Source organism: Pseudomonas sp. AK-TSAG1-1 (assembly GCF_056821665.1).
Genome location: NZ_CM165965.1, coordinates 2,617,391 through 3,078,763 on the forward strand (window position 1 = coordinate 2,617,391; position 461,373 = coordinate 3,078,763).

At 61.0% G+C, this 461,373-nt stretch carries 379 protein-coding genes, 2 tRNA genes and 5 pseudogenes (2 of these 386 only partly in view); 179 read left to right on the forward strand and 207 right to left on the reverse strand.

The features are described 5' to 3' along the window. The 4 genes from AC1UK9_RS11765 to AC1UK9_RS11780 all read left to right on the forward strand — a co-directional run. On the forward strand, window positions 1–258 hold the final stretch of the coding sequence (locus AC1UK9_RS11765) for an amino acid adenylation domain-containing protein (protein ID WP_482580142.1). Its footprint begins 12,801 nt before the window's first position; only the last 258 of its 13,059 coding nucleotides appear in the window; its start codon lies beyond the left edge, outside the window; the stop codon is at window positions 256–258. Further along, window positions 255–18,092, forward strand: a complete 17,838-nt coding sequence (locus tag AC1UK9_RS11770) for a non-ribosomal peptide synthase/polyketide synthase (protein WP_482580143.1) — start codon at window positions 255–257, stop codon at window positions 18,090–18,092. The genes AC1UK9_RS11765 and AC1UK9_RS11770 overlap by 4 nt, the downstream gene beginning before the upstream one ends. Window positions 18,093–18,158: 66 nt before the next feature. Beyond that, window positions 18,159–19,307, forward strand: a complete 1,149-nt coding sequence (macA, locus tag AC1UK9_RS11775) for a macrolide transporter subunit MacA (protein WP_482580144.1) — start codon at window positions 18,159–18,161, stop codon at window positions 19,305–19,307. A gap of 2 nt (window positions 19,308–19,309) precedes the next feature. Continuing rightward, on the forward strand, window positions 19,310–21,268 hold the full coding sequence (locus AC1UK9_RS11780) for a MacB family efflux pump subunit (RefSeq protein WP_025109118.1): 1,959 nt from the start codon (window positions 19,310–19,312) through the stop codon (window positions 21,266–21,268). Window positions 21,269–21,328: 60 nt separating this feature from the next. On the opposite strand, the gene AC1UK9_RS11785 is transcribed toward AC1UK9_RS11780, so the two are convergent. Further along, window positions 21,329–22,087: a helix-turn-helix transcriptional regulator gene (locus tag AC1UK9_RS11785; protein WP_482580145.1), complete on the reverse strand. Its 759-nt coding sequence runs from the start codon at window positions 22,085–22,087 to the stop codon at window positions 21,329–21,331. Between the two features lie 317 nt (window positions 22,088–22,404). Between AC1UK9_RS11785 and ycaC the strand changes: the two genes are divergently transcribed. From ycaC to AC1UK9_RS11835, 10 genes are all read left to right on the forward strand, one after another. Next, entirely contained in the window at window positions 22,405–23,037 is a 633-nt protein-coding gene (gene ycaC / locus AC1UK9_RS11790) for an isochorismate family cysteine hydrolase YcaC (protein WP_102359026.1), read from the forward strand. A gap of 244 nt (window positions 23,038–23,281) precedes the next feature. Continuing rightward, on the forward strand, window positions 23,282–24,334 hold the full coding sequence (locus AC1UK9_RS11795; RefSeq protein WP_482580147.1) for an isopenicillin N synthase family dioxygenase: 1,053 nt from the start codon (window positions 23,282–23,284) through the stop codon (window positions 24,332–24,334). A gap of 27 nt (window positions 24,335–24,361) precedes the next feature. After that, window positions 24,362–25,171, forward strand: coding sequence for a MetQ/NlpA family ABC transporter substrate-binding protein (locus tag AC1UK9_RS11800; RefSeq protein WP_025109122.1), 810 nt, complete (start codon window positions 24,362–24,364; stop codon window positions 25,169–25,171). Beyond that, window positions 25,168–25,968, forward strand: a complete 801-nt coding sequence (locus tag AC1UK9_RS11805) for a methionine ABC transporter ATP-binding protein (protein ID WP_473015323.1) — start codon at window positions 25,168–25,170, stop codon at window positions 25,966–25,968. The genes AC1UK9_RS11800 and AC1UK9_RS11805 overlap by 4 nt, the downstream gene beginning before the upstream one ends. After that, complete coding sequence (locus tag AC1UK9_RS11810; protein ID WP_025109129.1) at window positions 25,965–26,636, forward strand: methionine ABC transporter permease; 672 nt, start codon at window positions 25,965–25,967, stop codon at window positions 26,634–26,636. Before AC1UK9_RS11805 ends, AC1UK9_RS11810 begins: the two co-directional genes overlap by 4 nt. An 8-nt stretch (window positions 26,637–26,644) precedes the next feature. Then, window positions 26,645–28,195: a sugar ABC transporter ATP-binding protein gene (locus AC1UK9_RS11815; RefSeq protein WP_482580149.1), complete on the forward strand. Its 1,551-nt coding sequence runs from the start codon at window positions 26,645–26,647 to the stop codon at window positions 28,193–28,195. Beyond that, window positions 28,188–29,213 (forward strand): ABC transporter permease, encoded by a 1,026-nt coding sequence (locus tag AC1UK9_RS11820; RefSeq protein WP_025109124.1) that lies wholly within the window; start codon window positions 28,188–28,190, stop codon window positions 29,211–29,213. Before AC1UK9_RS11815 ends, AC1UK9_RS11820 begins: the two co-directional genes overlap by 8 nt. Window positions 29,214–29,238: 25 nt before the next feature. Then, window positions 29,239–30,294, forward strand: coding sequence for a substrate-binding domain-containing protein (locus AC1UK9_RS11825; RefSeq protein WP_025109125.1), 1,056 nt, complete (start codon window positions 29,239–29,241; stop codon window positions 30,292–30,294). A 986-nt stretch (window positions 30,295–31,280) separates the two neighbouring features. Beyond that, complete coding sequence (locus AC1UK9_RS11830) at window positions 31,281–33,668, forward strand: TonB-dependent receptor plug domain-containing protein (protein ID WP_482580150.1); 2,388 nt, start codon at window positions 31,281–31,283, stop codon at window positions 33,666–33,668. 41 nt (window positions 33,669–33,709) lie between these two features. Further along, window positions 33,710–35,074 carry an APC family permease gene (locus tag AC1UK9_RS11835; protein WP_482580151.1) on the forward strand — a complete coding sequence of 455 codons (1,365 nt, stop codon included), beginning with the start codon at window positions 33,710–33,712 and terminating at the stop codon, window positions 35,072–35,074. Here the strand turns inward: AC1UK9_RS11835 and AC1UK9_RS11840 are convergent. The 3 genes from AC1UK9_RS11840 to AC1UK9_RS11850 all read right to left on the reverse strand — a co-directional run bounded on the left by AC1UK9_RS11840 (window position 35,071) and on the right by AC1UK9_RS11850 (window position 39,078). After that, complete coding sequence (locus AC1UK9_RS11840) at window positions 35,071–35,532, reverse strand: DUF3574 domain-containing protein (protein WP_473015327.1); 462 nt, start codon at window positions 35,530–35,532, stop codon at window positions 35,071–35,073. The two genes, AC1UK9_RS11835 and AC1UK9_RS11840, sit on opposite strands and share 4 nt — an antisense overlap. A 1,111-nt stretch (window positions 35,533–36,643) precedes the next feature. Further along, window positions 36,644–38,119, reverse strand: coding sequence for a hypothetical protein (locus AC1UK9_RS11845; protein ID WP_482580152.1), 1,476 nt, complete (start codon window positions 38,117–38,119; stop codon window positions 36,644–36,646). Window positions 38,120–38,166: 47 nt separating this feature from the next. Next, window positions 38,167–39,078, reverse strand: coding sequence for a cupin domain-containing protein (locus AC1UK9_RS11850; protein WP_482580153.1), 912 nt, complete (start codon window positions 39,076–39,078; stop codon window positions 38,167–38,169). Between the two features lie 103 nt (window positions 39,079–39,181). Here AC1UK9_RS11850 and AC1UK9_RS11855 point away from each other — a divergent pair, with 103 nt between their 5' ends. The 5 genes and pseudogenes from AC1UK9_RS11855 to AC1UK9_RS11875 all read left to right on the forward strand — a co-directional run bounded on the left by AC1UK9_RS11855 (window position 39,182) and on the right by AC1UK9_RS11875 (window position 43,629). Then, window positions 39,182–39,727: a carboxymuconolactone decarboxylase family protein gene (locus AC1UK9_RS11855; RefSeq protein ID WP_482580154.1), complete on the forward strand. Its 546-nt coding sequence runs from the start codon at window positions 39,182–39,184 to the stop codon at window positions 39,725–39,727. A gap of 64 nt (window positions 39,728–39,791) precedes the next feature. Further along, complete coding sequence (locus AC1UK9_RS11860) at window positions 39,792–40,862, forward strand: acyl-CoA dehydrogenase family protein (RefSeq protein ID WP_482580155.1); 1,071 nt, start codon at window positions 39,792–39,794, stop codon at window positions 40,860–40,862. Next, window positions 40,859–41,701 carry an ABC transporter ATP-binding protein gene (locus AC1UK9_RS11865; RefSeq protein ID WP_025112363.1) on the forward strand — a complete coding sequence of 281 codons (843 nt, stop codon included), beginning with the start codon at window positions 40,859–40,861 and terminating at the stop codon, window positions 41,699–41,701. The genes AC1UK9_RS11860 and AC1UK9_RS11865 overlap by 4 nt, the downstream gene beginning before the upstream one ends. Continuing rightward, window positions 41,667–42,865, forward strand: a pseudogene (locus AC1UK9_RS11870) (ABC transporter substrate-binding protein). Before AC1UK9_RS11865 ends, AC1UK9_RS11870 begins: the two are co-directional and overlap by 35 nt. Continuing rightward, on the forward strand, window positions 42,865–43,629 hold the full coding sequence (locus AC1UK9_RS11875; RefSeq protein WP_473015334.1) for an ABC transporter permease: 765 nt from the start codon (window positions 42,865–42,867) through the stop codon (window positions 43,627–43,629). Before AC1UK9_RS11870 ends, AC1UK9_RS11875 begins: the two are co-directional and overlap by 1 nt. 275 nt (window positions 43,630–43,904) lie before the next feature. Here AC1UK9_RS11875 and AC1UK9_RS11880 read toward each other — a convergent pair whose 3' ends face one another. After that, window positions 43,905–44,735, reverse strand: coding sequence for an alpha/beta fold hydrolase (locus AC1UK9_RS11880; RefSeq protein WP_482580157.1), 831 nt, complete (start codon window positions 44,733–44,735; stop codon window positions 43,905–43,907). A 252-nt stretch (window positions 44,736–44,987) separates the two neighbouring features. Between AC1UK9_RS11880 and AC1UK9_RS11885 the strand changes: the two genes are divergently transcribed. The 4 genes from AC1UK9_RS11885 to AC1UK9_RS11900 all read left to right on the forward strand — a co-directional run bounded on the left by AC1UK9_RS11885 (window position 44,988) and on the right by AC1UK9_RS11900 (window position 49,242). Continuing rightward, complete coding sequence (locus AC1UK9_RS11885) at window positions 44,988–45,443, forward strand: (2Fe-2S)-binding protein (RefSeq protein WP_025111491.1); 456 nt, start codon at window positions 44,988–44,990, stop codon at window positions 45,441–45,443. A 14-nt stretch (window positions 45,444–45,457) separates the two neighbouring features. Further along, on the forward strand, window positions 45,458–47,620 hold the full coding sequence (locus AC1UK9_RS11890) for a xanthine dehydrogenase family protein molybdopterin-binding subunit (RefSeq protein ID WP_482580158.1): 2,163 nt from the start codon (window positions 45,458–45,460) through the stop codon (window positions 47,618–47,620). Between the two features lies 1 nt (window position 47,621). Beyond that, window positions 47,622–48,200 (forward strand): hypothetical protein, encoded by a 579-nt coding sequence (locus tag AC1UK9_RS11895; protein ID WP_473015336.1) that lies wholly within the window; start codon window positions 47,622–47,624, stop codon window positions 48,198–48,200. Window positions 48,201–48,276: 76 nt separating this feature from the next. Beyond that, a complete protein-coding gene (locus AC1UK9_RS11900) occupies window positions 48,277–49,242 on the forward strand; it encodes a GGDEF domain-containing protein (protein WP_025111494.1) in 966 nt (321 codons plus the stop codon). A gap of 426 nt (window positions 49,243–49,668) precedes the next feature. On the opposite strand, the gene AC1UK9_RS11905 is transcribed toward AC1UK9_RS11900, so the two are convergent. Then, window positions 49,669–51,477: a monovalent cation:proton antiporter-2 (CPA2) family protein gene (locus tag AC1UK9_RS11905; RefSeq protein ID WP_482580159.1), complete on the reverse strand. Its 1,809-nt coding sequence runs from the start codon at window positions 51,475–51,477 to the stop codon at window positions 49,669–49,671. A gap of 1,204 nt (window positions 51,478–52,681) precedes the next feature. Between AC1UK9_RS11905 and AC1UK9_RS11910 the strand changes: the two genes are divergently transcribed. The 11 genes from AC1UK9_RS11910 to AC1UK9_RS11960 all read left to right on the forward strand — a co-directional run bounded on the left by AC1UK9_RS11910 (window position 52,682) and on the right by AC1UK9_RS11960 (window position 65,021). Continuing rightward, a complete protein-coding gene (locus tag AC1UK9_RS11910) occupies window positions 52,682–56,329 on the forward strand; it encodes an indolepyruvate ferredoxin oxidoreductase family protein (protein WP_482580160.1) in 3,648 nt (1,215 codons plus the stop codon). Window positions 56,330–56,390: 61 nt separating this feature from the next. After that, window positions 56,391–57,467 (forward strand): AfsA-related hotdog domain-containing protein, encoded by a 1,077-nt coding sequence (locus AC1UK9_RS11915; RefSeq protein WP_482580161.1) that lies wholly within the window; start codon window positions 56,391–56,393, stop codon window positions 57,465–57,467. Beyond that, window positions 57,464–58,645: an oxidoreductase gene (locus tag AC1UK9_RS11920; RefSeq protein WP_473015341.1), complete on the forward strand. Its 1,182-nt coding sequence runs from the start codon at window positions 57,464–57,466 to the stop codon at window positions 58,643–58,645. The genes AC1UK9_RS11915 and AC1UK9_RS11920 overlap by 4 nt, the downstream gene beginning before the upstream one ends. Further along, on the forward strand, window positions 58,642–59,415 hold the full coding sequence (locus tag AC1UK9_RS11925) for an SDR family NAD(P)-dependent oxidoreductase (RefSeq protein ID WP_025111499.1): 774 nt from the start codon (window positions 58,642–58,644) through the stop codon (window positions 59,413–59,415). The genes AC1UK9_RS11920 and AC1UK9_RS11925 overlap by 4 nt, the downstream gene beginning before the upstream one ends. Then, the gene (locus AC1UK9_RS11930; protein WP_025111500.1) at window positions 59,415–60,233 is read left to right on the forward strand and encodes an SDR family oxidoreductase; all 819 of its coding nucleotides are present in this window, start codon (window positions 59,415–59,417) and stop codon (window positions 60,231–60,233) included. The genes AC1UK9_RS11925 and AC1UK9_RS11930 overlap by 1 nt, the downstream gene beginning before the upstream one ends. A gap of 41 nt (window positions 60,234–60,274) precedes the next feature. Then, window positions 60,275–60,589 (forward strand): hypothetical protein, encoded by a 315-nt coding sequence (locus AC1UK9_RS11935; RefSeq protein WP_482580163.1) that lies wholly within the window; start codon window positions 60,275–60,277, stop codon window positions 60,587–60,589. Between the two features lie 19 nt (window positions 60,590–60,608). Continuing rightward, entirely contained in the window at window positions 60,609–61,964 is a 1,356-nt protein-coding gene (locus AC1UK9_RS11940) for an ANL family adenylate-forming protein (RefSeq protein WP_482580164.1), read from the forward strand. A gap of 36 nt (window positions 61,965–62,000) precedes the next feature. Continuing rightward, window positions 62,001–62,243 (forward strand): acyl carrier protein, encoded by a 243-nt coding sequence (locus AC1UK9_RS11945; protein ID WP_025111503.1) that lies wholly within the window; start codon window positions 62,001–62,003, stop codon window positions 62,241–62,243. Continuing rightward, complete coding sequence (locus tag AC1UK9_RS11950; protein WP_482580165.1) at window positions 62,240–63,313, forward strand: 3-oxoacyl-ACP synthase III family protein; 1,074 nt, start codon at window positions 62,240–62,242, stop codon at window positions 63,311–63,313. The genes AC1UK9_RS11945 and AC1UK9_RS11950 overlap by 4 nt, the downstream gene beginning before the upstream one ends. A gap of 108 nt (window positions 63,314–63,421) precedes the next feature. Next, window positions 63,422–64,045, forward strand: coding sequence for a hypothetical protein (locus AC1UK9_RS11955; protein WP_482580167.1), 624 nt, complete (start codon window positions 63,422–63,424; stop codon window positions 64,043–64,045). 61 nt (window positions 64,046–64,106) lie between these two features. Further along, window positions 64,107–65,021, forward strand: coding sequence for a LysR family transcriptional regulator (locus AC1UK9_RS11960; protein ID WP_025111506.1), 915 nt, complete (start codon window positions 64,107–64,109; stop codon window positions 65,019–65,021). Here the strand turns inward: AC1UK9_RS11960 and AC1UK9_RS11965 are convergent. From AC1UK9_RS11965 to AC1UK9_RS11985, 5 genes are all read right to left on the reverse strand, one after another. Further along, window positions 65,011–65,778: a substrate-binding domain-containing protein gene (locus AC1UK9_RS11965; protein ID WP_482580168.1), complete on the reverse strand. Its 768-nt coding sequence runs from the start codon at window positions 65,776–65,778 to the stop codon at window positions 65,011–65,013. The two genes, AC1UK9_RS11960 and AC1UK9_RS11965, sit on opposite strands and share 11 nt — an antisense overlap. Window positions 65,779–65,790: 12 nt before the next feature. Then, window positions 65,791–67,083 (reverse strand): MFS transporter, encoded by a 1,293-nt coding sequence (tcuC, locus tag AC1UK9_RS11970; protein ID WP_025111508.1) that lies wholly within the window; start codon window positions 67,081–67,083, stop codon window positions 65,791–65,793. A gap of 991 nt (window positions 67,084–68,074) precedes the next feature. Further along, entirely contained in the window at window positions 68,075–70,045 is a 1,971-nt protein-coding gene (locus AC1UK9_RS11975; RefSeq protein ID WP_482580170.1) for a M48 family metallopeptidase, read from the reverse strand. Window positions 70,046–70,103: 58 nt separating this feature from the next. Then, a complete protein-coding gene (locus AC1UK9_RS11980) occupies window positions 70,104–71,114 on the reverse strand; it encodes a M48 family metallopeptidase (RefSeq protein ID WP_482580171.1) in 1,011 nt (336 codons plus the stop codon). Between the two features lie 25 nt (window positions 71,115–71,139). Next, entirely contained in the window at window positions 71,140–71,736 is a 597-nt protein-coding gene (locus tag AC1UK9_RS11985; protein ID WP_049828019.1) for a LemA family protein, read from the reverse strand. 212 nt (window positions 71,737–71,948) lie between these two features. Here AC1UK9_RS11985 and AC1UK9_RS11990 point away from each other — a divergent pair, with 212 nt between their 5' ends. Then, entirely contained in the window at window positions 71,949–72,257 is a 309-nt protein-coding gene (locus tag AC1UK9_RS11990) for an RcnB family protein (RefSeq protein ID WP_025111512.1), read from the forward strand. Between the two features lie 9 nt (window positions 72,258–72,266). On the opposite strand, the gene AC1UK9_RS11995 is transcribed toward AC1UK9_RS11990, so the two are convergent. Continuing rightward, window positions 72,267–73,346, reverse strand: a complete 1,080-nt coding sequence (locus tag AC1UK9_RS11995; protein ID WP_025111513.1) for a sensor domain-containing diguanylate cyclase — start codon at window positions 73,344–73,346, stop codon at window positions 72,267–72,269. A gap of 163 nt (window positions 73,347–73,509) precedes the next feature. Between AC1UK9_RS11995 and AC1UK9_RS12000 the strand changes: the two genes are divergently transcribed. Continuing rightward, window positions 73,510–73,848 (forward strand): FKBP-type peptidyl-prolyl cis-trans isomerase, encoded by a 339-nt coding sequence (locus AC1UK9_RS12000; RefSeq protein WP_025111514.1) that lies wholly within the window; start codon window positions 73,510–73,512, stop codon window positions 73,846–73,848. A gap of 3 nt (window positions 73,849–73,851) precedes the next feature. On the opposite strand, the gene AC1UK9_RS12005 is transcribed toward AC1UK9_RS12000, so the two are convergent. Together AC1UK9_RS12005 and AC1UK9_RS12010 are read right to left on the reverse strand one after the other, a co-directional pair. Next, window positions 73,852–74,694: an ABC transporter permease gene (locus AC1UK9_RS12005; RefSeq protein ID WP_482580172.1), complete on the reverse strand. Its 843-nt coding sequence runs from the start codon at window positions 74,692–74,694 to the stop codon at window positions 73,852–73,854. Between the two features lie 60 nt (window positions 74,695–74,754). Further along, window positions 74,755–75,741, reverse strand: a complete 987-nt coding sequence (locus AC1UK9_RS12010) for an aliphatic sulfonate ABC transporter substrate-binding protein (protein WP_482580173.1) — start codon at window positions 75,739–75,741, stop codon at window positions 74,755–74,757. Between the two features lie 292 nt (window positions 75,742–76,033). Here AC1UK9_RS12010 and AC1UK9_RS12015 point away from each other — a divergent pair, with 292 nt between their 5' ends. From AC1UK9_RS12015 to AC1UK9_RS12025, 3 genes are all read left to right on the forward strand, one after another. Next, on the forward strand, window positions 76,034–76,981 hold the full coding sequence (locus tag AC1UK9_RS12015) for an ABC transporter substrate-binding protein (protein ID WP_473015355.1): 948 nt from the start codon (window positions 76,034–76,036) through the stop codon (window positions 76,979–76,981). A 131-nt stretch (window positions 76,982–77,112) separates the two neighbouring features. Then, window positions 77,113–78,012, forward strand: coding sequence for a polysaccharide deacetylase family protein (locus AC1UK9_RS12020; protein WP_482580174.1), 900 nt, complete (start codon window positions 77,113–77,115; stop codon window positions 78,010–78,012). Window positions 78,013–78,121: 109 nt separating this feature from the next. Further along, window positions 78,122–78,364, forward strand: coding sequence for a DUF1652 domain-containing protein (locus AC1UK9_RS12025; RefSeq protein WP_003225919.1), 243 nt, complete (start codon window positions 78,122–78,124; stop codon window positions 78,362–78,364). 4 nt (window positions 78,365–78,368) lie between these two features. Here the strand turns inward: AC1UK9_RS12025 and AC1UK9_RS12030 are convergent, their stop codons facing one another. Further along, on the reverse strand, window positions 78,369–78,731 hold the full coding sequence (locus AC1UK9_RS12030) for an NUDIX hydrolase (protein WP_482580176.1): 363 nt from the start codon (window positions 78,729–78,731) through the stop codon (window positions 78,369–78,371). 212 nt (window positions 78,732–78,943) lie between these two features. Here AC1UK9_RS12030 and AC1UK9_RS12035 point away from each other — a divergent pair, with 212 nt between their 5' ends. Then, entirely contained in the window at window positions 78,944–79,141 is a 198-nt protein-coding gene (locus AC1UK9_RS12035) for a hypothetical protein (protein ID WP_025111520.1), read from the forward strand. 60 nt (window positions 79,142–79,201) lie between these two features. Here the strand turns inward: AC1UK9_RS12035 and AC1UK9_RS12040 are convergent, their stop codons facing one another. Next, complete coding sequence (locus AC1UK9_RS12040) at window positions 79,202–79,441, reverse strand: hypothetical protein (RefSeq protein ID WP_025111521.1); 240 nt, start codon at window positions 79,439–79,441, stop codon at window positions 79,202–79,204. A 187-nt stretch (window positions 79,442–79,628) separates the two neighbouring features. On the opposite strand from AC1UK9_RS12040, the gene AC1UK9_RS12045 reads away from it, so the two are divergent. From AC1UK9_RS12045 to AC1UK9_RS12065, 5 genes are all read left to right on the forward strand, one after another. After that, entirely contained in the window at window positions 79,629–79,964 is a 336-nt protein-coding gene (locus AC1UK9_RS12045; protein WP_473015357.1) for a hypothetical protein, read from the forward strand. A gap of 332 nt (window positions 79,965–80,296) precedes the next feature. Next, window positions 80,297–80,809, forward strand: a complete 513-nt coding sequence (gene fae / locus AC1UK9_RS12050; RefSeq protein ID WP_025111525.1) for a formaldehyde-activating enzyme — start codon at window positions 80,297–80,299, stop codon at window positions 80,807–80,809. A 10-nt stretch (window positions 80,810–80,819) separates the two neighbouring features. Beyond that, on the forward strand, window positions 80,820–81,854 hold the full coding sequence (locus tag AC1UK9_RS12055) for an aldo/keto reductase (protein WP_482580177.1): 1,035 nt from the start codon (window positions 80,820–80,822) through the stop codon (window positions 81,852–81,854). After that, the gene (locus AC1UK9_RS12060) at window positions 81,851–83,284 is read left to right on the forward strand and encodes an NAD-dependent succinate-semialdehyde dehydrogenase (protein ID WP_482580179.1); all 1,434 of its coding nucleotides are present in this window, start codon (window positions 81,851–81,853) and stop codon (window positions 83,282–83,284) included. The genes AC1UK9_RS12055 and AC1UK9_RS12060 overlap by 4 nt, the downstream gene beginning before the upstream one ends. Before the next feature lie 159 nt (window positions 83,285–83,443). Next, the gene (locus AC1UK9_RS12065) at window positions 83,444–84,808 is read left to right on the forward strand and encodes an MFS transporter (protein WP_473015362.1); all 1,365 of its coding nucleotides are present in this window, start codon (window positions 83,444–83,446) and stop codon (window positions 84,806–84,808) included. A 123-nt stretch (window positions 84,809–84,931) separates the two neighbouring features. On the opposite strand, the gene AC1UK9_RS12070 is transcribed toward AC1UK9_RS12065, so the two are convergent. Then, window positions 84,932–85,807 (reverse strand): LysR substrate-binding domain-containing protein, encoded by an 876-nt coding sequence (locus tag AC1UK9_RS12070; protein WP_473015363.1) that lies wholly within the window; start codon window positions 85,805–85,807, stop codon window positions 84,932–84,934. A 219-nt stretch (window positions 85,808–86,026) separates the two neighbouring features. Next, the gene (locus AC1UK9_RS12075) at window positions 86,027–87,205 is read right to left on the reverse strand and encodes a hypothetical protein (RefSeq protein WP_482580180.1); all 1,179 of its coding nucleotides are present in this window, start codon (window positions 87,203–87,205) and stop codon (window positions 86,027–86,029) included. A 186-nt stretch (window positions 87,206–87,391) separates the two neighbouring features. Between AC1UK9_RS12075 and AC1UK9_RS12080 the strand changes: the two genes are divergently transcribed. The 6 genes from AC1UK9_RS12080 to AC1UK9_RS12105 all read left to right on the forward strand — a co-directional run bounded on the left by AC1UK9_RS12080 (window position 87,392) and on the right by AC1UK9_RS12105 (window position 95,097). Continuing rightward, the gene (locus tag AC1UK9_RS12080; RefSeq protein WP_482580181.1) at window positions 87,392–88,324 is read left to right on the forward strand and encodes a LysR substrate-binding domain-containing protein; all 933 of its coding nucleotides are present in this window, start codon (window positions 87,392–87,394) and stop codon (window positions 88,322–88,324) included. Window positions 88,325–88,559: 235 nt separating this feature from the next. After that, entirely contained in the window at window positions 88,560–89,984 is a 1,425-nt protein-coding gene (gene aldA / locus AC1UK9_RS12085; protein ID WP_482580465.1) for an aldehyde dehydrogenase, read from the forward strand. An 82-nt stretch (window positions 89,985–90,066) separates the two neighbouring features. Continuing rightward, window positions 90,067–91,386 (forward strand): MFS transporter, encoded by a 1,320-nt coding sequence (locus AC1UK9_RS12090; protein WP_482580182.1) that lies wholly within the window; start codon window positions 90,067–90,069, stop codon window positions 91,384–91,386. A 1-nt stretch (window position 91,387) separates the two neighbouring features. Further along, window positions 91,388–92,605, forward strand: a complete 1,218-nt coding sequence (locus AC1UK9_RS12095) for a mandelate racemase/muconate lactonizing enzyme family protein (protein WP_473015368.1) — start codon at window positions 91,388–91,390, stop codon at window positions 92,603–92,605. A 154-nt stretch (window positions 92,606–92,759) separates the two neighbouring features. Then, complete coding sequence (locus tag AC1UK9_RS12100; protein WP_473015369.1) at window positions 92,760–94,379, forward strand: GMC family oxidoreductase; 1,620 nt, start codon at window positions 92,760–92,762, stop codon at window positions 94,377–94,379. 112 nt (window positions 94,380–94,491) lie between these two features. Then, on the forward strand, window positions 94,492–95,097 hold the full coding sequence (locus AC1UK9_RS12105; RefSeq protein ID WP_473015370.1) for a DUF6338 family protein: 606 nt from the start codon (window positions 94,492–94,494) through the stop codon (window positions 95,095–95,097). Between the two features lie 191 nt (window positions 95,098–95,288). Here the strand turns inward: AC1UK9_RS12105 and AC1UK9_RS12110 are convergent, their stop codons facing one another. Next, the gene (locus AC1UK9_RS12110; protein ID WP_473015372.1) at window positions 95,289–96,173 is read right to left on the reverse strand and encodes a LysR substrate-binding domain-containing protein; all 885 of its coding nucleotides are present in this window, start codon (window positions 96,171–96,173) and stop codon (window positions 95,289–95,291) included. A gap of 159 nt (window positions 96,174–96,332) precedes the next feature. Here AC1UK9_RS12110 and ydiJ point away from each other — a divergent pair, with 159 nt between their 5' ends. Then, entirely contained in the window at window positions 96,333–99,359 is a 3,027-nt protein-coding gene (ydiJ, locus tag AC1UK9_RS12115) for a D-2-hydroxyglutarate dehydrogenase YdiJ (protein WP_482580184.1), read from the forward strand. Here ydiJ and AC1UK9_RS12120 read toward each other — a convergent pair. After that, window positions 99,292–99,981 (reverse strand): paraquat-inducible protein A, encoded by a 690-nt coding sequence (locus AC1UK9_RS12120; protein ID WP_025111538.1) that lies wholly within the window; start codon window positions 99,979–99,981, stop codon window positions 99,292–99,294. The two genes, ydiJ and AC1UK9_RS12120, sit on opposite strands and share 68 nt — an antisense overlap. Further along, the gene (locus tag AC1UK9_RS12125; RefSeq protein WP_473015375.1) at window positions 99,978–100,574 is read right to left on the reverse strand and encodes a paraquat-inducible protein A; all 597 of its coding nucleotides are present in this window, start codon (window positions 100,572–100,574) and stop codon (window positions 99,978–99,980) included. The genes AC1UK9_RS12120 and AC1UK9_RS12125 overlap by 4 nt, the downstream gene beginning before the upstream one ends. A 219-nt stretch (window positions 100,575–100,793) precedes the next feature. Between AC1UK9_RS12125 and AC1UK9_RS12130 the strand changes: the two genes are divergently transcribed. Next, window positions 100,794–101,963: an acetyltransferase domain-containing protein gene (locus AC1UK9_RS12130; protein WP_482580186.1), complete on the forward strand. Its 1,170-nt coding sequence runs from the start codon at window positions 100,794–100,796 to the stop codon at window positions 101,961–101,963. Between the two features lie 4 nt (window positions 101,964–101,967). On the opposite strand, the gene AC1UK9_RS12135 is transcribed toward AC1UK9_RS12130, so the two are convergent. Beyond that, on the reverse strand, window positions 101,968–102,864 hold the full coding sequence (locus tag AC1UK9_RS12135; RefSeq protein ID WP_482580188.1) for a LysR family transcriptional regulator: 897 nt from the start codon (window positions 102,862–102,864) through the stop codon (window positions 101,968–101,970). A gap of 102 nt (window positions 102,865–102,966) precedes the next feature. On the opposite strand from AC1UK9_RS12135, the gene AC1UK9_RS12140 reads away from it, so the two are divergent. Further along, the gene (locus AC1UK9_RS12140; RefSeq protein ID WP_482580190.1) at window positions 102,967–104,502 is read left to right on the forward strand and encodes an MFS transporter; all 1,536 of its coding nucleotides are present in this window, start codon (window positions 102,967–102,969) and stop codon (window positions 104,500–104,502) included. A gap of 171 nt (window positions 104,503–104,673) precedes the next feature. Here AC1UK9_RS12140 and AC1UK9_RS12145 read toward each other — a convergent pair whose 3' ends face one another. After that, entirely contained in the window at window positions 104,674–106,065 is a 1,392-nt protein-coding gene (locus tag AC1UK9_RS12145) for an aldehyde dehydrogenase family protein (protein WP_482580192.1), read from the reverse strand. A 103-nt stretch (window positions 106,066–106,168) separates the two neighbouring features. On the opposite strand from AC1UK9_RS12145, the gene ptrR reads away from it, so the two are divergent. From ptrR to AC1UK9_RS12160, 3 genes are all read left to right on the forward strand, one after another. Beyond that, window positions 106,169–107,047, forward strand: coding sequence for a putrescine utilization regulator PtrR (ptrR, locus tag AC1UK9_RS12150; protein WP_482580467.1), 879 nt, complete (start codon window positions 106,169–106,171; stop codon window positions 107,045–107,047). An 83-nt stretch (window positions 107,048–107,130) separates the two neighbouring features. Next, the gene (locus AC1UK9_RS12155) at window positions 107,131–107,793 is read left to right on the forward strand and encodes a M24 family metallopeptidase (protein ID WP_473015380.1); all 663 of its coding nucleotides are present in this window, start codon (window positions 107,131–107,133) and stop codon (window positions 107,791–107,793) included. A 127-nt stretch (window positions 107,794–107,920) separates the two neighbouring features. After that, complete coding sequence (locus AC1UK9_RS12160) at window positions 107,921–108,349, forward strand: TOBE domain-containing protein (RefSeq protein WP_482580194.1); 429 nt, start codon at window positions 107,921–107,923, stop codon at window positions 108,347–108,349. Window positions 108,350–108,412: 63 nt separating this feature from the next. Here the strand turns inward: AC1UK9_RS12160 and AC1UK9_RS12165 are convergent, their stop codons facing one another. Then, a complete protein-coding gene (locus tag AC1UK9_RS12165) occupies window positions 108,413–109,036 on the reverse strand; it encodes a glutathione S-transferase family protein (protein WP_482580195.1) in 624 nt (207 codons plus the stop codon). Window positions 109,037–109,138: 102 nt separating this feature from the next. Beyond that, window positions 109,139–110,557, reverse strand: a complete 1,419-nt coding sequence (locus AC1UK9_RS12170) for a purine-cytosine permease family protein (RefSeq protein WP_482580196.1) — start codon at window positions 110,555–110,557, stop codon at window positions 109,139–109,141. A gap of 268 nt (window positions 110,558–110,825) precedes the next feature. Here AC1UK9_RS12170 and AC1UK9_RS12175 point away from each other — a divergent pair, with 268 nt between their 5' ends. Continuing rightward, window positions 110,826–111,737: a LysR family transcriptional regulator gene (locus tag AC1UK9_RS12175; RefSeq protein WP_025111549.1), complete on the forward strand. Its 912-nt coding sequence runs from the start codon at window positions 110,826–110,828 to the stop codon at window positions 111,735–111,737. Window positions 111,738–111,761: 24 nt separating this feature from the next. On the opposite strand, the gene argE is transcribed toward AC1UK9_RS12175, so the two are convergent. The 9 genes from argE to AC1UK9_RS12220 all read right to left on the reverse strand — a co-directional run bounded on the left by argE (window position 111,762) and on the right by AC1UK9_RS12220 (window position 119,691). Beyond that, entirely contained in the window at window positions 111,762–112,910 is a 1,149-nt protein-coding gene (gene argE / locus AC1UK9_RS12180; protein ID WP_482580197.1) for an acetylornithine deacetylase, read from the reverse strand. Continuing rightward, on the reverse strand, window positions 112,907–113,584 hold the full coding sequence (locus AC1UK9_RS12185; protein ID WP_482580198.1) for a DUF1028 domain-containing protein: 678 nt from the start codon (window positions 113,582–113,584) through the stop codon (window positions 112,907–112,909). Before AC1UK9_RS12185 ends, argE begins: the two co-directional genes overlap by 4 nt. Before the next feature lie 129 nt (window positions 113,585–113,713). Further along, window positions 113,714–114,130, reverse strand: a complete 417-nt coding sequence (locus tag AC1UK9_RS12190) for a RidA family protein (RefSeq protein WP_003225869.1) — start codon at window positions 114,128–114,130, stop codon at window positions 113,714–113,716. A gap of 58 nt (window positions 114,131–114,188) precedes the next feature. Further along, entirely contained in the window at window positions 114,189–115,508 is a 1,320-nt protein-coding gene (locus AC1UK9_RS12195; protein ID WP_473015385.1) for a flavin-containing monooxygenase, read from the reverse strand. Between the two features lie 247 nt (window positions 115,509–115,755). Next, complete coding sequence (locus tag AC1UK9_RS12200) at window positions 115,756–117,219, reverse strand: GDL motif peptide-associated radical SAM/SPASM maturase (protein ID WP_482580200.1); 1,464 nt, start codon at window positions 117,217–117,219, stop codon at window positions 115,756–115,758. A gap of 102 nt (window positions 117,220–117,321) precedes the next feature. Continuing rightward, on the reverse strand, window positions 117,322–117,900 hold the full coding sequence (locus AC1UK9_RS12205) for a DUF1842 domain-containing protein (RefSeq protein ID WP_473015386.1): 579 nt from the start codon (window positions 117,898–117,900) through the stop codon (window positions 117,322–117,324). Window positions 117,901–117,942: 42 nt separating this feature from the next. Further along, the gene (locus AC1UK9_RS12210; protein WP_482580201.1) at window positions 117,943–118,560 is read right to left on the reverse strand and encodes a DUF1842 domain-containing protein; all 618 of its coding nucleotides are present in this window, start codon (window positions 118,558–118,560) and stop codon (window positions 117,943–117,945) included. Between the two features lie 34 nt (window positions 118,561–118,594). Beyond that, window positions 118,595–118,780, reverse strand: coding sequence for a DUF1843 domain-containing protein (locus AC1UK9_RS12215; RefSeq protein ID WP_025111556.1), 186 nt, complete (start codon window positions 118,778–118,780; stop codon window positions 118,595–118,597). Between the two features lie 680 nt (window positions 118,781–119,460). Continuing rightward, complete coding sequence (locus tag AC1UK9_RS12220) at window positions 119,461–119,691, reverse strand: hypothetical protein (protein ID WP_482580202.1); 231 nt, start codon at window positions 119,689–119,691, stop codon at window positions 119,461–119,463. A 41-nt stretch (window positions 119,692–119,732) separates the two neighbouring features. Here AC1UK9_RS12220 and AC1UK9_RS12225 point away from each other — a divergent pair, with 41 nt between their 5' ends. Beyond that, complete coding sequence (locus AC1UK9_RS12225) at window positions 119,733–120,101, forward strand: lysozyme inhibitor LprI family protein (RefSeq protein ID WP_482580203.1); 369 nt, start codon at window positions 119,733–119,735, stop codon at window positions 120,099–120,101. Between the two features lie 37 nt (window positions 120,102–120,138). Here the strand turns inward: AC1UK9_RS12225 and AC1UK9_RS12230 are convergent, their stop codons facing one another. From AC1UK9_RS12230 to AC1UK9_RS12260, 7 genes are all read right to left on the reverse strand, one after another. Beyond that, on the reverse strand, window positions 120,139–122,268 hold the full coding sequence (locus AC1UK9_RS12230; protein WP_482580204.1) for a TonB-dependent receptor family protein: 2,130 nt from the start codon (window positions 122,266–122,268) through the stop codon (window positions 120,139–120,141). A gap of 218 nt (window positions 122,269–122,486) precedes the next feature. Continuing rightward, window positions 122,487–124,031, reverse strand: a complete 1,545-nt coding sequence (locus AC1UK9_RS12235; protein WP_482580205.1) for a methyltransferase regulatory domain-containing protein — start codon at window positions 124,029–124,031, stop codon at window positions 122,487–122,489. Window positions 124,032–124,118: 87 nt separating this feature from the next. Continuing rightward, the gene (locus AC1UK9_RS12240; protein ID WP_482580468.1) at window positions 124,119–124,982 is read right to left on the reverse strand and encodes an AraC family transcriptional regulator; all 864 of its coding nucleotides are present in this window, start codon (window positions 124,980–124,982) and stop codon (window positions 124,119–124,121) included. Between the two features lie 86 nt (window positions 124,983–125,068). Next, window positions 125,069–125,569: a PaaI family thioesterase gene (locus AC1UK9_RS12245; protein ID WP_482580206.1), complete on the reverse strand. Its 501-nt coding sequence runs from the start codon at window positions 125,567–125,569 to the stop codon at window positions 125,069–125,071. Between the two features lie 8 nt (window positions 125,570–125,577). Next, entirely contained in the window at window positions 125,578–126,735 is a 1,158-nt protein-coding gene (locus tag AC1UK9_RS12250) for a GGDEF domain-containing protein (protein WP_025111563.1), read from the reverse strand. 107 nt (window positions 126,736–126,842) lie between these two features. Then, a complete protein-coding gene (ahr, locus tag AC1UK9_RS12255; RefSeq protein ID WP_482580208.1) occupies window positions 126,843–127,871 on the reverse strand; it encodes an NADPH-dependent aldehyde reductase Ahr in 1,029 nt (342 codons plus the stop codon). 55 nt (window positions 127,872–127,926) lie between these two features. After that, a complete protein-coding gene (locus AC1UK9_RS12260) occupies window positions 127,927–128,175 on the reverse strand; it encodes a hypothetical protein (RefSeq protein ID WP_482580209.1) in 249 nt (82 codons plus the stop codon). A gap of 170 nt (window positions 128,176–128,345) precedes the next feature. Between AC1UK9_RS12260 and AC1UK9_RS12265 the strand changes: the two genes are divergently transcribed. Next, window positions 128,346–128,990: an ATPase gene (locus tag AC1UK9_RS12265; protein ID WP_482580210.1), complete on the forward strand. Its 645-nt coding sequence runs from the start codon at window positions 128,346–128,348 to the stop codon at window positions 128,988–128,990. Window positions 128,991–129,077: 87 nt separating this feature from the next. Beyond that, complete coding sequence (locus tag AC1UK9_RS12270; RefSeq protein WP_025111567.1) at window positions 129,078–129,419, forward strand: hypothetical protein; 342 nt, start codon at window positions 129,078–129,080, stop codon at window positions 129,417–129,419. A 113-nt stretch (window positions 129,420–129,532) separates the two neighbouring features. Here AC1UK9_RS12270 and AC1UK9_RS12275 read toward each other — a convergent pair whose 3' ends face one another. Continuing rightward, on the reverse strand, window positions 129,533–130,531 hold the full coding sequence (locus tag AC1UK9_RS12275) for a zinc-dependent alcohol dehydrogenase family protein (protein ID WP_482580212.1): 999 nt from the start codon (window positions 130,529–130,531) through the stop codon (window positions 129,533–129,535). 161 nt (window positions 130,532–130,692) lie between these two features. On the opposite strand from AC1UK9_RS12275, the gene AC1UK9_RS12280 reads away from it, so the two are divergent. Then, complete coding sequence (locus tag AC1UK9_RS12280) at window positions 130,693–131,658, forward strand: bifunctional helix-turn-helix transcriptional regulator/GNAT family N-acetyltransferase (RefSeq protein WP_482580213.1); 966 nt, start codon at window positions 130,693–130,695, stop codon at window positions 131,656–131,658. On the opposite strand, the gene AC1UK9_RS12285 is transcribed toward AC1UK9_RS12280, so the two are convergent. After that, on the reverse strand, window positions 131,650–132,288 hold the full coding sequence (locus tag AC1UK9_RS12285; protein ID WP_482580214.1) for a TetR/AcrR family transcriptional regulator: 639 nt from the start codon (window positions 132,286–132,288) through the stop codon (window positions 131,650–131,652). The genes AC1UK9_RS12280 and AC1UK9_RS12285 overlap by 9 nt on opposite strands. 111 nt (window positions 132,289–132,399) lie before the next feature. Here AC1UK9_RS12285 and AC1UK9_RS12290 point away from each other — a divergent pair, with 111 nt between their 5' ends. Beyond that, window positions 132,400–133,056, forward strand: coding sequence for an O-methyltransferase (locus tag AC1UK9_RS12290; protein ID WP_482580216.1), 657 nt, complete (start codon window positions 132,400–132,402; stop codon window positions 133,054–133,056). Between the two features lie 27 nt (window positions 133,057–133,083). Here AC1UK9_RS12290 and AC1UK9_RS12295 read toward each other — a convergent pair whose 3' ends face one another. Next, complete coding sequence (locus tag AC1UK9_RS12295) at window positions 133,084–133,566, reverse strand: GNAT family N-acetyltransferase (protein ID WP_473015405.1); 483 nt, start codon at window positions 133,564–133,566, stop codon at window positions 133,084–133,086. A gap of 156 nt (window positions 133,567–133,722) precedes the next feature. Here AC1UK9_RS12295 and AC1UK9_RS12300 point away from each other — a divergent pair. Then, window positions 133,723–133,827 (forward strand): annotated as a pseudogene (locus tag AC1UK9_RS12300) (VOC family protein); the annotation flags it as partial. Between the two features lie 79 nt (window positions 133,828–133,906). Here AC1UK9_RS12300 and AC1UK9_RS12305 read toward each other — a convergent pair. Both AC1UK9_RS12305 and AC1UK9_RS12310 read right to left on the reverse strand, forming a co-directional pair. Continuing rightward, complete coding sequence (locus tag AC1UK9_RS12305) at window positions 133,907–134,692, reverse strand: 5'-nucleotidase, lipoprotein e(P4) family (RefSeq protein ID WP_482580469.1); 786 nt, start codon at window positions 134,690–134,692, stop codon at window positions 133,907–133,909. A gap of 376 nt (window positions 134,693–135,068) precedes the next feature. Further along, a complete protein-coding gene (locus AC1UK9_RS12310) occupies window positions 135,069–135,845 on the reverse strand; it encodes an AraC family ligand binding domain-containing protein (RefSeq protein ID WP_473015406.1) in 777 nt (258 codons plus the stop codon). A gap of 107 nt (window positions 135,846–135,952) precedes the next feature. Here AC1UK9_RS12310 and AC1UK9_RS12315 point away from each other — a divergent pair, with 107 nt between their 5' ends. Next, on the forward strand, window positions 135,953–136,837 hold the full coding sequence (locus AC1UK9_RS12315) for an EamA family transporter (protein ID WP_482580217.1): 885 nt from the start codon (window positions 135,953–135,955) through the stop codon (window positions 136,835–136,837). 110 nt (window positions 136,838–136,947) lie between these two features. Here the strand turns inward: AC1UK9_RS12315 and AC1UK9_RS12320 are convergent, their stop codons facing one another. Together AC1UK9_RS12320 and AC1UK9_RS12325 are read right to left on the reverse strand one after the other, a co-directional pair. Then, entirely contained in the window at window positions 136,948–138,093 is a 1,146-nt protein-coding gene (locus AC1UK9_RS12320; RefSeq protein ID WP_482580219.1) for a serine hydrolase domain-containing protein, read from the reverse strand. Between the two features lie 55 nt (window positions 138,094–138,148). Continuing rightward, on the reverse strand, window positions 138,149–139,216 hold the full coding sequence (locus tag AC1UK9_RS12325; protein ID WP_482580220.1) for a fatty acid desaturase: 1,068 nt from the start codon (window positions 139,214–139,216) through the stop codon (window positions 138,149–138,151). Window positions 139,217–139,536: 320 nt separating this feature from the next. Here AC1UK9_RS12325 and AC1UK9_RS12330 point away from each other — a divergent pair, with 320 nt between their 5' ends. From AC1UK9_RS12330 to AC1UK9_RS12345, 4 genes are all read left to right on the forward strand, one after another. After that, entirely contained in the window at window positions 139,537–140,100 is a 564-nt protein-coding gene (locus AC1UK9_RS12330; protein WP_025111578.1) for a recombinase family protein, read from the forward strand. Window positions 140,101–140,224: 124 nt separating this feature from the next. Next, window positions 140,225–140,737 (forward strand): MarR family winged helix-turn-helix transcriptional regulator, encoded by a 513-nt coding sequence (locus tag AC1UK9_RS12335; protein WP_025111579.1) that lies wholly within the window; start codon window positions 140,225–140,227, stop codon window positions 140,735–140,737. Next, window positions 140,734–141,936 (forward strand): FAD-dependent monooxygenase, encoded by a 1,203-nt coding sequence (locus AC1UK9_RS12340; protein ID WP_482580222.1) that lies wholly within the window; start codon window positions 140,734–140,736, stop codon window positions 141,934–141,936. Before AC1UK9_RS12335 ends, AC1UK9_RS12340 begins: the two co-directional genes overlap by 4 nt. 100 nt (window positions 141,937–142,036) lie before the next feature. Continuing rightward, window positions 142,037–142,759 carry a glutamine amidotransferase-related protein gene (locus AC1UK9_RS12345; protein ID WP_482580224.1) on the forward strand — a complete coding sequence of 241 codons (723 nt, stop codon included), beginning with the start codon at window positions 142,037–142,039 and terminating at the stop codon, window positions 142,757–142,759. 55 nt (window positions 142,760–142,814) lie between these two features. Here AC1UK9_RS12345 and AC1UK9_RS12350 read toward each other — a convergent pair whose 3' ends face one another. The 3 genes from AC1UK9_RS12350 to AC1UK9_RS12360 all read right to left on the reverse strand — a co-directional run bounded on the left by AC1UK9_RS12350 (window position 142,815) and on the right by AC1UK9_RS12360 (window position 144,547). After that, window positions 142,815–143,201, reverse strand: coding sequence for a cupin domain-containing protein (locus AC1UK9_RS12350; RefSeq protein WP_482580226.1), 387 nt, complete (start codon window positions 143,199–143,201; stop codon window positions 142,815–142,817). 32 nt (window positions 143,202–143,233) lie between these two features. Then, window positions 143,234–144,097, reverse strand: coding sequence for an AraC family transcriptional regulator (locus AC1UK9_RS12355; protein ID WP_482580228.1), 864 nt, complete (start codon window positions 144,095–144,097; stop codon window positions 143,234–143,236). Window positions 144,098–144,178: 81 nt separating this feature from the next. Beyond that, window positions 144,179–144,547, reverse strand: coding sequence for a hypothetical protein (locus tag AC1UK9_RS12360; RefSeq protein ID WP_482580229.1), 369 nt, complete (start codon window positions 144,545–144,547; stop codon window positions 144,179–144,181). Window positions 144,548–144,798: 251 nt separating this feature from the next. Here AC1UK9_RS12360 and AC1UK9_RS12365 point away from each other — a divergent pair, with 251 nt between their 5' ends. Then, a complete protein-coding gene (locus AC1UK9_RS12365) occupies window positions 144,799–145,440 on the forward strand; it encodes a LysE family translocator (protein WP_473015417.1) in 642 nt (213 codons plus the stop codon). Between the two features lie 9 nt (window positions 145,441–145,449). Here the strand turns inward: AC1UK9_RS12365 and yghU are convergent, their stop codons facing one another. Then, on the reverse strand, window positions 145,450–146,289 hold the full coding sequence (gene yghU / locus AC1UK9_RS12370) for a glutathione-dependent disulfide-bond oxidoreductase (RefSeq protein WP_025111586.1): 840 nt from the start codon (window positions 146,287–146,289) through the stop codon (window positions 145,450–145,452). 184 nt (window positions 146,290–146,473) lie between these two features. Between yghU and AC1UK9_RS12375 the strand changes: the two genes are divergently transcribed. Beyond that, a complete protein-coding gene (locus tag AC1UK9_RS12375) occupies window positions 146,474–146,917 on the forward strand; it encodes a LysR substrate-binding domain-containing protein (RefSeq protein ID WP_482580230.1) in 444 nt (147 codons plus the stop codon). A gap of 68 nt (window positions 146,918–146,985) precedes the next feature. Here the strand turns inward: AC1UK9_RS12375 and AC1UK9_RS12380 are convergent, their stop codons facing one another. Genes AC1UK9_RS12380 through AC1UK9_RS12390 form a run of 3 tightly spaced genes read right to left on the reverse strand, consistent with a single transcriptional unit; the run spans window position 146,986 to window position 148,754 of the window. Next, window positions 146,986–147,423: a GFA family protein gene (locus AC1UK9_RS12380; RefSeq protein ID WP_482580470.1), complete on the reverse strand. Its 438-nt coding sequence runs from the start codon at window positions 147,421–147,423 to the stop codon at window positions 146,986–146,988. A 60-nt stretch (window positions 147,424–147,483) separates the two neighbouring features. Continuing rightward, complete coding sequence (locus AC1UK9_RS12385; protein ID WP_482580231.1) at window positions 147,484–147,786, reverse strand: hypothetical protein; 303 nt, start codon at window positions 147,784–147,786, stop codon at window positions 147,484–147,486. After that, window positions 147,783–148,754 carry a LysR family transcriptional regulator gene (locus AC1UK9_RS12390; protein ID WP_482580233.1) on the reverse strand — a complete coding sequence of 324 codons (972 nt, stop codon included), beginning with the start codon at window positions 148,752–148,754 and terminating at the stop codon, window positions 147,783–147,785. Before AC1UK9_RS12390 ends, AC1UK9_RS12385 begins: the two co-directional genes overlap by 4 nt. 126 nt (window positions 148,755–148,880) lie before the next feature. Between AC1UK9_RS12390 and AC1UK9_RS12395 the strand changes: the two genes are divergently transcribed. Then, on the forward strand, window positions 148,881–149,156 hold the full coding sequence (locus AC1UK9_RS12395) for a DUF2798 domain-containing protein (RefSeq protein ID WP_482580236.1): 276 nt from the start codon (window positions 148,881–148,883) through the stop codon (window positions 149,154–149,156). 9 nt (window positions 149,157–149,165) lie between these two features. Here the strand turns inward: AC1UK9_RS12395 and AC1UK9_RS12400 are convergent, their stop codons facing one another. After that, window positions 149,166–149,942, reverse strand: a complete 777-nt coding sequence (locus AC1UK9_RS12400) for an APH(3')-II family aminoglycoside O-phosphotransferase (protein ID WP_473015422.1) — start codon at window positions 149,940–149,942, stop codon at window positions 149,166–149,168. After that, window positions 149,899–150,858, reverse strand: a complete 960-nt coding sequence (locus tag AC1UK9_RS12405) for a LysR family transcriptional regulator (protein WP_482580237.1) — start codon at window positions 150,856–150,858, stop codon at window positions 149,899–149,901. The genes AC1UK9_RS12400 and AC1UK9_RS12405 overlap by 44 nt, the downstream gene beginning before the upstream one ends. A gap of 106 nt (window positions 150,859–150,964) precedes the next feature. Between AC1UK9_RS12405 and AC1UK9_RS12410 the strand changes: the two genes are divergently transcribed. The 5 genes from AC1UK9_RS12410 (at window position 150,965) to AC1UK9_RS12430 (ending at window position 157,816) form a co-directional block, all read left to right on the forward strand. Then, on the forward strand, window positions 150,965–152,692 hold the full coding sequence (locus tag AC1UK9_RS12410) for an amidohydrolase (protein WP_482580238.1): 1,728 nt from the start codon (window positions 150,965–150,967) through the stop codon (window positions 152,690–152,692). 37 nt (window positions 152,693–152,729) lie between these two features. After that, entirely contained in the window at window positions 152,730–153,806 is a 1,077-nt protein-coding gene (locus AC1UK9_RS12415) for a C45 family autoproteolytic acyltransferase/hydrolase (RefSeq protein ID WP_482580239.1), read from the forward strand. Window positions 153,807–153,843: 37 nt separating this feature from the next. After that, window positions 153,844–155,172 carry an MFS transporter gene (locus AC1UK9_RS12420; protein ID WP_482580240.1) on the forward strand — a complete coding sequence of 443 codons (1,329 nt, stop codon included), beginning with the start codon at window positions 153,844–153,846 and terminating at the stop codon, window positions 155,170–155,172. A gap of 111 nt (window positions 155,173–155,283) precedes the next feature. Beyond that, entirely contained in the window at window positions 155,284–157,071 is a 1,788-nt protein-coding gene (locus AC1UK9_RS12425) for a thiamine pyrophosphate-requiring protein (RefSeq protein WP_482580241.1), read from the forward strand. A gap of 16 nt (window positions 157,072–157,087) precedes the next feature. Continuing rightward, window positions 157,088–157,816: a DUF72 domain-containing protein gene (locus AC1UK9_RS12430; RefSeq protein ID WP_482580242.1), complete on the forward strand. Its 729-nt coding sequence runs from the start codon at window positions 157,088–157,090 to the stop codon at window positions 157,814–157,816. Window position 157,817: 1 nt separating this feature from the next. Here AC1UK9_RS12430 and mntP read toward each other — a convergent pair whose 3' ends face one another. The 3 genes from mntP to AC1UK9_RS12445 all read right to left on the reverse strand — a co-directional run bounded on the left by mntP (window position 157,818) and on the right by AC1UK9_RS12445 (window position 160,719). Beyond that, entirely contained in the window at window positions 157,818–158,381 is a 564-nt protein-coding gene (mntP, locus tag AC1UK9_RS12435; RefSeq protein WP_025111596.1) for a manganese efflux pump MntP, read from the reverse strand. Window positions 158,382–158,668: 287 nt separating this feature from the next. Then, entirely contained in the window at window positions 158,669–160,060 is a 1,392-nt protein-coding gene (locus tag AC1UK9_RS12440; RefSeq protein ID WP_473015429.1) for an ATP-binding protein, read from the reverse strand. Next, entirely contained in the window at window positions 160,057–160,719 is a 663-nt protein-coding gene (locus AC1UK9_RS12445; RefSeq protein ID WP_025111598.1) for a response regulator, read from the reverse strand. Before AC1UK9_RS12445 ends, AC1UK9_RS12440 begins: the two co-directional genes overlap by 4 nt. 170 nt (window positions 160,720–160,889) lie before the next feature. On the opposite strand from AC1UK9_RS12445, the gene AC1UK9_RS12450 reads away from it, so the two are divergent. Genes AC1UK9_RS12450 through AC1UK9_RS12470 form a run of 5 tightly spaced genes read left to right on the forward strand, consistent with a single transcriptional unit; the run spans window position 160,890 to window position 165,709 of the window. Next, complete coding sequence (locus AC1UK9_RS12450) at window positions 160,890–161,156, forward strand: PepSY domain-containing protein (RefSeq protein ID WP_007960465.1); 267 nt, start codon at window positions 160,890–160,892, stop codon at window positions 161,154–161,156. Beyond that, the gene (locus AC1UK9_RS12455) at window positions 161,156–161,701 is read left to right on the forward strand and encodes a cytochrome b/b6 domain-containing protein (RefSeq protein WP_025111600.1); all 546 of its coding nucleotides are present in this window, start codon (window positions 161,156–161,158) and stop codon (window positions 161,699–161,701) included. The genes AC1UK9_RS12450 and AC1UK9_RS12455 overlap by 1 nt, the downstream gene beginning before the upstream one ends. A gap of 51 nt (window positions 161,702–161,752) precedes the next feature. Continuing rightward, window positions 161,753–163,048 (forward strand): sialidase family protein, encoded by a 1,296-nt coding sequence (locus AC1UK9_RS12460; RefSeq protein ID WP_482580243.1) that lies wholly within the window; start codon window positions 161,753–161,755, stop codon window positions 163,046–163,048. After that, window positions 163,048–163,659, forward strand: coding sequence for a hypothetical protein (locus AC1UK9_RS12465; protein WP_482580471.1), 612 nt, complete (start codon window positions 163,048–163,050; stop codon window positions 163,657–163,659). The genes AC1UK9_RS12460 and AC1UK9_RS12465 overlap by 1 nt, the downstream gene beginning before the upstream one ends. A 22-nt stretch (window positions 163,660–163,681) precedes the next feature. Then, window positions 163,682–165,709 (forward strand): LTA synthase family protein, encoded by a 2,028-nt coding sequence (locus AC1UK9_RS12470; protein ID WP_482580244.1) that lies wholly within the window; start codon window positions 163,682–163,684, stop codon window positions 165,707–165,709. Window positions 165,710–165,738: 29 nt separating this feature from the next. Here AC1UK9_RS12470 and AC1UK9_RS12475 read toward each other — a convergent pair whose 3' ends face one another. After that, entirely contained in the window at window positions 165,739–166,557 is an 819-nt protein-coding gene (locus tag AC1UK9_RS12475; protein WP_482580246.1) for an alpha/beta fold hydrolase, read from the reverse strand. Between the two features lie 174 nt (window positions 166,558–166,731). Between AC1UK9_RS12475 and AC1UK9_RS12480 the strand changes: the two genes are divergently transcribed. Beyond that, window positions 166,732–167,181 (forward strand): winged helix-turn-helix transcriptional regulator, encoded by a 450-nt coding sequence (locus AC1UK9_RS12480; RefSeq protein ID WP_473015436.1) that lies wholly within the window; start codon window positions 166,732–166,734, stop codon window positions 167,179–167,181. 73 nt (window positions 167,182–167,254) lie between these two features. Here AC1UK9_RS12480 and AC1UK9_RS12485 read toward each other — a convergent pair whose 3' ends face one another. Both AC1UK9_RS12485 and AC1UK9_RS12490 read right to left on the reverse strand, forming a co-directional pair. Next, window positions 167,255–168,298 carry an LLM class flavin-dependent oxidoreductase gene (locus AC1UK9_RS12485; protein ID WP_482580247.1) on the reverse strand — a complete coding sequence of 348 codons (1,044 nt, stop codon included), beginning with the start codon at window positions 168,296–168,298 and terminating at the stop codon, window positions 167,255–167,257. Between the two features lie 159 nt (window positions 168,299–168,457). After that, the gene (locus AC1UK9_RS12490) at window positions 168,458–168,943 is read right to left on the reverse strand and encodes a flavin reductase family protein (RefSeq protein ID WP_482580248.1); all 486 of its coding nucleotides are present in this window, start codon (window positions 168,941–168,943) and stop codon (window positions 168,458–168,460) included. 324 nt (window positions 168,944–169,267) lie between these two features. Between AC1UK9_RS12490 and AC1UK9_RS12495 the strand changes: the two genes are divergently transcribed. Both AC1UK9_RS12495 and AC1UK9_RS12500 read left to right on the forward strand, forming a co-directional pair. Further along, complete coding sequence (locus AC1UK9_RS12495; RefSeq protein WP_473015439.1) at window positions 169,268–170,674, forward strand: purine-cytosine permease family protein; 1,407 nt, start codon at window positions 169,268–169,270, stop codon at window positions 170,672–170,674. Window positions 170,675–170,923: 249 nt separating this feature from the next. Continuing rightward, window positions 170,924–172,024: a polyamine ABC transporter substrate-binding protein gene (locus AC1UK9_RS12500; RefSeq protein WP_025111609.1), complete on the forward strand. Its 1,101-nt coding sequence runs from the start codon at window positions 170,924–170,926 to the stop codon at window positions 172,022–172,024. A gap of 365 nt (window positions 172,025–172,389) precedes the next feature. On the opposite strand, the gene AC1UK9_RS12505 is transcribed toward AC1UK9_RS12500, so the two are convergent. From AC1UK9_RS12505 to AC1UK9_RS12515, 3 genes are all read right to left on the reverse strand, one after another. Continuing rightward, a complete protein-coding gene (locus AC1UK9_RS12505) occupies window positions 172,390–173,355 on the reverse strand; it encodes a TerC family protein (protein WP_482580250.1) in 966 nt (321 codons plus the stop codon). Between the two features lie 193 nt (window positions 173,356–173,548). Continuing rightward, on the reverse strand, window positions 173,549–175,261 hold the full coding sequence (locus AC1UK9_RS12510) for an amidase (protein WP_482580472.1): 1,713 nt from the start codon (window positions 175,259–175,261) through the stop codon (window positions 173,549–173,551). 139 nt (window positions 175,262–175,400) lie between these two features. Next, the gene (locus AC1UK9_RS12515; RefSeq protein ID WP_482580251.1) at window positions 175,401–176,189 is read right to left on the reverse strand and encodes an AraC family transcriptional regulator; all 789 of its coding nucleotides are present in this window, start codon (window positions 176,187–176,189) and stop codon (window positions 175,401–175,403) included. Window positions 176,190–176,274: 85 nt separating this feature from the next. Between AC1UK9_RS12515 and AC1UK9_RS12520 the strand changes: the two genes are divergently transcribed. Beyond that, window positions 176,275–177,273 (forward strand): bile acid:sodium symporter family protein, encoded by a 999-nt coding sequence (locus AC1UK9_RS12520; RefSeq protein ID WP_025111613.1) that lies wholly within the window; start codon window positions 176,275–176,277, stop codon window positions 177,271–177,273. Window positions 177,274–177,356: 83 nt separating this feature from the next. Here the strand turns inward: AC1UK9_RS12520 and AC1UK9_RS12525 are convergent, their stop codons facing one another. Next, complete coding sequence (locus AC1UK9_RS12525; protein WP_025111614.1) at window positions 177,357–177,551, reverse strand: PLDc N-terminal domain-containing protein; 195 nt, start codon at window positions 177,549–177,551, stop codon at window positions 177,357–177,359. Window positions 177,552–177,605: 54 nt separating this feature from the next. Beyond that, complete coding sequence (locus AC1UK9_RS12530; protein WP_482580252.1) at window positions 177,606–178,220, reverse strand: LuxR C-terminal-related transcriptional regulator; 615 nt, start codon at window positions 178,218–178,220, stop codon at window positions 177,606–177,608. A 114-nt stretch (window positions 178,221–178,334) separates the two neighbouring features. On the opposite strand from AC1UK9_RS12530, the gene AC1UK9_RS12535 reads away from it, so the two are divergent. After that, complete coding sequence (locus AC1UK9_RS12535; RefSeq protein WP_482580253.1) at window positions 178,335–179,957, forward strand: ATP-binding response regulator; 1,623 nt, start codon at window positions 178,335–178,337, stop codon at window positions 179,955–179,957. A gap of 1 nt (window position 179,958) precedes the next feature. Here the strand turns inward: AC1UK9_RS12535 and yecR are convergent, their stop codons facing one another. From yecR to AC1UK9_RS12560, 5 genes are all read right to left on the reverse strand, one after another. Beyond that, window positions 179,959–180,267 (reverse strand): YecR family lipoprotein, encoded by a 309-nt coding sequence (gene yecR, locus AC1UK9_RS12540; protein WP_025111617.1) that lies wholly within the window; start codon window positions 180,265–180,267, stop codon window positions 179,959–179,961. Between the two features lie 32 nt (window positions 180,268–180,299). Beyond that, on the reverse strand, window positions 180,300–180,614 hold the full coding sequence (locus AC1UK9_RS12545) for a hypothetical protein (protein ID WP_473015446.1): 315 nt from the start codon (window positions 180,612–180,614) through the stop codon (window positions 180,300–180,302). A gap of 185 nt (window positions 180,615–180,799) precedes the next feature. After that, on the reverse strand, window positions 180,800–181,291 hold the full coding sequence (locus tag AC1UK9_RS12550) for a phage infection protein (RefSeq protein ID WP_482580255.1): 492 nt from the start codon (window positions 181,289–181,291) through the stop codon (window positions 180,800–180,802). A gap of 530 nt (window positions 181,292–181,821) precedes the next feature. After that, a complete protein-coding gene (locus tag AC1UK9_RS12555) occupies window positions 181,822–182,994 on the reverse strand; it encodes a cystathionine gamma-synthase (RefSeq protein WP_473015448.1) in 1,173 nt (390 codons plus the stop codon). Beyond that, a complete protein-coding gene (locus tag AC1UK9_RS12560) occupies window positions 182,991–184,367 on the reverse strand; it encodes a pyridoxal-phosphate dependent enzyme (protein ID WP_025111621.1) in 1,377 nt (458 codons plus the stop codon). Before AC1UK9_RS12560 ends, AC1UK9_RS12555 begins: the two co-directional genes overlap by 4 nt. 412 nt (window positions 184,368–184,779) lie before the next feature. On the opposite strand from AC1UK9_RS12560, the gene metE reads away from it, so the two are divergent. Continuing rightward, the gene (gene metE / locus AC1UK9_RS12565; RefSeq protein ID WP_482580257.1) at window positions 184,780–187,068 is read left to right on the forward strand and encodes a 5-methyltetrahydropteroyltriglutamate--homocysteine S-methyltransferase; all 2,289 of its coding nucleotides are present in this window, start codon (window positions 184,780–184,782) and stop codon (window positions 187,066–187,068) included. A 965-nt stretch (window positions 187,069–188,033) separates the two neighbouring features. Here metE and AC1UK9_RS12570 read toward each other — a convergent pair. Continuing rightward, entirely contained in the window at window positions 188,034–188,969 is a 936-nt protein-coding gene (locus AC1UK9_RS12570; protein WP_473015452.1) for a Ppx/GppA phosphatase family protein, read from the reverse strand. A gap of 296 nt (window positions 188,970–189,265) precedes the next feature. Between AC1UK9_RS12570 and AC1UK9_RS12575 the strand changes: the two genes are divergently transcribed. Both AC1UK9_RS12575 and map read left to right on the forward strand, forming a co-directional pair. Next, a complete protein-coding gene (locus AC1UK9_RS12575) occupies window positions 189,266–189,493 on the forward strand; it encodes a ParD-like family protein (RefSeq protein WP_025111624.1) in 228 nt (75 codons plus the stop codon). Beyond that, the gene (gene map / locus AC1UK9_RS12580) at window positions 189,490–190,281 is read left to right on the forward strand and encodes a type I methionyl aminopeptidase (protein ID WP_482580259.1); all 792 of its coding nucleotides are present in this window, start codon (window positions 189,490–189,492) and stop codon (window positions 190,279–190,281) included. Before AC1UK9_RS12575 ends, map begins: the two co-directional genes overlap by 4 nt. Window positions 190,282–190,412: 131 nt before the next feature. Here the strand turns inward: map and AC1UK9_RS12585 are convergent, their stop codons facing one another. The 5 genes from AC1UK9_RS12585 to ribBA all read right to left on the reverse strand — a co-directional run bounded on the left by AC1UK9_RS12585 (window position 190,413) and on the right by ribBA (window position 195,801). Next, entirely contained in the window at window positions 190,413–191,567 is a 1,155-nt protein-coding gene (locus tag AC1UK9_RS12585; RefSeq protein WP_473015453.1) for an ABC transporter ATP-binding protein, read from the reverse strand. Window positions 191,568–191,583: 16 nt separating this feature from the next. Continuing rightward, window positions 191,584–192,393, reverse strand: a complete 810-nt coding sequence (locus tag AC1UK9_RS12590; RefSeq protein ID WP_025111627.1) for an ABC transporter permease — start codon at window positions 192,391–192,393, stop codon at window positions 191,584–191,586. Window positions 192,394–192,399: 6 nt separating this feature from the next. Next, window positions 192,400–193,347: an ABC transporter permease gene (locus tag AC1UK9_RS12595; protein ID WP_473015985.1), complete on the reverse strand. Its 948-nt coding sequence runs from the start codon at window positions 193,345–193,347 to the stop codon at window positions 192,400–192,402. Continuing rightward, window positions 193,344–194,369 carry an ABC transporter substrate-binding protein gene (locus tag AC1UK9_RS12600; protein ID WP_003225720.1) on the reverse strand — a complete coding sequence of 342 codons (1,026 nt, stop codon included), beginning with the start codon at window positions 194,367–194,369 and terminating at the stop codon, window positions 193,344–193,346. Before AC1UK9_RS12600 ends, AC1UK9_RS12595 begins: the two co-directional genes overlap by 4 nt. A gap of 322 nt (window positions 194,370–194,691) precedes the next feature. Then, window positions 194,692–195,801 carry a bifunctional 3,4-dihydroxy-2-butanone-4-phosphate synthase/GTP cyclohydrolase II gene (gene ribBA, locus AC1UK9_RS12605; RefSeq protein WP_482580263.1) on the reverse strand — a complete coding sequence of 370 codons (1,110 nt, stop codon included), beginning with the start codon at window positions 195,799–195,801 and terminating at the stop codon, window positions 194,692–194,694. 65 nt (window positions 195,802–195,866) lie between these two features. Here ribBA and AC1UK9_RS12610 point away from each other — a divergent pair, with 65 nt between their 5' ends. Then, on the forward strand, window positions 195,867–196,160 hold the full coding sequence (locus tag AC1UK9_RS12610; RefSeq protein ID WP_482580264.1) for a DUF1330 domain-containing protein: 294 nt from the start codon (window positions 195,867–195,869) through the stop codon (window positions 196,158–196,160). 138 nt (window positions 196,161–196,298) lie between these two features. Further along, window positions 196,299–196,781, forward strand: coding sequence for a hypothetical protein (locus tag AC1UK9_RS12615; protein WP_482580265.1), 483 nt, complete (start codon window positions 196,299–196,301; stop codon window positions 196,779–196,781). Window positions 196,782–196,838: 57 nt separating this feature from the next. On the opposite strand, the gene AC1UK9_RS12620 is transcribed toward AC1UK9_RS12615, so the two are convergent. The 7 genes from AC1UK9_RS12620 to AC1UK9_RS12650 all read right to left on the reverse strand — a co-directional run bounded on the left by AC1UK9_RS12620 (window position 196,839) and on the right by AC1UK9_RS12650 (window position 202,172). Continuing rightward, the gene (locus AC1UK9_RS12620) at window positions 196,839–197,402 is read right to left on the reverse strand and encodes an NUDIX hydrolase (RefSeq protein WP_025111636.1); all 564 of its coding nucleotides are present in this window, start codon (window positions 197,400–197,402) and stop codon (window positions 196,839–196,841) included. Between the two features lies 1 nt (window position 197,403). Next, window positions 197,404–198,156: a GntR family transcriptional regulator gene (locus AC1UK9_RS12625; protein WP_011334614.1), complete on the reverse strand. Its 753-nt coding sequence runs from the start codon at window positions 198,154–198,156 to the stop codon at window positions 197,404–197,406. Window positions 198,157–198,214: 58 nt separating this feature from the next. Next, on the reverse strand, window positions 198,215–198,604 hold the full coding sequence (locus AC1UK9_RS12630; RefSeq protein ID WP_102356542.1) for a carboxymuconolactone decarboxylase family protein: 390 nt from the start codon (window positions 198,602–198,604) through the stop codon (window positions 198,215–198,217). A 136-nt stretch (window positions 198,605–198,740) separates the two neighbouring features. Then, on the reverse strand, window positions 198,741–199,226 hold the full coding sequence (locus tag AC1UK9_RS12635; protein WP_025111637.1) for a flavin reductase family protein: 486 nt from the start codon (window positions 199,224–199,226) through the stop codon (window positions 198,741–198,743). A 12-nt stretch (window positions 199,227–199,238) separates the two neighbouring features. Next, the gene (locus AC1UK9_RS12640) at window positions 199,239–200,720 is read right to left on the reverse strand and encodes an aldehyde dehydrogenase (RefSeq protein WP_482580266.1); all 1,482 of its coding nucleotides are present in this window, start codon (window positions 200,718–200,720) and stop codon (window positions 199,239–199,241) included. Then, a complete protein-coding gene (locus AC1UK9_RS12645) occupies window positions 200,717–201,550 on the reverse strand; it encodes an alpha/beta fold hydrolase (RefSeq protein WP_025111639.1) in 834 nt (277 codons plus the stop codon). The genes AC1UK9_RS12640 and AC1UK9_RS12645 overlap by 4 nt, the downstream gene beginning before the upstream one ends. Window positions 201,551–201,581: 31 nt before the next feature. Further along, the gene (locus tag AC1UK9_RS12650; protein ID WP_025111640.1) at window positions 201,582–202,172 is read right to left on the reverse strand and encodes an amino acid synthesis family protein; all 591 of its coding nucleotides are present in this window, start codon (window positions 202,170–202,172) and stop codon (window positions 201,582–201,584) included. A gap of 591 nt (window positions 202,173–202,763) precedes the next feature. Here AC1UK9_RS12650 and AC1UK9_RS12655 point away from each other — a divergent pair. Then, on the forward strand, window positions 202,764–203,807 hold the full coding sequence (locus tag AC1UK9_RS12655; protein ID WP_025111641.1) for a WD40/YVTN/BNR-like repeat-containing protein: 1,044 nt from the start codon (window positions 202,764–202,766) through the stop codon (window positions 203,805–203,807). After that, window positions 203,804–206,188, forward strand: a complete 2,385-nt coding sequence (locus AC1UK9_RS12660) for an efflux RND transporter permease subunit (protein ID WP_029977709.1) — start codon at window positions 203,804–203,806, stop codon at window positions 206,186–206,188. The genes AC1UK9_RS12655 and AC1UK9_RS12660 overlap by 4 nt, the downstream gene beginning before the upstream one ends. Before the next feature lie 182 nt (window positions 206,189–206,370). Here the strand turns inward: AC1UK9_RS12660 and AC1UK9_RS12665 are convergent, their stop codons facing one another. Then, entirely contained in the window at window positions 206,371–207,090 is a 720-nt protein-coding gene (locus tag AC1UK9_RS12665; RefSeq protein ID WP_473015462.1) for a FadR/GntR family transcriptional regulator, read from the reverse strand. A 187-nt stretch (window positions 207,091–207,277) separates the two neighbouring features. Next, on the reverse strand, window positions 207,278–209,014 hold the full coding sequence (locus AC1UK9_RS12670) for an IlvD/Edd family dehydratase (RefSeq protein ID WP_482580267.1): 1,737 nt from the start codon (window positions 209,012–209,014) through the stop codon (window positions 207,278–207,280). 193 nt (window positions 209,015–209,207) lie between these two features. Here AC1UK9_RS12670 and AC1UK9_RS12675 point away from each other — a divergent pair, with 193 nt between their 5' ends. The 8 genes from AC1UK9_RS12675 to AC1UK9_RS12710 all read left to right on the forward strand — a co-directional run bounded on the left by AC1UK9_RS12675 (window position 209,208) and on the right by AC1UK9_RS12710 (window position 215,915). Continuing rightward, window positions 209,208–210,515 (forward strand): MFS transporter, encoded by a 1,308-nt coding sequence (locus AC1UK9_RS12675; protein WP_025111645.1) that lies wholly within the window; start codon window positions 209,208–209,210, stop codon window positions 210,513–210,515. A 132-nt stretch (window positions 210,516–210,647) separates the two neighbouring features. After that, complete coding sequence (gene araD1 / locus AC1UK9_RS12680; RefSeq protein WP_482580268.1) at window positions 210,648–211,640, forward strand: AraD1 family protein; 993 nt, start codon at window positions 210,648–210,650, stop codon at window positions 211,638–211,640. A 9-nt stretch (window positions 211,641–211,649) separates the two neighbouring features. Continuing rightward, the gene (locus AC1UK9_RS12685) at window positions 211,650–213,230 is read left to right on the forward strand and encodes an aldehyde dehydrogenase (NADP(+)) (protein ID WP_482580269.1); all 1,581 of its coding nucleotides are present in this window, start codon (window positions 211,650–211,652) and stop codon (window positions 213,228–213,230) included. 179 nt (window positions 213,231–213,409) lie between these two features. Then, window positions 213,410–213,700, forward strand: coding sequence for a DUF5629 family protein (locus AC1UK9_RS12690; RefSeq protein WP_482580270.1), 291 nt, complete (start codon window positions 213,410–213,412; stop codon window positions 213,698–213,700). Further along, a complete protein-coding gene (locus AC1UK9_RS12695; RefSeq protein WP_482580271.1) occupies window positions 213,687–214,862 on the forward strand; it encodes a lactonase family protein in 1,176 nt (391 codons plus the stop codon). Before AC1UK9_RS12690 ends, AC1UK9_RS12695 begins: the two co-directional genes overlap by 14 nt. A gap of 156 nt (window positions 214,863–215,018) precedes the next feature. After that, on the forward strand, window positions 215,019–215,198 hold the full coding sequence (locus AC1UK9_RS12700) for a hypothetical protein (RefSeq protein ID WP_025111650.1): 180 nt from the start codon (window positions 215,019–215,021) through the stop codon (window positions 215,196–215,198). A 250-nt stretch (window positions 215,199–215,448) separates the two neighbouring features. Continuing rightward, window positions 215,449–215,661, forward strand: coding sequence for a hypothetical protein (locus tag AC1UK9_RS12705; protein WP_482580272.1), 213 nt, complete (start codon window positions 215,449–215,451; stop codon window positions 215,659–215,661). Then, the gene (locus tag AC1UK9_RS12710) at window positions 215,658–215,915 is read left to right on the forward strand and encodes a hypothetical protein (RefSeq protein WP_482580273.1); all 258 of its coding nucleotides are present in this window, start codon (window positions 215,658–215,660) and stop codon (window positions 215,913–215,915) included. Before AC1UK9_RS12705 ends, AC1UK9_RS12710 begins: the two co-directional genes overlap by 4 nt. A gap of 71 nt (window positions 215,916–215,986) precedes the next feature. On the opposite strand, the gene AC1UK9_RS12715 is transcribed toward AC1UK9_RS12710, so the two are convergent. The 15 genes from AC1UK9_RS12715 to AC1UK9_RS12785 form a co-directional block, all read right to left on the reverse strand. Beyond that, window positions 215,987–216,571, reverse strand: coding sequence for a glutathione S-transferase (locus tag AC1UK9_RS12715; RefSeq protein WP_482580274.1), 585 nt, complete (start codon window positions 216,569–216,571; stop codon window positions 215,987–215,989). Beyond that, window positions 216,568–220,209 carry an SbcC/MukB-like Walker B domain-containing protein gene (locus tag AC1UK9_RS12720; RefSeq protein ID WP_482580275.1) on the reverse strand — a complete coding sequence of 1,214 codons (3,642 nt, stop codon included), beginning with the start codon at window positions 220,207–220,209 and terminating at the stop codon, window positions 216,568–216,570. Before AC1UK9_RS12720 ends, AC1UK9_RS12715 begins: the two co-directional genes overlap by 4 nt. Then, window positions 220,206–221,450: an exonuclease SbcCD subunit D C-terminal domain-containing protein gene (locus AC1UK9_RS12725; RefSeq protein WP_025111655.1), complete on the reverse strand. Its 1,245-nt coding sequence runs from the start codon at window positions 221,448–221,450 to the stop codon at window positions 220,206–220,208. Before AC1UK9_RS12725 ends, AC1UK9_RS12720 begins: the two co-directional genes overlap by 4 nt. A 121-nt stretch (window positions 221,451–221,571) precedes the next feature. Continuing rightward, window positions 221,572–222,699, reverse strand: coding sequence for a hypothetical protein (locus AC1UK9_RS12730; RefSeq protein WP_482580276.1), 1,128 nt, complete (start codon window positions 222,697–222,699; stop codon window positions 221,572–221,574). A gap of 65 nt (window positions 222,700–222,764) precedes the next feature. Beyond that, a complete protein-coding gene (locus tag AC1UK9_RS12735) occupies window positions 222,765–223,892 on the reverse strand; it encodes a hypothetical protein (protein ID WP_482580277.1) in 1,128 nt (375 codons plus the stop codon). Further along, window positions 223,876–227,502 (reverse strand): toxin VasX, encoded by a 3,627-nt coding sequence (locus tag AC1UK9_RS12740; RefSeq protein ID WP_482580278.1) that lies wholly within the window; start codon window positions 227,500–227,502, stop codon window positions 223,876–223,878. Before AC1UK9_RS12740 ends, AC1UK9_RS12735 begins: the two co-directional genes overlap by 17 nt. Continuing rightward, window positions 227,499–228,365 (reverse strand): DUF4123 domain-containing protein, encoded by an 867-nt coding sequence (locus AC1UK9_RS12745; RefSeq protein WP_482580279.1) that lies wholly within the window; start codon window positions 228,363–228,365, stop codon window positions 227,499–227,501. The genes AC1UK9_RS12740 and AC1UK9_RS12745 overlap by 4 nt, the downstream gene beginning before the upstream one ends. Beyond that, window positions 228,362–230,365 (reverse strand): type VI secretion system Vgr family protein, encoded by a 2,004-nt coding sequence (locus AC1UK9_RS12750; protein ID WP_482580280.1) that lies wholly within the window; start codon window positions 230,363–230,365, stop codon window positions 228,362–228,364. Before AC1UK9_RS12750 ends, AC1UK9_RS12745 begins: the two co-directional genes overlap by 4 nt. 142 nt (window positions 230,366–230,507) lie before the next feature. After that, window positions 230,508–232,145: a BatD family protein gene (locus AC1UK9_RS12755; RefSeq protein WP_025113323.1), complete on the reverse strand. Its 1,638-nt coding sequence runs from the start codon at window positions 232,143–232,145 to the stop codon at window positions 230,508–230,510. Then, window positions 232,142–233,878 (reverse strand): tetratricopeptide repeat protein, encoded by a 1,737-nt coding sequence (locus AC1UK9_RS12760; RefSeq protein ID WP_482580281.1) that lies wholly within the window; start codon window positions 233,876–233,878, stop codon window positions 232,142–232,144. Before AC1UK9_RS12760 ends, AC1UK9_RS12755 begins: the two co-directional genes overlap by 4 nt. Continuing rightward, window positions 233,875–234,954 (reverse strand): vWA domain-containing protein, encoded by a 1,080-nt coding sequence (locus tag AC1UK9_RS12765; RefSeq protein WP_482580282.1) that lies wholly within the window; start codon window positions 234,952–234,954, stop codon window positions 233,875–233,877. The genes AC1UK9_RS12760 and AC1UK9_RS12765 overlap by 4 nt, the downstream gene beginning before the upstream one ends. Next, window positions 234,947–235,444, reverse strand: a complete 498-nt coding sequence (locus AC1UK9_RS12770) for a DUF4381 domain-containing protein (protein WP_473015482.1) — start codon at window positions 235,442–235,444, stop codon at window positions 234,947–234,949. Before AC1UK9_RS12770 ends, AC1UK9_RS12765 begins: the two co-directional genes overlap by 8 nt. Beyond that, a complete protein-coding gene (locus tag AC1UK9_RS12775) occupies window positions 235,441–236,385 on the reverse strand; it encodes a DUF58 domain-containing protein (protein ID WP_482580283.1) in 945 nt (314 codons plus the stop codon). The genes AC1UK9_RS12770 and AC1UK9_RS12775 overlap by 4 nt, the downstream gene beginning before the upstream one ends. 5 nt (window positions 236,386–236,390) lie before the next feature. Beyond that, window positions 236,391–237,350 carry an AAA family ATPase gene (locus AC1UK9_RS12780; RefSeq protein WP_003218556.1) on the reverse strand — a complete coding sequence of 320 codons (960 nt, stop codon included), beginning with the start codon at window positions 237,348–237,350 and terminating at the stop codon, window positions 236,391–236,393. 270 nt (window positions 237,351–237,620) lie between these two features. After that, entirely contained in the window at window positions 237,621–237,974 is a 354-nt protein-coding gene (locus tag AC1UK9_RS12785; RefSeq protein ID WP_007968580.1) for a hypothetical protein, read from the reverse strand. A gap of 504 nt (window positions 237,975–238,478) precedes the next feature. Here AC1UK9_RS12785 and AC1UK9_RS12790 point away from each other — a divergent pair. After that, window positions 238,479–243,374 carry an NAD-glutamate dehydrogenase gene (locus tag AC1UK9_RS12790; protein ID WP_482580284.1) on the forward strand — a complete coding sequence of 1,632 codons (4,896 nt, stop codon included), beginning with the start codon at window positions 238,479–238,481 and terminating at the stop codon, window positions 243,372–243,374. A 144-nt stretch (window positions 243,375–243,518) separates the two neighbouring features. Here AC1UK9_RS12790 and AC1UK9_RS12795 read toward each other — a convergent pair whose 3' ends face one another. The 4 genes from AC1UK9_RS12795 to pdxR form a co-directional block, all read right to left on the reverse strand. Beyond that, complete coding sequence (locus AC1UK9_RS12795; RefSeq protein ID WP_025113317.1) at window positions 243,519–244,232, reverse strand: hypothetical protein; 714 nt, start codon at window positions 244,230–244,232, stop codon at window positions 243,519–243,521. Between the two features lie 241 nt (window positions 244,233–244,473). Continuing rightward, window positions 244,474–244,875 (reverse strand): cupin domain-containing protein, encoded by a 402-nt coding sequence (locus tag AC1UK9_RS12800; RefSeq protein ID WP_025113316.1) that lies wholly within the window; start codon window positions 244,873–244,875, stop codon window positions 244,474–244,476. Window positions 244,876–245,088: 213 nt separating this feature from the next. Continuing rightward, window positions 245,089–245,382, reverse strand: coding sequence for a putative quinol monooxygenase (locus AC1UK9_RS12805; protein WP_025113315.1), 294 nt, complete (start codon window positions 245,380–245,382; stop codon window positions 245,089–245,091). 123 nt (window positions 245,383–245,505) lie between these two features. After that, window positions 245,506–246,939, reverse strand: coding sequence for a MocR-like pyridoxine biosynthesis transcription factor PdxR (pdxR, locus tag AC1UK9_RS12810; RefSeq protein WP_473015489.1), 1,434 nt, complete (start codon window positions 246,937–246,939; stop codon window positions 245,506–245,508). A gap of 292 nt (window positions 246,940–247,231) precedes the next feature. On the opposite strand from pdxR, the gene AC1UK9_RS12815 reads away from it, so the two are divergent. Together AC1UK9_RS12815 and AC1UK9_RS12820 are read left to right on the forward strand one after the other, a co-directional pair. After that, entirely contained in the window at window positions 247,232–247,675 is a 444-nt protein-coding gene (locus AC1UK9_RS12815; RefSeq protein ID WP_482580285.1) for a carboxymuconolactone decarboxylase family protein, read from the forward strand. Between the two features lie 377 nt (window positions 247,676–248,052). After that, window positions 248,053–249,972 (forward strand): tyrosine-protein phosphatase, encoded by a 1,920-nt coding sequence (locus AC1UK9_RS12820; protein WP_482580286.1) that lies wholly within the window; start codon window positions 248,053–248,055, stop codon window positions 249,970–249,972. Between the two features lie 272 nt (window positions 249,973–250,244). On the opposite strand, the gene AC1UK9_RS12825 is transcribed toward AC1UK9_RS12820, so the two are convergent. Together AC1UK9_RS12825 and AC1UK9_RS12830 are read right to left on the reverse strand one after the other, a co-directional pair. After that, window positions 250,245–251,216, reverse strand: a complete 972-nt coding sequence (locus AC1UK9_RS12825) for an AraC family transcriptional regulator (protein ID WP_482580287.1) — start codon at window positions 251,214–251,216, stop codon at window positions 250,245–250,247. A 373-nt stretch (window positions 251,217–251,589) separates the two neighbouring features. Then, window positions 251,590–252,207: a LysE family translocator gene (locus tag AC1UK9_RS12830; protein WP_473015493.1), complete on the reverse strand. Its 618-nt coding sequence runs from the start codon at window positions 252,205–252,207 to the stop codon at window positions 251,590–251,592. A 180-nt stretch (window positions 252,208–252,387) separates the two neighbouring features. On the opposite strand from AC1UK9_RS12830, the gene AC1UK9_RS12835 reads away from it, so the two are divergent. After that, the gene (locus AC1UK9_RS12835) at window positions 252,388–252,840 is read left to right on the forward strand and encodes an Lrp/AsnC family transcriptional regulator (RefSeq protein ID WP_025113309.1); all 453 of its coding nucleotides are present in this window, start codon (window positions 252,388–252,390) and stop codon (window positions 252,838–252,840) included. 329 nt (window positions 252,841–253,169) lie between these two features. Then, window positions 253,170–253,421 carry a DUF2790 domain-containing protein gene (locus AC1UK9_RS12840; protein WP_482580288.1) on the forward strand — a complete coding sequence of 84 codons (252 nt, stop codon included), beginning with the start codon at window positions 253,170–253,172 and terminating at the stop codon, window positions 253,419–253,421. 44 nt (window positions 253,422–253,465) lie between these two features. Here the strand turns inward: AC1UK9_RS12840 and AC1UK9_RS12845 are convergent, their stop codons facing one another. Continuing rightward, window positions 253,466–254,410, reverse strand: a complete 945-nt coding sequence (locus AC1UK9_RS12845; protein WP_025113307.1) for a LysR family transcriptional regulator — start codon at window positions 254,408–254,410, stop codon at window positions 253,466–253,468. Between the two features lie 86 nt (window positions 254,411–254,496). Here AC1UK9_RS12845 and mug point away from each other — a divergent pair, with 86 nt between their 5' ends. The 11 genes from mug to AC1UK9_RS12900 all read left to right on the forward strand — a co-directional run bounded on the left by mug (window position 254,497) and on the right by AC1UK9_RS12900 (window position 268,504). Then, window positions 254,497–255,018 (forward strand): G/U mismatch-specific DNA glycosylase, encoded by a 522-nt coding sequence (gene mug, locus AC1UK9_RS12850; protein WP_473015494.1) that lies wholly within the window; start codon window positions 254,497–254,499, stop codon window positions 255,016–255,018. Between the two features lie 303 nt (window positions 255,019–255,321). After that, entirely contained in the window at window positions 255,322–255,837 is a 516-nt protein-coding gene (locus tag AC1UK9_RS12855) for an Hcp family type VI secretion system effector (RefSeq protein ID WP_008084998.1), read from the forward strand. 127 nt (window positions 255,838–255,964) lie between these two features. After that, window positions 255,965–258,889, forward strand: a complete 2,925-nt coding sequence (locus AC1UK9_RS12860; protein ID WP_482580289.1) for a type VI secretion system Vgr family protein — start codon at window positions 255,965–255,967, stop codon at window positions 258,887–258,889. Beyond that, a complete protein-coding gene (locus tag AC1UK9_RS12865; RefSeq protein ID WP_482580290.1) occupies window positions 258,886–263,577 on the forward strand; it encodes an RHS repeat-associated core domain-containing protein in 4,692 nt (1,563 codons plus the stop codon). The genes AC1UK9_RS12860 and AC1UK9_RS12865 overlap by 4 nt, the downstream gene beginning before the upstream one ends. A gap of 10 nt (window positions 263,578–263,587) precedes the next feature. After that, entirely contained in the window at window positions 263,588–264,016 is a 429-nt protein-coding gene (locus tag AC1UK9_RS12870; RefSeq protein WP_482580291.1) for an SMI1/KNR4 family protein, read from the forward strand. Window positions 264,017–264,152: 136 nt separating this feature from the next. After that, window positions 264,153–264,416, forward strand: a complete 264-nt coding sequence (locus AC1UK9_RS12875; protein WP_025113301.1) for a PAAR domain-containing protein — start codon at window positions 264,153–264,155, stop codon at window positions 264,414–264,416. 227 nt (window positions 264,417–264,643) lie between these two features. Then, on the forward strand, window positions 264,644–265,039 hold the full coding sequence (locus AC1UK9_RS12880) for a hypothetical protein (protein ID WP_482580292.1): 396 nt from the start codon (window positions 264,644–264,646) through the stop codon (window positions 265,037–265,039). 37 nt (window positions 265,040–265,076) lie between these two features. Continuing rightward, window positions 265,077–265,460: a DUF1801 domain-containing protein gene (locus AC1UK9_RS12885; protein ID WP_473015499.1), complete on the forward strand. Its 384-nt coding sequence runs from the start codon at window positions 265,077–265,079 to the stop codon at window positions 265,458–265,460. Window positions 265,461–265,597: 137 nt separating this feature from the next. Beyond that, window positions 265,598–265,672 (forward strand) — tRNA-Gln (locus AC1UK9_RS12890). A 171-nt stretch (window positions 265,673–265,843) separates the two neighbouring features. Next, window positions 265,844–266,224, forward strand: a complete 381-nt coding sequence (locus tag AC1UK9_RS12895) for a RidA family protein (protein WP_025113298.1) — start codon at window positions 265,844–265,846, stop codon at window positions 266,222–266,224. A gap of 291 nt (window positions 266,225–266,515) precedes the next feature. Next, window positions 266,516–268,504: a peptidase U32 family protein gene (locus AC1UK9_RS12900; RefSeq protein ID WP_025113297.1), complete on the forward strand. Its 1,989-nt coding sequence runs from the start codon at window positions 266,516–266,518 to the stop codon at window positions 268,502–268,504. A 27-nt stretch (window positions 268,505–268,531) separates the two neighbouring features. Here AC1UK9_RS12900 and AC1UK9_RS12905 read toward each other — a convergent pair whose 3' ends face one another. The 6 genes from AC1UK9_RS12905 to AC1UK9_RS12930 form a co-directional block, all read right to left on the reverse strand. After that, window positions 268,532–269,500, reverse strand: a complete 969-nt coding sequence (locus AC1UK9_RS12905; protein WP_482580293.1) for a Dyp-type peroxidase — start codon at window positions 269,498–269,500, stop codon at window positions 268,532–268,534. A 68-nt stretch (window positions 269,501–269,568) separates the two neighbouring features. Continuing rightward, on the reverse strand, window positions 269,569–270,834 hold the full coding sequence (locus AC1UK9_RS12910) for an NAD(P)/FAD-dependent oxidoreductase (protein WP_482580294.1): 1,266 nt from the start codon (window positions 270,832–270,834) through the stop codon (window positions 269,569–269,571). Window positions 270,835–270,837: 3 nt separating this feature from the next. Next, window positions 270,838–272,415, reverse strand: a complete 1,578-nt coding sequence (locus AC1UK9_RS12915) for an aldehyde dehydrogenase (NADP(+)) (protein WP_482580295.1) — start codon at window positions 272,413–272,415, stop codon at window positions 270,838–270,840. Window positions 272,416–272,473: 58 nt separating this feature from the next. Further along, complete coding sequence (locus AC1UK9_RS12920) at window positions 272,474–273,421, reverse strand: dihydrodipicolinate synthase family protein (protein WP_482580296.1); 948 nt, start codon at window positions 273,419–273,421, stop codon at window positions 272,474–272,476. A gap of 52 nt (window positions 273,422–273,473) precedes the next feature. Then, complete coding sequence (locus tag AC1UK9_RS12925) at window positions 273,474–274,400, reverse strand: 4-hydroxyproline epimerase (protein WP_482580297.1); 927 nt, start codon at window positions 274,398–274,400, stop codon at window positions 273,474–273,476. Between the two features lie 22 nt (window positions 274,401–274,422). After that, on the reverse strand, window positions 274,423–276,051 hold the full coding sequence (locus AC1UK9_RS12930) for an APC family permease (RefSeq protein WP_482580298.1): 1,629 nt from the start codon (window positions 276,049–276,051) through the stop codon (window positions 274,423–274,425). 200 nt (window positions 276,052–276,251) lie between these two features. On the opposite strand from AC1UK9_RS12930, the gene AC1UK9_RS12935 reads away from it, so the two are divergent. After that, window positions 276,252–277,025 carry a PAS domain-containing protein gene (locus AC1UK9_RS12935; RefSeq protein WP_473015505.1) on the forward strand — a complete coding sequence of 258 codons (774 nt, stop codon included), beginning with the start codon at window positions 276,252–276,254 and terminating at the stop codon, window positions 277,023–277,025. Window positions 277,026–277,049: 24 nt separating this feature from the next. Here the strand turns inward: AC1UK9_RS12935 and AC1UK9_RS12940 are convergent, their stop codons facing one another. The 8 genes from AC1UK9_RS12940 to AC1UK9_RS12975 form a co-directional block, all read right to left on the reverse strand. Then, window positions 277,050–277,769, reverse strand: a complete 720-nt coding sequence (locus tag AC1UK9_RS12940) for a retron system putative HNH endonuclease (RefSeq protein ID WP_424800214.1) — start codon at window positions 277,767–277,769, stop codon at window positions 277,050–277,052. After that, the gene (locus AC1UK9_RS12945; RefSeq protein ID WP_473015506.1) at window positions 277,766–279,145 is read right to left on the reverse strand and encodes an AAA family ATPase; all 1,380 of its coding nucleotides are present in this window, start codon (window positions 279,143–279,145) and stop codon (window positions 277,766–277,768) included. Before AC1UK9_RS12945 ends, AC1UK9_RS12940 begins: the two co-directional genes overlap by 4 nt. A 192-nt stretch (window positions 279,146–279,337) precedes the next feature. Beyond that, window positions 279,338–280,105: a phosphonate ABC transporter, permease protein PhnE gene (phnE, locus tag AC1UK9_RS12950; protein ID WP_482580300.1), complete on the reverse strand. Its 768-nt coding sequence runs from the start codon at window positions 280,103–280,105 to the stop codon at window positions 279,338–279,340. Beyond that, window positions 280,102–280,929: a PhnE/PtxC family ABC transporter permease gene (locus AC1UK9_RS12955; protein WP_482580301.1), complete on the reverse strand. Its 828-nt coding sequence runs from the start codon at window positions 280,927–280,929 to the stop codon at window positions 280,102–280,104. The genes phnE and AC1UK9_RS12955 overlap by 4 nt, the downstream gene beginning before the upstream one ends. Then, window positions 280,923–281,720, reverse strand: coding sequence for a phosphonate ABC transporter ATP-binding protein (locus AC1UK9_RS12960; protein ID WP_482580302.1), 798 nt, complete (start codon window positions 281,718–281,720; stop codon window positions 280,923–280,925). Before AC1UK9_RS12960 ends, AC1UK9_RS12955 begins: the two co-directional genes overlap by 7 nt. Next, a complete protein-coding gene (locus AC1UK9_RS12965; protein ID WP_482580303.1) occupies window positions 281,717–282,580 on the reverse strand; it encodes a putative selenate ABC transporter substrate-binding protein in 864 nt (287 codons plus the stop codon). The genes AC1UK9_RS12960 and AC1UK9_RS12965 overlap by 4 nt, the downstream gene beginning before the upstream one ends. A 233-nt stretch (window positions 282,581–282,813) precedes the next feature. Further along, a complete protein-coding gene (locus AC1UK9_RS12970; RefSeq protein WP_482580304.1) occupies window positions 282,814–283,992 on the reverse strand; it encodes a hypothetical protein in 1,179 nt (392 codons plus the stop codon). A gap of 104 nt (window positions 283,993–284,096) precedes the next feature. Beyond that, window positions 284,097–284,963, reverse strand: a complete 867-nt coding sequence (locus tag AC1UK9_RS12975; RefSeq protein WP_482580305.1) for a LysR substrate-binding domain-containing protein — start codon at window positions 284,961–284,963, stop codon at window positions 284,097–284,099. 111 nt (window positions 284,964–285,074) lie between these two features. On the opposite strand from AC1UK9_RS12975, the gene AC1UK9_RS12980 reads away from it, so the two are divergent. The 6 genes from AC1UK9_RS12980 (at window position 285,075) to AC1UK9_RS13005 (ending at window position 291,797) form a co-directional block, all read left to right on the forward strand. After that, window positions 285,075–286,127 carry an agmatine deiminase family protein gene (locus AC1UK9_RS12980; RefSeq protein ID WP_482580306.1) on the forward strand — a complete coding sequence of 351 codons (1,053 nt, stop codon included), beginning with the start codon at window positions 285,075–285,077 and terminating at the stop codon, window positions 286,125–286,127. 3 nt (window positions 286,128–286,130) lie between these two features. After that, complete coding sequence (gene aguB / locus AC1UK9_RS12985) at window positions 286,131–287,039, forward strand: N-carbamoylputrescine amidase (RefSeq protein ID WP_482580307.1); 909 nt, start codon at window positions 286,131–286,133, stop codon at window positions 287,037–287,039. A gap of 2 nt (window positions 287,040–287,041) precedes the next feature. Next, window positions 287,042–288,142: an extracellular solute-binding protein gene (locus tag AC1UK9_RS12990; RefSeq protein ID WP_482580308.1), complete on the forward strand. Its 1,101-nt coding sequence runs from the start codon at window positions 287,042–287,044 to the stop codon at window positions 288,140–288,142. Window positions 288,143–288,188: 46 nt separating this feature from the next. Continuing rightward, the gene (locus AC1UK9_RS12995; RefSeq protein WP_482580309.1) at window positions 288,189–289,310 is read left to right on the forward strand and encodes an agmatine deiminase family protein; all 1,122 of its coding nucleotides are present in this window, start codon (window positions 288,189–288,191) and stop codon (window positions 289,308–289,310) included. A gap of 50 nt (window positions 289,311–289,360) precedes the next feature. Further along, window positions 289,361–290,383: a GlxA family transcriptional regulator gene (locus AC1UK9_RS13000; protein ID WP_482580310.1), complete on the forward strand. Its 1,023-nt coding sequence runs from the start codon at window positions 289,361–289,363 to the stop codon at window positions 290,381–290,383. 715 nt (window positions 290,384–291,098) lie between these two features. Beyond that, on the forward strand, window positions 291,099–291,797 hold the full coding sequence (locus AC1UK9_RS13005; protein ID WP_482580311.1) for an alpha/beta hydrolase: 699 nt from the start codon (window positions 291,099–291,101) through the stop codon (window positions 291,795–291,797). 22 nt (window positions 291,798–291,819) lie between these two features. Here the strand turns inward: AC1UK9_RS13005 and AC1UK9_RS13010 are convergent, their stop codons facing one another. Then, window positions 291,820–292,839 (reverse strand): AraC family transcriptional regulator, encoded by a 1,020-nt coding sequence (locus tag AC1UK9_RS13010; protein WP_025112096.1) that lies wholly within the window; start codon window positions 292,837–292,839, stop codon window positions 291,820–291,822. A gap of 90 nt (window positions 292,840–292,929) precedes the next feature. Beyond that, window positions 292,930–293,625 (reverse strand): SDR family NAD(P)-dependent oxidoreductase, encoded by a 696-nt coding sequence (locus tag AC1UK9_RS13015; RefSeq protein ID WP_025112097.1) that lies wholly within the window; start codon window positions 293,623–293,625, stop codon window positions 292,930–292,932. Between the two features lie 477 nt (window positions 293,626–294,102). Here AC1UK9_RS13015 and AC1UK9_RS13020 point away from each other — a divergent pair, with 477 nt between their 5' ends. Next, the gene (locus AC1UK9_RS13020) at window positions 294,103–295,608 is read left to right on the forward strand and encodes a GGDEF domain-containing protein (RefSeq protein WP_025112098.1); all 1,506 of its coding nucleotides are present in this window, start codon (window positions 294,103–294,105) and stop codon (window positions 295,606–295,608) included. A 205-nt stretch (window positions 295,609–295,813) separates the two neighbouring features. After that, window positions 295,814–297,220 (forward strand): GABA permease, encoded by a 1,407-nt coding sequence (gene gabP, locus AC1UK9_RS13025; protein ID WP_482580312.1) that lies wholly within the window; start codon window positions 295,814–295,816, stop codon window positions 297,218–297,220. Window positions 297,221–297,232: 12 nt separating this feature from the next. Here the strand turns inward: gabP and AC1UK9_RS13030 are convergent, their stop codons facing one another. Next, window positions 297,233–298,165, reverse strand: a complete 933-nt coding sequence (locus tag AC1UK9_RS13030) for an AraC family transcriptional regulator (protein WP_482580314.1) — start codon at window positions 298,163–298,165, stop codon at window positions 297,233–297,235. 174 nt (window positions 298,166–298,339) lie between these two features. Here AC1UK9_RS13030 and AC1UK9_RS13035 point away from each other — a divergent pair, with 174 nt between their 5' ends. Then, window positions 298,340–299,389 (forward strand): NAD(P)-dependent alcohol dehydrogenase, encoded by a 1,050-nt coding sequence (locus tag AC1UK9_RS13035; RefSeq protein WP_482580315.1) that lies wholly within the window; start codon window positions 298,340–298,342, stop codon window positions 299,387–299,389. A 55-nt stretch (window positions 299,390–299,444) separates the two neighbouring features. Continuing rightward, complete coding sequence (locus AC1UK9_RS13040; protein ID WP_482580316.1) at window positions 299,445–300,686, forward strand: MFS transporter; 1,242 nt, start codon at window positions 299,445–299,447, stop codon at window positions 300,684–300,686. Here AC1UK9_RS13040 and AC1UK9_RS13045 read toward each other — a convergent pair. Beyond that, a complete protein-coding gene (locus tag AC1UK9_RS13045) occupies window positions 300,663–301,241 on the reverse strand; it encodes a DUF4337 domain-containing protein (protein ID WP_473015526.1) in 579 nt (192 codons plus the stop codon). The two genes, AC1UK9_RS13040 and AC1UK9_RS13045, sit on opposite strands and share 24 nt — an antisense overlap. A gap of 129 nt (window positions 301,242–301,370) precedes the next feature. On the opposite strand from AC1UK9_RS13045, the gene AC1UK9_RS13050 reads away from it, so the two are divergent. Next, window positions 301,371–301,592, forward strand: coding sequence for a hypothetical protein (locus AC1UK9_RS13050; protein ID WP_025112104.1), 222 nt, complete (start codon window positions 301,371–301,373; stop codon window positions 301,590–301,592). Between the two features lie 669 nt (window positions 301,593–302,261). Here the strand turns inward: AC1UK9_RS13050 and AC1UK9_RS13055 are convergent. After that, on the reverse strand, window positions 302,262–302,663 hold the full coding sequence (locus tag AC1UK9_RS13055; protein WP_025112105.1) for a hypothetical protein: 402 nt from the start codon (window positions 302,661–302,663) through the stop codon (window positions 302,262–302,264). Between the two features lie 255 nt (window positions 302,664–302,918). After that, window positions 302,919–303,458 carry a GAF domain-containing protein gene (locus AC1UK9_RS13060; protein WP_025112106.1) on the reverse strand — a complete coding sequence of 180 codons (540 nt, stop codon included), beginning with the start codon at window positions 303,456–303,458 and terminating at the stop codon, window positions 302,919–302,921. Window positions 303,459–303,824: 366 nt separating this feature from the next. Here AC1UK9_RS13060 and AC1UK9_RS13065 point away from each other — a divergent pair, with 366 nt between their 5' ends. After that, window positions 303,825–304,055 (forward strand): hypothetical protein, encoded by a 231-nt coding sequence (locus AC1UK9_RS13065; protein ID WP_025112107.1) that lies wholly within the window; start codon window positions 303,825–303,827, stop codon window positions 304,053–304,055. Here AC1UK9_RS13065 and AC1UK9_RS13070 read toward each other — a convergent pair whose 3' ends face one another. Both AC1UK9_RS13070 and AC1UK9_RS13075 read right to left on the reverse strand, forming a co-directional pair. Beyond that, a complete protein-coding gene (locus AC1UK9_RS13070) occupies window positions 304,056–304,736 on the reverse strand; it encodes an SOS response-associated peptidase family protein (RefSeq protein ID WP_473015528.1) in 681 nt (226 codons plus the stop codon). A gap of 135 nt (window positions 304,737–304,871) precedes the next feature. Continuing rightward, window positions 304,872–305,114, reverse strand: coding sequence for a hypothetical protein (locus AC1UK9_RS13075; RefSeq protein ID WP_482580317.1), 243 nt, complete (start codon window positions 305,112–305,114; stop codon window positions 304,872–304,874). Between the two features lie 1,425 nt (window positions 305,115–306,539). On the opposite strand from AC1UK9_RS13075, the gene AC1UK9_RS13080 reads away from it, so the two are divergent. Further along, entirely contained in the window at window positions 306,540–307,424 is an 885-nt protein-coding gene (locus AC1UK9_RS13080; protein WP_025112111.1) for a serine hydrolase domain-containing protein, read from the forward strand. A gap of 19 nt (window positions 307,425–307,443) precedes the next feature. Here the strand turns inward: AC1UK9_RS13080 and AC1UK9_RS13085 are convergent. The 8 genes and pseudogenes from AC1UK9_RS13085 to AC1UK9_RS13120 form a co-directional block, all read right to left on the reverse strand. Further along, window positions 307,444–308,606 (reverse strand): IS3 family transposase gene (locus AC1UK9_RS13085; protein WP_482580318.1). Its coding sequence is split into 2 segments (ribosomal slippage): window positions 307,444–308,351 and window positions 308,351–308,606, totalling 1,164 coding nucleotides; the frame shifts between segments, so codons are not numbered across the junction. A 110-nt stretch (window positions 308,607–308,716) separates the two neighbouring features. Continuing rightward, on the reverse strand, window positions 308,717–308,938 hold the full coding sequence (locus AC1UK9_RS13090; RefSeq protein ID WP_025112114.1) for a hypothetical protein: 222 nt from the start codon (window positions 308,936–308,938) through the stop codon (window positions 308,717–308,719). 644 nt (window positions 308,939–309,582) lie between these two features. Continuing rightward, window positions 309,583–313,815: pseudogene (locus AC1UK9_RS13095) on the reverse strand (RHS repeat-associated core domain-containing protein); the annotation flags it as partial. Beyond that, on the reverse strand, window positions 313,815–314,552 hold the full coding sequence (locus tag AC1UK9_RS13100) for a DUF4123 domain-containing protein (protein WP_482580319.1): 738 nt from the start codon (window positions 314,550–314,552) through the stop codon (window positions 313,815–313,817). The gene AC1UK9_RS13100 and the pseudogene AC1UK9_RS13095, both read right to left, overlap by 1 nt. Beyond that, window positions 314,542–316,584 (reverse strand): type VI secretion system Vgr family protein, encoded by a 2,043-nt coding sequence (locus tag AC1UK9_RS13105; RefSeq protein WP_482580320.1) that lies wholly within the window; start codon window positions 316,582–316,584, stop codon window positions 314,542–314,544. Before AC1UK9_RS13105 ends, AC1UK9_RS13100 begins: the two co-directional genes overlap by 11 nt. A gap of 131 nt (window positions 316,585–316,715) precedes the next feature. After that, window positions 316,716–317,231: an Hcp family type VI secretion system effector gene (locus AC1UK9_RS13110; protein WP_047601845.1), complete on the reverse strand. Its 516-nt coding sequence runs from the start codon at window positions 317,229–317,231 to the stop codon at window positions 316,716–316,718. Window positions 317,232–318,205: 974 nt separating this feature from the next. After that, complete coding sequence (locus AC1UK9_RS13115) at window positions 318,206–319,906, reverse strand: peptidoglycan D,D-transpeptidase FtsI family protein (RefSeq protein WP_482580321.1); 1,701 nt, start codon at window positions 319,904–319,906, stop codon at window positions 318,206–318,208. 20 nt (window positions 319,907–319,926) lie between these two features. Continuing rightward, the gene (locus AC1UK9_RS13120) at window positions 319,927–320,244 is read right to left on the reverse strand and encodes a peptidoglycan-binding domain-containing protein (protein ID WP_025110144.1); all 318 of its coding nucleotides are present in this window, start codon (window positions 320,242–320,244) and stop codon (window positions 319,927–319,929) included. A gap of 112 nt (window positions 320,245–320,356) precedes the next feature. Here AC1UK9_RS13120 and AC1UK9_RS13125 point away from each other — a divergent pair, with 112 nt between their 5' ends. The 3 genes from AC1UK9_RS13125 to AC1UK9_RS13135 all read left to right on the forward strand — a co-directional run bounded on the left by AC1UK9_RS13125 (window position 320,357) and on the right by AC1UK9_RS13135 (window position 325,749). Then, window positions 320,357–321,268: a LysR family transcriptional regulator gene (locus tag AC1UK9_RS13125; protein WP_482580322.1), complete on the forward strand. Its 912-nt coding sequence runs from the start codon at window positions 320,357–320,359 to the stop codon at window positions 321,266–321,268. A 163-nt stretch (window positions 321,269–321,431) separates the two neighbouring features. Further along, window positions 321,432–323,393: a penicillin-binding protein 2 gene (mrdA, locus tag AC1UK9_RS13130; protein ID WP_482580323.1), complete on the forward strand. Its 1,962-nt coding sequence runs from the start codon at window positions 321,432–321,434 to the stop codon at window positions 323,391–323,393. 10 nt (window positions 323,394–323,403) lie between these two features. Beyond that, a complete protein-coding gene (locus tag AC1UK9_RS13135; RefSeq protein ID WP_482580324.1) occupies window positions 323,404–325,749 on the forward strand; it encodes a penicillin-binding protein 1A in 2,346 nt (781 codons plus the stop codon). Between the two features lie 492 nt (window positions 325,750–326,241). On the opposite strand, the gene AC1UK9_RS13140 is transcribed toward AC1UK9_RS13135, so the two are convergent. The 3 genes from AC1UK9_RS13140 to AC1UK9_RS13150 form a co-directional block, all read right to left on the reverse strand. Next, window positions 326,242–327,411, reverse strand: a complete 1,170-nt coding sequence (locus AC1UK9_RS13140; RefSeq protein ID WP_482580325.1) for a PAS domain-containing sensor histidine kinase — start codon at window positions 327,409–327,411, stop codon at window positions 326,242–326,244. After that, window positions 327,401–328,216 (reverse strand): alpha/beta fold hydrolase, encoded by an 816-nt coding sequence (locus tag AC1UK9_RS13145; RefSeq protein ID WP_482580326.1) that lies wholly within the window; start codon window positions 328,214–328,216, stop codon window positions 327,401–327,403. The genes AC1UK9_RS13140 and AC1UK9_RS13145 overlap by 11 nt, the downstream gene beginning before the upstream one ends. A gap of 440 nt (window positions 328,217–328,656) precedes the next feature. Continuing rightward, a tRNA-Ser gene (locus AC1UK9_RS13150) sits at window positions 328,657–328,744 on the reverse strand. 122 nt (window positions 328,745–328,866) lie between these two features. On the opposite strand from AC1UK9_RS13150, the gene AC1UK9_RS13155 reads away from it, so the two are divergent. Next, on the forward strand, window positions 328,867–329,538 hold the full coding sequence (locus AC1UK9_RS13155) for a Bax inhibitor-1/YccA family protein (RefSeq protein WP_025110060.1): 672 nt from the start codon (window positions 328,867–328,869) through the stop codon (window positions 329,536–329,538). 72 nt (window positions 329,539–329,610) lie between these two features. On the opposite strand, the gene AC1UK9_RS13160 is transcribed toward AC1UK9_RS13155, so the two are convergent. After that, window positions 329,611–329,937, reverse strand: a complete 327-nt coding sequence (locus AC1UK9_RS13160) for a YceK/YidQ family lipoprotein (RefSeq protein WP_025110059.1) — start codon at window positions 329,935–329,937, stop codon at window positions 329,611–329,613. 58 nt (window positions 329,938–329,995) lie between these two features. Then, window positions 329,996–330,433: an Lrp/AsnC family transcriptional regulator gene (locus tag AC1UK9_RS13165; RefSeq protein ID WP_007915449.1), complete on the reverse strand. Its 438-nt coding sequence runs from the start codon at window positions 330,431–330,433 to the stop codon at window positions 329,996–329,998. A gap of 150 nt (window positions 330,434–330,583) precedes the next feature. Between AC1UK9_RS13165 and AC1UK9_RS13170 the strand changes: the two genes are divergently transcribed. After that, complete coding sequence (locus tag AC1UK9_RS13170) at window positions 330,584–331,477, forward strand: DMT family transporter (RefSeq protein ID WP_482580328.1); 894 nt, start codon at window positions 330,584–330,586, stop codon at window positions 331,475–331,477. Window positions 331,478–331,480: 3 nt separating this feature from the next. Here the strand turns inward: AC1UK9_RS13170 and AC1UK9_RS13175 are convergent, their stop codons facing one another. Together AC1UK9_RS13175 and AC1UK9_RS13180 are read right to left on the reverse strand one after the other, a co-directional pair. Next, the gene (locus AC1UK9_RS13175) at window positions 331,481–332,521 is read right to left on the reverse strand and encodes an FUSC family protein (protein WP_482580473.1); all 1,041 of its coding nucleotides are present in this window, start codon (window positions 332,519–332,521) and stop codon (window positions 331,481–331,483) included. A gap of 46 nt (window positions 332,522–332,567) precedes the next feature. Beyond that, window positions 332,568–334,193, reverse strand: a complete 1,626-nt coding sequence (locus tag AC1UK9_RS13180) for an NADP-dependent glyceraldehyde-3-phosphate dehydrogenase (RefSeq protein ID WP_025110056.1) — start codon at window positions 334,191–334,193, stop codon at window positions 332,568–332,570. 399 nt (window positions 334,194–334,592) lie between these two features. Here AC1UK9_RS13180 and AC1UK9_RS13185 point away from each other — a divergent pair, with 399 nt between their 5' ends. From AC1UK9_RS13185 to AC1UK9_RS13255, 15 genes are all read left to right on the forward strand, one after another. Then, window positions 334,593–334,946: a c-type cytochrome gene (locus AC1UK9_RS13185; RefSeq protein ID WP_482580330.1), complete on the forward strand. Its 354-nt coding sequence runs from the start codon at window positions 334,593–334,595 to the stop codon at window positions 334,944–334,946. Window positions 334,947–335,022: 76 nt separating this feature from the next. Further along, window positions 335,023–336,351 carry a D-arabinono-1,4-lactone oxidase gene (locus AC1UK9_RS13190; protein WP_482580474.1) on the forward strand — a complete coding sequence of 443 codons (1,329 nt, stop codon included), beginning with the start codon at window positions 335,023–335,025 and terminating at the stop codon, window positions 336,349–336,351. Between the two features lie 74 nt (window positions 336,352–336,425). Continuing rightward, window positions 336,426–337,634, forward strand: a complete 1,209-nt coding sequence (locus AC1UK9_RS13195) for a DSD1 family PLP-dependent enzyme (RefSeq protein ID WP_482580476.1) — start codon at window positions 336,426–336,428, stop codon at window positions 337,632–337,634. A gap of 177 nt (window positions 337,635–337,811) precedes the next feature. Next, window positions 337,812–338,210 carry a hypothetical protein gene (locus AC1UK9_RS13200; RefSeq protein ID WP_473015598.1) on the forward strand — a complete coding sequence of 133 codons (399 nt, stop codon included), beginning with the start codon at window positions 337,812–337,814 and terminating at the stop codon, window positions 338,208–338,210. 290 nt (window positions 338,211–338,500) lie between these two features. Continuing rightward, window positions 338,501–339,112, forward strand: a complete 612-nt coding sequence (locus AC1UK9_RS13205; protein ID WP_025110051.1) for a transposase — start codon at window positions 338,501–338,503, stop codon at window positions 339,110–339,112. A 73-nt stretch (window positions 339,113–339,185) separates the two neighbouring features. Next, entirely contained in the window at window positions 339,186–340,781 is a 1,596-nt protein-coding gene (locus tag AC1UK9_RS13210) for a ShlB/FhaC/HecB family hemolysin secretion/activation protein (protein WP_482580332.1), read from the forward strand. Window positions 340,782–340,793: 12 nt separating this feature from the next. Further along, window positions 340,794–342,593: a DUF2341 domain-containing protein gene (locus AC1UK9_RS13215; protein ID WP_482580334.1), complete on the forward strand. Its 1,800-nt coding sequence runs from the start codon at window positions 340,794–340,796 to the stop codon at window positions 342,591–342,593. A gap of 11 nt (window positions 342,594–342,604) precedes the next feature. Further along, on the forward strand, window positions 342,605–343,030 hold the full coding sequence (locus tag AC1UK9_RS13220) for an ExbD/TolR family protein (RefSeq protein WP_025110048.1): 426 nt from the start codon (window positions 342,605–342,607) through the stop codon (window positions 343,028–343,030). A gap of 3 nt (window positions 343,031–343,033) precedes the next feature. Further along, window positions 343,034–343,738 (forward strand): energy transducer TonB family protein, encoded by a 705-nt coding sequence (locus AC1UK9_RS13225; protein WP_473015603.1) that lies wholly within the window; start codon window positions 343,034–343,036, stop codon window positions 343,736–343,738. Between the two features lie 54 nt (window positions 343,739–343,792). Beyond that, window positions 343,793–345,490 carry a putative porin gene (locus tag AC1UK9_RS13230; RefSeq protein WP_482580337.1) on the forward strand — a complete coding sequence of 566 codons (1,698 nt, stop codon included), beginning with the start codon at window positions 343,793–343,795 and terminating at the stop codon, window positions 345,488–345,490. Between the two features lie 18 nt (window positions 345,491–345,508). Beyond that, window positions 345,509–346,138 carry a DNA repair protein gene (locus AC1UK9_RS13235; RefSeq protein ID WP_473015605.1) on the forward strand — a complete coding sequence of 210 codons (630 nt, stop codon included), beginning with the start codon at window positions 345,509–345,511 and terminating at the stop codon, window positions 346,136–346,138. Between the two features lie 30 nt (window positions 346,139–346,168). Beyond that, entirely contained in the window at window positions 346,169–346,639 is a 471-nt protein-coding gene (locus AC1UK9_RS13240) for a YbjN domain-containing protein (protein ID WP_482580338.1), read from the forward strand. Next, complete coding sequence (locus AC1UK9_RS13245) at window positions 346,636–347,583, forward strand: peptidylprolyl isomerase (protein WP_473015607.1); 948 nt, start codon at window positions 346,636–346,638, stop codon at window positions 347,581–347,583. Before AC1UK9_RS13240 ends, AC1UK9_RS13245 begins: the two co-directional genes overlap by 4 nt. A gap of 161 nt (window positions 347,584–347,744) precedes the next feature. After that, window positions 347,745–348,725: a LysR family transcriptional regulator gene (locus AC1UK9_RS13250; protein ID WP_473015608.1), complete on the forward strand. Its 981-nt coding sequence runs from the start codon at window positions 347,745–347,747 to the stop codon at window positions 348,723–348,725. 175 nt (window positions 348,726–348,900) lie between these two features. After that, window positions 348,901–349,419 carry a GNAT family N-acetyltransferase gene (locus AC1UK9_RS13255; RefSeq protein ID WP_473015609.1) on the forward strand — a complete coding sequence of 173 codons (519 nt, stop codon included), beginning with the start codon at window positions 348,901–348,903 and terminating at the stop codon, window positions 349,417–349,419. Between the two features lies 1 nt (window position 349,420). On the opposite strand, the gene AC1UK9_RS13260 is transcribed toward AC1UK9_RS13255, so the two are convergent. The 4 genes from AC1UK9_RS13260 to AC1UK9_RS13275 form a co-directional block, all read right to left on the reverse strand. Beyond that, window positions 349,421–350,113, reverse strand: coding sequence for an aspartate/glutamate racemase family protein (locus AC1UK9_RS13260; protein WP_482580340.1), 693 nt, complete (start codon window positions 350,111–350,113; stop codon window positions 349,421–349,423). Between the two features lie 147 nt (window positions 350,114–350,260). Further along, a complete protein-coding gene (locus AC1UK9_RS13265) occupies window positions 350,261–351,229 on the reverse strand; it encodes a halovibrin HvnC (RefSeq protein ID WP_473015611.1) in 969 nt (322 codons plus the stop codon). Between the two features lie 178 nt (window positions 351,230–351,407). Further along, entirely contained in the window at window positions 351,408–352,337 is a 930-nt protein-coding gene (locus AC1UK9_RS13270) for a halovibrin HvnC (RefSeq protein WP_473015612.1), read from the reverse strand. Window positions 352,338–352,403: 66 nt separating this feature from the next. Continuing rightward, a complete protein-coding gene (locus AC1UK9_RS13275; RefSeq protein WP_482580342.1) occupies window positions 352,404–353,792 on the reverse strand; it encodes a hypothetical protein in 1,389 nt (462 codons plus the stop codon). Between the two features lie 212 nt (window positions 353,793–354,004). On the opposite strand from AC1UK9_RS13275, the gene AC1UK9_RS13280 reads away from it, so the two are divergent. Further along, a complete protein-coding gene (locus AC1UK9_RS13280; RefSeq protein WP_473015614.1) occupies window positions 354,005–354,496 on the forward strand; it encodes a hypothetical protein in 492 nt (163 codons plus the stop codon). 130 nt (window positions 354,497–354,626) lie between these two features. Here AC1UK9_RS13280 and AC1UK9_RS13285 read toward each other — a convergent pair whose 3' ends face one another. Further along, the gene (locus AC1UK9_RS13285; RefSeq protein ID WP_025110035.1) at window positions 354,627–354,848 is read right to left on the reverse strand and encodes a hypothetical protein; all 222 of its coding nucleotides are present in this window, start codon (window positions 354,846–354,848) and stop codon (window positions 354,627–354,629) included. 15 nt (window positions 354,849–354,863) lie between these two features. Beyond that, the gene (ccoN, locus tag AC1UK9_RS13290) at window positions 354,864–356,291 is read right to left on the reverse strand and encodes a cytochrome-c oxidase, cbb3-type subunit I (protein WP_482580344.1); all 1,428 of its coding nucleotides are present in this window, start codon (window positions 356,289–356,291) and stop codon (window positions 354,864–354,866) included. A gap of 353 nt (window positions 356,292–356,644) precedes the next feature. Here ccoN and AC1UK9_RS13295 point away from each other — a divergent pair, with 353 nt between their 5' ends. The 3 genes from AC1UK9_RS13295 (at window position 356,645) to AC1UK9_RS13305 (ending at window position 359,952) form a co-directional block, all read left to right on the forward strand. After that, the gene (locus AC1UK9_RS13295) at window positions 356,645–358,318 is read left to right on the forward strand and encodes a nitrite/sulfite reductase (RefSeq protein ID WP_482580346.1); all 1,674 of its coding nucleotides are present in this window, start codon (window positions 356,645–356,647) and stop codon (window positions 358,316–358,318) included. Next, window positions 358,315–358,794, forward strand: coding sequence for a DUF934 domain-containing protein (locus AC1UK9_RS13300; protein ID WP_025110032.1), 480 nt, complete (start codon window positions 358,315–358,317; stop codon window positions 358,792–358,794). Before AC1UK9_RS13295 ends, AC1UK9_RS13300 begins: the two co-directional genes overlap by 4 nt. A 183-nt stretch (window positions 358,795–358,977) precedes the next feature. Beyond that, on the forward strand, window positions 358,978–359,952 hold the full coding sequence (locus AC1UK9_RS13305) for a hypothetical protein (RefSeq protein WP_482580348.1): 975 nt from the start codon (window positions 358,978–358,980) through the stop codon (window positions 359,950–359,952). 144 nt (window positions 359,953–360,096) lie between these two features. Here the strand turns inward: AC1UK9_RS13305 and AC1UK9_RS13310 are convergent, their stop codons facing one another. Further along, window positions 360,097–362,454, reverse strand: a complete 2,358-nt coding sequence (locus AC1UK9_RS13310) for a tetratricopeptide repeat protein (RefSeq protein WP_482580350.1) — start codon at window positions 362,452–362,454, stop codon at window positions 360,097–360,099. A 216-nt stretch (window positions 362,455–362,670) separates the two neighbouring features. Between AC1UK9_RS13310 and AC1UK9_RS13315 the strand changes: the two genes are divergently transcribed. Next, window positions 362,671–363,348, forward strand: a complete 678-nt coding sequence (locus tag AC1UK9_RS13315) for a DUF3313 domain-containing protein (protein WP_025110029.1) — start codon at window positions 362,671–362,673, stop codon at window positions 363,346–363,348. A gap of 106 nt (window positions 363,349–363,454) precedes the next feature. On the opposite strand, the gene AC1UK9_RS13320 is transcribed toward AC1UK9_RS13315, so the two are convergent. The 15 genes from AC1UK9_RS13320 to AC1UK9_RS13390 form a co-directional block, all read right to left on the reverse strand. Continuing rightward, window positions 363,455–365,959 (reverse strand): spermidine synthase, encoded by a 2,505-nt coding sequence (locus AC1UK9_RS13320; protein WP_482580352.1) that lies wholly within the window; start codon window positions 365,957–365,959, stop codon window positions 363,455–363,457. 192 nt (window positions 365,960–366,151) lie between these two features. Then, on the reverse strand, window positions 366,152–367,741 hold the full coding sequence (locus AC1UK9_RS13325; protein WP_025110027.1) for an arylsulfatase: 1,590 nt from the start codon (window positions 367,739–367,741) through the stop codon (window positions 366,152–366,154). 72 nt (window positions 367,742–367,813) lie between these two features. Then, window positions 367,814–368,836 (reverse strand): HAD family hydrolase, encoded by a 1,023-nt coding sequence (locus tag AC1UK9_RS13330; protein WP_482580353.1) that lies wholly within the window; start codon window positions 368,834–368,836, stop codon window positions 367,814–367,816. After that, a complete protein-coding gene (locus tag AC1UK9_RS13335; protein ID WP_482580355.1) occupies window positions 368,833–370,194 on the reverse strand; it encodes a BatD family protein in 1,362 nt (453 codons plus the stop codon). The genes AC1UK9_RS13330 and AC1UK9_RS13335 overlap by 4 nt, the downstream gene beginning before the upstream one ends. After that, a complete protein-coding gene (locus AC1UK9_RS13340) occupies window positions 370,191–371,771 on the reverse strand; it encodes a VWA domain-containing protein (RefSeq protein WP_482580356.1) in 1,581 nt (526 codons plus the stop codon). Before AC1UK9_RS13340 ends, AC1UK9_RS13335 begins: the two co-directional genes overlap by 4 nt. Window position 371,772: 1 nt before the next feature. Further along, the gene (locus tag AC1UK9_RS13345; RefSeq protein WP_482580358.1) at window positions 371,773–372,765 is read right to left on the reverse strand and encodes a vWA domain-containing protein; all 993 of its coding nucleotides are present in this window, start codon (window positions 372,763–372,765) and stop codon (window positions 371,773–371,775) included. After that, window positions 372,752–373,351: a DUF4381 domain-containing protein gene (locus AC1UK9_RS13350; RefSeq protein ID WP_482580360.1), complete on the reverse strand. Its 600-nt coding sequence runs from the start codon at window positions 373,349–373,351 to the stop codon at window positions 372,752–372,754. The genes AC1UK9_RS13345 and AC1UK9_RS13350 overlap by 14 nt, the downstream gene beginning before the upstream one ends. Further along, entirely contained in the window at window positions 373,348–374,286 is a 939-nt protein-coding gene (locus AC1UK9_RS13355; RefSeq protein ID WP_473015624.1) for a DUF58 domain-containing protein, read from the reverse strand. The genes AC1UK9_RS13350 and AC1UK9_RS13355 overlap by 4 nt, the downstream gene beginning before the upstream one ends. A gap of 8 nt (window positions 374,287–374,294) precedes the next feature. Further along, window positions 374,295–375,275 carry an AAA family ATPase gene (locus AC1UK9_RS13360; RefSeq protein ID WP_482580362.1) on the reverse strand — a complete coding sequence of 327 codons (981 nt, stop codon included), beginning with the start codon at window positions 375,273–375,275 and terminating at the stop codon, window positions 374,295–374,297. Between the two features lie 19 nt (window positions 375,276–375,294). Continuing rightward, a complete protein-coding gene (locus AC1UK9_RS13365; protein WP_482580364.1) occupies window positions 375,295–376,245 on the reverse strand; it encodes a SphA family protein in 951 nt (316 codons plus the stop codon). A 12-nt stretch (window positions 376,246–376,257) separates the two neighbouring features. After that, window positions 376,258–377,661 carry a DUF1254 domain-containing protein gene (locus AC1UK9_RS13370; protein ID WP_482580366.1) on the reverse strand — a complete coding sequence of 468 codons (1,404 nt, stop codon included), beginning with the start codon at window positions 377,659–377,661 and terminating at the stop codon, window positions 376,258–376,260. Window positions 377,662–377,674: 13 nt separating this feature from the next. Further along, window positions 377,675–379,126 carry a DUF1254 domain-containing protein gene (locus AC1UK9_RS13375; RefSeq protein ID WP_482580368.1) on the reverse strand — a complete coding sequence of 484 codons (1,452 nt, stop codon included), beginning with the start codon at window positions 379,124–379,126 and terminating at the stop codon, window positions 377,675–377,677. Window positions 379,127–379,136: 10 nt separating this feature from the next. Then, a complete protein-coding gene (locus tag AC1UK9_RS13380; RefSeq protein WP_482580370.1) occupies window positions 379,137–379,925 on the reverse strand; it encodes a hypothetical protein in 789 nt (262 codons plus the stop codon). A gap of 115 nt (window positions 379,926–380,040) precedes the next feature. Further along, complete coding sequence (locus tag AC1UK9_RS13385) at window positions 380,041–380,448, reverse strand: hypothetical protein (protein WP_482580372.1); 408 nt, start codon at window positions 380,446–380,448, stop codon at window positions 380,041–380,043. A 419-nt stretch (window positions 380,449–380,867) separates the two neighbouring features. Continuing rightward, window positions 380,868–381,293, reverse strand: coding sequence for a YciI family protein (locus tag AC1UK9_RS13390; protein ID WP_482580374.1), 426 nt, complete (start codon window positions 381,291–381,293; stop codon window positions 380,868–380,870). 133 nt (window positions 381,294–381,426) lie between these two features. On the opposite strand from AC1UK9_RS13390, the gene AC1UK9_RS13395 reads away from it, so the two are divergent. The 8 genes from AC1UK9_RS13395 (at window position 381,427) to AC1UK9_RS13430 (ending at window position 395,135) form a co-directional block, all read left to right on the forward strand. Continuing rightward, window positions 381,427–381,870 carry an SRPBCC family protein gene (locus tag AC1UK9_RS13395; protein WP_482580376.1) on the forward strand — a complete coding sequence of 148 codons (444 nt, stop codon included), beginning with the start codon at window positions 381,427–381,429 and terminating at the stop codon, window positions 381,868–381,870. A gap of 240 nt (window positions 381,871–382,110) precedes the next feature. Beyond that, window positions 382,111–382,611, forward strand: a complete 501-nt coding sequence (tpx, locus tag AC1UK9_RS13400; protein WP_025110012.1) for a thiol peroxidase — start codon at window positions 382,111–382,113, stop codon at window positions 382,609–382,611. Window positions 382,612–382,786: 175 nt separating this feature from the next. Then, window positions 382,787–384,094, forward strand: coding sequence for an MdtA/MuxA family multidrug efflux RND transporter periplasmic adaptor subunit (locus AC1UK9_RS13405; protein ID WP_025110011.1), 1,308 nt, complete (start codon window positions 382,787–382,789; stop codon window positions 384,092–384,094). Continuing rightward, a complete protein-coding gene (locus AC1UK9_RS13410) occupies window positions 384,091–387,192 on the forward strand; it encodes an MdtB/MuxB family multidrug efflux RND transporter permease subunit (protein ID WP_482580379.1) in 3,102 nt (1,033 codons plus the stop codon). Before AC1UK9_RS13405 ends, AC1UK9_RS13410 begins: the two co-directional genes overlap by 4 nt. A 142-nt stretch (window positions 387,193–387,334) precedes the next feature. Further along, window positions 387,335–390,442: an efflux RND transporter permease subunit gene (locus tag AC1UK9_RS13415; protein ID WP_025110009.1), complete on the forward strand. Its 3,108-nt coding sequence runs from the start codon at window positions 387,335–387,337 to the stop codon at window positions 390,440–390,442. Beyond that, window positions 390,439–391,908, forward strand: coding sequence for an efflux transporter outer membrane subunit (locus tag AC1UK9_RS13420; protein ID WP_025110008.1), 1,470 nt, complete (start codon window positions 390,439–390,441; stop codon window positions 391,906–391,908). Before AC1UK9_RS13415 ends, AC1UK9_RS13420 begins: the two co-directional genes overlap by 4 nt. Window positions 391,909–392,213: 305 nt before the next feature. Then, window positions 392,214–394,292, forward strand: coding sequence for a putative bifunctional diguanylate cyclase/phosphodiesterase (locus AC1UK9_RS13425; RefSeq protein ID WP_482580382.1), 2,079 nt, complete (start codon window positions 392,214–392,216; stop codon window positions 394,290–394,292). A gap of 96 nt (window positions 394,293–394,388) precedes the next feature. Further along, window positions 394,389–395,135 carry an SDR family oxidoreductase gene (locus tag AC1UK9_RS13430; RefSeq protein ID WP_025110006.1) on the forward strand — a complete coding sequence of 249 codons (747 nt, stop codon included), beginning with the start codon at window positions 394,389–394,391 and terminating at the stop codon, window positions 395,133–395,135. Window positions 395,136–395,277: 142 nt separating this feature from the next. Here the strand turns inward: AC1UK9_RS13430 and mapR are convergent, their stop codons facing one another. From mapR to AC1UK9_RS13445, 3 genes are all read right to left on the reverse strand, one after another. After that, a complete protein-coding gene (mapR, locus tag AC1UK9_RS13435; RefSeq protein WP_008087199.1) occupies window positions 395,278–396,687 on the reverse strand; it encodes a GntR family transcriptional regulator MpaR in 1,410 nt (469 codons plus the stop codon). A gap of 132 nt (window positions 396,688–396,819) precedes the next feature. Continuing rightward, window positions 396,820–398,250 carry a cytochrome c oxidase accessory protein CcoG gene (gene ccoG, locus AC1UK9_RS13440; protein WP_482580385.1) on the reverse strand — a complete coding sequence of 477 codons (1,431 nt, stop codon included), beginning with the start codon at window positions 398,248–398,250 and terminating at the stop codon, window positions 396,820–396,822. Window positions 398,251–398,445: 195 nt separating this feature from the next. After that, the gene (locus tag AC1UK9_RS13445) at window positions 398,446–398,694 is read right to left on the reverse strand and encodes a DUF3203 family protein (RefSeq protein WP_482580387.1); all 249 of its coding nucleotides are present in this window, start codon (window positions 398,692–398,694) and stop codon (window positions 398,446–398,448) included. Window positions 398,695–398,817: 123 nt separating this feature from the next. Here AC1UK9_RS13445 and AC1UK9_RS13450 point away from each other — a divergent pair, with 123 nt between their 5' ends. Next, on the forward strand, window positions 398,818–399,330 hold the full coding sequence (locus tag AC1UK9_RS13450) for an MgtC/SapB family protein (protein WP_025110003.1): 513 nt from the start codon (window positions 398,818–398,820) through the stop codon (window positions 399,328–399,330). 43 nt (window positions 399,331–399,373) lie between these two features. Here the strand turns inward: AC1UK9_RS13450 and AC1UK9_RS13455 are convergent, their stop codons facing one another. Continuing rightward, window positions 399,374–399,532 carry a hypothetical protein gene (locus tag AC1UK9_RS13455; protein ID WP_177327322.1) on the reverse strand — a complete coding sequence of 53 codons (159 nt, stop codon included), beginning with the start codon at window positions 399,530–399,532 and terminating at the stop codon, window positions 399,374–399,376. A gap of 217 nt (window positions 399,533–399,749) precedes the next feature. Here AC1UK9_RS13455 and AC1UK9_RS13460 point away from each other — a divergent pair, with 217 nt between their 5' ends. From AC1UK9_RS13460 to glgB, 3 genes are all read left to right on the forward strand, one after another. Next, entirely contained in the window at window positions 399,750–401,744 is a 1,995-nt protein-coding gene (locus AC1UK9_RS13460) for an alpha-1,4-glucan--maltose-1-phosphate maltosyltransferase (protein ID WP_482580390.1), read from the forward strand. Between the two features lie 169 nt (window positions 401,745–401,913). After that, entirely contained in the window at window positions 401,914–405,255 is a 3,342-nt protein-coding gene (treS, locus tag AC1UK9_RS13465) for a maltose alpha-D-glucosyltransferase (protein WP_482580392.1), read from the forward strand. A gap of 2 nt (window positions 405,256–405,257) precedes the next feature. Then, the gene (gene glgB / locus AC1UK9_RS13470; RefSeq protein WP_473015642.1) at window positions 405,258–407,489 is read left to right on the forward strand and encodes a 1,4-alpha-glucan branching protein GlgB; all 2,232 of its coding nucleotides are present in this window, start codon (window positions 405,258–405,260) and stop codon (window positions 407,487–407,489) included. A gap of 159 nt (window positions 407,490–407,648) precedes the next feature. Here glgB and AC1UK9_RS13475 read toward each other — a convergent pair whose 3' ends face one another. The 19 genes and pseudogenes from AC1UK9_RS13475 to AC1UK9_RS13565 form a co-directional block, all read right to left on the reverse strand. Continuing rightward, window positions 407,649–410,237: an autotransporter family protein gene (locus tag AC1UK9_RS13475; protein ID WP_482580394.1), complete on the reverse strand. Its 2,589-nt coding sequence runs from the start codon at window positions 410,235–410,237 to the stop codon at window positions 407,649–407,651. Window positions 410,238–410,431: 194 nt separating this feature from the next. Continuing rightward, entirely contained in the window at window positions 410,432–411,214 is a 783-nt protein-coding gene (locus AC1UK9_RS13480) for an endonuclease/exonuclease/phosphatase family protein (protein WP_025109998.1), read from the reverse strand. A 194-nt stretch (window positions 411,215–411,408) separates the two neighbouring features. Beyond that, window positions 411,409–412,167 carry a PIG-L deacetylase family protein gene (locus tag AC1UK9_RS13485; RefSeq protein ID WP_025109997.1) on the reverse strand — a complete coding sequence of 253 codons (759 nt, stop codon included), beginning with the start codon at window positions 412,165–412,167 and terminating at the stop codon, window positions 411,409–411,411. A 157-nt stretch (window positions 412,168–412,324) separates the two neighbouring features. Continuing rightward, on the reverse strand, window positions 412,325–413,011 hold the full coding sequence (locus AC1UK9_RS13490; protein ID WP_025109996.1) for a glycosyltransferase family 2 protein: 687 nt from the start codon (window positions 413,009–413,011) through the stop codon (window positions 412,325–412,327). Continuing rightward, window positions 413,008–413,607 carry an SAM-dependent methyltransferase gene (locus AC1UK9_RS13495; RefSeq protein ID WP_025109995.1) on the reverse strand — a complete coding sequence of 200 codons (600 nt, stop codon included), beginning with the start codon at window positions 413,605–413,607 and terminating at the stop codon, window positions 413,008–413,010. The genes AC1UK9_RS13490 and AC1UK9_RS13495 overlap by 4 nt, the downstream gene beginning before the upstream one ends. After that, window positions 413,604–414,374 (reverse strand): PIG-L deacetylase family protein, encoded by a 771-nt coding sequence (locus AC1UK9_RS13500; RefSeq protein WP_025109994.1) that lies wholly within the window; start codon window positions 414,372–414,374, stop codon window positions 413,604–413,606. The genes AC1UK9_RS13495 and AC1UK9_RS13500 overlap by 4 nt, the downstream gene beginning before the upstream one ends. Beyond that, entirely contained in the window at window positions 414,371–415,369 is a 999-nt protein-coding gene (locus tag AC1UK9_RS13505; RefSeq protein ID WP_482580396.1) for an acyl-CoA dehydrogenase, read from the reverse strand. The genes AC1UK9_RS13500 and AC1UK9_RS13505 overlap by 4 nt, the downstream gene beginning before the upstream one ends. A gap of 1 nt (window position 415,370) precedes the next feature. After that, on the reverse strand, window positions 415,371–417,530 hold the full coding sequence (gene glgX, locus AC1UK9_RS13510) for a glycogen debranching protein GlgX (protein WP_482580397.1): 2,160 nt from the start codon (window positions 417,528–417,530) through the stop codon (window positions 415,371–415,373). A 224-nt stretch (window positions 417,531–417,754) separates the two neighbouring features. Next, complete coding sequence (locus AC1UK9_RS13515) at window positions 417,755–418,075, reverse strand: DUF2934 domain-containing protein (protein WP_482580398.1); 321 nt, start codon at window positions 418,073–418,075, stop codon at window positions 417,755–417,757. Between the two features lie 27 nt (window positions 418,076–418,102). Next, complete coding sequence (locus tag AC1UK9_RS13520) at window positions 418,103–420,871, reverse strand: malto-oligosyltrehalose synthase (RefSeq protein ID WP_482580399.1); 2,769 nt, start codon at window positions 420,869–420,871, stop codon at window positions 418,103–418,105. After that, window positions 420,868–422,946: a 4-alpha-glucanotransferase gene (gene malQ / locus AC1UK9_RS13525; protein WP_473015648.1), complete on the reverse strand. Its 2,079-nt coding sequence runs from the start codon at window positions 422,944–422,946 to the stop codon at window positions 420,868–420,870. Before malQ ends, AC1UK9_RS13520 begins: the two co-directional genes overlap by 4 nt. Continuing rightward, window positions 422,943–424,745 carry a malto-oligosyltrehalose trehalohydrolase gene (treZ, locus tag AC1UK9_RS13530; protein WP_482580400.1) on the reverse strand — a complete coding sequence of 601 codons (1,803 nt, stop codon included), beginning with the start codon at window positions 424,743–424,745 and terminating at the stop codon, window positions 422,943–422,945. The genes malQ and treZ overlap by 4 nt, the downstream gene beginning before the upstream one ends. Window positions 424,746–424,763: 18 nt before the next feature. Continuing rightward, window positions 424,764–426,350 (reverse strand): glycogen synthase GlgA, encoded by a 1,587-nt coding sequence (gene glgA, locus AC1UK9_RS13535; protein ID WP_025109987.1) that lies wholly within the window; start codon window positions 426,348–426,350, stop codon window positions 424,764–424,766. A 675-nt stretch (window positions 426,351–427,025) separates the two neighbouring features. Further along, window positions 427,026–427,979, reverse strand: coding sequence for a D-2-hydroxyacid dehydrogenase family protein (locus tag AC1UK9_RS13540; protein WP_482580401.1), 954 nt, complete (start codon window positions 427,977–427,979; stop codon window positions 427,026–427,028). Window positions 427,980–427,992: 13 nt separating this feature from the next. Then, window positions 427,993–429,057, reverse strand: a complete 1,065-nt coding sequence (locus tag AC1UK9_RS13545; protein WP_482580402.1) for an alpha/beta fold hydrolase — start codon at window positions 429,055–429,057, stop codon at window positions 427,993–427,995. Window positions 429,058–429,143: 86 nt separating this feature from the next. Next, entirely contained in the window at window positions 429,144–429,578 is a 435-nt protein-coding gene (locus tag AC1UK9_RS13550; RefSeq protein ID WP_025109984.1) for a YqaA family protein, read from the reverse strand. Further along, window positions 429,578–430,024, reverse strand: a complete 447-nt coding sequence (locus tag AC1UK9_RS13555) for a DUF411 domain-containing protein (protein ID WP_025109983.1) — start codon at window positions 430,022–430,024, stop codon at window positions 429,578–429,580. Before AC1UK9_RS13555 ends, AC1UK9_RS13550 begins: the two co-directional genes overlap by 1 nt. A gap of 234 nt (window positions 430,025–430,258) precedes the next feature. Continuing rightward, window positions 430,259–430,786 (reverse strand): annotated as a pseudogene (locus AC1UK9_RS13560) (methyl-accepting chemotaxis protein); the annotation flags it as partial. 381 nt (window positions 430,787–431,167) lie between these two features. Next, a pseudogene (locus AC1UK9_RS13565) lies at window positions 431,168–432,250 on the reverse strand (cache domain-containing protein); the annotation flags it as partial. A 381-nt stretch (window positions 432,251–432,631) separates the two neighbouring features. On the opposite strand from AC1UK9_RS13565, the gene AC1UK9_RS13570 reads away from it, so the two are divergent. Then, window positions 432,632–433,159, forward strand: coding sequence for a hypothetical protein (locus AC1UK9_RS13570; protein ID WP_025109981.1), 528 nt, complete (start codon window positions 432,632–432,634; stop codon window positions 433,157–433,159). Between the two features lie 48 nt (window positions 433,160–433,207). On the opposite strand, the gene AC1UK9_RS13575 is transcribed toward AC1UK9_RS13570, so the two are convergent. From AC1UK9_RS13575 to AC1UK9_RS13600, 6 genes are all read right to left on the reverse strand, one after another. Further along, window positions 433,208–434,134, reverse strand: coding sequence for a GNAT family N-acetyltransferase (locus AC1UK9_RS13575; protein ID WP_482580477.1), 927 nt, complete (start codon window positions 434,132–434,134; stop codon window positions 433,208–433,210). Beyond that, entirely contained in the window at window positions 434,134–435,423 is a 1,290-nt protein-coding gene (locus tag AC1UK9_RS13580) for a phenylacetate--CoA ligase family protein (RefSeq protein WP_482580403.1), read from the reverse strand. Before AC1UK9_RS13580 ends, AC1UK9_RS13575 begins: the two co-directional genes overlap by 1 nt. A gap of 47 nt (window positions 435,424–435,470) precedes the next feature. Then, window positions 435,471–437,873, reverse strand: a complete 2,403-nt coding sequence (locus tag AC1UK9_RS13585) for an aldehyde dehydrogenase family protein (RefSeq protein WP_482580404.1) — start codon at window positions 437,871–437,873, stop codon at window positions 435,471–435,473. A gap of 1 nt (window position 437,874) precedes the next feature. Next, on the reverse strand, window positions 437,875–439,005 hold the full coding sequence (locus tag AC1UK9_RS13590) for a LuxE/PaaK family acyltransferase (RefSeq protein ID WP_482580406.1): 1,131 nt from the start codon (window positions 439,003–439,005) through the stop codon (window positions 437,875–437,877). Window positions 439,006–439,014: 9 nt separating this feature from the next. Beyond that, a complete protein-coding gene (locus AC1UK9_RS13595) occupies window positions 439,015–440,271 on the reverse strand; it encodes an MFS transporter (RefSeq protein ID WP_482580407.1) in 1,257 nt (418 codons plus the stop codon). A gap of 262 nt (window positions 440,272–440,533) precedes the next feature. Further along, complete coding sequence (locus tag AC1UK9_RS13600) at window positions 440,534–440,668, reverse strand: hypothetical protein (RefSeq protein WP_007961861.1); 135 nt, start codon at window positions 440,666–440,668, stop codon at window positions 440,534–440,536. Window positions 440,669–440,825: 157 nt separating this feature from the next. Between AC1UK9_RS13600 and AC1UK9_RS13605 the strand changes: the two genes are divergently transcribed. Beyond that, window positions 440,826–441,014 (forward strand): hypothetical protein, encoded by a 189-nt coding sequence (locus AC1UK9_RS13605; protein ID WP_025109975.1) that lies wholly within the window; start codon window positions 440,826–440,828, stop codon window positions 441,012–441,014. Window positions 441,015–441,032: 18 nt separating this feature from the next. Here the strand turns inward: AC1UK9_RS13605 and AC1UK9_RS13610 are convergent, their stop codons facing one another. Continuing rightward, window positions 441,033–441,410 carry a fe2+ zn2+ uptake regulation protein gene (locus tag AC1UK9_RS13610; protein WP_025109974.1) on the reverse strand — a complete coding sequence of 126 codons (378 nt, stop codon included), beginning with the start codon at window positions 441,408–441,410 and terminating at the stop codon, window positions 441,033–441,035. A 277-nt stretch (window positions 441,411–441,687) separates the two neighbouring features. Between AC1UK9_RS13610 and pvdQ the strand changes: the two genes are divergently transcribed. Next, window positions 441,688–444,048, forward strand: a complete 2,361-nt coding sequence (pvdQ, locus tag AC1UK9_RS13615) for a bifunctional acylase PvdQ (protein ID WP_482580409.1) — start codon at window positions 441,688–441,690, stop codon at window positions 444,046–444,048. 73 nt (window positions 444,049–444,121) lie between these two features. Here the strand turns inward: pvdQ and AC1UK9_RS13620 are convergent, their stop codons facing one another. Next, window positions 444,122–445,129: a FecR family protein gene (locus AC1UK9_RS13620; RefSeq protein WP_473015662.1), complete on the reverse strand. Its 1,008-nt coding sequence runs from the start codon at window positions 445,127–445,129 to the stop codon at window positions 444,122–444,124. Between the two features lie 152 nt (window positions 445,130–445,281). Here AC1UK9_RS13620 and AC1UK9_RS13625 point away from each other — a divergent pair, with 152 nt between their 5' ends. Next, a complete protein-coding gene (locus tag AC1UK9_RS13625) occupies window positions 445,282–445,551 on the forward strand; it encodes a PepSY domain-containing protein (protein WP_025109971.1) in 270 nt (89 codons plus the stop codon). Window positions 445,552–445,604: 53 nt separating this feature from the next. Here AC1UK9_RS13625 and AC1UK9_RS13630 read toward each other — a convergent pair whose 3' ends face one another. Together AC1UK9_RS13630 and AC1UK9_RS13635 are read right to left on the reverse strand one after the other, a co-directional pair. Continuing rightward, window positions 445,605–449,567, reverse strand: coding sequence for a dermonecrotic toxin domain-containing protein (locus tag AC1UK9_RS13630; protein ID WP_482580410.1), 3,963 nt, complete (start codon window positions 449,565–449,567; stop codon window positions 445,605–445,607). A gap of 63 nt (window positions 449,568–449,630) precedes the next feature. Beyond that, window positions 449,631–450,428 carry a hypothetical protein gene (locus tag AC1UK9_RS13635; RefSeq protein ID WP_482580411.1) on the reverse strand — a complete coding sequence of 266 codons (798 nt, stop codon included), beginning with the start codon at window positions 450,426–450,428 and terminating at the stop codon, window positions 449,631–449,633. Window positions 450,429–450,663: 235 nt separating this feature from the next. Between AC1UK9_RS13635 and AC1UK9_RS13640 the strand changes: the two genes are divergently transcribed. Further along, complete coding sequence (locus AC1UK9_RS13640; RefSeq protein WP_473015664.1) at window positions 450,664–451,704, forward strand: Ldh family oxidoreductase; 1,041 nt, start codon at window positions 450,664–450,666, stop codon at window positions 451,702–451,704. A 60-nt stretch (window positions 451,705–451,764) separates the two neighbouring features. Here the strand turns inward: AC1UK9_RS13640 and AC1UK9_RS13645 are convergent, their stop codons facing one another. Next, on the reverse strand, window positions 451,765–452,082 hold the full coding sequence (locus AC1UK9_RS13645) for an ElaB/YgaM/YqjD family protein (protein WP_025109969.1): 318 nt from the start codon (window positions 452,080–452,082) through the stop codon (window positions 451,765–451,767). Between the two features lie 153 nt (window positions 452,083–452,235). Between AC1UK9_RS13645 and AC1UK9_RS13650 the strand changes: the two genes are divergently transcribed. Then, the gene (locus AC1UK9_RS13650) at window positions 452,236–452,490 is read left to right on the forward strand and encodes a hypothetical protein (protein ID WP_008088647.1); all 255 of its coding nucleotides are present in this window, start codon (window positions 452,236–452,238) and stop codon (window positions 452,488–452,490) included. Window positions 452,491–452,496: 6 nt separating this feature from the next. Here AC1UK9_RS13650 and AC1UK9_RS13655 read toward each other — a convergent pair whose 3' ends face one another. Then, window positions 452,497–453,411, reverse strand: coding sequence for a LysR family transcriptional regulator (locus AC1UK9_RS13655; protein ID WP_482580412.1), 915 nt, complete (start codon window positions 453,409–453,411; stop codon window positions 452,497–452,499). Window positions 453,412–453,495: 84 nt separating this feature from the next. Here AC1UK9_RS13655 and AC1UK9_RS13660 point away from each other — a divergent pair, with 84 nt between their 5' ends. Beyond that, window positions 453,496–454,419 (forward strand): carbon-nitrogen hydrolase family protein, encoded by a 924-nt coding sequence (locus AC1UK9_RS13660; RefSeq protein ID WP_482580413.1) that lies wholly within the window; start codon window positions 453,496–453,498, stop codon window positions 454,417–454,419. 33 nt (window positions 454,420–454,452) lie between these two features. Here the strand turns inward: AC1UK9_RS13660 and AC1UK9_RS13665 are convergent, their stop codons facing one another. The 3 genes from AC1UK9_RS13665 to AC1UK9_RS13675 all read right to left on the reverse strand — a co-directional run bounded on the left by AC1UK9_RS13665 (window position 454,453) and on the right by AC1UK9_RS13675 (window position 457,554). Further along, the gene (locus AC1UK9_RS13665) at window positions 454,453–454,926 is read right to left on the reverse strand and encodes an LEA/WHy family protein (RefSeq protein ID WP_482580414.1); all 474 of its coding nucleotides are present in this window, start codon (window positions 454,924–454,926) and stop codon (window positions 454,453–454,455) included. A 64-nt stretch (window positions 454,927–454,990) separates the two neighbouring features. Then, entirely contained in the window at window positions 454,991–456,457 is a 1,467-nt protein-coding gene (locus AC1UK9_RS13670) for a nucleobase:cation symporter-2 family protein (RefSeq protein WP_482580415.1), read from the reverse strand. A gap of 200 nt (window positions 456,458–456,657) precedes the next feature. Further along, complete coding sequence (locus AC1UK9_RS13675; protein ID WP_473015669.1) at window positions 456,658–457,554, reverse strand: LysR family transcriptional regulator; 897 nt, start codon at window positions 457,552–457,554, stop codon at window positions 456,658–456,660. Between the two features lie 99 nt (window positions 457,555–457,653). Here AC1UK9_RS13675 and AC1UK9_RS13680 point away from each other — a divergent pair, with 99 nt between their 5' ends. From AC1UK9_RS13680 to zapE, 3 genes are all read left to right on the forward strand, one after another. Then, window positions 457,654–458,745 carry a polyamine ABC transporter substrate-binding protein gene (locus AC1UK9_RS13680; RefSeq protein WP_482580416.1) on the forward strand — a complete coding sequence of 364 codons (1,092 nt, stop codon included), beginning with the start codon at window positions 457,654–457,656 and terminating at the stop codon, window positions 458,743–458,745. Window positions 458,746–458,761: 16 nt separating this feature from the next. Next, window positions 458,762–459,721: an agmatinase gene (gene speB / locus AC1UK9_RS13685; protein ID WP_482580418.1), complete on the forward strand. Its 960-nt coding sequence runs from the start codon at window positions 458,762–458,764 to the stop codon at window positions 459,719–459,721. An 866-nt stretch (window positions 459,722–460,587) separates the two neighbouring features. Further along, window positions 460,588–461,373 carry the 5' portion of a cell division protein ZapE gene (zapE, locus tag AC1UK9_RS13690; RefSeq protein WP_025109961.1) on the forward strand. Its footprint extends 330 nt past the window's final position, so the window shows 786 of its 1,116 coding nt (coding positions 1–786); the start codon lies at window positions 460,588–460,590; its stop codon lies off the right edge, out of view.

Genomic DNA, 461,373 nt, shown 5'->3' on the forward strand with positions numbered 1-461,373 from the left:
GCCCTCAGCCGTGAATACGAAGCACCGGTCGGTGAAGTGGAAATCCTCCTCGCACGGCTGTGGGCCGAGTTGCTCAACGTGGAGCGGGTAGGGCGTAACGATCATTTCTTTGAACTGGGTGGTCACTCATTGCTCGCGGTCAGCCTGATCGGCCGCTTGCGTCAGGAAGGCATGGAAGCTGATGTCAGGGCGTTGTTCGAACAACCGACACTGGCCGGCTACGCCGCAATTACAGAAAGAATGGAGATCGTCCTGTGAATGTGCTCGAACTGTTGGCGACACTGAAGGCAAAAGACATCCAGTTGACGGTCACGGACGACCAGTTGCGGGTGAACGGCAACAAGCAGGCCTTGAGCGATCCGGCACTGCTGGCGGCGTTGCGTGAGCACAAACCGGCGCTGATCGGGCTGATCTCGGCCGGTGAATATTCGGCGGCGCGCATCGGTCAGGTCGAGGTGCCGGCCAATGGCATCGTGCCCGGCAGCACACACATCACCCCGGCGATGGTGACGCTGGCCGAAGTCGATCAGCCGACCCTGTCGCGTATCGTCGACGGGGTGCCGGGCGGTGCCGCCAATGTGCAGGATATTTATCCGTTGGCACCGTTGCAGGAAGGCATGCTCTATCACCACATCAGTGCCACCCAGGGCGACCCCTACGTGATGCAGGCGCAGTTCGAGTTCGCCGGGCGCGAACGCTTGCAGGCGTTCATCGGTGCGTTGCAGGCCGTCATCGACCGGCATGACATCCTGCGCACCGCGATGGTCTGGGATGGCCTGGATACGCCGCTGCAAGTGGTGGTGCGCCAGGCGCAATTGCCGGTCGAGGAGGTGCTGCTCGACAGCGCCGATGGCGACGTGCTCACGCAGTTGCAGCAACGCTTCGATGCGCGGCGGTTTCGCCTCGACGTGACCCGGGCGCCGCTGCTGCGCCTGGTGCATGCCTGGGACGATATCGGTCAGCGAGTGGTCGGCATTCTGCTGTTTCACCACATGGCCATGGACCACTCGGCACTGGCGGTGCTCAGCCAGGAAATGCAGGCTTGCCTGTCCGGGCGGCTCGCACAGTTGGGCCAACCGGTGCCGTTTCGCAATTATGTGGCGCAGGCGCGGCTGGGGATCAGTGAAGCGCAGCATGAGGCGTTCTTTCGCGAGATGCTGGGTGACATCGACGAGCCGACGCTGCCGTTCGGTCTGCACGACGTGCAGGGTGAAGGACATGACATTGCCGAGCTGTGCCTGCCGCTGACGGCAGCGCTGGGCGAGGGACTGCGGGAGCAGGCGCGGCAGCTCGGCGTGAGTGCCGCGAGCCTGTTTCACCTGGCCTGGGCGCAAGTGCTGGCGGTGGTCGCCGGCAAGCCGCAAGTGGTGTTCGGCACGGTGCTGATGGGCCGTCTGCAGGGCGCCGAGGCCACCGAGCGGGCGCTGGGCATTTTCATCAACACCTTGCCGCTGCGGGTGGATGTGAACGGACAAGACGTGCGCGCCGCGGTGAAGGCCACGCATGCACGCCTGACGACCCTGATGCGCCACGAACATGCACCGCTGGCACTGGCCCAGCGATGCAGCGGGGTCAGCGCGCCGACGCCACTGTTCAGTACCTTGCTCAATTACCGTCACAACGCCCACGCAACCGACGCCGAGGCGCACGCCGCCTGGGAAGGCATCGGCATGCTGCATTCGGAGGAACGCACCAACTATCCGTTGGCGCTGAGTATCGATGACTATGGCGACAGCTTCAGCCTGAACCTGTTGGCGAGTCGCCAGATCGATCCGCAGCGGGTTTGCGCCTACATGATGTGCGCGCTGGAAAACCTCACGCTGGCGCTGCAGCAGGCGCCGCAGACACCGCTCGATCAATTGTCGATCCTGCCCGAAGCGGAGCGCGAGCGAGTGCTCGTCGCGTTCAATGCCACCCGGGCCGACTATCCGCAACCACTGACCATCGCACAGCGGATCGAGGCTCAGGTGGCCGAGCGCCCGCAAGCCATCGCGGCAGAGTTTCAGGGGCAGACGCTGACCTACGCCGAGTTGAATCAGCACGCCAATGCCCTGGCCCTGCACCTGATCGATCTGGGCGTACGCCCGGACGCCCGCGTGGCGATCGTCGCGCGTCGGGGCCTGGACACTTTGATCGGCCTGGTGGCGATTCTCAAGGCTGGCGCCGGTTATGTGCCGATTGACCCGGCACACCCGGCCGAGCGCCTGAACTATCTGCTGGGCGACAGCGCGCCAGTGGTGGTCCTGACCCAAAGCAATCTGCGCGAGCGCTTGCCGGCGCTGGCCGTGCCGGTGATTGAACTCGACCGCTGCACCTGGCCGTCGAGTGCGGCGCCTGACCCACAAGTGCCGGGCCTGACGCCTCGGCACCTGGCCTACGTGATCTACACCTCCGGCTCCACCGGCCTGCCCAAGGGCGTGATGGTCGAGCATCACACCTTGAGCAATCTGGTCGATTGGCACTGCACAGCGTTCGATCTGTGTGCCGGGCGCCACACCTCGAGCCTGGCCGGTTTCGGTTTCGACGCCATGGCCTGGGAAGTCTGGCCGGCGCTGTGCGCGGGCGCGACCCTGCATCTGGCGCCGACCCACGAGGGCGTTGAAGACATCGACGCGCTGCTGGCCTGGTGGTGCGCGCAGCCGCTGGACGTGAGCTTCCTGCCAACGCCGGTGGCCGAATACGCCTTCAGCCAGCACCTCGATCACCCGACCTTGCGCACGCTGCTGATCGGCGGCGATCGCTTGCGGCAGTTCAACCGCCACCAGCATTTCGACGTGATCAACAATTACGGCCCGACCGAGGCCACGGTGGTCGCGACCTCGGGCCTGGTGGAAAGCGGCGATGCGCTGCACATCGGCAAACCGGTGAGCAACGCCACGGTGTACCTGCTCGACGAGCAGCAACGCCCGGTGCCGATCGGCGTTGCCGGTGAGTTGTACGTCGGCGGTGCCGGTGTCGCCCGTGGCTACCTGAATCGCCCGGAAATGACCGCCGAGCGCTTCCTGCACGACCCGTTCAGTACGGCTGCCAACGCGCGGATGTACCGCACGGGTGACCTCGCGCGCTGGCGCGAAGACGGCACGATCGAGTACCTGGGGCGCAACGACGATCAGGTGAAAATCCGTGGCGTGCGCATCGAACTGGGGGAAATCGAAACCTGCCTCAACCAGTTGCCGGGGATTCAGGAAGCGGTGCTGCTGGCCCGCGAAGACCAGCCCGGGCAGCCGCGACTGGTGGCGTATTTCACCGAACAGGCGCAGGTCGAGGCGCTGCCGGTGGGCGAGTTGCGTGCGCAATTGCTCAGCCGGTTGCCGGAATACATGGTGCCGGCAGCGTTCGTCAAACTTGCCGCGCTGCCGCTGACCGCCAATGGCAAGGTTGATCGCCGGGCCTTGCCGGCGCCCGATCTGGCAGCGTTGTTCACCCGCGAGTACGTGGCGCCCGAAGGCGAGGTGGAAACCGCGCTGGCGCAGATCTGGGCTGATGTGCTGCAGGTCGAGCGGGTGGGGCGTCAGGATCACTTTTTCGAACTGGGCGGCCACTCGCTGCTGGCGATGCGCATGGTCTCGCAGGTGCGGCAACGGCTGGGTGTCGAGTTGGCACTGAGTGATCTGTTTGCCAACGCCGAACTGGCGGCGGTCGCTTCTGTGCTGAGCGAGGCCGGACGCTGTGCGCAACCGCAGATCCTGCCGGTACCGCGTGACGGCGCCTTGCCGTTGTCGTTCGCCCAGCAGCGCTTGTGGTTCCTCGCACAAATGGAAGGCGCCAACACCGCCTACAACATTCCCGTGGCCCTGCGCCTGCGTGGCCGTCTCGACGACGCGGCGCTGCAACGCGCACTGGCGCGCATCGTCGCCCGCCACGAAACCCTGCGCAGCCGCTTCGCCCAATTCAACGACGAAGCCCAGGTGCTGATCGCCCCGGTGGATACCGGCCTGCTGCTGCGGGTCGAAGACCTGCGCCAGCACCCGCAGCCCGACGAAACCCTGCAAGCGCTGATTCAGGGCGAAGCCTCGGGGCCGTTCGACTTGCAGGACGATCCGCTGATTCGCGGACGGCTGGTGCGGTTGGCCGACGATCACCATGTGCTGTTGCTGACCCTGCACCACATCATCTCCGATGGCTGGTCGATGGGTGTACTGACCCGCGAACTGATGGCGCTGTATCAGGCGTTCAGTCACGGTCAGCCGGACCCGTTGCCGCCACTGGCGCTGCAATACACCGACTACGCGGTGTGGCAGCGGCGCTGGCTCAGCGGCGAAGTGCTGCAACGTCAGAGCGAGTACTGGCAACAGACGCTCGCCGGCGCTCCGGCGCTGCTGATGCTGCCGACCGACCGTGCGCGTCCGGCGCAGCAGGACTATGCCGGCAGCAGCGTCGAAGTGCTGCTCGATGAGCGTTTGAGCGCCGCGCTCAAGGCCTTGGGCCAGCGCCATGGCGTGACCTTGTACATGACGCTGATGAGTGCCTGGGCGATGTTGCTCAGCCGCTTGTCCGGGCAGTCGGACGTGGTCATCGGCTCGCCAGTGGCCAACCGCACCCGCGCCGAGATCGAAGGCCTGATCGGCATGTTCGTCAACACCCTGGCCCTGCGCATCGATACATCGGGCGACCTCAGCGTCGAAGCGCTGCTGGCGCGGGTCAAGGCGCAAACCCTGCAAGCGCAGGCGCATCAGGACCTGCCGTTCGAGCAGGTGGTGGAAATCACCCGGCCGGTACGCAGCCTGGCGCACAGCCCGGTGTTTCAGACGTTGCTGAGCTGGGACGGCCTCGAAAGCCCGGCGCTGGCCCTTGGCGAACTGACACTGGAAGGCGTGGCCGAACCGAGCCACTTTGCCAAGTTCGACCTGTCGCTGAGTCTGGGCGAATCCAGCGGGGCGATTCGTGGCTCGCTGGAATACGCCACGGCGCTGTTTGACGAGGCAACCGTGCAGCGTTTTGTCGGTTACTTCCAGCGCCTGTTGCAGGCAATGGTCGCCAACGATCAGGCCGTGCTGGAACATGCGCCGCTGCTGGCGCAGGAAGAGCAGCAGCGTTTGCTGGAGGGGTTCAATGCCACGGCGGTGGATTACAACCTCGAACAGACCATTCATGGTCTGTTCGAGGCGCAAGTGGCACGCACGCCGCAGGCCATCGCGTTGCAAAGTGATCAGCTGCGCCTGAGTTTTGCCGAGCTCAATGCCCGGGCCAATCAACTGGCGCGGCACCTGCGTGGATTGGGTGTGCAGCCGGATTCGCGGGTCGGAATCTGCGTCGAGCGTGGTCTGGACATGGTGGTCGGGCTGTTGGCGATCCTCAAGGCCGGCGGCGGTTACGTACCGCTGGATCCGGCGTACCCGCTGGAGCGCCTGGCCTACATGCTGGAGGACAGCGCGCCATTGGCGGTGCTGGTGCAGGGTTCGACCCGCGCATTGCTGGGCGAGGGCGCGGTGCCGCTGATCGATCTGGATCAGCCGCACTGGCAGTTGCTGCCGACGGATAATCTCGCGGTCGCTGGACTGACCCCGCAGCACACCGCCTACGTCATCTACACCTCCGGCTCCACCGGTCAGCCGAAAGGCGTGATCAACGAGCATAGCGGGGTGGTCAACCGCCTGCTGTGGATGCAGGACGCCTATCAACTGACGGCGGCCGATACCGTTCTGCAGAAAACCCCGTTCAGCTTTGACGTGTCGGTGTGGGAATTCTTCTGGCCGTTGATGACCGGTGCGCGATTGGTCATGGCGCAGCCGGGCGGGCACAAGGACCCGCTGTATCTGAGCGAAATCATCGAGCGTGAACACATCACCACGCTGCACTTTGTACCGTCGATGCTCGACGTGTTCCTCGCCCACGCCGACACCGCACGCTGCGGTGGCTTGCGTCAGGTGATGTGCAGCGGCGAAGCGTTGCCGGGCAGTGTAGTGCGGCGTTTCAAACGGCAATTGCCGGGCAGCGAATTGCATAACCTCTACGGCCCGACCGAAGCCGCCGTAGACGTGACCGCGTGGAACTGCGCCGGGCCGCTGGAGCAGACCCCGGACAACACACCGATCGGCAAACCGATTGCCAACACCCGTCTGTACATCCTCGACGCACAGCAGCAACCGGTGCCGCACGGCGTGGTCGGCGAGCTGTACATCGGTGGTGTGCAGGTGGCCCGCGGATATCTGAACCGCCCGGAACTGAACGTCGAACGCTTCCTCGACGATCCTTTCCAGGCCCATGGGCGCCTGTACCGCACCGGCGACGTCGCGCGCTATCTGGCCGACGGCAATATCGAGTACCTGGGGCGCAACGACGATCAGGTGAAGATCCGTGGCCTGCGCATCGAACTGGGTGAAATCCAGGCACGCCTGACCCAGCTCGACGGCGTGCAGGAAACCGCTGTGCTGGCCCGCGAAGACGTGCCCGGTGACAAGCGTCTGGTGGCGTACTACACCGGTGAGCCGTTGGACATCGACGCGTTGCGCAGCCATCTGTTGGAGCAGTTGCCGGATTACATGGTGCCTGCCGTGTTCGTGCACCTCGACACATTGCCACTGAGCCCCAACGGCAAACTCGACCGCAAGGCACTGCCTGTGCCGGATCTGGCGTCGCTACCGGGTCGCGCATACGAAGCACCGGTCGGTGAAGTGGAAACCGTGCTCGCCGCGCTTTGGGCCGAGCTGCTCAACGTCGAGCGCGTAGGGCGCCACGATCATTTCTTTGAACTGGGCGGGCATTCGCTGCTGGCGGTCAACCTGGTGGCGAAAATGCGTCGTGCCGGGCTGACGGCAGACGTTCGCGTGTTGTTCAACCAGCCGACCCTGTCTGCACTGGCCGCGGCTGTCGGTGGCGAGCCGCAGGCTGACGTGCCGGCCAACCGCATTGCGGCGGATTGCCCGCGCATCACCCCCGAGCTGCTGCCGCTGGTGGCACTCGACCAGGCCGCCATTGACCGCATCGTCGCCAGCATCCCGGGCGGCGTCACCAACGTGCAGGACATTTATCCGCTGGCGCCGCTGCAGGCGGGGATCTTTTTCCATCACCTGTCGGCGCCTCAGGGCGACCCTTATGTGCTGCAAGCGCAGTTTGCCTTCGCCGACGAGCAACGTTTTGAAGCTTTCACCCAGGCTTTGCAACAGGTGATCGAGCGTCACGACATTCTGCGTACTTCGCTGTTCTGGGACGGGCTGGAGGAGCCGGTGCAGGTGGTCTGGCGCCACGCGCCGCTGGCTTGTGAGGGCGTGCTGCTGGACGCGGCGAATGCTGATGCGCTGGAGCAACTGCGCAGCCGCTTTGACGCCGGTCACTATCGGATGCCGATCGATCAGGCACCGCTGTTGCGTGTGGTCCACGCGCCGGACACGGTCAATCAGCGCGTGGTGGCGATCCTGCTGTTCCATCACCTGGTGATGGACCACGTGGCACTGGAAGTGCTGCAACACGAAATGCAGGCGTTCCTGCTCGGTCAGGCGCAGCGTCTGGCCGAACCGGTGGCGTACCGCAATTATGTGGCGCACACCCGTGCCGGGTTGAGCGCTCAGGCGCACGAAAGCTTCTTCCGCGAAATGCTTGGAGACGTCAGCGAACCGAGCGTGCCGTATGGCCAAAGCAGTGTTGCGCAAGGTCTCGGTGAAGAAGCCCGGCGCTCGCTCGACCTGGACCTGAGTCAGCGCGTCAGGGCCAAGGCGCGGCGTCTGGGCATCAGCGCGGCGAGCCTGATGCATTTGGCCTGGGCGCAGGTGCTGGGACAACTGTCCGGGGGGGAAACGGTGGTGTTCGGCACCGTGCTGCTGGGCCGCTTGCAAGCGGGCGAGGGCGCCGAGCGGGCGCTGGGGGTGTTCATCAACACCTTGCCATTGCGCATTGATCTGGGCCAGCGCTCGGTCAAGGACGCCGCGCTCGCCACCCACCAACGATTGAACGCGCTGCTGCAACACGAGCATGCGCAATTGGCTCTGGCCCAACATTGCAGCGCCATGCCTGCCGGCACGCCGTTGTTCAGCACCTTGTTCAACTATCGCCACAGCGCGACTGCCGGCGCGTCTTCCCGGGCTGCAGCAAGCGCGTGGCAAGGCATGCAGTTGCTCAATGCCGAGGAACGCACCAACTACCGGCTGAGCCTGAGTGTCGATGACCTGGGCGAAGGCTTCAGTTTCACCGCAATGGCCGGCGACGGCATCGACGCCGGGCGCATCTGCGAGTACATGCAACTGGCCGTGGGCAATCTGTTGCACGCGCTGGAACAGGCGCCGCAGTCGAGCGTTGATCAGTTGTCGATTCTGTCGCAGGACGAGCGCCGGCAACTGCTGGTCGAGTTCAACGCCAGCACGCGTGAATACCCGCAGACGCTGACCATGCATGCCCTGTTCGAAAGGCAAGTGCTGGCCGACCCACAAGCCCTCGCCGCCGTGCATGGCGGACAAACCTTGAGTTATGGCGAACTGAACGCCCAGGCCAATCGCCTGGCGCACCATTTGATCGGCCAAGGCGTGCAGCCGGGCGACCACGTGGCGATCCTGTTGCCGCGCTCGCTGGAGCTGCTGGTGGCGCAACTGGCGATTGCCAAGTGCGCGGCGGCCTATGTGCCGCTGGACATCAATGCGCCGAGCGAGCGTCAGGCGTTCATGGTCGAGGACTGCCGCGCAGTGGCGTTGTTGACCCTCAGCAGTGAAACCATCGATTACGCCGCGCCGCGCATCGACCTTGACCGGCTCAAGCTCAGCGGCCAGCCGACGCACAACCCGAACCTGGCGCAAAGCTCGGAGGCGCTGGCGTACATCATGTACACCTCCGGCTCCACCGGCACCCCAAAAGGCGTGATGGTTCCGCACCGTGGCATCGGGCGTCTGGTGCTGAACAACGGTTATGCCGATTTCAACGCGCAGGACCGTGTGGTGTTCGCTTCCAACCCGGCGTTCGACGCCAGCACCATGGATATCTGGGGCCCGTTGCTCAACGGCGGGCGCGTGGTGGTGATCGATCACCAGACCTTGCTCGATCCGAACGCTTTTGGCCGCGAACTGAGCAACTCCGGGGCGACGATCCTGTTCGTCACCACCGCGCTGTTCAACCAGTACGTGCAACTGATTCCGCAGGCGCTCAAAGGCTTGCGCATCCTGTTGTGCGGTGGTGAGCGCGGTGATCCGGCGGCGTTCCGCACGCTGCGGGCTGCTGCGCCGCTACTACGTATCGTGCATTGCTACGGCCCAACCGAAACCACCACCTACGCCACCACCTTCGAGGTGCTTGAGGTGGCTGAAAACGCCGAGAGCGTGCCGATTGGCGGGCCGATTTCCAACACCCAGGTGTATGTGCTCGACGCGCACCAGCAACCGGTGCCGATGGGCGTGACCGGCGAGTTGTACATTGGCGGACAGGGCGTGGCGCTGGGTTACCTGAACCGCCCGGACCTGACCGCCGAGAAGTTCCTGCGCGATCCGTTCAGCGACCGGCCTGGCGCGTTGCTCTATCGCACCGGCGACCTCGCACGCTGGCTGGCACCGGGGCAACTCGATTGCATCGGGCGCAATGACGATCAGGTGAAGATCCGGGGTTTCCGCATCGAGCTGGGGGAAATCGAGAGCCGCCTGCTGGGCTGTCCGGGCATCAAGGAAGCCGTGGTGCTGGCGCGCCGTGATGCTCAGGAGCCGCTGCGGCTGGTGGCTTACTACACCGCCCACGATGGCGCTGTGGACATTGCCACTCTGCGCGAGCATTTGCAGGCGCGGCTGCCGGAATACATGGTGCCGAGTGCGTGGGTGGCCCTCGACAACCTGCCGTTGAACAACAACGGCAAGGTCGATCGCAAAGCCTTGCCCAAGCCGGATGAGGCGGCGCTGTTCACCCGCGAATATGCTGCGCCGCAGGGCGAGCTGGAAATTGCATTGGCGCAGATCTGGGCCGAGGTCCTGCAAACCGGGCAGGTCGGGCGGCATGACAACTTCTTCGAACTCGGCGGGCATTCGTTGCTGGCGATGCGCATGCTGTCGCAGGTGCGCCAGCGTCTGGGCGTCGAGCTGCCCTTGAGTGAATTGTTTGCCGATCCGCACCTGAGCGCGGTGGCCGAAGTGCTGAACCGCGCCGGGCGCAGCACGCTGCCGGAGATTGTGCCGGCACCGCGTGATCAGGCGCTGCCGCTGTCGTTCGCCCAGCAGCGCCTGTGGTTCCTGGCGCAAATGGCTGGCGGCAACTCGGCGTACAACATTCCGATTGGCCTGCGCCTGCGCGGGCGGCTCAATGGCGAAGCGCTGCAACACTCGCTGGGGCAGATCGTGGCGCGACACGAAACCTTGCGCAGCCGTTTCATCAGCCTTGAAGATCAGGCGCAGGTGACGATTGCGCCGGTTGATAGCGGCCTGCTGTTGCAGGTGGAAGACCTGCGCCAAGACCCTCAGGCCGAAGCGACGTTGCAGGCGCTGCTTGCGCAAGAAGCCGCGACGGCGTTCGACCTGCAGCACGACCCGCTGATCCGCGGGCGGCTGGTAAAACTGGCCGACGAACACCATGTGCTGTTGCTGACGGTGCATCACATCGTCGCCGACGGCTGGTCGATGGGCGTTCTGACCCGCGAACTGATGGCGTTGTACCAGGCCTTCAGTCAGGGCCAGCCCGATCCGTTGCCACCGCTGGCGCTGCAATACGGCGACTACGCCGTGTGGCAACGGCGCTGGCTCAGCGGTGAAGTGCTGCAGCGCCAAAGCCAATACTGGCAACAGACCCTCGACGGTGCGCCGGCCTTGCTGACCCTGCCCACCGACCGTCCGCGTCCGGCGCAACAGGATTACGCCGGCAGCACGGTCGAGGTGCTGCTGGACGAACGTCTGAGCGCCGGGCTCAAAGCCTTGAGTCAGCGTCACGGCGTGACCCTGTTCATGACCGTGATGAGTGCCTGGTCGCTGCTGCTGAGTCGCCTGTCCGGGCAGTCCGATGTGGTGATCGGCTCGCCGGTGGCCAACCGTACCCGGGCCGAGATCGAAGGTCTGATCGGCATGTTCGTCAACACCCTGGCCTTGCGCATCGACACCTCGGGTGAGCCGAGCGTGGCCACGCTGCTGGCGCGGGTCAAGGCGCAAACCCTGCAAGCCCAGGCGCATCAGGACTTGCCGTTCGAACAGGTGGTGGAAATCGCACGACCGGTACGTAGCCTGGCGCATAGCCCGCTGTTCCAGACCACACTGAGCTGGGACAGCAGCGTCGGACCGCACCTCGCACTGGGCGACCTGAGCCTCGAAGGTGTGGCCGCCCCGGGGCAGGTCGCCAAGTTTGATTTGACCCTGACCCTGGGCGAAGCCAACGGGGTGATTCGCGGTTCGCTGGAATACGCCACGGCGTTGTTCGATCAGTCGACCATCCAGCGTTATGTCGGCTACTTGCAGTGCTTGCTGGCGGCGATGGTCAGTGATGACCAGGCGGTGCTGGAGCGGGTGCAGTTACTCGCCGAGGATGAGCGTCAGCGCTTGCTGTGTGGGTTCAACGCCACCGCGCGCGAGTACCCGCAGACGCTGACCGTGCACGGGGTATTCCAGCAGCAGGCCGCAGCGCATCCAAAGGCTGTGGCGGCGGTGCATGGCGAGCATTCGCTGAGCTACTTTGAACTGAACGCCCAGGCCAACCGCCTGGCGCACCACTTGATCGGCCAAGGCGTGCAGCCGGGCGACCACGTGGCGATCCTGTTGCCGCGCTCGCTGGAGCTGCTGGTGGCGCAACTGGCGATTGCCAAGTGCGCGGCGGCCTATGTGCCGCTGGACATCAATGCGCCGAGCGAGCGTCAGGCGTTCATGGTCGAGGACTGCCGCGCAGTGGCGTTGCTGACCCTCAGCAGTGAAACCATCGATTACGCCGCGCCGCGCATCGACCTTGACCGGCTCAAGCTCAGCGGCCAGCCGACGCACAACCCGAACCTGGCGCAAAGCTCGGAGGCGCTGGCGTACATCATGTACACCTCCGGCTCCACCGGCACCCCAAAAGGCGTGATGGTCCCGCACCGTGGCATCGGGCGTCTGGTGCTGAACAACGGTTACGCCGATTTCAACGCGCAGGACCGTGTGGTGTTCGCTTCCAACCCGGCGTTCGACGCCAGCACCATGGACATCTGGGGCCCGTTGCTCAACGGCGGGCGCGTGGTGGTGATCGATCACCAGACCTTGCTCGATCCGAACGCTTTTGGCCGCGAACTGAGCAACTCCGGGGCGACGATCCTGTTCGTCACCACCGCGCTGTTCAACCAGTACGTGCAACTGATTCCGCAGGCGCTCAAAGGCTTGCGCATCCTGCTGTGCGGTGGTGAGCGCGGTGATCCGGCGGCGTTCCGCACGCTGCGGGCTGCTGCGCCGCAACTACGCATCGTGCATTGCTACGGCCCGACCGAAACCACCACCTACGCCACCACCTTCGAGGTGCTTGAGGTGGCTGAAAACGCCGAGAGCGTGCCGATTGGCGGGCCGATTTCCAACACCCAGGTGTATGTGCTCGACGCGCACCAGCAACCGGTGCCGATGGGCGTGACCGGCGAGTTGTACATTGGCGGGCAGGGCGTGGCGCTGGGTTACCTGAACCGCCCGGACCTGACCGCCGAGAAGTTCCTGCGTGATCCGTTCAGCGACCGGCCTGGCGCGTTGCTCTATCGCACCGGCGACCTCGCACGCTGGCTGGCATCGGGGCAACTCGATTGCATCGGGCGCAATGACGATCAGGTGAAGATCCGGGGTTTCCGCATCGAGCTGGGAGAAATCGAGAGCCGCTTGCTCAGTTGCGCCGGGGTCAAGGAAGCGGTGGTGCTGGCGCGTCGCGACGGCCAGGCAACCCCGCGTCTGGTGGCCTATTACACCGTGCACGATCAGCCGCTGGACAGCGCCGACCTGCACGCGCAATTGCAGGCGCGGTTGCCGGAATACATGGTGCCGAGTGCCTGGGTGCAACTTGCGACGTTGCCGCTGAACAACAACGGCAAGATCGACCGCAAGGCGTTGCCCGCGCCGACCCAAGAGGCGCTGCTCAGTCGCGCTTACGAGGCCCCGGTCACGGCGCTGGAAGCCAGTCTGGCGCGGGTCTGGGCCGAGGTGTTGCAGGTTGCGCAGGTCGGTCGTCACGACAACTTCTTTGAACTGGGTGGGCATTCGCTGCTGGCGATGCGCATGTTGTCGCAGGTGCGCCAACAACTGGGGATCGAGCTGGCGCTGGGTGAGTTGTTCGCCAACCCGGAACTGGCCGCCGTGGCGGACGTGCTCAGCCGTGCCGGACGCAGCACGCTGCCGGATATCCTGCCGGCCCCGCGTGATCAAGTGCTGCCGCTGTCGTTCGCTCAGCAACGGCTGTGGTTCCTGGCGCAGATGGGTGGCGGTAATAGCGCCTACAACATCCCGGTCGGCTTGCGCCTGAGCGGCCGGCTGGACGAAGACGCGCTGCAACGGGCGCTGGCGCGGATCGTTGCGCGCCACGAAACCCTGCGCAGCCGTTTCCATCAGCTTGACGATGAGGCCCAGGTGCAGATCCTGCCGGTGGACACCGGTGTGGTCCTGCGTGTCGAAGACTTGCGTGGCTATCCGCAGGCCGACGAGGCCCTGCACAGACTGGCCGAGGCCGAGGCCTGCGCGCCGTTCAATTTGCAGGACGATCCGTTGATGCGCGGTCGTCTGGTGCGGCTGGCGGACGATCACCACGTGCTGTTGCTGACCCTGCACCACATCGTCTCCGACGGCTGGTCGATGGGCGTGCTGACCCGTGAACTGGCGGCGTTGTATCAGGCGTTCAGTCACGGCCAACCCGATCCGTTGCCGCCACTGGCGCTGCAATACACCGACTACGCGGTGTGGCAACGCCGCTGGCTCAGCGGTGAGGTGCTGCAACGCCAGAGCGATTACTGGCAACAGGCCCTGGCCGGCGCACCGGCGTTGCTGACCCTGCCCACCGACCGACCGCGTCCGGCGCAGCAGGACCACAGTGGTGGCAGTGTCGAAATACAGCTGGGCGAACAGCTGAGTGCCGGGCTCAAGACCCTGTGTCAGCGCCGCGCAGTCACGCCGTACATGGTGATCATGAGCGCGTGGGCGATGACCCTCAGTCGCCTGTCCGGCCAGACCGAGGTGGTGATCGGCTCGCCGGTGGCCAACCGCACTCGCGCCGAGATCGAAGGCTTGATCGGCATGTTCGTCAACACCCTGGCCTTGCGCATCGACACCTCGGACGAGCCGAGCGGCGAGGCGTTGCTGGCGCGGGTCAAGGCGCAAACCCTGCAAGCGCAGGCGCATCAGGACTTGCCGTTCGAACAGGTGGTGGAAATCTGTAAGCCGCTGCGCAGCCTGTCCCACAGCGCGTTGTTCCAGACGCTGCTCAGTTGGGACAACAACGACGGGCCGGCCCTGACCCTGGGTGAACTGAGCCTTGAAGGCGTGGCCGGGCCGAGCCGATTCGTCAAATTCGACCTGTCGTTGACCCTCGGTGAGCACCCGAGCGGGATTCGCGGGGCGCTGAACTACGCCACGGCGCTGTTCGACGAAGCGACCATTCGCCGCTTTGTCGGCTACTTCCAGCAACTGCTGGCGACGCTGGTCAACGATGATCAGGTGGTGCTGGCGCAAGTACCGTTGCTGGCGGCGGACGAGCGTCAGCGCTTGTTGGTGGACTTCAATGCGACGCAAGTCGAGTGCCCGCTGGAGCAACCGCTGCATGTGATGTTCGAAGCACAAGTGCGGCGCCGACCTGACGCGGTCGCCGTGCAGACGGCGGAACAGCGCCTGAGCTATCGCGAACTCAACGAACGCGCCAACCGCCTGGCCCATCACCTGCGCGAACTCGGTGTGCAGCCGGATGCTCGGGTGGCGATCTGCGTCGAGCGCGGGCTGGATCTGGTGGTCGGTCTGCTCGGCATCCTCAAGGCGGGCGGCGCCTATGTGCCGTTGGACCCGAGCTACCCGACGGAGCGTCTGGCCTACATGCTCAAGGACAGCGCGCCGACGGCGGTGCTGGTGCAGACGGCGACTCGCGGGTTGTTCGATAACGCGGCAGCGACGCTGATCGACCTTGACCACAGCACCTGGCAGACCCTGCCGGAGCATGACTCGCAGGTGCCGGGCCTGAGCGCTTCGAACCTCGCTTACATGATCTACACCTCGGGTTCTACGGGCCTGCCGAAGGGCGTGATGATCGAGCACCGCAGCGCCTGCAACATGGTGCACTGGGGTTCGCAGCTCAGTCCGCCAACCGAACACGGCGCACTGCTGCAAAAGGCGCCGTTCAGCTTCGACAGTTCGGTGTGGGAGATCTTCTGGCCGCTGTGCTCCGGCATGCGTCTGGTGCTGGCGCGGCCCGACGGCAACCGCGATTCGGCGTACGTGGTGCAGACCATCCGCCAGCAACAGGTGACGGTGGTCAAGTTCGTCCCGGCGTTGCTGCAGCAGTTCATCGAGCAGGAGGGTGTCGAGCAATGCACCAGCCTCACCGACGTGCTTAATGGTGGCGGCGAACTCAGTGCTGCGCTGGCGCGGCAGGTGCGCGCGCGGCTGCCGTGGGTGCGTTTGCACAACGTTTACGGCCCGACTGAAACCACGGTCGACAGCACCGGCTGGACGCTGGAACCGGCAATGCCGGTGCCGGACAGCGCGGTGCCGATTGGTAAAGCGTTGAGCAACACGCGTTTGTATGTGCTTGACGCTTACGACCAACCGGTGCCGCAAGGCGTCAGCGGTCAGTTGCACATTGGCGGTGTCGGCGTGGCGCGGGGTTATCACGGCTTGCCCGAGATGCAGGCCGAGCGTTTCATCGACAGCCCGTTTGTAGCGGGTGATCGGCTGTACCGCACCGGCGATCTGGTGCGTTACAACAACGACGGTGAACTGGAATTCCTTGGTCGCAACGACTTCCAGATCAAGCTGCGTGGCTTGCGTCTGGAGCCAGGAGAAATCGAGGCGCGGCTGATCGAGCATCCGGCAATTCGCGAAGCGGTGGTGATGGTGCGCGACGAACGTCTGGTGGCCTGGTACACCGTGCGCTCTGGCGTGGATGAACCCAGCCTGGAGACCTTGCGCGCCCATGTGCTGGAGCGTTTGCCGGAGTACATGGTGCCCGGTGCGTTCGTGCGGCTCGACGCCTTGCCGCTGACACCAAACGACAAGATCGACCGCAAAGCCCTGCCGGAACCGGGTGCGGATGCGGTGATCAACCGGCCTTACGTGGCGCCGCAGGGGGACGTCGAAACCACACTGGCGCAGATCTGGGGCGAGGTGCTCGGCGTCGAACAGGTCGGGCGGCACGACAACTTCTTCGAGCTGGGCGGGCATTCGTTGCTGGCGGTGCGGCTGGTCAATCTGATGCAAAGGGCCGGGCTGAAACTGTCGTTGGCCGAGCTGTTCCAGCATCCGAGCGTCGAATCTGCCGCCGCGCTGCTGAGTCAGGACGAGGCGGGCGGGCAGCCGGACGGGCTGGTCGTGGTACGCGCCGGGGAGCACGGTACGCCGTTGTTCCTGATGCATGAGTTCAGCGGCCGCGACGTGTATTTCCCGACGCTGGCCCAGCACATTGGCGGCGAGTTCCCGATCTACGGCTTGCCCGGCGTTCCCCTTGGGCAAGCGCAATTGCGCACCCTCGAGTGCATGGCGCAGCGCATGGTCGGGATCATCCGCGCGGTGCAGCCGCACGGGCCGTATCGTCTGGCCGGCTGGTCGTTTGGCGGTGTGCTGGCGCATGAGGTCGCGCAGCAATTGCTTGGCCTCGATGAACCGGTGGCGTTCATCGGCATGCTCGACAGCTATGCACCCAATCCGCTGGCCCAGGACAAGGCGATGTGGAGCGGTGAAGGGCTGGACAAACGTCAGTTGCTCGGCCATTGCCGTGGGCGTTCGATGATGCTCGGTGCTGAAGGCGAGGCGGCACTGGCGGCAGTGCAAGCGCTGGAAGCGCAGGTCGAACAGCTGGATTTCATTGAGCTGTTCCAGCGTTGCCAGGCGCAACAACTGACCGACCCGGAACTGGCGACGGTCAGCGCGGCGGATGCCTGGCACTACTTTGAGCGCGAAGCGGCGCATCGCCTGGCGCTGGCGCATTACCGGGTCAGCCCGGCGAGCCAGACGATCCACCTGTTCCGCGCCCAGGCGTTGATGGACGGGCAGTCCTTGCCGAGCCCGACCCGTGGCTGGGAAGAGCGTTTCGACCCGACATTGCTGCGTTGCATCGACATCCCCGGCGATCACCGCACGATGATGAAACAGCCGCATATCCAGGCCCTCGGTCAGGCGATTACCCAGGCGCTGGAAACTCTGGTGGCGCCGGAACCGACGTCGTATCAACCGCTGCTGACGATCCAGACCGGACACGTGGGGCATGCGCCGATTTTCTGTGTGCCGGGGGCGGGTGACAGTGTCACCGGGTTCATTCACCTGACCGAAGCCATCGGCCCGGAATGGCCGATCATCGGCCTGCAACCCCGGGGGCTGGACGGCGTCAGTGTGCCGCACAGCGAAGTGGAGGCGGCCGCGGCGTTCTACCTGCAGGCGATCGCGCAGATCTACCCGCAAGGGCCGGTGCATCTGATCGGCCATTCCTTCGGTGGCTGGGTGGCGCATGCAATGGCCGCGCAGTTGCAGGCGGCAGGACGTGAGGTGGCTTCGCTGACGTTGATCGACAGTGAGGCGCCGGGCGGCGACGGCACGGCCGGCAAACCGTACACGGCCACTGCCGCGCTGCAACGGCTGATCGACACCCTGCAGTTGTCCTGCGGCAAATCGCTGGGCATCGATCCTGCGCTGTTCGCCAACGCCGATGACACCACGCAATTGCGCTTGCTGCACGAAGGCATGGTGCGCACCGGGGTGTTGTCGGAGCGGGCGGCGCCCGACGCGATGCACGGCCCGGTACGCACCTTCTCCAGCGCCTTGCGCACGGTTTATCAACCGCGTCTGGCCTATACCGGGCCGGTGCGGCTGGTACTGGTCGATGACCCGACGCTGGACGAATGGGGCAATCAGCGCGAACAGGCGGCGGTGCTCGAGGGCTGGCAGCGTCAGGTCGACGATCTGGCGGTGTGGTACGGGCCGGGCAACCACTTCACGATTCTCAAGGCGCCCAACGTCTTCAGTTTCGCGGCGTGGTGGCACGACGGCCTGTCGGTCGCGGTCGGCCAAGTGCTGTCCTGAATGGTGTTTTTCTATCAAGACCCGGCCGCTGGCCGGGTTCATCCCTGAACGGACTTGTGGTTATTTATGGAAAAGTCGAAGTTGCGCAAAGTCGGTATGGGGTTGGCGTTGGCGGCGGTGGCCGGGTTGGTGCTGTACACGGTGCAGGCCCCCGCCGAGGCACCGAAATACCAGACGGCGCCGGTCGAGCGTACGGACATCGAAAACACCGTACTCGCCACCGGCTTGCTGGAGGGCATCAAGCAGGTGGACGTCGGCGCTCAGGTGTCGGGGCAGTTGAAGTCGCTCAAGGTCAAGGTCGGTGACAAGGTGAAGAAGGGCCAGTGGCTGGCGGAAATCGATCCGCTGGTACTGCAGAACACCCTGCGACAAGCGCAGGTCGATGAGGAAAACCTGCAGGCGCAAAGGCGCGCGACACAGGCTCAGCTCAGGCAGACCAAGGCGATCTACGAGCGCTATCAGAACCTGCAGGAAGACGCGTCGATCTCGCGTCAGGATTTCGAAACCGCGCAATCGAACTACGAAGTGCAGCAGGCCAACCTGTTGTCGCTGGACGCGCAGATCAAGAGCGCACACATCCAGATCGACACCGCCAAGGTCAACCTTGCGTATACGCGGATTGTCGCGCCGATCGATGGCGACGTGGTCGGGATCGTCACTCAGGAAGGCCAGACGGTGATCGCGAACCAGTTGGCGCCGATCCTGCTGAAACTGGCGGACCTGGACACCATGACCATCAAGGCTCAGGTGTCGGAGGCCGACGTGATCCACATCGCACCGGGGCAGGCGGTGTATTTCACCATTCTGGGGGAGGACAAACGCTATTACGGCAAATTGCGCGGCACGGAACCGGCGCCGCAGAATTTCCTCGAAACACCGCCGGCCGGTACGCCGAAACAAAACAGCGCAGTGTTCTACAACGCGTTGTTTGAGGTGCCCAACCCCGACCACCGCTTGCGCATTTCGATGACCGCGCAGGTGCGCATCGTCCTCGACACCGCGCAATCGGTGCTGACGGTGCCGGTGGCGGCGCTCGGGCCGCGCAATGCCGATGGCAGCTTTACGGTGCGGGTTCTGGATGCCAAGGGCCAGGCGCAGTCGCGCAACGTGCAGACCGGGATCAACAACAACGTCAAAGTGCAGATCAATCAGGGCCTGAGTGAAGGCGACCGGGTCGTGATCGGTGATCCGTTACCTGCCGTGGCGGGGGCTTGAGCATGACGCAACCGCTGCTGCAACTGACCGGCATCACCCGCAGTTTCACCGCTGGCGATCGCGAGTTCCTGGCGCTGAAAAACATCAATCTGACGATCGAAGCCGGAGAAATGGTGGCGATTATCGGTGCTTCCGGTTCCGGCAAATCGACCTTGATGAACATCCTTGGTTGCCTCGATTACGCCACCGCCGGCAGCTACAAGATCAACGGTCAGGAGACCCGCGACCTCGACGATCAGGCGCTGGCCGAACTGCGCCGCGATTACTTCGGCTTCATCTTCCAGCGTTATCACTTGCTGCCGCACCTGAGCGCGATGCACAACGTCGAGATGCCGGCAATCTACGCCGGCACGCCTGCACCGCAGCGCCACGCCCGCGCTCGCGAATTGCTGGCGCGGCTGGGGCTGGAGGGGCACCTGACGCACCGTCCGAGCCAGCTCTCCGGGGGCCAACAGCAACGGGTGAGTATCGCCCGGGCCTTGATGAACGGCGGTGAAGTGATCCTCGCCGACGAACCCACCGGCGCCCTCGACACGGCCAGCGGCAAGGAAGTGATGCGCATCCTGCTGGAGCTGCACGCGGCGGGGCACACGGTAATTCTGGTGACCCACGACCCGAAAGTCGCGGCCAACGCCGAACGCATCATCGAGGTCAGCGACGGCGAAATCCTCAGTGACCGCCTCAACGTGCGCGACAGCGGGCAGCTGCCGAGCGAAGAGGACGTCGCGCCGAAACCACCGGCGACCCGCCGGCTGGTGGCCAGCCTGGGTCTGTTCAAGGAGGCGTTCAACATGGCTTGGGTGGCGCTGGTGTCGCACCGCATGCGCACCTTGCTGACCATGCTCGGGATTGTCATCGGCATCACTTCGGTGGTGTCGATTTCGGCCATCGGCGAGGGCGCCAAACGCTACGTGCTCAAGGATATTTCGGCGATCGGCAGCAATACCATCGATATCTATTCCGGCACCAGTTTCGGCGACAAGCGCGCGGCCTCGATCGAGACGCTGGTGCCGGCCGACGTTACCGCGCTGAATCAGCTGTATTACGTCGACAGCGCCACCCCGGTGGTCGGCCGCAGCATGCTCCTGCGTTATCGCAACATCGACCTCGACGCACAGATCAACGGTGTCAGCGACCAGTATTTCCAGGTACGCGGGATCAAGCTGGAGGCGGGCATCACCTTCAGTGAAAACGATGCCCGACGTCAGGCGCAGGTGGTGGTGATCGATTACAACACCCGGCATCGGTTGTTTGCCGAGGGCGTCGATCCGCTGGGCCAGGTGATCCTGATAGGCAACCTGCCGTGCACGGTGATCGGGGTCGCGGCGGAGAATAAAAACCTGTTTGCCTCGGGCAAGACCCTGAACGTCTGGGTGCCTTACGAAACCGCCGCCGGCCGCCTGTTGGGCCAGCGGTTTCTCGACAGCATCAGCGTGCGGATGAAGGACGGTCAGTCGAGCAAAGTGGTGGAAGAGCACGTCAACCGACTCATGCTGCAACGCCACGGTATCAAGGACTTCTACACCAACAACCTCGACAGCGTGATGCAGACCGTGCAGAAAACCAGCCGCTCGCTGGCGTTGCTGCTGTCGCTGATCGCGGTGATTTCGCTGGTGGTCGGTGGCATCGGGGTGATGAACATCATGCTGGTGTCGGTCACCGAGCGCACGCGGGAGATCGGCATTCGCATGGCGGTCGGTGCGCGTCAGTCGGATATTCGCCAGCAGTTTCTGGTGGAGGCGGTGATGGTCTGCCTGTTGGGCGGGGCGATCGGCATTTCCCTGTCGTACGCCATCGGGCACCTGTTTTCGGTGTTCATCAAGGAATGGGAAATGGTCTTCTCGCTGGCCTCGGTGATCACCGCGGTGATCTGCTCGACCTTGATCGGCATCGTTTTCGGCTTCGTGCCGGCGCGCAACGCCTCACGTCTTGATCCGATCGAGGCGCTGGCCCGGGACTGAACGACGCCAAAAAAAACCGCTGCCCGGGGAGGGCGGCGGTTTTTGCGTTCGGTCGCGGGCTCAGGCCGCCGTGGTGGCGTGGCTGGTGTCCTCGGGTGAATACATCCAGCGCATCAACGAATGCCGGCCGCTGATGCCCAATTTGATCGCGGCGCGCTTGAGATAGCTTTCCACCGTATTGACCTTCAACTGCAACTGCCCGGCCAGCTCCGGTGCGGTGCGCCCGGCAAGTAGACCGATGCACACCTCGGTTTCGCGATTGGACAGGCTCAGACCCAGTTGCTCGAGGCGCTCGGCAAAGCGTTGGCGCAGGTTTTCCAGACCCGGTTGCGTGCCGTCGGCGTGGATCAATTGATCGTCTGCGCCGGGCCGTACCGGTTGCAGCGCATGGATGTGTTTTTCCACCATCGGTAACAGCACTGGGGAAATATCCTGCAACAAACTTCGCTCCTGGGCGGAGAAGCGCTGCGACTGATCGTTGCGATACACCGAGATCACATAGCGGTAGCCGTCCTTGCGCCGGGTGAGGTGCAGTTGCGAGGCGTCGGTACTGGCCGCCGGTAATGCGGCGGCCGGCTCAGCGGAGCGTGCGGCACTGTGTTCGGAGAACACTGTCTCGGCCAGCAGGGCCGGGTCTTTGCCGATGTCCGGCTGACTGTGACTGGCGGTGCGGCCCACCGGCTCAACGCGCACCTGGCGAATATGCGTGGCGTCCACCGCCAGTTGGGTCTGGATCAGGTCATGCAGCATCCGCGGAAAGTGCCGGCTGCCGGTGCTGGCGATGACTTTACCGATGTGGGGGAACAGGTGTGAGTTCATAAGCGTCATCCATGATTACAGGTGAAACAATCCATTCCTGGCCTGCGTCGACCGTATTCCTTGGCCGAGGCAAACTTCAGGAATTGGATCCTATCCTAGTACAACGTTTGGAAGACGGTTTAATGAAGGTGTTATTAGCTCATAACTGCCGACCCTCGGGATTTCTGTAGGCAGCGCCTGCAGCTATTGCTCGATTGTCCCTTTTGAGTTGACAGTAAAACGCGTTTCAACGGATTTATCCGATCAGGTCGTGTCCGTAATCTGTGCCCATGTTCAACGCAACCCCAACCATCACAACCAAGAAAAGGGATTCAACCATGAGCACTGCAACCTACAACCGCCTGAACAAAGACGACGCCGTAGTCCTGTTGGTCGACCACCAGACTGGCCTGATTTCTCTGGTTCAGGACTTCTCGCCGAACGAGTTCAAGAACAACGTCCTGGCCTTGGCCGACCTGGCAAAATTCTTCAACCTGCCGACCATCCTCACCACCAGTTTCGAACAAGGCCCCAACGGCCCGCTGGTTCCGGAACTCAAGGAAATGTTCCCCGACGCACCGTACATCGCCCGCCCAGGCCAGATCAACGCCTGGGACAACGAAGACTTCGTCAAGGCGATCAAGGCCACCGGCCGCAAACAGATCATCATCGCCGGCGTCGTGACCGACGTCTGCGTAGCGTTCCCGACCCTGTCGGCACTGGCGGAAGGTTTCGACGTATTCGTTGTCACCGACGCCTCCGGCACCTTCAACACCACCGTCCAGCAAGCCGCCTGGAGCCGCATGACCCAGGCCGGCGCACAAATGATGAACTGGTTCTCGGTAGCCTGCGAACTGCACCGCGACTGGCGCAACGACATCGAAGGGCTGGGCAATCTGCTGTCGCAGCGGATCCCGAACTATCGCAACCTGATGAACAGTTACTCGGCGATTACCGCAGCGCAGAAGTAAGCGTTGGTGTCAGACTGAAAGCCTGCTTTGGAGAGCAGGCTTTTGTTTTTTCGACACCCGCAGCGCTGATCATCCCCAGCGCTAAGCTAATGCAAAAAAGATATTTGTTCGGTGTTTTTAATATCGTTTAGTTTTGGCTCACAGACGAACCAAAGCATCAAACCGATAGACCTCCCGATTGCCATGACGGCACACGCTGAATCGATCACAGGCTCTTCAGGTTTGATTCACACGGGAGTGAATCATGCCGCACGCATCAGTCATCAACACGCTGCCTATTCTTGATCTTTCGCTGCTCGACGGCTCGGCGCAGCAGCGCCGGCAATTTCTCGAAGACCTGCGCCATGCCGCCCGTGACGTCGGGTTCTTTTACCTGGCCGGGCATGGCATCGACGGTTCCCTGCTCAGACAGGTCCAGGATCAGGCACGGCAGTTCTTTGCCTTGCCGCAAAGCGATAAAGCCGCTGTCGGCATGATCAATTCGCCGCACTTTCGTGGTTACAACCGTGCCGCTTCCGAAATCACTCGCGGGCAACCTGACCTGCGCGAGCAGTTCGATCTTGGTGCCGAGCGCGAAGCGTTGCCGTGGTCGCCGGACAGCCCTTTCTGGACGCGGTTGCAGGGGCCCAACCAATGGCCGCAGGCCCTGCCGCAACTCAAGCCGTTGCTGCTCGACTGGCAGCAGGCGATGACGCGTATGTCGCTGCGTCTGTTGCGGGCGTTTGCCGAGGCGCTGTCGCTGCCGGCCGATGCCTTCGACCGCTTGTACGGCGACAAGCCCAACGAACACATCAAGCTGATGCGCTATCCGGGGCAGGCACGTGGGGCCAGTCATCAGGGGGTTGGCGCGCATAAGGATTCGGGGTTCCTGAGCTTTTTGCTGCAAGACCAGCAGGCGGGGCTGCAAGTGGAAGTCGAGGAGGGGCGCTGGATCGATGCGCTGCCCCGCGACAACACGCTGGTGGTGAACATCGGCGAACTGCTGGAGCTGGCCACCAACGGTTATCTGCGCGCCACCGTGCATCGGGTGGTGTCGCCACCTGAAGGCAGCGAACGTCTGTCCATCGCGTTTTTCCTCGGCGCGCAACTCGACGCCGTGGTGCCGCTGTATCCCTTGCCCACCGTGCTGCTGCGTGAAGCACGCGGCCCGGCGAGTGATCCGCTCAATCCGTTGTTTCGCGATGTCGGCTGGAACTACCTCAAGGGCCGGTTGCGCTCGCACCCCGACGTCGCCCGACGCTTTTATGCCGACGCACTGATGCCCGCTGCACCGGTTCGCAAGACCGCCAACGCCTGATTCATCACTCGCTCAAGGATTACGCCCATGTTGAAACAAGCAGGTTTGACCCTGGCCGTGCTCGGCGCGCTGGTGACTTCGTTTGGCGCTCAGGCGCTGGAGCCATTGCGGGTGGCGGCGGACCCGGTGCCGCACGCGCAGATCCTCGCCTACATCCAGAAGATCGATCCGCAACTCAACCTCAAGGTCATCGAGATCCCCAACGGTGTGAACTCCAACGAGCTGCTGGTGCACGGCGATGTCGATGCCAATTACTTCCAGCATCTGCCGTACCTCAAATCCCAGGAGCAGGCGCTGGGGCAGCAACTGGCGGTGGCGGCCACGGTGCATATCGAGCCGTTGGGGATTTATTCACGCCGGCACAAAAACTTCGCCCAAGTGCCGGAAAAAGGCACCGTGGCCGTCCCCAACAACGTCACCAACCTGAGCCGTGCGCTGTACCTTTTGCAGGACAACGGCCTGATCAAACTCAAGCCCGGTTTCAAGGACCCGGCGGCCGATCAGGCGACGCCCAAGGACATCGCCGAGAACCCCAAACAGCTGAAGATCCTAGAAATCGAATCGCCGCAGATTCCCCGGGCGCTGGACGATGTCGACCTCGCCGTGATCAACGGCAACTACGCGCTGGAAGCCGGGCTGGTGCCGGCCAGGGATGCGCTGGGGCTGGAGAAGGCTGAGCACAATCCGTACGCCAACATTCTGGTGACCACGCCGAAATTGCAGAACGATCCACGGATCGCGCAACTGGCCAGGGACCTGACTTCGCCGCAAGTGGCGAAATACATCACCGACACCTTCAATGGCTCGGTGATCCCAGTGGTGGATGCCACGCCATGATCGTCGTCGAGCAGGTCAGCAAAACGTATCCGGCATCCACCGCGCCGGCACTCGATCAGGTGTCGCTGAGCATTCCCGACGGCGCGATCTACGGCATTCTCGGGCGTAGCGGTGCGGGCAAATCGACCCTGCTGCGTTGCCTTAATCTGCTCGAACGCCCGGACAGCGGACGCATCCTGATCGACGGCGTGGACTTGCTGACGCTGTCCGCCAGCGACCTGCGCCGCCAGCGTCAGCGCATCGGGATGATATTCCAGGGCTTCAACCTGCTGCACTCGCGCACCGTGTTCGACAACATTGCGGTGCCGCTGGAGATCGCCAACGTCGGCAAACCGTGGCGCCATGTACGGGTGCGCGAACTGCTGGAACTGGTCGGCTTGAGTGACAAGGCGCAAGCCTTTCCCTCGCAGTTGTCCGGTGGCCAGAAGCAACGCGTGGGGATTGCCCGCGCGCTGGCAGCAGAGCCGGCGTATCTGCTGTCGGACGAAGCCACCAGCGCGCTGGACCCGGACACCACCGCATCGATTCTCGACCTGTTGCGCGACATCAATCGGCAACTGGGCTTGACCATCGTGCTGATCACCCATGAGCTGGACGTGGTCAAATCGATCTGTGATCACGCCGCCTCCATGGCTGGCGGGCGACTGGTCGAGGCCGGGCCGGTGCCGCGACTGCTGGCGGATCCGCAGTCGCTGCTGGGCGCCTCGCTGCGTCCGACCTGTGGTCTGCCGTTGGGGCATGCCGCGCCGGGGCTGAGCTTCCTCAAGCAATACGGCGTACGGGCGGCCCAGTCATGAACCGCACAATCAATTGGGATGAAATCCTGCAACTGGTGTTCAACGCCACCGGCGAAACCCTGTACATGGTGCTGCTCGCCGGGCTGTTCACGCTGCTGATCGGTCTGCCGCTGGGTGTGTTGCTGTTTGTCAGCCGGCGCGACGGACTGTGGCCGCTGCCACGGCTGAATGCGGCACTGGGTTCGCTGGTCAACCTGGGGCGCTCGCTGCCGTTCGTGGTGATGCTGATCGCGCTGATTCCGCTGACCCGGCTGGTGGTCGGTACGACACTGGGCAGCACGGCGGCGGTGGTGCCGATCACCATTGGCGCGTTTCCGTTTTTTGCGCGGATCGTCGAGAACGCGCTGGATGAAGTCGACAAGGGCCGGATCGAAGCGATCCTCGCCATGGGCGGCGACATCCGCCACGTGATTTGCAAAGTGTTGCTGCCCGAAGCGCTGCCGGCGTTGCTGGCGGGGATCACCCTGACGCTGGTGATGCTGATCGGTTTTTCTTCCATGGCCGGGGTGATTGGCGGTGGTGGTCTGGGCGATCTGGCGATCCGTTATGGCTACCAGCGTTTCAACAATGAAGTGATGGTCGCCACCGTGGTGGTGCTGGTCATTCTGGTTCAGGGCGTGCAAAGCCTCGGAGACCGGCTGGTGCGGTCGCTGGCCCATCGACGTTAAGGAATTGTATGAGTGTCGTCGTGGCTCAAAAGCCGCTGATTCAAGTGCGCGAACTGAGCAAGACCTTCGGTTCGAACCGCGCGCTGGATAGCGTCAGCCTGCAGATTCATCCTGCCGAAGTGGTGGCGTTGCTTGGTGCCAACGGTGCGGGCAAATCGACGCTGGTGAAGATTCTGGCCGGCAGCCAACGTGCCGATGCTGGCGCGATTCATGTTGATGGGCAGCTCCGGCAGTTCAGCTCGCCGCTGTCGGCGCGGCGGGTGGGAATTGTCGCGGTGCATCAGCAGATCAACGAGGGTATTGCCCCCGGTTTGAGTGTGGCGGAAAACCTGCTGCTCGATGAGTTGTGCAAACCCGACGCCGACTTCTGGCTCAATCGCAAGCGCCTGCTGGAACGCGCTGCGAGCATCGCCGCCGGGCTCGGGCTGGTGTTGCCGCTGGAGCAAACCATTGATCATCTGGGCCAGGCCGAACGGCAGTTGGTGGTGTTGGCCCGGGCCTTTGCCTTGCAGCCGCGCCTGCTGATTCTGGATGAGCCGACGGCGGCGTTGTCCGACGCCGAGGCGCAGCGCCTGTTCGGTCTGATCGACACCTTGCGCAGCCGTGGAGTGGCGATCATCTACATCTCTCATCGCCTGTCCGATCTGCAACGAGTGGCGGATCGCGCCATTGTCTTGCGTGACGGGCGCCTGGCCGGGGAGTTCAGCGCGCGGCAGTTGCCCGAAGCGGTTCACGCGATGCTCGGGCAGGCGCTTGACGGGCATGTCTACAGGCCAGGGACTGTGGGGCGAAAAGTCCTGGGTGTGCGCGGCCTGCAGATTTTGCCACGCTCGCAACGGTTCGATTTCGACCTGCACGAAGGTGAGGTGGTGGTGCTGACCGGGTTGCTCGGCGCCGGCAAAAGCGAGATTGCCGAAGTGTTGTTCGGCCTGCGTCAAGCTGTGGCTGGCAGCCTGCAACTGGATGGCGTGGACTGGCAGCCGAACTCGCCAAGGGAAGCCATTCATCGCGGCGTGTTTCTCGCGGCGCAGGACCGGGCCAGCCAGTCGCTGGTGCCTGATTTTTCTTTGCGCCGCACGCTGACGCTGCCGTTTCTGCAGCGCTTCACCCGCGCCGGTTTCATTCGCAACCGCGCTGAAGCAGCGGCGGTCGAGGCGCAAGTTGCGGCGCTGGGGATCAAGACCGCTGGAATCGAAGTGCCGATGAGCGCGCTGTCCGGCGGCAATCAACAGAAGGTCGTGCTGGGTCGCTGGTTGCTTGGGGCAGGGCGGGTGTTGATTCTCGACGAGCCGTTTCAGGGCGTTGATGTCCGGGCCCGCCGTGAGATCGGTCAACTGCTGCGCGACAGTGCCGTCGGCCGGGCGACGCTGGTGATTTGCGCGGATGTCGACGAAGCCCTGGAAATCGCTGATCGAATTCTGTTGTTGCGTGATCACGCGGTGGTTGCCGACTTCCCGCGCGCCGGTCTGCAACGCGCCACGCTGGTCGCCGCGCTGGCCGGCACCGAGGTGATCGAACATCCCTTTCATGCCACGTCAAGGAGCAGAGCGAGTGCCTGATTCGAGTTCACTGTTATCGAGCGCAGCGGCACCCGCCGAGCGCTTGCTACAAGCGTTGATCCGCTATGGCCTGTTGTGGCTGCTGGCGCTGATCGTGGTGTTTTTCAGCGTCGCGGAGCCAGCGTTTTTACGCGTTGGCAACCTGTTCAGCATCTTGCAGTCGGTATCGATTGTTGCGCTGCTGGCGCTTGGTGTGACGTTGACCATGGCCGTTGGCGGGCTGGATTTGTCGATCGGTGCGGTGGCTGCGATGAGCCTGATGATTGCCAGCTACGTCATGGTGGTGCTCGGTTGGGGCGCGGTGCCGGCGGTGCTGATCAGTCTGGCCGGCGGCGCATTGGTCGGACTGCTCAATGGCTGGCTGATCGTCAAGCTGCGGGTGCCGGACATTCTCGCGACGCTGGGCAGCATGTTTCTGGTGATCGGGGTGCAACTGATTCCCACCGGTGGGCGCTCGATTGCGGTGGGCATGACTTTGCCCAGTGGCGAGGAAACTGAAGGGGCCTTCAGTGCGGCGTTTCTCGCCCTGGGTCGCGGACGGCTGTGGGAGGTGGTGCCGGTGCCGGTGTTGATCACTGCGCTGGTAGCGCTGGCGGTGTGGTTGTTTCTCGAGCGCACGCGCGTCGGGCGTTTGTTTTATGCGATCGGCGGCAACGAGCAGGCGGCGCGGCTGGCGGGGGCACCGGTGCAGCGCTTCAAGTTGCTCGCTTACGTGCTGTCGGCGCTGCTCGCATCGCTCGGCGGTTTGTTGTTGGCTGCTCGCTTGGGTCGGGGCGACGTCAGCTCCGGCAATGGTCTGGTGCTGGACGCGCTCGGTGCGGCGCTGATCGGTTTTGCCGTGCTCGGCGCGAAGAAGCCAAACGCTTTCGGCACGCTGGTCGGGGCATTGCTGGTGGCCTCGCTGCTCAATGGCCTGACCATGCTCAACGCGCCGTATTACGCGCAGGATTTCGTCAAGGGACTGGTGCTGGTGCTGGCCCTGATGTTCACCTTCGGCCTCGCGCATCGGGCGCGCTGAGTCGACATCGTTCAAGGAAAGTCGTATGCATGGTTCACTCAAACAGTTCGCGCGCCATTGCCTCGCCGGCGCCATGCTCTCGGCGTTGGCCTTGAGCGCTCAGGCCAAGGCCTTACCGGGTGCGCCGGCACCGTTTGACAAGGGCCAGGTACAGATCGCTCTGGTCGGTTATCTGTTTTCCGGGGACTTTCCCGAGGCGTATCTGCGCGGCGTGGAGAAACAGACCGAAGCGCTGGGAGCCAACCTGCGGGTATTCGATGCGCGGCAGCAGGCGGCGAGTCAGGGCGAGATGATCGATCAGGCGATCGATCTCGGGGTCGACGGGATCATTGTGCAACTGGGGTTGGCGGAAACCCTCAAGGGGCCGATTGACCGGGCGATCGCCAAAGGCATCAAGGTGGTGGCGTTCGACGTCGACCTGAACAGCCCGCAAGTGACGCAGGTCGAGCAGGATCACCACGCGCTGGCGCGACTGGCGCTGGAGCAGGCGGTGAAGGACAACGGCACACGGTTCGACGCCGGTTACGTGTACATCAGTGGCTTCACGCCGATGGAGCGTCGCGACGAGATCTGGAGTCAGGTGAAGAAGGCTAATCCGGGCATCATTGAAAAGGCGCGATTCGGCACGCTCAACCCGCCGATTGCCAACTCGGTGGCGGATCAGGCCAGCGCGGTGTTACGCGCCAATCCGGGGATCAGCGTGATCTTCGCGCCGTTCGACGAGTTTGCCAAAGGCGCGAAGATTGCTGTCGACGAGGCCGGGTTGGGGCGCAAGGTGAAGATCTACAGCGCCGACATTTCCACCGCCGACATCCAGATCATGAAAGAACCGGACAGCGCCTGGGCGGCGACCGCGGCGGTCAATCCGCAAGTGGCGGGGGCGATCAGCGTGCGCAGTTTGGCGATGCTGATTGCCGGCGAAAATCCGGGGCATCAGGTGCTGGTGCCACCGACCTTGATCACCCGTCAGCAGTTGCTGGACCTGGACGTGAAAAACGTCCGCGACCTGGCGCAGAAACTCCCGGCCTTCGGTGATACCGCCAATGTGGCGCGGGCCGAGTGGATACCTGTGGCCAACTGAAAACTATCATCCAACGACAGATTCCGTGGGAGCGAGCCTGCTCGCGAAGAGGCCATTCCAGGCGGCATATTCGGAGACTGATACACCGCTTTCGCGAGCAGGCTCGCTCCCACATTGGATCTATGTCGTACGGATAATCTGTGTTCCCCTCAATAAAAACTGTAGGAGCGAGCCTGTTCGCGAAGAGGCCAGTCCAGTCGGCATTTTCAGTGACTGATACACCGCCATCGCGAGCAGGCTCGCTCCCACATTGGATCTATGTCGTACGGATAATCTGTGTTCCCCCCAATAAAAACTGTGGGAGCGAGCCTGCTCGCGAAGAGGCCAGTCCAGGCGGCATATTCGGAGACTGATACACCGCTTTCGCGAGCAGGCTCGCTCCCACATTGGATCTATGTCGTACGGAAAATCTGTGTTCCCCTCAATAAAAACTGTAGGAGCGAGCCTGCTCGCGAAGAGGCCATTCCAGTCGGCATATTCGGAGACTGATACACCGCTTTCGCGAGCAGGCTCGCTCCCACATTGGATCTATGTCGTACGGAAAATCTGTGTTCCCCCCCAATAAAAACTGTGGGAGTGAGCCTGCTCGCGAAGAGGCCTGCTCAGTCAACATCTTCAGTGACTGACACACCGCTTTCGCGAGCAGGCTCGCTCCCACAGGTGTGGTGGTTATGCTTGAGTTAGTTGTTGGTTAGTTGAATTGCTGTTGTTCTGGCAACACTTGTGTTGCCCTTAAAACAACTAACGGGGCTGATCTAACCTAAGTGTTATTGGTTCTTTTGCGCCCGGCACCGGCTCGTCTAGCATCAGCATTCAAGGGGGAATGACTTACTTTGGGGATTCTGCGCTTTACCCACTAACCACGTTAAAACAGCCTTCACCGCCTTCCTGATTTCTAAAACTACAGCAGACATTGCCGCGCATTGATTGCCGAACTCTTATTGTCGGCAACGGCCGGGTATTAGCTGCGATAAAGGAGCCGTAACATGCATCAGCGTTCCCGTTCATTACTCGCCATCGCGGTTGTCGGTGCGATCTGGCAACTTCCGGCGCAAGCCGAGGACACGTCCACGCATGTTGACGATGACACACGGCTGGGTACCGTGCTGGTCACCGGCACCCGCGGCACTGCGCGCACGGTGCTGGACTCACCGGTGCCGGTGGACGTGTTGACCGCCGCCGACCTCAAGTCCACTGGCGCTGCCGACGGTGAGCTGGGCCAGGCGCTGCAGACGTTGCTGCCGTCCTTCAGCATGCCGCGCCAGTCCAACTCCGGTGGCGCTGACCATGTGCGCGCCGCGCAGCTGCGTGGCATGAGCCCGGATCAAGTGCTGGTGCTGGTCAACGGCAAGCGCCGCCACACTTCGGCGGTGGTCAACGACTCCTCAAAAATCGGCCGCGGCACGGCGCCGGTGGACTTCAACTCAATCCCCATCAGCGCGATCAAACGCATCGAAGTACTGCGCGACGGTGCCGGGGCGCAGTACGGCTCCGACGCGATTGCCGGGGTGATCAACATCATCCTCGACGACGCCCCCGAAGGTGGTGAAGTGTCCACCAGTTACGGTGCCTATCACACCCATCAGGATGCGATCGGCCGCACCACCACCGACGGCCAGAACAGCGTGACCACCGCCAAGATCGGCACGCGCCTGGGCGAAGAGGGCGGTTTCATTCGCGGCGGCACCGAGTACAAAAACCGCAACCCGACCAACCGCGCCGGTTTCGACGGTTTCGCCGATAGCCCCGAGCAGCGCAACTATGTGATGGGGGACGGTCTCGCGCGGGACGTCAACCTGTGGTTCAACAGCGAGGTACCGCTGGCCGGCGGCAAGGCTTATAGCTTCGGCACCTACAACCAGCGCCATACCACCGGCGCCGAGTTCTATCGCTACCCCTACGAGCAGCCGCAATTCTATCCCAACGGCTATTTGCCGCAGTCGCTGGGTGACAACAAGGACATCTCCGCCACGGCCGGTTTCAAGGGCATGATCGGTGAAGACTGGGATTTCGACAGCAGCGTCACCCATGGCCGCAACCGGTTTGACGGATCCACCCGCCGCACCCTCAACGTCAGCCTCGGAGAAGATTCGCCGACGAAGTTCGACACTGGCGATTACGAGCTGCGCCAAACCACCACCAACCTCGACTTCAGCCGAGAATTGCGCCTCGGCGGGCGCTCGTTTGTGTTGGCTCTGGGCGGCGAATACCGCTACGAAAACTACCTGACCTACGCCGGCGACGAAGCCTCTTACATCGGCTCTGGCGCTGACGGCGCGAATGGCTTGCGCCCCAGCGAAGAGTCGGACCTGGACCGCAACGTGTTTGCCACTTACGCCGAGGTCTCGGGTGATCTCACTGACCGCTTCTTCGTCGACGCCGCAACTCGCTGGGAACATTACGACGATGCCGGCAGCAAACTCACCGGCAAGCTCAGTGGCCGCTACAAACTGACCGAACAGTGGGCGTTGCGCGGCGCGGTGTCGAACAACTTCCGCGCGCCGTCGCTGGCCCAGAGCGGTTTCCAGAACACCACCAGCAATTTCGGCGAAGGCGGCACCCTGACTGACATTCGCGTGCTCTCGGTCAACGACCCGATCGCCCGTGCGCTGGGGGCGCAAAAGCTCGATCCGGAAACCTCGAAGAACTTCAGCCTCGGCCTGACCTTCCAGTTGAACGAACGTTTCGATGCCTCGCTCGACGTGTTCCGCATCGACGTCAAGGACCGCATCACCCTGTCGCAGCGCATCGGCAGCGACGCCATGGAGCAATACATCAACGACACCTTCGGCGTGCCGGGGGTGCATGACGTCAATTTCTTCACCAACGCGGCCGACACCAGCACCCACGGCGCCGAACTGGTGCTCAACTACCACCAGCCGCTGTATGACGGACAACTCGGCTTGACCACCGCATACACCTATAACCACACCAGCGTCACCCACACCAAAGGCACGCCGTCGCAGCTCAGCGCGTTGGGCATCGGTGGCGACGCTCTGGTCGGCGTCGAAGAAACAAACACCCTGACCGACGCCGCGCCCAAGGATCGCTTCGTGTTCACGGCCAACTGGGCCAGCGAACACTGGGGCCTGCTCGGTCGTCTGACCCGTCAGGGCGAGACCACCCGGGTGTTCGATTTCGGTGACTCGCAACCGGAGCAGACCTATGGCGCGGTGTGGCAACTGGACGCCGAGGTGACCTACAAATTCACCCCGAAATTCAGCGTGGCGCTGGGCGGCAACAACCTCACCGACAATTACCCGGAACGCTCCGGCTCGGCGATCAACTACGGCGGCAACCTGCCGTATGACGTGCTGTCGCCGATCGGCACCAATGGTGCTTATTACTACGCCAGCGCCACCTACGGCTTCTGAGCCGAACCGCCACGGACGGCGGATCTTCTGCAGGACTGTTTATGAGCCACTCGAACGGCCCCAAGCGCCATTTGCCGGTGTTGCAGGCGTTGCTGATCACGCTGGGCATGGTGATCACTACCGACATCCTCAAGACTGCGCCGACCGTGGCACTGAACGTCGGGCCTTCCTGTTTTTACTGGGTCTGGGTCCTCGGCGGTCTGGCGTCGATGGCCGGAGCCTTGTGCTTCGCCGAAATGGCCACGGCCTTTCCGCATCCGGGTGGCGACTATCACTTTCTGCGCACCGCCTATGGCGAGCGCATGGGGCTCCTGTTCGCCTGGTCGCGTTTTTCGGTGATGCACACCGGGTGGATTGCCTTGTCGGCGTTCATGTTTGCCGATTACTTCAACGCCGTGGTGCCGCTCGGTCGATACGGCCCGGGACTGTTTGCCGGTGGAATAATAGCGGCGCTGGTGCTGCTCAATCTCACCGGCAAACACATCGGGTTCATCACTCAGACCTTGCTGGTGGGCTTGTTGGCCCTGGGCTTTTTGAGCATTGCCAGCGCAGGTGTGTGGCTGGCGTGGCAGGGGAACGAAGCAGCGGCTCCGAGCGTATCGGTCACGCCGGAAAACACTGGCATGGCCGGGTTCTCGGCGGCGATGATTTTCGTGTTTCTCGCATTCGGCGGCTGGAGCGATGCGGCAACGTTGTCGGCGGAAGTGCGCGACGGTCGACGCGGCATATTCATTGCGATGCTCGGCGCACTGACGGTGCTGATGGCGATCTACCTGGCGCTGAACTGGGCGTTTGTCCAAGGCCTGGGTTTTGCCGGACTGGCCGCGAGCAACGCGCCCGCGGTGGAACTGCTGAACCGGGCGTTCGGTGCGCCGGGCGTGCTGTTGATTCTGCTGATGGTCGGTATCGCGGCCATCGCCACTATCAATTCGACCTTGCTGGTCGGCGCCCGCACCACCTACGCCGCCGCCCGCGATGTACCGCAATTGCGCCGCTTCGGCGAGTGGAATGAACGCGACGGCGTGCCGCGCAAGGCTTTGCTGGCGGAGGGCGCGGTCGCGTTGTTGCTGGTGCTGTTCGGCAGTTTCACCCAGAGCGGTTTCAACACCATGGTCGAGTACCTGACACCGGTGTACTGGCTGTTTCTCAGCTTGAGCAGCCTGGCCTTGATCATTTTGCGGCGGCGCTTTCCCGAGGTGCCGCGGCCGGTTCGGGTGCCGTTGTATCCGCTGTTGCCGCTGCTGTTTTTCGGTCTGTGCCTGTACATGCTCTATTCGAGCGTGACAGTGGTGGGCTGGGGCGCGTTTCTGGGGATTGGCGTGTTGCTGGTGGGCGCGTTGCTGCTGGCGGGATTGAGCCGCCTGGCGTCGACGCCTCGGCAAGCTCTTGGACCTGTCGCTGATTAAAACGAAACGTGCGCCGGTTGCGACAGGCGCAATACCGACAAGTCTCCGGTGATGCGTTTGTACGCCAGCCGAATCGCCTCGATGTTGCCGTCATTCTGCGGATTGTTCTCGTGCAAAATCACGATGACCTTGGTGCTCAGGCGCTCAGGCTCCTTTGCCCCATGATCGCGCCACTGTCCGTAGGCATCGAAGACGGTGAATCCGTCGGGAAATCTGGAGGTGACTTCCTTATCGAGAAACTCGCGCCAGCGCGCGGGGCTGACCGCACCTTCCTTGCCATCCACCGTGCCCACCGAGAAGTACAACTCGGTGCGAATCCACTGTGCCTGCGCCGGACGCGTGGCGTCGCCTTGCAGGGTCGAACTGGCGGGGTCTTTGGTGTGCACGGAAACCGCAGGAGGACTGGCGCACCCGGCGACAGCGACGAACAGCGCAGCCAATAACAGGCGTCTTTGCATGGAACATCCCTTTTGATGAGTTGAGTGCCGACGCGCAATTATAGAAGGCGAGGTTAATAGCGATAAAAGATTAAAAAATGGTTCTGTGTTCTATTTCTGGAATAAGAAAAGTCATCTGTCCGGGGCTTGAACGATACCTTGTACCAGAATCGCGGCTTCCAAACGATTCACTGCGAACACAAGTCTGGCGACCGATACGAACACTGTGGGAGCGAGCCTGCTCGCGAAAGCGCCGGGTCAGTCAAGGCGATGCCGGAGGTGCCGACGCCTTCGCGAGCAGGCTCGCTCCCACGGGTTTTGTGGCATGCCCCAATCCGCTGATCGACACGAACACTGTGGTAGCGGGCTTGCTCGCGAAAGCGCCGGGTCAGTCGACACGATGCCGCATGTGCCGACGCCTTCGCGAGCAAGCCCGGCTCCCACAGGTCTCGCAGCGTGCCCCAATCCGCTGATCGACACGAACACTGTGGTAGCGGGCTTGCTCGCGAAAGCGCCGGGTCAGTCGACACGATGCCGGATGTGCCGACGCCTTCGCGGGCAAGCCCGGCTCCCACAGGTCTCGCAGCGTGCACAAATCCGCTGATCGACACGAACACTGTGGGAGCGAGCCTGCTCGCGAAAGCGCAGAGTCAGTCAACACGATGCCGGATGTGCCGACGCCTTCGCGAGCAGGCTCGCTCCCACGGGTTTTGTGGCATGCCCCAATCCGCTGATCGACACGAACACTGTGGGAGCGAGCCTGCTCGCGAAAGCGCCGGGTCAGTCGACACGATGCCGGATGTGCCGACGCCTTCGCGGGCAAGCCCGGCTCCCACGGATCTTGTGGCATGCCCAAATCCGCTGATCGACACGGACACTGTGGGAGCGGGCTTGCTCGCGAAAGCGCCGGGTCAGTCGACGCGATGCCGGATGTGCCGACGCCTTCGCGAGCAGGCTCGGCTCCCACGGATCTTGTGGCATGCCCCAATCCGCTGATCGACACGGGCACTGTGGGAGCGAGCCTGCTCGCGAAAGCGCCGGGTCAGTCAAGGCGATGCCGGATGTGCCGACGCCTTCGCGGGCAAGTCGGCTTCCACGGGTTTCGCAACAGCTTTCTCGCTGCAGTGACGCCTCATTCCGCCGCTTCGATCTTGTACTGACCATAGCCATATGCACTTCCGGCATCGACCGGGACAAATAAACCGTAGGTTTGCAGATAGGCGTAGGTGGCGCTGTCCTGGCCCTTGTCTTTGCGTGCGCAGGTGATGACCTTGGCGGTGCCGCTCAACGATGGATAGAACTCACTGGCAGGTTTGTGCGACTCCACCTGGCAGTCAAATCTGGAGTCCTCCGGTTCAGGCGCTTTTTGATATCGGGCGGAGGCGCGTTGCACGGTATAGGCCAGGTGGCTGCCGACCGGCATGTTCGTCCAGTCACCTTCGAATCGCAGATCGGTGATGGCGTTTTTTCTGACCCTGACTCCGTAATGGTCCTTGGTGTAGTCAATGCTGGCCAGCTCGGTCAGCCCGCGAAAGCTGACGTTGACCACTTGGCGCGTGTTGCCATCGTAGCGCTCCATCAACTGCTTGCCAGGCTGGTAGGGCAGATAGCGAGTGTCACGCCCGGGGTTGCGTAGCCTGTCCTTGAGGATCGACAGATCCAGTTGTTCTGCGATCTTTTGTTCGTGTGCTTCGTTAAAGCTCTTATAGGAAAGGCGCAGATGCTCGATGCTTTTTTCCGGCGCCGGCAGTTTCAACGCCTCGATGGACTTCACAACCGAGGCTGGCAGTTGCGGATCCGGCAATTCGAAGGCAGTTTGCGTCCGGCCCGGGAAAGGCTTGTATTGATCCAGCGCCTGCTGCGTACCGCAGGCCAGCGTCAGCAACTGGCGCTCATCGGCATCCGGGTTTTGCAACACGGCGGGTTGCTGGACCATCGCGCCGCCGATCACGCGGTTGTCCTTGTCCAGATAAAACGTGCTGAGCGAGGTCAATCGCTGCTGAGCGCAGTCGGCACTCCAGCGTTGCCGGACTTGCGCGTACAGGTCTTTATCCGACGGCATCAACGCCTCGGCAGCGGGAACCCGGGCAGACCAGAACAACGTCTGGCCGTCCTTATGAATCAGGCTGGCGCGATCCAGCAACTGCCAGTCCTGCTGTTCGGGCGCGGCAATGACACGCCATTGAGGTACGGGCGTCTGGGCGCACACCTGCTTGAGTTGGGCGCTCTGCAAAAACAGTTGTTTCTCTGCGCCAGGCATTTGTCTGCCTTCCGCCGTTGCACTTTTTCGATCGACCGCCAAGCGCAGCATTCCACCCGTGGTCAGGTGAGCCATTTGCGCGTCTGGCAGGTGGCAGTTGGCATCGAAGCGCACGAGATGGCGGATGTTGTGGCCGTTGAGTTCCATCACCACGTAGGTGACGTAGTCTCCCTCACGCACGATCGAGTGTGATTCCGGTTGAAGGGCAAGGGCTGCGGTGAGTTCTTCGCGGCCCATTGCGTCGAGGTCGGCCGAGGTCTGTTTCTTCGCAGGGCTTTGGCAGGCGGCGAGCGCCACGGCCAGAGTAACTAACGACAAGCAATTGAAGCGCCGAATCAAGGCATCCATGCGGGGACACGCCATCAAGAAAAAAGTGATGGCATATTAACATGTGCTCAGCGCCCCTCATGCTGCTTGCGATAGGCCCCCGGTTGCACGCCCACCGACTTGGCGAACGCCCGGGTAAACGCGGCAATCGACTGATACCCCACCGCCGCACACACCTGCTCCACCGTGTGGTTGGCGCGCAGTAACTGGCAGGCGTGGCGGATGCGCAGCGCCAGCAGCACTTGCCCTGGTGATTGCCCGGCGAGTTCGTTGAAGCGTTTGAAGAACGCCGAGCGCGACAGGCCGATGCGCGCCGCCATGCTTTCCAGTGACCACGGCAATTGCGGCTGCTCGATCAACTGATCCAGCAGCGGCGCGAACTGCGGATTGCGCGCCAGTGCCACGAGGCCGCCGAGGCGCTGGTTGTCGGCCATTTGCTGACGCAGCACGTAAAGAAACAGCAGATGACTCAAGCGTTCCAGCAGGGCCGAGGAGGGGGCAGGCAGGCGTTCGCACTCGTGCAGGATCAATTCGAACAAGGCCCGCGCCGCACTCGAGCTCGGGTCGCCTGCGCGCAGGATGATCCAGTCCGGTAAGCCTTCGATGATCAGCGATGACAACCCGGACTTGAAGTGAAAGAAGCCGCAGACCAGCCCGACACCGTCCTGCGCCTGACTGTCGAGCGCGGTCATGGCCACGCGCGGCAACGTGTGGGCGATGGCCGGATTTTCGGCGTTGGAGAGCCGGTAGTTGAGATCGCGCAGCAGGAATACCGCATCGCCGCTGTCCAGGCGCAGGGCCACTGGATGACCTTCGATGTGCAGCCAGCAACGGCCCTGCACGATCAGATGGAAACTTGCGCGCGCTAGCCCATGAGTGCTCGCGTGCCACGCACCGCAGTAGCGGCCGACGTGGAACAGGCGGGCGTCGAGTTCGAGGCTTTCTAATAACCAATCAACCAGTGGGCTGGACGAAATCATCTAATGGAAACACTCAGGAGCAAGTAATCGCTACTTTAGAATATGGATCGGAATTTTTATAACCAACAGACTTGCCGGACACTCATCAGCAGGAGTCTCCACCATGTCGCGAGTTACCTTACACACCGTGCAAAGCGCACCCGAAGCGGCCAGGCCGTTCCTCGAAAATGCGCAGAAGAGCTCCGGGTTCATCCCCAACCTGCTGGCCGTATTGGCTAACGCCCCAGCCGCGCTGGAAACCTACGTTACGGTATCGGCGCTCAATGGCAAAGCCGAACTCAGCCTCGCCGAGCGCGAAGTGGTGCAACTGATTGCCGCGACCAACCATGGTTGCGATTTCTGTGTCGCAGGTCATACCGCCGTCGCGCTGAATAAGGCCAAACTGCCGCCGGAGGTGGTCAGTGCGCTGCGTGAGAAAGCCACCGTGCCCGTGGAAAAACTGGAAACCCTGGCCGCGTTCGCCCGTGAAGTGATTGCCACCCGGGGCAAGGTCAGTGATCAGACCTTCAATGAGTTCAAGGCCGCCGGCTACACCGAAGGCAAAGCGCTGGAAGTGATCCTCGGTGTCAGCCTCGCGACCCTGTGCAACTTCGCCAACGTGTTTGCCGACACGCCGCTCAACCCTGAGCTGGCCCCGTATCGCGCGTAATCGGCGAGTGCTTCAGGCTGCATCGTCTATGGTTGATGCGGCTGCGTACAAGGAGAGAAACGACATGCTCAATCCGGCATTGATTGAATGGCTGGAACACAACGCCCAGGCCCTGGATACGGGCGACGGCGATTCGCAGCAGGTGCTGACGCAGCTGGCACAGGCCGGGGTGCTGCGCGTCGGCATCGCCCCGGCGCTAGGCGGCAGCGGGGGGCACGTCAGCGACGCCGTGGAAACCCTGGCCGCCGTTGCCAGCCATTCATTGGCGGCGGCGTTCGTGTTCTGGGGCCAGCGCGCCTTTATCGAATACCTGCTGCACAGCCCCAACACCGTGCTGCGCGACAGACTGCTGCCGTCGTTGCTCAGCGGCGAACTCGCTGGGGCGACCGGTTTGTCCAACGCGATGAAGTTCCTGTCCGGCATCGAAGCGCTGCAAGTGCGCGCGGCCAGTGCCACCGACGGCTGGACCTTGAACGGGCGCTTGCACTGGGTGACCAACCTGCGTCAAAGCGGTTTTGTAGTGGCCGCAGCGATCGAGCACGTAGAGGGCGGTTCGCCGTTCGTGCTGGCGATCGCGGATGACGCTGGCGGCGTGCAACGTTCGGCCGATCTGCAATTGATGGGACTGCAATCGAGTAACACCGCGGCCATCGATTTCACCCGGGTGACGGTCGCTCGCGAATGGTTGTTGCATGAGGATGCGCGCACGTTTCTACCAGCGGTGCGTCCGGCGTTTCTCGGCTTGCAGTGCGGCATGGCGATCGGTCTGGCGCGACGTGCGTTGGCCGAGGTCGAAGGGCATTTGCAAGACGGTCGCTCGGTTCTGCTGGAGCCGCTGCATGAGCAACGCGAGCAACTGGCGAAGACCGTTGGCGAGCTCAAGCAAGGCTTGCAGGATGGGCGTTTCCTGACGCATCCGGCGGCCTTGTTCCGGGTTCGCATCGCGTTGGCTGAGTCCGCCGCCAGCGCCGTGCAACTGGAATTGCAGGCCAGCGGTGGCAAGGCTTATCTGACCGCGCACGGCAGTGGTTTCGCCCGGCGTTGGCGTGAGTCGGCGTTCGTGCCGATTGTCACCCCGAGCCTGGTGCAACTGCGCGCCGAATTGCAGCGGCAGAAACGGGAAGCGACGGCATGACTACGCCGTTGCTGGAGGCGCAGGGCATCAGCCTCGGTTACCCTCGGGAGCAGGGCTGGCACACTGTGCTGGAACACTTCGACCTGCAATTGCAGCCCGGCGAAGTGGTGACGATTCTTGGGCCCAGTGGCGTCGGCAAATCCAGTCTGCTGCGGGTGCTGGCCGGTTTGCAGGCGCCGCAGCGGGGCCGCGTGAGCCTGCTTGGCGAGCCGCTGACCGGCGCGCATCCTCGGGTGGCGGTGGCGTTTCAGGACCCGAGCCTGCTGCCGTGGTTGACCCTGGAAAAGAACGTCGCCTTCGGCCTCGATTTCGCCCGGCAGCCGCACCTGACCGCCGAACAACGCAAGGCGCGGATCGACCACGCGATTGCCGCCGTCGGCCTCGAGCACGCACGGTTGCAGCACCCGGCGCAGCTGTCCGGCGGCATGGCCCAGCGCACTGCGTTGGCGCGTTGTCTGGCGCGGCAGCCGCAGGTGCTGTTGCTTGATGAACCGTTCGGCGCGCTGGATGAAATCACCCGCGCCGACATGCAGCAATTGCTCTTGCAACTGATTGCCGAACACCACACCGCAGCCGTGTTGATCACCCACGATATCGACGAAGCCCTGCTGCTCTCCGAGCGGATTCTGCTACTGGGTAACAGCCCGGCGCACATCCTCGGCGAGTGGCGCATCGACCTGCCTCAGCCGCGTGCCGAGCTGGTCGAGGAACTGGGCGCGCTGCGTATCGACATTCTCAAAACCCTTCGGCGGGCGAGCCGCAATCCTCTCACTCAACCTGTGCCCGCTACGTCGGAGATTGACCATGTGCCTGGACGACTTCACTCACACACGTCGTGACTTCCTCAAACTCAGCGCCTTGCTGACCGCTGGCGGCGCGTTGCCGCTGCTCAACAGCCTGAACGCCCGCGCTGCATCCGAGCCGAACGCGCCGGTGCGCATCGGTTATCTGCCGATCACCGACGCCACGCCGTTGTTGGTCGCGCACAACAATGGCCTGTTCGAGGCCGAAGGCATTCAGGCCGAGCGCCCAGTGCTGTTGCGCAGTTGGGCGCAGGTGATCGAGGCGTTCATTTCCGGGCAGGTCAACGTGATTCACCTGCTGTCGCCAATGACCGTGTGGGCGCGCTACGGCAGCAAGGTGCCGGCCAAGGTCGTGGCGTGGAACCACGTCGGCGGCTCGGGCCTGACCGTGGCGCCGGGTATCACCGAGGTCAAGCAACTGGGCGGGCAGTCGGTGGCGATTCCGTTCTGGTATTCGATCCATAACGTGGTGGTGCAGCAGCTGTTCCGCGACCACGGGCTGGTGCCGGTGAGCAAGCCGGCCAGCGCCGCGCTGGCGCCGAACGAGTCAACCTGCTGGTGTTGCCGCCGTCGGACATGCCACCAGCCCTGGCCACCAAGCGGATTGCCGGTTACATCGTCGCCGAGCCGTTCAACGCTCTGGCCGAGGAGCTAAAGGTGGGCCGCGTGCAGCGCTTTACCGGCGACGTCTGGCGCAATCACGCCTGCTGCGTGGTGTTCATGCACGAGCAGGACTTGAACAACCGTCCCGAGTGGTCGCAGAAAGTGGTCAACGCCATCGTCAAGGCGCAGGTCTGGACCCGAGACAACCGCGCCGAGGCGGCCAAACTGCTGTCCAGGGACGGCGCCAATCGCTACACGCCCCACGCGCAACCGGTGCTCGACCGCGTGCTGGCGCCGGCCGCCAGTGATCGTGAGTTGTACCTGAGCAGCGGGGCGATCCAGCACAGCCATTGGGATGAGCAGCGCATCGACTTCCAGCCGTACCCGTTCCCCAGCTACACCGAGGAGCTGGTCAGGCGCCTGAAGGACACCTTGATCGAAGGCGACAAGGGTTTCCTCGCCAGCCTTGATCCGCAGCAGACCGCCAGGGATCTGGTAGACGATCGCTTCGTGCGGAATGCCATTGCTGCAGTCGGCGGGATGAAGGCATTCGGCTTGCCGGAAAGCTTCGAGCGCAGCGAGGAGTTCAGCCTCTGATGCGTCAGCGATCTTCCTCGACCTTGCACGGCGCGCTGGGTGTTGCCGGGTTGTTGTGCCTGTTGCTGCTGTGGTGGCTGGGCGTGCACCTGCTCGGCGGCAACGACAGCCTGGCGTTGCGTTTTTCCCCGGAAGCCACGCTGGCCAGCCTCGGCGAACTGCTGCTGCGCCCGGAGCTGTACGAGCATGTACTGGTCAGCCTGAAGCGGATTCTGCTCGGCCTGCTGCTGGCGTTGCTGATTGGCGTGCCGCTGGGGCTGATGATCGGCAGCTACCGGCATCTGGAAGCAGCGACCACCCCGGCATTTCAATTTCTGCGGATGATCTCGCCGCTGTCGTGGATGCCGGTGGTGGTGATGCTGATGGGCGTGGGTGATCAGCCGATCTACTTTCTGCTGACCTTTGCTGCGGTGTGGCCGATCCTGCTCAACACCGTGGCCGGCGTACGCCAACTCGATCCGCGCTGGCTGCAGCTCAGTCGCAGTCTCAGCGCCACCCGTTGGGAAACCCTGCGCAAGGTGATTTTGCCCGGCGTCCTCGGCCATGTGTTGACGGGGGTGCGGTTGTCGATCGGCATTCTGTGGATCGTCCTGGTGCCGTGCGAAATGCTTGGGGTCAGCGCGGGGCTGGGCTACTTCATCCTCGATACGCGGGACCGCCTGGCGTATTCGGAACTGATGGCGATGGTGCTGCTGATCGGTGTGCTGGGTTTTGCGCTGGACGCGTTTGCGCGGTGGCTGCACCGGCGCTGGGCGCCAGCCTGAGCCCATTCGCGAGCAGGCTTGCTCCCACAAGGGATTTCTGCCAGCCATCGATCCTGTGGTTAGCAGGTACCCCCTGTGGGAGCGGGCTTGCTCGCGAAGAGGCCGTGTCAGTCACCATCCCTTTGCCTGACCCGACGCCTTCGCGAGCAGGCTCACTCCTACAATGATCTCGGCCATTCGCCAAATTCGTGTTCACCACAGACAAATGTGGGAGCGGGCTTGCTCGCGAAAGCGGTGGTTCGGTTGGCCCCGATGTTGTGTGAAGGCCACTTATTTCAACCGCGTATAAATGCCAGCAGATCCGCGTTGATCGTTGCCGCCTCTGTCGTCGGCATTCCGTGCGGAAAGCCCGGGTATGACTTCAGTGTGCCATTTGGCAGCAGTTTCGCCGACAAAGGCCCCGAATTCGCATACGGCACGATCTGGTCATCCTCACCATGCATGACCAGCACCGGCACGGTGACTTTCTTCAGGTCTTCGGTGAAATCAGTCTGCGAGAAGGCGACGATGCCGTCGTAGTGCGCCTTGGCCCCGCCGATCATGCCTTGGCGCCACCAGTTGCCGATGATCCCTTCCGAAGGCTTGGCGCCGGGCCGGTTGTAGCCATAGAAAGGACCGCTCGGAATGTCTCGATAAAACTGCGCCCGATTCCCCGCCAGTTGCGCCTGAAAATCATCGAACACCGGCTTCGGCAGCCCGCCGGGATTGTTCTCGGTCTTGACCATCAACGGCGGCACGGCGCTGATCAACACACCTTTGGCGACGTTGTCCTGCCCATGCCGGGCGATGTAATGGATCACCTCGCCGCCACCGGTGGAGTGGCCGACATGCACGACGTTCTTCAGCCCCAGGTGTTTGACCACGGCCAGGGCGTCGTCGGCATAGTGGTCCATGTCGTGGCCGTCCCACACCTGGCTCGAGCGGCCGTGGCCCCGGCGATCATGGGCGATCACCCGAAAACCTTGCCCGAGAAAGAACAGCATTTGCGCATCCCAATCGTCCGAGCTGAGCGGCCAGCCGTGGTGGAAGTGAATCACCGGCGCGTCTTTCGGGCCCCAGTCCTTGTAGAAAATATCGACCCCGTCGTTGGTGGTGACAAATCCCATGTTCGCGACTCCTGAGCAAAGTGATGAGTTAGCGCGCACGCTGCAGACCGGTCGTGATGGCTCGGGTGAGCGCCGTTATCAGCCGTAGGATTAAAGTCGACATTTTTGCGTTGGGGCATGACCGGTGGTCGCAACGTCTGGCTTGCGGCGCAAATTAGGCTTTGCTGAAAGGGATAAGCCGAGGCGCGCACAGGCTTTGCCGGCTGTAGCGACGCCCCCTTCAGAACACCGTGAGTCTGAGGAAATCCCCCGATGCTGACCTTGAATATCAATGGCAAGGATCAGGAACTCGATGTGCCGGCCGACATGCCGCTGCTCTGGGTCCTGCGTGATGTGGCGCACCTGACCGGTACCAAATTCGGTTGTGGCATGGCCCAGTGCGGCGCCTGCACCGTGCACGTCGATGGGGCGCCGTTGCGCGCCTGCATCACGCCCGCCACCGCGGTGGCCAACGGCCAGAAAATCCTCACCATCGAAGGCCTGTCCACGGACGGCTCGCACCCGGTGCAACAAGCCTGGGCCGAACTGGACGTGGTGCAGTGCGGTTACTGCCAGTCCGGGCAGATCATGTCGGCCGCCGCGCTGCTGGCGAAAATCCCCAAGCCCACCGACAGCGATATCGATCAGGCGCTCTCCGGCAACATCTGCCGCTGCGGCACCTATCCGCGAATCCGCGCGGCGGTGAAACGTGCGGCCGAGATTGGCTGATTGGGAGGTAGACGATGAACAGTCCTGTATCGCGTCGCGGCTTTCTCAAGGGCAGTGCCGTGCTGGGTGGCGGTCTGGTGGTGGCGTTTGTCGTGCCCGGTGCCCATCGGTTTGCCCGGGCGGCGGAGAATGAAGGCAAGGTCTTTGCGCCGAATGCGTTTTTACGGATAGCCGCGGACAACAGCGTGACGGTTCTGCTCGGGCATTCGGAAATGGGCCAGGGCATCTGGACCGGCCTGACTATGCTGATTGCCGAAGAGCTGGACGCCGACTGGTCGAAGATCCGCGTCGAACACTCGCCGGCCTCGGCGGCCAATTACGGCATGCCGGCGTTTGGCGGGATGCAGATTACCGGCGGCTCGACCTCGACCTGGATGGAGTTCGACCGTTATCGGCTGGCGGGGGCCACGGCACGGCAGATGCTGGTGGAAGCAGCGGCCAAGCGCTTCAACGTCGCTGCGTCGACGATCCGCACCGAATCGGGCGTGGTGATTGCCGGCGATAAACGCGCGACCTACGGCGAGCTGGCGGACGACGCCGGGCAACTGCCGGTACCGGATCCGAAGGCGATCACGTTCAAGGAGGCCAAGGACTGGAAGGTCATCGGCAAACCGACCAGGCGCCTCGACACCCCTGAGAAAATCACCGGGCGCGCCAAGTTCGGCATGGACGTGCAGTTCGAGGGCTTGATGACCGCGATGGTCGCGCGGGCGCCGGTGTTCGGTGCCACGGTCAAATCCTTCGAGGGCGCCGAGGCGCTGGCAGTGCCAGGCGTGCACAAAGTGGTGCAGGTGCCGACCGGTGTGGCGGTGATCGCCGAGCATTATTGGGCGGCCAAACTGGGCCGCAACGTCTTGAAAGTCGATTGGGACATGGGGCCGCACGCCGACCTCAGCAGCCAGGACCTGCTCGACAGTTTCCGCAAACTGGCGGCAACGCCGGGCACATCGGCCGCCCAAGCCGGGGACCCCAAGGGTAATTTCGACAAGGCGGCGAAGAAAATCGACGTTGAGTACAGCGTGCCGTATCTGGCCCACGCGCCGATGGAACCCCTCAACTGCACGGTGAAGATCAGCGCCGAGAAGTGCGAGATCTGGACCGGCACGCAATTCCAGACCCTCGACCAGATGATCGCCGGCAAGATCACCGGGCTCAAGCCCGAGCAGGTGGAGATTCACACCGAGTTTCTCGGTGGCGGCTTCGGGCGCCGGGCCAATCCGACGTCGGATTTTGTCGCCGAAGCGGTGCAGGTGGCGAAAGCCGCCGGGGCGCCGGTGAAAACCGTGTGGTCCCGTGAGGATGACATTCGTGGCGGTTATTACCGTTCGATGTTCCTGCATCAGGCGCGCATCGGTCTGGACGGGCAGGGTATGCCGCTGAGCTGGCAGCATGTGCTGGTCGGCCAATCGATCATGACGGGTACGCTGCTGGAAGCGACCATGGTCAAGAACGGCATCGACCCGACCTCGGTCGAAGGCGTGGCCGACAGCCCGTATCTCAAAGGCCTGGCCCATCAGCAGGTGGAGCTGCATTCGCCGCAGACCGGAATCAATGTGTTGTGGTTGCGTTCGGTGGGGCATAGCCACACCGGGTTTGTCATGGAGTCGCTGATCGATGAAATGGCCACGGCGGCGGGCAAGGACCCGGTGGAGTATCGACGAACACTGCTCAAGGACCATCCACGGCATCTGGGCGTGCTGAACCTGGCGGTGGAGAAGGCCAACTGGAGCGCGCCGCTGCCGGACGGGCATGCATTGGGCGTGGCGGTGCACGAATCGTTCGGCAGTTATGTGGCGCAGGTCGCCGAGGTCTCGCAGGACAACCTGGCGATTCGCGTGCACCGGGTGGTGTGTGCGGTGGACTGCGGGATTGCGGTCAATCCGCAGAGCATCGCGGCGCAGATGGAATCGTGCATCACCTTTGGCCTGGGCATGGCGCTGCACAGCAAACTGACGGTGAAGAACGGCATGGTGGTGCAGTCCAACTATCACGATTATCAGGTGTTGCGGCTCAACGAAATGCCGCTGGTCGAGGTGCATATCATGCCCAGCAGCGACAAGCCCGGGGGTATCGGCGAGGCCGGTGTCCCGCCAACCGCGCCGGCGGTGGCCAATGCGGTCTTTGCCCTGACCGGGCAACGCCTGCGTGAACTGCCGCTGCAACTGTCGGGGGTGTGAGATGAAACGACATTTGCTGTTGGGCACGGTGATCCTGCTGGGTCTGGGCGGTTACGCCTCGGACCTGTTTGCCGATGACCAGGAAGCACTTAAGGCGTTCGGCACGGTGCAGAAGGTGTTCCAGAGCCCGCGCTGCCAGAACTGCCACATCCCGGGTGATTCGCCGCTGCAGTTCGACGCCGGCACCCCGCACGCGATGAATGTAGTGCGCGGCATGGACGGCAAGGGCGCCGCCGGTTTGCCTTGCGCCACCTGCCACGCCGAAAGCAACCCGCCGGCCAGTTACGGCCCGCATGCGCCGCCGGGTGCACCGCACTGGAGCCTGCCGCCGGCGGCACACAAAATGGCCTGGATCGGCCTGCCGCCCGACAAGTTATGCGCCATGATCAAGGATCGTTCCAGCAACGGCGACCGTGATTTCGCGGCGCTGATCAAGCACGTCAGCGACGACAAACTGGTGCTGTGGGGCTGGAATCCCGGGGCAGGGCGCACGCCGGTGCCGGTGCCGCATGACATTTTTGTCGAGCAGTTCAAGCTTTGGGCCGATGCCGGTGGCCCATGCCCGGTGGCGGGCGGCTGACCAAAGGTAACAGCGCAGAGGAGTCAAACACCGCATGGTCTACTCTGAAGCGGTAGACCCCTCGATGGAGTAACCCATGCTGGCCCCGGAAAAACCCGCCAACGAACAGGCCCGTGTCGCGACCCTGCGCGGGCTCAATGTGCTCGATAGCGCTCCCGAAGAGCGATTCGATCGGCTGACGCGCCTGGCGCGGCGAGTGTTCGACGTGCCGATTGCCCTGGTCAGCCTCGTGGATACCAATCGGCAGTGGTTCAAGTCGTGCGTGGGGCTGGATGCCAGTGAGACCGGACGCGACGTGTCGTTTTGCGGGCATGCGATTCTGGGGGACCAGATTCTGCACATCAGTGATGCGGCACAGGATGAACGCTTCCACGACAATCCGCTGGTGACCGGTGCGCCGGGCATCCGCTTCTATGCCGGTTGTCCGCTGCAAGTGAGCGATGGCAGCAAACTGGGCACCTTGTGCCTGATCGACACCAAACCCCGGCAACTCGATGACGAGGAGCGTGAACTGCTGCGCGATCTGGCGCGCATGGCCGAGCAAGAGTTGATGGCGGTGCAGATGGCGAGCATGGACGAGTTGACGCTGCTGTCCAACCGCCGCGGCTTCAAGGCCCTTGCCCAACACGGTCTGGACGCCTGCGCGCGCCTGCAGAAACCGGCGACGTTGTTGTTCTTCGATCTCAATGACTTCAAGCAGATCAATGATCTTTACGGGCATGCCGAAGGTGACAGTGCGCTGAAGACATTTGCCGACGTGCTGCGCATTGCCTTTCGCGAGAGCGACGTGGTCGGACGCCTCGGTGGTGACGAGTTCGTGGTGTTGCTGACTGGCTCCAGTCACGTCGAAACCACGGCGATCATGACGCGACTCAAAGACATCCTCGACGAACGCAATGCGATGTTGCAACGCGGCTACGACATTCGTTTCAGTGTTGGCCAGATCGAATACGACCCGCCGCGTCACGACAGCGTCGATCGCTTGCTGGCGGATGCCGACGGAGCGATGTATGCGCACAAGCAGGCGTTGAAGCGGCGCTGATTCGGGCGTCACGCCCACAGGATGGGGTTGCGCATGCAGTCTCGGCCACACCTTGGACACTGTGGGACCGGGCTTGCTCGCGAAGGCGTCCGGACAGGCGCAATCGATGTTGAATGTGCCGGCCTCTTCGTGAGCAAGCCCACTCCCACCGTTTTCTCTGGTGTTCACAAAGTCCAGGTACGGCACCGTGTGGGAGCGAGCCTGCTCGCGAATGCAATCTGTCAGTTGCCGACGTGTTGCCTGACACACCGCGTTCGCGAGCAGGCTCGCTCCCACATTGATCAATGGCATGCCGATCATTTGCGCACGACACCAAACCCTGTGGGAGCGGGCTTGCTCGCGAAAGCAATCTGTCAATCGCGGCTGTGTTGCCTGACACCGCGCCATCGCAAGCAAACCCGCCCCTGCATTGGATTTGCGTGAAGGTCAGGCCTTGCGCGATTCCTCTTCCAGCTGATCCGACTCGAACAATCGCGCCAGTTCCGCCCGGGCTTCCTGGGCGGTCTGCAGGACTTTTGCAGCGTCATCGTAGATTGCGTGCTGGGCTTCCAGCACCTGTTCGTCGTGGTGCTTGAAGCGTTTGATCCGCGCATCGGCCTGAGCCTGGGTCAGACCAAGCCCGACCAGGGTGCGGCGACTCATTTCCAGGCTGGAGTAATACGTCTCTCGAATCGGCTCGGCGCCGACATCGACCAAACGGTGCACGTGCTGACGGTTACGTGCCCGGGCGATGATTTTCATGTGCGGATACAGCTTGCGCACGATCTCGGCGGTCTTGATGTTGGTCTCCGGATCATCCGTGGCGATGACAAAATATTCCGCCTCGCCAACCTTGGCCGCGTTGAGGATCTCCGGGCGCATCGGGTCGCCGTAGAACACCGGCACCCCGCCGAAGCTGCGCGACAGTTCGATGGTTTCCACCGAGGTGTCCAGCGCCACAAATTTGATGTTCTGCGCACGCAGAATCCGTGCCACGATCTGCCCCATCCGGCCCATGCCGGCGATCACCACACGCGGCGTCTCGGTATCGATTTCGCGGAATTTCTCCGGCACCTCCACCGGCTGCACCGTCGGGCTGACCAGCCGTGCACAGATCAACAGCAACAAGGGCGTCAACGCCATCGACAGGGTGATGGTCAGCACCAGCAGGTCGTACAGGCGCGGTTCGAACAGACCCTGGTCGCGACCGATCTTGAACACCACGAAAGCAAATTCACCACCGGCCGCGAGCACGATGCCCAGGCGGATCGCACTGACCTTGTTCAGCCCACCCGCCAGACGCCCGACCACAAACAGCAGCGGCAGCTTCAAACCGATCAGCAACAGCGTCAGTCCCAGCACGGTGATCGGCGCACTGAGCAACAGGCTCAGGTTTGCACCCATACCGACACTGATGAAAAACAGCCCCAGCAGCAGACCTTTGAACGGCTCGATCTGCGCTTCCAGTTCATGGCGATATTCCGAGTCCGCCAGCAGCAGGCCGGCGAGGAATGCGCCGAGCGCCATCGACACACCGACCAGATCCATCAGCCACGCCGTGCCGATCACCACCAGCAATGCGGTGGCGGTGGAGACTTCCGGCAGACCGGTTTTCGCCACCACGCGAAACACCGGACGCAACAGATAACGCCCGCCGACCACCACCACAGCAATCCCGCCGAGCACCTGCAAACCGTGGTTCAGGCTTGCGGCGTTACTGGTGTCGTGAGCACCGCCGGCGAGCATCGGCACCAGCGCGATCAGCGGGATCGCAGCGATGTCCTGAAACAGCAGAATCGCGAACGCCAGCCGCCCATGGGGGCTGGTCAGCTCCTTGCGCTCGGCCAGGCTTTGCAGGCCGAAAGCCGTGGACGACAACGCCAGGCCCAGGCCGAGCACAATCGCGCTGTTGAGCGGTTGCCCGAACACGTACAGCGCCAGCACGCCGATGACCGCAGCAGTCAGCAGCACCTGCGCCAGCCCGACGCCGAACACTGATTTGCGCATCACCCAAAGACGGCGGGGCGACAGTTCCAGGCCGATGATGAACAGCAGCAACACCACGCCCAGTTCCGAGATGTGCGCAACGCTTTGCGGGTTGCCGATCAAGCCGAGCACGGACGGGCCGATGATCACTCCCGCCAACAGGTAACCGAGCACGGCACCCAGTTGCAGGCGCTTGGCCAAGGGTACGGTGAGTACTGCCGCGAACAGAAACACGACAGCGGCTTGTAACAGGTTGCCTTCATGGGGCATGGGTTGTCTCCTGACAGCGGTACGGCGGGGGCGTCAAGGATAAAGGCTGATTCCCCGTCGCACCACAGGCGCTCTTGGCCAGCGTTTGATCGATCAATGTCTTTTTTGTCGCAAGTGCCAGGTGCCGATGATCATCGAAATAACTTCAAAGTTATCGAATTGCCGTCATCGAGTTAAAGTTGGTTTTGCGGTTATATGATTAAGTAAAGTTAGACTTTGGTCTTATAGGTGGCGGGCGCGATATCGCCGAGCCATTGTGTGATGGCTCGATAATCGCTGGCGATGGGCGAAGTTGTGAAAGATAAAGCGCTTGCTGCGGTAAGTCGGAGACTTAGACAGCCGATTCGATAATGTAAAGCTTGCAGTGCCATGTTCTAGATGTGTGCCCGTTGTGATTGCGTGAACCAGATAGTTCATAGTTTGCAAATGACCATTAAATGTTTGTTACAGCGATTGACAAGGTGCGCACTCCGAACCTACTATTTTTCCGCCAAGATGCTGGCCGTTTATAACGGCCGTAATAAAGCGGCCAGGATGGTCGCAAAGTTTTCATAAGGAATTGAAACTTGTATCTGGATTCCATTGGATCGGAACCTCTGCGATTTCGGCTCGATCAGCTCGCTTCCTGTTTTGTCCGGGGCGTGACACAAGATCGTGGACAGGCAGAAATCATGGCGCCATTGTCACGTCGCCAAATTCATGACAATCATTTGATCGGGTCTCGAAGAATCGTGGACTCGGCCGGATCGATCATTTCAAAAAAACGAATAGCCCCTGTGCAGCAGCTTGCTCTCCAAGCCGCAGTTGATGCGTTTCCGAACGGTTCATGACGTCGGCAACTTCAGTTGAATCGGGTCGCCGCGAGCCGTCACGCGCTTATAACGCCGTCACTCTTGCCGGGGCGAATTCGCCAGTCTGAAGTTGTGCTCGCCGAGGCGAGAATATCCATCTATTTGAAGTAAAGCTTTCACAAGGATTTGAAACTTTGTGCCTGTTTTTTCTGCTGTCTGCTTAAAAGGACTGAAATAACTCGATGTGCTCCCGAAAAGTCGCGGAGCCATGCGGGTGCGTCTTTTCGTGCGGCCAATCAGGTACTGGTACTCCCGTATTTCCGTCGTGTAACGGCCGAAAGTTTTGATGCAACCTCTGCTGTAGTGCGCAAAAAAGCACATTTAATGTGAAGTTTTCATAAGGATTTGAAACTGTGTACTTAGATTCCATTGATTCAGAACGTCAACGCCTGCAACCCGACAAACTCGCGAGTACTGAGGCTCAGGCTGCACTGTCGCGGATCGAGCAGTACGACAGTCGCTCGATGTATTGCCGGGAACACGCGCAGCCCAACGAACGGATCTTTTTGAGCGGTCAGCAGGCGCTGGTGCGGCTGCTGCTGTCCCAGGCCGAACTTGATCGATCCAACGGCATTCGCACGGCGGGGTTTGTCAGCGGTTATCGCGGCTCACCGCTGGGCGGCGTGGACCGCGAGCTGGTCAAGGCCAAGGCGGTTCTGGAAAACGCCAACATCCGCTTTCTACCGGCGATCAACGAAGATCTGGCGGCCACGGCCCTGATCGGCACCCAGCGCGTGGAAACCGACCCGCAACGCCTGTATGACGGCGTGTTCGGCATGTGGTACGGCAAGGGGCCGGGGGTCGATCGCTCGGGCGATGCGATCAAGCACGGCAGCTCCTATGGTTCCTCGCCCAACGGTGGCGTCCTGGTGGTCACGGGTGACGATCACGGTTGCGTGTCGTCGTCGATGTCGCATCAATCCGACCGCACGCTGATCGCCTGGGGCTTGCCGGTGATTCACCCGGCCGGCCTTGGCGATTATGAGCGATGTGGCCTGTGGGGTTGGGCGCTGTCCCGGGTCTCGGGATTGTGGGTGGGGTTCAAGGCCATCACCGAAACTGTCGAGGCGACCACCTCCGTCGAGTCGATCACGCTGCCGACATTCGTCACCCCGGATATCGATCCGGGGCCGGACGGCCTGCATTGGCGCTGGCCGGACCTGCCAGGCATGCAGATCGAACGCCGGACCGCGTTCAAATTCGACGCTGCCCGTGCCTTTGCCCTGGCCAATCCGATCGATACCGCCGTCACCGCGCCAGCCCGGCCAACGCTGGTCATCGCGGCAGTCGGCAAGGCCTACGGCGACGTGCGCCAGGCCTTGCAGCAATGCGGTATCTCCCTCGAACAACTGGAAAACGCCGGCGTCGCGCTGCTCAAGATCAACCTGGTGTATCCGCTGTCGCCGGTGCTGGACGCCTGGACCCAGCGCGCCGGCAAGGTGCTGGTCATCGAGGAGAAGCAGGCGATCGTCGAAGAGCAGCTCAAACAGAAGTACTACAACGCGGCCCACGACCAGCGTGCCGTGATCATCGGCAAGACCGACGAGGACGGCCAGGCGCTGATCTCGGACCACGAGGAGCTGCGACCGTCGCGCATCGCCGCACTGTTGCAGCAGCGCCTGCAAGGCCTGGGCATCGACCTCAGCCTTCCGTATTTCTGGCGTATGCCCGGTATTTCGCGGGCTGGCGACTGGATCCGGCGTACGCCTTACCTGTGTTCCGGCTGCCCGCACAACACCTCGACCCAGGTGCCGAAGGGCAGTGAAGCGCGGCTCGGCATCGGCTGCCACGCAATGGCGGCGCGCATGCCGGAACGCTCGACCACCGGTAGCGTGCAGATGGGCGGGGAAGGGGTCGACTGGCTGGGCCAGGCACCGTTCGTGCAGACGCCGCACATCTTCCAGAACATCGGCGACGGGACCTTTTTCCACTCTGGGTTCCTCGCGGTGCGCCAAGCCATCGCGGCCGGTGCGACCATCACCTACAAACTGCTCTACAACGATGCGGTGGCCATGACCGGTGGTCAGCCTATCGACGGCAAGCTGACGGTGAAAAAAGCCGTTGAGCTGCTCAAGGCCGAAGGCGCGCAGCGCATCGTGGTGGTGGCGGATGACCTGCAGCGCTATCAGGCGCATGACAGTCTGCCCCAGGGCATCGAAGTGTTTCACCGCGAAAGGCTGGAAGAAGTGCAGTTGCAGCTGCGCGACACTCGCGGTGTCAGCGTGCTGATTTTCGATCAGGTCTGCGCTGTTGAAGGGCGCCGCCGCAAGAAGCAATTGCCGGCACCGCTGGTGAAGACTGAAGTGGTGATCAACGAAGCCGTCTGTGAAGGTTGTGGCGACTGCCAGGTCAAATCCAACTGCCTGTCGGTGATCCCGGTGCAAACACCGTTCGGCGCCAAGCGTCGCATCGATCCGCACTCGTGCAACACCGATCTGTCGTGCATCAAGGGCTTTTGCCCGAGCTTCGTGACGGTGACCGGCAAACCACGGCAGCGTCCGCGCAAACTGGCCGACAGCGCCCAGGTGCTGGCGCGGGCCGAAGCGCTGGCGATGCCGCCAGTGCCGCGCTCGCTCGAGCTGCCGTATGAAATGCTGCTGGCGGGTGTTGGCGGTACGGGTGTAGTGACCGTGGCGCGGGCGATTGCCATGGCCGCTCACCTGGATGGGCGTGCAGTCAGCGTGCTTGACTTCACCGGGTTCGCGCAGAAGGGCGGTGCTGTGTTGAGCCATGTGCGCCTGGCCGGCAGTGCCGATGCGCTGCACCAGCACCGCATCGATATCGGCGGGGCCGACCTGCTGCTTGCCGCCGATCTGGTGGTGGCCAGCGAGGACGATGCATTGGTGACGCTGCGGCCAAACAAGACCGTGGTCATTGCCAACAGTGCCATGACCCAGACCGGCGCGATGCTGCGCAATACCCAACTGAATATCGAGACCGACGCGATTCAGGCCTTTTTGAAAGAAAAGGTCGGCGCCGAGCACTTCCACAGCCTCGATGCCGGGGAGTTGGCGAACTCGCTGGTCAGTCCGATGCAAGCCAACATGCTGTTGCTCGGTTATGCCTGGCAGCAGGGCACAGTGCCGGTGTCGCTGGCAGCGTTGAAAAAGGCCATCGACCTGGCCGGCAGCGCCGCCACCAACCATCTGGCTTTTGCCTGGGGCCGGCTGTGGGCGCAGGACGCAGCCTTTGTTGCGCCTTATCTCGATCAACCGGTGGACGCCGTGTCGACGATTGCGATTCGCGACATCAGCGACATGCGTGGTCGCCGCGAAAGTCTCGAGCAGTTGATCAACAACCGCAGCGAGTTCCTGACCCACTACCAGAACGCTGCGTATGCAGCACGTTATCGCAAGGTCATCGCGCAACTGCGGGCGCTGCCGGCAGCCGGTGATGACAGCGCGCTGACTCAGGCGGTGGTACGCAATCTGTTCAAGCTGATGGCCTACAAGGACGAGTACGAAGTCGCGCGGTTGCTCACCACGCGCAGTTTCACCGACTCGCTGAAAGCCCGGTTCGACGGGGGCATTCGCCTGAAATTCCACTTTGCCTTGCCGCTGCTGCGCAAGAACCAAGAGAGCACCGGCGAGCCGAAAAAAATCGCGTTCTCCGGCTGGATCCTGCCGCTGCTGAAGGTCCTGGCCAAGGGCCGCGTGTTGCGCCATACCCGGTTCGATCCGCTGGGTTATTCCGCTGAGCGCCGCGAAGAACGCCGTCTGCTGAGCGATTACGAGCAAACCCTGCAACGCCTGTTGCCGAAATTGAGCTCGGAGAATCTGTCGGCGTTCGTTGCCTGGGCGAGTCTGCCGGATTCGATTCGCGGCTACGGCCACGTCAAGGACCGTTCGATTGCGGCGGCACGTCTGCGCGAGAAAGAACTCATCGAACAGATTCTGGCGGACAAACCGGTCATCCACGGTGTCGAGTCATGGCAGCCATCCGCTGTCATCGCCAGGCAACTGAGTGAAGAAGAGGAACGCGACGTGATGGAAGCCTCGTAACCGAAGGCTGTCGCCAGCCCCGTACAACAAAAAATACAACCACTACCGAGATGAGCTGACCATGATGAATAACGACAGCATTTCGCCCGATCTCCTGCACAAAGGTTCGGCGGACGACGTATTGATTTGCGCCCCCAGAGACGCGCTTCCGTTGTATCTGGACGAAGCCCTGATTGAGGCCAACGGGCATAACCCGCTGGTGCGCAACTATGCCTTGAGCGCCAACCAGCAGCCGCGCTTCGACATTGCGCCCGAGCTGCAGAAAAAGACCCGGATGGCCGGCGTCGGCGCCGATGATGAATGGAACAAGGTCAGGGCGCTGCCCTATCAGATCGTCGCTGCGCAGTTGGGGGCGGTCCAGACGAAGGGCGACAACCTGGAGTTCTCGGTGGCCGCACTGTGCGAATCGATTCCGGCCATTCGCCGCGCCAGTTCGTTTCGCTTCATCAATAACGCCGACAACTACTTCTTCTACCGCAAGGCGCACGAACATGTGCCGGGTACGATGTTCATCGAGGCGGCGCGCCAGGCGGTCTATCACCACCTGTACCACCACACCGATCATGCACGCGGTGCCGTCACTGTCAGCGTCAACGAGCTGAACGCGAGCTTTTTCGCCTACGCCGAGCTGATGTATCCGATCGAACTGGTGGTCGACAACATGACCCCGAGTGATGCCACATCGCCGAAGAAAATCCATTTGCGGGTTGCGTTCTATCAACGTCAGACCTTGTTCGCCACGGTCGACACCAAGGCCACCGTGATCGATATGCCGCTGTTCGAAAAGACGCGCAACATCTTCATCCACTCCAACGACTGGTTTGCCCCGCTGCAACCATTGAAGCTGGCCTGCACCCTGAGCGACAAGCAGGGCCGCAGCGCCGGGGTGCAGCTGTTGGGCCTGGGCAAGAGCGGTTGCGTGACGACGACATCGGATCTGCCTGACCCGGTCAGCCTGAATATCGTCTACGAAGGCAAATTCAGTTTTACCACCGGCATTCGCCGTGCCGGTCAGGGCGAGCATTCGTCGTGGGAGTTCGCTGAGGTGGACTTCAACGGCTTGCAGGTGATCAGCGACATCATCAAGCGCGGTTTTGTCTACCTCGATGAGGCGGCGCTTGCGGCGCTGAAGCAATGATCAAGCAACCCCCGACCTTCGAGGCCGCCACGCAGGCGTTGCATTTCGGTGCGCATGCGGTGGCGAAGAATCGGCTGTATTTTTCCTCGCTCGGCATGGATCTGTGTGACGAACATGGCTTCCCGCAGCCGGCGTTTTTCGCGGTTTATCAAACCTTGATGGACGGCGGCGCCGGCTTCGGGTTTCTCGGTAATGCCAGCGTCGACGCCGATGCGCGTTACAACAGCCGTGGGCTGCGGCTGACTTCGGCGGCCCACGCGCAGGCCCTGCGTCCGCTGTTTGATGCGGCGCGGGCGCGGGGTTTTCCGCTCGGGGTACAACTGCAGCATTACGGGCCGCAGTCTCTGCCGTCGAAGCAGGGGATTATTCTGACCCCCAGCGCCATTGCGTCCCCAACCATCCTCAGCGCGCATCCCGAGGCGCGGGCGGTGGCAATGACCGAGGCGCAGATCCAGCGCTGCATCGAGCATTTCTGTGCCGCCGCACGCTATGCGCAGCAGGCCGGGGCCACGCTGATCCAGTTGCAGGCGTCCAACGGTTATCTGATCAGCAGCTTCCTCTCGCCGAAGACCAACCGGCGCGAGGACGATTGGGGCGGCACGCCGCTCAAGCGCGCCAGGCTGTTGCTCGCCATCGTGGCGGGCATCCGCGAGGCCACCGACCACAAGGTCGCGGTCACCGTGCGCCTGGGCATGGACGATGGCCTCGGCGAAGAAGGGCAGCACGCCGCGTTGCTGGGGGATGTCGTCACCGCTCTGGAGGCCAGTGGGGTTGCGGCGATTACCTGTTCGCTGGGCATCAGTGAGACCTTCCGCTTCTTTTTCAAAAATACCGAACAGGCCCTGGCCATGTCGCGCGCCGGATGCCGCTATCTGAAGCGTTTCGTGCGGATACCACTGGGCTTTACCGGTTCGGTCGCGGACGTGGCGCAAGCCAATGAAATCATCGCCAGCGGTGATGCCGATTTCGTCGGGTTCGGCCGCGCCATGCTCGCCGACCAGCGCTTTGTCGCCAAGCAACTGGCGGGTCGAGCGGATCAGGTCAACCGCTGCCGAGGCGATGCCTTTTGTTTCCGCGACAAAAAAGACCCCATGGCCGAGCGCGTTTACTGCTGCGTCAATCCTGACTATCGACGGCCAGAACAACTACAACAGCACTATGAGGAAACCCTGAAATGAACTTCAACGCCAAGATCGCCCTCGTTGTCGGCGGCACACGCGGGATCGGTTTCGATGTCAGCCAGAAGCTGATCGAGGCCGGCTGCATCTGCTACATCACCGGGCGCAACGAGGACGATGGCCTGACGGCGCAAAGTCGCCTCGGCGACAACTGCACGTTCATCAGAAGCGACGTCACCGATGAAGCCTCGATCATCGAGCTGTTTCGCATCATCAACGACAAACACGGTCGCCTTGATCTGGCTGTCAACAACGCCGGCGTCACCTCCAAACACGCGCCGATCCGCGACATGGATTTCCCAGACTGGAAACGCGTACTGGAGATCAATCTGCTGGGCCCGCTGCTGTTGCTCAAGCACGAGACCAACCTGATCTCGAAACATGCCGGCGGCTCGATCGTGAACGTCTCGTCCTGCGCCGGTCTGCTCGGGGTGGCCAAGCAAAGCGCCTACTCCACCAGCAAGGCTGCGCTGAACATGCTGACCCAGGTGTGCGCGATCGAGTGCGCTGAAGAAGCCTTGCCTGAGCGCCATTCGGTTCGCGTCAACGCCGTGTGCCCCGGCCCGACATTGGGCGGCATGAACTCGGAAGAACGCCTGAAGGCCAACCCGGAATCGACCAAACACAAGCTGCAGGTGACGGCGATGAAGCGTTTCGCCAATCCGGGCGAAATCTCTGCCGCGATCCTGTGGCTGCTGAGCGACGCCTCGTCGTTTGTCACCGGCACCGTGATGCCGGTTGATGGCGGTTTTTCGGCCGGTAAATTCTGATGCACACGGTCAAACGCAACGCCACCACAGGTCCCCGCGAGAAGGGCAAACAGCGGGTGTTCATCACCGGCGTGAGCAGCGGCATCGGCGAGGCGCTGGCGCAACTGCATCTGCAAAACGGGCACACGGTTTTTGGCACCTCGCGCCGTCAGCCGTATCAGCTGATGGGCCATCCGAACTTCCACTTTCGGCCATTCGACCTCTCCCGGCCGAGCGAGATGGGCGAGTTGTTCAAGGACAACTTTGCCACCGTTCTGGAGCAGGGCGTCGACCGGTTTTTCCTCAATGCCGGGGTCAGCGGAAATGTGCCGGGGCGTGGCGGGGAGTTCTCGCTGGATGAGTTGCAGCATGTGCTCAACGTCAACGTGCTGGCGAACAAGGCCATTCTCGATTTGATGCTGTCTGCCGCGCACCGTCCAGCGACCTGCGTGCTGTCAGCCTCGATGGCCGGCGTACGCTTTCGTGCGGGTACGCTGCCGTACAGCCTGTCGAAAGCTGCGCTGAAGGCATTGGGCGGCGTGTATGCCGAGGAAAATCCGGAGATCTTCTTCGCCGTGCTCGGCCTGTGCAATGTCGATACCGGGCTGTCGCGGCAGGTGAGCTTCAGCCAGCGCACCGCCGACTTTGCCGATCTCAAGTCCTTGCAGCAAAGGGCGTTGGCGCCCGGCTACATGGTCTCTCCCGCGCAACGTGCAATTGACATCCTGGCGATGATCGACGCACCCGATGCCTACGGAATCAAGAGCGGGATATTTGTCGACATGCGCACGGCGCTGGCCGATCACCAGAAAGCGCACCAGCCATTGTCTCAGGCGTAGTCAACGCAGGGACCTGCATCAGCCAATAAAGGAATGTTGGAATGTTCAATCAAGTCAAAGCGCTGACCGAGTCAGCCATTCGGCAACAGGATCTGTTGTTGAGCACCCCGATCGATTTGTCCCATGGCGAAGACAGCCGCCTCTATGGCGTGGACGGCAGCATCGACTCGCTGACCCTGGTGTCGATCATCGTCGATGTCGAAGAGAAACTGCGCAGCCAGTTGGGCGTTGACGTGCGTCTGGCCGATACCACCGACCTGCCCGAAGCCGCCACACCGTTTGCCACGCTGGGCACGCTGATCGCCTACATCATGGACCGGTTGTCTGCAGCGCAAGCTCAGGTTCAAGCCGTTTGACCGAACGAGGGGTTGGGGTATGCAAGTAGCAGCATTTTTGGCTCATCTGAAAAGCGCTGGCAGCCAATTGGCGATCGTCAGTGATGAGGGGCGCTTTACCTATGATCAGTTGCACGCGCAAATAAACGCTTATGGTGCGGAACTGGCGGCAAAGTCCGTCTGCGATTCGTGCGTGCTGCTGGTCGACAACTACAGCTTCAACAGTGTCTGCATGTTGTTCGCGTTGTGGCTGCACAACAACGTCGTCGCGCTTTCTGTGCCCAAGGGCGAGGAGCAACTGGCGCAGTTGGCGGGCGCCGCGGGCGCGCGGTTTTCGGTGATCGGCTGGGGGCCGGAGTCGGCAGTCATTGCTCACGGCAACAATCAGGTGCCGCCCACGGTCGACGGACTGCTGTCGCAACATCAGGCCGGTTTCATTGTGTTTTCTTCAGGTTCGACCGGGCCTGCCAAAGGTGTGGTGCACAGCATCGCGCCATTTTTCGAACGCTACCTGAGTGCCGAACGCTGCGGCACCATTCTGGCGTTTTTGTTGTTCGATCATATCGGTGGCCTGGTCACCGTGCTGCAGGCGCTGGCGACCCATGGCACGCTGGTGTTGCCCAAGGAGCGTTCGCCGCAAGAGGTCGGTCGCTGCATCGAATCGTTCAACGTGCAAACCCTGCACGTGTCGCCGACGCTGCTGAACCTGGCGACGATCACTGGCGTTTTCCAGAAGTGGGACACGACCAGTCTGCAGCGCATCTACTTCGGCTCGGAGCCGAGTTCGCCGGAGGCCATCCAGCGCATTGCCAACGTGATGCCGCAGGTGCAATTGCAGCAGTTGTACGGGATGTCGGAAATCGGTGTGCTGCCGTGCCGCAGCAAGGACGGCGACAGCGCGTGGATGAGGATCGAAGATCCGAATTACAGCCTGCGGGTGGTCGACGGCATTCTGCACGTGCGCGGCGCGACCAACATGCTTGGCTACCTGGCGAGCGCCGGCGACCTGTCGAGTGACGGCTACCTGATCACCCACGATCTGGCCGAGGAACACGAAGGCTACTTTCGGGTCACGGGGCGGGCGGTCGATCTGATCAACGTCGGTGGCAAGAAGGTGTTTCCGTCGCACGTGGAAAGCGTGCTGATGGGCCTGGAAAACGTCTGCGATGTGGTGGTCTACGCGCAGCCCAACCCGCTGCTCGGGCAGATTGTTGCCGCGCAGTTCACCTTGTTCGAACCGGAAGCGCTGGAGGCCTTCAAGGTCCGCCTGTATCAGCACGTTCGCGGCGTTTTGGCCCCGGAGCAACTGCCGCGGGTGGTGTCCATTGCCGAGACTCCGCTGTACACCAGCCGCTTCAAGAAAATGCGTCACCCCGGCGTTCTCGCCCAGTCGTGAGACCGGTTTACTCATCACGTTATAAGGAAATGACAAATGGTTGATCTGGTAAAAATGCGCGCAAGCATCGCTGAAATCCTGTTCATTCCGCTGGCCGAGCTGCACGGCGAAACCGTGCTGGAAAACAGCGACAACTGGGACTCGATGGCGCGAATCGGGATTGTCGCCCTGGTGTTCGAACAAACCGGCGTGAGCGTGTCGGGCGAGGAGATCGAGCGCGTGGTCACGGTGCAGGATCTGTTCGATCTGATCGACCGGAAAATCAAGGACGCCGCATGAGCCTGCTGACCATTGAAGGCGTCGCCATCCGTGCGGTCACGGCAGCGCTGCCCGAGCGCCGTGTGACTGAAGAGGACTTCGCCGAACTGTTCGGCGCCAAGGAAGTCGCACGTATCGCCAAGAGCACCGGCATTCAGTCGATCCGGGAAACCAGAACCCTGCACACCTCCGACCTGATCATCGCCGCGTGTCGCAATCTGCTCGACCAAGGGCATGCTGCGGCAGCGGACATCGATGGCCTGATCGTCGTCACCCAGACCCCGGATTCATGGGTGCCGGGTGTCGGGTTCATGGTGCAGCAGGCTCTCAGCCTGCCGCAGCATTGTCTGGTGCTGAACGTGGCCGCTGGCTGCTCTGGCTACATCAGTGCACTGGTGCAAGCGGGCGCACTGATTTCGTCCGGCGCCTGCAAGAAGATCCTGCTGTGTACCGGCGACGTGACCACGCGGATCCTCGACGAGCGCGACCGCCACGTGAAAATGCTGTTTGGCGACGCCGCTTCGGCAACCTTGCTCGAACCGGGTGACGGCAAGTTCGAGTTCATCTGCGGTGCCGACGGCAGCGGCGGTGCGGCGCTGCAGTCGGACATCGGCTACGCCCGGGAGGAGGGCAGCCACGTCTGCGCGACCATCCAGCGTTTGCAGATGGATGGCACGGCGGTGATGAACTTTGCCCTCAACCGCGTACCACAGACCGTCAAGACCTTGCTCGACGCCACCGGGTCGAGCCCCGCCACGCTGGACTTGCTGGTGCTGCATCAGGCGAACGCGTTCATGCTCAATTACCTGCGGCGGATGATTGGTGTGGCGGCAGAGAAGATGCCGGTCGACATCGATGGCGTCGGCAACACCAGTTCGACCTCGATTCCGATCGTGTTGTCGCGCCATGCCGCGATCGGCACGCCGCAAGCCGAACACGTTGTGTTGTGCGGTTTCGGCGCCGGGTTGTCGTGGGGCGCGTTGAAGGTCGACCTGCGCCAGACCCTCGCTGTGGCACCCTGCGAGGTGCCGGAGAAGTCCGGCCTGGCGGACACGCCGGCGCAGGCAACAGGTGAGCGCCTGCAGGCCTGACCCAGCCATTGACCGGCGATACGCAGCACCTTTGCGGCGATGCCCGCATCGACCTCAAAGGTGCCGCGCTCTGGTTCACATCGTCTGATCACACGGGACCGCTGTTTCATGAACCGTACATTCTGCAACGCACTGGGCATCATCGGGCGCAGGGATAATCTGCTGTGGGAATATCCGTCGCCTTTTCTGCGGTTGTTCCAGTTTCACGAGCGCCACGAATCGGGTGCAATCCGTGCGCAGCCAGACGCGATCATCGCTGCGGTTTGCGCGCTGGACATGCGCGAAGACCGCGTGGTCGATGCGCTGCTGTCCCTGCGTGAATTACCCGGGAAAATACTGCGCAAGTTCGGCGACCCCACACTGCAACAGCAAACCGCGCCCTTTGGTTTTGATGCCTTCACGCTCCTTGAGCGCACCGCCTCTGAAGTGACCTTCGGTTTGGCGGGACGCTTCTGGCGCCCGGATCTGAAGACCGGCCGCATCCCTGACGCTCAAGCTTTCAAGGCATTGGACGACCCGAACGTCGCCAAACTGGTACTGCGCTTTCAGGTCATCGAGCATGCTCAGGGCATTCGCACGCTGCGCACCGAAACCTTCGTCTATTGCGCCAATACCCGCACGAAAATGCTGTTTACCCCTTACTGGCTGCTGATCCGCCTGGCCAGCGGCTGGATCCGGCGGCGCAACCTGGCTTCGATTCAGCGGCAATTCTCGACGCAACGCGCTGTGTAAAAGCACGCATCAATTGGTTACATTGATAGCCTCTGCGAATCAGTCCTTTGCGAGTCCCGCCATGGCCATCAACTTCGATCTCAACGACCTGCAAGCCTTTCGCGCCGTGGTCGAGCAAGGCAGTTTCCGCAAGGCCGCCGACACCGTGCGCCTGTCGCAACCGGCCCTGAGCCGGCGCATCGAAAAGCTCGAAGACGCCCTCGGCGTGAAGCTGTTCGAGCGCACCACGCGCAAGGTCAGCCTGACCCAGGCCGGACGCGGTTTCATGCCCAGCGTCGAACGTTTGCTCGATGACCTGGACGTGGCGCTGCTGGGCATCAGCGAAGTGGCCTCGACGCGACTGGGGCATGTCACGGTCGCCTGCGTGCCGTCGGCGGCGTACTACTTCATGCCGCGTGTGGTCGCCCGTTATCACCAGCAGTTTCCGCGAATCAAAGTCAAAGTCCTCGATTCCAGCGCCCACGATGTGCTCAGCGCGGTGGTTAACGGCGAGGCGGATTTCGGCTTGAGTTTCATGGGCACCCAGGAGGCCAAAGTCGAATTCGAACCGCTGGTGCAGGAAAGCTACGTGGTTGCCTGTCGCCGCGATCACCCGTTGGCCGGGCGCAGCAGCGTGACCTGGGATGAGTTCTATCAGCAGGACTACATCTCGCTGGACAAGACCTCCGGCAATCGTTTCCTCCTCGATCAGGCCTTGAGCGGCGTGGTACCGCAGCGCCCGAGCATTTGCGAGACGCGGCACGTGACGACCATGATCGGTCTGGTGGAAGCAGGGTTGGGCGTGGCGGCTGTGCCGCTGATGGCGATGCCCGGCCCGGATCATCCGATCCTGACGCGGGTGCCGCTGACCGATCCGCAAGTGATGCGCAGTGTCGGCATCATCAAGCGCCGGGATCGCACGTTGACCCCGGCGGCATTGGAACTGGAGCGGCTGGTGGTGGAAATGAAGGTCCAGCCGCCCACGATCAGCGCTTGACCGAATCCAGCCCGGTGGCCTGCACATCCGCCTGGGCGGCGGGTGCGGCGAGGTAGGCAAGCAGGGCTCTGGCCTCTTTTGGATGCTGCGCGCCGACCGGAATGCCGGCGGCGAAGCGTGTGACCGACTGCACCGACTCCGGAATCTTGCCGACAAAACTCACCCCCGGCACTGGCAGCAATTCGCTGACCTGCTGGAAGCCCAGTTGATAGTCGCCAGTGGCAACCACCGAGCCGACCGGGATTTTCGGGATCATCTTCGCCTTCGGTTTCAGTTGATCCTCAACGCCGAGCTTCTTGAACAACTGCTGCTCGATGTACACGCCGCTGGCGCTGTCGGAGTAGGCCACCGACTGTGCGTCGAGCAGGGTTTTCTTCAGGCTTTCGACGCTGCTGATGTCGGGTTTCGCCGCGCCTTCACGCACCACCAGGCCGATGCGCGAGTCCGCCAGTTCGACTCGCGAGGCCGGGTCGACCTTGCCTTGTCTGATCAGGTCGTCGAGGGCATAGCCGACCATGATCACCACGTCGGCGTGTTCGCCACGAGCGAGCCGATTGGGGATTGCCTCCGGGGCTTTGCCCATCGAGGGGCCGAGTTGGGTGTCGAGGGTGTTGCCGGTGGCGGCAGCAAATTTCGGCCCGAGGATTTTGTACGCGGCGGTGAAGCCGCCCGACGTCATCACGTTCAGCTGTTCAGCGTGTGCCAGGGCGCTGAATGCGAAGAGGGCGACGGCGCTGAGGTTGATCAGTTTTTTCAAAGTGATTGCTCCTTATGCGGCAACCGGTTGCAACCGGCCGCCTGCGCGGCGATAGAGGTACAACGTGGCGCACAACGCACACAGTGCGCCGACGCTCATCCAGTAACCGGGCGCGGCCTTGTCACCGGTGTACTGGATCAGGAAGGTCGACATCGCCGGGGTGAAGCCGCCGAAAATTGCGGTCGCCAGGCTGTAAGCGAGAGAGAAACCGGCCACCCGCACTTCCACCGGCATGATCTCGGTGAGCGCCGGAATCATTGCGCCGTTGTACATGCCGTAAATGAACGACAGCCACAGCAGCGACAGCAACATGTGGCTGAAGCTCGGCGCCTGCACCAGGTATGACAGCGCCGGATACGTGGTGGCCAGGGCCAGCAGCGACATGGTGATCAGCACCGGACGCCGGCCGATACGGTCGGACAACATGCCGCCAATCGGCAGCCAGAAGAAGTTCGACACACCCACCAGCAAGGTCACCAGCAGCGCATCGGAGGTGCTCAGGTGCAGCACGGTTTTGCCGAAGGTCGGCGCGTAGACGGTGATCAGGTAAAACGCGGTAGTGGTCAGTGCGACCATCAGCATGCCGCCAAGCACCACCACCCAGTTCTGGCCGAGGGTGCGGAAAACTTCGCCCATGCTCGGGCGGTGTTTGCGTGCGGCGAACTCCTCGGTTTCCGCCAGGTTACGGCGCAGCAGAAAGATGAACGGCACGATCATGCAACCGACGAAAAACGGAATCCGCCAGCCCCAATCAGCAATCACATTGGGGGCCATCCACGCATTCAGCGCATAGCCCAGCGCAGCGGCGACAATGATCGCCACTTGCTGACTGGCCGACTGCCAGGCTGTGAAAAAGCCCTTGCGGCCCGGGGTGGCGATCTCCGAGAGGTACACCGAAACCCCGCCCAGTTCCGCACCGGCGGAGAAGCCTTGCAACAGCCGCCCGATCAACACCAGCGCCGGAGCGAACAGACCGATGGTTTCGTACCCGGGCACCAGCACGATCAGGATCGTGCCGCTGGCCATGATCGACAGGGTGACGATCAGCCCTTTGCGCCGACCGACATCATCGATGTAGGCGCCAAGCACGATAGCCCCCAGCGGGCGCATCAGAAAGCCTGCGCCGAACACGGCAAACGTCATCATCAGGGAAGCGAACTCACTGCTCGCCGGGAAGAACACCGCCGCGATCTGCGTGGCGTAGAAACCGAACAGAAAGAAGTCGAACTGTTCGAGGAAATTGCCCGAGGTCACCCGGAAAATGGCGCCGGCCCGCGAGCCGCCGTGAGGGATTGAGGCTGTCATAGAAAAGAACTCCACCGCTTTTATGACGTGCGCGACGTGGAAGCGGCGCACGGTTGTTATTGCGGCGGATAGTGGCGCAGGTGTAACCGGATGTTAATTGCATTATTGGTATGGATTGATGCGCAAAGTGGATCAATCCTCTGAATTACTACTGTACCTATGGGAGCGGGCTTGCTCGCGAAAGCGGTGTATCAGGCGAAGAAAATATTGGATGTGCCGGCCTCTTCGCGAGCAAGCCCGCTCCCACAAGTTAGTGGGTTGTCCGCAAATCCCGTTAACGCCATTGGGCCCTGTGGGAGCGGGCTTGCTCGCGAAAGCGGTGTATCAGGCGAAGAAAATATTGGATGTGCCGGCCCCTCTTCGCGAGCAAGCCCGTTCCCACAAGTTAGTGGTTTGACTGCAAATCTTGTTAACGCCACTGGGCCCTGTGGGAGCGGGCTTGCTCGCGAAAGCGGTGTATCAGGCGAAGAAAATATTGGATGTGCCGGCCTCTTCGCGAGCAGGCTCGCTCCCACAAGTTAGTGGGTTGTCCGCAAATCTTGTTAACGCCGCTGGGCCCTGTGGGAGCGGGCTTGCTCGCGAAAGCGGTGTATCAGGCGAAGAAAATATTGGATGTGCCGGCCTCTTCGCGAGCAGGCTCGCTTCCACAGGTTTGTGGGTTGTCTGCAAATCTTGTTAACGCCGCTGGGCCCTGTGGGAGCGGGCTTGCTCGCGAAAGCGGTGTATCAGGCGAAGAAAATATTGGATGTGCCGGCCTCTTCGCGAGCAGGCTCGCTCCCACAGGTTTGTGGGTTGTCTGCAAATCTTGTTAACGCCGCTGGGCCCTGTGGGAGCGGGCTTGCTCGCGAAAGCGGTGTATCAGGCGAAGAAAATATTGGATGTGCCGGCCTCTTCGCGAGCAGGCTCGCTCCCACAGGTTTGTGGGTTGTCTGCAAATCTCGTTAACGCCACTGGGCCCTGTGGGAGCGGGCTTGCTCGCGAAAGCGGTGTGTCAGGCAATGCCAATGCTGGATTGTCTGGCTTCTTCGCCTGCAATTTCTTTCTTGCTGGTTTGCGTTTCGGGTGGTGTGACCAGGAAGGGTGGTAGCGGGCAATCGAGCAGATCCGCCACCGCACGAAACAACTCGGCCTCCGCCACAGTGATCACCCCGTCATGCATCACACACCGGGTCATGGCATTGAGCAGGGCGGGACGCTCCTCGGGCATCAGGTGACGCAGGCGTTTGATTGCGGCTTCGAGCCCTTGCAGATCCTCAAGCTCGACAGGCAATTCCAACGGTCGCTCGAACGGCAATTCCTCCCAGGCAAAGTGCAGCGCCTGTAACGCCACTTGCTGATTCTGCTGACCGGCGCGCGCCAGCGCATTCAACAGCACCAGCAGTTGTTCGGCGCACTGGAACAGGCCGAATTTGAACTGTACCGCTGGCGCGCCCTCGACATTGCGTTCGACGATGCGCAGCAGCGTCCACTCCAGCAACTCGGTTTCGTTATCGGCGTCGATCAGCAGATTCAGGTTGCGCTTGACCTTGGCAAACGATTTTTTGTCCAGCTGTTGCAGGCTTGGAATCGCCAGATCAAGCAATGGCAGACGCAGGCCGGGATTGAGCTGCGCTAGTGGTTCACGCAACAGACCCACGGCATCAAACACACTCTCGTCGATTTCCCGCCGCAGTGCATCAAGTTGAGCCCCTTGCAGGGAACCGGAACGTGACAGCAGCAGCCCATAAACAATGGCCTGTGCGCCCTCAATGTTGCGGGCTGCGGATTTGAGCGTTTGCTCAATGTCTTCCAGCACACGGCGAGCTTCCATCAGGTGTTCTTTTTGCGGGGCACCCATGGCCGCAACAGAAGCCTGAACTGCATTCATATCGTAAAGCACCGACTTGGCCGCAGCGGGAACACCGCCGAACGCCTCCGGTAGGGGCGGTCTGGCGGTGGACTGCGTCTCGGTTTGCGCTGCTGCGATTTTGATGAAGCTGCCGTCCCATTGCGCATCGACTCGGCGAATTCGCTCCTGCAGATCAGGATGGGAAGCCGTCGAGTCGGTGTTCGAGTAACCCGGTCCGAAGTACAAGTGGCTGTATTCCTCCGCGCGCGCGGAACTGATGGTTGCGCCCAATTCATAACCGCCAATTTTCTTCAACGCACCGGCGATGCTTTGCGGGTCGCGGGTGTATTGCACAGCAGTTGCATCGGCGAGGAATTCACGCTGTCGACTGATTGCAGATTTGATCAGATTGCCAAAAATCGTCCCCGCGATACCCACAAACAACAGTACAAAACCAATCAACATCGGTATCGCGACGAACTTACTGCGCTGCAGCGGGGTTTTGCCGACCTGTTCCGTGCCTTCCAGGATATAGCTGCCGGTCAACCCGAGAACCATAATCCCGTGGACGATGGCAATCAGTCGGGTGTTGAGGCGCATGTCACCGTTATAGATATGACTGAACTCATGGGCGATCACCCCTTGGAGCTCGTCACGGGTCAGCACACTGATTGCGCCTTGGGTGACGCCGATGACGGCGTCCTGTGGCGTGAGTCCCGCCGCGAAGGCGTTGATGCCCAGATCGGGCAGCAAGTACACCGTGGGCACGGCGGTTCCGGAGGCGATGGCCATTTCTTCCACCACGTTCATCAATCGCTGCTCTTCCAGCGTCTGTGCGCTGTGGTTGATCACGCGCCCGTCGAGGCGTCGCGCAACCACTTTGCCGCCTTCTGACAAATCAGCAAGCTTGGTCAGACTGCCCAGCAGCACGATGCTGACGACCACCGCCGATACGGTCATGACCAACTGCCGATCGAGCTTCAAATCCATCAGGACGTTACCGCTGCCATCCTCGACCGGGATGGTCATCAGCACACACGACATTGCGATCAGACTGAGTACTGCCATGAACATCAAGAAAATGAGATACACGGTGCGGCGCTTGGCCTGGCGCTGTTGCTGGAAGAAATTCATCGTAATGTCCTGAAATTGTCGAGTGCGCCTGAGGCATCGTGCTCAGGTGTGCAGGCGGTTACTGCGCGGGCGGTAACGTAAACTGGCCGTCCCATTGCGGATCGATCCGCCGGATGCGCTCACTCAGGTCAGGATGGGTGGCGAACAGACTCTTGAAGAATGTCGTCGAGCCGGCGCTGAAATACAGGTGGCTGAACTCTTTGGCCCGTGGCGAACTCAGGGTCGAGCCCTGGCTGCCGATTTTTTTCAGCGCGCCGGCAATGCCTTGTGGGTTGCGGGTGAATTGCACGGCGCTGGCATCAGCGAGGTATTCGCGCTGTCGGCTCACGGCAGCCTTGATCACGTTGGCAAAGAAGCTGCCGATGAAACCGGCCACGCACAACACCATGCCCATGAACGCCAGCAGCAGCAAAAGATATCCGTCATCGTTCTTTTTGCTTTTCTTCGACCTGGTCAGACCAAACAGCAAATAGGCGCCGGCCAGACCCACCACCAGAATCCCGTGGACAGTCGCCACCAAGCGGGTATTGAGGAGCATGTCACCGTTGTAGATATGGCTGAACTCGTGAGCGATCACCCCTTGCAGTTCCTCGCGCGTCAGCAGCGATATCGCGCCCTGGGTGACGCCGATCACCGCATCCTTGGGGGTGAAACCCGCTGCGAACGCATTGATGGTTTCGTCGGGCAGCAGATACACCGCCGGTATGGCGACGCCGGAGGCCAGCGCCATTTCCTCGACCACATTCATCAGTCGACGCTCATCCGTTGTGCGCACGTCGTCGTTGACCGGACGCCCGCCAAGCTTTTCCGCGATCACTTTGCCGCCGCCCAACAGTTGAAAATACTTGAACAGACTGCCGAGCAACACGATGCCCGAAACGATCAGGGCGACCACGGCTGTGGTGTGCAGGGCTTTGGTCCTGGCCTCGCTGTCATGCTGGTTATCAAGGACGCCGATGACAAATGGCAGACTGGCAAGGGTGATCAGGCAGAGCACTGCGATGATCATCAGCGCGACGAGCAAAGCGGTCTGGTGACGCGCCTGGCGTTGTTGTTGGAAAAAATTCATGAGGCCGTCCGTGGGCAGAGAGGGGTCAGAAAGAAACTTTGGGGGCGACTTTGATTGCCAGCGTGTCGGCGAATTTCAACGGCGCCGCGTCGCTGCCGTGACCGAATCCGGGGGCCAGCAGCAAGGCCGGAAAGCCCTGCTTGAGCGTGTTGTAGGCCATTACCGCATCGTTGTAGGCCTGGCGCGCAAAACTGACCCTGTTTTCAGTGCTGCTCAACTCTTCGCTGAGTTGTTGCATGTTTTGCGAAGACTTGAGGTCGGGATAAGCCTCCAGCGTCACATTCAGCCGACTCAAAGCGCTGCTGAGGGTGCTGTCCGCCAGGCCCAACTGTTCGATGTTTTTTGCGCTGCCCGGCTGCGCCTGTGCAGCCTCGAGCCCGACCACTGCGGCATTGCGCGCTGCAATCACCGCTTCGAGGGTTTCACGCTCGTGGGCAAGGTAGCCTTTGGCAACCGCTACCAGATTGGGGATCAGGTCGTAGCGGCGCTTGAGCTGGACTTCAACCTGGGCAAAGGCGTTTTTGATTTCATTGCGCCGGGCAACCAGCGCATTGAACAGGTACACGCAATAGAGCGCGCAGAGTCCGAGCAAAACCAGATTGACGACAAGATAGGTGTTCACGGTGATGTCCTTGTTCACTCGGCGGGATTTTGCGCGGCATGTTAGCGCAAAAGCACGCGGTTGAGCCCGGATCCTGTGGGCGCGGGCTGGCTCGCGAAAACGGCCTGTCTGCCAACTACACTCTCCCGGCCAGCCCAGGCAAAAAAACAAGGAATGATTCTGTGACTCCGCAGTCGGAGTTCAGGTATCACACATCTGAAGGAGGTTCACCGATGAACAGCAAAACCCTAATCGCCAGCCTGGCCCTCGTCGCCGGCATTGCCGGGATCAGTCCACTTGTTCAAGCGGCGCAAACCTCAAGCGAACCTGCTGTCCAGTCCCCGACCAGCGACCGTGAATTGAAGGTCAACGACCGGGCTCCAGACATTTATCAGCGCAGCGACAAAGCCTTGAAAAACTGGAAACAGAAAGGCTTGAAAGCACCGATCGAACAGGCGCAGTGGGTGCAAATCAACGACAAGTACGTGATGGTCATGATCACCAACGGCACCATCGTCCAGATGCAACCAGTCGAGCGTTAAGCACCGGGCTCAAAGGCCCTGCACATGCACTCGTGCAGGGCTTTCGCCGCCCAACCGATACTGATTGTTCCCACTGCGCTTGGCTTCATACATCGCCAGATCGGCAATGTGCAGCAGCCGATCCATGGTTGGCGCATGGTCGGGAAACACCGCCACCCCAAGGCTGGTACCGATGTGGCGCTGGTCGTTGCCGATGCCGATCGGTGGCGACAGTTCGATGAAAATCTTCTGGCAGATGCGGCGGGCTTCGTCTTGCAGGTTGAGGCTCGGCGCCAGGCCTTGCAGGATCACCACGAACTCGTCGCCGCCGATGCGCGCGACGGTATCGGTGGCGCGCAGGATGCGTTTGAGGCGGGTGGCGGTGGTGATCAAGACGCGGTCGCCAGCGGCGTGGCCGTAGTGGTCGTTGATGTTTTTGAAACCGTTCAGGTCGACGAACACCAGTGCCACGCGAGTGTTGGTTTGTCGCGCCTGGTCCAGTGCTTCGGCCAGGCGCTCTTCCAGCACCAGTCGATTGGGCAGTCCGGTCAACGGGTCGTAGTGGGCGAGGTGCTTGAGGTAACTGGCCGAGGCTTTTTCTTCGGTGATGTCGCGCACCACGCCCATCATTTTGATGACCGCATCGTGGTCGTTGCGCACCACGTTACCGGTCTCCCGCAGCCAGCGAATCGTGCCATCGGGCCAGACCACGCGGTACTCCTCGTCGTGGTTTTCGCCGGTTTCCAGGCAACGCAACTCGCCGTCGCGCACGCGCAGGCGATCGTCCGGGTGCACGCAGGAACAGAACAGCGCATAGGACGGAGTGATCTCGCCGATCTTGAACCCGAACATGCCGTAGATCGCGTCAGACCAGTACAGTCGATCGGTGTCGACTTCCCAATCCCAGGTGCCGATCCGCGCAAAATACTGGCTGCGCTTGAAGCGCTCGGCGTCGTGATCCTGATGGATGTTTCTGCCTTCGGCGGCGCGGGCCAGCAGTTCTCGGTATTCGGCTAACTGCCGGCGCAAGTCGCGTTCGCGCAAAACCAGCACGGCAATCACAGCAAGCATGACGACGCCAATGGCAAGGCCGATCCAGAGCTGAATCATTGGGGCGCTGCCAGCATGAGGAGTCGATCCGAGAAGTAATGGCGGTTTGCTATGTTAATGCTTGGTCACTCACTTCGGATACAGCGTTGATCTGCGCTTGCGGGTTGCCAATCACCGACAATTCTGGGAAAACGGCCGCCAGCTGAACAATAGAGTGAATGTTATGAATGATGAACTGCAGGTAATCGATCTTCAGGTGGGAGAGGGCAAGGCCGCCGTCAAAGGCGCGCTGATCACCACTCATTACACCGGTTGGCTGGAAGACGGCAGCGAGTTCGATTCTTCCCACAGCCGTGGCAAACCTTTCCAGTGCGTGATTGGCACTGGAAGGGTGATCAAGGGCTGGGATCAGGGACTCATGGGCATGCAGGTGGGCGGCAAGCGCAAGCTGCTGGTGCCCGCGCACCTGGGTTATGGCGAGCGGACGATGGGCAAGATCCCGCCGAATTCGAATCTGCTGTTCGAGATCGAGTTGCTCGAGGTTTTGACGCGGGACGATTGAGGATCACGCCTTCGCCTCTTGACCTGAGAACGTGTCGCGCCAGGCCAGCCAGCGGCGCTCCAGCCCCGCAAGCAACCCGTCGCTGAGTTTGCCGAGCAGGGCGAGCACGATGATGGCCGCCAGCACGATGTCCGGTCGCGAGGTTTCACGCCCATCGCTGAGCAGATAGCCCAGACCCTTGGTCGCGGCGATCAGTTCGGCGGCCACCAGAAACATCCACGCCAGGCTCATGCCGCTGCGCAGCCCGGTGAACAGGCCGGGCAGGGCGGCCGGCAACAGAATTCGCCGAACCAGTTGCAGGCGGCTGAAGCCATAAATGTGACCGACTTCCACCAGTTTTCGATCAATGTTGCGAATCGCCGCGACCACGTTGACGTAGACCGGAAAGAACGCGCCGATGGCGATCAGCACGACTTTGGAGGTTTCATCGATGCCCAGCCACAGCAGCAACAGCGGCACCCAGGCCAGGCTCGGGATGGAGCGCAGGGCGGCGAACGTCGGCTCCAGATACGCTTCGGCCTCACGGCTCAGACCGACCCAGGCGGCAAACACCAGCGCCAGGCTGGCGCCGATCGCAAACCCGAGCAACACGCGAGTCAGGCTGGCACCAATGTGCTTCCACAAAGCGCCTTCGGCGAGGTCGGTGAGGGTCAGGGCGATCTCGCTCGGGGCGGGCATTTGGTAGGACGGCAGCCAGCCGATGCGCACGATGAACTCCAGTGCGACTACGGCCAGCAGCGGCAGGGCCAGGCCTTTCAAGCGCCGTCGCCAGGTTGGATTGAGCGGGGAAGGACGCGTCTTCGACAGGCGCCGAGGTGCGGGCAGTTCATTACTGCGTGTGGTCATACGTGGGCTCCGTTCACCGCGAAACCGCGTCAGGCGCAGGTTCGCGGTGAGTCTGATCGATTACTGGCGGGCGACGGCTTGCTGCACACCGCTGTCGAGCAACTGATCGATGACTTGATCGACATTCACCCCACGCCGTACCAGCTCCTCGGAAACCAGAATCGGCGCCGCTGCCTTGGAGGCCTGCACATCCTTGGCGGTCAGTTGCGGACTGCTCAGGTCGGTGCGCGACAGTTGCAGCTTGGCCACGTCCAGCGGCAGGCCGGACTCCTTGGCGAGCAGGGCGGCGAACTCACCCGGGTTTTTCAATGCCCATTCCCGCGCCTGTTCGTAGGCTTTGATCACGCTGGCGATGGTTTGCGGATGCTCCTTGGCGTACTGCTCGGTGACGCTGACCACGCCATAACTGTTGAACGCCGGGTTGCGATACAGCAGGCGCGAACCGGCCTGGACCTGGCTGGCCGCCATGTGCGGGTCAAGGCCTGCCCAGGCGTCGACATCACCCTTTTCCAGCGCGGTGCGGCCGTCCGGATGCTGCAGGTGTACCAACTCCACGTCGTCTTTTTTCAGCCCGGCCTGTTGCAGGCTGCGCAGGGTGAACAGGTAAGGATCGGTGCCCTTGGTGGCGGCGATTTTCTTGCCTTTGAGGTCGGCAACGCTCTGGTACGGCGAGTCTTTTCGCACCACCAACGCGGTCCATTCGGCGCGGCTGTAGACGTAGACCGATTTGATCGGGCTGCCGTTGGCGCGGCTCAGTACGGCAGCGAGGCTGGCGCTGGAGGCGAAATCGACGCCGCCGCTGTTCAGGTATTCCAGCGAACGATTACTGCCCTGGCTGAGCACCCAACTGACTTTGGTCTGAGGCAGGGCTTTTTCGAGGAAGCCAAAATGCTTGAGCACCAGGCTCACGGGGGAGTAATAGGCGTAATCCAGATGAACCTCGGCGGGCGCGGCTTCGGCGGCGTGGGCCAGCGGTTGCAGGCCCAGCGCCATGGCGCTGGCGACCAGGAGCGTTTTGAGACGGGAAAACGGTAAGAACGATGTCATGAGGGGCGCTCCGGCAAAAGCACTGTTTTTATGTCCGAAAATATATTTTTAACGGCTGCGTCCTGCATCAATGGAATATTGCAGGCTCTGTGCCATGTGTGTCTGAGCCCGTGTTTACGGGAGGATTGCCAGGTTTGCTGGTGTTCAGCTGTTGCTGGAGCAACAGTGTGACGAGGGGCTGTTGCGTAACGGACAGCGAGCATTCAGGGTACTGAGCTTATGCATTAATCGAATTTAAAAATGACTGATCAAGAGCGTTATGGTCTATGCAAAATCCATTGCAGGACCCGCCATGAAGCTCTCCCGTTTCCTCCGCACCACCCTGATTGCCGGACTGTTCGCCACTCCGTTGGCCTACGCCGCTGAGCCATTGGTCCTGCACGTCGGTGATCAGAATTACTACAACATCCGCGCCTCGATAGAAGCGTCCGGGGTGTTGAAAGACGCGCCTTACAGCGTTGACTGGAAGCATTTCCAGGCGGCTGCGCCATTGGCCGAGGCGTTGCAGACCGGTTCGCTGGATCTGGGCTTTCTCGGCGATTCCGGTTTTCTGTTTCTCGCCGCCAAACAGGCGCCGGTGAAGCTCATCGGTGTATCGCGGCAGAACCCGGACACCATCGCGTTGCTGGTGCCGAGAGATTCGCCGGTGAAAACCATCGCCGATCTGAAAGGCAAGAAAGTCGCTTATTGGCCCGGGGCCTGGAGCCAGCAATTGACCTTGCGTGCGCTGGAGCAGGGCGGTCTGCCGGAAAATTACGTCGAGTTCGTCAAGCTGATGCCGATCGATGCGGCGGCTGCGTTGCCGCAAGGCAGTATCGACGCCTTCCCGGTGTGGGAGCCGTACATATCCCAGCAAATCGTGTTTTCCGGTGCGCGACCGATTCTCACCGCGAAGAACCTGATGCCGGGCCTCAGCGCCATTGCGGCGTCGGCGCCATCAATCGACAGTAAACGCGCAGCGATCACCGATTTTCTCGGACGTTTGAAGCAGGCACGAGCCTGGGTCGACAGCCATACCGACGAATACGCAGATCTCTGGGCGAAGAAAGCCAACCTCGATCAGCAGGTGTCACGCCACTGGTTGCGTCAGGCGCACATGACGGTCGGGCCAGTGGATCAACAGGCCGCAGCAGACCTGCAAAGCACCGCGGACTTCCTGTTCAAGGTCAAGGCATTGCCGGCGCCGCTGGCCACCGCCGGGATCATCGACACCTCGTTCCAGCAGGCACTGGCTGACTGAACGAGCGCCGGAACCAAAGCCTGTGTACCCTATTCAAACCTGGCTCGAACAGCCGGGCGCAGGGATGGATCAGGGCGAGGGAGTTTTGCCAGTCGACAACAGGGCCGCAACGGTCAGGCGCAAGGCAAAACATGAAATACGCTTTCAACTTTCTCTGTGCTGCGGCCATCGCGCTCGGGCTGGCCGGCTGCATAGCGGCGCCCATCGAGATGACCGCGCAAACCGCCACCCGCCTCAAATCCCAGGCGCCGGTGCGGTTTCTGCTGACGTTCGATGACGGCCCGAGCGCTTCGAGCTTCTGGAACCCGTCGGCGACGGTGCTCGACAGCCTCAAGGTCAACCCGGTGCAACCGGACATCAAAGCGGTGTTCTTCGTCCAGACCCGCGCGCCCCGTGCCGGCAACAGTGAGATCGGCCGCGGCATCATGCGCCGCGAGCACGCCGAAGGGCACATCCTGGGGTTTCACACGGCCACTCATTGGCACACCAACCATCGCTCGCTCGACCCGCAGGAACTGGAGCAGTCGTTGACCAACGGCAGTGCAGATATCGCCGCGATCACCGGGGCGGCGCCAATCCTGCTGCGGCCGCCATTCTGGAATTACGACAAACGCACGTTCGCGGCCTATCAACAGCACGGCCTGCACGTGTTATTGACCGATTTGAGCGCCAACGACGGCAAGATCTGGGGCTTCAACGCCAGCCCCAGGCGTCGGGCGAACATGTTGCGGCAGCTGTCGGAAGTCCGCGAGCGGATTGCCCTCGGGGAATTTCCGACCGTGGACGGGGTGATTCCGGTGGTGGTGACCTTTCATGACCTCAACCGCTATACCGCACGCCATACCCGCGAGTACCTGCAAATCCTCCTCGACAGTGCCGCAGCCACTGGCGTGAGGTTGGCGGACAAGCCGTTTTACGATGATCATGCGGCGTTGCAGAAAGCGGCGCTGGCGCGTACGGTTCAGCAAAGTTCGGAGCCGGTGCAACTGCCGGGGATGTGGAACTGGATCTGGGATCATGATGCGCACTGAGGCTGCGCCAGAAATGTGATCGGGTTGGCAATTGCCGGGGCGGCAGGTCGGCGAAGCCTCATCTATGCTAAACGGGTCGACCGACTCATCGCCTGCGAGGCGTGCGCCCATGCTAGCCATTGCCGACATTTGCCGGATAGTCGAATCCGGCTTTCCGTCGCTTGAATGCGAATGCACCCAAGTGGAGCAGGGACTGTTGCGGATCAAGGTTTATGAGCCTGACTCCGGACGGGTCGAGTTGTTGCTCAATGGTGTGTCGCCGGAACACCTGGTGACGATCCGCGATATTTCCAACTTCATCGGCGAATTGCGCACGGAAATGAGCGCCGGACGCCGAGCGTTCGCCGGTTGAAACCTCACAAGCGTCGCTGAAATGCCTGCACGATGCGCAGCGTCGCTTCGCTGGTGGGCAGATTCTGCACGGCGTCCAGCGGATGCCAGATGCATTCGGTGATCTCGTTTTGCGGGCGCAACTGTTCGAGGTCCAGCACTGACGCCTCGTAGACATGATGCTGGGTGCTGCCGCTGCGCAACTCCATCAGATAAAGCATCTGTTCCGCCTCCAGTGCGGTTTCTTCCTGCAGCTCGCGCGTTGCTGCGGTGGCTTTGCTTTCCCCGGGCTCCACCTTGCCACCCGGCAAGGTCCAGCGACATCTGGGTTTGCGCACCAGGAGGATGTGTCGATCCTGCTCGCAAATGACGGTTGCACGTTCTTTCATCTGTTACCTGTTTACTGCGTGTCACATAAATGAAATAAATCTGCAATATTCGAGCCGGGCCGCAAACCACAGGTTCCGTGGGATCTTGGATTGCCCGGTCGAGCAAAAAGTGCCGGAACGCTGGCGCGACACTCGGTCGGCACACCGGCAGCCGCTGGGTGTAAGGTAAAAAAGTATGGCTGAATCAATCGCCGGCAGAAAAGGAGGTACCCATGAGCATTCCTGTACTGAACAAGATGCACATGAACGGCTACGACGTACTCAGCGTGAACAACGGCCCATGGCGGGTTTGTACCCAGGGCGACCGCCTTGCGTCGTTTGGTAGCAGAGAAGAGGCGCTGGCTTACGCCGCCGCGTTGCCGGGTTACAAACAACGCTCGGCGCGGGCGCGAAGTCACACCACAAGTTGACGCAAATGTAACGAAAGAGCCCCGGTGATTGCCGGGGCTTCTGTTGAGGGGCGGGCGTTGTCAGTGGACTTTGCTTCGGCTGATGGTGCGCGTCTTTACTTCCCTGGCATACAACTGCAGCCGCTCTTCATCGCTTTGCAGCACCTCGCAAGACCTGAGCACTGCCTGGGCATCCGCTTCATTGCCGCTCTTGCGCAGTTGTTCGGCAATGCGCTTGAGGTCGACCGCCGACCACCTCAGGTCCGATGCAACGGCTTGCAGGTCGCGCTGAAGTTCGTGTTCGTATTCATTGAGCCGCATGATCACCTCCGGAACATTCTCGGTAGAAAAGAGTAGCCGTATTTTTTCATCGAGGGTGCACAGCTCGTCTGTCACCGGGCGCAATGGATGTAAATATTTGTCCAATTTCCCCTGTGGGCGTGGTGCCACGATGGATGTGCACCCAGTTACACGTTACATTCGCTTTTTTTCAGATCAGGGAAACACCATGCGGATATGGATCGGGAGTTTGGCGTTGGCATTGCTTGCAGGTTGCTCGTTGCCGGCGTCACTGGTACCGGGTGAGCCGAATCTCAGCAAGACCAGCACCAAGGCGCCTAAAGACTATGCCGCGTGCCTGTTGCCGTTGTGGCAGAAGGACATTCCGAAGACCACGCAGACGGCGATCTCCAACGGTTATCGGATCACTGCGCCCAGCATCGTTACCGCTGACGAGATTCTCGACATCATCAAGTACAAGGACGGCAGCCGGGTTTCGCTGTACCAAGGGCCGCCATGGGCCAAGTCCGGGTCGTTGCGCAAATCGGTGCGTGACTGCCTGTAAAACCCAGCCTCAGCTGCAAAAGCCCGCCGCCAAAAAAAAGCAGAAACCGGATCACCGGTTTCTGTTTTTTTTTGGCTTTTTGCTCAGGCCGCGATGTTGCGCCCGAAGGCTATGACCAAAACTCATGGCCCCATGATTTTTAATGGTTACGGCCCGCGCAAACCCCGGTGTTAAAAAATCGCAAGCACAGCTCATCAATAACAACCAGAGAGCGTTTGCAGCCATGTCCCGTTTCCCTCGCCACATCTCCCTACGCCCGTTATTGAGCGCACCGGCCATTCGGCCCGCGTGAGCTATCGACCATCCCTCGCAGCGCAAAAGAGTAATGACTGATGAAAGAACTCGACCTGTACATCGGTGAAGGTTTCGAAGGCCCGGGCGTGAACGCCGCACACATCAATATCCTGATCGGCCCGCGCAATGGCCCGGCCGGACAGGCGTTCGCCAACAGCCTGGCGTCGCCGAGTCAGGGCCATTGCCCATTCATGGTGATCGCCCAGCCGAACATTCCGGTCAAGCCGATGACCCTGTATGTGAACAAGGCCGCGATCAGCAGCGACCTGCACGGCAATGCCACCTGGGGCGCGTCGCAGGCCGGGATCGCCAAAGCCGTGCTCGAAGCGCTGCTCGACGGCACCTTGCCGCCGGAAGCCGAGGACGAGTGGGCGATTGTCACCGCCAACTGGGTCAACCCGGCCTGCGACGACCTCGATGCGGTCTACCTGAACAACTACAACGCCTGTCGCACCGCGATCCGCGCCGCCCTGACCGGCAAGCCGCAAACCGCACAGCTGGCCGATGTGGTCAATCACATCAGCAACCCTTTCTACACGCCAAAAGCCTGAGGTCCGCGCCATGCAATACATTCGTTTGGGCCACTCTGGCCTGCAGGTTTCTCGTCTGTGCCTGGGCACCATGAACATGGGCACGCCGGACTGGAAACCGTGGATCTTCAATGAAAAACAGAGCGAGCCGATCGTCGCCCACGCGCTGGACAAGGGTGTGAACTTCATCGACCTGGCGGACTTCTATTCCGCCGGTGTCGGCGAGGAAGTGGTGGGGCGCATCGTCAAGCGCCTGGCTCGCCGCGAGGACCTGGTGATCACCACCAAGGTCGGTTACGGCACCCGCAGCGGGATCAACGCCAGCGGCCATTCGCGCAAGCACATCATGGACAGCATCGACGCCTCGCTGAAACGCCTGAACATGGATTACGTCGACGTGTTCATGCTGCATTACTTCGATGTGAACACCCCGGTCGAAGAAACCATGTCGGCGCTGAACGACATCGTGCGCTCCGGCAAGGCCCGTTACATCGGCGTGTCGACCATGCTCACCGGGCAGTTGGCGAAGATCCTCATGGCCTGCGAACGCAATGGCTGGGTCAAACCGATCAATATGCAATTGCAGCTGAACTGCGCTTATCGCGAAGAAGAGCGCGAGATGATTCCGTTCTGTCGCGATCAGGGCATCGGCGTCTCGGTGTTCAGCCCGCTGGCCCGTGGCCTGCTGACTGGCGACGTGCAGTCGACCCGCAACCAGACCGACTTCTTCACCCAGCAGATGTACAGCGACGAAGCCTCGTTCGAAATCGCCCACTCAGTGCAGCGCGTGGCCCGCGCCCGTGGCGTGTCGAATGCGCAGATTGCCCAGGCGTGGGTGGCCAACCATCCGGGGGTCGATTGCATGCTGGTCGGCGCCGATACCACCGCGCAGTTCGACAGTGCGCTGGCGGCGCTGGAAACCAGGCTGGATGCTGATGAGCTGCACGAGCTGGAGCGCAATTACACCCCGTGCGATGTGATCAACGACTACACCGCCGGCAAGCGCATCCTGCGCACGGCACGCCCGGGGCTTGAGCGGTTCAGCTTGCAGGGGGCGGTGGCATGAGCGAGTTGATCCGTCACGGTAATTTCATCGATGGCCAGTGGGGGCAGGGCGGTGCGACCTACGCGGTGCGCAACCCGGCCAACGGCGAACTGATTGCCGACGTGCAAAAGGCTGGCGCCGAGCAAACCAATCTGGCCATCGATGCCGCCAACCGCGCCCTGCCGGCGTGGCGCAAACTCACCGCCAAGGAGCGTAGCCAGCGCCTGAAACGCTGGAGCGATCTGATGCTCGCCCACCAGAAGGACCTGGCGACATTGCTCAGTCGCGAACAGGGCAAACCGTTGGCCGAAGCCATGGGCGAGGTGGTCTACGCCGCGAGTTTTCTCGAGTGGTTCGGCGAGGAAGCCAAGCGCGCCTACGGCGACGTGATCCCGAGCCACAAGGCCGATGCGCGGATCATCGTGGTCAAGGAAGCCATCGGCGTGGTCGCGGCGATCACCCCGTGGAACTTCCCGTTGGCGATGGTCACCCGCAAGGTCGGCCCGGCGCTGGCGGCGGGCTGCACAATGATTCTCAAACCGTCGGAGGAGACCCCACTGTCGGCATTTGCCCTGGCAGTGTTGGCCGAGCAGGCAGGGATTCCAGCGGGTGTGTTCAACATCGTCTCCGGTGATGCGGTGGCGATTGGCGGTGCGCTGCAAGCCTCGAGCATCGTGCGCAAACTGTCGTTCACCGGCTCCACGCGCACCGGCAAACTGCTCATGCGTCAGGCTGCCGACACCCTGAAGAAAGTCTCGCTGGAACTGGGTGGCAACGCGCCGTTCATTGTCTTCGACGATGCCGATCTGGACGCCGCGGTCAAAGGCGCGATGGCCTCGAAATTCCGCAATACCGGGCAGACTTGTGTGTGCGTGAATCGCTTCTTTGTTCAGGACAGCGTCTACGAGGCCTTCACCGGCAAGCTTGCCGAAGCAGTCGCCGCGATGCGCGTCGGCAGCGCGCTCGAGGGTGAGACCGAGCAAGGTCCGCTGATCAACACTGCCGCGCTGGCCAAGGTCGAAAGCCATGTCAGCGATGCGCTGGCGAAGGGCGCCACGTTGCTGTGTGGCGGTCGTCGCCACGCTCTCGGCGGCACCTTCTATGAGCCGACCATCCTCACCGAGGTCAACGGCGACATGCTGATCGCCCAGGACGAAACCTTTGGGCCGGTAGCCGCGTGCTTCCGCTTCAAGGATGAGGCCGAAGTGCTGGCGCGGGCCAACGACACGCCATTCGGTTTGTCGGCGTATTTCTACAGCCGCGACATCGGCCGGGTCTGGCGCATGGCCGAAGGCCTTGAAGCCGGGATGGTCGGGATCAACGAAGGGATCATTTCCACGGAAGTGGCGCCGTTCGGTGGCATCAAGGAATCGGGCCTGGGGCGCGAAGGTTCGAAGTACGGTCTGGATGACTATCTGGAGATCAAATACCTGTTGATGGGCGGTCTCTGAACCCCACCACCACCCCTTGTAGGAGTGAGCCTGCTCGCGATGACGGTGCATCAGGCAATACGGCTTTGACTGACACACTGCTATCGCGAGCAGGCTCACTCCTACAGAAGAAGCAAGAGCAATCCGTTTCTCCGTCAATAACAACAATTGGAGACGAACATGTCCGCTCAACCCGTAAAAATCGACGACCTGCCCATCGGTCGGTTTCATATCAAGATCGCCGGGCTGACCTTCGGCGCGCACTTCACCGACGGCTACATCCTCGGCCTGATCGGCATTGCGTTTACCTTGCTCAGCCCGCAGATGCACCTGGATGCGTTCTGGCAGGGATTGATCGGCGCGTCGGCGTTGATCGGGCTGTTTCTCGGCAGTCTGTTTTTCGGCTGGATCTCGGACAAGGTCGGCCGGCAGAAGATTTTCCTCGTCAGCTTCGTGCTGATCACGATCGCCTCGGTGATGCAGTTCTACGTCGAAAGCGCGATGAGCCTGTTTCTCTGCCGGGTATTGATCGGCATTGGCCTGGGCGGTGATTTCAGTGTCGGACACGCGATGCTCGCCGAGTTCTCGCCGAAGAAACATCGCGGCGTACTGCTCGGTTCGTTCAGCGTGATCTGGACCTTCGGTTACGTTGCCGCGACCTTCGTCGGCACCGCCATGCTCAGCCTCGGCGACGATGCCTGGCGCTGGATGCTCGCGTCGTCGGCGATCCCAGCGGCATTGATTCTGATCGCGCGCATCGGCACGCCGGAATCACCGCGCTGGCTGGTCAACCAGGGGCGCATCGCCGAGGCGCGGGCGATCGTCAAAAAGCATCTGGGCGACAATGTCGAACTGGACGAAACCCGCACCACGCAAACCCGCTCCGGTTACGCGGTACTGTTCAGCCGCGAGTACCGCAAACGCACGGCGTTCAACTGCCTGTTTTTCGTCTGCATCGTGATGCCGTACTTCGCGATCTATACGTTCCTGCCTTCGATCCTGCAGAAGATGGGCCTGGCCGAAGGTTTCGGCACTGAACTGATGCTCAACCTGTTGCTGATCCTCGGCGCCTTGATCGGTATCTGGTGCACGATCAGGTTCAGCCGTCGCGGCTTCCTGATCAACTCGTTCATCATCCTCGCGGTGGCGCTGTTCCTGCTGGCGGTGCTGCCGGGTAGCGCAGCGTGGCTGATGGTGCTGGTGTTCGGTGTGTTCACCCTGGTGCTGTCGGCGGTGAGCAACCTGGTCGGGGTGTTCCCGGCGGAGAGTTTCCCGACCGAAGTGCGTGCCAGCGGCATTGGCCTGGCCACGGCAGTCAGCCGTTTGGGCTCGGCGGTCAGCACCTTTCTGCTGCCGGTGAGTGTGGCGGGGATCGGCCTGAGCCCGACCATGGGCATTCTCGCGGCGATCCTGGCGATTGGCGCATGGCTGTCATGGGCGTGGGCGCCGGAGACCAAGTCACTGACACTGAGCCAGGCGTGCAAGGCGCAAAGTCCGGTGGAGGGAAGCGTCATCACCGTGACCAAAATCGCCACCCCGATCTAACGGCCTGCCACCCAAAAACTGTGGGAGCGGGCTTGCTCGCGAAAGCGGTGTGTCAGTCGACATTGATTTCAACTGATCTGCCGCCTTCGCGAGCAAGCCCGCTCCCACATTGGTTTTGCGGTGTCAGGGGTTGCTCACCAGGCTCAGCCAGTCGGTGAACAGCTTCACTTTCGACAAGCCCTGCTTGTCATTCGCCACATCCAGCCAGTAGCCATACGGGCCGATCACTTCAATCGGGGTGATCGGCAACAGGCTGCCGTTGGCCAGTTCCTTTTCGATCATCTGCCGGTCGATCACCGCCAGCCCGCCGCCGGCCAGTGCGGTGTGAATCACCTGGTCCAGGGTGCTGAATTCCAGACCTCGGGCAGCATCGATGTCGTCGCGTCCCATGGCTGCCAGCCAGTTCTCCCAGACCTTCAAGCGCTTGCCGTCGTGGAGAATGTGCAGCAATGGAAATTGCCGCAGATCCGGTGCTTGCTCGCCGTCGAACAGCTCCGGGCTGGCAACGGCGATGTGGCGTTCCATCACCAGCAGTTGGCTGGCGCAATGGGTGGCCGCTGCGAGGCCGAAACGGATGTGGCAATCGATCTCGGCGAGGCTGTCGTGGCTGGCCTGATTGGTTACGCTGAGGCTGATGTCCGGGTAGCGCTGGCAGAACGCGCGCAGGTGCGGCGACAGCCAGCGCGTGGCCCAGGTCGGTGGCGCGAGCACGCGCAGGCGTTGGCGCAGATTGGGCACGCGCACCGCTTGCAGCGCACGCTCCATGTGATCGAAAGCTTCGGCCAGATGCGGTTTGAGGTTGCTGCCGGCTTCGGTCAGTGACAGGCCTTGCGGCGTGCGCACGAACAGCGCGACGCCGAGGTAGTCTTCGAGTTGTTTGATCTGGCGACTGACGGCGCCCTGGGTGACGTTCAGGCCCAGTGCGGCCTGACTGAAACTGCGATGCCGCGCGACTTCTTCGAACACGCGCAGGGTGTTGAGCGAGGGCAGTTGACGCATGGAGGTGGAACTCCGGGCCGAGCGTTTGGCTCGGTTTTGTTTTTGTAGGTTTTGTTGGTAGGGGTTATCTGACTATTGGTGAGGGGGCGGATGCAAGCGTTGTTTGGCAGGACGCCTTCGCGAGCAAGCCCGCTCCCACATTGGATGTGTGTCAGACACACATCAGGTGGGAGCGGGCTTGCTCGCGAAGGCTGACTTTCAGGCGCGGTAAATCCCGGATCAGAAGTAGTAACCGACGTTCACATACAGCTGATTCTCCCACTGATCCAGCCCACCCGCACCGAGGCTCTGGGTGTAACTGCTGCCACCGATGTACGGGTCATTCCTGCCAAACAACCACTCGGTTGCGACCCACAATTTGCTCACTGAAAACGAGCTGCCGAGGATCATCCGTTCAGAAGTCTTGAAGCCGCTGGCGGATTTGTCGAAGGCACTGTAGTTGGCGTAGAGCTTGATTCCGCTGACCTGATCGAACAGGTATTTGCCAGCCACGTCGTAACTCAGATCCGCCACGTACAGATTGCCGCGACTGGCAACGTTGTAAGTGCCGTCGTAACCGCCAAGGGTCACCCGCTCATCAGTGCCGGCATTGCGCGGCGACATCTGCTGGCGTGCTGCCTGCAACTGCACGCCCCACGGGCCATTTTTGCCCAGATAATGCACGGCCACGGCGTTGCGCCGGCCATCGTTGTCGGTGTCCTTGTTTTCCAAGGTTGAGGTCAGGCCGGAGATCCCCACTTCGGATTTCCACGGCCCCAGCTCCAGCGCTTTCGCCACCCGCAGCACCACGGTGTTGCGTTCCTGGTTGTCGCTGCCGTCCGCCACGTAGCTGTCAGCCCCGGACACCACGCTGGAATAGGTGACGCCTTTGCTGGTGCCTTTGCCTTGCCACGCCGGACGCAAGTAGTAACCGGCCTGAACATTCCAGTCGCCGCTTTGCTGGATGTATTTGGCGCCGACCTGTTGCACGTCTTCCAGGCCAATGACGTTGCCCAGGGTTTCGTAGAAAGTGCTGCCGAAATACGGCTGCAGGCCGAACGGCACACTGTTCAGGCCGACTTGTACCTGTTGGTCCGGATTGAACTTGTAGCCGACCCAGGCGAACTTGGCGAACTGAATGTCGGCATAGTTTTTCGTGTACTGGTAAGGGTAGGAGCGACCGTAGAAGCGATACTGCGCCTCGCCGATCCAGCTGTCGGAATTGTATTTGGCGCTGAGGAAGACCGTGTCGAGGCCAAACTTCTGAATGTCGCGATCCGGGTCCACGTCCCAGCGCGCACGAATGGCGCCGCCAAGATCAAGGTTGTCGGTGACTTGTACCGCCATCGCCGGAGCGGCAACGCTGCAGAACAGAACGATAGACGTGGTGCGCAGGCGCAAGGATGCAGGGAAGGGCATGGAGCGGCTCTCGATTGTTTTTATTAGAGATGCCGCGCAGTTTTGCCATCCGCTGGAGGTTGAACAAACGATAAAAACGGTGCGCAAACCTGCATCGAATGCATGTTACTCAAAAAATCCTGTAGGACAGTCCGGCACAGGCATGGGATGCTTTACGCCTTGTCAGTGGTTTTCGAGTGCCTTGATATGAAACGCAAAATGCCTGGCCTGAACGCGCTCAAGGCGTTCGAGGTGGCCGGCAGCACCGGCAGTTTCACCCGCGCCGCCGAGTTGCTCAACGTCACCCAGAGTGCGGTCAGCCGTCAGGTGCGGCAACTGGAAGAACAACTCGGTGAAAGCCTGCTGGAGCGGCGCCATCATCATCTGGAGCTGACCGCCGCCGGCAAGGTGCTGCTGCGGGCACTGCACCAGTCGTTCGACAAGATCGAACTGACGGTGCGCAGCATCCAGCAGAAAACCCATTCCAACCGGTTGCACATCAACGCGCCGCCGACCTTCACCAGTCGCTGGCTGATGCCGCGCCTGGGGCGTTTGCGCGAGCAGCACCCGGAACTCGAACTGAGCATCACCACGCGCTTGCAGGACAGCCTGGCGGAAACCAGCACACTCGACTGTGCGATCCGTTTTGGCGACGGTGAATGGGACGGCCTCGACAGTTCGCTGCTGATTCAGGAACGGCACATTGCGGTGTGCGCGCCGTCGTTGTATGCCCGCGAGGGCGGCGAGCAGGGCATCGACCTCAATCACCTGACGCTGCTGCACGTGCTGGCCAAGGAAGATCAGCGCTATCTGACCTGGAAACACTGGCTGGACGCGGCGCGCATCAGCGGAGTCGACACCCAGGGCGGTTACGAATTCGATCTGCTGGACCTGGCGATTCAGGCCGCGACCGACGGGCTGGGGATCACCATTGCCGACTGGCACATGGTCGCCGCTGAGTTGGCCAGCGGGCAGTTGACCCAAGTGCTGAATGTGCACGTGGAAGGGCACCAGTCCTACTGGCTGGTGACCCGGCCGGAGCAGACCGAGATGCCGCAGTTGCAGGTGTTTGCGCAATGGCTGCAGGAGGAAATCTGGCTGGCGCAGCGCCAACTCGAGCCCTCGACCGCTGCGACCTGACCCACCCCAAATCCCCTTGTGGGAGCGGGCTTGCTCGCGAATGCGGTGCGTCAGCTTGCATCGACAACGCCTGACACCCCGCTTTCGCGAGCAAGCCCGCTCCCACACAGGATTCTGCGCGCGCGAGGGTAACCTGCATTTTTCGAATGTTTAAGCGCCCTTTAAATCGTTTGTTCAACCCGCCAGCGATGACAAGACTGGCGGCATTGATAAAAACAAACGATGGGCGATGCACATGCGAGTCGAGCGAAATTATGTAAACGGCCACTTCATCGAGCCTGCCAGCGCGGCGCTGATCGAGGTCTATAACCCGGCCACTGAAGCGTTGCTCGGCCATGTGTCGGCCGCGACCGTCGAGGAAGCCACCGCAGCCGTCGATGCGGCAGCAACCGCACAAAAGGTCTGGGGCAAGCTCACCAGCATCGAACGCGCCGAACATCTGCGAGCCTTTGCCACTGCCCTTGAAGAGCGTGCCGAAGCCATCGGCGCCGCACTGGCTGCCGAGTCCGGCAAGAGCGTCGCCGACGCCAGCAACGAAGCGCGTTATGCCGCGCAGATCACCCGCTATCACGCCGAGTGGGCACGCCGCATCGAAGGCGAGATCATTCCCAGCGACAGCCCCGACGAAAACCTGTTTCTGCACCGCGAGCCAATCGGTGTCGTTGCCTGCCTGATCCCGTTCAACTACCCGGTTTATACCCTGTTGCGCAAAATTGCCCCGGCGCTGATTGCCGGCAACACCGTGGTGGTGCGCCCGAGCAACAACACCCCGACCTCGGCGTTCGAAATCGCCAAAGCGGTGCAACAGTCGGGCATGCCGGAGGGCGTCATCAATATTCTGACCATGGATCACGCGACCGCAGCGACAGTCTGCACCCATAGAGCCGTGGGCCTGATTACGTTGACCGGCAGCGTCAACGCCGGGCGCATCGTCCTCGACTACTGCAAGGCCAACATCGCCAAGCCGTCGCTGGAGTTGGGCGGCAAGACCCCGGCGATCATCGAGGCCGATGCCGATCTGGAAGCCGCAGCCACGGCGATCGTTGCGTCGAAAACCACCCACTGCGGCCAGTTGTGCACGGCGGTAGAGCGGGTCTACGTGCAGGAAAGCGTTCATGACCGCTTCCTCGCCTTGCTCAAGACCAAGATTGCCGCCGTGAAATTCGGCGATCGCGCCACGGACGCCAGTCTGATGGGGCCGTTGGTCAACGCCAGTTCGCAGCAGAACATCCACGCCATGGTCGAGCGCGCCATCGCCGACGGTGCGGTCCTCGAAAGCGGCGGTGTATTGCCACAAGGCCGTGGGCATTTCTATCCGCCGACCCTGCTCAGCGGCTGCCGCCAGGACATGGAAATTGTCCAGGAAGAAATCTTCGGCCCGGTACTGCCGGTGCTCAAGTACCGCGACATCGATGAGGCACTGGCGATGGCCAACGATCATCAGTTCGGCCTGTCGTCGGTGCTCTACACCGAGAACTATCGCACCGCGCAGAGAGTCGCCAACGCTATCGAAGCCGGCGAGTTGTACGTCAATCGCACCCCGGCCGACCCGTATCAGGGCTACCACGCCGGCTGGAAACGCTCGGGCCTGGGCGGCGATGACGGCAAGCACGGCATGCTCGAATTCACCCAGACCCGCCTCGTGGTCATGAAGTACTGATCCACCGCAACACGCCTCATGCTGCACCTATAAAAACAATTATCAGGGGCGCCCGGAGCACGGGTCGCCCGAGGTCACTTCAATGTCCAAGCATGCATCCTCTGCTGCCGTTGTTCAGGGTTCCCATTCGGCTGTGAAAAGCCCGAGTGACAAGGGAAGTCGCTATGTCCAATTGATGTTGCTGGTGCTCGCGGCCGGCGCGATCTATCCGATTCTGTACCTGCGTCAGGTCTACCAGACCACGATGCTCGAAGTGTTCCAGATCAACCACAGTGAACTGGGCTATCTGTACTCGATGCTCGGCACGATTTTCCTCCTCAGCTACTTGCCCAGCGGCTGGCTGGCCGACCGCATTGCGCCACGCTTTCTGATTTTCTTTTCGCTGGTGGCGACCGGCGCGCTGGGCCTGTGGTATTCGACGGCGCCGTCGATGAGCGGGCTGATGATCATCTTCGGTTGCTGGGGCCTGACCACCGGTTTGACCTTCTGGGCCTCGGTGCTCAAACGGGTGAAGATGATTGCTCATCACACCGAACAGGGGCGCTTCTTCGGCATCCTTGATGGGGGTCGCGGCCTGGTCGAGGCGCTGCTGGCGACGGTTGCGCTGGCGCTGTTCGCCTTCGCCACCGAAACCCGTGGTGAATCCACCGCCGAAGGCTTCCGCCATGTGGTCTATCTGTACGCCTTCACCTGTATCGCCATCGGCTGCGTGCTGGTGTTGATCAAGGATCCGAAATCGATGGCGGACACGCCGCCGGTGGAGAAGGGCAAGTTCAACCTGCTCACGGATCTGGCGACTCTGGTGAAGATTCCCGAGCTATGGCTGGTCACTGCGATCGTGTTTTGCGGTTATCACATCTTCTGGGCCACCTACAGCTTCTCGGACTACCTGCAAGGCAGCGGCCTGACCGCCGTCATGGCCGGCACTATCACCACGATCAAGTTGTGGATGCGCCCGATCGGCGGCATCGGTGGCGGCTGGCTGGGGGACAGGTTCTCGAACATTTCGGTGCTGATCGTCGCGCTGTTGCTGGCGAGTCTGGCGATCGTCGGCCTGATCGTATTCCCGGCGCTCAACAGCATGGGGCTGCTGATTGCCACGGTGATTTTTATTGGCCTGATGACTTACGCGATTCGCGGTTTGTATTGGGCAATTCTCGACAGCTGCAACATTCCGCTGCGCATCACCGGTCTGGCCATCGGCATCGTCTCGGTGGTCGGCTATATGCCGGATGCCTTTATTCCGCTGATCAACGGCTACCTCACCGAACGGTTCCCGGGAGCCTTTGGTTACAAGCTGTATTTCGGCTACATCGCCTTTATCGGACTGCTCGGCACTCTGGCTGCTGTGACCTTGCGTGCCCGAATCAATCGCAAATCCTCGAAGAAAACTGGTGCCTGACATGAAAATCATCGCCCTGGAAACCCATATCGTCGCCGTACCGCCACCGCACATCGGCGGCATGTACTGGCTGTTCGTCAAGCTCAGGACCGACTGCGGCATCGAAGGCGTCGGCGAGATCTACGCCGCGACCTTCGGCCCCAACGCCATGCTGCCGATCATCGACGACGTGTTCGAACGCTACCTGCTCAATCAGGACCCGCACCATATCGAACGCTTCTTCCGCCAGGCCTATTCCAGCGGGTTCACCCAACGCCCCGATCTGACCATGATGGGGGTGGTCAGCGGCCTGGAAATGGCCTGTTGGGACATCATCGGTAAAGCGGCGAACAAGCCGGTCTACGAACTGCTCGGCGGCAAGGTCAATGAGCGCCTGCGCTCCTACACCTATCTGTACCCGGTCAACAGCCGTGGCGAGTACGACTACGACGATCCGGATCTGGCGGCTGAATGCGCCGTGGAGAATATGAACAAGGGCTTCACGGCGGTGAAGTTCGACCCGGCCGGCCCGTACACCGCGTATTCCGGGCACCAGATTTCGCTGGAGGTGCTGGAGCGCTGCGAAACCTTCTGCCGCAAGATCCGCGAAGCGGTGGGCAACAAGTGCGACCTGCTGTTCGGGACTCACGGGCAGATGGTGCCGTCATCGGCCATTCGTCTGGCCAGGCGCCTGGAAAAGTACGACCCGCTGTGGTTCGAAGAGCCGGTGCCGCCGGGGCAGGAAGAGGCCATGGCGCAAGTCGCGGCCAAGACCAGCATCCCGATTGCCACGGGCGAACGGCTGACCACCAAGTACGAGTTCTTCAAGCTGTTGCAGGCCGGCGGCGCGTCGATTCTGCAGATGAACGTGGCGCGCTGCGGCGGCCTGCTCGAAGCCAAGAAAATCGCCAGCATGGCCGAGGTCTACTACGCGCAGATCGCTCCGCATCTGTACAACGGACCGATTGGTGCTGCGGCCAGTTTCCAGTTGGCGACCTGCACCCCGAACTTCCTGATTCAGGAAAGCATCGAGACCTGGGGCGGCTTCCATGCCGAGATCCTGAACAAGCCGCTGCAGTGGGAGGACGGCTACATCATCCCGTCCACCGAACCGGGCCTGGGCGTGGAACTGAACATGGACGTGGTGCGCAGGCATTCGCCGTACACCGGCGAGCGCCTGCACCTGCAAATGGCGCCGACGCCAGTGGACGTCAAAGACACATCCCCGGCCAAAGGCTGACGCAGATCCATTGTGGGAGCGGGCTTGCTCGCGAAAGCGCTGGGTCACCCTCTGAAAGTGGCGGCTGATACGACGCCTTCGCGAGCAGGCTCGCTCCCACAGGGGAGTGTGGTGCGCTTTTCGATTTGTACAACGACTTACGCGGTAACCGTGCATGACATACGACTACATCATCGCTGGCGCCGGCGCAGCAGGCTGCGTGCTGGCTAATCGGCTCTCGGCCTGCGGGCAATACACGGTGCTGCTACTGGAAGCGGGCGGTAAAGACAGCTCGCTGTGGTTCAGGATTCCGGTCGGCTTCGCCAAAATGTATTACAACCCGACCTTCAACTGGATGTACTACAGCCAGCCGCAGAAGCAACTGGGCAATCGCGAAATCTACGCCCCGCGCGGCAAGGTGCAGGGCGGTTCGGGTTCGATCAACGCGATGATCTACGTGCGTGGCCAGGCCCATGACTTCGACGACTGGGCGGCCAACGGCAACGACGGCTGGGGCTTCAAGGAAGTGCTGCCGTATTTCCGCAAACTGGAAAACCATCCGCTGGGCGACAGCGAATACCATGGCGGCAGCGGCCCGATCAGCATCACCCCGATGAAGGGCCAGACCCACCCGATCTGTGATGTGTTTCTTGAGGGCTGTTCGCAGCTCGGCTATCCACGCAGCGACGATTTCAACGGGGCGAAATTCGAAGGTGCGGGCTTGTACGACGTCAACACCAAAAACGGCCAGCGTTGCTCCAGCAGCTTTGCACATCTGCATCCGGCACTGAGCCGGCCGAACTTGACGGTCGAGCATTACGCCCTGGTGGATCGCGTGCTGTTTGACGCTGCGCAGCAGCGCGCCACTGGCATCTCGATCACCCAGCACGGTGTGACGCGCACGTTTACGGCGCGCAAGGAGGTGATCCTGTGTGCGGGCGCGGTCGATACGCCGAAAATCCTGCAATTGTCCGGCGTGGCCGATCGCGAGTTGCTCGCCAGGCACCAGATTCCATTGGTCAGGCACCTGCCGGCGGTGGGGCAGAATCTGCAGGATCACCTGTGTGCCAGTTACTACTACAAGGCCAACATCCCGACGCTCAATGATGAACTGAGCTCGCTGTTCGGCCAGCTCAAGCTCGGCATCAAATACCTGCTGACCCGCAAGGGCGCACTGGCGATGAGCGTCAATCAGGCGGGTGGGTTCTTTCGCGGCGACCAGCAGCAGGTGCATCCCAACTTGCAGTTGTACTTCAACCCGCTGTCGTACCAGATCCCGAAAAACAACAAGGCCAGTCTCAAGCCGGAACCGTATTCGGGCTTCTTGCTGTGCTTCAATCCGTGCCGGCCCACCAGTCGCGGGCGCGTCGAAATCGCCTCGAAAAATCCACGGGACGCGGCGTTGATCGACCCGAACTACCTGAGCACGCAGAAGGACATCGATGAAGTGATTCAGGGCAGTCGCCTGATGCGCAAGATCATGAACGCCCCGGCGCTCAAGAGCATCACCGTCGATGAAGTGTTGCCCGGCCCGGCGGTGCAGACCGATGAGCAGATGTTGCAGTACTTTCGCGACAACTGTGGCTCGATCTATCACCTCTGTGGTTCTTGCGCGATGGGGGCGGACGAGCAGACATCGGTGGTCGACAAGCGCCTGAAGGTACATGGCTTCGAAGGGTTGCGGATTGTCGATGCGTCGATCTTCCCGAACGTGACGTCGGGCAATACCCATGCGGCGGTGCTGATGGTGGCGGAAAAGGGTGCGGATCTGATTTTGCAGGATGCGCAGGTTTAGCGGCTGGCGTAATGCGCTGTGACAGTTGGGCGAAGGCATTCTTTCAGCGTGCACTAGGCTTTGATTGCCGGTCACTTATCGGGCCGGCAAGTCTTTCAAGGAGCCACGGATCATGGATGATCTGGTCAAAGAAGTGATTCCGTTGTTGCAGTATCTGATTCCCGGGTTTGTCTCGACCTGGATTTTTTATACGCTCACCGCATTCAAGCGACCCGACACGTTTGGGCAGATTGTGCAGGCGTTGATTTTTACGTTTGTGATTCATGGGGTGGTGCTGGGGATCGGGGCTGCCTGTTTGTGGATAGGCTCGAAGGGTATCTCTGTAGGAAAGTGGGATGGTAAAGCCGAGGCTTTGTGGGCGTTTATCGTTTCAATGGCGCTTGGGCTGTTGTCGTGTGCTCTGGCTTCGAATGACAAACTGCACAAATGGTTACGAAGTAAAAATGTAACGAATAAAAACTCTTATCCCAACGAGTGGTACAGCACGTTTGTCCGCCACAATCGGCTGGTAACTCTGCATTTGACGGATGAGAGGCGATTGTTTGGCTGGCCCGTCGAGTGGCCTTCCGGACCTCTGGAGGGACAGTTCATCATGCTCAATCCAGGCTGGCTGGGGGAGGATGGCGTGGCGCTGCCTTTTGGCGCCGAACTATTAGTGATAGATTCCTCGAAAGTTCAGTGGGTCGAATTCAGTTCTATCGAAGAGGTTTCAACATGAGCGCAAAAGAGCCTACTCCCATGCCGCCTAGCGTCAGACGCCTCTTTTATGGCCCGGACGGCAAACTGCTGGCCAAGCCCCTCGTCAAAGGGCCGAGTGCGCCGCCTCCGCTAAAGCGCCAGTCCAGGGATTGACTGAACGCCGTTCATCGAGCGGCGTTTCGTTATGTTTTGCATGTGCGGGGGCGCCGATCACAGCATGTCCACCAACCAATCCCGAAACGCCTTCAACGACGGCAACGCCTCGTTACGCGGCGGATACACCAGGTAATAGCTGCGCCGACTGGTAATCGGTTCCCCCAGTTGCAGCAGCTCGCCGTTAAGCAATTCATCCTCCACCAGAATCCGCGGTACCAGCCCCACGCCGATATTGGCCCGCACCGCCTGAATCAAGTGCGAGGTCATTTCAAAGCTCGGCCCGATGCGCATGCTGCGGTGCGGCAGGCGGTGATGAGTGAACCATTCCGCCCAGGCCTGGGCGTTGCTGCTGACATTGAGCAGCAGCTGTTCGGCAATCTGCTGTTCGGCGTCCTGATACTCGACTGCTGACAGCTGTGCACTGGCGATCACCACCAGTTCTTCGGTGTGCAGGGGCAGGGCGCTCAGTCCCGGCCAGTGACCACCACCGACACAGATCGCGGCATCGATCTCGCTGGTGTCGAAGTCGATCGCTTCGATCCGCGAATGCAAGTGCACGGTCATGCCCGGGTGCGCGGTGTAGAAATCCTTGAGTCGTGGCAGCAGCCATTTCGAGCCGAAGGTTGGCAGCGTCGCCAGCCGCAGGCTGTGGATGCCCGAACCAAACGCCATGGCCTGCAAGGTCGCGCTGCGGATCTGTCCGAGCGCTTGGGCCAGTTCGCGCTGATACATGCGCCCGACATCGGTCAGCACTACTTGCCGGCCTTCGCGGCTGAACAGACGCATGCCGAGCATCTTTTCCAGAATCTGCACCTGGCGGCTGACCGCACTCTGTGTCAGCGACAGTTCGTGGGCGGCGCGGGTGTAGCTTTCATGGCGCGCGGCGGCCTCGAAGGCCAGCAACAACGACATGGAAGGGGTGAGGGTTCGCGGATTCATTCGTTTTAGTCATGGATTGCGGGTCGATTTTACGCTTGTCCCGATGGCGCCAAGCAATGAACATAAGCACCATGAGATGGCGGGAGCGTGACGCAATCATTCATTGCGCACAACTGTTCACCGCCACACGGCCCGATTTTGACCGAGATTCCCTGACCGATGATTGCCCAGCTGTCGCCCGCCACCGCATTGACTGCCGATTACCAGCAGTTCCTCAACGCCCTGAAAGCCAGCGGTTTTCGCGGTGAGATCAGCGCCGATTACGCCAGCCGCGTGGTGCTCGCCACTGACAATTCGATCTACCAGCGCCTGCCGCAAGCGGCAGTGTTTCCGATGGACGCCGAGGATGTGGCGCGGGTCGCACGACTGATCGCCGAGCCGGCTTACCAGAAAGTGGTGATCACCCCGCGTGGCGGCGGCACCGGTACCAACGGTCAGTCGCTGACCGATGGCATTGTTGTCGACCTGTCGCGGCACATGAACCGTATTCTGGAGATCAACGTCCAAGAGCGCTGGGTACGCGTGCAGGCCGGGGTGGTCAAGGATCAGCTCAACGCCGCGCTGAAGTCCGCCGGGCTGTTCTTCGCTCCGGAGCTTTCGACCTCCAACCGCGCCACTGTCGGCGGCATGATCAACACGGATGCCAGCGGTCAGGGCAGTTGCACCTACGGCAAGACCCGTGACCATGTGCTGCAACTCGAGATGATCCTGCGTGGCGGCGAGCGCCTGCACGGCGAGGCGCTGGCTGAAGACGATCTGGCAGCGCTGTGTGCGCGGGAAGATCGGGTTGGCGAAGTCTACCGCTGTGCGCGGCAGATCATTGATGAGCAGGGCGAACTGATCAAACAGCGCTTTCCTGATCTCAATCGCTGCCTGACCGGCTACGACCTTGCGCACCTGCGCGAGGCTGACAAGCGCTTCAACCTCAACAGTGTGCTGTGCGGCGCCGAAGGCTCGCTGGGGTTTGTGGTCGAGGCCAGGCTCAATGTGCTGCCGATTCCCAAACACACGATGCTGGTGAACATCCGCTACGCCGGGTTCATGGACGCATTGCGTGATGCCCGGGCGCTCATGGCGCTCAGGCCGCTATCGATTGAAACCGTCGACTCGAAAGTGTTGCTGCTGGCGATGCAGGATATCGTCTGGCACGGCGTCGCCGAATACTTCCCGCAAAGTGCCGAACGGCCAACGCTGGGGATCAATCTGGTGGAGTTTTGCGGTGATGATCCCGAAGACCTGCAGCGCCGAGTCGAAGCGTTCCTCGAACACTTGAGCAACGACACCACGGTCGAACGCCTGGGCCATACGCTGGCGGTCGGTCAGGCGGCAGTGAACAAGGTCTATGGCATGCGCAAACGCGCGGTGGGTCTGCTCGGCAACGTCGCCGGTGAAGCGCGGCCGCAGCCGTTTGTCGAGGACACGGCGGTGCCGCCGCAGCACCTGGCCGAGTACATCGCCGAGTTGCGCGAGCTGCTCGACAGCCATGGGTTGCAGTACGGCATGTTCGGCCATGTCGATGCCGGCGTGCTGCACGTACGGCCGATTCTCGACATGAAAGATCCGCAGCAAGCCGCGCTGGTGCGACCGGTGTCCGATGGCGTGGCGGCGCTGACCCAGCGCTACGGCGGCCTGCTGTGGGGCGAGCACGGCAAAGGCCTGCGCTCGGAATACGCACCGGCGTTTTTCGGCGAGCTGTACCCTGCGCTGCAAGCGTTGAAGGCCGCGTTCGACCCGTTCAACCAGTTCAATCCGGGCAAGATCGCCACTGCGGCCAACAGCGGCGCGACGCTGCTGAAGATCGACGAGGTAACCCTGCGCGGTGAACTGGATCGGCAGATCGACGAGAAAGTCTGGCAAAGCTACGGCGCGGCCCTGCATTGCAACGGCAACGGCGCCTGCTACAACTTCGATCCCGATGACGCCATGTGCCCGTCGTGGAAAGCCACCCGCGAGCGTGCGCAATCGCCCAAGGGCCGCGCATCGCTGATCCGCGAATGGCTACGGTTACAGGGCGAGGCGGGCGTGGATGTGCTGTCCGATGCGATCCGTCGTCCGGGTTTCTTCAGCAGCCTTTGGACGCGCTGGCGCAACAGCCGCAGCGAGGGCGCCGACTTTTCCCATGAGGTCTACGACGCCATGGCCGGTTGCCTGGCGTGCAAGTCCTGCGCGGGCCAATGCCCGGTCAAGGTCAATGTGCCGGAATTCCGTTCGCGCTTTCTCGAGCTGTATCACACCCGTTATCTGCGCCCGGCGCGGGACTATCTGATCGCCTCGCTGGAGTACAGCATCCCGTACATGGCGCGGATTCCGGCGCTGTACAACGGTGTGATGGGCGCGTCGTTTGTCCGCAATCTGCTTGAACGTCTCGGTGGCATGGTCGATGTGCCGTTGCTCAGCCGCTTTGATTTCCACGCGGCGCTGCGCCGCTGGAAGGTGCAGCCGGCGACGGTTGCCCGGCTGGCGGCACTGACCCCGGCGCAACGCGAGCGCAGTGTGGTGCTGGTGCAGGATGCGTTCACCCGTTACTTCGAGGCGCCGCTGCTGGCGGATTTGCTGGAGCTTGTTTCGCGACTCGGCTATCAGGTGTATCTGGCGCCGTTCAGCGCCAATGGCAAGCCGCTGCATGTGCAGGGCTTCCTTTCGGCGTTCAATCGCGCGGCGTTGCGCAATGCGCAGCAACTGCGTGAGCTGGCCGATGTCGGTGTGCCGTTGCTGGGACTGGACCCGGCGATGACCCTGGTCTATCGCCAGGAATACTTGAAAGTACCCGGCATGCAGCAGTGCCCGGAAGTCGCGCTGGTCCAGGAATGGTTGCTCAAGGTGATCCCGGAGCAGGCCGCTGCAGATTCTGCCCAGGCGTTCCGTCTGCTGGCGCACTGCACCGAGAAAACCAACGCACCGGCCGCCACCCGGCAGTGGGAGCAGGTATTCGAGCGGTTCGGGTTGAAACTGGCGACGCAGGCCACCGGTTGTTGCGGCATGTCCGGGACCTACGGCCACGAGGCGCGCAACCGCGAAACCTCGGCGGTGATCTACGAGCAATCCTGGGCCAACCAGATCGAGGCGCCGGGCGAGCGCGGCGAGGCGCTGGCCACCGGTTATTCGTGCCGCAGTCAGGTCAAGCGCCAGTCGGATCGGGCGTTGCGCCATCCGTTGCAGGTGTTGCTTGAGGTGGTGCGTCGCTGAGTGGCTCGTCCTCCGGGGCGTTGTCCCAGATCAGTCGCGGATCGAAGCTCATCGCCGAGAGCATGGTGAACACCACGACCAGGCCGAAGAACAGAATGCCCGGTCGTGGCTCGATATCGCCCAGCGCCTGGAACTTCACCAGCGCCGCGACCAGTGCGACCACCAACACGTCGAGCATCGACCAATAACCGATCAACTCGACGAAACGGTACAGCTTCGAGCGCTCGCGGCGCGCCCAGCCGCTGTCGCGCTGTACGGTGATCAGCAGCAGTGTCAGGGCTACGAACTTGATCCCCGGCACCGCGATACTGGCGATAAAGATGATCAGGGCGATGTCCCACGCACCACCTTCCCAAAATTCCAGCACGCCGCTCATGATCGTGCTGTCGGCGCCATTGCCGAGCATCACGGTGTTCATCACCGGCAGCAGATTGGCCGGCACGTAAAACGCCAGCGCAGCGAACATGTAGGCCCAGGTGCGGGCCAGGGAATTGGTCTTGCGTCGATGCAGGGGCGCCTCGCAACGCGGGCACTGGTGCGGCTCATCGGTCATGTCGCAGGCCAGCCCACAGCTGTGGCACAGGCACAGGTTGAGTTCGCTGGCGGTCGGTGGTCGCTTCATAGAATGTCCCACAAATCACGAATGTCGCGACCGGCGATGCGGATCATCATCAGGCTCAACACCGCCAGGGCGAACAGACCGATGCCCGGCAGTACATCGAGCAGACCGGCCAATTTGAACACCGCCACCATCGCCCCCAGCAGACAGACTTCGAGCATGCTCCACGGGCGCAGCGTTTCCAGCCAGCGCATGCACAACCTGAACCCCGGCGCGCGCCGCGAGGACAGGGCGAAACTCAGGACCCAGATCAACAGCACCAACTGAAACGCCGGGGCGATGATGATCGAAATTGCCGCGACCATCGCCATGAACGTGATCGGTCCCTGACTCAACGCCAGCACCGAATCCCACAGCGTCGCGCTGTTTTTCAGGCCCTTCATGCTGATGCTCATCACCGGGTAGAAATTGGCGAACAGCCACAGCATGGCTGCGGTGAAGCTCAGGGCCAGGCGCTGCTCGACGGTCAGGCCGTTATAGCGCTGCAGCACGCCACCGCAACGCACGCAGGAGGTTTTCTGGTGTTTGCCGAGCACGACTTTCTCGTACACGCAATCGCAGTGCTCGCAGATGATCAGGTGTTCGGTCTGGGTCATGGACAAGGCTCGACAGCAGGCGCAAAGGGCGGGGGGCGCCTGATCACTATAGAAGCCTGACGTGATAGGGCAAATGGCGGCGAAGGTTCTGCGGCTTTTTTGAGAACCGGTAGCGTCTGGGTTGGGCTTCGATTATTAATGTTATAGAGTAACGAGAATTCTCAGGGGGGCCGCGCCGTTGCGATCACCCCGATTCATCCATTCGATAGCGAAATGTCCATGACGATTGCGTGTGCTCCTTCCAGCCCGGCGCCGACCGGGCGCTTGTTGTCCATTGATGCGCTAAGAGGTCTGGTCATCCTGTTCATGCTCCTGGACCACGTGCGCGAGACGTTTGTGCTGCACCGTCAGGTCTCCGACCCGATGGACATCGCCAGCACCGAGCCGGCGTTGTTTTTCAGCCGCACGCTGGCGCATCTGTGCGCGCCGGTGTTCGTGTTGTTGACCGGATTGTCTGCGTGGTTGTTTGGCGAGAAGTACGCGGGCAAGACCGACGTCAGTGCCTTTCTATTCAAGCGGGGGCTGTTTCTGGTGGTACTGGAATTCACTCTGGTGAACTTCGCCTGGACGTTTCAGTTGCCGCCGAGTGTGATCTATCTGCAGGTGATCTGGGCGATTGGCCTGAGCATGATCGTGTTGTCGCTGCTGGTGTGGCTGCCGCGCTGGCTGCTGCTGACGCTGAGTCTGGCGATCATCGCCGGGCATAACGTGCTCGATGGGCTGCATTTCGCGCCGGAGTCGGCACTGCATGTGCCATGGGCGATTCTGCATGACCGCGGCTGGATCGACGCCGGCGACAGCTTGCGCTTGCGTACCTCGTATCCGCTGTTGCCGTGGATAGGTGTGATCGGGCTGGGTTATGCGCTGGGCCCTTGGTTCGCGCGCATGGCCGATGCCGGGACTCGTCAGCAGTGCCTGTTGCTGGGCGGTGTCGCCGGTCTGCTGGGTTTCGTGGGGCTGCGGCTGCTCAACGGTTACGGCGAAAAGCCCTGGGCGCTGCACGACACGACCGTGCAAACGCTGATGGCGTTTTTCAATATCACCAAGTACCCGCCATCGCTGTTGTTCATCACGCTGACGTTGAGTGTGGGACTGCTGTTGTTGCGGGTGTTTGAGCGAGTGCAGACGCGTCGCTGGATTCGCTGGCTGTGCGTTTTCGGTTCGGCGCCGATGTTTTTCTACCTGCTGCACCTGTACGTGCTGAAGGTGCTGTATCTGATCGCCGTGGCGCTGTTCGGCCTTAACCACGGTAGCTACTTCGGCTTCGATTCTGTGGCGGCGATATGGCTGGTATCGGCGCTGTTGACGCTTGCGCTGTACCCGGCAGTGCGCTGGTTCTCGGCGCTGAAGGCGCGGCGCCGCGACATTGGCTGGCTGAAATACCTGTAAAACCCTAGCGACCACTGCGCTCGCGCGCGAACTCGATAAAAGCCTTGAGCGGCGCCGGTAAATGGCGCCGGCTCGGGTAGTACAGATGCAGGCCCGGGTAGTAAGGGCACCAATCGGCCAACACCTGAATCAGACGCCCTGATGCCAGGTGTTCGCTGACCATTTCATCGAACACATACGCCAATCCCAGGCCTTGCAGCGCAGGGCCGACCATCAGGCTGACGTCGCCCAGGGTCAGTGGGCCGCTGACCTCGATTTCCCGGGCAATGCCTTCACGTTCGAACTCCCAGCGATACATCGTGCCACTGGGATAGCGGTGGCGAAGGCACGGCAAGTCGTGCAGGTCTTCGGGTTGTTGTGGCGCAGGATGGCGCTCAAGGAATGCCGGCGAAGCGACCACCACCGAACGCATTGCCGGGCCAATCGGCAGCGATACCATGTCGGCCTCCAGTCGATCACCAAAGCGCACGCCCGCATCAAATCCGCCGGCGACGATATCCAGCAGCGCCTCGCTTTCGACCACTTCCATTCGAATGTCCGGATACGCCTGCAGGAACTCGCTGGCAATCGGCAGCAATACCAGTTCGCATGCCTGGCGTCCGCAGGTGATGCGCAGGTTGCCCGTGGGTTTGTCGCGAAAATGGTTGAGGTCTTCCAGTGCGTCTTCGATGTCGCGGAACGCCGGTTTCAGTCGCGCGCACAGGCGCTCGCCGGCCTCGGTCAACGCCACGCTGCGGGTGGTGCGATTGAACAGGCGTACGCCGAGGCGATTCTCCAGTGCCTTTACCGAATGGCTCAGGGCTGATGGTGTCAGGCCAAGTTCGACGGCGGCTTTGCTGAAGTTCAAGTGTTGTGCCGTGCAGAGGAATACTGAGAGGTCTGCCGCTGAGGGTGATTTCATCTGTGAATGCCTTTCACAAAGTCATGCAGGTTTGCTGGGATTATCACATCAATAGCACGGCCTTACAGTCGCAGCCTGGCAAACTTCATAAAGGACGAATTCATGACACCTGTCGCTCAACAGCAAGGAGCGCGTAACCAGCAGCTGATCCTCGCAGCGGTGTGCCTGTCGGCACTGGTACTGCCCTTGAGTTTTACCGGTGGCGCGGTGGCGACACCCGCCATTGGCCGTGATTTGGGCGGCAGTCCCGTTGCCCTGACCTGGATCACCAATGCGTTCATGTTGTCGTTCGGCAGTTTGCTGATGGCGGCAGGGGCGTTGGCCGATGTCTATGGGCGTAAACGCCTGTTCACCTTCGGCATGTTGCTGTTCACGGCGGCATCGCTTGCCCAGAGCGTGGCACCGTCGGTGTTCTGGCTGGACGTGCTGCGAGCTGTTCAAGGTGTGGCCGGGGCTGCGGCGCTGGCCAGTGGTTCGGCGGCGTTGGCGCAGGAGTTCGAAGGCCATGCCCGCACTCGTGCCTACAGCATGCTCGGCACCACGTTCGGTATCGGTCTGGCGTTTGGCCCGTTAGTGGCCGGGGCATTGATCGAAGCGTTCAATTGGCGGGCGATTTTCGTCTTCACCGCGCTGATCGGCGTGATTGCCATGGTCTTCGGCCTGCCACGCATGCGCGAAACCCGCGATCCGGATGCCAAGGGGCTGGATTGGCCGGGCACAATCACCTTCAGCGCGATGCTGGCGCTGTTCACTTCTGGTGTGATCCAGGCACCGGAAAGTGGTTGGGGCAGCCCGCTGGTGGTCGGTCTGCTGAGTGCTTCGGCATTGATGCTGACATTGTTCGTGATGATCGAAATGCGTGCCAAACGACCGATGCTCGATCTGACCCTGTTCCGTTTTCCGCGCTTCATCGGCGTACAAATGCTGCCGATCGGCACCTGCTTTTGCTACATCGTGCTGGTGGTTATGTTGCCGCTGCGCTTTATCGGCGTGGAAGGCTTGAGCGAAATCGACGCCGGTCTGCTGTTGCTGGCGCTGTCCGCTCCGATGTTGGTGGTACCGATGCTGGCGGCATCGATGACCCGGTTTGTCTCGGCGGGCATCCTGTCGGGGAGCGGTTTTCTGATAGCCGCGCTCGGGCTGCACTGGCTGAGTCTGTACAACGTCGGCGAGCCGAAACATGCGCTGATCGTGCCGATGGTATTGATCGGTATCGGTGCCGGCCTGCCGTGGGGGCTGATGGATGGTTTGTCGGTGAGCGTCGTGCCAAAAGAGCGCGCGGGGATGGCCGCGGGGATTTTCAACACGGTGCGGGTGGCGGGTGAGGGTATTGCTTTGGCGAGTGTCGCGGCGATGCTGGCTTCGCTGCTGCAGAACGATCTGTCGAGTGCAGTGACAGGCAATGTCGATACGGTGCTGATTGCCGAGACGGCACACCGGGTCACCACAGGCGACATGGCCCATGCGATCAACGCGATTCCGGGACTGGTCAATGCACGTCTGGTGGAAGGTTATGCTTCGGCGTTTCAATACTTGCTGCACATCCTGACCGTGATCACCCTGGCCTCGGCGGCGGTGGTGCTCGGGCTGTTGAGCAAGGATCGAACGGTCGCAAAGGCGCAACAGGCAGCGGCTTGACGCCAGGCCACAGTGGGGGCGGACTTGCTCGCGAGAGGGCAGGTCAATCACTGCAAAAGTGACTGTTCCAGCGCTTTCGCGAGCAAGCCCGTTCCTACAGATTTCGGTGGCGCTCGCAAGGTTGTTGCCAGGCCCCCGACCTGTAGGCGCTGCGGAAGGTGATCTTGCGGGTTATTTGCGATCCAGCCACACCGTCTGTGCGTTGCAGAACTCGCGTACGCCAAAGTGCGACAGCTCGCGCCCGAATCCGCTTTTCTTCACGCCGCCGAACGTCACGCGCGGGTCGCTGGCGGAGTAGCCGTTGATGAACACGCCACCGGTTTCCAGTTCGCTGGTCAATTGCTGGGCCAGTTGCACGTTGGCGGTGTAGATCGTGGCGGTCAGGCCGAAGTCGCTGTCATTGGCCAGGGCGATGGCGTGGGCACAATCGCGGGCGGTGATGATCGACGCCACCGGGCCGAACAGTTCCTGTTTGAATGAGGTCATGCGGTCGGTGACATCGGCCAGTACGGTCGGCTCGTAGTAGTTGCCCGGGCCTTGCGCCTTGCCGCCGCCGAGCAGCAGGGTGGCGCCTTCTTCGAGGGTGTCGCGCACTTGCTGATCGAGTTCGTCACGCAGGTCGAAACGTGCCATCGGGCCGATGTAGGTGTCAGCGGACAGCGGATCGCCAACCTTCAGCTTGCGAGTGGCCTCGACGAATTTGCGGGTGAATTCCTCGACCACGCCTTCTTCGATGATCAGGCGCTTGGCGGCGGCGCACACCTGGCCGGAGTTCTGATAACGACCGATAACGGCAGCCTGCACGGCTTCGTCGAGATCGGCATCGTTGAGCACGATGAATGGGTCGGAACCGCCCAGTTCCAGCACACATTTCTTCAGCGCGGCACCGGCCTGGGCGCCGATGGCCATGCCGGCGCGCACGCTGCCGGTCAGGGTTACGGCTGCGATGCGCGGGTCAGCGATGGCGCTGGAAACGCCCTCCGGGGTGACGTTGATCACTTCAAACACGCCATCAGCGAAACCGGCGTTCTTGAAGGCATCGCGCAGCAGGTAGGCGCTGCCCATCACGTTTGGCGCGTGCTTGAGCACGTAGGTGTTGCCGGCGATCAGGGCCGGTACTGCGCCGCGCAGCACTTGCCAGATCGGGAAGTTCCACGGCATCACCGCGAGGATCGGGCCGAGCGGACGGTACTCGATCCGCGCTTTGCCGCCTTCGACTTGCGTCGGTTCGGCATCGAGCATGGCCGGGCCATTTTCGGCGTACCACTCGCACAGCTTGGCGCATTTTTCGATTTCGCCACGGGCCTGGGCGATCGGCTTGCCCATTTCCAGAGTAATCATGGTCGCCATGGCTTCGGCGCTGTCACGCAGCGCACCCGCGAGAGCGCTCAGGGCGCGGGAGCGGTCCTGCAGCGGCTTGCGTTTCCACTTCGAGAAACCGAACGCGGCGCGGGTCAGCGCGGCGTCGAGGGCGGCGGCGGATTCAAAGGCGTAATGACCAATCTGCTCGCCGGTGGCGGGGTTGATCGAGATGGCGTGGGTCTGGCTGGAAATCGGGCTCATGGCTGGCTCCTGCGAGTTCAGTGGATGGGCCTAGAGTAGGGTGGCGTTTGTTTTCTGGAAACTGAATAATAAAGATCGTTTCTTTCACGTTTGGAGAATGACTGTGGATCTGGTGCAACTGGAAATCTTCAAGGCCGTTGCCGAGCACGGCAGCATCAGCGCCGCCGCGGCGCAGATCCATCGCGTGCCGTCGAACCTGACCACGCGCATCAAACAGCTGGAGCAGGATCTGGGCGTCGACCTGTTCATCCGCGAGAAAAGCCGTTTACGCTTGTCGCCCGCCGGCTGGAGTTTTCTTGAGTACGCGCGGCGCATTCTCGACCTGGTGCAGGAAGCCCGCGCCACCGTCGCGGGTGAAGAGCCGCAGGGCGCGTTTCCTCTGGGGTCGCTGGAAAGTACCGCGGCGGTGCGTATTCCCGAGTTGCTGGCGGCGTACAACCAGTTGCACCCCAAGGTCGATCTGGACCTGTCGACCGGGCCGTCCGGGACGATGATCGATGGCGTGCTGTCCGGGCGGCTGGCGGCGGCGTTCGTCGACGGCCCGGTGTTGCACCCGGCCCTCGAAGGTGTGCCGGCGTTCGAAGAGGAAATGGTCATCATCGCGCCGCTCAATCACGCCCCGGTGCTGCGCGCAGCGGACGTCAACGGCGAGAACATTTATGCGTTCCGCTCCAACTGTTCCTACCGTCACCACTTCGAAAAATGGTTCAGCACCGACGCCGCCGTGCCAGGCAAGATTTTCGAGATGGAGTCCTATCACGGCATGCTCGCCTGCGTCAGCGCCGGGGCGGGGCTGGCGCTGATGCCGCGCAAGATGCTGCAGAGTATGCCCGGCAGCGCCACAATCAGCGTCTGGCCGCTGGCGGCGGATTTTCGTTATCTGACCACGTGGCTGGTGTGGCGAAGGGGCGCAGTGTCGCGTAGCTTGAGCATGTTCGTGCGCTTGCTGGAAGAGCGCGGTGTGGTGCGTGCAGAAGAGTAATTGACACCTTGTGTCATGGCTGTATCTTTATCTGCGTTTCGCAATATAAAAAACTATACAGCGTAGCCATGAGGAACAAGGAAATGAGTGCAGCCCTTAGCGGTAAAGAAGCGGTCGGCGAACGGTTTGTGCTGGAAACGATGCGTCACGCGCAAGGCCTGACCTGGAAAGCCGTCGACGCCATCGCCAAGGTGATCAAGCCCGGCATGCGTGAATCCGAAGCGCAGGAGCAGGGCAAGCAGATCCTCGTCGAACTGGGCATGGACCGCATCTGGCATCCGCTGCTGATCCGCTTTGGCGCCAACACCCTGAAGACCTTCAAGCAGCGTTCCGACGGCGATCCGGTGCTGGGTGAAAATGACATTTTCCTCATCGACATGGGCGTGGTCTGGCAGGGGCACGAAGGCGATGCCGGCGCGACGTTCACCACCGGTTCCGACCCGGAAATGATCGCTTGTGCTGCGGCAGCCAAGGAGCTGTTTGATCGGGTCGAGGCGTTTTGGCGCGAAGGCGTGTCCGGCGTCGAGTTGTACCGCTATGCCACCGATCAGGCCAACGCCATGGGCTGGGTGTTGCACCTCGACATCAAGGGTCACCGGGTCAGCGACTTCCCTCATGCGATTTACAAGGGTGGCAATCTCGGCGATTTCGACCAGGCACCGCATGCCGGTGTATGGATTCTGGAAATCCAGATTGCCCACCCGCAGCGACCGTTCGGCGCGTTTTATGAAGATCTGCTGATCTGATCTATCGTTGTTCGGCAGCTCTCAAGTGTGGCAACAGGGCGCAGCGCTATAGTTGTTTCTACATAGCGTTTACTCCGATGATGCAGGCCGTTTTTCCTAACTCTAAAGTCAAAAAAGGAAGCCCGTCATGAAAGTCAGCGCACGCAACGTATTCAAAGGCCAAGTCAGCCAGGTTCAAGCCGGCGCAGTCAACGCCGAAGTGGTTCTGACTCTGGCCGGGGGCGAGCAATTGGTTGCTGTCGTGACCATGGAAAGCATCAAGAACCTCGGCATCGCCGTTGGTAAAGAAGCCGTGGCGCTGGTCAAGGCGCCGTGGGTGATGCTGATGACCGAGTCCAGCGACGTTCGCCTGTCGGCACGCAACTGCCTGGAAGGCAAAGTACTGAGCGTGACTGACGGCGCGGTCAATGCTGAAGTGGTGATCGAGCTGGCCGGTGGTTCGAAGGTCTACTCGATTGTCACCCGTGATGCCGTTGCAGAGTTGGGTCTGGCCAAGGGTGTCAGCGCCACGGCGGTAATCAAGGCTTCGCATATCATTCTGGGCGTGCCTGCCTGATCTGCTGTTCAGGTCAATAAAAAACCTCTGATTCCGAACGCTGGAGTCAGAGGTTTTTTTGCGTCACGGCGTACCGTTTCTGCCGTAGAGCCGAAAGCCTTCGCGTTGGCTCAGACGCTCGTAATACGCGCTGACGGCGGGATAGTCCGGATGCGCGAGCGGCGTTTCATACCAGCGATTCACCGACAGTCCGATGGGAATATCGGCCAGCGAAAATGCTTCGCCGCTGACGTAGGCGCCAGTCTTCTGTAGCTGCCGGTCGAGGATCGCCATGTTCCTTGACCATTGCGCGATGCCGTTAGCCAAAGCAGCGCTGTCCTGATGATCCGGTGATTGGCGCACCAGCGAGACAAACGCATACGACCACGAGCGGTTCAGTTCCGAGGCCTGCCAGTCGATCCACTGATCAACCCGCGCACGGGCTCGCGGCTCGGCGCGGTAGAGGTCTGCGCCGTCATGGGTAGCCGCCAGGTAACGAATGATCGTGTTCGATTCCCACAACGTGAAATCACCGTCCTGAATCACTGGCACCATGGCGCAAGGGTTGAGGGCCAGAAACTGCGGTGTGTCAGTAGGTTTGAAGCCCGAGCCCCAATCCTCGCGTTCGAACGGCAACTGTAGTTCGGCGCAGGTCCACAGCACTTTGCGCACATTGATCGATGACGCCTTGCCCAGAATTCGCAGCATGGGATTCCCTGTCTCGTGGGTGCCTGTCGGGCCTCAACAAATACCACACTGCAATGCAGAAGGCCCGCGCATGGCGGGCCTTCTTTTGTCATGCAGGCACCCTCACAGACTGCCCACCAGCTTCGCGCCGGTCATCATTCGCCGGCGATAGGCGCTGTCACGACTGGCCAGCCAGAAGTACAGCGGCGAGGTCACCAGCAGGCCCACCAGCCACGACAAGTCCGCGCCGTCGATGTGTGCCGAGATCGGGCCGACGTACAGCGGGGTGTTCATGAACGGGATCTGCACGGCGATGCCGATCGCGTAGGCCAGTAGCGCCTGCGGGTTGTAGCGTCCGTAGATGCCGCCGTCGACCTGGAAGATCGACTGGATGTCGTACTGGCCTTTGTGGATGGCGTAGAAGTCGATCAGGTTGATCGCAGTCCACGGCACCAGCACCACCAGCAGCACCAGCACCATGTCGACGAAGTGACCGATGAAGTCTTTCGACGCGCCCACCGCGGCGAAGCAGCAGGCCAGCAGGACGATGATCGAGATCACCGCACGGCTTTTGGCGGTCGGGATCCAGCGGTAGGCGAAGGTCTGCACCAGGGTGATCAGCGACAGCACTGCGCCGTACAGGTTGAGAGCGTTGTGGCTGATCACGCTGAGCAGGAACAGCACCAGCATCAGCGGACCGATCGAGCCGGTGGCCATTTTCACCGCGTCCATCGTGTCCATGCCCACGGGCGTCGCCAGCACGGCGACGGCACCGAAGATGAACGCCAGACTCGAGCCCAGCGCCGAACCCAGATACGTGGTCCAGAACGTCGACGAGACTTTGACGTCGGCCGGCAGGTAACGCGAATAGTCGGACACGTAAGGGGCAAACGCGATCTGCCACAGCGCGGCGAGCGACACGGTGGCGAGCCAGCCGGAGAGGTTGAAGCTGCCCCGGGTGAGGAAATCATCGGTCTGGATATGGGTGAAGATGTAGCCGAAACCGACCACGATGCCGATCCCCAGCACCCAGGTGCCGATGCGATTGAGCACATGGATGAAGCGGTAGCCGATGATGCCGATGATCCCCGAGCCGAGGGCGCCGATGACGATGCCGACCGGCACCGGCACGCTATCGACCACGCCGTGCAGCGACTTGCCGGCCAGCACGATGTTGGAAGCGAAGAAGCCGATGTACATGACGCCGGCAATCAGCACCACCAGCAGGGCGCCGAGCGAGCCGAACTGCGCGCGGCTCTGGATCATCTGCGGAATGCCCATCTGCGGGCCTTGCGCCGAATGCAGCGCCATCAGCACGCCGCCGACCAGATGACCGACCAGAATGGCGACGATGCCCCAGACCAGATTCAAGTGGAACAACTGCACGCCCAGCGCGCCGGTGACGATGGGCAACGGCGCAATGTTGCCGCCGAACCACAGCGTGAACAGATCCCTGACCTTTCCGTGGCGATCTTCGGGGGGCACGTATCCTATCGTGTGTTTTTCAATGAGCGGGGCGGACGTTGTTGCAGAGGTGGACATGACGAACTCCAAGGCAAGGATGAGTACGTGGACGTACTTCGGTAAGCGCCGACACGGACGGCGCATTTCTTGTTGAAGCGATCATGTGCAAAGGCCCGGGATAGATAAATTAGTAAGTTTGTTGCTTCAGACCTTAAAAAATATATGCCCCGGGTCCGGGGGCTGTCCGGTATGTTCAGGCTTCGCTCTTTTCTGGATTTACACAGTTGTGTGGTGAGGGGATGAATCTCCTCGCCACAAACGCGTCGTTTCTCTGCAGAGGTTTTATATGGCTGCCTACAACCTGCGCCAGCTCAAATACTTCGTCACCACCGCCGATTGCGGCAGCGTCGCCGAAGCCTCGCGCAAGCTCTATATCGCCCAGCCGTCGGTGTCGACCGCGATCAAGCATCTGGAAGAAAGCTTTGGTGTGCAGCTGTTCATCCGTCATCACGCCCAGGGTGTGTCACTGACGCCCAGCGGCTCGCGGTTTTATCGCAAGGCTATGGAGTTGCTGCGAGTGGCGCATGAGTTCGAGCAGAACGCGCTGGCTGATAACGACGTGGTCTCGGGGCAGATCGATATCGGCTGTTTCGAAACGGTCGCGCCGCTGTACCTGCCGCGTCTGATCGCCGGTTTCAAGGAGCGTTGGCCGGGGGTGGAAATCCGTATTCGCGATGGCGAACAACAGGAGCTGGTGCAGGCCCTGACCGCTGGCAGCATCGATGTGGCAATGCTGTTCGAACACGACCTCGACACCACCATCGACACCACGCCGCTGATGCCGCCGCAACAGCCTTACGCCTTGCTGCCGGCCGATCATCGCTTTGCGCAACAGGCGAAAGTGTCGCTGCACGATCTGGTGCTGGAACCGATGATCCTGCTCGACGTGGTGCCCAGCCGCACCTACTTTGTAAGCATCTTCGAAGAGCGCGGACTGACCCCGCACATCGTCTTCAGCTCGCCATCGATCGAAATGGTGCGTGGCATGGTCGGGCGTGGTTTCGGCTTTTCGATTCTGGTGACCCGACCGTTCGGCGAGTACACCTACGACGGGCAGAAAGTGGTGTGCGTGCCGCTGGTGGAAACCGTGACCGGCTCGGGATTGTCAGCGGCCTGGCTGCGCCGGGTGCAACTGACCAAACCGGTGCAGTTATTCGTCGATCATTGTCGCGAGGAGTTGGCCCGACTGTACGCCTGAAGGCAGGCAGCCGGGCCGAAGGGGTCAGGCGCGAATCGAGGTCAGCATTCGTTGCAGCATCGCATCGCAGGCATCGAGTTGTGCACGACTGACAAACTCATCGGGTTTGTGCCCCTGGTCCATGCTGCCGGGACCACAGACCACGGTGGGAATACCCGCCGCATCGAACAGCCCGCCCTCGGTGCCGAACGCCACGGTGCCGAATTCCCGGGAACCGCAGAACGCCGCGATCAGTTCAGCCGCCTGACTCTGCGCATCGGTGACCAGACCCGGATAGGCTGACAGCTCACTGAAGCGGATTTCACTGTGCGCACTCACCGCACGCATGCGCGGCAGCACCTGCTGCTCGGCGTAGGTTTGCAGCTGCTGCGCGACCCGCGCCGGATCCTGCGAGGGCAGGGCGCGGATCTCGAAGTCGAAGCGGCAATCGGCAGGGACGATATTCAGCGCTTTGCCGCCGCTGATCACCCCGGTCTGCACCGTGCTGTAGGGCGGGTCGAAACGCCCGTCGTGATGCTCGGGCGCTTTCAGTTGCTGGCCGATGCGCCCCAGTTCGCCGATCAGTTCGGCGGCGTACTCGATGGCGTTGACCCCCAGCGGTGCGTAGGCGGAATGACATGGATGACCGTGCACGTCACAGCGCATCGCCAGCTTGCCTTTGTGGCCGAGCACCGGTTTCAGTTCGGTGGGTTCACCGATGATGCACAGCAGCGGTTTGACCGGGCGCTGTTGCAGTTCGGCGAGCAACGAACGCACTCCGAGGCAACCGACTTCTTCGTCGTAGGACAGGGCGATGTGCACCGGCATGCGCAGTGCTGCGGTGACCAGCGTCGGCACCAGGGCCAGCACGCAGGCGATGTAGCCCTTCATGTCCGCCGTGCCACGTCCGAACAGCTTGCCGTCGTGTTCGCTGAGCTCGAACGGCGCCACGGTCCACGGTTGACCGTCGACCGGCACCACATCGGTGTGCCCCGAGAGCACAATGCCCGGTTGATCGGCCGGGCCAATCGTCGCGAACAGATTGGCCTTGCTGCGCTCGGCGTTATAGATCAGCGTGCACGACACATCGAAACCGGCGAGGTAATCACGCACGAACTCGATCAGTTGCAGATTGGATTCGCGGCTGGTGGTGTCGAACCCTACCAGCGTCTTGAGCAACGCGACGCTGTTCATCGATCATCACCGGCAACGCCATAGCCCGGCGCTTTGGCCGGGTCGAGCGCGCGGTCGATGTAATCCTGCAACTGCGGCTGATAGGCGTCCCAGAGTTTTTGCAACTGGCCGATCGGGTCTTCGTCAGCCCAGTCGACCCGCAAATTCACGATCGGCCAGGTCTGTTCGCCGACCACCACCACGGCCGCCGAATGCACCGGTCCGGCTTCGCCTCCGAGGGCTTGTGCAGCGTGCAGGGCCTTGAGCAAACGGTCGGCCAATTGGCCTTCACCGTCTTCAAAGGCACTGACCATCGCCTCGATCACCACGCGTCCGGCGAGCATGTTACCGGCAGCCACGCATTGTTCGCCGCTGACCGCGTTGTGCACGCCGAGGGTTTGTGCGCCGCTGAAATGCGCGGTCTGGCCGAGGTGGTTGATCGCGGTGATCTGCCGGTATTGACTGTAGCCGTTACGGGTCAGCACTTTGTCCAGCGCAGCGTCAGGCGCCAGACCTTGCTCCATCAACGCGAGGACTTCCGGGCCGAGGGACGGCAGGGTGATGTTCTGGCTCGACACCGCGCCGACGCCCGGCAGCAGCCACGGGCAGCGCGCGCCGACGGCGATGCTGGAGGAACTGATGGCGACACCGAACTGGCCGGTTTCGGGGCAACGGGCTGCGATTGAAAAGGTCATGGTCTAACTCCGTTCCAGGAATTTGTTGTCCTTGCGGGCCTCTTCGCGAGCAAGCCCGCTCCCACAATTGGAATGCATTCCCCTGTAGGAGTGAGCCTGCTCGCGATAGCCGCGACGCGGTCTGCCGACTTACTCGGGAATCACCGCCACCACATCAATCTCCATCAGCCACTGCGGCTGCCCCAGTGCCGACACCACCAGCCCGGTGGAAATCGGGAACACGCCTTTGAGCCACTTGCCGACTTCCTGGTACACCGGCTCGCGGTAGCGCGGGTCGATCAGGTAGGTGGTGGTCTTGACGATGTGGCTCATGTCGCTGCCGGCTTCTTCCAGCAACTGCTTGACGTTGCGCATAGCCTGTTCGGCCTGTGCACGCGGGTCGCCGAGGCCTACCAGATTACCGTCGAAATCGGTGCCGACTTGCCCACGGACATACACGGTGTTGCCGGCGCGCACGGCCTGGCACAGGTCGTTGTCCAGGGTCTGGTTAGGGTAGGTGTCCTTGGTGTTGAACATACGGATGCGGGTGTGGGTTGGCTTGCTCATGTACAGCTCCAGACAGTGGCGGCGACGGTGCACCGGGCACCGCCGCGAAAGAGGGAGGTCAAGCGTCGACGGTGTCGGCGGTTTTCGTGTTGGCGGTCGAATGCAGGGCGGCTTCACGCTGCTCGGCATCTTTGTAGTCGAGGTATTTGCGCTGGGTGGCGATGTGATCGGCCACGTGTTTGGCGTCGTGCCACACGCCCCAGATGAACGACGAACCGCGCCGCGACTGCCATGGCAGTCCGAGGAAATACACCCCAGGCTCGCTGGACACACCGCGCTGGTGCTGCGGTTTGCCCTTGTCATCAAATGCCGCGACCTGCAGCCAGGAATAATCCACGGCGAACCCGGTGGCCCAGATGATCGAGGTGATGCCGGCCTTGGCCAGGTCGAGATCGAGCAGCGGATTTTTCACGCACTCGGGATCCGGATAGGTCTCGCGCGCTTCAGGTTCCTGCGGCAGGTCGAGGCCGTTGCGCTCGATGTAGGCGTCGGCGGCGTCCAGCAGGGCCAGGTAGTTGTCATCGCCGCGTTTGAGGTTGTCGACCAGGTCCTGCTTGAAGGTCACCACGCCGTTGTTGAACGATTCGGTCACGCCGACCAGAGTCATGCCACGATGGGCCAGACCGCGGAAGTCGATGGTGCGCCCACCGTGGGCACCGCTGACGGCGATGGTCACGTGCTCGCGACCGGGTTTCATCGCGGCCTGATCCCACTCGCCGAGCACCCCCAGCCACCAGCAGAAATCACGGTTGCGGTAGGCCCGCGGCGGACGGTCGTGGGCACCGACCGAGAGGTAGACCTGCTTGCCGGAGCGCTGCAATTCATCGGCGATCTGCACACCAGACGAGCCGGCACCGACCACCAGCACCGCGCCGTCGGGCAGTTGCTGCGGATTGCGATAGTCAGCGGAGTGGATCTGCAACAGACGCGGATCTTGCGGGGCGATCGGCGGGATCACCGGACGCTGGAACGGACCGGTTGCCGCCACGACGCGGCTGGCCTCGATCACCCCTTCGGAGGTCTCGACGGTGAACCCCGGACGGCCGACATTGCGCACGACACTTTTGACTTCGACGCCGGTGCGGATCGGCGCATTGAATTTCTTCGCGTAGGCTTCGAAGTAGTCCGCCACCCGTTCTTTATGGGCGAAACCATCAGGGTCGACGTCATCGAATTCCAGTCCTGGAAAGCGGTCGTGCCACGCCGGACCGTTGGCCACCAACGAGTCCCAGCGTCCGGTGCGCCAGCGTTCGGCAATGCGGCTGCGCTCCAGCACCAGGTGCGGCACGCCGAGTTTGCTCAGGTGCTCGCTCATCGCCACACCGGCCTGTCCGGCCCCCACGACAAGCGTGTCTGTTTTTATTATTTCAGTGGTCATTTCTACATCCTTCCTGGCAAGGCAAGTGGATTCGGATCGCTTCAGGCTTGTCCGTTTTGCTTGCGGCCAGACTAGGCAGGAGGGGGGTATCGGTAAAATATTATTAAGCTGGGATGTGAATACAAATTGCTGAAGCAGAAAGGACAAGCCCAGTAAAACCGTGGCCTGCAGGGCAGGGGGAGGGTTGTCCCGGGCAGGAAAACCCGGGACAGACAGGGAAAATATTTACTGCAAGGGCGCCGGGCGCTCAGTTCAATTGACTGGGGGCGATGCCCAGCAGCCCGGTCAGCGTGTTCATGATCGCCTGCTGCCGCGCGCGATTGGCCTGATACTCGGCTTCGGCGGTGGCGACATCGGCGTCGCAATGCGGACAGCTGACCTCGTGCGGATAAATGTACTGCAGGCAACTGCGACACAGGCTCAGCTGCGGGGCGATCCGGCCTTGTTCCGGAGACTGCTGGCCCTGATTGATCCACGCCAGTTTGACCACCTGGCCGCTGTCACTGACGCTGCTGACCTTCTCGCCGGTGTCGATGCGTTCGGTGATCAGGTCGAAACGGCCGACTGCAAATGATTTCTGCGCGGCTTCCTCGACCTTGACGATGCGCTCGCGCAGTCCACGCTTTTGCAGTTCCAGCGTTCGGTAATGGCAGTAGGGGTTGTTGCCGGGTTTGCCGAGCAGTGAGTGCGAGGTCCAGGTACAACCGCCGCGACAGACATCGTTGTAATAACAGCCGCGACAGTAACCCCACATATCATCCACCGAGCGCAAACGGCCGAAATGCATGCCTTCGCTGTAGTGCCAGATGTCGTGCAGGCTCATGTTGCGCACATTGCCTCCGGAGAAACCGACGGTTGCCAGGGACGGGCAGCCCTTGACCGTGCCGTCAGCTTCCAGCGCCAGCACCGTCTGGCCGGCGGCGCAACCGGTCCAGTGCACACGTTCGTCACCGAAGCCGCGCCACAGGTGTTCATACGGTCCGTAATAACCGATGTTGTTGCCGACGTTCATCAGCAGGCCACGGTCGACGCCTTCGCGATACAGCCGGGCCAGCAACGGCATCACGTCCAGCAGTTGATGGGGTTGCAACAGTAACTCCGGATGATCCACCGCGTTACCCATGGCCACGGTGATCTGGATCTGCCAGTGGGTGGCGCCGAGTTCGATGATGGTGTCCATCAGCGCCGGCAAGTCCGGCAGTGTGGCGGCGCCGATCTGGGTATTGACGCTCACCGCCAGCCCCGCGGCCTTGGCCCGGCGCAGGGTGTCCACGGCCTTGTCGAACGAGCCGGGTACGTTGCGCACCGCGTCGTGGAGCGGCGCCAGGCCGTCCAGGGAAATACCCACGCCGTCGAGCCCGGCATCGACCGCCGCCTGCATTTTCGCCGGCGTCAGATTGCGTCCGCCGGTCTGGATCGCGCAGTACATGCCGTGGTCGTGAATGGCTTTGATCAGTTGCGTCCAGTCCTTGCGCAGATAGGCTTCGCCGCCGATCAGGGTGATCTCGCGGGTGCCGAGCGCGGCCAGCGCGTCGATGACGTCCAGGCACTCGCGGGTGTTGAGTTCGTCAGGCCGTCGATGCCCTGCGCGGGAGCCGCAATGCAGGCATTTCAAGTCGCAGGCCAGGGTGATCTCCCAGACTACGTGCACCGGCACATAGCGTTTGAGATCGGTGTCGCTGAGGTAACGGGCGGGGCGCACGTCTGACATGGGAAATCCTTGCGCACAATCCAGTGCGCGCTACGAAGGGATTGACCGCGGTTGAACAAGACCCGGGCAAGATCCGTTGCGATCTCGCCCGGGGCTTACCGGTTAGCGCGCTTCCAGTCGCGCGATTTCCGCTTTCAAATGCTCAAGGGCACTGCGCAATGCACCTTCGTGCGCCACTTGTTGCTCGGCCTGTTGCACCACGATTTTGAGCTGCGCCAGATCGCCGCTGGTCTGCGCCTGCTGCACAGCCACGGCGTACAGCGGCTGCGGATGTGGCCCCGGATGCGGCTGCTCGTTGGGAGCCTGATGGACTGCAACGTGCTTCACTTCGTGCCACTGGCCCTGTTCTTCGTAGCGATAATCGACAAAGCCGCTGGCCCAGTCGCTGCCCAGAATGCCTCTTAGGTGGAACGTCTGGGCAATCTGGCTGAGCGGGCCGCTCGGGCCGCCATCGAGGGTGAGGATGATGTGGTTCTCGACGTTGGCCGTCAGCTTGGTTTCGGAAAAGCTGCCCCAGACCTGCGCCCGGTAATTGACCGTCGGCCAAGTGGCTTGAAACACGCTGGCGATCCCGCTGACACGTTTGTGCGCGGTATCGACCAGCAGATCAAGGGTCAGAACCGGTGCGCCCGGCAGTGCATTGCTGATGCTGAGACGGGTGTGAAAAAGTCCGATCGACATGGTGCTACTCCCTAAAGTGAATGGCGGATCAAGTGGCCTGACTCAGCGGCTCTGCAGCCGGCTGACTTCTTTCTTCGCCGCTTCCAGTGCGCTCTGCAGTTGCGGTTGCTGGTCCAGCTGCTGCTGGGCGAGTTTGGCCAGATTCTTCATCTGGGCCAGATCACCGCTGGCGATTGCGCTCTGAATCGGCGCGGCGTACAGCGGCAGGATTGGCGGGTGCGGAATGATCACAGGGCCTGGGTTGTACGGTGATGGCAGCGATTCCTGCAGATGCGCCGGGGCGTTATTGACCTCGTGCCAGCGTTGACCATCGAAGTAGCGATAGTTGGCGACGCCTTCGCGCCAGTCGGTACCCACCACCAGACGCACATCGAAGTTATTGATCGAGTTGGACCCCGGGCCGCCGTGATTGCCTTGGGCGGTCACGAGGATTTTGCTGACCCCGGGCGACATCACGGTGAGGTAGGTGTACTCGCCCCAGACGTCTGAATGCACGTCGAGTGGCGGATTGGTTGCCTGGGTGATCGCTGCAGTACCGTTGACCTTCGTATTGGGTGTCGAGACCAGCAGGTGCAGTACCAGCGTCTGGGCACCGGGCGCGCCGGTGCCGATGCGGTAGCTCACCGGAAACAGGCCGACATTTTCAGTAGAACCGGACATGTTGTTTGCCTCCATTGCAATGTGATTGATGGCTTCAGGACTTTTCGTGCCTGGAAACTTCCCTGGCCAGGTTTTCGTACGCGTCTTTCAGGTCTTGCGCTTCAGGTTTGCTGGTGTCGCGTTGTTGCAACAACGTCTTCATGTGCTGCACATCGCCTTGTTTGATCGCACTTTGAATGGCGACCCCGTAAGGCGGGATGTTGGCCGTTGAACGGGTCATAACGCGGGTTTCCTCATCCGTGCTGCAGAACCGCCCCTGGTGAAGGGGCGCCTTACCTGACAGACAGGCAGCCTCTGCCTGCAAGAACACCGGCAAGCGGCGTTCTCGGCGAGCGAGCAACCTGATCCGTCGGGATCTGATCGAGTGGTATTTTCAGTTTGCCCAGCATCGGCGCGCAGACACCGGCGCTGGCGCGCGAGTCCTCAGCCGAAGCCGCCGGGCTGGGCTTTCGGAGCGTCGCGCGTGGCCTGTCGCAGTGACAGGCGAGAGGAATTGACCGGTACGTTGTTCATCTTTCTGTCCTTGATAGAACACAACGAAACGCAGGGATCAGTGGCGCGCTCGGCTAGAGCGCAGAGGGAACCGCAAGCACAAAAACCATCCCTGATTTCTTTTCCAGTGCCGCTACGGGCGAGCGTCTGTCTGACGTTCGCGGGTCGCTGGCATATCGCCAGCCACGCAACCCTAGATCCGATTTCGCAGGCCTGCCAGAGAAAGCGCCGAACGGTCGTGCGCGGGACATTGACGGTAAACCGGGCGTGCTCGCTCAAGGCCTCCAAGCCTTTGAGCGGACACGGTTATCGGTAGGACAGAAAGGAGCACACAACGTATGGATTCATTGGCAATAAGCAATGCACCCGCCAGGCATATTCGAGCAGCGCTGTCCGGTGCTGGGCGAACTAATTGCCGTCGGCAACCTTGCGTTCGATCGCATCGGTCTTACGCTTGAGTTCCTCGGCCTCCTGTTCCTTGGTGCGGATCGAGGTTGGCGTAATCACCTCGTCCACGGCCCTGGTGTCGTCGTCGCTGTCCTGCAGATCGCGGCGAACGACATCCACCGGTTTGCCCGCCGCGTCGAGCGGTGGTGCGTTGTGAGGGGTTGCGGGCTTGCTGTCATCGGTACTTTTCATTTTTCATACCTCCATTGGCTTACCACGTTGGATACGACGACATGACGCGAGTTCGAGAAATTTCATCGGTGATCGGCGCGCTGCTCGGCGCCGGTTTGCTGCTGGCCGCCGAAATGGCATGCGCCGCCAGCTTCGATTGCGCCAAGGCCAAGGCTGCGGACGAAAAAGCGGTCTGCGCCAACCGCGCGCTGAACGATCTGGATGTGACCATGGGCGAGCTGTTCAGCCTCGACAAACGCTTGCTGCCGATGGGCGGGCGCGACGCCTTGATCGGCGAGCAACAGGCCTTTCTGAAAAGCCGCAAGGCCTGTGGCGCCAAGGTCGGTTGTCTGACGGATCTGTATCAGCGGCGGGTCGAGGCTCTGCGCAATATCACCGAGACGCGGGTGATGACGCAGGGGCCGTTCTGACCCGCTGCATGCCTTGAGTGACGGTCAGATCATGCGCTCAGAGCAGGCTCCACGACACCCCGACATAAACCCCCAATCCTTCACCCGGCGTAGACCGCGCCGCGTCCTGGCCCTTGTCGTCATACCCCGGAGTGACCGTCGCAGCGTAGTGCTGGTTGGTCAGGTTGCGCAGGTCCAGCCAGGTTTGCCAGTCGTTTTTCGGCGCGTTGTAGCCGACGCTGGCGCCGAACAGCGCGTAGGGATCGGCGTAGTAGCTGTTGGCGTAATCCACCGCGACTTTGGACACCAGTTGCGTATTGACCGCCGCGAAGAAGCCTTGCGGCCAGTCGTGGCGCAGTTCGCCCTGGTAGTAGTGCATCGGCAGGCCGGGCAGGCGGTTGTCGCCGAAACGCTCATCGTCGCGGTAATGGAAGTCGCTGAAGGTGTAAGCCTGGCGCAGGCTCAATTTGCGCCCGTCGGCGGCTGACCACAGGGTGCTTTGCAGGCTGGCTTCCACGCCTTGATGCACGGTGGGGCTGGCGTTGAGTTCGTAAGGCGTGACAGCGTTGGCGTCCGGCAGCACCGAAAGCAGTTCGTGGCGCACCTGCGCGTAGTACCACGCCAGGCTCCACTGGCCGATTGCGCTGTCGCCACGCCCGCCGAGTTCGAGGGTGGTGGCGGTCTGGTTTTGCAGTTTGATCGGGTCGCTCTGGGTGCCGGTCGCCGCACCGTTGCCGGCCGGGAAGCGGATGTTCGAGCTGTAGATCAGCGACCACGGATGCGGTGCCTCGACCGAACGGCTGAGGTTGCCGAACAGTTGCAGGTCCGGCGTGAGCTGATAGCGCAAGCCCAGGCGCGGTGCGTAGTCCCAGTCGTTCAGGCTGGTCTTGCCGCCGCTTTGCGGGTAGGTGACGGCGCTTTCGCGGCGGGTATAGATAGCGGCGAGACCGGTCGTCAGCCACAGGTCATCGGCGATTTCCAGGTCGTTGCCGACGTGCAGAACCGTGTCCGAACCCTGATAGGTGAAGTTACGCATGCGGGTGCCAGGCGCATAGCCGGCGGTATTACCGCTGGGGATGCGCACGAACTCGCTGGCGCCGTCATTGGGCAGGTGTTTGGTGGTGCGCAGGCCGACGGTGCTGCGGCTTTCCATACCGAAAATGCTGTCGCGGCGCTTGTAATCGAAGGTGCCGCTGACGTCGGTGTAGGCCACTTTCAGCCGGTTCGGGCCTTCGCGCAGGTCCATCGGGTAGTCGTGGTAGACCAGCCCGGTCTGAATACTCGAATCATCATCGATGTAGTAGGTGGTCTTGTTGCCGATGAAGGTGCTGCCCGGTTGCTTGCGGCTGTCGTCGCGCGACACGTAGGCCGGGTTGGCCGCTCGCGGGTCGTGCTCGATCGAGTGCTTGGTCACGCGCCCGGCGAGGTCGTTGTCGGTCTGCCGGTAGCGGAAATAGAAACGGGTTTCCAGGTTCGGGTTGAAGCGATAGCCGAAATTGGCGATCACCCCCTGACTGTCGCTGGCGGTGTGATCCTGATAGCCGTCGGCGTTCGAATCGGTCAACGACACGTAGTAGTCGAAGTCGCCCAGCACCTGCCCGGAGCTGACCTGACGCTGCTGATAACCATGGCTGCCGGTGGCGTAGCGCACCTGCAATTTCGGCGCGTCGTAACCGGTGTGGCTGACGTAATCGATGGCACCGCCCAGCGCCAGAGCGCCGCGATCGAAGCCGTTGGCGCCGCGCAGCACCTCCACATGGTCGAGCCACAGCGGTTCGAGCAATTCGTAGGGCGTGCCGCCCGGGCCGGTCAGCGGCAGGCCGTCGAGCATGGTGTACAGCCCCGAAGCATGAGCGCCGGGTGCACGGTTGATTCCCGAGCCACGGATCGAGATCTTCACCCCTTCATTACCCGCCGACTGCGCGTAGACCCCCGGCTGATACGCCAACACGTCCTGATTGCTCGCCACCCGACCTTGCAGCGGCTGGCGCAGGTCGACCACGTTGGTGCCGCCGGGCACCTGCGCAAGGCGCGCCTCGGCCTCGGCCACGGAGGCATCGGCGCCGCTCTGTTCCTCGGCCGAAATCAGCACCTGGCCCAATTCCATGCCTTTGGGTTCCTCGGCCATGGCCGGGCAGGCGAGGGCGAGGCCCAACAGGGCAGTGGGCAGGGATTTTGACGCGGGCATCGAGGAACTCCAGACAGGAACGGGCAATGAACAGTGCGACGCAAGAAGGAACGATGGAAACACATGGCAATTTTGCTTTTTTGCCGGGGCGCGGGGCGAGGCAAGCGGTGTGGCTGCTCAGATGACGGCACACAGAGCGGTAAACGCAGACGACTGGCGCTTTCGATGGCGGCCAGTCGCCCGGGTTGCCTGCGCGTCAGTCGCTGCGCAGGCAAGGATCAAGCAATTTTCAACGCCTGGAGAATGCCCAGCGATGTCTCGGCAAATGCCTGGGCCTGCTCAGTCAGTTCGGCAAGGTTTTCTGCGGCGGTGAGCAGCGGCTGATCACCCTTGAGCAGCGCTTCGCCTTGGGCACTGATGACGCCCCACGCCAACTCTGCCCATTCGCCTGGATGCGTCATGCCTTGCTTGAGCGCAATCAGGAACAACTGCTGGAAGCGGCCGACCGGCACGCCACCGCCGGTAACCGGGCTGGCCAGCACCTGAATGTTGCTGTTGAACAGCGCACGCTTGCACAGTTGCAGGTTGAGGGTGTTGCAACGCTCCTGCACCTGTCGTTCGGCGGCTTCGCTCTGGCACGGCGCAACAACGCCCATGCCAATCAGCACGGTGACGGCCTGCAACAGATCGTCATACGAAACGGAGCCGACCGCCATCAACAATTGCTGCAGGGTTTTCGGCTGGCAGGCGTTGGCGGCGAGCGCTGCGAGCACCGGACTGTAAATCTCCGCTTGCAGCGCAGCCTCGCCCGCGGGACCGGTCACCGTGCCCGGAATGCTTTCAACGGTCTGCAACAGGGCAAAGCGGGTCCTCAGCAGGCCGTCACGGTGCTCGGCGGCAGACAGCCGATTGGCGCCACGGATGTACAGGTCCCGACGGAAATTCTGATTGACGAAGTAGTCACGCGCTTGCTCGCGCATGACCGGATGCTCGATGCCTTCGAGAAAGTCCATGCCTTCTGCGCTCAGGTTCAGCGGGGCCACGGTATCCAGCGGCACGGCGGTCGCGGCGTAGTCAAGTTTGGCTGCGGTCATGGCGTCGACCACGTCAGTGAAATACATGCAGTTCCAGTCGCGGTTGAAATACTCATGGGCCACGTACTGACGATTCTGGCCCTTGATGCTGTTCAATTGGGCGCCCAGGCTCGGCGCTGCGTGGGCATATTTCGGATTGGCCGCCAGCAGCGCTTCGGAAAACTGCAGTGCGGCATCGATGCGTTTGGCCGGGCTGGTAGAAATCTGGCTGGCAAAGCGGTTGTGCAGGCTGAACAGATTGCGCAATGGCGCCGAAGGCGACCAGCCCGGGAAGCAGTTGTAGCTGACATACAACAGGCCCCCCGGCTTGAGGTGGCGACGGGCGAACTCGACGATCAGTTGCTGATTATCCCGGCTGACCCACGTCCAGATGCCATGCAGGCTGATGCTGTCGAACGCCGGCAGATCATCGCGGGCCAGCAGTTGCTCGAAACTGTCATCGTACAGCCGCGCCTGGCTGTTCCAGTCGTTGGCCAGAGCGATGGCATGCGCCGCCTGGGACGGCGTGAAGTCCGTGCCCACGTAGTTTCCCGGGTTGGCGGCGGCGTGGATGTTGATCGAGACGCCCTGACCGAAGCCCAGCTCGCAGTGATAGCCGCCGGCATTTTCCAGCGTGGCAAAGCCACGCAACAACAGACAAAAGCGCTGGAACACCGGGTTGATTTCCCGGCTGTACGAGTAGGTGTAGCCCTCGTCGGTGAAATACCCTTCGTTCCAGGCATTGCTCATGTGTACATCCTTTAGTTCGAGAGAAAGAGCCGCTCTTATAAGGGGTTGGCATTGCACACGACAAGCGGAAAAACACCTCGGCGGCTCTTACGATTGCAACGGCACGTACACGTCCGTTTGCCATTGCTCCTGCGGCGTCTGCGGATACACGCTCAGGTAATGGAAAAACAGCGGATGATCGCGCAATTCCTCGCCGCTGGTTGGCAGCCAGTCGCGGTAGATCGGGTAGATCGTTTCGCCGATGTGATCCGGTGAACCTACGTGTCGTACCACCACACAACGACCGCCGGGAATGACCATTTCGCGCACGCCGAACGTATTGGGTGTGACGGCCTGGTCAATCTCACCGCAAATGGCGAAGCGAAAATCCTCCGCGGGTGTGGTGTCGGGGTTGTTGTAGGGAATGCCGAAGGTGCGACTCGACGCCACGGGCGACTGCCCGCTGTGCATGCGCCACGCAATGAATCTCTGCACGCTTTGCTGAACCTCACCCGGCGAGCCGCAATGCTCAAGCGCGGCGACCCGTACGGTTGGGAAATCGATGATTCTGGTGTGCATGATGATGCTCCTGGAAAAGTGAGGGATGGCGAATACCGCATTCCAGGTCTGCCAGTTCGGCTGCTTCCTGAAGGCACTCGGCGTCATGCCGAAGTCGCGCCTGAACGCTCGGCTGAACGCTTCCGGACTCTCGAACCCGGCGTCAGACGCGGCGTCGAGTATCGAGTGCTCCGGTTGCGCGGCCAGCCGATGCGCCGCTCGGCGCAATCGCATCAGCTGCACGTAGCGCGAGACCGGCACGCCGACGAAGGCGCTGAATTGCCGATGGAAGTGAAACACCGAAAAGTTCGCCACCTGACTCAACGTACTCACCGACAAGTCGTCCTCGAGATGGGCCTCGATATAGGCGAGCACGGCGTTGAAGCGTCGGGTGTAGGCGAAGTGGATCGGCAGCTCGGACACGGGTTGGAAACTCCTGAGAAGTGCGGTCTGCGATAGCTTCTGCGTTTTCGACAGGGTCGCGCCTAGCCGCGTTTGCTCTATGCCTGTCGCCCGTGAGCTGCGTCTGCCAGTTGCCCGGTATCGACCCGCACAAACACCGAATCGCCAATCGCCGTCAGCACATCCCCGGCGTACACCTCGCAGATCACCCGCGTCTTGCGCCCGACGTCGCCCTCGACCTTGGCGCGCAAGGTCAGTGGCACGCCCATCGGTGTGGGTTTGATGAACTTGATGCCGAGGTTGCCGGTCACGCAGTCGATACGCGGCAGGCTGCCCGGTGCACGCTGTTCGTTGCGGTAGTGCCAGGCCATCGCCGTCCAGTTGGAATGGCAATCGACCAGCATCGCCAGCAAGCCGCCGTACACCAGATCCGGCCAGCCACAGTATTTGTCGTCCGGCAGGTGTTCGGCCATGACGTGCACGCCGTCTTCGTGCCAGAAGCTTTTCACGTGCAGCCCGTGCGGATTGCGGCCGCCGCAGCCGTAGCAGACGCCTTCGGGGGCGGCGAGGTCTTGCAGGGGAGTGTCGAAACAGGTCATGGGTCTGGTCATCCTGAAGGGGTGAGTCCGGTCAGGCGCAGGCGGTTGCGTCCGCCGCGCTTGGATTCGTAGAGTGCGGCATCGCCTTGCTCGATCAGTGCTGCGAGGCTGGCTGGCGGCTTGTTGAACAGGGTGGCGCCGATGCTCAGCGTCACCGGCTCCGAGGTCGGGAATGCCTGAATGGCGCTGCGCTGAAACTGATCGCGCAGGGTGTCGCCGAGGGCGACGATGCGTTCACTCGGCGCGTTATTCAGCAATATCACGAACTCGTCTCCGCCCAGTCGGGCGGCCAGTGCGCCGTCGGGTGATTCGGCGCGGATCATCTCGCTCAAGGCCACCAGCAGGCGGTCGCCGGCAGTGTGGCCGTACTGGTCGTTGACCAGTTTGAAGTTGTCGATATCAATCAGCAGCAGCGCTCCGGGTTGCTGCGCAGAGACGTCCCTGAGCAGGCGCGGGGCGCGCACGTCGAGGGCGCGGCGGTTGAAAAGGGCGGTCAGCGGATCACGGGCGGCCAACCGGGCGATCTGCTCTTCACGCCGGTAGCGTTCGGTGCCGGTCATCGACAGCGCGATCAGCATGATCGCCATCGCGCCCTCGACCAGCGAGATCTGGATGATTTCGCCACGGAACGCGGCCAGATCGATCAGTGTCCCGGGGATCATCACCGTCAGGGCCTTGGCCACATAGAAAATACCGTGGCCCAGCAACACGTAGCGCAGTTGCACCGCGCCGACGCTCAGCGATTTGCCATGCGGACGCAGCAGCAGACTGGCCTTGAGCGTCGAGGCGGCCACCAGCAGCGAGTTGGCGGCCAGCATCACCTTCGACCACAGCGGCCCGTCCGGCAGCAGCAACATCACCAGCCAGGTGACGAAGATCAGGTACCAGGCCCGGGACAGCCGAATCCGGGTGAAGCGCGCCACCCCCAGCAGAAACAGGAAATGGGCGGTCACCAGCAGGCCGTTGGCGAACCAGATGCCGATCAGCAAAAAGCCGTTGCTGCGCAGCAGGGCCAAGGTGGAACCGACGGTAATCGTGGCGAAACCGGCGCTCCACAACAGCAGCGAAGGCTCACGAATACTGCGCCACTCGACCGCCAGGTAGAGCGCGGCAGCGGCCGCTAGAGCGATCGAGATGGTCAGCATCGTTGGTGGATCGAGCGGCATTTCTTGAGGAGCCTGTCTGAAGTTCGGTTAGACCGGCGATTGTAAGCGTTTGGGCCTGTTTTGGCAGGAGCGGCGGCGTCTGCAGGGGCAGGCGCCGCACGGTTTCGTTACTGGCTGGCGTCGAGCACCACGCGATAGCGCGCCTTGCCGCTGCGCAGATGGTCGACCGCCTCGTTGACCTTGCTCATGGGAAACATCTCGACCTGCGGCAGAATCTGATGCCGGGCGCAGAATTCGAGCATGGTTGCCATCGTCCCGGGCGAGCCGACCGGGGAGGCGGACAGGGATTTCTGCTGCGGGATCAGGTCGAACACATGCACCGGAATCGCGCTGGGCACGATGCCGACAAAATGCAGCCGGCCGTTGCCGCGCAGGGTGGCGAGCATCGCCGTCCAGTCAAGGTCGGCGTTGGCGCTGATCAGCAAGAAGTCCAGGGTGCCGGCAATCGCTTTCAGCGCATTGCTGTCAGTCGAGGCGACCACGTTGTGCGCGCCGAGACGCCGGGCTTCGTCCTGTTTGTTCAACGACGAGGTAAACGCGGTGACTTCGCAGCCCCAGGCGTTGAGAAAGCGCAGCGCCAGATGACCGAGGCCGCCGATACCGACCACGCCGACGCGGTCGGTGGGTTTGACGCCGAACTGCAGCAACGGGTTGAACACGGTGGAGCCGGCGCAGAACAGCGGGCCGACCATGGCCGGATCAAGATTGGCGGGCACCGGAATTGCCCATGCCCAGTGCGAGCGCAAACGGTCAGCGAAGCCGCCGTGGCTGCCGATGATGGTCGGTTGGGCGGTGCCGCACAGCTGTTGCGAGCCGCTCATGCAGGATGAGCAGTGCATGCAACTGCCCTTGTACCAACCGATGCCGACGCGCTGGCCCAGTTCGAGACCGCGCACCTGCGGACCCACGCGCACGATTTTGCCGACCACCTCGTGGCCCGGCACGAACGGGTAGCGGCTGATGCCCCAGTCGTTGTCGATCAGTGACTGATCGGAGTGGCAGACGCCGCAGTATTCCACCGCGACTTCCACGTCTTCTGCGCCTAACGGGCCGGGGTCGTAGCTGTAGCGTTCCAGCGGGGCGCCGGCAGCGGTGGCGGCCCAGCCGTTGAAAGTTGCAGATTCGGTGTTGCTCATGGGGACACCTCCGGTTCGACTGACGGGACATTGGCAGCCCGGCAAGTCTAGTCGGTCATTGCGCCGGCGCGAGCCAGGTGTTGACGACCCGTCGATCCAGTTCTTCCCAGTAGGCCATGCCCAATACCCGTGTGGTGTTCAGCCCGCGCAGGTAGCCGCGCAGCTGATTGGCGGTGTCACGCTTGAGCTGCGCATCGGTGATGCCTTTGTCCAGCAACACGCTTTCGTACTGCACCAGATATTCGGCCACCCGCTCGCGAAAGTCGGGCAAGACCGCGTCGCGGATCAGGTCAAAGGTTCTCAAATCGGCTACCTCACTGTTGTTCTGGTCGTTGTGGATGAGTGTGTACCTGTCTTTATCGTGCGCAACTATCGCTAGAAGTAATAGTGACCATCACGAAACGCAAGTTCAGCTTTGTATGCAATAGGCGGAAAATTGCCGTCATTGAACACGCAGCTCAAGGAAATTGCGCGATGAAGACACTGACCCGACTGGCGCTGATCGCCCTGCTGATGGGCGGGGTGATGACCACCGCACCGTCTTTCGCAGACGACGCCTGTGCGTGTCATCTTCAACCGATCGCCGGCAGCGTCGCGACGTTGCAGCATTCGCAGAGCGTGGGTGTGCTGTACAGCGAAAACACCCGGGAAAACCTGCAGTACCTGACGCGTTACCACGACATGGCGCTGCACGGGGCCAAGGATGCGCTGGACTCGCAGATTCGCGCGGCCTTTGTGCGCAGCTCTGATCCGGAGCTGGCGATCGACTGGTTGCTCAGCTCGCTGCAGCGCCAGTTCATGTCAGTGACTGTCTACGACAACCTCGATGCGCTGATTCAGGCACATCCGGACATCGTGGTGAAACTCGACACCTTCAACCGCTTGCTGACCCAGCAGAACAGCCTGTTCGAAGCGCACTTCATCGCGCGTTTCTACGACGCCGACCTGCAGTACATCGGCAAGGCCGAAGGCTCCGTCGAGAAACAGATCCCGTCGGTCTGGGTACACGACAAGGCGGCGCATGAGATTGCCGCGCAGATCGAGAAACAACGTGACCTGCAATTCAATGCCTTGAAGCAGTTCGATGCCTCGCTCAAGGCGTTGGTGGCTTCAAGCTGAATACTCAAAAACATAAAGGGCAGAGGCGGCGCCGTGACGCTGAACCACTGCCAGTTGAACCGAACCTTTATTTTCAGGATTACACCGATGCGTTCTTTATTTGCCCCGACCCTGGCCGTTGCCACGTTGCTGCTCGCCGGTTGCGCTTCCGCGCCGAATGACCCGACGCTGACCTTGCAGACCAGCAAGACCCCGGCGCAGTACGCCGATTGCGTGGTGCCGAAGCTGCAGCTCAGTGCGCTGAACCCGACTGTCTCGCAAACGCAGCGCAGCTACCGGATCGTGGTACCGAGCAAAGTCTCGGCGGACAACGTGCTGGAAGCCTACAAGGCCGGCAGCGGCGGCAAGGTGTTCATCTACGAGCGCCACTTGCTGGCCTCCAACTTCCTGCCATCAAGCTTTGAACGCGCTGCCCAGGATTGCCTCTGACCCAGGCTTGCGAACTGTTTTGACCGCGCTCCTTTGGTTGGCCGCAACCAACCAATCCTTTGCCCCGCACCTCATTCGGTTGCGGGGCTTTTTTTGCCCTGATTTTTTGCCGTTCAGGCGACGTCGATCACCACCTTGCCAATCGCCGTGCCCTGTTGCACCGCGTCGTGTGCCTGTCGCGCCTGGCTGAGGCTGAAGCGTTCAGCGTGCATCAACGGCTTGACCTTGCCTTCCTCGATCAACCGCGTGGCGTAACCGAGGATTTCCGCGTGGTGCTTGCGCCCGACCCCGGTGAGCATCGGCAGCAACACGAAAATCCCCGACAGCGTCGCACTGCGCAGCGAACCGGTGGCCAGGTTGTGGGTGCCGAACGCCGCGCAACTGCTGACGTGGCCGTAGAGGCGGATCGCTGCGAACGCATCATCCAGGCTCTGGCCGCCGACAGTGTCGTAGATCACGTCAAAACCCTTGCCGTCGGTGAATTGGTTTACGTACTGCTCGACCGGCACGCTTTTATAGTCGATGGCGGTGGCGCCGTAGCCTTCGACAATCGCACGTTTGCCCGGCGACACCGTGGCGAACACTTCAGCGCCCAAGGCCGCAGCAATTTGCACCGCCATGTGCCCGACACCGCCCGCGCCACCTTGCACCAGCACCTTCTGACCGGCCTTGACGTGCGCGCGGTCGACCAGACCTTCCCACGCCGTGAGGAACACCAGCGGCACTGCTGCCGCCTCACGGAACCCGAGGTTCTTCGGCTTGAGCGCCACCAGGTCGGCATCCACCGCCAGGTATTCGGCCAGCGACCCCGACAGGCCGCGCACGCCGCCGACCATGCCGAACACCTCGTCGCCCACTGACAGATGGCTGACGTTGGCGCCGACCGCTTCAATCACGCCGGCCATGTCAGTTCCGAGAATCGCTGGCAGCTGCGGCATGGCGTACGGTGCGTTGCCGGTGCGGATCTTGTAGTCGATGGGGTTCACGCCACTGGCCACGATGCGCACCAGTACCTCGTTGGCTTGCGGCACCGGGCGTTCGATCTGTGCTTCGCGAAAGCTGTTGTCGGCGTAGTCATCAAGGATCAACGCGCGGATGGTGGATTGGCTCATTACAACGCCTCGCTGTCATTTCAAGGAAAGGGGCCATGGTGGAACCTGCTGCCGGATTTGTCGACCCGATGCGTTTGGCTGTTACTCAGCGTAGTCGGCCCGTTGCACAGCGGTAGCGGATTATGGTTGTATCGGACAACCATTTTCAGAGGTGGTTGGTCATGACGATTGCCCCAGCGTTGATCGAAGACATCCGCACGGCGTCGCGCACCATGGTGCGGGAACTGGGCTTCATGCGCGCCACGCTGGCAGCGACCGACTACTCCGCCTCGGGTGTCCACGCGTTGCTGGAAATCGAGGCAGGGGACGGTGTGAGCGCTGCGCAGTTGGCGCAAAGCCTGGGGCTGGACAAGTCGAGTGTCAGCCGCATGGTCGGCAAGCTGATCAAGGCCGGCGAGATCCAGGAGCGTGCCGCCGAGGACGCTCGCGTCAAGCGCTTGCAGCTGACGCCGCAAGGCCGGCAGACCGTCGCCGCCATTCACGCTTTCGGGCAGGCGCAGGTCAACAAGGCATTGCAGGCGCTCAATCCCTCGCAGCAACAGAGCGTGGCGCAAGGCCTCACGACCTACGCCCACGCCCTCAAGAGCATTCGCCTGGGCGCTGAACAGACACTCACGCCGAACCTGTCGATCAGCGCCGGCTACCGCCGGGGCCTGATTGGCCGCGTGGCGCAAATGCATGCCGATTACTACTCGCGGCATGCCGGTTTCGGCGCGATCTTCGAAAGCCGGGTCGCCAGTGGCGTGGCAGAGTTCGTCGGGCGCCTCGATCAGCCGTGCAACCAGATCTGGGTCGCGACCCTCAACGAGCGCATCGTCGGTTCGATCGCGATCGACGGGCAGGACCTGGGTCATCAGCAAGCGCATTTGCGCTGGTTCATCCTCGACGATGGTTGCCGCGGGTGCGGTGTCGGCCGGCAGCTGCTGAATGCGGCCGTGGCGTTTTGTGATCAGCAGGGTTTTGACGCCATTCAGCTCTGGACTTTCAAGGGCCTCGACGCCGCGCGCCGACTGTATGAAGCGTCCGGCTTCGAACTGAGCAAAGAAGAGCAGGGCAGTCAGTGGGGCACCCTCGTGACCGAACAGCAGTTCACCCGCATCAGACCGCACGCAGCCGATTTACCCTGAAGGTTGATTCAGCGCCACCACGTAAGCGCTGAACATGTCCGCCAGGCCGTCGGCGAATGCGGTGATTTCCAGATCGGCGCGTGGGCTGGCGGAAAAATCCTTGCCCACCGAACTGAGCGTGGTCAGGATCAGTTCGCAGGCCGCCGCGCGCGTTGGCCCGCTGGCTTCGGGCAACAGTTGCGAGATGAACGCGGCGAAGATCTGCCGTCCTGCCGCGCGCACTTCGTGCGCCTCGGGGGCGTCGCGATACAGCGGCGCGGCATCGTTCAACGCGCCGCGCATCTGTGCCTCTTCACACTCCGAACGGACAAATGCCTGCACCAATGTGCGCAGGCGCAGAAGTGGTGGCTGCTCGAGATTTTCCAGAATCCGCTGCAGCATCTGCGTGGTGTGCAGCCACTCATCGCGCTGCAAACGGAACAGGATCGCGGCCTTGTTGGGGAAGTACTGATACAGCGAGCCGATGCTCACACCGGCCTTTTCCGCGACCCGTGCGGTGGTGAATCGGGTGGCGCCATGCTCGGTCAAAACCTGAATAGCCGCCTGCAGAATCGCCGCGACCAGATCGGTGGAGCGTGCCTGCTGCGGCTGTTTGCGTGAGGAAATACGGGCGGTCTGGCGATTGCTCATGGGCGGCTCGGGCCTCGGGGGAAACGCGAATAGCGGATCGGGTGAATCACTCGCATCATTTAAATGCGACGAATTGCTCGCATCTTAATCCCCCATTGACGGAAAGCAATCATGACAACCCTGACCACTGAACCACTGGCGAGCCTGATCGAACGCCTCTACAACCAGGCCAGCGCCGCCACCAGTCCGCTGCTGGAAACGGTATCCGGCGCGGAGCGCGAACGCCTGATGCACAGCAAGACCGAGTACCTGAAGCTCTACGCAATGCTCAAGGACTTGTGGCTGCCGGTCTCCCGTGACACCGGCAAGCTGTTGTACATGTTGGCGCGCAATACCAAGGCCAAGGCGATTGTCGAGTTCGGCACCTCGTTCGGCCTGTCGACCCTTCACCTGGCGGCGGCGCTGCGCGACAACGGTGGCGGCATGCTGATCGGCAGCGAATTCGAACCGCAGAAAATCGCCCTGGCGCGTCATCACTTCGTCGAAGGCGGCGTCAGCGACCTGGTGCAGATCCGTGAAGGCGACGCACTCGTCACCCTCGCCAGCGACTTGCCGCCTTCAGTTGATCTGCTCCTGCTCGATGGCGCCAAAGCGTTGTATGGCGACGTGTTGAACCTGGTGGAAAAACACCTGAAACCGGGCGCGCTGGTGGTGGCGGATAACACCAACTATTGCCCGGAGTACCTGGCTTACGTGCGCGCACCGCAGAACGGTTACCTGTCCGTGCCGTTTGCCGACGATATCGAACTGTCGATGCGCTTGGGTTGAGGCAGGGTTCTGCGAGCGGGCAAGCGTCTACAAACGCATGCCCATTTCAAAGGCGCGGGGTTCAAATCCGAACTCCGCATACATCCGCGCGGCACGGCTATTGAACGGCCAGACGGTCAAACGCAGATCCTGAGCATCCTGTTCGACTGCCCAGTTTTTCACGAGCGCCATCAGCCCGCGCCCTATGCCTTTGCCCGAAAACGGTTCGGCGACACACACCGAGCCGATGCGCACAACGTTTTGCGGCTGCATCAATGGCCCTGAGCTGGCCGACAGGCTGGCGGTGATAAACGCCACCGCTTGGTCATCGACACTGGCGATGAAAACAACATGGCCCGGCTTCTCGAAAAGGCCTGACCAGTGAGGCAGATCGCGGGAAAACTCCACGGTGGCCGGGGCATAAATGTCGGGGCGGGCCGTGTGGTGCACCTCATTGAGCAGTTGGCCCAGCTCACACATGCTCAGTGCGTCTTCGACCGTCGCAGTTCGGTAAGTGATGGTTTCATCCATGGGGTGCAGCGCTCCTTGATGGCGTGGTTGCCTCGAAAGGCTCGGGCTTTTGTCTCACAGACGGGAAGGTATTCCAATGGGGAAATCGGTGATGAAACCGACTACATGAACAATCGCGTCGTGCTTACCATGAGTATCGTTTCGATGGGAGCCACCTCCGGGAGACGGATTATCTGGTTGCCAAAGCGCTTCGGGCATTTTTCCATTGAGATACTGCAAGAGAAAACGCTGCAGGCCTTTGTCGAGGCTGCGTTTATCTGAGAATTGGCGGATCCTGGTCGGGCCGAGCAGGGGGCGACAATAGTTGCCGCCCCCGCTGACTGACAATCGCATTAGCAAGTTACTGCTTGGGCTGCCAGGCCGTAGAACCCGCTGCCGCCTTGAACTTCGCACGATTCTGCGCGGTGGCCGGTGGTTCCGAGTCGCCGAAAATCGCTTTGAGCCAGTGCCCATCGGTCGGGTTCGGGAAAATAATGAACTTGCGCCCGAACTGCTCCTTGTCCTCGGTCATCAGGCTGGTGCGCTGTTTGACGTCTGCAACGTAGTACTTGCGCTTGAAGTCGTTGAGGTTGTCACCGAGCATCACCACCACATCGTAATCCTTGGCGATCTCCTGTTGACGCGGCTCCTTGTTGGAGCTGTCACGGTAAACCGTCAGGTGTTTCTCGTCGGCCACCGGCAGGTTGTTTTTGCGCAGGTTTGCCAAGGCGTATTCATAGGTTTTTTCACCCTGGTCGCGGCTGGTGACGTAAAAAATCTCAACGCCTTTGGATTGCGCATAGCTGAGGAAATCCACCGCACCGGGCGTGGCAACCGGGCCATTGTCAGCCACCCATTGGTCCCAGGCCGCGTCGTCGAAAAACTCCTTGTCGGCATTGATCATGTAGCCCCAATAGCTGTTGCTGCTGAGCACGGTGTCGTCGACATCGCTGATGATCGCCAATGGTCTATCGCCCGGCTTGTGCGCCTGCAGCGCTCGATCCAGTTGCATTCGGGCGATGTTGAACCCTTGGTAATAAAGCGCCTCGAACTCGGCGGCGGTCTGCTTCCAGGCGACGGCGGCGGTCAGAAGATTCGATGGCGGGCTGGCGGTTTCTTCTGCAAAGGCGGGAGCGCCGTGCAGCATCAGTAGAGAGAGAAACAAGGGGGAGATCTGGTTTATTTTTATTTTCACGTTTGAGCCCTTAAAACACGGATTGAGCCACTGCGGCCAATGCTGCCAAGGTGTTCTATCTCAGCCGGGATTCGGGCTCAACGTGGGTGTCGCGTTTGTGGACTAATCGGGCGTAATTCCTGTCATTTGTTTGTAATAAAGGCTGAAGATGGTGTTCATTTGAGTAATCGGCAATAGCGTCCATGGTGTGGCCCTCCAATCGAAGCGGACGACGCTGGCGCTGTAGCGTTGGTCATGTCCAGTGTTTGCATACGGTGGTTTTCTGCTGTTAATGGCTGACGGCTTTCGCCTGTGGCCGGGGCAACGATATCAATCATGCGCCCTGAACCTATGGCTCGACAAAGTAACGGCTGGGCACTTCCCCCAGCAATTGCTTGAACACCGTCGCGAAAGCACTTGAGCTGCTGTAACCCAACGCCAGGGCGACTTGTGTCACCGGCTGACCTTTGCCTAGCTGGACAATCGCTGCGAGCAGGCAGGCTTGCTGTCGCCATTCGATGTAGCTGATCCCGGTATGCAGCCGAAAATGCCGGGTGAAGGTTCGGCGACTCATTGCGGCGCGCAGGGCCATATCGTCGACGCTCACCTCCAGCGAAGGTTGGGCCAGAAACTCACGACAGACCCTCGCAAGGCGTGGATCTGTCGGCAGCGGGGCATTGAGGGACAGCGCGGGCATGTCGGCAATTTCGTGCAGCAGCAATCCCATCAAATGACCGTCACGTCCCTGAATGGAATATCGCGGGGGCACATCGATGGCCTTCAACAACAACTGGCGCAACAACGGCGAGACGTCCAGCACCTGACATTGCTCCGGCAGGCCCAGCCGGCGAGCCGCGTGTTTGCGAATATAGGTGTTGTGCAGGGTGACCGGGCCGCGCATCTGCATGGAGTGGGGGAGTTGCGCCGGAACCCAGATGCCGCGTTGGGGTGGCACGACCCAGTTGCCGTCATCGGTAAACACGGTGATGACACCACTGGCGGCGTACGCAAACTGACCACGTTGATGGTCATGGCGCGGGAACAGTGCGCCGTCGGCGTAGTCGCGCGCCGTCACGACGGCATCGCGCGCAATATTCTGATAGGTATCCTGGATTGTTTCTCGCATGGCCCGATTCTAATGAAAATTGGCCTGCCACGGAAAGCAGGCCAGATCGATTACCTGCATATTTCTCTGCACACGAGCATTTCGCTGTGCGTCGAGAAAGACTGAATATGCAGAAAAAACATGTATTACTCGCCGTGTTGGTAACGGCTGTCTGGGGATTGAATTTCCCCGTGACAAAGCTCGGGCTTGCCGGCATCGACCCGCTGCTATTGACCGCGATGCGTTTTGCGCTGGCTGCCTTGCCTTGGGTGTTTTTCGTCAAACGGCCGCGCGTTGCCTTGCGCTGGCTGGCCGCCTACGGGCTGATTTTTGGCGTGGCGATGTGGGCGTTGATCAACGTCGGAATCGCTTGGGGCGTGCCACCCGGCACTGCGTCGTTGCTGATCCAGTGCAGCGCATTTTTCACTTTGGGCTGGGGAGTGATTTTTTTCGGTGAGCGTCTGCGGCGGGCGCAATGGGTCGGGAGCGTGCTGGCAGCCGCAGGGTTGCTCGGGATCGTGGTGAGCAGCCCCGGCGATGCATCGAGGGCCGGTGTGGCGCTGGTCATCGGTAGCGCAATGGCATGGAGTATCGGCAACGTTGTGATCAAGGTCTCGAAGGTCCGTGAGATCTTCGCCTTCGTGGTGTGGGCCAGCCTGTTTCCGCCGATTCCGCTGCTGTTGCTGACGTGGCTGTTGCATGGCTCGGCGCCGTTCAGTGCGCTGCCTTCACAGTTCAATGCAATGACCTTGTTTTCACTGGCTTTCCAGGTCTACGCCGCGACGCATTTCAGTTACTGGGGCTGGAACCTGTTGTTGCGTGAATACCCGATGTCGCGGGTAGCACCGTTGTCACTGTTGATTCCGGTGTTTGGCATCTTCAGTTCGATGGTGATCCTCGGCCAGCATCCAGGTGCCACTGATTGGCTGTTGATCATGCTGGTGCTGTTGGCGATCGCCATAAGTTCGGGGCATTTGCAGGTATTGGCGTTGCGCCTGAACGGCGGCAGATGAGGTGCCAGGTGGATCGGGTTTCGAGGCCTTGGCCCGTTGCGGCAAGAGCCAGGGCAGAGAATGGCTGGTGCGTAGCCTTGAGCACGCACCCTGCCTGATGGATATCCCGCTCAAAGCGCCGCATAGACCAGCGATGATAGCCGGCCAGGGCGCGGATCAATCATCGAATGGCTGCCCGAGGTCGTGGTAACGAAACCAAAGCTCACTTGCTTTTCGGGGTCGGCGAAACTTATCGGGCCACCCAGGCCGATATGACCAAAGGTGTCCGGGCCCATGGCGTGTGAAGCTGTCGGGTCGATTTGCTGTTCCAGCATGCAGCCTAATCCATAACGCATTGGCCGCATCCATACCCGATCCATGCCATGACTGTGCTCTTGAGTGAATTCGATGAGCAGTTCGCGACCGATAAAGCGTCCGGCCAGCAACGCGCTGTAGAAACCGGCGAGGCCATGAGCGGTGCCGTGACCACACACAGCCGGCTGACGGTAGGCCCACCAGCGAGGATCACTGGTTCGTCGAGGCACCATCCCGGGGTTGGTGAAGGCGAGTGTCGCGACATGTGCTGGCTGGTTTTTCAGCACGGTTCGCAAGGCTTGCGAGTACGGATCACCAACGCGTCCCGTGGCACTGTCGAAACGAGCAATTCGATGAAAGTCCTGGTCGTCCACGCCAAGGTGAACGTCGAGTTCATGGGGGTCCAGAATCTCTTCGTGGATGAAGACACAGGGATCTCGTCCGTCCACCCGACGAATCAACTCACCAAGAATCCAGCCAAAGGTGGTGGTGCCGTACCCCAGGTCTGTTCCTGCTTCCCACCAAAGCGGCTCGGCCGCGAGGATCCGCACCATCTGCTCCCAGTCATACATCATGGGGTTATGGTCGGGTGCGCGCAGCGCCGGCAGGCCCGCAGTGTGGTTCATCACCTGACGCAGGGTGACCCTGGCTTTGCCGTTTTGGGCAAACTCCGGCCAGTAGCGGGCCACAGGCGCATCCAGTTCGAGCTTGCCGGCCTCGACCAACATCAGAATGGCCACCGCAACATAGGGTTTTACAACGCAAAAGGTATTGGCCAGCGTATCGCGGGCCCAGGGCTTCTTGCCCTCCTGATCGGCCATGCCGGCCCACAGGTCGACAACCATTTCTCCGCCGACCTGCACGCAGAGCCCGGCCCCGCGCTCTTGAGGATCATCAAACATGTCTTCGAAGGCTTGCTTGACCGCTTCGAACTGCTTGGCACACATCCCTTGCGCTTTCATCCCTCGAGTTCCTCCTATTTGAAGTGCTTCAAACAATTAGTGTTTGTTGGGAAATTCACCCCCGCGACCGAGTGTGAGAGTGATCCATGGAGAAGCGGTTCGCACGCTTGTAGGTGCCGAAGTCATTGAATCTGACACCTGCCTCAGCCATGACTTTATGAGCATAAGGTGCCGTCATCTGACGAAGATAGAACGGGTCTCTCACCACGAAGTGGTGAATGCTGTGAGTGCTGCCAAAGTTGAAACAGAACAGCTGAAACGGCCACAACCACCAAGGATTCATTACTTGGGTTTGTTGTAGCGCATTGCGTGGGGCAACATCGCCGTAGTAGTGCATGTTTGAGCTTATAAAAAACAGGCAGAACTGCCGTATCATATTTGGGGCGATCAGAATAACAACTACGCTATTGATGATGTTCATTAACGTCAGCGTCGCAGCAGAGCTATGGATTTCCTGTCCAATGATCGAGCCAAGCCAGACATACAGATGGTAGCCGAGGAACAGATACCAGCATCCCCAATATAAAAGACCGAACGGTGTATTGAGGCGGATAATCTTGCCCAACAATTTTACCTTTTGCCGCCATCCCGGAGCAAAAACCGCATTTAGAAAACCAAATACAAATCCATCCATGAGTTTCAATAACCGAAGTATTCCCCACGGATTGCCACTGGTGGTTATCCAGGCCTCGACATCCGTGTCGGTTCCGGATTCCTTGTGATGATGAAAGTGCAAATTGCGCCTTAGCCACGGACTGGGCATTCCCGGCCGGGCCAGCCAGCACAAAAACATCATGGCATTGTGCGCAAGCGGCTGTTTTCTGAAATAAAGACGATGAATCAAATCATGTTCGATTTCATGAATGAACGAAGTCAGCAGCGCATTGACCAGAATACACAGCCATCCGGGGATAAAACCCTCCAGGTAGAGGCCACCCGTGACGACCATCCCTATCAGGGAAAACGCCATGACGCTCGCACCAAGAGCATTCTGATACTGCAGGACCGGATAACGCTCGCGTAGATAATTGCCATGTTCGGTAATGCGCCTGGTTACATTCTCGATCTTTTCCTGATCGGTATCAGGGCGTTCAAGTGGGCTGGTGTTTTCCATGACATTCATTTATTCATCCTCTGTTTGCGCCGGGGAGTTACCCGTCCCGTCAAGCCGGTCACGTCAATTGTTCGAGCGATAAAACAACAGGTGCTAAAAAACACCGCGCAAAGTGCGTGCGCGCTATTCAATAAGTGCCAAATCGACGGCATTCCAAAAAGCTTGCTAGAATCATTTCGGGTTTTGAAATGATAAGGCAAGTACCCGTCTTTGCAACTGTGTATTTTGGGTGGGTCAAGTGTTACAGGTGTTGTGTAATTATTTGATTATTTAGTTACAGTTTGTACAAATATAAAATGCATGCGTACAAGTATTGCCAAGGAGGCACCATGAGATTGCACCGCATAAAATATTTCCGGCTGTCTCTACAACCGTCCGAGGACAACACAGAGAAAATCAGCCGTCATGATGTATTTGACGCAATGTTTTTCGATGAGCTTGCCGACAATTCCGTGAATCGCGCAGGCCTTCAAAGGCTGATTCGCTACGTGCAATGCGGAGACACCGTGGTGGTGGACAGCATGGCATCGCTCACCTCCAGCACCGAACAGTTGTGCAGCATCATTCGGCAGATGATGGAAAAACAGGTAACGCTCGAGTTTCTGAATGAAAACCTGATTTTTCGCCATGACTGTCTTGAAGTGGTGGAGCCCATCATTGCCGTCATGGAGCAGCTCGCAGAGTTCGAGCGTGCGGCGACCAGGGAAAAACAGGCCGCAGGAATTGCTAGCGCAAAGAGTCGGGGGTCCTACAGAGGCCGCAAGAAAAAACTGTCTGACAGTCAGGTTGTCAGTTTGATTGGCCGAGCCAGCAATGGGGAAAGCAAATCCAGATTGGCACGTGATTTTGATATCAGTCGTCAGACGCTTTATCGGTACTTGAAACCTACCTAGGGGCTTTTCGGCAAAGCGGGCCATTCATCAATCCGGCTTCGGAAACTAGCTAAGCAAGTTAGCTATATGTTAGCTTGGCTTTTCTCATCACGATCAGCCTCGAAATTCTGGATAGCCGCTAAGCATGAAGTCACCTTCACCCCCCGCCGAAGACCCACGCAATCTGCAAATCGCCAGCGACACCGTCGGCCAGCAGCTGCAGCAGATCGCTATCCTGACCCGAAAATCGGCGAGCCATCTGGGCATGGCCCTGGGCATCAATCAGACCGACATGGCCGCGCTGGAGCACCTGATCACGGACGGACCGCTGCCGCCCACCGAGCTTGCAGCGCGGCTTTCTGTGACCACCGCAGGCATTACTCAAGTCATCGACCGACTGGAGCGCGCCGGGCATGTGGTCCGTGAGCGCCAACTCGATGACAAGCGTCGGGTGCTGGTCTGTCCCGTAGCCGAGTCGGTGGCGCAGGCTTATCGGCATGTCGCGCCAATGCTCAATGGCCTGAGCGCTGTGCTCGGCGCGCTCGAAGGGCGGGAGCGCGCGGTGGTCGAGGGGTTTCTCGGGCAGGTGATCGAGGTCTACCGCAGCACCTTGCCCGGTAGCGCTGATCCTGACGCTGAACAGCAGGGCGCGCGATGAAAGCAAAAAAAGTGCTGGTGAGCGGAGCAAGCATCGCCGGGCCTGCCCTGGCCTATTGGCTGTCCCGGCAGGGCATGGACGTCACCGTGGTCGAGAGGGCGCCGGCGTTTCGCGATGGCGGGCAGACGATCGACGTGCGGGGTGCCGGTCGTATCGTCGTTCAGCGTATGGGGCTTGAGGGCCAGATCCGGGCGAACACGACCCATGAGCAGGGCATCGCCTTTGTTGACCGGGGCAATCAGACCAAAGCGTTCATTGATGTGGATGCGTTTGAGGGTGACGGCCCTATCGCCGAACTGGAAATCCTGCGCGGCGAACTCGCCAAACTCTTGATCCGCCACAGCCAGGAGCGGGTCACGTATCGGTTCGGCGACAGCATCGAAACCATCGAGGACGATGGCGAGCAGGTGCAGGTGCGCTTCGAGCAGGGAAGTGAGCAGGTTTACGATTTGGTGATTGTCGCCGAAGGCATCGGCTCGGCGACGCGCAATCAGGTATTTGGCGATGAAGTCCAGCGCCGCCTCCTGAATCTCTACACCGCCTATTTCACCGTGCCTCGGCAGCCGAGCGATGGTCAGGTCATGCGTTGGTACAACATCCCCGGCGGCCGCTGTGTGTGTTTGCGCCCGGATAATCTGGGCACCACGCGGGCCTTTTTGTCTTTCCAGCAAGCGCCGAGCGGGTACGAGAAATTGCCGAAGGATCAGCAGGTGTCGTTGCTCAAGCACATGTTCGCCGATGCCGGTTGGGAGACGCCTCGCGTGCTCGCTGCGCTGGAGGATGCAACCGACCTTTATCTGGACGCAGTGGGGCAGGTCAAGATGCCCCGTTGGTCCAAGGGGCGCATCGCGCTGGTGGGCGATGCAGCCTATTGTGCCTCGCCCATCAGCGGCATGGGCACGAGCCTGGGATTGTGCGGCGCGTATGTGCTGGCCGGCGAACTGGGCCGCCACACCGACCACACCCAAGCGTTCGCGGCTTACGAAAAGCGCCTGCGTCCTTACGTGACGCAGGCGCAAAGCGTGCCCGGGTTCGCGCCGAGACTGGCATCGCCGCATTCACGTCTGGGCATTGCACTCGGCCACGCAGTGTTGAGGATGGCCACCGCACCGGGGTTGAGGAGCTTGTTCGCAAAGATTCTTTCACCGAAGGCTGACGCAATCGACCTGCCGAATTATGAAGATCCGCAGGGCATGTAGCGGGAGCGTTTCCGGCCGAAAGCCAAGGCTTGCTAATGACACTATGTGTCATATAGTCTTTTGCGTGTCACTCCATCGCGCTTCCCATCAAGGATTTTCAATGAACGTTCATTTCGTGGTTCACGAAGCATTCGAGTTGCCCGGTGCCTATGAGACCTGGATTCTGCAGCGGGGGTACAAGGCAAGCTATTCGCATGTCCATGCGTTCGATGCCTTGCCTGAAAGCGTGGAGAGCATTGACCTGCTGGTGGTGCTGGGTGGCCCGCAATCGCCGGCGACTACGCTGGAGGATTGCCCGCATTTCGACGCGGCTGCCGAGTGCGGATTGATCGCTAAAGCCATCAAGGCGAACAAAGCGGTAGTGGGCGTCTGCCTGGGGGCGCAACTGGTGGGTGAGGCGCTGGGGGCTGCACACGGTCACAGCCCGGAAAAGGAAATCGGCAAGTTTGCGATCAGGCTGACGGAGGCGGGGAAAGGCAATGCCAAGGTGGCGCACTTCGGCGATGTGCTGGAGGTAGGGCATTGGCACAACGATATGCCGGGGCTGACGGCGGATGCGAAGATCCTCGCCGCAAGTGAAGGTTGCCCGCGGCAGATTGTCGAGTACAGCGATCTGGTCTACGGCTTTCAGTGCCACATGGAGTTCACGGCGGATGCCGTGGAGTCCTTGATTGGCGCGTCCGGCGACGAGTTGGCAGCGGCGACTGGACGTCGATTCGTGCAGCAGCCGGCGGCGCTTCGAACCAATGTCTATGAGGAGATGAACCTCAAGCTCTTCGAGTTTCTCGACCAGTTGGTGGCACAGTATCAGCGGCAACGCTAGGGCTGGAAAACTCATCAATGGCGCCGTCAAACCACGGTTTCACGGCGCATTCTGTTCAGATCCAGACGTCGTTGTCCGCCGTGCGCTCCCCACCTTCGTGCCCGGTGTTACGCACACCCCGAGGCTCGATCATCATCAATCGCGCTTCTCTCTCTGCTGCCGTCCGATGCTCGATCCCGCGTGGCACGACGTACAACTCACCTGGCCCGATGTAGACGCTGCCATGGGGCAGATCGATCCGCAGCGTGCCTTCGATCACGATAAAGGCTTCATCGGTTTCCGGGTGGGAGTGCCAGATGAACTCACCTTCGATGCGAACCACCTTGAACTGGTAGTCATTCATTTCGGCGACCACTCGCGGGCTCCATTGCTGGTCGATCAGTGCGGCTTTTTGCGCCAGATTGATGGCGTGCAGACTCGGTTCTTTGCGGGTGTGTGGCATGACAGATCCTCTCTCAAACGGGAGTCGTCAGCCTAGCGAAGGGGCGATTGGCAATGCTTGTACGATCCTGCAAGTTGATCCTGTGCGCGCACGCGCTCCAGCCAACGCGACGGAGATACACCATAAGTGCGGGTGAAGTGTCGGGTCATGTGACTCTGGTCGTGAAAACCCGCCGCCAGCGCGGCGTCCACCAGCGAGAACCGGTCAAGTACCAGCATGCGGAATACATCCAGGCGACGCAGGGTCACGAAACGATAAGGGCTGGTGCCGAACAGCACTCTGAAGTCCCGGGAGAGGCTCCACTTTTCACGGCCGCTGGCGTGCTCCAGCATCTCCAGCGTCACGCTCTGGTGCAGGTGGGCCATGATGAATTCTCTGGCGCGCTCGGCTGCCGGGTAATCGAGCAGTTTGCGTCCACGAGGTTTGCCCGCCACCGCTCGCAGGGCCATTGCCAGCTCAAACAGGGCGTCCTGTTCTTCCAGCGGATCGAGTGCGTGATCCATCGCCTGCACGAAGGATTCGCTGGCCCGATACAGACGCGGATCGCTGGAGAGGCCGCCGGCGATAAAGGGTAACGGCTCACCCTCCAAAACCTGCTGAATCAGGGCCGGGTCGATATAGGCCATGCGATAGTGGAAACCTGCTTCGGTCCCGGCCATGCCGTCGTGCAGTTCATCTGGATGCAGCAGCAAAGTGTTTCCCGGCAAACCGTGGCGCAAGGTGCCCTTGTAGTGAAAGCTCTGCACGCCGGAGAGTGTGCGGCCGATCGAATAAGTGTCGTGCCGATGTGGCTGGTAGCCATGGCCGCCAAACCAGGCCTCGATGCGTTCTATCCGCCCCGGCTGAGTGCTGCGCACTAACCAATCGGAACCTGGATCTGGTTTGGACTGTTCCATGGTTTCACTGTCCCTGAAGGAGAAAGCCAGCTGCGAAGGATGATAGCGAACCTGATCGAAAGCCGGGTAGTTACAGCTCCATCACCGTTGCCCCCGCGTGTTTTGCGCCAGACGCGCACGCCAGTTGCCACCGTGCGTGCGCAGGCACTCTTGTTCGGAGTCGAAACGCACGCAGCGGTCTGAAGGGATCAGTTCGATGTCGGCTTCCCTCAGTGCGGTGGCCGTCAGTTCGAAGATGCGTGCTTTGGCTTGCGTCAGGGCGAGCGTTTTGTCTGCCTCGGTTTCGAACACCCAGATGACTGTCAGGGTTTCCGGCAACTCGTTCAGGTCAGCGGTGTGGGTCAGCCAGGTGAAGCCTTTGATTTCACCTTTTGCGGTTTCACACGCGTCAGTGAGCGTGGCAATCAAGCGCCGCTCGATCCGCGCCAGTTCACGTTTTCCAGGGGGCATTGCGAGTTCCTTTGCCGACAATGGCCAGCGATCAAAAGCGCTCATCATATATCGCCGGCAGCGAGGAAGTCGTACGCCGGATCAAAGGCGAACTCTTCGCGTATTCCCAGGTTTGTAGATCAGCGTATCCAGCTCTTTACCCGCCACTGCCTCCGGGTCAGGCCCGGTACTTTTTTCCATCGCCTGAATCCGCGTGCAGAGAGCTGAAGCTGCGGTAACATGCCTCACCTCACTACCCACGAGCATTGAAAATGGATTCTCACTCGATTCTGACCTTCACCCTGGTTGCGGCAATTGCCATCGCCAGTCCCGGGCCTGCGACTTTGATGGCGATCAACAACAGCCTGGCTCACGGGCAGCGCAGCGCGATCTGGTCATCGCTGGGCAATGCCAGCGGCCTGTTCTGCCTGTCGGCGGCGGCGATGTTGGGGTTGGGGGCGTTGCTGGCGAGTTCCGAGTGGCTGTTCAATGCGGTGAAAATTCTTGGTGCCGGCTACCTGTTCTATCTGGGGCTCAAGCAGTTGTTCAAGAAAGGCCCGATGCTGCCCGACGGCATTGCCGATGACGTGAGCAAGAGCCGGCCGACCCGGACGAAGCTGTATAAGTCGGCGTTCCTCACGGCGGTGACCAACCCCAAGGCGACGATGTTTTTCACCGCGCTGTTCCCGCAGTTCATCGATCAGGGCGCAACGCTGTTGCCGCAGTTCCTGATCCTGACCTCAATCTTCATGGCATTGTCGGTGACGTCGCTGAGCCTGTATGCCGCGCTGGCCTCCCGGGCCAAGGGTGTGCTGACCCGGCCCGCGTTGTCGCGTTGGGTCAGCCGGGTGGTGGGCACCACGTTCATCGGTTTTGGTGCGGCGATTTTGACCATGCGCCGGCAAACCGTTTAAGCCCTGGAATCAATCCAGGTCGCTGGCCTGATGCCGTTCCGCGACCTGGCTCGCCTCGTCACCCCAGGTGCGGTTGACGCGTTGCCCGCGCTTGACTGCCGGTCGCTGGGCGATGTCTTCTGCCCAGCGTTGCACGTGGGTGTACTCCTGGGCCGCTAGAAACTCGGCAGCCGAATACACGTTGTTGCGCACCAGTTGGCCGTACCACGGCCAGACGGCGATGTCGGCGATGGTGTAGCTGTCGCCGGCCAGATAGCGGCTTTCACCGAGACGGCGGTCAAGCACGTCGAGCTGTCGCTTGGCTTCCATGGTGAAGCGGTTGATCGGGTATTCGAGCTTCTCCGGTGCATACGCGTAGAAATGCCCGAAGCCACCACCCAGATAAGGCGCCGCGCCCATCTGCCAGAACAGCCAGTTGAGGGTTTCGGTGCGCCCGGCTGGGTCTTTGGGCAGGAAGGCGCCGAATTTCTCCGCGAGATACAACAGGATCGAGCCGGACTCGAACACCCGAATCGGCGGCTGCGCGCTCCGGTCGAGCAGTGCCGGAATCTTCGAGTTCGGGTTGATCTCGACAAAGCCGCTGGAGAACTGATCGCCTTCGTTGATGCGAATCAGCCACGCATCGTATTCGGCACCGGTGTGCCCCAGTGCGAGCAACTCTTCCAGCAGGATGGTCACCTTCACGCCGTTGGGCGTTGCCAGCGAGTAAAGCTGCAGCGGATGCTTGCCCACGGGCAGCGTTTTGTCATGCGTCGGCCCGGCAATCGGGCGGTTGATGCTGGCGAACTGGCCGCCGGACGGTGCTTCGTGCTTCCAGACTTTGGGCGGTACGTAGGGCGCTTTACTCATGAAATGGGCCTCATCGTGATTGTGCCGAGAATGACCTGACGGGTATCAGACGCGACAGCATAAACGCTCTGGCTCAAGTCTGCGCAACCCCCGGGATCATCAAACAGGCTGCCAGGCCAATCAGCGCGGCACCGATCACCTTGTCGATCATGACGATTTCCATTGGGATGCAAGCGTGCATGGCGTGACGATTTGCGAGGAGTGGATCGGCCCGGTCTGCGTGCCGACCGGTCCTCCTGCAAGCGATCATTTGCACGGCGCACGCTTGTTGCGCAGCAAGACGCGCCCGCAGGCGTGGGACAACTGGCTGCGGCTGGCGGATATGACCGCGGCAGACGCCAGCCGGGTCGATTACGAGTATTTCTACCTGTGCATTCAGGCGGCGCTGGCAGGGTTGGGGATTGGCATGGCGTCGTTTCTGATGGTGCAGGACGAACTCAAGTCCGGCCAGTTGATCGCGCCATTCGGCTTTGTGCGCGATGGTTCGAGCTATTGCCTGTTGTCACCGCGACCGTTTGAGCAGAGCACCAATGCCATGCTGTTTCGCGAATGGGTGACGCAGCAGATGAGTGCGTGCGGTCGGCAACTCGGGGATGGAATTACGGTTCGCTCACCCGAGTCTGTTTAACCCCGCCATCAGTCGCCGCTGTGTACCATCAGTGCCGGGAAAATCGGCCTGTGATCGACAGTTCAGTGCTAGTGATGTGGCCAGTGATCTTGAATTTCATACCACGAAGCTTTGGATGTCACCTCGACATGCTGCTGTTTGTCAGGGATAAAAACCGTATCCAGTGTTCCCAGCGCTATTGAGATCCAGTCCGAGAACTCGCCTCGGCTGCGGGACCAAAACAGCGAAGCCCCGCAGTGAGTGCAAAATTGACGCAGCACTGCTTCAGAAGATGGATAAGACTTGATGTCGTCGTTGCCCTGCAACAACTCGAGGTCATTACGCAGCACGCTGCCATAGCTGGCAAATGCTGCACCATGGCTTTTGCGACACTGACTGCAATGGCAGTGAGCAACCGCTTTTGGTTTTGAGTTGATCTGGTATTTGACTGCGCCGCAAAGGCAACTGCCTCGCAAGGTCTCGGATGGACTTTTTAGCGAGTCCGGATCGAATGATGTGTTGGCGATCTCGCTGACGTCAGGTGCTAGCTGCCATTGACCGCAGGTGCCTGTGATCTGGCGTACAACCTATTGCTGCGGGCCCGTCCAGGATAGCTCGAGGTAGGGGCCTGCAAGCTGCGCGTTGGCGATCAGCAAGCTCGCTTCATCCGCCGGGCCGGGGCACATGCCTCCGGCCGCGAAAGGTACGCGCGCAAGCATCAGCTCGTTGAGCAGGCGTACGAGCTCGGCGTGGGACGTGAACGTTAGCGTGCGTTCTCCGGCTGCAGCACCGGCAAACACCAGATGGCCCGTCATCGAATCGGTCGATTTGATCGACGCCAGATGTACGGGGGGCTGCCCTGAGTCTTTTGCATAACGTGGCGTGTTCACTGCAAATCCTTTTCATCAGGTGTGTGAAACGTGGTGGCCAAAGCATTTTCCATCGGCCAGCGCTTCTTCAAATGTTCCGTCAAATATTCCATGAACGCTCGGACCTTCGGCGTCAGCGCCGCACGCTCCTGCACGCAGGCAAAGATCTCCATCGGCTCGCCGTAAGCCTGGTGTTCAGCCTGGTATTGCTCGAACAGCGGCAGCAACTGACCGCTTTCGAGATAGGGGGCTGCGACGAATTCGGCCAGGCGTGTGACGCCTGCGCCGTTGACGGCCATTTGCGCCAGGGCGTCGATGTCGTCGCTGATGGCGGTGGCGTTGATCGGGGTGTCGTAGTGCTGGCCGTCGCGGATAAAACCCCAGCGCAGAAAGCGCCCGTCCAGCGGGTAGCGGAATGCCAGGCAGGCGTGGTGCTGCAGGTCTTGCGGCGCTTGCGGTACACCGGCGCGCTCAAGGTAGGCAGGGGCGGCGCAGAAGACGAAGGGCAGGGACACGATCCTGCGTGCCACGATGCCGTCTTCCAGTTGCGGCTTGATCCGCAGGCTCAGGTCGATGCCGTTCTGGATGTGGTTGATCTTGCCATTGGTGATCGACAGTTCCAGCAGCAGGCGCGGGTGCAGCGCGGCGAAACCGGCAATCAGCGGTGCCAGCACATGCCGGCCGAACGCGGAGGTCGAGGCGATGCTCAAGCGGCCGTGCAGCTCGCCTTGATCGCTGATGATCGAGCTTTGCGCTGACTCCAGATCCGCCGCGATGCGCCTGACCTTTTCGTAATACTGCGCGCCGTTTTCGGTCAGGGCCATGCGGCGGGTGGTGCGTTGCAGCAGGCGTACGCCGAGGTGCGTTTCGAGGCGATTGAGGGTCTGGCTCACGGCGGCCGCACTGACGCCCAGAGTCTTGGCGGCGCCGACGATGGAGCCGGCTTCGACCACTTTGATAAAACTGGCAATCGCCGCCAACAGATTCATCCGTGTCCCGCCGAGTGGGTTCGATTCGTAAGTTCTGCTTTATAAAGTACCTGTGGCGGGCCGTCTAGTTGGCGGGCAGGGGCTTTGCTAAGGTGCCGGCTCCCTGTCAATGGATGGAAAAGCCATATGAATCAAAGAACAACCACCGAAGCCTTGTATCCCTCGCGTCGCAAGCTGTCACCGCGGGCGACGCCGTATGTGTTTGCGCTGTACATGGCGACGATCATGGCGTTCCTGATGTCGCTGGTGATCACCGCCGCCAACTCCGGCATTGATAACGACTACCTGAGTAATGCGTTGCACGCCTACAAGCTGGCGATGCCGGTGGCGTTTCTGTGCATCCTCGTGGTGCGGCCGATTGTGATCAAGCTTGTGTCAATGACGGTGCACCCGCATCGCTGATTTCACACCTCAGAAAAACTCGTCCAGCAGCTGATAGAAGGCGACTTTTTGCTGATCCGGCTGGACCCCGTAAGCGTCGAAAAACACCGGCACCCATTGTTCGCCGAGGTTGTAGGCAATGCTGTGGGCCGCCAGCGCCAGGTCCTGAAAACGGTCGGCCACTCCCAGTCGCCCGCAGTCGACGAAACCGCTGAAGCGGTCGTTGTCGGCGAGCAGGTTGGGCAGGCACGCGTCGCCGTGGGTCACCACCAGGTCTTCGCTGGCCGGGCGTGCGTCGAGCATCTGCTGGAACACCGCTTCGGCGCTTTGGCCGAGGCGCGAATCGTCGAAATCTTCTTCGTCGATCAGACCGGCCAGCAGGTGCTCCCGGGCCAGGGCGATTTTCGGATCAAGGCGATGGTCGAACGGGCATTGGGTGATGTCGAGCGCGTGCAATGTGCGCAAGGCATTCGCCGCCAGTGTGACGATTTGCTGTGGGGTGAGGTGCTCGCTGCTGGCGAGGTCGCGCCCCGGTACAGCGCTCATCAGCAGCCAATAGCGGTCCTGCTCATCGATGCTGTCGAGGACCCGCGCCGCCGGCAAATCCTGCTCTGCCAGCCAGCGCAGGCGCTGCACTTCGCCGGGCAGTTCGGCAAAGGAGATGCGTGGTTCCGATTTGACGAACAGCGGCGCCGAGCCGGCGGGCGTCAGGCGAAACACGTCGGCGCGGGATTCGCCGATGGTCTGTTGTTCGCAGGCGCTGTCAGCGAAGCGGCTGCGCCATGTCTGTGGTAGCTGCATTTTCATTCGTCCCTTGCGGTAATGGGCGCCAGTGCGCCTTCAGAAACTCGATAAACACTTTGACCTTGCGCGTGCTGCGGCGGTGGGCCAGATACAGCACGTAAATCCACGGGCCGAATGCGCTCGGCTCACGCCAGTATTCGGGCATCACCTCCACCAGTTCGCCGCGCGCCAGATACGGTGCGGCGCTCCATTGCGGCAGAAACTGCAGGCCCTGGCCCTGTAGCAGGCAGGCCAGCAGAAAGTCGTAATTGTCGCTGGCCACGCGCGGGCTCGGCTGGGTCAAACGTATCCGCCGGTCCCCTTGCTTGACCCACCAGAAATGCCGGTTGAGCAGCGGGTGCCGGAAGATCAGCCAATCATGGCGCTGATAGTTGTCCAGCGACACCTCTTGACCCTTGCGTGCCAGATACGCCGGGCTGGCGCACAACACCACCTGATTTTCGACGATGGGCTGGGCGATCACTCCCGGCAGATCGATCGGGCCGTCGCGCAGCGCCAGATCGTAACCGCCATCCACCGGATCGTCATAGCTGTCGCTCAAGTCGACCTCCAGATGCACCTGCGGATGGGCGTCGAGGAAACGGCAGCAGACTTCGTTGAGAAACGCCGGGGCGAAGGAGGGCGGGGCGGTGATGCGCAAGCCGCCGCTCAATTCGTGCTTGAGCTGTTCGACGCCTTCGCAGGCCAGTTGCAGTTGCATCAGCGCCTGCCGCGCGCCGTCCAGATAAATCCGCCCGGCCTCGGTCAGCGCCATGCGCCGCGTAGTCCGGTCGAACAGCCGTGTACCGAGTTCCTCTTCCAGCTGTGCCACGGCTTTGGTCAGGGCTGACGGGGTCTTGCCGAGCACCTCGGCGGCGCGGCTGAAATTACCGTGTTCGGCGGTGGCGACGAACATGGTCAGGGCGCTCATCTTGTCCATTGATCTATTCCTGCTGGGCACAGAAGTTGTGCGCGAGGTGGCATTCAGTTATCGCCAGGGCTTGGATAGGCTTGTTCGCAGCCTAACAAAAATAACGAGAAACCTCATGAAGCAGCTACTGACCCTGATGGTGTCATCGGCACTGGCCTGTGCCTCACTGGAAAGTCTGGCGTCAGCCGATCTGATCCTGCACAACGCCAAGGTCTACACCGCCGAACCCGGCCAGGCCTTGCAGCAAGCGGTCGCGGTGGAGAACGGCAAGATCCTCGCAGTGGGTACGGATGCGCAGGTGTTGCGCCTGAAAACGGCAGCCACGCAGGTGATCGACCTGCACGGCAAAGTGCTGATGCCGGGCTTCATCGACTCGCATTCCCACACGATCAAGGGCGGGCTGCAGTTGTTGCAGGCCAACCTCGATGGGCAGTTATTGCCGCTCGAACAACTGGAACAACGCCTGCGCCAGTGGCGCCAGGACGGCAAGGCGCAACGCGGGGAATTCCTCAGTGTCGGCGGGTTGCCGTCGACCTACTGGAGTGACGTCGCCGCTCTCGAACAGCGCTTCAATCAGGGCGAATGGGCGAACCAGCCGATCCTGCTGTTGGGCTGGGATCTGCACACCGGGTGGGCCAATCGGGCCATGCTCGAACGTGCCGGCGTCACGCCTGAAAAGGTCAAGGCCCTCAAAGGTGAAGAGCAGGCGACCATCGGCCATCACCCCGACGGCACCCCGGATGGCTTCCTCGTCGATGCCGGTCTGTACCCGGTGCAGGCCTTGCTGCCGCCGCCGACGGCTGAGGCGTTGCTGGCCGGCGGGCGCGCGGCGCTGAGCTATTACAAGCGTCTGGGAATCACCGGGTGGATGGACCCGATTGCCAACGAAGTCCCCGGCAGTGACGTCACCAACAGCACGCTCGGGGTGTTGCCGACCTATAAGCAACTCTCGGAGAACGGCGAGCTGACCGCCCACGTTGCGGCGTTGCTGATGGCCGATTCCAAGGCTACACCGGCCGACCTCGATGAGCTGGACAAGGTCCGTCAACAGTTCCTCGGTGTCAGCAACCTGACTTTGCCGGGGATCAAGATCTTCGCCGACGGTGTGGCCGAAGTGCCGGCGCAAAGTGCGGCGATGCTTGAGCCGTACAGCAACTCGAAAAAGACCGGCGAGCTGCTGATCGACCCCGCGCATTTCGGCGAACTGGTCAGCGCCGCCGATGCGCGCGGCTGGCTGGTGCACATCCACGCCATTGGCGACCGCGCGGTGCGTGAGTCGCTCAACGGCATCGAGCAGGCGCGCAAGGATCGCCAGAGTGGCATCGCGCACTCGATCACCCATCTGCAAATGGTCAACCCCAAGGAGTTCGCCCGCTTCAAGGCGCTGAATGTGATCGCCTCCATGCAGATGTTCTGGGCCGCCGCCGATGAGTCGAGCATGGATCTGGTCAAGCCCTACGTCAGCGCGATGGCCTTCATGTACACCTACCCGGCGCGCTCGCTGCTGAAGAACGGCGCGACTATCGCCGGCGCCAGTGACTGGCCGATCACCACCCCCGAGCCTTGGAAAGCGATCTATCAGGCCGTCAGCCGCAAAGGCCCGAAAGGCGTGCTCAACGCCGCCGAAGACATCGACCGCCAGACCATGTTCCAGGCCTACACCCTCAACGCGGCCAAGGTCCTGCGCCTGGAAGACCAGATCGGCTCGCTCAAGCCCGGCAAGCAGGCGGACATGATCGTGCTCGACCGCGATGTGTTCAGTGTCGAGTCCGAAGCCCTGCGCGACACCCAAGTGCTCACTACCTGGTTTGCCGGTCGCGAAATCTACCGCCGCAAGCCTTGATGGCCTCTCTGTGCAACGTAAACAAGGAAACCCTTTCGTGAATGTTCATTGCTTCGTCACCGACACCCGTAATCCGCAGATTCGCGGGCATCAGATTGGCGCCACCTGGGCCGCGCAGATCCGCCAGACGGTGGCGCTCTATCTGAATTTCTTCAATCAGGTCGGTGTGCCCCAGGCACAGGTGCAGGCCATCGGCGAAGCCAGCCTGCAAACCCTGCAAGGCTGGTGCCCGAGCCTCGCCGAAGAAATCGTCGCCACCGCTGAAGGTGCTGGCGTGCCGCTTTGGCAGCTCGCCAGCCTCAACGCCCGCACCGAGATTCTGGCGGTGATGCCGGCGTCCACCGAAGGCGAGTGCTCGACCGCCGTGTTCGCGCCCAACGGCGCACTGCCGCCGCGCACCATTCAGACTTGGGACTGGCACGATTCGCTGGTGCCCAACGGGCTGCTCCTGCAACTGACCACGGCCGGGGGGATGACGGTCAAGCTGTTCACCGAATTCGGCATGCTCGGCAAGATCGGCGTGAACAGTGCGGGGCTGGGGCTGCACTTCAATATCCTGCACCATGCCAGCGACAACGGGTCTGCCGGAGTACCGGTGCATGCGATTGCCCGGCGCATTCTCGAAGAAGCCACCTGTATTGATGAAGCGATTGCTCTGGCGCGTTCGGCGCGGGTGAGCGCCTCCACGGTGCTGACCGTGTTCTCCCGTGATGACTCCAGCCCTCGTGCGGTGAGCATTGAAATGTCACCGGCCTTCACCGCTGTGGTGCGACCTGATGCCGAGGGCTGGATCACCCACACCAACCACTTTCTCGACCCCGAACTGAGCCTCGGCGAACGCACGCCTGACGCTTCGACGACTTACGCGCGCTTCGCCCATGTCAACGCGGCGCGGCAAAGCATGGCCAGTGGCAAGCTGAGCCGTCGGGCTGACGCCATGTGCGGCGAGGCGGGCGAAGACGCGCCGATCTGCTTCCACCCCGACCTGAGCATGCCGGCCACCGAGCGCTGGGAAACCCTGCTGACGATTGGCATCGACACTGAAAACAGCGTGCTCGAATACGCTGCCGGCAACCCTAAACAACTGGCCCGAAACGGCTATCTGCGTTTCTGAGTCGCTGCTTCCAATAAAAACAAAACGAGCATTGCACATGGCTACCGAGATTGATCGCAAGAGCGGTTCCCCGTCTGCGCTGAGGACGTTTTTTGTCTCCGGCATGGGCACCGCCCTGGAGTTCTATGACTTTGTGATTTACGGCACCGCCGCCGCGCTGGTGTTTCCCAAGGTGTTCTTCCCGCAGATGGATCCGCTGACTGCGACCCTGGTGGCGTTCGGGGCTTTCGGTGCAGGCTTCTTCGCCAGGCCGCTGGGCGGCATGGTGTTCGGGCATTACGGCGACAAGCTGGGCCGGCAGAAAATGCTGGTGATCACGTTGCTGCTGATGGGCTTGAGCACGCTGCTGATCGGTTGCCTGCCGGGCTATGCCACCCTCGGCGCCGGCGCGCCGGTGTTGCTGGTGCTGCTCAGGCTGGTGCAGGGCTTTGCCGCGGGTGGCGAGTGGGGCGGTGCGGCGTTGTTCGGTATCGAATCGGCGCCACCCGGACGACGGGGGCTGTGGGGCAGTTTCACCAGCATGGGCATCGGTATCGGTGGGATTCTCGGTGCCGGGGTGTTCGCCATCGTCAGTGTCGTGTCGCACGATGACCTGGCCGGATTCGCCTGGCGCATTCCGTTCTGGCTCGGTGGCGTGCTGGTGCTGATCGGCCTGTATGCGCGTTTGCAGAAGCCGCTCGAAACAACGGCCGAACCGCAGGCGCACGTGCGCATGCCACTGCTCGAAGCACTGCGCGCACGACCCAGAGCCATGCTGTTGTGCACCGGCATTGCCTTTGGCTACGTGACCATTGCCTACATCGGCAGCACGTTCTTTCTGTCGTACGCCACGCAGCTGGGTTATGGCAGCACTGACGCGCTGGTTTTCGACTTGTCGCTGTCGATCGCCATCGTGATGACCGCGCCGCTGTTTGCCTTGCTCTCCGACCGGATCGGCCGTCGCAAGGTGATGGTTCTCGGCGCGGTGATCATGGCCCTCGGCTTCTTCGCGTTCTTCCCGTTGGTCGGCCTCAAGAGCCGATGGATTTCTACCGCTGCGTACATCGCCATCGGTGCATTCATGGGGGCGACGCAAGGTCCGATTCCGGCGTTCCTGGCCGAACAGTTTCCACGGCAGATGCGTTATTCGGGGATGTCGGCGGCCTATCAGATCGGCGCGGCGCTGGGTGGCGGGACGGCATCCAGTGTGGCCACAGCGATTCTGATCGCCAACCACCACGACGCGTTCGGGGTGGCAGTTTACGGCGCGATTGCGCTGGGCATCGTGGCGCTGTGTTCATTGCTTCTCAAGGAGACGGCTCACCTTAGTCTTGAGCAGATCGACGAGGCCGACTGGCCGCAGACAGCGCCGGTCGTCACGGGTTAGCGGCAAAAACAATCGAAACTTCGCGCGCGCCTCGACTGTCCAGACCCTTGTACCGCCCGGCGGATATCACGCCGGGCAAGCTTCATGCATCGGTGACAGGCGAGGAACGAGATGACGACGACAGTGGGAGATTTTCTGGTTGAGCGGCTTGGCCAATGGGGCGTCACGCGGATTTTTGGTTATCCGGGAGACGGCATCAATGGCGTGTTCGGCGCGCTCGCCCGAGCCAACGGCAAGATCGAATTCGTTCAGGCGCGGCACGAAGAAATGGCCGCGTTCATGGCCTCGGCCCATGCCAAGTTCACTGGCGAACTGGGCGTGTGTATTGCCACCTCTGGCCCCGGAGCTTCGCACTTGATTACCGGGCTGTATGACGCCCGCATGGATCACCAGCCGGTGCTGGCGATTGTCGGCCAGCAGGCGCGCACCGCACTCGGCAGCCACTATCAGCAGGAGCTGGACCTGGTCTCGATGTTCAAGGATGTGGCCGGCGCCTTTGTGCAGCAGGCGTCGGCGCCGTCGCAAGTCCGGCATCTGCTCGACCGAGCGGTACGCACGGCGGTTGGCGAGCGGCGGGTGACGGCGATCATCCTGCCCAATGATTTGCAGGATCTCGAGTACGAGCCACCGGCGCGAGCGCACGGCACCGCGCACTCCGGCGTCGGTTATACCAAGCCGAAAGTGCTGCCCTATGAGGCGGATCTGCAGCGTGCCGCCGACGTTCTGAACAGCGGCGAAAAAGTCGCGATTCTGGTGGGCGCCGGTGCATTGCAGGCGACCGATGAGGTGATCGCTGTCGCGGAAAAGCTCGGCGCCGGGGTGGCCAAGGCACTGCTCGGCAAAGCCGCGTTGCCGGACGACTTGCCGTGGGTCACCGGCAGCATCGGCCTGCTGGGCACCGAGCCGAGCTACAAGTTGATGAGCGAGTGCGACACCTTGCTGATGATTGGCTCGGGGTTCCCTTACGCCGAATTTCTACCGAAGGAAGGTCAGGCGCGCGGCGTGCAGATCGACCTGCAGCCGGACATGCTCAGCCTGCGTTATCCGATGGAGGTCAATCTGGTCGGCGACTCCGCAGAAACCCTCGCCGCGCTGCTGCCCTTGCTCGAACAGAAGACCTCGCGCAAGTGGTGCAAAAAAGTCGAAGGCTGGCGCGGCAGCTGGGAGAAAACCCTGGAAAAACGCGCCATGGCCAAAGCCGACCCGATCAATCCGCAGCGGGTGGTGTATGAGCTGTCACCGCGTCTGCCGGAGCAGGCGATCATCACCAGCGACTCGGGCTCTTGCGCCAACTGGTATGCCCGCGACCTGAAGATTCGCCGCGGCATGCAGTGTTCGCTGTCCGGTGGCCTGGCTTCAATGGGCGCAGCGGTGCCGTATGCGATTGCCGCCAAGTTCGCACATCCCGAGCGCGCGGTGATTGCGTTGGTGGGCGACGGAGCGATGCAGATGAACAACATGGCCGAGCTGATCACCGTCGCCAAATACTGGCGTCAGTGGGAAAGCCCGAAGTGGATCTGCGCAGTGTTCAACAACGAAGACTTGAATCAGGTCACCTGGGAGCAGCGGGTGATGGAGGGCGATCCGAAGTTTGAAGCCTCGCAAAGCATCCCCGACGTGCCGTATCACCTGTTCGCCATTTCCATCGGCCTGAAAGGGATTTTCGTCGATCGCGAAGAAGACGTCGCCGCCGCCTGGGAGCAGGCGCTGGCCTCGGACGTACCGGTGCTGATCGAGTTCAAGACCGACCCCAACGTGCCGCCGTTGCCGCCACACATCAAGCTCGAACAGGCGAAGAAATTTGCCACGACGCTGCTCGAGGGCGACCCGGATGAAGCGGGCATCATCGTGCAGGCTGCCAAGCAAGTGCTGGGCGCGGTGCTGCCGCACAAGAAATAGCGATGAGGGAGAGCGATTGACTGCACCAACGATTTTCATCGGCTGCGCGGGCTGGAGCCTCGGGCGCGAGTATTGGCCTGAGTTTGCGCAGCAGGGCACTCACCTGCAGCGCTATGCGTTGCGGCTGAATGCGGTGGAAATCAACAGCTCGTTCTATCGCCCGCATCGTCGTCAGACTTATGAGCGCTGGGCGAATTCGGTACCGTCGGACTTTCGTTTTTCGGTGAAGGTACCGAAACGGATCACCCATGAATTGCGCCTGGAAAACTGTGATCAGGCGCTGGATGAGTTCCTCGGCCAGTGCGGCGGCCTGGCGGATCGGCTGGGATGTTTGCTGGTACAGCTTGCGCCATCGCTGGCATTTGCGCCGGCCAGTGCTGAAGCATTTTTCGTGGCGTTGCGACAGCGATTCGACGGTGATGTGGTGCTTGAGCCACGGCATGAATCGTGGGTGGCGGCGGAGCCGATGTTGCGGGCGTATCGGATCCCCCAAGTGGTGGTCGATCCCTCGCGGATCAGTACCGATGGCTCAGTGCAGGGTTGGCCGGGTATACGCTATTGGCGGCTGCACGGCTCACCACGCATTTACCACAGCACCTACGACGAACGTTATCTGCAAGCGTTGGCACAGCAGCTGAAAGTCGCGGCAGCAGAAGGCGCCGCGACCTGGTGCATCTTCGACAACACCGCCAGTGGCGCCGCTTTGAGGAACGCGTTGGCACTGGTGGTATTGGTCAGGGGTTGAGTCAGGCGGACAAGTGTTCGTACAGAATGGTCGCGCCGACGATCATCAACACCACGCCACCGACGATTTCCGCACGCTTGCCGACCACTGCGCCGAGTACCCGACCGAGCATCACGCCGATGGTCACCATGGTCATGGTCGCCAGGCCGATGGCCGCTGCCGCCACCCAGATATTCACGTCGACAAATGCCAGGCCGACGCCGACCGCGAGCGCGTCGATGCTGGTGGCGAACGCGGTGACCGCCAGAATCAGGAACGAGTGTTGACCGGGTTTTTCTTCTTCCTCGTCTTCGTGTTTGAGGCCGTTGTAGATCATGTGCAGACCGAGGATGACCAGCAGGGTGAAGGCGATCCAGTGGTCCCATTCGGCGACCCATCGGGTGGCGGCCTGGCCGATCAGCCAGCCGATGATCGGGGTGATGGCTTCGATCACACCGAAGATCAGACCGGTGCGCAGTGCTTCGCTCAGACGCGGTTTGTGCAGGCTGGAGCCTTTGCCGATGGCCGCGGCGAACGCGTCCGTGGACATGGCCAGGGCGAGGAAAATGAGGGAAACAGGATTCACGGGGGCACACTTCCAGTCGGGCTATGAGTCAACGACACAACCACACGCCCGACTTTAGGCATGGATGTGTCGTCGGTCTCACCAACCAAAAGGTGTTCGCACCACGGCGTGTTGCCGAGAATGTTGATACGAACGCTTCCGAGGGACTCGGAAACAGGCTACTCCCCAACGAGGCCCCGGATCTTAATCGGGCAAATATGAAAATTTTGTCAAAAGAGTCGAGCTGAAGAGGTCCACTCACCTTGAGCCTTCCGTGATCAGAATTTCCTGTGGCGAGCCACTGGATTTTAACTGGCCGATGCCAGGCCCTTGGGAACTTCGTTGATCCGCAACTCGGCACACAAACCGCCCTGCGCTCGGTTATACAACTGCAGCGAGCTGCCGATCTTGCTGACGATCATCTGCACGATCGCCAACCCGAGTCCGGCGCCATTGCCGTGGCCGTGGCTGTAGAAACGCTCGAACAGCCGCGCGTATTCCAATTCGTTGATTCCGGGCCCGGCGTCCTCGACGCTGATGTACACCGCACCGCCTGCCTGCGGTTGCACCTGCACCCGCACCTCGCTGCCGGGCGGGGCGAAATTCAGGGCGTTGGTCACCAGATTCTGCAGGGCGATGGCGAGGGCTACCGGGTCGGTTTCGATTGGGCAGGGGTGCTCGCTGTCGAGGATCAGTTCGACGTCTTTTTCCAGGGCCAGCGGCGCCAGTTCGGCGAGCTCTTCGCGGACCAGTTCGGTCAGGTCCACCGCGCTGGTTTCGGGGTTGGCCAGGCGCGGTTCGATACGCGCCATGGTCAGCAATTGGCTGGCGATGCGCGTCGCCCGATCCACGGCGCTGACCAGATATTCCAGGGCTTCTTCGCGCTGTTGCGAGGTCGCGGCCAGTTGCGCGTTTTGCGCATGGATCCGCAGGATCGCCAGTGGCGTGCGCAGTTCGTGCGCGGCGTCGGCGATGAAGCGGCGCTCGCGGGCCAGCAGATTGTCGATCTGCTGCAACAGGCGATTGAGCGCGGTTTGCATCGGCTCCAGATCATGCGGCAGAGGGCTGAGGTGCAGCGGTTTCAGGGTTTCGGTGTCACGCCCGCGAATGCTCTGCGCCATGGCGCGCAGCGGTTGCAGGCCCCAGCCGATGGTCAGCCAGATCAGCGCGGCCAGCAACGGTACGCCGATCAGGCTCGGCCACAGCGTGTGGCCGACGATGCGCTCGATCAGGTCCTGGCGAATATCGTCGCGCTCGCCGACCCAGATCAGCAGCCCCTGTTGCGGATCCTTGAGCAGAAAGGCGCACCAGTCGCGGCCATTCTCCATCAGGTCATGCGAGCCCGGAGTGGTCGGTGGCGCCGCGAGTTCCGGCGCCTCGGCCGAGCGCACCAGCAACTGCCCGTCGCTGCGCCAGACCTGAAAGGTCAGCCGGGTTTCGTAAGGGTGCGCAGCCTCGCCGTCGCCGACCCGGCTCATGGCTTCATCGAAGGCCTGATAGAGCCGGCTCCAGTCGTTGTCGCCCGGCGCGCGCTGGGCCAGCACGCCTTGCAACAGACGGGCACTTTGCGCCAACTGGGCATCGTAGACTTCTTCGATCTCATGGTGGCTGTCACGCAGCACCAGCCAACTGATCAGCACATCGCCGATCAACACCAGTATCAGCACCGGCACCAGAATCCGCGCACGGATGGAAATCATGCTTTGAGCTCCAGCACATAGCCGACACCGCGCACGGTGCGGATCAACTCGGTCGAGAGCTTTTTGCGCAGGTTGTGGATCAGCACTTCGAGGGTGTTGCTCTCGACCCGTTCCTGCCAGCCATACAGCGCCCGGGACAGGCGTTCGCGGGTGACGACCTTGCCGGGGCGGGCCAGCAGTTGGTGCAACAGTTGATATTCCATCGGCGTCACCACTACCTCGTTGCCGTGCCAGCTGACTTGTTGCGTGACCGGGTCGAGGCACACTCCGGCGTGCTCCAGCACCGGTTGCGCGCGGCCCTGACTGCGGCGCAACAGGGCACGGATACGCGCTTTCAATTCATCGACATCGAACGGCTTGATCAGGTAGTCGTCGGCACCGGCGTCCAGCCCGGCAATGCGTTCGGCGGTGCCGTCGCGGGCGGTGAGAATCAGCACCGGCAGATCCAGTTGTTCGCCGCGCAGCCGTTGCAACAGCGCCAGGCCGTCGAGGCGCGGCAGGCCGAGGTCGAGCAGCAGCAGATCGAAGCTTTCACTGCGCAGGGCGTGCAAGGCGCTGACCCCGTCCTGCAACCAGTCGAGGGTGTAGCCTTCGCTGCCGAGGGCAACGCGAATGCCTTGGCCGAGGGCGCGATCATCTTCGACCAGCAGTAGGCGCATAGTGGATTCTCTTGCAGAAACAGGGCGGGTGACCGGCCGCATCATGCCGCTGCGCAGCCGGCTGTGGCAGCTCACCCGACGGGAAAGATGTAACGACTCGTTGCCAACTAAGCTTTCGCTAAGGTTGCTTTTGCACAGTGAGGCCTTCCTCATCGAGCGAGAGTGTTTCCATGCGCAAACTTCTGCTGTTGTCCCTGATCGTTGCCAGCCCGTTGGCCGTCGCTGGCCCGCAATGCACCACCGCCGAACGCTCGCAATGGCAAGACCAGAAAGCCTTTCAGGAGCAGCTCAAGGCCCAAGGCTACGAAATCAGCAAGTTCAAGGTCACCGACGGCAACTGCTACGAGATCTATGGCTTTGACAAGGACAAGCGCAAGGTCGAGATCTACCACGACCCGGTCAGTGGCAAAGCGGTGAAGACCGAGATCAAGGGCTGATGCCGAGCGCGTCCCTGCGCCTGTGGGACCCCGTGGTGCGGCTGTTTCATCTGTCCATCGCGGGCGTCTTCGTCGCCAATTATTTCTTCAATGAAGCCGGGGATGACTGGCACGTCTGGCTCGGCTATTACGCGATGGGCTGGCTGCTGGTCCGACTGCTGTGGGGCTTTGTCGGGCCGCGCAGTGCGCGCTGGGCGGATTTCTGGCCGACGCCGGCGCGGCTGATCGCCCATGCGCGTTCGCTGATTGCCGGCAGGCCCGAGCATCGCCTCGGGCATTCGCCGATTGGCGCGCTGGTGATGATTCTGATGCTGCTGGCGATGTTCACCGCTGGCGCAAGCGGCTGGGCCATGGAAGAGGTCGACGCCTTGTGGGGCGCCGACTGGCCGTTGCAGGTGCACGAAACCGCGGTCGACACCTTGCTGGTGCTGGTGTGTCTGCATATCGCCGCCGCGCTGTTCGAGAGTTTTCTGGTTCGCGACAACTTGCCGTTGTCGATGCTCACGGGACGCCGTCGCCGCTTGCCGGACGATCCGACGTGCTGACAAGGATGTTTTGCCGATTACCCTCCATCCTGTCCTTGCCGTGAGTCCACTATGCGTGCGCTGTCCTATCGCTTGAAACTGACCCTTGGCGGACTGGCCGTGTGCCTGATTTTCTGGTGTGCCTGGCGCAGTCACCCGGCCCATGTACTGGCGCCGTTTGCCGTGGCGACGCCGCGGATCGATGCGTCGTTGCAGGCGCCGGAACCGCTGTACAACAGCCGCTTCGTCTCCTCGCAATTGAATGATTTCGTGCATTCGTCGTCGGTCACGGCGCTGCCGGGCGGCGACCTGATGGCGGTGTGGTTTGCCGGCTCCCGCGAGGGCGCTGCCGACGTGCAGATCCGCACCGCGCGTTACGACGCCGACACGGCGGAATGGGGCGCCGAGCAAGTGCTGGCCACCCGCGAATCGACCCGCGACGGCACCCGGCGTTACATCCGCAAACTGGGCAACCCGGTGATTGCCCTCGCGCCGGATCAGCGCCTGTGGATGTTTTACGTGTCAGTGTCCGTGGGGGGCTGGGCCACCAGCGCGATCAACGTGATGGTCTCCGATGATTTCGGGCGCAACTGGACGGCGCCACGGCAGTTGATCACGTCGCCTTTTTTCAACATCAGCACGCTGGTGCGCGCGGCGCCGGTGTTCCATGCCGACGGTTCGATCGGCCTGCCGGTGTACCACGAGTTCATGGGCAAATTCGCCGAGTATCTGTACCTGAGCGCGGACGGCGCGGTGATCGACAAATTCCGCATCAGCCGTGGCAAGCATTCGTTGCAGCCGACCATCGTGCCGCTGGACGGGCGACGTGCCGTGGCGATGCTGCGCTATGCCGGCGAGACCCATCATCGGGTGCTGGCCAGCCGCACCGAGGATGCCGGGCAGACCTGGAGCGAGCCGTACCCGTTGGAGCCGGCCAATCCCAACTCGTCGCTGGCGGCGGTGGGCACCGATGACAACGGTCTGCTGGTGGCGCTGAACGATCTGCAGGACGGACGCTTCAAGCTCAGCCTGTACGGTACCGATGCCGACCTGAATCACTGGCGCAATGTGATCGAACTTGATCAGTCGCCCGACCCGCTCGGTCAACCGTTCGCCCCGCAAGCCTACAAGGCGATCATCGGCGAAGGCTTTCGCGCCTCCAGCGGTGCCCGACGCTTGCCGCTGGAACAGCGCTTTCTGAGCAATCTGGATTACCGGGTGTGCAAGCCGCAGGGCTGTGATTTCGAGTACGAATATCCGTACTTCAGCCGGGGCAGCGACGGGCTGTATCACCTGGTGTATTCGTGGAACAACACCTTCATCAAACACGTCAGCTTCAATGAAGCCTGGCTGGCGGAGCGCCTATGATGCTGTTTCTCTGGCAAGCCCATTTGACTTTCATCCTGCTCGGTTTCGTCCTGCTGGGTTCGATGCACTGCACGCAACGCTGGCGTCCGTGGCTGCTGCCGATACTGGCGGCGGTCAGTTTCATTCCGGTCGGTGATCTGCCTGTGGCGGCGTACCTGCGCAGTTTTACCGACGATCTGGCGATCACCACCCTGGTGTTGCTCGGCTGGGCCAGTCTGGTCCGGCTCGGCGTCGTAAGGAAGCAGGCACTGTCGGCGCGGGTTCAGGTGCTGGTGCTGTTTGCCGTGCTGGCCGCGCTGTTGTATCCGGCGACGATGGGCCTGACGTATGTCGATCCGTACCGCTGGGGCTTCAACCCACGGCCGCTGATCGTCGCTATCGGCCTGCTGACGCTGGCGTTGTTGTGGCTGGGCAATGCGTTGGCAGTCTTGATGCTCGCGCTGGGTACGCTGGCCTTTGCGCTGCGACTCAAGGCCTCGGAAAACTATTGGGATTACCTGATCGATCCGCTCCTGGCGGGTTATTGCCTGGTGGCCGGTGCGACGCTGTGCCTGCGCGAGGTCTGGCGTTTGCTGCGACCTGTACCGGCGGCCCCGACATCTTCTATCTGAACCAATGACACAGAGGTCAATGATGGGCTGGTTGCAATCGCGCCGCCTGCGCTACGGCGTGGGTGCGGCAGGTTTGGCGTTCTTGTTGTTTGCTGTGCTCAGGCTGGTATTCGTGCTGGGATTTTCCGGGATCGCGCCCGGCGAGTTCATCGATAATCCGGCGCTGCTCGAAACCCTGGGCATCGGCTTGCGCTTCGATCTGCGTCTGGCGGTGTTGCTGATATTGCCGTTGGCGCTGCTGGCCTGGCTGCCACGCTGGAACCTCACGCGCCTGCCTTGGTTGCGCGTGCTGGTGCGGGTTTACTGGTTGCTGGCGCTCGGTGCGGTGGGCCTGCTGTACATCATCGATTTCGGCCATTACGCCTACCTCGGCGTGCGGATCAACGCTACGGTGCTGCGTTTTCTGGACGACGCGCAGATCTCGCAGCAGATGGTGTGGGAAACCTATCCGGTGGTGTGGATCGCCCTTGGCTGGCTGGCGACACTGGGCCTGTGGTTCTACGGCTTTCTAGCGCTGGAGCGTCTGACGCTGGCCCGTGAACCCAAGGTCATCCGTCGTTCGTCGCTGGCACTGGGTGCAGGGTTGGGTGTGGTCGCGGTGCTGCTGGCATTGCTCGGCCGGGTGGAAAATCTCAATCTGGAAAATCCGGTGCCGCTGCGCTGGAGCGATGCGTTTTTTTCCGGCAACGGCCAGATCGCCGCGGTGGGCCTGAACCCGGTGCTGTTCCTGTACGACACGCTCAAGGCCGGGCAGGCGCAGTTCGATGAGCAGCAAGTGCGCGAACATTACCCGGTGGTGGCGCGGTATCTGGGAGTGGACCAGCCGAATGCGCAGACCCTGACTTTCGAGCGTCAGCAAGCCGTGCAGCCGTATCAGCTGAAGGGCACGCCGAACGTGATGTTCGTCATGCTCGAATCGCTCGGCAGCAGCGCCGTCGGCGCCTACGGCAACCCGCTGAACCCGACGCCGAACCTCGATCAATTGGCTGCCCGCAGCTGGTTCTTCAAGCACTTTTATGTGCCGGTCACCGGCACTGCGAAAACCGTGTGGGCGAGTATCACCGGGGTGCCGGACGTCACCCGTCGCGAAACCGCGACACGCCATCCGCTGATCACCCGCCAGCACACGCTGATCAATGCGTTCAGCGATTACCAGAAGCTCTACATGATCGGCGGCAACGCCGGCTGGGCCAATATCAATGCGCTGATCCAGCAAAGCATCGATGGTGTGCGCTTGTATCAGGAGAGCGACTGGCGCTCGCCGCTGGTGGACGTGTGGGGGATTTCCGATCTGGATCTGTTCAAGGAGAGCGACCGGATCCTGCGCGATCTGCCGAAGGACCGACCGTTCTTTGCCTACGTGCAAACCTCGGGCAACCATCGGCCGTTCACCATTCCCAAGGACAACGACGGTTTTCAGATCAGCAATCTGTCGCTGGAACAGGTGCAGGCCGCCGGTTCGCGCAGCGTCGAGCAGTACAACGCGGTGCGCCTGCTGGATTTCAACATCGGCAAGTTGATGGAGCTGGCCAGGGCGGGTGGCTATTACGACAACACGATTTTTGTGTTCTTCGGCGACCACAACACGCGCATCAGTCAGATCCCGCACATGCCGCCCGCGTTCGAGCTATTGGGTCTGGAAAGCAATCATGTGCCGATGCTGATTCACGCACCGGGGCTGCTGGCGCCCAGGGTTATCGAGGACGCGGTGGGGCTGGCAGATCTGTTGCCGACCGTGGCGGGGATGGCCGGCATACCGTTTCGCAACGGCGCGATGGGCCGCGATGTCCAGCAACCGGCACCGGAAGGTGAGCGTGTGGTGCCGCTGGTGTTGCGCGAGGGGACGTTCCCGTTGATTGGCGGGGTGACGAAGGATTTCCTGCTGCAGATGGAGCATGACGGCAGTTTACCGACGCTGCATGACCTGGCATCGAATACGCCGCTGGATAACGTGGCGGAGCAAAACCCGCAGGAGTTCCAGCGTCTACTGGAATTGACGCGGGGGCTGCACGAGAGCGCGCGGCTGATGCTGTATCGCAACGTGCGCTGACCAGGCGGGCGCCCGGTCAGCGCGGCGTGTCAGCGGTTCAGGAAGCCCAGCAGGTCTTCATTCAGTGCCTGGGCATGCGTCACGGCAAAGCCATGAGGTGCGCCGGCGTAGACTTTCAGCTCGGCGCCTTTGATCAGCGCCGCCGCCTGCTTGCCGGTGGTTTCGAACGGCACGATCTGATCGCCGTCACCGTGGATCACCAGGGTCGGTACGTCGATTTTCGCCATGTCCGGGCGGAAGTCGGTTTCCGAGAACGCAGTGACGCAATCCACGGTGCCTTTCAACGAGGCCAGCAGGGCGACGTTCAGGGTTTGCGTCAGCACGCCGTCGGAGACAGTCTGGCCCTGATGGGTGCCGTAGAACGGCGCGGCGAAATCGGCGATGAATTGCGCGCGATCCTTGAGCAGGCCGGCCTTGATCCCGTCAAACACCGCCGTGTCGACGCCTTGCGGGTAGTCGGCTTTTTTGCCGAACAGCGGCGTCACCGCGCCCAGCAGCACCAGACCGGCAACGCGTTCGCTGCCGTGGCGGGCGATGTAGCGGCTGACGTCGCCGCCGCCCATGGAGAAGCCGACCAACGTGACCTCGCGCAGGTCCAGGTGCTGGATCAGCTGCGCGATGTCATCGGCAAAGGTGTCGTAGTCGTAGCCGTTCCACGGTTGATCGGAGCGCCCGAAACCGCGGCGGTCGAAGGCAATTGTGCGGTAGCCGCGACTGCTCAGGTACTCCATCTGGTATTCCCACATGTCGGCGTCCAGCGGCCAGCCATGGCTGAACAGCACGGGTTTGCCGCTGCCCCAATCCTTGAAATAGATCTCGGTGCCGTCGTCGGTGGTGAATGTGCTCATGGAAACTCCTTGCTTGAGTGGGCGTACGGGAGGGACTTTGAAAGCAGGATTGACTATCCGCGCAATCGAACGTCGCCACTTGTATGCAGGTGCTGCGCTGTCGGCGTGGGGTTCTTTTGCGCGAGCACAGTTGTAAGATGCAACCACACGCCAGGATTGAAGGAGATACCCCCTGTGAAGCGCAAAAGCCTGCACGGCAACGCTTGCCCGGTCGCCCGCACGCTGGACCTGATCGGCGACTGGTGGTCGTTGCTGATCATCCGCGATGCGCTGGAGGGCATTCGTCGCTTCAGTGATTTCCAGAAGAACCTCGACATCGCCAAGAACATGCTCAGTGCCCGGCTCAAGGGCCTGGTGGAGCAGGGGATTCTGCAAACGGTGCCGGCCGCCGATGGCGGTGCCTATAAGGAATACGTGCTGACCGAGCGCGGCAAAGCCTTGCAGACGGTGATTGTTGCGCTGTCGCAATGGGGGGGGGAGCACATGTACGCGCCGGGGGAGGCGGGTTCGGTGATGGTCGATGCGCAGCAGCGTCAGCCGATCAGGAAGCTGGAATTGCGTTCGGCCGACGGCCGCCTGCTGGCACCGCAAGAGGTGGCGACGCAACTGGGCGTTGTGCACTGACCGAAGCGTTGAACGCAAACGCCCCGAAACATTGTCGGGGCGTTTGCTTGCTCGATCTCAACCCGCAGAGTCCTTAGCGAAACGCCGGCACCACATGTTGGATGAACAGCTCCAGCGATTTTTTCTTCTCCGCATGCGGCAAGCTGTTGTCACACCAGAAGCTGAACTCGTCCACCCCCAGTTCCTGGTAGTACTTGATCCGCGGGATGATTTCTTCGGGCGTGCCGATCATCGCGGTCTTGTGCAGATTCTCCAGTTCAAACTCCGGACGGCCGGCGAATTTCTCTTCCGGGCTCGGGGCCAGGAAGCCGTTGACCGGGGTTTGCTTGTTGCCGAACCACGCATCGAAAGTGCGATAGAAGCGTGAGATCGCCTTGGCACCGACTTTCCAGCCGTCCGGGTCATCGGCGGTGTGCACGTGGGTGTGGCGCAGCACCATCAGTTGCGGACGCGGGACGTCGGGGTTGTTGTCCAGGGCGGTCTGGAATTTGTTCTTCAGGTCGACCACTTCTTCGTCGCCTTTCATCAACGGCGTGACCATCACGTTACAGCCGTTGGCCACGGCGAAGTTGTGCGAGTCGGGGTCGCGGGCGGCGATCCACATCGGTGGGTTTGGCTTCTGAATCGGCTTCGGCACGCTGGTCGAGGTCGGGAATTTCCAGATGTCGCCGTCGTGGGCGTAATCGCCTTGCCACAGGGCGCGGACCACCGGAACCATTTCCCGTAGGGCCTGGCCACCGCTGGAGGCGGGCATGCCACCGGCCATGCGATCGAACTCGACTTGATAGGCGCCACGCGCCAGGCCAACTTCCATGCGCCCGTTGCTGATGACGTCGAGCAGGGCGCATTCACCGGCCACTCGCAGCGGGTGCCAGAACGGCGCGATGATGGTGCCGGCGCCCAGGTGAATGGTCGTGGTTTTGGCGGCGAGGTAGGCCAGCAGCGGCATCGGGCTCGGCGAGATGGTGTATTCCATGGCGTGGTGTTCGCCGATCCACACAGTGCTGAAACCACCGGCCTCGGCCATCAGGGTCAGTTCGGTCAGGTCTTCGAACAGTTGGCGGTGACTGACGCTTTCGTCCCAGCGTTCCATGTGGATGAACAGGGAAAATTTCATGACGCTTCCTCGGATCTTTTATTGTTGAGGCTACAAAACTGTGTGGGAGGGGGCTTGCTCCCGAAAGCGGTGGATCAATCGAAATCTCTGGTGGCTGACACATCGCCTTCGGGAGCAAGCCCCCTCCCACAGTGGATTTTTGTGGGGCTGAAATTTTGCTCAGGTCAGAACCGGCAGGGCGCCCATCTTGCCGTGGCAGTACACCAACGGTCCGCTGTGCTGCTCGGGCACGATCAGGTTCTGCACCGCGCCGACCATGATCGCGTGGTCGCCGCCTTCGTATTCGCGCCACAACTCACACTCGATGATAGCTGTCGCGTTGGCCAGGATCGGGTTGCCCAGTTCGCTCAATGTCCACTCGATGCCTTGCGCCTTGTCCTTGCCTTTACGGGCGAAGGCGTAGGCTTCGCTTTGCTGGCCGCCGGACAGGACGTGGATCGCGAAGCGTTTGTTCTTGATCAGCACGGGGTAGGAGTCAGAGCTGTAGTTGGGGCAGAACAGCACCAGCGCCGGGTCCTTCGACAGTGAGCTGAACGCACTCGCGGTCAGGCCGACAATCTGACCGTCATCGTCCAGCGTGGTGATAACGGTTACGCCGGACGGGAACGAGCCCATGACTTGTTTGTAGATGGCGGCATCGATCATTGGACGGTCCTCGGGTGTTGTAACGCTATTTTTATGTGTTTGTTGGTCTGATGGTATACCAGTATTTTTTCTTTGCAAGGGCTTTTGGGCTGAACCGATAAACGTAGTTGTTTCGTCGGAAACTCAGCGTTTATTGGACTTCTGGCTGGCCTGCAGGCCGCGGTATCAGTGAGGATGGCGTATCAGATAGCGCTTCAAACTACGGATCAGTCTTGTGAAATGTTTGGAATACCATAATATGGTCTGCATCTGAGGGGCGGCCACAGAGCTCCCCCGGTTTGGCTTCATACAAAGATAAGAACAGACAAACTCGAGTTCATGCATATGTCCCAGATGTCCCGGCAAGATCCGTTGATCGAGAATCATACGGTCGACTACGTCCCACTCGCGGAACGCCACGGGAAGGCCCGCGACCTTTTCACCTTGTGGTTCAGCACCAACATCGCGCCACTGCCCATCGTCACCGGCGCCATGGTGGTTCAGGTGTTTCATCTCGATTTGCTCTGGGGGTTGCTGGCAATTGCGCTGGGGCACCTGATCGGCGGGGTAGTGATTGCCCTGGCGTCGGCGCAAGGCCCGCGCATGGGCATTCCGCAAATGGTCCAGAGTCGCGGCCAGTTCGGGCGTTATGGCGCGCTGTTGATCGTGTTCTTCGCGGCGCTCATCTACATTGGTTTCTTCATTTCCAACATCGTCCTTGCCGGCAAATCGATTGTCGGCATTGCGCCGTCGGTGCCCGCGCCGCTGAGCATTCTGACGGGTGCGCTGGCGGCCACGGCGATTGGTGTGATCGGCTACAACTTCATCCATACGCTCAACCGCATCGGCACCTGGGTGATGGGCAGCGCGCTGCTCGCCGGTTTCATTTACATCTTTGCTCACGATTTGCCAGCGGACTTTCTGACGCGCGGTAGCTTCAACCTGTCGGGCTGGCTGGCGACGGTGTCGCTGGGGATCATCTGGCAGATCAGCTTCTCGCCATACGTGTCCGACTATTCGCGTTACCTGCCGGCGGACATCGGTATCGCCAAGCCGTTTTTCGCGACTTACCTGGGCGCGACGCTGGGCACGATTCTGTCTTTCAGTTTCGGCGCCGTGGCGGTGCTGGCAACGCCTGAAGGCACCGAGGCGATGGCGGCGGTCAGGCAGTCCACCGGGTGGTTGGGGCCGATTCTGATGGTGCTGTTCCTGCTCAATATCATCAGCCATAACGCCTTGAATCTGTACGGCGCGGTGCTGTCGATCATCACCTCGATCCAGACGTTTGCCAGCCAGTGGACGCCAAGCATCAAGGTGCGCGTGCTGCTGTCGAGCGTGGTGTTGGCGGGTTGCTGTGTGGTTGCGCTGGGGGCCTCGGCGGATTTCATTTCGCAATTCATCGGGCTGATTCTTGCGTTGCTGCTGGTGCTGGTGCCGTGGGCGTCGATCAACCTGATCGACTTCTACCTGATCAAGCGCGGCGTGTATGACATCACTTCGATCTTCCGTGCTGACGGCGGGATTTACGGGCGCTTCAACCTGCACGCGATCATTGCCTATTTCATCGGCATCATCGTGCAGCTGCCATTCGCCAATACCTCGTTGTACGTCGGGCCATACGCCAACCTGGTGGACGGTGCGGACCTGTCGTGGCTGTTCGGCCTGGTGGTGACGGTGCCGCTGTATTACTGCCTCGCCACTCGTGGGCAGACTCAACGGAGCAGGGCGGCGCGGTTGGGTTACACCGACTGAGTTCGTCTCCCCTTTGAAAGGCCCGGCACTGCGCCGGGCATTTTAGTTTCCGCATTCCGGCGGTCATTCAAATTGGCCATTTCGATCCCCTTTTGGCCCATCACCCACTGTGCCGCGACCCCGCTGTCGGCAAGAATCAACGCTACAACGAAACGCTGAACCTTCCTTGCCCTTGGCTACCTTTACAGCCGCTGCCGTGTACAGAACATAAAAACCATCGATCTCACGTCGCAATCCGGGGAAACAACCATGGTCACGATCAAACGCATTCTGGGTGCCACCGTGTGTGGGCTGACGCTGCTGGCCAGCGCGGTGCACGCCGAACAGCGCGAGCTGCGGGTGTACAACTGGGCGGATTACATCCTGCCGTCCGTGCCCAAGGATTTCGCCACGAAGACCGGCATCAAAGTGACCTGGGACACCTTCGACACCAACGAATCGCTGGAAGCCAAGTTGCTCACCGGCAACTCCGGCTACGACCTGGTGGTGCCGTCGAACCAGTTCATCGACACCCAGATCAAGGCTGGCGTGTTCCAGAAACTCGACAAGTCGAAGCTGCCGAACTGGAGCCACCAGGACCCGGCGCTGCTCAAGCTGCTGGATGCCAACGACCCCGGTAACCAGTACGGCGTGCCCTACATGTACGGCACCGTGCTGATCGGCTTCAACCCGGCCAAGGTCAAGGCTGCATTGGGCGACAACGCACCGGTGGACAGTTGGGATCTGGTGTTCAAGCCGCAGAACATGGAGAAACTCAAATCCTGCGGCGTGGCGATGCTCGATTCGCCGTCGGAGATTCTGCCGCTGGCCCTGCATTACCTCGGCCTCGACCCGAACAGCCAGAACCCTGCCGACTATGAAAAGGCCAAGGATCTGATGCTGAAGATTCGCCCTTATGTCACCTACTTCAACTCGGCCAAGTACATGACCGACATCGCCAACGGCGACATTTGCGTGGCCATCGGTTACTCCGGCAGCTTCTATCAGTTCGGTAATCGCGCCAAAGAGGCGGGCAACGGCGTGGTGGTCGACTGGCGTCTGCCGAAGGAGGGCGCGCCAATCTGGTTCGATACTTTCGCGATTCCAAAGAGCGCGAAGAATGTCGAAGAGGCGCATGAATTCCTCAACACGCTGCTTGACCCGAAAGTGATTGCGCCAATCAGCGACTTCCTCGGTTACCCGAACGTGAACAAGGACTCGATGTCGCTGGTCAACAAGGACATCACCGGCAACCCGAACCTGACGCCGACCAGCGAAGCGCTGAAAACCCTGTACGTCGTCCAGCCACTACCGCAGAAGCTCGAACGCGTACGCACCCGGGTGTGGACCAGCATCAAATCCGACAAGTAAACCGTTCCCCTACAGGAATGAGCCTGCTCGCAAAGGCGCCGGATCAGCCACCATCTTCACCAAATGACCCACCGCCTTCGTGAGCAAGCCCACTCCCACCCTTGATCCCGGTCAGCCCCGAATTCTCCATCCACCGCCAATCCCCTGTGGGAGCGGGCTTGCTCGCGAAGGCGCCGGATCAGCCGACATCTTCAGCGGATGACACACCGCCTTCGTGAGCAAGCCCACTCCCATCCTTGACCCCGGTCAGCCCCGAATTCTCCCTCCACCGACGACCCCCTGTGGGAGCGGGCTTGCTCGCGAAGGCGCCGGATCAGCCGACATCTTCAGCGGATGACACACCGCCATCGCGAGCAGGCTCGCTCCTAGAGTTGGACGTTTTCCTTGCGGGTGACGATCAGGCTCAACACCACCGATCCCAGAATCACCCCGCCCACCACCGCCAGTGACCATTCCACCGGCATGTGAATCCAGGGCATCAATGTCATCTTGCCGCCGATGAACACCAGTACGATCGCCAGTCCGTACTTGAGCAGATGAAAGCGGTCGGCCATGTCCGCCAACAGAAAGTACAGCGCCCGCAGGCCCATGATCGCGAAGATGTTCGAGGTGAAGACAATGAACGGGTCGGTGGTGACGGCGAAGATCGCCGGGATGCTGTCGACCGCGAACATCAGGTCGCTGGCCTCGATCAGTACCAGCACCAGGAACATCGGCGTCGCCCAGCGCACGCCGTTCTGCCGGACGAAAAAGCGTTCGCCATGAAAGCCCTTGGTGATCCGCAAATGCCCACGCACCCAGCGCAGCAACGGGTTGTTGTCGAGGTCCGGTTGCTGCTCGGCGAACATCAGCATCTTGATCCCGGTGATGATCAAGAACACCCCGAAGGCATACAGCAGCCATTCGAACTGCGACACCAGCCACACGCCGGCGAAGATCATCGCCGCACGCATCACAATCGCCCCAAGCACGCCGTACAGCAGCACCCGGCGTTGCAGTTCCGGCGGCACGGCGAAGTAGCTGAAGATCATCACGAAGACGAACATGTTGTCGATCGACAGCGATTGCTCGATCAGATACCCGGTGAGGAATTCCAGGGTCTTGCGCTGAGCGATTTCGGCGCCGAACTCGCCGTTCAAGTACCACCAGAGCAATCCAGCGAACGCCATGGCCAGCGCGCACCAGGCGATCACCCAGCATGATGCTTCCCGCACCGACACTCGATGCGCCTTGCGTCCGCCGAAGACGAACAGGTCCAGTGCAAGCATGGCGAGGACGAAGACGATAAAGGCGCCCCACATCCACGGTTCGCCGATATTCAGGGGCGACATGGCGTTCTCCTTGTCCGAGCGGGTTTGGGAGTAGACGAGGCCATGCTAGCGGGGAGATTGTGCGCAAGAAAAATCGCTTATTCCTGAGCATCAGTTCGGGAAAAACGAAGTGTTGGAGGTGAGCGCTGGCGGGAAGGGCGTTGCAGGACAGAAAGGATTGAGACCTTTGCGGCCCCAATCCCGTCCTGTGTTGTTACTTGCCGGAAGTCAGCGCCGGCGTGCGCGGCGGTACCTGACGCTTTGAGCCGGTGGCTTCAAATGCGGAGGCCAGGCGCAGCAGATTCGAGTCATCATAGGCGCGACCGGCGAAGGTCAGGCCGACCGGCATGCCGATGTCCGCCATGATGCCCATCGGCACGGTGACGGTCGGTACGCCCAGGTGACGGATCGCCAGGTTGCCGTTGGCGACCCAGATGCCGTTGCTCCAGGCAATGTCTGCCGATTCCGGATTGATATCGGCATCCGCCGGGCCAACGTCGGCGTTGGTCGGGAACAGCACCGCGTCGAGTTTGAGCGTGTCCATCCAGTCTTCCAGGTCGAGCTTGCGGGTCTTTTCCAGGCCGCGCAGGCCGTCCGGCAGGGTCGGGATCTGGTCCCACGGGGTGATGCCGCGCTCGGCCATGCGCACGTATTCGTCCATACCGGCGGCCAGATCGCCTTCACGGTTGGGCAGGGTGCCGGGGTCGTGCGGGAAGATCTTCGGCCCGTCGACGTCGGCCAGACGGTTGAGCTTCGGATCGCCGTTGGCGCGCAGGAAATCGTCGAAGGCCCAGGCCGACAGATCCCACAGCTCCTGGTGCAGGAACTCCTTGGAGACGATGCCGCGATTGAACACGGTCGGTGCGCCGGGGCGGTCGCCTTCGCAGTTGGAGACCAGTGGGAAATCCACTTCGATGACTTCGGCGCCGGCCGCTTCCAGGGCGACGCGGGCCTGTTTCCACAGGTCGATCACCGATGGGCGGGTGTTGATGCGTTGCCCGGTCGGGCCACCGATGCCCGGGGCTTCACTGGTGCCGGCTTCAGGGTCGGCGTTGATGTACATCTTTGGCACGCCGAGGCGTTTGCCGGCCAGTGCAGCAGGCTTCACTGCCAGTTCGGCGTAGGAGGCGGGGCGCACCGAGTCGACGCTCGGAATCGGCACCCACGGCTGCAGGCGCCACAGATCGCCACGGGTGTCGGGGTCTTGCGCGACCACCACATCGAGCACTTCGAGCAGGTCGGCCATGGTTCGCGCGTACGGCACAACCACGTCCATGGTTGGCGTCAGCGGCCAGTTGCCGCGCACCGAAATCACTCCGCGCGACGGCGTGTAGGCGCACAAACCGTTGTTCGAAGCCGGGCCGCGCCCGCTCGACCAGGTTTCTTCCGCCAGACCGAAGGCCGAGAAGCTCGCGGCGGTGGCGGTGCCGGCACCGTTGGACGAACCGGAGGCGAACGGCGCCGTCAGGTAGGCGGCGTTGTACGGGCTTTCGGCCCGGCCATAGACACCACGCTGCATGCCGCCATTGGCCATCGGCGGCATGTTGGTCTTGCCCAGGCAGATTGCCCCGGCGGCGCGCAGGCGTTCGATGGTGAACGCGTCGCGATGCGCCACCAGATCGGCAAACGCCGGGCTGCCGGAAGCAGCGGTCAGCCCCTTGACCAGGTAGCTGTCCTTGGCGGTGTAAGGGATACCGTCGAGCGGGCCCAGGGTTTCGCCCTTGGCCCGGCGCGCGTCTGAGGCCTGGGCTTCGGCCAGTGCCTCGGGGTTGCGCACCACCACGGCATTCAGCGCTGTGGCGGTGTTCGGGCCGTCGTAGGCGTCGATCCGGGCCAGATAGGCCTGCACCAGTTCAACCGCGGTGGTCCGGCCGGCGTCGAGCGCCGCGCGTAATTGAGCAATGGAGACTTCAGTGACTTCGATCATGCTGTTACCGCCGACAGGTTCGCTAAAGGGGTGGGTCATTATGGTTATCGTCGAAACGTGTAAAGAATTCCGTATGGGCGAAACTCTACCCTGAACTTTGCCGAATGGCATGTGCTAATTCGATAAATATCGACAAAACTCAACGAAAAAACTCTCCCGGCGTCTCGCCAAACTGCTGCCGGAAGGCAGCGATGAACGCCGATGTCGAGTCATAACCGCAGGCCAGAGCCACATCGGTGACGCGTTCGCCGCGCTCCAGCGGGGTTAACGCGCCCAACAGGCGCAGGCGTTGGCGCCAGGCGCGGAAGGTCAGACCGGTGTCGCGTAAAAACAAACGGCTGAGGGTTTTTTCGGTGATGCCGAATTGTTCGCTCCAGTGCTGCAGTGTGGTCTGCTGTTCCGGATGTTGCTCCAGGCTTGAATAGATCTGCCGCAGACGACTGTCCTGTGGCAGTGGCAACATCAGGTCGATCTGCGGCGCCTCGGCCAATTGATCGAGGATCACCTGGGCCAGCCGGCCATGCGCACCGTTCTGGTCGTATTCCACTGGCACCCGACTGAACGCGCGAATCAGCTCGCGCAACAGGTCGCTGACGCCGAGCACATGACAGCGTTCAAGCGCCCAGCCGGCCACGCTGCAATCGATGTACAAGCTGCGCATTTCGGTGTGCGGCGAGCTGAACACACGATGCGGAACGCCTGCCGGAATCAACACCGCGCGCTCCGGTGGGGCGACGAAACGCCCGGCGCTGGTCTGCACTTCGAGCACACCCTGAATCGCGTACGACAATTGCACCCACGGGTGACTGTGACGCCGGGTCAGTGCGCGATTAGGCAACGATTCGGTGCGCCCGTACAGCGGACGCGGCAGGCTGGGTAGCCCGGGAATGCTGCGCCGGAAGCTTTTCTCGTGTCCTTTAGGCGGCATCTACTGGCTCTTCGGCGTTAGTCGGTAATTTCTGCTCACGTTAGAGTCGCAGTCACGTACTGGCAACCCCCGGATGAACAAACCCATGACCCGCCCAAGATTCCTGCCCGACAATTTCACCCTGACCCTGATCGGCGTCGTGCTGCTCGCCAGTTTTCTGCCGGCCAGCGGTCAGGTCGCGGTCGGGTTCGGCTGGCTGACCAATATCGCCATCGCGCTGCTGTTTTTCCTGCACGGCGCCAAGCTGTCGCGCGAATCGATCATCGCCGGTGCCGGCCACTGGCGCTTGCACCTGTTGGTGTTCGGCCTGACTTTTGTGCTGTTCCCGATCCTCGGGCTGGCGCTGAAACCGCTGCTGTCACCGCTGATCGGCGACAAGCTGTACATGGGCATGCTCTACCTCTGCGCGTTGCCCGCCACCGTGCAGTCGGCGATTGCCTTCACCTCACTCGCCCGGGGCAATATTCCGGCGGCGATCTGCAGTGCGGCGGCGTCGAGCCTGTTCGGGATTTTCCTCACGCCGTTGCTGGTGACGCTGCTGTTGAACGTGCACGGTGATGGCGGCTCGACACTGGATGCGATCCTGAAGATCAGCGTGCAATTGCTGCTCCCATTCATTGCCGGGCAGATCGCCCGCCGCTGGATCGGCGCATGGGTCGGGCGCAACAAAAACTGGCTGAAATTCGTCGATCAGGGTTCGATTCTGCTGGTGGTCTACGGCGCGTTCAGCGAGGCGGTCAACGAGGGCATCTGGCATCAGATCCCGGTGGTCGATCTGCTGGGTCTGGTGGTGGTCTGCTGCATTCTGCTGGCGCTGGTGCTGTTGGCCTCGACGCTGCTGGGCAAGGTGTTCGGCTTCAGCCAGGAAGACCGCATCACCATTCTGTTCTGCGGTTCGAAGAAGAGCCTGGCCACCGGCGTGCCGATGGCGCAGGTGCTGTTTGCCGGCAGCACGATTGGTGTGTTGATTCTGCCGCTGATGCTGTTCCATCAGATTCAATTGATGGTCTGCGCGGTGTTGGCGCAGCGTTATGCAAAACGGCCGGAATCGGTGCCGGAGTTGATGGCGCAGGTCGATCCGTAATGCTGTGTTGCCCGGCGGTCAGCCTTCGCGAGCAGGCTCGCTCCCACAGTTGACCGCGCAGGGCATTGTCAAGAAACAGCCTTTCAGTCTTGAGTTACATGTTTCGGGCCGGCCAAGGCCCAGGCAATCAGGCCAAACAACGGCAGGAAGACGATGGCGATGATCCACACGCCCTTGTTGCTGCCTTTGTCTGCGCTCTTGCGCACCCTGTTGATCGCCCACAATTCTATGATCACAAGAACGACGGCGAGTACGATCCAGACGGGTTCAATTTGCATGGGCTACCTCCTGATGGTCTCTCAGTTAGGTGAGCCTCGGCGCGCAGGGTTCATTTAAATTGTCCCGCTGCCTCCCGAATACTTCACGGCGGCGGCTGCCCGCGACGGCACGTTCAGCGCGCGCAACAACGACGACACATGGATGCGCACGGTGAACGGCGAGATATCCAGCGCCCGGGCGATTTCCTTGTTGGTCTTGCCTTGGGCGATCAGCCGCAACACGTCCTGCTGACGCGGGGTGAGGGCGGCGCCGGTCTCCAGCGGTAATAGCCCTGAAGGTGCGAACCTCACCAGCACTTCGCCTTCACGGATCGCCAGGATCGCCTCACCGATTTCGTCCGGGGCGATGTTCTTGCCGATGAAACCGTCGATGCTGGCCGCCATCACTTCACCGATCAGGGCTTCGTCGTCCACCATCGACACCACGATCAATGTGGTGCGCGGCAACTTTCGGCGCAGGTCGGCGAGTTGGCTGATGCACGTCAGGCCGGGGAAACGCAGGTCGAGAATCAGCGTGTCCGGCTCGCTGCCGCCGGGCAGCAAGGCCTGCACGGCGTCGAGATCTCCGGCTTCCTCGAGCGTCGCCTCGGGCAGCAGGCGCTGCACGGTGCGCCGCATGGCTTCGCGAAACAGTGGGTGATCGTCGGCTATGATGATTCGGCATGTCATGGCGTGACCCTCCCTGGATCAGGCGTTGTTCACGGCATGCACCTTAGCACCGCCGGCGCAGTTTGCCTGTCGCCGGGTGCTGAATCTGACGACGGTTGCACAAGGACGTTGCCCATGAAGTTCGAGAAAAACACCGAGCTGGATCAGGCCAATCTGCGGATTATCATCGCCAGCATTGCCATGGTGTATATCTGCGCGCTCGGTGTCTTGCCAGGTCAGCGCTTCGACACCTATGTGCCGGTGGTGGTTTACATCGCCCTGTTTCTGCTGGCGTCGATCGGCCTGCGCCAGGCCATCGTGCGTTGGCCCGGGCATTATCCGGCGCGGCGGATTTTCGGCATGGTCCACGATTACACCGGCACCTGCTTTGGCCTGGTGATCGGTGGCGAAGCGGCGTTGCCGCTGTATGCGGTGATCATCTGGGTCAACCTGGGCAACGGCATGCGCTACGGCTCGCGCTATCTGGCGATTGCCACGGGGCTGGCGCTGGTGGCGTTGATGGCGGTTTATCGGCTGACGCCGGTGTGGCAGGCGCAACCGTACATGGTGTTGATGCTGATGCTCACCAGCACGGTGATCCCGTTCTACGCGCACTTGCTGCTGGAGCGTACGCGCAAGGCGTCCGAAGAGGCCGTCGCGGCTAATCTGGAAAAGTCGCGGTTTCTGGCTCAGGCCAGTCACGATCTGCGCCAGCCGATTCACTCTATCGGCCTGTTTACCGCGTGCCTGCGCGAATCGCCGCTGGGTGCGGACGAGCGGCAGCTGGTCGACAACATCGACCGTTCGTTGCTCAACGTTTCGCAGTTGTTCCGCTCGATTCTCGATCTGTACACCCTCGACAACGGACGCGTCCTGCCCAAGCTGCAGGTGTTCAATCTGGGCGAGTGGCTCGCCGATCTGGTCCGGCAGAATACCGAAGCGGCGCGTTGGGCAGGCGTGGAACTGCGCTTGCGACGTTGCCCCTACTGGGTGCGAACTGATCCGGCGCTGCTCGCGACCATGGTGCAGAACGTGCTCTCCAATTGCTTCAAATACGGGGCACATCGTCCGGTGCTGATGGGTGTCCGTCGGCGTGGAACCGGGCTCGCGATCGTGATTTATGACCAGGGCAACGGGATCGCCGAAGAGCATTTGCCCAAGGTTTTCGAAGAGTTCTACCGGGTGCGCCAGGTGCGTGACAAGGACGTCGAAGGCGTGGGTCTCGGGCTGTCGATCGTCAAGCGTCTGGGGCAGTTGGTGGGTGTCGATGTCGCGCTGCGCTCGCAGCTTGGGCGGGGAACGGCGGTGACCTTGTTCGGGTTGCCTGTCGCTGCGCAGCCGCCGTTGTCGACCGGTCGTGATGACGCGCGGCAGGTCGGTCTGTTGACCGGTTTGAAGGTGTGTCTGGTGGAGGATGACCGCAACGTGCTGCTGGCAACCTCGGCGCTGCTCGAGCGTTGGGGCTGCGTGGTGCAGGCGGAGCTGACGGGCGTGGATCTGCTGACGGACTGCGAGATCATCGTCGCCGACTATGACCTCGGCCCGCACAGCAACGGTATCGAGTGCATCGACGCCGTGCGGCGTCAGCGCGGCTTCGCGGTGCCGGCCATGATCATCACCGGCCATGACATTGAAAAAATACAGGCGGCCTTGCACGACCGCCAAATTGCCATCCTGTCCAAACCGGTACGCCCGGCCGAGCTGCGCGCGACCTTGCGGGCCCTGCGCGACCGGCAAACCGACCCGGTCGAGGTCTGAATCAACGCTTGCAGAGGTAGTCCTGAGTGATGGTGGTTTGCAGGCAGTTGTACTGGCCCATGGTGCGGCAGATGTTTTTCTCCGAGCCGGTCACCTCGGCATTCTTGTAGCCCCAGGTCTTGCAGCGCTCCATCGCGACCGTCAGGCCTTGCGCGGCGCTGGTCTGGCCGCTTTCAAACTGGCCCAGTTCATAGGAGACCTGAACGACGCCGTCGTTCTTGCTGCCACCAGTGGCTTCCCACTGTTTGGGCGTGGCGCAGCCTGTCAGGGCGAAGGCGGTGAGGGTGAGAGTTGCGATCAGGGTTTTCATGATGGGACGGCGTCCTTTTCCGGGAAGATGAATTACTGAACTGGCAGTGGTGAGGCGCCTTTCGGCAGGCAGGACAGCGGCGGGCTCATGATGCCCATGCTCGCCACCGCGACAATGGCGCCGCTGGGTAACTCGCAGTTGTACTCGCCGGCCGGGGTGTAGGCGGTGTAGTAGGTGAGGGTGCTGTCGCTGCGGATGTTGTCGATTTTCGACACCGGTTTGCCGATGACGGTCTGGGCGCGTTCTTTCATGCTGGCTTCGGTGGGCTTGGCGGTCTGGCAACCGCTGGCGCCGACCAGCACGGCGCCGACGATGGCGACTTTGTACAGGTTTGCAGGCAGTTTCATGGTGCTTCTTCCTTGGTGTTGTTCTAATTTCCAGGCACAACGATCCCGCGCACTGCACAGCAGCAATGTTGGGGAGCATCGGGGGGTGCGAGGGAATATAACGCCGGGCGGCGGGGCGGTCGATTAGCACAAATGTGCTAGTGCGGCGGTGGGTGAGGCGACCCGGGCGGGTCGCCTCATGCCGATTATTGCGGGCTGTTGAACTGGTCGGAATAGCTGCCGGTCATCAGCGCCGAGGCAACGCGATCGGAGCCGACCCCAACGCGCGAATAGGCATAACGGTTGGCGCCGACCTTGTCGGTCCCGTCGGAGGCCAGGGTATTGGCGCTGACATGATCTGAGCCATCGGAAGCGACCGCTCCAGCGCCGACATGATCGGAACCGTCGGAAGCGACCGCACCAGCGCCGACGTGATCGGAACCGTCGGAAGCGACTGCACCAGCGCCGACATGATCGGAACCGTCGGAGGCGACTGCACCCGCGCCGACATGATCGGAACCATCGGAGGCAACCGCTCCAGCGCCTACATGATCAGATCCATCGGAGGCGACCGCCCCAGCCTTCACATGGTCTGCGCCATCGGAAGCCACCGCCTGCGGCTGTGCAGCCCAGGCCGTTGGCAGCATGACGGTCGCTGCGACCGCAAGAATGGCGCCAGACAAAAGCGTGTGTTTCATGATTTTCTCCACGACCCATCAGCCACACAGCATTCGTTGGCCCGGGGTTGACCAGATTGGCGATTGGCACGGGCGCACTGCAAAGCGCACGGGTGTCGACGTATTGCATGAAACCGCGATAGCGAACTGAAAAGTATAGATCGGTAAAACGGCGGCACCGGTGGCGGGCGCGAGGAAGCGATAGTCGGTTAACTTCCTTGCACAAGACTGCTTGAAGGAAATCAGTCTAAAAACAGGCGCCCATGGCTACGAGGCTTTTGCTAGCCTCAAAGGTGTAGGCGAAGACGCAGACTGATGCGCAAGCGGATAGCAAGGGGACGTGGGGCGCGTTCCGAAGGGTACACGGTTAGAAAGATCTCCGCGCTGAGATCCAGCCCTTATGCCGTGTGAGGCAGCAAAGCGCCGCTCTTTTTCCATGGTTGCTTTGTACTGTGAGAGGCCCGATAAACCTTGTAAGCCAGAGACCAGCACTGGCCGCCTACTCGAACGACAAAGCCCGCATTGCTGCGGGCTTTGTCGTTGTTGCAGGATCAGATTTTCGACAGCGCGTGTGCCAGATCGGCGCGCAGGTCTTCGAGGTCTTCGACACCCACCGACAGACGCACCAGGCCATCGCCAATGCCCAGTTTCGCGCGTGTTTCAGCTGGAATGGTCGCGTGGGTCATGATCGCCGGATGCTCGATCAGACTTTCGACGCCGCCCAGGCTTTCGGCCAGCGCAAAGATCTTCACGTTTTCCAGAAAGCGCCGTGCGCCCTCCAGATCACTGTTCAGATCCACCGAGATCATCCCGCCAAAACCGTGCATCTGCCGTTTGGCCAACTCATGCTGCGGGTGCGACGGCAGGCCCGGATAGTAGACGCGTTTGACCTGCGGTTGCTGTTCCAGCCACTTGGCCAGTTCCAGCGCGTTGCTGCAATGACGCTCCATGCGCAGCGCCAGGGTTTTCACCCCGCGCAATGTCAGGAACGCGTCGAACGGCCCGGAAATCGCGCCGACGGCGTTTTGCAGGAAGCCGAGTTTGTCCGCCAGTTCGGCATTCTGCCCAACCACCGCAATGCCGCCGATCACGTCCGAGTGCCCGTTCAGGTACTTGGTGGTCGAGTGCAGCACGATGTCGAAACCCAGCTCCAGCGGCCGCTGGATATACGGGCTGGCGAAGGTGTTGTCGGCCACGCTGATGATCCCGCGTGCGCGGCAGATACGGGCGATAGCGGCGAGGTCCGACAGGCTCAGCAATGGGTTGGTCGGTGACTCGACGATGACCAGGCGTGTGTCGTCCTGCAGCGCCGCTTCGAACGCTGCCAGGTCAGTCAGATCGACGTAGCTGAAACGATGCCCGGCACTGCGCTGGCGCACCTTGTCGAACAGGCGGAACGTGCCGCCGTACAGGTCATTACCGGAGATGACGTGCGAACCGGCATCGATCAGTTCGAGCACGGTGGAAATCGTCGCCAGCCCGGATGCGAAGGCGAACGCGCGGGTGCCGCCCTCCAGATCCGCCACGCAACGCTCCAGAGCGAAACGCGTCGGGTTGTGCGAGCGCCCGTAGTCGAAGCCCTTGTGCACGCCGGGGCTGTCCTGCAGGTACGTCGAGTTGGCGTAGATCGGCGGCATCAGCGCGCCAGTAGTCGGGTCCGGCGTTTGCCCGGCGTGGATCACCCGGGTCGCGAAGCCTTGGGATTTATCGTCGTGCTGACTCATGCGAGGGATCTCCGTAATTGGTTGAGCATGTCGGTGCGCGTAATCAGGCCGTGGAAGCCCGAGGCGTCGGCGATGATCGCCACGAGGCCGCGACTGAGCACCGATTCCAGCTCGGCGAGGTGGGCGCCGGGCGCGAGGGTTTGCAGCTTGTCGGTCATCACGCTGGACACCGATTGACTGAAGCGTGCGGCGTCTTCGTGCACCGCCAGCAGGATGTCGGATTCGTCGATCACGCCGACCAGCTGTTTGCCTTCAACCAGCACCGGCAGTTGCGAGACGTCCGCCAGACGCATGCGCTGGAACGCGGTCAGCAGGGTGTCGTCGGGGCCGACGCTGATCACTCGACCGTCTTCGAAGCGGCGGGCGATCAGGTCGCGCAGGTCGCCATAACCCTTGCGTTGCAACAGGCCCTGATCGGTCATCCACTGATCGTTGTAGACCTTCGACAGATAGCGCGTACCGGTGTCGCAGACGAAGCTGACCACGCGTTTTGGCTCGGTCTGTTCGCGGCAATAACGCAGCGCGGCGGCGAGCAGGGTGCCGGTCGACGAGCCACCGAGAATGCCTTCGGCGCGCAGCAACTGGCGGGCATGATCGAAGCTTTCTTCGTCGCTGATCGAGTAGGCGTGGCGCACGCTGGTCAGATCGGTAATCGACGGAATGAAATCCTCGCCGATGCCTTCCACTGCCCATGATCCGGGTTTGGGCATCGTGCCGTCGCGGCTGTATTGCGCCATCACCGAACCGACCGGATCGGCCAGGACCATTTCCAGATCCGGCTGTACACGCTTGAAGAAGCGGCTGAGGCCGGTCAGGGTGCCGGCGGAACCGACGCCGACCACGATCGCATCCAGGTCATGCTCGGTCTGCGCCCAGATTTCCGGTGCGGTACTGCACTCGTGGGCCAGCGGGTTGGCGGGGTTGTTGAACTGGTCGGCGAAGAAGGCGCCGGGAATGTCTTTGGCCAGGCGTGCGGCGACGTCCTGGTAGTACTCGGGGTGACCCTTGCCGACATCCGAGCGGGTGATGTGCACCTCGGCGCCCATGGCTTTCAAGTGCAGGACTTTCTCGGTGGACATTTTGTCCGGCACCACCAGCACCACGCGGTAGCCTTTGGCGCGGCCAACCAGCGCCAGGCCCAGGCCAGTGTTGCCAGCGGTGGCTTCGACGATGGTGCCACCCGGTTGCAGGCGGCCATCGCGTTCAGCGGCGTCGATCATCGCCAGGCCGACGCGATCCTTGATCGAGCCGCCAGGGTTCTGTGATTCGAGTTTGAGAAACAGTGTGCACGGTCCGGTATCGAAGCGAGTGACTTGAACCAGCGGAGTATTGCCGATCAGCCCAAGTACGGCAGGGCGTGATTCCTTTGACATTTCTTCACCTCTTAGTGGTGTTGATCGCGTTCCATTCGCGGGGAAAAGCTCGCGTGCAACATAGGCTCAGACATGATCTGTCGCAACCTTTAGTCAGTCGCGAATTCAGCCATTTCGATCTAACCATAGAACAAAATCGAAACCTGCAAGGGGCCGGTTATGGCGGGTTTATATCGAGGCGCCATTGAGTATTCAAAGGGCGTCGTATCGGTCATCAACGGCTTGATCTGCTGATCAATATCCTGCAGTGCACACCCTTGGGTGATGCGTGAACGGAATCGTTGCGAGGCGATAAGCCGCGATCATTCGATCATGAGGGAAACTTGTGATCATCAAGATTAAAATGAGTTTGTCTCACCAAGGCTTGATCTCGACAATGGCCACCATCAACAAGACATTGGAGTTTTTTGTTATGGCACTGGCCCATTCCCTCGGATTTCCGCGCATCGGTCGCGACCGCGAACTGAAGAAGGCGCAAGAGGCGTTCTGGAAAGGAGAACTGAACGAGGCCGGCCTGCGTGAGGTGGGTCGTGAGCTGCGCAAGGCCCACTGGGACCTGCAGAAAAACGCCGGCATCGAACTGCTGCCGGTGGGCGATTTCGCCTGGTACGACCAGGTGCTCACCCACTCGTTGATGTTCGGCGTGATCCCCGAGCGCTTCCGACCGCACGACGGCAAGGCCACGCTGCAAACCCTGTTCGGCATGGCCCGTGGCGTCAGCGACAGTTGCTGCGGCGGTGCCCACGCTCAGGAAATGACCAAGTGGTTCGACACCAACTACCACTACCTGGTCCCGGAATTCAGCGCCGATCAACAGTTTCAGCTTGGCTGGGAACAGTTGTTCGAAGAAGTCGAAGAGGCCCGGGCACTGGGTCACAACGTCAAGCCAGTGATCATCGGGCCGCTGACTTACCTGTGGCTGGGCAAGGCCAAAGGCGCCGAATTCGACAAGCTGGAATTGCTGGATCGTTTGCTGCCGCTGTACGGGCAGATCTTCGCCCGGCTAGCCGCACTCGGTGTTGAGTGGGTACAGATCGACGAGCCGATTCTGGTACTCGATCTGCCGCAGGACTGGAAGAACGCCTTCGAGCGCGCCTACAACCAGATTCAGCGTGATCCGCTGAAGAAGCTGGTTGCCACCTACTTCGGTGGTCTGGAAGAAAACCTCGGTCTGGCCGCCAATTTGCCGGTCGATGGCCTGCACATTGATCTGGTGCGCGCACCGGAGCAGTACCCGACCATCCTTGATCGTCTGCCGGCCTATAAAGTGTTGTCGCTGGGTGTGGTCAATGGTCGTAACGTCTGGCGCTGCGATCTGGAAAGCGCCCTCGTTACCTTGCAGCATGCGCATGAGCGTCTGGGTGATCGTCTGTGGGTCGCGCCATCGTGCTCGCTGCTGCACAGCCCGGTGGACCTTGGCCGCGAAGACCAACTCGATGCCGAATTGAAAAGCTGGCTGGCGTTCGCCGTACAGAAGTGCGAAGAGGTGGCTGTTCTGACGCAAGCGGTCAACCAGCCGGAAGCACCCAACGTGCTGCGCGCATTGACTCAAAGCCGCTCGGTTCAGGCGGCTCGCGCCGCTTCCCCCCGTATTCACAAACCTGCCGTCGAGGCGCGTGTTGCCGCGATCACAGGCAAAGACAGCCAGCGCCAGTCGCCGTTTACCCGGCGCATCGGCAAACAACGCGCCAGGCTCGACTTGCCATTGTTCCCGACGACCACCATCGGTTCGTTTCCGCAGACCGCTTCGATTCGTCTGGCGCGCCAGTCATTCAAGCAGGGCAAGCTGAGCGAAGCCGAATACACCGAAGCCATGTACAGCGAAATCCGCCACGCCGTGGAAATCCAGGAGCAACTGGGGCTCGATGTACTGGTGCATGGTGAAGCCGAACGCAACGACATGGTCGAGTACTTCGCCGAGCAACTGGACGGCTACGTGTTCACTCGTTTCGGCTGGGTGCAGAGCTACGGTTCGCGCTGCGTCAAACCGGCGGTGATCTTTGGCGATCTGAGTCGTCCGAAGGCCATGACTGTGGAGTGGATCCGCTACGCCCAAGGCCTGACCAACAAGGTCATGAAAGGCATGCTGACCGGCCCCGTGACCATGCTGATGTGGTCGTTTCCCCGCGAAGACGTGTCCCGTGAAGTCCAGGCTCGCCAACTGGCGTTGGCGATCCGCGATGAGGTGGTGGATCTGGAAGCCGCCGGGATCAAGATCGTGCAGATCGACGAAGCCGCGTTCCGCGAAGGTTTGCCATTGCGTCGGGCGCAGTGGCAGCACTATCTGGACTGGGCCACCGAAGTATTCCGCCTGTGCGCTTGCGGCGTGCGTGACGAAACCCAGATCCACACTCACATGTGCTACAGCGAGTTCAACGATGTGATCGAGTCCATCGCCGCGATGGACGCCGACGTGATCACCATCGAAACCTCGCGCTCGAACATGGAACTGCTCGATGCTTTCGAAGCCTTCGCCTACCCGAACGAGATCGGCCCGGGCGTCTACGACATCCACTCGCCACGCGTCCCGGATGCCTCGGAAATGGCCAACCTGCTGCGCAAGGCCGCCCAGCGGATTCCGGCAGAGCGGCTGTGGGTCAACCCGGACTGCGGCCTGAAAACCCGTGGCTGGCCGGAGACTGAAGCGGCGCTGGTGCACATGGTCACGGCCGCTCGCCAACTACGCAAAGAACTGGCCTGAAGCCCTGAGCACAATCCCCCTGTGGGAGCGAACCTGCTGGCGAACACGGTGCATCAGCCAAGGATGTGTCGACTGACACTTCGCCTTCGCGAGCAAGCCCGCTCCCACAGGGGATAGTCGATGGGTGGCGGATCTGCGGCTGGCCGGGATCAAAGGTGGGAGTGGGCTTGCTCACGAAGGGGCCGGTTGATTCAGCACGGGTGTTGGCTGATCGGACGCCTTCGCGAGCAAGCCCGCTCCCACAGGGGATAGTCGGTGGATGGCGGATCTGCGGCTGGCCGGGATCAAGGGTGGGAGTGGGCTTGCTCACGAAGGGGCCGGTTGATTCAGCACGGGTGTTGGCTGATCGGACGCCTTCGCGAGCAGGCTCGCTCCCACAGGGGGATAGTCGATGGGTGGCGGATCTGCGGCTGGCCGGGATCAAAGGTGGGAGTGGGCTTGCTCACGAAGGGGCCGGTTGATTCAGCACGGCTGTTGGCTGATCGGACGCTTTCGCGAGCAAGCCCGCTCCCACAGGGGATAGTTGGTGGATGGCGGATCTGCGGCTGGCCGGGATCAAGGGTGGGAGTGGGCCTGCTCACGAAGGGGCCGGTTGATTCAGCGCGGGTGTTGGCTGATCGGACGCCTTCGCGAGCAGGCTCGCTCCCACAGGGGGATAGTCGATGGGTGGCGGATCTGCGGCTGGCCGGGATCAAAGGTGGGAGTGGGCTTGCTCACGAAGGGGCCGGTTGATTCAGCGCGGGTGTTGGCTGATCGGACGCCTTCGCTAGCAAGCCCGCTCCCACAGGGGATAGTCGGTGGATGGCGGATCTGCGGCTGGCCGGGATCAAGGGTGGGAGTGGGCTTGCTCACGAAGGGTCGGTTGATTCAGCACGGGTGTTGGCTGATCGGACGCTTTCGCGAGCAGGCTCGCTCCCACAGGGAGTTGTGCAGTTTGGCAATTGGGGAGGTGGGCTCACACCGTGTCAGTGGCGGCTCATCAACCCGTGAAGTACGCCTAGGCGCAGCCCGGGTTCCGACGGCACCATCTGCGAAATGCCGAACACCTTGAACGCCGCCAGCATCAGCACCAGCCCGCCCGGGAGGATGCTCTGGCGATGCGGCTGCAAGCCGGCAAGCTTCAATTGCTGGACGTCCTGCACTTTCAGCAGCAGGAGCGACAGGCGCAACAGGCCGCCATAGGTAATGCCGTCCTGGCCGAAGTCGTTGAGCCGATTGGCCTTGAGCACTTTTGCCAGCATGCGTGCGGTGCCTGACGAGCCGATGGTCTGCTGCCAGCCCTGTGCGCGGTAGCGCCGGGCGACTTTCTCGAATTGCAGGATGGCGACACGCTCGGCTTCTTGCAGCGCGCCGGGAGCGATCCGTCCGTCGGGGAAATAGCGTGAACCCAGCGTGCCGCTACCAATGGCGATGCTTTCAGTGAGCAGCGGTTGCGTACCCTGGCCCAGAATCAGCTCGGTGGAACCACCACCGATGTCGACCACCAGCCGCAAGTCTTCGGCGCCTGCCAGCGTGTGGGTCACGCCGGCGTACACCAGGCGCGCCTCCTCATGGCCGCAAATGACGTCAATGGGAAAACCCAGATGCCGCTCGGCGCTGGCGAGAAACAATTGCGCATTGTCGGCCTCGCGTACGGCGCTGGTCGCCACCGCTCGAACCCGACCCGCTTCAAAGCCGCGCAGTTTTTTGCCAAACCGTGCCAGCGCCTGCCAGCCACGATCCAGGGCCATCGTGTCCAGTGCACCGCCTTCGAAGCCCTCGGCCAGCCTTACCGGCTCGCGCAAGGTTTTCACCTCCTGAATCACGAAGCCCTTTCGGCTGCGAACCGACTGGCCGATCATCATTCGAAACGCGTTCGAACCCAGGTCGATGGCGGCAAACAGCGAGGCGTCTGATTTCATGGGAGTCCTTGCAAAACGTCCGTCGAAGGCGCAAGACGGTTTGCGAGGATTCTGCCGCTGTCTTGATGACATCCTGATGACGGGGCAGGGGCGGTTCAATGAATTTGCGGTTGTCACGACACTGTCATTATCCGGCGTCTATGCTGAGCCCAATCAATCGCGTGTTCTTAAAGTTTTTGCTGCCTCTTTTGGCAGCTTTTTTTTGCCTGCGATTTGCCAATCCCTGCGCAAGGTTGCAATCGCCGACGGCACTTGGCTAATATACGATCCATATACACTTCGTATCGGATTCGGATATGGGCATCGTAAAGATTTCAGAAGACATGCACGAGAACCTGCGCATCTCCAGCACCGCACTCAGCCGCTCGATCAACGCGCAGGCTGAGCACTGGATGCGCATCGGCATGCTCGCCGAACTGCACCCCAACCTCGACCACAGCGCCATTTGCCGCTTGCTGATCCGCGCCGAACAGAACGGCGGGCTGGATCTGCATCAACTGACTCAGGAAGCCGTCAGCGCATGAGAAACCAGATCAAGATCAACACCCCTGCCGAAATCGCCCAGTCGCGCGCTGCCGGCAAGCTGGCCGCCGAAGTACTGGCGATGCTGGTGCCGCACGTCAAGGCCGGGGTGAGTACCGATGAGCTGGATCGGTTGTGCAACGATTACATCGTCAATGTGCAGAAGGCGATTGCGGCCAACGTCGGTTATCACGGCTTCCCGAAAACCGTCTGTGCCTCGGTCAACGATGTGGTGTGCCATGGCATTCCCTCGGGCACACCGTTGCAGGACGGCGACATCGTCAACCTCGACATCGCGGTGATCAAGGACGGCTGGTTCGGCGACACCAGTCGCATGTACGTGGTGGGTGAGACGACGCCTGAGGCGCAGCACCTGATCAAGACCACTTACGAGGCGATGTGCGCCGGCATTCGCATGGTGCGCCCGGGCGCGACGCTGGGTGACATCGGCCATGCGATCCAGAGCCTGGCGGAGAAGGAAGGTTTCAGCGTGGTGCGCGAGTACTGCGGCCATGGCATTGGCAAGGTCTATCACGATGAACCGCAGATCCTGCATTACGGTTTTCCCAATCAGGGCATGAAGCTCAAGGCGGGGATGATCTTCACTGTCGAGCCGATGCTCAATGCCGGCAAACGCCATGTGAAGAACATGCCGGACGGCTGGACCGTGCTGACCAAGGACGGCTCGTTGTCGGCGCAGTGGGAGCACATGGTAGCGGTGACGGAGACGGGCTTCGAAGTGCTGACGGCATGGCCGGACGACATTGAAGGTTTCACCCCGATTAGCTGAGTGCCCCAAAGAACGGTGGGAGCGGGCTTGCTCGCGAATGCGGTGCGTCAGTCACTGTTGATGTCGAATGACACAGCGCATTCGCGAGCAAGCCCGCTCCCACAAGGGGATTTGTGGTGTTATTGAGACCCTCAGTGAGCGCCTGCCGCTTTGTTGAGGTCGCTTTCAGTCCACTCGGTGTACACGCAGGCATCGGCGGTCGCCCAGCGCACCCGCACCGCATCTGCGGCCTTGAGCGGCATGCCCGCCGCCGACAGCGCCTTCACCGTCATCGAAGTCCCGCCCGAGGTGACCACGCTGCAAGTCTGGCTTTCTCCCAGGAACAGCACTTCCACGACCTTCGCCGACACTTCATTCCAACCCGCTGCCAACGGCTCATCATTTGCCTGTTGCACGCTCAGCGCCAGGGCCTTTTCCGGGCGCACCATCAGCAGCACATCCTGATCGGTGTGCAACCCGGCAGTCAGTCGAATCGACAGCGACTGCCCCTCAAAGCTCGCCGCTGCGTTGCCCTGCGCCTTGAGCTTGAGGAAGTTCGAGTTGCCGAGAAACGATGCGACAAACGCATTCGGCGGGTTCTGGTACAAGTCATAACCGCTGCCCAGACCGACAATCTTGCCGTGACTGAAAATCGCGATGCGCTGTGACAGACGCATGGCTTCTTCCTGATCGTGGGTCACGTAGACGATGGTGATGCCCAGGCGTCGATGCAGCTGGCGCAGTTCGTCCTGCAGGTCTTCCCGCAGCTTTTTGTCCAACGCACCCAGCGGTTCGTCCATCAATAGAATGCGTGGCTCGTAAACCAGCGCCCGGGCAATGGCAACCCGTTGCTGCTGGCCGCCAGAGAGTTGCGAAGGACGGCGGTGAGCGAACTGTTCCAGCTGCACCAGTTTCAACATGGCATCGACGCGCTTGTCCCGTTCGGCGGCGGCGAGTTTGCGGATCGCCAGCGGGAAGGCAATGTTGTCGCGCACCGACAGATGCGGAAACAGCGAGTAACGCTGGAACACCATGCCGATGTCGCGCTTGTGCGGTGGCACATTGACCAGCGACTGACCGTTGACCAGGATCTCGCCGCTGCTTGGCGTTTCGAATCCGGCGAGCATCGACAGCGTGGTGCTCTTGCCCGAGCCGCTGGAGCCGAGGAACGTCAGGAACTCGCCGTCCTTGATGTCCAGCGAGATATTGTCGACGGCGGCAAAGTCGCCGTAGTGCTTGTTCAGGTTGCGCAGGCTGACCAGGGGTTTGTCGTTCTGCTGGGATGCGTCTTTGATCACGGCACTCATGTCGTACTCCTGGCGCTCAAGCGCTGATTTCGTTGCGCCGGCGCAATGCGGCGGCGATCACCATGACCAAAACCGACAAGCCGATCAGCAGCGTCGAAGCGACGGCGATCACCGGTGTCAGGTCCTGGCGCAGGGTGGTCCACATTTTCACGGGAAGGGTTTGCAGGGTCGGGCTGGCCATCATCACGCTGAGCACCACTTCGTCCCACGAAACCAGAAAGGCGAAGAGGGCGCCGGCGACCATGCCCGGGCGAATCGCCGGGAAGGTCACCTTGAACACCGCTTGCAGGCGCGAGGCGCCGCAGATCACCGCCGCATCCTCAATCGACTGATCGAACAGTTTCAGCGAGTTGATGATCGAGATGATGGTGAACGGCAGCGCGACGATCACATGGCTGACGACGAAGGCGAACATCGTCCCGGTATAACCGAGCTTGAGGAACAGCGCGTACACCGCCACGGCGATGATCACCAGCGGCACGATCATCGGCAGGGTGAATAGGCCGTAGAGCATTTCCCGGCCGGGAAAACGGCCACGTACCAGGGCGAATGCGGTCGGCAAACCGAGGGCCACGGCGCAGATCGTGGTCAGTACGGCGACCTTGAGGCTGGCCGCTGCAGCGTTCATCCAGTCGGCATTGGAGAAGAACTGGCCGTACCATTTCAGCGTCCAGCCCGGCGGCGGGAACACCAGCCACTGGGATGAGCCGAACGACAGCAGGACGATGAACACGATCGGCAACAGCAGGAACAGACCGATCAGCCCGGTGGTGGCGTAGAGGCCGAAGCGCATCCGCCGGCTCATGGCATTGGGAGTCAGGAGCATCTCGGCTTACCTCGCGTTGCTGGCGCCAACCGGGGATTCCGGCTGAAGCTTCAGGTAGAAGTAGAACAGCACCAGCGTGATCGCGATCAGCAACGCGGCGCCGGCACTGGCCAGGCCCCAGTTGAGGAACGATTGCACCTGCTGAATGATGAACTCCGGCAGCATCATGTTCTGCGCTCCGCCCAGCAGCGCCGGGGTGACGTAGTAACCGAGCGACATCACGAACACCATCAACCCGCCGGACGCCAGACCCGGCCGGCACAGCGGCAGGAACACCCGGAAGAAGTTGGTCCACGGACTTGCGCCACAGATCGAGCCAGCCTGCAGGATCATCGGGTCGATGGCCTGCATCGTCGCCTGTAACGGCAGCACGATGAACGGGATCATGATGTAGCTCATGCCGATCACCACGCCGGTCAGGTTGTGCACCATTTCCAGCGGCTGATCGATAATGCCCAAGGCCATCAGCGCCTTGTTGATCACACCGGACGCTTGCAGCAATACCAGCCACGAATAGGTGCGGGCGAGCAGGCTGGTCCACATCGACAGCAACACGATGTTGAGGATCCAGCGTCCCCAGCCGCGCGGCACCAGCGTGATTGCCCAGGCCAGCGGAAAGCCCAGCAGCAGGCTGAACAGCGTCACCAGCCCGGCCACCGAAAAGGTATTGAGCAGGACGCGGGCATATGCCGAGTTGGCGAACAATTGTTCATAGTTGCCAAGGCCCGGGGTCGGTTCCAGCACGCCACGCAATAGCAAGCCAATCAACGGCGCGAGAAAGAACAGGCCGAGGAACAGCAGCGCCGGTGCGAGGTTGCCGGCGCCGCGCCAGCGTTGTCTGAGGGACGGGGCTTGCTGCATCGCAACCGCCTGTTTTGCGTGGGCTGAACCGGCAGCGCTGGTAGCGCTCCCGGCGACAGAGGAGGGACGGGACGCAGTGGCCGCCATTTTCATTTGACCAGCCATTCGTTCCACCGTGTCGCGATGGCTTGACCGTTCTTGGCCCAGTACGCGAAATCAAGAGTGATCTGATCCTTAGCGTAGGCAGTCGGCAGGTTCGGGGCCAGCACCGAGTCCAGGCGCGCCACACTGTCGACGTTGACCGGGGCGTAGGCGGTCAGGTTGGAGAAGTCGGCCTGGCCTTTGGCGCTGCTGGCGTTGGCCAGGAACTTCATCGCCGCGTCCTTGTTTTTCGAGCCTTTTGGAATTACCAGAATGTCGGCCATGACCAGGTTCTGTTTCCAGCTCACACCCACCGGTGCGCCGTCTTCCTGCAGGGCGTGAATCCGGCCGTTCCAGAACTGGCCCATGCTCGCTTCGCCGGACGCCAGCAGTTGCTGCGACTGCGCGCCGCCGCCCCACCAGACGATGTCTTTCTTGATGGTGTCGAGTTTCTTGAAGGCGCGATCCAGGTCCAACGGGTAGAGCTTGTCGGCCGGCACACCGTCAGCCAGCAGCGCCAGTTCGAGCACGCCGGGGCTTGGCCATTTATACAGGGCGCGTTTGCCGGGGTAGGTCTTGGTGTCGAACAGCGCCGTCCAGTCTTGCGGCTTGGCCGCGCCGAGTTTGCCTTCGTTGTAGCCGAGGACGAAGGAGAAGAAGAATGAGCCGACGCCGTAGTCGCTGACGAAACGCGGGTCGATCTTGTCGCGCTGGATGACTTTGAAATCGAGGGGTTCGAGCAGGCCTTCGGCCGCGGCGCGCAGGGCGAAGTCGGCTTCGACATCAACCACGTCCCACTGCACGTTGCCGCTTTCGACCATGGCCTTGAGTTTGCCGTAGTCGGTCGGGCCGTCCTGCACCACGGTGATGCCGCTGGCCTTGCTGAATGGATCGGCCCAGGCCTGTTTCTGCGCATCCTGGGTGCTACCGCCCCAGCTGACAAAGTTCACACTCTCGGCGGCCATCGCGGCCTGGCCGGTCACGCTCAGCAGTCCCGCAAAAAGGATTGCGGTTGCAGCTTTGTTCAACACCATTTTTACGCCCTCATTGTTGTGTTTTTGAGCGGGCTTGCGTTGTTGCCCGCCTGTCGGGAGCAGTAGCTGGACGGTTTTTCAGGTCGTCCGGTCTATGGAATATCATATTATGGTATTCCAAACTTTGTGCAAGCACTTTGCCTTACCGGCTATCTGGCGAATGTGCTTTTTTTGGGGTTGTGAGATGCCGATCTGAAATGCAAAACACTTGTGGGAGGGGGCTTGCTCCCGAATGCGCTTGATCATTCAACATTGATGTCGACTGATACGGAGCCTTCGGGAGCAAGCCCCCTCCCACAGTTGGAATTGTGTTTGGCTTCGGTTATTCAGTGAATGGGATGCTCTCGACCACTTCCAGGTCATACCCGGTCAACCCTGCATACTTGAGCGGCGGGCCGAGGTGCCGAAGCTTGCCTACCCCAAGGTTCTGCAGAATCTGCGCCCCGGTGCCCACCTCTGAATAGATTCGCGATTGCGAGCGGCTGAACTGGCGAGGCGGCTGGGTCAGTTGCGGCACGCGTTCGAGCAACGCCTGCGATGACTCATGATTGGCCAGCACCACGACCACGCCATGCCCTTCGGCCGCGACCCGTTGCAATGCGGCCCACAACGTCCAGTTCGTCGGCCCGCTGTACTCGGCACCCACCAGATCGCGCAGCGGATCGATCACATGCACGCGCACCAGCGTCGGCTCTTCACGGCGCAGATCGCCCATGACCATCGCCATGTGCACGCCACCCTCAATGCGATCTTCGAAGGTGATCAGGCGGAAGGTGCCATGCACCGTCCGCAGCTCCCGCTCGCCGATGCGCTCGATGGTATGTTCGGTGCTCAGGCGATAGTGGATCAGGTCGGCGATGGTGCCGATCTTGATCCCGTGCTTGCGCGCAAAGACTTCCAGGTCCGGGCGACGGGCCATGGTGCCGTCGTCGTTCATCACCTCGACGATCACCGAGGCCGGCGTGAAGCCCGCCAGCCGCGCCAAGTCGCAACCGGCCTCGGTGTGACCGGCACGGGTCAGTACGCCACCTTCCTTGGCGCGCAACGGAAAGATATGGCCGGGCTGCACCAGGTCTTCTGCACGAGCGTTCGGCGCCACCGCAGCGGCCACCGTGCAAGCGCGGTCAGCGGCGGAAATGCCGGTAGTCACGCCGACCGCCGCTTCGATGGAAACCGTGAACGCGGTACTGAACACGCTGCCATTGCTCGGCACCATTTGCTCCAGCCCCAGTCGCTGGCAATGATCGTCAGTCAACGTCAGGCAAATCAGCCCCCGGGCCTCACGGGCCATGAAACTGATCGCCTCGGGCGTGCAACGGTCGGCGGCCAGCAACAGGTCGCCTTCGTTTTCCCGGTCTTCGTCATCGACCAGCAGCACCATTTTGCCGAGGCGATAATCTTCGATGATTTCTTCGATGCTGTTGAAGGCCATGCTGGACTCTCGATGTGGATGAAATTTGTGGTATACCATAATACAAATTCAACCAAGAGGTCACTATGAAGGCGTACTGGATTGCCCACGTGGATGTCGCGGATGCCGAGCACTACAGCCAATACACCCAGCGCGCGCCGAAAGCGTTCGCCGAGTTCGGCGCGAAGTTTTTAGCCAGAGGCGGGCGCAGCGAAGCAATGGAAGGGCGGGCGACGCCGCAGCGCAGCGTGGTGATTGAATTCGACAGCTACGAGCAAGCCGTGGCGTGCTATCGCTCGGCGGCGTATCAGGAGGCGAAAAGCTACCGCGAGGAGTGGGCGAGGGCGGAGATCATAATTGTGGAAGGGATGGCGCTGTAACGTCTTGCCTGCAAACCCGCAGGAACTACAAAATCGAACGTGGCCGCGATCTTTTGATATTTTTCTGGATCAGGAGATAGCCTGACGGACGGAATTTAATGCCTGCGGTTTTGCACGATGTGCTCTTAGGGAATATTGATGCGCATGACAAAAGAAATGTTTGCAGGTTGGCGAGTAGGCCTCTGGCTAGTGGCGGCTCTATTGGTAAATGCGGTCTTTCTGTCTTTTCTGATTCTCGGGAACAGTGCCAAGGGACGCGATCTGGAAATGATTAAAACCAAAGAACCCCTGCTGATCGAAGGGCAAGGTGGCGATGACAATTACTATGTCCTGCCGATGGGTACAACGCTATATCACGATAAAAGCTTTCCTGAAGGGCACGATCGTTATGTTGTGTATCTGAATCACAAAGGTGCCATTGCCCACGAAGAAGTCCCAATGAAGCCTGAATATGGCGGTTCTTTTATTGATCCTCTTTGGCTCGCCAATATTGATGCCGATACCTTGAAGGACATTTTCAAGCGTTTCCCGCTCTCCAAGAAAGACATCTCCGCTGCTCTCAAAGCCAATGAAATCACCAAAGATGATTTGGCGGATATCATTCGTGCGATGCCGGATTGAGTGAACAGCTGTCGAGGACCCGGGCCCAGCTCTGCATCTCTGGCAAGTGATATTTAATCAACGCATGAAATGAATCTTGCCGCTGTCGTCATTGCCCATGTACATGCCATAGACCCCGGCCTGGCGTTCCTCGATGTAGCGTTCGAGGATTTGCCGGATCGCCGGGTAGTAGATCTGCTCCCACGGAATGTCCTCGGGGGCGAAGAACTTGTAGTCCAGGGTCTCGGGGCCGAACTGGCCGGTGATCTCCAGCGCGAGGGCGCGGAAGATGATGTAGACCTCGCTGATCTTCGGCACGCTGAAGATCGAGTACGGCGAGACGATTTCCGCGCGTACGCCGCTTTCTTCCCAGACTTCGCGCAAGGCGGCCTGTTCGGTGGTTTCGCCGCTTTCCATGAAGCCGGCCGGCAAGGTCCAGGTGCCCGGGCGCGGGGGAATCGCCCGTTGGCACAAGAGGTATTTGCCGTCCTGCTCGATGATGCAGCCGGCGATGATCTTCGGGTTCACATAGTGGATGTAGCCGCAGCCACGGCACATCAGGCGCTCGTGCGTATCGCCCGGCGGCACTTGCTGACCGAGGTCGGCGCCACCGCATTTCGGGCAAAAGCTCGGGCTGAACATGTCAGTGACCTATGCGTGGTTCTTTCAGCGCGATGGGCAGGGTGATCGGTGGCGTTGCTCCGGTCTCTTCCTGTTTGCGCTTGAGGTAATCGAGGGCCACGGCCGCGGCAGCGCGCACGTGATCGACACAGGCCTGATGCGCCGCCAGCGGATCGCCGCTCTTGATCGCCTCGACCATTTTTTCCATTTCCTGGTTGCTCGCGCCGCGACGGTTTTCCTGGGACACCGACGTCGCCCGCAGGTAGCTGATGCGCGCCTGCAACTGACGCAGTTGAGTCGCCGCGACATGGTTGCCGGAGCCTTCGAGCAGTACGTCGTAGAAACCCTGAACCGAATCGATCACCTGTTGCAGCTCGCCGTCCTTGAGCGCCTTGCGGTTCTCGTCGAGGGCTTTTTCCAGGGCCTTGATGTCTTTGGCCTTGGCGCGCAGGGTGAACAACTGGACGATCAGGCCTTCGAGTACGCAGCGCAGCTCATAGATGTCGACCGCGTCGGCGAGGGTGATGATCGCCACGCGCGGGCCCTTGGCGTCGGCGAACTCCACCAGGCCTTCGGATTCCAGGTGACGCAAGGCTTCGCGAACGGAAGTGCGGCTCACGCCCAGACGATCGCACAGATCGCGTTCGACCAGACGATCGCCTGGCAGAAGCTGGAAGTTCATGATGGCGCTTCGCAGTTTATCCAGCACGATTTCGCGCAGGGTAACGGGGTTGCGATTGACCTTGAAGCTGTCGTCGAGTGGCAGGCGTTTCATGGGGTCCGCTCTTTAAGTTGGCTGTCCATGCCAGACGGGCATTCAAACAGCCGAGGGGTTAACTGGAGGCCTCGGCGTCGGCTTCGGCGAAGGCTTCACGGGCGAGCCGGAAACTGTCCACGGCTGCCGGGACGCCGCAATAAATACCGACCTGAAGCAGAATTTCGCGTATTTGCTCACGACTCAGGCCGTTACGCAAGGCGCCGCGCACATGCAGCTTGAGTTCATGCGGACGGTTGAGCGCTGAGATCATCGCCAGGTTGATCATGCTGCGCTCCTTGAGCGACAGACCCTCACGCCCCCAGACATGGCCCCAGCAGTATTCGGTGACCATTTCCTGCAACGGACGGGTGAAGTCGTCGGCGTTTTCCATCGAGCGCTGCACGTAAGCTTCACCCAGCACCTGAGTGCGAATCTTCAGACCTTTTTCGTACTTCTCGTTACTCATAAATCCTCCAGTCACCACAATTCCCTTGTGGGAGCGGGCTTGCTCGCGAATGCGGTAGCTCATTCAGCATAGAGGTCGACTGACACGACGCCTTCGCGAGCAAGCCCGCTCCCACACTGGGATTTGTGTGAATCTTTCAGGCCAGGGTCGGCAGCGGCCCGAGCTTGCCCTTGTGATAAATCATCGGCGTCACCGGTTGCGCCGGCAGAATCAGGTTCTTCACTGCGCCAACAATGATCGCGTGATCGCCGCCGTCATATTCGCGCCACAACTCGCATTCGATGATCGCCGTGGCCTTGGCGAGGATCGGGTTACCGAGTTCGCTCAAATGCCACTCGATATTCCTGGCCTTGTCCTTGCCTTTACCAGCGAAGGCATAGGCCTCGGCGGTCTGGTCGGCGGACAGCAAATGGATCGCGAACTTCTTGCTGTCGCGCAGTACCGGGTAGGTGTCGGAGGCGTAGTTGGGGCAGAACAGCACCAGTGCCGGATCAATCGACAGCGCACTGAAGGCACTGGCCGTGATGCCGACAATGGCGCCTGCCGGGTCGAGGGTGGTGACCACCGTGACCCCGGACGGAAACGAGCTCATCACATCTTTGTAAATGCCGGGTTCGATCATGTCGCAGGACTCCTAGCGCATCACAAACGGATCAGGCATTGGCGCCTGGGAGAGGTTGATCCACACCGTTTTCAGTTCGGTGTAGGCCAGCACCGAGTCGATGCCGCTTTCGCGTCCATAGCCACTGTTCTTGAAACCGCCGATCGGCGCCATGGCCGATACGGCGCGGTAGGTGTTGACCCAGATGATCCCCGAGCGAACGTCGCGCGCCAGGCGATGGGCACGGCCCAGGTCGCGGGTCCAGATGCCGGCGGCGAGGCCGAACTGCGAGTCGTTGGCGATGGCCAGCGCTTCGGCTTCATCTTTAAAGCGAATCACCGAGGCCACCGGGCCAAAGACTTCTTCCTGCATGATCTTCATCGAATTGCGGTCGCATTCGAACAGCGTCGGCTCGTAGAACCAGCCTTCACCAAGATCGCTCGGACGCTTGCCGCCGGTGCGCAACCGCGCTCCTTCGGCGATGGCATCGGCCACCAGTCCTTCGACCACCGCCAGTTGCTGCGCGGTGGCCATCGGGCCCATCTCGCTGCTGTCTTCCTGCGGGTTGCCGATGCGAATGCGTTGGGCGCGCTCGACCAGTCGATTGACGAACTCGTCGTAGATGTCGTCCTGCACCAGCAGCCGTGAGCCGGACACGCAGCTCTGACCCGACGCAGCATAGATCCCGGCAATCGCACCGTTGATCGCGCTGTCCAGATCGGCGTCGGCAAAGATGATGTTCGGCGACTTGCCGCCCAGTTCCAGCGACAACTTGGCGAAGTTCTCGGCGCTGCTGCGCACCACATGCCGGGCCGTGGCCGCGCCGCCGGTGAAGGCGATCTTGCGGATCAGCGGATGGCGGGTGAGGGCGGCGCCGGTACTCGGGCCGTAACCGGTGACGACGTTGACCACGCCCGGCGGAATCCCGGCTTCGAGGGCCAGGCGCGCCAGCTCCAGAATGGTGGCCGAAGCGTGCTCGGACGGCTTGATCACGATGGTATTGCCGGCGGCGAGGGCCGGGGCGAGTTTGATCGCGGTCAGGTACAGCGGGCTGTTCCATGGAATGATAGCGGCGACCACACCCATGGCTTCGTGCACGGTGTAGGCAAACAGGTCGGGTTTGTCCAGCGGCAGGGTGCCGCCTTCAAGCTTGTCGGCCAGGCCTGCGGTGTAGTGGAAGAACTCCGGCAGATAACCGACCTGACCACGGGTTTCGCGGATCAGCTTGCCGTTGTCGCGGCTTTCCAGCTGCGCCAATTGCTCCTTGTTTTCGGCGATCAGGTCACCAAGACGGCGCAGCAGTTTGCCGCGTGCGGTGGCGGTCAGGCCACGCCAGGCCGGGCTGTCGAAGGCGGTTTGGGCCGCTTGCACGGCACGTTCGACGTCAGCTTCATCGGCGTCAGGCAGTTCGGCCCAGGCTTGTGCGCAAGCCGGGTTGAGGCTTTCGAAGGTCTTGCCGGAGAGGGCGTCGACCCATTCTCCGCCGATGCACATCTGGAAGCGTGCGAGTGTCATGCAACGATCCCCTTTATAGAGTTTTGTCGGGAGTGTGCGAATTCGAGAAATTCCAGCAGCGTCTGGTTGACCAGGCGCGGCGACTCTACCGGCATCATATGCCGTTGCTCGGGCAGCACCGCAACCTTCGCACCGGGGATGCGCCGGGCCAGTTGCTCGGCCATTTGCGGAGTGGAACCGGGGTCGAGCTCGCCAGTGGCGATCAGCGTCGGCGCCTGAATGCTGCTCAGGTCGTCTGCGCGGTACATGTCCTGGGTGGCGAACAATTCATAGGTCGTCAGATAGCCTTGCGGATCATTGCCGGCCAGGGTCTGGCGAATCGCGGCGATCTGCGCCGGATTGGCTGCCTGATACTCGCGGCTGAACCAGCGTGACAGCGCCGCTTCAGCGTTGGCGTCGGGGCCGTGTTCGGCCGCTTGCGCGGTACGAGCGATGACCCCGGCGCGCTGTTCTTCGCTGCGGTTGAACACGCTGTTCAACACCACCAGGCTTTGCAGGCGCTCCGGGTAATGCAGGGCAAACGCTCGTGCGACCAGACCGCCCATGGAGAAACCGATCACCGCTGCCTGCGGCAGTTTCAGGTGGTCGAGCAGCTCCAGCAACTGATCGGCGTAACCGAGCAGGTCGGTGCCGTTGGCCGGTCGCGGGCTGGCGCCATGGCCGAGCATGTCGTAGGCGATCACCCGGTATTGGCTGGCGAGGCCGACAATCTGCCCGCCCCACATTTCTTTATTCAGGCCCACGCCGTGGATCAAGACCACGGGCTGGCCTTGGCCGGTCGCCAGGTAACTGGTGCCAGCCGGGGTGAGTTCAGCGGTGAGCCGAATCATGGAGCGCTCCTGCAATGCCTTTTTATTGTGATTACTGGGCTTTTTCGGCGGCCAGTTCTTCCAGATCGATGTAACGGTTACCGATGCGCGGGTGCAGGCGACCACCGTCGGCGCAACCGAGCACCACGACGATTTCGTCGGCACGCGGCGCGTCTTCGATCTGCATTTCCAGGGTGATGTAGTGCGAACGCTGACCTTCGTCGTCCTTGTGCATCATCGGGATCTGAATCGAGGTGCCCGGGCCGCCGCGCTTGTTGGTGAAGCTCAGGTAGCTCTTGGCCTTGACCGCTTCGCGGTAGTGGTTGCCAAAGCGCAGGGTGTGGATCACCGCCGAGGCGTGTTCGATTTCGCCGTCGGCACCGACCACTGCTGCCTTGCCGTAGGCCTCGATCTTCTCGGCGCCGCCGATGATGCCCACCAGACGCTCGACCATCATCGCGCCGAGGTCGGAGCAGTTGGCGCGGATCTGCGGTTTCAGGTCCTCGACAAAGCCGTTGCCTACCCAAGGGTTCTTCATCACCACGGCCAGGCCGACCATGGTCACCGGCTTGTCAGTGGCCTTGCCGCCTTCGATGAAGGTTTCTTCGACATAGCTGACGATCTTGCGAATTTCGAAACTCATGAGCTGCTCCGTAGGGGAATTGAGAGTGTCTGTGCGTCTGATGGTATACCATAATACCGATCGTGCAAGTCCCCCTTGCAAGATTTGCCCATCGACCCGGCGAATGGCGGTGTATTGATCCGCCACCACAAATCCCACAGACACCACTACACCCTGTGGGAGGGGGCTTGCTCCCGAAAGCGGTGGGTCAGTCGACATATAGGGTGGCTGACACAGCGCCTTCGCGAGCAGGCTCGCTCCCACAATGGAATTCAGCGGCTACACAGGCTTCATCCGGTTAACAAATGTGGGAGGGGGCTTGCTCCCGAAAGCGGTGGGTCAGTTGACATATAGCGTGGCTGACACAGCGCCTTCGCGAGCAGGCTCGCTCCCACATTGGAATTCAGCGGCTACACAGGCTTCATCCGGTTAACAAAAGATAACGTGGCGCCGATTGTCAGACGTTTCCAAAGCCCGATAGGATGAGTCAGCTTCCCAAGGCGCTCTGGACTGCGGGTTTCACGGCTATGCTTGTGACCCATCAGTCACCACGAGCACCCTTGCGGCGCCCTAAGGCCGAACGGCCTAACAATAATAAATAGGGGAAGGTCTATGAGTCGTTGCCGCCCGCCGGCGTTACGCAACACCGCGTTGCTGGCCACAGCACTCACTCTGCTGGGCTGTGCTGCCTTGTCGGCACCCGTACTGGCCGCCGAAGCGCCAGCCGACGGGGTGTACTCCACCGAATCGGCCAAAGCCGCAAAAAGCCTGATGCTCGATGTCGTCCACGCCGGCACCCGGTTGGTGGCGGTCGGTGATCGTGGGCACATTCTCTATTCCGACGACCAGGGCAAGACCTGGACCCAGGCCAAGGTGCCAACCCGGCAACTGCTGACGGCGGTGTACTTTGTCGATGACAAGCACGGCTGGGCAGTGGGGCACGACGCGCAGGTGCTTGCGAGCGAAGATGGCGGCCTGACCTGGAGCAAACAATTCGAAGACCTCAAACGCGAAGCACCGCTGCTCGATGTCTGGTTCCAGGACGTCAATCATGGCGTTGCCGTGGGCGCTTACGGGGCTTTGCTGGAAACCACCGATGGCGGCAAAAACTGGCAGGACGTCAGCGACCGCCTCGACAACCAGGACCAGTTCCACCTCAACGCCATCGCTGCGGTCAAGGACGCTGGCCTGTTCATCGTCGGCGAGCAGGGCAGCATGTTTCGCTCTCCCGACTGGGGCCAGACCTGGGAAAAACTCCAGGGCCCGTATCAGGGCTCGCTGTTCGGCGTGATCGGCACCGCGCAAGCACACACCCTGTTGGCCTACGGCCTGCGCGGCAACCTCTATCGCTCCACCGACTTTGGCAGTACTTGGCAGCAGGTCGAACTGAAGGCCGCGCGCGGCGCGCTGGAGTTCGGCCTGTCCGGCGCAACACTGCTCGCGGACGGCTCGATCGTGATCGTCGGCAACGGCGGTTCGGTGATCAGCAGCAGCGACAACGGCGAAACCTTCAGCGTCTTCAATCGCCCGGACCGCATTTCGCTGTCTTCGGTGACGGCCGCCGGCGACGGCAATCTGATTCTGACCGGGCAGGGTGGCGTTCACACCACGCAGCCAAACGGCGCCGAGATCAATAATAAGAAGGCGGGGCTATGACTTCCTTGAGCACTCATCATCAGGACAAGGCGACGTTTCTTGAACGTCTGATTTTCAACAATCGCCCGGCAGTGATCCTGATCTGCCTGGTGGTCAGCGTCTTCCTGTTCTGGCAGGCCACGCTGATCCGGCCGTCCACCAGTTTCGAAAAAATGATCCCGCTCAAGCATCCATTCATCGAGAAGATGATGGAGCACCGCAACGATCTGGCGAACCTGGGCAACACCGTGCGCATTTCGGTGGAAGCCAAAGACGGCGACATCTTCTCCAAGGAGTACATGGAGACCCTGCGTCAAATCAACGACGAGGTGTTCTACATCTCCGGCGTCGACCGCTCCGGGCTGAAGTCGCTGTGGAGTCCGAGCGTGCGCTGGACCGAAGTGACCGAGGAAGGCTTCGCCGGCGGTGAAGTGATCCCGCAGAGCTACGACGGCTCGCCGGACAGCCTCGACATGCTGCGCAACAACGTCCTCAAATCCGGGCAGGTCGGGCGGCTGGTGTCCAACGATTTCAAGTCGAGCATCGTCGACATCCCGCTGCTGGAGTCCTACCCGGACCCGCAGGACCAGGGCAAGCTGCTGGCGCTGGACTATCGCCAGTTCTCCCACGAACTGGAAGACAAGATCCGCAACAAGTTCGAAGCGCAGAACCCTAACGTCAAGATCCACATCGTCGGCTTCGCCAAGAAGGTCGGTGACCTGATCGACGGTCTGGTGATGGTGGTGATGTTCTTCGGCATCGCTTTCGTCATCACCCTGATCCTGCTGCTGTGGTTCACCAACTGCCTGCGCAGCACCATCGCGGTGTTGAGCACCACGCTGGTGGCGGTGGTCTGGCAACTCGGGCTGATGCACTTTTTCGGCTTCGGGCTGGATCCGTATTCGATGCTGGTGCCGTTCCTGATCTTCGCCATCGGCATTTCCCACGGTGTGCAAAAGATCAACGGTATCGCCCTGCAATCGAGTGAGGCGGACAACGCCCTCACCGCCGCGCGGCGCACGTTCCGGCAATTGTTCCTGCCGGGGATGATCGCGATTCTCGCCGACGCCGTGGGCTTCATCACTCTGCTGATCATCGACATCGGGGTGATCCGCGAACTGGCGATTGGCGCGTCCATCGGCGTGGCGGTGATCGTGTTCACCAACCTGATCCTGTTGCCGGTGGCGATTTCCTATGTCGGCATCAGCAAGCGTGCGATTGCCAAGAGCAAGAAAGACGCGAATCGCGAACACCCGTTCTGGCGCATGCTGTCGAACTTCGCCAGCCCGAAAGTCGCACCGATCTCGATTGCTCTGGCGCTGATCGCTTTCGGCGGCGGCCTCTGGTACAGCCAGAACCTGAAAATCGGCGACCTCGACCAGGGCGCGCCGGAGCTGCGTCCGGACTCGCGCTACAACAAGGACAACAACTTCATCATCAACAACTATTCCACCAGCTCCGACGTGCTGGTAGTGATGGTCAAGACCGCCACCGAAGGCTGTTCGCGCTACGAAGCGATGGCGCCGATCGATGAGCTGATGTGGAAGATGCAGAACACCGAGGGCGTGCAGTCGGCGATCTCGCTGGTGACCGTGTCCAAGCAGATGATCAAGGGCATGAACGAAGGCAACCTGAAATGGGAAACCCTGTCGCGCAACCCGGACGTGCTCAACAACTCGATTGCCCGCGCCGACGGCCTGTACAACAACAGCTGTTCGCTGGCGCCGGTGTTGATCTTCCTCAATGATCACAAGGCCGAAACCCTCGACCGTGCAGTGCATGCGGTGCAGGAATTCGCCAAGGCCAACAACAAGGACGGTCTGGAATTCATCCTCGCTGCCGGTAACGCCGGGATCGAGGCAGCCACCAACGAGGTGATCAAGCAGGCCGAACTGACCATCCTGATCCTGGTGTACATCTGTGTTGCGGTGATGTGCATGATCACCTTCCGCTCGTGGGCGGCGACCCTGTGCATCGTCCTGCCGCTGGTGCTGACCTCGGTGCTGGGCAACGCGCTGATGGCGTTCATGGGCATCGGCGTCAAAGTCGCGACCCTGCCGGTGGTGGCGCTGGGCGTGGGGATCGGCGTGGACTACGGCATCTACATCTACAGCCGCCTGGAAAGTTTCCTGCGCGCGGGGCTGCCGTTGCAGGAAGCCTATTACCAGACCTTGAAGTCCACCGGTAAAGCGGTGCTGTTCACCGGTCTGTGCCTGGCCATCGGCGTGTGCACGTGGATCTTCTCGGCGATCAAGTTCCAGGCCGACATGGGCCTGATGCTGACCTTCATGCTGCTGTGGAACATGTTCGGTGCGCTGTGGCTGTTGCCAGCGCTGGCCAAGTTCCTGATCAAGCCGGAGAAACTGGCGGGGCAGAAGGGCAATTCGCTGTTTGCCCACTGATCGGCAGGCCTGAAACGACAAAGCCGCAACCCTCGGGTTGCGGCTTTTTTTATCCCGCGAACTTCACACAATCCATTGTAGGAGTGAGCCTGCTCGCGATAGCGGTGTGTCAGTCAGTGATTCTCTATCTGATAGACCGCTATCGCGAGCAGGCTCACTCCTACAAGGGGAATTGCGGTGTGTCAGGAGAGTTCAGTGCCGAGCACTGCACTGAGAGCACTGCGCGCATCGTCCAGTTGCACGAGCGTCGCGTGGCGGGCGCCAAGGGCATCCCGATTCTCGATAGCGGTGAGAATCGCCTTGTGCCGTGGCAGCGCCAGCTCATGCAGGTTCGGTCGCTGGTTCGAATGCTTCAACGCCTCGGCGATCGCCACCGAGAGCATGTTGCACAGGTTCGCCAGCAAATCGTTGTGGGTCGCATCGGCGATGCGGCTGTGGAAATCCAGATCCGGCTGCAGCAGGGCTTCCGGGGTCGGAGCTGCTTCCATGCGTTGATAGGCTTCGCCGATGGCCGCAATATCGGCCTCGGTCGCATGCTGGGCGGCGAGGGCGGCAGCGGCCGGTTCGATGATGCTGCGCACGCTGGTCAGCACATTGAAGAATTCATTCTGCGGGCTGCTTTGCATCAGCCAGTGCAGCACGTCCGGATCGAGCATGTGCCATTCCCGGCGCGGTTTGACCACCGTGCCGACCCGTGGCCTGGAATACACCAACCCCTTGGCCACCAGCACCCGCGTGGCTTCGCGCAACACCGGCCGGCTGACTGCGTACTCCTCGCACAACAAGGCTTCGGCGGGCAGCTTGTCGTCGGGCAGAAAGCGTCCGGAGACGATCTGCATGCCCAGTTCCTGGACGATGCGCGAGTGCATGCTTTTGCGGTCGGAAGGTTTGCGGTAATCCATGGGGAACGGCGCGATCCTGAGCGATGGAGATGCCGCGCATCATAGCAGGCACGGCACAATCTTGAGGCAGATACACACGCCAAATGTGGGAGCGGGCTTGCTCGCGAATTCGGTGTGTCAGTCATGCATATTTCGACTGGCACACCGCATTCGCGAGCAAGCCCGCTCCCACAGGGGGAATGGCGGATTAGTGGGAATGGCGCGGGACTTCAGCGCCTCGGCAACCGACCAGGAAGTCAAAGTCACAGCCCTGATCCGCCTGCAGCACATGGTCGATGTACAACTGACGATAGCCACCCACGAGCAACTGTTGCGGTGGCTGCAGATCCGCCATGCGCGCCGCCAGTTCGGCCTCCGGAATATCCAGATGCAGCCGCCCACTGGCGCAATCGAGTTCGATCCAGTCGCCTTCCTGCACCGCCGCCAAAGGCCCGCCGGCAGCGGCTTCCGGCGCCACGTGCAAAACGACGGTGCCGTACGCGGTGCCGCTCATCCGCGCATCGGAAATGCGCACCATGTCGGTCACCCCCTGCGCCAGCAGTTTGGCCGGCAAGCCCATGTTGCCTACCTCGGCCATGCCCGGATACCCCTTCGGCCCGCAGTTCTTCATCACCAGAATCGAGTTGGCATCCACGTCCAGCTCCGGATCGTTGATCCGCGCCTTGTACATGTCGAAGTTCTCGAACACCACCGCACGCCCACGATGCTGCATCAGTTCCGGGGTCGCAGCGGAGGGCTTGAGCACAGCACCGAGCGGCGCCAGATTGCCGCGCAATACGCAGATGCCGCCGTCCGCGCGGATCGGGTTATCGAGGGTGCGGATCACCTCATCTTCGCCATAGATCGGCGCGTCCCTGGTGTTCTCGCCCAGCGTTTTGCCGTTCACCGTCAGCGCATTCGGATTGGGAAGCAGATTGGCCTCGCCGAGACGGCGCAGCACCGCCGGCAAACCACCGGCGTAATAGAACTCTTCCATCAGAAAACGCCCGGACGGTTGCAGGTCGACGATGGTCGGCATGCCGCGCCCGATGCGCGTCCAGTCATCCAGATCCAGTTCGACGCCGATGCGACCGGCGATGGCTTTCAGGTGAATCACCGCGTTGGTCGAACCGCCGATGGCGGCGTTCACCCGGATAGCGTTCTCGAAGGCTGCTTTGGTCAAAATTTTCGACAGTTTCAAATCCTCGCGAACCATCTCCACCGCACGCATGCCGGACATGTGCGCCAGCACATAACGGCGCGCATCCACCGCCGGAATCGCCGCGTTGTGCGGCAAGGACGTGCCCAGTGCTTCGGCCATGCAGGCCATGGTCGACGCGGTGCCCATGGTGTTGCAGGTGCCCGCCGAACGCGACATGCCGCCCTCGGCCGCGAGGAAGTCGTCGAGGGTGATGGTGCCAGCCTTGACCTGCTCGCTGAGCTGCCAGACCACCGTGCCGGAACCGATGTCCTTGCCCTTGTGCTTGCCGTTAAGCATCGGCCCGCCGGTGACGACGATTGCTGGCACATCGCAACTGGCCGCGCCCATCAGCAGCGCCGGAGTGGTTTTGTCGCAACCGGTGAGCAAGACCACGCCGTCAATCGGGTTGCCACGAATCGCCTCTTCAACGTCCATGCTCGCCAGGTTGCGGGTGAGCATGGCGGTGGGGCGCAGGTTCGATTCGCCATTGGAGAACACCGGGAATTCCACCGGGAAGCCACCGGCCTCGATCACCCCGCGTTTGACGTGCTCCGCGATCTGGCGGAAATGCGCGTTGCATGGGGTCAGTTCCGACCAGGTGTTGCAGATGCCGATGATCGGCTTGCCGTGGAACTGGTGGTCGGCGATGCCCTGATTCTTCATCCAGCTGCGGTACATAAAGCCGTTTTTGTCGGCAGTGCCAAACCATTGGGCCGAGCGCAGAGTGGGTTTCTTCTCAGACATGATCGATTCTCTTATTGTAAGACTATTGTTTGCGAGTCACGGCTAAACATAAGCTCAAAATCGGCGATTTGGAAGTGTTGTTGAGCAATTAGTATTACTATATAGTCGTTTTCGACGGAGGGATCGGCCCTGGCGGTTTCCGCGAGAGGCGTCCCCCGAGGTTCTATAAAAACAACAATCGGAGACCGATCCCATGAGCCAGGAACTGCGGCTTATTCGCCGCATCACGCTGAAACTGATTCCTTTCCTGATCCTGCTGTACCTGATCGCCTATGTGGATCGCTCCGCCGTCGGCTTCGCCAAACTGCACATGGGCGCCGACATCGGCATCGGTGATGCGGCCTATGGCCTCGGTGCCGGGCTGTTTTTCATCGGCTATTTTCTGCTGGAAATCCCCAGCAACCTGATGCTTGAACGCTTCGGCGCGCGGCGCTGGTTCGCGCGGATCATGATCACTTGGGGCGCGATCACCATCGGCATGGCGTTCGTCCAGGGCCCGCACAGTTTCTACGTGATGCGCTTTCTGCTCGGCGCGGCGGAGGCGGGGTTCTTTCCCGGTGTTCTGTACTACATCACTCAATGGTTCCCGGTGCGCCATCGCGGCAAGATCCTCGGCCTGTTCATCCTCTCCCAACCGATCGCGATGATGATCACCGGTCCCGTGTCCGGCGGCTTGCTGGGCATGGACGGCATTCTTGGCCTGCACGGCTGGCAGTGGCTGTTCATCGTCATCGGCACCCCGGCAATCCTGTTGACCTGGCCGGTGTTGCGCTGGCTGCCGGACGGCCCGCAGCAAGTAAAGTGGATGGATCAGAGCGAGAAAGACTGGCTGACCGGCGAGCTGAAAAAAGACTTGCAGGAATACGGCCAGACCCGTCACGGCAACCCGTTGCATGCACTCAAGGACAAACGCGTGTTGCTGCTGGCGCTGTTTTATCTGCCGGTGACCCTGAGCATTTATGGCCTCGGCCTGTGGCTGCCGACGCTGATCAAACAGTTCGGCGGCAGTGATCTGGTCACCGGTTTCGTCTCGTCGGTGCCGTATGTCTTCGGCATCGTCGGCCTGCTGATCGTGCCGCGCAGCTCCGATCGCATGAATGATCGTTATGGGCACCTGGCGGTGCTGTATGTGCTGGGCGCGATTGGCCTGTTCATGAGTGCCTGGCTGTCGTTGCCGGTGGCGCAGTTGGCGGCGCTGTGCCTGGTGGCGTTCGCGCTGTTTTCCTGCACGGCGGTGTTCTGGACCTTGCCCGGGCGGTTCTTTGCCGGTGCCAGTGCGGCGGCGGGGATCGCCTTGATCAACTCGGTGGGCAACCTCGGCGGCTACATCGGGCCGTTCGTGATCGGTGCGCTGAAGGAGTACACCGGGAATCTGGCTTCGGGTTTGTATTTCCTCAGCGGGGTGATGGTGTTCGGGCTGGTGTTGACCGGCGTGGTTTACCGCGTGCTTGAGCGCAAGCATGTGCTGCCGGTAGACCAATTTGCCGCCAGTGCACGCTAATCCAATGTGGGAGCGAGCCTGCTCGCGAAGAGGCCGGCACATTCAATTTTTTCGCTGACTGACACACCGCTTTCGCGAGCAGGCTCGCTCCCACAGGGGAACTGCGGTGTATTGAAGGAATAGGAGAAAAACATGCATCTGGTTCAATTCGAATTGATTAACGGCGAGCGCCGCGTCGGCGTGGTCGACCACGGTCTGGTGCGCGAAGTGCAGGACGTTCGCAGCGTGCGTGACCTGGCCCTGGCCGCCATCGAAGCCGGTGGCACTCTGGAGCAGCAAATGCAAACCCTCGGCCTCGGCATCAGCCATGACTACGCCGAACTGCTGGGCACGCGACGCATCCTGCCGCCATTGGATCATCCGGACCCGGCGCACCTGCTGGTCAGCGGCACCGGCCTGACGCACTTGGGCAGTGCTTCGGCTCGCGACAAAATGCACCAGCACGCCGCTGACGAAGCGCAAATGACTGACACCATGCGCATCTTCAAATGGGGCGTGGAGGGCGGCAAACCGGCAGCCGGGCAGGCGGGTGTGCAGCCGGAATGGTTCTACAAGGGCGACGGCAGCATCGTCGTGCGCCCGGGCGAGGCGTTTGCGCTGCCACCGTTCGCCGAAGACGCCGGTGAAGAACCGGAAATGGCCGGCCTCTACGTCATCGGCCATGACAGCAAACCGTATCGTCTCGGTTTCGCGGTGGGCAACGAGTTCTCCGACCACGTCATGGAGCGCAAGAACTACCTGTATCTGGCCCACTCGAAACTGCGCAGTTGCAGCTACGGCCCGGAGCTGCGCACCGGTGAACTGCCGCAACATCTGGCCGGCAGCAGCCGCATCCTGCGCAACGGCGAAGTGCTGTGGCAGAACGAATTCCTCAGCGGCGAAGCCAACATGTGCCACAGCCTCGCCAACCTCGAATATCACCACTTCAAGTACAGCCAGTTCCTGCGTCCGGGCGACGTGCACATTCACTTCTTCGGCACCGCGACCCTGTCGTTCGCCGATGGCATCCGCACGCAACCGGGCGATGTGTTTGAAATCACCCAGGCCGAATTCGGCGCACCGCTGGTCAACGGCATCGCCCCCGCAGTAGCGGCTTTTCAGCCCGACAGCATCGGCACCCTTTAAGGAGCTCCCATGACTCAGATTCTCGGCCACAACTACATCGGCGGTCAGCGCAGTGCGGCGGGCGACGTCAAACTGCAGAGCGTCGACGCGACCACTGGCGAACACCTGCCTTACGATTTCATCCAGGCCACAGCTGAAGAAGTCGACGCTGCCGCCAAGGCAGCTGCTACCGCGTATCCGGCGTACCGCAGCCTCAGCGCCGAACGCCGCGCGCAGTTTCTCGACGCAATTGCCGATGAACTGGATGCGCTGGGCGATGACTTCATTGCCGTGGTTTGCCGTGAGACCGCGTTGCCCGCGGCGCGAATTCAGGGTGAGCGCGGTCGTACCAGCGGTCAGATGCGCCTGTTCGCCAAAGTCCTGCGTCGCGGTGATTTCTACGGCGCACGAATCGAACTGCCGTTGCCGGATCGCCAGCCGTTGCCGCGTCCGGACCTGCGCCAGTACCGCATCGGCCTCGGCCCGGTGGCGGTGTTCGGTGCGAGCAACTTTCCGCTGGCGTTTTCCACCGCTGGCGGCGATACGGCGGCGGCGCTGGCGGCTGGCTGCCCGGTGGTGTTCAAGGCCCACAGCGGCCATATGGCTACAGCAGAACGGGTCGCTGATGCACTGATTCGCGCGGCGGAACAAACCGCGATGCCGGCCGGGGTGTTCAACATGATCTACGGCGGGGGCGTCGGCGAATGGCTGGTCAAACATCCGGCGATTCAGGCGGTGGGCTTCACCGGTTCGCTCAAGGGCGGTCGGGCGTTGTGCGATATGGCGGCGGCGCGACCGCAACCGATTCCGGTGTTCGCCGAGATGTCGAGCATCAACCCGGTGATCGTCCTGCCGCAGGCGCTGGCCGCGCGTTCGGAATCGATCGCCCGCGATTTGACCGCGTCGGTGGTGCAAGGCTGCGGTCAGTTCTGCACCAATCCCGGTCTGGTGATCGGTATCCGCTCAGCGCAATTCAGCGCCTTCGTGCAGCAAGTCGCCGGGCTGATCGGCGATCAACCGGCGCAAACCATGCTCAACGCCGGCACCCTCGGCAGCTACGGCAACGGCTTGCACACGCTCTTGGCGCATTCCGGGATCGAACATCTGGCAGGCAGCCCGCAGCAGGGCAATCAAGCTCAACCGCAATTGTTCAAAGCGGATGTCAGCCTGTTGATCGGGGGCGATGAAGTGCTGCAGGAAGAAGTATTCGGCCCGACCACGGTGATCGTCGAAGTGGCGGACAAGGCCCAGCTCAGCGCGGCGTTGCAAGGGCTGCATGGACAACTCACCGCAACGATCATCGGCGAGCAGGCGGACTTCGAACGCTTCCCGGAACTGACGCCATTGCTGGAGCAGAAAGTCGGGCGGATCTTGCTCAATGGTTACCCGACCGGGGTCGAAGTGTGTGACTCGATGGTCCACGGCGGGCCGTATCCGGCAACGTCGGATGCACGCGGCACATCGGTCGGGACCCTGGCGATCGACCGTTTCCTGCGCCCGGTGTGCTTCCAGAACTACCCGGACTTCCTGCTCCCCGAACCGCTGAAAAACGCCAACCCGTTGCGCATCCAGCGTCTGGTCGACGGCAAACCCTCGCGCGACGCGTTGTAACTGATAGCCAGCATTCCATGTGGGAGCGAGCCAGCTCGCGAATGCATTCTGCCAGTCAGCCTTTCATGGTCTGACACACCGCATTCGCGAGCAGGCTCGCTCCCACAGGGGTTCCAGCAAGGCCTCTGGATCACATTGAGCTATCATTGGCCCTTTCCCCCTAAGAAAGACTGTTTGCCATGACTGCCCAAACCCTTCTCGACGTCCTCGAACACTGCGATATGGTCGAAATCGATGGCTTGCACGCCTTCGAATTCGCCCTCGACGAAGATGACAACTTGCACATCGAATGCATGGATGGCCGAGCGGCCAAGCATTGGGAGTTCACGCCGGCGCAGGTTGCAGCAGCAACTTTTGATAACGACCTAGAGAGCTGGTTGATCGTTGGTGATTCCGGCGAGCACCGCCTGGTCTGCAGCGAGGCCTTCGGCGGCAGCGATGACGAGGACGAAACCGATGAAGATGCGTAAATTCTGGCCGCTGCTGATGGCCGGCAGCGTCGGCGCGATGGGCCTGTCCAGTGCCAGCGCCGAGAACTATCAATTGCTGGTCGGCTCGTACACCGCCGGCACCAGCAAAGGCATCTATCGAATGAATTTCGACAGTGCCACCGGCCAGATCGCCGCCAAGCCGCTGCAAGTGGTGAAGAGCGAAAATCCGTCGTGGCTGACCCTGTCCAAGGACCAGCATCGGCTGTTCGTGGTCAATGAAAACGGCCCCGGCCAGAAAGACCCGGTTGGCCGTGTCAGCAGCTATTCGATCGACCCCAAGACCCACGTCCTGAGCCTGATCAATCAGGTGCAGAGCCTGGGCAATGAGCCGACCCATTCGAGCCTGAGCGGCGATGCCAGCCACCTGTTCGTCAGCAACTACTCGGTGATGGAAGACCCGGGCGGCACCCTCGCGGTGTTGCCGGTCGGCGCTGACGGCAAGCTCAAACCGGTGGTGCAGATGAGCGCGCACCCGGCGAGCCGGGTCAACCCGGAGCGTCAGGCGTCCAACCATGTGCACTCGACGGTGTCCTCGCCGGATGGCCGCTACGTGTTCTCCAACGACCTGGGCGCGGACAAGGTCTTCATCTACAAATTCGACCCGAAAGCCAACCCGGACCTGCCGCTGACTCCGGCGAAAACCGCTTCGGTGTCCATGCCTGCCGGCAGCGGCCCGCGTCATCTGCTGTTCAGCGCGGACGGCAAGCACGCCTGGCTGACCATGGAAATGAGCGCGCAGGTCGCGGTGTTCGACTACAACGACGGCGTGCTGACGCAAACTCAACTGGTCGATCTGGCCGCCGGTCAGCCGACTTCGGACAAGGCCGGTGCAGCGCTGCACGCCTCGGCCGATGGCAAGTTCCTCTACGTCAGCAATCGCGGCACCGCCAATCAACTAGTGGTATTCAGCATTGACCCGGCGACCGCTCAGCTCAAAGAACTGCAAAAGCGTTCGGTGGAAGGTGATCACCCGCGCGAATTCAGCCTCGATCCGAGTGGCAAATTCCTGCTGATCGCCAACCAGAAGAGCAACGAAATTGTCGTCGTCGAACGCGATGCCAAGACCGGTCTGCTCGGCAAAACCGTGCAGAAACTGCCAATGGACGCCCCGAGCGACCTCAAGTTCCTGGTGCGACAATAAGCCACAGGCCCCGGTTTACGGGGCCTGTCTCTTTGTATTAATCGCGCTGATATCCGGTAATGCTACAAAGCATTTCAAGCGATCAGCCTTCGAGCGTTAAGTTTGCTTCACGGCCCAACCGGGCAAGCAAGCCAACCGAACACGAGGGTTACCGCCATGAACTTCAATCTCTTCTCTGTCATCGCCGCTTCCGCCATCTCCGCCACCGTTGCGCTGCCAGCCAGTGCCAACGTTGAAATCAACAGCAAAAAAGCTCACACCCAGAGCTACACCCAGAAATACCTGCAACAGAGCGCCAACTTCTACGCTGCTCTGGATCACAAAATCCAACACTGAACGTCCCGCGCTGCATCCGATATGCAGGAGCGAAGTCACTTGTGTCGATGATCGTTGTCACGATCGGCGGCCAGAGAAGTGATGTCGCTCCTGCATATCGCATTTTCGGTTCCCATAAATATTCTGTAATACCCCTATAGATCGGCTTAATGATCAATGAAGCTGATATTTACTATGGCAAACCCTGAGTGGTTGCTACGGCTTTTTTGATTGATCCTGACGGCACTGAAACATGCCCACGGAGAACATCATGGCCAGTTCAATCATCACCTCAGCCAAGCGCGGCGCCTACCTGGCCATCGGTCTTTACCTGGTCCTGGTGCTGTTCGTCAGCGTCGCCTCGCACACTCAACACAGCTTTGACGCACCGATCGAGGTCGCACACCCCGGCATCCAGTTCGAACAACGCGCGCAAGGCGTGCTGGTCGATCGGGCGGAACTCGCAGGAGTGGGCGCAGCATGAAAGGCTACAGACTCTGGGTCATCGGCGCCCTGGCACTGATGACCAATGGTGCGGCATTACTGGGCTTCGGTCAGGGCTCGGTCGGCGCGCTGGCACGGGCCATAGAGGCCAATCACACCATCGCGCACAACATCGAACGGGCCAACTCGCAGGGGCTGCTGGCCGGTAACCCGCCGATCAAGGCCGAAGTCGATTTTCTTGGGCCGTTTGAAGTGGATTGCTCGGCACTGGGGATGTGTGACGCACTGGCTTAGACTGAGCGAACACCTTGTGGCGAGGGGATGAATCCCCTCGCCACATGGTGTTCGGTAGCAGAAATTCGGGGTTACTTCTTCATGATCGCCGTAAACAGCCCGGATTCAAGCAAACGCTGCAACCACGCCTGCAAACGCACGTAAGGCGTTTGCGCAAACCACTCGCGATCGACATGCGCGAACTGCCGCACGAACGGCAGCAGCGCCACATCCGCCAGGCTCAAGTGATCGGCCAGCAAGTAATCGCGATCCGTCAGCAACTCATCCAGCCTCTGCAAGAACAAGGCGCCCTCAGCCCGATAAACCTCCATCGGCTGCTCGGGGTAGCGCTCGGCGTACTTGTAGCGATTCAACTGCACCTTGAACCCTTGATCGTTGGCTTCGATCAACTCGGCAATTCGTGCATCACCTCCCAATAACCAGCCCTGCGGATCATGCTGCGCCAAGGCCCAATGCATGATCTCCAGGCTCTCGTCGATCACCCGGCCATCGGCGTCCAGCACCGGCACCGTGCCCTTGGGCGAGATAGCCAGCATCGCGGCCGGTTTGGCCTTGAGGCTGACTTCGATGATGTCTACCGGCACGCCCGAGTAACGCAGAGCCATCCGCGCGCGCATCGCGTACGGGCAGCGGCGGAACGAGTATAGCGTGTTCATTTCACCTCCAGGGTGCTCAGGCCATTGCCTTGGCGCTGTACCTGAATCTGCACCGGAATCCGTTCGTGCATTTCCTGCACGTGGGAAATCACCGCGACTTTGCGCCCCTGCGCCTGCAAGCCGTCGAGGGCGTCCATCGCCAGTTGCAGGGATTCCGGGTCGAGGCTGCCGAAGCCCTCGTCGATAAACAGCGATTCGATCTTCAGCGTGCTTGAGGCCATCGACGCCAAGCCCAGCGCCAGGGCCAGCGACACCAGGAACGTCTCGCCACCGGACAGCGAATGCACCGAGCGCAATTCATCGCCCATCTCGGTGTCCATCACCAGCAGACCGAGCATGCTGCCGCCGCGTTTCAGGCGATAGCGCTTGACCAGTTGGCGCAGCTGCACGTTGGCGTGATGCACCAGCAGGTCGAGGTTGTAGGCCTGGGCGATCTTGCGGAAGGTGTCGCCGGTGGCCGAGCCGATCAACGCATTGAGCCGCGCCCAACGCTGATACTCGGCGTAGGCGTCAGCGATCTGCTGCGCCAGTGCCTGATTGGCGTTTTGCCGGCGCTGATCCTCGACCTGTTCGGCACGCAATTCGGCGCATTGCTGTTCGCTGACGGTGAACTGGTCTTGCAGGTCGGCGAGGGCGGTGGCGAGTTGTTCGGCATCGAGGTTGCCGTTGTGTTGCGCCTGATGATCGAGCAACAAGCGATCACGTTCCTGCAGCAGCACTTTGGCCTGCTCGATGGCTTTTTCGTTGTGCTGCAAGCGCTGGCGCAGTTCGCTGACCTCAGCGTCATCGACGCGCAGCAGGTCTTCGAGACCGCCGTCATCCAGCTCCGGATGACGTGCGCGCCAGTCGGCGATCTTGCCGGTCAGATCCTGATCTTCGCTGTGCAGCGCTTGCAAACGCTCTTGCTGCGCCTTGAGTTCGGCGGCGATCTGCACGAGTTGCGTGCGCAGGTTTTGCAGGTCCTGTGCGGTGCCGGTTTCGGCCTTGCGCGCCTGTTCAACCGCGTGCTCGAGTTGCTGTTGCCAGTGCTCGGCGCTGCTGTGCTCGCCGAGCAGTTGCGCGAGTTTTTCCTGGCAGGTGCGTTGCTGTTCGGTCAGCGCAGTGAATTGCTGTTCGGCGCTGAGCAACTGCTGTGCACGGGTCTGCTGACGATCCTGTTCTTTCTCCAGCGTCTGCTGACGCTGTTGCTGTTCGGCCTGTTCTTCCTTCTGCTGATCGACCTGCGCCAGGCGCTCGGCGATCTGCCGGTCGAGCTGCATGAACGTCGCTGCGGGCTCCTGACGCAAAGCCTCCAGGGTGTCCGCTGGCAGCAGATTGCCGAACGCTGTGAGTTCTTCGTCGAGACGCTGACGGTCGCTGCTCAGCTCACGCTGCTGATTGCTCAGGTGCTGCGTCGCTTGTTGATGGGCGGTTTCGGTCTGACGCAATTGCTGGGTCAGACGCGCGGCATCCTGTTGCAGGGTGAGCAGGGCGCTCTGGCGTTGTTCGTCCTGAGTGATGCTCTGGTTCAACTGGTCGTTTTGTCGGGCGAGCCAGGCATCGCGTTTGTCAGCGTCCTGATTGAGCAACTGCGCGGCCAGCGGATGCGCGTCGAGGCTCGGCGCCAGCGCTTGTTGCTGGGTGGCCAGGTGTTCCTGTTGTTGCAGCAGTTCTTTTTGCTGAGCAATGACGCCACCGACTTCGGCGCGCAACTCGATGAGCTTTTCCTTGAGCTGATCGACCACCTGCTGGGCGTTGGCCTGCTCGCTTTCATCGTGGCGACCGAAACTTTGCAGCAGCGCTTCCGGTTGGTGATACGGATGCTCGTTGCTGCCGCAGACCGGGCACGGCTGATCGTCCTGCAACTGCGCGCGCAACTCTTCGACACTGGCACTGCGCGCCAGACGCTGGCGTTCAAGCAGTTCGCGGGTGACGTTGAGAGTCTGCTCGGCGACGGTCAGCTTGGCTTTGGTTTTTACCCCGTCCTGAGTCAGGCGTTCGCGTTCCTGCTGGGCGCTGAGCTGGCGTTGTTGCAGCTCGCTGCTGCGCTTGTCGAGATCCTGCTGCGTGGCCCACAGGCGTGACAGGTCTTCGAAGGCGCGCAGTTGTTTGCGGTTGTCCTGCAGTAGCGTGCCGAGGATGCCGATCTGTTCGGCGACGGCATCGGGTTCGGCGCCGGCCTCTTTGAACAGCACTTCAAGTTGCTGCTTCTGCGAGGTCAGCTCGGCGGCGCTGCGGGTGGCGTTTTCTTCGAGGCTCGCCAGTTCCGCCTGGCCTTTGTTCAAGCGGTTGCCGATCAGCATCAGCTGTTGCAGGCGATCGCGGTAGGCATTCCACGCATCACTCAGCGGCGCCAGATGAGCGCTCTGCTCAAGTTCGGCGGCGATGCGTTGCAGGCGCTCGGCGACTTGGGTCTGCTTTTCCAGCAAGGCGTGAAGGGCGTTCTGGCCCTCGGTGCACGCCTGTTGCGCATTGAGTCTGGCGTCGGCGCTGTGGGCGACATCCTTGACCAGACGGGCGAGGGTGCTTTGTTCTTCAAACGCCTGACGCAACAGCGGCGCGTTTGCGGTTTGCCGATGCTGCGCTTCGCTCAAAGCGACTTTCGCTGCTTCGAGGTCCTGCTCCAGTTGTGTCTGGCGCTCGTTCAGCTCGGCGTGTTGCTGCGTGTGCGCGGCTATTTGCGCGGCCAGTGGCGTCAGCAGGGCATCGAGTTCGGTTTTACGCGCGAACTGATGCCGTTGCGGGCCGAGCTGTTCCAGACGCGTCAACTTCATGCGTTCGCCGGCCAGGCCTTCCGACGTCTGCTGGGCGCTGTGCAGTTGTTCGGCGGCGGCTTGCTGCGCGTCCTGCAACACACGCAAATCCTTGAGCCAGCTGTGCTGTTGCTCGAGCTGCTTGAGCTGCGCCTGCTGCAACTTCAACTGTTGTTGGGCGGCGTTGAAACGCTCGTCCAGCTGCGCTCGAGCCTCAGGCGCCAGCGGGGTGACGCCGGTGGCCTGATCTTGCAGCAGCTTGTGCGCTTCGCGGGCTTCTTTGGTCTTGTCGAACGCGCGACGGCCGAGGCGGGTGTAAAGCGCGGTGTCGGTGAGCTTTTCCAGCAGTTCGCTGCGGTCGTTGTCGTCGGCCTTGAGGAACGCGCTGAACTCGCTCTGCGCCAGCAGCACGGCGCGGGTGAACTGTTCGAAGTTGAGGCCGAGCGCGGCTTCCAGCTGGGTCTTGTATTCGCCTTTCTGGCTGGCGAGCAGTTGATCCTGATCGATGTCGCGCAGGCTCTGACGGCTGGCCTGCAGCTTGCCGCCAGCCTTCTCGCGAGCCCGGTTGGCTTCCCAGCGGGCGCGATAGCGGCGGCCATCGACGCCGACAAAGTCCACTTCGGCATAACCTTCACCGGTGCCGCGCCGCAGCAAGGTGCGCGGGTCGCCGGTGGCGATTTCACCGTCGGCATCCGGGACTTTGGCGTCACGGCCAGTGTTGTTCAGGCGCGGCACGGCGCCGAACAGCGCCAGGCACAGGGCATCGAGCAGGGTACTTTTGCCGGCACCGGTCGGCCCGGTGATCGCGAACAGCCCGGCACTGGCCAGCGGTTCGGCGGTGAAATCGATTTCGAACGGCCCGGCCAGCGAGGCGAGGTTCTTCAAGCGAATGGCGAGAATCTTCATGGCTGCTCGCCCTCCAGTTGTACGTCCTGCAGCAGCTCGGCGAAGTCCTTGAGGGTCTGTTCGTCGACCTCGTTGCCGTAGTTGTCGAGCCAGGCGCGGCTGAACAGTTCCTGCGGGGTGAGCTGATCGAGTTCGATCAATGCGCTGCCGTCTTCGGCACCGTCAGCACCGCGGTTGCCGGCATATTCGGCAGCGATCCGCACCAGACGCACGGCTTTGCCTTGCAGGGCGCTTTCCACCTGATGGCGCAGATCCGGCTGCGGCTCGTCGAGGGTCACGCGCACTTCGAGCCACGGTTGGCGCTGGGTTTCGGCGAGCAGATCAATGTTCGGCAGGTCTGCCAGTTGCAGCAGGATCTCCGCCAGCGGCGCCGGGCCTATGCGTTGCAGGTTGACCGATCTTGGGATCAGTTTCGGTTCAACGCTGACCAGGGTTTCGCCGTCGAGGGTGATGTCGAGAATCTGGTGCTGATAGCCGATCTCCGAGAACGACAGCGGAATCGGCGAACCGCTGTAGCGAATGCGTTCTTCTCCGTTCACTTTCTGCGGCTTGTGCAAATGGCCGAGGGCGACGTAGCTGATGCTCGGCCCGAACAGGCTGGCGGGCAGCGCTTCGGCGTTGCCGATGATCAGGCTGCGCTCGGAGTCTTCCGAGACCGAGCCGCCGGCCATGTGCGCGTGGCTGATCGCGACCAGCGCCTGACCCGGTTGGCGCTTGGCGTTGGCCGCTTCGATCAGCCATTCATGCACCTGACCGATGCCGCGCAAATAGTTGTCGCCCAGATGCGCGCCGGTCACTTCCGCTGGGCGCAGAAACGGCAGCGCCAGGCACCACGCGGCGATTTCGCCTTGGGCATTCGGCAGCGGCAGCAACAGCCGTTCGGCATCGAGCTGGCCGTCATCCAGCCACAACACCCGCCCCAGCGCATGGGTGCGCAAACGGCGCATCAGCGGCGCCGGCAGTTCGATGCGCGAGCCTGAGTCGTGGTTGCCGGCGATCATCACAATGGTCAGCAATGGTTGCTGCTCGTGGGCGCTGACGATGAAATCGTAGAGGCGTTCCTGGGCTTTGACCGGCGGATTGACCGTGTCGAAGATGTCACCGGCAATCAGCAGCACATCCGGCTGCGCCAGTTGCAGTTGGCGCAGCAGCCATTCGAGAAAGCACGCATGCTCGAAATCGCGCTCCTGGCCGTGCAGGTTTTGCCCAAGGTGCCAGTCGGAGGTGTGAAACAGACGCAAGGCGGACTCCGCAACAGTTAAAGAGGTGATGGCCGCAGGGAAATGAGGGGGCGGCGAAAGAGGGGGAGAGTTTACTGGCAAATGCGTGGGCGTGCCCAAAGCCTTGATGAATCGCGCGATATCAACCGCTCACTTTACGGTCGGTATGTTGCCGCTGCACTTCAGCAAATATCGCGGTGATCGCCCGGTGTGGCAGGCGTTTTTGTAGCGTCCTGACCTGGGCGCTCATTCGCAGCAGTTCTTCGCTTGGTTTCACCCATTGCTGCTGTGGCAACGGCTCTGACCACTCGCGCATGACCTCGGGCAACACGTGTTGGCCCATGGCCTTGATGCGGCGGATTTCCCATTCGACCAAATGATTGGGCAGCGTCCAGAAGGTCATGACGTGATACAGGTACCAGAAGAACCCCGACACCCGGCCGCGCTCGCCATCACGGATCTGCTGATGCATGCGCGCGCGGGCGTTATGGAATGTGTGCAGGCCTTCGTGGGGCGGATCGTCGGGGCCTTGCAGGTCTTGCTGGTACTGAATCGATTTGAGGTCGTTGACCTCGAACTCCATGTAGCCGCGGATGGCTTCCCAATGACTGATGGCGATGGGCAGGCCGGTGCAAGGGAATTCGACGCTGGTGAGGATTTCGCCATGCTGGAAGCCGATGCCCATGCCGTATTGGCGGCGGGTGCCGTACTGGGTGGCGCTTTGGGCTTCGATGACCCAGGCCGAGAGCGACTCCCACGGAACGAAGAGCGGTTCGGTGGCGTCCTCGGGCATGAAACAGACTTCACGGCGTTGGCGGTTGAAGCGGGTGGGGATGATTTCAGCGCGTTTGTTGTGGTTGTGGAGCCAGACGCAGAGGCCGATGAATAGGCTGATAAAGGCTGTTAGTAGCCCGAGTTTTGACGCTTCGAAAAAAACATCGGTCGCAAACTCCCAAGAGTAATCCCACTCGTACCCCAAAACGAGAGCGAAGAAAAAGCAGAACAAGGGGAATAGGACAATAAACATAAAGGCCAGGGTGAATGGTCCTCCTAACATGACTTGCCATGAGAACACTTGCGGCGATCCCAACCCGAAGTCCATGTACACCTCATTTAACTCCCCAATATGCGGGCCACGAGGTGGCAGCAGTGTCGGCAGCGGCAACGGCGCGAGATAGGTGATCTTTCCGCTGGGAAAAGGCTCGATATCGCCTGCCTTGCGAGGTTGCTCGAGGTGCGGTGCCGGCACGGGATCAAGGCTTTTGGGCATGGTCGACCAGCTCCAGCAAATGGGTTTCAACCAGTAACACGGTGGATCATCTCCTTGCGTTCGCTTCATGCGCGATGTGTGGTGCTGCTGTTCAGTTGCTGTACTTCAGCAAATATCGCGGTGATCGCCCGGTGTGGCAGGCGTTTTTGTAGCGTCCTGACCTGTGCGCTCATTCGCAGCAGTTCTTCACTCGGCTTGGCCCACTGATCTTTTGGCAACGGCTCTGACCACTGGCGCATAACCTCGGGCAACACGTGTTGGCCCATGGCCTTGATGCGGCGGATTTCCCATTCGACCAAATGATTGGGCAGCGTCCAGAAGGTCATGACGTGATACAGGTACCAGAAGAACCCCGACACCCGGCCGCGTTCGCCATCACGGATCTGCTGATGCATGCGCGTGCGGGCGTTATGGAACGTGTGCAGGCCTTCGTGGGGCGGATCGTCGGGGCCTTGCAGGTCTTGCTGGTACTGAATCGATTTGAGGTCGTTGACCTCGAACTCCATGTAGCCGCGGATGGCTTCCCAATGACTGATGGCGATGGGCAGGCCGGTGCAAGGGAATTCGACGCTGGTGAGGACTTCGCCATGCTGGAAGCCGATGCCCATGCCGTATTGGCGGCGGGTGCCGTACTGGGTGGCGTTTTGGGCTTCGATGACCCAGGCCGAGAGCGACTCCCACGGGACGAAGAGCGGTTCGGTGGCGTCCTCGGGCATGAAGCAGACTTCACGGCGTTGGCGGTTGAAGCGGGTGGGGATGGTTTCAGCGCGTTTGTTGTGATTGTGGAGCCAGACGCAGAGGCCGATGAAGAGGCTGATGAAGCCTGTTGTCAGGGCCATTTCGTAAGACGCCTGGAAAATCCCTTCTATTGAGTCCCGAATGTCTTCCCAGCCATACCCAAATACAACGCCAAGAAAACCACCCAACAGCGGAAACAGGAAGGCGATCATAACTGCCCCACTGAATGGTCCTCCTAATATGACTTGCCATGAGAACACTTGCGGCGATCCCAACCCGAAGTCCATGTACACCTCATTTAACTCCCCAATATGCGGGCCACGAGGTGGCAGTAGTGTCGGCAGCGGCAACGGCGCGAGATAGGTGATCTTCCCGCTGGGAAAAGGCTCGACATCGCCTGCCTTGCGAGGTTGCTCGAGGTGCGGCGCCGGCACGGGATCAAGGCTTTTGGGCATGGTCGACCAGCTCCAGCAAATGGGTTTCAACCAGTAACAGGGGCGGGGGCTCGGTGACGGATTTGGGCGGTAACGAAGGGTAACGACCTTCGCCTCGAGGATTGAGATGAATGAAGTGTGTGCGAGAGATCCACTCGCCTTTGCCGTTGAGCTTTTGCACGCACACGCCCAACTCGAGTGTCTCGACCACGGGGGTCAACGGCGCCTCACGATTAAGCGGATATTTCAGGCACAGGATCAGCGGATTTGTTTGCACGATCTGCAGGCTGTCCGCCACTTCATTGCTGATCTCATCCTTGCGTTCCCGCGCGACCCCGCGGCTGTCGAGCGGGCGAAACAACCGATGGGCGCCGATGCCCAGGCGGTGAGACGCTTTACCGCTTAACGGTGGCTGGAAGTCACTGAGTTGTACGCCCGGCAGCTCCAGATGAATATCACTGGGCTTGGCGCGCAAAAACAGGTTCTTCAGCAGTGAGTCATGCTTTTCGGGGCCGAGTAGTGCAAAAGGGGCATGAATCAAGTCGCCGAGGTAACGCTGGTACTCATCCAGGGTGTAGTTACCGCGTTCATCACTGTCCAGGCTCCAGGGTGTGGTTCTCAGCCACTTGTCGTGGGTGCTGATGTTGTAGCGGTTGTACAGCCAGGTGCCGCCCAGCTCCAGTACGGTGAACAACGCACCGGCCAGGTTGACCCGGAAAAATACGGTGGACAGCCGTGTCCCTGCGGCGGCCCAGGCAGCGGTTCGTGCCGCAGCACTTCCGGCTTTCGCCACTTGAAAAGTGGCGTAAACGGTATGACCAAGGCCGTAGGCGTTAACTGCAACCATGCCGCTCGCGCCTGTTGTGGCAAGAGCAGCACTTGCCTGTGCCGCACGATTGCCACTTCGCGTGGAGTTCTGCCAATTCTGTTGCTGTGTATTGAGGCTTACCAATGATGATGAAAGCCCAAAAATGTAGGTAGCAAAACCAAGCCCCACATGCATTTTCCCCATCTGCACATGCACGTTCTCTAACGCGTGATGTTGAGCTGATCGGACCAGCCTATCGCTCTGCGTTTTCAAAGCGGTATCTGCCAGGCTTTGTGCTGCCGCAAACCCCGCAGCACCTGTGGCAGCCGCTGCATTGCCGAATGTCTTCCAGACTCGTTCGTTGCGGGTTTGCTTCATCATTTCCCGATAAACCCCCACCAAATTCACCGCCTGCGCCAAAAACACCAACAACCCAACCCCTTCACTCTTGATCAAATCTGCCCTCGGCACACTCTGAACCCCCAGCCGAATGTTCTTCAGCAAACTCCTCACCTCCTGCTGTTGCGCCGCAGCGAACACCACCGTCACTCCCGCCCGGGCGGGGGCGGCGCCGTACAGGCGCACCGATGCATCCGGCAATTCGGCAATCGGGCTCAGCGCGCCCGCGAGCCTGCCTTCAAGTTGAGTCAACCCGGCACGCACCCGAACGATCTCGGTCTGCAACTCCATCGCACGTGCAGTCTTGTGGCCCGCGAGATTTTTATTGTGGGTAAGCCGGTTGCGCTCATTGTTGAGTAACTTGAGGTCGGCACGTTCGCGGAGCAGGTCCTTGATGTCGGTTTGCAGCGCCTTGTGTTCGGCCGGGGTGGCGACGGTGAAGGTCACTCCGGTGCTTTTCGCCGCATCGAGGATGCGTGCCGGCAATGCCTTGGGCAGATGGCGGAACAGTTCGTCAAGGTCGGGGATATTACCTTGCGCCAGGTCGAAGCCTTCCAGTGCGCGGCTCAGCCCCAGATTCAAGGCCGGGCTGTAACTGTGTTGCACCGCGTCGGCGAGGGCTCGGGTATGTTCGGGTAAATCATCGAGGGCCGGCAGGTGCGGATGCTCGATGTTGCGCAGGGTTTCCAGCCAATCGGGAAGGTTGTTGAACAGGCCGGCTCCGGCATTCGACAGCAGGCTGTATTGCACCAGCAGGTCAGGTCTGACCCGTAGCGGCAAGGTATAGAACGGCGATCGCGTCATCTGCGGGTGTTCTTCCAGAAACCCCAGCATTTTTTCACTGGCGTGGTCGCTGCGGCAGATGTCTTTGATGCAGGCGTATTCGGCCGCGAAGGCCTCGGCCAGTTGCTGCGGGTGGTGCGCATCGTAATACCAGGCCGAGCGATGGAAACGCCCGGCACATACAAGGTCCGTGCGGTCGGCGGTGATGCGTTCGAGCAAGCGGTTCCAGCGCTTGAGGTCGGCGCGGTGTTGAAACAGCGTCTCGTCCATGGCCGGGCGATCAATGAAATCGTTGATCCCGCGTTTGCCGGAAAGACGGGAGCCTTCAAGCACGTCCTCAATACGGTTGTTTTGCTCCCTGCCGAGTTTGATCAGCGTTGCGAGATGCCGCTCAACGAAGTCGGGAGGTGCCATCGCAAAGTGCTGGCGGGTGTAGTAGGTGCGGTCGGCGTCTTCAATGGCGCGCCGGTGCGCATTGAGGTCTGGCGCTGCGCCCTGAAGCATAAGCATCTTCTTTGCTTCAGCCGCCGCCGCGCTGCGCAATTGCTCGAGTTCGGGCGGGACGGGAACACCGTCCACCTCGACCTTGCCGCCTTTGTTCAAGTAGTTAAGCAAGGCTTCGCGCGTGCGTCCCTGAGTGGGCTCAGGCAACTGTTGCAGATCGCCCAGCAGGGCGTTGACCGCCGGGTCATCGCTGGCCTTGTTCAGGTTGCCGACATCTGCCGGACTGAGCTGGCTCAGGGACTCGATATAGCAGGCCAGCAGATAATCACGCTCGTTGTTGTAGGTATTGCTCCAGTGGTCGAGCCAACCGGCCACTGTATCTTGATAGTTGGCGAGGTCACGCAGCACCCCGAGATCGTCCTCAATCACGAGAAACAGCGTGTCGTCCTGATAAGCCGGGCGCACCCGCCCGAGAAACTCGCCGATATGCGCGTCGCGAAAGCGTCGAGGCTGCTCCCACAGATAAGGTTCGCGTTCGTGCTCGGGGGCGCTGTAGACCTCAACTTCGGGCATTAGAACCGCGTCTGCTGGCGAAGCTTTTTTCAGCATGGCGCGATTTTCTTCAGCCTGTGCCTGCTTGGTCGGCACGGTCGCGATCTCTGCCATCCATGTCCTCGCCTGTGTGACCGTCAACAGGTGCTCGCCACCGGTTTCGCAATTCACCGGGCCGAGATCGATGGCCTGCATGAAGTACTCGCGCTCCTTGGGGTTGTCGGTCACTTGCGCGCATTTGGCCGCGGCCCACTGGACTTCGGCAAAGCACACATGCAACAGGCTGCGTCGGGAAAACACCAGTGCCGGGCGCTCTTCGATCGCTGTGCGCTGGTCACTGTCGACCTTGGCGCCCTTGTGCAGCAAGGCGCTGATCGATCCATCGAGAACCCGGTACTCATGCAAGTGGCCGGTCACGCTATCGATCACATATAACCAGCCATCGCGCAGCCTGCGGATGCCCAGTTGTCGGGTCTGCAGAGCGTAGGGCAGTTTCAGCGAGGCGCCGGGGGCGACGATTTTTTCCACCAGGCCGTAGCGCAAAGGCAGAAGCTGCACGTGGGTTTTGCGCAAGGGGCAGGCGCCCAGCGAGCCAATCGGCGTTTTGGAGGCCGCAGCCGCGGCGAGGTTAGCGAGTGATGTCATGATTGGCCCCGTTGAATGGCCCACTGATGAGCAAGCTCTGCAGCCAGCGCAACGCGCTCATCGGGCGGTTGCAGTGATGACGTCTGCAGCAATTGATGAATGTGCGAATGCTGTTCGGGCGTCGCGCCCTCCATTGAGGCCATGACGTTGGCGTAGAAGAACAGTTCGGACTTGCTGCTCAAATCCAGCGCTCGGGCCTGCTCCCGCAGCTGTTCGAGCCGTGGCCAGCGCTGGGCCAGGGTTTTGCCGTCATGGTGGGTCGGGAAGTAGCTGAGCAGATGGGCGTCGAGTTCGATCAGCGCGCGGCGGTGATCCGCCTGGTCCAGTGCTGAATTTTGCTCAGCACTCAGGCGATAGGGCGTCGGCAGGTCGAGGCGCTCAGGCAGACGAGGCTGGTGTCGATGCCAATTCGCAGCAACGCAATCAGCCGTCAGGACACAGGACAGCGGGCCAAACAGTCGTTGATCGTCGCTGCCAAACAACACGTTCGCCACGGCAGCATCGGCCAGTCGCAGCATGACTGGCAGGCCCTCCGTGATTTCAACGGCCAGCAGTTTTCGCAAATGCTGTGCCACGGCATGGGCGGGCTCAGGGCTGAACAGCAGCACCCCCCATTCCTCTTGGGCATGCTCGCAATAGAACTGAAAAATGGCCGCCTCAGGGTGTTCAATCGTCACCAACAGCGGTGAGATGTCCCGTAGCTCGGTGAAGGGCGTGCCGTCGAACAGGGCGATAGAGCTGACGCCGGGGTCATGCTGTTTCAAGCGCTCCAACAGGTTTGTCTGGGTCGCGCCGTCCAGCAATACAAAAGCGAGTTGCTCATTCCACGGCAGGTCTGTGGGCAGTAAAGGCGAGAAGTTCATGCTGGGCTCGCCTCGCAAATCAGGCAGCGTGATGTGCTGTTTGAAAGCAGATTGATGCGTTGCTGAAGCGGATCTACCGTCAGCTTCAACAACGGCAACGCGCCCGCTACCAACGGTTCTGCGGGCTGCCCAACCGCAGGCGCGCCCCCCTGGACAATCGGCACGCTGCTGCATAGGCCCTCAGGCCCCAGCGTCAGCCAATGCCCGCCCGCCTTGATCGTTACATGGGTGCCGCCATCGATGACCACTTGCTGGCCAGCGCCGAGGTGAATTTGCTCGCTGGCACTGAGCCGTTGGCTGGCGACCCGAATATGGCGGTCGCCCTGCACCCAAAGATGGTCGTCCTGCTTGAGTTCGGTCAGGCGATTGCCGTGGGTCAGATGATGCTCATCACTGCGCAGGTCAAGACTGCAAACGCCGCCGACGACCATGGTGTGCGAGTTGTCGACCTGCACCCGTTGGTCATTGAGCACCCACTGAGCCAAGTCACGCTGGGCGCGAATGGCGATTTCTTCAACGCCCTTTCTGTCCTCGATGCGCAGTTCGTTATAGCCGCTACCGCCGGGGCTGCTCTGGCTACGCCAAATGCTGCGCGTGCGTTCGGCCGGCAGATCCAGCGGTAGCGGCGTCGTCGCGTTGGGCAGGCAACCTGTCACAAACGGCTTGTCCGGATCGCCTTCGGTGAACCCGACCAGTACTTCCATGCCAACGCGCGGAATCTGCACGCTGCCGTATCGGTCATGGGCCCAGCCAGTGGCGACGCGCAACCAGCAACTGGATTGCTCGTTGAGCTGGCCTTCGCGATCCCACAGCAGTTGGACTTTTACTCGTCCATAGGCGTCGCAGTAGATTTCTTCGCCGGCCGGCCCGGTCACCACGGCGTGCTGGTGGCCGGTCATTCGTGGTTTTGGGTGTTGCAGTGCGGGACGGAAAATCACTTCCCAAGGCGTCGCGACGAAGGTATTGCGATAGCCCTGACTGAAGCCATCGTCCGTAGTCGGGGCGGCTGATGCTTCCTCAAGCACTTGCGGTTGTCGGCCGACGTGTTCAACACGGGTCAGCAGCCACAAGCCATTGCTGTCGGCGCGTGGGTGTTCACTCACATCGACGAAACTGCCGCTGCGCATCAGGCTTTGATAACTGCGCCCCTGACTCTGACGGTAATCGGCGCGGTGCCGCTCAAGCGCGCGCCGACTCAAGTGCTTACCCTGATCACGATGAGTGAACTGCCCCGGAAAACGGTAATCCTCAAGCGCCGGCAACCGTTGCTCTTTGACTTCCGCGTCCAGTTGCACCGTGGGTTTTTCGAAGTGATAGTCGCGGCGACTGACGTGGCTGGTACGAGTTTCCAGGCGCACGTTGAAGCGGTCGATCACCGACTTGTCGGCCACCATGCCCCTGCCTTGCGCATAAGCGGTTGGCGCGTCAGGTCTGGGGAAGACGGTCTGGTCGTCGCCAAACACCAGCAGATGCCCATCGCTGCTGTGCTGGAAATGAAAGTGCAGGCCTTCTTCCTCGCACAAGCGCTGGATGAAGTGCAAATCTGTCTCGTCGAACTGCACACAGTACAGGCGTGGCGGGTAATCGGCACCGAGTTGAAAACGCCAGGCATCGGGCTGCAGACCATGGTCGCTCAAGAGGGTGGCGATGATTTGCGGAACGCTTTGCTGTTGAAAGATCCGCTGATTGTGGCGGTGGGCGAGGTAAGCCAGATACGGCACCAGAACAATCTGGTAGTGCGTCAGGCGAGCACCGGAGTCACCTTGGGCGATTCGATAAATCTGACCATGCAGGCCATCGCCGTTGGCACAGAATGAGAGAAACGCTGGACGGTGCAGCAAGGACTCGAGATCAAGGTCGCGCTGCTCGCTGACCAGTTCGAGTTCGACCCTGTAGGTTTGGTTGAGCGCCTCAATGGCGCAGAACTCGTATACCTGAAAGTCGTGGGGAACGTCCTTGATATCGAGTCTGAAAACGACGGATTGGCCGGCGGTAAGCATCCACATTTCCCTGTGTCTGTGTAAGGCACAGGACTGTGGGGAAAGATGGGCACATCGGTGAAGTCAGATAAATCGGCGTTTGACGTAGGGCCTTTCCGGTTGGGCTGAGCGGCTTGCTGTCAGGCTATAAATCCTACAGAAATCACTTCGGATAAAGCGGCGGCAAGCCGCTGTCACCCACCGGATCCTGCACTCGCTCCGCCGCCGGAATCGTGCGGATCGCCCGCCACAAATCCTCACCCTGCCAGTGCTGACCGGTCTCGCTGTACAGCGCACCGTTGAGGCCGTCGAGCGCATCCGACAACGGCACAAACCGCGCTGCCATGTCCGCTAGCGTTTCCGGCTGCTGCCGCGCCCACGCATCCAGCGCCTGTCGCGTCGCTTGCGGATCGTTCGCCTGGCTCGCCCGTTTGATGTCATCCATCAAGGTGCGCGGGCTCGGGCCGGTTTGTGCGGCGCGGTGCACCGCCGGCTGCCAGCGCGCACGCCACCACAGACCGAAGCCCAGCAGGGTGGTGCAGGCGAGGATCAGCGTGCTGAGTTTCCACCACCACAGGGTGTCGCTGTCGACGCTGGCCGATTGCAGGGTGCCGGCCGGGGTGTCGACCTGCAGGCTCGGGTTGTTCGCCACTTGCAGAGTGCGCGCCGGCAGGCTGGTGTGTTCCAGGTGATCCTCGAAGGTGTTCCACCAGATCACGTCCACGGTCGGCAGTTCGATGGCGCCGCTGCGGCTGGGCACCAGCGCTTCGCGTTCTTCACGGCTGCCGATCAGGCCGCGCTCGCCGCTCTGGTTGCTCAGCACCGGTTGATCCGGGTAGCGACGCAGGCCGTTGGCGTCGGTGGCGGGCAGGGCCGGCAACTGTGAACTGGCCAGGCCTTCGGCTTTCAGGGTCAGGCTGCGGGTCAGGGAGTCACCGACCTGAATGTGCTCCGGCTCCGGGTTCCAGCTTTCGCTCAGGCTCAGGCTGCGTGCGGGCAGCCATGGCGCATCGGCCGGATAGGTCAGCGGTTTCGGTTTGACCGTCAGCGCAATCTCGGCGGAATTGACGCGCAGCAGCTTGCCCGGTTTCGGTCCTTGCGCGGTGGCGTCCTGACTGGGCTGGGTGTCGACCAGCGTGGCGCTGAACGTCTGCGGGGCGATGAGCAGCAAGCCGCTGTGCTGCGGGTAGATCGCGTAGCGCATCTCGATCACGCCATGGCGCACGCCGTTGATGTCTTTTTCGTAGGTGCGTGTGTCGCCCAGTTGCTCGATCCGTGCATCGGCGATCTGCAGCGGGGTCAGGCTGCTGTCGTCGTACAGCGACACCGAGTGGTAAATACGCAACGTCAGGATCGCCTGCGCCTGCACATACACGCTGGACTGGTCGAGACTGGCCTCGATGAACACCGGAGCCGGATTGCTTTTTTCTTCGCGGGTGTCGCTCTCGACCACTTGCACGGTGATCGGCTGGCTCTGCACATCACCCAGTTGCAGCGGCGGAATGACCACGCTGCCGTTCTCTTTCGGCAGCAGGGTGATGATCCACCGGGTGGTGGCGCGGTTGTCGCCGCTGAGGGTGTTCAACTGGTTGACCTGGCGCGTACCGCGCACCTCGAACAACGGCTCCAGCGGCGTCAGGTCAGGTTTTCCGAACTGCGTGACATCACTGGTTTCGAGGGTGAGTTCGACCGTCTCGCCGGAGTTCAGGCGACTGCGATCCACGCTGGCCGTCAACTCGGCCGCCTGGGCGGTGGCCGTGCAGATCAGCAGGGGCAGCAAGAGAGCGGTGAAACGGGTCATCGAGTTTTTTCCTGATCCTGATGTTGTTGCTGTTCGTACCAGAATTTGCGACGCAGCAGTTCGCCCGGGTCGTCGGGGATTTTGCCCAGCCATTGTTCCAGGGCCTGACGTTGCTCACCTTCGAGGTTGTCCTCGCTTGGACGCAGCGTCGGCACGGTGTCCGTTTCTTCCGCTTCATCAATGCCCGGCACTTCGTTGGGGCCTGGCTGCGGCGGCGTGGTCGGCGGCGGTTCACTGGTCGATTCGCCGGGTTGCGCCTCGCTCGGGGTCTCGCTTTTGACTGCCGCTGGCGGCGCGGTCGCCGGCGGTGGCTCATCGCCGGGCAGGTTCGGCTGGGCCGGTGGCGTCTGCGGTTCTGCCGGTGGCGGAGTCTGCTTCTGCTTGAGCAGGTTTTCCACCAGCGCCTTGTTGGTCAGTGCCGGGCGCAAATCCGGTTGCAGTTCCAGCGCTTGCTCATAGGCGTCGATGGCCGCTTCCAGCTCGCCGCTTTTCGCCAGGGCGTTGCCACGATTGTAGTGGGCGCGGGCATCGCTGCCTTCGGCGAAACGCTGAGCGGCGCCACTGTAATCGCCGGCCTCATACAACGCCAGCCCTTGCCACTGGTGATCTTCAAAGTGCTCGGCGGCGTCGGCCGGGCGCTTCTGCTTGAGCAGGTGCAGGCCCTGTTGGTCGGGACGCAGCCACAGGTCTTCGAAGTCGAAAGCGTAGCTTGGCTGCGGCAGGCACAACAGCAGTGGCAGGCAGAACAGCCAGCCACGTCGCCCGGCGCAGGCAGCCAGCAGCAACAGCGGCAACAACAGCCAGTAGCCCTGATCGGCCCAGGTGTCGAGGCGCACGGTCTGGCCATCGTTGCGCAGGCTGCGGGGGCCGTCGAGCAGGCCGAGGGCGTGCAAGTCGGTCTCGTCCAGCCGCGCGCTGTGGTATTCACCGCCGACGCTGGCGAGGAAGGCGCCGAGGCTCGCGCTGTCGAGTTGCGGCACGCGGATCGCGCCTTGTTCGTCCTTGAGGAAGCTGCCGTCCTCCTGGGCAATCGGTGCGCCTTCGGCGGTGCCGATGCCGAGCATCAGCAGTTGCGCCGATTGTTTACCGAGGGCGCGGCGAATGCCTTGGCGTTCTTCTTCTGTCAGCGAGGAGCCGATCAGCAGAATCCGCCCCTGACCGAGCGCGCCTTGCTTGAGCAATGCCAGTGCCTTGCTCACGCCAAGGTCGGCGCGGTGGCCGCTTTCCGGCATCAACGACGGCTTGAGCGCGTCGAGCAGATTGCGACTGGTCGCCAGGTCATCCGACAGCGGCACCAGCGTATGCGCGCTGCCGGCGTAGACGACGATCGCCGTTTGCGCATCGCTGCGGGCCTGCAACAGGTCGAACAGCTTGCGCCGGGCCTGTTCCAGACGCGTGGGCGGTGAGTCGGTGGCGAGCATTTCCGGGGTCAGTTCAAGCACCACCACCAGCGGATCGGCAGGTTTCTGGCTGGTCTGTTCAACCCGCTCCCAACTCGGCCCGAGCAGTGCGACGAGGGTCAGCAACCAAGCCACCCCGAGGGCAACCCACGGCAGTTTGCTGTCGCGTCCGCTGCCACCGCTGAGCAGGGTGGCGTGGAACGCCGGCGGCAGAATCATCTGCCAGCGCCCGGCGCGCTTCTGCCGGTGCCAGAGTTGCCAGAGCAGCCAGCCCAGCAGCGGCAACAACAGCAGCCACCAGGGACGGAACCAGTGCGGCCAGAGCGTGATCATCGGCGCCTCCGCAGACGCAGGCGTTTGAGTCGCGCGCGCCAGTCAGGCAACGGACTTTGCAGATACAGCTCCTTGGTGAACAGGCGTTGCAGCGGGTTGTCCGGCCACAATTCACGGGCGACCAGCAACAGGCTCAGCAGCAAGGCAAACGCCAATGGCCACTGATACAAGGCTTGCGCCGGGCGCGCCTGCGTCGGCTGCTGGGTTACCGGTTCGAGTTGATCGAGGGTCTCCCTGATCGCTTGCAGCTCCTTGCCGTCGCGGGCTCGGAAGTACTGACCGCCGGTGGCGGCGGCGATGGCCTTGAGTGCCGGTTCATCGAGGTCCAGGCTCGGGTTGACCCCGAGCAGGCCGGTGCTGCCACTGTCTTGCGGGTCGGCCCCGATGCCGATCGGGTAGATTTTCACCCCCTCGCTGGCGGCCAGTTTTGCCGCGGTCAGCGGATCGATTTCGCCGCCGTTGTTGGCCCCGTCGGTCACCAGAATCAGTACCCGGCTTTGTGCCGGACGCATGCGCAGGCGCTTCAGCGCCAGGCCGATCGCATCGCCGATGGCGGTGTTCTTGCCGGCGATACCGATGCGCGCCTCATCGAGCCAGACGCGCACGGTGTGGCGGTCGAAAGTCAGCGGTGCCTGCAGGTACGCCTGACTGCCGAACAGGATCAGACCGACCCGGTCGCCGTCACGGCTTTCGAGAAAATCGCCGAGCAAATGCTGGACCAGCGACAAGCGGCTGACGTCTTCGTCCTGCCACTGCATGTCGGGAAAATCCATCGAGCCGGACACGTCCACCGCCACCAGCAGATCACGACCGCTGGCGGCAATCGGCAACGGTTCGCCGAGCCATTGCGGACGCGCGGCGGCGCTCAGCAGCAATAGCCACAGCAGCAGGAACGGCGCTTGTTGGCGCCACGCCGGCAGGTTGGCGCGGGCACGTCGACGCGCCAGGCCTTCGAGGTCGGACAAAAAGCTCACGCGCAGCGCCGGCTCGCCGCTGTCGGCCACCGGCAGCACCAGGCGCATCAGCCACGGCAGCGGCAGCAGCACGAAGATCCACGGCCAGGCGAACTCAAACATGCTTGCGAATCCAGGTGTCGACGGCTTGCGTCAGGCCGGCGATGGCTTTGTCGTCGAGTTTGCATTCGGGTTTGTAGGCGCCTTCGACCAGCACCATCCAGCGTGTCAGGCCGGCGGCCGGGCAACGGTTGTCGAGAAACGCCAGCCATTTGCGGCCATTGAGGGTGTGGCTCTGGCTGTAGGGGTAATGGTTGCGGCACAGGCGCTTGAGCAAGCCGTTGAGTTGCTGCAGCCACGCCCCGGCCGGCGCACCGTCGTAGGGTTTGGGCATTTGTGCCAGTTCGGCCAGTGCGGCGATGCGCACCGGGTCCAGTGGTTGCTCGGCGCGTACGATCGGGCGTTTCCTGGTCGGTATGAACCGGCGCAGGCGCCACGCCGCGAAACCCAGCAGCGGCAACAATAAAAGCAGCAACCACCAACCTGGCGCCGGCGGCCAGAAGTCGATCGGGGGCGGGGAGATCAGGGGTTGCAGTTGCTCGAGGCCGTTCATCGACTGCTCCCCGGGCGCTGCGGATTGAGGAATTCACGCATCTGCTCGACCATTTCACTTTGCGTGCTCAACGGCATCAGCAGCACCCGCAGTTTCTGCGCGAGCAATTCCCAGCGCGCGATGCGGGCTTCGGCCTGAGCGCGATAAGTCTGGCGCAGATCGAAATTGAGCGTGTCGAGTTCCAGTTGCGCGCCTCTTTCCGCGAACCTCAAAAGCCCGGCGGCGGGCAGGGCGTGGTCCAGCGGATCGGACAGCGGCAGCATCAGCAGGTCGCAATGGCGCGACAGCAGGCTCAGTTGCTGTTCGGCGCTGTCAGACAGCGCACGCTCATCGCAGATCACGATCACCAGGCTGCCCGGGCGCAACACCTCGCGGGCCCGGCGCAGCGCCACGCCGAGGGCGTCGCGGTCTGGCTCGCGTTCGCTGTGCAGCGACTGATTGACCTTCACCAGGCGATTGAGTAACTGCAACAGGCTCTGCTTGCTGCGGCGCGGTTTGATTTCGTAATGCTCGTTGTCACCGAACACCAGCCCGCCGACCCGGTCGTTGTGGCCCAACGCAGCCCAGCCGATCAGTGCCGCCGCTTGCGCCGCGAGCACCGACTTGAACATCAGCCCGGAACCGAAAAACAGGCGGGTACTCTGCTCGACCATGATGAAGATCGGCCGCTCGCGCTCTTCATGGAACAGCTTGGTGTGCGGCTCCTGGGTGCGTGCCGTCACGCGCCAGTCGATGGTGCGCACGTCGTCGCCGGCCTGATAGACCCGCACTTGATCGAAGTCGACCCCGCGACCGCGGAATTTCGAGTGATGCAGGCCGATCAGCGGGCTGCGCTGGCTCGGTGTGGAAAACAGCTGCACTTCGCGCACACGGTGACGCATCTCGATCAGGTCGGTGAGGCTGATGCGGATGCCCGGTTCGGACGGCAGGGGGGTGTTCATGGGGGTCAAGCGACGGCTACGACGTCGAGAATCCGCTGCACCACCCGATCCTGATCGATGCCGGCGGCTTCGGCTTCAAACGACAGAATGATGCGGTGACGCAACACGTCGAACAGCACCGCCTGAATGTCTTCGGGGCTGACGAAGTCGCGTCCGGCCAGCCAGGCGTGGGCACGGGCGCAGCGGTCAAGGGCGATGGAGCCGCGCGGGCTGGCGCCATAGGCGATCCACTCGGCCATTTCCGGGTCGAATTTGGCCGGGGTGCGGGTGGCCATGACCAGTTGCACCAGGTATTCCTCCACGGCGTCGGCCATGTACAGACCGAGGATTTCCTTGCGCGCGGCGAAGATCGCCTGCTGGCTGACCCGGCGTTCAGGCTTGGTTTCGCCGTTCAGCGCTTCGCCACGGGCCTGTTGCAGAATCCGGCGTTCGACGGCGGCGTCCGGGAAGCCGATTTTCACGTGCATCAGGAAGCGGTCGAGCTGCGCTTCCGGCAGCGGGTAGGTGCCTTCCTGCTCGATCGGGTTCTGCGTGGCCATTACCAGGAACAGTGGCGACAGTTCGTACGTGCTGCGCCCGACGCTGACCTGACGTTCGGCCATGGCTTCGAGCAGCGCCGATTGCACCTTGGCCGGGGCACGGTTGATTTCGTCCGCCAGCACCAGGTTGTGGAAGATCGGCCCTTGCTGGAACACGAAACTGCCGGTTTCCGGGCGATAGATCTCGGTGCCGGTAATGTCGGCCGGCAGCAGGTCGGGGGTGAACTGGATGCGATGGAACTGGGCTTCGATGCCCTCGGCGAGTTCTTTGATCGCTTTGGTCTTGGCCAGACCCGGAGCGCCCTCGACCAGCATGTGGCCGTCGGCGAGCAGGGCGATGAGCAAGCGCTCGATGAGTTTTTCCTGGCCGAGAATCTGCGTTGAAAGAAAGGTTCGCAGCGCTAGCAGCGCTTCACGATGTTCCATCGGTGACTGTTCCTGGAAAGGGTGGCCCCAGGCGTTCGGATAACGCCGGGGCTGGGGGCGTTACTTTAATCCATCGAGGGGGGTGGCGACTAACGGCATTTTGCGCAAAGTGCAGGAAATGACCGGGGTAATTGTTGGATTTTTGTAGCGGGGGAGAGGTGCGGTGTTCTTCAAGGCCTCTTCGCGAGCAGGCTCGCTCCCACATTTGAACGGCGTACACCGGTCAGAGTGGGAGCGAGCCTGCTCGCGAAAGGGCCCGTGAGGCCAACATCAAATCTGGCTGATGTAAGTCCCGGTGCCATCCAGAATGTTCTTCAGGGTTTCCTCAACTTCATCCAGATCCACCATGTCCGGATTGAAGGTGATTTCCAGCACATCATCCCCATTCAACGCATCGGCATCCGCCGCCGCGATTTCGATCTTCAGCAGCGTCTTGCTCAGGGTGACCTTTACGCCGTCGAGGGTCGAAGGTTCGCCGTCCAGGGTGATTTCCAGTTCATCCTCGTCCGGGTAGCGGCTCATCAGAAACATATCGCCCTTGTCGCTGTGGCAGCAGAGCATGGCCATGTTGTCTTCTTCGTCGTCGCACGGATTGACGATCAGTAGGGCGGTGGTCATTTGCATGGGGAATTCCTGCCTCGGCGGGCGTGTTGGTCGCAATTGGGCGCGATTCTGCCAGCCCTCGGGAATTTCTGCATGTGAGAGTGTCAGAGGATGTGTCGTGAACGCGACACAGGTCAATGGTCATTTCTGGCACGGATGTACCGTGAAATCGGGCATTCAGACCAGCATTTTCCACCGTGGCTGCTAGTGTTTACCGTTGCCAAAGCCTTGGTTTACGTGCCAATGACCGAATATGTCGCAGCACCGCAAGCAGACACATTGTCGCACCCATTAAGCTGCGCAACGGATGAGCACCCGTAAAGACATTGTCGGCAGCCCCGACAGTCGTTTTTGCAGATGCCCATTCAATGGAAGGTGAATGTGACCTGAGTGTCTCGTCCAGCTTCACCCACCTGTCCCCCTGTTTCCTCTGCCCGAGAATCAGGAACAGGGCGACACAAGCCCCGAAAGGGGTGTTGCACGCGACGCTTTCCATCAATAACAAGCTTAAGCGGAGTACCACAGATGGCTTTCTTCACCGCAGCCAGCAAAGCCGACTTCCAGCACCAACTGCAAGCGGCACTGGCGCAGCACATCAGTGAACAGGCACTGCCACAAGTGGCGCTGTTCGCTGAACAATTCTTCGGCATCATTTCCCTGGACGAGCTGACCCAACGTCGCCTCTCCGACCTCGCTGGCTGTACTCTTTCCGCGTGGCGCCTGCTTGAGCGCTTCGATCACGCGCAACCGCAAGTGCGCGTCTACAACCCCGATTACGAGCGTCATGGCTGGCAGTCGACCCACACCGCGGTCGAAGTCCTGCACCATGACCTGCCATTTCTGGTCGACTCGGTCCGTACCGAGCTGAACCGCCGCGGCTACAGCATCCACACCCTGCAAACCACCGTGCTCAGCGTGCGTCGTGGCAGCAAGGGCGAGTTGCTGGAAATCCTGCCAAAAGGCAGCACCGGCGAAGGCGTGCTGCACGAGTCGTTGATGTACCTGGAAATCGACCGCTGCGCCAACGCGGCCGAACTGAACGTGCTGAGCAAAGAGCTGGAACAGGTGCTTGGTGAAGTGCGCGTCGCGGTTGCCGATTTCGAGCCGATGAAGGCCAAGGTGCAGGAAATCCTCACCAAGCTCGATAACAGCGCATTCGCCGTCGATGCCGACGAAAAGACCGAAATCAAGAGCTTCCTGGAATGGCTGGTGGGCAACCACTTCACCTTCCTCGGCTACGAAGAGTTCACCGTTGTCGATCAGGCCGATGGCGGCCACATCGAATACGACCAGAACTCCTTCCTCGGTCTGACCAAACTGCTGCGCACCGGTCTGACCAACGAAGACCGTCACATCGAAGACTACGCCGTGAACTACCTGCGCGAACCGACCCTGCTGTCGTTCGCCAAGGCTGCGCACCCGAGCCGCGTGCACCGTCCGGCTTACCCGGACTACGTGTCGATCCGCGAAATCGATGCTGACGGCCACGTCATCAAGGAACACCGCTTCATGGGCCTGTACACCTCTTCGGTGTATGGCGAGAGCGTGCGGGTTATCCCGTTCATTCGCCGCAAGGTCGAAGAAATCGAACGCCGTTCCGGCTTCCAGTCCAAGGCTCACCTGGGCAAGGAACTGGCGCAGGTTCTGGAAGTACTGCCGCGTGACGACCTGTTCCAGACCCCGGTCGACGAGCTGTTCAGCACCGTGATGTCGATCGTGCAGATCCAGGAACGCAACAAGATCCGCGTGTTCCTGCGCAAAGACCCGTACGGTCGCTTCTGCTACTGCCTGGCCTACGTGCCGCGTGACATCTATTCCACCGAAGTGCGCCAGAAGATCCAGCAAGTCCTGATGGAGCGCCTGAAGGCTACCGACTGCGAATTCTGGACGTTCTTCTCCGAGTCCGTGCTGGCCCGCGTACAGCTGATCCTGCGCGTCGATCCGAAGAACCGCCTCGACATCGACCCGCTGCTGCTGGAAAAAGAAGTGGTACAGGCCTGCCGCAGCTGGCAGGACGACTACGCTGCACTGACCGTCGAAAGCTTCGGTGAAGCCCACGGTACCAACGTGCTGGCGGATTTCCCGAAAGGCTTCCCGGCCGGCTACCGCGAGCGTTTCGCTGCGCATTCGGCCGTGGTCGACATGCAGCACTTGCTGAGCCTGAACGAAAAAAATCCGCTGGTGATGAGCTTCTATCAGCCGCTGGGTCAGGTGTCCGGTCAGCGCGAGCTGCATTGCAAGCTGTACCACGCCGACACCCCGTTGGCGCTGTCCGACGTATTGCCGATCCTGGAAAACCTTGGCCTGCGCGTGCTGGGTGAATTCCCGTACCGCCTGCGTCACACCAACGGCCGCGAGTTCTGGATCCACGACTTCGCGTTCACCGCTGCCGAAGGCCTCGACCTCGACATCCAGCAGCTCAACGACACCCTGCAGGACGCGTTCGTCCACATCGTCCGTGGCGATGCCGAGAACGATGCGTTCAACCGTCTGGTGCTGACTGCCGGTCTGCCATGGCGCGACGTCGCGCTGCTGCGCGCTTACGCCCGTTACCTGAAGCAGATTCGTCTGGGCTTCGACCTGGGTTACATCGCCAGCACCCTGAATAACCACACCGACATCGCTCGCGAGTTGACCCGGTTGTTCAAGACCCGTTTCTACCTGGCGCGCAAGCTGGGCAGCGATGATCTGGAAGACAAGCAACAACGTCTGGAACAAGCGATTCTGACTGCACTGGACGATGTTCAGGTGCTCAACGAAGATCGCATCCTGCGTCGTTACCTGGACCTGATCAAAGCCACCCTGCGTACCAACTTCTATCAGACTGATGCCAACGGCCAGAACAAGTCGTACTTCAGCTTCAAGTTCAACCCGCACGCAATCCCTGAGCTGCCGAAGCCGGTTCCGAAGTTCGAAATCTTTGTGTACTCGCCACGCGTCGAAGGCGTGCACCTGCGCTTCGGCAACGTCGCTCGCGGTGGTCTGCGCTGGTCCGATCGTGAAGAAGACTTCCGCACCGAAGTCCTCGGCCTGGTAAAAGCCCAGCAAGTGAAGAACTCGGTCATCGTGCCAGTGGGCGCGAAGGGCGGCTTCCTGCCGCGTCGCCTGCCATTGGGCGGCAGCCGTGACGAGATCGCGGCCGAGGGCATCGCCTGCTACCGCATCTTCATTTCGGGTCTGCTGGACATCACCGACAACCTGAAAGACGGCGCCCTGGTGCCGCCGGCCAACGTCGTGCGTCATGACGACGATGACCCGTACCTGGTAGTCGCCGCGGACAAGGGCACTGCGACCTTCTCCGACATCGCCAACGGCATCGCCATCGACTACGGCTTCTGGCTGGGTGACGCATTCGCGTCCGGTGGTTCGGCCGGTTACGACCACAAGAAAATGGGCATCACCGCCAAAGGCGCGTGGGTTGGCGTACAGCGCCACTTCCGCGAGCGCGGCATCAATGTCCAGGAAGACAGCATCACCGTGGTCGGCGTGGGTGACATGGCCGGTGACGTGTTCGGTAACGGCCTGTTGATGTCCGACAAGCTGCAACTGGTCGCGGCTTTCAACCACATGCACATCTTCATCGATCCAAACCCGAACCCGGCGACCAGCTTCGTCGAGCGTCAGCGCATGTTCGACCTGCCGCGTTCGGCCTGGACCGACTACGACACCAGCATCATGTCCGAAGGTGGCGGTATCTTCTCGCGCAGCGCGAAGAGCATTGCCATCTCCCCGCAGATGCAGGAACGCTTCGACATCAAGGCCGACAAACTGACCCCGACCGAACTGCTGAACGCCTTGCTCAAGGCGCCGGTGGATCTGCTGTGGAACGGCGGTATCGGTACTTATGTCAAGGCCAGCACCGAAAGCCACGCCGATGTCGGCGACAAGGCCAACGATGCACTGCGCGTGAACGGCAACGAACTGCGCTGCAAAGTGGTGGGCGAGGGCGGTAACCTCGGCATGACCCAACTGGGTCGTGTGGAATTCGGTCTCAATGGCGGCGGTTCCAACACCGACTTCATCGACAACGCCGGTGGCGTGGACTGCTCCGACCACGAAGTGAACATCAAGATCCTGCTGAACGAAGTGGTTCAGGCCGGCGACATGACGGGCAAGCAACGCGATCAGTTGCTGGCAAGCATGACCGACGAAGTCGGTGGTCTGGTGCTGGGCAACAACTACAAGCAGACTCAGGCCCTGTCCCTGGCTGCCCGCCGTGCCTACGAGCGTGCCGCCGAGTACAAACGCCTGATGAGCGATCTGGAAGGCCGTGGCAAGCTGGACCGCGCCATCGAGTACCTGCCGACCGAGGAGCAGCTCACCGAGCGCGCCGCGACTGGCAAGGGCCTGACGCGTCCAGAACTGTCGGTGCTGATCTCGTACAGCAAGATCGACCTCAAGCAGCAGCTGCTGGACTCGCTGGTGCCGGACGACGACTACCTGACCCGCGACATGGAAACCGCGTTTCCACCGAGCCTGGTCAGCAAGTTCGCCGATGCCATGCGCCGTCACCGTCTGAAGCGCGAGATCGTCAGCACCCAGATCGCCAACGATCTGGTCAACCACATGGGCATCACCTTCGTTCAGCGACTCAAAGAGTCCACCGGCATGACCCCGGCGAACGTGGCGGGCGCTTACGTGATCGTGCGTGACATTTTCCACCTCCCACACTGGTTCCGTCAGATCGAAGCGCTGGACTATCAGGTCTCCGCTGACGTGCAACTGGAGCTGATGGATGAGCTGATGCGCCTGGGCCGTCGCGCTACGCGCTGGTTCCTGCGTGCCCGTCGCAACGAGCAGAACGCTGCCCGTGACGTCGCGCATTTCGGCCCGCATCTGAAGGAGCTGGGTCTGAAGCTGGACGAACTGCTGAGCGGCGAAATCCGCGAAAACTGGCAGGCGCGTTATCAGGCTTACGTCGCAGCCGGTGTACCGGAACTGCTGGCGCGTATGGTGGCGGGGACTTCCCACCTCTACACGCTGCTGCCGATCATCGAGGCTGCCGATGTAACCGGTCAGGATCCAGCCGAAGTGGCCAAGGCGTACTTCGCCGTGGGCAGCGCGCTGGACATCACCTGGTACATCTCGCAGATCAGCGCCTTGCCGGTTGAAAACAACTGGCAGGCCCTGGCCCGTGAAGCGTTCCGTGATGACGTCGACTGGCAGCAACGTGCGATCACCATCGCTGTCCTGCAAGCGGGTAACGGCGATCTGGACGTGGAAGCACGTCTGGCGCTGTGGATGGGTCAGCACGAAGCCATGATCGAACGTTGGCGCGCCATGCTGGTAGAAATCCGTGCCGCCAGCGGCACCGACTACGCCATGTACGCGGTGGCCAACCGTGAGCTGAACGACGTGGCGCTGAGCGGTCAGGCGGTTGTGCCTGCTGCTGCAGCGACTACGGAGCTTGAGCTTGCTTGAGTAGCCGTTGAATGAAAAAGCCCCTGCATTGTGAGATGCGGGGGCTTTTTTATTTCTGCTGATTTATTTGTGTCCGTTAAATCTTACCCCCTCACCCCAGCCCTCTCCCCCAAGAGGGTTAGGGTGAGGGCAGCGGTCTAACTATCACCGCACATTAAGACCTTGTTTAGTATCGAGCATCGACACTTTATCTGTCGGCCTGGTCAACAAATTACTGAGCGACTGGTCAAACTTCTGCAATGCCCGAACCTGAACTTCCTGCTGCTGATTAATATCCGCAACAATTTCCTCTGAACGCTTGAAGTCCGCCCACACCGGCGTCAACTCTTTCGCCTCAGCCCCCTTGGCCGTCCCGATATAGTTAAACTTACCGTCATAAAAATCCGCACTCACATCCGCCTTGATGTCGGAACTGCGCGAGGTCATCAACTGACTGTGAGTGTCGACGATCGCCACCACATCCGGGTTGGCCGCACGCAGGCTCTGCATGTCCGGATACACCGTCACCGAGCCGAACTGGCGTTGCAGCGAGGCTTTCACCCAATCCACGGCCATGTCCGGTTTTGAGGTGGCGACATAGGCGTCATGGATCGGTTGCACCAGCAAACTCTGGCCGAAACCGGTGCCAGCGTTGGCCTGATAGTCGCGCAGGTATTCGCGGTTGGTCTGGGTGCTTGGGCTGTAGACCACGCCCAGTGAGACACCGGGACCGCTTTTGACCTGGGCGGCGCTGCTGCGGCCGACCGGCTGGGTGAACAGCGTGTCGAGTGAGGAAACCGCTGTCGGGGCGGTAGGAACAGAACAGGCGGACAAGGCTAAAACCGATATCGCCAATGTACTGGCAAATGCAAGTTTCATGGTGAGTCTCCTGTGAAGCAACTTCAGTCGGAAAGTCAGAGGTGTCGGGGTTGATTAAATAAAACCGGCGACAGTGGCCTCAGACTACTCCCGCCAAACTGAAAACAACCTGACAATTTGCTGAATGACTGTCATGCAATAGTTTTATTGGCTGTAAGCGTTATTGATTAATTGCCGCAGGAAATAAAAAAGGCGCGAATCAATGATTTGCGCCTTTTATTTATGGCTGGTTAAACAACCATCAGTTTTTCAATGGGATCAGCACTTGCTCGTCAGGCGACAGCACCATGAACACCAACAACTTCGCTGGCCTGGTTTTGCTGGCGTTTTTCGACACCAGATGTTCGGAGCCGGCCGGTTCGTACCAGAACTGACCCTTCTTGTAGGTGATCGCTTGTTCGCCCTTGACCTGGGAAGTCACTTCGCCTTCGAGCACATACGCCATGGCCGTGCCGTCGTGTTTGTGGGCGATGGAGGACTGGCCGGGTTTGTAGTCGACTTCGATCATCATGGCTTTTTTGCCGGGGACATTTTTCAGCATCTGGTCCTGCAGGACCGAGACCTTTTCCGAGGCATCGTGAGCCAAGGCTGGAACGGAAAGGCTGAGGGCGAGGGCGGCGGCGAAGCCGTGCAGGAGTTTCATGGCGGGTCACCTGTGAAGTGGAGGAATCGGTCTTCACAGTAGTCCGCGGAGTGAGGCATTCAAACGGCCAATATTCGGGAAGTTCGGGTGACCAATCTGGGGGATATCAGCGCATTCAAATACGCCATCGCGAGCAGGCTCGCTCCCACATTCAACCGTATTCAAATGTGGGAGCGAGCCTGCTCCGGGCGGCGTTCCGACGATGGCGTTAGTTCAGACGATAGGGAAACTGTTGAAATCCACACTATTGGCCAGCCGGCTATCGATCAGGTCGATAAACCCCTGGGCCTCAGGCCGGTTGAAGTGCGCCTGCATCGCCGCTTCCGACTGCCAGTGGGCACTGACCGTCCAGCGGTGGCTGTCGTCGGGGCAGCGGTCGACCATATAGGAATCGCAGCCCGGGGTTTCGCGCAGGGTTTCGACGATCTTCTGCAACTGCCGGCCGAGTTCTTCCGAACGCCCGGCTGCAGCCCGCACCTCGACGGTGTTGATCACTTCGTTGGACATTGCTCACACTCCTGAATCAGGCCGGACGAATCCTGCTCATTGAGGGATAACGCCAGTGCAGAATAGGCCTGCACCCCGTGATCACCAATAACCAATCGGCGGTTAATCGCCCAGACCAATCATTCACGCGACTTGTTGCAGAATGTCGCGCAAGCGATCCAGAGCGATGTCGATGTCCAGCGTCTCGATGGCACCGAAGCCGAAGTACAGGCCGTTTTTCGCCGGTTGCTGGTGATAGAAACCATTGATCGAATACAACCCGACCTCGACCTTTTTCGCCAGGTCGATCACCAGCGGCAGATCGATCGGCACTTTGCAAAACACCGCCATGTGAAAACCCGCGCTGGCCGGCACCGCGTCGAGCCAGGGCGACAGATCGGTCGCCATGCGCGCCAGAATCCGCTCCCGGCGCTGGGCATAAATAGTGTGGCAGCGGCGGATGTGCTTGAGCAGGCAACCCTCGGCGATGAACTTGGCCAGCGCCCATTGCGGCAGGGTGGAGGCGTGCAGGTCGGTGAGTTGCTTGGCGCGGATCACCGCTTCGAGGATCGCCGGGGGCAGAATCGCGTAGCCGAGTCGTAACTCCGGCAGCAGGGTCTTGGAGAAGGTCCCGACGTAAGCGACGATGCCGCGCTGATCGAGGTTGTGCAGTGAGTCCGTCGGCCGGCCCTCGTAGCGGAACTCGCTGTCATAGTCGTCCTCGATGATGATCGCGCCGAGTTCGTAAGCCCGGGCCAGCAACGCCTCGCGCCGCGCATGGCTCATCGGCATCCCCAGTGGAAACTGGTGCGACGGTGTCACGTAGATCAGCCGCGTGCCGTCGGGAATGTGCTCGACCTGAATCCCTTCCGCATCCACCGGCACCCCGACCACGGTGGCGCCATGAGTGCCGAACAGCAGCCGTGCCGGCGGATAACCCGGATCTTCCATCGCCACCAGGCTGCCGGGGCGCAGCAGCACCCGGGCGATCAGGTCCAGCGCCTGTTGCGCGCCGTTGCACACCACGATGTCTTCGTCCTGGCAGTTCACGCCACGGGAAAACGCGATGTGCCGGGCAATCGCATTGCGCAGCGCCGGCAAGCCTTCCGCCACGCTGTAGAAGCCCTTGGAACCCGCCATCTGCCGCATCGCATGGGACACGCAGCGGCGCCAGTCATCGTGGGGGAACTGGCCCTTGCTGGTGGCGCCACCGATGAAGTCGTAGCGCAGCGAGCCTTCCAGCGTCGGATGGCGCAGAAATACCGGCAGGTTGCACCAGCTCTCGATCACCTCGGAACTGGCCAGTTCGGAATGGCTTTGCTTGCGCTGCACCGGCGTCGAGCGCGCATTGACGTAAGTGCCTTTGCCGATGACGCCGGTGAGGAAGTTTTCGTACGTCAGCTGCGCGTAAGTGTCGGAAATGGTCTTGCGCGAAATCCCCAGTTGCTCGGCCAGCAGGCGGCTGGGCGGCAACTGCGTGCCCGCGGCCAGGCGCCCGGATTCAATGGCGCCGCGCAGTTGCTGATACAACTGACCGGCCAGATCCTTGCGGCCGTTGATCACGACATGCAGTTCCATACTGACGGGGCTCCTGGGGGCGAATGAAGTGTCGGCCAGATTACCGCTGTTGCTGATCGGGAAGTAGTTGCGCACGACAAATACCTTGAATTGGTCACCGTCACTTGTGGGAGCGGGCTTGCTCGCGAAGGCGTCGTGTCAGGCAACTAAAAATCGACTGGCCCACCGCCTTCGCGAGCAAGCCCGCTCCCACAGGTTCAGTGGTGTACCGGTTTTCCGTGGAATTGGGGCTGTAACGTTGCCGAACCAGCGCTTACCGTGAAATCACTCTTCTGCTGCCCGAGACCCACCCATGTCCCCGCGTCTGGATTACTACAGCGCTTCACCCAAAGCCATGAAAGCGATGATCGCCCTGGAAGCACTGACCAGCAACCTGAGCATCGAGGCGCCGCTGCTGCACCTGATCAAGATCCGCGCCTCGCAACTCAACGGCTGCGCGTTCTGCACCGACATGCACTCGGTGGATGCGCGGCGGGCCGGGGAGACGGATCGACGCCTTTACGCCATCGCAGTCTGGCGCGACAGCGGCTTCTTCAACCTGCGCGAGCGGGCGGCGCTGGCCTGGGCCGAGGCGGTGACGCTGCTGGCGGAAAGTCATGTGCCGGACGACGTCTACCAACAGGCGCGGGAGCAGTTCAACGAAGCCGAACTGGTGGACCTGACCATGGCCGTCAGCACCATCAACAGCTGGAATCGCCTGGCGGTGAGTTTTCGCCAGATCCCCGCAGACCATTGATCAATGCCAACTAAAAAATCCTGTGGGAGCTAGCCTGCTGGCGAGGGCGGTTTGTCTGTGCAAAGCCCACACTGGATCTCCAGCAGCCGCCAACCCTGAATTCAGCACATAACCCTGCAGGAGTGAGTCTGCTCGCGAAGGGACATCATCAGCCGACATCACGTTGACCGGTCCACCGCTTTCGCGAGCAGGCTCGCTCCCACAGGTTGATGAGAGGGGGCCTGAAGTTTATGCAGCAACCCGATTCCTTATGGACAAAAAACGCGGCCTACGGCCCAATCGCGCAGCCATTTCCTTCGGCAGTCGTTCTGTCATATTCGGTATCACTTGATTGCAGATAGTAGCCAGCCCAACGCTAATTCCAATGAGGCTGCACTGTGTTTCAACGTCTTGTGTGTTCGCTGTCCGTTCTGAGCCTGTCCATCGCTGCTGCCCACGCTGCCGAGCCTGTCGCGCTCGACACGCCACGGCTGAAAAGCATCGACAACTTCCGTGATGTCGCCGGCCTCACGACCGCGTATTCCACGGCCCACGACGGCACGATGCGCGGCGGCGTGTTCTACCGTTCCAACGCGATCACGCCGTCGGCAGCGGATCTGGCGACCCTCAACAGCCTCGGCATCAAAGCCGTATACGACCTGCGCACCCCGAGCGAAATTGCCGGTACGCCGGACACCCTGCTGACCGGCGCGACCTACCAGAACATCGACATCATCGGCAGCACCACTTCGGGCGCGAACATCACCACCGTATCGTTCAAAAGCGCCGCCGACGCCATCGCCATGATGGAACAGACCAACCGCGCCTTCGTCAACGACGCGGGGATGCGCGGTCAGTTCGGCAAGCTGTTCAACGAACTGGCCACCACCGACGGCGCACAACTGTTCCACTGCACCGCCGGCAAGGACCGCACCGGCTGGACCGCCGCCGTGTTGCAGAGCATCGCCGGGGTCGACAATGCGACCATCATGGCCAACTATCTCGCGACCAACGACTACACCGCCGCCCGCGTCGCCGCGACCCTCAAGGCGCTGCCGCCGAGCATGGCCTCGATCTATGCGCCGTTGCTCGGCGTGCAGGCCAGCTACTTGCAGGCCGGTCTTGATGAAGTCACCGCCGAATACGGCAGCATGGACAACTACCTCAAACAAGGCCTCGGCCTGTCGCAAGAAACCCTCTACGTCCTGCGCGGCAAACTGGTCGAGTACAACAGCCTGCCGGGGCAGGCCGGGTTGATCGGCAACGCGGCCGCCGGTGCCGAATTGCTGCGCGAGTTGCAGAACACCAACCTGTCCGGCACTTACAACGCCTACAACTATTACCTGCAATCGGCCATCGACGCCGGCACCCTCGGCGGTGTCGAATCGCAGGTCGGCGGCCAGGTTCACGCTGACGCCGCCAGCTACCTGCTGCGCCAGAACGCGCTGATCGAACAAGCCGCCGCACCGTACGCCAGCGGCTCCGACCTGAAGGTCGGCCAATACCGGCTGTGGACCACGGCGCTCGCCGGTTACTTCGGCACCGACGGCTCGTCTCACGCCGAGAGCAGTAATGAACACAGCCAGGGCCTGATGGTCGGCATCACCCAGCGCTTTTCCGAACAACTCAGCGCGCGCGGCGGATTCGGCTACAGCAAAGGCACTGTCGGCGGCGCGGGTGGCGAGGCTGATACCGACTTCACCTTCTTCAACCTCGGCGCCCGCTACGGCTTCACCGGCCTGGAACGCGGCCTGTTCGTCGATGCCAACGCCAGCGCCGGTTACGTCGACTACGACAGCAAGCGTGAGCTCGGTGGCGGCCTCGGCACGGCCAAGGGCGACACCCACGGCAACCTCACCGGTGCCACCCTGGCGCTGGGTTACCGCGCCCCGGTCAACGGCATGATTCTCGAACCAAGCCTCGGCTTCCGGGTCAGCCACCTCGACCTGAAGGGCTTCAAAGAGAAGGGCAGCGAACTGTCACTCGACGTCGACGACAACACCGCCACCCGCCGCAGCGCCGTCGCCAACCTTAACGTGGCGTTCGCCCCGGTGGCGATGGGCGCCTGGCAATTGGTACCGGGCGTGCAAGTCGGATACGAGCGCACGTTGGGCAGCAACGACGTCAACAGCCAGGGCCACTTGTTGGGCCTCGACATCGAACAACGCGCCGCTTTCGACAACCGTGACCAGTTCACTGGTGGCGTCAACCTGATGGCCAGCCTCGGCCCCGTCAGCGTCGGCGCGGAAGTCGGCGCCAGCGGCGGCGGTGACAGCCACGGTTTCAGCGGCAGCCTAAAGGCCAGTTACGCGTTCTAAAAGTACGAATAAAGCCGCAAGGTCAAGGACGACCACCATTCACAAAGCACCAGATAAACCCTGTGGGAGCGGGCTTGCTCGCGAAGGTGCCATCTCATCCGACCTCACCATCAACCGACCCACCGCTTTCGCGAGCAAGCCCGCTCCCACAGTTGAAATGCAATCTCCTTGTGGGAGCGGGCTTGCTCGCGAAGGCGCCATCCCATCCGACCACACCATCAACTGACTCCCCGCTTTCGCAAGCTCAACAGGCATCCCCGCTTATGAACCCATCAACCCCGTCCCCTCAACTCCGCCGGACTCACCCCATACGCCTGCTGAAAATACTGACAAAACCGCCCGACATTACTGAACCCAAAGCGCAACGCCACCTCCGTCACTGATGCCGAATGCCGTTGCCCCAGCGCCTCGAAAGCCCGCTCCAGCCGCACCTGACGCTGATACGCGACAATCGACGTCCCGACGAAGCGCCGAAACCCCTCCTGCAACGCCCGCTGACTGACATTGCTCAACCGCGCCAACTCAACGCCACTCACCAATTGCTCCGGATGCGCCTGAATAAACTCCACCGCCAACTTCACATGCCGCGGCGCGACCCTCGGGGCCGGCTGGCGCAACGCCTCGGTAAAATTGTGCGGCCACGCCTCCAGCACCGCATCAATCAACATCTCGCGTAACCGCGACGGCATCAGCGTGCCGCTGTTGAGCAACAGATCAAACTCCGTCCCCGTCGCCAGATCGATCAACGCCTTGATCCCCTGAAACGCCGTCGTGTGCAGATCCACCACCGGCTCAAACACAAGCTTCTGCACAATCGGCCGCCCCAACAACGCCGACAACCGCTCAGTCAACTGCCCCCGATTCACCGAAATCCCGTGCTGCGCATGATTGTCGAGAAACCGCATTGAGCGGATATCCGCCTTATCGATCGCTAATCCCACCTGCGCCACACCGACGGATTCCGTGCTGTGGTTGAACACAATCTTGCCCGCCGTGGGAATCACGAAAGTGATCTCATCCTGCGGGTCGGGAAAGGTGACGGTGAAATCGCCGTGGTAATGCATGCGACGGAAACTCACGCCGTCGTGTCTGCCGTAGACGCCGCCGATGATGATGTTGGAGGGAATCGGCGGGGTGTCGGCGTAGCGGTTGCCAAAGAGACGGGAGAAGAGGGCGCCGAAGTCTTCGGAATGGAGATTTTCGGAGCGCAGGATGATTTTCTGGCGGGGTGGGGTTGGGGACACCTTGGGGGGTACCTTGGGTCAGGGGCTCTTGGGTAAGGGGGCGGTGGGGGGAGGTTAGCAGTTTGGGGATGACAGATTTGTGACGGGGAATTGAGTCGCGGGTGTTGGGTCCGCTTCGACCAGAAAAAGAGCGCAGTCGATGGCGGTTTTCGACCAGGAGGGGATGCGCAAGATAGATCTTTCCCCTTTCTGCGTTCCCGAAACTTGTTTGCAGAGCGTTGGAGCTCGCCGTAGTCATTGAAAAGTTCAGGCTAGGCGAAACTCCAGGCTTTCCAGCTCGACTTCGGCACAGGCCCCGACTTCGCCCCTATAGAGAAATACTGTGGGCACTCTCGCAAGGTGGAATGGATTTTGGCGGATTCGATTGCTGCAGTTAGGCTCGCCATTGCTCGATCAGCAGCGCCAGGGCGATCAGAATCATGATCAGCCCCGAAGCACGGCTGACCCTGCGCGCCGCTGCAGGCCTGGCGCGCAGTACCGCTTGTGAGCCAAACCCGACCATCAGGTAGATCACCGCGCAACTGGCGGTATGCACCAGGCCGAGCGCGACCATTTGCATCGGCACAGGCCACGGCGCGGCGGCGTCGGTGAACTGCGGCAGCAGGGCGAGAAACAACAGGAACACTTTCGGATTCAGCCCGCTGACGCATAGGCCCTTTAAGGCCCAACGCGTCCATGAGTCGCTGGTCTGGCTGGCGCCGGCATGCGGAGTGGAAGGGCAGGCGAACAGGTTGGCGCCCAGCCACAGCAGGTAAATCGCGCCAGCCATGGTCAGCACCGTCAGGGCCAGCGGATGCCCGGCGAGCAGCGTGCCGACCCCGGCCGCGACGATCAGCGTGGCGAGCAAGTGCCCGGAGAGCAGACCGCCCACGGCGGGGAGCACGACGCGGTGCTTCAGGCCTGCGGAAATCGCGTAGGCCCAATCGGCGCCGGGAGTGATCACAAACAGAATCGATACCGCCCAGAAGGCAGCGAATACGCTGAAGGTCATGGCGTCACCGATGGCCGTTGATGTGGCGTTGCTTTGCTCATATTGGTTTCCCATCAATCAGGTGTCGCGCCGGTTGCAGCGGCGCGGTTACTTTTGGTTGAGGGAAGAATATGCAAACCAGGCTAGAATATTTTTTCAAAGATACTCGCCTTGGCGCTACAGATTGGAAGGTTCTACTGCATGGACAGAATTGATCGGAAGATTCTTGCTGAGCTGCAAAAGGATGGTCGGCTGTCGGTCACTGAGCTGGCTGATCGCGTGGGCCTGAGCCTTTCGCCATGCCACCGCCGTGTGCGGGCGCTGGAAGAGTCCGGAGTTTTGCTCGGCTACCGCGCAAAACTCGACCCCGTCGCGCTGGGGCTGAACTTCTCGGCGATGGTCTTCGCCACGTTGCGTGAGGGTGACCGGCAAGCGGTGGACGCGTTCGAGGCGGCGCTGGTGGAGATACCTCAGGTGGTGGATGCACAACGGTTGTTCGGCGAACCGGACTATTTGCTGCACGTCATCACCCAGGATCTGCCGGCGTTTCAGCGCCTGTATGACGAGTACCTCTCGACATTGCCGAATGTGCAGCGGCTGACCTCGACGCTGGTGATGAAGCGCGTAGTGCAGGATCGGCCGTTACCGTTGTGAGAGAGGCTGTATCAGCAAGTTGAATAGGCAACTGCGGGGTCGGTTCTGCAGCCTGCGGCAGCTTCGGGTTATTCGGTGACTGGGCTGACGCTTTCGCGAGCAGGCTCGCTCCCACATGGATTTTGCGGCGAACACGAATGTTGTGGTTGGTGCGAAACCTGTGGGAGCGAGCCTGCTCGCGAATGGGGCATCCACGATACTCAGGCTTTATTCATCACCATTCTGGACACAGTGTTTGTCCAGCCGACCGATTTTTGCCGCCCGCTTCAACCCCTAACATCGTCTCCACTCCGTGAACAAACACGGTTCCCCACGAGACGGTGAACATCATGAAGCTTTCAAAAATCGTTCTTCTGCTAGTCCTCGGCGGTATCGCCGCGCAAGCCTTTGCGGCGGACGAAACCGCGCAAGTCGAGGCCTACAACGCTGCCGCTCAACCGGACATCGCGCACGTGGTGTCGATCTCCGATGCGGCTAACCAGTGCGGTGCGGTGCCGGTGCAGATGACTTATGACGACTCGACCGGTGCGCGGCATGTCGTGCAATACCAGGTGATGGGGAGCGGTTGTTCCAACGGTTGATGTCGGTGCAGGCGCTGGAGGGTCGACACTCCAGGCATGCGGCACTAAGCATCAGCGAGTTCTTTGGCCCCGGCCATGTCTTCATCGGACGCCAGCAGTTGCGGGATGGCTGTTTTCAGGAACTCCACCCAGGTCTTGATTTTGGCGTCGACGAATTTGCGCGACGGGTAGATCGCGAACAGGTTGTATTCCTCCAGGCGGTACTCCGGCAGGACCCGCACCAACGTGCCTCCCACCAATCCTTCGACGGCCGATGCCAGCGGTTGAATGCCAATGCCCATGCCATTTCTGATCGCGGTGGCCATGCCGTCGGCGGTGTTGATGTGGAAGGGCGAGTCGGGGATATTCTGCGTTTCCATGCCTTGTGGCCCTTCGAATACCCAGTTTTCTGCGGGCATCACCGTGTTGACGATGCGCAGGCAGTCATGCGCGGCGAGGTCGGCGGGCGTTGCGGGGTGGCCGCGTTTGGTGAGGTACGACGGCGAGGCGCAGAGGATGCTGTAGGTGGTGCCCAGGCGTTGCGCGACGAAGCCGGAATCCGGCAGGTCGCGGGCGAGGACGATCGACATGTCGTAGCTTTCTTCGAGCAGGTCGGGCAGGCGATTGCTCAGGGTCAGGTCGAACATCACCGAGGGGTGAATCTCGCGGTAGCGGGCGATGGCGTTGATCACGTAGTGGTTGCCGATGGCGGCCATGGCGTGGATCTTCAGACGCCCGACCGGCAGGGTCTGGGCGGTTGCTGCTTCTTCATCAGCTTCGCGCAGGTCATCAAGGATTTTTTCGGCGCGCTGCAAGTAGCGCACGCCGGCTTCGGTCAGGGCGAGGCGGCGGGTGGTGCGGTTGATCAGGCGCGTGTGCAGCCGGGCTTCGAGGCTGGAGACGGCTTTGGACACGTTGGTCGTGGTGGTGTCGAGCACGTCGGCTGCAGCAGTGAAGCTGCCGCTCTGGGCGACGGCGACGAAGCAGCGCAGAGTCTGAATAACGTCCATCGTGTTGTTGTCTCTGTGGATGGGGCAGCCATTCTAGGGTTTGCCGTGGGTGGTGTTGCAAATGTTTGCGAACGAGGGGCGGGCGTATGGCGGGTGAAGGGCTTGAGGACATTCTGGCGCCGGGGCTTTCGGTGGTGTTTTGCGGGATCAATCCGGGGTTGCTCGCGGCGGCGCAGGGGCATCATTTTGCCGGGCGCAGTAATCGCTTCTGGCGCACCTTGCACCTGGCCGGGTTCACCCCGCATGAACTGCAGGCGGAGGATGATCGCAGGCTGGTGCAATTCGGTTGCGGATTGACAGCGGTGGTCGAGCGGCCGACGGCGCGGGCGGATCAGGTGGCGGTGGAAGAGTTTGCCGCAGCGGCCATGGGCTTTGAGCAGAAGATCACCCGCTATGCGCCGCGCTATGTGGCGTTTCTCGGCAAGCCTGCGTATGCCGCGTTGTCGGAGCAGAAAGTCGTGGCGTGGGGGGCGCAGGCAAAGACCTTTGGCGGCGCACGGGTGTGGGTGTTGCCCAATCCCAGCGGCAGGAACCTCGCGTTCAATCTTCAGCAACTGGTGGACGCTTATCGTCTACTGCAAGTGGCGTCGTCTACGCCGAAAACATAAGCATCGCAACTGCGCAAAAAGTTGCGCACCTGCTTCGCCGATTTCACCCGCTAACGCCTTTCAAACCCTTATAAACCGTGCCTTTCAGTCAAGTGCGCAAGAAGTTGCACAGTACTGCGCAACTTCTTGCGCACTTTTTTCTGTTTATCGAAGTTTAAAACACCAAAACGTGAAGGCATCGTCGCCAAACCCTTGATCCGTAATGGCTAGATGATGGCTGGCACGGAACTTGATAACTGAACAGGCACCCGGACAGGCAATGGTGCCTGTCGGTTTGTGTTTTCAAGCAAGGAGAGCATCCCCATGGCAACACCAGCGTACATGTCCGTCACTGGCGAAAAACAAGGTCTGATCACTGCCGGCGCTTTCACTGCCGACTCCGTGGGCAACACCTTCCAGGAAGGTCACGAAGACCAGGTCATGGTTCAGGCATTCACCCACGACGTGATCATCCCGCGTGACCCGCAATCCGGTCAGCCAACCGGTCAGCGCGTGCACAAGCCAGTGGTGATCACCAAGGTCTACGACAAGGCTTCGCCTCTGCTGCAAGCGGCTCTGACCTCCGGCGAGCGCATGAGCGAAATCGTTATCCAGTGGTACCGCACTTCGGCTCAAGGTACCCAAGAGCACTACTACACCACCAAACTGGAAGACGCGATCATCGTCGCCATCAACAACAAAATGCACAACTGCCAGGACCCAGGCAACGCGCACTTCACCCACCTGGAAGAAGTGCAGTTCACCTACCGCAAAATCACCTGGACCCACGAAGTATCCGGTACTTCGGGTTCCGATGACTGGCGTGCTCCAGTCGTTTAATTACGGCTGATTGTTGTACTGCCCCGGCCAGTGCGGCTGGCCGGGGCGGCTTTGACCTACAGATTTTTTTGCGTGCGCCACGCTTCACGGACGGGCGCCCGTCGCAGCATTGCGCGAGGAACAAGGGATGTTCTCACCGGCCAACCAGCCTCATTTCAATCTGACCATCGATGGCGCGGACAGCGATTTCCAGGTGCTATCGTTCACCGGGAAAGAGGCGCTCAACACCCCCTTCGAGTTCGAGCTGGAACTGGTCAGTGAGAAAGCCTCGATCAACCTCGAAAGCCTGCTGCACAAACTCGCGTTCCTGCAGTTGTCACCCAGCGGCACGGGGATTCACGGGCTGATCTACAGCATCGCCCAGGGTGAGGCCGGCAAGCGCCTGACCCGCTACAAAATCTCCCTGCGCCCGCAGCTGTCGTACCTCGCGCATCGAGTCAACCAGCGCATCTTCCAGCAGATGACCGTGCAGCAGATCATCAGCAAGGTGCTGGAAGAACACGGCATCCTCGCCAGCGACTATCACTTCCAGCTGAGCGCGATTTACCCGGAGCGCATCTACTGCGTGCAGTACGACGAAAGCGACCTGCATTTCGTCCAGCGCCTGTGCGAGGAGGAGGGGATTCACTACCACTTCCAGCACACGTCCAGCGGCCACAAACTGATGTTCGGCGATGACCAGACGGTGTTCCCGAAACTCGCGCCGGTGGCCTATCAGCAGGACTCCGGACTGGTCGCCGACAAACCGGTGGTCAAGCGTTTCGGCCTGCGTCTGGCCACCCGCACCAGTCGCACCACGCGGCGCGATTACGACTTCGTCAAACCGAAAATCGAGCTCGAAAGCGATGCCAAGAGCAGCGCCCAGCCGGATCTGGAAGACTACGATTACCCGGGCCGTTTCGTCGATCGCGAGCGTGGCAAGCACCTCGCCAATCGCGCACTGGAACGCCATCGCAGCGACTATCGGCTGGCCGAGGGCAACAGCGATCAGCCGATTCTGGTCAGCGGGCATTTCCTCGCCCTGACCGAACACGCCAACCCGACGTGGAACGATCTGTGGCTGCTGACCGAGATCTTCCACGAAGGCAAACAGCCGCAAGTGCTGGAAGAGTCGGTGACCAGCGACACCACCGACAACAAGGACGATTTCCACCAAGGGTATCGCAACCGCTTCAACGCGATCCCGTGGGACGTGCCGTACCGTCCGCCGCTCGATCACCCGAAACCGAAGGTGCTCGGCACCCAGAGCGCGGTGGTCTGTGGCCCCGAGGGCGAAGAGATCTACTGCGACCAGTACGGCCGGGTGAAGGTGCAGTTCTTCTGGGACCGCGAAGGCGAGCACGACGACAAGACCAGTTGCTGGATGCGCGTGGCGTCGAACTGGGCCGCCGAAACCTTTGGTGCGATCAACATTCCGCGAGTCGGCATGGAGGTGTTGATCACCTTCCTCGAAGGTGATCCCGATCAGCCGCTGATCACCGGTTGCCTGTACCACGGCGCCAACCTGCCGCCGTACAAACTGCCGGACTTCAAGACCCTGGCCACGGTCAAGAGCAAGGAATACAAGGGCAGCCGCGCCAACGAACTGCGCATTGACGACACCACCAGCGAAATCAGCATCGCGCTGCGCAGTGACCACGGCGCGAGCGCGATCAATCTCGGTTATCTGACCCATCCGCGCCCGAGCGGCGGCCAGCCGCGTGGCGAAGGTTTCGAGTTACGCACCGACCGCCACGGCGCCGTGCGTGCCGGCGCAGGTCTGCTGATCACCACCGAGCCGCGCCCGAACGAATCGAAACACCATAAGGATCTACCGGAAACCGCCGAACGCCTCGCCACCGCGAGCGATCAGCAGGACGGTTTCGCCACCCAGGCCAAAGAGCTTCAAGCCCAGGAAGCGGGCGATCAGGACGACGTCGCCAAAGCCCTGCACGCGCAGCATCAAGGTGTGCTTGGCAGTGGCCCGGCGAACATGACCGCCAACGAATTTCCGGAGTTCACCGAGCCGCATCTGGTGCTCGCGAGTCCCGCCGGCATCGCCCTGACCACACCGCGTTCCAGCCACATCGCCACCGGCGAACACCTGGCGCTGAGCAGCACCGGCCACACCAGTTTTTCCATCGGCAAACGCCTGCTGGCCAGTGCCAGCCGTGGCATGCGCCTGTTTGTGCAGAGCATGGGCTGGCGCCTGGTCGCGGCCTCCGGCGACATCGACGTCAAGGCACTCAAGGACAGCATCAACCTGCTGGCCAAACTCAACATCACTGCCAACGCAGACCGCATCACCATCACCGCCAAGACCGAACTGGTGATTCAGGGCGGCGGCAGCGCCACGACCTACAACGCCGGCGGCATCACCCACGCCACCAGCGGCCCGTACACCGCCCACGCGGCAAACTTCGCCTACACCGGCGCGAAAAGTCTCGCCGGGGTGTTCCCGGAACCGCCGAAACCGGGCAAGGGCAATCTGGAATTGTTCAACCAGTACGCCGGGCGTCAGGGCATCAAGGACGGCGATTACGAAGTCATCGATGCGCTGGGCAAAAGCATCAAGGGCAAGCTCGACGGCAAGGGTTTCGCCAGCGTCGCCGGCGCTGCGCCGGGGCCGGCGCGTGTGGTGTTCGGCAAGGATCCGGCGGACACCTGGAGCGACGGCAGCTACATCGGCAAGCCGGAATGGCCGCTGAATCCGCCGGGCGCGGAAGACGTGCCGAGCCAGGTGCAGGCGATGGTGGCGCAGGTTCTGCCGAACAAGAACTGGGACATGTTGGAGAAGGGCAAGGAACTGGCCCAGACCGGCATGGGCGCCATGCAGACTGCCCAAGGCGCAATGCAAACGGCGCAGCAAGTGAAAGGCGTGGTGCAGGGCGGGGCGGCCGGGTTGCCGAAACTGGCGAGCGCGGCGCTGCCGAGTGCTTCGGGGATTTTGGGGGCGGCGAGCAAGAGTGGCAAGTTGCCGGGGCTGCCGGCGCCGTCGCTACCGAAGCCTTCCTTGAAAACCCCGGATTTGAGTTTCGCTTCCACTCTGCTGCCCGATGAGAAGTTGTCATGACTGCACCAACACCTGTTGTGAAAAAACGCGAGCCGCAAGTCGCGGTCGTGCCGCTCAACACTATCGATATCAAGGACGTCGGGCGTGGGGCTGCCAGGTTCGATGCGTGGCTGCAGTCGATCAGCGGTGGCGTGGTCACGCTTGAACGAGTCAAGAACGTTGCCGGCGCGCTGCCGGTAGTGGGCAATATCATGGCTCTGGTTGACGCCCTCGGAGACATAGTCACCCTGGCGAAGAGCAAGCAGCGTCAATTGCTGGATTGGGTCAGCCTGGGTATCAACCTGATCGGCGTACTGCCGGCACCGCCGACCATGGCGTCGGCGCGGATGACCTTGCGTCCGACGTTATCACTGGTTCGTCAGGAACTGCGCAACAGCGCGAAGATGTTGTTGGGCGACTCTTTGATCGAGGTGTTGATCGGGCATTTGAATGCCACCATCGTTGGTACGATCGATGACTTTGTGGAGCAAGCCAAGCCCAAGCTGGCAAGCATCCTCGATGATGCGGGAGAGCTAGGTCAGAAGGCGGTGAACGAGATCGCCAAGGGTCTGGAAACCGTGGTTAACGGCAAACTCGACGCCAAGGGTGACCTCAAGGCGGCGGGTGCCAAAATGAGTGCCGCGGGCAACCAGTTCTGGCATGACCCCAAAGCATCAATCGGTAACTTTCTTGGGGCTACATACAGTGCCTACAAGGCGGCGGGGAAAGGTGTCGCCAACAGTGCTGCGAAGCATTTGCTGCCGGAAGACGCCAAGGCACTTGTGCTCAGCAACACCGGGATGCTGCGTACCCTGGGTGTGGAACTTAAAACGCAGATGAAAAAGCTCGGTGATCCGGGCGTGCAGCACTCCATCGGTTGGTTGCTGCAGATGTTGGCGGGCGCTGTTGTGACCTGGCGCAAGCGCCGATCACATGGGCAAGGCGCAAGCGTCAAACCGGGAACTACCTCGAAGTCTCAACATCGTGCGGGAGAGGGTCGCCTGGAGTCCACCAGTCAACAGGCTCCGGCAACTCACGCACCGGACCCGCAGAAAAACGGCACCTGCAGCAGTACCTGTAACAGCATCAATTTTGCATTGGGTTCGGAAACCCTCAGTCATACCGATTTCAGTTTGCCTGGGCCGTTTCCGGTCGAGTGGACGCGAACCTACCACTCACGTCTCGGGGCTTATGATCAGGGCGAAATTGGCGCTCGCTGGATCAGCGAGTTCACCACGCGCTTTGATTGCGTTGACGATGGCCTGTCGTTCCACGATGCCGACGGTCGCAGCCATTCGTACCCTCTGCCCAAGGCAGGCTTGTCCCATTACGACGCCATCGAAAACACCACCCTGATTCGGGCCAGCGACGATCAGTTGTTGCTGTGCCGTGGCTTCGAACGCAAGGAAACCTACGTCCGGCGTGGCCAAACCTATGTGTTGACCGGCATCGTGTTGCGCAATGGCGCCGGGATCATGCTGCATTACGAGCATCGTCACGGCGAGCGAGCGGTGCTCTCAGACCTGATTACCTATCAGGAAAACGACATCAGCAAAGTCCACTTGCACCTCGGCACCCTGATCGATCATCACGGGCGCCTCACAGGCCTTTGGGAAATTTGCAATGGCGCACCGCTGCGCCAACTCTGCGCTTACCGCTACGACGATTTTGGCGATCTGATTCAGGCGCAAGACGAGAATGGTGCGGCATGGACGTATGAGTTCCAGCATCACTTGATTACCCGTTACACCGACCGTACCCACCGCGCAATGAATCTGCAGTGGCAGGGTACAGGTGCCGATGCCAGAGCCATTCGTGAATGGGCAGACGATGGCAGCTTCGATACACGCCTTGAGTGGGACGAAAACATTCGCCTGACTTATGTCACCGACGCGCATGGCGGCGAGACTTGGCATTACTACGACATTCTTGGTTACACGTACCGCATTCGATACCCGGATGAGCGTTCGGAATGGTTGTTCCGAGATGAAGCCAAGAACGTGATTCGTCATGTACATGCCGATGGCAGCACGGATCAGTATCGCTACGATGAGCGCGGCAACCGTCTCGAACACATCCAGGCTGATCACACGGTAGTGCATTTCGCTTACAACGATCAGGACTTGCTGATCAAGATAAGTGACGCGGAGGGCGGTCAATGGCTTCGTGCCTACGATAATCAAGGGAATCTCGTCGAAACTGTCGATCCGTTGGGCAACAAGACGGAATACGCCTACGACAAGACTGGCCGGCCGACCGCGATCAAGGACGCCAACGGCAACGAGAAAACGCTGGCCTACAACAATGCCGGACAATTGGTGGAGTATGTCGATTGCTCGGGCAAGACCAGCGCCTGGGAATACAACGAACCGGGCCAGATGGTTTGCTTCACCGATGCGCTCGGGAACAGCACTGAATATCAATACAAGGCTGGGCACCTGGTATTGATCAAACACCCGGACAAGACCGAGGAGCGCTTTCAGCGCGATGCCGAGGGGCGGTTGCTGGCTTACACCGATGGACTGGATCGTTGCACCACCTGGAGCTACACCGCCGCCGGATTGATTTCCGAACGAGTCGATGCAGCCGAACAGACCTTGCGTTATCGCTGGGATCGGCTCGGAAGATTGACGAATCTGGAAAACGAAAACGAGAGCAGTGCGCAGTTCCACTACGACCCGGTGGGACGTCTCCTGATGGAGACCGGCTTCGACGGTCGAACGACACGATATCAGTACGACTCCGTCTCAGGTCGGCTGGTGGGCACCCGTACCGCAGAGCGCAGCATTGCTCTGAGCTACGATCCGATGGGCCGCATAACGGAGCGTCGCGCCAGTCTGGGCAATCAACAGCAAAGCGAGACCTTCGCCTATGACGGCAATGGAAACCTGGTCATGGCGAGCAATGCTGACAGCCGACTGCAATGGTTCCATGACCCTGCCGGGAACCTGCTGCGTGAGCACCAACACTATCTTGGCCTGGAAAAGCCACTGGTTGCGGTCTGGCAGCACGAGTACGACGTACTCAATCAGCGTGTCGCAACGACGCGTCCTGATGGTCACCGGGTCAGTTGGCTCACGTATGGCAGCGGCCATTTGTTGGGGCTACGGCTGGACGAGCACGAACTGGTCGGCTATGAGCGCGACGATTTGCATCGAGAGGTGGTTCGTCATCAGGGTAATCGCCTGCTGCAAACCCAAAAATGGGATCCGGCCGGGAAGTTGCAACAGCAACTGCTCATACACGGCGACAGCAAAACAGCCGTATTGAAGCGTGAGTACAAATACGATGCCGTGGGTGAACTGACGGATCTGGACGACAGTTTTCATGGTTTGTCGTCCTACCGTTATGACCCGGTGGGACGCTTGCTTGCAGCCACCACTCGACAGGGAGTGGAAACCTTCGACTTCGATCCGGCCGGTAATCTTCTGGACAACCAGACCACGCAGATCCGCCGACCGCTGGAACAGACGCCGCTACGCAGCAAACTGATCGATAACTTGCTGCGCCATTATGCAGGTACCCATTACGAATACGACGAGCGCGGCAATGAGACGGTGCGTTGGCATAACGGTAGCCGCCGCGAGATGCGTTGGGATCTTTTCGATCGACTGGTGCATTTTGACGACGCTCGCCTGGCCGTGGATTTTGCTTACGATGCTCTGGGCCGACGTCTGTATAAAAACTCCAACGTGCATTTCAAACAGCGCCCGGAAGCGGGTTCGCTGTGGAATCAAAGTGAATATGCTCGAAAACAGCGGGAGTCTGGCTGCGGTTTCACATTGTATGGATGGGACGGTGACAATCTTGCCTGGGAAAGCAGTCCGTCCCAACAGGACGTCGGCACGGGGCGCACCGTGCATTACATCTTTGAACCCGGCACTTTTGTCCCGGTTGCCCAGGCGCTGGTCCATAGAGCCATCGACCTGACGGGATTGCCTGATTCCAGTGGTGATTACAGTCTGGAAGATGATCCGTTATGGAACCATAAAGTTGCCATTCAACCTGTTGACGTATTGAACTGGTATCAATGCGACCATCTGGGAACGCCGCGAGAGTTGACCGATGCGCAGGGTGAGATAGCCTGGAGTGCCGAATACAAGGCTTGGGGCTCGGTTCAGGAACAGCGCTCTTCGGGTGCACGGCGAGAGGGTGTAACCAATCCGCTACGGTTCCAGGGGCAGTACCATGACCACGAAACCGGACTTCATTACAATCGACACCGCTATTACGATCCCGATACCGGCCGATTTATCGGGCAGGACCCGATCAGCTACGTCGGTGGATTGAATCTTTACAGTTATGCACCCAATCCTACCGGCTGGATCGATCCGCTCGGGCTGGCAAAAACCTGTTGCTGTGGTGAGCCTTACGTCAACCAGGACGCACGCTGGCGCCAGGTCATGGAAGATCCGAATACGCCGTCTTCAATGCGCGGCTGGATCAAAAATCAGGCAAGCCGAGTAGATGCCGGCAAGCAAGCCAATATCAAGGCACCGCCAGGCTATGAGTTGGCACACCGTCCACGGTTCGAGAATGACTCAGGGTATGACTATTCTCACGCCGACCCGATGCTGGCAGCCGATCACCGCGGCATTCAACACCGTTACTGGCGAAAACGCGGCGGATGCTGGACTGCGAGAATGCCTAAATCGGGTTTTCCGGGAACGGGTAAGTTAAGTCTGCCTAAACGAGGGGCGCTTCCATAAGCGAGGATTTATGTCTAAGACACGTGTGATTGGTACAACGACAGACGCTATTCAGGAAGAAGAAAAGAAACTGGGCCGAACACTGCCCAAGTCCTTTTCCGATTGGCTTCTTTCAAATAACGGGAAGTCACTGGGGGCGTTAACGATTTTCCCCGTTCTGGACGCTCGTGACCCAAGGAAGACCTGGGAATCGATCGATCATCACTTTAAAAAGGACTGGCAGGACTGGCTGGAGAATTTTTCCGATACCTCTACCGACTTTTCAGGACTTCTGCCGTTCGCCGAGTTTGGCACGGGGGATTATTACTGCTTCAACTATGCGGTAACGGGGCAGACAGGAGAGCCGGTCGTGGTCTTGTGGTCTCACGAAACCGGTGAAATTGACCAGGTAGCGGACAGCTTTGCCGCATTTCTTGTCATGCCGGGGCGGCCAGGCTGATGTTTTGATGCTGGCGCTAGTCATGAGTAGTCGCAGCCTGCTCACAGGTGCGAAATTGATGCTCGACCCCGAAGGGTTTGAAGGCAGCTGGATGACGGAGTAACGCCATCCAGCTCAGAGTCAAAGGAGTGACAACATGAAAGACGCCATTCGCTTGGGCGACTCCACCACCCACGGTGGCAAGGTCCTCGAAGCCTTTTCTCGGACCGACCTCAACGGCAAGCCGATTGCCGGGGTTGGGCACAAGGTCAGTTGCCCGTTATGCAAGGGGATTTTCCCGATTGCCGAGGGCAGCAGCACCTACACCGTCGATGGCGTACCCATCGCACTCGACGGCATGAAGACCGCCTGCGGTGCGGCGTTGATTGCCAGTGGGCCGAAAGGGGCTGTGATCAGCTGAATCCATATTTTGTGCATCGATTGCCTTTTGCAGGGCGGTGGGTTCCTGCCGCCTGTTTGAAGGGTACTTGAAGCATGAATGAAGTCGTTCTTCTGCATCGCCTGAATATTGATGCCAACCAACAAGCCGAGGGTTTTACAGGCTGGATCAACGTCAGGCTGTTCGAGTAAGCCGGTAATTGAAGTAACGATGGAACTCAAAACTCTCTGGATGTTAAAGGAATAAATATGAAAGCCACTTCTTTGTTTCTCGCTATCGCCGCCACTGTCGGCCTCTCTGGTCTGGCCCACGCAGAAGCGCCAGATCCCGCTACCCTGAAAGACATGTACGACAGCGGCCGTAACATGTCGGGCCTGATCAAGCATTGCGTCGACAAGGGCTACCTGAAAGCGGACAGCACTGAAAACGCCAATAAAATGGTGGCGTTCGTTGCGAATATGCCGGGCGAGTTCGACAAGGCCGATGGCGACAAGAGCGAAGGTTTCGGTCGCAAAGGCGAAGTGTTGGCCGACGGTCAATACAAGAGCCTGGAAGGCAACCTGCCGCCGGATCTGAACCTCAAGCAATGGTGCGAGCAAGCGGATCAAGGGATGCGTGAGGGGCTCAAGCAAATCGGCTTGTAATCGAAACGATTCAAACGACACCGAGGAGAACCTCGCCATGAAACCCGAAAAACCGCTCACCGACGCCTCGGCACTCATCGACGCTCGAATCGCTGAACTGGTCGATTGGCGTGGTGCCATCCTCGGCGAGATTCGCAAGGTCATTCACCAGGCTGACCCCGAGGTGGTGGAGGAGTGGAAGTGGCGGGGTGTTCCGGTGTGGTCGCGGGGCGGGATCATTTGCACCGGGGAGACCTACAAGGCGGCGGTGAAGATGACCTTCGCCAAGGGCGCGGCGCTGGCCGATCCTGCGGGGTTGTTCAACGCCAGCCTTGAGGGCAACACTCGGCGGGCGATTGATTTTCACGAGGGCGACCAGGTCGATGCGCAGGCCTTGAAAGCGCTGATTCGCGAGGCGATTGCGTTGAATTTGTCGAAGTGAATCGCGGCGTTTGTCTTGGTTCAGGAATAACTGGCTGTTTTAAAACAAATTTTTTTGCACGCAGGGCTTCCCAGATCAGAAAAAGGTTGGTAAATTGCGGCCCATTCTCGCAGAGCTTGTTACAGAGCTTGAGATACAGGGGCGTCGCCAAGCGGTAAGGCAGCAGGTTTTGATCCTGCCATGCGTTGGTTCGAATCCAGCCGCCCCTGCCATATTCAGAAAAACGCCAGTCCGAAAGGGCTGGCGTTTTTTTATGCGCGCGATTTGTGTCTGGCCTAGACAGTTGCCTGAGCCGGAGCGATTGACTGTTGTAAACTCCCCCGCGAAAAGTCCCGGCAGGTTGTTTGTCGGCGACCCTCACTCTCTCCAGACAAGAGACTTACATGGCTAATCATGACCTCAGCTTCACCCCTGATCCGGATGCGGATTCGATTTCCTCCGACGTTGTCGGCTTCAACGGCATCCTGGTTTCGACCCAGATCCCGACCCGCGCCGACGGCAGCCTGGAGCTGGGCGACATCACCCTGCAAAGCGAATGCACCTTGCAGGCGCTGAAGGTGGCGCTGGAGCGGGCGGGCAGTTCGATGGATCGGGTCATGCACCTGACCATCTACCTCACCGATATGGCTGATCGCGCGGCATTCAACGAAGTCTACAAGCGCTTCTTCGCCAAGCCATGGCCGGTGCGCGCTGCTGTTGGCGTGGCGTCGCTGGCGGTTGAGGGTATGCGCGTGGAAGTCACAGCAATGGCCGCCAAGGCCTGATTGCCTTGTGGGAGCGAGCCTGCTCGCGAAAGCGCCTGTCAGACAAAACATCTCTGACTGACAAATTGCTTTCGCGAGCAGGCTCGCTCCCACATTGATTTGTGCGAAGCCATAGATTGCCGACCACCACAGGTCCCTTTGGCTGGCGATGGCGGTCTGCCTGCCAAAATACCTTCAACCTGCCGCAGATTCCCTCGTACAAGGCCTGCCACTTGGCAGCACAGGCGTGCCGGCCAGGCGTTTCGCAGCTACAATGCGCGCCTTAACCGTGACAGCCTGACTAAAAAAACTATGTCCTTGCCCAAGCATCACCTGGAACTGCTCAGCCCCGCCCGTGACGTGGCCATTGCCCGTGAAGCCATCCTGCACGGCGCCGACGCCGTGTACATCGGTGGCCCGAGCTTCGGCGCACGCCATAACGCCTGCAACGAGGTGAGCGAAATCGCCGAGCTGGTGGAGTTTGCCCGCCGTTATCACGCGCGCATCTTTACCACCATCAACACCATCCTGCACGACAACGAACTGGAGCCAGCACGCAAGCTGATCCACCAGTTGTACGACGCCGGTGTCGACGCGCTGATCGTCCAGGACCTGGGCGTGATGGAACTGGACATTCCGCCGATCGAACTGCATGCCAGTACCCAGACCGACATCCGTACGCTTGAGCGGGCAAAGTTCCTCGATCAGGCCGGTTTCTCGCAACTGGTGCTGGCCCGTGAGCTGAACCTGAAAGAAATCCGCGCCATCGCCGATGAAACCGATGCCGCCATCGAGTTCTTCATCCACGGCGCCCTGTGCGTGGCGTTCTCCGGGCAGTGCAACATCTCCCATGCGCAAACCGGCCGCAGCGCCAACCGTGGCGACTGCTCCCAGGCGTGCCGCTTGCCGTACACCCTGAAAGACGAAAAGGGTGGGGTGATCGCCTACGAAAAACACCTGCTGTCGATGAAGGACAACAACCAGAGCGCCAACATCCGCGCGCTGGTCGAGGCCGGTGTGCGCTCGTTCAAGATCGAAGGTCGCTACAAGGACATGGGCTATGTGAAGAACATCACCGCCTATTACCGCCAACGCCTCGACGACGTGCTCGAAGACCGCCCGGACCTGGCCCGCGCCTCCAGCGGCCGTACAGCGCATTTCTTCCTGCCGGACCCGGAAAAAACTTTCCACCGTGGCAGCACCGACTACTTCGTCACCGATCGCAAGATCGACATCGGCGCGTTCGATTCGCCGACCTTCACCGGCCTGCCAGTGGGCACGGTCGAGAAAGTCGGCAAGCGTGACATGCAGGTGGTGACCCAGGAGCCGCTGTCCAACGGCGATGGCCTCAACGTACTGGTCAAGCGTGAAGTCGTGGGTTTCCGCGCCAACATCGCCGAGCCCAAGGGCGAGTTCGAAGAAGACGGCGAGAAGCGCTATCGCTACCGCGTCGAGCCGAACGAGATGCCGGACGGCCTGTACAAGCTGCGCCCGAACCATCCGCTGAACCGCAACCTCGACCACAACTGGCAACAGGCGCTGCAGAAGACGTCCGCCGAGCGCCGCGTGGCCCTGAGCTGGGTTGCGCGTCTGCGTGAAGAACAGCTGGAAGTGACCGCCACCAGTGAAGAGGGCATCAGTGCCAGCGTGACCCTGAACGGTCCCTTCGGCGTGGCCAACAAGCCGGAGCAGGCGCTGGAGCAACTGCAAGACCTGCTCGGCCAGCTCGGCACCACCCAGTACCACGCGATCGACGTGAAGCTGGATGCACCGCAGGCGTTCTTCATTCCGAACTCGCAGCTCAAGGCCTTGCGCCGCGAAGTGATCGAAGCGCTGACCGCCGCCCGCGTCGCGGCGCACCCGCGGGGTGGCCGCAAGGCCGAAACCACGCCGCCGCCGGTGTACCCGGAGTCGCACCTGTCGTTCCTCGCCAACGTCTACAACCAGAAGGCGCGGGACTTCTATCACCGCCACGGTGTGAAGCTGATCGATGCGGCGTATGAGGCCCACGAAGAGGCCGGCGAAGTGCCGGTGATGATCACCAAGCACTGCCTGCGTTTCTCGTTCAACCTGTGCCCGAAACAGGCCAAGGGTGTGACTGGTGTGCGCACCAAGGTTGCGCCGATGCAGTTGATTCACGGCGACGAAGTGCTGACCCTCAAATTCGACTGCAAGCCGTGCGAGATGCACATCATCGGGAAGATGAAAGGCCACATCCTCAACATGCCGCAACCGGGCAGCGTGGTGGGTCACATCAGCCCCGAAGACCTGCTGAAAACCATCCCGCGCGCGCCACACTGAGTGACGGGCGGGCGTGGCGCTACGGTGTCACGCCTGCGCGGGCTCTCGATCCGCCAGCGCTTCGAGCAAGTCGGCTGAAGGCACGAAAAACAGCCCCCCGGTGACCGCCGTGCTGAAGTCCAGCAAACGGTCATAGTTGCCGACGGGTTTGCCGACAAACATGTTCTCCAGCATCTGCTCGATCGGTTCGGGCGAGCGCGCGTAGCCGATGAAGAAGGTGCCGAATTCGCCAGCCCCCGGGCGGCCGAACGGCATGTTGTCACGCAGGATTTTCTGCTCCTGGCCGTCCTTGGTGATGGTCGTCAGGGCGCTGTGGGAGTTGCTCGGTTTCACTTCTTCACCGAGTTCGATGTCGGCCAGCTTGGTGCGGCCGATCACCTTTTCCTGAGCTTCGACGCTCAGCGCATTCCACGCCTCCATCTTATGCAGGTACTTCTGCACCAGCACGTAGCTGCCGGATTCGAACGCCGGGTCTTCGTTGCCGATCAGGGTGAAGTGGTCTGCCTTGCGCCCCACCGGGTTCTCGGTGCCGTCGACGAAACCGATGATGCTGCGCATGTCGAAGTAGCGAAAACCCTGCACCTCATCCACCACCGTGATCGCGCCATTGAGTGCGCTGCACAACTGCGTCGCCAGTTCGAAACACAGGTCCATCTGGTCGGCACGGATGTGCAGCAGGATGTCCCCCGGCGTCGCCACCGCGCGGCGGCCTTCCACGCCGAACTCACGGAACGGATGCAGCGAAGCCGGGCGCGGGCTGCCGAACAGGGCATCCCAGGCGCTGGCGCTGAAACCGCAGACACACGACAGGTTGCCGTTGGGCACGCGTTTGCCGACCGAACGGGTGAGGGCGGCGATGTCGCCGCACCAGCCGCGCACCTGGCTGGCGGCGTCCCTGCCGGGCATCAGCGTGGCGACGATGAAAATCGCGCTGCTGGTGATCGGGTTGCAGATGGCTTGCGGCTCGGGTGTCTGGTTATCCATTGATGAGGTCATAGTCGGTTCCATGTGCGCGGGGCTAAGGTCGGCGCTCATTATGAAACCAAAAACGTTTCATCGATATCTCAGAAGCGATCCAGCCGATAGGCATCCAGTGCCGGCAAGCCGGAATGTGTTCCCGAGGAGACCAGTTGCGCGACCAGCTCCGCCGTTACCGCCGCTTGCGTCAGCCCCAGGTGCTGATGACCGAACGCGAGCAGTACCTTGCCGTCGCAGACCTTGTCGATGATCGGCAGCGAGTCCGGCAGCGACGGGCGAAAGCCCATCCACGGTGTCGCGTCTTCAGCGTTCAAGTCGCGGCGGAACAAGCCCTTGCTCAAACGGTGCAGCTGCCAGGCGCGCTCCATGAACGGCGGGCGCTCAAGGCCGGCGAACTCCACCGTACCGGCCAGCCGCAGGCCGCCCGCCATCGGGGTCATGATGAACTTGCGCTCCAGCGAGGTGACGGCGAACGGCAGGCGCCCGTGCTCATGCGGCAGCATCAGGTGATAGCCGCGCTCGGTGTCCAGCGGCACCTGTTTGCCGGTCAACTCAGCAGTGAGTCTGGCCGAGTGCGCGCCACAGGCGATCAGCACCTGGCGCGCGGTGAAGCGGCCTTGAGTGGTGTTCAACGCCACGCAATGTTCCTGCAACTGGCCGCCCAGCACCTCTTGTTCGAGAAACTGCACGCCGGCCGTTTTCGCGGCGTTCACCAGTTCACACACCACTCGATACGGGTCGAGAAAGTGCCCGGTGTGCGGAAAGAACAAGCCGCCCTGAATCTGCGCGCTGAGTTGCGGCGCGCTGTTCTGCACAGTATTGGCCGACCAGAAATCCACCGGTACCTGTTGCTGACGCATGCGCGCCTGCAAGGCTTCGATGGCTTGTCGCGATTCGGCGCGTTCGAACACCAGCAGCGAGCCGTCCTCCTTGAGCAGATCGGTTTGGCCGATGCTCTGCAGCAAGCGATTCCACGCCGCGAAGCTGCTCTCGTTGAGCGCACGCAGGCCAGCGATCGTGCGCTGGAACGGCGCCGGGCGCAGGTTCAGCAACAAACGGGTGAACCACGGCACGGCGCGCGGCATGTACTTCCAGTCGAGGCGCAGCGGTCCCATGGGGTCCATGAGCATCGCCGGTAAACGCTTGAGGATCGACGCGTCGGCAATCGGAAACACCTGCTCGGTGGCCAGATGTCCCGCATTGCCGAACGAGGCGCCGTGGCCTGGCGGCTGACGGTCGATGACCACCACCCGCCGGCCCTGACGCGCCAGTTGCAGGGCGCAGGCGACACCGATGATGCCGGCGCCGATCACCGCGATGTCGGCGTTGTCCGCTGTGAAGTTATCGGACATGTTTCAGGCTTCCCTCTGACCGTCGAGCAATCGCCGCAAGTGCAGCGGATTGGCTTTTTGCAACGCTGACGGCAGCAGGCTGTCGGGGAAGTCCTGATAGCACACCGGGCGCAGGAACCGCAGGATCGCCGCGGTGCCCACCGAGGTGCTGCGCGAGTCCGACGTGGCCGGGAACGGCCCGCCGTGAACCATCGCATCGCACACTTCGACCCCGGTCGGCCAGCCGTTGATCAGCAGGCGTCCGGCCTTGCGCTCCAGCGTCGGCAACAAGGCCCCGGCGCGGTCCAGATCGGCGTCATCCAGTTGCAGGGTGGCGGTCAACTGGCCTTCCAGGTGCTCGCAAACCTGATGGATTTCATCGTCGTTGGTGCACTGCACGATCAGTGACGCTGCGCCGAAAATTTCCCCTTGCAGACGTGCGTCGGTGAGGAAGTCCTGAGCCTGTGTGACGAACAATTGTGCCTGGCACTGGTTCGGCCCTTCAGCGGCGAGACCACTGGCTACGCGCTGCGCTTGCGGATGTTCGGCCAGCGTGCCGACGCCGGTTGTATAGGCGCGGAAAATTCCCGGTGTGAGCATGGTCTGCGCCGGACTGCGCTGGACCAGCTCGGCGGCCGTTGCGATGAAACGGTCCAGTGCCGGCCCTTGGTGAGCAATCACCAGCCCGGGGTTGGTGCAGAACTGCCCGGCGCCCTGGGTCAGCGAGGCGACGAAGCCTTGCGCCAGCGCTTCGCCCCGCGCCGCAAGCGCCGCCGGAAACAACAGCACCGGATTGATCGAACTCATTTCCGCGTACACCGGAATCGGCTCGGGCCGCGCCTGCGCCGCTTTGCTCAGGGCCATGCCGCCACTGCGCGAGCCGGTGAAGCCCACGGCCTTGATGCGCCAGTCGCTGACCAGCGCAATGCCTGCTTCGTTGCCGGAACCGAACAGCAGCGAGAACACGCCCTCGGGCAAGCCCGATTTTTTCACTGCGCGAGTCAGCGCCTGGCCGACCAGCTCGCTGGTGCCGGGATGCGCGCTGTGTGCCTTGACAATCACCGGGCAACCGGCGGCCAGTGCCGAGGCGGTGTCGCCGCCCGCCACTGAGAACGCCAGGGGAAAGTTGCTGGCGCCGAACACGGCTATCGGCCCCAGCGCGATCTGCCGCTGGCGCAAATCAGAACGGGGCAGCGGCTGGCGTTGGGGTTGCGAGTGATCGACCCGCAGGTCCAGCCACTCGCCGGCACGCACGGTGCGGGCGAAGGTGCGCAGTTGCCCGCAGGTGCGCCCGCGCTCGCCTTGAATACGTGCACGCGGCAGACCGCTTTCGGCCACCGCACGGTCAATCAGCGCATCGCCGAGGGCTTCAATCTCATCGGCAATGCTTTCGAGAAATTCGGCGCGAACGCTCAGGGACGTCTCGCGATAACGGTCAAACGCTTGCCACGCCAGGGCGCAGGCCTGTTCGACATGCTCAGCGCTGCCGCCGGCGTAGGCCGGTTCCAGCACGGCGTTGGTGGCGGGGTTGATCGCGCGGATCGCTTCACGGCTGCCGGCAATGGCTTGGCCGCCGATCAGCATGTGGCCTGTCAGAGTCATGGCGCTTCCTGATATCTGGGAGTGAAGCCCCGGCGAAACGCCGGGGCAGAGACAGCGGTCAGGCGAGGTTCTGTTCGGCGGACCAGTTTTTGTACCACTGGCGGAACAGCGCGTACTGGGTCTCGGCGTAGCGGCGCTGGGCGTCGCTCAGGGCGTCGGTTTCGTTGAAGTGCAGGGCGTATTCGCGATCGCCGTTGAGCACCATCAGGTGCTTGTAATACAGCACCAGGTCGCAGCCTTCATCGAACGACGACAGCACCGCCAGCGCTGCTTCCAGCTCACGGGCCAGGCGCCGCGCCTTGGCGTCACCCTTGGCCGCTTGCTTGCTCAGCGCCACCAGTTGCAGGACTTCGCGGGGCAGGGCGTTGCCGATGCCGGTGATGGCGCCGGTGGCGTTGCAGTTGACGAAACCGTGCACCACCTGGGTGTCGACGCCGACCATCAGGGTCACGGCATCGTCCTGCGAGGTGATGTTCTCGGCGGCGTAGCGCAAGTCGGCGCCGCCACCGAACTCCTTGAAGCCGATCAGGTTCCGGTACTCGCGACGCAGTTCGAAGAACAGGTCGGCGCGGGTGGCGAAGCCATAGTAGGGGCTGTTGTAGATCACCGCCGGCAGGTTCGGTGCGGCTTGGAGAATGGCGGCGAAATGGGCTTTTTGCGCGGTCGCGGAGGCGCCACGGGACAGCACCCGTGGAATCACCATCAGGCCATGGGCGCCGACTTTCGCGGCGTGGGCGGCGTGAGATATCGCTTCACGGCTGTTGACCGCGCCGGTGCCGACGATGGTCGGTACGCCGGCAGCCACCAGACGCGCCACGCCTTCCTGACGCTCGGCCTCGGTCAGCAGCGGCCAGTCGCCCATCGAACCGCAGTAAACCACCGCGCTCATGCCGATATCGATCAACTCGCGGCCCTTGGCGACCAGGGCGTCGAAGTCAGGTTTGCGCGCGGCGGTGCACGGAGTCATCAGGGCCGGAATGCAGCCAGTGAAGATGTTATCGCTCATTGTTGTAGCTCCTCGGGACATTCATTCAGATCGGTAAAAAAAGCGGGGCAGGTCAGATGCCCCAGGCGAAAGGGTCTTGTTCGTCGATCAACAGGGTGGCGTCGGCGGTCATGTAGGCGCGCCCGGTGATGAACGGGCGCACGCGCTCGCCCTCCCATTCGAAGCGGCCTTCGAACTGGCTACCGGTGATGCTCGCCTGGGTCCAGACCTGGCCTGCGGCGAGTTTGCCGTCGGCGGCCAGGCAGGCGAGTTTGGCGCTGGTGCCGGTGCCGCACGGCGAGCGGTCGTAGGCCTTGCCCGGGCACATGACGAAGTTGCGACTGTCAGCCTGGTCGTCGGCGGCGAACAGCTCGACGTGATCGATCAAGGCGTCGTCCTCGCCGTGGATACCTTGGGCCTCCAGGGCCTTGAGCATCGCCCAGGTGTAATCGGTCAGGGCTTGGACGTTGCTCATCTGCAGGTCGTGGCCGTGCTCCGAGACGAGGAAAAACCAATTGCCGCCCCAGGCGATGTCGCCGAACACGCGACCGTAACCCGGCACTTCCACCGGCACCTGTTTGCGGTAGCGGTAGGCGGGCACATTGCGCAGGGTCACCGCGCCGTCCTCGTGCAAAGTCGCGCTGACCGGGCCGACCGGGGTGTCGATCTGGTGCACGCCCGGTTCGATGCGCCCCAGGTGATGCAGCGAGTTGATCAGGCCGATGGTGCCGTGGCCGCACATGCCGAGGTAACCGGCATTGTTGAAGAAGATCACCCCGCAGGTCGCATCCGGCGAGACCGGCTCGCAGTACAGCGCGCCGACCAGCACGTCGTTGCCACGCGGCTCCAGCAGGCAGGCACGGCGCCATTGGTCATGCTGGGTGCGCAGGCTGTCGCGCTTCTCGGCCATGCTGTTGCCGTGCACGTCGGGGAAGCCTTGCATCACCAGGCGCGTGGGTTCACCGCCCGTGTGGGAATCGATGATGTGTATTCGTTTCATGAACTCGTCCCTTGCGTGAAAGTCAGGCGTGAGCCGGGCGTTGGCCGGTGGCGGTGCTGGCGGAGGATTCAGCGGCTTCGCTTTCGTCGTCCTCGGTTTCCAGGCGAATCAGGTGCGCCGGTACGCCGGTGGCGGCGCCCCAGTAGTAGATGCCCAGCGCGCAGACCGCGACGATCACCGTGTCGAACGGATGGCTGAGCACGCCGATACCACCGAAGCTACCGAGCTTGGAGAGGACGATGGTCACGGCGTAGAAGCCGATCAGCCATGCCGACGAGCGCACTTGCTGGCCCAGGTTGAGGTGCGCGGTCGGCACCATGCGCCCACACAGCAGGTAGATGACGAACATCAGGATTTGCAGGCCGAGCAACCACGACACGGTGCCCCAGCCCGACCAGTAGACGATCAGCGCGGCGATGATGAACGACAGCGGCCCGAGCACACCCATGCCCTTGACCCGGAAGGGACGCGGCATGTCCGGTGCACTGCGGCGCAGTGCGGCAACTGTCACCGGGGCCACGGCGTAGCTCAATACCAGCGCGGCGGAGACCACGTTGATCAGCGCTTCCCACGACGGGAACGGCAGGGTCCAGAACACTGACAGGCCGAAGGTCAGCCACAGCGCCGGACGCGGGATGCCGGACTTCTCGTCGATGCGGGTGAAGATCTTGAAGAAGGTCCCGGTCTGCGCCCAACCGTAGATCACCCGTGGGGTGGCGTTCATGTAGATGTTGCCGCAGCCGCTGGGGGAAATCACCGCGTCCGCCACCACCAGGTACGCCAGCCAGCCGACGCCCAGCGCCAAGGCGATATCGCGATACGGCAGGGCCAGTTCCTTGGCGACGCCGGCCCAGCCATTGGCGAGCATTTCGGTCGGGATGCCGCCGAGGAACGCGGTTTGCAGCAGTACGTAGATAGCGGTGGAGAGCAGCACCGAAAGGATCAGCGCAATCGGAATCGTGCGTTGCGGATTCTTCACTTCGCTGGCCACCGAAATGATCGGCGTCAGGCCCAGATAGGCGAAGATCACACCGCCGGCCGACACTGCCATTTCGATCCCGGACAGGCCGAACGGGGCAAAGCCATGCACCTCGAAATTGGCCGGTTTGAAGAAGGTAAACAGCACGCCAATGACCAGCAGCGGCACGATGAACTTGAACACACTGACCAGATTGTTGGCCATGGCGAAGGTTTTCACGCTGCGGTAGTTGAGCAGGAAAAACAGGCACAACAGACCCAATTGCACAAACCAGCCGAGCACGGTCGGGTCGCTGGAACCGGCCTTGGTCAGTTCGGGAAACCACGCCGCCGCATATTGCCGTGAGGCGACGACTTCGATCGCCACCAGGCTGGAAAACGCGATCAAGGTGATGAAGCCCATCAGGTAGCCGAGCAGCGGCCCGTGGGAGTAAACCGGGTAGCGCACCACGCCGCCGGCGCGGGGCAACGCGGCGCCCAGTTCGCAGTAGACGATGCCCAGCAGCAACACGGCGAACCCGCCGAGCAGCCAGGAAAAAATGCCTGCCGGACCGGCAATGGCTGACACGTGACTGGCCGCGAACAACCAGCCTGAACCGAAGATCGCCCCCAGTCCGATGAACGTGAGGTCTATCAATGAAAGTTGTTTTTTGAACTTGCCTTGGCCTGTCATAGCGTCGCCTTCTTGTTGGTTGTTGGAGGGGCGTGCAGTGGCGCTACAGTGAACTCATCAAGCGTGGCGCGATTGATGTTTTTTGCTGGAAGCGATGACGAATTCAGCACAGTCGCTCATGCGAAAGCCCCGGCTCGACAGGCTGTCAGCCTTGGGGCAATCTGCGCGCAGGTAAATGCGCAACGTGGGGAGTGAGGGGCATGATGCAGAATGCGTTTGCGATCCTGAGCCAACAGAACGAGGCGAGCCGGCCAGAGACCCTCGACGATCTGCTGGCGGGCATGGCGCTGCTGTTACCGATGCTGGACGTGATTCCCAACGCGGCGATCTTCATCAAGGATTTGCAGGCGCGCTACGTCATGGCCAACCGCACGCTGGTGCAGCGCTGTGGTTTGAAAGACCTGCGCCCGTTGCTCGGCAAGACCAGTGCCGAGGTGTTTCCGGCGCAACTGGGCCCGGGCTATACCGAGCAGGACCGGCGGGTGCTGGAAGAGGGATTTGTGCTGGAGGATCAACTGGAACTGCATCTGTACGGCAGTCGCGAACCCGGCTGGTGCCTGACCCACAAACGTCCGCTGTACGACCGCAACAATCAGATCATCGGCCTGGCAGGGATTTCCGTCGATCTGCAAACCGCCAGCGAAACCCATCCGGCCTATCAACGCCTGGCGGCGGTGGACGAGTACATCCGGGCGAACTTCAATCGCCGCGTCAGCCTCGGCGAACTGACGCGCATCGCCGGAATTTCAGTGGCGCAACTGGAGCGTTACTGCAAACGGGTGTTCCACCTGACACCGCGGCAGATGATCCAGAAAGTACGCCTTGAGCATGCGCACCGGCTGTTGCACGGCGACTTGCCGATCACTGAAGTGGCGCTGCAGTGCGGTTATACCGACCACAGCGCGTTTACTCGGCAGTTCAAGGCGTCGACCGGGTTTACCCCCCGTCAGTATCGGTTGGCGACGGGGAGCTAGGGGCGCGCCGGGGATCTAAGGGGTTCAGTCGCTTCCCTTTTGAAGTATGTCTTCCGCAATACGTTTGTAGAACTGCCGGGTCAGGCTGAAAAAGGAACTGAGTTTCCCATTTTGAGGTAGTAGTTCATTGCTGGCGAGACGTTGAAGAGCGCTCTCATCGTTTTTGTATTTTTCATAGAACTCATTCAATTCATGTCTCCATTTCCGTCGTTCTGTGCGTAAGAAGGGGCTGTCCAGGTTGAGCACATCGATGGTGTATAGCGCACAGTCTTTATCTTTTTGATTCAACCCTTCAGCAGGAACGACGCTTCCGTCCGGTAGATACCAGAAATAGCGAGCGCAATCAGCCTGGCGAGGTGAAACAAAACGTTGCATGTCGACAGCTTTCTGTTTTTTAGGAGCATGACCACCGAATATCATCTTGGGATGTTTGACAGGCTGAGCTGCTTTAAAGGAACCGATCTCGTCGCTGCGTAAGGCGCTCGCCGCTATATTGCTACTGTCGAAAGTACGCTGAGGGCTCTGGCTTTTGTTCTCTAGATGCTCAATGTGATATCCCAGTTGATACTGATCAGCGCGTAATTCGCTGTAGCAGCACAGAAAGCATTGCTCGGAGAGCATGATGTTCAAAATTTTCTGTCTGTGCTTGAAATAGTTCCATTTGAGTGATGCATGTCGAGATGTCTGAGGTGGTTCTTTTTTCAGGTATTTTTCCGCGTTTACCCGCTCACGGATATATTTCATCTGCTCAGCGCCTTTTGTCGCTGAATGTCCCGTTTGAGCCTAAGCAGTTGTGGGTGCAATTCACCCAACGTGGCAATCAATTGCTCCATTAACAGAACACTTTCAGGGGCTTCATGGAACCCTTGGTCAACGAGTGCGGTGAGTCGCTTCAGGTCGGTTTTCTCTGGTACGGGCGGCAGTGGATCCACCTCCATTACACTTTGCAGTACGTCACCGCTAGATTCGCCATAAGTGTGGACAAGGGGTTCACTTGCCACGATTTGACCATCGGCATTGCGGTCGACTACCCGAATGTTTTCCCGGCGCACCGTACTTAGTACTTGAGGACTGTGCGTCGTGACAATGAACTGTATTTTTGGGAAGGCGTCCTGCAGTTGCTTCAGGATTGTTTGTTGCCATCCGGGGTGCAGGTGCATATCGATCTCGTCAATAAGCACAACGCCAGAGGTTTTCTTCACGGCGTCTTTTTTATAATAGTAATTCAACAGCGCGCAGCGGCAGGCAAGATCACCGACCAGTTCAATCATGCAGCGAACACCATCGCCCAGTTGAGAGAGCTTCAGCTCCTCGGAGCCATGCTTGAAAAGCAGATCCTTTTCGCCAGGCTTCGGGAGTTGAACCTGCCAGCCAGTGACGGTGCAGATCGCATTACCCACCCCCTTCCACAGTAGAGCAATTGACTCACGATTAAGTAATCCACTGTTCGCTGAAGAAAATAGAAACATAACGAACCATTCGAACCTCATGAAGCTCGATTTAACGCTCGTTGCACCGTCGTATCCCACAAATCTGAGAGTAGAACGACTAGTTGCTTTAAGACCTGCACTTCTTTTCCAAAGGCGATTTGTTCCGTAACAGGCGATAACCGGTAGATCAGTAGCCCGTACATTTTCTCCCAAAAGAAGATCAAGATCTTCAGATACAGCATCCATTGCCTTTTCGGCTGCACGCACGTCGACAAAACTACCGCGTAACCATTGAAGTCTGGCTTTTTCAGTCTTTAGCGCACAGCCAGTTTTATTGAGAGAAAGACTCTCAAAGAGATCGTCCTCGTCATCCTCATCAAAGGCGTCCGAGTCCCAGTCTTCAGGAAAGACAAACTTCCCTTCAACCGAGCACGGAAACTGCAACGCAATGACACCGTTTGCTGTCTGGATGCGATGTACATCGTCGATGTCGATTCGAGGTGGTGATCCTGGTCTGACATCGTTCCCATAGTTGCGAACATAGGACCAAAGTAGCAGCCTCAAAGCGCTCATCAACGTCGTTTTGCCGCAACCGTTCACACCCACAATGACTGTCAGATCGGGGTGTAATTTGAGATTAAATTTTTCGAAACCTCGGTAGTTTTTCAGGCGAATGTTACCGAGTCTCAAAGGGCACCCTCCGATCCGTCTACTGTGATCGATAGATTGGGGAAATTAAAGTTGCATCCAGGGCAGAGCTGATTGCTAGTACTAATGTTTCTGTGCGCTTGCATGTTGAACCTTGAGCGTCCATGAACGGGCATGACTATCCGAAACAGGCAGCAATGTTAGCAGTACAAATTCTGACGAGCATTGTTATAGTCAGGCCTTGACCCAACGCTGCCGGCTCCAGGCACTCAGCGAATCCACGCCCAGCACCAGAATCAGCATCGCCAGAATCACCGTGCTCGCCTGCGCTTCCTGAAACAGGCTCAGGCTGACATACAGCATCTGCCCCAGCCCGCCGGCGCCGACGAAGCCCAGCACGCTGGCCATGCGGATGTTGTTTTCCCAGCGGTACAGGCAATAGGCGAGTAACTGCGGGGCGAGGTTGGGCAGGGTGCCGTAGCAGAAGGCGAGCACCGGGTTGCCGCCCTGCAAGCGGATCGCTTCGGCCGGTTCGGGTGGGGTGTTTTCCAGCGCTTCGGCGAACAACCGGCCGAGTACGCCGGTGGTGTGCAGGGCCAGCGCCAGGGTGCCGGCGTTCGGGCCGAGGCCGGCGGCGAGCACCATCAGCGCCGCCCACACCAGTTCCGGAATTGCCCGCAGACCGTTGAGCAACAGGCGCGAGGCGCTTTGCAGCGGCCAGCCGAAACGCCCGGCAGCGGGTAGCGCGAGCAGGATGCCGAGCACCGCCGCGAGCAGGGTGCCGAGGGCCGACATGGCGAGGGTTTCCATTGCCCCTTTGAGGATCGCCTGCAAGTGCGTGGCGCTCATATCCGGGCTGAGAAAACGCTGCGCGTAGGCGCCCATCTGCTTGAGGCTGGTGCTGCTGGCCAGTTCACCGAGGTCGAGTTCGAGATAAACGAATGAGGCGATAACCGCGACACCAATGCCGACGATCAGCAACAGATTGATCAGGCGATTCATGTCAGCCTCCAGCGCAGCAGGCGGCTGAGTTGATCGGCGCCGAGCACCAGGATCAGGAAGGTCAGCAACATGCTCGCCACTTCACCACTGGCGAACATGCGCAGCGACAGGTCGATCTGCTGCCCCAGGCCACCGGCACCGACAAACCCCATCACCACCGACGCCCGAATCGCGCACTCCCAGCGATAGACCGTGTACGACAGCAGCTCCGCCGCGACATTTGGCAGAATCCCGTAAGCAAAACCTGCGAGCCGCCCGCTGCCGGCCTGCATCAAGGCATGCGCCGGACGCTGGTCGGTGGACTCGAAAATTTCCGCATAAACCTTGCCGAGCATGCCGCTGTAGGTGATGGCGATCGCCAGCACACCCGCCGCCGGGCCGAGGCCCACGGCGCGCACGAACAGCAGCGCCCAGACGATTTCCGGCACGCTGCGCAGGAAGATCAGCAGCCCGCGCACCGGCCAGCGCAGCAAGCGCCCGGCCCGGCTTGGAACACCACTCCGTGAGGCTGCAGACAGCGACAGCGCACGGCTGGCAAGCAAACTGGCCGGCACCGCCAGCAGCAAAGCCAACGCCATACCGGCGGTGGCGATGGCCAGGGTTTGCAGGGTGGCTTTGAACAGAAGTTGGAGGAAATCGGCGTCGTGCGCCGGCGGCCAGAAGCCCGCGATGAAACGGCCCATTTCGGTCTGGCTGTCGGTGTGCAGCAGCACCCCCAGATCCAGTTCGCTGAGCTGGATGCCCGGCCACAACAAGACGATCGCCAGCAAGGTCAGCAGCAGTCGCGGCCCGCTAGCCGGGTCTCGTGAATCGATCTTCAGCATCGCGGAATCTGCACGATCAGCGGCGCACTCGGCGTCGTCGGGCTTTGCAATTGTTCGTTGGCGTAGAGCGTGTCGAGCATGTCGCGGCTGACCTGTTCGGCAGGGCTGTCGAACAGGATCTGGCCGTCGCGCAAACCGATGATGCGCGGAAAATGCGCCAGCGCCAGTTCCACCGCGTGCAGGCTCGCCACCAGCGTGACGTGATGCGCCCGGGCATGTTGCGAGAGGATCGACAGGGTGTGCCCGGCCAGTACCGGGTCCATCGCGGAGACGGGTTCGTCCGCCAGCAGAATGTCCGGTGCCTGATACAGCACCCGGGCAATTCCCACACGCTGCAATTGGCCGCCAGACAATTGCTGGCAGTGAGCGAACAGCTTGTCGTCCAGATCCAGCCGTGCGAGTGCCGCACGGGCACCGGAAATGTCCAGCGGATGCAGCAGATTCAACAGGCTCTTGCCCAGGCTCCATTGCCCGAGCCTGCCGGCCAGCACAGCCGTCACCACGCGTTGGCGCGGTGGCAGCGGTGGTGCCTGATGGACCAGACCGATGCGCGCACGCAAGCGTTGGCGTTGGTGAGTGGAAAGGTGCCAGGGACGTTCGCCCAGGATCTCGATTTCGCCGCTGCTGGGACGCAAAGCCGTGGCCAGCAGGTTCAACAGACTCGACTTGCCGGCCCCGGACGGGCCGATGATCGCCACCTGTTCACCGGCACCCAATTGCAGATCGACGCCACGTAGCGCGTCGACCCCATTGGCGTGGTGCAGGCGGCCTTGTTTGAGGCTCAGGGTCATTTCAACAGATCGGCGGCGCGAGCAGCTTCCTCGATGCCCTTGTAGTTCTCGGGCTTGGTGTCGATGAAACGGCTGGCTGCCTGAAGATCAAGAATCTTCTTCTGCTCCGGATTGGCCGGGTCGAGGTCGAGGAAGGCTTTTTTGATCTTCGCCGCCAGTGCCGGGTCGAGCGTGCCGCGCACAGTCCAGTTGTAATCGAAGTAGGCCGGGGTGGTGGCGAACACATGAACCTTGCTGGTATCGACCTTGCCGGCGTCCACCAGTTTCTGCCAGACGCTGGCGTTCAATACACCGGCGTCGACCTTGCCGGCCTGGACCCAGGCAACCGTGGCGTCGTGGGCGCCGGAGTAGGCGACGCGACTGAAATAGGCTTCAGGTTTGATGTTGTCGTTCTTCAGCATGAAGTAACGCGGCATCAGACTGCCGGAGGTGGACGACACCGAGCCGAAGGCAAAGGTTTTGCCCTTGAGGTCGGCGAGGCTCTTCACGTTCGGGTCGGCGGTGATGAACTTGCTGGTGAACTGCGCATCCTGCTCGCGCTGCACCAGTGGGATCACCGGAGTGGTGGCGTCCGTCTTCAGGCGCGCCTGAACAAAGGTGAAACCGCCCAGCCAGGCCATGTCGAGACGATCGGTTGCCAGTGCTTCGACCACTGCCGGGTAGTCGGCCACGGGGACGAACTGCACTTTCATGCCCAACTGCTGCTCCAGATAAGCCCCCAGCGGCTCGAACTTGCGCAGCAATTCGGTCGGGGCTTCATCGGGAATCGCGCTGACCCGCAGCACATCGGCGGCATGCGCCACCACAGTGGAAAAAGTCAGGGCCAGGCCAGCGGTCAGTGCGAGGGTGCGTTTGAGCATGGAAATCTCCGTTTCATGAGCGTCGCATTCTAAGCGCCGCGGGACGCGGTGTCGCGGCCGGGCGCTCAATCAGGTTAGACGAAACGGCGAGGTTATACGCAGCCGCAGGCGTATGCGCCAGAGTCGACATGGTTGGCCTGCGGGAGAAGTGTATCTTCCTGATACGCTGTCAGCCTTTTCCCACGCTGGCAGTGTCGGCGGTTCTGCTTCTTGAATGACCAAGATGGAAGAACTCAGGACTTGGCTGCACCCGTTTTCGAGACGGGTCGATAGGCACTCAGATCGACATCTATTTCATGCTTATTGAGCTTCTGATCACCCACCTGCGTTGTATAGAACTTCGCGTAGCGCCCATCAATCTCCAGCAGTCCCCGGATGCTTTTGTATTTTTTGTTCAGCAGAAGCTTGATGTGCTCCCACTTGGGTTTCCCGTCATTCTTGACGTAATCGACGTTTTTCAACGGTTTAAAGTAATTGATCAGTTCCGCTTCGGTAATGGTGATCGCTTCGGACTTTGTAAGCGTTTTCAACTCTTTGTTCGAAGTGAGATCGAGGCCTCGCATCCTGAACCCAAGCAAGTGAATGATGAGCGACTCATATTCGTTTCTGGCGAGTTCGCTATTCAGCTCGTTCAGCCTGGTATGGGGAAACAGCCTATCAAATGGCTTTTGCTCCGTTTTTCCGATGTAGGCGATGCGCTGATTGCCCACATCAAGATCAAAGTGGTTGGCAATCTGATCAATGGTCAGCCGGCAGTTTGCCCGGCCTTCAGCCCCGGGTAACAGGCTGTAATCCACCTTTTCGGTTTTTGTGGTGTCCCACATGGCATTGTTCAAGGCGTGAAAGTCAGGATGGTTTTTCCTCGAATCAATGGCTTTTTTATCGTCTGTGACGGCATCCCAAAAAGGATCGAAGATTTTTATCTCGTAACGTGTGTCGTGATCGAATTCGACTTCCCGGGAATAAATGCCAAGCAGGATTTTCAGCGCAAAGCGTTCACTGAGCCATTTCTTGGCATGCGCGCGTATCGTCGCCAGATAAAGCTGTCGCTTGACCTTTTTTTGGGGAAGGTAGCGCTCCAGTAGAAGGTATCGGAGGAACGTGTCCCGCTCGGGAAACTTGCTCATGAATCCAGGCAGAGAGTGCAGCATATCGACCAAGGGGAAGGAGCACTGCAAATAGCGGAATGTCCTGTTTTCGGGGTCGCCGATTTCCACTTCACACTGAAGGTCGCCATTTAGAGTAACTCTGGTCTTCTTCGGGTTGAACCGACAGACGTTCATGATCGAGAGAAAGTAGATGTTGGCATCTTGATAGTGTTTGTGAGCCAGACGAAGCTTTCCCTGTTCACCGTACATTTGTTCGGGGGTCAGAAAGGCCCAGCTTGGTCCGTCAAAGTGGAAAATTTTCATACGTTGTCATCCATAACACTGAATTGAGGCGGTTGGCCGCCATCGTCCTTGAACCCGGCAAGCGGTTGCAAGCGTAAACGCTGAAGTTTCAGGAAAGCGGTGCTTCAATATGGGGCTTGCGTCATTTCTCTAAACAACCACTCGCTGAAGCATCGCGCCATCGGGTCGTTCTCGCTGTCGCGGTGGGTCAGCAGCGCCCAGTTCGGGCCGCGAATGGTTTGCTCAACCAGCGGCTGCAACAGCCCGCTGGCCTGCGCCTGACGGCTGAGCAACTGACTGACCAGCGCAATCCCCAGGCCGGAACACGCAGCATCCAGCAGCAGGCCCGGATCGGAGAAATTCAGCCCCTGATCCTGCTGCCCGACGTCGATCCCGGCCTCGACCGCCCAATGGCTCCAGTCCATTTCCCGTTCGCCGTGCAACGTGGTGCGCTGCGCAGCGGGTTGCGCCAATACGTTCGGATGACAGGCCGGGTAGAGGCGGTCGGCGTGCAGCACCTTGAAACTGCATTCGGCCTGGGAGCTGATGTCGTCACGCACGGCAATATCGATGGTTTGTGTGGCCATGTCCGGCACTTCATCGGTGCTGTAGATCCACAGATCCACCTCTGGATGCCGAGCGCGAAAATCCGCCAGACGCGGCAACAACCAGTGTCGGGCGAATGCCGGTGTGGTGTTGAGCACCAGTTGATTGGGCTTCTGATATTGCCCGAGGCGACGGATGCCAACCGCCAATTGCTGGAGCATCGCCTGCGTGGTGCTGAGCAGATCGTGGCCGGCGTCGGTCAGCGCCACGCTGCGCCCGCTGCGAAAGAACAGCGGTTGTTCGAGGTACGCCTCGAGGCTGCGGATCTGCTGGCTGATCGCCGATTGAGTGAGGCTCAACTCTTCAGCGGCCTTGTGAAAACTGCCAAGGCGGGCAGCGGCTTCAAAGCCGCGCAGGGAGCTGAGTGGCGGCCAGTGTTTGAGCATATCGATAAGTTCCTCTAATCAGTTATCCGCTAAATCCATCGTTTGTTTGCCTGTTTATGCGTCCGTAGCATGGTCGTCGTGAACACATTGGCTTAACTAACGAGGCTTATCATGCAGCACAATGACAATAAAAACAGCGCCTGGATGATGCCGGCGGAATGGGTCACCCACGCCGCCACATGGATGGTCTGGCCGCATAACCAGGCCTTGTGGGAGTCGGGTTGGCGCGTGACCCTGGCGCAGGTGCAGGAAGACTTCGCCCGGGTGGCCAATGCCATTGCCCGTTTCGAGCCGGTGAAACTGGTGGTCGATCCGTCAGCCATCGCCAGTGCCAAGGCACTGTGCGGGCCGAACATCGAATTGCTCCCGCTGGCGGTCAATGACAGTTGGTGCCGCGACTCCGGCCCGAGCTTCATTTGCCATCCGCAGCAAGGGCTGGCGGGTGTGAGCTGGCGCTTCAATGCGTGGGGCGGCAAGTCGGCGCACGATCTGGACGAAAGCCTGGCACGCCGCGCACTCAATCATCTTGGCCTGGAATGCTTCGGCACGCCGCTGAGTAACGAGGGTGGGGCGATTCACGTTGACGGCGAGGGCACGCTGATCACCACCGAGTCGGTGCTGCTCAACCCCAATCGCAACCCGGGCATCGGCAAGGCCGAGATGGAAGAGATTTTCAGCCGCTTGCTGGGGGTGAAGAAAACCATCTGGTTGCCGGGCGATCCGGATTACGTCACAGGCGACATGACTGACGGCCACGTCGATGGCGTGTGTGCGTTCGCCCGGCCCGGCGTGTTGTTGGTGGATGCGACCCACGACCAGAACTCGGTGTACGCCGAAGTGGCGCGCGAGAATCGCCGCGCACTGGAGCTGGCGACCGACGCACAAGGCCGTAAATTCGAGCTGATCAAACTCTACGAAGCCAGCGAAGCGGTGGACGCTGAAGCCGAAGTGTTCTGTGCCTCGTACACCAATTTCTACATCGCCAACGGCGCGATCATCATGCCGGCCTACGGCATCGAGGCTGACCAGGTCGCTGCCAAAGTACTCGAACAGGCGTTCCCCGGACGTGAAGTGGTACCGGTGCGCATCAATCACCTGGCCCATGGCGGCGGGGGCGTGCATTGCATCACCCAGCAGCAACCTGCCTGGCCGCTGGAGGGTTGATCGATGAGCCATCTGACCATCGCCACTACCCAGATGCCGTGCACCTGGGACCTGCAGCACAACCTCGATCAGGCCGAGCAACTGGTTCGCGAGGCGGCCGCGAAGGGCGCGCAGGTAATCCTGTTGCAGGAGCTGTTCGCCACGCCGTACTTCTGCATCGAGCAAAGCCACAAACACTTGGCGCTGGCCGAGGAGTTTCGCGACAGCCGCATGCTCCAGCGCTTCGCCGCACTGGCGAAAGAGCTGGGCGTGGTGCTGCCGTTGAGCTGGTTCGAGAAGGCCGGCAATGCGTATTTCAATTCGCTGACTGTCGCCGATGCCGACGGGCGCCTGTCGGGGGTGTATCGCAAGACCCACATCCCCAACGCCATTGGTTATCAGGAGAAGGAATATTTCAGCCCCGGCGACAGCGGCTTCAAAGTCTGGGACACCGCGTTCGGCCGCCTCGGCGTGGGCATCTGCTGGGATCAGTGGTTCCCCGAAACGGCGCGTTGTCTGGCGTTGATGGGCGCTGAAGTGCTGCTGTTTCCCACCGCCATCGGCTCTGAGCCTGGCTGTGCGGCGCTGGATTCTCGCGACCACTGGCAGATGACCATGCGTGGTCATGCGGCCGCCAATCTGTTGCCGGTGGTGGCTTCCAACCGTGTCGGGGGCGAGGTCGCGACCACCGATCCGGCGCTGCACATGCGCTTCTACGGCTCGTCGTTCATCAGCGACCACAAGGGCAAGTTGCTCGCCGAGGCCGACCGCGACAGCACCGGCGTGCTGCTGCGCAGCCTCGATCTCGAGGCCATGCGCGAGGAACGCCTGAGCTGGGGCATCTACCGTGATCGCCGGCCGGACATGTATGGCGCACTGCTCAGTCATGACGGTCGCCACCTGCATGCACGCTGGAATACTCAAGGGGTTTGAACATGGCTACGCACCACAAACGACTGCTCGGCGCGCTGGGTCTGGCGCTGACTTGCGTGATCCCGTCGCTGCATGCCGAGGACAAAACCCTGCGGCTGTACAACTGGGCCGATTATTTTGCCGAAGACACCCTGAGCCGGTTCACCGCCGAAACCGGGATCAAGGTGATCTACGACGTCATGGACGGCAGCGAAACCCTCGAAGCCAAGATGCTCTCCGGTGGCAGCGGCTACGACCTGATCTTCCCCGGTGACACCGTGGCCGAGCGCCTGATGCGTGCCGGCAGCCTGCTGCCGCTGGATCAATCGAAGCTCACGGCACTGGCCGACATCGAACCCGGCCTGCAGAAATTGCGCAGTCATTACGAACATTCCAGCCAGGCCACCGTGCCCTACACTTGGGGCACCATCGGCCTGACGTATAACGCGGCGCAGATCCAGCAGCGCATGGCCGATGCGCCGGTCAACAGCCTGGACCTGCTGTTCAAACCGGAACTGGCGGCGAAATTTGCCGATTGCGGGATCTCGATGATCGACTCGCCGGATGAGGTGCTGGCAGTGGTGCTCAATTATCTGGGACGCGACCCGCGCAGCGCCAAACCGGTAGATCTGGCGGCGGCCAGTGACTTGCTGATGAAACTGCGCCCGTACATTCGCAAGTTCCAGTCGCAGCCGGTGACCGATCTGGTCAACGGCAACCTGTGCCTGTCGCTGGGTTACAGCGGCGACATGACCCAGGCTCAACGCACCTCGGACAGCGCTGGCAAGACCACGAAATTCCAGTACCGCATTCCCCGCGAGGGTACTACGGTGTGGATGGACACCATGGCGATTCCGGTCGATGCCAAACACCCGGAGTACGCCTACGCATTCATCAACTTCGTGATGCGCCCGCAGAACATGGCCGCGATCAGTAACTTCACCGGCTACCCGACCTCCAACGCCAAGGCGCGAGCCAGTGTCGATGCCGCCATGCGCGACAACCCGGACATCTACCTCGACGACGCGACCTATGCTCGATTGATCCCGGGCAAGGACATTCCCCAGGCCGACATGCGCGCCCGCATGCGTACCTGGACCAAGTTCAAAACCGCCACCCCGTGACGCAACCGCCGGCGCCTGGTCGCCGGCCATTTTCAGGAAAGCCAACATGTCGACTCGTCGTGAGTTCATCAAACAAGTATCGGTCGCCGCCGGTGTCAGCGCCGCATTCATGGGCCTTGGCCTGTCGCCGGGCAAACTGCTGGCAGCCAGCGCGCTGGATTGGTTCATGCCGGACGAGGGCGACCAGCACGAACGCGCGTTCATCGCGTTCGGTGCGCAGGACGCGATCTGGGAAGACTTCACCGCTGACGTGCAGGCCGCGCTGGGCCGCATCGCCCGCGCCATTGCCCGGTATGAGCCGGTGACCGTGTTCTGTCGCAAAGGCGAGCGCAGCCTGGCCGAAGAGTATTGCGGCACAAGCAATGTCACTTACGTGACTGCGGCGCTCGACGACATCTGGATGCGTGACATCGGCGCCAACTTCGTCATCGACGACAAGGGCGGTCTCGGTGCGGTGGACTTCAACTTCAATGGTTGGGGCGACAAACAGCAGCACAGCAAGGATGCGAAAATCGCCGCGACAGTGGCCCATGATGCGCAAGCGACTTACCTGCGCAGCGAGCTGGTGGGCGAGGGCGGCGGCATCGAAGTCGACGGTCACGGCACCGGGATCATGACCGAAAGCAGCTGGATCAACAGCAACCGCAATCCGGGCTGGAGCAAGGCTGACGTCGAGGCTGAACTGAAGGCGCGGCTGGGCTTGCGCAAAATCATCTGGCTGCCGGGGATCAAGGGCAAGGACATCACCGACGCCCACGTCGATTTCTACGCGCGGTTCATCAAGCCCGGCGTGGTCATCGCCAACCTCGATACCGACCCGCAATCCTACGATCACCAGGTCACGCTGGCGCACCTGGAGATTCTCAAGAAGGCCACCGACGCTGACGGCCGGCCGCTACAGATCCACACCGTTTCGCCGCCGCTCAATCCACGCAAGAGCAAATTCAGCAAGAACAACCCGGATTTCGCCGCCGGTTACATCAACTACTTCGTGATTAACGGTGCGATTATCGCCCCGGAATTCGGTGACAAGGCGGCCGATCAGAAGGCTTACGAGCTGCTGTCGAAGCTATACCCGGAGCGCAAAGTCGAGTTGCTGAACATCGATGCGATTGCTGCCGGTGGCGGCGGGATTCACTGTGTGACCAGTCATCAGCCGCAAGCGTGATTGACTCTTTGGCCCATCGAGCCAACTATCGGCGGATAACAACATGACCGATGGGCCAGACCTTGATCGAACGACGTCAATTCAGCGGAGGCATGAAGGGCAAAAATCTCCGCTATCTGAATGAACAATCTGCTGACTTCTGCCTCACCCGCACCGGTTTCCTGCTGCTGGAACACTTTTCGCTGCCGGCCTTCACCCAGGCCCTGGATACGATCATTACCGCCAACCTGTTGCGTGCCGGGCTGTTCGCTTCGCGCACGTTCGGTCTGGGTGAAGGCGAGGTGATCAGTGATCTGGGCCTGGTGATTCGCCCCGATGCACGCATTGACCCGGCCAGCCTTGCCGAGCTGGATCTGTTGGTGGTGTGCGGCGGTTATCGCACGGAACTGAAAGCCAGTGAGGAGTTGATCAGCCTGTTGCGCGCGGCGGCGGAACGCGGTGTCAGCCTGGCCGGTTTGTGGAACGGTGCGTGGTTCCTCGGGCGGGCCGGGTTGCTCGATGGTTATCGTTGCGCGATTCACCCGGAACACCGGCCTGCGCTCACGGAAATTGCCAAGTCGACTCAGGTCAGCAGCGAACCTTATGTGATCGATCGCGACCGGCTCACGGCGTCCAGCCCGTCGGGGGCTTTCCACATGGCGCTGGACTGGATCAAGGGCCTGCACGGCAAGGCATTGGTTGAAGGGATCGAAGACATTCTGGCATTCGAGGAGTCGCGGTATCGGCGGATCAAGCCGGATGAAAACCTCTGCGTCAGCGCACCGTTGCGCGAGGTGGTCAAACTGATGGACGCCAACCTCGAAGAGCCGCTGGAGCTTGAGCAACTGGCGGTGTATGCCGGCCGCTCGCGACGGCAGTTGGAGCGTTTGTTCAAGGAGCAACTGGGCACCACGCCGCAGCGCTATTACCTGGAGCTGCGCATCACCGAAGCTCGCCGGCTGTTGCAGCACACCGAGCTGTCGCAGATGGAAGTGCTGGTGGCGTGTGGTTTTGTGTCGCCGAGCCATTTCAGCAAATGCTACAGCGCGTTTTTCGGCTATCGACCGTCCAAGGAAAAACGCCTGGTCAAATAGGCCGAGCCGTTGTTCGTCTCCAGCCAAAGACACCTCCCCATGTGGTCAGAACCACAGGCCCAGCGCATCCCCATGTGGGAGCGAGCCTGCTCGCGAAAGCGGTGTGTCAGTCAGCATATGAGGTGGCTGACATGGCCTCTTCGCGAGCAAGCCCGCTCCCACAATTTTAATTGGGTGGTGTCAGGGCCTCTGGCGCCGCGCCGGCCCATGTGGGAGCGGGCTTGCTCGCGAAGGCGGTGTGTCAGTCAGCGTATGCAGTGGCTGACATGGCCTCTTCGCGAGCAAGCCCGCTCCCACAATTTTAATTGGGTGGTGTCAGGGGCACTGGCGCAGCGCCGGCCCATGTGGGAGCGGGCTTGCTCGCGAAGGCGGTGTGTCAGTCAGCGTATGCAGTGGCTGACATGGCCTCTTCGCGAGCAGGCTCGCTCCCACAATTTTAATTGGGTGGTGTCAGGGGCACTGGCGCCGCGCCGGCCCATGTGGGAGCGGGCTTGCTCGCGAAGGCGGGGTGTCAGTCAGCATATGCAGTGGCTGATGTGGCCTCTTCGCGAGCAAGCCCGCTCCCACAATTTTGATTGGGTGGTGTCAGGGCCTCTGGCGCCGCGCCGGCCTATGGTTGTGTCGTGCTCAAGTCCTTGGTGGCCCAACTCGTGAATCGGTTCCATACTCCTGCGGCGGTTTGGCAAACATCTTCGATCCTGACAGGAGCAAGGCCATGAGCAATAAACCGACGATCGTGCTGGTACACGGTTTCTGGGGGGGCGCGGCGCATTGGGGCCACGTCATTGTCGAGCTGACGCGCAAGGGCTACACGGACATCCGGGCGGTGGAGATGCCACTGACTTCGCTGGCCGACGATGCCGAGCGCACCCGCAAGATGATTGCGCAACAGCCCGGGCCGGTGCTGCTGGTCGGGCACTCCTACGGTGGGGCGGTGATCACCGAGGCCGGTAATCAGCCCAACGTTGTCGGTCTGGTGTACATCGCCGCGTTCGCCCCGGACGCCGGTGAAAGCCCGGGCGGCCTGACTCAGCAACATCTGCCGCAAGCTGCGCCGAACCTGGAACCGGACAGCGACGGTTTTCTGTGGCTCAAGGCTGGCAAGTTTCATGAAAGCTTCTGCCAGGACCTGCCGGCCGATGAAGCGCTGGTCATGGCGGTCACCCAGAAAGCGCCGGTGGCCAGCACCTTTGGCGATCCGATCAGCAACCCTGCGTGGAAAAACAAGCCGAGCTGGTATCAGATCTCCAGTCAGGATCACATGATCCACCCGGACAACCAGAAGATGATGTCGGCGCGCCTCGGTGCGAAGAAGGTCATCACGCTGGATGCCAGCCATGCTTCGCTGGCGTCACGCGCGGCCGAGGTGGCGGCGTTGATCGATGAGGCGGCGACGTCAGCGTCGAGCGCCTGAGGTCGCGGAGCACGTAAGCGGCTTATCTGGCCCGCAGCAACTTACGGTAATCCACCGGCGAGATCCCGCGGGCCTGGCGGAAGGAATGACTGAACGAGCTGGCCTGCGAGTAGCCCAGCATCAGGGCGATGTTCATGATGCTGGTCTCGGTGCGACGCAGGTAATGGTCGGCCAGTTCCATGCGCATGGTTTCCAGTACCTGATTGAAGTTTTCGCCTTCCGCCGCGAGTTTGCGCTGCAAGGTACGCGGCGAAATCGCCAGCTGCCGGGCCAGGCTTTTCAGGCTGAAATCGCCGGTCGGCAACTGTTCGGTGAGCAGGGCACGCAAACGGTCGGTCACGGAAAACGCCGGGTATGACAGACACAACTGCCAGTCGGCTTCCAGCAGCATGCTGCGATGCATGCGCGGGTCGGCGCCCTGGATCCGCGCCGAGAGTGTCGACTCGGCAAACACCAGCGCGTTGCTCCCGGCCTCGAATTGCACCGGGCAGCCAAAAAAATGCTCATACAACGCCGGTTCGCCGACAGCGGCATGCATCATTCGCACCTCCAGCATCGGTTGGTTGCTGGCGATCAACCAGCGGCCGAACGCCGCCCAGCCGACCATCAGGGCTTCCTGATGCAGGGCGCAATAAGGTTCCAGTTCATTGGTGCGCTGATCTTCGAGGGTCACGCGGCCGTCGCCGATGACGATCCGGGTCTGACTGGAAGGGCTGTCGTAGACGATCTTGCCGAAGCGCAAAATCATGTTCAGCGACTCACCCAGTGTCGCGCTGGTCATCAGCACATAACCCAGCACGCCGTAGGTGCCGGGGCGTACGGCCGCGCCGACCAGCAGGCCGAAATGCGTCAGGTTGCTGCTGCGCGCCGCCAGTTCCAGCAGGGCACGCAGCTGCTTCATGGGAATGCGCACGATGGAGTCGGACAACTGCTCGCGTGAGAGTCCGGTCTGGTGCAACAGCCAATCGCCATCGCAGCCGTGTTGTTCGGCGACATCAAGGACGTGGTTGACGAAGGCAGCGCTGGAGGTGGCGGGTCGCATGGGGGGAGGGGAAGTCCGGTAATCCGGTGATCTTGCTTTTCCGAAAGGTGAAGGAAGCGACGTCGCCAAGGCGCGCGGCGTCAGTAGACCCTACATGCGCCCGATCACCGGGATGCCGGTACCGGTGACCGCCGAAGCTTGTTCCGAGATCAGAAACAGAATGACCGCCGCCAGTTGGGCCGGGGTGACCCAGCGCTGATGCTCGGCGTCGGGCATGGCCTCACGATTTTGCGGGGTGTCGAGGATGCTGGGCAGCACGGCATTGACGGTGATGCTCATGTCCTTGAGCTCTTCGGCCAGGCTTTCGGTCAGACGCAGTACGCTGGATTTCGACGCGGCGTAGGCGCCCATGCCCAGCCCGGCTTTCGCGGCCATGCTCGCACCGATATTGACGATGCGCCCCGCCGAGGACTGCAGCAGCAACGGCAGCAGGGCCTTGCTGGCGTTCAATGCGGTTCGAAGGTTCAGCGTGTAGAGCCGATCCCAGGCGTCTATCGCCCCGCCGAGCAACGGCTCCCACGCATAGCCGCCGGCGCCATTGACCAGCGCATCGAGTCGGCCGAAATAGCGGTTGATCTGCCGGGCGACCTCCTGGCAATCGGCGAGAGACGCCAGATCAATGCCGGACAGGACCAGTCGATTGTGCGAACTGGGCAGCGCAATCGTCGCCTGATCGATCAGCACCAGATCCGCGCCCTGGGCCGCCGCCATGTCCGCCAGGGTCTCGCCGAGATTCCCCAGGGCGCCGGTAATCGCCACAACGCGCCGTGAGAGTGACTGAGTCATCGAGAGTCCTTTCCTTTTTAAGGGCGCATACTCTAATGATATCGGTCGCCCATGGCATGCTTTTGGATGTCAACTTGTTGTGCAAAAGTGCCAAAATTTCAGGCTTGGAGAAAGCCGCGTAAAAGGTCGTGAAACAGGCGTCAGAAAGTTGGCTGTGGGCGGGGGCGCAGACCTCGGAAAGTGCCGTTTCATCGCGTATGAGCGGAATCCGCCGATTGTCGATTTCAGCTCCAGTCTGATGTTGAAAGCCTGATGATGGTTTGCTCTGGCATGCTTGTCACCGTTGCGCCGAGAGCGAAACTGCGCGCTTGAAATCCAGGACTCGGCTCGTGCGGGCCAGGCGTTGCAAAGCAGAAATACGCTGCATAATCCGTTGCTGCTTGTATCCTTGTTCACGACAAGGACAGGCGGCTGCCGCCTTTGAGTCGATCCACCAGTCGCTGGAACGGAAAACCGGACTTTCCAATAGGTAGTAATGTGAAGCGTGATACCCGCCTCGTGGTGCTTTTGTTGTTGGTGATCGGTTGCTCCCTGGCGTCATTGACGGTGTGGAAGGTGTTGGCCTCTCGAGAACGGGCACTGGAAGAAGTCGATGTTCATGGCTTGAACCTGACCCAGGCGCTTGCGACTTACTCCGAAGGTATCGTCCGCCAGAGTTCACTGCTGTTGCTCGGACTCGTCGAACGCCTGGAAACCGAAGGCAGTGGCCAGGCACAGATCGAGCGGCTGAGCGCCTTGGTCGACCGCCAACAGCCGTTGATGCCCCAGCTCAGTGGCGTCACCATCTACGATAATCAGGGACGCTGGCTGATGTCTTCCAATCGGCCGATTCCCGCCGGGGCGAGCAGCCGCGATCGCGTCTATTTCATCCATCATCGCGACGATCCATCCCGTGAGACCTTTATCGGTCCGCCGATTCAGAGCCGCTCCAATCAGGAGTGGGTGATTACCGTCAGCCGCCGTTTCAACGATGCTCACGGCGCGTTTGCCGGCGTGGTCGCGGTGACTTTGGGCGTCGAGAACTTCCTGCGCCTGTTTGGCAAGATCGACGTCGGGCAGGACGGCGCCATCGGCTTGTCCTATACCGATGGCACGTTGCTGGTGCGCTATCCGTTTCGAGAGCAGGACATGGGGCGCAACTTTTCCAGATCGCCGATTTATGCAAAGTATCTCGTCGATCGATCCGTCGGTACGGCATCGTTTACCTCCAGCCTGGATGGTGTTGAGCGGCTCTACGCCTTCCGCAAAAGTGATCGGCTGCCGCTGATAACCACTGTCGCACTCGGCAAGCGTGAGGCCCTCGCTGCCTGGCGCATGGAGGCATGGCTGTCGGCCGTGGTGGTGACGGGGCTGCTGGGGCTGACCGGCCTGATCGGCTGGTTCCTGATCCTGGATATCCGTCGGCGCACCAGGGCGGAAGATCAGTTGCGCGGGACGCAGCAGCAGTTGCTGTCATCCAATCGCCAGCTTGAGTTGCTGGCGATGAAGGACGCCCTGACGGGGCTGGCGAATCGGCGCTGCTTTGACCAGAGCCTCGCCATGGAGGCACGGCGTGCACAAAGGGATGGTACGACGCTGGCCTTGCTGATGATCGATATCGACTACTTCAAGCTGTACAACGATTCGTTCGGACATGTTGCCGGCGATGCCTGTCTGCAGACCATTGGCAGAATCCTTGAGGCGTGTGTGCGGCGACCGTCAGATCTGCTCGCTCGTTACGGTGGCGAGGAGATGGGCGTCATCATGCCGGACACCGACAGTGGCGGCGCCGCAGTGGTGGCGCAGCTCATCCTCGACCGCCTGAAGCAAGAGAACATTGCGCACAACGCCAGTCCGTTCGGACGGCTGAGTGTGAGTATCGGGATCGCGACGGGCACAGGCCCGCAACTGGATCGTCTGCAAGGGTTGATCGAGGTGGCCGATCAGGCGCTGTACAACGCCAAGGCGCAGGGACGTGACCGGTTTGTGCGGGGGAATGGCTGACCTGCGTTTCCGGCGAACCCCGGCGCAGCGTCAAGTCAGCTGTCCTGCGCAGGATTGAGCGCAGCGCAGCATGTCGAAATCAGGCACGACGATGCCGCTCACGGGCCATTTTCGATCAGCGCCTGCCACGTAAGGTGACACATCGTTTCGTCGCCACCCTCAGTCAGTACGCCCGAACGTCGATCACCAGAGAACAACAAAAACAATGAATAGCTTGAACTCGAAGGACTCGAACGGTCAGCTGGCGCAGGGTTTCAAGCCGCGCCACGTCACCATGTTGTCAATTGCCGGGATCATTGGCGCGGGACTGTTCGTAGGCTCCGGACACGCCATCGCTGCGGCGGGGCCGGCCGTCATGCTGGCCTATCTGTTTTCCGGCCTGTTGGTGGTGCTGGTCATGCGCATGCTCGGCGAAATGGCCGTGGCGAACCCGGACACGGGGTCTTTTTCCACCTATGCCGACCAGGCGATCGGCCGCTGGGCCGGGTTCACCATCGGCTGGCTCTATTGGTGGTTCTGGGTGCTGGTCATCCCCATCGAGGCGCTCGCCGCAGGCCACATCCTCAACCAGTGGTTTCCCCAGGTTGATGCCTGGCTGTTCGCCTTGTTGTCGATCGTCCTGTTGGTGATCACCAACCTGTTCAGTGTGTCCAAGTACGGTGAGTTTGAGTTCTGGTTCGCACTGGCCAAGGTCGTGGCGATCATCGGCTTCATCGGTCTTGGTTTCGCAGTACTGATGGGCTGGCTGCCTGAACATCAAGCCAGTGGTTTGAGCCAACTGATGGAGCAACACGGCGGTTTTGCACCCAATGGTTTGTCCGCGGTGGTCGGTGCTTTCATCACCATCATGTTCAGTTTCATCGGTACGGAAGCGGTGACCATCGCGGCGGCGGAATCGAGCAATCCCGCACAGAACATCGCCAAGGCCACGCGCTCGGTGATCTGGCGTATCAGCGTGTTCTACCTGTTGTCGATTTTCGTGGTCATTTCCGTTGTGCCCTGGAACGATCCCTTGCTGGCGTCGGTTGGCTCCTACCAGCGCGCGCTGGAGCTGATGAGCATTCCTCACGCGAAATCCATGGTCGACATCGTCGTGCTGATCGCGGTTGCCAGTTGCATGAACTCGTCGATCTACATCTCGTCACGGATGCTGTTCTCGCTGGGGCGCCGTGGTGATGCGCCGCGCGCTTTGAAAGTGACATCGCCGGCAGGGGTGCCAAGGGCCGCCGTGATCGCCAGCACGGTCATAGGCGCCGGGGTGACGCTGTTCAGCTACTTCATGCCCGCCGGCCTGTTCCAGTTCCTGCTCGCCAGCTCTGGCGCCATCGCGTTGCTGGTGTATCTGGTGATCGCGATATCGCAGTTACGCATGCGCCGGATGCTTCTCCGTCGCAATGTCCAATTGGCCTTCCGGATGTGGCTGTTTCCCTGGCTGACCTATCTGGTCATCGCGTTTATCTGCGCCGCCCTGGCGGTGATGATGTTCACACCCGAACACCGGCTCGAGGTGACCTCGACCATTGGCCTGGCGTTGCTGATTTCCTTTATCGGGCTGATCGCTGCACGCCAGCATGGCGCGTCCAGGCCTGGGCTGGCGGTGGGGGAAGTCTAGCCATTGACTCGTTCAGTTCGCGACTGCACCGGGCGCTTCTGCCTCAAATGGCTGCCCGCGTAACAGGGCAATGTCGCGACTCGGCGCGGTGCCGAACAGGCGGCCATATTCACGGCTGAATTGCGAAGGGCTTTCGTAGCCGACCGCAAACGCTGCCCGCGAGACGTCCAGATGCTCGGTCAGCATCAGCCGACGGGCCTCGTTCAGCCGCAGCCATTTCTGATATTGCAAAGGGCTCATGCCGGTGAGTTGGCGGAAATGATGGTGGAAGGTCGGCGCGCTCATCTGCACCCGCGCCGCCAGCTCTTCGATGCGCAGCACCTCGGTGTAGTTGACCTTGAGCCAGTCGATGGCTTTGGCGATGCGATAACCCTGGCCATCCACGGCAATGATTTGTCGCAGCCGCGCGCCTTGATCGGTATTGAGCAGTCGATAGTGGATTTCCCGCAGGATCAACGGCGCCAGCACCGGGATCGCCTCGGGCTCATCGAGCAATGCCAGCAGGCGATCAAGGGCGTCTTCGAGGGCGGGCGAGAGGCTGCCAATGCCCGCGCCTGTGCTCATCGAAGGATGGCGCCTGGCGGGCAAACCGCCCTTGCTGAGGGCCTCAGCGAGCATGCCGACATCCAGTTTCAGCACCAGCCCGACACAGGGCTGATCTGGACTGGCAAGCATCACCTCGGAGTTGGCGGGCAAGTCCAGTGAGGTGACCAGAAACCGCGACGGGTCGTAGCTGTAACCCTCGCCACCGACCCACAAGCGTTTTTCACCACGGCCCACCAGAATCAGGCTCGGCTCGACCATACACACTGCCGGGGGCGCCGGCTGATCGCGACGAAACAGCGACAGCCCGGGTATGGCTGTGGCGAAGTCACCCGGCACGCTCACGCGCGGGTCAATGTTCAACGCCAACGGTGATTCATGGCGCAGGGGGCTATCGATCATGTGGGGTCACTCCTGTTGATCGAACTCTAATCCGCTGCCGAGGCGTTTCCTATCCATCGCCCTGCATCCTCAGAGGATCAGGCAAGCATTCAAGAGGAATGCACTAGGGCAGAGGCGGATCGACCGGGAGAATGTGTCGGGCTGTTACAGGAAAGCCCTTATAGGAGAGTCCCTATGCAAGTCTTCGCTTATGGCGCCCATGCCGGCGATAAACCGCTTGAACCTCTGCGCATCACGCGTCGCGATCCCGGCCCGGAAGATGTACAGATCGAGATTGCCTACTGCGGTATCTGCCACTCGGATCTGCACCAGGTGCGCGCCGAATGGGAGGGTACGCAATACCCTTGTGTGCCCGGCCATGAAATCGTCGGTCGTGTCACGGCGGTAGGCCAAAAGGTCAGCGGGTTCGCCCCGGGCGATCTGGTCGGCGTGGGCTGCATCGTCGACAGCTGCAAGCATTGCGAAGAGTGTGCCGAAGGCCTCGAAAACTATTGCGACGGCATGATCGGCACCTACAATTTCCCGACCCCGGATGCCCCGGGCTGGACCCTCGGTGGCTACTCGCAGGCGATCGTTGTGCACCAGCGCTACGCACTGCGTATTCGTCATCCCGAAGCGCAGTTGGCTGCCGTGGCGCCGCTGCTGTGCGCGGGCATCACCACCTGGTCGCCGCTGCGGCACTGGAACGCTGGCCCCGGCAAGAAAGTCGGCGTGGTGGGCGTCGGTGGCCTCGGTCACATGGGCATCAAACTGGCACATGCGCTGGGCGCGCATGTGGTGGCGTTCACCACCTCGGAATCGAAGCGTGAAGCAGCGAAAAGCCTGGGTGCCGATGAAGTGGTGGTCTCAAACGATGCGCAGCAAATGGCCGCGCACCTGAAAAGCTTTGACCTGATCATCAATACCGTCGCTGCCCCGCACGACCTCGACGCCTTGCTGGTCCTGCTCAAGCGTGACGGCGTGATGACTCTGGTGGGCGCGCCGGCTTCGCCGCACCCATCGCCCAACGTGTTCAATCTGATCATGAAGCGTCGCACCCTGGCCGGATCGATGATCGGCGGCATCCCGCAAACCCAGGAGATGCTCGATTTCTGCGCCGAACACGGCATCGTTTCGGATATCGAGTTGATCCGCGCCGAGCAGATCAATGAGGCATACGAGCGCATGCTCAAAGGTGACGTCAAATACCGGTTCGTGATCGACAACGCGACGCTGGCGCAGTGAAAAACAGCGCGTCCGGGCAATCGCCCGGACGCCTCTCGTACCCCAGGTAGTTCCAATGACCTCTCTTTCCACAGAAAAGCGCGGCTGGAGCGCTGTGCTGGCCATGTCGTTGGCCGCATTCGCCCTGGTCGCCTCGGAATTCATGCCCGTCAGCCTGCTGACGCCCATTGCCGCAGAACTGCACATCAGCGAAGGCCAGGCCGGGCAGGGGATTGCCGTCTCCGGTGCCTTCGCCTTGTTCACCAGCCTGGCGATTGCCGCGGTCGCCGCGCGCGTTGAGCGCAAGAAGCTGCTGCTGTGCCTGACCTTGCTGATGATCGTGTCTGGCACGGTGGTCGCGTTTGCGCCGGGCTACCCGTCATTCATGTTTGGACGGGCCTTGATCGGCATCGCCATCGGCGGTTTCTGGTCATTGTCGGCGGCGACCGCCATGCGTCTGGTGCCGCCCGATCAGGTGTCCCGGGCGCTGGCCATCGTCAATGGCGGTAACGCGCTGGCGACAGTCATCGCCGCGCCGGCGGGTAGCTTCCTCGGCTCGCTGATAGGCTGGCGCGGAGCATTTTTCTGTGTGGTTCCCGTTGCGGCGATTGCGGCCGTGTGGCTGCTGATAAGCCTTCCATCTTTCAAGAACGAGCGCCAGGCGGGGAGCGGCAATGTCCTGCGTCTGATGAAGCGCTTGCCAGTCGCATTGGGCATGATCGCCGTCAGCGTATTTTTCATGGGGCAGTTCATGCTGTTCACCTACCTGCGCCCATTTCTTGAGGGGGTCACTGGCGTCGGCGTTTCGACGTTGTCCTTGATGCTGCTGGGACTGGGCCTTGCCGGTTTCATCGGCACTTTCCTGATCGAACGATTCATCGCCAAAGGCCTCTATCGCACGCTGACGGTGATCCCGCTGATTATGGCGATCATCGCACTGGCGCTGGTGAACGTCGGCGCCTCGCCATTGCTCACTGCAGCGCTGCTCGGCCTCTGGGGACTGGTCGCTACGGCGGCACCGGTCGGCTGGTGGACATGGCTGGCACAGACGCTTGCGCAAGATGCTGAAGCCGGCGGAGGGTTGCTGGTGGCCATCGTGCAACTGGCGATCGCCGCAGGCGCAATCGTTGGTGGCCTGGCATTTGATCTGAGTGGTTACAAAGCCACATTCGAGCTTAGCGCAGCGGTGCTGGTTGTTGCGTCTGTACTTGCCTGGCTGGCGGGGCGCACTGTGCAAAGAGATGCCGGTCAGGCCCACCGCATCAACCCTGCCGAGCAGGGTCAGACTCAACGATCAAATATGCAGCCAGGCCAGTGAACCCAACATGACCCCCAAACCCGCAGCCCCAAAAGACACGCGTCTGAGCCATTCCTTGCGCGTCAGCAAGGTGATGGCCGCCAGTGAAATGGCGATCTGAATCGCGGTCATCGCCTGGGCCCAGCGGTGGTGCTGATGCAGCATCTGCTCCGATTTCTCGTCCCATTCGTGCGCCTGTTGTTCAAGGGCTTCGGCCTTCTTGCGCGCTTGCTCTTTCTGCTCTCCGTAGCGCTGCACCTCGGCAACATAATGGGCGGAGTCCAGCCCCGGCAGATGGCTGGCCAGCTCCGACAGGTTCTGCCGGCTGGACTTGGCCTGGTAGTAACTCCATTCGTTGGCGGCTTCGGTCTTCTGGATGGCGGCGTTGTTCTTGTCCATCGCCGCCTCACTTTCCGTCGAGCCGGCCTGATAGCTCATCAAGGCACCGACAGTCGCCATGATCGCCGTCATGACTGCGATCTTGCTGGCAAAGCGATCGCCTTGTGCATGGGCATGGTGGGTAGTGTGTTCAATATGTTGTTCGTGAGGGCTTGGTACTTCGAACTCTTCAGGCATGGCTGTCGAACTTTGATGAGGGAGTCGGGAGGGGCGGCATTATGAGTGGTGGCTGGTTATTTAGACACAGGTGAGTGCTCGGGTCTGGTCTACAGTTGACGCGTGCGCTACCGGATGTGGAGAACGTGAATGTTCAACAAATATCCCGAACAGAAGGAGAGCCGAAGAGTATTTGGGGCACTTGGAGCAGCGTTCCTGGTGTTGGGGATATTTTTGATTGCCATCGAGGGAACAGGCGGTGTTCTTTTCACTGTCATGGGGAGCGTTCTGATGCTGCTAGTGCTGCTTTCGAATGAAAAGACGTATGCGAAGGTGCTGCGTGTTCTGGGTTGGTTCGACGGGCTTTCGTGAGTGGGCTCTGCGAGTGACGGTGCACTTGGGCATCGTCGGTTTCATCCGATGGTGCCGCTGGGCGCGAAGGGGAGTGCATTCGGGTGGCGTCGGCCGGTCATGTGCATGCTCAGCTTGTGATTGGCCGTGCGCAGCGTTTCATCAATGCGCGCCTGCATCCTCTATGACTTCCACGAAAGGGGTGCCTGTCCTGGTTGCGGTGGCAAATACCCCAAAAAATGACAGTAGGAGGCTGGCCCCCGTGATTACTATTGCCCAGTCATTTTTGTTCAATAGAAAAACGAGCGGAAACGCTATGGCAACGCCACAGACTCCGATCCGGAAAATTATCCCGCCAAACCGAAGTCTACGATGCAGTGTCACGTGCCAGCGTAAAGGCGCTCCACAAGAAATGCACGGGACGACGGGAAACTCCCCCCAAAAAGGCGTCATGCGCCGTTGCGCTGCTCGACTCAATATTGAGGAACAGGATGGACATGCAAGTAGTAACGAGCTTTGCATGGAAAGAACGCCTCGAAGGTAGGTACCACCCTGAGTTTAGTAGGTGAATTGAGTGACTGATTTAGAGTGGTAGCTGAGCATTTCAAATGGCTGCTTTTGGCCGATTAAAGCCTGTCGCGAACGGCTGCTGTTGGCCAGAAGCGGTGCTTTGGGGGGCTCGACTCGAACCTACTTCGAAAACCCGTTCGCGCCGTCGTCGACCTCACACAAAATCCTCTCGAGCTCAGGCCGCGTCCATTTCTCCCAAGGAAATACGTCCTGGTCGTCGTCGCTGTGCCAATGTTCGCCTGCATCAAATGCCTGGTAGATAGAGAATGCCGGCTGGGGTATATCCGCGTGCATGGACAAGTCGACGATATCGCTGATGACAGTATTCATCACCTCATCACAGTAATGAAAATCGCGGGTGCCTGTAATAAACAGTCTTGCTACTGAGATCGCCAACTGATTCAAAAGATCGCGACTGTCGATCTGTAGGTGCTCACACATCACACCTAACTCGGTGTTTGGGGCACTTTCAATGACCGCAAGTACGTAATTAAGGTTGGCATCACTCAGACCTTTGCTCATGGGGTGAAAGTACTCTTCAATTCAGTTACACGATGGATTCAGGACAGGCTTGTCAGAAAATATATTGCCAGAGGTGCTGCCGAGCGTCCGGTTTGGGTCGAAATCGGTCAATCTGAGCTGCCTGCTGGCCGAAAACGGTCAGTCATGAGGGGCCCCACTTGAGTCGGTGCATGCTCATCGAATTACTGCCATCACCGAAACCGGCGATCAAGGGTTGAGCGTGTTGCAGGGGGCCGAGCGTTATAAGAACCCTCATTACTCCGTGACGCTTGTTCCGGCCTTACCGTAGCCGCTCCCCGCACTCGTCAGGTTCGCGTAAAAAATGCACCCGATAAGTCTCGCGAATAGGCCTAATGTGTCCGCGAGATCCGGGTCATCAAACAAGACTGCCCGAGAATCCAAAGCACATAGCGCTCCCCACAGCTGTCCATCGGGAAGGAAAATAGGTGCTCCTGCGTAACTTTCAATCAAATATTGCTTCACAACTAATCGCGCAGAAAATCTGGCATTTTGACTGACCTGGGGAATGAAAAGTACTTGAGGATCCCTTCGGAATTCGCTGCAAAGCGTTGTTTCCAACTCCAAGGTATCCCCGGCGCTTATCCCTAGGCCTAGCGGATCGTAGGCGGAGCAAACTATCCATTCTGCTTCGGTGAATTTTGCGATTGCGGCAAAACGCGTCCCCGTCATCCGAGTGACGAGTTGCAGAATATTTGTGGTCGCCTCGATTTCAGCGATGGAGGAGCGCTCCTCCGCGCTGAGCGCTGCTCTGTGAATCGTGTCGCTAAGAGGCATACGTTCTTCTCCCGGTGATAAAAATTGCCAAGCAGCCATTGTTTTGCGTACTAAAAGTTAGCGTTATGATTCTAATCAAGTTTGAATCGTTCAATGGGTCGGATTCTAATGGCTGTGATAGGAAAAGATGATTTGCGCGAATCTCAAGGTGCCATTCAGCCAGCGCATTCCAGCCGTTCTGTCTGACCGGCAGGAAGCTGATCGGCGGTCTCGATTTTCCATCCTTAATCGAATGGAATTAATTTTCAGACTTTGAGCCCCATGAACATACGTTTGCAGGATTGGAGGTTCTTTCGTCCTTCGTCTGGATCGCGCTTGTGTTTACGGTGATTTATTGGATATCGCATTAAGGTGATGGGGGCTGATGTGGAAGGCGTAGTGCTGAGCGAAAAAATGCAGCGGGAAGCAGATCGACTGCTGGCGCAAATTGTCCGGGCCGACTCGATGATCATCGCTGTGAAGGCAGGGGCACGGGCGGACGGTTTCGTGCTTGGACTGGAAACCGGTGGTGCTTTGCGTGCCGACGATGCTGAAAAGCTGTACACCATTTTTGAAGCCGCGCTGGTGGAGCGTCTTAAAACTCTGTCGAAGCGCTGATCAATCGACCGGCTTGATCAGCTCCGGGCCTTGATTCCGGACGTTCCCCACGGCCCGGTCAACCTTGTACCATTCGAACGTCTCTGTCGGCTCGCCCTGGTGCAGCACCATCTGTTCGGCGCGCTCTTTCGGGGTGGCCGGGTCCAACCATTCCCGGGCGAGCTCGGGCGATAGCACCACGGGCCGGCGATCGTGAATATCGACCATGCCGCCGGCGCTGTCCGCGGTGATGATCACAAAGCCGTCATGCTCGCTTGGCGCGTGCTCCTCGTTCGGGTATTGGCCGATGGCGGCGCAGAGAATCGGCGACTGGTCCCGATGCCTGATCAGGTAGGGCTGCTTTCTCGGTTCTCCTTCGTCGACCCACTCGAACCAGTTGTTGATCGCGATGACCGTCCGGTGCGGCCAGATCGCGCGGAAGAACGGGCCATGGGCGACTTTCTCGACCCTGGCATTGATCGGCGCGGCGCGATCCTTGGCCCAGTGTGGTCGCCATCCCCACCGGACCATGTCGGCGTGAAGAAACTGGCCGTCCTGGTGGAAGAGCGCAAGTTGAGTGGTCGGCGCGGCGTTGTACTGCTCGATGGGCTGATCCCCGGTCGAGTTGACAAGTGCATTCGGCATGCTCAGCGCCGCCACGAAGTCGTGAATGCCGCTGTACTGGGAGAGTCGTCCGCACATCGACTGATTCCTCAAAGTGAACCCTGAGCCTAGCCCTCAGCTGTTCCTCTCGCGAGCTTCCCTCAGTAGGCGCTGATTCTCAAGGAAGAGGTGGTCACGCTGATCGGACACAACCTGTCCGAGTAGCTCTGCTCGTTAGCTTTGGAGTCGCGCAGCATCAGCGAAGGATTTCTTGAGTGCGACTTCTGCTTTGGCTTTGCCAGCAGACAGTTCATCGTTCATCTCGACCATCTTGAATATGCGCTCTCTGGCTTGGCGCAGTTGCAGGTTCAGTTCCTCGAACTCATTTTCGTAAAGGGCGAGCTGCTGCGGGCAGGTTTCGAGCGGCGTCGGGCAGCCGAGCCAGTCGTCGGTGTTTTCGATGTCGGAGGGATCCACAGAAGCGCCTTGCTCTTATACGGTGATCGAGGCAGCAAAAGCGGGCTAGGGTTATGCAACGAGCTGTAATGAGCGGCTGCTTTCGGCCAGAAGCTGACATTTGCGAGCTGATAAGTGTCACCGTTCGCAGTGGCTGCTTTTCCGCAACTGCGAAATCAAAGCTTCGAGTGGCGATGCTTCTGTTAACTCTGAGGATACAACGTCGCCGCCACGAGCAATGACATCCAAGGTTGTATCCTGGAACGTAACCACCCAATGCCTCGCGCCCAATGTCCGCCAGTAGTTCGTTTCTTCAGTGCCTGTCAGTTCGTTGAAAGAGTACGGCTGCAAGCCGCTCGCCACGTAGCGATGGCGCCCCAAGCCCTGATCATTGATGGGGGCCAGACGATGGTCTATAAGCCCCGTAAACCTCACAACGGCAAGCGTTTCGTTTCCCGGCCGGAAGTATGCCACCCAGAGGCTAGCTGACGCTGCCAGTATCGCGGGTGATTCAGGAGTACCCAACTCGGGAGCGATGCACCAGATTGAGGATGTGACGTTTTGCATTTTTCCTATCACCTTAAGGCCAGAGCCAGGAGGGGTTTTCAGCAAGGGAATACTAAGCTTTTTTGCGACGTTTTCTACTTCTCGCGAAAGGCTGAAATCGGCCAGGAGCGGACGTGCCCCTCGCGGGTAATTCCAGTCGTACAGATGTGTCCCGCAAATCAGAAATATTTTTATTCCTCAAGAAATAGCTTTTGATTACGGTCTACGCTCGACACATGGGTTGAAAAAGGGGCGCGCCAAAAAATGACAGGTAAAATAGATGCGATGCTTTACATCACAGAGAGCAGCTTTACTAGGAAAATCCTATTGCTTTCGAAGCTGTCGAGTAAAGCGCGACTTGAACTAGTGATTTGGCTTTACCCAGAATCGAGCACCGAAAGTATAATTGGCTTTCACGCCGACTCTCCAACCAAAGTCAATGCTTTACCGGTTACAACTTACCCGAGCCACATTGTCGGTAGATGCACTCAGCGACTTCAAATCACCGATGACTTAATTAAAATTATTGCCCTTAATGAAAGTGATTTTATTGGCGAGTGTGACAGTTTGTGCGTTTATCACCCCGACAAGGTCGAATGGGAAGTAGGCGTTATATTCCATGAAGGAGTTATCTTAATTAAGGATAGCTCTCTATTCGTTAACTTAGAGGCTCTTAATTTCAAGATTTCACCACACGCTCCATCTTGGTGGTGAACCACCGTTCGCTTCGAAACAGGTCAGGAAGCCAATGTTGACCTACTGGTGCCAGTCGCGACAGGCAGAAAACTGCCAATAGCAGTCGTTCAGGTCGGTACAGACGCCTGACTTTATACTCTGGAAAAACGCGTGGTTGAGTTATCTTGTCGAGCTGCCTATTCGCTCAGCACTCCAAGGAAGCCAATGCTCAGTTCACTCATATCAAATGGTCAGCCACAAACGACTGACCGATTAGAACTGATGATCCCTTGGTGGAGTTTTACGAAAACAGTATTGGCTGCAACAGCCCTGTCGTTGGTTCGTGATGGACTCATCGGGCTGGACGAGCAAATTCCTGAACAGCTTTTCACGTTACGTCAATTACTGCGGCATGAGGCGGGTCTGGCCGATTACGGCGAACTTGCGGAGTATCACGCCGCTGTCAGGAATAATGTGTCGGCCTGGTCGGTAGATGACATGATGCGGCGCCTTGACGGCACCAGACTTCGATACTGTCCCGGAGCCGGTTGGCATTACTCGAATGTTGGCTACTTGCTCATCGGCAGGCTAATTGAACGGCTAACTGATCTGACGTTTGATGAAGCAGTGATTCAACGAACACTTTCCCCACTTGGCCTTTCGAACGTTCGCTTTGCTAAAACGCGAGCAGACTTTCAAACGACCCATCTTGGAGACGCCTCAAATTATGACCCTGCCTGGGTTTATCACGGCCTGCTGATCGGCCCAATTTCGCAAGCAGCGCTATTTCTGGATCGACTCCTCTGCGCAGACCTGCTCCCTACAGGCTTGCTGCAGGAAATGCAGGTAGCGCGAATATTAGGCGGCCCGATTCCCGGGCGCCCATGGATCACGCCGGGTTACGGCCTTGGTGTGATGCAGGGAGCGATTGACGGCGGATTTACCCTCTGCGGGCACACGGGCTGCGGGCCAAACAGTGTAATTGCTGTCTACCGTATTTGCGATGGAGACGCATCGGCTTGTTGCGCTGTTTTCGAGACGGACGCCAGTGATGGCGCAGTCGAAACCAAAGTTGTTGGACAGCTGATGCAAGCTTTGCAGAGTGGCTGAAAGAAGGCATCTGTAGTGGTCAACTAATCCCGGACACGACGTTAAGTTTTTTCTCAGCCTGAGCTGGGGCCAGTCCGTTGTTGAATTGGTGCGGTCTAATCCAGTTGTACCGATGCATCAGGTAATGACTGATGTCGCGGTGCGCTTCTTGAGCTGTCATGTAGCCCACGGTCGGTATCCATTCAGTTTTCAAGCTGCGAAACTCACGCTCCATCGGCGCTTTATCCCAACAGTTTCCACGACGGCTCATGCTTTGGCGCATGCGGTAACGCCAGAGCCGTTGGCGAAACTGACGGCTGCCATATTGCGAGCCCTGATGCGAGTGAAACATTAGCCCTTGAGGCCTGCCACGCTGCTCGTAAGCCATGTCCAACGCCTTGATGACCAGATCCGCATCCGGCTTGTTTGACAGCGCCCAGCCCACAATCTGGCGTGCGTAGAGATCCAGAACGACTGCCAGGTAATGCCATTTCCCTTGAGCCCAGATGTAGGTGATGTCGCCACACCAGACCTGGTTGGGTGCCGGAACATCAAACTCTCGATTCAAGATATTCGGAATGTCAGGCCGCTCGACCGTCGCTTGTTTGTAGGCATGTGATCCAGGTTGTTTGCTGACTAGCGCCAGTGCCCGCATCAGGCCTCGCACCTTAAACCGCCCGATCTGCTCGCCGTCTTCCTGCATCATCGACACGATACTGCGGCTACCGGCAGCGCTTCGACTTTGCGTGAAAAGTTCGTTGACCCGACTGCGCAAACGAAGCCGCTCAACGTCGGGATTTCGGCGCCTGAGGCGGTGGGCGTAGTAACACGAACGAGTGACATCAAAGACTGCGCAAAGCCAATCGACCGGCTCTTGGGTACTTAACTGATCAATCAGCGTGTGCGCTCGTGCTCTTCCGACATCAAGAGCGCGGTAGCCTTTTTTAAAATGGATTTCTCCCGCTCAAGACGAGCAATACGCGCTTCCAGTTCTTGGACTTTCTGCTGCTCAGGCGTCAGCGCTTTGCTCTGCGGAGTAACGCCGCTGCGCTCCTGCTGGAGTTGGTTAACCCAGCGACGCAACGCGGACTCGACCACTCCAAGCGAACGGCTGGCTTCGGTATGGCTATAGCCTTGATCGAGCACGAGGCCTGCGGCCTCGCGTTTGAATTCAGCGGAAAAGGAACGACGTTGTTTGGTCATCAGACACCTCTATCTGGCGAGCATTCTCGCCTAAATGGGTGTCCGGTTTCATTAGACCACTACAAACAGAACCTCCTTCCTGGACGGCAGTCCTCAGGGCGGAGGGTGCTTCATCCATACATGTACAAAAGGTCGTCGATCAGCTCAAGCTCCTGCTTTGTGTACTGGACCTTGTTGTACCGTCTAATGTCCTCGAGCACACCTCTGATCGGAACTTGCCGCGAAGGGTCCTGTACAATTTCGATCAGACGGTCGTAATCCGGATCTCTTCCCTTGAGGTATTTTTCAATCAGTTCTTTGAGCGCTATGCGCGCCTCTAGATCGGTCAGCACTGTTACTTCTCCGGCAAGATGGTGACTTCATCCGCTTTAATGATGGTGGTGGTACCCGGTTTCGGAATGAGTTGTCGCGCACCACCCGTACCGTAGTCAGGGTACGCTTTGGTGAACGGTTCCAGATTCGGACCCTTACCACCGAGCTCATACGGCACTGTAACGGTTGGCTCGCCATCCTTATAGAGCTGCAGTGTGTCGAACTTCAATCGCAGGCGACCATCACTCCACGCCGGGTCGGGATCAGCAGGAGTGACATGCTTTGGCGCTCGCATCTGCAATGCTTCTGTAGCAGCGTCTCCAGTCTCAAATTTGTCGAACCCAAAATAGGATAGTCGTGCGTCGCCGGTGTTGATCGTGTTCTGCGCGTGAGTGTTTACTGTTCCGTCAGCGTTTTTGTAGCCCATGTATCGATATGCCGTCGAAGGTAATGTCGAGTCCGGTCCGGATGGGCCAACGTAAAAATCTGGCTTCGACTCGACGACCGCCGGTGGAGTGACGTCTCCAGTCTTTACGCTGGAGTCTGCAGGAGTAGGGGTAGTGTTCGGAGAAGATGATCCTCCAGGCTTGGGGCAGTTCGCAGCGGGCTTCAGTGGTGCTTTTTTCGCAACACCAGAAATCGCTTTAGTAATCGCCCTGAACATTAGTCCGAGCGGGTCTACCCAGCCGGTAGGGTTGGGGGCGTACTGGTAATTGTTTAGGCCACCTACAAGCTTTACCGGGTCGGGGGTTAGAAATCGTCCTGTGCTCGGGCTGTAGTACCGATGGCGGTTGTAATGAAGTCCGCTCTCTGCGTCGAAATACTGGCCTTGAAACCGTAGCGGGTTGTCGATCTCCGCGACATCCAGCGTAGCCAGGTTGCCGTAGGCTCGATACTTGGCCGACCACATAATTGCGCCGCTGTAATCGGTGAGCTCCTGCGGCGTGCCCAAGTGATCGAGCTGGTAATAAAACGGCGTGGCTTTCAGAGGGCCTTCACCGTCGAGCATCGTCAAGGGGCGGAAGCTGTCTGGCTCATAGACATAGGTGCGATACCGACTTTCACCGCTCTCTACAATCAGCCGTTCGCCTTGCCAGAGGAATTCGGTGGTGTGGCCATCGACTGTTTTCTCGATACGTCGACCGAAGGCGTCGTACTTGTAGGTCGCGATACTGCCGCCGGGTAGGCTGACGCCGATCAAGCGATGCTGGCAGTCATAGCGGTATTCAGTGACGAGCTTCTGCCCGGTACCGCGGCGCTCGCGAATCAGATTTCCGTAGGCGTCGTAGTCGTAGTGGCGGTCACCCTGCATCAGCAGGCGGTTGCCTTTGACGTTGGCAAGGTTGGCGGTGCCTTCGTTGTTCTGGCCCAGCAGATTGCCAGCTGGGTCGTGCGCGAAGCTCTCCGGTGTTGCTCCCCGAACACTGATCAAGCGATCAAGCGGATCGTAGTGGAAGTTACGGGCACCCTTTAGGCTGTCATTGATGCCTGCGAGGTTACCTGCCGCGTCGTAGTTATATCGGCGCTGCAGCACGATGCTGTCGCGTTGGCTAACGCTGTGAGCCTGCAAGCGCCCCTGATCGTCGTATTGATACTGACTCAACAGCAAGCCTTGCTGACGTTGCTGTTCACGACCAGCTTTGAACTGGTGAGATGTCAGGCGAGAACCGTTGAGGTCAATGCTGCTGAGATTGCCGCCGGGTAACCGGCGATAGTCGAGCTTGCTACCGTCCGGTAGACGGCAATGCTTTAGTTGGCCTACGTTGTCGTACTCGTAGCGCAGGGTGCCCCAACCCTGGTGCTCGGTAATCAGCCGATCTTGGGAGTCGTATTCATAAGCCAGTGGCCAATGACCGTCATCAACATTGACCAAGCGACCGAGTGCGTCATAGCTGTAGTGAACTTCCTCACCATCGGCCAATTTCTTCACAAGCAAGCGGCCAGCGGAGTCACGTTGGTATTCAGTGACCAGCTCGCTACCGTCGTCGCCGTACTCAGTTCTTTTCAGCAGGTTGCCATTCAGGTCATATTCGTAGGCAGTACGGCGACCATCAAATCCAGTTTCCTGCTGTATGAGCCCGTTTGAGTAATAGTTGAGCTGATAATGTTCGCCGCGCTCGTTTTCGATCTCAGTCAGCAGCAGGCGTGAGTTGTCGTAGCGATAGCGCAGCTCACTGCCGTCCGGGTTGATGCGGCGGCTGACAAGTTGCAGATTGTCGGCGTATTCGTAGCGTGTGATACGGCCTAGTTCATCGCGCTCGGCTGTGACCTTGCCGTAGGCGTTATAGGTATAAGTGCGGGTCGCACCGCCAGGCTGTGTGGTCTGCGTCAAACGGCCAGCCGCATCCCATTGGTAATGGGTGATCGAGCCGTGTTCGTCCTGGCGGGTGATTTGACGACCCAGTGCGTCGTAGCGGTATTTACGACGACCACCATCGGGCAATGCTTCTTCGAGCAATTGACCCAGTCAATTCCAGGCGAGCTGATGCCGTCCGCCGTCTGGATGAACGATCTCCAGCACACGACCTTGGGCATCGTAGCTGTAGTGTGTTTCGTTGCCGTCAGGATCTGTCTGGCGGGTGATATCGCCTTGGCTATTTCGCTGGTATTTCCAGCTCGCTTTACCTCGGTGAATCTCACTCACAAAGCCATGTCGATATTCGTAGAACGTCGGCGCATCTTCAGGAGGAATAACAACGACAAGCAGGCCGGCATCGTTGTAACGGTATTCGGTAATTGCTCCGAGAGGGTCCTTTTCTGCAATCAGCCGACCTTTGTCGTCATAAGCCTTTTGAGTCTCAGCGCCGTCCGCAGCGATCTCGCTGATGAGTCGAGCATTTTCGTCATGCACATAAACCTGCTCGCTCCCATCCGCGTTTGTAACGGTAACCTTGCCGGCATCGTCCCAAGCGTATTGCGAGTCCATCTGCGAAAAGCTGGCCCAGTGACGGATGCTGCGTGACGATTTGCCTTCGTTTTCCCACTCCCAGAAAAAGCTCGCACCACCGGCCAGTTGTCGTTCCAAAATGACGTGTTGGTCGTTGTAACGATAGTGTTCAGTTTCACCGGCAGCATTGGTGGCGCTGATGAGCTGGCCCTGTGCGTTATACCGATAGGTCACTAGCGTTTGAACGGTGATCCATGGCTCCTGCCGTTGACCCTGCTCCGTGTACTCAGCACGGCGCTGCTGATAATCCACGGCAACGATGTGACGATCTTCGTGGCGGACTAACAGGGAGCGTCCGGCGTTGTTGTCGATACGCTGGATTCGGTCAGCGAAGTCGTAACTTAGCTGTAACTGGTTGTTGTACGCGTCACTGATGGTGATCAAGCGTCCCGCACGGAAATGATAAAAGCGCGGATTCTGCCCGGCCTGCGTCAGGATGAGTTCGCCTGGTGTCGATCCCAGGTAGATGGCCGCTTTCGACAGGCTGTTGATGATGGCGGGGCGTTGCTGTGTCGGCATCGGAAAACGAGTGGTTCGGTTTTCGTTATCCGTCCACAGGACGCCTTCATCATCCAGATCCAGTCGGTGAGAAAGTGCGTGGCTCCAACCAAACCCAAGGCGGCTGTCGATCTCGACCGCACTGGTGCGATAGAGGCGCGTCCACTCAAACGGAAGCAGACCATCGAGTTGACCATCGGTAAGAGTCAGTAATTCTTCGCCCGTGACCATCGAGACAGGGCAGCCGTTGGTGCAAGTGTCTTGCGCCGGCGCCGCACTCTTGTCGTCAGGATTCTTCGATTGTTTCGAGGCGTCATCGGGACGCTTGCCGTGCTCAACTGTCGCATTACGTTTGCCATCAAAGCGTAGCTGCGCGACTCCTTTCTCTACACGAGTCGCCACTCCACGAGCTGCGACAGCGACGTATTTACCGACGTAACCCATGAAGCCCTTGATGATGCTGAATAACGACTTCACGAATCCGGTGACAGCTTTGACGATGATCTGGCCGTACTTCGCTAAACGTGCGGCCAGATAAAATAGCCCGGCGCCTTCGGCTGCTACGGTCAATACGACCGAAATCACGATGTCGATGAGAATTCCGATGACGGCTGCAGATGTCATCTTTGCCGTTTGGCCAGCCGCCTGCGTCGGTGGCAATGCTGAAACCCAGATTGAAGCGCAATGCACCATCAAGAACAGCGCGGCCTCGTCGCTGGCAAGCAACATGGCCTGTTTCATCACATCTGGCGCCTCTTTGGCCAGCTTGATCAGTTCCTCTGCACCGGCCCCTAAATCCTCTGCGAACTTTTTAGGGTTTTGAAGGATGTCCAAGGCCTTTGAGATGCCATCCCAAACGCCTTTGATAGCTTCCCATCCACCTTCGAGAATGCCGACCCCAATTGCCATCGCTTTGGCTGACGCACTCTGATTCGACCACTGCGGTTTGAAGCCTGCCCATTCTTTGCGCAGGAATCCTTCTAGATCGGCAGCTAAGCCGTCGTAGGATTTGAAGAGCGTGTCGATCTGCGCAGGCGTCACTTGATCGTGGACGTGGATCTTGTAGGATTTTCCAGGCTGTCCCTGAAAACTGCCTTTGCCCTGTTTATCCAAGGTAATCGTCGACTTGGCGCCTCCATCCACGGCAATGATATCGACCTTGATATCGCCGATAGGGATGTCGAAAACTGATTCGAATTTGCTCTCAATCAGCAGTGGTCCTACAAGCGGGCACTTGGCGACGTATGAAAAATCTCCATCAGTCATGCTGATAGATTTGCTGGAGTCACCGGCCTTGATCACGCGCTCCATACCAAGAAGGGAGGGCATGTCTGCAGCTCGGCTGGCTTTGTCAGCAAGCTGTGCGTACCAGCTCTTGGTTTCCTCGCGGTACAGCTTGAGGCTGTTTTTGAAGGAGTCCAATTGGGTTTCGATAGTGGCAACGCGATCCATCAGCCTTGCTCCAGAATCAGGTGGTTTAACAGTGCTTCTTTAAGGTTTTTCGGCGCATCCGGGCGGCGCACGAAACGGCTGACTTTCAGCTTCAGGTTGTTCTCTGGCCAAGCGTTGTAAAGGTCCGGACGTTCTTCTTCGAGCCATTGCAGGAGATTGCCAATCAGTGTCGAAGGGTTTTCCTTGGTCAAACTGTCCAGCAACGGCTTCGGCACTTCCCACCACGGCCAATCCCGCACCTTCGGCAAAACCCGTGTCCCAACCTCCAGCGTTTGCCCGTTAATCAGATACCGCTCAAACACCGGCAGTACTTCCCCAGCCTTCTCCCCAAGCCCCTTCAGAATCGGATAGATATGCCTGCCATCCCAGAACCGGAAAAACACCTCAGTCCCGTCCGGCATCTTCACCTGCGTCAGGCTGCGCAGATGCTCAAACACACCATTCGGTTCGGCGCGTGATACTGCAAGCCAACCCCAGTCGAGGGCGTCGGTTTCGGCGATCCATGGCAAGAATGGCGAGTTGGAAGTCAGCTCGGTAACGTAGGGCATCACCGGTTGCCAGGTGGAGTAGGGCGTGCCGCCCCAGATCGGCAGGAGCTGGGCGGTGGGTTCGGTCAGGTACAGGGTTTTCAGTGCGTCGGCATCACTCGCCGCACTGATGACCAGATACAGACGCTCGCCAGTCTGCAGCGGCTGTTGTGCCAGCCAGTCCTTGGGTGTCAGTCGATCAGATGGCACAGGCACCTGCCTTGCATTTTTCGCATTCTTCGCAGAACGGTGCGTTGCGTTTGAGGGTGTTGATCTGGGCCGGGGTCAGGACCTGGCCGGCCTTGTCAGCGTCGGCCTGTTTGAGGATGCCGGGCATCAGCGGGGCGGCGCCGGTGCCGCTGCCGGGGCTGCCGCCGGAGTTCATGTTGATCACCGGGCCGCTCATGGTCACGCCGCCGGCGTCGATCTTGATGAAGCTGCCGCCGCCGATCAGGGTCAACTCGGCGCCGGCTTCGAGCACGACTTTCATGCCGCTGCTCAGGTGGATTTCCTGGCCAGCGTCGATGAACTGGCCGGTGCCGATCTTGATGTGCTGGTTGACGCCCACGGTCAGGTGGTCGTTGGCGCGGGTTTCGACTTTGCGGTCGGCGTAGACGGTGTGGTGCTCTTCGGCCTTGAATTCGCTGTAGCTGTTCTTTTCGACGGTGTCGTGGCGTTCGTTGCCGACGCGGATTTTCTGGTCGTGCTCGATGTTTTCGTCCCAGTCGCGCTGGGCGTGCAGGTAGATCTGCTCCTGACCTTTCTTGTCTTCGATGCGAAGTTCGTTGTAACCGCCACCGCCCATCGAACTCAGGGTCTTGAAGGTGCTGCGGGTCTTGTTCGCCGGCAGCGCGTAGGGGACGGTGTTTTCCTTGTGGTACAGGCAGCCGCTGATCAGCGGTTGATCGGGGTCGCCTTCAAGGAAAGTCACCAGCACTTCCATGCCGATGCGCGGGATGGCGATGCCGCCGTATTGGGCGCCGGCCCAGGCGGAAGAGACGCGCAGCCAGCAACTGGTCTTGTCGTCGGCCTGACCTTCGCGGTCCCAGTGAAATTGCACTTTGACGCGGCCGTACTGGTCGCAGTGGATCTCTTCGCCTTTGGGGCCGGTCACCACGGCGCTCTGGCTGCCGAGGATGCGCGGTTTCGGGTGGCGCAGCGGTGGACGGTTTGGCACGTCCCACGGGGTGGCCTGAAAGCGGTTGCGATAGCCCTGATGGAAGTCGTCTTTCAATGCGGTGGTGTCGCTGGTCACCGACTCCTCGAGCACTTGTGGCTGTTTGCCTTCGTGCAGGACTTCAGTGAGCAACCACAGGTCGTTCCACTTGGCCTTCGGGTGCTCGGTCAGGGCGAGGAAATGGCCGCTGACCAGCAGCGGCTGGTCGCTCTTGCCTTCGGCGAGCTGGAAGTCGCTGCGGTGACGTTCGAGGGCGCGTTTGGCCAGGTGCTTGCCGCGCTCGCGGTCGATGAAGCGGCCCGGGTAGTCGTAGTCTTCGAGGTCGGGCAGGGCGTCGCCACGGTTTTCGCTTTCTAGGGTGATGCGCGGTTTTTCGAAATCGTAGTCGCGGCGCGTGGTGCGGCTGGTACGGGTTTCCAGGCGCAGGTCGAAACGCTTGATCACCGGGTTGCTGGCGACCATGCCGGAGTCTTGCTGGTAGGCCACAGGCTTGAGTTTCGGGAACACCGTCTGGTCATCGCCGAACACCAGCTTGTGCGCCGTGGCGCTGTGCTGGAAGTGGTAGTGGATACCTTCTTCCTCGCACAGACGCTGGATGAAATGCAGGTCCGATTCATCGTATTGCACGCAGTAGATGCGCTCGGGATAGATCGAACCGGTCTTGAATTCGTAGGCGTTGCTCTGGATGCCGTGTTCTTCGAGGACCATGCCGATGATTTTCGGCACCGTGAGGTTCTGGAAGATGCGTTGGTTGACGCGATGCGCCAGGTACGACAATTGCGGGCGCAGGGTCACCGAATAGCGCGTCAGGCGCTTGCCGGAATCGCCTTGCGCGGCGCGGTAGATCTGGCCGTGGATGCCGCTGCCATCGGGCGACAGCTGCAGGAAGGCCGGTTTGTGCAGCAGGGTTTCGAGGTCCAGCGACGGCTGCTCACTGACCAGCTCCACCTCAAACACAAAAGGCTGGCTGATGGCTTCCCGGCCGGTCAGGGTAAATACCTGAAAATCGGCGGAAAGCCCTTCGATGGTCAGGGCAAAGTGGGTTTCATTGGCCGGCGCGAACATCCCTTGTTCCTCGTGCTGTACAGCGGCGTTCGTCGACTACCGCCAGGCGGATCAACGCACGCGAAATTCTGGAGGGGCGTAAACAACATCGACCAGCAGGGCTGGTCGATGCTTGTAACGATCAGCCGTAATTAAACGACTGGAGCACGCCAGTCATCGGAACCCGAAGTACCGGATACTTCGTGGGTCCAGGTGATTTTGCGGTAGGTGAACTGCACTTCTTCCAGGTGGGTGAAGTGCGAGTTGCCTGGATCCTGGCAGTTGTGCATTTTGTTGTTGATGGCGACGATGATCGCGTCTTCCAGTTTGGTGGTGTAGTAGTGCTCTTGAGTACCTTGAGCAGAAGTACGGTACCACTGGATAACGATTTCGCTCATGCGCTCGCCGGAGGTCAGAGCAGCTTGCAGCAGAGGCGAAGCCTTGTCGTAGACCTTGGTGATCACAACTGGCTTGTGAACGCGCTGACCGGTTGGCTGACCGGATTGTGGGTCACGCGGGATGATCACGTCGTGGCTGAAAGCCTGAACCATGACCTGGTCTTCGTGGCCTTCCTGGTAGGTGTTGCCAACGGAGTCGGCGGTGAAGGCGCCGGCAGTGATCAGGCCTTGTTTTTCGCCGGTAACCGACATGTACGCTGGTGTTGCCATGGGGTGCTCTCCTTGCGGATAAATTTAGGGTGCCCGGGAGGCGGAATCGCCCGGTGGGTGCCAGATTGTTATCAAGGAGCGTGCCAGGTTTGTTGAAGGTCCCGGAAGCCGGGGGTGGAACGGCTCTGGACTGCGGTTGGGACGAAGTTTTCTGCGCACTTGGCTGCGAGTCACGCCAATCAAGGCCTGTAGAATGATCGGCGGTCGTTTTCGCCGGACGAGTGCGCAAGAAGTTGCGCAGTATGGCGATATGCCAGTCGCACCGATGTGTCTTACAGCATCTGAACGTGAGGAGGAAGCTGGCAGCTATCGGCCAATAGCGGCCTTTGGTTGCGCGCGCGGTATGCGAATCGACCCGAAGGAGCTCTAAGGTGGCGATACCCTCGGGATGCTCTCCTCATTCGGTGAGGCTTATCAGTTGGAATCCAATACTGGATTGTGGCATGCGAGAATCCGGATTTCTCTGGTGAGGACCGGTTTCTAATAGGTTGCTGCGGGACTACAATGATAAGCTTGTTATTTAAATCCTTACACGTACAACTAATACTATTGGTCCTGGTTGTTAACCAAATCGCGCAAGCTAGTGTGTTCTAGCGAGGAAAGTTTTAAATGTGAATTTGGCGCGGAAAGTTTGCGCCGTTTAAACGACTGGATTAAAATCAGCCGGTTAAAAATAAAGTAAGCCCCGTATCCGGAAGCTCTATTTGTTCAAATAGTTAAACGATTGTGTTCGAGAAAAATCTTAGCCTGCATACACAGTACTTTTTCGCTTTTCAACTACAAAAGGAGTAAGCCAGACGTAAATACCTTTGCTGAGGGAAGACAGAGCAACAAAAGAAAAAACAGTACTAGCTCGTGATTGCTTAGACACAACACGCGCAAATTTTTCTTTTTTTGTTGCTCTGTCAATCCCCTCCCAGCATTTCTTGCTCACACGTTCGCAAGTCGCGGGTGAAGATGGCGCCGAGCCTAGGTCAGGGAAGATTGTCCGGGGCAATATTATATAACCGAAGCGCCTGCGCCATGACCTTGCTGAAAACCGGCGCCGATACCAGCCCTCCGAAATAGCCGTGCTTGGAAGGGTTGTCGATCATCACGACCACCACAAATTTCGGTGAGGCGGCGGGTGCGAACCCGGCGAACATCGCCCTGTACGTATTGTGCTGATAGCCCTTATTGATGGCGCTGGGCCGCCTGGCGGTACCGCTCTTGCCGCCCACGTGGTAGCCCGGAACCTTGGCCCGATAAATACCCCTGGGTGCTTCAACAACCTGTACCAGCATGTGCTTCAGCGCATTGGCCACCGGGGCAGGCATCGCCTGACTCGCATGCGTTGGTTCGCTGACACGCAACAGCGAGACAGGCACACTTCTGCCGCCATTGGCCAGGGTGGCGTAGGCTTTGGCCAACTGCACGGCGGTGACGGAAACGCCGTAGCCGTAGGACATCGCTGCGGTTTCGGCGTCCCGCCACTGGCGTCGGGTGGGCAACACGCCCGAACGCTCCCCGGGGAACGCCGTACCGGTCGATTGCCCCAGGCCCAAGCGCTGCAGCAGGCCATGAATCTTCTCACCGCCAATATCGAATGCCACCTGGCTGATCGCAACGTTGCTGGAACGCACCAGGATCCCGGCCATGTCCAACCGCTCCCCCGCGGTGCGCGAGGCATCCCGGATGGTGAACCTGCCAACCTTCAGGCTGCCGGTTTTTACCAGCACGGTGTCGGACGGTTTCCAGCGCCCGCTTTCTAGTGCAGCGGCAACCGAAAACGGTTTCATCGTCGAGGCAGGCTCGAACACGTCCACTAGCGCCCGGTTTCTCATCGCTAATGGGCTGGCCTGCCCTCGGTTGTTAGGGTTGTAGGTGGGGTAGTTGGCCAGTGCCAGCAGCTCCCCGGTCTCGACATCGAGGATCACGACACTTCCCGCGTCGGCACCATTGTCGGTCACGGCCTTCTCCAACTCGCGGCTCGCCAGGTACTGCAAGCGTATGTCCAGGGACAGCGCCAGATCCTGCCCCTGTCTTGCAGGCCGGCTCACTCCCAGATCCTGGATTACCTGCCCCTTGCGGTCTTTGACTACATGCTGCCTGCCGCTGATCCCACGTAGCGCCTGATCGTAGGCCAGCTCCACTCCTTCGCTGCCGTTGTTGTCGATATCGGTAAAACCAACGACCTGCGCGGCGATGGCACCTGTAGGATAGAAGCGTCGCGACTCCTCTAAGCTGTAAATGCCCTTGATGTGCTGTTGGTGGATGACCTGCAACACCTGCCCAGCCCGTTCAGGGGGCAGGCGCCTGCGCAGGTAGAAAAACGCCTTGTGCCGGTTTTGCGCAAAGCGCTTTTCGAGCGTCGCAAGCGGCATCTCCAACGCCTCGGCGAGCGACGGCCATTTGGCCTTCTCATCGGAAAGTTCACGCATGTCAGCCCACAGGGTAACCACTGGGGTGCTGACAGCCAGCGGGTGTCCGGCCCGATCCGTGATCACCCCTCGGGGCGCAGGGTGGGTCAGATAACGCAGGCTCCGCGCATCACCCTGATGGCGGAGGAAGGCATTATCGACAATTTGCAACTCGACAATGCGCCAACACAGCGTGAACGCAAGGATTAATACGACGCCGACCACGAGCCTGAACCGCCACGGATAACCGGGCAGCGTTCTAGAAAAGGGACGCATTAAGACACTCACAGCGATGATCAAGGCAACAGCCAGGCGGGGGGGGCAATACCGAGCCATTCCAGCAGTTGCACGTTGACACTCCCGGTCAATGGCAACGCTTGGTCCAACTGCAGCAAATAGATGGCCTCTTGTGTTTCGCTGCCAAACAAACCATCGATGTCGCCTTGATAATAGTTGTGCCCCTGCAGCGCGACCTGAAGTTCGGTGATCAATTGCTTGCCAAGCGGCATCATTACACTGGCGTGCGGCTCATCTTTCGGCGGCATGGGCGCGGCATTCAACGTGCCGACAGTAATAACCAGCAGTAAACCCGCAACAACTTTGCTTGCATTCATTAGTATCAATTTACCTGCCCAGCCAAATAGCGACTCAAGCATTAGTTAACTATTTGCCGTGTATTGTCCGCACGCCTATACTATTAATCAATCAACTATCAAGATATCTGATATGAAAAACATTGATATCGAAAGTGCCGACCTGAATCTGCTCAGAGTTTTTGTCGCCCTGATCGAAGAAGGTGGCGCCAGCCGTGCTGCCATACGTCTGGGCGTCACGCAGCCTGCGGTTAGTGCCGCACTTGGCCGCCTGCGTGAGATCTACGCCGACCCGTTGTTCGAGCGCACTGGCCGTGGCCTGCGCCCGACAAGGCGCGCCAACGAGCTGGCACCGCTCATTGGCGAGGCCCTCAATTGCTGCCGGCAAGCCCTTGCACTTTCGGGCGGTGATCGGGACATTAAGGGTAGGACGATCACCTTCGGCTTGTCCGATGACAGTGAAATCGCCCTCGGCGAAAGCCTGGTATCGCAGATCGACAAACACCTGCCTGGCTTGCGCGTGATTTTTCGGCAGACTCACAGCGGACTGGTCCAGGACATGTTGATGCATCATCAGATAGACATTGCCTTGTCGGCCGGCGGGATGTCGTCGCCACTGATCGCCCGGCACCGCCTTGGCCGGGGCAATTACCTAGGCATTGCCGATGCCAACAACACGCTACCCACCACCGCCGAAGACTACGCCCAGCGGCCCCACCTGCTGGTCTCTTCAGCCGGTTTCGTCGGCATCGTCGACGAAGGCTTGAATGCAGTCGGCTACAAACGCCGTATCCACGCCTCTACTTCGCATTTTGCCGCAGTGCCGTTTCTGCTGATGGGATCGAAACTGATCACCACTGTGCCTACTCATGCGGCTCGCGCCATGGAAAGGGTCAGCACGCTGCAAACGTTCTCCTGCCCCGTTCCAATGCCCTCCTACGATCTTGAAATCGGCACGCGAGTGGGTAGCAAGCACGACAGCACGCTACAAACGGTCAAGGCGATGATCATAGAACTGGTGGATGAGACCTTTTGCCTGACCTGAGCCACCTCGATTTTGATAAGCGAGCGGTCAGAGTCAGAAGCCTTTGTATGACATAAACCTTATTGATATCAGATAGCCAGAAGTACGAATTGCTGAATAATTTGCGCCCCTTAGAATAAAGGTCCACGAGCGTAAGACCTGCAAAAAGCGTAAGTATCTCCAGATGACACATTCCACCGAATTACAGGACAGGGAAGCAAGCCACAGGATTGTAAAAACAAGGATTATCGCCAGCACCGTACTTGTTTTAGCCCTCACAACCGCACTGGTGTGTCGGTTGTACTTCCTGCAAGTCACTCAGCATGATCTACACGTTGCGGTCGCAGAAAAAAACCGCGTGCATATGCGGCCAATCGCGTCAGCACGGGGCATCATCTATGACCGCAATAATGTCGTGCTGGCCGACAACATACCCACCTTTAACCTGACGATCACCCGCGAACGAGCAGGCGATAGCAAGTCCGTCGTCAGCCAGTTGTGCCAGGTGCTGGGTTTGAGCGTCAGTCAATGCGACAAGATAGACAGGGCCATGCACAGGAGGGGCAGAGCGTTCGAGCCAGTCGTCTTGATGACGGACCTCACCGAACAGCAGATCGCACGGGTGGCAGTGAATCAATTTCGACTGCCGGGGGTAGATGTCCAAGCGCAGTTTTCACGGGTGTACCCGTTGGCCGAACACTTTGCCCATTCGGTGGGATATGTCGGGCGCATCAATGAAAAAGAATACCGGCAACTCGATCACGCAAAATACCTGAGCACGGAACAGATCGGCAAAACCGGCATCGAGCGCTTTTATGAAAACGCCCTGCATGGCCAGATGGGTTTCGAAGAAGTAGAAACCAATGCGCAAGGCAAGGTGATCCGCGTGCTGGGCCGACACAACCCAACCTCGGGCCAGGACATCGTGCTGACGATCGATGCGTCACTGCAAGGTGCTGCCGAGCAGGCCTTGGGAGACCGGCGTGGAGCGGTGGTCGCACTGGATCCGGAAACTGGCGATGTCCTGGCCATGGTCAGTCGGCCCAGCTTCGACCCCAACCCTTTCGTCAAGGGCATCACGGCCCGGGACTATGCGGCCTTGCGAGATTCAGCCGACATGCCGCTGTTCAACCGCGTGCTACGCGGCCTCTACCCCCCGGCTTCAACCATCAAACCAATGGTGGTGGTTGCAGGGCTGGACAGTGGCGTCATCACCCCCTACCAGCGGGTATTCGACCGTGGCTATTACGAACTGCCTAATTACCGGCACAAATACCGCAACTGGAATCGGGCAGGCGAGGGGTGGGTGGATATGTACGACGCGATCATGCGCTCCAATGACACCTACTTCTACGACCTAGCCCACAGGCTGGGTATCGAGCGGTTACACAGCTACCTCACCGCGTTTGGCCTGGGGCAGCGGGTCTCGATCGACCTGTTCGAGGAAGCGCCCGGGCTGATGCCCTCCCCGGCTTGGAAACGCGCAAACCGCCGCCAGCAGTGGTACCCCGGCGAAACGCTTATCGCGGGCATCGGCCAGGGCTATGTGCAGATGACGCCCCTGCAGATGGCCCAGGCCACCAGCCTGATTGCCAGCAGAGGCATCTGGCATCGGCCGCACCTGGCGCTGTCGATTGGTGGGCAAAAACCGGCCGACCTACACCCCCTGCCCAACATCACCCTGAAAAATCCGGACACCTGGCGCGAGGTGGTAAAGGGCATGGAGATGGTCATGCACAACCCGCGCGGTGCCGGGCGCCGGGCAGCCCAGGGCGCGCCATACCGTATAGCCGGCAAGAGTGGCACGGCACAGGTCATCGCGATCAGGCAGGGCGAGCGCTACAACCGCAACAAGACCCGTGAACGCCATCGCGACAACGCACTTTTTGTCGGTTTTGCCCCCGCGCAACGTCCGGCCATCGTGGTCGCGGTGATGATCGAGAACGGAGAAGCCGGAGCCCGGGTCGCAGGGCCGGTGGTCAGGAAGGTAATGGACGCCTGGCTACTGGATGCACACGGGCAGTTGAAGCCGGAATTCGACGTCCCGAATGCCCTGCAAAACGCCTCGATACCCGAGCCGACAAAGACCGATCCACGCGTTGGAATGCTCCGACGCACCCTCACCGGTACCGAAAAACCTACTTAAGGAGCAACGAATGCGGCTTTTAAAGGCCCTGGGCTGGTGTGCCTTGGCTCTTGTCAGCGTGCTGGTGCTTGGTGCAAGCGGCACCTATCTGTACTTCAACCCACAATTGCCCGATGTAGAAAGCCTCAAGGCCGTGCAACTCCAAGAGCCTTTGCAGGTATTCAGCGCAGAAGGAAAGCTAATCGCCGAATTTGGTGAAATACGCCGTATCCCCCTGCCGTCCACACAAATCCCGGGCGACTTCCTGGCCGCCTTCATGGCTGCGGAGGATGCCAACTTCTACCATCACCGTGGCGTCGACCCCACAGGCCTGGTGCGGGCGGCCATGGAATTGATTAGCAGCGGGCACGTGCGCTCCGGCGGCAGCACGATCACCATGCAGGTGGCCAAGAATTTCTTCTTGAGCAAAGAGAAGACGTTCTCACGCAAACTGACCGAGATACTGCTGGCCTTGCGCATTGAACGCACATTGACCAAGGACGAAATCTTCAACCTCTACGTCAACAAGATCTACCTGGGCAAGCGGGCCTATGGCATCGCAGCCGCCGCACAGATCTATTATGGAAAGCCGGTATCCCAACTCACCCTGGCGCAGACCGCAATGATCGCGGGCTTGCCAAAGGCGCCCTCACGGTTCAACCCTATCAATAACCCCGCTAGGGCCAAACAACGACGCGACTGGATTCTGCGGCGAATGTACGCGCTGGGAAGCATCGATGAGGCCCGCTACCGTGCCGCGCTGGAGGCGCCCGTGACCGCGCAATATCACGCGCCTGAACCCGAGGTAAGTGCCCCCTACATCGCCGAAATGGTCAGGGCCCAAATGGTCAGCCGCTTCGGCGATGACGCCTACACGCAGGGCTTTCGCGTGGTGACGACCCTCTCCGGTACACTGCAGAAGGCTGCCAACGCTGCGTTACAGAACGGTTTGAAAACCTATGACAAGCGCCACGGCTATCGCGGCCCCGAAGGCCATCTCACCGGCAGCCTGAGCCCAGCATGGCTGGAAAGGTTGAAACGATATTCGGTACTGGGCGGCTTGGAAGCTGTGGCGGTGACGAAGGTCTTCGCCGACCGCATCACCGTAGTCGACCAGACCGGCCAGCAACATGACGTCGCCTGGCAGACGATGGCGTGGGCCCGCCCCTTCATCAACCACAGCGCACTGGGCCGCCAACCGGCACGGCCTGCAGACATCGTCAGCCCCGGAGATGTGATCCGCGTTGAGCGGGCAGGCTCCCAGCCTTTCGCTTTCAGCCAGGTGCCCGACGTTCAGGGCGCGCTGGTGTCGGTAGCGCCGGACAATGGCGCGATCAAGGCCCTTGTCGGCGGCTTCGATTTCAACCAGAGCGGTTTCAACCGCGTGGTACAGGCCAAACGACAACCGGGCTCAAGCTTCAAGCCCTTCATCTACTGTGCGGCGCTCGACAACGGCTATACGCCGGCAAGCATCGTCAACGACGCGCCTATTGTGCTGGGCAGCGACTACTCGGGGCCTGCATGGCGCCCACAGAACGAAAACCGCACCTTCCTCGGCCCCATTCGCCTGCGCGAAGCGCTATATCGTTCCAGAAACATGATTTCGATCCGCCTGCTGCAAGCCATGGGCGTCGACCCGACCATCGACTACATCACGCGTTTCGGTTTCGACGCCAACGACATGCCGCGCAACCTTTCCCTCGCCCTGGGCACAGCGTCCGTTACACCCCTGGCGGTGGTCGGCGGCTGGAGCGTGCTCGCCAACGGCGGCTACAAGGTCACGCCCTTTTTCATCGACCGAGTCGAAGACCGCTCAGGCCGGGTTGTCTTCGAGGCCGCCCCGCGTTTCGCGCCCAGCGCCCGCAACCCTGCACCCGAAGCGGTGGCAGAACAGATTGTTGACAGCCGTACGACCTACCTACTCACCAGCATGCTCCAGGATGTCATCAAGCGGGGTACCGGTCGCGCCGCTTCCGCGCTGCATCGCCCCGATATTGCGGGCAAGACGGGCACTACCAACGACGCCAAGGACTCTTGGTTCACGGGGTACAACGGCAACTATGTGACGAGTGTCTGGGCAGGTTTCGATAACCCGCAAAGCTTGGGGCGGAGAGAGTGGGGGGTGACCATCGCATTGCCTATCTGGATGGACTACATGAAGGTGGCACTTGCCGGGACAGCACCTTACTCGCAGCCTGCGCCTGATGGGGTTGTAACTCGGCTGATCAACACAGTAGACGGGACAGCGGCATCGGCGGACGGGCCGCAGACGGCTATGGAAGTATTCAAGATCGAGAGTGCGCCGGCGACGAGCACCACGCAGTATAGTGACCCATCGCTTAGCCCTACGCAGCAAACCCTGCAGGATCTATTCTGATAATGGTCGAAGAGGTCCATACGAATGCTATGGACCTCTTGTGCATGCCGCTACAGTGTACCGTCAACGGCTGAGCGTCGGTCATGAAGGTAGAAAAGTGGCCCTCACTACGCCAATCAACTTTTGTGAGAGGCAAGTAGGCTTTTCTCAGCTTTTCTGTGAAAAGCACCTCTTCACTTCACAAAATAAATGACTAGGCTTCCCATTTCACGGGGCCTGAGCAATCACCTAGCTTATGAACCTACAGCAGCTGAGGGGTCGCGCTTATCTGAAGAGGTAAAGAGCTCCTCAGTCCCAAAATTGCTGGAACAGAATGGTTCACGTTAAGTCCGCTTCTGGCCGACAGCGGTCGCTCTAGAACGTCCGCTTTTGGCCAAAAGCAGACGGCCAGGGCTGACCGCTTATGGCCGTTTTCTGTCTGTCGCGACGAACTGGAAACGACCGTAAAAACTAGCGGAGATAGAGGGAGAAATTGAGGCGGATGAGTTTGTATCAAAGCGTTGGAAACTTTGCCGTGAAGGTGGTGCCACTCTCCGGTGTTGAATTCACCGATACGAAACCGTCGTGCGCCCTGACGATCTCTCGAACGATAAAGAGTCCGAGCCCCACACTTCGCGCATCGCTACCTGTCTCTGTCCCCCGAATCATTGGCTCAAATAAAACGCCCATCAACGACTCGGGAATGGCAGCCCCCTGGTTTTGTACCGATACAAGGGTGTGATCCTGCTCGACGCATGAAGTGATCGTGATCGGCTGTTGTAAATCACCATAAGCCACACTGTTAGCCACGAGATTGCCAATAATTTGCTGCACCCGGTCCTCATCCAGACGGGCGCTGCCTGTCCCCACGCACCGATGTATCAACGTGGCTTCGGGGAACGCCATACGCAATTCATCGACGCTGGCGCCCACGAAGGCATGCAAGTCCACCGTCGAAGGACTGATCGAAATGCCTTGCCCAACTCTGGCTAGCGCCAGGTCCAGCAGGTCGGCAATCATGCGTTCAGCACGATCGGCCGACTGACTAATGTGGCCGAGCATTTTGGTTTCCCGGGCGGTGCGTTCACCTCGGGCCAAGATGTCAGAGGCCATTTTGATAGCCGTCAGCGGATTTTTGAGATCGTGGCTGACGATGGCGACCATTTGCTCTGCGAACGTGGCGCGAAGCTGGGCCTTTTCGTAGGCGCTTTTCAGCTCGGCCTGGGCCTGCCTGAGGGCCGTTTCGGCGGCGGTTTTTTCGCGCAGCAGGTTTTCGGCTGCCTTGCGTGCGTTGACCAACTCACGCTCGTACTTGTCACGATCTTTGGTGCCAAAGAGCGCCAGCTCATAAAACACACCGCTGGAGTGCTCGCGTCGGACGCCATTGAGCAACATGGTCACAATGTGTTTGTCATGGTGAACCAGATCGAGCTTTACCTCCGCGACGGAGCCTTGCATCTGCATCAGTGGCGACCAATGCGTTTGATGGAAAATGCGACCGCCCATGGTCAGTAGGTCCTGGAAACGCCGCCCGATGATCGCCTGTGCGTCCAGGCCGATCGAATGGCTGAACGTCTTGTTGCTACGAAGAATCGTGCCGTCTTCTTTCGTCACCACCAATCCGCAGGGGGCTTCATCGAATAGCGTCTGATTATCAGGCGGCCACTGATGGTCATTCGACATGTTCGCCCATCCAGGGTGACAGGAAGTTCTCCATGGCCTCCGAGCATGCACTGGGCGCGCTCATATGGGGGCAATGGCCGACGTTAGCTATCAGGCAGAGCTTGCTGTTGGGCAGCACAGCGTGCAGGTAGTCGCCAACGGCGGTGGGTGCGATCAGGTCGTCGGTGGATTGCAGGATCAGCGTGGGTGTTGCCAGCCCTGCGATGTCCTGGCGGTTGTCGGACATGAACGTCACTCGCGCGAATTGCTTGGCGATATCGGGTTCGGTGCGGCAAAAACTGTTGGTCAACTCCTCGCCCAGCGCCGGTTGCCCAGGCGCGCCCATAATCACCGGAGCCATGGTGCTGGACCAGCCCAGGTAGTTGCTGTCTAGCGTGTCGAGCAGCGAGTGGATGTCCTCCAACTTGAAACCACCCACATAGTCGTCGGTGTCGATGTAGCAGGGGGAGGGGCCGATCATTATATGGGCGGCAATGCTTCCGGGCGCCTGACGATCGGCCAGTGCACCGATCATGCTGCTGACGGAATGGCCGACAACGATCACGGGGCCGCGGGCATACTGGTCAATGATTTCATTCAGGTCCCGGGCGTAACCGTCCAGCGAGTTATATTTTTCCCGATCATAGGCTTCGATGTCCGACTGGCCCGCGCCAACCAGGTCGTACAGCACAACTGTAAAGCGATCGTTGAAGCCTTCGGCGAGATAACGCCACATCGTCTGATCACAGCCGAAACCATGAGAAAAGATCAGCGTTGAAGGACCATCGCCCATGACTTTTACATTGTTGCGATGTTGAAGGTCCATGGATGTTGCCCCGGTCGCAGCAAAGGTTTTTGGCTTCTGCGGCAGTTTAGATAGTCAAGGGGATCGCGTCACGCGGTATAGGATTATGACGCCTTGATGAGGTCGAATTTACCTCGAGCAAACGTTTTGATTCTGGCGCCCAGATGATGACGATATTTGTGCGCTTGTGGCCCGTAGCTGCCCTCAAGAAGGTGCACTGTTAGTCGAGAGCAGCCTTTCGTGACTTGCTGCTGTTGGCCGAAAGCAGCCTATCGCTACACTCCAAGCTCGTCCGTCACATCAAATCTGCAGTTGAAACTGACGGGAGGAGGGCGGTCTGAAAGGTAGGGTTGCGGAAATGGCCGAAAAGATGCGGAAACGATCCATAGTGAGACGAGCAAAATTCCCAAATGCCAGAAACGACAAAGCCCTGAATAATCAGGGCTTTGTCGTATCAAATATGGCGGAGGCGATGGGATTCGAACTCATGGACCTGTTACAGTCGACGGTTTTCAAGACCGTTGCCTTAAACCACTCGGCCACACCTCCGTTGCGTTGCGGGCGCCATAATACCTGAATGAAACACACTGTCAAACTCTGTGCATGGCTTGTTACAGAGCGTCTGTTATGATCTTTGCGACTGAACGTTTCAAACCAACAGGAGTGTCGCCATGCGCGAACAGGATTACGCAGTTCACAACAGCGTGCAGGCTGAGCAGCTAGAGGTTAGCCGCGTCCTGCGCAACACATACGGCTTGCTGGCGCTCACCCTCGCTTTCAGCGGTGTGATGGCTTTCGTGGCCCAGCAGATGCGTGTCGGCTACCCGAACATTTTCGTGGTACTGATCGGCTTCTACGGGCTGTTCTTCCTCACCAACAAACTCCGTGATTCGGCCTGGGGCCTGGTGTCTGCATTTGCGCTGACCGGTTTCATGGGTTTCCTGCTCGGCCCGATCCTCAACCGTTACCTGGGCATGCAGGGCGGCGCTGAAGTGGTCAGCTCCGCATTCGCGATGACCGCGCTGGTGTTCGGCGGTTTGTCGGCCTACGTGCTGATCACCCGCAAGGACATGAGCTTCCTCGGTGGCTTCATCACCGCCGGTTTCTTCGTCCTGCTGGGTGCGACGCTGGCGAGCATGTTCTTCCAGATCAGTGGTCTGCAACTGGCGATCAGCGCAGGTTTCGTGCTGTTCTCCTCGGTGTGCATCCTGTTCCAGACCAGCGCCATCATCCAGGGCGGCGAGCGTAACTACATCATGGCGACCATCAGCCTGTATGTATCGATCTACAACCTGTTCATCAGCTTGTTGCAGATCTTCGGCATCATGAGCCGCGACGATTGATCGCTGCTGCTGAATCAACAAGAAACCCGCCTAGGCGGGTTTTTTGTTGTCTGCGAAACAGTACAAGTGAGATCAATTGATCACGATGCTGCCATCGACCTGCTGTTTGTAGATGGTGTAGGGCAGGAGCAAGGTGTCGAGTACACCGGACGCTGCGGCATCGATCAGCACGCCGGGATTGGCATTCTTGTAGTCGAATGCATCAACGCCATCCTTCAGCTCGGCGTTCATCAGGCAAAAATCATACGTCACGCCACTGTAGATCCGTGGGACGGCGCCACAGTAGGTTTTCTCTTTCCTGAGTCGCTCTGCCGTCTTGTGATCACTGCTCACAACCGTCTGCACGGTTCCGCAGCCGGTAAGCACCATTGCCGCCAGCATCACTGCCTGAATTTTCATCACCGCCAGTCCTTCGCCGGAAAAACCTTAATCTACGCCAAACAGGCGCGAAACACACTCATGCCATTGGCGGTAACCGGCGTTTGACCGGAGTTTTCTTGACGATCGCGGTGTTGGTTTCGGCCAGCGTATTGAGCCGGTCGAGCAGGGTGTCCAGTTGCTCCATCGAACGCACGTGCAGACGGGCGATGAAGCAGTCTTCGCCCGTGACCTTGTCGCACTCGGTGAACTCCGGGATCGACAGGATCTGCCGCTCCACTTCCTGCAATTGCCCAGGCAGCGGTCGTACCCGGACGATGGCCTGCAATTGATAACCGAAGCATTTGGGATCGATCTCGACGGTGTAGCCCTTGAGCACGCCACGTTCCTCCAATCGGCGCAGGCGTTCGGCCACGCTTGGCGACGACAGGCCGCTGATCTGCGCCAACGCCTTGAGCGAGCGGCGCGAGTCTTCCATCAAGGCGCTGATGAGGATCTGGTCGATGTCGTCGGTCATAAGGCAACTCCGCACTTAGGCATTTGAAGGAAACCACCCGCGATAAAAAAGGCAGAAACCGAGTTTAGCCTGCTTTTTGCGCTGGAGAGGCGCGATGTCGGCTTGGCATACTTTTGCCACGCTTTCGTCAAATGCCAAGGGAGATCGATGATGGACAACACAATCCGGCGCGGCTCGTTCGAAATGACCGCTGCCATGCTGATTTCCGGAACCATTGGCTGGTTCGTGCTGGTGTCCGGGCAACCGGTGCTGGACGTGGTGTTCTGGCGCTGCGTATTCGGCTCCGGCACCTTGCTGCTGATCTGCGCCGCGTTCGGCTTCTTGCGTCCAGGCATCCTGACCCGTAGCACGTTCCTGTTGGCGGTGTTCAGCGGCGTTGCGATTGTCGGCAACTGGGTGTTGTTGTTCGGCTCGTATTCGCGGGCCTCGATTGCCATCGGCACGGCGGTCTACAACGTGCAGCCGTTCATGCTGGTGGGCCTGGCCGCGCTGTTCCTCGGCGAAAAAATCACCGCGCAGAAACTGTTCTGGCTGGCGATTTCCTTTCTCGGCATGTTGGCGATCGTCAGCGCCCATGGCGGGCAGGGTGAGAGCGGTGGCGACTATCTGCTGGGGATTGCGCTGGCGCTGGGGGCGGCGCTGCTCTACGCGATAGCGGCGCTGATCATCAAGCGTCTGACGGGCACGCCGCCGCATCTGATCGCGCTGATTCAGGTCTGCACCGGGGTGCTGCTGCTCGCGCCGTTCGCGCATTTCAACGGCCTGCCGCAAACCACTGGCGCGTGGGCCAGCCTGGTGACGTTGGGCATCGTCCACACCGGCCTGATGTATGTGCTGCTGTACGGCGCAATCCAGAAACTGCCGACGGCCCTGACCGGTGCGCTGTCCTCCATCTACCCGATTGCGGCGATTTTCGTCGACTGGTTCGCCTTCGGCCATCGCCTGCAGCCTCTGCAATGGCTCGGTGTGGCGGCGATTCTGCTGGCCGCCGCCGGCATGCAGCAGGGCTGGGGCCTGAAGCGTCGCCCGCTGGTTACCCAGTAGCGTTCAGATATTCCAGCGCGGCGCGGTTTTTGCCAGACGCTGGCGCAGTTCACCGATGTTGGCCGCCAGTTGTCGGGTCAGCAAACGGTAACCGTCCAACGCGCTGTAGACCGGCGTGTCGAGGCTGGCGTCGGGCAGTTCAAGCGGGCGCTCCAGACGTTGCGCCGCACCGGATTTCAAGGCGCGCGCCATGCCGATCAGTTGCACCCGGATCAAGCGGTGCTCGGCCCGCAGCGCCGATTGCAGATGGGCCATGGCGTCGGGATCGTTGGCATCCGGTCGGGTGTTGCCAAGGATTTCCAGGGTGCTGACGCACATGCGCAGGTTGCTTTGAATCGCATCCAGTTCGGTCATGGAAATCTTCACTTCCTTGGACACCGAAGGCATCAGCGAACGCAGTTGCACCATGACCGAGGTCACCCGGCCCATCAGCTTCAGGTGGTCATCGGCGCTGACCGGTTGGCCACTGATGATTCGCCCGTACAACGTGGCGCAGTCGCGCAAGGCATCGGCCAGGTTGTAGCGCCACGAATACACCGCGTACAGCGGCAGGGCGAAGGAAAACGCCAGGGCCAGGGCAATACCGATCAGGATATCGACCCCGCGCCACAAGCCGTCGGTAATCGGGTTGTCGCCATGCCCGGCGACAATGAATACGGTGATTGCCGAGAGCAGGGCGGTGTAACCGCCCTTGCCAATCGCGTGATAGGAGAAAAACCCGCACACCACCGCCATGGCAAAGTACGTCAGCCACGGCAGGCCCAGCCACGCCTGTTGCGCCACCAGCACCAGACCGACGCCGGCACCGATCAGCGTGCCAGTGGCGCGTTCGGCGGCTTTCTTGCCGATGTTGCCGTGGTGTTGCAGGCCGCCGATCACCACCAGCATGGTCACCGAGGCCCACTCGCCGTGGGGCAGGTTGATGCCGGTGGTCAGCAGGATGGTCGCCAGCAATCCCAGTGCCACCCGCACCGCATGGATCAGTCGGGCGTGCTGGTAACGGCGATACGGGTCCAGCAACGGACGCAGGATTCGCCGCAACAGCGGTGGCAGTCGTTGGGTGCTGAATGTACTCAGTGCGATGTCCTCGTCAGAAAATGTAGTCGGTGGTCAGAAAGCTTGAATCGCGGCCGCGAATAATCTCGCTGATCAGATCCTTGTTGCTGTCCTGGAACTTGGTCGCCACCAGCGTGCGGATCGAAAACACCCGCAAGGCATCGTGTACCGACAACGTGCCCTCGGCGGAGTTCTTGCGCCCGTTGAACGGGTAAGTGTCCGGCCCGCGCTGGCACTGGGCGTTGAGGTTGATCCGCCCGACCTGATTAGCGAATGTATCGACCAGTCGACCGATCGCCACCGGGTTGGTGCCGAACAGACTCAACTGCTGACCGAAATCCGATTCCAGCACGTAATCGATCACCGTATCGAGATGACGGTACGGCACGATCGGCACCACCGGACCGAACTGCTCCTCGTTGTACACGCGCATCTGTGGCGTCACCGGGTACAGCACGGCCGGGTAAAAGAACGACTCCCGGCTCTCGCCGCCATTCGGGTTGACCACTTTTGCGCCCTTGCTCTGCGCGTCGGCCACCAGACCGTGCAGGTAATCGACCTTGCCCGATTCCGGCAGCGGCGTCAGTGACACACCACTGTCCCACGGCATGCCCGGTTTCAGCGTGGCCAGTTTGGCGTTGAATTTCTCGATAAAGCTGTCGACCACATCTTCATGCACGAAGAGGATTTTCAGTGCCGTGCAGCGCTGGCCGTTGAACGACAGCGAACCGGTCACCGCTTCATTTACCGCATTGTCCAGATCGACTTCCGGCAGCACGATCCCGGGGTTCTTCGCGTCCAGGCCCAGTGCCGCGCGCAGACGGTGCGGTTTGGGGTGCAGTTTCTTCAGGTCGCTGGCGGCCTTGTTGGTGCCGATGAAGGCGAAGATGTCGATCTTGCCGCTGGCCATCAGCGCACTGACGGTCTCGCGGCCGCTGCCGTAGATCACGTTGATCACACCGGTGGGGAAGCTGTCACGGAATGCTTCGAGCAGCGGACGGATCAGCAGCACGCCAAGCTTGGCCGGTTTGAACACCACGGTGTTGCCCATGATCAGTGCCGGAATCAGCGTGGTGAAGGTTTCGTTCAACGGATAGTTGTAAGGACCCATGCACAGCGCCACGCCGAGCGGTACGCGGCGGATCTGGCCGAGAGTGTCCTGTTCCAGTTCGAATCGGCTGGAGCGGCGGTCGAGTTCTTTCAGGGCATTGATGGTGTCGACGATGTAGTCGCAGGTGCGGTCGAACTCTTTTTCCGAGTCCTTGAGGTTCTTGCCAATCTCCCACATCAGCAGCTTCACCACTGCATCGCGCTGTTGGCGCATGCGCCCCAGGAAAGCTTCGACGTGCTGGATACGTTCGGCCACGCGCATGGTCGGCCACAGGCCCTGACCACGGTCGTATGCCCGTACAGCGGCGTCGAGAGCGGTGAGGGCGGTGTCGGCGTCGAGCAGCGGCGTGCTGCCGAGGATCACCTGTTCGTCGCCATTTTCGCCATGCAGATAGACCGGGCTGCGCACTTGGGCGAGCGGGCCGTCCCAGCGCCGCAGTTGGCCATCAACTAAGTATTCGCGTTGCTCGACCTGACCGTCCAGACGGTATTTTTCCGGGATGTCGCTGACAGAAGGGAACAGATTGCCAAGGATGTTTGCTGTGGTCATGTCGCTACCCCGTGTTGATGTCCGCATACCAATCAAAAAGTCTTTACAGGTTATACGCCTGAATACGCCGAAATTTAAACCCGCCAATGTCACGCGAATGTCACGCAAGGCGCAGAACAGAGCTCTAAGAGGCACGCGACATCTATCGTGGGCGTGGCGGTGTGCTCGCGAGTGCGCTAGGTCATTCAATGCAGTTGTTGACTGGAAGCCTCTTCGCGAGCAAGCCCGCTCCCACAGTGTCAATCGCGGTGAACACACGTTTTGCATGCGCCACCGATCCAGTGTGCGAGCGGCTGGCCCACGAAGCCCCCTTCGTTGTCCTGCAATGCCCTCAACCCGCTGACGTCGCTGCCTTAAGGTGTGATCACAACAATAAGCGGCACTCACGCGAGGATTGTTATGCGGGCCATCCGACTCTCTTTATTGCTGGCACTGGCCATGGCGCTGCCCGGTTGCGGCGAAGAGCCCAAACCCCCGGCCACCCACAACGCTGCCATTCCCCAGGACCCGGCGCTGGCGCAGATCTACACCAACAGCTGCCAGCTGTGCCACGCCAACCCAGCGGCCAACGCGCCGCTCACCGGTGATCGCAAAGCCTGGGCGCCACGCATTCAGCAAGGTGTCGACACGCTGCTTGACCATGCGATAAATGGCTACAACGGCATGCCGCCGATGGGCCAGTGCGTCGAGTGCACCGAAGAACAATTCCTGCAACTGATCGGCTTCATGGCCGACCAGCCCCTCCCACAATAAGAGCGCGCGCATGACCATGGATCTGACCCGGCGTCAGTTGTTGCAACGGGCAAGTATCGTCGGTGCGTTCAGTGCGCTGGCGGCCAACCCCGCACTGGGGCAGTTGATGCGCGCCCCGCGATTGATCCCCTGGCGTAACTGGTCGGGCGGGCAGAGTTGCCTGCCGGCAGCGCGGCTGGCACCGAAAAATCTCGATGAATTGACCTCGGCGATTCGCCAGGCTCAGGGCAAGATCCGTCCGGTCGGCTCGGCGCATTCGTTCAGTGCGCTGGTGCCCACCGACGGTACGCTGTTGTCGCTGAGTTACTTCACCGGCCTGCTGGATCACGACCCGAAAACCCTGCAGGCCGAATTTGCCGCGGGTACGCCGATGTCGCGCATGGGCCTGCCGTTGAAGGACATCGGGCAGGCATTGCAGAACATGGCCGACATCGATTACCAGACCCTCGCCGGGGCGATTGCCACTTCGACCCATGGCACCGGCAAAACCTTTCAGTCGTACTCGGCGCATGTCTGCGGCATGCAGTTGGTGACGGCCAGTGGCGACGTGCTGGACTGCGACAGCCAACGCCATCCTGAGGTGTTCAATGCTGCGCGGGTGTCGCTTGGCGCATTGGGTGTGGCGACGAAAATCCGCCTGCAAAACCGTCCGGCCTATCGCCTGCGCGAACGTCAGTGGATCGCCAAGACCGAAGAATTGCTGGAAGACCTCGACAAGAACACCCGCGAGAACCAGCACTGGGAAATGCTCGTGGTCACCCATTCCGACTACGCGTTGTCCATCGCCCTCAACGAAACCAGCGACCCGGCCACGCCGCCGATTCCACCTGAAGAGGAGGGTGGTAACGAGTTCGTGACCCTGATCGAGAAGATCGACAAGTACGGCAGCGACTTCCCCGACCTGCGTCGCACGCTGCTCAACAGTCTGCGCCATCTGGCGAATTTCGATGATCGGGTGGGCGACTCGTTCGACATCTACGCCAACGTGCGCACCGTGCGTTTCAACGAGATGGAATACTCGGTGCCTGCTGAGCACGGCCCGGCCTGCCTGCGTGAAATCCTCAAGCTGATCCAGGACAAGGACCTGCGTACCTGGTTTCCCATCGAGTACCGCTACGTCAAGGCCGACGACATTGCGCTGAGCATGTTCGAGGGGCGCGACAGCTGTTCGATCTCGGTGCACCAGCATTACCAGATGGATCATCACAACTTCTTTGCGGCGGTCGAGCCGATCTTCTGGAAGTACAACGGCCGCCCGCACTGGGGCAAGTTGCATACGCTCAATGCGCGAACCTTGCAGCCGTTGTACCCGCGCTGGCGCGAGTTCGTCGAGGTGCGTCAAGCGCTTGATCCGAGCGGAAGGTTTCTCAACGCACATCTGTCGTCGATTCTGGGGGTGAGCTGATGGCGGTCAACCGACGCAATTTTCTGCTCGGCACGCTGGGTGTCGGCGCTTTGCTGGTGGGTGTGGGGGCCTCGCTGCGACCGGGTGATCGTGGCGGGCCGTACAGCGAGTATTACCGCGCGCTGAATAAAGAGTTGAAGGACAACGGCCCGATGCGCCCGGTGTTGCTGATAGATCTGGATCGCCTGGACCACAACATCGAGGTGGTGATGCAGTCGGTCAGACGCGGCGGCAAGCAACTGCGGCTGGTGGAAAAATCCCTGCCATCACCGGGCCTCTTGAACTACATCGCGCAACGGGCCGGAACGCAAAAACTCATGTCCTTTCACCAGCCGTTTCTCAACCACGATGCGGTCACATTTCCCCAGTCCGACATCCTGCTCGGCAAGCCGTTGCCGGTGCGTTCGGCCGAGCTGTTCTATCAAATCCACAAAGGCCCGTTCGATCCTTCCAGACAACTGCAATGGCTGCTGGACGGGCCGGAACGCTTGCAGCAATACCTCGCGTTGGCACAGGGGCTGGGCACACGGATGCGCATCAACATCGAACTGGATGTCGGCTTGCATCGTGGCGGGGTCAGTGATGTGAAGGTGTTGGGGCAGATGCTCACGCTGATCAGTGCCAATGCACAGCATCTGCAGTTCGCCGGGTTCATGGGCTACGACCCGTTCGTGGGCATGGGCGTGCCGGGGATTCTCGGCTCGCCTGAAGAGCTGTTCGCCAAGGTGATGGTGATTTACCAGCGTTGTGTGGACTTCACCCGCCAGCAGTTTCCGGCGTTGTGGAATGACCACCTGTGCCTGAACACCGCTGGCAGTCCGAGCTACCGCATCCACGAAAACGAGAAACTGAGCACCGAGGTTTCGGTGGGCACGGCGATGCTCAAACCGACGCATTACGACCTGCCGTCGCTGGTCGAACATGAGCCCGCGGTTTACATCGCCACGCCAGTATTGAAAAGCACCGGTGCGGTGAACATCCCGGCGCTCGACGATAAATCCAGGCTGTTCTCATGGTGGGACACCAACCAGCGCCAGACTTTCTTCATTTACGGCGGCAACTGGATGGCCGAGTTCGAATCGCCGCCCGGATTAAAAAGCAACAGTGTCTACGGCCGCAGTTCGAATCAGGAGATGGTCAATGGCTCCAGTGCTGTTGGCCTGACCATAGAAGACCAGGTCTTCCTGCGCCCGACTCAGACTGAAGCGGTGCTCCTGCAATTCGGTGATTTGCTGGCGGTGCGTGGCGGCAGGATCGTCGATAGCTGGTCTGTTTATTCCTGAGTTAAGGGTTGTTGATTGTTGTCGGATGGTGATTTTAGTGTTTTGTCTACTGTCAAGTTTGACAGTAGACACTCTTTTTCTCGCGGTTTATTACTAAAGCCTGACGACGTTCTTCTTTGTGAACTGGACGATCAGTCAGTCGACTTTTTTGAAACTTGATAAAGTGAGAAATTAATCATGAGCACGACAGGTACATTTGAAGTAGTAGCGGATTCTCCTTTTGGGGCGCTTAAACCCTCTGAAATTGAGTTGTCTCCTTCTGAGGGGGCCTACAAGGTGAGAGTGCGTGAGAAAATTGGCAACGCCGGAAGGGGGTGGACAAACATGGAGCTGACGTTTCCAAAATTCGATAAGTTCGCAGTGTTTGATGCCGACAAGTTGTCTTCAGTGAGATTTTCGAGTTTGTCGGATTCTTACTTGGTGAATTATTTGCCGTTGTCGGGGAAGCTGACTGTTTGGTACGCAAGAGGTGGGGCAATTAACGGGGTGTTTACTTTTGAAATGGGACAGAATGAAGAACAAGGTTATCCTCATAGAATAACGGTTACTGGATTGTTTTCTCTCATTAACGAATGATTGTTTTATTCGCGAAAAAGTATAAGGGCGAGGCAGGTTGGCTCGCGAATTGAGCTGATCACGCAAAAGATCAAAAGATCGCAGCCTTCGGCAACTCCTACAGAGATCAAGTATCCCTCTAGGAGTTGCCGAAGGCTGCGATCTTTTGCTTTTGGCTCCTCCCCTGTAATGAAGCTTTTATGACAAAAGTTCGGTAGCACATAGCCAGTCCGGTCATGCCTATGTAACGCGCTTGAGGGGCCCAACAGGGCGCTTTTCACAAGCCGAGGCGGGACGCCGGGAGTGAGGCAATGGGGACTATGGAACGCTACTCGAAAGTGGGCATGCAGGAGCTTGATCAGCGCCTGTCGAAGATCGTCGAAGCGGCGCGCAAGAAGCCGGTTTCGGTGTATCGCTACGGTGCGCCGTGGGTCTGGATCGTGTCGCAGGATGATTGGCAGGGCGCCTTGAAAGAGGTCTCCAGCTACATTCCGCCGGGCCATTCGCTGGTGTTGCTGCGCCCGCAGATCGACGACATGCTCGATGCCCACCAAGGCCTTCTGCACGACCTCAATGCCGAGCCCGGCATGCTGATCCCCGCGCAAACGGTCATGCACATCCTGCTCCTGCAGCTGCTGTATTCGGTGCCCAGCGAGCAGCAACTGTATGAACAACTCAATTACAACCTGCTGTTCCGCTGGTTCGTCGGCCTCGGCCTGAACCAGAAAGTCTGGAGCTTCAACGTCCTCAGTCGCGACATCGCCACACTGCTCAATGAGCCCCGTGCGGTGCTGCTCATTCAAAAAATAATCGGTGAAGTGTTCTGCGGGGCCTTGCTGCAAATGCCCGAGTTCTCCTTGAACTTCGCGCTGCTGCACACCTGGCTCGGCAAGCACAGCGGTGCCTCGCACGTCAGCAATTAGCCGCACCAGCCATTGACGCAACACACAGGGCGCGCAACTGCGCCAACAGGTCATCGCGAATTCAGGGGGTAGTGTGGATCAGATTTTCACGTCACGGCTGGCGCTGTGGGGCTGGCTGCTGGTGACGGCCGGCGCGCAGCCGGCGTTCGCCGATGAGGCCGAAAACACAGCGGCGCAGCGTCTGGTGGACGTCAACGAATACTTCGTGCGCGGCAACACCGTGCTCGACGCGCGGGCGATCGAAGAAGCGGTCTACCCGTTCCTCGGCCCGCAAAAGGCTTTGAGCGACATCGAGGGCGCGCGGGATGCCTTGCAGAAGGCCTACCAGGAGCGCGGCTACCAATCGGTGTTCGTCGAACTGCCGGAGCAAGCGGTGGCGGACGGCATCGTCTACCTGCAAGTCAGCGAAACCAAGGTTGGCCGGGTGCGCGTGGTCGGCGCCAAACACTATTCGCCACTGGACATTCGCGACAACGTGCCGGCGCTGAAAGAAGGCGAGGTGCCGGACTTCGCCAAGGTCCAGGGCGAGCTGGCGCAACTGAACAAGACCCCGGGCCGTCAGGTCATGCCGCTGGTGCGTGAAGGTCAGCGCCCCGGCACCATGGACGTGGATTTGCAGGTCGAAGACCAGAACCCGTGGAGCGCCAGTGTCGGCCTCAACAACGACTACAGCGCCGACACCGAAAAACTGCGCGCTGTGACCAGCCTCGGCTACAACAACCTCTGGCAGCTTGGTCACAGCATCAACCTGACGTACTTCACCGCGCCGCAGGACACCGACAACGCCAAGGTCTGGTCGGGGTCCTACACCGCGCCACTGACCGATCGCTGGAGCGTGCAGTTTTCTGGTTACCAGTCCGACAGTAACGTCGCCACCATCGGCGGCAGCAACGTGTTGGGCAAGGGCCATTCCTACGGCGTGTCGGCGATCTACACGCTGCCGTCCAGCGGCAGTTGGTCGAACTCGCTGTCGGCGGGCATCGACTTCAAGAACTTCGACGAGCGCCTGACCCTGTCCGGCGAGAGCGACAAGGTGCCGCTCAAATACGCGCCGTTCACCTTCGCTTACAACGGCTTTCGCTACACCGAAAAGAGCCAGCTGGGCCTCGGTCTGAGCCTGGTGGTGGCCACGCGCAGCCTTTTCGGCTACGGCAGCTCCGACGAAGATTTCGACTACAAGCGCTACCGCGCCAAGCCGAGTTTCGCCGTGCTCAAAGGCGACAGCAACTTCACCTGGACCTTCGACAACGATTGGCAGAGCGCGAGCAAAGGCGCGTTCCAGTTGGCGTCGGGGCCACTGGTTTCCAACGAACAATTCTCCGCCGGCGGCGCGACCTCGGTGCGCGGCTACCTGGCGGCTGAGCGCACCGCTGATGACGGCGTGCTGCTGAGCCAGGAGCTGCGCACACCGTCGCTCGCCAAGTACGCCGGCAACTGGATGCAGGAATGGCGTTTCTACGCCTTTGCCGAAGGCGCGCAACTGTATCTGCGCGACGAACTGCCGGACCAGGACGCCAGTTACGCCCTGGCCAGCGTCGGCCTGGGCACCCGCGCCAGCCTCAGCAAATGGCTGTCCGGCAGCCTCGACTGGGGCTATCCGCTACTCGAAGGGCCGAACACCTCGAAACAGGAATCGCGCCTGCACTTCAACCTTCAAGCCACTTTCTAAAGGAGCACGTTCATGCAGCGCCTCATTCTTTCGTTGTTGATCTGCCTGGGCTTCGTGCTCCCGGCCACGGCTCAGGCCTGGTGGCAGGACGACTGGCACTACCGCAAACAGATCGCCGTCGATACCACGCCGCAGGGCGCCGGAATCAATCAGGCGCTGGGCCGCACCGCGCTGCTGGTGCGCCTGCACACTGGCAACTTCACGTTTGATGGCGTGAAAGAGGACGGCTCGGACCTGCGCTTTGTTGCCGCCGACGACAAGACCGTGCTCAACCACCAGATCGAAAGCTTCGACGCGCTGATGGGCATGGCGCTGATCTGGGTCGACGTGCCGAATGTCGAGGGCGGCCAGCGCCAGGACATCTGGATGTACTACGGCAACCAGAAAGCGCCGGCCACCGGCAACGGCCAACTGACATTCGATCCGAATTACACCGCGCTTTATCACTTCGAGGGCGCCACTGGCACCCCGGCGAAAGACACCACTGCTTACGGCAACACCGCGCAGAGCGCGACCGGCGCCGCGATTGACGGCGTAGTAGGGCGCGCCTTGCAGTTCAGCGGTCAGCCATTGCTGCTGCCGGCCAGTCCGTCGCTGCAGCACAACGCCGGCAGCGCGTTCACCTTCAGTGCCTGGCTGCGACTGGATCAGGCCAATGGCGAGCAATTGATCCTGGCCCGCCGCGAAGGCACCAACAGCCTGCTGGTCGGTGTGAATCAGGGCGTGCCGTTCGTGGAGATCGACGGCCAGCGCGCCGTCGCCACTCAGCCGCTGAATCCTGGCCAATGGCAGCACGTCGCGGTGACCGCCGAAGGCTCGAAAGTGACGCTCTACCTCAACGGTCGTGAAGGTGCGGCACTGGCCCAGGCCATGCCGGCGTTCAATTCGGTCATGGCCATTGGCGCCGATCTGCACGAAGGGCCTTACCAACCGTTCGTGGGCGCCATCGACGAACTGCGCCTGTCGAAAGTCGCTCGCCCGGCGCCGCTGTTGCTGGCTGACGCGAGCTCGCAAGGCGCCGAGTCGAAACTGGTGGCCTATGGCGTCGACGAGGAACAGTCCGGTTTCGGTTTCGGCAGCCTCGGTTTTCTGCTCAACGCGGTGCCGGTAGACGCCTGGGTGATTATCGCCGTGCTGGTGCTGATGATGTTCCAGTCGTGGATCATCATGCTGCGCAAGAACCGCACTCTGAGCCGCGTCACGGCGGCCAACGAAGACTTCCGCGTACAGTTCGCCAAGGTCGGCACACGCCTGGAAATGTTCGCCGACGACGCGCAACTGGCCCAGCGCCTGCAGCATTCGCCGCTGTGGCGCCTGTACTCGGTGGCGGTCAAGGAGATCCGCACCCGTCGCGAGCAGGGCGCCGATACCTCCTCGGTGTCTGCCGCAACCATCGAAGCCATCCGCTGCTCGATGGACGGCGTGCGTACCCGCGAGAACCAGGCGCTCAGCTCGAAACTCTCGACCCTGTCCAACGCCATCGCCGGCGGCCCGTACATCGGCCTGCTCGGGACCGTGCTGGGGATCATGGTGGTGTTCCTCGGCACCGCAATGGCCGGCGACGTCAACATCAACGCCATCGCCCCGGGCATGGCCGCTGCGTTGCTCGCCACCGCCATGGGCCTGTTCGTCGCGATCCCGGCGCTGTTTGGCTACAACCGGCTGATCACCCGTAACAAGGAGGTCAGCGCCGACATGCGCGTGTTCGTCGATGAGTTCATCACCCGTCTGGCAGAGTTACATGGCGAGAGCCAGATCAGTGAGGCGTCGCACCCGCGCGGCCATCACGCCAACCACTCCGTACCGGCCTGAGGAGCACTGACATGGCGTCTGTAAATGCCTCCCACGACGATGACGAAGATGCGGCGGTCGACAGCATCAACATCACCCCGCTGGTCGACGTGCTGATGGTGGTGTTGGTGATGTTCATCCTTACTGCCACCGCGCAGGTTTCGGGGATTCAGATCAACCTGCCCAAGGCCAGTGCTGCGGTTTCACTGTCGGAAGCCAAGACCAAGGCGATTTCGGTCAATGACGGCGGCCAGGTGTTCCTCGATGCCTATCCGGTGACGCTCGCCGAGCTGGAAGAACGCCTGCGCATCGAGAAAGCGCAGAACCCGGACTTCCCGGTGATCGTGCGCGGCGACGCCACGGTGCAGTACCAGAAGGTCATCGAAGTGCTGGATCTGCTGCGCCGGCTCGAACTGTCCCAGGTCGGTCTGGTGACCGGCAAACCGAGTCAGGGCTGAGTCATGACCGCACAAATCCCGATCGAGCCGTTACCGGTTAAAACGCCTGCGCTACGTTATGCGAAGTGGGGCGTGGGGCTGGTCATCGGTGCGCTCGCCGCTTGGTTCCTTTGGCAGTGGGCCAACGACATGAGCGGCATCCGCCGTGAAGCACCGAAGGTGCCGACGATCATTCCGTTGCCACCACCACCGCCGCCGCCCCCGGAGAAACCGCCGGAGCCGGAAACTCCAGTGGAAGAGAAAATCGTCGAGCCCGAGCCGACGCCTGAGCCGCAAGAGGTCAAGCCCGAAGAGCAAGCACCGCCTTCGCCAGCCGACGATCTGGCCAACCCGATGCAAATGGACGGCGATGCCCAGAGCGGCAGCGACGCGTTCAACATCGGTGCGGGCAAGGGCGGTGGCATGGCCGGTGCCGGGGGCGGGCGGCTGGGCACCGGCACCTACAGCCAGTTCCTCGCGTTCACGTTTCAGAAGCTGCTGCGCGAGAACCCGGACCTGCGCAACCTCGCGTTTTCGCTGCAGGCCGATGTGTGGCTGAGCAGCGTCGGCGAGATCACCCGCGTCGAGCTGATCAAGTCCAGCGGCAACCCCGAAATCGACACACAGGTGCTGGCGGCGCTGCGCAATGCGCCGCACCTGAGCGAACGGCCACCGGCCTCCATGACTTTGCCCGTGCGCCTGTCCCTGCAAGGGCGGCGTCCGGGTTAACCGAACCTATTTATTGCCAAGCATTCAAGCTTTGCCAAAAGGAGTTGTGTGCAGATGATTTCCAATGTGAATCGATTGTCCCTGGCGATCGGCATGGTCATCGCGACCCTGGTCGGTCAGGCCGCGGCAGCGCCCGCGCCTTCGGAGAACGCCACGATCAATCTGATCCGCTTGCTGGTCGAGCAGGGCATTTTGAAGCAGGACAAGGCCGACGCGCTGATCGCCCAGGCACAGAATGAGGCCGCCCAGGCCAAGCAGGCGGCGGCGTCCACCGCCGTCGCAGCAGGCCCCGTGGCCGCGCCGGGCGATGTGCGCGTGCAGTACGTGCCGGCCGCCGTGCGCGATCAGATCCGCGATCAGGTCAAGGCCGAAGTCATGGCCACCGCCAAGCAGGAAAACTGGGCCGCGCCCAACACTTTCTCGGAGTGGACCTCGCGCATCAGCTTCGATGGCGACATCCGTCTGCGTGACGAATCGCGCTACTACTCGGACAGTAACAGCAACGAGATCGTCGACTTTGCCAAGCTCAACAACAACGGCCCGTACGATGTGAACCCCAACAGCAGCACCAATCTGCCGCCGTTGCTCAACACCCGCGAAGACCGCACCAATCAGTTTCGCATTCGCGCACGTCTGGGCATGAAGGCCGAGATCGCACCGCAATGGACCGCCGGCATTCGCCTTGGCACTGGTTCCGACAACAACCCGGTGTCGACCACCCAGAGCCTGGGCGGCGGTTTCGCCAAGAAAGACATCTGGCTCGATCAGGGTTACCTGAACTGGAAGCCGACGGATGAGTTGACGGTGACCGGTGGCCGCTTTGCCAACCCGTTCATGTCCACCGACATGCTGTATTCCAACGACCTCAATTTCGACGGCGTGGCAGCGATTTTCGACCACAAACTTAACCGCGACTGGGGCGTGTTCGGCACCGTCGGCGCGTTCCCGGTGGACTACACCAACGACACCAGCACCAGCAACGGCTTCGACAAGGAAGAAAGCGACAACAAGTGGCTGTACGGCGCGCAGATCGGCGCCAAGTGGGCGATCAACAGCAACAACCGTCTCAAGGGGGCCTTGGCCTACTACCGTTTCGACGACATTCAGGGCCAGCGCTCCAGCCCTTGCGCACCGTGGGCCGGCGCCCCTGGCTGCGACACCGACGGCTCACGGGTGGCATTCATGCAGAAGGGCAACAGCGTGTTCCTGCTGCGTGACATCACGCCAAACCCGGCCAACCCTACGACCACACCGCAACCGCAATTCGTCGGTCTGGCGTCGGAGTTCAACCTGCTTGACCTGAATCTGGTGTGGGACGCCGATCTGCCGCAGGACTTCAAATTGCGTAGCCAGGGTAACTACATCCACAACCTTGGTTACGACGAAGGCGACATGCGCAAGCGCTCCGAGGGGCAGATCGTCAACAACCTCAACAGCAGCGGCGATATCGAAAGCGGCGCCAATGCGTGGATGGTGCAGTTCACCCTCGGCAACGCGCTGGACCTGAAACGACAGGGCGACTGGAATCTGTTCGCCGGCTACAAGTACATTCAGCCGGACGCCTTGCCTGACGGCTTCAACGATTCGTCGTTCCACCTCGGCGGCACCAACGCCAAGGGCTATTTCCTCGGTGGCAACTACGGTCTGGCGAAGAACGTCTATGCCACCGGCCGCTGGATGAGCACCGAGGCGGTGTACGGCGCGCCGTTTGATATCGACGTCTTGCAGCTTGAGATCAATACGCGCTTCTAAGGCGCCGGGAGTACGGTCATGCACGCACGAGTTTTACTGTTGGGGCTGAGTTTTTTCATCGCTCAAGGGGCCAATGCCGAAGGCATGGAGGAGCGTCTGCGCACCCAGTTGCGCAGCACCACCCAGCAATTGCAGGCCCTGCAAAGCCAGCAGGCCCAGGCCAGCGCCGCGCAACTGGCGGCGCAGAACGAGGCCAAGGCCGCGCAGGCGCAGATCAAGCAATTGACCGCCGAGCTGGCCAAGGCCAAAGGCGTTGCCGAGCAGTTGGCCGACCAGCAGCAGAACCTGCACAGCCAGGCCCAGGCGCAAGTCGCGGCGAGTAACGAGCAGGTCGGCAAGTTCAAGAAGGCCTACGACGAGTTGTTGGTCATGGCCCGTGCCAAAGAGGCAGAACGGTCTAAGCTTCAGGCGCAATTGGCTGAACGTGACACACAAGTGCAGCAATGTTCAGTCAAGAATCAGCAGATGTACGGCGTCGCCAAGCAGATCCTCACCGCCTACGAAAACATCGATGTGGCCGAGGTGATGAAGATCCGCCAGCCCTTTGCGGGCAGCGCCCGGGTCAAGTTCGATGAACTGGCTCAGGGGTTCGGTGACGAGCTTTACAAGACTCAATTCGACGCGCCGCAAGCCGCGCTCGCACACTGATTTAAAAGACTGATAAACAAGGAAGAAACAATGACTCAATTGATCACTCACGTATCGCCACAATCCCTGACTGAAGTCCTGCAGGCCGCCGGTTATCGCGTCAACCAGACCGAACAGAACGGCATCGTGCAATTGCTCAGTGCCAGCCAGGGCATCGGTTATGCCGTGCGTTTCGGCAACCCGGCGGTGGAGCAGGGCCGCTACGTCGATTTCACCTTCAGTTGCGCGCTGCGGGTGCAAGGTGAGTTGCCACAGGGTGTGGCCGAACAGTGGAACGCCAGCCGCCGGTTTGCGCGGTTGTCGTTGCAGGGTGAGTTTCTGGTGATGGAAATGGACGTGGTGGTCGCGGCGGGCGTGAGCAACGATCACCTGCGTGGCAACCTCGAATTGTGGGATCGCCTGTTGCAGGAGTTCATCGTCTATCTGCGTGATTTCAGCCAGGCCGCGCAAACTTCGACGGCCAAAGTCGCCGTCGCCGAGCAAGAGGAAGTCGCGCTGTGAAAAAACCTGCCATGGTGATCGGCGCCGGGGCAGTGGCGCTGTTGGTGGTAGCCGTGGCGCTGGTGCTGCGACCGGGTACAGACCCGGTCGCCGCGCAGCAATCGTCGCCTTTGGCGGCGGTTGCAGCCGGGCCGGCAGTGGCGCGGTTGGGCAATCAGCAGGTGACGCCGCAGGAATTGCAGGCGTTGCTGGCGACCGTCCCGCCAACGACTCGCGAGCAACTGCGCGGTAACCGTGAGGCGCTGGAGCGCTGGCTGCGCACGCGTCTGGCGGAGAAAGCCGTGCTCGAACAGGCCGACGCCCAGGGCTGGGCGCAGCGTCCGGACGTGGTGCGGCAAACCCGGGCGGCGACCGAGCAAATTGTCTTCCGTGATTACCTGCGCTCGGTCAGCGAAGTGCCGGCGGACTACCCGAGTGCGGCCGAGCTGCAGCAGGCCTACGACGCCGGCAAGGCTGAATGGCAAACCCCGGCGTTGTATCGGGTGAGCCAGATTTTCCTCGCCGTGAATGACCCGCAGAACCTCGAAGCAGTGCGCAAACAGGCGACGGAGCTGAGCAAAAAGGCTCAGGCCACGCCGGGGGATTTTGCTGCGCTGGCGAGCCAGTATTCGCAGGACCGGCTGACCGCCGAACGCGGCGGCGACACCGGGTTGCAACCGTTGCAGCAGTTGGTGCCGCAGGTACGTGGCGCGGTGGCGCGGCTCAAGGTCGGCGCGGTGTCCGAGCCGCTGCAGAGCGCCGCCGGATTCCACGTGATCAAACTCACCGAACAGCAACCGGCGCGCACCGCGACCCTCGACGAATTGCGTGACCAACTGACCCAGGCCTTGCGTGCCCAGCGTCAGGAGCAGATCGCCCAGGCGTATCTGGACGGCATGCTCAACACGGCGACGCTGAGTATCGACGGGGCTGAGCTGAACAAGGTCCTGGAAGAGAAACGCTGATCGTGACTCACCGCAGAACCCGGGTGGGAGCGGGCTTACTCGCGAAAGCGGTGTGGCATTCAACGGACACGCTGGCAGGCATGGCCCTTTCGCGAGCAAGCCCGCTCCCACAGTAGAACCGTGGTGTTTTTCAAAATACAAAGATCGACAGGGAGTCATCGATGTCATTCACCGAACCCGCAGGACGACAGGGTAGCCCCGATTATCGCTGGGCACAGGGCGAGCGCGAGCCTTGGCTGGCGCAAGCTGCGACCATCGATGCCGACGTCGCGCAATATTTTCTGGTCAGCGCTCGCTGTGGCTGCTTCATGCAGGCAGCGCGCAGCCTCAACGTGCGTTCGACCTTGCTGCGCAAGCAACTGGCGCAACTTGAACAAGAACTGCAGCACTCGCTGTTCAGCTTTCAGGGCAGTGCCCTGAGCCTGACCCGCGAGGGCCTGCAACTTCAGGCGCAACTGGTGGCGCTGGCTCACGAGCGCAAACTGCCGGTGGTCGAGCAGCCGCTGGTGCGTCTGGCCGTCGCCGAGTCAATCCTGCATGACATCCTCGGTCGCGACCTGATCGCGCTGTTGCGCCGCAACGCCAGCGTGCGCCTGGAAATCATCGCGCTGGACAGCGAACTGGCACTGCGCGCGGTCAGCGCTGATGTGGTGCTGTGGCTGGCCCACGGTGAAACCCCCAATCCCGGCCCGACCTTCGCCACCAGTCAGCCACAGGCACTGGCGCGGCTGGATTACCTGCCGCACATCGCCAAACGTTATTCGCGCGTCACCGCGCGCCCGGCCAGTGCCGACGACCTGAGCGATTTCATGCTGGTGCAATGGCAACACGACCGGCAGATCGACAGCTTCCGGCCGTGGAATGAGCTGGTCGAACAGCGCCTGGCCGGCGTGGTGCAGATGCAGTCCTATGAGCTGATGCTGGAAATGATCCGCTGCAGTGCCTGCATCGGTTTGCTGCCGGCGTACATGAGCCGCTTCGATCGCGGGCTGATTGCGCTGCCGGGGCTGTTTGACGAGCCGATGCAGTTGCAGGCATGGCTGGCGGTCAACGTTGAATCGCGAGACGTCGCCGAAGTGCAGACCCTGGTCGAACTGATCCAGCGCACCTTCAACGAACGCCACGAATGGTTCCAGAGCTGAACACATAACCCCTGTGGGAGCGGGCTTGCTCGCGAATGCGGTGTTTCATTCAACGATAAGGTGTCTGACACGGCCCCTTCGCGAGCAAGCCCGCTCCCACAGTCTGGGACCTCGCCAAATAGATGACTGGCAGTTTAGAGTGTCTGGCCACACATCGATCCAGGAAGGATCCGCCATGCCCGACTACAACCCCGCCATCACCCTCGAACGCTTCAACGAATCGCACCTGGAGTCTGTCACCGCGCTGTACAACGATCCGGCCGTGACCCGCCAGGTGTTGCAGATGCCGTTTCAATCCACTGAGATCTGGCGTCAGCGGTTGCTGGCGGAGAACGAGCGGATGCTCAAACTGGTGGCGCTGCATCAGGGCGCGGTGGTCGGTCATCTCGGGCTGGAAAACTATTCGCGGATTCGCCGTGCGCACGCCGGCAGTGTCGGCATGGCGGTCGCTGTGGCGTGGCAGGGCAAGGGTGTCGGTTCGAAACTGCTGGCGGCGGCGCTGGACGTCGCCGACAACTGGATGAATTTGCACCGGGTCGAACTCTCGGTCTACGCCGACAATGAGGCGGCCATTGGTCTGTACCGCAAGTTCGGTTTCGAGAACGAAGGCCTGTTCCGTGACTACGCCGTGCGCGACGGGCAATGGGTCGACACCCTGAGCATGGCCCGCCTGCGCACGCGCGGCCAAGTCTGACTCAGTCGTCCAGGGCGAACGCCACCGCCGACTGCGCATGCAGCTCGGTGGTGTCGAGCAGGGGCAGGGCACTGTGCTGGGGTTTGACCAGCAGGCCGATTTCCGTGCAGCCGAGGATGATCGCCTGGGCGCCGCGCGCGGTCAGTGATTCGATCACTCTTTGATAGATTTTGCGCGACTCGTCACTGATCACCCCGACGCACAACTCGTCGTAGATGATCCGGTGCACGTCCTGGCGCTCGGCATCGTCCGGCACCAGCACCGTCAACCCCTTGGCAATCAGACGCTGCTTGAGAAACGTCTGCTCCATGGTGAACGCGGTGCCGAGCAAACCGACCGTGTGCGCATCGATGTCCAGCGCCGCCTGCGCTGCCGGTTCGGCGATGTGCAGGAACGGGATGCTGATCGCCGCCTGAATCTGTTCCGCCACCTTGTGCATGGTGTTGGTACACAGCACCACGCATTGCGCGCCGCCGGCCTCCAGCCTGCGCGCGGCATCCACCAGAATCGCCGCCGCATCGTCCCAGCGCCCGGCATGCTGGGCCTGTTCGACCGGGCCGAAGTCGACGCTGTGCATCAGCAGTTGCGCCGAACGCAGCGGGCCGAGGCGATCGCGGACCTGTTGATTGATGAGGCGATAATATTCGGCGCTGGACTCCCAGCTCATGCCGCCGATCAGGCCGATGGTGCGCATTGAAATTCCTCTGGCTTGGACCTGGAACGAACAACCAGGTCTGCACAGAGTGTCCATTTGTTCATCGAAGGACGCCAGCGCAAATCAGCTGTACCGCCAATCCTTCTGCCAGGTGTAACGGTGCCGTTTGCCATAAACCGCCGCTGTTCATTGGGTAACCACTTGATCCGCTGGCGCGAACGTAAAGCTCGCCGATCCCCCGTTACTGGCAGAGGGTGTCAACCGAATGATGGGCACGAGAATTTTCGGATTGGTCGAGTTGTAGAAGTCGCGCTGGTTGTATTGCGCGTCCGCCAGGCCGGCGTTGGCGCCTCCGTAAACATAGAAAAACGCCATGATGGGAAATCGGTTGGGAGGAAAACTCGAAGCACATGATTTTGCCGGGTCGGAGGAGACCGGATCGCACCAGGTTTTTATCAGCAACTCATTGTGTTCATTGTAGCCAGTGACATTCGCAAACGCCCTGGCGCGCACGGATTGATAGAACGCCGGGCCCGCCAGATGATTGCGCTCGTCGCTGACGTCAAAGCCACATTGGCGCTGGTTCGGGTTGCCTCCCGCTATCGTCCAGACCGCGTACCATTGCTCTGCGGTGGTGACACCGGCGTTCTGGCAGAGCTGGCTTTGCACCGGATAGCTCGGGTGGGCAGCGCACACGGCGTCAGTCCGCCGTGTCCAGGTCCAGGCATCGTAGGGATAGGCACACAGATAATCGAGGTCGAGCTTGTCTTGGGGGGACTCAAAGATCGGATAAACAATGTAGCCGTTGCCATTGCCCCAGGCGAGTCGGCCGAAGTCGGCATCCTGGCGCAGGTAGGAAAATGACACGCCTCCACTGGTCACAGATGTCGGGCTTGGGTCCCAAACCTTGTATTTGTTGGAGGGATCCTTGACTGTCACCCTCAGGGTCACACCGGAGCACAGGAACGCTGGTTGGGAGTCGCTCTTGTTGCAGTTGGGAAATTTTCGCCCGTAAAGCGTATTGAGCTGAGTGGCGATGGCCGGGCCGTTGAGCACCTCAACACCACTGACGCCGATGGCCACCGGCGGTTGGGTGGAGGTCTGCGTGCAACCCATCAGTAATGCAATAAAAAGCGCTGCGGCGATTGTTCTCATGATCAAACCCTTGCCTGAAATGGGGATTGCGTTTGTCAGTTGAAAAACTTGGTCAAGCGTTACGGCGCAGGTTCGGGCAACGGCTCGACAGATTGCGGGGGCAGCGCCATGCAGAGATTGAGCAAGGCAATCAAGGTGGAATCTGATCTTTCTCGCCCTTTTTGTTGCTGTTGCAAGCTCATTGAGCCACCGCCTGATCTGCTGCCGAGTAGGTAAAAGTCGCCGGTGCTGCGGCGCTGGCTGCAGGCGTCAGGCGAATAATGGGGACGACGATTTTCGGGTTGGTCGAGTTATAGAAGTCGCGCTGGTTGTATTGCGCGTCCGCCAGGCCGGCATTGGTGCCGCCGGCGATGAAAAAGAACGCCATGATCGGCAGAGCGTTGGCCTGCCCGGCAGCCCAGCTGCGAATGACGATTTCATTTTGTTGACCAAACCCGGTGGCGCCCAGCAAGGTCTTGGCTCTGAGCGATTGATAGAATGCCGGGCCGGCGAGGTGATTTCGTTCATCCCTGACATCGAACCCGCATTGCCGCAGATTTTTGTTTTCGTAGGAGACGTCCCATGCCGTCTTGGCCTGTTCGCCGGTGAAGACCCCCGCCAGATGACAGGCTTGGCTGACATTCGGGTATTGGGGCGCCGGACCACAGACGGAGGTCGCGCTGCGACTCCAGGTCCAGGCATCCATGGGGTAGGAGCACAACACCTTCAGATGCAGTTTGCCAGGGGGCTGCTCAAGGAATGGATAGAGGATGTAGCCATTGCCGTAACCCCAGGCCAGGCGCCCGAAATTGGCATCCTGGCGCAAATAGGAGTAGGAAATGCCGCCACTTTTCACCGAGGCCGGACTCGGATCCCAGACCTTGTATTGGCCTGCCGGATCCCTGACGGTGACTCGCAAGGTGACTCCGGAACAGAGAAACGCTGGCTGCGATTCGCTCTTGTTGCAATTGGGAAACTGCCGCCCATACAGCGTGTTGAGATGCGAGGCGATTTGTGGGCCGTTGAGCGCCTGAGCATCGCGTGTACCGATGACCGCTGGCGGTTGAACGGCTGTGTGTGAGCATCCCAGCAGTAACGTAATGAACAGTGACGCTGCCAATTTACGCATGTGCAGATCCTCGCCGCGGACAGCGGCGGATTCGCTTGAATAATTTGCAAGTCGACTGCAAGCCCTTTACAGCGTCACTCGCAGGTACCAGGAAAAAATGATGGGTTCGCCCGTGCCCGTCTTTCTGAGGGTGTAATTGAACAGACCGAGTTTTCCCTTGTTCGGCGTGATCCAGCTCGACGGGACAGCGACGTTGGTATAGGACGGCTGGGTGATGTTGAATTCCTCGCTGTCGTAGCGAGTCGCTCCAACGGTCAGCGATATTCTTACTTTGTAAGCACCGTCCAGCGTCGGGTAGTAGGCCCTCAGGTTGTCCTTGGCTGCACTCAGCGTCGGTTCCGGCAGGTGATGCTTTTGTCCGGTAATGGTTATGTTCCGCCGCTTGGATAGGAGATCAACCGTGGTGTCCGGTAACCGGACGGTGAAGGACGCCTCGGCGCCGCTGCCAACGGTGTCGACCACTTCTGCGCGTGGCACCAAAAACTGCAACGTCTGGCCGACAGACGTGACGGTCTGCATCTCGCTGACATAAGTGGAATTGCGACCTTTCCAATAAGCCTTGACCGTTTGCCCCGGTGCCGAGCCGATGTAGGACACAATAATGGTCGCATACAGGGCTTCATAGAAGTCTCGAACAAAATTCAGCCTGTTGCCGTTGTCCTCTTTGGCTTCGAGCACTGTGGGGGCAAGCAGATCCAGCACCGGTTGACGAATATGCACATCGACGAAGGTGGTCGCCGACCAGATCGCCTGCGGCCCCGAGGAGTTGCCGAGCAGGTCGGTGACGCGAAAACTAAAGGGGAACCGCTTATTATCCTGCCGGAAGTCATTGGTGGTCAGCTTGATCACCACTTGACCGGCTAGAACCTGCGCCGCGGTCACGGTTTGCTGGATATGGTGCCCGTCAAGATCGACAGTGATGACGTCCCCCGCCCGCATATAGACATAGCGCAGCGTAACGTCAACGCCTTGCGCCGCACGTGCTGCATCGATGCCATTGGCGATGACATCGGCCGGCAGGGTCATCAGCAAGTTCGGATTAATGCCGCCCCCGGCGATCTCTCCGCCGGGGCGTGGCGTATGGAAGAGCACACGTAACTCCACTGAAGTTTCGGGCATCGGTTGCGCGATCCGCGTCACCCGCAGGAACAGCAGGTTGATTCCATCCCTCAGCAAGGACGCATTAAAACTCATGCTGAACCGTTGATTCAGCTCCGTCCGGGTGATGGTTTGTGCGGCAATAATGGTTTGCGACTCGTTGAGCAGTAGTTGAACACTGTCATCCAGGCTCTGGTTGATCCAGGGATCAACGAGAACCCGGATAAGTCCATTGGTGACCAGCGCGAGCGGAATCCCGCCGTGCGGATTCAGCGGATGCTGGATCGGTGAAACCCATCCCGGAATGAGTACCGGGTCGATCGTCAGCAGTTTATTGTCGTTGTTTTGGTTGGCCATTTCGTCCGCTCCGCAAAGGTTTGCTCACTGGATTCATCTAAAACCTTCGCGTACGGCTTGCCTACTGTCAGATCTGACAGGTGACCGCATAAAAGACCCACCGTCCGTCGCGCCAGCCTGAGTTGAGACCGGCTGGCATTCGAGGTTTTACGCGCACTGGCGTGTTGATCTGTCACTATGGGTTTCGCAGGCTCACCCCGAGGAACGTACCGATGAACGACGTACAACAACTGGGCGAAATGCTTCGTCACTATGCCGAGAGTGAAGCGCACAAGAAGCAACTGTTCGAAACCCAGTCGCAGGCGTGGTCGGCCCGGATCAGCGAGCTGTTCGGCCATATTCAGCAATGGCTGGAACCGGTGCAGGCACCGAATCTGCTGGAGGTGAGCCGCGAGGCTTACGTCGCGTTCGGACCGAGTACGCCGGTGGAGACCTCGACCTTCAAGACCGAGAAACTGAGCATCGTGATTGCCGGCAAACCGGTGGAATTCGTGCCGGACGTGATGGGCAGCGCCGGGCAGATTTCCCTGGCGGTGATGGGCCTGACGGCGGCGCGCTATGGCAGCATTTCGCTGGTGGGGCTGCCGAGCGGCGAGTGGCAGTGGCGCAAGACCAACGGCTTGAAGGATCCGGACACGTTCGTGTTCGATGCGGATTTCCTCGCACAGCAGCTGCAGAGCCTGATCCCGCGCGACCGTAACTAGACTTCAAGGACTTGCAAATTCCCCTCGTGGGAGCGGGCTTGCTCGCGAAGGCGGTGTGTCATTCAACATTTCGGTGACTGATCAGACGCTTTCGCGAGCAAGCCCGCTCCCACAGGGGCAGATGGCAGTTCTACATTTGCAGGTTGATCCAGCCTGGTTTCGCCTCTTCCGGTGCCACCGCTTTCACGGTCTTGCCGGTCGCCAGCTCCACCCGCCGCGCCACCTCCGGATCATCGGCAAACGGCACCATGCTCGCATCATCCAGGCTCTCTGAAGTCTGATGGCGCAGGCAGTACTCCACCGCCAGCCACAGAAACACCACCCCCAGCACATTCAAGAAAATTTCGAACATCATCAGCTCCCTGACTCAGGCGATCTGCGCCTGGCTGCGCGCCAGCGACACGTCGGCTACCCGCACCGTGCGCCACACGTTGTAGGCCATCAACAGCATCCCGGTGAGGAAGAACACCCCGCCGGCAAAGCGCACGATGAACCCCGGATGACTGGCCTGCAGCGCTTCGACGAACGAATAGGTCAGCGTGCCGTCCTCGTTGATCGCACGCCACATCAGGCCCTGGGTGATGCCGTTGACCCACATCGACGCGATGTACAACACCGTGCCGATGGTCGCCAGCCAGAAGTGCAGGTTGATCAGCGGCGTGCTGAACATCTGCTCGCGACCAAAGACTTTCGGCACCATGTGATAGGTCGCGCCGAAGGTGATCATCGCCACCCAGCCCAGCGCCCCGGCGTGGACGTGGCCGATGGTCCAGTCGGTGTAGTGGGAGAGGGCGTTGACGGTCTTGATCGCCATCATCGGGCCTTCGAAGGTCGACATGCCGTAGAACGCCAGCGACAGCACCAGAAAGCGCAGGATCGGGTCGGTGCGCAACTTATGCCAGGCGCCGGACAAGGTCATCATGCCGTTGATCATCCCGCCCCAGCTCGGGGCCAGGAGGATCAGCGACATCGCCATGCCGAGTGACTGTGCCCAGTCCGGCAGCGCGGTGTAGTGCAGATGGTGCGGGCCGGCCCAGATGTACAGGGTGATCAGCGCCCAGAAGTGCACGATCGACAACCGGTACGAATACACAGGACGGTTGACCTGCTTGGGCACGAAGTAATACATCATCCCGAGGAACCCGGTGGTCAGAAAGAATCCCACCGCGTTGTGCCCGTACCACCACTGCACCATGGCGTCGGTCGCCCCGGAATACACCGGATAGGACTTGAACCAGTCCACCGGGATCGACAGGTGATTGACCACGTGCAGCATGGCGATCACCAGAATGAATGCGCCAAAGAACCAGTTGCCGACGTAGATATGTTTGGTCTTGCGCTGCACCACGGTGGTGAAAAACACGATGGCGTAGGCGACCCAGACCACTGCCATCCACACCGCACCGGAGAATTCGATCTCGGCGTATTCCTTGGTGGTGGTGTAGCCCATCGGCAGGGTGATCAGCATGACCACGATCACCGACTGCCAGCCCCAGAAGGTGAAGGCTGCGAGCTTGTCCGAGTACAGCCGCACCTGGCAGGTACGCTGCACCGCGTAGTAACTGGCGGCGAATTGCGCGCTGCCGGCAAAGCCGAAAATCACCAGGCTGGTGTGCAGTGGCCGCAAGCGGCCGAAGGTGGTCCACGGCAGGTCGAGATTCATGTCCGGCCACACCAGTTGCGAGGCGATCCATACCCCCATCGCCATGCCCACGACACCCCAGAAAACCGTCGCGATAACGAATTGGCGGACGACCTTGTAGTTATAAGCCTGTCCGATTGTTGCTGTGCTCATGGTCAGTTCATCCACGGTTGCAAAGTCTTGCCAGGCCACCCGGTCTGGCATGCACTGCACTGTAGGAATACCGTCAGAAACAAAACAGGCTCAGGAATCTTTCATTTGTACGGATCAGATTGAAGTGCTGCCTGCGGCCATCTGCCGCGCCCTGATACGGTTTTTATCGTTTCAGGTGAATCTGTTGCGTGCTGCGCCGTTCGTCCATAGTCAGGAAAAATCCTGTGGGAGCGGGCTTGCTCGCGAAAGCGTTGTGTCAGCCAACAATTCAGTTGCCTGACACAACGCTTTCGCGAGCAAGCCCGCTCCCACAGTTTTGAAGATGCGTTCAAACCTGATGGGGTAGCCGCTGCATGTATCAATACGATGATTACGACCGGGCGCTGGTGTTCGAGCGCGTTGCGCAGTTCCGCGATCAGGTCGAGCGCTTCATGGCCGGGGAGTTGAGCGAGGAGGAGTTCCTGCCGCTGCGTCTGCAGAATGGCCTGTACATGCAAAAGCACGCGTACATGCTGCGAGTCGCCATTCCCTACGGCACCCTGAGTGCCGAACAGATGCGCACCCTGGCGAGCATCGCCGCCGATTACGATCGCGGTTACGGCCACTTCACCACCCGGCAGAACCTGCAATTCAACTGGATCGAACTGAGCGAAGTGCCGGACATTCTCGAACGTCTGGCGCAGGTCAACATGCACGCGATCCAGACCTCCGGCAACTGCGTGCGCAACATCACCACCGAGGCCTTCGCCGGGGTCGCAGCGGACGAGATGATCGACCCGCGTCCGCTGGCAGAAATCCTTCGGCAGTGGTCGACGATCAACCCTGAATTCCTCTTCCTGCCGCGCAAGTTCAAGATCGCCATCTGCTCGGCCAGGCAGGATCGCGCGGCAATCATGATGCATGACATCGGCCTGTATCTTTACCCGGGGCGCGAGGGACAAATGCTCCTGCGGGTGATCGTCGGCGGCGGGTTGGGGCGCACGCCGATCCTGGGGCTGCAGATTCGCGAAGGCTTGCCGTGGCAGCATCTGCTGTCCTACGTCGAGGCGATCCTGCGGGTCTACAACCGCCACGGTCGGCGTGACAACAAGTACAAGGCGCGGATCAAGATTCTGGTCAAGGCGTTGGGCATCGAGGCGTTCGCCCGGGAAGTCGAAGAGGAATGGCAACACCTCAAGGACGGCCCGGCGCAGTTGACCGACGCTGAGTACGAGCGCGTCGCCAGTGCGTTCGTGCCGCCGATCTACCACACTCTGGCCGATACCGATCTGGATTTCGGCACGCGCCTGGCCGAGAGCCCGGCGTTCGCACGCTGGGTCGCGCGCAACGTGCAGCCGCACAAGAAACCCGGCTACACCAGCGTGGTGCTGTCGACCAAACCGGGTCTGGCCGCGCCACCGGGCGATGTCACCGGGTTGCAGATGCTGGCCGTCGCCGACTGGTCGGAGCGCTTCGGTTTTGGCGAGATCCGCATTGCCCATGAGCAGAACATCGTCCTGCCCGATGTGCAAAAGTCTGACCTGTATCAACTCTGGCAACTGGCCTGCGAGCGCGGTCTGGGCAGTGCCAACGTCGGCCTGCTGACCGACATCATCGCCTGCCCGGGCGGCGATTTCTGTGCGCTGGCCAACGCCAAGTCGATCCCGATAGCCCAGGCGATTCAGGCGCGATTCGACAACCTCGATTACCTGCACGATCTGGGCGACATCAGCCTGAACATCTCCGGCTGCATGAACGCCTGCGGCCACCACCACATCGGCAATATCGGCATCCTCGGCGTCGACAAGAATGGCAGCGAGTGGTACCAGATCACCCTTGGCGGTGCGCAGGGCAAGCACAGCGCATTGGGCAAAGTCATCGGCCCGTCGTTCAGCGCCGCCGAAGTACCGCAGGTGATCGAGCGGATCATCGGCACCTTCGTGCGTTACCGCGAAAGCGAGGAGCTGTTTGTCGACACCGTGGCGCGCATTGGCCTGGAGCCGTTCAAGGAGCGGGTCTACCCGAAAGCGCTGGAGGTGACGGCATGAACAATCTGCTGCGGTTGGAGCAGGGTGTCGCGCGGCGGGTCGAGGACGATCCGTGGACGCTGGTCCGCGAGCCGGAGCAAGACCGGCCGCAAGGGTTGCTGGTACTGCCGCTGGCGCACTGGCTGCAATCGCCCTCGACCCACGCGGTGTGGCTGGGGCCGGACGATGAGGTTGAAAGTGTGGTGCCGTGGCTGGCCTCGCTGCCATTGATTGCTCTGGACTTCCCGAGCTTTCGCGACGGTCGCGCTTATAGTCAGGCGTATCTGTTGCGCAGCCGTTTTGGCTGGGCCGGGGAGTTGCGCGCGATTGGTGATGTGTTGCGTGATCAGCTCAGCCACATGCGCCAGTGCGGGTTCGACAGCTTTGCGGTGCGTGAGGACAAGTCGGCTGAAGATGCGTTGAAAGGGCTGGCCGGAATGAGTGTGCTGTATGGGCGCTCGGTGATCGAACCACGTCCGCTGTTCCGCAGACGCTGAAGATTCTGTGGCGAGGGAACACGCGCCCTCGCCACAGGTGTTTGGCATTGCTCGCACAGGGGAAACCCTTAGATCCTGCGCTATTCCCGGATTTTCCCTTGGGTCGATGCTGGCCTTTTGGTAGAGTCCCCGTCGCCAGCGGGTTTTCGGCTGGACGATGGAACGAAGAAGGGAGTCAGGGTAGTGAGCGCGGGCAAAAAGATTTTGGGCCTCACGGCGTTGCTGTTGATGCTGACGCTGTGGGCCAGTTACTTCTATGTGATCAAGGAAAACCGCGACGGCCAGTTGGGCGGCGCCGGTGAAAGCACCGCGTGGTGCGGCACGCCGCCGTCCACCGAAGCGGCGCTGTTGGGCAAGGATCAACTGACCTTGCGCGTGACCAACAACCTGCGCGGCGAGTTCATGCTCAGTGGCTCGCTGGTGGTCTCCGAACGCACCTTCAACCGCTATGACCTGGGCCGCAACGAACTGCGCCTGCGTCTGGAACCCTTGCAGTGGTCGTACGGCGTCACGCCAATCTTCCTTGAACAGGTCAAGGTCCAACCGCTGAGCCGCAACCTCGCTTCGCCGACCAAGAGCGCTTATGCCGAGCTTGAGCCGCGGCCGATCGGCGTACAGGGTCAGGTCACCGAATTCCCCTTCGACACCTATCGCTACGGCTACAAGCCGGTGCTGTATTACCTCAAGGGCAGCGAGCGCATCGACCTGCGCTTCAAGAACATCACCACGCTGATGGCGATGTCCAACACCTTCACGCCCATCCAGAAGTACAACCGCGTCGAGTACATCAACGAGAAAAACTCGATGATCCGCGACGAGGACTACAAGGCCTACGGCCCGCACGAATGCGCGTTCAGCGTCGAGCGCAAAGGCTCGTTCAAGGTCGTGGTGCTGTTGTTGCTGTTGGTGCTGTGCCTGCCATTGCTGCACGTGTTCTATCGCGATGAGCCGGGGATCGACTTCCTCGCCACCCTGGTCGCGATTGCCGTGGTGCGCGTGGTGCTGGTGGGGCCGGTGCAGGACTTCCAGTTGTACAACATCGACTTCCTGTTTGGCGCGGCGATCCTGCTGGTGGGCTCGGTGTCGCTGATCAAGGCGATGCGCGCCAACAGCCGGCGGGAGATGGCGTTGAAGAGCGGGGCGACGTCTTCGTGGTAGTCCGCGCAGTATCAGACTCACGCTGACCTTGTGGGAGCGAGCCTGCTCGCGAAGGCGATCATTCAGCCAACATCCCTGGCGACTGATGTACCGCATTCGCGAGCGGGCTCGCTCCCACAAGGGGGGGCGGTGGGTTCTGATCGGTCACTTCAGCGCCGGATCGCCCATGTTCATCTTCTTCCAGCCCTGCAACAGCACCTGCGCCTTCGGCTCATGGCCGTTCTCCAGGTAGTACTGGATCAGCGACAGCCGCGCATTGCGGTTTGCCGGTTGTACCTTGAGCAGACGCTCCAGCACTTCACACGCTTCATCGACCTTGCCGCTGTCGTGCAACGCCACCGCCAGCACATAACCGTACTGCGCGTTCTGCGGTTCCAGCTGCACGGCTTTGTGCAGTGCGCTCATGGCCTCGGTGGTCTTGCCAGCGCGAATCAGTGACAGGCCACGGGTGTGTTGCAACAGTGCCGCATCCGGGTGCGCCTTGAGGCTGTCATCCAGCAGTATCTGTGCTTCCTGCCCACGGCCACTGGCCTCCAGCCATTGCACCAGTGTCACCAGCGCCGGGTAGAAATCCGGATCACGTTGCAGTGCGCTGCGCAGCAAGCCTTCGACTTCACCACTGCGACCACTGGCCTGATAGAGCATCGCCAGATTCAGGTTGGCTTCGGCACGTTCCAGCAGGCTCTTCTGCACTGCCTCGTACTCGGCAATCGCCGCGTCCCAATGGGCTTGTGCGGTGCCAAGGCCGTTGTTGCGGGCCACGCTCAGCAGGTCCCGGGCGACGACGATGCGCACCGCTTTGACCGGGTCATTCAACAGCGGCGTCAGCAGCGGTGCGCGCTCCGGTGGCGGCAGGAAGGCACTGATCGCCCGCACCGCACTTTCACGCACCTGCGGCTCGGGGTTTTTCAGGTCCTGAGTCGCCAGTTTCAATGCGTGTTCACTCGGGTACAGCGGCAGTTCCGCCAGCAGCGTCGCACGCTGGATCGCCGGCAGGTGGCTGCGCTGCAATTGCTCGTACAGCGCGTTGGCGGCGCCGGGCTGGCCATTGCGGATCAGCCACAGGCTTTCGTCATAACGCGGTGCCTGTGGGGCGGCGGAAGCGCTCCACAGCTTGAACTGCGCGGTAATCCTGTCGCCGGCCTTGCCCTGGTGACACGTCAGGCAGGCGTCCGGGGTGCCGAGCTTTTGCGCACGCTCGGGGTTGGGAATGCTGAAACTGTGGTCGTGGCGCAAGTCGTTGCCCATGTAGAACTTGCCGGGCATGTGGCAATCGACGCACTGCGAGCCGGGCTGGCCCATCGCGTGGCGGGTGTGTTCGACGGAGTCGTAATTCTTTGCCAGCAGGCCCTTGCCGTCGACGCCTGCGACCGAGGTCTTGCCAGCGCTGTTGTGGCATTGCAGGCACACCGCGTTGCCCGGGGCCTTGAGTTCGGTGCTGTGCGGGTTGTGGCAATTGCTGCAACGCACGCCCTTGTCGAACATTTTGCTTTGCAGGAACGAGCCGTGTTCGAACACTTCATCCTTGATCTTGCCGTCCAGCGCATACAGTTCGCGGGTGAGGGTGCTCGGCAGGTAGTCGTCCATCAAGCGCTTGCCGACGGTGTAACCATCGCCCAACGGCGCACGGCGCGCATGGCAACGCGCGCAGGTCTCGATCTCGACGGTGGCGTTGTTGTCCTTGAGGTCGACGGCAAAACCCTTGTGGATCAGGTCGTCCTTGTTCTGCGCCCATTCCAGGTGATTCGACGCCGGACCGTGGCAGGCCTGGCAGCCGACGCCGAGGCTGTTCCACTGACTATTGAAGGTGTTGCTGGCCGCATCGAAATTGCGTTTGAAACCAGTGGTGTGGCACTCGACGCACATGAAGTTGGCGTTCTGGCTCGGCTTGCTCCAGTGCAGCGGATTCTTGAAGTTCACGCCTTGGCCGGGGTAGAGGTGAAACCAGCGGTGCTGCTCGGTATCCCACGCCACGCCGAGCGCCTGCAAGCGGCCTTGGCCGACCTCGATCAGGTACTGCTGCAGGGGCGCGATACCGAAGGTGTAGGCGACTTTGAAGTCGGCGTTCTTGCCGTCGATGCCGGGCGTGTTGACCCAGAATTCGTCGCCCTTGCGCGAGAAACGGGTGGTCTCGTTCTCGGCCTTGAAGGTGATGTTATTGAAGTCGCCGAGCACGCTGTCGGCATGGGCGGCCTGCATCGCCAATTGGTGGTGCGAGCCTTGCCAGTCCTTGACCTGCTCGGTGTGGCAGCCCTGGCATGGTTGCTCGTCGACCAGGCTCGCGGGTTTGCGCGCCACCGGCGGTGGTTTGGCGACAACAGCTGCCGGCGCGCTGACCGGCAAGGCTTTGAGCGGGGCCGGCGCGGGGCTGAACAGAAACCAGCCGATAGCGGCCACGGCTGCCAGCAGTACGCCGATGGTGACGGGAAACAGGTAACGGGAAAGGGACGGTCGGGACGAATCAGGATCAGGCTGTGCGACTTTATTTTTATGCTTGGGCATTACGACTTCCATGGTCCAGGTGCATTTGCCATCTGGCGTGCGTTCAAGCTCGATGCAGCTTTGCCGGATGCTCGGCTCCTGTCAAATGACGGTTGTGATCAGCCGCGCAGCCTGAGTTGAATTTTGTGCTTTCGAATCGCAATTGCCGGGGTTTTAGCTATACCTGTAACTCCCCCCAACCCAAAAAGTTTCTGGCCTTCTGACAGGAGTTACAGCATGAAGCTAGCAGTAATGATGGGCACCCTCTGCATTGCCACTCTCGGCGTGGTGGGTTGTTCCAGCAGCACCGTCGCTCCCGACGAGTATTCCGGCTTCCTCAAGGACTACAGCCAACTCAAGGAGGCCAAATCCCCGTCCGGTGCCGAAGTGATGCGCTGGATCGACCCCAAGGTCGACATCAACAAGTTCACCAGTGCCTACATCGAGCCGACTCAGCTCTATCCGAAACCCCAACCGACCGCGAAGATTTCCCAGCAGACCCTCAACGGCATCACCTCCTACTACGATCAGGCGCTCAAGCGTGAAATTGGCAAAGACCTGCCGTTGGCCACCGGCCCCGGGCCGGGGGTGATTGTGGTACGTGCGGCGATCACCGCGGTCAGCAGCAAGAATGAAGGCCTGCACGCTTATGAAGTGATCCCGATTGCCCTGGTGGCCGCAGCGGTCAGCACTGCCAGCGGTATCCGCGATCAGGAAACCACTCTGGCCACGGAAGCAGTGTTTCTGGATGGCGCGACCAACAAGGTCGTGGCGCAAGTGGTGCGCAAAGGCACCGGCAAACCGCTGGAAAATGACACGCAGGCGATGAAGGCCTCCGACGTCAAACCGGTGATCGATGGCTGGGCCAATGACATGCATCAGATGTATGTGAAGCTCAAGGCCAACTCCAAATAACGGCTGAAAGCTTCGCGAGCAGGCACGCTCCCACATTGGCTTTGTGCACGACACAGTTCAGTGTGGGAGCGAGCCTGCTCGCGAAAGCGGTCTTTCAGGCAACCCGTTACTGCCCGGTAAACCAGCGGAAGTACGGGTTGCCGCCATCCCAACGCATCACTTCACGCATATCCCGCCCCCACGCATCCCGATCTCCGTCATACGCATGCAGGCTTGCGCGGTAAAACTGCATCAGGCGCTGACGGTGGGCGTCCATTCGCTCGCTGAATCCGGCATCGGCATTGACCAGTGGCGGCGGCTGATAGAGGTCCAGCAGCGCCGGCAGTACCCGGGTGATTTCCTTGCTGCGTACCCACGGCGCGTATTCGATACGTGGCTGATCGTCCGTCACTGCCGGGGCATTCGCGGCGAAGCGCTCAAGGCCCGCGCGGTCGGTGACCCAGGTCGCGAGCAACGCGGCGGCCGAGCCGATCCCGACATCCTGCAAAGTGCTGCGCACAGTGTCCTGCTGGAAGCGCTCGGTGATTTTCGCCGCGTCCAGTTCCATCGGTTGCAACGAGCCGACCAGCAGCATCTCGTGGAACTCGCTGGTCCACAGCGAGGCATACGGGAACACGTCGAGGAAGCTGCGCACCAGTGAGCGTGAGTCATCGATGTTCTGCGTCGGCAGCGGCAGCCATTGCGCGACGATGCCTTGTTGCTGCAAGCGGCTGGCCGCCAACTGATAGAAATCCCGCGAGTACAGGTTGACCACACCAGCCGCCGACGGCGGTGGCGGTTCGAGGGTGATCAGGTCGTACGTCTGTTCGCTGCGCAGCAGTTCCTGGCGGCCGTCGCGCAGGCGCACATCCACTGCAGGATCGTTGGCCGCGTTGAAATTGCCTTTGAACAGCGGAGCAGCTTTGACCACTGACGGCAACAGCTCGGCGACTACTCGATGTTCCAGCCCCGGATAGCGCAGCATGGCGCCGGCGGTGATGCCGGTGCCGAAGCCGATCACCAGTGTCGAACGCGGCTCGCCGTTGTGAATCAGCAGCGGCAACAGCGCCTGAATGCGCATGTAGCGCAGCGACGGCATGGCATCGCCGGTGTTGGACACGCCTTGAATGTACAAACGGTGGAACGCGTTTTCACCACGGCCCTGCGCGACTACCGCCACCGTACCGCCTCGGCCTTCTTCATAGAATGTCAGCGCGCCGTTACGCGCCCCGGGCAGCAGGCTGGCGAGTTTGTCGACTGGCGTCAGCACGGCCAGCGCGACCGACACCAGCCCCAGTGCGACCACGGCCTGACGTCGGCCTTTCTTGACGTGGTGGCCTTTGCGCACGGCCACGTAGCCGATGCTGGCGGCGATGATTGCCAGCAGACCCAGCGTGCGCACCAACCCCAGCAACGGGATCAGCAGGAAACCGCAGAGCATCACCCCGACGATCCCGCCTAGGGTGTTGAACGCCACGACGGCGCCCACATCACGACCGACATGCCCGTGGCCGACGCTCAGCCGCAGTGCCAGCGGGAAAGCTGCGCCCAGCAACAAGGTCGGCACGAACACAATGCTCAGCGCCGCCACGGCAAAACGTGCGCTCATGCCGACCAGTTCGCTGGCACCCAGGCTCAGCAACCACATCTCGGTCTGAGTCTGCGCGAGGATCAGCCAGCGACCGAGCACGGCAATTTCCACCAACGCGACCAACCCGGCACCGGCAATCAACAAACCGAAGACTCCCCACGGATCACGGATGCGCTCGACGCGCCGGGCGAGCAGGGCGCTGCCGAGGAACAGTCCGGTCAGGTAAGTGGCCAGAACCACAGCAAACGCATAGGTGCGGGTGCTCATGAACTGCACGATCGACTGCGACCAGACCACTTCATAGCCCAGCGCCACACCACCGGCGATCGAATACAACCACAGCGCAGTGCGGTCTGCAGCTTTTTCGTTGTGATGTTTGACCAGCGCCGCCACCGCTGTCGGGTGCTGACGCTGCAGCCACAGCGCACCGGCAGCGGCCAGCAGATTGAGCATCGCGGCAAACAGCGCGCTGCCGCGCACGCCGAGGGTGGCGATCAGCACGAATGCGGCGAGCAACGTGCCGACAATCGCGCCCAAGGTGTTGGCGGCGTACAACTGACCGCCGGCCTTGCCCGGATCAGTCGTCAGTGAGCGCACCAGCACCGGCAGGGTGCCGCCCATCAATACGGCGGGGAGGCCGACCAGCGCAAACGGCAACAGCCAGGCGAGCAAACCGACGTGACCTTGCAGCCAGGCAAACCCGCTGGCGGAAACACTCAAGGCAAACGTCGCGCCGACGCCCAGTATTGCCACCAGCACTTCCAGCCCGGCGTAGAGCAGCACCGGTTGCTGCAGGCGATCCGCCCAGCGCCCGAACCACCAGCCACCGATGGCCAGTCCTGCGAAAAACGCGCTGATGCCGGTGGTGATGGCGTAGACCTCGACCCCGACCACCAGCGACAGTTGCTTGATCCACAGCACTTGATACACCAGGGCCGCGGCGCCGGAGACGCACAGCAGCAGGGCGGGAAACAGCAACGCTGCGCTGGCGACTTGCGGGGCGGGTATGGCCGACGGCTTGCTGGCGATACGTGAGGGCATGCGGATTGCCTTATTTCAATTCGGAAATGGCGGTGACGGTGCTGGCCTCTTCGCGAGCAAGCCCGCTCCCACATTGGACTTGGGTTCCCCCTGAATCCCCTGTGGGAGCGAGCCTGCTCGCGAATGAGGCCGACACGGTCCCAAGTCAATACATGGCCGTCCGCCGCTGAGGACGGACGACAATCCAGCGGTTTACTGTGCAGCCGGTGCCGCTTTCATCTTCTCGGCAATCTTGGCGTCTACCGCAGCACGGATCTGGTCGATGCTGAAACTGGCCGGTTTCTGGCTTGGCGGGTAGTCGATGAAGGTCTGCAGGAAGCCCGCCGCCTTCTGTACCGCTTGCGCCGCCAGGTAAACGTTTTTGGTCTGCCAATCGTAGTACTGATCGGAAACCACGTCGGCGCGCTCGTACGGGTCCATTCTCAGGTTGAGGATCTTCGGTACGCGCAGGCACACGAAGGGTTCGCTCCAGACTCTGAAACCACCCGGTTGACGTTGCTCGCAGAACACCACTTTCCAGTTGCCGAAGCGCATCGATACCAGCACACCGTCATCGTTGAAGTAGTAGAACTCCTTGCGCTCGCCGGCAGGCTGCTGACCGGTCAGGTACGGCAGTTGGTTGAAACCGTCCAGATGCACTTTGAAGTTGGTGCCACCGGCAGTCGGCGCCCAACCCTTGAGCAGTTTGTTTTTTACGTCGGCATCGCCTGCCGCTGCAAGCAGGGTCGGAAACCAGTCCATGCCCGAGAACAGCTCGTTGGACACTTCTCCCGGCTTGATCTTGCCCGGCCAGCGAATCATGGCCGGTACGCGATACGCACCTTCCCAGTTGGAGTTTTTCTCGTTGCGGAACGGCGTGGTCGCCGCGTCCGGCCAGGAGAACTGGTTCGGGCCGTTGTCGGTGGTGTAGACGACGATGGTGTTGTCGGCGATTTTCAGGTCATCGATGGTTTTCAGCAGCTTGCCGACGTCGGCATCGTGTTCCAGCATGCCGTCCGCATACTCGTTGCCGGGCATGCCGCTCTGGCCCTTCATCGAATCACGCACATGGGTGAACACGTGCATGCGGGTGGTGTTCATCCAGACGAAGAACGGCTTGTCAGCCTTGGCTTGTTTCTCGATGAACGCCTGCGCGGCGGCGGTGGTTTCGTCGTCGATGGTTTCCATGCGCTTGGTGGTCAGGGCGCCGGTGTCTTCGATCTTGCCGTCGGCGAAGCTGTGGATCACGCCCCGCGGGGTGTTGGCCTTGACGAAATCGGCGTCGTCTTTGGGCCAGTACGGACGCTCAGGCTCTTCCTCGGCATTGAGGTGATACAGGTTGCCGAAGAATTCGTCGAAACCGTGGTTGGTTGGCAGGTATTCATCCTTGTCGCCCAAGTGGTTCTTGCCGAACTGGCCGGTGGCATAACCCAGGCCCTTGAGCGCCTGGGCAATGGTGATGTCACGTTTTTGCAGGCCCACCGGTGCGCCGGGGATACCGACTTTCGACAGACCGGTACGCAATGGCGTCTGCCCGGTGATGAAGGAGGAGCGTCCGGCCGTGCAGCTGTTCTCTGCGTAGTAGTCGGTGAACATCATGCCTTCTTTGGCAATCCGGTCGATGTTCGGGGTCTTGTAGCCCACCACGCCCATGGAATAGGCACTGATGTTGGTCTGGCCGATGTCATCGCCAAAGATCACCAGTATGTTGGGTTTTTCGGCCGCTGTGGCGGTTGCCGACAGCGCCATCACCGAGGTTGCCACCAGGGCGAATTTCGGTAGCCACTTGCGTATGCGAGTCATCTGACTTGCTCCTTTTTGTGGGGGTCGTTTATTGCGACTTACGTTTCCTGCAGTCCTGCATCACGCTTTTTCTTATTGCACCTGCTCGTTTGCCGGTGGATCGAACGGATAGATCCGGCGCCATTCGGCTGCCATGTCCACCACGGTCCAGCCGCGGGAATTCGCTTCGTCGAGGGCCTTGTCGAGCCGGCCAATGTCTGATTTGCGGTCGTAGGCCCACTCGCGCTTGGCGTCGGTGTGGTGCACCAGGCCCATGAAGCGCTTGCCCGGCCCGGCGGCGGTCCACTGCAGCATCTGCAGGTCGCCGTCGGAATTGCCGAAGGCGAGGATCGGCCGCTTGCCGATCACCGCATCGATACTTTCCGGTTTGCCCGGGCCATCGTCGTTGTGCGCCAGTTTTGGTGTGCGCAGGATCGAGGCTTTGCCGTCCTTGAGCTGGAACGCGGTGACGAACGTGGTGCCAATCACCTGTTCCGGCGGGATGCCGTAGACCTTTTCGGCGAAGGCCCGCATGAACGCGGTGTCGCCGCCGGAAACGATATAGGTCTTGAAGTCCTGGCTGCGCAGGTAGTCGAGCATTTCCAGCATCGGCTGGAAGATCATTTCGGTGTAGGGCTTGCCGGTCTTCGGGTGGCGCGCCTGACTTAGCCAGGTCTTGGCGTAGTCATCGAAGGCCTCGGTGGTCATGCCGGTGTGGGTAGCGCCGAAAATCTTCAGAATGCCGTCCATACCGGCAGCCGCGAGTGCCTTGTGGTCGTTTTCCAGCACCGCCTTGAACGGCTGGGTGGTTTTCCATTCCGGGTGTTGCGGCGCATTGCGTTTGACTTCATCGAGGGCGAACAGCAGCTCGAAATACATCGTCTGCTCGCTCCACAGGGTGCCGTCGTTGTCGAAAACGGCAATCCTCTCGGCGGGTTTGACGAAGTCCTTGCCGGACTGGTCGGTGACCGCTCGCACGAATTCGATGATGCTGTTTTTGGCCGGTCCGTCGTTCCATGACGGCAGCGGTTCCGTGGCCTGGGCCAGCAGTGGCAATGCCAGCGCAAACCACAGCGCAAGGCTGAAACGTTGACGGTGCTGTGGCGGGTTCGTCATGGGAAATCCCTTTCGTGGACGGGGTTGAGCGGGCGCAGGGCCGGGACTGGTTTGTGCTGCTGTTGTTCGGCCTGACTGTGAAGCGTAGTCAACGATTGGCGCAGTTGAACGAGTGTTTGTCCGGGTGTCGGTTCGCGACCGTAAAGACCGCGCAACAGGCCTTGCAGGCGTGGGCCGGCATCGACCAGTTTCAGCCCCAGCCGACTGCGTCGCAGCCACAGGTACAGCGCAGTCAATTGCGCCGGTTGTGCTTGCAGTTGTGGCTCGATTTGCTGCCAGGTGAAAGCCGCTGATTGCTCCCAGGCCAGTTGCCGCGCACGCTGGCGTGCCTGCCATTGCTGGTGCGCACGCAGGATGGCCGGGCGTAGCCAGTAACCGGCGCCAATGACGGCCGTGAGCAGCGCCAGCCACAGCAGCCATGCCGTGGAGAAATACAGCCTGTTGCGGTCCAGTTGCTTGAGGTCTTCGGTGATCGAAAATACCTGCTTTTCGGCACTGGTGGCCGCCGCTTCGAATGTCACCGCCGGCACCTGCGTGGTGCGCAATTGTCGGGTTTTGGCGTCCCACCATTTCACCTCGATGGTGGGCAGGGTGTGCGTGCCGGCCTTGTCGATGCGGTAGGTGACGCTGTCGATGCGCTGGCCGCCGAGCATGGTGCCGCGGCCGTCATCGAGGTTGCTCACTTGCGGGGTTTTCGCATAGCGACTGAGGTGGGCGACATCACCCAGCGTCGGCACGGGCAGGGCCATCGCCAGTGCGCCGTCGGCCTGCAAGGTCAGTTGGCGAGTGATGCTGTCGCCGACTTTCAATGGCGTTGCCGAGTTGATCACGCTTTGGGTAAAGCGCACGCCGTTGGCCACCAGCGGCGGTTCTCCGGGTTTGAATCCGGGCGGCTGGGCGGCGCTGAACTGCAGCGGTTGGCTTTGCGCGCTGATTGCAGTGGCGGCCTGCCCCGGCGTTGCGCTGACGGTCAGCGCCGGAATCTCGTAGCGCTGCGCGACATTCGGGGTGATCAGGTAGCTGTAGCGCATGCCGCTGAAGGACTGACCGTCGATGATCTGGTTCAGGTGCTGCGCCTGGCTGTCGGGCGGCATCACCAGCGCGCCGTCGAGTTTCAAGTCGGGCAGGGTGGCGGCGCTGGTAAACCAGGTGTCAGTGAGTACGTCGACTTGCAGCTCGACCAGGCCGCCGACCATGGCGCCTTCGGCGGGTTGCAGGTGGGCCTGGACTTTGAGTTGGGGGGTGGCGGCAAAGGCATTCAGGCTGAGCAGGCTGGTCAGCAGCAGACTGCTGATTTTTGCGGCTACTGATCTGGCCTCTTCGCGAGCAGGCTCGCTCCCACTGTGGGTCGGGTTCATGGCTTACCTCCCGCCTGATCCTGCAAGCTGAACTTCTGCTTGAGGAATTTCGCTGGCGAGGTGCTCAGGTTCTGTAGCCACAGCGCATCGGATGCCGCTTGTTCGGTCTCGACCTTTTTGCTGTGGCCCTTGCCCGGCGCCTTGTCGAACTTCACCTCATCCGGCTTGGTCTCGGGGGCGTTTTTGCCGGCGCTGTCGGTGTCCTTGAGCAAGGCCTGCGCCAACGCCAGATTGGCCGTGGCTTCGGGGAACTGCGGTTGCAGTTTCAAGGCCTGGGTGTAGGCGGCAATCGCCTGATCGAACTTGAAGCGCCGCACGTAGATGTTGCCCAAGTAGAAGTAGGCCTGCGGCGTGTCCAGCCGGGCAAAGGTCGCCAGTGCGAGGTCGTAGTCAGAGGCGTGATACGCCGCCACGCCTTTCCAGTACGGATCGACAAACAGCGCCGCCGCTTGCGGCCAGTGCTCATGTTCGAAGGCCCAGCGTCCTTGCTGATCGCGGGTGAAGAATGCATCGGTCAGCGCGTTGGCCTGCGCTGGTGCGGCCGGCCAGCCAAGGCCTGCGGCCAACAGCAGCGCTGGCACCCAGTTGACGCTCCAGCCCTTGCGCACGCCGACCAGTGCCAGCAACAACAGCGGCCAGCACAGCCAGTAACCGGCGTCCTTCCAGTGCAACTCCTGCTGTTCGGCGCTGGCACTCTGGAAGTGCTGTTGAGCGTGCAATTCGATCCAGTCCAGATCATCGTCGTTGAGAGTCAGGCTGCCCAGCGGCGCGTCGACGGCGGACGCCAATTGCTTGAGCGCCGCCTGATCGAAACTGCCGAGCACCGGGCGCCCGTTGCTGTCGGTTTTCGGCTGGCCATTGGCGCCCTGAATGACCCCGCCGTCCTCGTTGCCGACCGCGAGCACCAGCACTTGCAAAGCGCTGCCGCGCAATTGCTGGTCGAGTCCATCGAGTTGCGCCGCGTCGGCGCCGTCGGTGATCAGCAGCAGCGTGCCGGGCGTTTTTTCGGCGCTGAGCAGGCGCCTGGCTTGCTTGATGACGGCGCTGACGTCCTTGCCCTTTTTATCGATCAGCCCGGTGCCCAAGGCCTGGATAAAGCTGTCGAGCAGCGCCGGATCGTCAGTCGGCGGCAGTACCAGATGCGCGCTGCCGGCATAGGCGATCAACGCGGTGCGGGCGCCGGCGCGGCGCTGGATCAGATTGTGGAGTGTGTGCTTGGCCGCTTCCAGGCGTGTCGGTTGCACGTCACTGGCGTCCATCGACGGTGACAGATCGACGGCCACGATAAGCGGTGCACGGTTCTCCAGGAAGTCCGGGCGATCCTGCTCCCAGGTCGGCCCGGCCGTCGCGATGGCGCCGAGTATCAGCAGCGCGCACAACCAGTGCACGGGTCGCAGGCGTTGGTGATCCTGCGGGGTGACCAGCAGGTGCGGTAGCAGGTGTTCGGCGATGTTGCCGCGCAGCCGCCGCTGCAGGTCGCGGCTGCGGCGCCAGATCAGCGGCAGCAGTGCCGCAAACAAAGCCAGCAACAGCCACAGCGGACGCAGGAAATGCAGGTCACTGAGGTTGATGTCCATCTCAGGCCTCCTGTCGCTGGCGGGCAAGTGACAGCCGTGGGCGCAACATGGCGCCCAGGTGATACACGACCAACAACGCCAGCGCGGCGCCCAGCGGCCAGTAGAACAACTCGCGCTGAGGCTGGTGGCTGAGGGTTTTCACCTGATGCGGAGTGAGGCGGTCGAGGGTGCTGTAGACCTGATCCAGCGCGCTGCGGTCTTCGGCACGGAAGAACTGCCCACCGGTGGTCTGGGCGATTTGTTCCAGGCCCTGCAGATTGACCTTAGCCTCGCCTGAAGCGCTCGGATCGCCGATGCCGATGGTGTGGATCACCACGCCTTTGTAGGCAGCCATTTCGGCGGCATGGTCCGGGGTGATCGCACTGCTGGTGTCGTTGCCGTCGGTGAGCAGGATCAGCACTTTTTCCTGCTCGTGGGCCTGGTCCAGCAGCTTCAGGCTCAAGCCGATGGCGTCGCCGATGGCGGTGTTCGGCCCGGCCATGCCGATGCCGGTGTCGGCCAGCAACAGCGACAGGCTGGGGTGATCGAGGGTCAGCGGCGCTTGCGGGTAGGCACCGCTGCCGAACACGATCAGGCCGATGCGATCATCCTTGCGCTTGTCGATGAAACCTTGCACCACCTCTTTGACGGCCGCCAGGCGATTGATTTTCTCCCCGCCAGCATTGGTGAAGTCTTCGGTTTCCATCGATTGCGAGAGATCGATGGCGAGCATCAGGTCGCGCACCGGTTGTTGGCGCTCGATGGTTTTTTCGACGAACACCGGGCGGGCAGCGGCCAACAGAACCAGCGCCCAGATGAGCAGATTCAATAGCAGTTGCCAGCGATTGCGCCGGTTGCCGACGCTGCTCGGTGTTTGCCCGATCGCGCGGCTCATGGCAGCAAAAAACGGTACGCGCACCGCGCTGCGGGCTTCGTTGTAGGCAGGCAAGTAGCGGTAAGCGAGCCAGGCCAGCGGCAACACCAGCAACAGCCACGGGTAATCAAGCTGCCACATGGTGCTGCTCCACCCAATGCTGGCAGGTGTCGAACAACGCCTGGCGCTGTTCGGCGGGGAGGGCGCGCAGAGTGGCGTCCGGGGCGTAGGCGAGTAGGGCGAGTTGGGCGCTGAAATCGGCGGGCAGCGCTTTTTTACAGTGCTGCTGCAAGTAACGTTGCCAATCCAGTCCTCCAAGCGCCGCAAGACCCTGCGGGAGCGGGCTTACTCGCGAAAGCGGTGTGCCAGGCGACATGGATGTTCGATGTGCCGATCTTTTCGCAAGCAGGCTCGCTCCCACAGGGCGGGCGTTCCAGTGCCGGGAATGTGCGGGTATTGAGAGGGCCACGCGTTTTAACAGCTCCGGCAGTTCGCGCAGGGCGCTGAGGTCATCACTGCGCCCGCGCAACTGCGCCAGGCGCTGCAGCGCCTCACGCCGATACTGATCCCGTCGCCATTGGCGATAACGGCGCAGCCCCATCAGCATCGCGCTCAACAGCAGTATCGCGAGCAACACCCACCAGCCCCAGGTCTGCGGTGCATAGCTGACGGGTGCGGACAAGCCCAGCTCCTGGAGCTGGTCGATGCTCGGGATGTTCGGCGTCATCGCCGTGCCCCGGCACTCTTACCGAGTTCGGCGCGCAATTGCTCATGCGCTTCTTCGGCGGTGCTGAACATCATCAGCGGCACCTGACTGCGGCGCAGCAGGGTGGCGACATCCTTGAGCCGGCCGCCGAGGTAATCGCCCAACGGTTGATGCACGTTGCGCTTTTCAACGGCCAGTTCCACTTGCAACTGGCCCTGGGTGACCAGCAGCCGGCCGTCGCCTGGCAGCTTCAAGGCGAGCGGATCGTAGACTTGCAGAGCGATCACGTCGTTGTGCGCCGACAGTTGTCGCATCAATTGCAAGGTGCGCTCGCCGGCCCCGGCAAAGTCACTGACAATGCACATCAAATGGTCATGCCCGGCCAGTGCCAGGCAGCGCTGCAAGGCTTTGTCCAGTTGGTCTTCGTCTTCGGCATCGGGGTTGGCAGCGTTCAGCGCCTGATTGTGTTCGACGACGCGACTGAGCAGCGCTTCTACCCGTTTGCGGCTGCGCAACGGCGCGATGCTGTCGATACGCTGATCGTTGAACACCAGCCCGCCGACCCGGTCACCGGCGTTGAACACCATCCATGCCGTCAGCGCCGCGAGCTCGGCAGCCAGCGCAGATTTGAAGCTGCGCTGCGAACCGAAGAACATCGACATGCGCTGATCGACCACGATCAGCGCCGGGCGATCACGCTCTTCGGTGAAGGTGCGCACCACCGGTTTGCCGGTACGCAGCGAGGCACGCCAGTCGAGGTGACGCAGGTCGTCGCCGGGCTGATAGCGGCGCAGCTCATCGAAGTTCAGGCCGCGCCCGCGCAGGCGCGAGGCATGGTTGCCGGCAAGGATGCTGCCCTGCGGCTGGCGCGCCAGAAAACTCAGGTCACGGGCCTTGAACTCCAGCGCCATCAATTGCGCCAGAGAGACATAGACCAGCCCGTCGCTGCTTTGCATATTCAACCTCAGGCAGGAATCGCCACTTTGTCGAGGATCCGGTCCAGCACCTGATCTGCCGTCACGCCATCAGCCACCGCGTCGTAGCTCAGTTGCAGGCGATGGCGCAGCACCGGGTGCACCACCGCGCGCACGTTGTCCGGCGAGACAAAGTCCTGCCCCTGCAACCACGCATCGGCGCGGGCGCAGCGGTCCAGACCGATACCGCCGCGAGGGCTGGCACCAATGGCGATCCAGCGGGCGAGGTCTTCGTCGTAATCGGCGGGGTGGCGGGTGGCGTTGATCAGGTCGATCAGGTAGGTGTCGATGGCCGGCGAGACATGCACCGCACTGACCTCTTTACGCGCGGCGAAGATCACCTCCTGCGCCAGGCTGAAACCCTTGGCGGGCGAGGTGTTCGCCCCGTGGCTGAACTCTTCGTTGCGCAGCAGGCGCAGCACCTGGCTTTCGTTTTCGGCGCTGGGGTAATCCAGCAGGACTTTCATCAGAAAACGGTCCATCTGCGCTTCCGGCAGCGGGTAAGTGCCTTCCTGCTCGATCGGGTTCTGCGTCGCCACCACAATGAACAATTCCGGCAGTGCATGGCTGTTGCCGGCCACGGTGATCTGCCGTTCCTCCATGGCTTCCAGCAGCGCCGCCTGGACCTTGGCCGGCGCGCGGTTGATCTCGTCGGCGAGGATCAGGTTGCCGAACAAGGGGCCGGGCTGGAAGCGAATCTCGTGCTTGCCCTCGACCTGATGCAGCACCTCGGCGCCGGTGATGTCCGAGGGCAGCAGGTCGGGCGTGAACTGGATCCGGCTCATTTTCGCATCCAGGTGCTTGGCCAGCGCCTTGACCGTGCGGGTCTTGGCCAGCCCCGGCAGACTCTCCAGCAGCAGGTGCCCGTTGGCCAACAGACCGAGAAGGATCTGCCGAATGACTTGATCCTGGCCGAGTACCGCTTCGGCGATGCTGGCTTGCAGGGCGTTGAGGTCGGTGAGTGCAGTCATGAGACAGTCCTTTGCAGGTCTAGAAGAACGCCAGGGTCATGTTGATGGCGAAACCATTGCCTTCCGGGCGGTTCTTGGTATCGAACTCGGGCACCCAGCGCGCGCTGATGCTGGCCTGGGCATCGGCGAACTTGCCGGCCCAGCCGATCACCGGGCCGGCACCGACCGAGCGGCCACGGAAGCCATTCAGTGCGTCGGCGGTCTGGCCCTTGTCGTCAGTGACCTGCTGGATATAACCGGCCGCCAGACCGGCGCTCCAGCCACTGCCAAAACCGTGGGTCCACAGCGCATCGAGGGTGAAGATGTTGCCGTTGCGATAATCAGTGGTGGTGTTTTCGGTATAGAACTCCAGACCGCTGGACAGGGTGAACTCGCCACCCTTGCCATCCAGGTGGGTGAAGGCCACGGTCGGCATGAACGTGTAATTGTTCTGGCCCGGGTTGGCCAGACGGTTCTCGTTATAGGCACCGGTCGGCACGTAGATCGGCAGGGAGAACGCGATGTGGTTCAGTTCATCGAAGTGGTAGCCGGCGGCAATCGGCGTCACCAGTGCATCGGCAAATTGAGTGCCGTAATCGCTGGTGCCGAGGGTCCGTCCGCGCGGGCCGGTGATGGCTGCGTCAACGTCGGTGTACTGCAACGGAATGCCGACCGCCGAGGCAAAGTTCCACGGGCCTTTGCCGGTGTCCCAGACGTGGGTCAGGTTGGTCATGGTGTAAGAGACTTTCATGTCGATCCCGGCGCTGATTTCGCCGGAAATCGGCGCACCCCGGCTGCCTTTGAGCGAGCCGTCGTACCAGATGCTGGTCACCGAAACGACCCACCCGGGTTCCGGCGGTACGATCCCGGCATTGGAAAACACCTGCTGACCGGTGATCGGTCGACCCACACCACCCTCGGCGGCATACAGCAGCGGACTGCCGATCATGCACAGCGCCAATAAGGGACGCACAACGTAAGGCTTGACCATCACTGACTCCGCTTATTGTTTTGAGTTGACGGGGTTGAGCTGCGGTATTTTCCATTCGCCGCTGGCCACTTCCGGCTTCGGCAGATATAGGCGCAATACTGCGTAGAACGGCCCGTTCGGTGCCGGCAGCCAATTGGCCTGTCGGGCTTTACCCGGGTTCTTGTGCTGCACATACAGGGTCAGTCCGCCGTCGGCATCGAGTTTCAGGTCCGGCAGCATCCGTGAATTGATCAGGTAGCGATTGAGCGGATTGGCGACCAGCCATTTGCTTTTGCCGTCGTACATCGTCAGCGACCAGAACGCGTCGGCGGGGGGCAGGGCGCCCTTGGCGAAATGCAGGGTGTAATCGTGTTTCGAGGCGTCGGCCGGTTGGCCGTCCTTGTCGACGAAGTAGCCGAAGTAGTTCGCCTCCTCGGCCGAGTTGCCGAAGATGCCCATGTTGGCGCCGGCGTAGCGATAGAGGTAATTGCCCTTGAGGTGATCGCGGGTGCCGAACAGGTCGCCGCTGCTGATCTCGTGGGTATCGACCTTGTCTTTCTTGAACGCGGCGAATTCAGCCTTGGCGTCGCTGATGCCGTCCTCCAGTGCCTTGCGCTGCTCGGCAGTGAGTTTGCCCGGATCAAACGGCTGGCCAGCGCCGATGCCGATTTTGGCGAAGCGCTCGAGCAGGTCTTTCTCGACATCTTGCGGCGGGGTGAAGGCGAGCATGAAGTTCAGGTAACGGAACAGGTCCGGAGTTTCGCTCATGGTTGGCGTGGGTGCCGGCCAACTGATTTTTGGCGCCGGCGCCGGGGCTTTCTGTTTCAGGTAATGGCTGAGGGTTTCGACCTTGTAGCCTTTCTGGATCTGCCGGACCTTGCCCAGATCCTTTTCATCGAACAGTTGCGTGCGGTACAGCGCGTAGGTGATGTTGCTTTCGCTGCGCAGCAGGCGGTCGATATTGACCGGTTGCTGACCCTGCCACTGTGGTCCGGCAATCATGAAATGGCCGCCGTTATTGCCGGTGCTGCGCGTGCCCAGATAAGCGAAGTTCTGCGTGTAGGCGTCAATCAGTTGCACCGAGTAGTAGCGGTGCTCCTCGATGGGCGGCAGGGTCAGGATCAGCGGTTCGGTGCGCAGGTCCATCCAGACGAACGAGTAGGGCGTGTCGGCGTTCGGCGTGACGAAGGCGGTGTCCTTGGCGGTGAAGGCCTTGGCGGTGTTGCCGATCTGATTGAACGGCGCCTTGTAGTTCGGGCTCTTGCGATCGACTGCCTGGGTGTAGAGGGTCTTGTACATTTCCACCACCGGGAAACCGTACAGGTAGGCCTCTTTGGCAATACCCCGGGCCTCTTCAGGGGTGGCGCTGAAATCGGCCCAGACGCTGGTGCTCAGGGTAAGGGCGAGGCCGGTCAGCAACAGACTGCGTGTGTGCATGGTGCGTCCTTGTTTATGGCGCGAGCGTGATGTCGTCGAGTTTCCAGCTCTTGTCGAAATACGCTTCGGTCGGTGCGTACAGACGGAAATAACTGAACCAGTGCTTGCCAGGCAGGGTTTGTACCCAGTTGTTCTCGAACCCTTTGGGGGCGGTAGGGCCGAAGTAGAGGTCCACCGAACCGTCGGCGTTCTTCTTCAAGTCCTGACGCGAAGACAGATCAGCCTTGCGCTGCGGGTTGTCGATCAGGCAGCGACTGGCGATGTCGTACACGGTCATCGACCAGAACTGCTTGGCCGGCGGATTGGCGCCGAGGTGCAGGCGATAACGCTTGCCGCCGTCGAGCCAGTCACCCTTGGCGTCGGAGTAGGCGCCGAGGTAGGTCTGGCCCAGTCCGGGCGTCCGGGAAATCATGCCTTTGGTGTTGGTGACTGCCTCGTAGAACCACGCGCTGCGTTCCCACAACTGGTCGTAATAGGCCACGCGTTGCGACGGTTCGGCGATGTTCAGCACCTTGTCCCAATGCCGGTCGGGCCAGTACTGGGCGTCGGGAAAGCGCTTGGCGAAGGTGTTGGCCTTGGCGATCAATTCGCCGACCTGTACCCCTTGTTCCAGTGCCTTGCGTTGCCGGGTATTGGGATTGAACGGTTTGTCCTTCTCAATGCCAAGGCTGGCAAGCATCGCCATGTAGAAGCGGTCACGTTCGTTGACCGGTTCTTTCTGGATGATCTGATGCAGGCGCTGCCAATAGGCAATGCCCCGGGGCTGCGTGCCGGACCACGGTTTGCCTTGCGGTGAGAGCAGGCGGGTTTTGCCGGGGGCGCTGCGTTGCGCGTACGGGTACATCTTGAAATTCTCGACCAGCGCCTTGCCTTTGGCCGGATCTGGATCAAGTACGCGAAACCCCACCAGCACGTTCATGGTTTCCGATTTGGCCAGGTAATACTGGCCGGCATCCGCTGGTGGCTCGGCGCCTGGAGGCAGCACCAGATACTTGCCGCCCTCGCCCTTGTCGGGACCGGTCTGGCCCATGTCGATAATTGCCCGCTGCCAGAAATCACCGATACCGCCGGCGGTTGGCCCCGGCGGCAACTCGATCACCAGAGGCCCGGTTTCACTCAAGTCGACGAAACCCAGAATGTAGGGCGTGGTGGCGTTGGCAGTGATCACGCCGAGCTTGTCTTCGTAGCTGTCGAGGACCATCAGATCGCCGCTGCGTGCGCCGAGTTTGTCGCGAAACTCTTCCTGCCACTGTGCGTAGGACACCAGCGGCAAGGCCCACAGATAACTCTGGGTGGCCTGCTGGAAATCGAGTTCGGCGTACAGGCTGGCGATCGAATCATGGGCCGGTAACTCGCCGTCCATGGCAATCTTGCCGATGCGAGTATCCAGGTCCTGCGCACCGACGCCGCAACTGGCGAATAATGTCATGAGGCTGAAACCGGCTGCGCGCAGTGCAATGTGCATCGCAATATCCTTATTTTCCGAATGTCACGTTGATGCCTGTGTACAGGGTGAACTGCGGCAGGCCGTCGCCCTTGCGGTCTGCGGTCCACTGCGGCTCGACGAACGCGTTGAGGATGTTGCTGCCCGACTTCCAGACTTTGCCCAGGCCCAGCCCGACAGGGATGTAGTGAGTGTTGTTTTTCAGGTCGAAGGTCCAGGTGCCGGTGGAGCGCAGGTACCAGCCCTTTTCCAGGTTATGGATGATGAACGGCTGCAGCGTGGCGCTTTCGACATGGGCGCGGGCGCTGTCGCCGGCAAACGAGCTCTGGTACTGCACCAGTGCGCCGAGCAGGCCGCGTGGCGAAGAATCGATGGCCACCGCGGCCAGGCCGCCCTGCCATTTGCCGGTGCCCAGTTCATTCTGTTCGGCGGTCGGTGCGGTGATCAGCGGCCCGATGCCGAGCTGTATGCCTTCGGTTTTCAGGATGAAGATATCGAACAGGTTCAGATCACCGATGCCGGTGCTGTAGCCATTGTGCGGATCGGGGCGGGTGCTGATCGGCAATGTTGCGCGCACCAGTTGTGGTACGCCGATGAAATCGTTGGGCGCTATCGGCAAGGTGCCGCGCAGCAACACGTCGTTGGTATGCGCGTTGGAGTCATAGAGTCGGGGAGTGTAGGAATCCTGCAGGTTCGCGCCCGGAGCAATGTTCAACGGGTTGTTGCTTTTATTGGAGTCTTCGGCGTTATCCGCCTGGGCGCACGTAGCGGCCAGCGACCCGGCCAGAAAGAGAGTCTTCCCCACTCGATTGAACTTCATCCCCGATTCCCTGGTGGCTTATAGACAGCTCGGCACTTGTCGGCCGTTTGGTCGTAATTTCTTTTTTATCAAGCCTGTAGGACACGTCCGATTGACGCTAGCAGCTTATGGGGAGTTAGCCAGTCGAATGGATTAATTCTTCGGTTTTGTATACAGAATCACACTTGTGTTGTGTGCTAAGGGTTAAGTGTTTCGCCAGAGATGGCGCTTTCGCGAGCAAGCCCGCTCCCACAGTTGTTTTGTGGTGACACTGCTGGATGGGTAACCCGCCATCCATCTCCAGAATCCGCCCGGTGTAGTGATCGATCACCATCAGCGACGATTGATTGGCTGACTGAATGAATGCAATCCATTGTGGGAGCGGGCTTGCTCGCGAAGGCGATGTGTCATTCAACTCATCAGTTGTTTGATCCGCCGCCTTCGCGAGCAAGCCCGCTCCCACAGTTGTTTTGTGGTGACGCTGCTGGATGGGTAACCCGCCATCCATCTCCAGAATCCGCCTGGTGTAGTGATCGATCACCATCAGCGACGATTGATTCGCTGACTGAATGCAATCCAGTGTGGGAGCGGGCTTGCTCGCGAAGGCGGTGTGTCATTCAACTCATCAGTTGTTTGATCCGCCGCCTTCGCGAGCAAGCCCGCTCCCACAGTGGTTTTGTGGTGACGCTGCTGGATGGGTAACCCGCCATCCATCTCCAGAATCCGCCTGGTGTAGTGATCGATCACCATCAGCGACGATTGATTGGCTGACTGAATGCAATCCATTGTGGGAGCGGGCTTGCTCGCGAAGGCGGTGTGTCATTCAACTCATCAGTTGTTTGATCCGCCGCCTTCGCGAGCAAGCCCGCTCCCACAGGACTGAGGGCTGTCCACAAATCGGTGACCTGTGGCAGCCTGGCTCGCCCGCGATGGCGATCTCAAATTCAGCGAAGAGCTTCAAGGTCAGACGTTTTTCTTCGCCTGCTCACGAATCCGTTCTTCCTGCGCCCGTGCCTCGGGGGTGAACTCGGCGCCGAAGTCTTCGGCGGAAAATATCTGGCGAATCTCGATTTCAGACTCGCCCGGCATCGGGTTGGGGCAGCGCTTGACCCATTCGATGGCTTCTGCCTTCGACTTTACTTCCCAGATCCAGTATCCGGCCACCAACTCCTTGGTCTCAATGAACGGCCCGTCGATGACGGTGCGCTTGTCGCCGGAGAAGCGTACGCGGGCGCCTTTGCTGCTGGGGTGCAGGCCGTCGGCGTCGATGAGGATGCCGGCCTTGACCAGTTCTTCGTTGAAATTACCCATGGCGGTGATCAACTCTTCGCTGGGCATGATGCCGGCTTCGGAATCGGCGCTGGCTTTGACAAGGATCATGAATCGCATGGCGGTTGCTCCAGGGTATTGGGGGGATTCACTGCATAGTCGAACGGGCTAGGCTTGAATCGACAGGGTCGTTAAATAAAAGATGCAGCCCGGCGTTTTAACAAGTACCTACTCACTACGGAATGTGTCCGCGATGCCTGTTCTGGAACTGACCACGCTGATCCCCGATCGTACCCCGGCGCAGGTGCTGGACTTTTGTCTTGAAGGGGAGAATTTTCCAAAGATCTTCCCTGAGCGCATCACCCCACTGGGTGATATCGATCCGGATCAACTGCGGATCGAGGCTGGGCGGCAGTTTCGCTTTCGGCACTGGATGTTCAACCTGATTCCATCAAACTGGACGGTGGTGATTCGCGAAGTCGGTAACAGCCATTTTGTCGATGAGATGCTCAAGGGGCCGCTGCGTGCCTTTCGTCATGAACATCGGGTGGCTGCGGGTGAGGGCGGTACTCTTTATACCGATCGGGTGACATATGCAGCGTTTGGCGGCCGGTTCAGCGAGCGTCTGCTGGTGGACGCATACATGCGGCGAATCTTCGAGGCGCGGCACCGCAACATGCTGCAATTGCTCAAATGACAACGCAAATCCCCTGTAAGCGTGAGCCTGCTCGCGATTGCGTCAAGTCAGTCACCGAATTGTTGGCTGATGAGCGGCCATCGCAGCAGGCTCACGCCTACAAGGGGATTCTTGCGGGTTGTATACAATTTTTTGTGCGAGCACCCAACAATTTCAATCGGGGCATAGGTCGTCGGACAATTTCGTGGTTAACTTCTGCCTCTTGCATGCTCAATAACCACGTTCAGAAGGACTAAAGTCATGGCTCAAGTCACCCTCAAGGGCAACCCGGTTCAAGTCAACGGCCAGTTGCCACAAGCCGGTTCCAAGGCGCCAGCCTTTTCCCTGGTTGCCGGCAATCTGTCCGACGTCACCCTGAAAGACTTTGCCGGCAAGCGCAAAGTGCTGAACATCTTCCCAAGCGTCGACACCCCGACCTGCGCCACTTCGGTGCGCAAGTTCAACGCTCAGGCCAACGACATCGCCAACACCGTGGTGCTGTGCATTTCGGCTGACCTGCCGTTTGCCCAGGCTCGCTTCTGCGGCGCCGAAGGTCTGGAAAACGTGCAGAACCTGTCGACCCTGCGCGGCACCGAGTTCATCCAGAACTACGGCGTAGCCATCGCTGACGGTCCGCTGAAAGGCCTGACCGCCCGTGCGGTCGTTGTGCTGGACGAAAACGACAACGTGCTGCACAGCGAACTGGTCAAGGAAATCGCTGAAGAGCCAAACTACGAAGCAGCACTCGCCGTACTGAAATAAGCGTTTTTACAATTGTTAACGGCCTGGCCCTGTCCAGGCCGTTTTCATTTGTGTATCAGTGTTTTGCCTCACACCTTGAAACGTAAGTTGAAGGTAAATTGCCGGTAAAGCTGCTTTGCTAATTCCCTGCCAGTGCTTATCGTTCAGCCTCCCGTAAAAGAAGCCCACGCGCCCAATGGTTAATCACTCCATGCAATCGTCCCCTCGCAACTCCCGTCGCTGGCTGATCAGCCTGCTCGTCCTGTTGGTCATCGCCGTGCTCTGCTGGAAATTCTGGCCCGCCGGTTCGGCCCACAAGGAGGGCGGTGAGAAGGCTGCGAACGGCCATGCCGGACGTTCGGGGATGATGCGCCCAGGCTTCGGTGGCGGCACCGGGCCGATTCCGGTGCGCGTGGCCCCGGCAGTCACGGGTGACTTCCCGCTGTATTACAAGGCACTGGGCACGGTGACTGCGCTCAACACCATCAACGTGCGCAGCCGGGTGGGCGGCGAACTGGTGAAGATCAATTTCGAGGAAGGGCAGATGGTCAAGGCTGGCGACCTGCTGGCAGAGATCGATCCACGTCCGTACCAGAACGCCTTGCTGCAGGCCGAAGGCACCTTGCTGCAAAATCAGGCACAGTTGAAAAACGCTCAGGTCGATGTCGAGCGTTATCGCGGCCTGTACAAGGAAGACAGCATCGCCAAGCAGACGCTGGACACCGCCGAAGCGCTGGTCGGCCAGTATCTGGGCACGGTCAAGACCAATCAGGCGGCGGTCAACGACGCCAAACTCAATCTCGAATTCACCAGGATCCGCGCCCCGATTGCCGGTCGCGTCGGCCTGCGTCAGCTTGATGTCGGCAACCTGGTCGCCGCCAACGACACCACGTTCCTTGCGGTGATCACGCAGACCCAACCGATCAGCGTGGTCTTCACCCTGCCGGAAAACAGCCTCGAAACCGTGCTCGCCCGCTACCACAGCGGCGCCAAACTGCCGGCCGAGGCATGGGATCGCGGCGATACCAAAATCCAGGCCAGCGGCGTGCTGCAAAGCCTCGACAACCAGATCGACGTTGCTACCGGCACCCTGAAATTCAAGGCCCGTTACGACAACCGCGATCAATCGCTGTTTCCCAACCAGTTCGTCAACGTCCACCTGCTGGCTGACACGCTGAAAAGTGTCGTGCTGGCGCCGTCGGCGGCGATTCAGTTCGGCACCAACGGCACTTTCGTCTACGCGCTGGACGGCGACAAGAAGGTCACCATCCGCCAGCTGAAAATCGGTGCGAGTGACGGCAATAACACCGTGATTACCGAAGGCCTCGCGGCGGGCGACCGCGTGGTGCTCGAAGGTACCGACCGCCTGAAAGAGGGCAGTGAGGTGGAAGTGGTCAACGACAGCAATGACGTGCCAACCACTCCAACCGGGCACCTGCAGGGCAAACCCGCTGCCAACGCGCCAGACGCCGCTGCGACTGACAAGGCCAAGAAGGGCGCATGAACATTTCGCGGCTGTTCATCCTCCGTCCGGTAGCCACCACCCTGAGCATGCTGGCCATTGTCCTGGCCGGCCTGATTGCCTATCGGCTGCTGCCGGTATCGGCATTGCCGCAGGTCGATTACCCGACCATCCGCGTCATGACCCTGTACCCCGGCGCCAGCCCGGACGTAATGACCAGCGCCGTGACCGCACCGCTCGAACGCCAGTTCGGGCAGATGCCGGGCTTGACGCAAATGGCTTCGACCAGTTCCGGCGGTGCTTCGGTACTGACCCTGCGTTTCAGCCTCGACATCAACATGGACGTCGCCGAACAGCAGGTGCAGGCCGCGATAAATGCCGCGACCAACCTGCTGCCGACCGACTTGCCGGCGCCGCCGGTGTACAACAAGGTCAACCCGGCGGACACCCCGGTGCTGACCCTGGCAATCACCTCGAAAACCATGTTGCTGCCCAAGCTCAATGACCTGGTCGACACGCGCATGGCGCAGAAAATCGCCCAGATCAGTGGCGTCGGCATGGTCAGCATTGCCGGCGGCCAGCGTCAGGCGGTGCGAATCAAGGTCAACCCTGAGGCGCTGGCGGCCAACAGCCTGAACCTGGAAGACGTGCGCACCCTGATCGGCGCGTCCAACGTCAATCAGCCCAAGGGTAACTTCGACGGCCCGACCCGGGTCTCGATGCTCGATGCCAACGACCAGCTGACCTCGCCCAAGGACTACGCCAACCTGATCCTCGCCTACAAGAACGGCGCGCCGTTGCGGCTCAAGGATGTGGCGCAAATCGTCGACGGCGCCGAAAACGAGCGTCTGGCCGCCTGGGCCAACGAAAATCAGGCGGTGCTGCTGAACATCCAGCGGCAGCCAGGCGCCAACGTGATTGAAGTGGTCGACCGGATCAAGGCGCTTTTGCCGAGCATCACTGACAACCTGCCGGCCGGCCTCGACGTCACCGTGCTCACCGACCGTACCCAGACCATCCGCGCCTCGGTCACCGACGTGCAGCACGAACTGCTGATCGCCATCGCGCTGGTGGTGATGGTGACGTTCCTGTTCCTGCGTCGCGCCAGTGCCACGATCATTCCGTCCGTGGCGGTGCCGCTGTCGCTGATCGGTACCTTTGGCGTGATGTACCTGGCCGGGTTCTCGGTCAACAACCTGACCCTGATGGCGCTGACCATCGCCACCGGTTTCGTGGTCGATGACGCGATCGTGATGCTGGAAAACATCGCGCGCTTCATCGAAGAGGGCGACAGCCCGATGCAGGCCGCGCTCAAGGGCGCCAAGCAGATCGGCTTCACCCTGATTTCCCTGACTCTGTCGCTGATCGCGGTACTGATTCCGCTGCTGTTCATGGCCGACGTGGTCGGGCGGCTGTTCCGCGAGTTCGCCATCACGCTGGCGGTGGCGATCCTGATTTCCCTGGTGGTCTCGCTGACGTTGACCCCGATGATGTGCGCGCGACTGCTCAAGCGTGAGCCGGAAGTCCACGAGCAGGGTCGTTTCTACCGGGCCAGCGGTGCCTTCATCGACTGGATGATCGCCGCTTACGGGCGCAAGCTGCAGTGGGTACTCAAGCACCAGCCGCTGACCCTGCTGGTGGCCATCGGCACGCTGGCGCTGACTGTGTTCCTGTACATGGTGGTGCCTAAGGGCTTCTTCCCCGTGCAGGACACCGGGGTGATCCAGGGCATATCCGAGGCACCGCAGTCGATCTCCTTTGCCGCCATGGGCGAGCGTCAGCAGGCGCTGGCCAAAGTGATTCTGCAGGATCCGGCAGTGGAGAGCCTTTCGTCCTACATCGGCGTCGATGGCGACAATGCCACGCTCAACAGCGGCCGCCTGCTGATCAATCTCAAGCCCCACGGCCAGCGTGACCTGAGCGCTACCCAGGTGATCGCGCGTCTGCAGCCACGACTGGACAAACTGGTCGGCATCCGCCTGTTCATGCAGCCGGTGCAGGACCTGACCATCGAAGACCGAGTCAGCCGTACCCAGTACCAATTCAGCATGTCGTCACCGGATGCCGAACTGCTCAGCCAGTGGAGCGGGCGTCTGGTCGAGGCGTTGGCCCAGCGTGCGGAACTGACCGACGTCGCCAGCGACTTGCAGGACAAGGGCCTGCAGGTCTATCTGGTGATCGATCGCGATGCGGCTTCGCGCCTCGGTGTTTCGGTGCAGAACATCACCGACGCGCTGTACGACGCCTTTGGTCAGCGACAGATCTCGACCATTTACACCCAGGCCAGCCAGTACCGTGTGGTGCTGCAGGCGCAGGCCGGGGAGACGATCGGGCCGGCGGCGCTGGACCAGATTCACGTCAAGACCACTGACGGCGCACAGGTTCGCCTGTCGAGTCTGGCCCACGTCGAGGAGCGTCAGGCGCAACTGGCGATCACCCACATCGGCCAGTTCCCGGCGGTGATGATGTCGTTCAACCTCGCACCCGGTGTGGCGTTGGGGCACGCGGTGGACATCATCGATCAGGTGCAGAAGGACATCGGCATGCCGATTGGCGTGCAGACCCAGTTCCAGGGCGCAGCCGAAGCGTTCCAGGCCTCGCTGTCGAGCACCTTGCTGCTGATTCTGGCGGCGGTGGTGACCATGTACATCGTGCTCGGCGTGCTCTACGAGAGTTACATTCACCCGATCACCATCCTGTCGACCTTGCCGTCGGCGGCGGTCGGCGCCTTGCTCGCCTTGCTGCTCAGCGGTAATGACCTGGGCATGATCGCGATCATCGGCATCATCCTGCTGATCGGTATCGTCAAGAAGAACGCGATCATGATGATCGACTTCGCCCTCGACGCCGAACGCACTCAGGGCATGGCGCCGGAACAGGCGATCTATCAGGCGGCGCTGCTGCGCTTCCGGCCGATCCTGATGACTACTCTGGCCGCGCTGTTCGGCGCGGTGCCGTTGATGCTCGCCACCGGTTCCGGGGCTGAGTTGCGACAGCCACTGGGTCTGGTGATGGTCGGCGGTTTGCTGGTGAGCCAGGTGTTGACCCTGTTCACCACACCGGTGATCTACCTGTATTTCGACCGCCTGGGCCGGCGTTTTGGCAAGACCAATGCCGACCCTGATGAGGTGGCGGTATGACTGTCTGGACCCATACCCCTTGTGGGAGCGGACTTGCTCGCGAACGCGCTGGATCAGTCGCTATCAATGTTGAATGTCACATTGCATTCGCGAGCAAGCCCGCTCCCACATTGGGTCGGTGTGATGCTGGGGATTGCGGTCAATGAACCTCTCCGGTCCTTTCATCAAGCGCCCGGTCGCGACGATGCTTCTGAGCCTGGCGATCATGCTGCTGGGTGGCGTCAGCTTCGGTCTGTTGCCAGTGTCACCGCTGCCACAAATGGATTTCCCGGTGATCGTGGTTCAGGCCAGTCTGCCCGGCGCCAGTCCCGAGGTAATGGCGTCCACGGTGGCCACGCCGCTGGAACGCTCGTTCGGTGCGATTGCCGGCGTCAACACCATGAGCAGCCGCTCCAGCCAGGGTTCGACCCGGGTCATTCTGCAATTCGACCTCGACCGCGACATCAACGGCGCCGCGCGCGAGGTGCAGGCGGCGATCAACGCTTCGCGCAACCTGTTGCCGAGCGGGATGCGCAGCATGCCGACCTACAAGAAGGTCAACCCGTCGCAGGCGCCGATCATGGTGCTGTCGCTGACTTCGGATGTGCTGGAAAAAGGCCAGCTCTATGATCTGGCTTCGACCATTCTGTCCCAGAGCCTGTCCCAGGTGCAGGGCGTGGGTGAAGTGCAGATCGGTGGCAGTTCGCTGCCGGCGGTACGTATCGAACTCGAACCGCAGGCGCTGAATCAGTACGGCGTGGCCCTCGACGATGTACGCAAGACCATTGCCGGGGCCAACGTGCGCCGGCCCAAGGGCTCGGTCGAAGACGGCGAGCGCCTGTGGCAGATCCAGGCCAACGACCAGTTGGAGAAGGCCAAGGATTACGAATCGCTGATCATCCACTACAACAACGGCGCGGCCCTGCGTCTGAAAGACGTGGCAAAGGTCAGCGACGGCGTCGAGGACCGTTACAACAGCGGCTTCTTCAACGATGACGCGGCGGTGCTGCTGGTGATCAACCGCCAGGCCGGCGCCAACATCATCGAGACGGTCAACGAGATCAAGGCGCAGTTGCCAGCCCTGCAAGCGGTGCTGCCGGCCAGCGTGAAGCTGAATCTGGCGATGGACCGTTCGCCGGTGATCAAGGCCACCCTGCACGAAGCTGAAATGACTCTGCTGATCGCCGTGGCGCTGGTGATTCTGGTGGTGTTCCTGTTTCTCGGTAACTTCCGTGCTTCGCTGATTCCGACGCTGGCGGTGCCGGTGTCGCTGGTCGGCACCTTCGCGGTGATGTACCTGTATGGCTTTTCGCTGAACAACCTGTCGCTGATGGCGCTGATTCTGGCCACCGGACTGGTGGTGGACGATGCCATTGTGGTGCTGGAGAACATCTCCCGGCACATCGACGACGGCATCAAACCGATGAAGGCTGCGTATCTCGGGGCCAAGGAAGTCGGTTTCACCTTGCTGTCGATGAACGTGTCGCTGGTGGCGGTGTTCCTGTCGATTCTGTTCATGGGCGGGATTGTCGAGAGCCTGTTCCGCGAATTCTCCATCACCCTGGCGGCGGCGATCGTGGTGTCGCTGGTGGTCTCGCTGACCCTGACGCCGATGCTCTGCGCACGCTGGCTCAAGCCGCACACGCCCGGGCAGGAAAACCGCCTGCAACGCTGGAGTCGCAAGACCAATGACTGGATGGTCGGCAAGTACGCCACCAGCCTCGACTGGGTGTTGCGCCATCGACGTCTCACCTTGCTCAGCCTGATCATCACGGTCGGGGTCAACGTCGCGCTGTACGTGGTGGTGCCCAAGACATTCATGCCGCAGCAGGACACCGGCCAGTTGATCGGTTTCGTGCGCGGCGACGACGGCCTGTCGTTCAGCGTGATGCAGCCGAAAATGGAAACCTTCCGCCGCGCCGTGCTCAAGGACGAAGCGGTCGAGAGCGTGGCCGGGTTCATCGGTGGCACCAACGGCACCAACAATGCCTTCATGCTGGTACGCCTGAAACCGATCAAGGAACGCAACCTCTCGGCACAGAAGGTCATCGAGCGTCTGCGCAAGGAAATGCCCAAGGTTCCCGGTGCTCAACTGATGCTGATGGCAGACCAGGACCTGCAGTTCGGCGGTGGTCGCGAGCAGACCACCTCGCAATACAGCTACATCCTGCAAAGCGGTGATCTGGGGGCGTTGCGCGAGTGGTACCCGAAAGTCGTCGCTGCATTGCGCGCACTGCCTGAGCTGACGGCCATCGATGCCCGTGAAGGGCGCGGTGCGCAGCAGGTGACGCTGATTGTCGACCGCGATCAGGCCAAGCGCCTCGGGGTCGACATGAACATGGTCACGGCAGTGCTGAACAACGCCTACAGCCAGCGGCAGATCTCGACCATCTACGACAGCCTCAACCAGTATCAGGTGGTGATGGAGGTCAATCCGAAGTACGCGCAGGATCCGGTGACCCTCAACCAGGTGCACGTGATTACCGCTGACGGTGCACGGATTCCGTTGTCGACCATCGCCCACTACGAAAACAGCCTGGAAGACGACCGGGTCAGCCACGAAGGCCAGTTCGCCTCCGAAAGCATTGCCTTCGACATGGCCGAAGGGGTGACGGTGGAGCAGGGCAGCGCGGCGATCGAGCGGGCGATTGCCAAGGTTGGTTTGCCGGAAGACGTGATCGCGAAAATGGCCGGTACCGCCGACGCCTTTGCCGCGACCCAGAAGAGCCAGCCGTTCATGATCCTCGGTGCGCTGCTGGCGGTGTATCTGGTGCTTGGGGTGCTGTATGAAAGCTACATTCACCCGCTGACGATTCTGTCGACGTTGCCATCGGCCGGGGTCGGCGCGTTGCTGTCGATCTATGCACTGGGCGGCGAGTTCAGCCTGATCTCGTTGCTCGGGTTGTTCCTGTTGATCGGGGTGGTGAAGAAAAACGCGATCCTGATGATCGACCTGGCGCTGCAACTGGAGCGTCATCAGGGCCTGTCGCCACTGGAGTCGATCCGCAGCGCCTGTCTGCAACGGCTGCGACCGATTCTGATGACTACCCTGGCGGCGATCCTCGGCGCCTTGCCGTTGCTGCTGAGTCGCGCCGAGGGCGCGGAAATGCGTCAGCCGCTGGGCCTGACCATCATCGGCGGGCTGATCTTCAGCCAGGTGTTGACCCTTTACACCACTCCGGTGGTTTACCTCTATCTCGACAAGCTGCGCCACCGCTTCAACAAGTGGCGTGGCGTGCGTACTGACGCCGCTCTGGAAACTCCGCTATGACTGACCGTTCGCTTATCAATCTGGCCACTGTCCGGGGCTCGCGTTTGTTGAGCCTGTCGCTGTGCGTGGCGATGCTCAGTGCCTGCGCTGTCGGCCCGGACTATCAGCGTCCGCAGACCGCTGACGTCGCGCAATACAAGGAAGCCAAGGGCTGGCGTCAGGCCAACCCCAGTGACTCACTGGCCCGCGGCGCCTGGTGGGAGCTGTATGGTGATCAGCAACTCAACGCTCTGGTCGCGAGGCTCAACAACGCCAACCAGACCGTCGCCCAGTCCGAAGCCCAGTACCGCCAGGCCCAGGCCCTGGTGCGCAGTGCCCGCGGGGCGTTCTACCCGAATGTCGACCTGAGTGTGGGCAAGACCCGCTCCAGCCAGGGCACCGGCAGCAGCAGTTCCAGCCTGAGCAGCTCCTCCAGCGGGATTCGCGACACCTATAACGCGCAATTGGGCGTCAGTTGGGAAGCGGACGTCTGGGGCAAGCTGCGCCGTGGGCTTGAAGCCAACGAAGCCAGCGCCCAGGCAAGCTTTGCCGATCTGGCGGCGATGCGCCTGAGCCAGCAATCGGACCTGGTGCAGAACTACCTGCAGTTGCGCGTCATCGATCAACAGAAGCGCTTGCTTGAATCGACGGTGGCGGCGTACGAGAAATCGCTGCAAATGACCCAGAACCAGTACCGCGCCGGGATCTCCGGGCGTGATGCGGTGGCCCAGGCGCAGACCCAGTTGAAAAGTACTCAAGGCGATCTGGTCGATCTGATCTGGCAGCGCGCGCAGTTCGAAAACGCTATCGCGGTACTGACCGGACAGGCGCCGGCCGAGTTCAGCATCGCTGAGACGCAGAACATTCCGAATCTGCCGCAGATTCCCCTGAGCTTGCCGTCGCAACTGCTGGAGCGGCGTCCGGACATCGCCTCGGCCGAGCGCTCGGTGATCGCCGCCAACGCCAATATTGGCGTGGCGAAGGCTGCGTACTACCCGGACTTGACCCTGAGCATGAGCGGCGGCTACAGCAGCAGCACCTCGAAAGACCTGTTCAGCCTGCCCAACCGCTTCTGGTCGGTCGGCCCGAAACTGGACTTGCCGATCTTCGACGGTGGTATTCGCTCGGCCGAAGTCGATCGCACCGAAGCGGTGTATGACCAGACTGTCGCCAAGTACCGCCAGACTGTGCTCGACGGCTTCCGTGAGGTGGAAAACTATCTGGTGCAATTGAAGGTGTATGAAGACGAAGCGGCGGTGCGTCAGGAAGCGCTGGATGCCGCGCGCGATTCGTTGCGCCTGACCCAGAACCAGTACAAGGCCGGATTGATCGCCTACATCGATGTGGTGGTGGTACAAGCCACTGCGCTGAACAACGAACGCACGGTGCTCAATATTCTGCAGAGCCGCTTGATTGCCAGCGTGCAATTGATTGCCGCGCTGGGCGGTGGCTGGGATGGACAACTCGACGTCAGCGACAATCGCTGATCTGCGGTAACGCAATATCTGTGGGAGCGAACCTGCTCGCGAAGGCGTCAGTTCAGTCGACATCTGCGTTGAACCTGACGGCTTTTTCGCGAACAGGCTGGCTCCCACATTGATCTTGCAAGTTGCACAAAACGTCGGGACAAGGCCCGGGCCAGAGCCTTGCAGAACGATCAAACAAGCGTTTCATCGGGTTGATGGCAAAATGCTTACTTTGTCAGTGCGTTCTTCTGCGCAATCAGTACAATCGCCGCATTTGCCCGGCCGAGAATGGACGCAGTACGGCGCGGGTGGTTGCGAGAATCCCCATGCTCATCGGTAATTATTCCTTCACTCTGGTTTTCATTTCGCTGTGCGTGGCGATTCTGGCGTCGTATACAGCGCTCGATCTGACCGGGCGCATCGCCACCGCCCGTGGGCGCGCGGTGCATTTCTGGACGGCGGGCGGCGCGCTGGCGATGGGCGTCGGCGTGTGGTCGATGCATTTCATCGGCATGCTCGCGTTCAAGCTGCCGATCGACCTGGGCTACGACACCACGATTACCGCACTGTCGCTGCTGATTGCAGTGCTGTCCTGCGGGTTTGCCTTGTGGCTGGTCAGCCAGCCGAAACTGCCGGTTCTGCAACTGGCTTTCGGTGCGTTGATCATGGGCGCCGGGATCAGTGCCATGCATTACACCGGCATGGCAGCGCTGCGCATGACCCCGGGGATCGATTACGACCCGACGCTGTTCGGCGCCTCATTGCTGATCGCGGTCGGCGCTTCGGCGGCGGCGTTATGGATCGCCTTTCGCCTGCGCCAGCACTCGCCTTATGTGCGCCTGATCCGTGGCGGCGCGGCGGTGATCATGGGCATTGCGATTGTCGGCATGCATTACACCGGCATGGCCGCCGCGCGGTTTGCCGATGGCAGTTTTTGTGGCGCGACGCTCAACGGGCTCAAGGGCAACGGCCTCGACAGTCTGGTGCTGATCACCACGCTGGCGGTGCTGTCGATTGCCTTGCTGACCTCGATTCTCGATGCCCGCCTCGAAGCGCGCACTGCCGATCTGGCGCATTCGCTGACCCTGGCCAACCGCGAGCTGACGCAACTGGCGCTGCACGACACCCTGACCGGCCTGCCGAACCGCATGCTGCTGGACGACCGGATCAATCAGGCGATGAAAAAGGTCGAGGAGCAGGGCGGGTGTTTTGCGCTGATGTTCATCGATCTGGATGGTTTCAAACCGGTCAACGATGCGTTTGGCCACCACATGGGTGACCAGTTGCTGCGCGAAGTCGGGGTGCGTCTGCGCGAAGACTTGCGCAGCCAGGACACGCTGGCGCGGATCGGTGGCGATGAGTTCGTCCTGCTGGTGCGCCTGACCGAGCCCAACGATGCCCTGAGCCTGGCGGCCCGCCAGGTCGGCTTGATCGCCCGGTCGTTCCGCGTGGCCGACCATGACCTGCAGATTTCCGCCAGCGTCGGCATTGCCCTGTACCCGGGCAATGGTCACAGCGCCCAGGAACTGTTGATGAATGCCGACGCAGCGATGTATCACGCCAAGGGTGGCGGCAAAAACGGCTACAGCTTCTTCGACGCCTCGATGAACAACAACGCCCGCAAGCAACTGCAACTGTTGCAGGATCTGCGCGCCGCGCTGGAGCACAATCAGTTCAGCCTGCATTACCAGCCCAAGTTCGATGCCGCCAATGGCCGTCCGGTCGGCGCCGAAGCGTTGCTGCGCTGGCAGCACCCGACCCAAGGCATGTTGCTGCCGGACAAGTTCATCGATCTGGCGGAGAAGACCGGCGTGATCATCGCCATCGGCGAGTGGGTGCTCAATGAGGCCTGCCGGCAGATGCGCGAATGGTACGTGCTGGGTTACACCGATTGGCGTATCGCGGTGAACCTCTCGGCGTTGCAGTTTTGCCACGCGGGATTGGTGCAGAGCGTGGCGAAGGCGCTGGCGACGCACCATTTGCCGGCCAACAGCCTGACCCTGGAAATCACCGAAACCACGGCCATGAGCGACGCCGATGCGAGCATGACGGTGTTGCAGGAGCTGTCGGACATGGGCGTTGATCTGTCGATCGACGATTTCGGCACCGGCTATTCGAGTTTGATGTACCTCAAACGCTTGCCGGCCAACGAGTTGAAGATCGACCGCGGTTTTGTCCGCGATCTTGAGCATGACAGTGATGACGCGGCGATTGTCTCGGCGATTGTCGCGTTGGGTCAGGCGCTGGGTTTGCGGATCGTCGCCGAAGGCGTGGAGACCGGTGTGCAGCAGGATTTCCTCACGAAACTGGGCTGTGATTCGTTGCAGGGCTATCTGCTGGGGCATCCGATGCCGGCGGATCGCTTCATGCAGAGCATCGTCAGTGCGCAGCAGGCGGCGCTCTGATATCGATGTGGCAGTGATCAGACACCATGCAAAACCATCCAATGGCGGTTATTCTTCCCCCCGACTGTTACGTGTGCATTTGGGGGAAGGGCCAGCATGGATAAAGTCATTGTGATCACCGGTGGCGGGCGCGGAATCGGCGCGGCTACGGCGTTGTTGGCTGCCGAGCAAGGCTATCGGATTTGCATCAACTACCAGCAAGACGAGCAGGCCGCGCAAAGCGTGCTGGAGCAAGTGCGGGCGCTGGGGGCGCACGCCATTGCGGTGCGCGCCGATGTCAGCATCGAAGACGAAGTGATCGCACTGTTTCACCGGGTCGACACCGAGTTGGGGCGGGTCACCGCGCTGGTGAACAACGCCGGCACCGTCGGGCACAAATCGCGGGTCGATGAAATGTCCGAATTCCGCATTCTCAAAATCATGAAAACCAATGTCCTGGCGCCGATCCTCTGTGCCAAGCACGCGATCCTGCGCATGTCGCCCAAGCACGGCGGGCAGGGCGGCAGCATCGTCAACGTGTCGTCGGTGGCGTCACGCCTGGGCTCACCGAATGAGTATGTCGATTACGCGGCGTCCAAAGGCGCGCTCGACAGCTTCACCATCGGTCTGTCCAAGGAAGTGGCGGGCGAGGGGATTCGGGTCAACGCGGTGCGTCCGGGCTACATCTACACCGATTTCCACGCTTTGAGCGGCGATCCGGATCGGGTCAGCAAATTGGAGTCGGCGATTCCGATGGCCCGTGGCGGGCGGCCGGATGAGGTGGCGGAGGCGATTGTCTGGTTGTTGTCGGACAAGGCTTCTTATGCGACGGGGACGTTTGTTGATCTGGGAGGTGGTCGTTGATCTTCGGTAGTTGTATTGCCTGATCCGGCCTCTTCGCGAGCAAGCCCGCTCCCACAGTCCACCGAGTTTTTCAAGATGGAATGCGGTCTACTGTGGGAGCGGGCTTGCTCGCGAAGGCGTCATTAGTGGGAACATCGAACGGTCAGAACGACCGCACGATCCGCCCCAACGTCTCCATCGCCTTTTCCGAGTCCTCGGTCCACGGGCTGCCGTAATTCAAGCGAATGCAGTTCCTGAAGCGCTGGGTCGGCGAGAAAATCGGCCCCGGGGCAATGCTGATCCCCTGCGCCAATGCCATTTGAAACAACTTCAGCGAATCCATCTGCGGCGGCAATTCCAGCCACAAAAAGTAGCCGCCCGCCGGCTGGCTGACCCGCGTCTGCGCCGGGAAGTAACGGGCGATCGCTGCGAGCATCGCGCTTTGCTGTTCTTCCAGGGCATAGCGCAGTTTGCGCAGGTGGCGATCGTAGCCGCCGTGCTGCAGGTAGTCGGCGATCGCCGCTTGCGCTGGCATCGAGGCGCACAGCGAGGTCATCAGTTTCAGTCGTTCGATTTTCTGCGCGTAGCGCCCTGCGGCAACCCAGCCAATGCGGTAGCCGGGGGCCAGGCTCTTGGCAAACGAGCCGCAGTGCATCACCAGCCCTTCGGTGTCGAAGGCTTTGGCCGGTTTCGGTGCTTGCTGGCCGTAATAGAGTTCGGCGTAGACATCGTCTTCGATCAGCGGCACCTGATGCCGGCGCAGCAGTTCGACCAATTCCTGTTTCTTCGCCTCGGGCATGGTTGCGCCCATCGGGTTCTGGAAACTGGTCATGCACCAGCAGGCCTTGATCGGATGGCGTTCCAGGGTCTGCGCGAGGACGCCGAGGTCGATGCCGTCACGCGGGTGCACGGGGATTTCCACGGCCTTGAGTTTCAAACGCTCCAGCACTTGCAGGCTGGCGTAGAACGCCGGGGCTTCGATGGCCACCAGATCACCCGGCTCGGTCACCGCTTGCAGGCACAGGTTCAGCGCTTCAAGGGCACCGTTGGTGATCAGCAGCTCTTCCATCGGCAGCATCAGCCCGCCGACCATGTAGCGCAGGGCGATTTGCCGACGCAGTTGCGGGTTGCCCGGCGACATGTCGGTGACCACCATGCGCGGGTCCATCTCCCGCGCCGCACTGGCCAGTGAGCGCGACAGGCGCTGCAGCGGGAACAGGGTCGGGCTGGGGAACGCCGAGCCGAACGGCACGGTGCTCGGGTCCTTGATCGATTCCAGCACCGAGAACACCAGTTCGCTGACGTCGACTTCAGTGGAGTCGTTGACGTGGCTGCTGATCACCGGCTCCGAAAACGGGCTCGGTGCATGGGTGTTGACGAAGTAGCCGGAGCGCGGCCGGGCGCGGATCAGACCGCGACGTTCCAGCAGGTAATAGGCCTGGAACACCGTGGACGGACTGACCCCGTAAGTCTGGCTGGCATAGCGCACCGATGGCACCCGTTGCCCGGGGCCGAGGACGCCAGAGCGGATCAGTTCAGCGATGTCGTCGGCGAATTTTTCGTAGCGTTTCATCATGGGTCCGGGTTGGGTTCATTCTGGAAGACCGCGTCGCCTTCATTCGCGAGCAGGCTCGCTCCCACATTGGAATATGCTCACCTGTGGGAGCGAGCCTGCTCGCGAATGGCCGCGCCGCAGTCTAAGGGATCAGCGATTCATCGGCGCCACAAACCTGCTTTTCGCTACGCTATAAATCGCAGGTTCGTCGCTGTCGGCAATCTTGAAACTCAAGGTCTGCGAGCTGCTGGCCGGGCGTTCCGTGGTCATTGCCACCGACACCGGCACATCGACAATCTCCCCCGGTGCCAGGCTCAGTTCGGTCTTGCCCTGCAACTGGAAGCCGTCGCCATTGACCAGGCTCAGGTTGTAGTCCTGACGCTGTTGGGTCTTGTTGATCACCTTGAGGGTGTAGATGTTCTCGATCTGGCCCTGACCGTTCTCGCGGAACAGCCCACGGTCCTTGGTCACGTCCAGCGAGACCATCGGCCGTTCGACCAAGGCCAGCGCGAGTGCACCGGTCATCGCCACCAGCACGACGACGTAACCCACCAGTCGTGGTCGCAGCAGATGGGTCTTGCCACCCTGCAATTCGCGTTCGGAACTGTAGCGGATCAGGCCGCGCGGGTAGTTCATTTTGTCCATGATCGAGTCGCAGGCGTCGATGCACGCTGCGCAACCGATGCATTCCATCTGCAGGCCGTCGCGGATATCAATGCCGGTCGGGCAGACCTGCACGCACAACTGGCAGTCGATGCAATCGCCCAGGCCGGCTTCGGCAGGCTTTACGTCGCGTTTGCGCGGGCCACGGTTTTCGCCCCGGGCCACGTCATAGGAAATCGCCAGAGTGTCTTTGTCGAACATCACGCTCTGGAACCGCGCATACGGGCACATGTGCATGCACACGGCTTCGCGCAACCAACCGGCATTGATGTAGGTGGCGGCGGTGAAAAACAGTACCCAGAACAGGCTGACCCCGCCGATTTGCAGGGTGAACAGTTCTTCGGCCAGCGGGCGGATCGGCGTGAAATAACCGACGAAGGTCAGCCCGGTCATCACGCTGATTGCCAACCACAAGGTGTGCTTGGCCGCACGCCGGGCCAGTTTGTTCAGGCCCCACGGCGCCGCTTGCAGTTTGATCCGCTGATTGCGTTCGCCTTCGGTGATTTTCTCGCACCACATGAAGATCCACGTCCAGGAACTCTGCGGGCAGGTATAGCCGCACCAGACCCGGCCGGCGAACACGGTGATGGCGAACAGACCGAACGCGGCAATGATCAGCAGTGCCGAGAGCAGAATGAAATCCTGTGGCCAAAAGGTCGCGCCGAAGATGTGGAACTTGCTTTCGGCAAGGTCCCACAACACCGCCTGACGGCCGCCCCAGTTGAGCCACACGGTGCCGAAGAACAGCAAAAACAGAAACCCCGCGCCGCTCATGCGCAGGGTGCGGAACAGGCCGGTGAAACTGCGGGTGTGGATGTGATTGTCGGTGGAGCCGGCCTTCGCCTTCATTGGGCGACCAGGCACACTTTTTATGGTTGGCGTTGCTTCTACGGTTCGGACGGGGATTTGTTCGCTCATGGTCATTCGCTCATCAGCCTCCATCAGGCGAATGAACTATGAGCGTCGATCTGTTTGCATAACAGACTCAGCTATTTGAATAAAAAGCGGATCAGATGCGCTTTTCAAGCGTGCCTGCGACAACTTGAAGCAGCCCGCCGACAAAGGCGCAAACGCCTATCGCAGACGTTTGCACCGGGTGTTGATCAGGGTCAGTCAAATCACCGAATCACTCTCGTCAGCCTTCAGGTGCTTGCGACCGTCCTTGGCGCCTGCGACGGTCAATGCGTCGGCTTCTGCTTCGGTGATGTAAATGCGCCGACCTTCTATTTCAACGAACGACATGGCTTTCTCGCTATCGGTCCTGACCTCCAGGGTGTCGCAAATGCGAATTTCCTCGCCATTCTCGACAGCGAAAAAACACACTTTTTGCTCGGGATTGCTTTCATCGACTCGAAGGGGCATGGGGGCAGTCCTTTTTTCAGGGGTGTCTGAAAGGTTAGGGCGCAGGCGTCGCTGATCGTTCTGCGCAACTGATTAATGGTCGCCGCTGTCCATCCTCTATCGACCCTTTACAAGGACTGCCGGATGAACGCGTGGTGGCATGAAGTGTGGGAAACCCTGCAAGCGGAGTTCGCCGACATTGGCGACGCCTCGCAACTGACACGGATCACCGTGCGCCTGCTGATGGCGGCCGTGCTCGGCGGAATTCTCGGGTTTGAGCGTGAACACAAGGGCAAGGCTGCCGGCGTGCGTACGCACATGCTGGTGGCGCTCGGGGCGGCGCTGTTTGTGCTGGTGCCGCAGACGTCCGGGGCCGAATCCGACGCCATGAGCAGGGTGTTGCAGGGCGTGATCGCCGGGATCGGTTTTCTTGGTGCCGGGACTATCCTGAAGAATCACGAAGGTGATGAAGGCCATGTCAAAGGGCTGACCACCGCCGCCGGGCTGTGGATGACCGCCGCCATTGGCGTGGCTGCCGGCCTGGGCAAAGAGGCGACGGCGCTGCTCAGCACCTTTCTGGCGCTGGTGATCTTCAGCGTGATGCCGCACATCGTGAAACTCTTTGAAAAAGACCCGCAGAAGAATGATCACCTCTGACCCGATTGCTCCCACGCAGGGTGTGGGAGCAATCCAATGAACCTCAGACGATCACCGGCGGCATTGTTGTCGGCGGTTCTTCCTTGGCCGGTGGCGTGGTGCCGGGTGGTTCCTGCTCCGGAATCGGTTGTGGTTCGGTCTCGGGCAGGGTGGGTTTGTCGATGTTCGGATCAGGTGTTTCGGCCGGAATCGGGATGTTCATCTATAGACCTCCGTGTGGCACATGGCGTGAGAAGTGCTTAAGTGGATTGACCACCTCGTGGCGATTTCGATCCGCTTTTTTGTCCAGGCAAATCCCTGTGAACTTTTCCCCGCGCCGGTCGCTCGGAACCTAAGTGAGTTCAAGTCGGGGCCGGTGCCTCGTCGTGAATACTGATCCGGCACAAGAGCGTCCTTGGGGCGTTAAGGAGAGATGCTCGATGACTGCTGAAAAACCTTCAGAGCTGAGCTACAACCCGCACATGCCGCTGTCGCAGGCGCTGCTGCTGCCGCGCATCGTGATCGAAAACACCATGCCGACCCTCGATGGCGGGCAGTTTGCCGTCAAGTCGATTGCCGGGCGTGACGTCGTCGTCACCAGCAAAGTGTTTGCCGACGGGCACGACAAGCTCGCGGTGCGTATCCGTTGGCACGAAGAAGGCACACAGACCTGGCAGAGCGAGGTCATGACCGACCTGGGTAACAACAGCTGGGAAGGGCGCTTTCGTCCCGAGCATCAAGGGCGCTTTGTGTTTTGTGTCGAGGCATGGATCGACCACTTCGCCAGTTTTCAGTACGAACTGGAGAAAAAACACCACGCCGCCGTCCCGGTCTCACTGGAGTTGCAGGAAGGCCGAAGTATGGTGCAACAGGCCGCCGAACGCAGTGAAGGGCCGCTCAGCGAACAACTCGCGGCGCTGCACCACGAATTGTCCGGCCTGCTCGAAACCGAGCAGGTGGCGCTGTTTCTGCACCCGCGCAGTGCGCAACTGATGGCGCAGGCCGATCACCGCGCCTACCTGAGCCTGAGCGCCGAATTCCCGATGGACGTCGAACGTGAACTGGCCGAGTTCGCCAGTTGGTATGAGCTGTTTCCCCGCTCGATCACCGACGATCCCAACCGTCACGGCACCTTTAATGATGTACACGCGCGTTTGCCGATGATTCAGGACATGGGCTTCGACGTGCTCTATTTCACCCCGATCCATCCGATCGGCCGCGCGCACCGCAAGGGCCGCAATAACGCCCTGACCGCCGGGCCGGATGATCCGGGCAGCCCTTATGCGATCGGCAGCGAGGAGGGTGGCCACGAGGCAATTCACTCGCAACTCGGCAGCCGCGAGGACTTCCGCCGGCTGGTGGCCGCTGCCGCCGGGCACGGCCTGGAGATCGCTCTTGATTTCGCCATCCAGTGTTCCCAGGACCACCCGTGGCTCAAGCAACATCCAGGCTGGTTCAACTGGCGGCCGGACGGCACGATCAAATACGCGGAGAACCCGCCGAAGAAATATCAGGACATCGTCAACGTCGACTTCTATGCGCCAGAGGCGATCCCCAGCCTGTGGGTCGAGTTGCGCGACATCGTGGTCGGCTGGGTTCACGAGGGCGTGAAGATCTTCCGCGTCGACAACCCGCACACCAAACCGCTGCCGTTCTGGCAGTGGTTGATTGCCGATGTGCGGGCGCTGCACCCAGAGGTGATCTTCCTCGCCGAAGCCTTCACCACGCCGGCGATGATGGCGCGCCTCGGCAAGGTCGGTTACACCCAGAGCTACACCTATTTCACCTGGCGCAACACCAAGGCCGAGCTGGCGAGCTATTTCACCGAACTCAATCAATCGCCGTGGCGCGAGTGCTACCGGCCGAATTTCTTCGTCAACACGCCGGACATCAACCCGGCGTTCCTGCATGAGTCCGGACGCCCGGGGTTTCTCATCCGCGCGGCGCTGGCGACCATGGGCTCGGGTCTGTGGGGCATGTATTCGGGGTATGAACTGTGCGAGTCGGCCCCCGTGCCGGGCAAGGAGGAATACCTCGATTCGGAGAAATACGAGATCCGTGTCCGCGACTTCAACGCGCCGGGCAACATCATTGCCGAAATTGCCCAGCTCAATCGCATCCGCCGGCAAAACCCGGCGTTGCACACGCACTTGGGCTTGAAGGTCTACAACGCCTGGAACGACAACATTCTGTATTTCGGCAAGCGTAGCTTCGATGGCAGCAACTTCATTCTGGTGGCGGTGAGCCTCGATCCGCACCACGTGCAGGAGGCCAATTTCGAGCTGCCGTTGTGGGAGATGGGGTTGCCGGACGACGCCACGACTCACGGTGAGGACTTGATGAACGGGCATCGCTGGGACTGGCATGGCAAATACCAGTTCATGCGCATTGATCCGGCGTATCAGCCGTTCGGGATCTGGCGGATTACCACCTGAGCACCGACCCATTGTAGGAGTGAGCCTGCTCGCGATAGCAATCTTGCAGGTAACTATTTTGTTGAATATCAAACCGCAATCGCGAGCAGGCTCACTCCTACAGGTTGCTCGTCGTGTTTGAGTCAGGTGATCGGCTCACGGTTTTTCTAGAATTGAACAGGAGTTTCACATGGCGAAGAAACCCAAAGCAGCCACCTTCATCAAAGACCCGCTCTGGTACAAAGACGCGGTGATCTATCAAGTACACGTCAAATCGTTTTTCGACTCCAACAATGACGGGATCGGCGACTTTCCCGGCCTGATCGCCAAACTCGATTACATCGCCGAACTCGGCGTCAACACCATCTGGCTGCTGCCGTTCTACCCTTCGCCACGACGCGACGACGGTTACGATATCGCCGAATACCGTGGCGTACACAGCGACTACGGGACCATGGCCGACGCCAAGCGTTTTATCGCCGAGGCGCACAAACGCGGTTTGCGGGTGATCACCGAGCTGGTCATCAACCACACCTCCGACCAGCATCCGTGGTTCCAGCGCGCGCGCAAGGCCAAACCAGGTTCTGCGGCGCGGGACTTTTACGTGTGGTCGGATGACGATCAAAAATACGACGGCACGCGGATCATCTTCCTCGACACCGAAAAGTCCAACTGGACCTGGGACCCGGTTGCCGGTCAGTACTTCTGGCATCGCTTCTATTCGCACCAACCGGACCTGAACTTTGACAACCCGCAGGTGATGAAAGCGGTGTTGTCGGTGATGCGTTACTGGCTGGACATGGGCATCGACGGTTTGCGTCTCGACGCCATTCCGTACCTGATCGAACGCGACGGCACCAACAACGAAAACCTGCCGGAGACCCACGACGTCCTCAAGCAGATTCGCGCCGAGATTGACGCCAATTACCCCGACCGCATGCTGCTGGCCGAGGCCAATCAATGGCCGGAAGACACCCAGTTGTACTTCGGCGACACCGATGCGGCGGGCGTCAATGGTGACGAATGCCACATGGCGTTTCACTTCCCGCTGATGCCGCGCATGTACATGGCGCTGGCCCAGGAAGATCGCTTTCCGATCACCGATATTCTGCGCCAGACCCCGGAAATTCCCGCCAACTGCCAGTGGGCAATCTTCCTGCGTAACCACGATGAGCTGACGCTGGAGATGGTCACCGACAAGGAGCGCGATTACCTGTGGAATTACTACGCTGCTGACCGTCGCGCGCGAATCAACCTTGGCATTCGCCGGCGTCTGGCGCCGTTGATGGAGCGTGATCGCCGCCGCGTCGAACTGCTCAATAGCCTGCTGTTGTCGATGCCGGGCACGCCGACCTTGTATTACGGCGATGAAATCGGCATGGGCGACAACATCTATCTTGGTGACCGCGACGGCGTGCGTACCCCGATGCAATGGTCGATCGACCGCAACGGTGGTTTCTCCCGCGCCGACCCGGCAAGCCTGGTGCTGCCGCCGATCATGGACCCGCAGTACGGCTACCTGTCGGTGAACGTCGAAACCCAGGCTGGCGACCCGCATTCGCTGCTCAACTGGACGCGACGCATGCTCGCCGTGCGCAAGCAGTCCAAGGCCTTCGGGCGCGGCACGTTGAAGATGCTGTCGCCGAGCAACCGGCGGATTCTGGCCTACACCCGAGAATTCACCGACGCCGACGGCAAGCATGAAATCATCCTCTGCGTGGCCAACGTGTCGCGCAGCGCGCAGGCGGCGGAGCTGGATCTGTCGGCCTACGTCGGCATGGTCCCGGTGGAGATGCTCGGCGGTAACGCCTTCCCACCAATCGGCCAGTTGAATTTCCTCCTGACCCTGGCGCCGTACGGCTTCTACTGGTTCGCCCTGGCCACGGAAAACCAGATGCCGAGCTGGCATGTGGAGCCGGCGCAGAGTCTGCCGGACTTCACTACGCTGGTGCTGAAAAAACGCATGGAAGAGCTGCTCGAAGCGCCAACCCGCAACACCCTGGAGCAGGGCATCTTGCCGAGCTGGTTGCAGAACCGCCGCTGGTTTGCCGGTAAGGATGCGGCCATCGAGCAGGTGCATCTGGCCTACGGCGTACGCTTTGGCGATGCGCAGCATCCAGTGCTGCTGAGCGAGATTGAAGTGACCAGCGGCGGGCAGACCAGCCGCTATCAATTGCCGTTTGGTTTCATCGCGGAGGATCAGGTCGGCCCGGCGCTGCCGCAGCAGCTGGCGTTGTCGCGGGTACGGCGCGGACGTCAGGTCGGGCTGATCACCGATGCGTTCAGCCTCGAAGCGTTCATTCGCGCGGTGCTGCAAGGCATGCAGAACAATACGGTGCTCAATTGCGAAGAGGGCGAGATTCGTTTCGCCCCGACTGCACAGCTTGCAAAACTTGGCCTCGGCGCCGAGTCGGAAGTGCGTTATCTGTCGGCTGAACAATCGAACAGTTCGGTGGTGATCGGCAACAGTCTGGTGTTGAAACTGATCCGCAAGGTCGCCTCCGGGGTGCACCCGGAACTGGAAATGAGTGCCTGCCTGACCGAGGCCGGTTTCGAGAACATTTCGCCGCTGCTGGGTTCGGTGATCCGCCGTGATGCCAACGGCGAAGACAATCTGCTGATGATTGCCCAAGGCTATCTGAGCAATCAGGGCGATGCCTGGGAATGGACTCAGAACAACCTTGAGCGGGCGCTGCGCGATGAACTGGCCGACGCCATGTCCGAGCAGGAGCAGCATTACAACGCCCTCGGTGAGCTGAAGGACTTCGCCGCCATGCTCGGCCAGCGTCTGGGCGAGATGCACCAGGTGCTGGCGGCGCCGAGCGACAACCCGGATTTCACCCCGCAGACCACCAGTGCCAAGGATGCACAAACCATCGGCAAGGACGTTGCGGCGCAAGTGGAACATGCGTTGAAGCTGCTCAAACAGCATCAGGGCCAGTTGGGCGCGGCGGATCAGAAACTGGTCAAACATCTGATCGACGAAAAGAAAACCATCCTCACGCACGTGCAGGATCTGGCGAAAAAAGCCGTCGGCGGGTTGCGCATTCGCGTCCACGGCGATCTGCATCTGGGCCAGGTGCTGGTGATCAAGGGTGATGCCTATCTGATCGATTTCGAGGGTGAACCGGCACGGCCGCTGCACGAGCGTCGTGGCAAACATAGCCCGTACAAGGATGTCAGCGGAGTGCTGCGCTCGTTCGATTACGCCGCAGCAATGACCATCAACGTACACAACGTCGATCACAGTCCTGAATCCGAAGCGGCGCGTCATCGCGTCGCCGAGCGCTACTTGCGCGAGGCCCGCGAGGCATTTGTGCAGGCATATCGCCGGGCGGCAGCTAGTCTTGATCATGCTTGGCAGGATCCTGCAGGTGCCGACGCTGCGCTTGCGCTGTTCGGCCTGGAGAAGGCGGCCTATGAAGTGGCCTATGAAGCCGAAAATCGCCCCACGTGGCTGCCCGTGCCGTTGCACGGTTTGTATGGGTTATTGACGGGGCTTAAACCCTTTTCCGATCTTGGTGGAGAGTAGTCATGAGTTTCTCGAACAAGGAACAGGGTCACGCTAAAGAAGCGTTATTGCCGGCGGCGCAGGACATCGATGCCTTGGTGCGCGCCGAACACCACGACCCGTTTTCCATTCTTGGCCCCCACGGCGATGGTGCCGGCGGGCAATTCATCCGGGCTTATCTGCCCGGTGCGTTGAAAGTTGAAGTATTGGACAGGGACAGCGGCGAAGAGCGCGGCGAACTGACGGCCACCGAAACCCCGGGGCTGTTTGTCGGGCACTTTGCGCAGGCCCGGCCGTATCGGCTGCGCACGCGCTGGGCCGGGGGCGAGCAGGTAGCGGAAGATCCCTACAGCTTTGGCCAGTTGCTCGGTGAAATGGATTTATATCTGTTTGCCGAAGGCAATCACCGCGACCTGAGCAGTTGCCTCGGTGCGCAACTGACCACCGTCGAGGGCGTGGAGGGCGTGCGCTTTGCCGTCTGGGCGCCGAACGCCCGGCGCGTGTCGGTGGTGGGCGATTTCAACGTGTGGGACGGGCGCCGGCACCCGATGCGCCTGCGGCATCCGTCCGGGGTCTGGGAGTTGTTCATTCCGCGCCTGCAAGCGGGCGAGTTGTACAAGTACGAAATTCTCGGCGCCCACGGCATTCTGCCGCTGAAGGCCGACCCGATGGCGCTGGCCACCAGCCTGCCACCGGACACCGCGTCGAAAGTCGCCGCGCCGCTGCAGATCAACTGGCAGGATCAGGAGTGGATGAGCGGCCGTCGCCAGCGGCAACAGCATTCGCAGCCACTGTCGATCTACGAGCTGCACGCGGGATCGTGGCAGTGCGAACTGGACGATCTGGGCGAAGTCGCCCGCCAATACACCTGGCCGGAGCTGGCCGAGCGGTTGATTCCTTACGTCAAGGAACTGGGCTTCACCCATATCGAACTGATGCCAATCATGGAGCACCCGTTCGGCGGTTCGTGGGGCTATCAGTTGCTCTCGCAATTCGCCCCGAGCGCGCGATACGGCACACCGGAGCAGTTCGGCGATTTCGTCAACGCCTGTCACCAAGCCGGTATCGGCGTGATTCTCGACTGGGTGCCGGCGCATTTTCCCACCGACACCCACGGTCTGGCGCAGTTCGACGGCACGGCGCTGTACGAATACGGCAACCCGCTGGAAGGCTTCCATCAGGACTGGGACACGTTGATCTACAACCTGGGGCGCACCGAGGTGCACGGTTACATGCTGGCCTCGGCGCTGCACTGGTTGAAGCATTTTCACGTCGATGGCCTGCGGGTCGACGCGGTGGCCTCGATGCTCTATCGCGACTATTCGCGCAAGGCTGGCGAATGGGTGCCGAACCGCCATGGCGGACGGGAAAATCTGGAAGCCATTGATTTCCTCCGGCACTTGAATGACGTGGTCGAGCTGGAAGCCCCGGGTGCGCTGGTGATCGCCGAAGAATCCACCGCATGGCCAGGCGTCAGTCAGAGCACCCAGCAGGGCGGCCTCGGTTTTGCCTACAAATGGAACATGGGCTGGATGCACGACTCGCTGCACTACATCCAACAGGACCCGGTGTACCGCGCGCATCATCACAACGAACTGAGCTTTGGTCTGGTCTACGCCTGGTCCGAGCGCTTCATCCTGCCGATTTCCCACGACGAAGTGGTGCACGGCAAGCACTCGCTGATCGACAAGATGCCCGGCGATCGCTGGCAGAAGTTCGCCAACCTGCGCGCCTATCTGAGCTTCATGTGGACCCACCCGGGCAAGAAGCTGTTGTTCATGGGCTGTGAGTTCGGCCAGTGGCGTGAGTGGAATCACGATCAGCAACTCGATTGGTATCTGCTGCAGTATTCCGAGCACAAAGGCGTGCAGAAACTGGTTGGTGACCTCAACCGCTTGTACCGCGACGAACCGGCGCTGCACGATCAGGACGATGCGCCGCAGGGCTTCCAGTGGCTGATCGGCGATGATGCGATCAACAGCGTGTATGCGTGGCTGCGCTGGAGCAAGGACGGCAAACCGGTGCTGGTGGTGGCCAACTTCACCCCGGTGCCGCGTCAGTCCTATCGCGTGGGCGTGCCGTTTGCCGGGCGCTGGACCGAGCTGCTCAACAGCGATGCCGACACCTATGCCGGGTCCAATTACGGCAATGGCGGTGGCGCGTTCACCGACGAGGTGGCGAGCCACGGGCAGTCTCTGTCGCTGGAGTTGAATCTGCCGCCGTTGGCGGTGTTGATTCTCAAGCCTGAGGGCTGATCCGGCACCACGTCGATCCTTTCGCGAGCAAGCCCGCTCCCACAAGTACGATGCAAGACCTGTGGGAGCGAGCGTGCTCGCGAAGGCGTCGGTCATGACACCGCAGGCCCCGGCCCTCAGTGATCGCATACAGCGCGAAAAGCGCGCCCGGCTATTGGTCTACCAACTGATGCGAACACCCAGATTTCCGGCCAGGCCACGCAGGTCATTGCTATCAATATTGCTACTGTAATCGGTGCTGGCGTAGACACTCACGGCGCGGTCGAGGGTCAGCACGACGCCGAGTCCGACATCCGCAGTCGAAGACTTCTGTTCGCTGTCGATGGTGTCGGTGCCGTCGAATGTCACTGAATCGGTGCCGGAAAAGGTGTGCCACAGATTGGCCCGCAGGTAGGGTTCCAGCGGCATCCCGTTGACCTGATAACGGCCCTTGAGCCGTGCGCCAAGACGCCCGGTCCAGGCGCCGTCGGAGTCGAACGATACCCGGGAGATGCCATCATCCTGGCTGTCGAGGGAGATGTTCTGGTGGATCACTTGCACTTGCGGCTCGACCAGCCAGGTGTCGTTGAGGGCGAACGGATAACCGGCCTCGGCGGAGAGCGTCAGCGCGTGGCCGCGGTTGTCCAGTTTAAGGCCGCGGTCGGAGCGGTTGTCGCCGTCGAATCGCGTGCCCATCGCCACCGTATCGATGTACCAGCCGTAGGGATCGGTCAGCGTCCAGTACAGGCCATAGCTGTCGCCCTCCAGCTTGATCTTGCCCGCACTGTTGTGTTCGAAGCCTTCGTTGAAACCGTCGACATCGCCTTGAATCCGGCTATGGCCGACAAACAGACCGATGCGTTGGGTCTGACCGCCAGAGGTCGGCGAGCTGTACAGATCGTTGCCGACCTGGAAGCCGTTGAGCGAGCCGTCCAGGCGCGGCGTGACAGTCCCGGCCCAGGTCTGGTCGAGGTTCTTGCCGTAGACCCGACCCCAACCGGCGCCAAACGCACCGGTCTCGCTGAGCAGGCGCTGTTCGCCCTGACGGTCGTGGAAAGTGCCGAGGGCGCTGAGGGTCAATTGTGCGGCGGCGGGCGGCAGCACTGACCAGGTTGGCACCTCGGGACGGTAGATCGGGATCGGTGCGGCGCCTGCCACGGCGACGGGCAGTACCGGCTGCACAGCCAATGCCGCAACAGGCGCAGCCGGGGGCGATGCAGGGGTTGTCGGCGAAGCCGGTTGCCCGGGAGGCGAGGGCGCGATCACAGGGGCCGGGATGATGGCGGCCGCTACCGGTACAGGCACCACTGGCACAAGAATCGGCGGCAGCGTCGGATCGGGATTGGGCACGCTCACCACCTGAGGCGCGACCACCGCCGAGCGCAGATACCAGCTGTTTTCGCTGCCGGCGGTGACACCGCCCTTGAACAGGTAGTAATCGTAGGCACCGGCCGAAATCGGGCCGTTGAGGACGAACGCGGAATTGTTGCTCACGGCAGTACCTTGGGCCTGTACCAGTTGAATGCCGTTTTCCAGCGTCAGCCCACCCAGCCCGCCGAGATTGCTGACGGTGATGGCGGTCATGCCGCTCAGGCTGCCGTTGTTGACCACCAGTTTGTCACTGGGTGCGCCGTCGCCATCGAGCACGCTTTGCAACAGCAACTGCCCGCCATTGCCGACATAGTTGCCATTGACCGTCAGTGTGTCATCGGTGCGACTGTTGTTGCGGGTCAGGTCAATGACCCCGGCGTTATTGAAAGTCACCGCTTGCCCGGCCACGGCAGGTGACACGGCGCCCTGGGTCGAGTACACGCTGCTGCTGGCGTCGACGTTCAGCGTACCCGTGCCACTGACGGCATCGCCCAGCAGCAAGGTGCCCGAGCCCAGTTCCAGTTGCGAGGCGTTGTTCAGGTTCACTGTTTCCCAATGGCTGAAGCGCGCCGGCAGTGCGGTGCGGGTATTGTCGAAGGTCAGCACATCGTTGCCGGCGCCGCCATCCACGCTCGGTGTCAGCGTGAGCAGGCTGTCATCCAGATTGCGCAGCGTTGCGTTGTCGTTGCCGTCGCCCATCAGAATTGCCGAGCGGATGATCCCGCCGCTCCACAGCAAGCTGTCGTCACCGGCGCTGGCGCGAATCTCACCGCCAATTTCACCGCCGGTCACGGTGATGCTGTCGTTGCCACCACTGACGCTGATGTTGCCGCCGATGCGCCCGCCGGAAACGATAATGGTGTCGGTGCCGAAGCCGGTCACCAGATTGCCGAGGATCTGCCCGCCGGACAGATCGAAGATGTTGTTGTCGAGTTTCATGTCGACGCGGCCGATGGTGCCGCCGGTCATGCGCGCAACGTCGCCGTCCTCGAAGGCGCCGACGATGGTGCCACCGGTCATCAGAAAGGTATCGCGGCCGTCGCCCTGTGCCAGCGAGCCAATGGAACCGCCGCTCATGACGAAGTCGTCGATGCCGGCACCTTGGCTGACCGAGCCGGTAATCACCCCCGATTGCATGTTCACCCGGTCGGCGCCGGCGCCAAAGGTCACGCTGCCATTGATCTGGCCGGTGCCGTTGGCGGGGAAGGTCAGGCTGTTGTTGCCGGCAAGATCAGTCAGCGACCCGCTGCTGCCGCTGTCACAGGTGAATGCGTCGTTGCCGGGACCTGCAATCAGCGAACAGGCAGCAGAGGCGGGTGGGCTGTTGAGCAACAGGAGTGAAGCAGGCAGGAGCAAAGCCTGCGGCAGTGCCCGCAGGTGTCTGGCGTAGCGCGTCATGGCAATTCCCTTCGGCTGAATTCGGGAAATCCATCCTTGAGCGAGCCTTGGCTCGGCCTCCCGATACAACTGAGGCACAACGTGAGAACCATGCTCTAACGAATTGAATGCGCTACTCCTTGAGCTGTTTTAGGTGTAGAAGGTTTTGCCCGTCGATCAAGCAGGGCTGACCAACGGTCATGTCAGAACTGCGTTTACAAATGCACTTCAACCGCCAGCGGCAAGTGATCCGACAGGTGTGTCCACGGCCTGTTGCCCAGTATTTGCGGATCGTGGCTGCTGGCATTACGCAGATAGACCCGGTCCAGGCGCAGCAATGGAAAACGTGCCGGATAGGTCTTGGCCGGACGACCGTGGTGGCGCTCGAACGCTTCGTGCAAGTCATCGCGGCGGGCGAGGGTCAGGTTGCCCTGCAACTGCCAGTCGTTGAAGTCACCGGCAATGATCACCGGTGCATCGTCGGGCAGTGATTCGAGCAACTGGCAGAGCAGTTGCAACTGCAGTTGCCGATGGCTTTCCAGCAAACTCAAATGCACGCAGATCGCATGCACTTCGGCGTGCCCCGGTACGTCCAGCACACAATGCAGCAAGCCTCGGCGTTCGGGGCCGGTGATCGACACGTCGAGGTTGCGGTATTCGCGGATCGGGTACTTCGACAGCAGGGCATTGCCGTGGTGACCATCGGGGTAGACGGCATTGCGCCCGTAGGCGAAGTCGCTCCACATACTGTCGGCGAGAAATTCGTATTGCGAGGTTTGCGGCCATTCGTTGTAGCGATTGGAATGGCGTTCGTGTTCACCGACCACTTCCTGCAGAAACACCAGATCGGCGCAGGTGCTGCGCACTGCTTCGCGCAGTTCCGGCAGGATGAAGCGCCGGTTGAGGGCGGTGAAGCCCTTGTGGGTATTGACCGTCAGCACGCGCAGGCGCTGGATGACGGGGGCGTCGACGGCGTGACGCTTGGGATCGCTGGACACGTTCACTCCTCTGAAAACGGCTTCCTTCTTATGCGACTGATGCAGTGGGGCGGCAGTTCCTTGTAGATGCTGTATGAGCGCAGGCAAAAAACTGTGGGAGCGGGCTTGCTCGCGAAGACGGCGGGTCAGACACCTGTGATGTTGCAGGTGACGACCTGTTCGCGAGCAAGCCCGCTCCCACAGGGTTGTGTGCTTCAGACGAAGACTATTTCGTAGGGCAGGCGCATGCGCTCCAGGATCACCCGCGGCAGCAGGGGCGCGATGCCGATGGCCGGTTCGCCCTTGAGCTGGCTGGCATAGGCATGGGTGGCGTGGCTCTTGCGCGCGACGGTCCAGGTGTCGAGCCGCAATTTGCGCGCACGTTCCCAGGGGATCAGGTGCTGATCGCGTTCCGGCCAGTGCCAGGCCCAGACCGGCACGTCATGGAAGGTTGCTCCGACCTGCGCTGCCGCTTTGGCGCTGGCATTTCCGACCGCCTCGTGGTCGTCACTGCCGTCGCCGGCCCAGGTACTGAAGACCACATCTCCGGGGCGCAGGTAGCGCGCGATGAAGTCGGTGAGGTCGGCTTCGCGCTCCAGCAACGCATTGTCGGTGAACCCGCCGCGTACCCATTTCAGGCTGTGCATCGGCAGACCGAGGCGGCGCAGGGCCTCGACGCTTTCTTGCGGGCGGAATACGCTCAGGCGTTTTTCCGACCATTGTCGCGAGCCGGGGTGGCTGGCGCTGCCGTCAGTGATCGAGAGCAATTGCAGGGGGTGGCCGAGGCTGGAAAGTAATTGCAGGAGGCCGCCGCAGGTCACCACTTCATCACCAGGATGCGGTGCGACCACCACCGCTCGGGCACCGGGGGGCACCAGACTGTGGGTGTTGATGACGGGAATGTTGTCCAGCTGCGGGGCGCTGTTCCATATCTGCGCCGGCAGCGGATTGTCGCTGAGGGATAACGGTTTCATGGGTGTTACGTCCTTGTCGTGTCTGGCCCTCAGTCGTACAGACGCCGTGGAAAATCAGGCGCGCGCGACCCGTGAAGGCTGATGGATTGCCGTGCGACGCTCCGAACCCTGGATTGCCGCGCAGCAGAGTATTGCTCATGACGGCCGGTTCGTCGCGTCACAGATCAATCTGATCCGCTTTTTTTTGATCGAGCTGTGCCAAATGTCGCAGATAATCACCGAATCCACCGCGTGCACGACTGTCCAGTCGGGCGCTGGTGTGCACTTGCGGGCGATGGCTCCAGGCGATGTCGGCGCCGGACAGTTCCAATTGCCGCACCAGTTGCACGTCTTCATCGCAGGCCAGCGGTTCGAAGCCGCCAGCCCAGCGGTAGGCGTCGGCGCTGATTCCCAGGTTGGCGCCGTGGATGTGCCGATGCCCGTCACGCGCCTGATAGTGGCGGTGATAGCGGATCTGCGCGGCCTCGTCGAACGATTGATCCCAATGCTCGACGGTCACGGTGCCGCACACCGCGTCGGCCCCCAGCCCCAGTTGCGCCACCAGCCAGTCATCGGCCACCCGGCTGTCGGCGTCGGAGCAGGAAATCCACCGCGCACCGCGCTCCAGCAGGACTTGCGCACCGGCGGCCCGGGCCTGACCGACATTGCGCGCGTCGATGTGCAGGCTCAGCACGGGAAAGCCGCTGACGATCTGCGCCGAGCGGTCGGTGCAGCTGTCGAGCACCACCAGCACTTCCACCGGTTCGCCGGCCAACAGCCCGTGCTTGCTGGCGCGCAGCGCAGCGGTGAGGCATTGCCCCAGCAGGTCTTCCTCGTTGTGTGCAGGAATCAGAATGCCGATCATCTCAGGCCCTCCAGCGCTGCCACCGAGCGCGGCTCGCGGCTCCAGACTTCGAGAATGAAGTCGGCTTCCTGGTGCAGCGCCAGGCGCGGCAGCGGCAAATGTTCGTGGATCAGGTCGTGAACCTGACGTGCATTGAGCGGGCAGCCTTCGATTGGCGGTCGCCAGTGACAGGCCAGCAATTGCCCGTCGGCGGTCAGGCAATCACTGATGCGCCGGATTACTTCTGTCAGATCCCGGGCATCGAGGTAGTAGCCGATTTCGCTAAATACAATCAGGTCGAATTTTTCCTCCGGCCAGTCGCCGGGCAAGCGACTTTGGCGCACTTGCGCGTGGTCAAAAAGACTCAATCGGGTACGCGCCAGACTCACCGCCGCACTGGCGGTGTCGCAGCACAGCAGACGGTCGCAACGGCTGGCAAGTTCGGCGCTGAGTTCGCCATTGGCGCAACCGGGTTCGAAGATTGCCCGGTAGTGCGCGCGGGGCAGCGCAGCGAGAGTGATCGCGCGTTTGCGCTGCTCGTACCAGCGTTCGCGAAAGGCCCAAGGATCATCGTTGGCGCTGAACAGGCCGTCGAAGTAGCGATCATCGACGCTCATAGGAACACCACTTCGAAAGGTTGCAGCAGCCGCTCCAGCACGTAGGGCGCCAGCACTGGCGGCAGTCCGGCCTGCGGATCGCCTTCCAGTTGACTGGCGAATGCATGCACGGCGTGGCGTTTGCGCGCGACTTGCTCGGTGGATAACGCAATCTTGCGCGCTCGATGCCACGGCACCGAGGCATCTTCGGGATCGGCCCAGTGCCAGGTCCACACCGGCAGTTCGTGACAGCTGGCGCCAACGCGCCGGGCAGCCTCGATGCTGGCGCGGCCGACGGCTTCGTGGTCGCAATGGCCATCCTCGGCCCATGTACTGAACACCACGTCGCCGGGGTGCAGGTGGCGTTCGATAAACTCGACGAGCGCCGGCTCCTGAGCGGCGACTTGGGTATCGGTGAAACCGCCGCGCAGCCATTTCATCCGGTGCAGCGGCACACCGAGGCGCCGCAGGGCTTCGGCCGATTCCTGTGGACGCACCACGCTCAAGCGCTCGACCGGCCAGCGCTCGGAGCCCGGGTGGCTGGCGCTGCCGTCGGTGACCGAGATCAGTTGCAAGGGCCGGGCAGCCGCAGCGAGCAGTTGCAACAGCCCCCCGCAACCGAGGACTTCATCGTCCGGGTGCGGAGCGACGATCACGGCGCGGGCACCGGGTGGTACCAGACTGAGGACATCGATGCTGTCCAGCGCAGCCAGTTGCCGGGAGTGTTGCCATTGGTCCAGGGAAGTGCCTTGACCGACGATCGGGTTGGGTTTGCTGGCAGCGTTCATAGTGTCCAGGCCTCCTCGGAGTGTTCGGCAATCTGTTGGCCGAGGGCAGCCAGGTCGCGCTCGGCGTGGCTTTGGCGCAGGAATACGGGCAGGTCGGCGCTCAACCGGGCGAAGTGCCGATCCTTGCAGAAAGGACCGGCGCCGAGCGCTCGCCCGACTTCGCGCAGTACTTGCTCGGCGGTTTGTTCGACCACGGCGCGAGCACGCCGGGCCAGCAATTGAGCATTGGCCTCGGGGTGCGTGTCGATGTGCAGCGCACTGAAGCGCAGCACGCTGGCCGCCGCGTACAACGCCGAATCGACCGCGCCGAGGTGGGCGAGGGCGTGCGGCTCTTGGCGTTTTGCACAGTGTTGGCGCAGTGCCTCGGCGATCTGCCGCGCCGCGCCGTACCAGCACGCGGCGATACCGATCCCGCCTTGCCAGAAACCGGGGCGCTGCAGGTAATCGCCGGGATTGCCGATGGCTTGCGCTTCGGCGCCGTTGAACTCTACTTCAACGCTGGCGGTGGCCCCCATGCCGACGGCTTGCCAACCCTGATCGGTAATGGTCACGCCCGGTTGATCAAGCGCCACCGCGACCAGTTGCTGACGTTCATCAGCGTCCCACGCGGTCAGCAGCGCATGGCTGAGTACTGCCGCGCCGGAGCACCAGGCCTTGCGCCCGTCGAGGCGAACCATGTGCCCGGTCGGCGTTACTTGCACCCGCGCCTGCGGCGGTTCGGCCGCCCACATGCCCCAGGTGCTGCCCGGAGTGGGCGAACCGCCGAGTTGTTCGATGATCGCCAGCGCGTCGGTGTGGCCTTCATACAGTTTGCACAAACCCAGATCGTGTCCGCCGACTTCCGCCAGGCGCTGAAAGCGCTCCAGCGTACGGCCACTGCCGGGTAGTGGCAGTTGATCCAGCCCGGCCTCGACCATCGCCCGCAGGCACTGGCCGAGGGATTCGCTGTCGGGATAGTGCGGCGGGCGACGCGCCAGATAGCAGTGCAGGTCCATGTCAGTCTTCTTCTTCGCGTTGCAGCTCGAACAGCAGCAGTGAACGGCCGGTGACGGAATATTCATGGCCGAAGTCGAAGCGCTCCTGACCGCGAACCGCCGGTTGATTGGTGTCGATCATGCACGTCCAGAAACTGCCTTCAGGCACTTCCGGCAGCGTGAAGTTGACGATGTCGTGATGCGCGTTGACCAACAGCAGCAATGTCGCATCGCCCCCCTTGCGGCGGATCCCGGTTTCCTGGGCGCGGCCATCGAGGAGCATGCCCAGGCAACGGTTATGCGCGTCGTGCCAGTGTTCGGTGGTCATCTCGGTGCCGTCCGGTGCGAGCCAGGTCACGTCCTTGACGCCGATATCCTCGTTGTACTCGCCGACCAGAAAGCGTCCGCGTCGCAGGATCGGATAAGCCATGCGCAACTTGATCAGGCGCTTGACGAACTTGAGCAGTGCCTTGCCGTCCTCGCTCAGGTCCCAGTTGACCCAACCGATCTCGCTGTCCTGGCAATAGGCGTTGTTGTTGCCGTCCTGGGTGCGGGCGAATTCGTCGCCGGCGACGATCATCGGTGTGCCCTGGGACAGCAGCAGGGTGGCGAAAAAGTTGCGCATCTGCCGGTGGCGCAGCGCATTGATTTCGGGATCGTCGGTCGGGCCTTCGACGCCGTGGTTCCACGACAGGTTGTTGTTGCTGCCGTCCTGATTGTTCTCGTCGTTGGCCTCGTTGTGCTTGTCGTTGTACGACACCAGGTCATTGAGGGTGAAACCGTCGTGGGCGGTGATGAAGTTCACCGACGAGTACGGCCGCCGCCCGCGCTGGTTGAACATCTCGCCCGACGCGGTCATGCGGCTGGCGAAGTCGGCGACCTGGCCGTCGTCACCTTTCCAGAACGCGCGCACGGTGTCGCGGAACTTGTCGTTCCACTCGACCCAGCCCGGCGGAAAGTTACCCACCTGATAACCACCAGGACCGCAGTCCCACGGCTCGGCGATCATTTTCACCTGACGCAGCACCGGGTCCTGGCGGCAGGCGACGAGGAAGCTGTGACGCTCGTCGAAACCGTCGTGATAACGCCCGAGAATAGTCGCCAGATCGAAGCGGAAACCGTCGACATGCATCTCGCTGGCCCAGTAGCGCAGCGAGTCGGTGACCATTTGCAGAACGCACGGGTGGCTCAGGTCGAGGGTGTTGCCGGTGCCGGAATCGTTGATGTAGAAGCGCTTGTCGTCGGGCATCAGCCGGTAATACGAGGCATTGTCGATGCCGCGCATCGACAGGGTCGGGCCTTGCTCATTGCCCTCGGCGGTGTGGTTGTAGACCACGTCGAGGATCACCTCCAGATTGGCCTCGTGCAGGTGCGCCACCATCTCCTTGAACTCGGCGATCTTGCCGCTGGCCAGGTAGCGCGGGTCCGGGGCAAAGAAGGCGATGCTGTTGTAGCCCCAGTAGTTGGTCATGCCCTTGTGCAGCAGGTGCTGGTCGTTGACGAAAGCATGGATCGGCAGCAATTCCACGCTTGATACGCCGAGCTTGCGAATGTGTTCGAGCACATCGTCGACCATCAACCCGGCAAACGTGCCACGCACGTTCTCCGGCACTGCCGGGTGACGCATGCTGATGCCGCGCACGTGGGTTTCATAAATGATCGTCTTGTCCCACGGCACGCTGACGCGGTGGTCGTTGCCCCAGGTATGCGCCGGATCAATGACCTTGCACTTGGGCACGAATGGCGCGCTGTCGCGTTCGTCGAAACTGAGGTCGGCATCCGGGTGGCCGATGGTGTAGCCGAACAGCGCCTCGGACCATTTCAACTGGCCTACCAGTTGTTTGGCATAGGGGTCGATGAGCAATTTGTTGTGATTGAAACGATGACCATTGGCCGGGTCATAAGGGCCATACACGCGATAGCCGTAGATCAGCCCCGGGTGGGCATCGGGCAGGTAACCGTGGAAAATCTCATCGGTGTATTCCGGCAGTTCGATGCGTTCGAGTTCGACTTCGCCGGCATCGTCGAAAATGCACAGTTCAACCTTGGTGGCGTTGGCGGAAAACAGCGCAAAGTTCACCCCCAGACCATCCCAGGTCGCACCCAACGGGAAGGGCAGGCCTTCACGGATTCTCGAGGGCTCGGCGTGCGCTGCGGGCTCGGCTTGCTTTGGACGGGTCATGATTGCTCCTGCAAAAACGGGGAAATTCTCGGCTGATACAAAACCTAGTAGGAGTGAGCCTGCTCGCGATAGCGGTCTGACATTCAATACGGATTTCGCCTGATATATCGCTATCGCGAGCAGGCTCACTCCTACAGGGAGGTTGTGTGTTTCTTGAGGACGAGTTGGCCCTCGGTGGCGAGCGAGCCCGCCACACGGTCATTCAGTTCAATAATCCGGGTGTGTCAGTTGGCCGGGGGCTTGCGTGGGGCCCGGGGCTTTTTCTCGGTGGCCTTTTCACCCGGTGGTACGACTTTGGCGGCACTGGCCGGCTTGGCTTTGGCTGCCGCCGGAGCCTTGGGCGTGGCCGCCGGGGCCTTGCTGTCAGTGCCTTTGCCGGCGGTCTTGCTGCCCGCCGCTTTCGGTGATTTCTTCGGCGCCAGGGCCTCGGCTTCAGCCAGTTTGCGCGCCATCTCCCAGTGCCGCGCTTCATGACCTTCAGGTTTACCTTCCGATTCCCAGATCTGATAGGCGAACTCGCGGATGCGTTTATCGTCGGTACTCATCGCAATGCTCCTGAACTGAACTCGTCGTTACGTAAAGAGTTGGATAAAGAGATTGACCGGGATATCCCCCAGCGCGGCGCTGACGTTCAGCTCCCTGTTTTTTGTGACTGCGCGGCTTTGAAAAAGTCCCTTCAGGTTTGTCTCAGAGGCGGCGAACGGTAAAACCACCCGCGTATCGCCCCAGCGCAGCGCATCGACTTGCGGCACGGCACTGTTTTCCAGCAGCGTCGCGCAGCGGATCGGCGCGATCACGATGGCGTACGTCCCCGCGTGTTCACGAGCAAACGCGAGCACGTTGTGCGCCTGGCTGCCCAGCACCTCCAGGGCCTGGTACGTGCCTCGCCGAAACAGCTCGGCGTGTTCGGCGCGCAGGCGCAATACCTGAGCGATCAACGCTTGTTTGATACGCCCGTCACGCCAGTTCGCCAGCAAGTCCTCCAACGGCGGCTGCCGGTGCAAGGCTTGCTCGCGTGCGGCGTAATCCACCGGCCGGCGGTTGTCCGGATCGACCAGGCTGAAATCCCAGAACTCGTTGCCCTGATACAGATCCGGCACCCCCGGCACGGTCATGCGCAGCAAGGTTTGCGCCAAGCCGTTGAGCGCGCCGGCAGCGGCGATGCTGTTGACGGTCTTGCTCAGTGCGGCGCGCAGCAGTTCGCCCTCTTCACCGGTGAGCAGACGCTGGGTGAACGTCTGTGCGGCGTTTTCATAGGCTTCGTTGGGCGCGCTCCAACTGCTTTGCAACTTGGCTTCGCGCAGGGCTTTCTGCTGCCACTGCCCGATGCGCTCGGCGTAGTCGGCGAAACCCTGGCGATCATCATCGCGCAACTGCAGCGGCCAACTGCCGAGCAGTGCCTGATAGAGGATCAGTTCATCACCGGACGACGGCACCTGGTCATCGTCACGCAGCGGCCGGGCGAGGGCGCGCCACAACTCGACCTGTTCGGCGTACCAATGGCTGCGTTCGCTGAGTACCGCCAGCCGCGCCCGGGTGTCCTCGCCGCGTTTGTGGTCGTGGGTGGCAGTCGCCAGCAGGTTGTCGGGGAACGTCTCCAGTCGTTGCTGATTGACGGCATGAAAATCACTGACCGGTGCGCTGAACTGCTCGGTGTTGTAGCCGACGTCATTGCGCGACAGCAGCACCGCCGAGCGATACAGCGCGGTGTCCTCCACAGCCTTGGCCGCTGCCGGTGAGGTCAGTTGCTGGAAGCGTACGCAGGCGTGCTTGAGGATCTTGCGCGAGCGCCCGTGCGGTTTGTTGCGCCACGGCGTGCCACCGAGCCAGGCCGCCACGCAGTCGAGCACCGGCCAGTCGCCTTCGCCCAACGTCTGACGGGCACCGTCCATGGCCTGCTGGAAAAACCGTTCATCCTGCGCCGAGCGGCCCAGCGCGCTGATGTAAGTGCGATAGACCGGAAAGTGCACGATCAGCGCCTGCAACACCCGGCGGATTGCGCCGAGGGTCAGGTCGCGGGTCATCAAGTCGTCCCGAGCCACTTGCAGCAATGCCTGGGCGACGCTTTCGCAATCGCTGGCCAGCGAGCCGTTGAGGATCTGCTGGCGCGCCAGTTGTGCTTCTTCGATGAACGCTGCCGGGCGCTCGGTGTGCCGCTGCCACAGGTCGCCGAGCACGTATTCACCGTCGGGATCGTGTTGCAGCAGTGCCAGTTGATTCATGAATTCGTAGCCGGTGCTGCCATCCACCGCCCAATCGCGGCGCAGGGTTTCGCCGGCGCCGAGAATCTTCTCGACATAAATCGGCAGATGCCGGCCCGGTGCGAGCAGGTCAAGGCGCCGACGCAGCTTGCGGCAGTAACCGCGCGGGTCGGCGAGGCCGTCAATGTGGTCGATGCGCAAACCGTCGACCAGGCCTTCGGCGATCAACTGGAAGATCTTGCCGTGGGTCGCTTCGAACACGGCCGGGCGTTCGACACGCAGGCCACCGAGTTCGTTGATGTCGAAAAAACGCCGCCAGTTGATGTCATCGGCAGCGGTGCGCCAACTGGCCAGACGGTAGCTCTGGCGTTCCAGCAACTGATGCAGCTTGTGAAAGCCTGCCTCGGTGGTGGAGTCGTAGTGCGTCAGGTTGTGTTCGATGGCTTGGAGGATCTGCGGGTCGCTTGCCAGCTCGCGCAATTCTGCCTTGAGCGGCATCGCCAGCGAGTGGGCGTCGGTCTGGTAACTGAGGGTACTGAAACGATCGGCCAGGGATTTCAGTGCTTCGACCGGTTTGAGCAACTCACCGTAGTCATTCGGGCAGATCGGGAAGTGATGCTCGTAGTGCTCGACGTGAAAGCGCCCTTGCTGCGCATCGAAGTGCAGTTTCAACGTGCCTTCCTGCAGGGCGATGCCGTAATCGCTGCCGAGAAACGGCAGCAGCAATTGGCCCTCCATCAACGGGTCCGGCGAGTGCCACTGGATGTCGAAGAACTCGCCATAAGGGCTTAGCCGACCCCACTCCAGCAGGTCGAGCCACCACGGATTGTCACCGCCGCCGACCGCCATGTGGTTGGAAACGATGTCAAGGATCAGCCCCATGCCGTGTTCGCGCAGGGTGCTGACCAGCCGCCGCAGCGCCGGCTCGCCGCCGAGTTCCGGGTTGACCTGAGTCGGATCGACCACGTCGTAACCGTGCATCGAGCCGGCCCGGGCCGCGAGCAGAGGCGAGGCGTAGAGGTGGCTGATGCCGAGACTGGCAAAGTACGGCACCAGTGGCACCGCCTGCTCCAAAGTGAAGCCCTTGTGAAATTGCAGGCGCAGAGTCGCGCGCAATGGCTGGATGAGCGTCTGGTTCATTGGTCACGCTCGGCAGCCTGCAGGCGGGCGCAGGCCAGCAGTTCCAGGCGACGGGCCGCATCGACGCCATCGAGCAAGGCTTCGCTGTTGCCGGGCAATCGTCGTGACCAGTTCGGGTGGCTGTCGATGGTGCCGGGCAGGTTGGCCTGTTCATCGATGCCCAACGCATCTTCCAGCGGCAGCAACACCAACGGCGCGCGGGTATGGCCGAGGAAACGCACGCTGGCGTCCACCACCTGATCGGCTTCGTGGGACTCTTCGCGAAAGTTCTGCGGGTCCTGGCTCAGTGCGCTGCGCAAGCCTTCGCGCTCACGTTGGCGATAACGGCGCCATTCGATTTCACCGTTGCCGTCGACGAAACCCAAACGCGAATTCCAGTCGATGTCGCGACCATGCCACCAGCCGTTGAGCGTTGGCAGGTCGTGGGTGCTGGTGGTCGCCAGGGCGTTGTCCGGCCAGTCGAGAATCGGTTTGAAACGGGTGTTGTCCTGTTCGAACAGCAGCACGCGCATGCCGAGTATCGAGCGGGCGCTGAGCTTTTCCCGCAGGCCGTCGGGCACGGTGCCGAGGTCTTCGCCGAGGACGATGGCCTGATGGCGATGGGATTCGAGGGTCAGCAACCGCAGCAGATCGTCCACCGGGTAATACAGGTACGCGCCGTCCGCCGGTGCGGCGCCGTTGGGGATCACCCACAGGCGCTGCAGGCCCATCACGTGATCGATGCGCAGCCCGCCGGCATGGGCGAAGTTGGCCCGGAGCATGTCGATGAAGGCGCGAAAGCCGTTGCGGATCAGGCCTTCGGGAGAAAACGCGGAAATCCCCCAGCCCTGACCGGAGCGGTTGAGAATGTCCGGTGGCGCGCCGACGGTGAGCGAGGCGAGCAACTCGTCCTGAAAACTCCAGGCCTGACTGCCGGCACCGTCAGCACCGACAGCGAGATCGGCGATCAGGCCGATGCCCATGCCGGCGCTGCGTGCGGCGGTTTGCGCACGCTCCAGACAACGGTGGATCAGCCATTGGCAGAAGGCGAAGTAACCGATGCGCTCGGCGTACTCCTCGGCAAACGCTTCGAGGGCGGCGCCGCGCGGGTCGTGCCAGTGTTCGGGCCACTCGCGCCAGTCAAGGCTCTCGCCACGGGCGGCGCGCATCTCCTGAATCGCCTCGAAGCGGCAGTGGTTTTCCAGTGCTTCGCCGCCGCTGTGGCGGAAACTGGCGAAGTCCGGATGCAATGGATGCTCGCCGGCGACGAAACCGTCGTACAAGGCTTGCAGCAGTTTCTGTTTGGTGTCGGCCGCCGTCGGCCAATCGATGAGTTTAAGGTCTTCCAGCTGCCGGAATTGCTCGGCCAGACCACTGGACTCGATCGCATCACGCAGCGCCCGTTCACCGAGGATTGCCCCAGGGGCGGCATACAGGGAGTTGAGGAACAGACGGCTGGACGGCGAATAAGGGCTGTAGCGCCCGGTGTCGGCACTGAACATCGCGTGCAGCGGGCTGATCGCCAGCGCTTCGGCACCGCGCTCACCGGCGACCCGCGCCAGTTCTTCCAGCGCTTGAGTGTCGCCGAAACCGCCATCGCCGGGGCGGCGCAGACCATACAGTTGCACGCTCAGGCCCCAGACGCGGGGGATCGGGTTGTCCACGGCATCACCAACGCTGAAGCAACGCTGCGGCGCCACGGCCAGGGTGAAATATTGATCGCCGATGTGCACCTGTTGATAGCCGACCGGGATCAGCCCGGGCAGTACGGCCTCGGCATCGAGTTTGAGGTTCAGCCGTGAGCCGTCTTCGAGGTGGATTTCGCACGGGGTTTGCGCTTCGAAATAGCGCGCCAGGTCCACGCCGACGCCCACGTCTGCAGTCAGCAGCGGCGGCAAGTGGCGGTCCTGCTGCACTTGTTGCAGTTGCAGCAGGCTGGCGTCGATTTCCTGAGCGGTATTGGCCGGATGGCCCAGCCCGGTGAGGACATTGCGCAGCACCGCCGGGGCGACTTTCTGCGGGCGGCCATTGGCGTCGATCCAGTCGACGGCGAGGCCGGCTCTGCTGGCCAGAATTTCCAGTTGCGCATCGCTCATAGGCGCTCTCCATCCAGAGGTTGCAAAGGGGTTGCGGCCGTGAGGCTGACAAGCGCGCAATACGCGGGCAGTTGGCCCGGATCCGACAGGGCAACGGCCGGCGGCTGCTGAAACAGCCACACGGCGTCGGTCTGTGCAGGGTTGACCACTGGCGTGTCGCTGAGGTTCAGGTCAATTCGCAGCTCACTGCCATCGCCCAGGCGCCAGCGCGCACTGACCGCGCCATGGCCGAGCAGATGCGCGCCGAGCGCCTGGGTGCCGGACAGATTCGGGATGATGTAGCGATGGCGCAGTTGCAGCAGTTGGCGGTACAGCGCGAGGGTTTGTTGCTGTTTCGCACTGCCGTTGCCAATCAACCGCGGCTGTGAGGCGTGGAAGGTCTGTTCGGCGTTGGGATCGGGAATCTGCTCACGCTTGTGCGGATCGGTGAACGCGCTGAACGCCGCGAATTCATTGCGCCGGCCTTCTCGCACCTGTTCCGCCAGTTCGCCGTGATGGCTGGTGAAAAACAGGAAAGGCTGTTCAGCCGCGTACTCGTCACCCATGAACATCAGCGGAATCATCGGAGACAGCAGCAACAGCACGGTTGCGGCCTGCAAGGCACGCGGGTCGGCCAGTTGATGCAGGCGCTCGCCGAAAGCCCGGTTGCCGATCTGGTCGTGGTTTTGCAGGAACAGCACGAACGCGGTCGAGGGCAGATGCTCGCTGGGCTCGCCACGCGGTTCACCGTGGCGGGTGATATGGCCCTGGAACACGAAACCCTGGCTCAGGCAACGGACCAGTTGTTCGGTGGGTTGGGCGGCATAGTCGGCGTAATAGGCATCGGTTTCGCCGGTCAGCAGCACGTGCAGGGCGTTGTGCCCGTCATCGTTCCACTGCGCGTCGTAGTCGTATTCCAGAAGGCTGGACTGGTTGAGTTCGTTTTCCACGGTCAGCCAGACGTGACGGGTCGGATCGATCTGCTGGCGGATGCGCTGCGCCAGTTCCGGCAGGAAATCCGGGCTTTCAATTGCGTGAACCGCGTCCAGACGCAGCCCATCGAAGCGGTATTCCAGCAACCACATCAGCGCGTTTTCGATGAAGAAATCCCGCACTTCACGCTGGCGGAAGTCGATGGCGGCGCCCCACGGCGTGTGTTTGTCTTCGCGAAAGAAACCCTTGGCGTAACGGTTGAGGTAATTGCCGTCGGGGCCGAAGTGGTTGTAGACCACGTCGAGAATCACCGCCAGACCATGGCCGTGGGCGCTGTCGATCAGATGTTTGAGTTGTTCCGGCGTGCCATAGGATGCTTGCGGTGCGAAGGGCAATACGCCGTCGTAGCCCCAGTTTCGACTGCCGGGAAACTGCGCCAGCGGCATCAGCTCGACGGCGGTAATCCCCAGTTCGACCAAGCGCGACAGGTGCTGCTCGACTTCAGCAAAGCCGCCGAGTGCGCCAACGTGCAGCTCGTAAATCACCGCTTCGCTCCACGGCCGACCTTGCCAGGCGGTGTGGCGCCAGCGGTACGCCAGTGGATCGACCACCACGCTGGGGCGGTCAATGTCACCGTCCTGGGCGCGGGAGGCCGGGTCGGGCACCTCCAGTTCGCCGTCGATGTTGTAGCGGTAGCGAGTGCCCGCCGGGCACCGGGTCTTGATCACGAACCAGCCATCGCCCTGCGGCAACATCGGCAGGGACTGGCCGTTTTCGAGCTCGACACTGACGTAAAACGCATCCGGCGCCCACAGCGCAAATTGTGTGTGTTCGGCGTCCTGCATGATCGCGCCGTGGGGCCAGTTTTCTTGGGTCCGTAACGGCATCGTGGAAAACTCCCTGAGTTATTTGTGGCCGGCTTTACCCAGCGCCTTGGCGACCAGTTGTTCGTAGAGTTCGGCGTAGGGTTCGACCGCTTTGCACCAGTTGAACGGCGCGGCCATCGCGCGGCAACGCATGGCATTGAGCAGTTCGGGGAAGGCAAACACCTTGAACGCACGGCTCAGGGCTTCGCGGTAGCTGTCGGCGGTGGACTCGTTGAAGAGGAAGCCTGTGACGCCGTTCTCGATGGTGTCGGCCAGCCCGCCGGTGTTGCGCGCCACCGGCAGCGAACCGAAGCGCTGCGCGTACATCTGGCTCAAGCCGCATGGTTCATAACGCGACGGCATCAGCAGAAAATCGCTGCCGGCAAACATGCGCCGGGCGTCGGTTTCATTGAAGCCGATGCGCACGCCGATCTGCCCCGGGAAGCGCAGCGCCAGCTCACGCATGGCCTGTTCTTCTTCCGGCTCGCCGCGACCGATGATTGCGATCTGGCCGCCGTTCTGCACGATGTACTCGGACACTGCCTGCGTCAGGTCCAGACCCTTTTGATAGACCAGACGTGAGACCACGGCGAACAGCGGGCCTTGCGAGTCCTTCAAGCCGAACAGTTCACGCACGTGGGCCGCGTTGATCGCTTTGCCTTCCCAGTCGCCAATGGCGAATGGCGCGAACAGGTGCGGGTCGGTGGCCGCGTCCCAGCTCTCGTCGATACCGTTGGGGATGCCACTGAGCAAGCCTTGCTGGGTCTTGGCGGCGAGAAAACCGTCGAGGCCGCAGCCGAAATCCGGGGTGGTGATTTCCTGCGCATAGGTCGCGCTGACCGTGGTGATGTGGCTCGAATAGGCCATGCCGGCCTTGAGGAACGACATCTTGCCGTAGAACTCCATGCCTTCCTGTTGCAGGGCGTGGGTCGGGATACCCAGTTCCGGGCACGAACCGAGGCTGGTCACGCCTTGATAAGCGAGGTTGTGAATGGTGAACAGGGTTGGCGTGCGCTGCCCGCGCCAGTGCATATAGGCCGGCGCCAGGCCCGCCGGCCAGTCGTGGGCGTGCACCAGATCCGGGCACCAGTGAATTTGCGCCAGGTTGGCGGCGATGTCGGCAGCCGCCAGACCCAGACGGGCGAAACGAATATGGTTGTCCGGCCAGTCGCGACCGTTGTTGGCGCCGTAAGGCGAGCCTTCCCGCTCATACAGTTCAGGGCAGATCAGCACGTAGATCACCAGCCCGTCCGGCATGTCCATGCGGCCGATCTTGCACGGTGGCAGCGCGGCGTGCCCACCGAGTTCGCCGATGATGTGGATCGGGTTTTCGCTGTGCATCACCTGCGGGTAACCGGGGATCAATACCCGCACATCGTGCAGATGTGCCATGGCGCGGGGCAGGGCGGCGGAAACGTCACCCAGACCGCCGGTCTTCACCAGGTCGGCGATTTCCGAGGTCACGAACAACACTTTCTTTTTGTTGGGATTCTGGCTGGCGACCGGCGTCAGCGTTTTGGTGCCCGGGACGTTGATCGACCGGCTGCCGGGAAGGCTCACGCTGCTCGATTCGCCAACGGCCTGCTGAGCACGCTCTCCCTGAATATCCAATGCCGCACTGATCATATGAATCTCCCGTCTCGTTGATCTGATTCTTGTCTTGAACAAGCGATGTCCTTGGCCAAGTCCTGTGGCCGGGCGCAAACGCGCCACGCATCGGTGAGCAAACGCTACCCAACACGCGCAAGCAGAATGGGTGGAGGGGGCGCTGCAAGGATTGCACCAGTCGCGTTGCCCCTGTGTTTCAGATGACCCGTCGCTTCGCGCAAAAGTTTCGACTTTTTTTCCGCACTGTGACCGGCAGGTCGAGCCCCGCGAAAATCAGTCTAGGCCAGATCCTAGAGCGGGCCAGAGCAAATGGGTAAATTGTTCGACAATCGGTTTGCAGGCAGCGAAAGTCGTGGTGCGCCGGGGCGCACGCACCGACGAAGTGCAGGTTTTTTTGCTGGAGAGGGCCAAAACGGTGACTGGTCGGTCACGCTTTTGTGCTAGCGAGAAGGAAGGATGCACTGTTGTGGTGCGGGCAGTTTGTTGATGGGGTGTTTGTGAGGGACTCTTCGCGAGCAGGCTCGCTCCCACAGGGAACGGCGTACACCGATCAAATGTGGGTGCGGGCTCTCACAGGAGCAATGCATTCCAAAAAGGTGGGAGCAGGCTCTCACAGGAGGATGCAGTCCAAAAGGTGGGAGCGGGCTTGCTCGCGAAGGCGTCAGTCGGTTCACCGCCCTCCAAAAATGGCGATCAGTTCAACAGGCGAACCGGACTCCCCGCCGCCCAGCCCTGAATATCCTCGATCATCTGCGAAAAGAACTGCGCGTAGTTCTGTCGGCTGACATAGCCCACATGCGGCGTGGCCAGCACGTTGTCCAGAGTGCGAAACGGGTGTAGCGCCGGCAACGGTTCCTGATCGAACACATCCAGCGCGGCCCCGGCGATGCGTTGTTTCTGCAGGGCCTTGATCAGGGCCGCTTCATCGACAATCGGCCCGCGGGCGGTGTTGACCAGCAGCGCCGTTGGCTTCATCCAGCCCAGCGCCTGCGCATCGACCAGCCCGCGACTGCGCTCGCTGAGCACCAGATGCACCGACAGCACATCAGCCTGTTCGAACAATGCCTGCTTGCTGACGTAAATCACGCCGGCCTGCTGCGCGCGCTCGGCGGTAAGGTTCTCGCTCCAGGCGATCACGCGCATGCCGAACACCTGGCCGAATTGCGCGACCTTCTGGCCGATGCTGCCAAGGCCGAGGATGCCCAGCGTCCTGCCGTGCAGGTCACCGCCCAGCCCTTGCTGCCAGCCACCGGCGCGCAGTGAGTTGGCTTCGTTCACCAGATTGCGCGTGGCGGCCATGATCAGCGCCCAGGTCAATTCCGGCGCTGCGTGCTTGTAGCTGTCAGTGCCACAGACCTTGACCCCGAGGCTGGCGGCCGCCTGCAGGTCCAGAGCCGCATTGCGCATGCCGCCGGTGACCAGCAGCTTCAGATTGGGCAGGCGCTGGAGCAGGTCTTGGTCGAAGCGTGTGCGCTCGCGCATCACGCAGATCACCTGGTACCGGCCCAGGCGCTCGGCCAGGGTGGCGTTGTCAGCCGGATAATCATGCTCAAACGTCACGTCGCCAATGCTGTCGAGCACCGACCAGTCGGCCACATCCCGTGCCACATCCTGCCAGTCATCAATCACTGCAATCTGCACCGCCATCTGCCTTACCTCATCAACGAACGGGATTGGTATTGTTCAGCCAGCCCAGCAAGGCTTGGTGAAACTTTGCCGGCTCTTCCATTTGCGGCGCGTGGCCCATGCCGGGAAATTCCACCAGCGTCGACCGGGGGATCAGCTTGGCGACCTGCTTGCCGAGTACGTCATAGTGGCCGATTTTCGCCTTGACCTCTGGAGAGGCGATGTCCTTGCCGATGGCGGTGGTGTCGGACGTGCCGATCAGCAACAGGGTCGGCATCTTCAGGTCCTTGAACTCGTAGTACACCGGCTGGGTGAAGATCATGTCGTAGATCAGTGCCGAGTTCCACGCCACCTGGGTTTTGCCCGGGCCATTGCTCAGGCCGGCGAGCATGTCGACCCAACGGTCGAATTCCGGTTTCCAGCGGCCGTCGTAATAGGTGTTGCGTTCGTAGTCGCGAATGCCTTGGGCGGTGACTTTGAGTTCGCGCTGATACCACTGGTCGACGGTGCGGTAGGGCACGCCGAGCGCCTTCCAGTCTTCCAGGCCGATCGGGTTGACCAGTGCCAGTTGTTCGACCTGATCCGGGAACAGCAAGGCGTAGCGGGTGGCGAGCATGCCGCCGGTGGAGTGGCCGAGCAGGGTGGCTTTCTGAATGCCCAGTGCCTTGAGCAATTGCTGGGTGTTGGTCGCCAGTTGCTGGAAGCTGTACTGATAGTGCTCGGGTTTGCTGGAGGTGCAGAAGCCGATCTGATCCGGTGCGACGACCCGGTAACCGGCCTCGCTCAGGGCCTTGATCGAACTGTCCCAGGTGGCGGCACAAAAATTCTTGCCGTGCATCAACACCACGGTGCGGCCGTTGGCCTTGCCGTGGGCGGCGACGTCCATGTAACCCATCTGCAAGGAGTTACCCTGGGACTGAAAGGCAAAGTGTTTGAGCGTGTAGGGGTATTGAAAGCCTTGCAACTGCGGGCCATAGGTCGGGCCATCGTTAGCGGCTGCACCGGGCGCTGCTTCAGTGGGTTCGGCGGCATGGGCAAACAGCGGCAGCGCAGCAGTCAGGAACAGGCCGGGCAGCCAGCGGGATAGCGTGACGGACATGAGGGCAAACTCCATTGAAATCGGCCGATGCTGGAACGCCTGGATTAGGGCGACGTTAACCACAGGCAACGGCAACGGCGGAATGTTCAACCGAGCCAGCCCAGTGTCAGCATCGCCACCACGGCGTAACGCGCGCCCTTGGCAAAGGTGACGATCAACAGAAAGCGCCCCGGCGGCTCACGCATGACCCCGGCGATCAGGGTCAGCGGATCGCCAATGACCGGCACCCAGCTCAGTAACAGCGACCAATGCCCATATCGCTCGTAGTGTTTGCGCGCAGTGGCCATGTGCTTGGGGCTGACAGGGAACCAGCGTCGATCCTGAAAGCGTTCAATGCCGCGTCCCAGCCACCAGTTGACCAGCGAACCCAGCACGTTGCCCAGCGTCGCCACGCCCAGCAGCCCCCACAGCCAGTAGCGGTCGCTGGCGATCAGGCCGACCAGCAGCGCTTCGGACTGTAGTGGCAGTAGTGTTGCGGCACCGAACGCCGCCGCGAACAGTCCGACGTAACCGGCGGCCATCAGTGGGCCGGGTAGTCCGCCACCACCACATCCGTGCCGTCCTTCTTCAGGCCGATCACTTGGTAGGCATCGCTCATGCCGTCCATTTCCATGCCCGGCGAGCCCATCGGCATGCCCGGTGCGGCCACGCCCAGCAGGTCGTCACGCTTGCTCAGGGCCAGCACTTGTTCCGCCGGCACATGGCCCTCGACGAACTTGCCGTTGATCAGCGCGGTATGGCACGAACCCAGGCGTGGGGGCACGCCGTGTTGCTGCTTGAAGCTGCTCATATCGGATTCAACGTGATCCTGGACTTTGAAGCCGTTGGCTTCGAGGTGGCTGATCCACTTTTTGCAGCAGCCACAATTGGCATCACGATGCACTTCGATCGGGATCAGATCGGCAGCCTGGGCCAGGGAGGACAGGAGCAGGGCGCTCAGGGCGGCCAGTCGCAAGGAGGTTCGCATGATGAGGTCTCGGCTGGAATGGGGGTCAAAAAGGAATGCATTTTGACCGGTTTATCCTGCCCGGCATCAACGGAGTGTTTCAAGTTGATACAAAGCACCCCCTGTGGGCGCGAGCCTGCTCGCGAGTGCGGTCTTGCAGCCAACACGTTTGTCGACTGACACACCGCTGCCGCGCGCAGGCTCGCTCCCACATTGGTTATCTGATTGGCAGAAAACCAATGTGGGACGCAGGAATCAACGCACCTTGAACCGCCCCATGATCGCGCTGACCCGGCTGTTGGCTTCCAGCAACTGGCGGGTGTTGAGTTCGCTGGCCTGGCCGCTGTGCACCAGTTCTTCCACCATGTGGCGGATCTGCACCATGCTGCGGTTGATCTCTTCGGTCACCGCACTTTGCTGTTCGGCGGCGGTGGCGATCTGGGTGCTGAGGCTGTTGATGTGGCTGACCGAACCGGCCATTTCGTCCAGCCCCGAGTTGACGCGCGCTGTGGCGTCGGCGGCGGACTGGCAACTGGCCTGGGTATTTTCCATGGCGCTGACCGACGAACTCACGCCTTGGGTCAGGCGGGTGAGCATTTCGTTGATCTCCGAGGTGCTGGCCTGGGTGCGGGCGGCGAGGGCGCGCACTTCATCGGCAACCACCGCAAAACCGCGCCCCTGTTCACCGGCACGGGCGGCTTCAATGGCAGCGTTGAGCGCCAGCAGGTTGGTTTGCCCGGCGATTGCGCCGATCACCCCGAGAATCTCGGTGATGCGCTGCGCGTCCTGCTGCATGTTTTCGACTTTCTGAGTGGCACTGGCCACTTCGTCGATCAAGGCCACCACGCTGTTGGTCGCTTCGCCCACCACCACCCGCGAGCGGTCGGCATTTTCGTTGGCTCGTTGGGTGAAGGCAGCGGTTTCGGCGGCGTTCTGCGCCACGCTATCGGCGGTCGAGCTCATTTCGGTGATGGCGGTAACGGTCTGATCGGTTTCCGAAGCATGGCGCAACAGGATCTGGCTGGTGTGCGCCGACGTCCGCTGCAGGTCATCGAGGCTCGTGGCCATGGCGCCGGTGGCCTGGGTCACTTCACCGATCATGTTTTGCAGGTAGGCGATGAAGGTGTTGACCGAATGGCCGATGGCCCCAAGCTCATCTTCGGCACGGATGGTGATGCGCCGGGTCAGGTCGGCATCGCCACTGGACAGCAAGTCGATGTTGGCTTTCAGCGCTTTCATCCGCGAAACCAGTTGGCGGATCGCGTAGACCTGCAACAGCACCAGCAGGATCACCAGCGGAATCTGCAACAGGCTCAGGCTGCTGAGCACATCGTCGCGCTGGGCGGTGAGCATTTTGGTCGGCAGGGCCGTGGCGAGGAACCACGGCGTACCTTCGATCGGGCGCATGAAGAAGGTGCTGGCCTCGCCGTTATTGTCGAACTCCACACGTTGCGCCTGATCACGATTCTGCAGGCCGGCCTTGACCTGGCTGGCAAAGGTCGAGCCGGCGGCCAGTTCGTTGATGTTCTTGAGCACGATCGGCCCGCTGATGCGCGAGCTGTTGCTGATGATCTTGCCGTCGGCCTCGACGATCAGCATTTCGGCGTTCAGGTCTTTTTCCTTGCGCGCCACCAGGTCGTTGAAGAAACCCAGGGTGACGTCGATGGTCGATACGCCCCAGGCCGCGCCGTTTTTCTGGATTGCCATGGCGCAGTTGGTGCGGGGTTCGGCACTGGCGTCGTCTTTATAGGCGGCAGCCCAGGCGCACTGGCCGCGCGGGGTCTGCATGCCGCCCTTGTACCAGCTCTGGTCGTAGTAATTGGGCGCCGCGTCGCTGTTCCAGAAGGTGTTCACCGCCAGTTTGCCCGAGGCATCGCGGTGCCAGAAGGTACTGAATTTGTTGCGTCCGGCCTCACGCTGGCCCGGCAACGGCCAGATCCCGCCACCAAACACTTTCAGCTCGCCGTACTGGTCGACAAGTCCCGGCAACACGGTGTCGATGGCCGCGCTGTCGAGCAGGGGAATGGTCTGGGTGATGCTGCGTTGCTGCGCCTGCACTTTGTTCAGTTCGCCCTGAATCTGCTCGGCAACTTCGGCGATGCGATTGAGCACGACCTGCTCTTCGGTATGGCGCAGCTTGGGCGCGACCAGTTGGCTGATTCCAGCCACGGTCAATACCGACAGCAGCAGGATGAACAGAACCAGAAATAGCGTGTAGCGAGCCTGAATGGTGCGAAATGCGGGCATGGATACCGGTCCTTGATCTGCGATTTTTTATTGTGGCGTCGGGGGAAAAACGGCGGGGGTACACCAGCGTATCGTCGGCGAGCGGGGAAGCTTTAGGTACTTTCGTACAAGAACGCACAAGGCAGGCCAAAGGTGCGTATCGGCCTTGATACAAATAAGTTGAGCGCCGTGTGCAAGCGCGCAAAAAACCATCGACGAGGTTCGCCCAACCGGGAGAAACGCCCGAGATAGCGCATCTGTGGTGATTTGTATCTAGAATGTACAAAAATTGTAAGCGACTGCACTAAAAGGGTTGGTGCCACTAGTTGGCCGGTAGATACTTCCCGGCATTCGAGTGGTCCATCAAGGACATTTCATGGTTTTTTCACAGGGAGTCTTCTCATGACGATCGGCATTGTCGGCGGCTGGGAGAGCAAGGCAGGGGTGCTGGTTCGCAATACGGGCGCGAAAAAGCAGGTGGCTCAGAGTGTCAAGGTGCAGCAGATGCTGTCTCTGGTCGGCAACGATCCGAACGCGCTGAACACTGCAGAAATGGACAAGCAGGGTCTGCGCAAGAATCTCAAGGGTTTCGATCCGGCGAACACCTCTGTAAAGCAATTGGGCAACCTGAGTGCGTTCCTGCGTGGCCGTGGGCTGATCTCTGAAATCACCTCCTTCACGTTGCTCAATGCTGGCGACAAGTTCGACCGGTTCGGCGTGACCAAAGACGTTGATGCCAAATTCAACGCGCTGGAGTACTTCGCGACCCAGCTCGACGCCATCCAGAGCAATGGCCTCAATGGCAACGCTTACGGCAAGAATCTGATCCCCGAGTACAAGAAGGCGATCTACGTGCTGCAGAACCTGAAAACCTACGGTGAAGGCAACGCGCCCAAGCCTGTGGATCAAGGCGTCAAGGCCAAGGCTTAAGCCGACCCTCTGCGGCCCGTCCACTCTGTGGACGGGCCGTTTTCATGTCTACTGCGGTTTGATTTCACGGGTCTGTCGGATTTGTTCCTGCAGGCGTTGCATGTGTGAGCAATGCAACGTCAGCGCGGGTTGCTGATAGCCGCGATGAAACAGTGCCAGCCAGCCTTCGGTACGGTCATCCGGGGCGATCCCGGTGAAGATGAAACCCACGGCAGCCAGTTTGTGCAATGCACTGGCAAACCCCTCGGCGAGTCTGAGCCGAAGCGAAATCAGCCACTGCGCCGGCAGTTGATCCAACTGCTGAAACAGGTCGTCCTCGAGTGCCTTCAACACCATGTCATAACGCCCCGATGCATATTCAAAATGCACCTTCGGGCCTTTCCAGGGTGCAGCGTTGTCTGTGGTGCCAAACGCTGTCTCCAGGTGCAGCATCAACTCGCGACAGGCCTCTGGCCAGACCAGCTTCGGCAATGGACGTCGATAGCCGTCGATGCAGCAGTGGCCGACAATGATCGTCTCCCGTCCCGGCCCTCCAAAGGGCGTGGCCACGTAGTCCGGTAACAAGCCGCAACTGTGAAAGCCGAGACCGGCGGCCATGCGCTGCGTGTACGGGTGCTGCGTCACCTGTTTGATCGTGACGCCCCGGCAATCAAGTGCCTGAGCATGAATCAGCAACTGCTGGCCTAATAGTGTGGCGATGTTCTGTCCGCGAGTCTCGGGGTGTACCACGCTCAACGCCAGTTCTGCCGTCAGTGAATGGCTGGCCGCCTGGCGAAACAACGTGGCGTGCCCGCAGATTTTGTCGCTCATCAGCGCCACTAACGAGTGCCAGCGACCTTCGCGGTGGTTTTGGCTGATCATCCAGGGCAGATAGACGTGCGGTTGCACATAATGGTCGCCGTAGACTTCCCGGAACAGGCAATTGACCGCCGCTGCATCGTCGATCCGATAGCGGCGCAAGGTTACCGCATCCATCATTCTTGCCTCAGGCACGGGGTGCCATATTCGCGCCGGTCGACGACCCGCTGTCGCTTGCCGGAGCGCGGATGACACGCCAGTTCGTCGTTAGCGCAGTCGATCACGTGCAGGTCGAGCAGATGTTCGGCGTGCATCTGCTCGATCAAAGGGTATTGGTCAATCAGTGCGCTGCGCAGCCTTGTGGTCGTCAGGGCGATATCAGACGTTTGCGTGCCCGGTACCCAACGCAGACTCAGCAGGTCTTTCTTTCCCTGTTGTTCGATGAGCAGTTGCCAGTCATCACTGGCACCGTGGGCACGGACCAACTCGTCGATATCCCCCGTGTCCAGACTCAAAACGCCTACCCGCACACGCTGGCTGTGCATGCTGCGGCCCGCCAGGGCAAATTTGCGCAGGGGTGTCCCGGCGGGTTCGCGCCAGCAGGCCAGGTCGCCGACCGGGTAGCGAATCACTGGCATCAGACGCCGCGTCAGGTTGGTCAGTACCAGTCGGCCATTGCGATTGCACTCTTCGATGATCTCCCCGGTCACTTCATCGATGATCTCCAGCACACTGTGGGTTGCCAGCATTCGGTGTTCGCCCAGGAGGCAATCGCGGGTGCTGATACCGATCAGCCCTGCATCGACGCTGGCGTAGCCGATGGAGGCTGTGCGAGCGTTCGGGAACACCCGGCCGAGCAATTGCAGTTGCGCGGGGAACAGGCTTTCACCGCCATAGAGCAGCGTTTCGACAACCTCCAGTGTCCGTGACTGACGCTCAAGCCAGGCGGCGAACGTCAGCAGTTGGGCGGGTACGCCCGCCAGTGCGTTGATGCGATAGGCAACGATCGAGTCGGCCAGTACACCGCTGTTGACCTCCCCGGTGAACGGAAACTCGCAGACGGGTGTCTCGACATGGGCCAGCGCATCGTGGACGAAGATGAAACTCGCATACAGGTCGCCGACGAAAAACAGATTGGCAACCCGGTCGCCGGGGTTCAGTTGTGCCGTGAGGTGGCGGCCGAAATCGCGCACCAGGGTTTGCCATTCCGCGCGGGTGAATAGCGACAGTTTGCCGGCGCCGGTGGTGCCCCCGGTCTTGAAGATCAGCGCATCGTGCAGGGGGCCGGTCAGTACCGGCCATTGGTCTGGGCGCTGGCTGTCGCGCCAGTAATGCGCAGGGTCGATCACGGGCAGTTCGGCCAATGCGCTGATGGGTGTTGCGACGTGCTGGAAGTGCTCGCGCCAATAATCGGAATGCTGGCGGGCGAAGTTGAGCAGGGTGGTCAATTCAACGGTTGTGTTCATGATCGTTTCTTATAAAAGGGCGGAGGGCCGCGTGCAGGTACCTGCGGTCAGCGGCGCTGGTCAATCAGCAGCGGTGTCTTGCCGCTGTGCCTGTTGCGGGAGAACTGCTCGACGGCACATTGCTCGACGTCCACGGTGAGCAGGCCGGTCTGCACCAACGATGTCAGCTTCGGGTACGCCTGCAGTTGTCGATCGGTCTCTTGCGGTGCCTGAGGGCTGCGCAAACGCATGCGCTCCAGGCCCTCGGGGCCGTGATCGAGGATTAGCTGAAAGGGTGCTTGTAGGTGCTGCGCCAGCGTCGTCAACGAAATGAAGTCGGTGCCGATGCGCAGCAACTTGCCGTGGCGCCCCAGCAGTTCGAAGCGCGGCGAAGGCAGGCCGCATTCACACGGGCCAGGCAGCCAGCGCCCGCTGTCACCGAGGTCATAACGCCGCACGGAGTGGCCCTGACGTGCCCGAGAAGTCACCAGCAAACGACCGGATTCGCCATCACTGACGGGGCTGTCATGATCAAAGTCGACGATTTCCAAGTGCTGGATGTCGCTCATCAGGTGAAAGACGCCATCAGGCGTGGCGTGACAGGCGTGACCCAGGGGGCCTGCATCGACGCTGCCGTAAAGCGCCGAACGAATCAGACCGACGCCGCAGCTTTGCAGCAACTCACGGGTGTGCTCACTCAGGTGTTCGCCGCCGAGAAAGACTTTGCTGATGGCGCCGTAGCGGCGCAGTGTCGGTTGCTCGTTGAGGAACAGTCGGTGCAGGGTGCCGGGCATGCCGATCAGCACGGTGATCTGCTGTTCGACGATGATTTGCGCAATCTCGCGGTAATCGTCATCCGCCGGTGCGCCCATCGGCCAATGCCTGGCCTCGAGTTGTTCCAGCACTTTGCTGAAACTGGAAAAACCGCCGTATAGCCCACCGCTGAAGAACAGGTTCATGACCCTGTCCCGCGCTGGGTCCAGGCCTGCTGCAAACAGGCCGTCGGCAGCGGCACGCATCTGGCGCTGGAAATCGTCGTGGCTGAAGCCCGAAAGGACCGGTGCGCCGCTGCTGCCCCCGGAACGAAAATACAGCTGCGCCGTCGGATCGGGCGGCTGATCGGCGAAGGTTTGCTTGTCCATGATCGATACGTCGCAAAGCGCAGGCGGCGCAGGCTGGCGATCAAGCGTGGCATGGCTCGACAGCATGCCCGGCGGCAGACTGACCGATACCCTTCGGCTCAGGCGTTGCAGGGCGTAGACACCGTCATGCGGTTCGCCGTCGTAGCCATCGTGGATTGCGCCAATCGGGGCAATGCGGGTGACACCGGCGGCAATCAGCGTTTGTGCCAGTTCGCCGACCTGCGTCGGTGCACACACCAAGGCACAGCTCTGCAACACGTTGCGCCAGGGTAGCAGCGTGCCGGCAAGCAGTTCGCGGGGGACGGGCTTGAGCAGCAGGCTGCGAAACAGCGCAGAGGGTTCAAGCTGGCGGTCGTGGCTCCAGATCACTCGCCAGCCGCGCGCATTCCAGACCCGGCCGGTTTGCCCGGTAAAACTCTGCGCCAGCCGCGCCATCGCCATACTGGTGATGATCTGCGAAGCTTCCTCAGGCGTCGGGGTGAGGGCTGGCCATTGTCCGGCACGGCGTTCGAACGCCTCGGCCAGTTGCGTGCCAATGCCTTCCATAACGGCCGGCTCGTCACTGTCCACCAGCAGCCATTGCGGACTGGAACAGGCTTGTTGATCAAGGCGACAAACCTCATCGACGATGGCATCAAGCACTGCCGGCGAAAGCGTATCCGGGGTCAGATAGGCGAAACTGATACGGTGGCCCCAATCGATCCAGCGGCAGCCTGGCGCAAGCTGCTGGCGGATCGCGTGCAATGCACGTTCGCCACCCCAGGCGGCGACACCGTTGGCGTGTTTGCACAGTTGGCCGATTTGTCCGGTGGTCGTCGGCAGCACCGCCACGTAGCCCGCGAGTTGCCCGCTCGGATCGCATTCAAGCAGCGCCTGGAGCAATTGCGCGGTGAAGCCGCCGTCGCTGCTGCTGGGGCGCAACCAGTTGACGTTACCGCTCAACAGGCTCTCCAACACCGCACAGAACGCCAGCAATGGAGCATTGGCCGGGGTGATGTGCACCACCAGACCCAGCGGGCTCCAGCGCTCGAAGCGTGACTGGCGATAGTCGATGCGGCGTAGCGAATCGGGTTGCCGACCGAGCTCGCGATCAAGCTTGGTCTGCAGCGCGGCAGGCTGGCAGAAATCGATCAGTGCCTGACGTTGCCCGGCATCGAGCGCCGACACCGACGTCTGATGCTGCAGGCGTTCGGCGAAGGCTTCGGTGGCCGCCAGCAGCGTGCTGGTTTCAAGCGGTGTCTGCAGCCGCTGGGGTAATTCCAGGTGCAGTTGCTGCAAAACGCTGTCGAGGTTGCCGTCGCTGCGCAGTTGTCCATTGATCAAGAACATGTCAGTGCCTCCCCAGCAGTTCGGAGGCAGCCATGGCGCAACTCCTGGCGGCTGTAGTGCCGGCGCGGCCATGCAGTTCGAACCAGTCGCTGAGCAGTCCGCAGTCACAACGTGTGCCGGGGTGCAGCGTAGCAAGGTCGTTCATGACCACGGCGTGCGCCGGACTTGAGGATATGTACGGTGAGACCAGACTCAGCAAACCCCGCTGTCCATAGGGCAAGACGGAAAAATCCAGCGCGCTGCGCACGTAGACTTTTGAATAGACCGGCACATGAAAGTGGTGGTGAGCGCATTCGATGTAAGGCACCGCATGCTCGACCGCACCATAGCCATCGCGACAGTCTTGGGCGTCGATGCCCAGTTGTTGCTGGATCCGCGCGTACAGCTGTTGTTTGGGAACTTCCTCGGTGGCACGGGTTTTCCAGCCACCGCCGAAAAATGCCAGTGAGCCCGCCGGCAGTTGCAGATCCGCCACACCGGTGGCGCGCATGCGTTGCAGGGTTTCCCAGAGAAACGCCGGGAAGCCGAATATGCGTACCGGCAGGCCTTCTTCGGCAAACGCCTGCAAGGCTGAGATCACACCGAACAGATCAAACTGATGCCCGTCGCCATTGGTGCGCAGCGCATACACCAGCCGATTGACGGGGGCAAAGCGACACAGGAATTGATCGGTGAAGGAGGTGCCCAAGGTGATTGTTTGCTCTGGTTCGTAGCTTAGTAGCAGGTAATTGCAAGGCGTGTGCGGAGTGATCCAGCCGTACTGCGCGAAAATTCGTCCGACCATGTACTGCGCGGCCCCGAGGCTGCGCGAGTCGTAGCGCATGCGGCTCTTCTGCCCGCTGGTGCCAGAGGAGGTCAGTTCCAGTGCGTCTTCACCCGTGGGGCTTAGCAACAAGTGCTGCTTGAAGAAGCTGGCGAAAATCGGTGGCAGTTGCGCCCAGTCGTCCAGTGTGTCCAGCGCATCGATATCGATGGAGTGGGCGCTCAACCAATGGCCGTAACCGGGCGTATGGCTCGCGTGGAACCGTGTGATTTCAGCCATGGCCTGATTGAACAACCCCGTGGGTACGGAAGCCGGGCAATAGGGTTGCGGCAACGCGCATAACGCATCGCTGTGGGGGAATCGAGTCATCGAATATCCTTATTGATGGGTGTTTGGCGCGGCGGGCGCCGCAGGGTTGTTGCGCAGCAAGCAGTGGAGCAGGGGCAGGCACAGCAGACCGCCGAGGGCCGCCCACAGGGAGAAGGACTGGAGGCTCTCGCCGCCGCCAATGAGCGCAATCGATGATCCGCCGGCGCCCATCACGGCAATCGACAGCATGCCGATCATCGCCGAGACCAGACCTTTGCCTTCATCGCTGGAAAACAGTGCCAGCCGGTACAGCGCAGCGTTGCTCATGCCCAGCCCGAGCGCGTACGCAGCAAGACCGGCAACTGCCCATACCAGAGACGCTGATAACAGGGCTGCGGCGCTCAGCATCAGCAAGCCGAAGCAGAACGGCCATAACGACAGGCCGATCACCCGCAATAGCGTGTGCGTGGTCAGCAATCGATCCAGCAGCAGATTGCCGATGATCACCGCCGAGAACACCGGGATCTGCCACAGGCCATATTCCAGCGCAGACAATTCCAGGCGCTGCATCAGCAGCACCGGGGCCAGCCCGATCCAGGCAATCAGGGGCAAACTCATCAAGCCCAGCGCCAGGCTGCTGCCGACGAATCGGCGGTTGCGCAGCAGTACGAGGTAACGGTGGCGGAGTTGCCTGAACGAGAACGCTGCAGGTGCCTGTTGCTGCCCGTCGCGCCGCACCACACCGATGGTTTCCGGCATCCAGACCAACAGACCGAGCCAGACCACGGCACTCGCCGCCCCCAGGCCGAGAAACAGCTGCCGCCAGTTCAGCCATTCCAGCAACAAGCTGCCGAGCAACGGCCCGAGCAGTGGCGACAACAGCGCCACGTTGCCCAGCAAGGCCATGAGCCGCACCGCGTCGGCTTCGCAGAACACCTCCTGCAACGTCGGATAGCTGACGGCAACCACGAAGCCCAGGCCCATGCCTTGAATCAGGCGCAACGCGTTGAACGCTTCAATGCGCTGCGTCATGACCGCAGCGCCGCACGCCAGGCCGAACAGCGCACAGCCGAGCAACAACAAGCGCCGTCTGCCATAACGGTCGGAGAGAGGGCCGATCAGCCACTGCAGGCAGACGCCGCCGATCAGGTACAAATTGAAGGCGTTGGGTACATGCCGGGCATCGGCGTTGAATTCGTCGGTCACCGTCAGCATGGCGGGCATGATCATGTCGCTCGCCATGTACGTGATCAATTCAAAAGCGGTAATGGCCAGGCAGAATCCAATTATCTGCACCGGTCTCATTACGATCAAAGTTCTCTGCATGACATCCCTGTTCCATTGATCGAGAAAGTCCGCAGAGACTAGAGGCGGAGTCGTCGCAGCCTCTAATGCTTTGCTGCGACATGAAATTTCAAATACTTACAACGTATTTAAGTGACTCGGTGCCCGTCGGGTATCGGTGCTTTTCCGGGGGTGGCGCGCGCAAAAAAATGCCCGCCGGGCGGCGGGCATGGTGGTTGCTGAAAAGACTTGTGGTGTTTCTCGGCCGGTACTTCAGGCGTATCGGCAGGCGAACAATCCTGTTCTATCGATGGTAATAACCGGGGCCTTCCTGGTAGCGATGGTGATCGTCATGCCAGCCTCCGTGGGGAAAAATGATGCAGCCACTCAAGGTCAGTACGGCAAGGACGGGAATCAGCCAGGTGATTCGACGGAACATTTCAAAGATCCTCATGGTTACGCCGTCATGAAGCCAAAACTCTTCATCGGCTGTAACATGAGACCGCGTTTGCCCCGGCCCATCCCCGTGACACGGTATGTGCATGGCATGCAATCGGATACAAACCGGATACATTTGAAAGTTTCAGGAACCCGCAATGACCCAGAAGCAACGTTTGAAATACTCGATACTGATCGCCCTGTCGGTGCTGGCGATCATGCTCGGCCTGTCCTGGCTGCAGAACGCCGGGATGATCAGCGAGAAGATGTTCCAGTACATCGCCATCGGCGTGGCGGTGGTCGTGGTGGTGATCAACGGGGTGATGCGCCGCAAGGTCAAACCCTGACGGCGATCGCGGGACGCTTCAATCGTGATTGAGCACTGCAGCAGCCTGTGGATGCAGGCTGTAACTCTTGTCCGGGTTGAAGGTGACGACACCTTCGGCGCACAGACGCTTCAATACTTCGCGCACACTGAGAAACGACAGCGGGACGTCCAGGTCCAGCAGTTGGCTGTGCACGCCGCGCACGCCAAGGCGTCGATCGCTTTGCGCGGCGACCAGCAGGGCGTCGATGACTTTAAGACGAATCAGGCTGGTACGCAGGCCAAAGCTTTTGAGCAGCAGGCGAATGCGCTCATTGCCCTGTCGCTCGGGGCTGGGTGCGAAACTGCTCGCGCGGGGGCTCATGGAAGCTCCTTGTGACGCCTGGCTACCGTCCGTTGGTAGTTGCGAGTTGTACATGGGGTTACTCCTTTTCAGAGCCTGATCAGGAAACGTTTTGGCAGCTCTCACTGAACAAGACGTTTCAGCACGGCGAATCATGAAAGGAAATATGTAGAAATTTTGTCGCTTATTCGTTGTTTTCCCGTAACCACTGGATTGTCCGGTGGGTGCGCGGCCTAAATTTTTCCCCCCGGATTCGTTTCCTGATCAGCCACCTTGCGCCCAGGCGCATGCGTCAACTTCAGACTGGATCCGGCGCACGCGTCGATCCTTGTCCTATCGATCAGGAGCGTGTGTGATTATTTCCAGACAGTTAACCGGGCTGGCCTTTGCCGGCGCGTTCCTCGGGCTCAGTCTGTCGGCCCATGCGTTCAGTCCCGCCACTCAGGCCAGTGCTGCTCAGGCCAGCGCCGAGATTCGCCGCACCGGGTTTGGCGTGCCGCACATCCGGGCAGAAAACGAGCGGGGCCTGGGCTTCGGCATCGGTTACGCCTACGCCCAGGACAACCTGTGCCTGCTGGCCAACGAGATCGTCACGGTCAATGGTCAGCGCTCGCGTTATTTCGGCCCGGACCAGTTCACCGTCGAGGAGCGCGAAAACCGCGTCAGCGATGTGTTCTTCGCCTGGCTCAATACCCCGCAGGCAGTCGCCGCGTTCTGGCAGGCACAACCCACGCAAGTGCGCGAGCTGGTAGAAGGCTATGCCGCAGGCTACAACCGCTACCTCGCCGAGCGTCGCCAGCAGGGTTTGCCGCAGCAGTGCCAAGGTGAATGGGTGCGCGAGATCGCCGCCGAGGACCTGGTGAAACTCACGCGTCGGCTGCTGGTCGAGGGCGGGGTCGGGCAGTTCGCCGAGGCGTTGGCCGGCGCAACACCGCCGCAGGCGTCGGCACAGATCGACAGCAATGCACACGCCTATCAGGTCGCGGACGCGCGCATGCAGCGCTTCGCTCTGGATCGCGGCAGCAACGCCGTGGCGGTCGGCAGCGAGCGCTCGTTCAACGGTCGCGGCATGCTGCTGGCCAATCCGCATTTTCCGTGGGTCGGCGGCATGCGTTTTTACCAGATGCACCTGACCATTCCCGGCAAACTCGACGTCATGGGCGCAGCATTGCCGGGGTTGCCGATGATCAATATCGGCTTCAACCAGCATCTGGCCTGGACCCACACGGTCGATTCATCCAAGCACTTCACCCTGTACCGCCTGCAACTTGATCCGAAAGACCCGACTCGCTACCTGCTCGACGGCAAATCGCTGCCGATGAGCAAGCAGACCGTGACCGTGCAGGTCAAACAGGCGGACGGTCAGGTTGTGCCGGTAGCGCGCGATGTCTACAGCTCGCAGTTCGGCCCGATCGTGCAATGGCCGGGCAAGCTCGACTGGGACCATCAGTACGCCTACAGCCTGCGCGATGCCAACCTGGGCAACGATCGCGTGCTGACCCAGTGGTACGCGATGAATCAGGCCGAAAACCTCAAGGATTTGCAGGATTCGGTACACAAGATCCAGGGCATCCCGTGGGTCAACACCCTGGCGGTGGATGAGAAGGGCCAGACGCTGTACATGAACCTGTCGGTGGTACCCAACGTCAGCGCTGACAAACTCGCCCGGTGCAGTGATCCGCGTGCGGGTTTGCAGATGATTGTGCTGGACGGTTCGCACAGCGCCTGCGCGTGGGATATCGACCCACAAGCCGCGCAGCCGGGCATCTATGCCGCCAACCAGCTGCCGCAGCTGCTGCGCAAGGATTTCGTCCAGCATTCCAATGATTCGGCGTGGCTGGCAAACCCGGCGCAACCGCTGACCGGTTTCTCGCCGCTGATCAGCCAGGACGGCCAGCCACTGGGCCTGCGTGCGCGATTTGCTCTGGATCGCCTGAGCACGCTGGGCAAACAAGGGCCGGTGGCGTTCAAGGATCTGCAACAGATGGTGATGGATGACAACGTGTATCTGGCGACGCAGGTGCTGCCCGATCTGTTGAAGTTCTGCGCTGCCGATCTGGCTGCCGACGCGGCCGTACTGAAGCCGGTTTGCGCCGGCCTCAAGGGTTGGGACGGCCGGGCGAATCTGGATTCGGGCATCGGGCTGGTGCATTTCCAGAACATCATGCAGGCGTTGCTCGAGTCACCGGCTATCTGGCGGGTGCCGTTCGATCCGAAAGACCCGCAACACACGCCGCGCGGGCTGGCAATCGAACAACCGGCGGTGAGCAAGGCGCTGCGTGAAGCGATGCTGGCGTCTGCTGCTACCGCTGAGAAAACGGGGCTCAAGCCTGACACCCGCTGGGGTGATATTCAGGTGGTGAGCAGCGGTGCCCGGCAAACGGCAATTCACGGCGGGCCAGGGACGCTGGGCATCTACAACGCGATCCAGAGTGTGCCGCGTGAAGACGGCAAGCTCGAAGTGGTCAGCGGCACCAGCTATCTGCAAGTGGTGACATTCGACGACAAAGGCCCGCAGGCGCAGGGGCTGCTGGCGTTTTCCCTGTCCAGTGACCCGGCGTCGAAATACTCCCGGGACCAGACTGAAGCGTTTTCGAAGAAGCAGTGGAGCGTCATGCCCTTCACCGAGGCGCAGATCAAGGCTGACCCGCAGTATCAGGTGCAGGCCATTCGTGAGGCTGCGGTTCAGCCGGCCAAGGTGGCCGAGCAGTAAGCGATTGATTGAGGCCTGAACGAAAAAGCCGCTGCCCCCTGAAGAGGAGCAGCGGCTTTTTTGTTGTCAGGTTTCATGCTTCAGGTTTTGGTGGCTGGCGGGGCATCGAGTTGATCACCGGGTCACCCTCGGTGTTGCGGGTCAGGTAGACCGGCAGCACCTTGGGCAAGGTGTTGACCAGTCCGCCGAGCTCTTTGATGTTGTAGACGCCGCCGACGCGGATCGCTCCAGTACTGGCGTCAGCGAGCTTCAGCGGCTTGCTCAGGTATCGATTGATCAGTGGCAGGGCTTCGTTCAGTGCCAGGTTGTCCAGCACCAGTTTGCCGCTGCGCCAGGCCAGCGCGTTGTCGTTGGGGTAGGTCTGGCTGATCTGTGGCATGTAGTCGCCATGCCGGTACTGCGCCTGCATGGCCGGCCCCAGACGCAAGCCGTCGCCGGGCAGTGCTGCGTTGCTGGTTACCAGCACCGAGCCTTCGATCAGATTGACCCGCACCTGGTCTTCATAGAGCCAGACATTGAAGCGGGTGCCGGTCACGCGGATCTTGCCCTCGGCGGCCCGAACCACGAAGGGGTGGGTGAGGTCGTGACTGACCTCGAAAAACGCTTCACCTTTTTTCAGGGTGACCCGACGTTCGTCCTTGTAATTGCTGAAGGTCAGTTCGCTGTTGAGGTTGAGTTCGACCTGGCTGCCATCGTTCAACGTGACCTGACGGACATTGTCGGTGGCGGCGAAGTGCTGGTAGCTGTTGGGCAGCCAGCCAAGGTTCCAGCCGCTGTAGGCGGCCAGTGGCAACGCCAGGGCGCAGATGCTGGCGGCGATTGCGTAGCGCCGCCAGGCAAGGGCGGGTTTGTTCAGTGGCACATTCAGAGTCGGTTGCGGGCGTGGCAAATGCTCAGCGACGCCCCAGATTTCCAGCATCGCTTCATATTCGAAGGCATGCAGCGGATGGGCGTCGCGCCATTGCTCGAAAGCCAGACGCTCCTCGGCGGAACAATCGACAGCGTGCAGACGCATGCACCAGTGCGCGGCGGCATCGGTGATCGCATCGTATTCGGCTTCCGAGAGGGATTCTTGGGTCATTGACTCGTCCTGGTTTGCTGCATTCTAACCTTGCGGGCCAAGTGCCGAGAACAACCGTCATGGCAATTGCCCATCAAAGTGGAACTTATTTTTCCGTCTGGCGCCCAAAAACAGGACATCCGAGGAACATCATCCACAAATGGAGTGAAAAAATGATCAAAAGAACCTTTGCCGCTGTTATCGCCACTGCCGCCTTGTTCAGCGCGGGTGCCGCCATGGCCGACCGGCCAGGCGCAGGCTGGGTGACCATCGAGAAGGCTATCGAGATCGTCAAGACCAAGGCCGGTTATGTCGAAGTGTATGAGATCGAGGCAGACAACAATGGCTACTGGAAAGGCGAGGGCCGCAAGGCGGATGGCGTCGTCTACGAATTCCGCATCGATGGTGCTTCCGGCAACGTATTGCGCGATCAGAAAGACTGACGCTGACACGTAGCAGGCGCATGCGCAGGCCCATGGGCCTGCGTTTTTTTTGCTCAACTGAGCCCTTCAACAGGCTGAGTGAGCGGGTCGAGTTGTCGACCCATTTCACAGATCAGGAAAGCAATCGAGTCGGCATTGCGCAGGATCGTGTCGATGCGTGCGTCAGCGTTGCGCGGGTTCAGGAATGCCCTTCGCGCCTCCTCCATGGTCGTGCTGGCGGTGGCCTTGAGGATTTCCTTGCCGACGTGAGACAACCCGGGAATCGAGTCCACGCTCATCCATTCGCGCAGTGCGTGGCTCCAGACTGCGAACAGTTCTTCGCGGGGGGTTGCGAGCGACAGTGCTTCACGTTGAAAGCGTTTCTGGCTTTCTTTCATGGCTGCACCGTAACCGGTCACCGTTGCAATCAGATCGGTAAACGGACGCCGGGCCTCCAGCGAAGCAATGTCCACTGCCTTGCCAAACTGATGCGCGAATTCGTGGATCAGCGTCGACGCCTGGGCGTGGCCCTGAACATTGAACGGCTCGGTCAGACCGTCGCTGTACCAGTCGAGTCCTTGATTGAAGAAGTTCTCGGTGAAATGCACTTTGCGGCGTGAGTCGTCATCCAGCACAAAGGCGATCAGGCGGGTCTGTCGGTGTTTGTTCGAACCGACGACGAAGCGTTCGGTGTTCATCAGGTCTTCAGTCGGATCTACCAAGGCGTTGCAGATGGGCACGATGGCCTGTTTTATTTTCGCGAGCACATCGGCGTCGATTCGCGATACGTCAAAAAATGCCTTGAGGAAGGTATCCAGCCGAGTGCCGGGGGCATGGTTCTTCAGTTGGGCCAGGTTGTGCAGACTGTTAAAGGCGTAGTAGCGGGCCAGATCGACTGCCTGCTCCAGGGCACGGGCCTTTTCCGGGTGCCGGGCGCGGATTTCGGTCATGCCTTGGGCTTCGATGTTCAACCAGAGCCTGGTTTCCCGGTCGTTGGCAAGGCGGTTGTGCATTGTCGACAGCGCCTTGCCGAAATGGACCGTATGCTGATCCGGGTCGAGAACCAGTTGCCCAGACGCAGTGTGTTGCAACACCGGCCCGGCCTGATCGGCCCCCGTGATACGCCAGACCGCACCGGGCCGCTCCACCGGATAGACTTTGCCGGCGACGGCGGCGTAGCGGGTGTTATTCGCCACGTCCTGATAAGTGCCATCGGGCGGATTCGGGGTCAGGTCCTGCAAGGCAATTGTCGGCGTTTCGAACGTCTGCAATATCGTCCGGGCTGGGGCCGTTGGTTGGATCTCGGTCAAGTGGGGAGCACTGACAGGGGGCGCAAGCGGTGTTTGCTCAGGTGCAACCGGCGGCACCAGCTTTGACTCCAGTGACAAGCGCCCCAGCGAGATCATCTCCACGCCGCCGGCGATGAAGGTTGCCAGCGCGCGCGTCCAGTGATGGTCCTGCAGCGCTTCGGCAGAGTCGAGGAAGTCCTTGTAGCTTTGCCAGAGAAACTGCGCATAGGCCAGTTTGCCCGGGAGCAGTCCGCGGATCAGCTGGATGCCTTGACTGAACAGGGTTTTCACCGCCTCCCAGTCCGCATGGGCCGAAGGTATCGCATGACTGCCGAGCAATCGTTTCAGCAGCGGCAGGCTTTCATTGAAAAGATATTCAAGCGCATTGCCAGTGAATGCGGAGGAGGCCAGCGTCATTTCGCTCGTCTGGCCGGCGCTGGCCTTGAACAGGGCTGCAAAGCTCGATTGTTGATTCTGCGGCAAGCGCCGCAGCAGCGAGTTTTGCAAGGCACCTGGCAGGTTGAAGGCGGCGATGACGGCAGCATCGTTCTCGAATTCGCTGAACACGCGTTCACCGTGATACGGCGAATAAAGCACCTGTGGCCCGGCATGTCCGGACGCCGGGCCGATCAGATACAGCCCAAGCGCCTTGATCGCAGCAGCGCCTGCGGTCTTGATCAACTTTACCGGTCTGATCATGGCGTTCGCGCCCGCCACTGTCGCACGGGCGAGCGCATCGGGCATGTCCAGCACCTGGGTCAACAGATCGAAAGCCTTGCTCGAAAGATGCTGTTGCAGTTTGAGCTGATGGGCATGTTGCAGCAGTTGCCAGGGTAACTGGCGGATGAATCGTTGCTTGCGCTGCGCAGCGTTGGCGTCATTGTGGGTCAAGGTGGTGTAAATCGCATCGGCGAAAGCGCCAATATCCAGAGACAGCAGCAGGCTGCGTATCGCCTGCTGGTCGAGTCCGGCCGGCAGCATCTGCGCGTTGCCCGAGGTGATCTTGAAGCGGGTTTGCTCAGCGATATGGGGATGGATCAGAGCGAAGTCGACCAGGTTCACGGCCGGGCCGGCGAGGGCCCGCAGCGGGGTGATTTCGATGTGTTCCGGGTCAAGTTCCGGGGCCTGGAAACGGCTGCTCAGCAGGCTCTTGAGTCGGCGATGGATGTACTCGCGCAAGGTCGGCAAGCCATGCAGGTAATCCTTGCCATCGCTGGCGCTGTGGCGCCATTGCTCGAGCAGTTCAAGGTGCAATTGCTGTTCGTCGAGTGGGGCCATGCCTAGCCAGGTGGGCAGCGTCTGCTGCGTGTTGAGTGCCCTGGCCAGAGCGATCGCTCGCCGCAGATTGACGTTGATCAGTTGTCCGCTCAGCGCTCTGAGGGCTTGTTCCTCGCGGGGTGTTGTGAGCTTCAGGTTGCGCACCCGCTCGCAATGTTGGAGAAAGTGCTCGATGGCTGATTGCGTGCGGTTTTGCAGTACGTTGTCGTTGATCAGGTGCACAGGCCCCAACGTGTACCGTTGATGAAATCCGTTGATCAACGGTGAGAGGTTTTCCAACAGTGCCAGGCGCTTGTCAGGCTGGCACAGGCGCTGGTTCAACACCTGCCGGGCGCTGTCGATGGAAGCGAATACTTCCAGCCCCATGGCTGGCGACCACAACACTGTGCGCCCTGAGTGCTGTGCATCCAGTCCGCCGCGCTCTGTCAACAGGACGCAGTTGGCCAACGGTAGTTCGGTGTCCTGTCCCGTGGTCTGCACAGTCAGAGACCAGGCATCTGGCCGGAAGCCGTTGAGCCCGTTACGGCGCTGCTGGTCCGGTCGATTGGCGTTGAATACCGTGTCGACGATCGTTTGTTCGGCAAGCCGCTGGCTGCCGCCGAGGACACGCAGTCGCGCTTCACCCGTAACACCCACATAAAACGAATGCGCCAGTTTGGCCAGGATACCTTGCAGATGGCTGCGCTGTTGCACCGCGCTGGTGATTGGCTGCGCCGCGAACTCTTCGGCGATCGGCGGCAGCACGCTGTTGAACAACCTGATTTGCGTGGCAGCGACATCCGCCAGCAGCATTGAGGGTAGCTGGCTGCCAGTGATTGCCAGCCGGGTACTCCAGCGCCCCCCGGTATCGAGTTTGAGGAGTTGTTCGTGGAGCATCGAACGAATATCCAGTGCCTTGTCGAACAGGGCGGCGATATTGATTGCTCCGTCGCTGTGGCGGAACACCTGCAGGACATACTCGATGTTCTTGCGTTGCTTGGTGATGATGGCCTCCATCAGCCCCTTGAAGATCTCGCCGCCGAGCGGTTCGCCCGAGACATGCGGTTGATCGAACCCGATGAATCGCTGGCGCTCTTCAAGGCTCAACAGGCCGTACAGTTCATCGTCGTGGCCGGTCGTGTGGAATTTGCTCAGCAGCGTGTCCTTGAGGTCGTTGTAGTCCTCGAGTACCTGCAACCCCTGAGAGGGTGTGTACAGGCAGGCATCGGTGTGATTGAGCATCAGCGAGCCGGCCAGTTCGACGTGGTTGGGCGGGTATTGCCACAGGTGTACGGCTCCTAGAGCGCCTCGTCGTCCGGAGGTGCCGTGCGGGTCGATCCAGGCCAGCACGTTGTCGCATTTGTCGGCATCGATGATCCGGGCTTCACGTTTGAGCAGGATGTCGGCCCGGGCCTGTTCGCGCAGCACCCGACAGAAAAACTCCCGCCGTGAGGTGCCGTCGGCGCATACCGCATTCCAATAGGCCTCCATTCGTTCGTATAGCCGCACGAGCAACTGGCCAGACACGGTTTTTACTGCCGCCTCCCAATGATCCTAGTCACCGGCCAGCGAAGGCTTGCGCGGGTGGGAGTAGACGCGCGACTGGGCGCCCGGCCAGCCGGAATGTCGATAGTGCAGCAGCACCGCGTTGCCCAACGTCATTGCATCGAGCCAGCGTCCCGGACGGCTGGCTTGTGCCAGTTCATCGTCTGGTGCCAATGCAGCATAGAAACCGACCCTGGTCAGGGCCTGATTGACCCCGGGCATGGCCCCGATGAGCTGATCATTGAGAATCTCCCCGAGCAATATGTCGAGTTCGGGCAGCTGCACCAACTCGTCGAGCATGGCCTTGACGTTGAGTTGCCAGCAGTGCTCGATGGCGGCTTTCTGATCGTCGAATATGTCGCCCTCGATGAATTGGAAGGTCACGCGGATGCCGCGTTTCTCCAGCAGATGTTTGCGTTGCGAGACTGCAAGCAATGCCAGCAGCCGGTCGTCTTCATCCGCGTCCTCAAGCCGCTGCTCCAGGTGGCGGGTCAACGTGGCGAGGCTGTCGAACTTCTTCAGCCCGTCGAAGGGTGTGTAGAGCAGAAAAGCCCGGTCATCAGGGGTGCTGCTGAGAATGAAGCTACCCGCCAGGATTATGGCCAGGGGGTCTTCGGTGTTCAGCAACACGCGGTGGGCAACCAGCGGCGGCGTTTGCTGGTGACGCAGTGCTGCGGTTGCGAGTCGCACATGGGCCAGCCAGTCAAAATCCTTGATCGACAGACCGTGGATGTTGCCAAGCGACCTCCACAATCCGGGCGCGTCGAGGATTTGTGGGAACAGCAGCGGGGGGACGGGCACAGACATTTTCGGGTCTCTGTCAGGGCGCGGACGAACGCGCCGGTGGATGGAGACGACAGACTAAGAACCGGAAGAGGCGCAAGGGTGGTACATAGTTACCGCACGCAAAGGGTCGCAGTGTGTCTGTGCAACGGCGCGCGATCACCGCAACGGTTGACAGCACCCGGGCCTGACGTGGTTAATCGACGTGCAAGTCGTTCACACGCTGTTGTTCCCTCCAATAATTAGTCTGGAGCTTCAGATGTCTGCGCCACACGATCATGTGTCTTCTGCTGTCTCGCCATCGTTGTCACTCGAGGCGTTGACGCAACTGCTCGAAACGATTTTTCTGCGTCATGGCACCTCCGCCGAGGTCGCCCGCTCACTTGCCGCCAACTGTGCCGGAGCCGAGCGTGACGGTGCGCACAGCCATGGTGTGTTCCGGATTCCCGGGTATGTGTCGACCCTCAACAGTGGCTGGGTCAACGGTCAGGCGGTGCCACAGGTAGAAGATGTGGCCCCCGGGTTTGTACGCGTCGATGCCGGCAACGGTTTCGCCCAGCCAGCGCTGGCAGCCGCCCGGTCGTTGTTGGTGGAGAAAGCTCGTAACGCCGGGATTGCCGTGCTGGCGATCCGTAATTCTCACCACTTCGCCGCTCTGTGGCCGGACGTCGAACCCTTCGCCGATGAAGGGCTGGTGGCGTTGAGCGTGGTCAACAGCATGACCTGCGTGGTGCCCCACGGCGCCGACCGGCCGTTGTTCGGCACCAACCCGATTGCCTTCGCCGCCCCTCGGCTCGGTGGCGCGCCGATCGTGTTCGATCTGGCGACCAGCGCCATTGCCCACGGCGACGTGCAGATTGCGGCGCGCAAGGGCGAACGGCTGGCAGCCGGAATGGGCGTGGACAGCCTCGGCCAGGCAACGCAGGACCCGAAAGCCATTCTTGAGGGCGGCGCGCTGTTGCCGTTCGGCGGGCATAAGGGCTCGGCGCTGTCGATGATGGTCGAACTGTTGGCCGCTGCGCTCACGGGTGGCAATTTTTCCTTTGAATTCGACTGGTCGAATCATCCCGGCGCCAAGACCCCGTGGACCGGGCAATTGCTGATTGTCATCGACCCGAGCAAGGCCGCCGGGCAGAGCTTTGCCGAGCGCAGTCAGGAGCTGGTGCGCCAGATGCACGGCGTCGGACTCAAGCGTTTGCCGGGCGATCGCCGACACTTGCAGCGGGCCAGATCGCTGGCAGAGGGGATCGTGCTCGATGAACAGACGCTGGGCCAGTTGCGCGAACTGGCCGCCGGCTGAGTTTATGCAGGACATGAAAAAGGCGAGCCGGGTGGCTCGCCTTTTTTCTGCGTGACGACTTCAGCGCCGACCGAGCAACAAACCGACCACCAGGCCAAACCCCGCGGAGATCGCGACGGTTTGCCAAGGATGGCCGCCGATGTAGTTTTCGGTGGCATCCACTGCCGGTTTGGTGCGGTCGCGTACGCTGGAAACCGAATCCAGCGCCTGTTGCAGCTTTAGGGCGATTTGCCCGCGCAGGGTCTCCGCTTCTTCGCCGACCAGTGAGGCGCTGCTCTTGAGCAGTTTGTCGGACTCTTCGATCAGAGCCTGAAGTTCGCTGAATGCCTGATCCTTGATTTGGTCTTCGGCGGCTTGCACGGTGGATTTGCGGGCCATTGGGTGACTCCTTGCAGGTGAATGGACAGTGAACAATGGAGTGTGGCGTTGTCTGAAAAGTTGCACTGATTTTAGGTACGGAACAAAAACCTGCGCAGGAGATTTCTGTCGAGCGTGTAAGATGTCGCCATTTTACGCAGCAGGTATTTCCCCATGAGTTTCAATCTGGCCGACAAATCCCTCGCCGAGCGCGCTGCGCTGGAAGACGAGAAATCCCGTCTGTTCGAACTCTGGCAGAACAATCTGGGCAAAGCCAAAGGCGAAGCCGCGCGGTTGTTCGGCGAGCGCGGCAAGCGCAAGGGCAAATGGGCCGAGTGGGTGCGCTCGGAACTCGACGGCATGTCGCCGCCGGAATTTGCCAACATGGTGCGCAGTGAGGTCAACCGGCTGATGGCGGCCAACAAGTAAACGCACTTACGGCGTGCTAAACGCCGCCACAATGGCCTCACGCACCTTGATCACCAGCGGATCGACCTGCGTGCTGGTGCGCCAGCCCAGTTCGATCGGGTAACGCGGCAAGGCCAGCGGGCAGGGCAGCAAGACCAGTCCGCTGAGGGCCGCGATGGCCTGGGCGGCATGCGTCGGGATGGTCGCCACCGCGTCGCTGCCCTTGAGCAGATGCGGCAACGCGGCAAAGTGCGTGGTCGAGGCGCAGACCCGGCGGCTCAGGCCCAGTGCTGCCAAGCCCTCATCGGTGATGCCGATAAAGCCGCCCGAGGACACCAGAATGTGTTCGCGGGCGACAAACGCCTGTAGATCGATTGATTGTTGCCCGGCGGCCAGGCTGCCCGGGTCGACCAGACACGCGTAATCCCCTTCGCCCAACACCTGGCGGCTAAGCAGGCGTTCGGCAAACCCGCCGGCGGTGATCGCCAGGTCGATGCTGCGTTCCATCAGCGTGCGGGCGACGATCTGACTGTGGGTCTGGCGGAAGATCAGCCGCAGTTTCGGCGCGCTGCGGGCAATTTCTTCGATCAGGCGTCGGCCATAAGCGATTTCAAAATCATCCGACAGGCCCACCGTCACCGAGCGGCCCTCGTACTGATGCGCCGCCGGGTCGACCATCGCCAGGCTCTGGCGGCATTTATTCAAGGCCTCGCTGACCACCGGTTTCAGTTGATTGGCCTTGAGCGTCGGCGCCAATCCGCGACCGGTGCGCACGAACAACTGATCGCCATACACCTCGCGCAACCGGCGCAACGCCGCGCTGACCGCCGATTGCGTCACGCCCAGCCGCAGCGCCGCACGACTGGCACTGGACTCTTCATGCAGGGCTTCGAAGACTTTCAGCAGGTTGAGGTCAACGGTCACGATATTCATAAGGTTCATATCATTCAGCAGTGAATCGGTCTTTATTCATGATCCCGCGCCGCCGCAGAATCGGCAACACTTGAACCCGATGGAGTGACCGCGATGCCCAAATCAATTGTTGCCGCCCTGCAGATTGGCGCCTTGCCCGGTGGCAAAAGTGAAACCCTGGAACAGATTCTGCGTTGGGAAGACGCGATCAGCGAGTCCGGCGCGGCGTTGGTGGTAATGCCTGAAGCGCTGCTGGGCGGCTACCCGAAAGGCGAAGGTTTTGGCACACAATTGGGTTATCGCTTGCCCGAGGGGCGCGAGGCCTATGCCCGCTACTTCGCCAACGCCATCGATGTGCCGGGGGTTGAAACCGAGGCGTTGGCCGGCATGTCGGCGCGTACCGGGGCCAATCTGGTAATCGGCGTGATCGAGCGCGCCGGCAGCACACTGTATTGCACGGCGCTGTATTTCGATCCGCAAGCGGGGCTGGTGGCCAAGCACCGCAAACTGATGCCGACGGGCACCGAACGGCTGATCTGGGGCAAGGGCGATGGCTCGACGCTGCCGGTGCTTGACAGCCAGGTCGGACGCCTTGGGGCTGTGGTGTGCTGGGAAAACATGATGCCGCTGCTACGCACGGCGATGTACGCCAAGGGCATTGAGGTCTGGTGCGCGCCGACGGTGGATGAGCGTGAGATGTGGCAGGTCAGCATGCGCCATATCGCCCATGAGGGCCGCTGCTTTGTGGTCAGCGCCTGTCAGGTCCAGGCTTCGCCGAAGGCGCTGGGCGTGGAGATTGCCAACTGGCCGGCGGATCGACCGTTGATTGCCGGCGGCAGCGTAATTGTCGGGCCGATGGGCGATGTGCTGGCAGGGCCTTTGCGCGGCGAGGCGGGATTGCTGACGGCGCAAATCGATACCGATGAACTGGTTCGGGCGCGATATGACTATGACGTGGTTGGCCACTATGCGCGGCCTGATGTGTTTGAGTTGAGTGTCGATGAACGCGCCAAACCCGGCGTACGCTTCACCGCATAAGCCCGCTCCCACAGGGAATGTGTGTGCAATTGATTACCACGTCGCAGCAGTGGCTCTCGGCAGGCTGAGCTTGCCGCTGTCGACAAATCGCATGGTGCCGAACAAGCCACCGGCCAGTTTGCCGCGCAGCACGTAGGGCAGGTTATCGAGGGTTTGCGTCTGGCTCAGGCCCAGCGTCTGGCGCAGCACGGAGAACGCGGAAACACTGACCGGCACGCTGACCACGGTTTCTGAGAAACGCGGGATCGAGCCGATCTGATCACTCACGCCCGAGGCCAAAGGATGGCCGTTGACCTCAAGGTCGAGGGCGATGCCGGTGTAATCGATGGCGGTTTCGTTGGGGTTCTGCACCCGCAACTTGATCGCGAAGCGCACTTCCAGATCCTGGCTCGGCAACGGTTCGAGGCCGACCACGTTGATGTTCACCGGATCTCGGTTGGGAAACAGCGCGCAGGCGCTCAGGGACAACAGCAGCAGGGACAGGATGACGGCGTGGAAGCGGCGCATAAACAGTCTCTCAAAAAAAAGGGCCGAACCGTTGCCGGCTCAGCCCTTTGTTCAAGGCGCAGCGTCAGCGGTTCAACTGTGCGACCGCCGCGGCGGTTGCAGGTTCAGCTTTGGCCGGCAGATCGGGGTTTTCCATGACCTGCAGAATCGACGCTTCCGGATCGAAATCGTCTTCCTCAAGCTCCATGAACTCTTCCGGCAGGAAGATATTCAGCACGATAGCGCACAACGCACCGACGGTGATCGGCGATTCGAAGATGTTGCGCAGCGCCTGCGGCAACTCGCGCAACACTTCAGGCACAGCCGCGATGCCCAGGCCCATGCCGATAGAAATCGCCACGATCAGCATGTTGCGCCGATGCAGCCCAGCCTCGGCGAGAATCTTGATCCCGGCCACGGCTACAGTGCCGAACATCACCAATTCAGCACCGCCAAGCACCGGTTTGGGCATCAGTTGCAGTACCGCGCCGATCATCGGGAACAGGCCCAGCAGCACCAACAGGCCGGCGATGAAGAACGCCACGTAGCGGCTGGCAACGCCGGTCAACTGGATCACGCCGTTGTTCTGCGCAAACGTCACCATCGGCATGCTGTTGAACACGGCTGCCATGGCCGAGTTGAGGCCGTCGGCGAGCAGGCCGGACTTGATCCGGCGGATGTACAGCGGGCCTTTGACCGGTTGCCGCGAGATCATCGAGTTGGCGGTCAGGTCACCGGCCGCTTCCAGCGGCGAGACCAGGAAAATCACCGCCACCGGCACGAATGCCACCCAGTCGAAGTTGAAACCGTACTTGAACGGTACCGGCACGCTGACCAGCGGCACATCGGGCAGGTTGGCGAAATCCACCGTGCCCATCAGCCACGCGACCACATAGCCAAGGGTCAGGCCGATGACGATGGCGCCCAGGCGCAGAAACGGCACATCGACCCGGTTCAGCACAACGATGGTGCCCAGCACCAGCGCCGCCAGGAACACATGGCTGGCCGCGCCCAGATCGGCAGCGCCGAAGCCACCGGCGATGTCGGTCATCGCCACTTTGATCAGCGACAGGCCCATCAGGGTGATGATGGTGCCAGTGACCACCGGGGTGATCAGCATGCGCAGTTTGCCAATGAACTGGCTCAACACCACTTCGATGAATGCGGCGAAAAAGCACACGCCGAAAATCGTCGAGAGGATTTCATCGGTGCCGCCGCCCCGGGCCTTGACCATGAAACCGGCGCTGAGAATCACACTGATGAAGGAAAAACTGGTGCCTTGCAGGCATAACAAGCCGGAGCCGACCGGACCGAAACGCCGCGCCTGAACAAACGTGCCCAGCCCCGAGACGAACAGCGCCATGCTGATCAGATACGGTATTTCACTTTGCAGGCCCAGGGCGCCGCCCATGATCAGGGTCGGGGTGATGATGCCGACGAAGCTGGCCAGCACGTGCTGCAGTGCGGCGAATACGGTGGCAGTCAGGTGTGGACGGTCGTTGAGGCCGTAGATCAGATCGTTGTTGCGCGGGACTTTTTCAGAGGCGGTCATGGTGTTTTGCGCGCCGTGAGGCGGGGCCGGGTCAGAAAATGGAGGCGCAGGATGCCGGAAGAGGGCGGCGAGGGCAACGAGCAAAAATTGCCTGAAAGGTCAGGTTTTATTGAGCGAGAGGGGTTTGGGCATAAAATCGCAAATGCAAGTAAAGCCCTGGTGAGCCAGCAAGTCCGCCTCGCCACAAGTAGCAGTCTGGCTCATAAATTAAATGCACTGAGCAAATCCTCTTCAAACGCCTTCTGTGCATCCCCTGGCACCTGCGCCCGATGTCGGGCCAGATGAAATGCCACCTCGAAGCTCAATGCTCCTGGCCGCAGTGCCCGCAGCAGGCCCTTATCCTCCCAGACCCGTGCATAGTGATCGGGCAGATAATCGACGTGCTTGCCGGAAAGAATGAAGGCGAGGGTGCCCTCGACCTGTTCCGAACGCGCGGAAAAGCGCTTGTCCGCGAACGGCTCGCCCGTGCGCATGAAGCGGTACGGATGATCGACCCGGTCGCAGGCCTGCAGCGCCGCATCGTCCGGCGTATCGACGGTAAACAGCGGATGGCCCTGCGCGCAGTACAAATGCTGGGTTTCCCTGAACAGCTCGTGGTAATCGAAAGCGCTCTGCACTTGTGAGAAATAACCGATGGCCAGGTCCAGTCGCTGTTGCAGCAGCAGGCGCTCCATCTCCCCAGGCATTGCGCTGATCAACTCGATGCGCACCGACTCATCGCGCCCGCGAAAGCGCCGGATTGCCTCCGCGACCCGTAGCAGTACCGACTGATCGAGCGCTTCCGACAAGCCCAGGCGCACTTCACCGATCAACCGTCCGGCGACGCCGTTGGATTGATGGCGGAAGGTTTCGATGGATTCGAACAACGTACGGATCGCAATCAGCAACTGCTCGCCCTTGGGCGTGACGCTGAAGCCGCCCTTGCCACGGCTGCACAGGCGATAGCCGAGGCGCGTTTCGAGTTTGGCCATTTGCTGGCTGATGCTCGACTGACTCAGGCCCAGTTCACCTTGTGCGGCACTGAAGCCGCCACATTCCACGACCTGCACAAACAGGCGCAGCAACTGCAGGTCGATATCGTGGAGTTGACCGAGCATTACATTACCTCTGGATAAAGTCAGGTTAACAAACTTGATATTCCAGCAATGTATCCGACCGCGCATCCTGCAACCACTTCCTCCGGTCAGGTGTTCGTCATGGCTCCCGTGTTCAAGCTGTGTTTTCCCGCGCTGTTGTTATCCGTGGCCCTGCATGCCCAGGCCGAGGACAAAACCCTCAACCTCTACAGCTGGGCCGATTACGTGCCGGCGCAAACCCTGCAGCGCTTCGAGCAGGAAACCGGTATTCATGTGCGTTACGACACCTTTGACACGTCCGAGGTGCTGGAAACCAAACTGCTGACCGGTGGCAGCGGCTATGACGTGGTCGTGCCGTCCTCCAGCGTTCTGGCCCGAGGGTTGGCCGCTGGCGCGCTGAAGGAAATCCCCCATGAAGGCCTCAAGGGTTACACCAATCTTGATCCCGATCTGCTGCAGAAACTCACGGCAGTCGATCCCGGCAATCGCTACGCCGTGCCCTACACCTGGGGCACGCTGGGCTTGGGCATTAACGTCGAGGCAGTGAAAAGTCGCCTGCCGGACGTGCCGCTCAACAGCCTGGATCTGCTGTTCAAGCCCGAGTACGCGAGCAAACTCAAGGACTGCGGGATTGCCGTGCTCGACTCGCCGCAGGAGGTCATTGGCCTGGCACTGCACTATCTGGGCAAAGATCCCTACAGCACCGACAAGACTGATCTGGCCGCTGCCGAAGCGTTGTTGCACAAACTCCAGCCCTCGGTGCTGTACGTCGCCACTGGCCGGCAGATCAGCGATCTGGCGAACGGCAGCGTGTGCCTGGCGCTGACCTACAACGGTGACGTGAGCATGGCTGCCGATCAGGCGCACAAGGCCAACAAACCTTATGAGGTCGCTTACCGAATTCCACGCGAAGGTACGTTGATCTGGCAGGACAACCTGGCCATTCCCAAGGACGCGCCAAACCCGCAAGCGGCGCGGGCGTTCATCGAGTTCATGCTGCGCCCCGAGTCTGTGGCCGAGCTGACCAACACACTGTTTTTCGCCACCGCCAACCAGGCCGCGACGCCGCTGGTGGATGAAGCGGTGCGCAACGATCCGGACATTTACCCGCCCGCCGAAGTGCGCGACCGCTTGTACGCCGATCGCAGCATGAGCCTCAAGGACATGCGTCAGCGTACGCGCCTGTGGACCACTTTCCGTAGCCATCAATAACCAGAGGAGCACACCAATGGACGTGCCGATGCTCAACGACCAAGCCATGACCCGTGACAGCCTGTACGGCACTTGCGCCGAAAGCACCTACGCCGGGATCACCAGTTTCATGCGTCGCCGCTACAGCCGTGATTTGCGCGGCGTCGACGTAGCGGTCAGCGGCGTTCCGTTCGACACCGCCACCAGCAACCGCCCGGGCGCGCGTTTCGGGCCACGGGGGATTCGCGCAGCGTCCACCGCGATTGCCTGGGAACGGCACTGGCCGTGGGCGTTCGACCCGTTCGATCATCTGGCGGTGATCGACTACGGCGACTGCGACTTCGATTACGGCTCGGCGCACACCATCCCGGAAAGCATCGAGGCTCACGCCGAGCGGATTCTCAATGCCGGCAGTGCGATGCTGACGTTTGGCGGCGACCACTTCATCACGTATCCGCTGCTCAAGGCCCATGCGCGTAAACACGGTGCGCTGTCGTTGATCCACTTCGACGCGCACAGCGACACCTGGCCGGACGAGGACGGCAAGCGCGTCGATCACGGCACTATGTTCTGGCACGCCGCCAAAGAAGGGCTGGTGGATCCATCGCGCTCGGTGCAGATCGGGTTGCGCACCACCAATGACGATCATCAGGGTTTTGCCGTACTCGACGCGCGCCAAGTGCATCGGCGGGGCTGCGAGGCGATTGTCGATGCGATTCGTGCGCGAGTCGGTGACAACCCGGTGTACCTGACCTTTGATATCGACTGCCTCGACCCGGCATTCGCACCGGGCACTGGCACTCCGGTGTGCGGCGGATTAAGCACGGCGCAGGCGCTGGAAATACTCGGCGGTTTGCGCGGGATCAACGTGGTGGGGATGGACGTGGTGGAAGTGGCGCCGGCCTATGACCATGCGGAGGTGACGTCGCTGGCGGCGGCGACCCTCGCCATGGAAATGCTCTGCCTGTATGCCGCCCGACACAAAGTCGACCTCTGAAACACCACAAAAAACCTGTGGGAGTGGGCTTGCTCACGAAAGCGGTGTGTCATTCACCGATGATGCTGGCTGCCCCACCGCCTTCGGGAGCAAGCCCCCTCCCACAGAGAATCTCTATTCCAGGCAGTTCCAGCACTGTGCTCCGAGGCAACAAGACACACACTCGACCTCTGACACACCACAAATCCCCTGTGGGAGTGGGCTTGCTCACGAAGGCGGAGTGTCATTCACCGAAGATGTTGGCTGACACCGCCATCGCGAGCAGGCTCACTCCTACAGGAATCTGTCTTCCAGGCAGTTCCAGCACTGTGCTCCGAGGCAACAAGACACACACTCGACCTCTGACACACCACAAATCCCCTGTGGGAGTGGGCTTGCTCACGAAGGCGGAGTGTCATTCACCGAAGATGTTGGCTGACACCGCCATCGCGAGCAGGCTCACTCCTACAGGAATCTGTCTTCCAGGCAGTTCCAGCACTGTGCTCCGAGGCAACAAGACACACACTCGACCTCTGACACACCACAAATCCCCTGTGGGAGTGGGCTTGCTCACGAAGGCGGAGTGTCATTCACCGAAGATGTTGGCTGCCCCACAGCCTTCGGGAGCAAGCCCCCTCCCACAGGAATCTGTATTCCAGGCAGTTGCTGCACTGTGCTCCGAGGCAGCGAGCCACAAGTCGACCTCTGACACACCACAAATCCTCTGTGGGAGTGGGCTTGCTCACGAAGGCGGAGTGTCATCCACCGAAGATGTTGGCTGCCCCACCGCCTTCGGGAGCAAGCCCCCTCCCACAGGGATCTTCGGAGCAGCCCGCTCCCACAAAAGTCCACCTGTTTTTCAGGGACATCGTGGCATACTGCCGCGCATGACTTTCGACTCTCCCTTAAGCGCCTGGCAACACGCGATCGAGCACAAGGGTTTCATCCAGGATGAAGCCCAGGAGCATGCGGTCTGGGCGTTGCAAAAATGCCATGAAGCCTTGCACGCCGGTGCTCGTTCGGTCACCGGCGTGTACTTGTGGGGCCCGGTCGGGCGTGGCAAGACCTGGTTGATGGATCAGTTCTATCAAAGCCTGCGGGTGCCGGCCCGGCGTCAACATTTTCATCACTTCATGGGCTGGGTGCATCAGCGCTCGTTCCAGTTGACCGGGATTGCCGACCCTCTGCGGGCCCTGGCCAGGGAACTGGCGGCTGAAGTGCGGGTGCTGTGTTTTGACGAGCTGTTCGTCAACGATATCGGCGACGCGATTATCCTCGGGCGGCTGTTTCAGGTGATGTTCGACGAGGGCGTGGTGGTGGTCTGCACCTCCAACCTGCCGCCGGATGAGCTGTATGCCGATGGTTTCAACCGCGACCGGTTTGTCCCGGCAATTGCCGCGATCAAGGCCCACATGCAAGTCGTTGCGGTGAACGGTGCCGAGGATCATCGCCTGCACCCGGGCACCGCCCGGCAGCGATATTTTGTCGCAGAGCCTGGGCAAGGCAGTGCGCTGGAGCCAGTCTTCCAGTCGCTCAACGCCGGGCAACCTGCCAGCGCGGAGCCGGTCCCTGTGGGACACCGGGTACTGAACGTGGTGCAGGCCAGTGCGGCGGTGCTCTGGTGTCGCTATGCCGATCTCTGCGAGCAACCGTTCGCTGCCATGGACTTCATT

Excerpts from the sequence above, each read along its gene's own strand:
- AC1UK9_RS12965 (WP_482580303.1), bottom strand. The coding sequence starts at position 282,580 with ATGCTCAAACGCACCCTCGCACTGACCGCTGGCCTGGCCCTGACTTTT.
- AC1UK9_RS13520 (WP_482580399.1), bottom strand. The coding sequence starts at position 420,871 with ATGAACCAGACGCTCATCCAGCCATTGCGCGCGACTCTGCGCCTGCAA.
- AC1UK9_RS12640 (WP_482580266.1), bottom strand. The coding sequence starts at position 200,720 with ATGACACTCGCACGCTTCCAGATGTGCATCGGCGGAGAATGGGTCGAC.
- AC1UK9_RS12305 (WP_482580469.1), bottom strand. The coding sequence starts at position 134,692 with ATGCTGCACGGCGCTCCCGCCTTTGCAGAAGAAACCGCCAGCCCGCCA.
- AC1UK9_RS11905 (WP_482580159.1), bottom strand. The coding sequence starts at position 51,477 with ATGCCCCATGAAGGCAACCTGTTACAAGCCGCTGTCGTGTTTCTGTTC.
- AC1UK9_RS11890 (WP_482580158.1), top strand. The coding sequence starts at position 45,458 with ATGAACAGTCCTGTATCGCGTCGCGGCTTTCTCAAGGGCAGTGCCGTG.
- AC1UK9_RS12250 (WP_025111563.1), bottom strand. The coding sequence starts at position 126,735 with ATGCCGCTCGATCCACCAACGATGCTGACCATCTCGATCGCTCTAGCG.
- AC1UK9_RS13420 (WP_025110008.1), top strand. The coding sequence starts at position 390,439 with ATGACTGACCGTTCGCTTATCAATCTGGCCACTGTCCGGGGCTCGCGT.
- glgA (WP_025109987.1), bottom strand. The coding sequence starts at position 426,350 with ATGATCAGTGCGGCATTGGATATTCAGGGAGAGCGTGCTCAGCAGGCC.
- AC1UK9_RS11895 (WP_473015336.1), top strand. The coding sequence starts at position 47,622 with ATGAAACGACATTTGCTGTTGGGCACGGTGATCCTGCTGGGTCTGGGC.
- AC1UK9_RS12770 (WP_473015482.1), bottom strand. The coding sequence starts at position 235,444 with ATGAACGGCCTCGAGCAACTGCAACCCCTGATCTCCCCGCCCCCGATC.
- AC1UK9_RS11825 (WP_025109125.1), top strand. The coding sequence starts at position 29,239 with ATGCATGGTTCACTCAAACAGTTCGCGCGCCATTGCCTCGCCGGCGCC.
- AC1UK9_RS13330 (WP_482580353.1), bottom strand. The coding sequence starts at position 368,836 with ATGACGAACCCGCCACAGCACCGTCAACGTTTCAGCCTTGCGCTGTGG.
- AC1UK9_RS13640 (WP_473015664.1), top strand. The coding sequence starts at position 450,664 with ATGTCTGCGCCACACGATCATGTGTCTTCTGCTGTCTCGCCATCGTTG.
- AC1UK9_RS12345 (WP_482580224.1), top strand. The coding sequence starts at position 142,037 with ATGAACGTTCATTTCGTGGTTCACGAAGCATTCGAGTTGCCCGGTGCC.
- AC1UK9_RS12730 (WP_482580276.1), bottom strand. The coding sequence starts at position 222,699 with ATGCCCAAAAGCCTTGATCCCGTGCCGGCACCGCACCTCGAGCAACCT.
- AC1UK9_RS12895 (WP_025113298.1), top strand. The coding sequence starts at position 265,844 with ATGGCTAATCATGACCTCAGCTTCACCCCTGATCCGGATGCGGATTCG.
- AC1UK9_RS12275 (WP_482580212.1), bottom strand. The coding sequence starts at position 130,531 with ATGAGCCAATCCACCATCCGCGCGTTGATCCTTGATGACTACGCCGAC.
- AC1UK9_RS13115 (WP_482580321.1), bottom strand. The coding sequence starts at position 319,906 with ATGCGTCCCTTTTCTAGAACGCTGCCCGGTTATCCGTGGCGGTTCAGG.
- aldA (WP_482580465.1), top strand. The coding sequence starts at position 88,560 with ATGCGAGTCGAGCGAAATTATGTAAACGGCCACTTCATCGAGCCTGCC.
- AC1UK9_RS12585 (WP_473015453.1), bottom strand. The coding sequence starts at position 191,567 with ATGAGTGCCGTGATCAAAGACGCATCCCAGCAGAACGACAAACCCCTG.
- AC1UK9_RS12470 (WP_482580244.1), top strand. The coding sequence starts at position 163,682 with ATGGGCTGGTTGCAATCGCGCCGCCTGCGCTACGGCGTGGGTGCGGCA.
- AC1UK9_RS12440 (WP_473015429.1), bottom strand. The coding sequence starts at position 160,060 with ATGATTTCCATCCGTGCGCGGATTCTGGTGCCGGTGCTGATACTGGTG.
- AC1UK9_RS12635 (WP_025111637.1), bottom strand. The coding sequence starts at position 199,226 with ATGATCGAACCCGGCATTTACAAAGATGTGATGAGCTCGTTTCCGTCC.
- AC1UK9_RS11945 (WP_025111503.1), top strand. The coding sequence starts at position 62,001 with ATGGTTGATCTGGTAAAAATGCGCGCAAGCATCGCTGAAATCCTGTTC.
- AC1UK9_RS12800 (WP_025113316.1), bottom strand. The coding sequence starts at position 244,875 with ATGAAACTCCTGCACGGCTTCGCCGCCGCCCTCGCCCTCAGCCTTTCC.
- AC1UK9_RS12595 (WP_473015985.1), bottom strand. The coding sequence starts at position 193,347 with ATGAAAATGGCGGCCACTGCGTCCCGTCCCTCCTCTGTCGCCGGGAGC.
- AC1UK9_RS12090 (WP_482580182.1), top strand. The coding sequence starts at position 90,067 with ATGTCCAAGCATGCATCCTCTGCTGCCGTTGTTCAGGGTTCCCATTCG.
- AC1UK9_RS12995 (WP_482580309.1), top strand. The coding sequence starts at position 288,189 with ATGTCGACTCGTCGTGAGTTCATCAAACAAGTATCGGTCGCCGCCGGT.
- AC1UK9_RS12745 (WP_482580279.1), bottom strand. The coding sequence starts at position 228,365 with ATGAACTTCTCGCCTTTACTGCCCACAGACCTGCCGTGGAATGAGCAA.
- AC1UK9_RS13665 (WP_482580414.1), bottom strand. The coding sequence starts at position 454,926 with ATGCGCCGCTTCCACGCCGTCATCCTGTCCCTGCTGCTGTTGTCCCTG.
- AC1UK9_RS13070 (WP_473015528.1), bottom strand. The coding sequence starts at position 304,736 with ATGTGCGGACGACTCTCCCAGTACAGCGGCATTCACGACTTCGTGGCG.
- AC1UK9_RS13015 (WP_025112097.1), bottom strand. The coding sequence starts at position 293,625 with ATGACTCAGTCACTCTCACGGCGCGTTGTGGCGATTACCGGCGCCCTG.
- AC1UK9_RS12195 (WP_473015385.1), bottom strand. The coding sequence starts at position 115,508 with ATGACCACTGAAATAATAAAAACAGACACGCTTGTCGTGGGGGCCGGA.
- AC1UK9_RS12295 (WP_473015405.1), bottom strand. The coding sequence starts at position 133,566 with ATGGATGAAACCATCACTTACCGAACTGCGACGGTCGAAGACGCACTG.
- AC1UK9_RS13610 (WP_025109974.1), bottom strand. The coding sequence starts at position 441,410 with ATGTACAACTCGCAACTACCAACGGACGGTAGCCAGGCGTCACAAGGA.
- AC1UK9_RS13030 (WP_482580314.1), bottom strand. The coding sequence starts at position 298,165 with ATGATCGATAGCCCCCTGCGCCATGAATCACCGTTGGCGTTGAACATT.
- AC1UK9_RS11835 (WP_482580151.1), top strand. The coding sequence starts at position 33,710 with ATGAGCCACTCGAACGGCCCCAAGCGCCATTTGCCGGTGTTGCAGGCG.
- AC1UK9_RS13215 (WP_482580334.1), top strand. The coding sequence starts at position 340,794 with ATGCAGCGCCTCATTCTTTCGTTGTTGATCTGCCTGGGCTTCGTGCTC.
- AC1UK9_RS13055 (WP_025112105.1), bottom strand. The coding sequence starts at position 302,663 with ATGAGCAAAGGTCTGAGTGATGCCAACCTTAATTACGTACTTGCGGTC.
- AC1UK9_RS12875 (WP_025113301.1), top strand. The coding sequence starts at position 264,153 with ATGAAAGACGCCATTCGCTTGGGCGACTCCACCACCCACGGTGGCAAG.
- mug (WP_473015494.1), top strand. The coding sequence starts at position 254,497 with ATGGCGGGTGAAGGGCTTGAGGACATTCTGGCGCCGGGGCTTTCGGTG.
- malQ (WP_473015648.1), bottom strand. The coding sequence starts at position 422,946 with ATGAGCGATGCGCAACTGGAAATTCTGGCCAGCAGAGCCGGCCTCGCC.
- AC1UK9_RS13585 (WP_482580404.1), bottom strand. The coding sequence starts at position 437,873 with ATGTTCTTGATCAATGGACAACTGCGCAGCGACGGCAACCTCGACAGC.
- AC1UK9_RS13060 (WP_025112106.1), bottom strand. The coding sequence starts at position 303,458 with ATGCCTCTTAGCGACACGATTCACAGAGCAGCGCTCAGCGCGGAGGAG.
- AC1UK9_RS13430 (WP_025110006.1), top strand. The coding sequence starts at position 394,389 with ATGGATAAAGTCATTGTGATCACCGGTGGCGGGCGCGGAATCGGCGCG.
- AC1UK9_RS12660 (WP_029977709.1), top strand. The coding sequence starts at position 203,804 with ATGACTTCCTTGAGCACTCATCATCAGGACAAGGCGACGTTTCTTGAA.
- AC1UK9_RS13680 (WP_482580416.1), top strand. The coding sequence starts at position 457,654 with ATGGCTCCCGTGTTCAAGCTGTGTTTTCCCGCGCTGTTGTTATCCGTG.
- speB (WP_482580418.1), top strand. The coding sequence starts at position 458,762 with ATGGACGTGCCGATGCTCAACGACCAAGCCATGACCCGTGACAGCCTG.
- AC1UK9_RS12410 (WP_482580238.1), top strand. The coding sequence starts at position 150,965 with ATGAAGCAGCTACTGACCCTGATGGTGTCATCGGCACTGGCCTGTGCC.
- fae (WP_025111525.1), top strand. The coding sequence starts at position 80,297 with ATGAAAGAACTCGACCTGTACATCGGTGAAGGTTTCGAAGGCCCGGGC.
- AC1UK9_RS12700 (WP_025111650.1), top strand. The coding sequence starts at position 215,019 with ATGAACTTCAATCTCTTCTCTGTCATCGCCGCTTCCGCCATCTCCGCC.
- AC1UK9_RS12070 (WP_473015363.1), bottom strand. The coding sequence starts at position 85,807 with ATGCGTCAACTGCCCTCGCTCAACACCCTGCGCGTGTTCGAAGAAGTC.
- AC1UK9_RS11940 (WP_482580164.1), top strand. The coding sequence starts at position 60,609 with ATGCAAGTAGCAGCATTTTTGGCTCATCTGAAAAGCGCTGGCAGCCAA.
- AC1UK9_RS13080 (WP_025112111.1), top strand. The coding sequence starts at position 306,540 with ATGCTCAGTTCACTCATATCAAATGGTCAGCCACAAACGACTGACCGA.
- mrdA (WP_482580323.1), top strand. The coding sequence starts at position 321,432 with ATGACACATTCCACCGAATTACAGGACAGGGAAGCAAGCCACAGGATT.
- AC1UK9_RS11925 (WP_025111499.1), top strand. The coding sequence starts at position 58,642 with ATGAACTTCAACGCCAAGATCGCCCTCGTTGTCGGCGGCACACGCGGG.
- AC1UK9_RS12445 (WP_025111598.1), bottom strand. The coding sequence starts at position 160,719 with ATGCGCCTACTGCTGGTCGAAGATGATCGCGCCCTCGGCCAAGGCATT.
- AC1UK9_RS12015 (WP_473015355.1), top strand. The coding sequence starts at position 76,034 with ATGAAGCTCTCCCGTTTCCTCCGCACCACCCTGATTGCCGGACTGTTC.
- AC1UK9_RS13230 (WP_482580337.1), top strand. The coding sequence starts at position 343,793 with ATGATTTCCAATGTGAATCGATTGTCCCTGGCGATCGGCATGGTCATC.
- AC1UK9_RS12485 (WP_482580247.1), bottom strand. The coding sequence starts at position 168,298 with ATGAAATTTTCCCTGTTCATCCACATGGAACGCTGGGACGAAAGCGTC.
- AC1UK9_RS11785 (WP_482580145.1), bottom strand. The coding sequence starts at position 22,087 with ATGAACTCACACCTGTTCCCCCACATCGGTAAAGTCATCGCCAGCACC.
- AC1UK9_RS12025 (WP_003225919.1), top strand. The coding sequence starts at position 78,122 with ATGCTAGCCATTGCCGACATTTGCCGGATAGTCGAATCCGGCTTTCCG.
- AC1UK9_RS12835 (WP_025113309.1), top strand. The coding sequence starts at position 252,388 with ATGGACAGAATTGATCGGAAGATTCTTGCTGAGCTGCAAAAGGATGGT.
- AC1UK9_RS12170 (WP_482580196.1), bottom strand. The coding sequence starts at position 110,557 with ATGTCCACCTCTGCAACAACGTCCGCCCCGCTCATTGAAAAACACACG.
- ccoG (WP_482580385.1), bottom strand. The coding sequence starts at position 398,250 with ATGAGCGAACAAATCCCCGTCCGAACCGTAGAAGCAACGCCAACCATA.
- AC1UK9_RS12140 (WP_482580190.1), top strand. The coding sequence starts at position 102,967 with ATGACACCTGTCGCTCAACAGCAAGGAGCGCGTAACCAGCAGCTGATC.
- ribBA (WP_482580263.1), bottom strand. The coding sequence starts at position 195,801 with ATGGCCTTCAACAGCATCGAAGAAATCATCGAAGATTATCGCCTCGGC.
- AC1UK9_RS13455 (WP_177327322.1), bottom strand. The coding sequence starts at position 399,532 with ATGAACATCCCGATTCCGGCCGAAACACCTGATCCGAACATCGACAAA.
- AC1UK9_RS13110 (WP_047601845.1), bottom strand. The coding sequence starts at position 317,231 with ATGGCAACACCAGCGTACATGTCGGTTACCGGCGAAAAACAAGGCCTG.
- AC1UK9_RS11915 (WP_482580161.1), top strand. The coding sequence starts at position 56,391 with ATGATGAATAACGACAGCATTTCGCCCGATCTCCTGCACAAAGGTTCG.
- AC1UK9_RS12265 (WP_482580210.1), top strand. The coding sequence starts at position 128,346 with ATGAAGACACTGACCCGACTGGCGCTGATCGCCCTGCTGATGGGCGGG.
- AC1UK9_RS12065 (WP_473015362.1), top strand. The coding sequence starts at position 83,444 with ATGTCCGCTCAACCCGTAAAAATCGACGACCTGCCCATCGGTCGGTTT.
- AC1UK9_RS13545 (WP_482580402.1), bottom strand. The coding sequence starts at position 429,057 with ATGTCCGTCACGCTATCCCGCTGGCTGCCCGGCCTGTTCCTGACTGCT.
- glgX (WP_482580397.1), bottom strand. The coding sequence starts at position 417,530 with ATGACCCGTCCAAAGCAAGCCGAGCCCGCAGCGCACGCCGAGCCCTCG.
- AC1UK9_RS11860 (WP_482580155.1), top strand. The coding sequence starts at position 39,792 with ATGCTCAATCCGGCATTGATTGAATGGCTGGAACACAACGCCCAGGCC.
- AC1UK9_RS12010 (WP_482580173.1), bottom strand. The coding sequence starts at position 75,741 with ATGACATCGTTCTTACCGTTTTCCCGTCTCAAAACGCTCCTGGTCGCC.
- AC1UK9_RS12795 (WP_025113317.1), bottom strand. The coding sequence starts at position 244,232 with ATGAAACTTGCATTTGCCAGTACATTGGCGATATCGGTTTTAGCCTTG.
- AC1UK9_RS11995 (WP_025111513.1), bottom strand. The coding sequence starts at position 73,346 with ATGATTCAGCTCTGGATCGGCCTTGCCATTGGCGTCGTCATGCTTGCT.
- AC1UK9_RS12790 (WP_482580284.1), top strand. The coding sequence starts at position 238,479 with ATGGCTTTCTTCACCGCAGCCAGCAAAGCCGACTTCCAGCACCAACTG.
- AC1UK9_RS13550 (WP_025109984.1), bottom strand. The coding sequence starts at position 429,578 with ATGGCCGCCGGTTACGTCGGACTGTTCGCGGCGGCGTTCGGTGCCGCA.
- AC1UK9_RS12390 (WP_482580233.1), bottom strand. The coding sequence starts at position 148,754 with ATGAATCTGTTGGCGGCGATTGCCAGTTTTATCAAAGTGGTCGAAGCC.
- ydiJ (WP_482580184.1), top strand. The coding sequence starts at position 96,333 with ATGATTGCCCAGCTGTCGCCCGCCACCGCATTGACTGCCGATTACCAG.
- AC1UK9_RS12205 (WP_473015386.1), bottom strand. The coding sequence starts at position 117,900 with ATGTCGATCGGACTTTTTCACACCCGTCTCAGCATCAGCAATGCACTG.
- AC1UK9_RS13285 (WP_025110035.1), bottom strand. The coding sequence starts at position 354,848 with ATGTTCGAAATTTTCTTGAATGTGCTGGGGGTGGTGTTTCTGTGGCTG.
- AC1UK9_RS13000 (WP_482580310.1), top strand. The coding sequence starts at position 289,361 with ATGGGCCAGACCTTGATCGAACGACGTCAATTCAGCGGAGGCATGAAG.
- AC1UK9_RS12630 (WP_102356542.1), bottom strand. The coding sequence starts at position 198,604 with ATGAGTAACGAGAAGTACGAAAAAGGTCTGAAGATTCGCACTCAGGTG.
- AC1UK9_RS12545 (WP_473015446.1), bottom strand. The coding sequence starts at position 180,614 with ATGAAACTGCCTGCAAACCTGTACAAAGTCGCCATCGTCGGCGCCGTG.
- AC1UK9_RS12460 (WP_482580243.1), top strand. The coding sequence starts at position 161,753 with ATGCGTGCGCTGTCCTATCGCTTGAAACTGACCCTTGGCGGACTGGCC.
- AC1UK9_RS11815 (WP_482580149.1), top strand. The coding sequence starts at position 26,645 with ATGAGTGTCGTCGTGGCTCAAAAGCCGCTGATTCAAGTGCGCGAACTG.
- AC1UK9_RS13205 (WP_025110051.1), top strand. The coding sequence starts at position 338,501 with ATGGGGACTATGGAACGCTACTCGAAAGTGGGCATGCAGGAGCTTGAT.
- AC1UK9_RS13320 (WP_482580352.1), bottom strand. The coding sequence starts at position 365,959 with ATGCCCTCACGTATCGCCAGCAAGCCGTCGGCCATACCCGCCCCGCAA.
- AC1UK9_RS12330 (WP_025111578.1), top strand. The coding sequence starts at position 139,537 with ATGAGATTGCACCGCATAAAATATTTCCGGCTGTCTCTACAACCGTCC.
- AC1UK9_RS12310 (WP_473015406.1), bottom strand. The coding sequence starts at position 135,845 with ATGCGAGAAACAATCCAGGATACCTATCAGAATATTGCGCGCGATGCC.
- AC1UK9_RS13385 (WP_482580372.1), bottom strand. The coding sequence starts at position 380,448 with ATGGTGATCGATCACTACACCAGGCGGATTCTGGAGATGGATGGCGGG.
- AC1UK9_RS12425 (WP_482580241.1), top strand. The coding sequence starts at position 155,284 with ATGACGACGACAGTGGGAGATTTTCTGGTTGAGCGGCTTGGCCAATGG.
- AC1UK9_RS12765 (WP_482580282.1), bottom strand. The coding sequence starts at position 234,954 with ATGTTTGAGTTCGCCTGGCCGTGGATCTTCGTGCTGCTGCCGCTGCCG.
- AC1UK9_RS13360 (WP_482580362.1), bottom strand. The coding sequence starts at position 375,275 with ATGACTGCACTCACCGACCTCAACGCCCTGCAAGCCAGCATCGCCGAA.
- AC1UK9_RS12575 (WP_025111624.1), top strand. The coding sequence starts at position 189,266 with ATGGGCATCGTAAAGATTTCAGAAGACATGCACGAGAACCTGCGCATC.
- AC1UK9_RS13255 (WP_473015609.1), top strand. The coding sequence starts at position 348,901 with ATGCCCGACTACAACCCCGCCATCACCCTCGAACGCTTCAACGAATCG.
- AC1UK9_RS13295 (WP_482580346.1), top strand. The coding sequence starts at position 356,645 with ATGTATCAATACGATGATTACGACCGGGCGCTGGTGTTCGAGCGCGTT.
- AC1UK9_RS11810 (WP_025109129.1), top strand. The coding sequence starts at position 25,965 with ATGAACCGCACAATCAATTGGGATGAAATCCTGCAACTGGTGTTCAAC.
- AC1UK9_RS12780 (WP_003218556.1), bottom strand. The coding sequence starts at position 237,350 with ATGGAACATCGTGAAGCGCTGCTAGCGCTGCGAACCTTTCTTTCAACG.
- AC1UK9_RS13240 (WP_482580338.1), top strand. The coding sequence starts at position 346,169 with ATGACTCAATTGATCACTCACGTATCGCCACAATCCCTGACTGAAGTC.
- glgB (WP_473015642.1), top strand. The coding sequence starts at position 405,258 with ATGAGTTTCTCGAACAAGGAACAGGGTCACGCTAAAGAAGCGTTATTG.
- AC1UK9_RS12245 (WP_482580206.1), bottom strand. The coding sequence starts at position 125,569 with ATGACCTGTTTCGACACTCCCCTGCAAGACCTCGCCGCCCCCGAAGGC.
- AC1UK9_RS12465 (WP_482580471.1), top strand. The coding sequence starts at position 163,048 with ATGCTGTTTCTCTGGCAAGCCCATTTGACTTTCATCCTGCTCGGTTTC.
- AC1UK9_RS12935 (WP_473015505.1), top strand. The coding sequence starts at position 276,252 with ATGATGCAGAATGCGTTTGCGATCCTGAGCCAACAGAACGAGGCGAGC.
- AC1UK9_RS12315 (WP_482580217.1), top strand. The coding sequence starts at position 135,953 with ATGCAGAAAAAACATGTATTACTCGCCGTGTTGGTAACGGCTGTCTGG.
- AC1UK9_RS12030 (WP_482580176.1), bottom strand. The coding sequence starts at position 78,731 with ATGAAAGAACGTGCAACCGTCATTTGCGAGCAGGATCGACACATCCTC.
- AC1UK9_RS12135 (WP_482580188.1), bottom strand. The coding sequence starts at position 102,864 with ATGAAATCACCCTCAGCGGCAGACCTCTCAGTATTCCTCTGCACGGCA.
- AC1UK9_RS13645 (WP_025109969.1), bottom strand. The coding sequence starts at position 452,082 with ATGGCCCGCAAATCCACCGTGCAAGCCGCCGAAGACCAAATCAAGGAT.
- AC1UK9_RS12975 (WP_482580305.1), bottom strand. The coding sequence starts at position 284,963 with ATGCTCAAACACTGGCCGCCACTCAGCTCCCTGCGCGGCTTTGAAGCC.
- AC1UK9_RS12760 (WP_482580281.1), bottom strand. The coding sequence starts at position 233,878 with ATGATCACGCTCTGGCCGCACTGGTTCCGTCCCTGGTGGCTGCTGTTG.
- AC1UK9_RS11880 (WP_482580157.1), bottom strand. The coding sequence starts at position 44,735 with ATGGGATTTGTCACCACCAACGACGGGGTCGATATTTTCTACAAGGAC.
- AC1UK9_RS13620 (WP_473015662.1), bottom strand. The coding sequence starts at position 445,129 with ATGACCCAAGAATCCCTCTCGGAAGCCGAATACGATGCGATCACCGAT.
- metE (WP_482580257.1), top strand. The coding sequence starts at position 184,780 with ATGGCACTGGCCCATTCCCTCGGATTTCCGCGCATCGGTCGCGACCGC.
- AC1UK9_RS12200 (WP_482580200.1), bottom strand. The coding sequence starts at position 117,219 with ATGTCAGACGTGCGCCCCGCCCGTTACCTCAGCGACACCGATCTCAAA.
- AC1UK9_RS12830 (WP_473015493.1), bottom strand. The coding sequence starts at position 252,207 with ATGACCTTCAGCGTATTCGCTGCCTTCTGGGCGGTATCGATTCTGTTT.
- AC1UK9_RS13010 (WP_025112096.1), bottom strand. The coding sequence starts at position 292,839 with ATGCGACCCGCCACCTCCAGCGCTGCCTTCGTCAACCACGTCCTTGAT.
- AC1UK9_RS13250 (WP_473015608.1), top strand. The coding sequence starts at position 347,745 with ATGTCATTCACCGAACCCGCAGGACGACAGGGTAGCCCCGATTATCGC.
- AC1UK9_RS13045 (WP_473015526.1), bottom strand. The coding sequence starts at position 301,241 with ATGCCTGAAGAGTTCGAAGTACCAAGCCCTCACGAACAACATATTGAA.
- AC1UK9_RS13165 (WP_007915449.1), bottom strand. The coding sequence starts at position 330,433 with ATGACCGACGACATCGACCAGATCCTCATCAGCGCCTTGATGGAAGAC.
- AC1UK9_RS12855 (WP_008084998.1), top strand. The coding sequence starts at position 255,322 with ATGGCAACACCAGCGTACATGTCCGTCACTGGCGAAAAACAAGGTCTG.
- AC1UK9_RS11900 (WP_025111494.1), top strand. The coding sequence starts at position 48,277 with ATGCTGGCCCCGGAAAAACCCGCCAACGAACAGGCCCGTGTCGCGACC.
- AC1UK9_RS11845 (WP_482580152.1), bottom strand. The coding sequence starts at position 38,119 with ATGGATGCCTTGATTCGGCGCTTCAATTGCTTGTCGTTAGTTACTCTG.
- AC1UK9_RS12080 (WP_482580181.1), top strand. The coding sequence starts at position 87,392 with ATGAAACGCAAAATGCCTGGCCTGAACGCGCTCAAGGCGTTCGAGGTG.
- AC1UK9_RS12775 (WP_482580283.1), bottom strand. The coding sequence starts at position 236,385 with ATGAACACCCCCCTGCCGTCCGAACCGGGCATCCGCATCAGCCTCACC.
- AC1UK9_RS13220 (WP_025110048.1), top strand. The coding sequence starts at position 342,605 with ATGGCGTCTGTAAATGCCTCCCACGACGATGACGAAGATGCGGCGGTC.
- AC1UK9_RS12865 (WP_482580290.1), top strand. The coding sequence starts at position 258,886 with ATGACTGCACCAACACCTGTTGTGAAAAAACGCGAGCCGCAAGTCGCG.
- AC1UK9_RS13445 (WP_482580387.1), bottom strand. The coding sequence starts at position 398,694 with ATGCCCCTTCGAGTCGATGAAAGCAATCCCGAGCAAAAAGTGTGTTTT.
- AC1UK9_RS12845 (WP_025113307.1), bottom strand. The coding sequence starts at position 254,410 with ATGGACGTTATTCAGACTCTGCGCTGCTTCGTCGCCGTCGCCCAGAGC.
- treZ (WP_482580400.1), bottom strand. The coding sequence starts at position 424,745 with ATGCCGTTACGGACCCAAGAAAACTGGCCCCACGGCGCGATCATGCAG.
- AC1UK9_RS13370 (WP_482580366.1), bottom strand. The coding sequence starts at position 377,661 with ATGCACACACGCAGTCTGTTGCTGACCGGCCTCGCCCTTACCCTGAGC.
- AC1UK9_RS13660 (WP_482580413.1), top strand. The coding sequence starts at position 453,496 with ATGCCCAAATCAATTGTTGCCGCCCTGCAGATTGGCGCCTTGCCCGGT.
- AC1UK9_RS12220 (WP_482580202.1), bottom strand. The coding sequence starts at position 119,691 with ATGAAAAGTACCGATGACAGCAAGCCCGCAACCCCTCACAACGCACCA.
- AC1UK9_RS12625 (WP_011334614.1), bottom strand. The coding sequence starts at position 198,156 with ATGAAACGCCTGCCACTCGACGACAGCTTCAAGGTCAATCGCAACCCC.
- AC1UK9_RS12495 (WP_473015439.1), top strand. The coding sequence starts at position 169,268 with ATGTCCCAGATGTCCCGGCAAGATCCGTTGATCGAGAATCATACGGTC.
- AC1UK9_RS12840 (WP_482580288.1), top strand. The coding sequence starts at position 253,170 with ATGAAGCTTTCAAAAATCGTTCTTCTGCTAGTCCTCGGCGGTATCGCC.
- AC1UK9_RS12740 (WP_482580278.1), bottom strand. The coding sequence starts at position 227,502 with ATGACATCACTCGCTAACCTCGCCGCGGCTGCGGCCTCCAAAACGCCG.
- AC1UK9_RS12320 (WP_482580219.1), bottom strand. The coding sequence starts at position 138,093 with ATGAAAGCGCAAGGGATGTGTGCCAAGCAGTTCGAAGCGGTCAAGCAA.
- AC1UK9_RS12350 (WP_482580226.1), bottom strand. The coding sequence starts at position 143,201 with ATGCCACACACCCGCAAAGAACCGAGTCTGCACGCCATCAATCTGGCG.
- AC1UK9_RS13170 (WP_482580328.1), top strand. The coding sequence starts at position 330,584 with ATGGACAACACAATCCGGCGCGGCTCGTTCGAAATGACCGCTGCCATG.
- AC1UK9_RS13145 (WP_482580326.1), bottom strand. The coding sequence starts at position 328,216 with ATGGACCTTCAACATCGCAACAATGTAAAAGTCATGGGCGATGGTCCT.
- tcuC (WP_025111508.1), bottom strand. The coding sequence starts at position 67,083 with ATGACAGCCTCAATCCCTCACGGCGGCTCGCGGGCCGGCGCCATTTTC.
- AC1UK9_RS13395 (WP_482580376.1), top strand. The coding sequence starts at position 381,427 with ATGCCTGTTCTGGAACTGACCACGCTGATCCCCGATCGTACCCCGGCG.
- AC1UK9_RS13515 (WP_482580398.1), bottom strand. The coding sequence starts at position 418,075 with ATGAGTACCGACGATAAACGCATCCGCGAGTTCGCCTATCAGATCTGG.
- AC1UK9_RS13105 (WP_482580320.1), bottom strand. The coding sequence starts at position 316,584 with ATGTTCGCGCCGGCCAATGAAACCCACTTTGCCCTGACCATCGAAGGG.
- AC1UK9_RS12750 (WP_482580280.1), bottom strand. The coding sequence starts at position 230,365 with ATGCTTACCGCCGGCCAATCCGTCGTTTTCAGACTCGATATCAAGGAC.
- AC1UK9_RS13570 (WP_025109981.1), top strand. The coding sequence starts at position 432,632 with ATGACGATCGGCATTGTCGGCGGCTGGGAGAGCAAGGCAGGGGTGCTG.
- AC1UK9_RS12400 (WP_473015422.1), bottom strand. The coding sequence starts at position 149,942 with ATGAAAATGCAGCTACCACAGACATGGCGCAGCCGCTTCGCTGACAGC.
- AC1UK9_RS12590 (WP_025111627.1), bottom strand. The coding sequence starts at position 192,393 with ATGCTCCTGACTCCCAATGCCATGAGCCGGCGGATGCGCTTCGGCCTC.
- AC1UK9_RS12675 (WP_025111645.1), top strand. The coding sequence starts at position 209,208 with ATGAGCCAGGAACTGCGGCTTATTCGCCGCATCACGCTGAAACTGATT.
- AC1UK9_RS12325 (WP_482580220.1), bottom strand. The coding sequence starts at position 139,216 with ATGAATGTCATGGAAAACACCAGCCCACTTGAACGCCCTGATACCGAT.
- AC1UK9_RS11960 (WP_025111506.1), top strand. The coding sequence starts at position 64,107 with ATGGCCATCAACTTCGATCTCAACGACCTGCAAGCCTTTCGCGCCGTG.
- AC1UK9_RS13390 (WP_482580374.1), bottom strand. The coding sequence starts at position 381,293 with ATGCGATTCATGATCCTTGTCAAAGCCAGCGCCGATTCCGAAGCCGGC.
- AC1UK9_RS12075 (WP_482580180.1), bottom strand. The coding sequence starts at position 87,205 with ATGCCCTTCCCTGCATCCTTGCGCCTGCGCACCACGTCTATCGTTCTG.
- AC1UK9_RS13475 (WP_482580394.1), bottom strand. The coding sequence starts at position 410,237 with ATGACGCGCTACGCCAGACACCTGCGGGCACTGCCGCAGGCTTTGCTC.
- AC1UK9_RS13185 (WP_482580330.1), top strand. The coding sequence starts at position 334,593 with ATGCGGGCCATCCGACTCTCTTTATTGCTGGCACTGGCCATGGCGCTG.
- AC1UK9_RS12055 (WP_482580177.1), top strand. The coding sequence starts at position 80,820 with ATGCAATACATTCGTTTGGGCCACTCTGGCCTGCAGGTTTCTCGTCTG.
- AC1UK9_RS13340 (WP_482580356.1), bottom strand. The coding sequence starts at position 371,771 with ATGGACATCAACCTCAGTGACCTGCATTTCCTGCGTCCGCTGTGGCTG.
- AC1UK9_RS12285 (WP_482580214.1), bottom strand. The coding sequence starts at position 132,288 with ATGAGCAATCGCCAGACCGCCCGTATTTCCTCACGCAAACAGCCGCAG.
- argE (WP_482580197.1), bottom strand. The coding sequence starts at position 112,910 with ATGAACAGCGTCGCGTTGCTCAAGACGCTGGTAGGGTTCGACACCACC.
- AC1UK9_RS13155 (WP_025110060.1), top strand. The coding sequence starts at position 328,867 with ATGCGCGAACAGGATTACGCAGTTCACAACAGCGTGCAGGCTGAGCAG.
- AC1UK9_RS12955 (WP_482580301.1), bottom strand. The coding sequence starts at position 280,929 with ATGCTGAAGATCGATTCACGAGACCCGGCTAGCGGGCCGCGACTGCTG.
- AC1UK9_RS13280 (WP_473015614.1), top strand. The coding sequence starts at position 354,005 with ATGAACGACGTACAACAACTGGGCGAAATGCTTCGTCACTATGCCGAG.
- AC1UK9_RS12645 (WP_025111639.1), bottom strand. The coding sequence starts at position 201,550 with ATGATTCGGCTCACCGCTGAACTCACCCCGGCTGGCACCAGTTACCTG.
- araD1 (WP_482580268.1), top strand. The coding sequence starts at position 210,648 with ATGCATCTGGTTCAATTCGAATTGATTAACGGCGAGCGCCGCGTCGGC.
- AC1UK9_RS11805 (WP_473015323.1), top strand. The coding sequence starts at position 25,168 with ATGATCGTCGTCGAGCAGGTCAGCAAAACGTATCCGGCATCCACCGCG.
- AC1UK9_RS12035 (WP_025111520.1), top strand. The coding sequence starts at position 78,944 with ATGAGCATTCCTGTACTGAACAAGATGCACATGAACGGCTACGACGTA.
- AC1UK9_RS13140 (WP_482580325.1), bottom strand. The coding sequence starts at position 327,411 with ATGTCGAATGACCATCAGTGGCCGCCTGATAATCAGACGCTATTCGAT.
- AC1UK9_RS13135 (WP_482580324.1), top strand. The coding sequence starts at position 323,404 with ATGCGGCTTTTAAAGGCCCTGGGCTGGTGTGCCTTGGCTCTTGTCAGC.
- AC1UK9_RS12500 (WP_025111609.1), top strand. The coding sequence starts at position 170,924 with ATGGTCACGATCAAACGCATTCTGGGTGCCACCGTGTGTGGGCTGACG.
- AC1UK9_RS12610 (WP_482580264.1), top strand. The coding sequence starts at position 195,867 with ATGAAGGCGTACTGGATTGCCCACGTGGATGTCGCGGATGCCGAGCAC.
- AC1UK9_RS13345 (WP_482580358.1), bottom strand. The coding sequence starts at position 372,765 with ATGTGGCAGCTTGATTACCCGTGGCTGTTGCTGGTGTTGCCGCTGGCC.
- AC1UK9_RS12560 (WP_025111621.1), bottom strand. The coding sequence starts at position 184,367 with ATGTCAAAGGAATCACGCCCTGCCGTACTTGGGCTGATCGGCAATACT.
- AC1UK9_RS13575 (WP_482580477.1), bottom strand. The coding sequence starts at position 434,134 with ATGGATGCGGTAACCTTGCGCCGCTATCGGATCGACGATGCAGCGGCG.
- AC1UK9_RS13590 (WP_482580406.1), bottom strand. The coding sequence starts at position 439,005 with ATGACTCGATTCCCCCACAGCGATGCGTTATGCGCGTTGCCGCAACCC.
- AC1UK9_RS13160 (WP_025110059.1), bottom strand. The coding sequence starts at position 329,937 with ATGAAAATTCAGGCAGTGATGCTGGCGGCAATGGTGCTTACCGGCTGC.
- AC1UK9_RS12650 (WP_025111640.1), bottom strand. The coding sequence starts at position 202,172 with ATGAGTTTCGAAATTCGCAAGATCGTCAGCTATGTCGAAGAAACCTTC.
- AC1UK9_RS13505 (WP_482580396.1), bottom strand. The coding sequence starts at position 415,369 with ATGGACCTGCACTGCTATCTGGCGCGTCGCCCGCCGCACTATCCCGAC.
- AC1UK9_RS12900 (WP_025113297.1), top strand. The coding sequence starts at position 266,516 with ATGTCCTTGCCCAAGCATCACCTGGAACTGCTCAGCCCCGCCCGTGAC.
- AC1UK9_RS12190 (WP_003225869.1), bottom strand. The coding sequence starts at position 114,130 with ATGAGCAAGCCAACCCACACCCGCATCCGTATGTTCAACACCAAGGAC.
- AC1UK9_RS12165 (WP_482580195.1), bottom strand. The coding sequence starts at position 109,036 with ATGCTGCGAATTCTGGGCAAGGCGTCATCGATCAATGTGCGCAAAGTG.
- AC1UK9_RS12685 (WP_482580269.1), top strand. The coding sequence starts at position 211,650 with ATGACTCAGATTCTCGGCCACAACTACATCGGCGGTCAGCGCAGTGCG.
- AC1UK9_RS12235 (WP_482580205.1), bottom strand. The coding sequence starts at position 124,031 with ATGAGCAATGCCTGGAACGAAGGGTATTTCACCGACGAGGGCTACACC.
- AC1UK9_RS13605 (WP_025109975.1), top strand. The coding sequence starts at position 440,826 with ATGACCCAGAAGCAACGTTTGAAATACTCGATACTGATCGCCCTGTCG.
- AC1UK9_RS12420 (WP_482580240.1), top strand. The coding sequence starts at position 153,844 with ATGGCTACCGAGATTGATCGCAAGAGCGGTTCCCCGTCTGCGCTGAGG.
- AC1UK9_RS13300 (WP_025110032.1), top strand. The coding sequence starts at position 358,315 with ATGAACAATCTGCTGCGGTTGGAGCAGGGTGTCGCGCGGCGGGTCGAG.
- AC1UK9_RS12880 (WP_482580292.1), top strand. The coding sequence starts at position 264,644 with ATGAAAGCCACTTCTTTGTTTCTCGCTATCGCCGCCACTGTCGGCCTC.
- AC1UK9_RS13485 (WP_025109997.1), bottom strand. The coding sequence starts at position 412,167 with ATGAAACCGTTATCCCTCAGCGACAATCCGCTGCCGGCGCAGATATGG.
- AC1UK9_RS13490 (WP_025109996.1), bottom strand. The coding sequence starts at position 413,011 with ATGATCGGCATTCTGATTCCTGCACACAACGAGGAAGACCTGCTGGGG.
- AC1UK9_RS13380 (WP_482580370.1), bottom strand. The coding sequence starts at position 379,925 with ATGAAGTTCAATCGAGTGGGGAAGACTCTCTTTCTGGCCGGGTCGCTG.
- AC1UK9_RS12100 (WP_473015369.1), top strand. The coding sequence starts at position 92,760 with ATGACATACGACTACATCATCGCTGGCGCCGGCGCAGCAGGCTGCGTG.
- AC1UK9_RS12450 (WP_007960465.1), top strand. The coding sequence starts at position 160,890 with ATGCGCAAACTTCTGCTGTTGTCCCTGATCGTTGCCAGCCCGTTGGCC.
- AC1UK9_RS12125 (WP_473015375.1), bottom strand. The coding sequence starts at position 100,574 with ATGACCCAGACCGAACACCTGATCATCTGCGAGCACTGCGATTGCGTG.
- AC1UK9_RS12340 (WP_482580222.1), top strand. The coding sequence starts at position 140,734 with ATGAAAGCAAAAAAAGTGCTGGTGAGCGGAGCAAGCATCGCCGGGCCT.
- AC1UK9_RS12280 (WP_482580213.1), top strand. The coding sequence starts at position 130,693 with ATGACGATTGCCCCAGCGTTGATCGAAGACATCCGCACGGCGTCGCGC.
- AC1UK9_RS13315 (WP_025110029.1), top strand. The coding sequence starts at position 362,671 with ATGAAGCTAGCAGTAATGATGGGCACCCTCTGCATTGCCACTCTCGGC.
- AC1UK9_RS12475 (WP_482580246.1), bottom strand. The coding sequence starts at position 166,557 with ATGAGCACATTCACCACCGACGACGGCACCGAGATCTATTTCAAGGAT.
- AC1UK9_RS13495 (WP_025109995.1), bottom strand. The coding sequence starts at position 413,607 with ATGAGCGTCGATGATCGCTACTTCGACGGCCTGTTCAGCGCCAACGAT.
- AC1UK9_RS12110 (WP_473015372.1), bottom strand. The coding sequence starts at position 96,173 with ATGAATCCGCGAACCCTCACCCCTTCCATGTCGTTGTTGCTGGCCTTC.
- AC1UK9_RS12655 (WP_025111641.1), top strand. The coding sequence starts at position 202,764 with ATGAGTCGTTGCCGCCCGCCGGCGTTACGCAACACCGCGTTGCTGGCC.
- AC1UK9_RS12620 (WP_025111636.1), bottom strand. The coding sequence starts at position 197,402 with ATGTTCAGCCCGAGCTTTTGCCCGAAATGCGGTGGCGCCGACCTCGGT.
- ahr (WP_482580208.1), bottom strand. The coding sequence starts at position 127,871 with ATGAGCAACACCGAATCTGCAACTTTCAACGGCTGGGCCGCCACCGCT.
- AC1UK9_RS13125 (WP_482580322.1), top strand. The coding sequence starts at position 320,357 with ATGAAAAACATTGATATCGAAAGTGCCGACCTGAATCTGCTCAGAGTT.
- AC1UK9_RS12550 (WP_482580255.1), bottom strand. The coding sequence starts at position 181,291 with ATGAAACACACGCTTTTGTCTGGCGCCATTCTTGCGGTCGCAGCGACC.
- tpx (WP_025110012.1), top strand. The coding sequence starts at position 382,111 with ATGGCTCAAGTCACCCTCAAGGGCAACCCGGTTCAAGTCAACGGCCAG.
- AC1UK9_RS12020 (WP_482580174.1), top strand. The coding sequence starts at position 77,113 with ATGAAATACGCTTTCAACTTTCTCTGTGCTGCGGCCATCGCGCTCGGG.
- AC1UK9_RS13600 (WP_007961861.1), bottom strand. The coding sequence starts at position 440,668 with ATGTTCCGTCGAATCACCTGGCTGATTCCCGTCCTTGCCGTACTGACC.
- AC1UK9_RS12155 (WP_473015380.1), top strand. The coding sequence starts at position 107,131 with ATGAGTGCAGCCCTTAGCGGTAAAGAAGCGGTCGGCGAACGGTTTGTG.
- AC1UK9_RS13580 (WP_482580403.1), bottom strand. The coding sequence starts at position 435,423 with ATGAACACAACCGTTGAATTGACCACCCTGCTCAACTTCGCCCGCCAG.
- AC1UK9_RS11955 (WP_482580167.1), top strand. The coding sequence starts at position 63,422 with ATGAACCGTACATTCTGCAACGCACTGGGCATCATCGGGCGCAGGGAT.
- AC1UK9_RS12525 (WP_025111614.1), bottom strand. The coding sequence starts at position 177,551 with ATGCAAATTGAACCCGTCTGGATCGTACTCGCCGTCGTTCTTGTGATC.
- AC1UK9_RS12360 (WP_482580229.1), bottom strand. The coding sequence starts at position 144,547 with ATGCCCCCTGGAAAACGTGAACTGGCGCGGATCGAGCGGCGCTTGATT.
- AC1UK9_RS12490 (WP_482580248.1), bottom strand. The coding sequence starts at position 168,943 with ATGATCGATGCCGCCATCTACAAACAAGTCATGGGCTCGTTCCCGTCC.
- AC1UK9_RS12910 (WP_482580294.1), bottom strand. The coding sequence starts at position 270,834 with ATGTCCGATAACTTCACAGCGGACAACGCCGACATCGCGGTGATCGGC.
- AC1UK9_RS13405 (WP_025110011.1), top strand. The coding sequence starts at position 382,787 with ATGGTTAATCACTCCATGCAATCGTCCCCTCGCAACTCCCGTCGCTGG.
- AC1UK9_RS12120 (WP_025111538.1), bottom strand. The coding sequence starts at position 99,981 with ATGAAGCGACCACCGACCGCCAGCGAACTCAACCTGTGCCTGTGCCAC.
- AC1UK9_RS13625 (WP_025109971.1), top strand. The coding sequence starts at position 445,282 with ATGATCAAAAGAACCTTTGCCGCTGTTATCGCCACTGCCGCCTTGTTC.
- map (WP_482580259.1), top strand. The coding sequence starts at position 189,490 with ATGAGAAACCAGATCAAGATCAACACCCCTGCCGAAATCGCCCAGTCG.
- AC1UK9_RS13260 (WP_482580340.1), bottom strand. The coding sequence starts at position 350,113 with ATGCGCACCATCGGCCTGATCGGCGGCATGAGCTGGGAGTCCAGCGCC.
- AC1UK9_RS13375 (WP_482580368.1), bottom strand. The coding sequence starts at position 379,126 with ATGCACATTGCACTGCGCGCAGCCGGTTTCAGCCTCATGACATTATTC.
- AC1UK9_RS13555 (WP_025109983.1), bottom strand. The coding sequence starts at position 430,024 with ATGCGAACCTCCTTGCGACTGGCCGCCCTGAGCGCCCTGCTCCTGTCC.
- AC1UK9_RS12230 (WP_482580204.1), bottom strand. The coding sequence starts at position 122,268 with ATGCCCGCGTCAAAATCCCTGCCCACTGCCCTGTTGGGCCTCGCCCTC.
- AC1UK9_RS12555 (WP_473015448.1), bottom strand. The coding sequence starts at position 182,994 with ATGAGTCAGCACGACGATAAATCCCAAGGCTTCGCGACCCGGGTGATC.
- AC1UK9_RS12705 (WP_482580272.1), top strand. The coding sequence starts at position 215,449 with ATGGCCAGTTCAATCATCACCTCAGCCAAGCGCGGCGCCTACCTGGCC.
- AC1UK9_RS12455 (WP_025111600.1), top strand. The coding sequence starts at position 161,156 with ATGCCGAGCGCGTCCCTGCGCCTGTGGGACCCCGTGGTGCGGCTGTTT.
- AC1UK9_RS12915 (WP_482580295.1), bottom strand. The coding sequence starts at position 272,415 with ATGACTCTGACAGGCCACATGCTGATCGGCGGCCAAGCCATTGCCGGC.
- AC1UK9_RS13410 (WP_482580379.1), top strand. The coding sequence starts at position 384,091 with ATGAACATTTCGCGGCTGTTCATCCTCCGTCCGGTAGCCACCACCCTG.
- AC1UK9_RS12130 (WP_482580186.1), top strand. The coding sequence starts at position 100,794 with ATGACGATTGCGTGTGCTCCTTCCAGCCCGGCGCCGACCGGGCGCTTG.
- AC1UK9_RS13350 (WP_482580360.1), bottom strand. The coding sequence starts at position 373,351 with ATGACGCCGAACATCCCGAGCATCGACCAGCTCCAGGAGCTGGGCTTG.
- AC1UK9_RS12615 (WP_482580265.1), top strand. The coding sequence starts at position 196,299 with ATGCGCATGACAAAAGAAATGTTTGCAGGTTGGCGAGTAGGCCTCTGG.
- AC1UK9_RS12905 (WP_482580293.1), bottom strand. The coding sequence starts at position 269,500 with ATGACCTCATCAATGGATAACCAGACACCCGAGCCGCAAGCCATCTGC.
- AC1UK9_RS12185 (WP_482580198.1), bottom strand. The coding sequence starts at position 113,584 with ATGACCTTTTCAATCGCAGCCCGTTGCCCCGAAACCGGCCAGTTCGGT.
- AC1UK9_RS11935 (WP_482580163.1), top strand. The coding sequence starts at position 60,275 with ATGTTCAATCAAGTCAAAGCGCTGACCGAGTCAGCCATTCGGCAACAG.
- AC1UK9_RS12755 (WP_025113323.1), bottom strand. The coding sequence starts at position 232,145 with ATGACCCGTTTCACCGCTCTCTTGCTGCCCCTGCTGATCTGCACGGCC.
- AC1UK9_RS13365 (WP_482580364.1), bottom strand. The coding sequence starts at position 376,245 with ATGGTCAAGCCTTACGTTGTGCGTCCCTTATTGGCGCTGTGCATGATC.
- AC1UK9_RS11885 (WP_025111491.1), top strand. The coding sequence starts at position 44,988 with ATGCTGACCTTGAATATCAATGGCAAGGATCAGGAACTCGATGTGCCG.
- AC1UK9_RS12930 (WP_482580298.1), bottom strand. The coding sequence starts at position 276,051 with ATGACAGGCCAAGGCAAGTTCAAAAAACAACTTTCATTGATAGACCTC.
- AC1UK9_RS12570 (WP_473015452.1), bottom strand. The coding sequence starts at position 188,969 with ATGAAATCAGACGCCTCGCTGTTTGCCGCCATCGACCTGGGTTCGAAC.
- AC1UK9_RS13180 (WP_025110056.1), bottom strand. The coding sequence starts at position 334,193 with ATGACCACAGCAAACATCCTTGGCAATCTGTTCCCTTCTGTCAGCGAC.
- AC1UK9_RS13270 (WP_473015612.1), bottom strand. The coding sequence starts at position 352,337 with ATGCGTAAATTGGCAGCGTCACTGTTCATTACGTTACTGCTGGGATGC.
- AC1UK9_RS12095 (WP_473015368.1), top strand. The coding sequence starts at position 91,388 with ATGAAAATCATCGCCCTGGAAACCCATATCGTCGCCGTACCGCCACCG.
- phnE (WP_482580300.1), bottom strand. The coding sequence starts at position 280,105 with ATGAATCGCCTGATCAATCTGTTGCTGATCGTCGGCATTGGTGTCGCG.
- AC1UK9_RS12060 (WP_482580179.1), top strand. The coding sequence starts at position 81,851 with ATGAGCGAGTTGATCCGTCACGGTAATTTCATCGATGGCCAGTGGGGG.
- AC1UK9_RS11800 (WP_025109122.1), top strand. The coding sequence starts at position 24,362 with ATGTTGAAACAAGCAGGTTTGACCCTGGCCGTGCTCGGCGCGCTGGTG.
- AC1UK9_RS12365 (WP_473015417.1), top strand. The coding sequence starts at position 144,799 with ATGGATTCTCACTCGATTCTGACCTTCACCCTGGTTGCGGCAATTGCC.
- AC1UK9_RS13450 (WP_025110003.1), top strand. The coding sequence starts at position 398,818 with ATGAACGCGTGGTGGCATGAAGTGTGGGAAACCCTGCAAGCGGAGTTC.
- pdxR (WP_473015489.1), bottom strand. The coding sequence starts at position 246,939 with ATGGAACTGCATGTCGTGATCAACGGCCGCAAGGATCTGGCCGGTCAG.
- AC1UK9_RS13265 (WP_473015611.1), bottom strand. The coding sequence starts at position 351,229 with ATGAGAACAATCGCCGCAGCGCTTTTTATTGCATTACTGATGGGTTGC.
- AC1UK9_RS12805 (WP_025113315.1), bottom strand. The coding sequence starts at position 245,382 with ATGTCCAACGAAGTGATCAACACCGTCGAGGTGCGGGCTGCAGCCGGG.
- AC1UK9_RS12405 (WP_482580237.1), bottom strand. The coding sequence starts at position 150,858 with ATGGACAAGATGAGCGCCCTGACCATGTTCGTCGCCACCGCCGAACAC.
- AC1UK9_RS12505 (WP_482580250.1), bottom strand. The coding sequence starts at position 173,355 with ATGTCGCCCCTGAATATCGGCGAACCGTGGATGTGGGGCGCCTTTATC.
- AC1UK9_RS12270 (WP_025111567.1), top strand. The coding sequence starts at position 129,078 with ATGCGTTCTTTATTTGCCCCGACCCTGGCCGTTGCCACGTTGCTGCTC.
- AC1UK9_RS12670 (WP_482580267.1), bottom strand. The coding sequence starts at position 209,014 with ATGTCTGAGAAGAAACCCACTCTGCGCTCGGCCCAATGGTTTGGCACT.
- AC1UK9_RS13335 (WP_482580355.1), bottom strand. The coding sequence starts at position 370,194 with ATGAACCCGACCCACAGTGGGAGCGAGCCTGCTCGCGAAGAGGCCAGA.
- AC1UK9_RS12860 (WP_482580289.1), top strand. The coding sequence starts at position 255,965 with ATGTTCTCACCGGCCAACCAGCCTCATTTCAATCTGACCATCGATGGC.
- AC1UK9_RS12530 (WP_482580252.1), bottom strand. The coding sequence starts at position 178,220 with ATGACATGCCGAATCATCATAGCCGACGATCACCCACTGTTTCGCGAA.
- AC1UK9_RS13540 (WP_482580401.1), bottom strand. The coding sequence starts at position 427,979 with ATGGCGGTGCAGATTGCAGTGATTGATGACTGGCAGGATGTGGCACGG.
- AC1UK9_RS12815 (WP_482580285.1), top strand. The coding sequence starts at position 247,232 with ATGTCCCCGCGTCTGGATTACTACAGCGCTTCACCCAAAGCCATGAAA.
- AC1UK9_RS12720 (WP_482580275.1), bottom strand. The coding sequence starts at position 220,209 with ATGAAGATTCTCGCCATTCGCTTGAAGAACCTCGCCTCGCTGGCCGGG.
- AC1UK9_RS11830 (WP_482580150.1), top strand. The coding sequence starts at position 31,281 with ATGCATCAGCGTTCCCGTTCATTACTCGCCATCGCGGTTGTCGGTGCG.
- AC1UK9_RS13425 (WP_482580382.1), top strand. The coding sequence starts at position 392,214 with ATGCTCATCGGTAATTATTCCTTCACTCTGGTTTTCATTTCGCTGTGC.
- AC1UK9_RS12005 (WP_482580172.1), bottom strand. The coding sequence starts at position 74,694 with ATGACCACACGCAGTAATGAACTGCCCGCACCTCGGCGCCTGTCGAAG.
- aguB (WP_482580307.1), top strand. The coding sequence starts at position 286,131 with ATGAGCCATCTGACCATCGCCACTACCCAGATGCCGTGCACCTGGGAC.
- AC1UK9_RS12040 (WP_025111521.1), bottom strand. The coding sequence starts at position 79,441 with ATGCGGCTCAATGAATACGAACACGAACTTCAGCGCGACCTGCAAGCC.
- AC1UK9_RS13595 (WP_482580407.1), bottom strand. The coding sequence starts at position 440,271 with ATGCAGAGAACTTTGATCGTAATGAGACCGGTGCAGATAATTGGATTC.
- AC1UK9_RS12515 (WP_482580251.1), bottom strand. The coding sequence starts at position 176,189 with ATGCCGCCTAAAGGACACGAGAAAAGCTTCCGGCGCAGCATTCCCGGG.
- AC1UK9_RS13675 (WP_473015669.1), bottom strand. The coding sequence starts at position 457,554 with ATGCTCGGTCAACTCCACGATATCGACCTGCAGTTGCTGCGCCTGTTT.
- yecR (WP_025111617.1), bottom strand. The coding sequence starts at position 180,267 with ATGAAAACCCTGATCGCAACTCTCACCCTCACCGCCTTCGCCCTGACA.
- AC1UK9_RS12960 (WP_482580302.1), bottom strand. The coding sequence starts at position 281,720 with ATGACCCTGAGCCTCAAACAAGGCCGCCTGCACCACGCCAATGGGGTC.
- AC1UK9_RS12145 (WP_482580192.1), bottom strand. The coding sequence starts at position 106,065 with ATGAGCCCGATTTCCAGCCAGACCCACGCCATCTCGATCAACCCCGCC.
- gabP (WP_482580312.1), top strand. The coding sequence starts at position 295,814 with ATGAATAGCTTGAACTCGAAGGACTCGAACGGTCAGCTGGCGCAGGGT.
- AC1UK9_RS12225 (WP_482580203.1), top strand. The coding sequence starts at position 119,733 with ATGACGCGAGTTCGAGAAATTTCATCGGTGATCGGCGCGCTGCTCGGC.
- AC1UK9_RS13225 (WP_473015603.1), top strand. The coding sequence starts at position 343,034 with ATGACCGCACAAATCCCGATCGAGCCGTTACCGGTTAAAACGCCTGCG.
- AC1UK9_RS11865 (WP_025112363.1), top strand. The coding sequence starts at position 40,859 with ATGACTACGCCGTTGCTGGAGGCGCAGGGCATCAGCCTCGGTTACCCT.
- AC1UK9_RS13355 (WP_473015624.1), bottom strand. The coding sequence starts at position 374,286 with ATGCAAAGCAGCGACGGGCTGGTCTATGTCTCTCTGGCGCAATTGATG.
- AC1UK9_RS12785 (WP_007968580.1), bottom strand. The coding sequence starts at position 237,974 with ATGCAAATGACCACCGCCCTACTGATCGTCAATCCGTGCGACGACGAA.
- AC1UK9_RS13120 (WP_025110144.1), bottom strand. The coding sequence starts at position 320,244 with ATGAATGCAAGCAAAGTTGTTGCGGGTTTACTGCTGGTTATTACTGTC.
- AC1UK9_RS13415 (WP_025110009.1), top strand. The coding sequence starts at position 387,335 with ATGAACCTCTCCGGTCCTTTCATCAAGCGCCCGGTCGCGACGATGCTT.
- AC1UK9_RS12920 (WP_482580296.1), bottom strand. The coding sequence starts at position 273,421 with ATGAGCGATAACATCTTCACTGGCTGCATTCCGGCCCTGATGACTCCG.
- AC1UK9_RS13325 (WP_025110027.1), bottom strand. The coding sequence starts at position 367,741 with ATGACTCGCATACGCAAGTGGCTACCGAAATTCGCCCTGGTGGCAACC.
- AC1UK9_RS11950 (WP_482580165.1), top strand. The coding sequence starts at position 62,240 with ATGAGCCTGCTGACCATTGAAGGCGTCGCCATCCGTGCGGTCACGGCA.
- AC1UK9_RS13040 (WP_482580316.1), top strand. The coding sequence starts at position 299,445 with ATGACCTCTCTTTCCACAGAAAAGCGCGGCTGGAGCGCTGTGCTGGCC.
- AC1UK9_RS12970 (WP_482580304.1), bottom strand. The coding sequence starts at position 283,992 with ATGAAAATTTTCCACTTTGACGGACCAAGCTGGGCCTTTCTGACCCCC.
- AC1UK9_RS13630 (WP_482580410.1), bottom strand. The coding sequence starts at position 449,567 with ATGGAGGCCTATTGGAATGCGGTATGCGCCGACGGCACCTCACGGCGG.
- AC1UK9_RS11975 (WP_482580170.1), bottom strand. The coding sequence starts at position 70,045 with ATGAATTTCTTCCAGCAACAGCGCCAGGCCAAGCGCCGCACCGTGTAT.
- AC1UK9_RS13200 (WP_473015598.1), top strand. The coding sequence starts at position 337,812 with ATGAGCACGACAGGTACATTTGAAGTAGTAGCGGATTCTCCTTTTGGG.
- AC1UK9_RS11930 (WP_025111500.1), top strand. The coding sequence starts at position 59,415 with ATGCACACGGTCAAACGCAACGCCACCACAGGTCCCCGCGAGAAGGGC.
- AC1UK9_RS12175 (WP_025111549.1), top strand. The coding sequence starts at position 110,826 with ATGGCTGCCTACAACCTGCGCCAGCTCAAATACTTCGTCACCACCGCC.
- AC1UK9_RS11795 (WP_482580147.1), top strand. The coding sequence starts at position 23,282 with ATGCCGCACGCATCAGTCATCAACACGCTGCCTATTCTTGATCTTTCG.
- AC1UK9_RS12695 (WP_482580271.1), top strand. The coding sequence starts at position 213,687 with ATGAAGATGCGTAAATTCTGGCCGCTGCTGATGGCCGGCAGCGTCGGC.
- AC1UK9_RS12520 (WP_025111613.1), top strand. The coding sequence starts at position 176,275 with ATGACCCGCCCAAGATTCCTGCCCGACAATTTCACCCTGACCCTGATC.
- mapR (WP_008087199.1), bottom strand. The coding sequence starts at position 396,687 with ATGAAACGCTACGAAAAATTCGCCGACGACATCGCTGAACTGATCCGC.
- AC1UK9_RS12885 (WP_473015499.1), top strand. The coding sequence starts at position 265,077 with ATGAAACCCGAAAAACCGCTCACCGACGCCTCGGCACTCATCGACGCT.
- AC1UK9_RS13035 (WP_482580315.1), top strand. The coding sequence starts at position 298,340 with ATGCAAGTCTTCGCTTATGGCGCCCATGCCGGCGATAAACCGCTTGAA.
- AC1UK9_RS11850 (WP_482580153.1), bottom strand. The coding sequence starts at position 39,078 with ATGATTTCGTCCAGCCCACTGGTTGATTGGTTATTAGAAAGCCTCGAA.
- AC1UK9_RS13635 (WP_482580411.1), bottom strand. The coding sequence starts at position 450,428 with ATGTCTGTGCCCGTCCCCCCGCTGCTGTTCCCACAAATCCTCGACGCG.
- treS (WP_482580392.1), top strand. The coding sequence starts at position 401,914 with ATGGCGAAGAAACCCAAAGCAGCCACCTTCATCAAAGACCCGCTCTGG.
- AC1UK9_RS12925 (WP_482580297.1), bottom strand. The coding sequence starts at position 274,400 with ATGAAACGAATACACATCATCGATTCCCACACGGGCGGTGAACCCACG.
- ccoN (WP_482580344.1), bottom strand. The coding sequence starts at position 356,291 with ATGAGCACAGCAACAATCGGACAGGCTTATAACTACAAGGTCGTCCGC.
- AC1UK9_RS12870 (WP_482580291.1), top strand. The coding sequence starts at position 263,588 with ATGTCTAAGACACGTGTGATTGGTACAACGACAGACGCTATTCAGGAA.
- AC1UK9_RS12290 (WP_482580216.1), top strand. The coding sequence starts at position 132,400 with ATGACAACCCTGACCACTGAACCACTGGCGAGCCTGATCGAACGCCTC.
- AC1UK9_RS11920 (WP_473015341.1), top strand. The coding sequence starts at position 57,464 with ATGATCAAGCAACCCCCGACCTTCGAGGCCGCCACGCAGGCGTTGCAT.
- AC1UK9_RS13050 (WP_025112104.1), top strand. The coding sequence starts at position 301,371 with ATGTTCAACAAATATCCCGAACAGAAGGAGAGCCGAAGAGTATTTGGG.
- AC1UK9_RS13655 (WP_482580412.1), bottom strand. The coding sequence starts at position 453,411 with ATGAACCTTATGAATATCGTGACCGTTGACCTCAACCTGCTGAAAGTC.
- AC1UK9_RS12210 (WP_482580201.1), bottom strand. The coding sequence starts at position 118,560 with ATGTCCGGTTCTACTGAAAATGTCGGCCTGTTTCCGGTGAGCTACCGC.
- ycaC (WP_102359026.1), top strand. The coding sequence starts at position 22,405 with ATGAGCACTGCAACCTACAACCGCCTGAACAAAGACGACGCCGTAGTC.
- AC1UK9_RS13275 (WP_482580342.1), bottom strand. The coding sequence starts at position 353,792 with ATGGCCAACCAAAACAACGACAATAAACTGCTGACGATCGACCCGGTA.
- AC1UK9_RS12710 (WP_482580273.1), top strand. The coding sequence starts at position 215,658 with ATGAAAGGCTACAGACTCTGGGTCATCGGCGCCCTGGCACTGATGACC.
- AC1UK9_RS12510 (WP_482580472.1), bottom strand. The coding sequence starts at position 175,261 with ATGATCGAAGTCACTGAAGTCTCCATTGCTCAATTACGCGCGGCGCTC.
- AC1UK9_RS12665 (WP_473015462.1), bottom strand. The coding sequence starts at position 207,090 with ATGGATTACCGCAAACCTTCCGACCGCAAAAGCATGCACTCGCGCATC.
- AC1UK9_RS13310 (WP_482580350.1), bottom strand. The coding sequence starts at position 362,454 with ATGCCCAAGCATAAAAATAAAGTCGCACAGCCTGATCCTGATTCGTCC.
- macA (WP_482580144.1), top strand. The coding sequence starts at position 18,159 with ATGGAAAAGTCGAAGTTGCGCAAAGTCGGTATGGGGTTGGCGTTGGCG.
- AC1UK9_RS12045 (WP_473015357.1), top strand. The coding sequence starts at position 79,629 with ATGCGGATATGGATCGGGAGTTTGGCGTTGGCATTGCTTGCAGGTTGC.
- AC1UK9_RS11855 (WP_482580154.1), top strand. The coding sequence starts at position 39,182 with ATGTCGCGAGTTACCTTACACACCGTGCAAAGCGCACCCGAAGCGGCC.
- AC1UK9_RS12600 (WP_003225720.1), bottom strand. The coding sequence starts at position 194,369 with ATGGTGTTGAACAAAGCTGCAACCGCAATCCTTTTTGCGGGACTGCTG.
- AC1UK9_RS12395 (WP_482580236.1), top strand. The coding sequence starts at position 148,881 with ATGAATCAAAGAACAACCACCGAAGCCTTGTATCCCTCGCGTCGCAAG.
- AC1UK9_RS12215 (WP_025111556.1), bottom strand. The coding sequence starts at position 118,780 with ATGACCCGTTCAACGGCCAACATCCCGCCTTACGGGGTCGCCATTCAA.
- AC1UK9_RS12990 (WP_482580308.1), top strand. The coding sequence starts at position 287,042 with ATGGCTACGCACCACAAACGACTGCTCGGCGCGCTGGGTCTGGCGCTG.
- AC1UK9_RS12690 (WP_482580270.1), top strand. The coding sequence starts at position 213,410 with ATGACTGCCCAAACCCTTCTCGACGTCCTCGAACACTGCGATATGGTC.
- AC1UK9_RS11840 (WP_473015327.1), bottom strand. The coding sequence starts at position 35,532 with ATGCAAAGACGCCTGTTATTGGCTGCGCTGTTCGTCGCTGTCGCCGGG.
- AC1UK9_RS12105 (WP_473015370.1), top strand. The coding sequence starts at position 94,492 with ATGGATGATCTGGTCAAAGAAGTGATTCCGTTGTTGCAGTATCTGATT.
- yghU (WP_025111586.1), bottom strand. The coding sequence starts at position 146,289 with ATGAGTAAAGCGCCCTACGTACCGCCCAAAGTCTGGAAGCACGAAGCA.
- AC1UK9_RS12160 (WP_482580194.1), top strand. The coding sequence starts at position 107,921 with ATGAAAGTCAGCGCACGCAACGTATTCAAAGGCCAAGTCAGCCAGGTT.
- AC1UK9_RS13460 (WP_482580390.1), top strand. The coding sequence starts at position 399,750 with ATGACTGCTGAAAAACCTTCAGAGCTGAGCTACAACCCGCACATGCCG.
- AC1UK9_RS12735 (WP_482580277.1), bottom strand. The coding sequence starts at position 223,892 with ATGCCCAAAAGCCTTGATCCCGTGCCGGCGCCGCACCTCGAGCAACCT.
- AC1UK9_RS11980 (WP_482580171.1), bottom strand. The coding sequence starts at position 71,114 with ATGAATTTTTTCCAACAACAACGCCAGGCGCGTCACCAGACCGCTTTG.
- AC1UK9_RS11875 (WP_473015334.1), top strand. The coding sequence starts at position 42,865 with ATGCGTCAGCGATCTTCCTCGACCTTGCACGGCGCGCTGGGTGTTGCC.
- AC1UK9_RS12715 (WP_482580274.1), bottom strand. The coding sequence starts at position 216,571 with ATGAACACGCTATACTCGTTCCGCCGCTGCCCGTACGCGATGCGCGCG.
- AC1UK9_RS13670 (WP_482580415.1), bottom strand. The coding sequence starts at position 456,457 with ATGACCGCCTCTGAAAAAGTCCCGCGCAACAACGATCTGATCTACGGC.
- AC1UK9_RS11990 (WP_025111512.1), top strand. The coding sequence starts at position 71,949 with ATGAACAGCAAAACCCTAATCGCCAGCCTGGCCCTCGTCGCCGGCATT.
- AC1UK9_RS12535 (WP_482580253.1), top strand. The coding sequence starts at position 178,335 with ATGAAGTTCGAGAAAAACACCGAGCTGGATCAGGCCAATCTGCGGATT.
- AC1UK9_RS13005 (WP_482580311.1), top strand. The coding sequence starts at position 291,099 with ATGAGCAATAAACCGACGATCGTGCTGGTACACGGTTTCTGGGGGGGC.
- AC1UK9_RS12355 (WP_482580228.1), bottom strand. The coding sequence starts at position 144,097 with ATGGAACAGTCCAAACCAGATCCAGGTTCCGATTGGTTAGTGCGCAGC.
- AC1UK9_RS13235 (WP_473015605.1), top strand. The coding sequence starts at position 345,509 with ATGCACGCACGAGTTTTACTGTTGGGGCTGAGTTTTTTCATCGCTCAA.
- AC1UK9_RS11780 (WP_025109118.1), top strand. The coding sequence starts at position 19,310 with ATGACGCAACCGCTGCTGCAACTGACCGGCATCACCCGCAGTTTCACC.
- AC1UK9_RS13650 (WP_008088647.1), top strand. The coding sequence starts at position 452,236 with ATGAGTTTCAATCTGGCCGACAAATCCCTCGCCGAGCGCGCTGCGCTG.
- AC1UK9_RS12940 (WP_424800214.1), bottom strand. The coding sequence starts at position 277,769 with ATGAAATATATCCGTGAGCGGGTAAACGCGGAAAAATACCTGAAAAAA.
- AC1UK9_RS12980 (WP_482580306.1), top strand. The coding sequence starts at position 285,075 with ATGCAGCACAATGACAATAAAAACAGCGCCTGGATGATGCCGGCGGAA.
- AC1UK9_RS12335 (WP_025111579.1), top strand. The coding sequence starts at position 140,225 with ATGAAGTCACCTTCACCCCCCGCCGAAGACCCACGCAATCTGCAAATC.
- AC1UK9_RS12000 (WP_025111514.1), top strand. The coding sequence starts at position 73,510 with ATGAATGATGAACTGCAGGTAATCGATCTTCAGGTGGGAGAGGGCAAG.
- AC1UK9_RS13500 (WP_025109994.1), bottom strand. The coding sequence starts at position 414,374 with ATGAACGCTGCCAGCAAACCCAACCCGATCGTCGGTCAAGGCACTTCC.